Below are 461,373 nucleotides of genomic sequence, written 5' to 3'. Positions count from 1 at the left end.
CTTCTCCCAGCTCAACCTTGACCGCTTTCGCTTTACCCTGCTCGTTGAGCCAGACATATGTCTTATCACCTTCACGTACCACCGCTTCACGTGGAACCATCAGTCCGTCCTGGTCAAGCAGGCGTGTGATCTTTGCCTGAACATACATACCCGGTAGCAGCGTTCTGTCCGGGTTATCAACTAGCAGACGCATCACCACATCCCCCGTGCTGGCATCTACACTCACACCGGTGAAAAGGATTTGGGCCTGGTTGCTGTAGGGCGTTCCGTCAGCAGAGATAATGGCCGCAGTCGCTGCATTTCCGCCGCTGGCTAATGTGCCTGCAGCGGTTCGCAGCGCGTTCATCTGAGCGGCAGGCTGGCGAACATCGACATACACTTTGTCTATCTGCTGGACCGTTGCGAGGGCCTGGCTGTCACTGGCACTGACCAGCGCACCTTCAGTGATAAAGTTTTGATCAACTCGTCCGCTAATCGGAGATTTCACCGTGGCATATGAGAGGTCCAGCTGTCTGCGTTCAAGCGTCGCACGAGCCTCCGAAATGACCGCTTTTGCTTGTTCAGCAGTGGAAAGTGCCTCCTCGTAATCCTGGTCGCTGACAGCGCCGGTATGTCTTATCTTTGCCAGACGGTTCGCTTTAGCCTGCAACTGACGGTAGCTGGCCTGCGCTTTTTGCAACGAGGCGGCTGCGCTGTTGACGTCAGCCTTAAACGAGGCGGGATCGATCTGGAATAAGGCCTGCCCCGGTGTTAATTCACTACCCTGGTTAAACTTCATTTCGGTGACGATGCCGCTTACCTGAGGTCTGATCTGCGCAATTCTGAAAGCTGCCACCCGGCCCGGAAACGTGTGCTCCTGGGAAACTGGCTCAGCGGTTAGTGTCGTCACGTTCACAATGGCTGGCATCTCTTCTGTCTGTGCGGCGGTTTCTGAACCTGAATCACAGGCGGATAAAAGCCAGAAGAGGGATAACATACTTATTTTCGTCATTCGGTTTAGTATCATTCCAGTCAATTCCTGATATTTAAAATAGATATCTCGTGCTATAATAATTATACAATTCATATGTTTATATCGTGTGTAGGGTGTGTGGAGATTGTGTGGAGCACGAAAAAATGAGTGGATATCGGAGGTAAAAATGAATAACGTCAAAATCCTGCTGGCAGAAGATGAAAATGATATTGCTGAAATTCTCACCGCGTATCTGGTGAAGGAAGGGTTTGCAGTTGTCCGGGCAAAGGACGGGCGTGAAGCCATTTCACTCTTTTATGCCGAATCTCCCTTATTTGTGATCCTGGATATTCGAATGCCGCATGCTGATGGTTGGCAGGTGCTCACTGAGATCAGACGGGACAGTGATGTTCCGATCATGATGTTGACTGCACTGGATGCAGACATCGATAAAATTCAGGCTCTGCGAACGGGTGCCGACGATTACATTGTTAAGCCCTTCAACCCGGCAGAGGTCATAGCAAGAATTCACGTTATCCTGAGACGCATGTCCCATCACCGCGCAGATCAAAATCTGTTGTCTTTCAGTACCCGTCATATCGATCTCAATGTCACTCATCACGCCGTGGTGATCAAAAATACCGATACTGATATTGGCAGCCAGCTTACCTCCACAGAGTTCAAAATTCTCCTGCACCTTATTCGCTATCCGAAAAGGGTATTTTCGCGCCAGGAAATCCTGGATTATTGCCTGCCGGAGGGAGACGCCAGTGAGCGAACCGTCGACAGTCATATCAGTAAGCTGAGAAAGAAAATTGAGCAGGCCGGATTACCGTCTGTGCCAGAAAGCATCCGTGGCTTTGGCTACCGACTGGGAGACTGAAATGGCAAAAACCGGTATTCGGTACCAGTTGTTCATCCTGACCTCTAAAGTAGCAGTCAGTACTCTTGTTTTGTTGTCTATCGTTTACAGTACTTACATCACTGTTTTTGCTGATGGCCGCTATGAGTACAGCTGGATACCCTCCACCCATGACTGGGTGCTAACCCTTATTTCCGGCTTGTTATCTTCCGTGGTTGCGCTAGGTTTTGCCTGGGGTTTTGCCCGCAAAGTGATTACCCCATTGAATGCGGTGGCAGAGAGCGCCCGCAAGATTGCGGAAGGCCAGCTTAGCGAAAGAGCAAAACACAGCGTTCATGAAATCAGGGAGACGGCATTATTGGTCGATGATTTCAATGCGATGGCAGATAAACTGGAAGTGATGTCCAGTGAAATGAAGAAATGGAATGCGGCCATCGCCCACGAGCTGAGGACACCAGTCACCGTTTTACGGGGCAGGATTCAGGGCATTCTGGATGGCGTATTTGAAAAGGACGATCGGCAGTTTGCGATTTTACTTAACCAGACGGAAGGGTTATCGAGACTTATCGATGATCTAAGAGTTTTGAGTCTGTCTGACAGCGGTCAGCTCTATCTTTACCGCGAAACCGTCAATATGGATCAGTTGATCCTGACCAACGTTGAACTCTTTCGCGACGAACTTGAAAGCAAAGGCCTAGTACCTGTGGTAGAAGCTGAACCTGTGACTGGCTTTGTGGACAAAATTCGAATCGGTCAGGTGCTATCAGCGCTGCTGAGTAATGCCGTCAAATATTCCGACTCTGGTAAACTCCTCATCACCTGTCATTTAATCAATGGCGACATTCGCATGACGGTTGAAGATGAAGGGCCTGGCATCTCGTCGCAAGACATCTCAGCAATTTTTGATGCTTTTTATCGTGCAGACAGTGTACGTTCCGATAAAGCCGATGGTTCAGGGCTGGGACTGGCCGTAGTGAGTTCCATCGCGAGAGCTCATGGTGGCAAGGTAAGCTGCAGGCGCAGTGACCTGGGAGGGTGTTGTATTGAGTTTACACTGCCTAATGAGGTTAATTAAACCGTAATAGCGTCGAATATCGCTTTCTGGTTTGATTGTCACCGACTGCTTTTTCGCTCACAGCAGCCCATTGAAATCCCTTTTGGGGCTGCTTCGTGCCAAAAGCGGACATTTACAATCGAGCTGCTCACATAGGTTTGATGCTTTATATAAGGCCTAAGTATATAGCAAGCACAGATCATGATGAATCGGAAGCTATTGACTGCCATAAAAGGGCAGCATCATGACCGGCAATGGCTCAGCAGTGGCATGAAAAAGAACGACCATGCTAGACAGCACGGTACCCACACCATGGGCTTCGGCTAACCTGCGCCGCGCCAACCTCACCGGCTTACCGTCGACTATCACCATCCTTATCCGCGAGCTGAAACTCTGCTGAATATCTCCCATCTGTGGCTGGTGACCGAACCTGCCCACATGTGCGCTGGTATAGATACCCTCTCGAGCAAAGCCACACTGCAAAAGGAGTGCCACGCTTTCCTGTTCACCGGAAAAAACCGCGCCAGTATGAAGCTGCTCTGAGTCGGTTGGTGTGCTGGATAGCCTGTTTCACAGTACTTCATTAAGAAGTACAGGAGTCATTTGAATTTTTTCTTCGCTGAACGTAGATCTGAATTTTTTGATGGCGTTGCCCAGCAAGTCTGCGGTGTTGTTATAACCCCGGCTATACCGGCCAGATTTTGAGTTGATATAGTATTTTCCGTCTTGTAAGAAGAGTTCACCTGCAATACGGGCGGGTTTAAAGCCGGTCAGGCAGGGGTGTCCCTGATTATTATACTCAATACCCATGAGCAACGCACCGTCATGTGCGATAGCCCAGATGAGCTGTGGATGGTGCTCTGTGTTTAACGGGGCTATCTTCATGAACTCTGATAATGTGATGTCGGCCACGCCATAGAATTTTTTGACGGAAGCATTGTCTGTGATGCCATTTGCATTAAATTCTTCTGCCTTGAGGTATTTAGGAGCACGTAGTTTTCCATAGGTATGATCAAGCCATACCTCAATGCTGATGTTTTTTTCATTGAGCATACTAATGGGGGTGTTTTTTACATTGAGCATGTTTTTCAATGGGCTGTAAAAATGCTCATTGTTGAGAAAGTTGACCGCAATTGCAGGCGGAGCGATGCCAAGGACGTGGTAAATTAACATGGATGCCTGTTTATTTTTCTCCAGAATCGCCGTGACAGCACTGCCTTGTGGAATATCCGTCGCATCAAAAAGCAGATCAAAAATAGGTGTCTTACCCGTAAAGAAAAATGAACATACCCACTGGAATCGGGCATTATTTTTGCTTAGAAAATCAGCGCGATCTTTTTGCAGTTCGGAAATGATTCCTGGTGGGTTCCCGCCCTCAACGTTGAAATCAAAAGTGCTGTACGACTCTTTGATGCTGGACAGCTCTTGTAATCTAATCGTATAGGTTAATTCCGTTTCAAGCTTATCCTTGGGATTTTTTTGTGCGGCCGCCACAAACTGCTGGAACGTGGTTTTGATAAGTTCACAGGTGTTTAGCGGGTAGGAGTAAGAAATTCTTACCTTAGGGTGTTTCAGCGAGATCAGGCTGTTGGGGATCAGCACTTCATGCGGCTTTTTCCAGCCCTTTCGATCATTTTTTTCTTGAATTACAACACCCCAGCCAGCTGATAATTCGTCCGGGAAAGTGAACTTGTTGAGTTTCACAAAGCTTGCGCGGACGAAGGGACCCAGCCGGTCATCATGAACGTACAGAGCGGGTTTTTTCTGCTGTTCTTTATACCCGAGCACCGTAACAGCATGCCCCCCCTGATGTTTCAGGGTGTTATTTTTATCTATACTGTAGACTTGAGCACCCAGGATCAACGGCAGCGCACTGTCGATGTGGATTTTTATCACCTTCAGTAGCGCATCCCAGCTGTAATTGTGCAGGTCCGAAAAAATGTGGCGGAGCTTTTCAGAATCGATGGCTCTAAGGATCTGTTTATTGGTCAGTTCTTTATTGGGGAAACTATTGCTGGAACCATCGATGTGGTTTATTGCATTTGAGGTTATTTCGCTGCGTGAAGGAATATCACGAGTTTTCTTCCAGGGAATGGCATGCAAAGCAGACCACACCGAGGTGGATGAGCAGGCCGCGACAACTTTATCCTGCTCCTGAAACGCGATGCTGTTCACTACTAAATTGATGCCAAAAAGATTGGCCTCATACTGGCGTGTCAGCAAAGTCTTTTCTTCGCTGTTTTGCAGCGAGTCATAGATTTTCAGACAGGTTCTGCCAATAAAGGTTTTAGGCAAGGGCTTAATGATGACAAACCCAAGATAATGCCGTCTGAGCGACTCATGCACTTCTGTATTGCCAGATTGCAACATCAGATCGATGTTTTCATGGTCAAACTCATAACTAAAGAAGTGTAACCTAGCGCATTTATAGCCTGAGTTATTAAATCCTCTGACATAATATCGTGTGTAGTCTTCAAGGTAATCATGATCGATATATTCTGATTCTAGCAGCACGGTCTGGCAACTTAAATCCCGCAGGTAGCGCCAAATATAATCGATTTGTTTTTTATTGTAGATTTCAGGGAATTCGGAACCAAACGATTCCTTTACAAGATTGGTGAGTGTTTGTTTTTCAAACTTACAAATCAGAAATGGAGTCATTTTTTTAACAATAAAAAAGCAGCCAGAGGCTGCTTTAGATGAATAGATTAAAGACTATATGAGCGAGACAGGAATTCTTCCGTCATGATTTTACCGCGGACATTGGCTTCATGCTCAATTTCACGCAACTTTTCTTCAAGCGCCCGGTTTTCTTCAGGCCCAAAAGTAACGGTTTCCGCAATTTCATAAAGTTCGGACAGGCTCATCGATACTCTCCTATACGTATATATCTTCATCTTACCTTAACTCCACAATGCTTACAACTCCAACAACGCTGTCGTTGTAGCGGTTTGCCTGGATGACAACGGGCATGATCTGTATGCGCAGAGGGGAGGCTGTCTCATTGCCACAAGGCCTTTTCATCCGCTGTATATGTAAGTTATTCTTGATGATGCATGACAGGCTGTCAGGACGGCTAATTGACTCCTCCCCACCTAAAGGACCTGCATCCCTTAATCATCACACGAAATCAACAGTAACTACTATCAACACAGACAAGCACAGCTGACTTCCGCTCCTCGCTCTTAGTGGACATAAGCCTTACGTCAGTCCGTTTTGTGCCAGTAGCGAACTTTGGGTGCATATATGGACAAAAACACAGTGCTTTTATTTTACCGGAGAACAGGCATGCTTTGCTCAAATCAACAGACATATTTATGTGTTGCTGAAGTAGATAAAACATTTTAATTTAGATACTTAGCTTGGGCAAACCTAAAAATAACTGACCTAATAGAAGTAACAATTTTTCAGTACGTTTGGTCGCAGCTATCAATGATTTATTATAATTAATTCATATTAATCAATGTTTTAATTAATTAATGTCATTTGGTCAAACCAAAGAAAGCGTGCCATATAAATGCTAGCCAACAATGAATCAAGGTAGAGATAGCCTGTGACGTCAAAGCATATTTACGAGGAACCTCGCCCATCCATTCCTGCGGACCTTCGCAGATCGGTGGAAGTTGAATCTGGACATTGCTGCTCAATAAAGGGCTGCAATGAGCACACATATCTCGAGATTCACCACATTGATGAAAATCGAAACAACAACAAGCAAGAGAATCTCATTGTCCTCTGCGACAAACATCACAAGATGGCGCATGCGAATGTCATCGACAGAAAAGCACTAAAACAGTACAAAGCCTTACTCGTTGATTCTCACGTAACACTGATAGCGGAAAAATTAGAGGAGCTGAAAGCACTCATTGTTCAAGAGAAGGTGGGCACTCCTGAGCCAGAAAAATCGGTGGCACAACCTGCCGATGAACGAGTAGTAAAGCATGCCGCCACAAGATCTGAAGTTCTCAATTTCGCTTTGTACCATGTGGCTATAGCTCACTTTGAAAAGGAGTATGATCTTTTTTTTGAGCATCAAGTCCAATTTACTAGGGACGCCACATCACTAACTCTGGACGCCCTTCGACAGGATGATGATTTATCTGAAGACATTATTCTTGACGTCCATTACCTACGTAAACCGTATATGGACGCAACAGTTTACGGATCTTTGATAGCGAAAAAGCTGGAAATTTATGAATTGCTTACTGGCCGGCCAGCACGAGGAGTGCTTATTGCTGTCGTAGGCCGTGAACGTATGCTTGAAGGAAGCTACCTAGACATGACGAGAAATGGTGTAGAGTCATGCAATGGAAAGGTTCAGCTTCAGATTTATAGTTGTGAACAGATTGGGTTTCATCCCGGTGCGGTCAGTGCTGCATTGTTTGCATCGAATCTCAAAAAAGAAAGTTCAAGCGTAGGTGAACTTAATGGCTAACAATGCGTTGCACCGATGAATGCGACTGTAAGCACACCTGTTTTAGTTCCACACACTTTTTGAGAGTTCCGGTTTTTCAGCAATCAGCCGGTACTCTTCCGGCGTCAGGTTGTTCAGCGATTCATGAGGCCGCTCGTTGTTATATTCCGTCAGCCAGCGCTCTGTAATTTCCCGTACTTCATTCAGTGTTCTGAACAGGTAAAAATCCAGGATTTCTGTCCGGTATGTCCGGTTGAAACGTTCGATAAAAGCATTTTGTGTAGGTTTTCCGGGCTTAATAAATTCTAGCTGCACACTATGCTCTTCGGCCCATTGTGCCAGCGCCAGTGAGATCAGTTCTGGTCCGTTATCCATCCGCATTTTCAGTGGATAGCCGCGGTTTGCCACGATCCGCTCCAGTACCCGGACAACACGTTGAGCCGGGATATTCAGATCGATTTCTATCGCCAGCGCTTCACGGTTAAAATCATCCACTACATTGAAGGTCCGAAAACGTCTGCCACAGACCAGCGCATCGTGCATAAAATCGATGGACCAACTCTGGTTTAACGCTTGCGGCGTCGCTAGTGGTGCAGGGTTACGCACTGGCAGCCGTTGTTTTCCCTTACGACGAAAATTCAGTTTCAGCAGGCAGTAAATCCGGTGAACGCGTTTATGATTCCAGGCGTTACCCTGCCTGCGCAGTAACTGAAAAAGCTTCTTAAAACCATAACGCGGGTAGCGCTCTGCCAGCTCAGTCAGCATCTGGATCACCGGTTCATCACGCCGGGTATCGGGCTGGTAAAAATACACCGTCCTGCTCAGCGATAATGTCCTGCACGCCTGGCGTAAACTCATGGCAAATTGCGCCGTCAGATAGCTGACGAGTTCACGCTTTATCGCTGGTTTTAAAGCTTTTTTTCGATAACGTCTTTCAGGGCCCGGCATTCAAGACTTAGATCGGCAAACATCTGTTTGAGACGACGATTTTCGTCCTCGAGATCTTTCATTTTTTTTATATCAGAGGCTTCCATACCGCCAAATTTCGCTTTCCAGTTGTAATAACTGGCTTCTGAGATACCGGCTTCACGGCAGACATCTTTGACGGTCCGGCCAGCTTCGACGGACTTCAGAACGGCGATGATTTGGTTCTCGGTGAATCGGGCTTTACGCATGGCGATCTCCTCAGGGGACATAATCAGTATGTCGGAAGATCTCTAAAAGTGAATGGTCCGGATTACAGGGATGCTTACACTTCCTTCTACTACGAGTCTTAAATAGAGGTTATTGCATCAGCTTTTTCTTAATTTTCAGGGAGTAGACTCAGTTAAAATCAGCTCCGAGGCTTGAGATATCAAAGCCCCGGGATCATCACCTGAATCACTTCTTAATCATCAACCTCAACTTGCCCTAAACTCTTTAACTTAAGGAATCTAGATTGGCACAATCCAGCGGGAATTTTTCTCTTAAGTAGTTCGTAAAAATTTTCATCATGTGTAGAAATTACTATTTGCTTATTATGATTAAGAGCAATCCCCCTAAGCAAATCAATAGTGGACAAAACATTGATTGAATCCATAGAGTGAATTGGATCATCAATTAATATAAGATCAAGTAGCTGCCCGGTTGGAGATTTTGCATTCAACGCCCTCGCTAGGAAAATGCTCAAGCTCAAAATATTCAACTGAGCTGAGCTAAAGTACAGTAGAGGGGAAATTTCTCTCTCGGACTCCTTATCTTTTACCAATATATTTAGGGTAGGCCTGTTCTTCAGCCCGAATCCACAAGCAAATTTCACCTGACTGAAATTAGGATGAGGATCGATCTTTCTATAAATTTCATTAATCAAATCAGTTTGAAAAACGGTGTCAAGTTGACGCTCTAGCACATTATTAATAAGGATTAGTTCGGCACCAATTTTTTCTTTTAAGGATTCATAACCAATTCGTCGTTCAACGATTGACTCCATTTCCTTCCTACAAAGCTCTCTATTGATAACTGGTGTCAGAGCTTCAAGTAGAGCTCTCAACTCACTTAACTTTTCGTCGAAGATATTTGTGCTTCGTTTTTGAGTAAGTACATTCTTAATGGCTGCGACTAGTCGGTCTTCATAATCAGGATATTCCACTGGTGAAATACCTATAAGCGATATGAATTTTGAATTGTAAGATTCTATTCTACTACGTAATTCAGTGACTCTTTCACCACAAAGCTCAAGTTGATTTTTTATTTGTAGGTTATCTAGGGGAAGATCGTTTTTCTTCAATCCCTCGTTAATAGATTTAATAGCACTATCATTTTCTGACCATAAAGCTTTACGACCATCTATTTCGAGTTTTATATTCAGAGCCAGAGTCTGAAAATCATCATCGTTACCAGATAGAGCACAATTAAACTCTTTAAGATAGTTGAGGACTAGAGCATAATCTTGATCGGCATCAATTCCTATTAGACTCGTATTAATTTCTGATATGTTCGCGATTACAGAGGTCCTTTTCAAACTAAGGGCCTCAAGTTCTTTTTCTATTTTATTTACATCAACTTGACTCGTTTCAATTCTGGCCGAAAATCCCTTAAGCTCCTCATTAACCTTTATGGATAGCTGATCAGACGACAAGTTGAGAACTATAGCTTTATTTGATACCAACTCTTGCTGCAACGAATTGAGTCTTGACTCAAGAATAGACTTTTTCATCGTCACAGACGATATGCCATCTGTTTTAGAGCGAATATCAACTTCAAGCCTATTTATCACCTCGGATCTTTGCACCAAAAGCTCTGAAATCTTATCTGATAACAGATTTTTAGACTTTACCAAGTTGGTGGTTAATGTATTTCGTTGCTCAGATTTTTCCTTGAGGATACCTTTCAACTTGCTGTTGCTATCTATCGCTTCCTTGAGGGCTTCAAAAGTACCATGATCTTTTTGACACAGTGGACAATTATGCCCAGGATGAGTCGTTAGAATCTCCTCCGCAACAGCTGCTAGCTTCCCAAAAGCGTTGGATTGCGATTCGAGATCTTGTATTGTGAGATTGATACTGGCAAGTCTGCTCTCAATGAGCAAGTTTTCAGCCCTAGCAGCTCGTAGCGCAGAGTAAGTATCAACGCTGATACCAAGCAACGCCAAGTCACTGATACCTAGATCGTAAACATTTTCTGGGATTTTAGTTATTGCGACAAGCAGATCAGTTTGCTCTTTCAACTTTGTGGAAAGCAAAGTTAACTCTGTTGAAGCAGAACTCAATTCAGCATTAAGATTAATCTGATCTTGGGTGGTTTTCTCTATACTTTCATATATACGAGCGGCACCGGATTTTAATAAATCCCAAGTAGCTTTTCGATGCTGCAGATCCGTAAGACGTTTAAGTAACTCGCTCTTTTGAGTGCTTAGCTGCTGTACCCTAATTTCGATCGTTCTGAGCTGCAAATTTTCAGCTTCTACTTCTCGTGTAAGCCCCAATTTTTTACCGTAGAGTAAGCGGTATTTTTCTCCGGCAGAGTGTATGGACTGATTACGGCGAAGATCTTTTTCATAGCGATTAATTTCAGCTACATTTCCGACCTGTACTTGTAGCAAAGCATCTCTTGTAGCTATTTTTCCTAGCGCATCTAACAAAGCTTGCTCTTTAGCAAGCTGGAGAACCAATTCTGCTGAGTCTGTAGAGTTGCTGCTCAATCCTTCAGTAAGCTCATTTAATGCTTGCTCTCTTGTTGCGATTGAAACTAGATCGTGCTGGGCTTTGGCTGCTAATGTCACCAACTCTTTAGTTAACGCATCAAGCTTTGTATCGTGCATTTGCTCCGGCAATGCCTGAAGAAAAATCCCAGACTCCCTTAATTCATTAGCTACATAAAAGAACCTCTCAACAATATGATTGTCAACAGGGGCTTCAATTTCAATACACAATTTTTTTTCAGCATTTTTGCATTTCTCAATCTGCTCACCCACGCCCAAGTATGCTGCCTGTACCTCTCTGCGTTGTATTTCGGTTTCTTCACCGTATATGCTGACGAATGCCTGATAACGGTCTTCAGGGTTTATACCACGGATAAAATAATCTATCGCATCTTGTGAAAGAAATATTGTTCGATAGGCCTCGGCTCCTTCGATCAACTTCTTTTCCTTAAAATCGACATCGAAACTATTTTTTCTAATAGTGCCTGGGCTACGCGAGAAGTCCTGGACTGTTGTAGAAACTAAAACGGAAGTTTCAAGATCACTCGGCGCTTCAATATTTCGCAGAATTCGAAGCGCTTCATCATCCTGCTTCGAACCACGTGCAGCAGCTTCAAATACCCCATCGCTGAAACGCTCCGATCCATTAGTCATAGCCCATTCTACTGCATCATAAAATGAACTTTTCCCAAATCCATTAGGAGCATAGAGAGAAATAAAGTTTGCTGGAACGTCAATACCATCTTGGCCCGGCACCATAAAGTCAAATGTCCCATTGGCTTTCTCTAGGTAAGCTCTGAAAGCCTGAACCTCAACTCTCTTTATTTTCATGAATGCCATGCTCCATTAGTAATGTGTCAATCATCTCTAATTTACCCTCTGCTGTCGCAGCAGAATAATTTCTAAGGTAGGACACGAGAGATGATGGCGTGTATTCGACTTTCAGACCAAAACTTTGACCAACTGTCAAATTAACTTCAAAGATTTCATAATTCAGACGCTCTAGAGCAAATTCTTTTTTCTTCCAAAAGTGATTCTCTGAACATGAATCGAAAACTAATTTTCTAGCTGTAAATTTATCATTTTCAATCAGTAACTTGAGCGATCGACTTACATGTTCTCTGCAAAAGAAGGCTATGTAGACATTCCATCGGGCAATTTTTCTCTCCGACTTGTAACGCAGCGCTACCACATTTTGTATTGCATTCCATGTGTGTTCTAAAACTTCAGGGCTTTCAACCCAACATGCAATACAGCTGACAAACTCAGAGTTTCCGGCCGTAAACAAATCGAATGCAAAATTAGGAAAGTTTTCTTTTAGCTCCCGAATACGATCATTATTTGCACTTGTTAAATTCATCGACGTATTTATCCTTAAAAAGTTCCATCAACTGAGCGGAGTTCAGTCCCAGAAATGCTTGTTCATTTCTCGTGATACATTCACGATGAAGGCTGCCTAAAAGTGCAAAACTAAACGGAACATCGCCGCTCTCAAGCCCCATGTCGATGCGTGCACCATCTTCGTATTCATATTCAGCAGCGGGAGCCCCAATATCTTCGACTAAATATTTTATAAAGCTTTTATCTGCAATCGGTTGACTTCCCACATCGCCGCTGGAAACGACCAAAACACCTCCGTGATCAAGTAACCTCCTGGCAGAGGATATGATATTATTCAGATCTCGAAGCCAAGCATCTTTGCTTCGCGAGTAAACGAACCTAATTGTTCTTTCCATGCTTTTTAGATAGTTAAGGTCCATTACTTTTACGTCATTTAGCAAAGAATGCAGAACAAAGAACTCGGCATAAGCAGACCAGAGTTGTAAATCATACATGGCCTCGTCAGGCTGACCATTAACGATCAACCCTTTATCGTAGAGTGCTAACAGTTCATAAGGCTTAGGAATACCATCGTGAACCAAGCCTTCAGCTTTGTTGTGGAGTTGTCTGCGTAATGCGTTGAGTACTCTTGGACTATTCAGAGTGTAGTTGAATGTATTAGACCTGATTCTGCTGAAACAAAACAAAAATGAGGGAAGTATTGGCGGAAGATCATTTTCCTTCACTATTTCATCAAATCGAGCCATATCGTAGCATAAGACTACTCCGGGCTCTTGAGGCTGTGGCCCGGCCATCTCGATCTCGACCCCGATAAGATATGGTTTTTCATTCACAATAAGATATACCCCGCCGCCTGAAGCTCCTTCAATTTGGGCTTTCGGTGGCAGTCCCTCTAATGTTAAATAAAACGCTTTGTCGAGCTGCTTTATTTTACCCTCATAAGTTTTAAATCTTGTCTCTGCCGTGGCTTCTTTTGCACGATAACCAGGAAATCCCCCAAAAATCGCTTCACTTTTGTGGTCAAACTTATTGCTTTTAAATCTAACTAGAGGTAAGCCACTGACCAAAGGAGTTTTTAATAAGGCGCAATCCTCACTGTGAGGATAAACCTCTAAAATAGTGAGTAGCTGACCATCCCAAGTCTCAACCCTATTCTCTGATTTTAGAGTGTGCTTAGCAGTTAGGATATAGGAAAACTCCTCGGAGAGGCATTGAATCAATACACCACTCCCATCATTTACTTTAACAGCATGTTTTCTAATATATTCATGTATGGACATTTAGAGTACCATTTTTTCTTCACAAACATGTAATCTGTCAGAATATGCAGAATCTTCAGGCAATAGGATATTTCTAATAACTGATTCATAATTGAAATATACATTATTTCCGTCATTTGCATTTAAAATTCTAGCAATTGTTCTTTTATCCGGATGTCCAAATATAGAACTATCTGTCGAAATAACATATCTTTTTGAGGATAACAGTGAAAGCAAACTCTGGCTTGTATTACCTTTGCTACCGTGGTGCGAGATTTTCACCATACTGCACTCAAGCGGATTCTCTGGGCTGTAACCTAATGATTTTAGTTTTTGCTCTACTATGTCTGCATGCGAATCCGCCAAAAGCAGAAAATTTATATCTCCAATGTTCAATATAAATGCTATCGAACTACCATTCGGCACAGACCGATCTGATTTGAATCGATCTGCGCAGAAAAAATGAGAAAAAGGAAACTTATGATCACTTTCTGCTTTTGATGTTTTCTTGTCAGCTTGTGAATATTCTCTTTCCCATGCTTTACCAAGTCGCTGGAGTGCCTTTACAGATGGAGATAATATCGTGAACTCAAATCCCGACCTAATTAATTTAGGAATTTCATTATGAATGACCTGATTATACCAATTGAGTTTGCTGAGTTTTTCCTCCAGGGTTACACCTTGGGAGATGCTGGTCTTAACTTCAGCTCCTGCAACACCTGACACTTCATTCTTTTTACCATCTGGCTCAACGACAACAGATGATATTAGCCCATATGAATTAAACCAAAATTCTTTAACTAGGGAAGGCAGATAGTCATCGTATGACATGCCTTCTAGGATACCGCCAATATGATCGTCATCGACATGAGTAATAATAGCCAAGTCAACAAACTCACCTCTCTCTCGTAATTCATCAAGAAGCAAACGAAGGGGCTTAGCATATCCGTACAATTGACCGAATGTTTCGGCGGGCCCACCATCAATCAATAGATTGAAGGTGGATCCATCCTGCTCATGGCGAAGGAAAAGGCAGTCACCATGTGAAGCGTGAAGGATTTGAATGGTTGTACTCATAATAGCTCCCTAAGTGCTGACCTTGTTCATTATGCCATCAACCATGATGCTTTCGAGAGAGAAATGGCTATCCTCAATCATTTTTTTTACTAATCAAGTCCTGAATCTCAAGCAAGCTTCTTCTGGGGCTCAGAGGTGCGGGAATACATATCCAAGTACATAGGATGCTCGATCTAAGCAAGGTCGCGCCGATGTCAATATAAGGGCCACGCTAGCATCTTTGACTCGATAGTCAAACAAGACGTTACATCCAAGGCGTCAAAATACTTATGCGTTGACCTTCAGATAGATACGCCAATCCATAAAGTTCATGCAACTCCCCCTATGGTGCGGTTGTAGCTGTTTTATGCGCGCCATCCAGCTTACGATGAATAAGAGAAACCAAGGTAAGAATGTCCAGCGCATCCAGTTCAGACATAGGCCAATTCGTCTTAGGCGCATGGGCTAGTGGATTGCGCACTGCGCTGACCTGTTCCCAGTTGATTGACACACGGCATTGTTAGCAAGATTCATGGTGACTCAACTACGAACTTCTGCTCTTCGCTCATAGCAGACCTATAGGGCTTTTAGCCAGTTCAGTCCGTGCCAAGAGAGGACTGGCTGAATTTATAAAATATAAATAACGGATGGTCTGGAAGGTGATTTTAAAAAGAGGAAACGTATACATCTGGAATATATTATTTAAGAGAATTTCGCCATGTCTCATAAATACTCTTTCCAGCCAACCTATTGATGCTATTGCAGATAATGAAGGTTCCCGAAGGCTTTATGAACGTAATGGTTTTAACGAAACAGAGCAAAAATTCATTTTTTAGCTCTACTTTTGGTTTTCGACATGCGGTCAGAGTGAAGTTCACTGGCTACACTTCTGATTAAGTATCCAGAGTGAAATAGCATTGAGTGACCCAGGTGAATAAGCATATTCCCCTAATAACAGAAATGCGCCCTGTTTCCAGAGAGGAAATTGAGAGGGGAGTTGATAGTCAAACCATTTACTACGTAGTAGGCCGTGAGTAGCGCTGGGTATCAACCTTAGACAATGGGGGGTATTAGCGGGTAATGTTTTTGCCCAGACAGCTAATGTTTCATTAGTCTCCACATTTCGATCATTCTCTCCCATCATTATTAACACAGGTGTATGCATCTCTGAGATATCTTTTGTCGAATCTGCAAGAGAATTCCTGCGCTCGAAGTCCTGTCGCGTACAATGAGATAAGCAAGGGCGCGAGGCCGTTTCTTCTGTGAATTGCCTGTCAAAAGTCTCTGCTTCAAGTTCTTTAGCATTCTGAATATCAACAGTAGAACGCCCCTCAAGTTTAAGCCGTTGCCCCGTATAATATACCCCCTGACTTCTCCAGTTTATTGCAGCACCGATCAACACTACAAACTCGGATGCCGCCAGTTGGCTTACATGCGGCACTACCCAGCCAGCTTGCGAAAAACCAAGATATCCTGCACGGCTTTTTTTCAGTTCAGGTTCTTGTTTTAGTTTTTGTAACGCCAGAGCAGCCTCTTCTGCACGATCAGTCATAGTCTGCTCCAACCAGTTGCCTGAACTTGCTCCTACGCCGGGTTTATCCCATGAAAAAACGGCTATTCCTCGTGCAACAAGGAACTTAACCATCGGGATATATCCATCTTCTGACCAACGATCCTGAGCACCATCACCATGAATGATAAGTACAACTGGCGGATTCAATGTATCAGAAGGAAGAATCAACGTACCTTGCAAAACATCTTTATTATGTTGAAAGGCTATATTTCGCTGTTTCCCATAGCCTGAAAGGTCAAAATCAGATAAACGAATAAAGAAAAAAAGGCACAAAATGATTGCGAATACAAAAGAAGAGATAAGGTATTTCATCATGTTTTTCATCAGTAAATTGCCAACCTAATTAGGAGTCTGATCTATAGAAACGACTCCAGAATATTTGGACAGTTGGATATCCTGAACCAAGTGAGCTTAACCATGCATATGCTTGTACATCTAAAGTGCAAAGATTTGTCAGGATAGATGATGCTGATGATAAATGCACATTCCTTCAATTCCAATGTTGAACAGCCCGATTGCAACATGCCAGTCCAGAATGGTAGTCACTACGTCAGCTTGTCGCTCATGAGGGACAACCATACTCAAATCTCCCACACCGCAGGAGATTTGAGTATGAACACGTCACCGAGGAACAAAGGCCGTATCGTCGGCCAAAAAAGACCACTTCAGATATCTCTTATCTGGGGGATCCGAATCAGGCTTGAACTGGAAGGTAAGACGCGCGATTTGGCTCTGTTCAATATGGCTCTGGACGGTAAGTTACGAGGCTGTGATCTGGTCGATTCGAACACGGGTTCAGAACATCATCGCTCAGGCATCAGAGGGGACTCAGCCACAGCATGCCATATTTCTGCTCTCGAGCCTCAAATGCGACCCGCCCGCCCTCAAGGACATCACATATTGCTTTTCGCATACTGTTTACATCCCCATGGTCACCATATTCTAGGGCTCCGGAACGATAGCTGATCACCTCATCAGTGTTACTGGCGATAATCACTTGCTCTGCATCGCAGTTAACGACCAGATTGGCATTATGAGTGACGATGATCACCTGACGATACTGCTTTATCTTGCGAAACATAGGTACAAGATTGTGCATGATGGAGTCATTATCAAGATCATTTTCAGGCTGATCGAATATAAAGGGCGAACCGAACGTATCAGTGGCCAGCTTGAGGCAAACGTAAAAGGTTGTGTTGATGGCGATAAATGATTTTGCGTACACGGTATGACTCCTTTTCGCCAGATTGCAGGCATGGCTCATCCGTCCCTTGAGGGCAGATATCGATGCAAGCAGTAGGCGAAAATCGTGGGGAAGGTGTGATGTCGACTAATGGCTAACGAGTCATAAGGGACTCAGGGCGGGACTGGGTGATACGCTGCTGCATCCAGGTTTCTACTTCGCTTTTGAACCAGCGGGAGCTGCGGCCCAGCTTAATAGGTTTAGGAAAGTCCCCGTCTTTAATCAGTTTGTAAAACCACTTGTCTGTCATCCCGGTAAACGTGGTGATAAAGGTCATATCGATAAGTGGGTCTTCGACTGAAAACTGACTGGTATGTGCGGTGTTCATTCTATTCATGGTTGTTCTCTCCCTCTGAGTCGTTAATGGCGGGAGAAGACCGGCGTAGTCGAATGTGTAGACGTCGTTTCTCCTCAGAGGATAGGGTTCATATGTATAAAAATACTTGACCTGCTTCGTCTGGCTGGCGGGACGCGTGATGACGCGGCTCCCCCGGATTCCCGCGTACCCGCTATGGCAAGAGGCTTACAGCACCCAACTGCAGATCCGGGTCGTAAAGGTCGGCCAGATACGGACGTATCTGGTGCAGTGATGTTAAGAATGACGGGATAAGTGAACGCGGTGACTGGCCGCTATGACAGAACTGTCTGAAGGCAAACTCTCATCACGCAGGTAGCGCGTACAGCCAATCTTGGCACTCGGGGCACTGTTTGGGCCCGTACCAGTGATGATTGCACCAGCAGCATTTCCAGCGTCGTTTGAGGGTATTACAGGGAAGTCGACGGGGTTTGATTATCCCCACTCGGTTTGTTGGGCATTTTCACCGGACTTAGATTTCTGACGGTCATTTGCAGAACTGAAACAACAGGTAGTCAACCGCTTTACACCGTCCAAATTGCCAGGTGTATGAACAAAACTTTTCACACCGGTAAGCTCATCAATAACAACGCTTATTTTCAGTCTGCAATATTCACAAAACAGAATATCGTAATCTTCCTGCGCTGCGGTTAAGAGGGTAACCCATTCTCCGTGGCGTGTGATGGCGTGTGGCGCAAATACAAATTCAGACATGATGAACTCCGTCATTGAATGAAAAATGCCCACGAGAACCGCAGGCATCATGTTGGTATGTGGGGGGGGGGGGGGGCTGTAGAGGTATTACGAAGATTGAGCACGCTTCCTGCCGGGCCTAGTAGTTTTGTTGAGTGCTTTCACTTCACCTCTGCCAAAAGTTCGCATGTTGCCAGGTAATGCCAGACGAGCGAACGTATCTATCTTTGTCAGATATCCCACGGCACGCTGTAGTCCTTCCTGCTTATCGATATCGTCATGTTTCACCATTCCTATACCTGGCTTCACATAACGTTCAGGCTGTGCATTACAGTTGAAGTACGTGCCTTTGCCTTCTGTAATAACCGACGTCCAATACTCACCAAACTGTTTACAGATACTGATATCTTGCCGAGCTTTATTACCATCGAGGAAGAACAGGGTGTGATAATGGAAACCTCTGTCTGACCCATATTCCAGTTTCCATACCATTCCCAGTACATGTTTGAATAGTCGCTTTCTTTTCATATTGCGAAGCAACTGCTGACGTTGTTGCTTTGCTATTTCTGGCGTAATACTGCCTGAATGTATTTTTGCCCATGACAGGTCCAGACGAATAACCAGCAACCGTGCATGTTGATTAAAAAGATGCTGAATATAATTCGTTGCCCCCTTCAGATTCTTAATTGAATTTCTCTGGTATTTCCTGAGGTCTTGCCTGAAAGCAGACTTACTCACTTCATCACGATATTCGGTTACCAGCTTATTCAGCATGATAGCGGTATTAGTCGTATCTGAATTGATCATCACGCCATTGTAAACTCTGCAATAAAAATCATAGCGTTTACGTACTTGTTGGAAACAGGTAATTAATGGATGAAGCTTACGAAACTGCAGGAACGTATCCGGTATCTGGTCAAGCAGACGCATAACATCCAATACATCGATAGCATGATTGATTTGTTTATAATTCGAGTTATTAAGCAATATTTTAAAGGGCAATGTCTTTTTACGTATTATCGTTTTTAGTAACGTATATACGTGATGGAGCTTTTCAATGTTAATACTGTTATCTGTTAAGGATACTACCGTTGAGTTGTTTTCATTATGGAACTCAGAGCAGTTTAGGAATATATCTTTTGATTTACTCATGCTTTTTATATCCGTGATATAGCCACAATACACCTGGGTGATTGTGGTAAGGATTATACGTATTTATACACACTTGCATCTTTATATTGTTTTTCTGGTAATTTAACTGAACGGTTAAGTAACGATTGAACTAATGGGTTAATCGCTATTACTACTATGAAATAAATAGTGATAACAATAGTAATGTGTAATTATAATCCTACTATGATGTCAATTATGAACAATGATAATACCAATAAAATAAGAGCCTCAATTGAAATAAGGTATTTATCCCGAAAGAGAAAGGCTTGAGAGACTAAAAGGTATGTATAAAGTTAGTGACTATTACTGCAGGATATAAAGAGTAAGTTTATTCAACACGGGATTCGTTAATTCTTTCTTTAAACCAGTTTACTACTTCACTTTCCAGCCAGCGAGAACTACGCCCCATTTTAATAGGTGCAGGGAACTTACCATCCTGGATAAGTTTATAAAACCATTTATCAGTCATACCAGTGAAGTTGACGATAAAAGCCATGTCGACCATTTTGTCGTTATAAATATCAATCATGCTCATGAGAGGTCCCAGTGTAATTCAGGAGGACGCCGACGGCATCCTTTCATGTCATGGGTTGAATATGTTTAGTTTTACATTTATATTGAACTGAGGAATAAATGAAGCAACGGGCAGGCGGTGGGTTTGAGTGCATATGTCCGGATCGTTCGTTTCGAAAAGTTGGTTTCCGCTTCAACATTTCATGTACTACAGATGCTGATTCAGTGAGTACTTCTTGAGAGGTATTTTCCTGTAAAAAGTCAGCAATTATGGTGTGCATAGGTGTTTTTATCCCTACGATTTACCCTACGAATATTGCTACGCTGGTCACTATGATTTACTCTACACCTTAACTCGCGTGCTGTGGTCATGGCAGGGTGATTGGGTAATAAAGCAGGTCTCACCTAAATGGGGGTAAATAATGAAGGAAAAGGCCATAATAGAATTAAAAACAGAAAGAGATATCAGACTGTTTTTATGGTTAAATAAAGATGACGCTGCAACTTTAAATTTCCAGACAATCTCTTTGGTAAGGAATTACAATGCTAATCAAATGTATGGTGGAGATATTAATGTTACTACGCATGCAATAAATGAAGCATTTTTCGAGATGTACAATCCAGATATTTTAAATTCCTATATGTTCAGAATGAAAAGGAAAAAAGAGTGTTTTTTACCTTCAAGGGAATTTAGCTGGTTCAAAAAGTGTCAGGAAAGTTGCTATTTCACCTGGACATTCGTGAGATGTTTCAGTAAGAGAAATAGAGCGTTGCTAAATCCAATTATTCCTAACGAACCTGTAATAAACACGAATACCCCTTATAATTATTTTGACCTTCCTCTTTATCCTGTCAGTCATCAGGAACGAGTGCAGTCTATTGTTGATTTTTTTGACAGGATTGATATTCCTCTCATCAATAAAATAAACTTAATGTCTTTTATCCGGAATGAGTGGCACGCTCGATACTATTTCAGGAACAATCTTCCTTTGACTGAAAAGGATAAGAAAAAATGCGACTGGGCATGGGATTATATCAATAAAGATAAAAGAAAGGTTGTAGAAGGAACGAAGAAAAGAATAGATAAGCGTGTGGCAGAAGAAGCGGAGAAAAATGAAGTCAATAGCAATGAATCTTTAAATAATATTAACGCCAATGAGGATGCTTTAGAATTATCTAATTTTCGCCCTACGGCACTGTCACAAATTGTAGCGTCAGTCGTTATATCCCCTTTGCCGCTGAGAGATGCGCCGATGTATTCCCCCTCATTCCTGAGTCTTTTCAGACCTGTTAATACTACTGAAAAATATCTGACGCTAAACTGCATCTATATTTTCTTGTACCATAAAGACCCAAATTTTCTCGCAAGATTCACAAAAGCATGGGAGTCATTATCCCATCGAAAATCTGTCAAGAAAAATAAGAATAAAACAAAAAATATTTTAAAAGAAAAAATCATTACATCAGATGTTGAAGAGGTAATTTCTTCTGAACCAGAAAAACAGACTAGCGAGCAGGATGAGAAAATAACACAGGCCAACGAAATTATAACGAAAGTTGCTGAGCGAGATGATTCTATTTCGTCAGAAAAGGAGCTTATTGATGCTAACCTTGAACCTAAAGGTTATATCTCCTGGTTTTGATAGATAAGCAAGAGAGGAGTAATGGATCTATTACTCCTCTTTTTTATTCAGTTTCTTCAATGCACTTCTCTGCTCTGGATATATTTTCTTCTTTTAACCTATTCCATTAATTTTCAGACCTATATCACTAAGTTGAAAGTATTCCTCTTAGATATTTCACATCATCATTCTGAAATTATTGATCTGCCACACCGATCGAAACACTCCAATTAATAGATATTAACAATCAATAAAAATAAATCGATCGTCAATATCGATAGATTATAACGATCGGTTTCAGCTTATTGATCTGCACTAACGATTATCCCATCACACGAAAAATGAATACGATTGCACAGAAGCATTCTCTGTATATATCAAAAGAATACTCTGATTTTCATTACATTAGGCCATCGAGCCTATCGACAACATGCCCCCATTAAACGGGGTTTAAGGAGACTCAATGACTCAAACTATACGTGCAGGACTGCTACTTGCAGGAATGACGCTCTTTAGCGCAACAACACAAGCCGTCGTCGGGGAGCAGCAGTGGGGGAAATGGTACGGCAATATCGATGTCATGGAGTTTGCGTTGAACACGAATAATAAAGCAGGAGAAACCCTGACGCTGCGTTGCAGTGATAGTCAATTGGCAGTGACTTATGAAGATACGAAAGGACATTACCGTGTCAATAGCGAAGGCCTTAATGATGTCCAATTGCTAATAGGCAAGAAGGCGTACAGCCTAAACAGTTCAGCCTTCTCCGCACTCAAACACAGCAGCGCAAAAGACAATATCACTTTCTCCTCGCGTCAGAGTGGGGAATCAGCCCCCTTCAGTGCTCAGGGCCTGAAAGAGGCTCTGCAGGGCATCACCTGGCAGGATTGCACCAGCCATTAATTAATTGAAAGGAAATCTCATGCGTAGATTCATTATGTTATCACTCAGCAGCGTAACGTTGCTTATTCCCGCCGTATCTTCAGCGCTGGATATCTATGGGGAAATTCATCCTGAACGCTATACCTTTTTTCTCAATGATAAAGGCGGTGACAATTTAAAGCGTTTAAATAATAAGATGGTCAGCGCTATTGGCAAGGTTCGTCCTGGTAATATGCAGGATGCCCTGAACATGAGTAATTTGCAGAAAGAAGGATATGACTCGGTCGGAATTGCATCGTTTGTCCCTGAGAGTATCCAGAAATCGACGGTACGTGACGACGATCAACCTGTAAAAGCAGTGACTTGCCTGATGTCCACTGTCACGGTCCCACACGCTAGCCGTCATATCACAATGGAAAGAACCTGGTGCAAGGATGAAGTGGGTGCCGAATACATTGGCTTCAACGGGTGGCCGTTGCGCAGTGCAATAGCCAAGTCTTGCCGTGTGGGTGACAATGATTGCCCTGTCTATCTAACTCTGCAGAACGACGATCCCACTGTGCGGGATGATTCTGTTAATTTCGTTCCAGTACATCCGCCAAAACCACAAGCTCTTCCCGAACCGGCACCAAAGGAAACTGATCCGGCAATTGTGAGCAAAGTCGTTGCCGACCTGAAAGCCAATGGCTGCGCAATCATCAACAAATATAAGCAATCTCCCCCTCAGTGTGGCTCAGTGATTGAAGTAGTTACAGGGAAAGGCATGGATCGCGAGGGTATCAGATCTTATGAAATTGATTATGCGGAAGCAGGTACTGGCTGGCGAGTGCAATGGCCTGTCAAGCTGACCTATCGTGGTACGACTTTAATTCGTTTTAAAGGTGGCGATAGTTTTGATGCCGTGGACATTGAGGATCCCACTAATAACCAGCCTTCCACCACATCGACACAAAGTAGTGTCTGGAAAATGGCCCGCAATGAAAGCTCAATAATATTCACGACAGAAAATGAATCGGGTACACAGCTTGAACTGGCCTGTGGTGAAAATGGTGATTTTGCAGTCCGATACGGAACAGAAGGTCACTGGACGTCTTCAGGTCCTATGTCACATCTGAGCCTGAAGGTCGGAGCAGATGAATTTAGCCCGGACCAGACATTCTTTGAATCACTCAGCCACCTTCCACCCAGCAATAAAATCGTTGTATTACAAATGGGTCATGAATACGGGAGTTTTTCCAGTCATGGCTTATCTGAACTGTTAAAGGGGATCTCCTGGAAACAATGCCTCAATCCGCAGAGCAGTATATAGAAAGGAACTCTTTATGCCGAAAGACACATGCAAACCTGAAATGCCGGATGTTACCTGGCCTGTTGTGTTGATCGTTACAGGGGTCACTTTAATGCGCAGCGACTCTATAACAATCAAAAGTATGGGGGCAGCGCTCACGACGTTACACCTAATCCGGATTGTCAAAAAACTTGCCACGCTTACCTGAACACCCGACCTGCTAGCCTGGAGGATAATAGTCATATGCCTGAAAATACCAAAGGGAAACTCGGCAGGCTGAAAGATAAATTAAGCTTTGCCCGAAAGACGTCTCCTGTCGATATACCAATTGAAACAGTTGAAGAGCCTGAACTGGACAGCTCTGTTGAACCGTCAGTTTCTCGCTTATCAAAATATAAACCGTTGCTTGAAAATATCGTTATCAATGGGCTGTTGAATATCGCTGAAGATAAATTAAACGACGATATTTTTGTTGAATCTGTCTTCACCAAAGCCTATGAGCTTTTACCCGCACCGGTGAGAATGGTGGTGAAGCGGGAATGGTGTTTGAGCTACCTGCAGTCGCGTAAGACACCGCTTCTGGTGAAACTGCAGCTTTATCGGGATGAAAGAAGCCGGGCTGAAGAGCCCGCAGCTTTGCCTGATAAGGAGCACATTGCCCAACAGGTTTTACCTCCCGCGATACCGTAAACAATTTTGTCATTCAATCAGGGCCACCTCGGGGTGGCCTTTTTTATGCCCACTTTTTGTTAAGGAATGAATCATGACCCGTTTAGCGTCCCGCTTTGGCCGGGTGAACTCTGTTCGCCGCGACCGCCCCCTGACCCATGATGAACTGGCCTACTATGTCCCCAGTGTATTTGGCGAAGACAAGCATGCCTCCCGCAGCGCCCGATACACGTATATTCCGACTATTACGTTATTAGATAAATTGCGCGAAGAAGGGTTTGTGCCGTTCTTTGCCTGCCAGACCCGGGTACGAGACCTGGGTAAACGTGAGCATACCAAGCATATGGTGCGGTTACGCCGAACAGGGCAAATCACGCAGAGCGAAGTGCAGGAGATTGTTTTGCTCAACAGCCATGATGGCTCCAGTAGTTATCAAATGCTGCCGGGTATGTTTCGTGAAATTTGTAGTAACGGCCTGGTTTGTGGTCAGAGTTTTGGCGAAATTCGTGTACCGCATAAAGGGGATGTGGTGGAAAAGGTGATTGAAGGGGCCTACGAAGTACTGGGGATATTTGACCAGATAGAAGAAAGTCGTGAAAGCATGCAGTCATTGACGCTGTCAGCGGAGCACCAACATGCATTGGCCCATGCTGCATTGACCTACCGTTACGGCGAGGAGCACCATCCGGTCACGGAGTCCCAAATCCTGATGCCTCGTCGCTGGGAAGATAAGAAAGATGACCTCTGGACAACATTTCAGCGTGTGCAGGAGAATCTGACCAAAGGCGGGCTATCGGGTAAGGGCACTGGAGGAAAACGTGCCCGGACCCGTGCTATCAGTGGTATCGACGGTGACATCAAACTCAATCGTGCACTGTGGGTCATGGCTGAACAGCTTAAGCAGGCCGTGCTCTGATGCTGCTTCACACCTCCAGTGACGATCGATTTCAACGATCGGTTTCGTGTTATTGATCTGCACAACCCATTATCTTTTCTCTTTACCCATCGATAAAATTGATAGGGTTACCTGTCAGCAAAATGTATTCAAAACAGCAGTCAGGGACAGGCGTTATGCCAATATTCAGGAAAACCACCGCCCGTTATCCCGACGATAACGGGTTTTTAATCTAAGAGGTCCTGCCTCTCCCCGCGTCCTATCTTCACTCACGACTTTAAATATTGAATCAAATTCTTAACCCATTAAATAAACAGGCTCCCCGGTATTCCCGGAGGGCTGTTTTGCTATTTATCTTTATTAAAGAAGGACATTACTCATGAATATCCCAACGACAACTCAGATGGATACACTAACCGCCACGCCGGTTACCGACTCTCAGCGCATTCACTTCTGGCCAGACCATTTTGGTGAGATACCGCAATGGATTTTGATTGAACCACAGGTGTTTGGTTGGCTGGAGCGATTGTGTGACGACTATCGCGGCGACTTCTGGGACTACTATACGCTCAGCGACGGCGGCGCATTTATGGTGCCGGGTACGGAGCAAGACTACGCGTTGTTTAACGAACTCAATGGCAACGGGGCCACCGTCAGTCGTGAAGGTGCGGGTATTACCGCCTGCCTGATGACTTACAGTCACCATGCCTGCCGTACTGAAAATGAGCTTATGACCGAACACTTCTATCGGTTGCGTGCTTACGCGCTGCATCATCCAGAAAGTCATGCCATTTTTGCATTAATCGATTGATATAAGGTGATGTTCCATTCAACCAAACGATTTGGTAACCCTTAGCATCTTCCTGACTTAATCCCAAATTATCCACATTGAGAACATCCCCATGAAACCATGTCCCATCACACCGGGCGCATTACCCGTGCCTGTTATTTATCAACAACTGCTCGCTTTCCTGCTGGAGCACCACTACGGCCTGAGCCTCAACGATACGCCCTATCACGATGAACAGGCGATTGCACAGCAGATTGAACAAGGGATTTCAGTCGGCGACACCATCAACACACTGGTTGAGAAATATGCATTAGTGCGAATTGGTCGTAACGGGTTCAGCGCACTGGCGCAAGACCCGATGTTGAGCAAGGGCGATATCGTGCGGGCTCGCCAGGCTGCGGGTCAGTGGCGTGCGCATTTTCCGCCAACGTTGCTGTACCCAACCGAGTCCCTCAATCCTATTCCATAGAGACCGTTAACATGAATAACCACATGACTACTTCCCCAACATGGGGTCTGAAACGTGACATTACACCACGTTTGGGAGCCAGGCTGGTACAGGAGGGAACACACCTGCACTTTCTGAGTGACAGAGCCAATATTGTCGGCACCTTTTCCCCTCAAGCCGCTCAGGCTCTTGATGTGGCATTCCCAGCGCTGATAACCAAACTGGAGTCGCAGATGCTGTCCGGGGCGCTGGATCCACGCCGTCAGCAAGGCATTACGGTTCGGCACGGGGGATTTGTCTGTGACGCCGACACGCTGGGCAGTCACGGTTATGTCTACATCGCGGTGTATTAGGAACTGCCTTAAACGGCAGACACTGGCACCTAAAATATCCCTCTTCCTCGACGCCAACAACAAGAGTTGGCGTTTTGCTTTATGGAGTTCCTACGATGTCTACTTCACTCAGCGCAGTTATCGACGAGCCGCAGGTTCTAACCGGCCACACCGATATGATTTGCTCCACCAGCATTGAACGTATCATCACCGTGCGTAACACCGCGCTGGTGCAGATTGACGCGCTTATCCACCAGCTTGAGGATATTTCAGCCATCACCAGCAGCATCGGCGGCGGAATTGCAAAGGACTGGGCCATGCGGCAAGACTTCCGTACTGGCTGCTGGTTCATGGAGAAGGCAGAAACAGCCATGAAAGTGATTACCTGCAATCTCGATCGCAGTATCTGGAGGGATTTAATGAAAAAGTCGGGCATGCTCTCCCTCATGGATGCCCAAGCCCGTGACCAGTGGTACAGAAACCTTGAGGGAGATAATATTCCTGCCATCAGCGAAGCCAACATACTCAGTACCTTTGAGCAACTTCACCAGCAGAAAGACGAGGTATTTGAACGCGGGGTCATCAATTTATTCAAAGGATTATCCTGGCACTACAAAACCAACAGCCCATGCCGATTTGGTAAAAAGCTTATCATTAGCAACCTAGTCAGTTGCAACCAATGGGGCTTTACCTTGAACCACGGTTACCGGCGAGACCAATTAGCGGATTTGGAACGAATGCTTTATCTGCTGGATAGTAAACCTATTCCCGACAACCGTGGCGATGTTACTACCCGATTGATGGAGCATATTAGTGATAACCCGACAAAGGAAGTTTACGAAGATGCATTTTTCAGCATTCGTTACTTTCAGAAAGGAACCGCTCATCTGACATTCAGGCGACCTGAGCTGACTGAGAGAATGAATGATATCATTGCCAAGCATTATCCGGGCATGCTAGCCCAGCGATAATAGGCTGTATTTTCTTAACAAATTTATCTGTTGGTATAAATGTTGGTACAAATTTTATCGAACACGATTTTATCCATATAAAACATATCAATACTTGATATATTCGAATCCTGTAGGGATCTAAGTCCATAAATCCCTTATATAATCAGTATCTCTGGAACTTCCTGGTATCCCTACGTTTATCCGCATCTACTGAGTTCTATAGATAGTTGGGGGTATAAATGGGGGTAAGTCTAGGTTCAATGGAATGAGATACCCCCACATGAAACTAAACGCCCGGCAAGTGGATACCGCAAAACGAAAAGAGAAACCTTACAAGCTCTCCGACGGTGGCGGATTATTTTTATTAGTAAACACAAATAGTTCACGTTACTGGCGGTTGAAGTATCGGATTGCTGGAAAAGAAAAGCTGCTATCTAAACAGGCCAAGAAAGTCAGCATTGATAACACGTCCGAAGCGCTGGCCAGAGTGACACAATACGCAATCCTATACACATATGTGCTTAGATTCCACTAAACATTATGGGATATCTTTAGACGCTAAATGTCTATTTATCGTTGTTTTAACAGGGTTTTATGGACTTAGTGGGATGTGCTGAGAGGTGCTAATGGTGTCCCCGACTGGAATCGAACCAGTAACTAGCCCTTAGGAGGGGCTTGTTATATCCGTTTAACTACGGGGACCCGATCAGCGGCAGGGTGGCTGCCGATGAAGTGTACTGCCGGAGCATTATACGCATTTTGACCCAGATAATAAGCAGTTAGCTGTCCGTTTGGTTACTCTATCGCCAATTTATAGTGAATAAATGGTATTGATAACCTAAAACCAATAGCTCAGAGAGTCTGAATCGGTGCTGTTACTTACGGGAAGATGATGTGCTTTTGTCCACTTTGTCACTTTTTTTAGGTCGATGGGTCATATCACTGCGGATCTGCGCATGACTGATCAGGGCAAAAATAAAGGTGCCACCGATAATATTACCCGCCAGTGTCGGGAGGGCGAAAGGGTAAATAAATTTCTGCCAGGGTATTGAGCCGTTAAATACCAAATAGAAGATCTCCACCGAGCCGACCACAATGTGGGTTAGGTCACATAAAGCGACTAAATAGGTCATCAGGAAAATCACCCATATTTTGGCGGCCCCTGCGGAGGGCATCATCCACACCAGAGTGGCAATGATCCAACCAGAAAATATTCCTTTAGCGAACATCTCTCCCGGAGAACTCTCCATTACCCCTTGAGCAATACTGACAAATGCCCTGCGCGTGGTATCGTCAAATATCGGCATATGAATAAAGGAATAAGCCGCTATCCCTGTACCAATCAGATTGCCCAATAAAACCAGACCCCAGAGCCGAAATAGCAGGATGAAGTTTTGACGGCTGGGTTTTTGCATTATTGGCAGCACCGGCGTGACGGTATTTTCAGTAAAGAGTTGTTGACGGGCCATAATGACAATAATAAAACCAAAGGTATAGCCGATATTCTCCAGCAGAAAGCTGGCCGGGGTATCCGGCAATTTTGCGTGAAAAATACCTTTGGCAATCAAGGATGCTCCCATTGAAAGCCCGGCAGCGACCGCCGACCAGAGCAGTGCAAAACTGTCGCGCTCTAACTCTTTTTCACCGTCGACGCGGATGATTTCATGAATAGCCGCGGCTTTGGAGGGGAGGTTTTTTTCATTCACTTCAATTTCCTGTACTTCATGCTGCTCATCACTTTCCGCTTTCAAATCACCCTTATCCTGAGGTTGTTTTTCATTACTCATAGGGGATTCCCGGTTAGTGAAGAAAATAACGAGCTGAGCAATAAGCATAGTTGCAAATGGGGGGTCGCGATTCTTTTGATGATGAGCACTGAAATAAAAAGTTACCCGGTTTTAATGTTGTAGGTTTTTTCTACAGAAACTTGATCTTAATGCCGAATAATACCTCTATAAGGGTAGGGGTAGGGTTAGACCTACGCTACGTAAGGATTAAGCCTTATGTTATCATTCGGTTTTCCTGAACTCACAATCCTACGGTGGAAGACAATCCTTCATGCTGGAAGCTAAAAACCTGACCTGCATCCGAGATGAAAGACGCTTATTCCAACAGCTCAGTTTTTGTGTGGCTGCGGGAGAGATTGTGCAGGTAGAGGGGCAAAATGGGGCGGGTAAAACCAGCTTATTGCGCATTCTGGCGGGGTTGGCTGATGCCGACGAAGGACAGGTGCATTGGCGGGGAGAAAACATCCGCCGCGATCGCGCCCGCTATCATCAGGATTTATTATTTTTAGGCCATCAGCCGGGAATCAAGTCTGTCCTGACTCCTTTTGAAAATCTGGCATTTTATCAGTCGGTTTTTCAACAGGTTGATAGTGCTGCAATCTGGCAGGCCTTGTCTCAAGTCGGGCTGGTGGGATATGAAGATTTACCGGTATCGCAGTTGTCTGCCGGCCAGCAGCGACGGGTGGCTTTGGCCCGTTTGTGGTTGAGTCAAGCGCCATTATGGATTTTGGATGAACCATTGACCGCGATTGATAAGCAGGGCGTTAGCACGTTGTTGCCTCTGTTTGTGGAGCATGCCGCCAAAGGGGGCATGGTGCTGCTTACCACCCATCAGGATTTGGATGGTGTTGGGCAGCAGGTGCGTAAAATCCGTTTAACCAACACGCAGGTGAATTAATGTTTATTAGCGTGTTGCGCCGTGAATTGAAAATTGCCTTCAGAAAAGGTGCAGAAATTGTTAATCCACTCTGGTTTTTTCTGATTGTTATCACCTTGTTTCCACTGGGTATTGGCCCCGAACCACAATTATTGGCGCGCATTGCCCCCGGTATTGTCTGGGTCGCAGCATTATTAGCATCATTATTATCACTGGAGCGGCTCTTCCGTGATGATTTCTACGATGGCTCTCTTGAGCAGTTGCTGTTATTACCTAGCCCGCTGGCACTCACGGTGCTAGGCAAAGTGTGTGCTCACTGGGTGGTTACCGGACTACCTTTACTGATTTTATCACCGCTGGTCGCGTTGTTGCTTTCCCTCGACAGTAATACCGCCATTGCGATGGCGCTAACGTTGCTTTTGGGGACGCCGACCTTAAGTTTTATCGGCGCTATTGGCGTCGCGCTGACGGTGGGATTACGCAAAGGTGGGGTTCTGCTGAGTTTATTGGTGTTGCCGCTGTATATCCCGGTGTTGATATTTGCCACGGCGGCCATTGATGCCGCGTCTATGTCACTCCCCATCGACGGCTATCTGGCGATTTTGGGAGCCATGTTGGCAGGGAGTGCGACACTGACGCCTTTTGCTACCGCCGCTGCATTGAGAGTAAGTGTGCACTAGCTGTTTAGGGCTGGCTGCAAGCAGGTTGTTTGTCAGAAAAAATTTGTAAAAAGAAAAGAGTACCGATTTTCAGAAGCTTAAGCGCGGTAGCCCACGCCAGTCAGAGCAGATTGTGCGCCGTACCCTGCACCGGTATTGCCAAGACGGTGATGCCCGTCCAATTTTAATGTGAGCAATGAAAAATGTGGAAATGGTTTCATCAATTCGCTAAACCCGAGCGGCTCTATCAGCTGTGTGGCCGATTTATTCCATGGCTGGCGATTGGGGCTGCTGTCTGCTTGATTGTGGGCTGGGTGTGGGGGCTTGGTTTTGCTCCATCGGATTACCAACAAGGTAATAGCTTCCGTATCATGTACTTGCATGTTCCGGCAGCAATTTGGTCGATGGGCATTTATATGTCGATGGCTATCGCGGCGTTTGTTGGTTTGATCTGGCAAATAAAAATGTCCGATAACCTGGTCGCGGCTATGGCCCCGGTGGGCGCGGTGTTCACCTTTATTGCTTTGGTCACCGGTTCGGCTTGGGGTAAACCGATGTGGGGAACTTGGTGGATCTGGGACGCGCGGCTGACTTCTGAGTTAGTGCTATTGTTCCTTTATCTGGGGGTGATCGCCCTGTATAACGCCTTCGAAGACCGCAAATTGGCGGGGCGAGCTGCCGGTATTTTGGTGTTGGTCGGCGTGGTCAATATTCCCATCATTCATTTCTCTGTCGTGTGGTGGAACACCTTGCATCAGGGTTCCACCAACATGCAGCAAAGCATTGATCCGAGTATGCGATCACCACTGCGCTGGGCCATTTTTGGCTATTTATTCTTCTTTATCACTGTGACATTAATGCGTTTGCGCAATCTGATTTTGCAACAAGAGCGGCATCGCCCTTGGGTTGCCGCTCTCTTGCGTAAGGAGCCTCGCGTATGAATCCGGCCTTTCATTCTTGGGCGGCATTTTTTGCCATGGGCGGCTACGCCTTTTATGTCTGGCTGGCGGTAGCCGCCACTTTACTGTCACTGTTGAGCTTGTGGGCACATACCCTATGGCAACACAAACAGTTATTAGCGGATATTCAGCGCCGTGAGGCGAGAGAGCAACGTATTCGTCAGGCAAATCAGGCCCCGACTCAGCAAGCCAAAAATGTGGCCCATTCGCAGGAGAAAACACAGTGAACCCACGTAGGAAAAGTCGACTCTATCTGGCGATTGTGGTGCTGATTGGCATCGGTTTGACCACCACTCTGGTGCTGTATGCGCTGCGGGCCAATATTGATTTGTTTTATACCCCCGGTGAAATTTTGCAGGGCAAGGGCGAGCGCCATGAGAAGCCGGAAATCGGTCAGCGCTTGCGCATTGGCGGTATGGTGATGCCGGGGTCGGTGAAGCGCGACGAAAAAACGTTGGAAATGAGTTTCAAAGTTTATGATGCTCGCGGTGTTGTCACCGTCACTTATACCGGCATTCTGCCCGATCTGTTCCGTGAGGGGCAGGGGGTGGTGGCGCAAGGGGTCTTTGCTGAAAACAACACCATCAATGCCAAAGAAGTCTTAGCAAAACATGATGAAAAATATACCCCACCGGAAGTGAAAGAGGCGATGAAAGAAAATCATACCCGCCCAGCGGAGGCCTATAACAGCGCCGTGGGTGAGGGCAATGCTTCATGATTCCTGAAATTGGCGGTTTCTTATTATGTCTGGCGCTGGCTCTCTCGCTATTGCTGAGTTTGTATCCGCAATGGGGGGCGGCGCGTCAAGATGCACGCATGATGGCAACCGGTAGGCCATTGACCTACGGTATGTTTGCCACCATTGCGCTTTCATTTATATGCTTGGTATATGCATTTGTGGTGAATGATTTCACCGTCTCTTATGTGGCGGCGAACTCGAATTCACATCTGCCGGTCTATTACCGCATTGCGGCAACTTGGGGGGCGCACGAAGGGTCTCTGCTGCTGTGGGTCTTGCTGCTCAGTTGTTGGTCACTGGCGGTGGCGCTGTTTAGCCGCTCCATGCCGGATGATGCAGTTGCCCGCGTATTGTCAGTGTTGGGGATGATTACGGGCGGCTTCTTGCTGTTTATTATTCTGACTTCGAACCCCTTTAACCGCACCTTGCCGGACTTCCCGATTGATGGCAATGATTTAAACCCGTTGTTGCAAGATGTCGGGCTGATTTTCCATCCACCATTGCTCTATATGGGCTATGTCGGTTTCTCGGTGGCATTTGCTTTTGCTATTGCTTCTTTAATGGCGGGGCGGCTGGATAGCGCTTGGGCTCGCTGGTCACGTCCGTGGACTCAGGCCGCATGGGTATTCCTGACCATGGGGATCGTGCTGGGTTCAGCTTGGGCTTATTATGAGCTTGGCTGGGGCGGTTGGTGGTTCTGGGATCCGGTAGAAAATGCTTCCTTTATGCCATGGTTGGCTGGCACGGCGCTGATTCATTCATTGGCCGTCACCGAAAAGCGCGGAACATTCAAAGCCTGGACAGTTTTGTTGGCGATTACCGCGTTTTCCTTGTGCTTGATGGGGACATTCTTGGTGCGCTCCGGCGTGTTGGTTTCGGTGCATTCTTTTGCTTCTGACCCGGCGCGCGGCATGTTTATTTTAGCGTATTTGGTGATTGTCATCGGCGGCTCCTTGCTACTGTATGCGGTTAAAGGCGCGCAAGTGCGCAGCCGAACTCAGCATGAAGTCTTCTCGCGCGAGACTTTCCTGTTAGGCAATAACGTGCTGCTTATTGCGGCGATGTTGGTGGTATTGCTCGGCACTTTGCTGCCATTAGTCCATAAACAGCTTGGGTTGGGCAGTATCTCCATTGGCGAGCCTTTCTTTAATACCATGTTTACCTGGCTGATGGCACCGATGGCGCTATTAATGGGGATTGGCCCATTGGTTCGCTGGCGTCGCGATGAGCCGAGTAAGCTTTATAAGCGCTTGGGTGTGGCGCTGGTGGTCACTTTGCTGCTGTCAATATTGGTGCCGTGGTTGCTGCAAGACACTATCGCCGGTATGACCGTGGTCGGGCTGATGATGGCTATCTGGGTGATTATCCTCACCGTGATGGAGTTGCATGAGCGCGCCACTCATCGTCATGGTTTCTGGCGTGGCCTGAGCCACCTTTCTCGCAGCCATTGGGGGATGGTGCTGGGGCACCTTGGGGTGGCGGTGACTGTGATTGGGATTGCCTTCAGTCAGAATTACAGTGTTGAGCGCGATGTGCGCATGAAAGCCGGTGATAGCATCGATATTCACGATTATCACTTTGTATTCCGCGATGTTCACGACATTAAAGGAGCAAACTATACCGGCGGCGTCGGCATTATTGATGTCACCCGAAACGGCAAGCCCGAAGCCACCTTGCATGCAGAAAAACGCTATTACAGTGTGGCCCGCTCAATGATGACGGAAGCGGCCATTGACGGCGGCCTAACGCGCGACTTGTATGCCGCTTTAGGTGAAGAACTGGATGACGGTTCATGGGCGGTGCGCTTGTATTACAAGCCATTTGTGCGCTGGATTTGGTATGGCGGGGTGTTTATGGCCATCGGCGGTATTTTCTGTATGTTTGATCCCCGTTATCGGATGAGTAAAAAGTTAAAACGCGGCGCTGCAACGGAGGCTAAATAATGAAATCTCAATTTTCGTTTAATAAGCTCATGTTCATCCCGCTGGTGCTGTTTTTACTGCTGGTGGTCGCTTTTTTGGTGCAACTGACTCGAAATGCCAATGGCGATGACCCCACCATGTTGGAGTCGGCGCTGATTGGCAAACCGGTGCCGACTTTTAAACTGGAGTCCCTTGAGCAACCGGGGAAAACTTTTGATCAGTCGATATTGCATGATGGTAAGCCGATGCTACTCAATGTGTGGGCGACCTGGTGCCCGACTTGCCGTGCCGAGCATGAATATCTGAATAAACTGGCCGCGCAGGGTATCCGGGTGGTGGGTTTGAACTATAAAGATGACCGGGCCAAAGCCGTCCAATGGCTCAATGCGCTGGGTAATCCTTATGCGCTGAGTTTGTATGATGGCGATGGCATGCTGGGGCTGGATTTAGGGGTTTATGGCGCCCCAGAAACTTTCTTGATCGACGGTCAGGGCATCATTCGTTATCGCCATGCCGGTGATCTCAATGATCGCGTCTGGCAGCAGGAAATTTTGCCATTGTATAAAAAGTATCAGGGGGGCGCATGAGATTATTCAGTCTGGTGCTGGGCCTGATATTGAGCTGGGGTATTTTGGCGACCAATGCTTTGGCGGCCATTGATACTTACACTTTTAGCTCGGTGGAGCAGGAACAGCAGTATCGCGAGTTAACTGAGCAATTGCGCTGCCCTAAATGCCAAAACAATAGCATTGCTGATTCCAATGCCACCATTGCCGCTGATATGCGCGGCAAGGTGTATGAACTGATGCAGCAGGGCAATTCCAAACCGCAAATCATTGACTATATGGTGGTTCGATATGGAAACTTTGTTACCTATGAGCCACCTGTAACCCCTGCAACCTTGATTTTGTGGATTGGCCCGGCAATGTTTGTCCTGATAGGCGCAATCATTGTAGTGCTGCGCGCCCGGCGGCGGGTGGAGAAAGAAGCCGCGCTTTCGCCGCAGGAGCAGCAGCGGTTACAGACTTTGCTGGCTGAACAAAAGGCTACTGTTAAAAAACAGATCTCGGCTCAACACAAAAAGACGAACAGGAAAAAACCATAATGGCTTTTTGGCTGATAGTGATTATTTTGCTGGCGGTCGCGGGTGCCTTGTTGGTCATTCCGGCGCTGCGATCAGAGACGAATTCAGCGGTGACCACCCGAGATGAGCTGAACAAGGCGATTTACCAAGACCGGTTATCTGAGCTGGCTGAGGATGAAGCCCAAGGAGTGGTGGATCAGCAGCCTGAATTGATTCAGGAATTACAGCAAAATCTGCTGACAGATATTCCACAAGAATCTACTGAAAATGCCAGCCCCATCAATCGCTGGGTTTTACTGCCGGGCGTGGTGATTTTGGTGGTGGTTTCGGTCGGGCTATATCTGAAAACAGGTGGCTTGCCGCAAGTACAAGCGTGGCATCAGGTTGAAGCGCAAATGCCTGAATTACGGGCCAGAGTGGCCAATGAGCGGGCTGAGCCTCTGACGATGGAGGAAATCGCACGATTGGGGCTGGGATTACGCACCTCGCTGCAACAAGATACCCGTAACGTCAATGATTGGATGATGCTTGGCAGAGTGGGCATGGCACTGAATAACGCCACGACCGCCACGCAAGCTTTCGCTAAAGCTTATCAACTTGCGCCCGATAATGATGATGTCAGGTTCGGCTATGCTGAAGTGCTGACCCGTTCCAATGATCCGCAGGATAATCAACTGGCAACCAAGATGCTGCGCACTATGGTTGGGCAGGATCACACTAATTTACGCGCCATGAGTTTATTAGCTTTTAATGCTTTTGAGCAGGGCGATTTTAAACAAGCCATTGGCGCGTGGGAAGTTATGCTAAAATTGCTGCCTGCTGGTGATTCTCGTACAGAAGTGATAAAACGCAGTATTGCGCAAGCTAAATCACAGGCCGGGCAGGAAACAGCTACACTGGAAATAGCGGTCTCACTGTCACCAGAGGCGGCGCAGAAATTACCCCAGCAGGGCGCGCTGATTATCTCGGTAACGGATGGCTCAAACCCAGTCCCGGTTGCGGTAAAACAGCTGCCTTTGAGCCGCTTTCCGCTATCAGTAACACTCGATGATAGCAATGCAATGATGCCGGAGCGGTTGTTATCTTCGTTGCAACAGGTGAAAGTGCGTGTCCGTATTTCACTGGACGGCACTGTGAATTCGCAGCCAGGTGACTGGTTTGGTGAAAGCGGTGTGCAGGATTTCGTCGCGAAGGGGCAACCCCAGACTATTAATGTTCAAATAAATAGACAAATCCCTTAAATATAAGGGGTTGGTAAGAATTTCATGGAGAAATATATGAACTACCGCCTGATTGGGCTGGCTTTTGCTACCGTGCTTTTAGTGGGGTGTGCCAGTCGTTCGCCGGATAATTTGGAGCAGGGCCGCTCAGATCCGTTGGAAGGTTTTAACCGGGCAATGTTCAATTTTAACTATGAGGTTCTTGACCCTTATATCGTGCGGCCGGTAGCTGTGGTTTGGCGTGATTACGTGCCACAACCCGCCCGTAATGGGATGAGTAATTTCTTGGGGAACCTTGAAGAGCCGGCCAGTATGGTCAATAGCTTCCTGGTCGGTGATCCGTACAATGCCATGAAGCACTTTAACCGCTTCTTCCTAAATACTCTTTTGGGGATGGGCGGGTTAATTGACGTCGCCGGTATGGCGAACCCGAAACTGGCGAAAGAAGTTCCGCACCGTTTTGGTAGCACCTTAGGGCATTATAATGTTGGTTATGGCCCCTATGTGGTATTACCGGCCTATGGTAGTTTCACCATTCGTGAAGATGGGGGCGATGCGGTTGATTACGTCTATCCAGTGCTGAGTTATCTGACCTTCTGGATGTCGGCGGGTAAATGGGTGCTTGAAGGGGTAGAAACCCGTGCGCAGCTATTGGATTCCGATGGTTTGCTGCGTAATTCCTCCGACCCATATCTAATGGTGCGTGAAGCCTACTTCCAGCGCTATGATTTCTTGGCGAATGGCGGGCAATTAAAACCGGAAGTTAATTCCAATGCTCAAGCTATTCAGGGCGATTTGGAAAGTATCGATTCAGCTAACTGATAGAGATGTTAGCCTGAAAATAAAAAAGCGCCGTAAGGCGCTTTTTTTGTGGGCAATTATTGATTAAATAATGCCGATTAGAAAGCGTAGTTGAAGTTCACGCCATACAGCAGTGCAGTACCTTTAGAGTCGAACTCATAAGTTTGTCCGCCCAATCCTGTTGGTGTTTTTTCCGTGATGTGCACGTTTTGACCGTGCATATAGGAAATACCAACATCAACAGATGCATCTTTGTTGAAGGCGTAGGTGGTACCAGCACTTATCCAGAAACGATCTTGGTCTGGAATCGAGATAGTGCGGTTATCTGCTGGAACCGGGCTATCATCAAAGGCAATACCGGTACGGAAAGTCCAGTTATCATCGTAATAATAGGTGGTACCCAGCGCGATACGGTAAGCATCGTGGAAGCCTTCTTGCTTCTCAAACAGGGTTTGGCCGTTGGTTCCGGTTGCTTTCAGCTCTTTGAACTGGCTCCAACTGGTGTAGGCCAAGCTATAGTGGATAGCCCATTGTGGCGCGACTTTATTGTAGCCGGACACTTCCCACACTTCCGGCAGGTTCAGGGTCAGGGCGCCAGGGATTGTTTGGCCTGCTAATCCACCAAGTAGAGGAGGCAATTGGTTACTGAAGTCGCCATCAAAGTCGATCTTCACTTTTGAACGGTAGGTGAAACTGTAACGGTTTTCTTTATCCACTTCATACAGAACGCCCGCATTCCAGCCATAGCCCCATTTGGTTCCTTCCATACGGGTAACTTCGGTGCCCGGCGTTTGTGGAATAGGTAACTGTGGACCAGCTTCACCTGCATGGCGCACAATCTTCGCATCGGCATAAACCGCATTGAAGCCCAGACCAAAGCTGAAGTTTTCATTCAGGCGGTAAGCACCGCTCAGATTGAGGTTCGCAGTTTTCAGATCAGTTTTGCCACCCAGAGAACCGACAACATAATCATCATTAAATTCAGTGGCTAAACCGTAATTAGAGGTGCCGGAAGCACCAATCGCCCACTGTTCATTCAGCGGCATAATAAAGTGGATATTGGGGATCCACGCGGATGGCGCGATATTTTTGGCGCTGGTACTTTGGCCACTTGGTGATGTCCCACTGATATCAACATTCGGATCGACATACACGAAGCCACCAGAGAAAGAAGGACGGTCGAACAATGTCATTGCGGCGGGGTTGCGGCTACCAACAGAAGCATTGTCAGCAACAGCGCCTTCACCAGAGAAAGAGCGGCCCAATGCAGCTGCTGAATATTCATTTAGCTGAAAGCCAGCCGCAGAAACGTTCGAAGAAACCAGTGCTACTGCAGCTGCCAGAGCTGATCGGGTAAACAGGTTTTTCTGGTTCATGACCAAAACCTCATTATTTTATTTAAACTATGTTACTTACCGTAACAAGAGAATGCGGGATTGTAGGGTCCGTCATCGGTCAGACAAAGCAGACCAGTGGCTGAAGTATAGGTCCGACCTGTGTGCGTGTTGCAAGTATGTTTTAGGATTTGGTCAATTTTGATTGCAAAAAATAGACGTAGTTAACAAAAAAATTACAATTCGGTAGCAATTAATACATTATCGATGAGAGTGCGAACAAATTTAGTGTGATATCCGTCACTTAATAGGCCTATAAACAGTAAGTCCTAGTGCCTTGTGACCTAGGGGAGTAAAATGACAGTAGAGAAAATATTTTTTTTTGCACTCTGCCTTATCTGCGTTAATTGATAGCTGATGTGCGTTTATTTTGAAATATCCGTTGAGGAGAATTGAAGATGTCAGATGCAATCAATCGTTGTAGTGCGGAAGAAACCGCAGCTTGCTGCTGTATAGATGTAGGCACTATCATGGACAATACTGATTGTACCGCGTCCTATAGCTGTGTATTCGACAACCGTGCTGATGCTGAAGCCATGCTGAAAACGCTGACTGAAAAAGCGCGTGCCGTTGAATCTGAACCTTGCCTGATCGAACATAAGCTGGAAGAAACTGAAGATGGTGTGCGCTTAGCCATTGATTTCACTTTCTCCTGCCAGGCAGAAACCATGATCTTCCAGTTAGGTCTGCGTTAATTTGCACTTTGTTGTAAGTTGATTCAGATAAGTTGAATACCCCTAAAACGCGGAGCTTTTTGCTTCGCGTTTGTATTGATACCTTCCTACAGCTCGCGCTGAATTTATTGCATCAGAAATATCAGCTTTATATGTCTTATCCACCCGCCAGTTCCTCTCTTTCCTTTCTTTTTATGGCGAAAAGTTGCTCCTGCTCTCACTTTCCTGCTCTATAGGTTTACCAAATGTAAATGTTTGGTTAACAATAATTGGATCAGGTCAGACCTGTTATTTTGTTATGCTTTAATAAAAGCCACTTTGACTTATCAGGAGCATGTATGAGTAAGCCATTACCGCTAGTGACACGCCAGGGCGATCGCATTGCTATAGTCAGTGGCCTGCGAACTCCTTTTGCCAAGCAGGCAACTGCTTATCACGGCGTGCCAGCTGTAGATTTAGGCAAAATTGTGGTCAGTGAACTTTTGGCCAGAAGCGGTGTTGCTCCTGAATTCATTGATCAACTGGTGTTTGGTCAAGTCGTCCAAATGCCGGAAGCACCAAACATCGCGCGGGAAATCGTGCTGGGAACGGGCATGAGTGTACATACCGATGCTTACAGTGTCTCCCGTGCCTGTGCGACTAGCTTTCAGGCGGTGGCCAATGTGGCGGAAAGTATCATGGCTGGCTCAGTGACTGTGGCGATCGCCGGTGGCGCGGATTCTTCCTCTGTTTTGCCTATAGGTGTCAGCAAAGCACTGGCGCGGACCTTGGTTGATGTCAATAAAGCACGAACTTTATCTCAACGATTGAAATTGTTTAGCCGGTTAAAATTGCGCGATTTGCTCCCGGTGGCTCCAGCTGTTGCAGAATATTCAACCGGCCTGCGGATGGGCGATACCGCTGAACAGATGGCAAAAACCTATGGTATTAGCCGCGAGGATCAGGACGCTTTAGCGCTGCGCTCTCACCAAATGGCGGCACAGGCCTGGCAGCAGGGATTATTACAAGATGAGGTGATGACAGCTTATATTCCGCCTTATCGTGATGCTATCACTGAAGATAATAATATCCGCAAAGATTCCACCATGGCGCAATATGCCAAATTACGTCCGGCATTTGATCGTAAGCACGGCAGTGTCACGGCGGCGAACAGCACGCCACTGACCGACGGGGCGGCGGCAGTCATGATGATGAGTGAGTCAAAGGCTAAGGCGCTGGGTTTACAGCCATTAGGCTATCTGCGCAGTTTTGCGTTTTCGGCCATTGATGTCTGGCAAGACATGCTGTTAGGCCCCTCCTACGCAACCCCCTTAGCACTTGATCGCGCCGGAATAACACTGGCAGATTTAACCCTCATTGATATGCACGAAGCATTTGCGGCACAAACATTAGCGAACTTGAAAATGTTCGCCAGTGATAGCTTCGCACGCGAAAAGCTGGGCCGCAGTCAGGCAATTGGTGAAGTTGATATGAGTAAATTCAACGTATTGGGTGGATCAATTGCTTATGGTCATCCTTTCGCCGCGACCGGTGCGCGCATGATCACTCAAACATTGTATGAATTGCGTCGCCGCGGTGGTGGGTTAGGATTAACAACCGCCTGTGCTGCGGGTGGTTTGGGTGCCGCAATGATTTTGGAGGTGGAGTAATGAGCCAGGAAAATATTCTTAATCGCGGGGATGAAATAGCCATAGTTGGCTCTGCCGTTCCGGCCCACTCGGTTTTCACCCTCGATGTTCGGCCCGATAATATTGGTATCATCACCATTGATGTTGTCGGTGATAAAGTTAATACCTTAAAGGCTGAATTTGCAGAGCAAATTGCTGAAATACTGCAACAAGCGCAGGCTTTGAGTCAATTACAGGGTTTAGTCATTATTTCTGGCAAACCGGACTCTTTTATCGCCGGTGCAGATATCAGCATGATTGCTGCTTGTCGCACCGCACAAGATGCGCGTGTTCTGGCTCAGAAAGGGCAATCCATTCTGGCACAAATTGCGGCATTTCCAGTGCCGGTAGTCGCTGCTATCCACGGGGCTTGCCTCGGCGGTGGTCTGGAACTGGCGCTGGCGTGTCATAGCCGCATTTGCTCGCAGGATGATAAAACCGTGCTCGGTTTGCCTGAGGTACAGCTTGGGCTGTTGCCGGGGTCCGGTGGCACCCAGCGTTTGCCGCGTCTGGTGGGGGTGAGTAAGGCACTGGATATGATCTTGACTGGCCGGCAGGTTCGCGGCCGTCAGGCACTTAAAATGGGGCTGGTGGACGACGTGGTGCCGCACGATATTTTGCTTGATGTGGCTATCCAGCGGGCTAAAGCCGGTTGGCTTGATAAGCCCGTCTTGCCGTGGCAGGAGCGTTTGCTTAGCGGCCCATTAGGTAAATCATTGTTATTTAATATTGTTCGTAAGAAAACACGGGAAAAGACAAAAGGTCATTATCCAGCAGCCGAGCGTATTATTGATGTGGTGCGTAAGGGGTTAGACCACGGCGGCCCTGCGGGTTATGAAGCCGAAGCAAAAGCCTTTGGTGAGCTGGCAATGTCTCCTGAGTCAGCAGCATTACGCAGCTTGTTTTTTGCGACCACCTCGCTGAAAAAAGAGACTGGTGGCAAAGAACAGCCTCGGGCTATCCATCGAGTCGGGGTATTAGGTGGGGGGCTGATGGGCGGAGGTATAGCCAATGTGACTGCAACACGTGCGGGTTTACCGGTTCGGATTAAAGATATCAATCCAACAGGTATTAACCAGGCGCTGAAATATACCTGGGATACCTTGGGCGAGCGGGTGCGTAGCAAGCGGATGCGCCCGACAGAGCGGCAACGCCAGATGATGCTGATTTCCGGCAGCACTGATTATTGTGGCTTTGGTAATGTGGATATTGTGGTTGAGGCGGTATTTGAAGATTTGTCGTTGAAGCAGCAGATGGTGGCAGATATTGAGCATTTCGCTGCACCTCATACCATTTTCGCTTCCAACACTTCGTCACTGCCGATAAGTGATATCGCGGCACAGGCACAGCGGCCAGAGCAGGTTATCGGTCTGCATTACTTTAGCCCGGTGGATAAAATGCCATTGGTGGAAGTTATTCCGCATGCAAAGACTAGCGAAGCAACCATTGCAACCACTGTTGCTTTAGCACGTAAACAGGGAAAAACAGCGATTGTGGTGGCAGATTGTGCCGGGTTCTATGTAAACCGTATTTTGGCTCCATACATTAATGAAGCAGCTCGCTGTATATTAGATGGTGAACCTATCGATTTAATTGATAAGGCTCTGGTCGATTTCGGCTTTCCGGTAGGCCCGATAACCTTGTTGGATGAAGTTGGGATTGATGTGGGCACCAAGATAATGCCCATTCTGGTAGAGAAATTAGGGGCACGTTTTGCTGCGCCGCCTTCATTTGATGTCATTTTGAAAGATGGGCGGAAAGGGCGTAAAAATGGCCGCGGTTTCTATCTTTATCCAGCTAAAAGTAGCGGTTTCAAGTGGAAGAAAAGTTCCGGTAAGCAAGTGGACACCAGCGTTTATACCTTACTCGGTGTCACACCGAAGGCCCATCTCGAATCTGCCGTGATAGCACAGCGTTGCGTCATGATGATGCTGAATGAAGCCGCACGTTGTCTGGATGAATCTATTATCCGTAACCCGCGCGATGGGGATATTGGTGCGGTGTTTGGGATTGGTTTCCCACCGTTTTTAGGCGGGCCTTTCCGCTATATGGACAACCTAGGCGCAGAAACAATGGTAAAAACACTGAATTTGCTCGCGCAACAGTATGGTGAGCGCTTTGAACCTTGCCCATTATTGGTCACGATGGCCGAGCAGCAACAAAGGTTTTATCCGCTGGAAAATAGTATAAATGAGCGGGCAGTCAATCCCGAAAATTAAGAGTGTGAACGGGATCACCACCTGCAATTCTAACCATTCAGGTGGCTGTACACTGAGGGCAACCCGCGCTACTTTAAATTAGAATCACGCAAAGTGACTATTCGTGCCAAAATGAATGAATAGCCATTTATTGTGCAGGTGATAGAGTTTAGATTAAGCTGTTGATATGGTTACTCTGTAACCAGTCAAAGTTGGCTGTTGGTGTTGATGGTGTAAAAACAGCCATTTTCTTTACCTTAAGTTTCAGGCAAAATGCCCGGCCGCCATAGAGAGACGGCGCGTTATCGTTATGAAGTTTCTTTGCTTTCAAGCAAAGGTTTCGGCGGTACAGCACGCAAAGCGTTTCTGTATAGCGTTATTTTGTTAACAAAAACGGTGCAATATGCAAGTTTTCATTATGCGTCACGGTGACGCGGCCCTAAACGCACCCAGTGATGCGCAAAGGCCTCTTACTCTGTGTGGTCAGGATGAATCACGCCAGATGGCAAGCTGGTTAAACGACCAGTCAGTCGATATTGAAAGGATTTTGGTTAGCCCATACTTACGTGCAGGGCAAACATTAGAAGTGGTGCGCGGGGTGATGACGCTTCCGGCAGAGCAGGAAGTGATGCCAGAATTAACGCCGGGTGGGGATGCCGCTTTTGTATGTTGCTATTTACAAGCACTGGCAAAAGAAGATTGTGCTACGGTGTTGGTTATTTCGCACTTGCCGCTGGTCGGGTATTTGGTGGCTGAACTTTGTCCGGGGCAATGCCCGCCAATGTTTGCGACTTCAGCAATTGCTTGTGTTGATTTGGATGGCGAAACTGGCAAGGGGACGTTTGACTGGCAGGTTAGCCCGACACAACTTTTAGCTAAAGCTTGTCACGGCTAAGTATCATCTGAGCCAATGTTCAATAGGGTGCGGCATCACTGTCGCGCCTCTACTCGCCATATTTCAAATTGCATGTGTGTGGCAGCAAAATGCATCCTACCAGCCAACCCGGCTACTGCTCTAACTCAATTAACACCAATAATGCCGCTGTGCCACCCCATTCTTTCGGGGCTTGATGGAATGCCAGCACATCGGGATGCTGCGCCAACCACAGCGGGGTTTGCTGCTTCAAAACATGCTTGCCATGCCCATGCATAACACAGGCGCAATGCACGTGCTCGCGTTTGCAGGCCGCAATCAAGGCTCCCAACTCTTGCTTAGCTTGTTTTTGGGTTAACCCGTGTAAATCTAAAAACATATCGGGTGAATAATCACCCCGTCGAAGTTTTTTTACTTCAAAATGATCAACACCAGGCCGCACATAACGCGTCGGGCCGTCGGTATCTAATAGCGGTTGGAATTCATCAGAAAAATAATGACTGGCATCAACCTGCTCTTGCAGCAATCGTTCCGGCGCAATTTTTTTGCCGAGTTTGGGCGGCACACGATGGACAATTGTGTCTTGTTTCAGCTTCTTGGCTCCGGCTATCGACTCTTTAAATAGTGCTAATTCATCTGTTGTCAGGTGATATTTATTTTTCATTATCTGTTCATCGTACTTGTGCAATTTCCCCAGTTTACCTGTTGAGATGCATCTGTCTAAATAAATGTAATCTTAAGATTGGTGGCTTTAATGTGTATTTCATTATTTGGTTATCATTCAACTGATGTATTGCTGCTGATTTGTGGCGGGCTTCATGGCAAACTAGGGGCATAGATAATGATTTTATGCCCTAGCTGGAGAATACCTTGGACAAGATTTTCGTCGACGAAGCAGTAAACGAGCTGCACACCATTCAGGATATGCTGCGTTGGGCAGTCAGCCGTTTTAATGCGGCCAATATTTTTTATGGTCACGGTACTGATAATCCGTGGGACGAAGCGGTGCAATTGGTTTTTCCAAGCCTATTTTTACCGATAGATATTCCAGAAGATATGCGCAATGCGCGCCTGACATCCAGTGAGCGCCATCGTATTGTCGAGCGAGTTATTCGCCGGGTCAATGAGCGCATTCCAGTTGCTTACCTAACTAATAAAGCCTGGTTCTGTGGCATGGAATATTATGTTGATGAGCGTGTATTGGTGCCACGCTCACCCATTGGCGAGCTGATTAATAACAATTTTGATGGGCTGATTCGCCATCAACCTAAACATATTCTGGATATGTGTACTGGCAGCGGCTGTATTGCCATTGCTTGTGCCTATGCCTTCCCGGAAGCGGAAGTGGATGCTGTTGATATCTCCAATGATGTGCTGGCAGTCACTGAGCACAATATTCAGCAGCATGGTATGGAGCATCAGGTCACGCCAATTCGCTCCGATCTATTCCGTGATTTACCGCCTATCAAATATGACCTGATTGTCACCAACCCGCCGTATGTTGATGCCGAAGATATGGCCGATTTACCGGATGAGTTCCGCTTTGAACCTGAGCTGGGCTTAGCTGCGGGTAGTGATGGTCTGAAACTGGCCCGCCGCATTCTGGCCTGTGCGCCAGACTTTTTACAAGATGATGGTGTGCTGATTTGCGAAGTGGGCAATAGCATGGTGCATTTAATGGATCAATATCCGGATGTACCTTTCACTTGGCTGGAGTTTGACAATGGCGGTGACGGCGTCTTTATGTTGACTAAACAACAACTGATTGATTGCGCACCACATTTCAGTATATATCGTGATTAATTATTCACTTTAAATCTGTCAGGGTGGCGAATACCGGCCTGACAAAGTGCTTATTAGAATTCAAGGAGCCGTGATGGCTGGGAACAGTATTGGGCAGTTTTTCCGCGTCACCACTTTTGGTGAATCTCACGGCATCGCCTTGGGATGTATTATCGATGGTGTTCCACCGGGAATTCCTATCACCGAGGCTGATATCCAGTTGGATCTCGACCGACGTCGCCCTGGCACCTCGCGCTATACCACTCAACGTCGCGAGCCGGATCAAGTGCGCATTTTGTCTGGTGTATTCGAGGGCGTCACCACCGGTACCAGTATCGGCTTGATGATTGAAAATACTGATCAGCGCTCACAAGATTACAGTGCGATTAAAGATGTATTTCGCCCAGGCCACGCCGATTACACTTATGAGCAAAAATACGGCGTACGCGATTATCGCGGTGGTGGCCGCTCTTCTGCCCGTGAAACGGCGATGCGCGTTGCCGCCGGTGCTATTGCGAAAAAATATCTGGCGCAGAAGTTTGGTGTGCAGGTACGCGGTTATTTGGCACAAATCGGTGATATCAGCTGTGATGTGGTTGACTGGGATCAAGTTGAGCAAAACCCATTCTTCTGTCCGGATGTGAGCAAATTGGAGTCACTGGATGCCCTGATGCGCGAGCTGAAAAAGGCCGGTGACTCTATTGGTGCCAAAATTACTGTGGTGGCTGAACATGTCCCGGTCGGTTTAGGCGAGCCAGTTTTTGACCGTTTAGATGCTGATTTAGCTCATGCGCTGATGAGCATCAATGCGGTGAAAGGGGTGGAAATTGGTGATGGTTTCGCGGTGGTCACTAAACGTGGTAGCGAAAACCGCGATGAAATTACTCCGCAAGGTTTCCAAAGCAACCATGCGGGCGGCATTCTAGGTGGGATCAGCAGCGGACAGCCAGTTGTAGCACATATCGCGTTGAAGCCGACCTCCAGCATCACGGTTCCGGGGCAGACGATTAACCGGCAGGGCGAAGCGGTTGAGATGATTACCCGTGGCCGCCATGACCCTTGCGTCGGCATTCGTGCTGTTCCGATTGCAGAAGCGATGATGGCAATTGTGTTAATGGATCACCTGCTGCGCCAGCGTGCACAGTGCGGTGATGTGGTTTCAGACGTCCCGCGCTGGTAAGCACCATGAAAAAATGGATAGCAGGCTTATTGGCACTGGTTGCCATCAGCCCGGTTATGGCGGCGACGCCATGGCAACAGATTACCCACCCGGTGGCGGGGTCTCCGCAGTCAATTGGTGGTTTTGCCAATGGTTGTGTTATCGGCGCGATGCCTTTGCCGCTAGAATCGGCAGACTATCAGGTGATGCGCCCGGATCAACGCCGTTATTTTGGTCATCCTGATTTGCTGAATTTTATTCATCGGCTGAGTGATAAAGCCCAGAAAAATCAGCTTGGTACGGTGTTGATTGGTGATATGGCGATGCCAGCAGGTGGGCGTTTTAGCAGCGGACATGCTAGCCATCAGTCGGGGCTGGATGTGGATATTTGGCTACAATTGCCGAAACGGCGCTGGAGTCAGCAGCAATTATTAAAACCACAACCTATTGATTTGGTAGCTGTTGATGGTAAACGAGTGGTGCCAGCATTATGGCAATCGCAAGTTGAAAGCCTGATTAAACTGGCCGCCAATGATGATGAAGTAACGCGTATTTTCGTCAACCCGGCGATTAAAAAGCAGCTTTGTTTAGATGCCGGAGTGGACCGTACCTGGTTGCATAAAGTGCGCCCATGGTTTGGTCATCGTGCCCATATGCATGTGCGCTTGCGTTGCCCGGCAGATAGTCTGGAATGTCTGGATCAAGACACGCCACCGCCGGGTGATGGGTGTGGCGCAGAATTGGAAAGTTGGTTCCAGCCCCATCAGCCAAGTGCTAAACCGGGTAAAACCTTACCACCGCCATTGCCGCCTTCCTGTCAGGCTTTGTTGGATAACCATTTCGCTGCGGAATAAATCATGGATTGGTTTACCCTGGGTCCTGCGGTTTTGGGGATATTGTTTTTAGTCGCTATATTGGCCGGATTTATTGATTCCATTGCTGGCGGCGGCGGGCTACTGACCGTCCCAGCACTGCTGGCGGTGGGGTTACCTCCGGCACAGGTTTTGGCGACCAACAAGCTGCAATCGGTCGGCGGGTCATTTTCTGCCAGCCTTTATTTTATCCGCCGTGGGGCGGTTAATCTGAAAGAGCAAAAGCTGACCATTGCTCTCACTGTGGTGGGGTCAATGCTGGGGGCTATTTTAGTCCAGCATATGCGGGCCGATATTCTGCGGCAAATCTTGCCGCTGTTGGTGATTGGCATTGGTGTCTATTTTCTGGTGACCCCCAAGCTTGGCGAGGTTGACCAGCAACGCCGTTTGTCGGCGGTGCCATTTGCTCTGATTGCCGGTGGTGGTGTGGGTTTTTATGATGGTTTCTTTGGCCCCGGAGCCGGTTCTTTCTATGCCTTGGCTTTTGTGACCCTGTGCGGTTTTAATCTGGCAAAATCCACGGCACATGCCAAAGTGCTCAATTTCACCTCCAATTTGGGTAGCCTGATTTTCTTTATTGTCGGCGGCAAAGTGGTGTGGAGTATTGGGTTGGTGATGCTGGTGGGGCAAGTTCTTGGCGCACGTCTTGGCGCTCACATGGTCTTGACCAAGGGGCAGAAATTGATTCGCCCAATGATTGTCGTGGTGTCATTAGTTATGAGCTGCAAGCTGCTGTACGACAGCCACGGTGCCGAGATCTCCACATGGCTAGGATTACATGTTTTCGCCTAATTCATATTTTATACTCTAAATAATTCGAGTTTCAGGAAGGCGGCAATCGAATGAATCCCGATGAGCTTACTCAGGTAAGTGATTCGGGTGACAAACCTGCCGGGAGCAGATTTGAACGCTGCTTGCAGCGGCCTCGCAGAGGCGAGGCCCATGGACGGGCCGAGTAACGACTGCAGCCAACGCACATGCAGCTTGAAGTATGACGAGTATAGTGCTCTTACGGACCCAAGCATGACTCATGATTATCAGCAATTAATTGATATTTTTAATGCCTGTTTTAGCGAGAAATATAATACGCGGTTGGTGAAAGGCGATGATGAACCTATCTATCTGCCCGCCGATGAGCAGTTTTCTTATCATCGAGTGATTTTCGCCCATGGCTATTATGCCAGCGGGATGCATGAAATCTCCCATTGGTGTATTGCCGGGGAAGAACGCCGTAAATTGGTGGATTTTGGCTATTGGTACTGTCCCGATGGGCGTGATGCATTAACGCAAAGCCAGTTTGAAGCAGTAGAAATTAAGCCGCAGGCGCTGGAGTGGATGTTTTGTGTGGCCGCCGGTTTCCCGTTCAATGTCAGTTGCGATAATCTGGAAGGTGATTGCGAGCCAGACCGCATTACATTTCAGCGCAAAGTACGCGAACAGGTGCTATGGCACTTGGAAAACGGCATATCCCCACGACCAGCGGGCTTTATTCAGGCGCTACAATCGTTTTACAATACGCCACCGTTGGTGCCAGCGCTTTTCCCTTACCCGGAAGATTTCGTATAGCGTTATGTATTGCATTGATATAAAAGAAAAATTTAGGGGAAGTGATGATCGCAGAGTTCGAAACGCGCATCTTGGCGCAGATAGATGACATGGTAGAGTACGCCAGCGATGATGATTTATTTGCGGGCGGCTACCTGCGCGGGCATCTAACATTGGCCGTTGCTGAATCTGAAGAGTTTGGTGAGCACACTGCCGAGCAGCTACATGCACGGGTGCAGACCAGTCTGGATAAGGCCATCAAAGCCGGTGAACTTTCTCCACCGGATCAGGCTTTGGTTTTGGGGTTGTGGGATCGTTTGTTGGAACAAGCCCAAAATCCCCTTCGTCCTTGAAGCCGCAGGGGTGTTAACTACGCTCACGCACCCGAATCACTTACCGGTGTAAGCTCATCGGGGTTTGTTCACTTGCTGCCTACCTGCGACGTCAATGACTTTGGGGATTCATACGTCCTTGAAGCCGCAGGGGTGTTAGCTACGCTCACGCACCCGAATCACTTACCGGTGTAAGCTCATCGGGGTTTGTTCACTTGCTGCCTACCTGCGACGTCAATGACTTTGGGGATTCATACGTCCTTGAAGCCGCAGGGGTGTTAGCTACGCTCACGCACCCGAATCACTTACCGGTGTAAGCTCATCGGGGTTTGTTCACTTGCTGCCTACCTGCGACGTCAATGACTTTGGGGATTCATACGTCCTTGAAGCCGCAGGGGTGTTAGCTACGCTCACGCACCCGAATCACTTACCGGTGTAAGCTCATCGGGGTTTGTTCACTTGCTGCCTACCTGCGACGTCAATGACTTTGGGGATTCATACGTCCTTGAAGCCGCAGGGGTGTTAGCTACGCTCACGCACCCGAATCACTTACCGGTGTAAGCTCATCGGGGTTTGTTCACTTGCTGCCTACCTGCGACGTCAATGACTTTGGGGATTCATAAGTCCTTGAAGCCGCAGGGGTGTTAGCTACGCGATTCTCCGGCTAAGATAATATCGGATCGCGATGTTGCACTGGCCGGCCTTTCAGTAATTTTCGAATCCAAAATCGGTTAGGATTCAGTGCCGCTAGCGTGGTTGCATCTAATGGCTGTGGTTCGCCAAACATTTGTGCGGCTAGGATTTCTGCCACCAATGGCGCACTGCACAAACCGCGTGATCCCAAAGCTCCCACCATAAATAACTCCGGCCACACCGGCGCGAGAGGAATTTCCTCACCACGTTGGACTTTTCGCTGTAAATCCTGATATTGCGCCAGTGTTGCGGCGTAATCAGGCACTGCGCCCACCATCGGTAAATGATCACGAATAGCACAGCGCACACCGCAGCGCGCCTGATTATCACTGACATCCACTTGCTGCGGCCAACTGACATTTGGCAGGCAACGTAACAGGCGATCCCGGTTTTCTTGCTGTTCGTCGGCACGAAAATCAGTCGCCACATCACCGCGCTGGTAACTGGCACCAATACAGTGATGCTCATTCGCCGGGTTTACCGGCGTCAGATACCCGTCGTAGCACAGCACTTGCCGCAATTGGCTGAGTATCGGCGTGGTAGGAATGTGCGAAACTTGCCCGCGCACAGCCGACAGCGGCAGGTGCCGAGTTTGTTCCCATTCAGGTAAGCGGTGACCTGTGGCCAGCACCACAGTGGCATGTTGTCTGCTTGCCTGCGGTTGTTTGTTTGCTAGCGATTGCTTGAATGTGAGTTGCCATAACCCGTCAACCCGGTCTAGTTGATGCAGTTCATGCCCATAGTGGCAGGTCATACCCTTTTGTTGCGCTAGCGTCATGAGCGCTGTAGTGAGGTCTGATGGGCAAAGCCAACCACCGGCGGGGTAGTGGATACCGTCGTGAGCGCAATCTAACCCGGCCAACGCACTCAGTTGTTCACGGCTCATCGCTTCGGCAAGTAATACCGGCCAGTCGGTTTGCAGCATTTTATCAATCTTGCCACGACTTTTTTCGTCAAAGGCCAATTGGCTGACACCACACCATTGATGGTCAAAGTGAATACCTTGCTCAAGCAATTGGTCATATTGACGACGGGCAAAGGTAAAAGCGCGGGTGAAGAAGGTTTCCAGCGCATCACTTTTGCCATTCAGCAGTGGGTAGAGTGCACCTTGCCGGTTACCTGAGGCACCTTGGGCGGGTTGCGTATCAGCACAGTAAAGTGTGACTTTGGCACCACGGCGCAGCAAGGCCAATGCGGTTAATGCGCTGACAATTCCTCCGCCGATAATCGCGATATCATCACAATGGGTAGCAGAGGGCCGATGATACCAAGGTGCGTATTGGTCAGTAAGCAGGTTGTGTGGCAACGTGCCGGTCAGCATTTCGCGTTTCTGACCAAAACCTTTGACTTTCGCGACGTCAAATCCTGCTTGTTGCAACCCGCGGCGCACAAATCCGGCAGCAGTAAATGTGGCAAATGTGCCCCCCGGCCTTGCCATGCGAGCCATGGCACTAAACAGCGTATCATTCCACATATCAGGGTTTTTAGCCGGCGCAAACCCATCAAGGAACCATGCATCTACCTGATTATTCAAGCTGGAATCCAACTGTGGCAGCAGAGTATTCACATCACCAAACCATAGATCCAGCGTGATAGTTCCGTCTGCCAGCAAAATGCGGTGACACCCGGCAAGGGGCAATGGCCATTGGGCGCGCAGTTGCTCGGCAAAAGAGCTTAGCTCCGGCCAATGGTCATGGGCTGCGGCTAAATCGGCGATCTGAAGCGGGTATTTCTCGACGCTAATATAGTGCAAACGCTGGAGTTTAGCCGTGGGGTGAAGCTGGCGAAACTGGGCGAAATCTCGCCATAATGTTAGGAAATTCAACCCAGTACCAAAACCTGTCTCAGCAAAAATACAGTTATTTCGCGGGTGCTGTACAAAGCGCTCGGGGAAGCCATTTCCCTTAAGAAAAACGTGGTGAGTTTCCTCCAGTCCATCTTCATTGGAAAAATAGATGTCACCAAACTGTTCCGATACAGGTGTACCCTGTTCATTCCAGCTTAATGTTGCCGTTTGGATTGGGGAGTGGCTCACGTTTAAAGACTCGTATCTCAAGGGGTAGGGCGATTCTAACTATGTGACCCGCCGCGTGCAAATCGTAAAATTATCTGGGTATATTACGCTGATCGGACTTGTTCGGCGTACAACTGTACGCTAAAGTGCGTTGCAAAATCCCGAATGTAAAATAAGTGGAAGAGGTATTGAATGAAGCGTGCAGTCATTACTGGCTTGGGTATTGTATCCAGCATTGGTAATAACCAGCAGGAAGTTCTGGCATCTTTACAGGAAGGCCGCTCTGGCATTACTTTCTCTCAGGAATTTAAAGACGCAGGTATGCGCAGCCATGTATGGGGCGATGTAAAGCTCGCACCTGAGACTATTACAGAAAATATCGACCGTAAAGTGCTGCGCTTTATGAGCGACGCCTCTGTTTATGCTTATCTGTCTATGAAACAGGCCATTGAAGATTCTGGGCTGACGGAAGAACAAGTTTCTAATTTCCGTAGTGGGCTAGTGGTCGGCTCAGGTGGCGGTTCACCTCGCAACCAGGTTGCTGGTTCTGATGGCATGCGCGCAAAAGGTCTGCGTGGCGTAGGCCCTTATATGGTGACGAAAGCTATGGCATCCGGCGTGTCCGCGTGTCTGGCAACACCTTTTAAAATCAAAGGCGTAAATTACTCTATCAGTTCCGCTTGTGCGACCTCCGCTCACTGTATTGGCCATGCGCTGGAATTGATCCAGTTGGGCAAACAGGATGTGGTGTTTGCCGGTGGCGGTGAAGAACTGTGCTGGGAGATGTCCTGCGAGTTCGACGCAATGGGTGCATTGTCTACCAAATACAATGAAACTCCGGCCAAAGCTTCCCGTACTTATGATCAAGACCGCGATGGTTTTGTTATTGCAGGTGGCGGCGGCATGGTTGTCGTTGAAGAGTTGGAGCATGCTCTGGCCCGTGGCGCACATATCTATGCTGAGATTGTTGGCTACGGTGCAACTTCAGATGGCGCAGATATGGTTGCACCATCAGGTGAAGGCGCTGTGCGTTGTATGAAGATGGCAATGGAAGGTGTTGATACACCAATTGATTACATGAACGTACACGGCACTTCTACACCGGTAGGTGATGTGAAAGAGCTGGGCGCGATCCGTGAAGTCTTTGGTGATAACACCCCGGCTATCTCCTCAACCAAAGCGATGACCGGTCACTCTCTGGGTGCGGCCGGTGTACATGAAGCAATCTTCAGCCTGTTAATGGTTGAACACGGCTTTATTGCACCAAGTATTAATATTGAAAATCTGGATGAGAAAGCCGTAGGGATGAATATCATCACTGAGCCAACTCAACGCGGATTGACCACTGTGATGTCTAACAGCTTCGGTTTCGGCGGAACTAACGCCACATTGGTTATGCGTAAATACCAGAAATAAGACTAAACGCAGATATTTCTGCTAGTTTATTCTTTATAATTAGGCCTGCGAGAGATCGCAGGCTTTTTTATTTGCTATAAAATAAAAGTACCTCTAGAAAATAATTCTCATTATCAGATAAACCTATTTTTTGTTAACTTTATCTTTTTGTGCAAAAGAAAGTGGGCCGATCACAAGTTATTCATAAAAATATCTTATACTAAATATCCCACATGTATAACACTACATAAAGTAGGTGATTGAATGGTAACGTATTAAGATAAATCTTACTGGTTCTTAATAAGTTTATATTCTTTTAAGGTCAAATTTAGAGTTAAAAAATCCTTGCCTGCCCAAAACCGTTAATTCACAATATTAGAACAATAATTAAACAAGCTTATTTGTGTCTTTTAATTTATCAACACAGCAGGGTAGTTTAATGAACTATAATCAAAGTGCTCATAATTTTAAGATTGCTGATTTAAACGAGCGAGTTGTTCATGAAATTCTCGAAGTGATAAGTGATGGTATCTGGGATTGGAATGCAAACAATGGGTTCGTTTACCGTAATACCGGTTGGTATGAAATGCTGGGGTATCCTGCCCATGCTTTTGAAAATACAGTGCATACTTGGGAAAAAATTATTCACCCAGAAGATTTTGAAAGAGTTATGTTTCAGTTTGATGCGTATATTAACCAGCAGGCCGAAAAATACCAGATAGAATATCGTTGCCTAACTCATGACGGTGACTATATCTGGATTGAAGATCGCGGTAAGGTGATTGAACGTAACATTGACGGTACAGTGTCAAGAATGATAGGCGCACACCGGAATATTCATGATAGAAAACAGCGCCTTGAAAAATTGGAACTAAAAAATAAATCATTGGAAGCTTTAGTTGAAGAACGAACCGCCGAGTTACGTGAAAGTAATTTTCAGCTTCAGCAGCAATTAGATATCGAAAAGATACTTTCGGAAACGGATGTATTAACGTCCACGGCGAATCGTTATTTGTTGGAAAAAGTACTGAAGCATGAATATAACCGTGCTAAGCGTTTTTGCCAGCCGCTATCATTACTTTCGCTGGATTTAGATAATTTTAAACCAATTAATGACAAATATGGCCATTCGGTTGGAGATTTAACATTGACACATGTTGTTGATGTTATTAGCAACAATATTAGGGAAGTTGACCTGTTAGGTCGTTGGGGCGGCGATGAATTTATGATTGTTTTACCTAATACCCAATTAAATGAGGCTAAATGCATCGCGGAGAAAATTAGGCATCTGATTGAGATAATGCCCGTAGATGGCGATATTCATATCACAATGAGTTTAGGTGTGGTTGAGTTGGAACAAAAAGAATCGCAGGAACAGTTATTAATTCGGGCGGATAAAATGCTCTATAACTCAAAAGCTGCGGGCAAGAATAGGATCAGTGGCTGATGTCCTTGGCCCGCGATATTAATATCTGCAGGTATTGCTAGAGCTGGAGCGCATAATGTGCCGCTGCTTTGGCGTGTATTGCCGTGGTATCAAACACGGGCACACTGGCATCTTGCGCATTAACCAACAGGGTAATCTCAGTGCAACCAAAGATAATCCCTTGCGCACCTAGCGCTTCTAAATGGCCGATGATACGGCGATATTCCTGACGCGATGTTTCATTGATAATACCCAGACAAAGTTCTTCATAAATAATACGGTTAATAATTTCGCGGTCTTCACTATCCGGCGTAATGACCTCAATATTGTGCTTTTGGGTTAAACGACCACGATAGAAATCTTGCTCCATAGTATAACGGGTGCCGAGTAAACCGATTTTACTGATCCCTTGCTGTTTGATTTGTGCGGCAGTGGCGTCGGCAATATGTAATAAAGGTAATCCACTGACGGCTTCAATTTCATCTGCCACTTTGTGCATGGTATTGGTACACACGACAATAACATCTGCCCCAGCACGTTTTAATGAAACCGCAGCATCAGACAGCACCTGGCCCGCAGTTTGCCAATCCCCCTTGGCCTGCAACTGCTCAATGTCATGGAAATCAACACTGTAGAGAATAATCTTGGCGCTGTGCAATCCGCCTAATTGTTCTTTAACTTGCTGGTTGATTAGCCGGTAATAGGGAATAGTCGATTCCCAACTCATACCGCCAATAAGTCCCAAAATTTTCATCATTATTATTCCTATCTTTTGTCGGTGGCAGGCGAAAGTATGACGTCATATAAACAGCAAGATAACAGCCAGATATGCTGTAAGACAATATGAGGTAATGATGACCAGATAAGAATTTTATTAACGCTATATGACTCAGGATAACCGCCGGAGCGGCTATCCTGAATATGGACTAGAACCAGGCTTCCCACATTGCCCCGATGTTGAAAGAGTCAAGGCGTGTATCTTCGGTGTCAGTGGTGGTCGCAGTATGCTTGTTATCGACTTCACCCCCGGTGACATAGAAGCGCAGCATTGGTCTGAAGTCTGCACCCATCGCTATAGAGACATTCTGAGAAAGTGTCATCTTCCAGCCTTTGTTATCACCGCCGGTATCATAATCTACGCGCTGATAACCCGCTTCAAGCCAGGTTGAATGGATATCGTTCCAGAAATGCATTGGGCGAATAATGACACCATAGTTGCGGCGATTGTCCTCATTATGGTGACTTCTGTCGTAATCATGGAATGCTGCGAGGTAAGTTACAGAGGTTTGCTGTGTGAACTTATAGGTGCCCTCAAGGCTGGTATAAACAGTGCGAAGATCGTCAGTTTTGTTATAGACACTGTTATCTGAATTATCGGAATAGCGGGTAACCCACTTGTTCTCAATATTGTCGCCCTTATGACTGAGTACCACCGCAGTTTGCCAGGCTTTCAGCTTCTCTTCACTCTCAATAGCTTTAGAATCAAAACCATAGTTGGTAAATAGCTCAAAGTCGATCGGCCCCAACTGCACGCCATGTATTTTGGATGTCAGAGCATAATGGCCGTTATCACCGGTTCCCGACCCTCCGGTACAGGTGATGCGTGATGGATTTGATGGGTTTGCGACAACTTCTGGATTACAGGATTGCACCGAGCCGACAGCGGCGGCATCAAGTTGAACACCACCGAGATCCAAGTTTTTTATCCCAGTGCCTTGTCCATCATGGGTCATCCAGAAATAGTCGTTGATACCTTGTTGTGGGCGCTGATGGAAATCGCGACCGGCCCATAAATAGGCATTGGGTTGAGATTCAAATAAGTTAGTCACCCCGGCATAAGCTTTTTTCAGGTTAACTTCGTCACCCCAGTGGTCGAGCATAACCACCACATCCCAAATAGCGCCATTATCGCCTTTGAAGGCTTTAGAAAGCTGGAACTCCCCGCCGTTGCCCTCATTTCCCAAGCGGCCAATAGCTGAGGAACCATTATAAGAACCATCAACACCCACGTATTTTTGGTCACCCGCCTGGAAGTGTGCGCCATAACGCGCATATGCATTAAATTTTAGACCATAGGGGATGGCCATATCTGGAGTTGGTGGGGTAGATGATTTCTCAACCACATCTACACTGGGTTTTTGAATAGTAGCGGCTTCTATTTTTTCCTTACGTTCCGCTAGTGCTTTTTCTACCGCATCGGCAACTATTTTATTAAGTTGTTCGGTTGTAATGGTTGTCACTGTTTCTTGTGCCAGTACAGAAATAGGGCAAAGCGCGGCGATAACCGCTATTGCTAAAGGAAGTTGTTTATATATTTTCATCACTGTCTCATTTAATAATTTATTATATTAGACGATACTATCCCGCCTGAATTTGACAGGATAATAGTGCTATCACCAAGGTAAGGTTGTTTTTAATAATGTCATTATAATAAGGGTTATTTAAATTTTAGGCGTAATAATCTCTCCGTTTAAGATGGATAATATAATAATGTTTATATTTAAAAAATTAACGCTGATAAAGATGAATGATTTCTTCTGATAACTCTCGGGCCAGCAATGAGGTCATTAAATGGTCCTGAGCATGGACCATAATAAGCGTCATTGGTTGTCTGGCCTCTCCCGCATCCTGTTCAATCAGCTTGGTTTGCATATGGTGTGCCTGGCGGGCAAAGCCATCAGCTTCTTGTAGCAAACTTTTGGCTTTATCAATGTCGCCTTTTCGCGCGGCTTGTAGTGCTTCAAAGCACAAGCTACGTGATTGCCCGGCATTAACAATAATTTCCATTACTGCTTCTTCTAATTCGACCATTATTTATTCCTACTTTAATCAAAACCATTATTAACCGCGGTAGTGGCAAACCATTCCCCGCTTTTTTTGACAGTACGTTTTTGGCTAGATAAATCTAATTGAATAAAGCCATAACGGTTTTTATAACCATTGCACCAAGACCAGTTATCAATAAATGTCCACATGTGGTAACCAAGACAATTACAGCCTTCACTTATTCCTTTATGCAGCCATTTAAGGTGGTCGGATACGAAATCTATTCGATATTGATCGTTTATTTTTCCATCTTGTAAAAAACGCTCTTCATTTTCAACACCCATGCCATTTTCGGAAATAAAGCAGCGAGGGTTACCGTAATTAAGTCGTAAATTGGTCAAGATATCGTAAATTCCAGGCTCATAAATTTCCCATCCCCGATAAGGATTCATTTTACGGCCAGGCATTTCATAGGCATCAAACAGCCATTCCGGCATAAAAGGAGCTTGTGGATTTACTGCACTGTCACGGCATTTTACGCGCCGTGGCTGATAGTAATTAATACCCAGTAGATCGATTCTGCCTTCAGCAATGAGGGCTTTATCTCCTTGCAGCCGTACCGGCATCTGGTCGTAATCACACAGTAAATCAATCAGTTCCTGTGGATATTCACCGCGTAATGCCGGGTCAAGAAAACTGCGGTTAAACAATAGGTCTGCATATTCGGCTGCTTTCAGGTCAGCAGGGTTTTGCGATCGTGGGTATGAAGGTGTTAGGTTCAGCACGATACCGATTTCCCCCTCATACTGACCAGCGCGATAAACTTTAACCGCCGTCGCATGTGCCAACACCGTGTGATATGCCACCGTCGCTGCTCGTCTAAAATCCACCACATTGGGATAGTGGAAGTCATACAGATAGCCACCTTCAACAGGAACAATCGGCTCATTGAAAGTAAACCAATGCTTAACCCGGTCGCCGAACAGCTCAAAACACACTTCAGCATAGTGCTTCCAGGCATCAATCACTTCACGGTTTTCCCAGCCGCCTATCTCTTGCATCGCCATCGGCATGTCAAAGTGGAACAGAGTAATAAAGGGCGTAATATCTTGAGCCAGAAGTTCGTCTATCACATTGTTATAAAAGGCGACAGCTTCGGGATTGACTTCACCAACGCCATTTGGAATCAGGCGCGCCCAACTTAATGATGTCCGAAAGCTGTTGTGATTCAATTGCTTAAGCAACGCAATATCTTGCCGCCAGTTGCGATAGAATGTTGAGGTATCATTCGGGCCAATCTGCTGGTGAAAGCGCGACGGTTGGCTAGCGTACCAGGCATCCCAAGTTGTTGGGCTTTTGCCAGCGTGAAGACTTTCTCCTTCAGTTTGCAGTGCTGAGCTGGCACTGCCCCACCAGAAGTTATCCGGAAATTGGTATTTCATTAATCTGGTCTCTTTATGCATGGTTATCAGTTGCTACGGACGGTATCTGACAGTGATGGGGCGTTGTTCAGAGATTTCTCCACTTCGGTTTTCAGCAATGAACGTTCATAAGCACGCAGGAATGGCAGATAGATCAGGGCGGAAACCATCATACATATCAAGCACATCACTACAGGACTAAAGGCCCAGTTCGCCGCCCAGGATGCACCAATCGGCGCTGGAGTTGTCCACGGAGTCAGAGAGACCACTTGAGCCAACCATCCCAGTTTGGTTGCGGAATAAGCCAGAATGGCATTGATCATTGGTACGCAGATAAAAGGTATGAACATTATCGGGTTCATAATAATTGGAGCACCGAACAAGATAGGTTCATTAATATTGAAGAAGCTTGGTACCACACCTAACTTACCAATGGTGCGTAAATGAGTGACTTTGCTACGCAACAGTAAGAAAGCCAGTGGTAATGTGGAGCCGACGCCACCAATCAGTAAATAGTGATCCCAAAAACCTTGCAGATAGATGTGCGGTAAGGTTGCGCCGACGGCCAGTGCGGCCTGGTTTGCAGCCAGATTGGTCATCCAGAATGGACTCATGATGCCCGTGACAATCAGTGAGCCGTGAATACCGGAGAACCAGAAAATTTGGCACAACAAGACTGACAGTAACATCGCCGGTAAAGAGTCTGATGCAGAAACCAATGGAGCCAGTAAATGCATGATAGCTTCTGGAATGATCATGCCGGTCTGCGATTCAATGAATAAATTGAGTGGGTGCAGTGTGGCAATAATAACCAATACCGGGATCAATATTTCAAAAGAGCGTGCGACACCTGTTGGCACCTCTTTCGGTAAGCGAATAGTAATATTGTGTTGCTTCAATGCGGCATAAACACGGGTGGAATAAATAGCCGTAATCAATGCCGTGAAGATCCCTTGACCAGAAAGATACTGAGTCGAGATTTTGCCGTCGGCAAAGGGGGCTGCAACAAGCAAAAATGCCATAAATGCCAGCAAGCCGGTCATTACCGGGTCGAGATTAAACTGTCGCCCCAGACTTGCACCTACCCCCACAGAAATGAAAAATGTCATGACCCCCATGCTCAGATTGAATGGCAGCATGAGCTGTTCACGATAGGTCTGAGAAAAATCCAGCCACGACCGGGCGAATCCTATGGTGGTATCAGCCGAAAATGGAGGGAAAATAAACACCAGCATAAATGAGCCGATGATCATGAAAGGCAGTGCTGCGGTAAATCCATCACGGATAGCAATAACATATTTTTGCTGTCCGAGACGTCCGGCTAACGGAGTAATAGATTGTTCAATAACAGCAACCATCGATTGATAGAGAGAACTCATTTGAACACCTTCTTAGTGGGTCGCGTTAATGAGCGACAGTGCATAGTCCAGGACTTTATCGCCACGCTGCATTCCGTAATCCATCATATCGATGGACTGGACGGGAATACCGTGAACAGCAGCCTTTTCTGAGAGCATACCTAACATGTATTTCACTTGCGGCCCGAGCAGAACGACCTGATAGCGTGGAAACTGAGTATCAAATTCAGATACGCCAAAAGCATCAATCTCGACAGCTATTCCTCTCTCCTCGGCAACTGTCCGCATCTTCCTCACCAGCATGCTGGTGGACATACCGGCGGAACAACACAACATAATCTTGAACATCTACAACCATCCTCAAAATATAAAAAACAGTGTGGAAAACGTTTCTGACACAATGCGGAAACCGTTTTCCAATTGGGTAATGCGGTTGTTTCGGCAATGATTGGATATCATACGGAAACCGTTTTCCATCCAAAGAGAATAGAACTGTGATAGCCATCAAAGTCCAGTATATAAAGGAATTATTTATTTGATGAACATCACAGGTTTTAGGTTTTGATAACTATTTTGGATAGTGATGGAAATTCGGTTTCCATGGCAAATGGAAACGATTATACTCAGGAAACTGCAATTGTTGGGCCGGAGCTGTATTTAGGAATGACAGGCAAGGACTAAAGCCTGCCGAGGAGAGAATCATGTCTACAATCAACGATGTATCACGTTTAGCTGGGGTTTCTAAAGCCACAGTGTCACGAGTGTTGAGTGGTTCACGTGGCGTTAAGGAAGCTAGCCGCCTGGCCGTATTAAAAGCGGTCGATGAACTCAATTATCGACCAAATGTTATCGCGCAATCATTATTAAGTCAGTCAACAGGCTGTATTGGTGTTATCTGCGCGCAGGAAAACATAAACCAAACAACTGGTTATCTGTATGCGCTTGAAAAACATCTGAGCCAACATCAAAAGCATTTGCTGCTGCGTTTTGCCAATAACAAAGCTGAAGTTATGCAGGCACTGGATGAGTTGACCTGCGGTTTGTGTGATGACGTGTTGATCATTGGTGCCCGTTTCCCACTTAATCTCGCGGATGAAAGTATTATTCTGGTCGATTGTATGGATGTCGATGCTACTAATAGTATCCATTTCGATCATGCTTTTGCCGCAGAAACCGCCTGTAATTATTTAATAAAACAGGGCAGAAGAAAAATTGCCTTAATAAATCCTGATACCAGCGGGTATGTGGATGAGGTGTTATTAGGTTATAAACGAGCACTGGAAAATAACTTTTTGCCTTTCAATCGTGACCTGATTTTTATGGATTCGTCCTCTTCATCGGTTGCGTTGCAAGTGCTGCTTAATAGCAGTGCGACACTCAATTTTAATGCTTTGTTGGTTGCTGATGAGCGAGAAGCACAAAGTGTTATTCCACAGCTTCAGGCGTTTAATAAATCCGTTCCTGATGACATCATGGTATTTAGCTTGGCCGGGTCGTTACATTATCCGGGGGTTCCAACCATTCCTGCAATTGAATATTCTATGGACGCAATGGCGGCGAAAATAGTGGCATGGCTTAATGAGAAAACCAAAAGTGTGCTGGGTTCCTATGCATTACGTGGGGATTTAATTATTCCAGATATGCCCGCCAGGAAATGATTTCTGTTTAAAACAGCGCTGTGTCAATCTCAGCGCTAAGCAGGGATAAAAAATGAGTGGAACTGTGATGAGGCTCCGCTTTTACCCCTCCTCTGTGTCTATCATGTCTGTTGTAACAAATCTGTAGCAATTGAAAGTCTACAGATTCTTATATCCCCTTTTCGCTTGGTTTTGCAATTCCCCCGCAATGCCAAGCGAAAAGGGGATATACATCAACTGGATGACGGAGCTTGAGATGATAAAAGTAAAAACTGCGTATACCTTGACCTTATTGGCAATACTCCTACCTGCTTCAACCCCTATTATGGCTCAAGATAAAAGCGATAATTATAAGCTTGAACAGATTTTAGTCATGAGCCGCCATGGTATACGCGCACCTCTGGTGAATTATGGTGATATGCTTTCCAGTGCAACACCGGATAAATGGCCGCAATGGACAACACCCGGCGGCTACCTGACGCCAAAAGGCGCAGAACTTGAGGCGATGATGGGCGGGTATTTCCGCGAGTGGCTGGCAGATACCAAGTTATTAAAATCAAGCGGATGCCCAGCACCCACCACGGTATTTACCTACGCCAACAGTTTGCCAAGAACGATTGGCACTGCGCAACATTTCTTATTTGGTGCTTTCCCCGGTTGTAATGTTCCTGTTACTCACCAAAAAGAAATCGGCAAAATGGACCCGGTATTTAATCCAATTATTACTTTGGACATTACCCCAGAGTTTAAACAAAAAGCGCTGGCTTCTATTAATCAACATGCCGGGCCAGGCGGAGTTGAGGGCTTAAATAAGCGCTTACAACCTAACTATGATTTGTTGTCCCAAGTTTTGGATTATAAAAACTCACCTGCGTGCTTAGTAGATAAAAAATGTGATTGGAGCACACAGCCGACAGATATTGTATTAGTGCAAAATAAAGAACCGGGCATTACCGGCCCACTGCGATTGGGCACCGGGGCATCGGATGCTTTCATGCTGCAATATTATGAGGGTTTCCCGGCCAAAGATGTCGCTTGGGGGCGCATTCAGTCTTCTGAAGAGTGGCGCAAATTAATCGATATTAAAAACCTCTACCATGAAACTTTATTCGGCTCACCCGCTATAGCAGATAATGCTGCCGAGAAGTTGGTTGGTTTTATCAGTTCAGCCCTTGATCCCATTGGTGAGAAAACGCCGAATGAATTAGCGGCACAAAAAGCCAAACTGGCGGTATTGGTCGGGCATGACTCCAATATTGCGTCATTATTGGCCGCGCTCAAGACCAAAGAATATCAACTGCCAGATCAATATGAGAAAACCCCCATCAGCGGCAAGGTGGTATTTGAACGCTGGAAAGACATTAAACAAAACAAAGAATTGATGAAGATTGAGTATATATATTTGTCGACTGAACAAATCCGTAATAAAACACCGTTGTCACTTCAAGCTCCGCCCAAACGAGTCACACTGGAAATTGAAGGTTGCCCGATTGATGCTAAAGGATTCTGCTCAATGGATGACTTTAGAAAAGCGATAAAACAAAATACTCAAATCTAGCTTGAGTCCACCGCTGATAAGTTTGGTCAGCAGTAGGAAATAGGGGCTGGCATTAAATGGCAGGCTGCGCTAACGTGGCCTTCTTTGTCAGCCCCTGCTATTTGTAGATTTTCTGATGACACTATTCACGACCACTCATTATGCAGTAAAAACTGTTTTCAGACCTTTTTTGAAAGACCGCCTGCTGCATATTCTATTGATTTTAGGTATCGGCCTGACTGCATTGATGCCAACAAAAATTTCGGCTTTTCCACAGTTTATCGACTGGACAACTATTGTCACTTTATTGGGATTAATGCTGCTGACGAAAGGGGTCGAAGTCAGTGGTTACTTCGATTTTATCGGTCGGAAGATTATTAATACATTACAGACGGAGCGGCATCTGGCGCTGTTTTTAGTCTTATCAGCGGCCGTGTTGTCCTCATTTCTGACAAATGATGTGGCACTGTTTATCATTGTCCCACTGATTTTAACGCTAAAAAAGATATCTTCTTTACCGGTTTCCCGCCTGATTATTTTCTCTGCATTGGCTGTGAATGCGGGTTCGTTGTTAACTCCGATTGGAAACCCACAAAATATTCTGTTATGGAGCCGTTCCGAGCTGTCGTTTATTGGCTTTACACTTCAGATGGCCCCGCTGGCAGCAATTATTTTGTCAACGTTGCTGGCAGTAACTTGGTGGCGTTTCCCTGCGCGAAAAATTAACAAACAAGCTTCCAGCCCGGTTTACCCTTACCAATCTCGTCTGTTATTGAGTTGTTTGGCGCTATATGTGATTTTTATTATCTGTGTAGATTTTGGCTGGGCAGGTTACGGGCTATTGGTTGTTTTTGCAGGGTTATTATTACTGGCGCGGCGCGTTTTACTGGCCATCGACTGGAGCTTGATCCTAGTCTTTATGGCGATGTTTATTGATGTGCGCCTGCTGACTGAATTACCCGGCTTACAATCACTCTTCGGTGAAATCAAAACATTATCTGCGGATGCAGCTTATATATTAGGCATCGGTTTATCCCAAGTTATCAGTAATGTTCCCGCGACCATTTTATTACTTAATTACCTGCCCTCCAGTGCGCTGGTGGCCTACGCGGTTAATATTGGTGGCTTTGGCTTCGCTTTAGGTTCTATGGCCAACTTGATTGCACTTAGAATGGCGGGTGAACCGGCTATTTGGCTAAAGTTTCATGCTTATTCGCTGCCATTCTTATTCTGGAGTGGGTTGGTCGGCTGGCTATTATTAGTGCTCTGAGAGGATGGTGGTCACTTTATTGGCTCAGGGATAAACAACCTAAGCCAATAAGTCGTGACTCAACGTGCTTAAAGAAAAATAGCCAATAAAATGGGCATGACAATAATGAGCGCGACAAAAGCCAGTGATGGCTTTTGCAACAAAGGTTGTAATGACTGCGGCAGTGCGGCAATCAGCGGGTTAATCAACGGTTGAAGGGTTTTTTGATCTTCAGCCAAGCGCTGCGCTGCATTCGCGCGGTCTAATCGGGCGGCAAACAGGACATTAATAATGTCGTTTAACTGCGCCTGTGTCAGCGGTGTGGTTGGGCTGGCCTGGAAGCGATTCAGACTATAATCAATCAATAGTTGCTGTTCCTGCGCATCGGCGGGCTGTTTGAGTGCAGTTTGCAGATTAATTAATGTCGGGGCCGTTTGCTGGCTAAGGGCCACTTTGGCCTGTAAAAACTGGCTGAGTATCTGAAAATGACGAACAGGCAGCGGGTCATGACTTTTCACTCCCACCATATCAAACAGTGCTTGCCAAATTTTAGCGGGTTGCTCGCCCGTTGCCGCACTGAGTTTCGCCACCAACGATTGAATATGTTGATGTTCCGCAGGTAACAATGGCCTGCCAGTTATGGTTGTTAACTGGGGTTGTGGAATATTCAGTGTGCCGGATTGCAGTAATACCAATACCTGTTGCAGCTCTGCATGACTTAACTGACTCAATACCGTGTGACCAAATTGCTGACGGATAAAGTCACTCACAGCCTGGCGGTTATTACCTTGGGGGAGTAACTCGGTAAGTTGCTGGCGTAGTTGGTGATTGGCATGGTTTTCCTGAGCTTGCGACAAGCGGGTTTGCAGCAATTGCTCTGCCGGTTGGAAGTGGCGAGCCAGTAAATCGCTGGTGCTGCTAAGAGATAAATCGTGGCGCAAGCCCGCCCAAATCTCAGCAGATTTTATTGGGCTGAGCGCGATGATCCGCACAATCAGTTTTTCCAGCGTGGTGCGCTGTGCCGGGGTGAGTGCCCTATCTTCCACTTGGCTCGGAGAGGGTAATTTAGTCGGCGCGACATTGCTGCCACTCGCAATAGGAACACTTGGGCCGTTCAAAGGTTGCATATAACCCGTCCTTCGCAGTGGGGCGACAGTGTGGAAGATTTATCGGTGACCCGCGGGTTGATGCAGGTTACAGATATAATACCTGTAAATGTGGGCGACCCATACCTCCAGATTATGTTTTTGGCTAAATGCTTTTGTAATTAAATGTCACTTTGACTGATTGTTTAGGTTCAAAGATTGATAATCTTAATTATGCGGCTAAGATGGGCGCTCAACCTTAAATGGAATTGATTTAACCATTCAAGGGGTAACTCATTCAGCTCGTGGCTGATAATAGTTAAGCATGGATAATGGTCAAATACGGATAATGTTTAAATACAGATAATGTTTAAAAGACAACGCGCCGCAAAATGGTTTCTCTCTCTGGCTTGCCTGGTCATACTGGTTTGTATGACGCAACGCATCGCCAGCTTGCACGCGCTGGAAAAAAGTCTTCTTTTGACGTCATCATCACAAGTTGTTGCCGATGCAAATGACGGCCCAACCTCTTGTGAGTTAAGTGCCAAATCCTTGCTAACCTCCCCCCCGGTTCTGTTCGAGTTAGCCATTTTCTCTCTGGGCTTATTGCTCCTGCTGTTGATCCCCATCATACCCGCCAGTATGCGGTTCCCTCCGCCCAGAGTCATATCACCCAGTGGTTTGAGGGTGCATTTGCAACTATGCATTTTCCGGGAATAGAACAGCAACTTTCTATGTTGTTGTAATTAATCTATTTTTGGAGAAAAACAATGCTCAATTTAAGCAAGACAGCTTTGTTCTGTCTGTTGCTGCTATGGATGCCAACCCTTTGGGCGGCAGATAGCGGCTGGCTGGTCAGTGCACAAAATGACCATGCCAAGGTTCGCATTCGTGCCGAGCCTTCTGCTGGCAATGAAACTCGCATGTTACTTAGCGTCCAGTTGGAAAAAGGTTGGAAAACCTATTGGCGTTCGCCGGGGGAAGGGGGCATTGCACCCACTATTGCCTGGTCGCCACCTCTCAACGCGGTGAAATGGTACTGGCCGGTACCACAACGATTTGATGTCTCTGGGATTTCTACTCAGGGATATCATGAGCAGGTCACTCTGCCGATGGTGATTTCCGGCAAGGTTCCCGACAGATTAAGCGGAATACTGACGCTATCGACATGCAGTAATGTCTGCATTTTGACGGACTATTCCTTTAGCCTCGATTTATCCTCTGCCGTCAGTGCCGAAAACCAGCAGCAATTTGAACATGATTTTGCCCAAGCGATGGGGCAAGTGCCGATTGCCAATGCATTGACTCAGCAAATTCAAGCGGGCTTTAGTCAAGGAGAAGTGCAAATCCTTGCTCAGCGTGATGAGGGTTGGCAGAAGCCGGAATTGTTCTTCGATACCCTCGACGATGTGGATCTCGGCAAGCCCGTGGTCACTGTGCAGGGCCATCAATTGTTGGTGCGGGTGCCCGCCACCGACGGCTGGGGGGAGGGAACCGGCGATTTGCGCGGCAAGCTATTGACCTTGGTGATAACCGATGGTGGGCTGGCGCAAGAGGCCCAGGTGACTATCGGACAAGCGCTGACTTTACCGCAATCCAGCTCCTCGTTTTGGTCTTGGGTTCTGATGGCGCTGGCGGGTGGATTAATCCTTAACCTGATGCCCTGTGTGCTGCCAGTATTGGCGATGAAGCTCAGTTCGATTCTGCAAACCGAGCAGCAAACTCGCCGTCAGGTGCGGTGGCAGTTTTTGGCCTCATCGGCCGGAATCATCACCTCATTTTGGTTGTTGGCCTTGCTGATGACGGTTTTACGTCTGGGCAACCATGCGCTTGGCTGGGGGATTCAGTTCCAAAATCCGTGGTTTATCGGTTTTATGGTTTTAGTCACCGCACTTTTTACCGCCAATCTGTTCGGGTTATTCGAGATTCAGCTCTCTTCCTCGTTGAATTCCCGCATCGCCGCCCCGCGCGTCGAGAAACCGGGCGCACGCGGCATGGCTGGTCACTTTGGGCAAGGTGCTCTGGCGACTTTACTGGCAACACCGTGCTCTGCTCCCTTCCTCGGCACCGCAGTGGCTTTTGCACTGGCGGCCCCGTTACCCGCGCTATGGGGGATATTTACTGCGCTCGGTGTCGGGATGAGCTTGCCGTGGTTGGCGGTGGCCGCGTGGCCCAAACTGGCATTGTGCTTACCGCGCCCCGGCCGTTGGATGAGCCACTTGCGCATCGCCATGGGAGTGCTGATGCTGGTGTCCAGTTTATGGCTACTGAGCTTGATGGTCAGCCATATTGGCCTCCAAGCCGCCATTATCATCGCCGGAATAGTCTTGCTGGCGCTGCTACTGGCGATTGGCTGGCGTTACGGCACTCGCATCGCCGCGATAGTCAGTTTAATCGCGGTGCTGATTGTCGGAGGATTGCTACTGGTTGGGTCGCTAACCGCTGATTTATGGCGCAAGCCGCTGCATGACAATATTCCGTGGCAGCCGTTAACCGAATCCGCCATTAAAAAGGCACTTGCCGAAGATAAAAGCGTGTTTGTTGATGTCACCGCAGATTGGTGTGTGACTTGCAAAGTCAACAAAATACACGTGCTGATGCGCGATGATGTGCAGCAAGCTTTGCAAGCGCCGGACGTGGTGGCGTTACGCGGAGACTGGACTCGTCCTTCTGCGGATATCACCGCATTTTTACGCGAACGCGGCAGTGTTGCCATCCCGTTCAATCAAATTTATGGGCCACAACAGCCGCAGGGAGTCGTACTTTCTCCGCTGCTGGATCGTGATGTTCTGCTGAAAGTGTTGGCTGATGCTAAAGGAAATGAAAAATGAGCATGTTGACTGTAATGAGAAAGTTGATTGTATTACTGTTGGTTCTGTTTTCGACGCCTCTATGGGCGGCGGCTCCTTTCACCCCGGAACAGGAAGTCCGCATTAAAGAACTGATCCGCGAAACATTAATCTCTAACCCAGATATTTTGGAGCAATCGGTCAATGCCTGGCAGCAGCAGGCCAATGAAGCTCAGGGGCAACAACTGAGCCAGTTTATTGCCGCGAATAAGCAAGCCCTGTATCAAGACCCCGGTAGCCCGCGTTTTGGTGCGACCACACCGCAACTGACCTTGGTTTCTTTTACTGATTACAATTGCCCATTCTGCAAAACATTTGATCCATTGCTGGAGAAGCTAGCCAAAGACTACCCACAGGTGGCGGTGGTGATAAAACTATTGCCATTCAAAGGGGAAAGCTCAGTGACCAGTGCGCGATTGGCATTAACTCTGTGGCAACAACATCCTGACCAATGGATGGCTTTTCATCAGCGTTTGATGGCGAAAAAGGGCTTTCATGATGCCAGCAGTATTGCCGCCGCTCAGAAAAAAACCGGGGTGATGGCCGTGGAGGTGAGTGAGCAAAGTTTAAATGTGCTGCGCTCCAACCTGAAGTTGGCTGAGCAACTGGGTATTCAGGGCACCCCGGCCACGTTGATTGGCGATCAAATGATTCCGGGAGCTATTTCTTATCAAGAATTGGAGGAGATAGTGAAACAACAATTGGCGCAGGCGGGTAAATGAAACGCTTAAAGCGCTGGGGCAAAGAGCTGCTGGTTTTATTGCTGCTGGCGGCGGTGGTTTCATTCGCCATGGATTGGCTGCGTAGCCCACAAGCACCGGCTGACTGGCCGGATACGCCATGGCAAACTCTGGCGGGAAAGCCGGTGTCCTTGCAGGAGATGAGTCAGGAAAAACCGCTGCTGATCTATTTCTGGGCGACATGGTGCGGTGTATGCAAATTCACCACACCCAGTGTCAATCAGTTGGTGCAAGAGGGTGAAAATGTCCTGACCGTGGCGCTGAGATCAGGAGACCCCGCGCAAGTCGAGACTTGGTTGCGCAAAAAAGGTTATCAACTGCCGGTGATTAATGACCCGCAAGGCCAATTATCCGCCCAGTGGCAAATTAATGTCACGCCGACGGTGGTTATCCTCTATCAAGGCAAAATGGTGCAGCACACCAGCGGTTGGACTAGCTATTGGGGAATGAAACTGCGCCTGTGGTTGGCCTCTTTCTAATATAATATTTTCCTCATTACTCGACTCGCCCGGTGTGATTATGCCGGGCTTTTTTCTGTCTGACACTGCCGAATGGCCGCACTCAGCCGGGCGATTCCTTGGATGATCAGTTCCGGGGAGTTAGCGGCAAAATTCAAACGTAGGGTAAATTCTCCGTATGCTTCTTGGGTATAAAATCCTCCGCCTTTTGCGAAAGTCACGCCCGCTTGCCAGGCCAGTGGCATCAATTGTGAAATGGATGCATTTTCAGGTAGTTGCAGCCAGATAAATAACCCACCGTCAGGTATTTCAAATTGGCAGCCCGGTGGCAGTGTTTGTGTCAGTGCCTCGGCCATGGCATCGCGATGCTGGCGGTATAAACGGCAGGCGCGGCGCAACTGTTTGTCATAGCGCCCGACAGTCACAAAAGCATCCAGCGCCCGCTGGATGAGATTCGAACTGGTAAAACTATCAACATGCTTTAAGCACGCTAACTGCGTGTAGTGGGGTTGGTCGGCAACCAAATAACCAATGCGCATGCTGGGCAGCAGCATTTTGGAAAAGGTACTGACATAGATAACCTCGCCCGGTGCCGCCAGTGAGCGCAGTGAAGGCAGTTTTTTGCCGCTGTAACGCAAGTCACCGACATAATCATCCTCAAGGATGGTGACTCTGGCGGCACGGGCTATGCGCAATAGCTGATGACGACGGTCTTCACTCATACAGCGGCCTGTGGGGTTATTAAAATTAGGGATGCAATAGATAAGTTTGGGTTGATGTCGAGCTAACAGCGCGGGCAGGGTATCCAACTGCATGCCCTGTTGGTCACTGGGCAGAGCAACAACATTGACTTTATGCAGGCGAAACAGGGCCAGCGCTTCGGCATAGGTGGGTTCCTCCACCAACACGGTATCACCAGGGGCTAATAGTGATTGGCTCACCAGACTAATGGCGTGTTGTGAACCATTAGTTATCAGTAATTGTTCTGGCCGCGTCGGGATGCCTTGAGCAGAAAGAATGCGGCTGAGGGTATCGCGCAAGGGGTAATAGCCGCAGTAATCGCCATAACTGAATGCTTCTTCAGCATGACGCCGCAATATGGATTGCAGAATCTGGCGGAATTCATCCAGTGGAAAAATCTTCGGGCTACCAATACCGGCGGCAAAATTGATGGTGTCTGGGGGCAGGGGAATATCTGCATAACCGTCTAGCCGTGAGGTGACGGTAGTAAATCGGTCGAGTGGAAATTCCCCTTGTAACAGCGGCTGTGGTTGGCTCGGCGGGGGGGGCAGATAGCGAACATAGGCACCACTGCCGCGTCGTTGCTGCAAAAAACCTTTTGCCGCCAACTCGGCGTAAGCGTTATCTGCCGTCAGGCGGCTGACAGATAATTCTGCTGCCAAAGCTCGGGTTGACGGCAATTTATCTCCATCAGCAAATACCCCACTGAGGATAGCTCGGCGCAGCGCTTCTTCAATTTGCAGATACAGCGGAATGTCATGTTGGCGATCTAAAGGAATATGCATGTGATAGCGCCGAAAGTGGCTCGCGTGAGAAATAATACTTTCACTATACTCAATGACTGCAAGGCTTCAAGCAAGAAAAAGTGGCCTGTATCAATCAGCAGGAAAGTGGCTCTGGTGACAAAAAAACGGCGGAGTAAAATCACCTTTAATAAAGCAATGTTGTTAATCTAATGAGGCTGTTATGGCAATGCCGGCGGGATTACCCCCATCAATGGCCCATCTCCCGAGGGTGAAAAGTGGCTTTTTTACCGGTAAGCGGCAAGGATATGTGCTGGCTATTATCAGCGCCATGTTATTAGGTTTTACTGGGATTATTATCCGCATTCTCACCGTGCATTATCATTTACCGACTTCAGTTTTAGCTTTCTGGCGAGCAGGGTTGGTCGCGGCAGTGTTGTTGCCTATTTTACTCGCGGTCAGACCTGAGTGGGCCAAATTACGTCGTGATCAGGTCAAATTCTATTTAGCTTATGGTCTATTGCTGGCGGTATTTAATGGCTTATGGACAGAATCCGTCGCGTTAAATGGGGCATCAATATCCACTATTCTGGTGTATTGCTCAGTGGGTTTTACTGTTTTTCTTGGTTGGGTTTTTTATAACGAATATATGGGGTGGCGTGAGTTAATAGTTATCGTGATCAGCCTGGTGGGTTGTTTTCTGGTCAGTGATGGGCTGAATATCACGGCGGCAAATTTTAATTTTATTGGTTTATTCATTGGGCTGGCGTCGGGAGTTGGTTACAGTTTTTATACTCTGGCCGGGCGAATTGCCACTGATCGCCGTTATCCGGTGTGGAATACCATTTTGTATGTATTTGGTTTCTCAGCTATCTATCAATTGATATTTAACCAACTGCTTTTATGGTTTCCGATACAGGGGTTACAGCAGATGGTTGGCAATCTGTTTTTCTTGTCCAGAGGGGCGGAGGGTATTCAATGGTCTGGCTGGTGGCTATTATTGATTTTGGCGGCAGGGCCGACCTTACTGGGCTTTGGCCTGTTTAATTTGAGTTTGAAAACGCTGCCACTGGCGGTTGCCAGTTTGATATTAACTTTGGAGTTAATTTTCACTGCGGTGATTGCTTATTTTCTGTTGGGGGAAACCTTATCGGCGGCGCAATTACTCGGCAGCGCATTGGTCTTATTGGGCGTATTAATGCTACACAGAAAAGAGAATGTGACTAATGAGATAGTGGCGCAGAATAATGCCGCTATCTCACCTTGATAATTTATTGCGCCGTTCTTCGGCGTAATGGTGTGCGCAGACGTTGAGCTAATATCACCCCTGCGAGAGTAATACCGCCGCCAATCAGGTGGTAACTGTGCAATTGCTCATGCAAGAAAGTCACGGCGATAATGGCAGTAAACACCGGTGTCAGGTTCATAAATATTGACGCGGTGTTTGCGCCCAGCCGCATGACGCCGTGGATCCATAAATAAGGCGCAATGATAGAGGCCGGGATACCCGCAAATAATACCAACGGGATATTTTGTGCGGTTAATTGAACATCCGGTGCTAGCAGGAAGTTGGGTATTAACAGCACCACGCCAAAAACAATTTGCATATAAAGTGATTGCCAGTTGGGCAACTGCATCGCCCAGCGTTTGGTTAATACCCCGTAGAGAGCATAGGAGGCCGATGCGGCAAACATCATCAGTTCACCTTTACCAATGCCCTGTTGCAGCAATTGCGCCGGGTTACCTGCGCTGACTAACCACACCAATCCCCCTAATGACAATACGCTACCCAGTGCAATCCCGACGGTAGGCGCGACTCGCAGCACCACAATACTAATAAGGACGGTAAGTAAGGGGATCAGCGAGCTAAGAATCCCCATAAATAGGGCACTGACACTATGGGCGGCGTAATAAGCCAGGCTTTGGTATAGCACCATACCCAGCAGCCCCAAAATCATCAGTTTCCACCAATAGACGCGGATGGCCTGCCAGTTGCGGATAACACCCAGCAACAAAAATGGTGTGAGAGTCAGCAATGCCAGTACCCAGCGATAGAAGGAAATGGCGGCTGGATCGATAGCGGTGGCGGACATCTTGCTGACCACGGCATTGATTGACCAGATAATCACCGCGAAGAGGGGAAATAGCACATTCATACTTATAATTCTCATCTAACTCATATTAAGTGTAGTGTATCCTTGTCTGATTTATTATATATACTGATAATCAGACAATCGTTGCTGTGATTAGGACAATTTACCCGCCATACTTCAAGCCGCAGGGGATAAATAACAATGACAAAAGCCAATTTCCCAGTGGTGGCGGCTATCGCGCCGCAGAATCTGTCTTTTCGCTGTGAAATATACAATGCTGATACTGAATTCCTGCCACATACCCATACTTACGGGCAATTGATATGTGTTAAGTCGGGTGTGCTGGCAATGAGTATCGGCGGCCAGCGTTTTCTGGCCCCGCCTGAATTCAGTGTTTGGGTTCCCGCCGGGGTCGAGCATTCCAGCTATAACCGCAAGCCGATGCATTTTCGTGCTATTGATATCGCGCTGGAACTCTGTGATGGACTACCCACGTCAGCTTGCCTTATCAATGTCAGCCCGATTTTTAATGCTATCGTGGAAAATTGCTTCTCGCGGGGTTTGTTAATGCCGGAAAGTGAACCCGATATGCGCTTAGGATCGGTGCTGATTGACCAGCTCAAAGTCTCGCCGGTGCAGTGTACCTATTTGCCAACCTCACAAGATAAGTTGCTGTCGCCCATTCTAACAGCACTGGAGCGCTGCCCATCTGACAATACCTCGCTAGCACTCTGGGCTAAACGGGTCTATACCACTGAACGGACTTTGTCGCGCCGTTGCCAGCAGGAATTGGGCATGGCGTTTAGCGAGTGGCGGCAACGATTACGCTTTTTACATGCCATTTCGCTACTGGAACAAGGGCGAACAGTGCAAAGTGTGGCACTGGATGTTGGCTATAGCTCATCCTCTGCGTTTATTGCCATGTTCCAACAAATATCAGGGACCACACCGGAGCGTTTCCGCAGAGACAATAGTGGCCTATAATGTCCCCCCTTCCTGTTTTTAGGGCAGTAAGCTGCCGGAGAACAAAGTGAAAATTCTGGTTGATGAGAATATGCCGTATGCCGATGCGCTCTTCCAGCGATTAGGTGATGTACAGGCGGTGCCGGGGCGGCCAATTCCCCTTGATGCACTCGCTGGTGCAGATGCGCTGATGGTGCGCTCGGTCACCAAAGTAAATGAGGCGCTATTGCAAGGCACGTCCATTCGCTTTGTCGGCACGGCGACCGCCGGTACTGACCATGTTGATGAAAACTGGCTACAGCAACAGGGCATTGGCTTCTCCGCCGCGCCTGGTTGTAATGCTATCGCCGTGGTTGAATATGTTTTTTCTGCGCTGATGATGATGGCTGAACGCGATGGCTTCCAGTTGCGTGATAAAACTGTCGGTATCATTGGTGTCGGTAATGTGGGATCGCGACTGAATGCTCGCCTGCAAGCTCTTGGCGTAAAAACGCTGCTGTGTGATCCTCCACGCGCGGATCGAGGCGATAAAGAGGCGTTCTGGCCACTGGAAAAACTGGTGCGCGAAGCTGACGTTCTCACTTTCCATACGCCGCTGAATAAAACTGGCCCTTATCAAAGCTTGCACATGGCGGATGATGAGCTGTTGGCGGCGTTACCGGACGGCCGCATTCTGATTAATGCTTGCCGTGGCGCGGTGGTCGATAATGCCGCATTGCTCCGTGCGCTGGAGAAAGGTAAAAAGCTCAGTGTGGTGTTGGATGTGTGGGAGCCGGAGCCAGAGTTATCTTTGCCGCTATTGGCCCGCGTTGATATTGGCACCCCGCATATTGCCGGATACACCTTAGAAGGCAAAGCGCGCGGTACCACCCAAGTGTTTGAAGCATTTAGCCAATATCTGGGTCAGCCGCAATCTGTCGAACTTGCCAGCTTGCTGCCGCCACCAGAGTTCAGCCAGTTACGATTAAATGGTGAGCTGGACGAAGGCAAATTAAAACGATTGATGCACTTGGTGTATGATGTGCGCCGCGATGATGCGCCGCTGCGCCGTGTCGCTGGTCTGCCGGGCGAGTTTGACCGCTTGCGCAAGCATTATCAGGAGCGGCGCGAATGGTCATCACTTTGCGTGCAGTGCGATGACGCTGCCAGTGCCGAGTTGCTACAGAAGTTAGGGTTTAGCACCAATACCCTTCGTCCTTGAAGCCACAGGGGTGTTAGCTACGCTCAAGAACCCGAATCACTTACTTATGTAAGCTCATCGGGATTCGTTCGTTTGCTGCCTACCTGCAACTCCAATGACTTTGGGGATGTCGAATTAATTCATCAGTAAATGACCATTCTGTTATTTGCATAACTCTTTGTAATTTAATGAACGTTAGTGGAGAAAACCAACATGTCTGACGGCTGGAATATTGCTCTGTTAGGAGCAACGGGCGCAGTAGGTGAAGCTTTGCTGGAGCTGTTAAGTGAGCGCCAGTTCCCGGTTGGTGAATTGTATCCGCTGGCCAGCGAGCGCAGTGCCGGTGCGACAGTGCGCTTTAATGGTAAAAGTGTACTAGTGGAAAATGTTGCAGAATTTGACTGGTCGCAGGCGCAGTTGGCTTTCTTTGTCGCTGGCCGTGAAGCTTCTGCACAATATGCGGAAGAAGCGGGGAATGCTGGCTGTCTGGTCATCGACAGCAGCGGCTTATTCGCAATGGAGCCGGATGTGCCGTTGGTGGTGCCGAGTGTGAATCCTCAAGTTTTGGCCGATTATCGTAATCGCAATATTGTGGCGGTCGCCGATAGTCTGACCAGCCAACTGTTGACCGCGATTAAACCGCTGACTGAACAGGCCGGTTTATCCCGCCTGCATGTTACCGCGCTGCTTTCGGCTTCTGCCCATGGCAAAGCTGCAGTGGATGACCTTGCAGGGCAAAGTGCTAAATTACTCAATGGTATCCCCGCCGAGCCGGGCATTTTCGCCAAGCAATTGGCATTTAACGTTTTACCGCTACTGGCGGATGAAGAGGGCAGTGTGCGCGAAGAGCGCCGCTTGGTGGATCAGGTGCGTAAAGTCTTACAAGATGACGGCTTGCCTATCTCCGTGACTTGCATCCAGTCGCCGGTATTTTATGGCCAGGCACAGGTGGTTCATCTGGAAGCGTTACGTCCGATCTCCTCAGATGAAGCTCGCAGTGAACTGGAAAGTTGCGAAGATATTCAATTATCTGAAGAAGATGATTATCCGACTCAAGTCAGTGACGCTTCTGGCAGTGATGTCTTAAGTATTGGTTGTATCCGCAATGACTATGGTATTCCCGAAGTGTTGCAGTTCTGGTCGGTGGCCGACAACATTCGTTTTGGTGGTGCATTGATGGCGATTGAAACGGCGGAGCGCCTGTTGCAGGAGCAACTATACTGATGTCCGAACTTGAGTTGACCCAGCCAGAAAGTGCCGAGGCTAAAGCTGCGGGCATTAAAATTGCGCTGGGTATTGAATACAACGGTAGCCGCTATTTTGGTTGGCAACGCCAGCAAGAAGTGACCAGCGTCCAAGCTTGCCTGGAGGCCGCGCTCTCGAAAGTCGCCAATGAGCCTATTGGCGTACTTTGCGCTGGGCGAACGGATGCTGGTGTGCACGCGACCGGGCAGGTGGTCCATTTTGTTACCACGGCTGAGCGCAAAGAAGCCGCCTGGACGATGGGCGTCAACAGTCATTTACCCCCCGATATTGCAGTTCGTTGGGTAAAAACGGTTGATGATGATTTTCACGCCCGCTTCAGTGCTACGGCTCGTCGCTACCGTTACATTATTTTTAATCATCGCTACCGCCCTGCGGTATTGGCGCAAGGGGTAACCCATTGTTATCTGCCGCTCGATGCCGAAAAAATGCAACAGGCTGCGCAAAGTTTGCTCGGCGAGCACGATTTTACCTCGTTCCGTGCCGTACAATGCCAGTCCCGTAGCCCGTGGCGAAATGTAAAACATGTCAAAGTTACCCGACATGGTGCGTATATCGTGGTAGATATCAAAGCCAACGCCTTTGTTCATCATATGGTGCGTAACATTGTCGGCAGCTTGATAGAGGTGGGTTGCGGCAATCAAGATGTCACTTGGATAGCAGAGTTGCTCGCACTGAAAGACCGAGCACGTGCAGCGGCAACCGCCAAAGCGGAAGGATTATATTTAGTCGCCGTCGACTATCCTGAACACTTTGCATTACCGAAAGCGCCGATGGGGCCACTTTTTTTAGCTGATGACTGAATCGTAGCCTTATTTTATGTCACTTTATTTTAGATAATAAGGCGAGTTTGACTGTCTGGTGAGCGGGGGTTAAGGAATCCCTAAGGAAGTTCAGCTAAACTCGCTCAATCAAAGATTAAGCTCGTTTACCTCTCGAGAATATTTATGGAATTTATACGTTTCGTTATTGATTTTATTTTGCATATTGATGTTCATCTAGCGGAGCTGGTGGCGCAGTATGGAATCTGGGTTTATGCCATTTTATTCCTGATTTTATTCTGTGAAACTGGCCTGGTAGTGACGCCATTTTTACCGGGTGATTCTCTGTTATTTGTGGCCGGAGCTTTGGCTTCCTTGCCCTCCAATGATATCAATGTCCATGTTATGGTTGCTTTGATGGTCACGGCTGCCATTCTGGGCGATGCCGTCAACTACGCCATTGGCCGGGTATTCGGTGAAAAACTATTCAGTAACCCGGACTCCAAAATTTTCCGTCGCAGTTATCTGGATAAAACGCATCAGTTTTATGAAAAACATGGTGGCAAAGCGATTATTCTGGCGCGATTTGTCCCGATTATTCGTACTTTTGCGCCGTTTGTCGCGGGTATGGGGAAAATGTCCTATCGTCACTTTGCCGCTTATAACGTGATTGGGGCATTAGTATGGGTGCTGTTATTCACCTATGCTGGCTATTGGTTTGGTAACATGCCGTTTGTTCAGGAAAATCTGAAATTACTGATTGTCGCCATTATTGTGGTGTCAATTTTACCCGGCGTATTTGAGGTCTGGCGCCATCGGCGTGCGAGTTCTCGTCAGAAAAATCAGTAAAAACGTTACCTGAGCCGTGGGTTCGACCAGTTTTTTATCTACACTGTCGAGCCAATATGGTTTAATGAGTAACATTTATGGTCTGTTCCTGTGGATAATCCGAGTTTAGTGCCAGTTTAGTGCCTTGGTTACAGCTACGTTGTACCGGCCTATAACATGGGTATTTTTATTGGTTTTTTTCAGGAAGATGGTTAAAGCACGCACAGCGGACTGGCAATAGCCAGGTTCAAACAGAAAGGTCATCGATGAGCTGGATTGAACGAATTCTTAACAAAAGCAATATCACACAAACCCGTAAAGCGAGTATTCCTGAAGGGGTGTGGACAAAATGCGACAGTTGCGGTCAGGTACTTTATCGTGCCGAGTTAGAGCGCAATCTGGAAGTGTGTCCTAAGTGTGATCACCACATGCGAATGTCCGCCCGCGCGCGGTTACATATGCTGTTGGATGCTGGCAGTGAAGTCGAATTGGGTAGCGAACTGGAGCCGAAGGATATCCTGAAATTCAGGGATTCCAAAAAGTATAAAGATCGCCTCTCTGCTGCACAAAAAGAGACAGGCGAGAAAGATGCTTTGGTTGCTATGAAAGGAACCTTGCAAGGGATGCCTATTGTGGCGGTTTCATTTGAATTTGCCTTTATGGGCGGTTCAATGGCGTCAGTAGTAGGTGCTCGCTTTGTTCGCGCAGTAGAAAAAGCGCTGGAAGATAATTGTCCACTGGTGTGTTTCTCTTCCAGTGGCGGTGCCCGTATGCAGGAAGCATTGATGTCTCTGATGCAGATGGCAAAAACCAGTGCTGCTCTGGCGAAAATGCAAGAGCGCGGTTTGCCATATATATCAGTGCTGACTGACCCGACCATGGGCGGTGTTTCCGCTAGTCTGGCGATGTTGGGTGATATCAATATTGCTGAACCGAAAGCATTGATCGGTTTTGCTGGCCCTCGGGTTATCGAACAAACTGTTCGTGAAAAACTGCCACCGGGTTTCCAACGCAGTGAATTTTTAATTGAAAAAGGCGCTATCGACATGATAGTTCGCCGTCCGGTTATGCGTCAGACGCTAGCCAGCATCTTGTCGAAATTGACTCATCAGCCGCAGCCAAGCGTGGTTGAAGCCAAGGCTGATGCAGCGGTGACTAATAATCAGGCTGATGCCTGATTAACTGAACGGGCATCACCCTGATAAGGTGGTGCCCGATTATTGTGCATTATCGTTGCTTGAGCTTTATCGCTTTAAAAAAGAAAATATTTACCCAAAATAATTCGAGTTGCAGGATGGCGGCAATTGAGTGACAACTTGGTTGTAAACCATGCTGAATATCGCTTACGCCGGCTCGCAGGGTGAGTCTCATGAGAGGCTCAGAATCTCGATGAATTGACACCAGTCAATGATTCGGGTGAATGAAAGCAGCCAACGCACATGCAGCTTGAAGTAGGATGGCTATAAAGGTCAGTGGTGGGACTCATGGACAACAATCAAATTCCCCAAGCCACGTCGCCTTTGGCCGCGTGGCTTTACTATCTTGAACGTTTGCATTCTCAGCCAATCGAGCTGGGGCTGGAGCGTGTTAAACAGGTTGCTGAGCGTCTGGATTTGCTTAAACCTGCCCCTAAAGTATTTACCGTTGCCGGTACTAATGGCAAAGGCACCACCTGCTGTACCTTGGAATCCATTTTACTGGCAGCGGGCCTGCGGGTCGGGGTATATAGCTCACCCCATCTTCTGCGTTATACCGAGCGCGTTCGTATTCAGGGGCAAGAGCCATCTGAGGCCGAACATAGCCATTCTTTTGCCAAAATTGAAGCCGGGCGCCAAGATATATCATTGACTTACTTCGAGTTCGGTACCTTATCTGCATTGCAACTGTTTAAGCAGGCTAAGCTTGATGTGGTCATTCTCGAAGTGGGCTTAGGTGGGCGTTTGGATGCAACTAATATTGTTGATTCGGATGTTGCCGCCATCACCAGCATTGCAATAGACCATACTGACTGGCTGGGGTTTGATCGTGACAGTATTGGCCGGGAAAAAGCCGGTGTATTCCGTGCGGGTAAACCCGCGGTGGTAGGCGAACCTGATATGCCACAGTCTATTGCAGATGTTGCTGCAAAACTCGGTGCGTACTTGTATCAGCGGGATATCGCTTGGCAATTCAGTCAGCAAGAAAAAAGCTGGAAATGGCACTGCGATGGTCACCAATGGAGCGAGTTACCGTTGCCGAATGTGCCGCTAGCCAATGCTGCGACTGCGCTGGCAGTATTGCATTATTCCGGATTGTCATTGAGCGAAGAGGTGATTCGCCAGGGGTTGCAGGCCGCCAGTTTACCTGGGCGTTTTCAGATAGTCAGTGAGCAGCCACTGTTGATTTTGGACGTGGCTCATAATCCGCACGCAGCACGTTATTTGACTGATAAACTGGCTAAATTGCCCAAACAGGGCAAAGTGCGCGCGGTAGTCGGGATGTTATCGGATAAAGATATTGGTGGTACGTTGGCATGCTTATCTGAGCAAGTTGATGAATGGTACTGCGCGCCGCTGGAAGGGCCGCGTGGAGCCAGTGCGGAGCAATTAGCCGAGTATTTGGCACAATCACGCCAGTTTAGTGATGTCGAAACTGCCTGGCGACAAGCTATGCAGGATGCAGAACCACAGGATGTGGTCATTGTCTGTGGCTCTTTCCATACAGTTGCTCACGTCATGGCAGCGTTGAATTTGTAACAGCTTGAATTGATAAAGCATTGAGGGGCGAGTGAGTGGCAAGTAAGTTCCAGAACCGTTTAGTTGGGACCATAATTTTGGTGGCTTTGGGCGTGATTGTGCTGCCGGGGTTGCTGGATGGTAAAAAGAAGCATTATGAGGATGAGTTTGCTGCCATTCCATTAGTGCCAAAACCCGGTGATAGCCAGGAGATTGATGCGGTTCCGCCGATCAATCAGCCTCTACCTATTGCGCCGCCGGAAGGCGCAGCGCAAGCTGTGGAAGTCCCTAAAGATGATTCCGCCTCTCAGGCCGCTAATGATGCCGGTAATTTGCCGTCTGAACCGACTATCGTGGCACCGCCACCGCTACAAAGTAAGCCGGTTGAAGTGAAACCGGTCGAGAAAAAACCGGCTGAGGTTAAACCAGTCGAAAGTAAGCCAGTTCCAGTCGAGAAAAAACCGCAGGAAGTTAAGCCAAAACCTGAGGTTAAACCGGAAACTCAGCCGGAAAGCAAACCGGCCACGGAAGAAAAAGCACCCGTAGGGCAGGCTTATGTTGTCCAACTGGGGGCATTGAAAAATGCGGCCAAAGTGAATGAAATTGTTGCGACACTGCGCTTGTCAGGCCATCGGGCATTTACAGTGCCAGCAACGCCGGTTCAGGGCCAGATTACCCGCGTCTTCGTGGGGCCGGATGCGTCAAAGCAAAAGCTACAATCGGCCTTGCCAGAACTTAATTCATTAAGTGGTCTGAATGGGCAGGTTAAGCCTTATGGCACGGGGCGCTAAAGTTTGAAGAAAGGTTAAAACATCAGGGTGTTCAGGGTTTTTAACGCTAAGTTTGTGCGGTGATTGTTGTTTTTAAAATCGCCGCACTTTAATTTGTCGCCGGTCATAATTCCTCTACGCAAACGTTTTCTTTTTCTGTTAGAATTCGCCGCGAACAGGATGCAGCGGCGATTTCGTCATTGGAATAGTCATGGTCTGGATTGATTACGTCATTATAGGGATTATCGGATTTTCTGCTTTAGTCAGCTTAATCCGGGGTTTTGTCCGTGAAGCATTGTCACTTGTTACATGGGGATGTGCGTTTTTTGTTGCCAGTCATTTTTACACTTACCTTGCTGTCTACTTCACTCGTTTTGAGGACGAAGTGGTTCGCAACGGAATTGCTATCGGCATTTTGTTCATCGCGACATTGATCGTCGGGGCTATTGTTAACTATGTGATTAGTTCGCTGGTTGAACGTACGGGATTATCAGGAACTGACAGAGTGCTGGGGATCTGTTTTGGGGCGCTGAGAGGCGTTCTGATTGTCTCTGCCATGTTGTTCTTTCTGGACACGTTTACCGGTTTCTCACAGAGTGTTGACTGGAAGCAGTCGCAATTAATCCCGCAGTTCAGTTATATCATCAGGTGGTTTTTTGACTATCTGCAGAGCACGTCGAGTTTCTTACCGAATCAATTACCGATTCGGAGCGGCTTATGAGGAAAAGACAACATGTGCGGTATTGTCGGTATCGCCGGTTTTGCACCGGTAAACCAGTCGATTTATGATGCGCTGACGGTGCTTCAGCACCGAGGCCAGGATGCTGCGGGCATCGTTACCATTGATGCCCATAATGGGTTCCGGCTGCGTAAAGCGAACGGCTTGGTGAAGGATGTATTTGAAACCCGGCATATGCTGCGCTTACAGGGGAACATGGGGATTGGTCATGTTCGTTACCCAACGGCAGGCAGTTCCAGTGCTTCCGAGGCTCAGCCTTTCTATGTTAACTCACCGTTTGGCATCACTTTGGCTCATAACGGTAATCTGACTAACGCTCACCAGTTGAGAAAAAAATTATTCGAAGTTTCTCGCCGTCATGTGAATACCACTTCTGACTCAGAAATTCTGCTGAATATTTTTGCCAGTGAATTGGACCGTTTCCAGCACTATCCGTTGGAGTCTGACAACATTTTTGCCGCTGTTGCTGCTACGCATCAGTTGATTCGTGGTGCCTATGCTTGTGTCGCGATGATTATCGGCCACGGTATGGTTGCTTTCCGTGATCCTAACGGTATTCGTCCACTGGTTATTGGCAGACGGACTCTTGCTGATGGCCGTAATGAATATATGGTCGCTTCTGAAAGTGTGGCGCTGGATACCCTTGGTTTCGAATTTTTGCGTGATGTGGCACCGGGCGAAGCAGTGTATATCACCGAAAAAGGCCAGTTGTTCACCCGCCAGTGTGCGGAAAATCCAAAATACAATCCGTGCTTGTTTGAGTATGTTTATTTTGCCCGCCCAGACTCCTTTATGGATAAAATTTCTGTTTACAGTGCGCGTGTGCGCATGGGGCAGAAATTAGGTGCAAAAATTGCCAAACAGTGGGAAGACCTGGATATCGATGTTGTCATTCCTATCCCGGAAACTTCCTGTGATATCGCGCTGGAAATCGCCCGAATTCTGGATAAACCGTACCGCCAGGGGTTTGTGAAAAACCGTTATGTTGGCCGTACCTTTATCATGCCGGGCCAACAGGAACGCCGTAAATCAGTGCGCCGTAAACTGAATGCTAACCGCGCAGAATTTCGTGGTAAGAATGTATTATTGGTGGATGACTCGATTGTGCGCGGTACCACATCGGAACAAATTGTCGAAATGGCGCGTGAAGCTGGGGCAAGTAAAGTGTATTTCGCCTCTGCCGCCCCGGAGATTCGTTTCCCGAATGTGTATGGTATCGATATGCCAAGTGCCAATGAGTTAATCGCACATGGTCGTGAAGTCGACGAGATTCGCCAGCTAATTGGCGCAGATGCACTGATTTTCCAAGATCTTACTGACCTTATCGAGGCTGTACGCGAAGATAACCCAGATATCACTCAGTTTGAGTGCTCAGTCTTTAATGGCGTTTACGTCACTAAAGATGTGGATCAAAGCTATCTGGAATATCTGGAGTCGTTACGCAACGATGATGCGCAAGCATTGCGTAATCATAACGAAGCGGAAAACCTGGAAATGCATAACGAGGGTTAACACCCTAAGTTACGCCAGTTTATGGCAGAGAATATGTTGCCGTAGCGGAAAAACAGAGTGTGAATCAAAAAGGTGCAACCAGCGTTCAAGCGCGGTGCACCTTTTTTTATGTAAGATAGCTTAGTGCCATAACTTGCTAATCAGTACCTGATGCGGCAAAGTTTGGCCTTATTCGGTTATGCTGCACATAATTATTAAGCGGCTTTAGTGTGAGGTGGTTTTCCATGAAACGACTTATTATTGGCATCAGTGGTGCCAGCGGCGCCATTTATGGTGTTCGCCTGTTACAGGTGTTGCAACAGGTCGAGGGCGTGGAAACTCACTTGATTCTCAGCAATGCGGCGCGCCAGACGCTAGCGCTTGAAACGGAGCTTAGTGTTAAGGATGTGCAGGCGTTTGCGGATGTAGTACACGATTCTCGTGATATCGCCGCATGTATCTCATCGGGGTCATTCAAGACCAGTGGCATGGTTATTTTACCTTGTTCAATCAAAACGTTATCTGGTATTGCCCATAGTTATACCGATGGTTTATTGACTCGCGCAGCTGATGTTATACTGAAAGAGCGCCGCCCACTGGTGTTGTGTGTGCGTGAAACCCCCCTGCATTTAGGCCATCTGCGGCTGATGGTACAGGCTGCTGAATTGGGCGCGGTCATTATGCCGCCGATGCCTGCGTTTTATCACCGTCCGGAAACCATCGAAGATATTATTGATCAGACCGTTAACCGGGTTATTGATCAATTTGATATCGAGCTACCTAAAGATCTATTCATTCGCTGGCAAGGTGCCAATTAACATTTCTCCCTAAATTGATACATTTGTGCAACATCGCACTGAAATGGGGCGCATTATGCACCACAATAATGCTGTTTCAGAATGTGCACAGTTGCATAGATTGCGTATTCAGTTTTTGTCTACGACCCTATGCCCATACTGAGTGGTTTTTATGCCAATAAAGCAGTGATGGAATCAGCTTTCTCTCCTGATAATTACTGGCACGATTACTGCACATCGATTTATGGAAACTTATTGTTAGGGACGCTAAGGGTTGTAGATAAAACTAACGTACTTTGGGCATCAAAAATCAATTTGAGGATTATGTATGAATAAGAAGATTTTGGTTCTGCCTTTAATATTAGCATTGGCTGCTGCCAGCAGTGCTTTTGCTGCTATTCCTAAAGATATCAAAATTGGTACAGACCCAACGTATGCTCCTTTTGAATCGAAAAATGCCAGTGGTGAATTGGTAGGTTTTGATATTGATATAGCAAAAGAGCTATGCAACCGTATTGATACCAAATGTACTTTTGTTGAAAGTGATTTTGATGCGCTGATTCCCTCGCTGAAAGCTAAAAAAATTGATGCGATTATTTCTTCACTCTCTATTACTGAAAAACGCCAAAAAGAGATTGCCTTCACCGACAAACTTTTCGCGGCTAATGCCCGTTTAATCGCCCCGAAAGGCAGTAAAGTTGAACCCACTTTGGTTGCTTTGAAAGGTAAGCGTGTTGGGGTATTACAAGGTTCTACTCAAGAAGCATTTGCCAATGCTGAGTGGCAGCCAAAAGGTATTGATGTTGTTGCCTATCAAAATCAGGATCTAATCTATTCAGACTTGAGTTCTGGCCGCATTGATGCCGCTTTCCAGGATGAAGTCGCAGGTAATGAAGGTTTCCTCAAACAAGAAGCAGGTAAAGATTATGCTTTCGCTGGCCCGTCAGTCAAAAATGATCAATTCTTTGGCATCGGTACCGGTATGGGATTGCGTAAAGATGATGTGGAACTGAAAGCGGCATTGGATAAAGCCTTTGCAGAAATGCGCAAAGATGGCACCTACGATAAACTCGCGAAAAAATATTTCGATTTTGATGTTTACGGTGGTTAATTCCGCTGGATGAAATAACCCTTGCCCTAATTTGGGCAGGGGTTGTTATTGGGCTATGAACTCAAAGTCATTAACCAGACTCCTTACTCAGTAAAATAGGATAACCCAGATGCTGGATGGATATTCCAAACTGATATTTGAAGGTGCGCTGGTGACGCTGGAGTTGGCACTGTGTTCAGTGCTGCTGTCAGTGATTATCGGCTTAATAGGTGCCGGTGGGAAATTATCGTCAAATCGCCTTTTATCAGGCTTATTTGAGTGTTACACCACGCTGATCCGCGGTGTACCTGATTTAGTTTTAATGCTGCTGATTTTCTACGGATTGCAGATATTCCTAAATAGCATTACTGAATCTCTCGGTTTCGAACAAATTAATATTGATCCTCTTTCAGCTGGGATTATCACCCTTGGTTTTATCTACGGAGCTTATTTCACTGAAACTTTCCGTGGCGCTTATATGGCAGTTCCGGCTGGTCAAATTGAAGCAGCAAGAGCATTTGGTTTATCCTCTAGCCAGATTTTCCGCAGAATTATGTTCCCTGCCATGATGCGCTACGCACTACCAGGTATCGGTAATAACTGGCAAGTGATCCTTAAGGCGACGGCATTGGTCTCTATTTTAGGGCTGAATGATGTGGTCAAAGCCACACAGTTAGCAGGAAAAGGTACTTATCAGCCGTTCTTCTTCGCATTGGTGGCTGGTGTGGTTTATCTGATTTTTACCACCATCTCGAATGGTGTTTTACTGTGGTTGGAACGGCGCTATTCCCACGGAGTGAAGAGGGCCGAACTATGATAGAAATCCTACATCAATATTGGCAAGCCCTGCTTTGGAGTGATGGCTATCGATTTACCGGCATGGCCGTTACCCTGTGGCTATTAATTAGCTCTGTCGTGATGGGTGGGTTACTGGCAATTCCGTTGGCAGTAGCTCGGGTAGCCGAGCGGCGCTGGATTCGCTTACCGGTATGGATCTTTACTTATATTTTTCGTGGTACGCCATTATATGTGCAATTACTGATATTTTATTCTGGAATGTACAGCTTAGAGATAGTCCGAGGTAACGATCTACTTAATGCCTTTTTTCGCAGCGGGCTGAATTGCACTATTTTGGCACTAACACTCAATACCTGTGCTTATACCACGGAGATCTTCGCGGGCGCGATTCGTTCGGTGCCACATGGCGAAATAGAGGCTGCCAGAGCCTATGGTTTCTCACGCTTTAAAATGTATCGCTGTATTATTTTACCTTCCGCACTGCGTATTGCTTTACCCGCCTATAGTAATGAAGTTATTTTAATGCTGCATTCTACCGCGTTGGCTTTTACCGCCACGGTGCCAGATATACTGAAAATAGCGCGTGATATTAACGCTGCGACATATCAGCCGTTTTATGCTTTTGGTATTGCTGCCGTACTTTATCTGATTATCTCCTTTACGCTAATTAGCCTGTTCCGCCAAGCAGAGAAACGTTGGCTGGCACATATAAAACCTCAGGCATCGCATTAAGTACGGAGAACTTTATGACTGACACATTAAAAACTATGACTGACACACTAAAACCTAAAATAGCTGAAACTAAACTGTCTGTGACCGAATTGCATAAGCATTATGGGGAACATGAGGTGTTAAAAGGCGTTTCACTCTCAGCCAAAGCGGGGGACGTTATTTCTATTATTGGTTCGTCCGGATCGGGGAAAAGTACCTTTTTACGTTGTATCAACTTCCTGGAAAAACCCAGCGAAGGGTCGATCAGTGTCAATAATCAAGATATTCGACTGGTGCGCGATAAAGACGGACAACTAAAAGTTTTTGATAAGAAAGAGCTACAATTACTTCGCACGCGTCTGACGATGGTATTCCAGCATTTCAATTTATGGAGCCATATGACGGTGTTGGAAAATGTGATGGAAGCCCCTGTTCAAGTATTAGGGTTAAGTAAATCAGTGGCTAAAGAGCGAGCGATTCGCTATTTGGATAAAGTCGGGATTGATGAGCGCGCGCGTGCTAAATATCCGGTACATCTTTCTGGAGGCCAGCAGCAACGTGTTTCCATTGCCCGGGCATTGGCGATGGAGCCTGATGTACTCTTATTTGATGAGCCAACCTCCGCATTGGATCCTGAATTGGTTGGTGAGGTTTTGCGAATTATGCAAAAACTTGCAGAAGAGGGGAAAACCATGGTGGTGGTGACCCATGAAATGGAGTTTGCCCGTCACGTTTCCAGCCATGTTATCTTCCTGCACAAAGGTGTCATTGAAGAAGAAGGCCCGCCAGCCGAGCTTTTTGGTAACCCTAAAAGCCCTCGTTTGCAGCAATTCCTTTCTGGTGCATTGAAGTAAATAAGGGTTGGGCGGGATAGTTATTTTATCTATCCCGCGTTAATTCAATTAGGCGATTGGTTTATTCAGGACATTACGCAGGGCTTCTTCTAACTCAAAATAGCGGAAAGCAAAACCGGCTTCTTCTAAGCGCTTAGGTATCGCCCGCTGCCCACCTAATACCAAAGCTGCAGATTCTCCTAGTAACAAGCGAATAGCTGCCGCAGGGGTGCGAATAACCGCTGGGCGGTCTAGCACTTCAGCCAAAGTGGCAATAAATTGTTCATTATGTACCGGATAAGGGGAAACCATATTGAATGGGCCGTTAAGTCCATTGGTCGTCAGTAAATAATAAATACCATGAACCATGTCATCAATATGTATCCATGGCAGATATTGACGACCATCACCGATCGGGCCTCCTAGACCAAGGCGTAATAGCGGCACCATTTTTGCTAACGCGCCGCCATGGGGGGCCAACACAATACCGGTACGCAGCAGGCAAACCCTTGTGTGACTACTTTCAGCTGCCCGAGCAAGGTTTTCCCAACGTTCACATAACATATGGGTAAATTCATTCTGCGGTGTTTCATCTTCGGTGACCACCGCTTGCCCCTGATCGCCATAAAATCCGACCGCAGATCCTGAAATAAACACGGCTGGCGGCTGACTGCTAGCCTTAATTAATGTCGTCAGTTTTTCGGTTATCTGCCAACGGCTTTGACACAAAATCTCTTTCTGTTGTGGTGTCCAACGTTTTTCAGCAATAGGCTCGCCCGCGAGATTAATGACGGCATCAAAATCATTAAGGTCATGTTGGTCATTTAACGTTGACCAACAGGTGACTTGTGAGCCAAGCACTTTATTTGCTCGTTGAGGATCACGGGTTAGTGCTGTTATTTGATGAGCTTGCGACAAAAGGAATGTGGTCAGACTGCGCCCGATGAGCCCTGTAGCTCCAGTGATTAAAATACGCATAGCCAATCTCCGTTTATACCCTTCTTACTTGATACCTACCTGCAATTCCAAATTCTTTGGGGATAGCGGCAGTCTGGTTTCTTTTCAGCATAGGTTATCTCGCACTCTTCTCCTACGACACTGAGCACACCCTGAGTGAAATTTTTAACAAAATAAAAAAATAACTAAATAAATTCCCCAATCGAACCGATTAATATAGTTATTACCCAGTTAGTTGTCGAGCCATCGGCGTTATGTGCCTTATGGTTTCTGACCGCTAACAATGGTTATAAGGCATTTCGGTGACTTTAAGGCTGAATTCGCGATTTTCTGCTAGAGTCAATATACTCATCGGAATGAAAAAGAGGCCATTAGCCTCTGTCGTTTTGTCATGTTGGATAGTTTTATAAATAAAATTTGAGTATTTCATGAAAATTGACAGTGGCTTATAAATCCTCCGGCTGAGGTCAGGCTGCTGCCTTATTATTGTCCCTACACTTTTCAGGTGCGCATGAAGCTAAACATTGAAGTTAATTGTTCTTATGTATGTGAACCTATATATAAACAAGACGGTAGCTTATTAGCCGTCGAGCTATTAAGCCGATTTTCAGCCAAATCGGTAGATTTGCCCATTGATGTTGAAAATTTTATTAATAAATTAGATATCAATGGAAAGACCGACTTATTCCAGGATCAATTATGTGCTGTGAGAGCCTATAGCGAGTGGTTTATCACGCATAATGTCCTGCTTTCAATTAATATCGATTTTGACTTAGCGAGTGTTATTGTTACTGATGAGCCGACTCGCCGAATGCTTGATGAACTGCCTTTCCTACGACTGGAAATTATGGAGACATTCTCCAATTTATCCGATGGAATGAATAACCCACTGTTACGCGATTTGGCTGAGCGATATCCACTATGGCTAGATGACCTAGGTAGCGGAGGGTGTACCTTAAATGCAGTGACTGCTAATATTTTCGAATATGTGAAAATTGATAAGCATTTCTTCTGGCAGCACAATAAGCACACTTTCCCGATATTGATCAATAATATTAAGAAATATTGTCTCGGGGTGATTGTGGTTGGCGTAGAAAATGAGGATGAGTCGGAGCAACTCAAAGGCAGTAATATTGATGCAATGCAAGGGTACTTATTCAATCAGTTGACGCTGGATGAGTTGGTATCGCAGCCTTCTCTATAACGATTTTCCCCATTCAATCCCGTACAACGCTGACAGTATTCTTTCATGTCGGCATTGTTTTTTTACAATAACTGCTTTTTACGATAAAAGTTTTTTACGATAAAATTTTCTTATGGTGGATAGTGGCTTTTCTCGGATTAATCTGACTGATTGGATGATAGAATGAAGTCTTATTGAGTTCTCATTATGTATCTCGGTGGCCGGTGCCACTTGATTTACTGAGAGTAGACCTAAGAGAAGACGATATCATGAAGTTAATGTTTGCTTCTGATCTGCATGGGTCGCTATCGGCCACTGAAAAAGTTCTGGAGATATTTGACCGCAGTGGCGCGCAATGGCTGGTGTTATTGGGTGATTTACTCAACCATGGGCCACGGAATGCGTTACCGACGGGTTATCAACCCGCTGCGGTCGCAGAATGTCTTAATCCCTATAAAAACAAGATTATTGCTGTACGCGGTAATTGCGACAGTGAAGTCGATCAAATGTTATTGCAATTCCCTATTATGGCCAGCTGGCAGCAGATTATAATGCCAGAAACACGTTTATTTTTGACTCATGGCCACCTTTATCATCCGAGCGCGCTTCCTCCGTTGCGTAAAGGGGATGTCTTAGTCTATGGTCATACTCATCTACCACAGGCGGAATGGCAAGATGACGTCATATGCTTTAATCCCGGCTCAGTTAGTATCCCGAAAGGGGGATATCCGGCGAGTTATGGCATGCTTGATGAGGGGTTTTTACAGGTTCTGACCCTACAAAATGATGAGCCAGTCATCCAGTTGGCACTAAAAACCATATAATATAATGAGTTGAAAACTCTTTGTTAACAATTGCGCGCGTATAATCGCGCCCAGATAGAAGGTTTCAGAGGATGGTGGAGCAAAATCCAGCAGCAGTCATCGAGTGGGTTGATATTGTTGATGAGCAAAATGAAGTTATTGCTCAATCCAGTCGTCAACAAATGAGAGCTCAACGACTACGCCATCGTGCTACCTATATTGTGGTGCACGACGGAATGGGAAAAATACTGGTACAACGCCGTACTGAGAGCAAAGATTTTTATCCCGGAAAACTGGACGCGACGGCCGGTGGCGTGGTGCAAAGTGGTGAAAACTACCTTGAATCTGCTCGGCGCGAGGCGGAAGAAGAGTTAGGTATTGCAGGAGTGCCTTTCGCTGAGCATGGCCAGTTCTACTTTGAAGAAGAGCACTGCCGCGTATGGGGGGCCTTGTTTAGCTGTGTTTCTCATGGCCCATTTGCATTGCAGGCTGAAGAAATAGATGAAGTCCGTTGGATGCAGCCAGAAGAAATCACCGCACGTTGCGACGAGTTCACGCCGGATTCTCTGAAAGCCTTATCTCTGTGGTTAACCCGTAATAATGAACAAGATTACGGTAAAATTACCCCGCGCGAAGATTAATTCCTATCAGCCATAAAAAAGCCCCTTTTCAGGGGCTTTTTACGTTTATCTCACTGATTATAGATCAACTATTAGCGAACAATAATACCCAACAAGATACCCAGCGCACCAAAGTCTGCATCACTGAACGTGGTGTTGGCGAACCCGATATCACCTAATACTGGCAGCAGGAATACTGGCAGGAAGGTAATTAACAAACCTTGAGCAAAGGCGCCGAGAATAGCACCACGACGCCCGCCTGTAGCATTACCAAACACCCCTGCGGCAGCGCCGACGAAGAAGTGAGGTACAACACCGGGAATAATCACGGTCATGTTCATCAAATACAGGGCGAACATACCGATAAGGCCAGCGGCAAAGCTGCTCAGGAAGCCAACCAATACCGCATTTGGCGCGTAAGGGAACACTACCGGGCAATCCAGTGCTGGTTTAGCATTAGGCACTAATTTGTCGGAAATCCCTTTGAAGGCCGGTACGATTTCAGCAATAACCATACGCACACCTTGCAAGATGATATACACACCTGCGGCGAAAGTAATGGATTGCATCAGTGAGAACATGAACCAGTTTTTACCGCCACTCAGGCTTTTCACCACTTCCGGCCCAGCGAACAGACAGGTTACGATGAAAATGATGCACATGGTAAAGGAGATAGCGACCGGAGTATCGCGCAAGAACAGCAGACTTTTCGGCACATTCATGTCTTCAGTCGAATGTTCTTTATTACCAAACTTACTGCCGATAAAACCCGCTAATACATAAGACAGGGTAGAGAAGTGACCAATTGCCACATCATCTGAACCGGTGACTTTTTTCATGTAAGGGTGGGCAATAGCTGGGAAGAACACCATCGCAACCCCAACGACCAGGGAGCCGATCACAATCAGAGTCACACCACTAATGCCAGCGGTCGCCAGAATCACTGCCACCATCATCGACATAAACAACGTGTGGTGACCGGTCAGGAAGATAAATTTCCACGGCGTAAAGCGGGCAATCAGAATATTGATAACCATAGCGAAGAACATAATCATCGCCATTTCTTTACCGAAACTCTTTTGCGCCACAGACACAATGGCTTCATTATTCGGCACCACGCCCTGAATACCGAATGCATGTTGGAATATGTTGGCGAAATCACCCAGAGATGAAACCACCAAGCCCGCACCCGCACCTAAAATCACAAAACCCATAATGGTTTTTACGGTGCCTTTAATGCACTCCGTTACCGGTTTTTTCTGTGCAATTAGGCCGATTAAGGCAATCAAACCGACCAATATGGCCGGTTCGGAAAGCACATCACTCATTAAGAAACGAAAGAAATCCATGCCAGCCCCCGCTTACAAAGCGCCTAATTCGGTTAATGCCACAGACAAACGCTCTTTCATGGCTTTTTTGTCGATCATATTATCCAGCGCTACGATTTTGCCGCCCACGGCTTGAGCCACTAATTGTTCGGCAATATCTTTGGTACCGATGAAAATGTCACTGGGTGTCCCTTTGGCGGAACCCAAATCGACATGATCAACTTCTGCCGTGACTGCCAATTCTTTCAGAATATTTTTGATGCTGATTTCCATCATCAGGCTGGTGCCTAAACCGTTACCGCAAACCACTGTAATTTTCATTTTATTTCCCCTTAAAATTATTATCCGAACTCAATGCTGAAATTAATAACGTGCAATAACGGACAAAATATCCTGCTGCGTTTTGGCATTAAGTAAGGCTTGTACATCGTTATCGTTATCGAACAACTGAGCGAGTTGAGAAATAGCCTCAATGTGGCTAGTGCTGTCTGTCGCCGCTAACACTATGAGCAGTTTTACCGGATCGTTACCTTCAGCATTGAAAGTGACGCCCTCGGTGATGACGGTTAAGGCCAAAGAAAGTTTATTCGCACCTTCCTCTGGGCGGGCATGTGGCATGGCAATTCCTGGCCCGACCACGTAATAAGGGCCAATGGCCTCATGGGAGCGATAAATTGCCTCGACATAACGGGCTTCAATGGATCCATTATCAATCAAAGGTTGGCATGAAATTGCGATGGCATCGCGCCAATCTTTTGCCTGGCTGACCACCTGAATGACGTCTGGCGTTAACAGTGTTTTTAACATGATATTTATGACTCCCGATGACTGTTAACGTGAGAGTAGATATTTATCATCGTCATTAATGTGATGAATATCTCATTTGATAGCGCTACCTGATAGCGCTATCAAAATTTGTGATAGCGCTATCATTTGTCACACCAAGGGCTTTGGCTATCTCCAAATAAGCCATATACAATGCAATGTATTGTCGAGGGCCAGTGTGGGAAGGTTTTACTCAGGCAAGAATTTTAATCAGGCAGGAAATCAGCATGGAAAAAACGCGCAAGCGCCGTAATACCGGGCGGGTCACTCTATCGGATGTGGCGAATTACGCCGGGGTAGGGTCGATGACTGTTTCCAGAGCGCTGCGAACGCCGGAGCAGGTTTCAGATAAATTACGTGAAAAAATAGAACAAGCGGTTGAAACTCTTGGCTATATCCCTAACCGTGCTGCTGGGGCATTGGCATCCGGTCACAGTGATACTGTCGCCGTTTTAATTCCGTCATTAACGGACAAAGCCAGTTCCCGATTTATGCAGGCGCTGCAACAGATTCTGAATAAAAATGAGTTCCAACTATTGTTGGGTTGTCACGAATATAACCAGCGCAAAGAAGCTGAAATTCTGATGACCTTGCTGCAAAGTAACCCAGCGGCGGTGGTGATATTTGGCTCACAGCTGGCAGATAAAACCTATCAATTACTTGAGCGCGCACATATCCCCACCGTCAACGTCGTTGGTTCCTATTTTAAAGGGGCCAAAATTACTCTTGAAGCGGCTTTTTTTGAGTCGGCCTATGAATTAAGCCGGCATTTATTGGGGCGTGGCTACCATAATATTGGTTTTATCGGCGCTCATATGGATAACCGTCTGCAACGCCAGCAATTGAATGGTTGGCACAGGGCGATGTTGGAGCATTATAAAAATGCAGATCAGACGGTCACTACGCCAGAAACGGCCAGTTTGCAGTTTGGCCGCTATGCTTTGACCGAAATACTCCAACGTCAGCCAGAACTGGATGCGGTGATATGCAGCCATGAAGATATTGCGCTCGGCGTATTATTTGAATGCCAGCGGCGGCTTTTGAAAATACCAAGTGGTATTGCGGTGGCGTGTTTGGATGGCTCTGACAGCTGTGATCAAACTTATCCGACTCTGACTTCAATGCGTATTGATTACAAGAAAATGGGGAAAGAGGCCGGTAAGATGTTGATTGATATGCTGGATAATGACGAAAATGGTGAGGCACAAGAGCCTGTAAGTCAAAGTTTTAGCTATAAATTTGAACCGCGGCAAAGTACCTAAAAAGCTAACCTAACATTTTAGCACCCAACAAAAACGCCAGCACAAGGCTGGCGTTTACTTTGAGCAACTTAACCCGAAGATTAAGACGCGCTCGCGTCAGCCTGAGCTGATTGAATAGCCGTCAGAGCCACGGTATAGACAATATCGTCTACCAGCGCACCACGAGACAAGTCGTTAACTGGCTTACGCATGCCTTGCAGCATCGGCCCGATAGAAATCAGGTCGGCAGAACGTTGTACCGCTTTATAGGTGGTGTTACCGGTGTTCAGGTCTGGGAAGATGAACACTGTCGCTTTACCTGCAACCGGTGAGTTCGGCGCTTTGGATTTAGCCACATCAGCCATGATTGCCGCGTCATACTGCAACGGGCCATCGATGATCAGATCTGGGCGTTTTTCCTGTGCCAGACGGGTTGCTTCGCGAACTTTTTCTACATCGCTACCTGCACCAGAGTTACCGGTGGAGTAAGAGATCATCGCCACACGCGGTTCGATACCGAATGCTGCTGCGGAATCAGCAGACTGGATAGCAATTTCTGACAATTGCTCAGCTGTTGGATCTGGGTTAATCGCGCAGTCACCGTAAACCAGAACCTGGTCAGGCAGCAGCATGAAGAACACAGAAGACACTAATGAGCTGCCCGGTGCGGTTTTGATCAACTGTAATGGTGGGCGGATAGTGTTCGCAGTGGTATGAACAGCACCAGACACCAGACCATCAACTTCGCCTTTCTCCAGCATCAAGGTGCCGAGAACCACATTGTCTTCCAGTTGTTCGCGAGCGACCACTTCGGTCATGCCCTTGCTCTTACGCAGTTCCACCAGGCGGGGAACATACTGCTCACGTACAGCAACCGGATCGATGATTTCAACGCCTTTACCCAGCTCAACACCTTGAGCCGCCGCAACGCGTTGAATCTCTTCTGGATTACCCAGCAGCACACAAGTTGCGATACCGCGTTCAGCACAAATAGATGCGGCTTTCACCGTGCGTGGCTCATCACCTTCTGGCAGCACGATACGTTTGCCCGCTTTACGAGCCAACTCGGTCAGTTCATAACGGAATGCTGGTGGAGACAGGCGACGTGAACGCTCAGACGTGGCGCTCAGAGAATCAATCCACTCGCTGCTGATATGGCTGGCGACGTAGTTTTGCAGTTTCTCAACACGCTCATGGTCATCTGCCGGAACTTCCAGATTGAAGCTTTGTAAGCTCAGGGAAGTCTGCCAGGTGTTGGTATCAACCATAAATACTGGCAAGCCAGTTTGGAAGGCACGTTCACACAGGCTATTGATGCGCTCATCAATAGCATAACCACCGGTCAACAGGATGGCACCGATTTCAACGCCATTCATAGCAGCCAGACAAGCAGAAACCAACACATCTGGGCGATCTGCGGAAGTCACCAACAGAGAGCCTGGACGGAAATGTTCCAGCATGTGCGGGATGCTACGGGCACAGAATGTCACTGATTTAACGCGGCGAGTTCTGATGTCACCTTCGTTAATAATACGTGCATTCAAGTGCTTACACATATCAATTGCACGGGTCGCAATCAGCTCGAAGCTCCATGGCACGCAACCCAGAACCGGCAGCGGGCTGTTGGCAAACAGCTGTTTTGGATCGATATTGGCGACACTGGCCTTGGTAGAGTCATCAAAAATTTCTGACAGATCAGGGCGGGTACGGCCTTGCTCATCAACTGGCGCATTCAGTTTGTTGATGATAACGCCGGTGATGTTTTTGTTTTTGCTGCCACCAAAACTGGAGCGAGCCAGTTCGATACGCTCTTTCAATTGGTCTGGTGAATCATTACCCAGCGCAATCACAAACACGATTTCCGCGTTCAGCGTTTTGGCGATTTCATAGTTTAGCGCATTAGCAAACTGATGTTTGCGCGTTGGTACTAAACCTTCCACCAGAACCACTTCGGCATCTTTAGTGTTTTCGTGGTAACGGGCAACAATCTCTTCCATCAACACGTCTTGCTGGTTAGAACTCAGCAAGGTTTCCACATGGTTCATATTCAGCGGCTCAGCAGCAGTAATGCTGGAGTTCGCACGAATAATAGTGGTGGTTTGGTCAGGTGCATCGTTACCAGCACGTGGCTGCGCGATTGGCTTGAATACGCTCAGGCGCACACCTTTTTGCTCCATGGAGCGGATGACGCCCAAGCTGACGCTGGTTAAACCAACGCTGGTGCCGGTAGGGATCAACATTATTGTACGGGACACGGCTAAACCTCTTTACGGTTATGCCCTTCGTCCTTGAAGCCGCAGGGTTGTTGGCTACGCTCATGCACCCGAATCACTGACCTGAGTCAGCTCATCGGGATTTATTCGCTTGCCGCCTACCTGCAACTCCAATGACTTTGGGGACATCCTTCGTCCTTGAAGCCGCAGGGTTGTTGGCTACACTCATGCACCCGAATCACTGACCTGAGTTAGCTCATCGGGATTTATTCGCTTGCCGCCTACCTGCAACTCCAATGACTTTGGGTATATGTCAAAAATTCTTATGCGGTCAGACGGGCAGCGTCTTGTGCGATGACCAGCTCTTCGTTGGTCGGGATAACCAGAGCCAGGCGGCTGCCATCTTTGGTGATGGTGCCGGACTTGCCAAAGCGTGCTGCCAGGTTGCGTTCGTGGTCAATTTCAAAGCCCAGCAGGCCCAGTTTGTCCAAAGTCAATTCGCGCACCATAGCTGCGTTTTCACCGATACCGCCAGTGAATACAACGGCATCCAAACGACCATCCATCAGCGCAGTGTAAGCACCGATATATTTTGCCAGGCGGTGGCAGAATACATCCATTGCACGTTTGGCATCTGCTTTGGTGTCATAGTTGTCTTCAACATAACGGCAGTCACTGGTGACTTCAGTCAGACCCAACAGGCCAGATTCTTTGGTCAACAATTTGCTGATCTGTTCCATGCTCATGCCCATGGCATCATATAGATGGAAAATGATTGCTGGATCGATATCACCACTGCGGGTACCCATGACCAGACCTTCTAGTGGCGTCAGGCCCATAGAAGTATCAACACATTTACCGTTACGAACCGCAGTGACGGAGCCGCCGTTGCCCAAATGGCAAGTGATGACGTTCAGTTCTTCCAGTGGTTTGTTCAGGGTTTTTGCTGCTTCCTGGCTCACGTAGAAGTGGCTAGTGCCGTGTGCGCCATAGCGACGGATACCGTTTTCTTTGTATAAGCTGTACGGCAGGGCGTAGAGATAAGACTCTTCCGGCATAGTCTGGTGGAAGGCAGTGTCAAAGACTGCAACATTTTTATCAGCCAGATTTGGGAAGGATTTCAATGCTTCAGCAATACCGATCAGGTGCGCTGGGTTATGCAGAGGTGCAAACGGGATGGAATCTTTGATACCCTGAATAACTTCTTCGGTAACGATAGCTGATGCAGTGAATTTCTCGCCACCATGTACAATTCGGTGACCGATAGCAGTCAACTGAGCAGAAAGCTCTGGTTTTTGTGCCAGAATAGTATTAACAATGAAATTCAGTGCTTCGCTGTGTGCTGCACCAGCACCCAATGCTGCTTCCTGTTTGCCACCATCAAGTTTCCATTTGATGCGGGCTTCCGGCAGATGGAAGCATTCGGCTAAACCAGAGAGGTGTTCTTCACCGTTGGTCGCGTCGATGATAGCAAATTTCAGGGAAGAGCTACCGCAGTTAAGAACCAGTACTAGCTTACTCGACATGGAAGTACCTATTTATAGTCGTGTCCGGCGCTTGTTTTTACATGACCGATACAAATATTGTATCAAGAGTACAAAAACAGCGAAAAACACATGGTTAATAAAACGTCAATCTGTCCAAAAGCGTAGCGCATATTGGCGTCGACATTAATGATTAACATCATGCGATAGTGAAAAAGGCATGATGATGGAAAAATCGCGCTTTAAATGTTAACGCCTGGTGGTAAAAACTTGCGCGGTTTAACAAAATTGATTTAAACGCTGTAAAAGGTTGACATATTTTGCGTCATCTTCTAGCGGCCAAAAGGCCGAGCTAGGATACCGATAGCGCCGCCTAAAAACAAAATATATTTAACAGACTAATTTTTAGTTTGTGGATTACAAAAAAATTTTAATCTTTGCTTGTGAAGTTGAGGTGAGCCATGACAACAAAACCTTCTGATTCCGTAAGTTGGTTTCAGGTACTCCAACGCGGTCAGCACTATATGAAGACCTGGCCGGCTGACAAACGTCTGGCACCGGTATTTCCGGAGAGTCGCGTGTCGACGGCGACCCGTTTTGGTATCCGTTTTATGCCGCCGCTGGCTATTTTTACGCTAACCTGGCAGATAGCGCTGGGCGGGCAATTAGGGCCAGCCATCGCCACGGCATTATTCGCCTGCGGTTTGCCTCTGCAAGGATTATGGTGGTTAGGTAAACGTGCTATTACGCCGTTACCGCCAACATTATTGCAGTGGTTCCACGAAGTGCGGAACAAGCTGGCTGAAGCTGGGCAAGCCGTTGCGCCGATTGAACAAACGCCGACTTATCAATCTCTGGCGGACGTGCTTAAACGCGCTTTTAAGCAGTTGGATAAAACGTTTCTTGATGATTTGTAAAACGAATGACGGGTTATTGTCTTTTATGATGTGTCGCGCGGCATTGTCAGGGAACTGACATTATCAGGGAAAATAGAGACTGGGGCTTTATTGGCTACCGGGGTTTTTTATGCCTCGGATCAACAGCAACGCAAAATCCCTTGTCAAATCAAAGTATGGCCTAACTCTGTATGCGATGATTTCCTCATTATTTATGTCTTAGGAGTTTAGTGATGGATATGACAAATGCCCAACGGCTGATTCTGTCGAATCAGTACAAAATGATGACCATGCTGGACCCAGAAAACGCTGAACGCTATCGCCGTCAGCAAACGATTGTCGAACGTGGCTTTGGTTTGCAGATGCGTGAACTGGACCGCGACTTTGGTGAGATGAGCGAAGAGACTTGCCGTACTATCATTAATATCATGGAGATGCATCACGCCCTGCAAGTCTCTTGGGGTAACCTGAAAGGCCAACAAGATTTAGATGAACGCCGCATTGCGTTCCTTGGTTTTGATGCTGCTACCGAATCCCGTTACCTGAGTTATGTGCGCTTTATGGTTAATACCGAAGGCCGCTATACCCATTTTGATTCAGGAACACATGGTTTTAATTCCCAAACGCCAATGTGGGACAAATACCAACGTATGCTGGCTATTTGGCAATCATGTCCGCGCCAATATCATTTGAGTGCCGTTGAGATTTCGCAAATTATTAATGCCTAAAATTATTAATGACTGATAGCGCGCAATGATCGCGACATAGGTTTACTGACGAGGATGTGCTTGTGGAGTGTAAAGGTTTTCTTTTTGATTTAGACGGGACTCTGGTTGATTCATTGCCTGCTGTTGAAAGAGCCTGGATTGGCTGGGCGCAAAGTCGCGGTATTGACCCTGTGGAAGTGCTAGGTTTTATCCATGGTAAACAAGCAATTACCTCTCTTCGCCATTTTATGCCAGGTGCAAGTGATGCTGAACTTAAAGCCGAGTTTCTGGCATTAGAACAGGTTGAAGCCCAGGACACCGATGGTGTGACCGCGCTACCGGGAGCGGTGTCGCTGCTGGAGCGGCTTAATAGCCTGTCGATTCCGTGGGCTATCGTCACTTCCGGCTCGGTGCCGGTTGCTTCTGCTCGCCGTGCTGCGGGCCACTTGCCGGAGCCAGAAGTCTTTGTGACGGCTGAACAAGTGAAACATGGCAAACCTATGCCTGATGCGTACTTGCTTGGTGCCGAACGTTTGGGGCTGGCACCAGCGGATTGTATCGTGGTGGAAGATGCTCCTGCGGGGATTCTCTCAGGGCTGGCTGCGGGTTGTCAGGTCATTGCTGTAAATGCACCAGCGGACACACCTAAACTGGATCAAGTCGATTTAGTCCTCAGTTCACTCGAGCACATTGATGTTGAAAAAACAGTGAATGGTGCAGTTGTCCGCCTGAAAGAGTGAGCATAGCAACAAAATAACCAAACTTAGGGCGCCCGATGGCGCTCTTTTTATTGTTTAGCATGACCTGAGGGGGGCTGTGCGGGGAGCAATCGGCTTTCTAGCTTGTATAAATTTAAGGGTTTAACTTGAATAATCCCACCTCGAGGCTGCGTGTAGCCAGCAGAGTTCAAAACATCATTCAGGCCCGAAACAACCAGGGTGAAGATCGAATCACAGTGTTGGCTCACGGGCATCAGCAACTCGGCCCACAGGGTATTTTCTAGTTAATTAGTCTGATAATTGACCTCAGCCTGGTGTTTTGAATCCCGGGTAATGTAAAACAAAATCCGTTGATGAAGATAACGTGCTAATAATGCTTTCGAGGTGAGGTTAGGCGCTGCGGGCAAAGAATCAGTGCGAAGATATTAATTTGCTTCGGCCTCTTCATAGGTTTACGCAGGTCATAGCGATTGATCGCCATGGAAAAACTGAAACCAATAATCAGGCATAATAAGGTTAGTGTCGCCCCCCCGAAATGACGTTGAAACTTTCGCGAGCATCGTCGTCCAGATCTCGGCCACGCCGACATAGTTCGAACACCACAATAGTACAAATGACAGTAGAAAAAGTATTATTAGATGATCTGTAATATTATCCATTAAGCCCTCCTGCCAGCACTTTTTCCGCCTGCAGTTTAGCATTGAGCTTATTAGTTTAGTTAGTGAGCTAAACCCTGCTAGCCTCAAGTATAGATAGTCAATTATTTCCGATTCCTCTATTGCCCAAAAGATGACGAGATGTTGAGCAGTAATATTTTTCAGAAAAATATAATTAATAGCATTATGGGATGGTAAGCGTATAAATTTGCAGTCATTATTGATCTCAAACAGCGGTCACCCTTGAATTTAATGCTTTACTGCCATATGCCCTTCAAACTGGATATGCGTTGGCTGCTTTCCAGCAGCTCGAATGACTTTGGGTATAGTCGGACATTTTCTTTCACTTTTTGCCAATGAGGCCATTTTGAACAGCGAACTATTGTGGGTGTTGACGCTACTTCTGATAGCTATTGTGCTGTTTACCACCAATAAACTGCGGATGGATGTCGTGGCGCTATTGGTGATTATTGCCTTTGTGATGAGCGGCACGTTGTCGTTGGGTGAGGCCACCAGCGGGTTCAGTGACCCTAATGTGATCTTGATCGCGGCATTGTTTGTGATTGGGGAGGGGTTGGTCAGAACTGGCGTTGCTTATCAAGTGGGCGATTGGTTGGTGAAAGTTGCCGGTCACAGTGAAACTAAAATGTTGGCATTGCTCATGGTGACCGTCGCCGGTTTGGGGGCCTTTATGAGCTCAACCGGGGTGGTGGCGATTTTTATCCCGGTGGTACTGAGTGTTGCTAACCGGATGAAGATTTCGCCGGGGCGATTAATGATGCCGCTGAGTTTTGCCGGGCTGATCAGTGGCATGATGACTCTGGTCGCGACCCCGCCAAACATGGTGGTTAACAGTGAGTTACTGCGCGAGGGCATCAAAGGCTTTGGTTTCTTTGGTGTCACGCCGATCGGCCTTATTATTCTACTGATGGGGGTCGGCTACATGTTAGTCGCCCGCCACTGGCTGGGTGGGAAACAGGAAAACTCAGAAAAAGAACAGCAGTGGAAACGCCGCACTTTCCGCGATCTTATTCGTGATTATAAACTCACCGGCCGTGCCCGCCGTTTGGCCATCCGCCACGATTCCCCTTTAATTGGCCGTTCTCTTGATGAGCTGCATCTTCGCGCCCGCTATGGTGCCAATGTCGTCGGGATTGAGCGCTGGAAACGTTTTCGGCGGGTTATGGTCAGTGCGACCGGCTCGTCTGAACTGCGCGAAAATGATGTTTTGCTGATTGATATGTCAGATTGCGATATGGATTTACGCGAATTTTGCACCGAGCAGATGTTAGAGCCAATGGTGCTGCGTGGCGAATATTTTTCAGAACAGGCGCGTAACGTCGGGATGGCTGAAGTTTCTCTTATTCCCGATTCCGCCCTGCTGGGAAAAAGCTTACGCGAAGTGACCTTTCGTACCCGCTATGGTTTGAATGTGGTGGGTATCCGCCGCAACGGTAAGACATTGGAAGGTAAACTGGTTGATGACAAATTGCAGTTTGGCGACATCTTATTGGTGATCGGCGACTGGAAACTTATCCGCCAATTGCAGCAAAAAACGCGTGATTTTATTGTACTGAATCTACCGGCTGAAGTTGACGAAGTCGCGCCAGCTATCTCACAAGCGCCCCATGCTTTGTTCTGTCTGGCGCTGATGGTGGCGATGATGCTGACCGACGAAGTGCCGAATGTGATTGCGGCGCTGGTGGCGTGTTTGTTGATGGGGCAATTCCGGTGTATTGATATGGAAAGTGCTTACCGCTCAATCCATTGGCCGAGTTTGATTCTGATTATCGGCATGATGCCCTTTGCGCAGGCACTACAAAAAACCGGCGGGGTAGATTTGATTGTCCGCGGGCTGATGGATGTTGCTGGTGGCATGGGGCCAAGGGTAATGTTGTTGTGCTTATTTGTGCTGTGCGCCACTATCGGGCTATTTATCTCTAATACGGCGACGGCGGTATTGATGGCACCGATTGCCATCGCCGCTGCTCGTGAGATGTCGCTTTCCCCGTATCCATTCGCGATGATTATCGGTATTGCTGCATCAGCGGCCTTTATGACGCCGGTTTCATCGCCGGTGAATACCTTGGTATTAGGCCCCGGCGGCTATAAATTTGGTGATTTTATCCGAATCGGGGTGCCGTTCACTGTATTGGTGATGATCGTGAGTGTGATGGTGGTGCCAGTGCTGTTTCCATTCTGATTGGGATGCTACAGGGTAAGAGTTGTGTTTAATTCGGTTGATATGAGATTGGTGCTCACCTTGCCCCTTGGTGCCTCAACCGCCAAAGGGGTCACAAGCGCGTGACGCCTAAAACGGGCGTCCTGCCCGTTTTCCTTGCCTATACTCTTCATTCGGCAGCTCAAATGTGCTTTTAAAAATTGACTTCAATCCAGTGAATCGAGGCTGATTTCATCCAGTGACAGGCTAAAGCTGGGGACGAAGACTTCCATAAAGTAATCCATTTCCGGGCTTTGGCGCATGGCGAGAGTTTTCTCTAACCGCGCTTTAGCTTGAATAAACTCATTATTACCGGCGGATAATTCTTCTAAACATTTTAGATAAGCGCATAGCGCATCAGCTTGTTTAACCAACGCTTTTTCTTCTTCACTATAATAATGCTCATCCAACAGACAGCGAAAATCGTGCTGTAACTCTTCTGGCAGCATTTCAATCAGTTTTTGCTGAGCGACTTTTTCTATCTTCTTGTATTCATGGGCAATCTGAGGATTGTAATACTTGATAGGGGTGGGTAAATCGCCGGTTATCACTTCACTGGCATCGTGATACATCGCCAGCAGCGCGATACGGTCAGCATTGAGATTGCCATTAAATTTTCGGTTCTTAATGATAGCCAGTGCATGAGCGACAAAGGCCACTTGCAAACTGTGCTCAGAAACGTTTTCAGTGCGAACATTGCGCATCAGTGGCCAACGATTAATCAGCTTCAAACGGGATAGGTGGGCAAAAAAGTGGCTCATGTTAATCTCAGTTTTCTGTCGGCAACTATAGGATGCCGAGATGGCTCAGTGGCGACATTATATACCCATCGTGCTTGAAGTTGCAGTGGAGTGGTTGCGCACATCTAAATCCATTGACTGATTGTTGAATTTCACTTTCTGACCATCTTGCCGGTAATACAAGTTAATTGCCCAGTAATATATAACTGATGATTCCTATAAGTTACTCTTATAAATATTCATTTCTACGGATGTAATTAAAATAATATGACCTTTTATATTATTGATCCCAGATTTATTTTTGAAAAATCATTAAATAGACTTGAATAGGTGTTAACTACAGAGCGATTATGATTTCTTTAGTCACATGAGCGACTAAATATCAACATAAACCCTCTAAACGGAGCCATCAGTACATCATGTACACCCCATGATTCCACGGGTTTAGTACAAAAGTCAGGTTGTTGTGCCTGGTACATATCAGCATGCCCAGTGATAGGAGCCGTTATAAGGATGGCCGAGAGCAATAAACCACATAGAGATATCGATTTTATATAAGTCATAATATTCACCTTGTCTATATTCTATATGCATGATGTTCATGGTATGCATGGTAAATTTGGTGTGTTGTGTCCTGTATTCTAAATATAGAATACATAGAGATTTTATCGATACTATTCAAGTCTATTAAACTCATTTATTGAATGAGTCTAACTAGTGTAGATGAGTTATTTAACTATTCCACACTCAATGTTGGGTATATTCCAAGATGATATAAAGTGAATATTTAGCTAGATAAAAATATTTATGACAAATAATATTTTGGTTAAGTCTCAATATTATTTGTCATTATCTCACTATTTATACAAGCAATTATTGGTGATAGTTTTCCAGGAAGCGCCCCAGTTTACCAACGGCCATCTCCAACTCATCCACGCGCGGTAAGGTCACAATTCGCACATGGTCGGGATACGGCCAGTTAAAGGCACTGCCTTGCACCAACAAGACTTTTTCCTGCAACAGCAGGTCCAATACCAATTTCTGATCGTCTTTCAGATTGAATTTTTTCTGATCAATGCGCGGGAACATATACAGTGCGCCCTGGGGTTTTACGCAGGAAACTCCGGGGATCTGGTTGATGAGTTCCCAGGCGCGGTCGCGTTGTTCATATAAACGCCCACCCGGTTGTATAAATTCACTGATGCTTTGATAGCCTCCCAGTGCTGTTTGGATGGCATGCTGCATTGGCACGTTGGCGCACAAGCGCATGGATGCCAGCATTTCCAAACCTTCAATGTAACCTTTGGCATGCTTCTTCGGCCCATTCAATACCATCCAGCCCTGACGGAAACCGGCAACGCGATAAGTTTTGGACAAACCATTGAAGGTCACCGTCAGTAAATCAGGTGCCAATGCGGCAATCGAATGATGCTGAGCTTCATCGTATAAAATCTTATCGTAGATTTCATCGGCAAAAATAATCAGGTCATTCTGGCGGGCGATTTCGACAATTTCCAGCAACAGCTCTTTGCTGTAGACCGCGCCTGTGGGGTTATTTGGGTTGATAATCACTATCCCGCGAGTACGGGGGGTGATTTTACTGCGGATATCATCTAAATCAGGGAACCAGCCTGATTCTTCATCACACATATAATGCACAGCTTTGCCGCTTGAAAGCGACACTGCCGCCGTCCATAACGGATAGTCCGGGGCGGGTACCAGCATTTCATCGCCAAGGTTCAACAATGCTTGCATGGATTGCACGATTAGCTCAGAAACGCCATTCCCAATGTAGATATCCTCCACTGTTAGGTCGCGCATATTGCGAGCCTGATAGTGCTGCATAATGGCTTTGCGCGCCGAATATAGGCCTTTGGAGTCGCAATAGCCCTGTGCAGTCGGCAAATTACGGATCACATCCACCAGAATTTCATCTGGTGCATCGAAACCAAACGGGGCAGGGTTGCCGATGTTCAGTTTCAGAACCTTGTTACCTTCTTCTTCAAGACGCTTAGCTTCTTTTAGCACTGGGCCACGAATGTCGTAACAGACGTTGTCCAGTTTGCTGGATTTCTCAATGGGGGACATAAAAAATTGAGCCTTTTGCTGGTAAAAGCGTGTCCTCGCGTAGAACACGGCAAGGTGTTCAATGTACTCCGACGCCGTTGATTTTTGAAGCTCTATACTCGTCATACTACAAACTGAATGTGTACTGGCTACTCTCATTACTCACCCGTTCATGGGGCTCGTCTCGTTGAGGCCGCTGCGAACAGCGTTCAATTCTGCTCCAGGCAGGTTTGTAACCCGAATTATTGACTGGCGTCAACTCAGCGGGATTTGTTCGTTTACCGCTTTCCTACAACTCGAGTTATTTAGAGTTTATATACATCGTTAATGCAAGTGGCTTCCAGGTGAAAAGTGCCGGGGTATGGCGGATGTTTTTTGTCGTCAAACCGGTCTGGTGATGTTTGATTGATGAGTTTGCCTGAAGTTTTTTCTGACAGAGTTTGGCGTCTGCGGGTATCAGCAAAAAATAGTTATCAATAAAATAAGGTCCGTTTTTTTATTGTATGAAGACAGACGGATATGGAAAATATTGGCATCCAATCACGTTGAGTTTTAATGGTTAGGATCTGAATTCAACAGTTTATATCATCATACATATATAGTGGGGCGCAGAAAGCCAGATTTGTAAATAGGAAAACTATTAAGAATGTCTAATGTTATCCTTGTAGTGGCTTATCGATTGTTAAATGTTAATGTTTGAAATTACTAAATTAAATAAAAAAATCAGCCAAGAAAATATTGATGTTTTTAATATTTTATGGAGGGTAAATCTGGATGATTTATTTAAAGTGGGTTTTTTCCGCTTTATAAATGTTTCAAAAAATCAGAGTTTCTAAAGGAAAAAATCTTCATTTATCGAAGATTTAGCGAATTTTTATGATCATATCCACAAACAAATACAGAGTTTCGCCAATAGTTTTTTTAAAAAGAGATAGCGGTAACGAAATATAAGTAAATTTTTTGCCCTACTCTAATGAGTGGGGTACTGTCATACTTAGCGTTGTTCCTTATTGATGGCGCTAATACTTAAACACCAGGGTAGTTTGTAATTAGAATTCAAAAAAGTGAAGAATACACTATGACAAATGCAAATCGTCCGATAATTAATCTCGACCTCGATCTGCTTAGAACCTTTGTAGCTGTTGCTGACTTGAATACTTTTGCCTCTGCTGCGGCAGCGGTTTGTCGAACTCAATCAGCAGTTAGCCAACAAATGCAACGGTTAGAACAGTTGGTTGGTAAGGAGTTATTTGCCCGTCACGGGCGTAACAAATTACTCACTGAACATGGTCTCCAGTTACTTGGCTATGCTAGAAAAATATTACGTTTCAACGATGAAGCTTGTACGTCGCTGATGTATAGCAATGTAGAAGGGTCACTTATTATCGGCGCATCTGATGATACTGCCGATACACTGTTGCCTTTCCTGCTAAACCGAGTGGCGACGCTCTATCCTCGACTGGCTATCGATGTGCGGGTAAAACGTAGCCCACTCATTGCTGACATGCTGAGTCATGGCGAAGTTGACCTGGCTATTACCACCGCTAAGGTCGACAACCACCCTCATGTGATTTTAAGAACATCACCGACGCTTTGGTATTGTTCTGCCGATTATCAGTTCCAGCCCGGCGAATCAGTACCTTTAGTCGTTATGGATGAGCCAAGTCCATTCCGTGATATGGCAATAGAGTATTTGACCAGAGCCGGTATAGCATGGCGTATTGCCTATGTTGCCTCTTCACTTTCTGCCATCCGTGCAGCAGTGAGAGCAGGGCTGGGTGTGACCGCCAGACCGATAGAGATGATGAGCCCTGATTTGCGCGTATTGGGTGAAATAGAAGGGCTACCTCGCCTGCCTGAAACCCATTATTCATTATGCAAAGTCAGTGGGTGCGGTAATGAATTGGCCTTGGCCATTTTCGACGCTATGCAGACTGGTCATCAACATGGTTTGCAGTCCGGTGTGGATTTAATGCTTAATTCTGATTATGTAATAGACGATCAAAATTAAGTTTCTGTTTACATAAATTATCATAAGCCCCTTATTTTAGGGGCTTTTTTTATTTTCATTTTTATGAAAACCCCTTTTTTATCACTTTAAGTTTAATTTCATGAGTAAAACGTCGTTTTATTTTACTTATAGAGGTTTTTCTGCCACGGACAACAGTCATAAGCCTTATTAAATTAGTGGTTAATATCGCTTTTTTTATTAAAAATGTATTTTTTAATAAAACACCGTTTCATTTATTTTAAATAAACAAATGAAACTTTTCGTGCCGAATATTTATGAAATAACACTCAAAACGTGTTCTGGATCAAAAAAATACCCCTAGCTAGTGAGTGGAAGAACCGGTTATTCCTGAGACAATGGTATAGTTATAACGAAACATCCACATTGGTTTATATGTGTATGTTCTGACTTAACAAATTACTGACTCGATTTAGCTTACAGGTTCGCACCAATTGTTAAGTAAGATCGTGCGTTTGTAAATTAATCTGTAGTTACTTTTGTCAAAGTTGACAAAAGGTTACTGAAAGGAGTAAAAAGCCCACAGTAAAACACTGGCTAAACAGTTGTAAAGACAGTGTGTTTTGTGTGGTTTTTATCCTTCCCTTTGAATCGATGTGGTGCACTAACTGCCAACACAAGAGCAGGATGTTCGACGCCACTTTTGATGAGTAAGCAATGAGTATGTCAACAACCACTGAAGTTATCGCTCATCATTGGGCGTTTGCTGTATTCCTGATCGGCGCTATCGGGCTGTGCGGTTTGATGCTGCTAGGTGCGTTCTTTCTGGGCGGGAGAGCTCGGGCCCGCGCCAAAAACGTCCCTTATGAGTCGGGTATTGATTCAGTAGGCTCCGCGCGCATGCGCCTGTCTGCTAAATTTTACCTGGTCGCGATGTTCTTTGTTATTTTCGATGTTGAAGCCTTGTATCTGTATGCGTGGTCAATCTCTATCCGAGAGAGTGGCTGGATAGGCTTTATCGAAGCAACCATTTTCATTTTGGTGCTCTTGGCTGGTTTGGTTTATCTGGTGCGTATTGGCGCTCTAGATTGGACTCCTACGCGTTCTAACCGCCGCGTGAGCAAACCGAGCATAGTCAGATACGCCAGCAGTCATCCGCAAGATATACCCAAAGAAATTGATGTTGCAGGTCGGCAGCAAGCGAGCGAACCCCGATAAGCTTACCTAGGTAAACTTATCAGGTGAGGGCGCACAGCTAACCACCCTGTGGCTTCAAGTACAAAAGGTATAGTGGTCAATAAATACAGCGAGGCATTAACATGGACTATACGCTCACCCGCATAGACCCTAACGGTGAGAATGACCGTTACCCCCTGCAAACTCAGGAAACCGTCAGCGGCGATCCTCTCGAGCAACATGTCCACCGTAGTGTTTACATGGGTAAACTTGAGCATGCCATGCATGACATGGTGAACTGGGGGCGTAAGAACTCTCTTTGGCCGTATAACTTCGGTCTTTCCTGTTGTTATGTCGAGATGGTGACCTCGTTCACTGCCGTACATGACGTGGCACGTTTCGGTGCCGAAGTATTGCGTGCCTCCCCGCGCCAGGCCGATTTCATGGTCGTGGCCGGTACCTGCTTTACTAAAATGGCCCCAGTTATTCAGCGTTTGTATGAACAAATGCTAGAACCAAAATGGGTCATTTCCATGGGTGCCTGTGCCAACTCCGGCGGCATGTACGATATCTATTCTGTAGTACAAGGTGTGGATAAATTCCTGCCAGTAGATGTGTACATCCCTGGCTGTCCACCGCGCCCAGAAGCCTATATGCAAGCATTGTTGTTGCTACAGGAATCTATCGGTAAAGAGCGCCGTCCTCTCTCTTGGGTTGTGGGTGATCAAGGTGTTTATCGCGCCAATATGCAGCCAGAAAGAGAACGTAAGCATGCTGAACGAATTGCAGTAACTAACCTGCGTACACCTGACGAAATCTAATATTGCCTTTAGGCGCAAGATTTTGGTGCGTAAGTGATTTGTTTTTGGAGAGACCCGTTTTTCTTCCAGAACATGTGTGCGGCAAATAACCACAAAATGACACATTCAGTGTGGTGAAAAAACAGTGTGGTGAATAAATAATGACCGATTTAACGACGTCCGACAGCACCCAGCCAGCATGGCAGACCCGAGACCATCTTGATGACCCGGTGATTGGTGAACTGTCGAACCGTTTTGGGCCAGAGGCCTTTGTTGTTCAAGCCACTCGTACCGGTATGCCCGTGGTATGGGTGAAGCGTGAACAATTGCTGGAAGTAATGACGTTCCTGAGAAAACAACCGAAGCCGTATGTCATGCTGTTTGACCTGCATGGTGTAGATGAGCGCCTTCGTACTCACCGCCAGGGTCTCCCTGCTGCGGATTTTTCTGTTTTCTATCATCTGCTTTCCATCGAGCGCAACCGCGACATCATGCTGAAAGTGGCACTGTCTGAAAAAGACTTGCACGTGTCCACAGCGACCAAGATTTTCCCTAATGCCAACTGGTATGAGCGCGAAACTTGGGAAATGTTCGGTATTACCTTTGATGGTCACCCGCATCTGACGCGCATCATGATGCCGCAGAGCTGGGAAGGCCACCCGCTGCGAAAAGACTATCCCGCTCGTGCTACCGAGTTTGATCCCTTTGTGCTGACCAAGCAGAAAGAAGATCTAGAAATGGAGTCACTGACTTTCAAACCTGAAGATTGGGGTATGAAGCGCGGGACCGAAAACGAGGACTTTATGTTCCTTAACCTCGGCCCAAACCACCCCTCTTCACACGGTGCGTTCCGTATCGTGTTGCAGCTTGATGGTGAAGAGATTGTCGACTGTGTGCCGGATGTAGGTTACCACCACCGTGGTGCGGAGAAGATGGGCGAGCGCCAGTCTTGGCACAGCTACATTCCTTATACCGACCGTATTGAATACCTTGGCGGCTGTGTTAACGAAATGCCTTACGTGCTGGCAGTTGAAAAACTGGCGGGCATTGAAGTGCCGGATCGCGTTAAAACCATCCGCGTTATGCTGTCCGAGTTATTCCGTATCAACAGTCACTTACTGTACATCAGTACTTTCATCCAAGACGTCGGTGCAATGACGCCGGTGTTCTTTGCCTTTACCGATCGGCAGAAAGTATACGATTTAGTGGAAGCAATCACTGGTTTCCGTATGCACCCGGCTTGGTTCCGTATTGGCGGTGTTGCACATGACCTGCCGCGTGGCTGGGAACGTTTGCTGCGTGACTTCCTTGACTGGATGCCAAAACGCCTTGATTCCTACGTCAAAGCTGCATTGCAGAACAGTATCCTGAAAGGGCGTTCTATCGGTGTTGCTGCCTACAATTCCAAAGAAGCATTGGAATGGGGTGTGACCGGTGCTGGCTTGCGTGCTACTGGCGTTGAGTTTGATGTGCGTAAATGGCGTCCATACTCCGGCTACGAAAACTTTGATTTCGAAGTGCCAGTCGGCAACAACGGCGACTGTTATGACCGCGTGATGTTGAAAGTGGAGGAATTGCGTCAAAGCCTGCGCATTCTGGAGCAATGTTATAAAAACATGCCAGAAGGCCCATTCAAGGCCGACCACCCACTCACGACTCCGCCACCGAAAGAACGTACGCTTCAACATATCGAAACGCTGATTACTCACTTCCTGCAAGTTTCATGGGGTCCAGTGATGCCAGCTAACGAATCATTCCAAATGGTTGAAGCGACCAAAGGGATCAACAGCTACTATCTGACCAGTGACGCCAGCACCATGAGCTATCGCACTCGGATACGCACGCCAAGCTATGCCCATTTGCAGCAGATCCCATCGGTTATCCGTGGCAGCCTGGTATCTGACCTGATCGTCTATCTGGGCAGTATCGATTTTGTAATGTCTGATGTGGACCGCTAATTATGAGTGATCAAAAAGAGACTCAGGTGAGTAACGAAAGCCAAAATGTGGCGAATCTGGCAGTCAATGCGGCTGAACCAGCCATCACAGCTGAAGTTTTCGAATTGAGCGCTGAAGAACGTGATGCTATCGAACATGAAAAGCACCATTACGAAGATGCCCGCGCCGCGTCGATAGAAGCACTGAAAATTGTGCAGAAACAACGCGGTTGGGTACCGGATGGGGCGATTCATGCCATTGCTGAAGTGCTGGGTATCCCGGCCAGTGATGTTGAAGGTGTCGCGACATTCTACAGCCAGATCTTCCGCCAACCTGTTGGACGCCATGTGATCCGTTACTGTGACAGCGTGGTGTGCCACATCACCGGTTATCAGGGGATCCAAGCCGCGATTTCGAAAAAACTCAGCATTCAGCCAGGTCAGACGACCTTTGATGGCCGTTTTACACTGCTGCCAACTTGCTGCTTGGGTAACTGTGATCGTGGCCCGACCATGATGATCGACGACGATACACACAGCCACCTGAAACCTGAAGATATTGAGAAGTTACTGGAGCAATATCCATGACAATTAATTCAGGTCTTACCAAAGCCACGGGGTTTCATAAAGAGATTATTCGCACGCCGGAAATGCACCCGCTGACCTGGCGTTTGCGCGATGACAAACAACCCGTATGGTTGGATGAATATCGCAGCAAAAACGGCTATGTCGGTGCTGAAAAAGCCTTAAAAGGCATGGCTGCACCTGATGTTGTTAGCTTGGTCAAAGACGCGGGTCTGAAAGGGCGTGGCGGTGCGGGCTTTTCCACGGGTTTGAAGTGGAGCTTGATGCCAAAAGACGAAAGCATGAACATCCGCTATCTGCTGTGTAACGCCGATGAGATGGAACCGGGTACCTATAAAGACCGCCTGCTGATGGAGCAATTGCCGCATCTGCTGGTGGAAGGGATGCTTATCAGTGCGTTTGCGCTGAAAGCTTACCGCGGTTACATCTTCCTGCGTGGCGAATATATCGAGGCCGCCGTTCACTTGCGCCGTGCGATTGCCGAGGCCACTGAAGCGGGACTGCTTGGCAAAAACATCATGGGCAGCGGCTTTGATTTTGAGCTGATTGTTCATACTGGGGCTGGGCGTTATATCTGCGGTGAAGAAACCGCATTGATTAACTCGCTGGAAGGCCGCCGTGCCAACCCACGTTCCAAGCCGCCTTTCCCCGCATCTTCTGGTGTTTGGGGGAAACCAACTTGCGTGAATAACGTGGAAACTCTGTGTAACGTTCCGGCCATTCTTGAGCATGGTGTGGAGTGGTATCAGGGGATTACCGCCGGTAAAAGTAACGATGCCGGTACCAAACTGATGGGCTTCTCCGGTCGGGTGAAAAATCCGGGTTTGTGGGAATTGCCATTTGGTATCAGCGCCCGTGAAATTCTGGAAGATTATGCCGGTGGCATGCGCGATGGCTTGAAATTTAAAGCCTGGCAGCCGGGTGGTGCGGGCACTGACTTCCTGACCGCCGACCACCTGGATTTGCCGATGGACTTCGAAAATATTGCTAAAGCGGGCAGTCGTTTAGGGACTGCGTTAGCAATGGCCGTCGACCACGAAATCGGTATGGTGCCGTTGGTGCGTAATCTGGAAGAGTTTTTCGCCCGTGAATCCTGTGGCTGGTGTACGCCTTGCCGCGATGGTTTGCCATGGAGCGTGAAGATCCTGCGAGCACTGGAGCGCGGTGAAGGTCAGCCGGGCGACATCGAGACGCTGGAACAGCTTTGCCGTTTCTTGGGGCCGGGTAAAACCTTCTGTGCTCACGCGCCGGGCGCGGTTGAACCACTACAAAGCGCGATCAAATATTTCCGGGAAGAATTCGAAGCCGGGATCGCAGCGAAAGACTATGGCAACACCCAAGCCATAGCCGGTATTCAACCGAATAACCTATTGAAGCAACGTTGGTAGCCCTGATGAATGCATCTGTCCCGTTTATCCGGAACCGGTCATTCATCCCGCCAGAATTTTTGATTAACGCTTGCCTTATGGCAAGCCACTTGGAAGCATGCTGACTATGGCTACGATTCATGTAGACGGCAAAGAATACGACGTAAACGGGGCCGACAACCTGTTACAAGCTTGTCTCTCCCTGGGACTCGATATTCCTTACTTTTGCTGGCATCCGGCGCTGGGAAGCGTCGGCGCTTGCCGCCAATGTGCGGTAAAGCAATACCAAAACGCGGACGACACTCGTGGGCGTTTGGTGATGTCTTGTATGACGCCAGCCACCGATGGAACCTTTATTTCCATTGATGACGGCGAAGCCAAAGCGTTCCGCGCGAGTGTGGTTGAATGGTTGATGACAAACCATCCGCACGATTGCCCGGTCTGTGAAGAAGGGGGTAACTGTCATCTACAAGATATGACAGTGATGACCGGCCACAGTTTCCGCCGCTATCGCTTTAGCAAACGGACTCACCAAAATCAGGATCTCGGCCCGTTCATTTCCCATGAAATGAACCGCTGTATCGCCTGTTATCGCTGTGTGCGTTACTACAAAGATTATGCTGATGGCACTGACTTTGGCGTCTACGGTGCGCACGATAATGTCTACTTTGGTCGCACCGAGAGCGGCACGCTGGAAAGCGAGTTCTCCGGTAACCTGGTAGAAGTGTGCCCGACCGGCGTATTCACCGATAAAACCCATTCCGAGCGTTATAACCGTAAATGGGATATGCAGTTCGCGCCAAGTATCTGCCAACAGTGCAGCGTGGGGTGTAACACCAGCCCAGGCGAGCGCTATGGTGAATTACGCCGTATCGAAAACCGTTACAACGGCAGCGTGAACCACTACTTTATGTGTGACCGCGGCCGTTTTGGTTATGGCTACGTCAACCGCAAAGACCGCCCACGTCAGCCGCTGCAATTGCGTGGCAATGACTGGATCCACCTGAACGCTGAACAGGCGATGCCCGCTGCTGCAGATATTCTGCGTCAGGCGAAGAAAACCATCGGTATCGGTTCACCACGCGCCAGTTTGGAAAGCAACTTTGCGCTGCGCGAATTGGTCGGCGCGGAAAACTTCTATACCGGTATCGCCGCAAGCGAGCAACAACGCCTGCAATTGATGCTGAAAGTTCTGCAAGAAGGCGGAGTTTATACGCCGTCACTGCGCGAAATTGAAAGTTATGATGCGGTACTGATTCTGGGCGAAGATTTGACTCAGACCGGCGCACGTATCGCGCTGTCTGTCCGTCAGGCGGTGAAAGGCAAAGCCCGTGAAATGGCCGCAGCACAAAAAGTGGCTGACTGGCAGATTGCCGCCATTATGAACATTGGCCAGCATGCCAAACATCCGCTGTTTATCACTAACGTTGATAACACTCGCATGGATGACATCGCGGCGTGGAACTACCGTGCGCCGGTGGATGATCAGGCCCGGTTAGGTTTTGCCATTGCTCATGCATTGGATGAATCCGCGCCAGCAGTGGATGACTTAGCGAAAGAGCTGAAAGGTAAAGTGGATATCATCGTGCAGGCGCTAGCCGGTGCGAAGAAGCCACTGATTATTACCGGCAGCAATGCGGGCAGCGATGCCATCATTGAAGCCGCAGCTAACGTGGCGAAAGCTCTGAAAGGCCGTGGTTCTGACGTCGGTATTACTTTTGTCGCCAGTGCGGCTAACAGCATGGGCCTGACCATGATCGGCGGCGGCTCTCTGGATCAAGCGCTGGAGTTGTTGACTCAAGGTGACGCTGATAGCGTTATCGTGATGGAAAACGATCTCTATCGCCATGCAGCGCAAGACAAAGTTGATGCGGCGCTGGATAAAGTCGCCAACCTGATTGTGGTTGATCATCAGCGCACCGCCATCATGGACAAAGCGAACTTGATTTTGTCAGCAGCTAGCTTTGCTGAAAGTGACGGGACGCTGGTCAATCAGGAGGGCCGCGCTCAGCGCTTCTTCCAGGTTTATGACCCAACCTATTATGACGACCCGAAAAAACCGGAAAACAACAGCATCATGCTGGAAAGCTGGCGTTGGTTGCACTCGCTGCACTCAACTTACACCAGCCGCCATGTGGACTGGACACAACTTGATCACGTGATTGCAGCCTGTGTTGCCGCATTGCCGCAGTTGGAAGGGATTGTTGAAGCCGCGCCGGATGCCACTTTCCGTATCCGTGGTCAGAAACTGGCGCGTTCTCCTATTCGTTACAGTGGCCGTACTGCCATGCGCGCGGATATCAGTGTGCACGAACCGCGCCAACCGCAGGATATCGACACGCCGTTTGCCTTCTCAATGGAGGGGAACAACAGCCCACTGGCTGACCGCCAGCAGATCCCATTTGCCTGGGCACCGGGTTGGAACTCACCGCAAGCATGGAATAAATTCCAGGCGGAAGTGGGTGGCAGTCTGCGCTTTGGTGATCCGGGTGTGCGTCTGATTGAAGCAGGGGAGGGAACACTGGGTTACTTCGATTCAGTCCCACCGGCCTTTACCGCCAATGCTGAAAACTGGCAAATTGCCCCTTACTACCACCTGTTCGGTAGTGAAGAGATGTCTCAGCGTTCAGATGTCATCCAGCAGCGCATGCCAGCACCTTATGTGATGGTCAATCCTGCTGATGCCGCGCGTCTCGGGGTTAATCTCGGGACGTTGGTGGAATTCAACTGCGCAGGTCAGACTCTGCGTCTGCCAGTGCGACTGAGTGAAACCTTGGCTCAGGGTCAGGTCGGCTTGCCGCTTGGCTTACCGGGTATTCCGCCAATTATGGTGGGTGCGCGCGTTGAGAATCTGCGGGAGGCAGTGCTATGAGCTGGTTTACCCCTGAATTGATTGAGATTTTAATCTCTGTCCTGAAAGCGGTAGTGATTCTGCTGGTCGTGGTGACTTGCGGTGCATTTATGAGCTTCGGCGAGCGCCGCTTGCTGGGCTTGTTCCAGAACCGTTACGGACCAAACCGTGTCGGCTGGGGCGGGTCATTGCAGCTGGTTGCTGACATGATCAAAATGTTCTTCAAAGAAGACTGGGTACCGCGCTTCTCCGACCGAGCTATTTTTACCTTAGCCCCGGTGATTGCTTTTACCTCGCTGCTGCTGTCTTTCGCCATCGTCCCGGTCAGCCCGACCTGGGCGGTTGCAGACCTTAATATCGGCATTTTGTTCTTCCTGATGATGGCGGGGCTGGCGGTCTACGCCGTGCTGTTCGCCGGCTGGGCCAGTAATAACAAATATTCTCTGTTAGGGGCGATGCGTGCTTCGGCACAAACCCTGAGCTACGAAGTGTTCCTCGGCTTGTCCTTGATGGGCGTGGTCGCGCAGGCTGGCTCATTTAACATGCAGGATATTGTTAACTCTCAGGAACACGTCTGGAATGTTATCCCGCAATTCTTTGGTTTCTTGACCTTTGCTATTGCGGGGGTGGCAGTTTGTCACCGTCATCCCTTTGACCAGCCAGAAGCTGAACAAGAACTGGCCGATGGTTACCACATTGAATATTCCGGTATGAAATTCGGTCTGTTCTTCGTTGGTGAATATATCGGTATCGTGACTGTCTCTGCACTGATAGTCACCTTGTTCTTCGGTGGTTGGCAAGGCCCGTTCTTGCCGCCATTTATCTGGTTTGCGCTGAAAACGGCTTTCTTCATGGTGATGTTCATTCTGATCCGTGCATCCTTGCCGCGCCCACGTTATGACCAAGTGATGTCATTCGGCTGGAAAGTTTGCCTGCCGTTGACCCTGCTGAATCTGCTGGCGACTGCCGCGGTCATTTTGTATAACGCTCAATAAGGGGTGAATGAACCATGACGTTGAAAGAGTTAGTGGTTGGTTTCGGCACCCAAGTGCGCAGCCTGTGGATGATTGGCCTTCATGCCTTCCACAAGCGCGAAACCCAAATGTATCCGGAAGAGCCGGTTTACCTGCCGCCGCGCTATCGTGGCCGCATTGTGCTGACGCGCGACCCCGACGGTGAAGAGCGCTGTGTTGCTTGTAACCTGTGTGCGGTTGCCTGCCCGGTTGGCTGTATCTCATTACAGAAAGCTGAGCACAAAGATGGTCGCTGGTATCCGGAGTTCTTCCGTATCAACTTCTCCCGCTGCATTTTCTGTGGATTGTGTGAAGAAGCTTGCCCGACTACCGCTATCCAGCTGACGCCGGATTTCGAAATGGGTGAGTTCAAACGCCAGGATCTGGTGTATGAGAAAGAAGACTTGTTGATCTCGGGGCCGGGTAAATATCCGGAATATAATTTCTACCGGATGTCCGGTATGGCGATTGACGGCAAGCCGAAAGGCGAAGCCGAAAATGAAGCCAAACCGATCGACGTTAAAGGTCTGATGCCTTAGGAGCCAGCGTCCATGGAATTTGCATTTTATATTGCAGCATTGGTGGCAGTGGTGGCGACTATTCGCGTTATCACTCACACCAACCCGGTACATGCGCTGCTGTACCTGATTATCTCTTTGCTGGCTATCTCGGCGGTATTTTTCTCGCTGGGCGCTTACTTTGCTGGTGCGTTGGAAATCATCGTTTATGCCGGTGCCATTATGGTGCTGTTCGTGTTCGTGGTGATGATGCTGAACCTGGGTAAGGTCGAGCAACAAGAGCGCGATTGGCTGAAACCGAGCTTGTGGATTGGCCCGGGCTTACTGGCCTTGGTGCTGCTGTCGGTACTGATTTATGCCATTAGCTCGTTAACTCATCAAGGTATCACTGGCGAAATGGTCGATGCCAAAGCGGTGGGTATCAGCTTGTTTGGCCCTTACGTGCTGGCGGTTGAATTGGCGTCAATGCTGTTGTTGGCCGGTCTGGTGGTTGCTTTCCATATCGGGCGTGAGCACAAGCCGGGTGAAGTGCTGGGCGCAAGTGACAGCGCGAAAAGAAAAACGGAGGAACAAGCATGATCCCTCTACAACATGGCCTGATTTTAGCGGCCATTCTGTTTGTGCTGGGGCTGACGGGGGTGATTATTCGTCGCAACCTGCTGTTTATGCTGATAAGCCTTGAAGTGATGATCAACGCAGCGGCGCTCGCTTTTGTCGTGGCGGGCAGTTTTTGGGGGCAGGCTGACGGTCAGGTGATGTATATCCTGGCGATTACGCTGGCGGCAGCCGAGGCCAGTATTGGTCTGGCATTGCTGTTACAGCTGTATCGTCGCCGTCATACTCTGAATATTGACACAGTCAGTGAGATGCGCGGATGAACCTATTATATTTAACAATTCTGCTGCCACTGCTGGGCTTCTTGCTGTTGGCATTCTCCCGTGGCCGCTGGTCTGAAAATACCTCCGCCACAGTCGGGGTGGGGTCGATTGGCCTGACTGCGTTAGTCACACTGTATGTTGCCGTGGACTTCCTTAGTCAAAAAGCCACCGGGGTTCAGGTGTTTAACCAAACCCTGTGGAACTGGATGTCGGTCGGCACTTTCAACATTCCGTTGACCCTGACACTGGACGGCCTGTCGCTGACCATGTTGTCTGTTGTCACCGGCGTGGGCTTCCTGATCCACATGTATGCCTCTTGGTATATGCGTGGGGAAGAGGGCTACTCCCGCTTCTTCGCCTACACCAACCTGTTTATCGCCAGTATGGTGGTTTTGGTGCTGGCGGATAACCTGATGCTGATGTATCTGGGTTGGGAAGGCGTGGGTCTGTGCAGTTACCTGCTGATCGGTTTCTACTACACCAATCCGGCTAATGGCGCGGCGGCGATGAAAGCCTTTATCGTGACCCGCGTGGGTGACGTGTTCCTGGCTATCGCGCTGTTCATCCTTTATCAAGAATTGGGCACGTTAAACATTCGTGAGCTGATGGTATTGGCACCGCAGAAACTGGAAATGGGCGGAACGGCCATTACTTGGGCGACGCTAATGCTACTCGGTGGTGCGGTCGGTAAGTCGGCGCAGTTGCCATTACAAACCTGGCTGGCCGATGCGATGGCTGGCCCGACCCCAGTTTCCGCGCTTATCCATGCGGCGACCATGGTCACCGCCGGTGTCTATCTGATTGCCCGTACTCACGGCCTGTTCCTGATGGCGCCAGAGGTCTTGCATCTGGTGGGGATTATCGGGGCGGTCACTCTGGTGTTGGCCGGTTTTGCTGCACTGGTACAAACCGACATCAAGCGGGTGCTGGCGTATTCCACCATGAGCCAGATTGGCTACATGTTCTTGGCGCTTGGCGTTCAAGCGTGGGATGCGGCTATCTTCCACCTGATGACCCATGCATTCTTCAAAGCGTTACTGTTCCTCTCCTCAGGCTCAGTCATTCTGGCCTGTCACCACGAGCAAAATATCTTCAAAATGGGCGGTCTGCGTAAGACCATTCCATTGGTGTATATCTGCTTCCTGGTGGGCGGCGCGGCGCTGGCAGCATTGCCAATCGTCACCGCAGGCTTCTACAGTAAAGACGAAATTCTGTGGGGCGCATTGGCCAGCGGCCATATCAACCTGATGGTTGCGGGGCTGGTTGGGGCATTCCTCACCGCGCTGTATACTTTCCGGATGATTTTCATTGTGTTCCATGGCGAGCCAAAAACCAAAGCGCATCCGGTCAAAGGGATCACTCATAGCTTGCCGCTGATGGTGTTGCTGGTGCTGTCGACCTTTGTTGGCGCGCTGATAACCCCTCCACTCGCAGGTGTATTGCCAGAGCTTCACTTCGGTGAAGAGGGCAAAATGCCGCTGGAAATCTTCTCCGGCGTGCTGGTGGTGATTGGCATAGCATTGGCCGCGTTCCTGTATTTGGGCAAACGTCAGTTGGTCAACAGCATTGCGCAAAGTGCATTGGGCCGTTTCTTCACGGTCTGGTGGTTCCATGCGTGGGGCTTCGACTGGCTGTACCATAACGTGTTTGTCCGCCCGTATCTGTGGATTGCAAAACTGTTGCAACGTGATCCGCTGAACTCACTGATGAATACCCCGGCGGTGCTTGCGCGCTGGAGTAATCGTGGTTTGACCGTCAGTGAAAATGGACAGGTGCGTTGGTATGTCGCGTCTATAGGTTTGGGTGCAGTCGTTGTACTGGCTCTGTTGCTTTTCGTTTAATTAGGGACACAAAACGCCATGCTATTACCTTGGCTAATTCTTATCCCCTTTATCGGCGGCTTACTGTCTTGGCAGTGTGAACGCTTCGGTACCAGAGTACCGCGTTGGATAGCGCTACTCGCGATGGGGCTGACATTGGTGCTCTCCCTACAACTGTGGGTGCAGGGCAACTATTCACTGATGAACCCGGCGGGTATCCCGCAGTGGCAGTCAGAATTCACCTTGCCGTGGATCCCACGGTTCGGCATTTCATTCCATCTGGCTTTAGATGGGTTGTCTTTGCTGATGGTGGTGCTGACCGGCCTACTGGGCGTACTGGCTATCCTCTGTTCGTGGCGTGAAATTCAGCGCAACCAGGGTTTCTTCTACCTGAATCTGTTGTGGATTCTGGGTGGGGTTATCGGCGTGTTCCTCGCCATCGACATGTTCCTGTTCTTCTTCTTCTGGGAAATGATGTTGGTGCCGATGTACTTCCTGATTGCTTTGTGGGGTCACAAAGCATCAGACGGTAAAACGCGCATCGCGGCGGCCACCAAGTTCTTCATTTATACCCAGGCCAGCGGTCTTATCATGCTGATCGCCATTTTGGGGCTGGTGTTTGTACACTACAAGGCCACCGGTATCTGGACTTTCAACTATGAAGATTTGTTGAAAACCCCGATGTCCCACAATGTCGAATGGTTGCTGATGCTGGGCTTCTTTATCGCGTTTGCGGTGAAAATGCCGGTGGTACCATTGCACGGCTGGTTGCCAGATGCACACAGTCAGGCACCAACGGCGGGTTCTGTCGACTTGGCGGGGATTTTGCTGAAAACCGCGGCCTATGGTTTGCTGCGTTTCAGCTTGCCACTGTTCCCGACGGCCTCGCAAGAGTTTGCGCCAATCGCTATGTGGCTAGGGGTTATCGGCATCTTCTACGGTGCATGGATGGCCTTCTGCCAGACGGATATCAAGCGCCTGATTGCTTACACCAGCGTATCGCACATGGGTTTTGTGTTGATTGCCATCTACACCGGCAGCCAACTGGCTTACCAAGGTGCGGTTATCCAGATGATTGCCCACGGCTTGTCAGCCGCCGGTATGTTCATCATCTGCGGCCAGCTGTATGAGCGTTTGCACACCCGCGACATGCGCCAAATGGGCGGTTTGTGGAGCCGAATCAAATACTTGCCTGCGCTATCGCTGTTCTTCGCGGTGGCAACATTGGGGATGCCGGGTACCGGTAACTTCGTCGGTGAGTTTATGATCCTATTCGGCAGCTTCCAGGTGGTTCCGGTGATTACCGTGATCTCTACTTTTGGGCTGGTTTTTGCTTCGGTTTACTCACTTATCATGATGCAGCGTGCCTATTACGGCGCGCCGAAATCTGAAGAAGCGTTGCCGGGTATGAGTGCAAGGGAACTGTCTATCATCCTGCTGTTAGTGGTGCTGTTAGTATTGCTTGGGGTTTACCCGCAACCAATTCTCGACACCTCCCATGCTGCGATGAGTAATGTACAGCAGTGGTTCAATGCTTCAACCATTCCAACAACAAGGCCGTAATTCGCCATGACAATAACTCCTCAACAACTGATCGCGATGCTACCGCTGTTGATCGTCGGATTGACGGTGGTGGTTGTGATGCTGTCCATTGCGTGGCGACGCGACCACTTTATCAACGCCACTCTGACGGTTATCGGGCTTAACCTGGCGCTGCTGTCACTGTATTTTGTCGGCCAGGTCGGGCCGATGGATGTCACGCTGCTGATGCGGGTTGATGGCTACGCGATGTTCTATACCGGGCTGGTGATTGTGGCCAGTCTGGCGACCAGCACCTTTGCTTATCCGTGGCTGAATGGCTATCCGGATAACCGCGAAGAGTTCTATCTGCTGGTGCTGATTGCGACTATGGGCGGCATTCTGCTGGCCAGTGCCAATCATCTGGCGTCACTGTTCCTCGGCATTGAACTGATTTCCTTGCCGCTGTTTGGTCTGATTGGTTATGCCTATCGCCAGAAGCGCTCATTGGAAGCCAGTATCAAATACATGCTGCTGTCTGCAGCGGCATCGTCATTCCTGCTGTTCGGCATGGCGCTGTTGTATGCGGAATCCGGTAGCTTGTCTTTCGCCGGTCTGGGCAAAAGTTTGAGTGACTCGATGGTCCACAGGCCGCTGATTCTGGCGGGCCTCGGGATGATGATTGTCGGTCTCGGCTTTAAGTTATCTTTGGTGCCGTTCCAACTGTGGACGCCGGATGTGTATCAGGGCGCACCTGCCCCGGTATCTACTTTCCTGGCGACCGCCAGTAAGATTGCCATCTTTGCCGTGGTGATGCGCTTGTTCCTGTATGCGCCAGCCGCTGACAGTGAAGCAGTGCGTTTGGTGCTCTCGCTGATTGCGGTGGCATCAATTCTGTTCGGTAACCTGATGGCGATCAGCCAGACTAACATCAAGCGTCTGCTGGGTTATTCTTCTATCGCGCACCTTGGCTACTTGCTGATTGCGTTGGTGGCGGTGCAAACCCATCAGCTGGCACTGGAAACTGTCGGCGTCTATCTGGCCGGTTACCTGTTCAGCAGCTTGGGGGCTTTCGGGGTGGTCAGCTTGATGTCCAGCCCATACAAAGGCCCGGATGCCGAGTCACTGTTCTCCTACCGCGGGCTGTTTTGGCACAAGCCCATTCTGTCTGCGGTGATGACGGTGATGATGTTGTCTCTGGCGGGTATCCCAATGACATTGGGCTTTATCGGTAAGTTCTTTGTGGTGGCAATGGGTGTGAGCGCCAATCTGTGGTGGCTGACCGGTGCTGTGGTATTGGGCAGCGCCATTGGCCTGTACTACTATCTGCGCGTGACTGTCAGTTTGTTCCTCAGTGCGCCGGAAACATTGGTCCGCGACACACCAAGCAACTGGGCATTGACTGCCGGTGGTGTGGTGGTACTGATTTCCGCGATTCTGGTGCTGTTCTTGGGTGTCTACCCGCAGCCGTTGATTTCGCTGGTGCAGTTGGCTCAACCGCTGATGTAATTCATTGTTAAATCGGCAAGTCCAACCCCCGTTCAGCAAAACTGGCCGGGGGTTTTGTTTTATATGTGCCATTGAAATTAAGCTTGTTTAAGGTGGAGGTGGGGTAAAAGTCGGAGGGGAGAGCGGGTTATATTTGGCTATCTTTAAGGTGGTTTTTCATTTTACCTTCAAGGATATTTATGGGTTTTTTTTCTGTTCAAGCAAGTAATGATTCTTCTTTTCAACCATATAGTTATGTGGTTGATGATATATCGCAGCCAAAAACTGATCTATCTAATGCTTTGATAATTGAAGATGCCTGTCATTTTACTTATGGGAACTATAACTGCGCAGTAAATATTATTATTAACCAGAGTGATAGAGCCAATATGACGGCTCTGAAATACACGGGAATATTGCAAGGAAAAATAGATGAAAAGTATGACTGTTTGAGTAGTGTATTCAAGCAGGGCTTGGTGATGTCAAAAGAAGATTATCAGATTAAAAGCAACGAAATACTCTATGAAATTATCGCCAAAGAGTTCACTGGTGTAAAACGTTCCGATATTAATAATGGTGAGTGGGTCAAGATAAACCCGCTAACGAGGGCAATGTTATCTTGGGCTAAAGATAGACATGATAATGTTGATATTAATGCCATTGTTTCAGCAAAAGTTATCCAATATTACAACTATAAAATTCCAGAAAAAATGGAAGAAATATTATCTACAGATAGTTTTATAGTCGACTGTATTGAAGAAATTGTTGAAAGTGTGTTTTGGACCGAAAGTGAAAAAGCGACATTAGCAGATGAATTAGCCGTAAGTATTAAGAAAAAAGTTGAACAAGATACAAAGGTCGCGGTTCTATCGACACAAGCTGAACGGCAGCAGTTTGATCACTTTATCCGCAGTTTTTCATTTAGGCGATGCGCATCACGTTTTTGATGAAAGTAAGTTAACTATTTCATTATTTATGAGATATGGATCGCCAAAAATTCTCTCAATTCAGGTAAACTGCGCGACTTTCATACAATACACTTTCTCTTTTAACCTTTGTTGCGCAGGTAAATACTGATGAACATTATTCTGATGATTGCTATTACCACTGGCATTCTCTCAGGTATTTGGGGTTGGGTTGCGGTTAGCCTCGGGCTTATCAGTTGGGCGGGGTTTCTCGGCTGCACCGCCTACTTTGCCTGCCCACAAGGCGGCTTAAAAGGGTTGCTTATCACCCTGTTAACCTGCGTGAGTGGGGTATTCTGGGCGATGATGATTATTCAGGGTAGTGCCTTACAGCCTGAATGGGCCATCCTTGGCTATGTGTTGACTGGCATGGTGGCGTTTTTGATGTGTATCCAGGCCTGCCAGCAGTGGCTATCCTTTGTCCCCGGCACCTTTATTGGGGCTTGCGCCACTTTCGCTGGTAATGGCCATTGGAAACTGGTGATTGTCTCGCTGTTAGTCGGGGTGGTGTTTGGTTATGCGATGAAGAACAGTGGGTTGTGGTTGGCGGCGCGGCGGAGTCAAAAGGGGAGTTCCTTGGAGTCTTCGATAGAGGTTGATTAAGTTGAATGGGAGACACAGGATCGGATCAGTTTTCGGTTGATATTCAATCTGTTCTTACTTGATCTTCAGCGCCTCAACCGAGCCGGAGGGCAGGCCGGCACCCTTTGGCGGTTGAGGCAATGGCGGTAAAGCGAACCGTAAAGTTCTGACAACCGAACAGGATCATCAAATTAAATCATAAAAGATGATTTGCCACTTTAACCACTATCTTGCGCAGCGGCGCAACTTCTCCCAGTGTTCCCATCGGGCGATGTAACTCGCCAGGGAACAGCAGAGCGATATCGCCGGGAGCCAGTGTTAACAAGGTTTCGCTAGTAATACCTTCAAATAAACCGAAATCCCGCTCAGTATCAAAATCCATCGTTGGGCGCTGGCCCTGAGCTGACGGTGAAGCGCCAATCACCTCACTACCTTCCAGCAAAATATGAATATCAATGTAATAATGATGTAATTCAGGCGCTTGCTCATACAAAGGTTTGGACGCGGCAATAATGTGATTTAGGTAAATCTCGCGGCCTTCAATATCTTGTTCCCCGGCAGGAAGATTGACTAAATCCATTTTGCTGATGGCGGCCAGTGTGCGGCGGATAGCATCCGGATAAAGTGGGTTATTCACCGCGCTTTTTAGTTCATCAAGTATCATAATTATTCCCATATTCCTGCGTGTACATCATGCCGGGCACTTAAGCACAATGACTGATATTATTTTCTGGCTCCAGCGCGGCAATGCAGTGTTCAACAACACCGGCAATGTCAGGCGAGATATCGATTGGAATGATGTCCGGCTCACGGGCATCAGGTGTTTCCAGTGTTGCGAACTGGCTCTTTAACAGGCTTTCCGGCATAAAATGCCCCGCCCGCTGTTGCATTCGGTGCAACACTAAATCGTAATCGCCGGTCAGCCACAGAAAGCGAATACCCTGATTCCCCTCACGTAAACGGTCGCGATATTGTTTTTTTAGTGCCGAACAGACTAAAAAACCCACTTCATTTTTTTGTTGTAAGCTGTATGCCACATCACTTAGCCGCTCAAGCCACGGAGCACGGTCGCTATCATTAAGCGGCTGACCCGATGCCATCTTTTGGATATTGGCGCGTGGGTGCAGATCGTCACCATCTATAAATTTGGCGTTAAGCGCCAGCGCCAGCGCCTGACCCACACAGGATTTACCTGTGCCGGATACGCCCATAACAATAATACATTTACCAGACATAGCTTTCCTCTGTTACCTATCAAGCAGATAACTGACTGAATTCGGATCAAACTGCAACCAGCATGCCACCATCAACAAACAACAGATGACCATTAACAAAGTCTGATGCTTTGGAAGACAGATACACTGCTGCCCCAATCAACTCTTCCGGATCTCCCCAACGGGCGGCTGGCGTGCGTTTGCACAGCCAATCAGTGAAAGCCTTATCGTCGACCAGTGCTTTTGTCATATCGGTTTTGAAATAACCCGGCGCAATACCATTCACTTGAATATTGTAACGGGCCAGCTCAACACACATCCCGCGCGTCAACATCTTCACTGCCCCTTTAGAGGCGGCATATGGCGTAATAGTGTCGCGGCCTAATTCGCTTTGCATTGAGCAAATATTAATAATCTTACCGCGTTGGCGTTTAACCATATAACGGGAGACAGCTTGTGAAACCAAGAATACTGATTTCTGGTTTACCGCGATCACATCATCCCAATCTTTTTCTGGGAATTCAGTAAAAGCGTGGCGGCGCTGAATACCGGCGTTATTAATTAAGATGTCAATGGCACCAATGTTATTTTCTATTTGTGCAATCGCGTCATTAACAGCATCATGGTCAGTGACATTAAATGCCGCTGCATAAGCAACAAAACCGCTGTCGCGTAATTCGGCGACGGCTTTTTCTGCTCGTTCTGCGGTAATATCATTAATTATTATTTCTGCACCAAATTCAGCCAGACCTTTAGCTAATAAAAACCCAATGCCTTGTGCAGAACCGGTAATTAATACTTTGCGGTTTTCTAACGAAAATAAATTCTTCATAATGAATTCCTGATGAAAATGACGCTTATTAAGCGACATTATAAAATCAATATTATTGAATAATGACTGCGTGAAAACATGTGCCTATCAAACCGTTTTCTGTCTCATCAAACTGTGACGAAGATCACTTTAAATCATGTTACGGCAAGCTGTTACCACTTACGTGAGCGACATCGCCTTGAGAGCGGCAAAATACGACTATTTGTGGGGGCTTTATTCATCTCTGGGGGCGGATGCAGATTAACTTATTGATAATAATAGAACTAAATAATAGGAATCATGATTGTTATTGTATTTTAAATCAGTAACATGCTTTTCATTACCTCCGCTAACAGTGCATAATCACTTCATCCCATCCCACACTCTTGTTCCAGGTATATGCCATGAAAAACCAGCGTGTTACGTTACAGGATATCGCGTTACTAGCAGGCGTGACCAAAATGACAGTCAGCCGCTACTTACGCACGCCGGAAAAAGTGGCCCCAGAAACCGGTGAACGTATTGCCCAAGTGATGGCTGAAGTCAATTATAGTGTTGATTCAGAAGGGGAAACTAGCCTCAATCAAAAAAGTCCAAGAATTGGTATTTTGGTGCCATCCTTTAATAACCAAATTTTCTCCGATTTACTGGCGGGTATTGAGTCGGTCACTGCTGCTAGTGGCTATCAAACGCTGGTCGTTAACTATAATTACAATAAAGAACGTGAAGAAGAACAAATAGTTAATCTATTGTCATGCCAGATTTCCGGGTTGATACTCACCGATTCTGAACATACTTTACGTGCGGATAAGTACCTAAATGCTTCGGAACTTCCGGTCGCGCAAGTGATGGATTTGGAACCACAGTTCAACCGTATTACCGTCGGTTTTAATAATTATCAGGCGGCTTATGATATGACGGCGACACTGTTGGCAAGCGGCAAACAGCATGTTGTCTATTTCGGTTCTATGTCTGATGTGCGAGATCGCAAGCGTTATCAAGGATATAGCCAGGCAATGATTGATACCGGGTTCGCACCGCTGCATATTACGCCCAACAAAGTCTCATCTGTCTCTATTGGTGCCGGTATGTTGGCATTGGCACGACAAATGTATCCGCAAGTTGATGCTATTTTCTGTACCAATGATGATATGGCGGTGGGCGTGTTACAAGAATGCTTGAAACTGGGCATGGCGGTGCCAGCGGAAATAGCGATTTCCGGTTTTCATGGGCTGGATATCGGCCAGGCGACCACTCCTGTGCTAGCCAGTGTCACCACTCCGCGTTTTGAAATGGGCAAAGTGGCTGCTGAAATATTGATTAAGAAAATCAAAAAAATCCCTACAATTGAACAGGTTGACCTACATTATCGTATTTCACTGGGGGGAACTATTTAATACTTTCGCTGTTGCTGAAAGATATACAAATTATCTATAACTGCCATTGTGCTCTTTAATGGCAGTGAGTCTTTCCCTCGAATAGTCCACCAAGATACTCCTCCTGAACATAACAAATAGCGCCAATCCATAACATTTTGTTTAAGTCATGGGATTAATCATTAACGCTGGCTTGATTAGCTGAAACAATTCAGCAGGAACAATGATAGGTCGGTCACGTTACCGGTAACATGTTTTCTTAACATGATTTACAGTGACCTGCGTCACAAAATAAAACATTGAAAACAGGTCTCATAATGACATTCGCTGAATGGCTCATCATCCGATGATTACCCGCCGCCATTTTGGTTTTGATTTATTGACATGATCAGGTACTCGTTATGAAAAACAGCAAGTCATCTTCCTTCAAACAAGCCGTATTGATTATCGCCCCGGTAATGGATTATTTGACGGAGAAGTTGGAACAGAATTTCACTGTTCACAAACTCTTTCAGGTTACGGATACTGCTGAGTTTTTTGCGGCGCAGGGCAAGAATATAAAAGGCATTGTGACTCGGGGTGATGTCGGTGTAACCAACGAAGTGCTGGCGTTATTACCCGAAGTACAGATTATCTCAATCTTCGGTGTCGGCACGGATGCAGTGGATTTGGACACAACTCGCGAGCGCAATATCATTGTAACTACTACCCCCGGCGTATTGACCGACGATGTGGCCGATACAGCTCTGGGACTGATTATTGCAACTTCGCGGCGTCTATGTCAGGCCGATAAATTCCTCCGCGCTGGTCAATGGCCGCACAGTAGCTTGCCATTAGCATCTAAAGTGACTGGTAAACGTCTGGGTATTTTTGGTATGGGCCGGATTGGTCAAGCCATTGCCCGTCGCGCAGCTGGTTTTGATATGCAAATTGCCTATACCGACACCGTGCACATCGAAAGTCTGCCATATCAATATGTGCCGGACTTAATCAGCCTTGCCAAGCAAAGTGATATTTTGGTCGTGGCTATTTCGGGCGGTAAAGACAGTATCGGTCTGATTGATAAAGCTATTTTCGCTGCTATGCCAAACCATGCTCTGCTGGTTAATATTGCCCGTGGCAGTATGGTTAATCAGGATGATTTAATCCATGCACTACAACAGAAAGAAATTGGCGGGGCGGGTTTGGATGTCTTTGCAGATGAGCCTAATGTGCCGCAAACATTAATCGAAATGGACAATGTGGTATTACTGCCGCATATCGCCAGCGCCACCATAGAAACCCGGATTCAAATGAGTGATATTGTATTCTCAAATATTCATGCTCATTTCTCTGGCGAGAAAGCACCTACGGCCATTACTTACTAATTAAGAAGAGATATGAGGGTTAATTAAATTAATCCTCAACTTATTATAATAAAAATAAAAGACCACATCGTGCATTTTAAATAACTGGCAAATTATTCTAATTTGTTAGCGGCATTCTCTACGCTATTTTCTGAATAGTGTAGGAATTATTCAGCTAGAGAAAGAGGCGTGTTGATATGGACAGTAAGATCCCTAATGCCCGTTGGTTCCGCGTTATTGTGCCAATAATGATTGCTTGTATTATTTCTTTTATGGACCGGGTTAATATTAGTTTTGCGCTACCGGGGGGCATGGAAAATGATTTGGCTATTACCAGCCAAATGGCGGGTTTAGCGGGCGGTATTTTCTTTATTGGTTATTTATTTTTACAAGTACCGGGTGGCCGTATTGCTGTTCATGGCAGCGGTAGAAAATTCATTGCTTATTCCCTTGCAGTTTGGGCTATCGTTTCGATTCTGACCGGTTTTGTCACTAACCATTATCAATTGTTATTCCTGCGCTTTGTGCTGGGGGTTTCTGAGGGCGGTATGCTGCCGGTGGTGTTGACCATGGTCAGCAATTGGTTCCCGGAACGCGAAATTGGCCGCGCCAATGCATTCGTCATGATGTTCGCCCCGATCGGCGGTATGTTCACCGCACCTTTATCTGGCTTTATTATCAATGCGTTAGACTGGCGCTGGCTGTTCTTCCTCGAAGGTTCGCTGTCCGCGGTAGTGTTGATAATGTGGTGGTTTGTCATCAGTGACAGACCGGAAGAAGCCAAATGGTTGTCGACCAAAGAGCGCGATTATCTGGTCACCGAGCTTGCGCGTGAACGGGCGGAGCGGATGCTGGATGCGCCCGTGACCAATGCGCCGTTAAAAGCTGTCTTTCTAAATAAAGGGTTGATGAAACTGGTTGCTCTGAACTTCTTTTATCAGACCGGGGATTATGGCTACACCTTGTGGTTGCCGACTATTTTGAAAAATCTGACCGGCGGTAATATGGCCTCGGTTGGTATTCTGGCTATTCTGCCGTTTATTGCCACCACCGCCGGTATTTATGTCATTTCTTCACTATCAGATAAAACCGGTAAACGCCGTCTGCTGATCATGATTTCTCTGTTCTGCTTTGCTGCCGGTTTGGTGACCTCGGTTATTTTCCGTCACAACGTGTTGATCTCTTACCTGGCCTTAGTGGTGTGCGGGTTCTTCCTCAAAGCCGCGACCAGCCCATTCTGGTCTATTCCGGGCCGTATTGCTGTGCCAGAAGTGGCCGGTGGTGCGCGTGGTGTAATTAACGGATTAGGTAATTTAGGCGGCTTCTGTGGCCCTTATTTGGTCGGCGTGATGATTTTCTTCTACGGCCAAAGTGCAGCAGTTTGCATGTTAGCTGGCTCATTAATTATTGCCGGGCTGATTACCTTAACCCTGCCAAAAGAGTGTGATGTTGAAGTTGAAGCCAAGGGAAAAGGTATTTCTGACAAAGGGTTAGCGAAAGTTAAACGCGCTTAAGCCGCCAAGCGGTCTTTACTGTAAAGGGTATGACCGCCGTCATTTATCACCGGAGAATCTCATGAATTTACAACAGCAACTTACCCTCAGCCAACAGCATCAACAACAGCTGCAATTGACGTATTTTAATCATGAAATCGCTTGGCAGTTAGGCGAAAAAATAAAGTGCCAGGCCGAACGGCAAGGGGTGGCACTGGCGATTAATATCCGGGTAAATGGGCAAACTTTATTCAGTTACGCCATGCCGGGCACCAGTGCAGAAAATGGTGACTGGCTGCGGCGCAAGCGCAATGTGGTGGAGTTACTGGGCACCAGCTCCTATGCCGCGGGGCTGATGCTGCAACAGCGCCAAACCTCACTTGAGGAGCGCTATGGTGTCAGTTTGCGCGACTACGCCGCGCTAGGTGGCGGCTTCCCATTGCAAGTTAAGCAGGCCGGTATTATTGGCAGCGTAAATGTGTCCGGCGCGCCACATTTGGATGATCACAATTTGCTGTTGCAGGTGCTGGCGGACTTCATTGGTCTTCCGGCGGGCAGTATTGAACTTTTGGCTCCTCTGAGCGAATAAGGAATGGCGATGAACCCGACTCTCACCCGTGTGACCCAGCGTATTATTACGCGATCGGCGGCGACCCGTACCGCCTATCTGCAACGAATTAGTGCGGCCAAAGAAAATACGGTTCACCGCTCACAACTGGCCTGCGGCAATTTGGCCCACGGTTTTGCTGCTTGCCAACCGGACGATAAAGTTTCATTGAAAAATATGGTGCGCAGCGATATTGCCATCATCACCTCCTACAATGACATGCTGTCAGCTCATCAACCTTATGAAGATTATCCGCAACAACTGAAAGATGCGCTGCATGAAGTGGGCGCGGTCGGGCAAGTGGCGGGGGGCGTTCCAGCCATGTGCGATGGTGTGACGCAAGGCCAGGATGGGATGGAGTTGTCGCTGATGAGCCGCGATGTAATTGCGATGTCAGCGGCGATCGGCTTGTCACACAATATGTTTGACGGTGCATTGTATCTCGGCGTGTGTGACAAAATTGTGCCGGGGTTGCTGATGGCGGCGTTGTCATTTGGTCACTTACCGACGGTTTTTGTCCCGGCGGGGCCGATGGCTAGCGGCTTGTCTAATAAAGAAAAAGTGCGCGTGCGCCAACTGTTTGCCGAGGGGAAAGTCGACCGGCATGCATTGCTGGAGGCGGAATCAGCCTCTTATCACAGCGCCGGGACCTGCACATTTTACGGCACCGCCAATTCGAATCAGATGGTGATGGAAGTGATGGGGCTGCATTTGCCCGGTTCCTCTTTTATCCAGCCCAATACCCCACTGCGTGATGCGCTAACAGCCGCCGCGGCGCGGCAAGTTACGCGTTTGACGCAAACCAGTGGCAACTATCTGCCGGTCGGTCAGTTGGTGGATGAAAAAGTGATGGTGAATGGCATAGTGGCGCTGCTGGCAACCGGCGGTTCGACCAATCACACCATGCATTTAGTGGCGATGGCGCGCTCGGCGGGCATTATCATCGATTGGGATGATTTTTCCGAACTGTCGGAAGTGATCCCGCAGTTATGTCGCATTTATCCTAATGGCCCGGCAGATATTAACTATTTCCAGGCCGCAGGCGGGGTAGCATTGCTGATAAAAGAGTTATTGCAAGGCGGTTTGCTGCATGAAGATGTTCACACGGTGGCCGGGTTTGGCCTGCAACGTTACACGCAGGAACCTTATCTGGAGGAGGGTCAGTTGCAATGGCGCAGCGGGCCAGAGCGCTCACTGGATGACAGCGTTATTGCCAGTCTGAATCAACCTTTCTCGCCTCATGGCGGCACCAAAGTATTAAGCGGCAATCTGGGGCGAGCGGTGATGAAAACCTCGGCCGTTCCGCATGATCATCAGATTATTGAAGGGCCAGCCGTGGTGTTTGAAAGCCAACATGATGTCGGGCCAGCTTTTGAATCTGGCGCGCTGGACCGCGATTGTGTGGTGGTAGTGCGTTATCAAGGGCCACGGGCCATTGGTATGCCGGAGTTGCATAAACTGATGCCGCCACTGGGCGTATTATTGGATCGCGGCTTTAAGGTGGCGTTAGTCACAGATGGCCGTTTGTCAGGTGCATCCGGTAAAGTGCCGTCAGCGATTCATGTCACACCGGAAGCTTATTGCGGTGGTTTACTGGCGAAAATCCGCAATGGTGATCGGCTGCGGGTCGACGGTGTGAGTGGGGAGCTTTCACTGCTGGTGGATGAAGCCGAGTTAGCAACTCGCCTGCCCGCAGTCCCAGATATCTCGGCTTTCCATGTGGGATGTGGCCGGGAGTTATTTGGCGCGCTGCGTGAGCGGATGTCCGGCGCGGAGCAAGGAGCGTGTGGTATTTATGGGGATTAGGGTGAAAGGTTCGGTGGGTAGCGGCGGCTAGAGCCGGCTCTGGTTTCGGTTGATATTCGGTTTGTTCTCATTGCTGGCATTGTCGCCTCATATCCCTGGTGGCTCACTCGGGCCACCACCTTTGGCGGTTAGTTCATCGGAGGTTAAGTGAACCGTGAAATTCTAACAACCGAACCTGATCACCGAGAAGCTCCATCGACTCCCATCTCCCATTATCGACTATCCTTATAAAACCCTATGTCACTCATGGAGAATCTACATGAATCGAGATAAAGAACAGCAAACTTCGCTGGACGACGATTTGACTATGCTCACTGATACGCTGGAAGAAGTGTTGCGCGCCTCGGGCGATGCAGCTGACGAAAGCTATAAGGAAATCAAAGCCCGCGCGGAAAAAGCACTAAAGGAGGTTCAATACCGTTTGAATGGCCGCAGTAAATGCTATATCAAACGGGCGAAAACGCTTGCGTGTTGTACTGATGATTATGTGCGCGAAAAACCTTGGTGCAGTGTCGGGATTGGAGCAACCGTCGGTTTGGTTGTGGGGCTTTTGCTGGCGCGGCGCTAAATATTCCCGTCAATATCACCGCAGTAAAAATCATCTCCAACATTATTCTACTCATTCTCGGCCCTTAAATGGGCCGTTTTTAAGTTATAAAATACCAATAAAGAGATTATTTTTTAAAAAAAACATTATAATTTGTTATTTGAATGTGATGTTTTTTTATAAAACATTTTGTTGATAGTTATATTTAATTTAATTTTTATAAAGATATTAATTATTTTTTAGGGAAATAACGTCGGTGTTAAGTCATAATTAAAAATGTAAAGATGCATAAAAAATGCACATTTATATTGACAGAAAGTTTATTTTATTAATAATGCCATTTATATTTGTCAGTTACAATTGACGTCTTGTATTTTATTACTTAATAGAGGGGGGTGAACTTTAATAAATGTTATAGGCTTTTTGTGTGATATTAATTTAATGCGGAGTGTGTATAAATGCATAAAGTTAGGCATGCATCTAAATTATTTCGTCCATTACTTTTATCTACAATTATCAGCCATGTTGTTTGGTCAGGTTCCAGCATAGCTGAAAGTATTGAATTGGATTACTCAGCGAGCAGTATCGGCCCCACTTCGGTGAAATTATCCGATGCTATTTATGGTGATGGCAATTACACCGCGAAGGTCAATGTTGATAATCCCAACACCTCGCTTGAGGTTTATCTTGGCGCAACGGAAGCCAGCGGTAAAAGTTATAACGTTGGAGATTACTCGGTAGATATACAGGGCAATAACACCTCACCCTTGAGTCCGTATTCCGCTTTCTTTGGTCTGGCAGTTGATAAAAATAATGCGGTTTCAATCAATAATTTCAGTTTCAACAATAACCTGAGCGTGGGTGATGGTCATCATCATAATAACACGGCGCTGTTTGCTTCTAATGGTTCACAGGTAACCATCAATGGCAAAGTGTATATCAATTCCCTGGTTGAAATGGATATCAGCGGGGCAAGTACCGGAACCACTGCAAATAATGGCCTGTATGCGACGGGAGTTGGCACTACAATTACCGCCAATGCGGGGGATGTGTATATTAACACCTACGCCAAAAACTTTTTGGAGGCGTTGGATCATAATGAAAATTACCCCAGTGGTGGCTCGAAAAGTGATGCTGTTAGCGGCAAGCGCGGTGGTCAGGTAACAATTAACCAATCGGGTAATTATCAAGTTAATTTATTGGGTAATCTGGACTTAGGCAGTGAATTTGATACCGGTAGCAGTATTACCGCGGTATTAAATGGTGGAAACTCTTATTGGCACGGTACCGAGTTCAATACCTATAATGCAACCAATAATACCTGGGCGGGTAAATTGGATGTGACGTTAATGAATAAAGCGCAGTGGATACCCGATGCAGTTAATGCAGAAATCAGCGCATTAAACCTGCAAAAAGACGGTATCGTTAATTTGCATGGTTTTAACCTTCACACCAATAAAAGTCAGAATGAAAGTGTCAAAATTTATGACTTACAAGGCAATGAAGGTATTTTCCTGGTTGACGTGAACACCAGTAAAACCGATGACCAGCGCAGAAATGGCAGTGATTTTATTGAAGTGGTCAGCAGTAGCACCGGCGGGACTCACTATATTGAAGCACTGAACATCAATAAATTTAGCGATTTGAGTGAAGATATTTGGGTGGCAGATGCTGCCAATAATGTCAGCTTTAAAGCTTATGGTCAGATAGATATTACCAACGAATATGTTTATGACTATAAGCCTATTCTCCGCTCGGATATTAAAGACGGAGATCCGCAAAGTCAGTTTGGGACTAACTGGTATATTACCGGCGTGGATAAAAAACTCAGTGCCGGGAGTGATACCGCGATGGCGAATGCCAGTGTCAATTATACCACCGCAACCGCTCGCCTTGAAATTGATAGCCTTAACAAACGTTTGGGTGAATTAAGAAATGACCAACAGGAAAATGGAGTTTGGTTGCGTTATAAAGGCGGTGAGATGAAGAGTGATGAGGGCAGTTATTTTAAAAACCAATATCACTTTTATCAGCTAGGTTATGACCACAAAAATGAGAATGAGTACGGCATCTGGACAACAGGGTTGGCTGCTCATTATCTGACCGGTAAATCTACCTTTGACCAAGGTTCAGGCGATAACAAAAGCTACGGCGGCAGCCTTTATGGTTCATGGAATCGGCCTGAGAAGCAGGATTATGTCGATTTGGTATTGAAATACAGCCACCTGAAGAGCGATTTTGATTACCGAAATACACTGGGCACTGCTGATCATGGTGCGGCGAGCAACTGGGCCTGGAGTGCGAGTGGTGAATATGGTCGTGAGTTTTCAATCGGTAACGGCAATTTTATCGAGCCTCAAGGGCAACTGGTTTACACCCATATTGATAAAGCCAACTACACTACCAGCAGTGGGCTACAGATCCAGCAGGACAATATTAATAGTGTGATCGGTCGTGCTGGGGTGCGGGTAGGGCATCGCTTCGAGGAAAACAGTAAAAATGATGTTTATCTGAAAGTCGATTTACTGCATGAGTTTGCCGGTGATCGCAATGTCACTATTCGCGGGAAAGACGCCACCTTAGTCTCTAAACAAGAGGGTAAGGATAGCTGGGTAACCTACGGTGTAGGAACCAATATCCAGTTAACTGAGGATAACAATTCTCGCTTTTATTTTGATGTGGAAAAATCTTCCGGCGGTGATATCAACACTAATTGGCAAGTGAATGCTGGCCTGCGTTGGGAGTTTTAATTCAATACAGAGGGCAGGGGGGGATTCCTGCCCTTTCCCCCTATTAAGAGGTAAAGATTTGCATCGACATCAAAAATTAGTGTGATAACTAACAATAACTTTTCAATCTGACTTTTCTTATTATTCATGGCCCGTATAATCCCACTCTTTCTGTTGATTTGCCGAGGTGGTCGTGAAGCAACTTTCTGGTTTGTTGGGCGAATTACGGCAAAAGTTACGTGCCGGTTTCCCTGACCAGGCTGGTATTCGGCAAATTATCTTGCCCGCGCCGGGACAAGTGGGTAATCAATTGCTTGAATGGCTTGCCGCACAAGGCCATTTTCCTCAATTCTATTGGCATCATCGCGATGGTCATGAAGAGGCTGCCGTCTGTGGGCAAACCCGGCAATTTAATGATGTAGCATCAGCAGATCAATTTATCCAACAGCATAGTGCTGTGGCGGGTTTACGCATTTGGGGACTGAATGCGTTTGAGCCGGTCACTATTATTGTCGAAGCAACAAATATTGCCGAAGCAGCAAATATTGCCACACCCGCTGCTGAAGCCCCGCAGCAAACCCAAACCAGTTTCTTATTTTTACCGCGTATTGAAATTTTGCGGCGCGGTAACAATACCCATTTGACTCTTAATCTGGTCAGTGACTATTCCCTCGCGCAAGACGCCTTGCTCGCCATCGCCTTTATTGATCAACTGGTTATTGCCAAACCCCTGCCTGCATTGGACGTGGTGGTTGAAAATGCCAGCCATATGCCGGAATACCCGCAGTGGAGCCGCCTTATTCAGCAGGCTTTGGGCAATATTGAGCAACAAAAAATGGAGAAAGTGGTGCTGGCGCGGGCGACCCGCTTGCGGCTGGATAAACCGCTCTCTTGCGCGGCTTTTATGGCCGCCAGTCGGCAGGTCAATCATCACTGTTTTCACTTTATGTTGCGCTTTGATGGCTCCCGAGCATTTTTAGGCTCCAGCCCTGAGCGCCTGTATTTGCGCCAGTTGCAACATCTGGAAACCGAAGCGTTGGCGGGAACCACGTCAAATGATAACGACACGGCACAAGCCACTGCGTTGGCTGATTGGTTGATGCATGATGAAAAGAATCAGCGCGAGAATTTGCTGGTGGTTGATGACATTTGCCAGCGCTTACAAGGCGGGGTCGTGGCGGTGGATGTCATGCCACCAGAAATTATTCGCTTGCGAAAAGTGCAGCATTTGCGCCGCCGTATTCATGCGCAGCTTAACCGCGCCAATGATGCTGATTGCCTATACCGGCTGCAACCGACGGCGGCAGTGGCCGGGCTGCCTCGCAATGTTGCCCGCCAGTTTATTAGTGAAAATGAACCTTTTTCTCGTGGCTGGTATTCCGGTTCGGCGGGCTACCTCTCCCTGAAACAAACTGAATTCACTGTAACACTGCGTTCGGCATGGCTGGACGACAGCCAAATTCATCTGTATGCCGGTGCCGGTATTGTCGCCGGTTCGGATGCTGAACAGGAATGGCAAGAAATTAACAATAAATTGGCGGGGTTACATACTTTGCTGACTAATGAAAATTATAATCCTAAAATGTAATCATTAACCGCATTCACTATGTGGTCGGATTATGGCTCTTATGCCGGTTTTGGGGAGATAATGATAAGAATTTTACTATTAATCAGTCACTCCGGGCTTTTTCAGAGGAAAGCATGTTCCTCATGCTGATTATCGAGATTGCAGTGTCTGTTAACTGACTTTTGGGCGAACCATGTCGACAAGCGTTTTTAACCGTCGTTGGGCGGCATTGCTACTGGAGGCGTTAAGTCGCCACGGTGTGCGTCATATCTGTATTGCGCCGGGTTCCCGCTCGACACCGCTAACCTTAGCGGCGGCGGCAAATCCCTCGCTGGTTTGCCATACCCATTTTGATGAGCGCGGCTTAGGGCATCTGGCATTAGGATTAGCAAAAGCTTCCACTGAGCCAGTGGCGGTGATTGTCACGTCCGGCACGGCGGCGGCCAACCTTTATCCGGCCTTAATTGAAGCCGGGTTGACCGGTGAGCGCCTGATTTTATTGACCGCCGACCGCCCGCCAGAATTGATAGATTGCGGAGCTAATCAGGCCATTCGCCAGCAAGGGCTGTTTGCCAGCCACCCGACATTAAGTCTTAATTTGCCACGGCCGACGCCAGATATTCCTGCGCGTTGGCTGGTTTCCACCCTCGACAGTGCGATGGCGCAATTACACCATGGCGGGCTGCATATTAACTGCCCGTTTGCTGAACCACTCTATGGCGGTGATGAGCAACTCTATGCCGATTGGTCTGCCACCTTGGGCGACTGGTGGCAAGATTGCCATCCTTGGTTGCGCCAATCCGGTTATTTGCCGCAAATTCAGCAAGCTGACTGGTTTTTCTGGCGTCAAAAGCGCGGAGTCATTATTGCCGGGCGTATGACGGCAGAAGAGGGCGAACAGCTCGCCGAATGGGCAGAATTACTCGGCTGGCCATTGATTGGCGATGTGCTGTCACAGACCGGTCAACCGCTACCTTGTGCGGAGCTATGGATTGAACATCCGAGCGCACAGCGCGTGCTGGCGCAGGCGCAGATTGTCTTGCAGTTTGGCAGCAGCCTGACTGGCAAGCACCTGTTGAAATGGCAAGAACAATGCCAGCCGCAAGAATACTGGCTGGTCGATAACTTACCGGGCCGCCTTGATCCCGCCAATCACCGTGGGCGCAGAATTATTTCTCCGGTGAATGAATGGCTGAAACAGCATCCAGCACAGCGCCGAACCCCTTGGGCTACCGAGCTAATTATAGGGGCGGAAAATGCTCATGCGCATGTCGCCGAGGCGCTAAATGAACAATTCAGTGAGGCGGCGATTGCCCATCTGCTGGCTGAATTATTACCCGAAAATGGGCAGCTTTTTGTCGGTAACAGTTTGATTGTCCGCTTGATTGATGCGCTTGGTCAATTACCGGTGGGCTACCCGGTTTACAGTAATCGCGGTGCCAGTGGCATTGATGGTTTGTTGTCGACCGCCGCCGGTGTCCAGCGCGCCACCGCCAAGCCGACGCTGGCTATTGTCGGGGATTTATCCGCCCTCTATGACCTTAATGCGCTGGCTTTATTGCGCCAAAGTTCAGCCCCAATGGTGTTGTTGGTGGTGAACAATAATGGCGGGCAGATTTTCTCTCTGCTGCCCACCCCAGAAGCTGACCGCCAGCGTTTTTATTGCATGCCGCAAAATGTGAGTTTTGAGCATGCCGCCGCGATGTTTGGCTTAGGTTATGCCCGCCCAGAGAGCTGGCTGATGCTCCAGCAACAGGTAGAACAATGCTGGCACCACGGCGGTGTCACACTGATTGAAATACAGGTGCCGCCGAGCCAGGGGGCAGAGACGCTGCAACAACTGGCGCAACAGGTGGCTCATTTATGACGCTGGCATGCCGAAAACTCAGCCCACATCCCCAATCCTCGGCGCGGCAACATAGCGGGCCATGGTTAGTTTGGTTGCATGGTTTGTTGGGAAGCGGCGAGGATTGGCTGCCCGTAGCGGAATTATGCGGTGACATTCCCTCACTGCTGGTCGATTTACCGGGCCACGGCAACTCGGTGGCCTTGACCACCCGTGGCTTTGAAGATATCAGCCGCCAGTTAAGCGAAACATTGCAAGCTAATGGCATTCGCGAATATTGGCTGGCGGGCTATTCTTTAGGCGGTAGAATCGCGATGTTTCATGCTTGTTATGGAAATCCTGTTGGTCTGCAAGGGTTATTGGTCGAAGGGGGCAACCTTGGGCTGGAAAGTGATGAGCTGCGAGAAGCGCGCTTTCAGCAAGATTGCCAATGGGCGCAACGTTTTCGCCATGAACCTTTGCCACAAGTGCTCACCGACTGGTATCAGCAGGCGGTATTTGCTGACTTAGATTCGCAACAACGCGAGCAATTAGTGGCGGAGCGCGCCAATAATCATGGCCCGGCGGTGGCTGATATGCTGGAAGCTACCTCACTTGGGCATCAACCTTGGTTATTACCGGCCCTGCAACGGCTTAATGTCCCATACACCTATTTGTGCGGTGAGCGCGACCACAAATTCCAGCAATTGGCCCGCCAATACCCACTGCCATTACGCACTTTGGCTCGTGCCGGACACAATGCTCATCGGGCGAATCCCGGAGCTTTTGCCGCGCAGGTGCTTTCATTTTTATCACAGTCTTCATTTTCACCACCATCCCGTTAAAGGAATGCTTACTATGCTTTATCCGAGCGAAGAACAGCTGTATGCCGCCATCGAATGGCAAGATTGCTCTGCCGGGTTTGAAGATATTCGTTATCACAAATCCAGTGATGGGATCGCCAAGATCACCATCAATCGCCCTCATGTGCGTAATGCATTCCGCCCATTGACGGTGAAAGAGATGATTCAGGCGCTGGCTGATGCCCGCTATGATGACAATATCGGCGTCATCATTTTGACCGGTGAGGGCGAAAAAGCCTTCTGTTCCGGTGGTGATCAGAAAGTTCGTGGCGACTACGGCGGCTATCAGGATGCCAGTGGTACCCATCATCTGAATGTGCTGGATTTCCAGCGCCAGATCCGCACTTGCCCGAAACCAATTGTAGCAATGGTTGCCGGTTATTCTATTGGCGGTGGGCATGTATTGCATATGATGTGCGACCTGACTGTTGCTGCTGATAATGCCATTTTCGGCCAGACTGGGCCAAAAGTCGGTTCATTTGACGGCGGCTGGGGCGCGGCTTATATGGCGCGCATTGTTGGCCAGAAAAAAGCGCGCGAAATTTGGTTCTTATGCCGCCAGTATGATGCTAAACAAGCATTGGATATGGGGCTGGTGAATACCGTGGTGCCTGTTGCCGAGCTGGAAAAAGAAACGGTGCGCTGGTGCCGTGAAATGCTGGAAAACAGCCCAATGGCGCTGCGCTGTCTGAAAGCGGCATTGAACGCCGACTGCGATGGACAGGCGGGCCTGCAAGAGTTGGCCGGCAACGCCACCATGTTGTTTTATATGACAGAAGAAGGTCAGGAAGGGCGTAATGCATTCAATGAGAAGCGCCAGCCAGACTTCAGCAAATTCAAGCGTAATCCGTAATGCGCGCGGCCACACTTTACCGCTATAGCATCCCGATGGAAGCTGGGGTGATACTGCGGCATCAGCGGCTAAAAAGCCGCGATGGATTATTGGTGAAATTGCAGCAAGGCGAGCAGACCGGCTGGGGGGAAATTGCTCCCTTGCCAGAGTTCAGCCAGGAAACCTTGCCAGAGGCGCAAGCCGCCGCGATCACTGAGTTACAGCGCTGGGTAAATGGCGAAAAGCCGGAACTCAGCGCATTGCCCTCGGTGGATTTTGGCCTCAGTTGCGCACTGGCGGAGCTTGATGAATTATTGCCGTTGACGGCGGATTACCGCAAAGCCCCGCTGTGTACTGGCGATCCAGACGAGTTGTTCGCGGTGCTACAGGCTTTGCCGGGCGAGAAAGTCGCCAAGGTAAAAGTCGGGCTGTATGAAGCGGTGCGCGATGGCATGATTGTTAATGTGCTGTTGGAGGCTTTACCTGATTTGAAACTGCGGCTGGATGCCAATCGCAGTTGGACGCGGGCCAAAGCCGAGGGTTTCGCCAAGTATGTCAATCCCGAATTGCGCTCCCGCATTGCGTTTTTAGAAGAACCCTGCAAAACCCGCGCCGAATCCCGTGAGTTTGCCCGTGACACCGGCATCGCCATCGCCTGGGATGAAAGTATGCGCGAGGCGGATTTCAAGGTGGAAGCCGAGCCGGGTGTGGCGGCGATTGTCATCAAACCGACGCTGGTGGGCAGCATCGCGCGTTGCCAGCAATTGGTGCAGCAAGCACATCAAGCGGGGTTGGTGGCAGTTATCAGCTCAAGCATCGAGTCGAGCTTGGGGCTGACTCAACTGGCCCGATTGGCGGCGTGGTTAACCCCAGCAACAGTGCCGGGGTTGGACACCTTGAACCTGATGCAGGCGCAAGTTGTTCGTCAGTGGCCGGACAGCACTCTGCCGCTATTGACAGACGATCAACTGGACGTGCTATGGCACAGCTAAGTGATTGGCCTTGGAAGCATTTATTTCCACGGCAACACTTATCGCCATGGAAATACTTATCGCCATGGAAATACTGGGCCAATCTGCGGCCTCGGGCGACAGCTATTTGCTCGGGGTCGCAACGGATCAGTTGGCAACAATTAGCGGCTGATATTGATAATCTGGCGGCGAGTTTTCAACAGCAGGGAGTGACGCCCGGCTGTGGCGTAGTGCTGCGCGGCAAAAACAGTGATTCACTGCTGCTGGCCTATCTGGCGGCCTTGCAGTGCGGCGCTCGCGTATTGCCCCTCAACCCGCAATTGCCAGAGCCACTGTTGGCGCAACTTTTGCCACAGTTGAATATTGATTTTATGCTGAATCTGGCTGATCCACTTCCTGCGCAACTCAGCTTTATTCCGTTGAATTTCAATACTGAGCATGGCGCGGTAGATTTTGTTGCCTGGGATAGCCAACGGCTGGCGACCATGACATTGACCTCTGGCTCCTCTGGTTTACCCAAAGCAGCGGTGCACACATTGGCGGCCCATCTGGCCAGCGCTCACGGCGTCTTGCGATTGATGAATTTTACGGCGGATGACAGTTGGTTGCTGTCATTACCGCTATTTCACGTATCGGGGCAGGGTATTGTCTGGCGCTGGCTAAGTGCCGGGGCGGGCTTAGTGGTGCGAGCGGGGATGCCGCTATCTGACGCGTTGGTGGGGTGCAGCCATGCTTCACTGGTGCCAACCCAACTTTGGCGTTTATTGGAGAGTCCAGACCCGGTGCTCACCTTGAAAGAGGTGTTGCTAGGGGGCGCGACTATCCCGACTGCGCTGACCGAGCAAGCCGAAGCCCGTGGGATTCGTTGCTGGTGTGGTTATGGCTTGACGGAATTAGCCTCGACCTTGTGTGCCAAACGCGCTGACGGCATGCCCGGTGTAGGTGTGGCGCTAGCAGGGCGGCAAGTGAAGTTGGTTGAGGGTGAGGTTTGGGCGAAAGCAGATTGCTTGGCTGCGGGCTATTGGCAACAGGGTGAATTGCAACCCATAACTGACAGCGAAGGTTGGTTCCATACGCGCGATCGTGGTGAATGGCAGCAAGGCGAGCTGCGGATTCTTGGGCGGCTGGATAATTTGTTTTTCAGCGGCGGCGAGGGTATTCAACCTGAGGATATTGAGCGCGTTTTGTTGCAGTATCCGGGGGTGCAGCAAGCTTTTGTTATTCCTGTTGCTGATAGTGAATTTGGTCACCGGCCCGTGGCGGTGATTGATGCCGATGAGGCCGTGGATGATGCCGTGTTAGCAAACTGGTTAGCACCACAACTGGCGACATTCCAGCGCCCGGTGGCTTTTTACCGCTTACCGGCGGAACTTAAAAAGGGTGGGATTAAGGTCTCGCGGCGGGATGTGGCTGATTTTGTGGTTGATTTGATTTAGTGATTTAGTGATTTAGTTATTGGGTTCGGTTGTTAAAACTTCACGGCTCACTTAACTTCCATAGCTTCAACCGCCAAAGGGTGCGGGCGCGCACCCTTGTGGAATCCCGCGCTGGCGCACGTATCGCTTGCCCACTGCGTGGGTTCCCTCACTCATCATTTCGCTGGCGGGACGGCTTTACGCGGGTCCCTCCGCGTGACGCCTAAATCCGCCGTCCATGGCGGATTTCCCTTGCTACATTCTTCACTCGGCGGCTCAAATGTGCTTTTAAACTTCAAAACCTAAAAACAAGGTTTTGAATTGGCTTTTGATGTTGAGCGCATTCAGGAATATTGCCGACAAGGATGGAGGGTAGAGCGAGCGGGCATGGACGCCCGCGAAAAGCGCGCTTGAGCATGGATTGCGAATCGCGCTGGCTCGTCAGCCCGAAGGACGCAGGCGGTTTACCCGTAGGGCAATATTTCGCGCAAGCGCGGGATTGCATAAGGGGCCACGCTAATGGCCCCTTTGCCGGTTGGTTCATAGGAGGTTAAGTAAACTCAGTTGCTTTAACAACCGAATCTGATCGCAAAACTGATATCAACCGATCCTGATCACCAAATCGACTACAACAATAACCCTAATTTAACCCCAGCGCTTTCTTCACCCCATTACCATAATCCGGGTGAACTTGTGTAAACAGCGCTATCTGACGGCGTTGAATTTCTTCAGGAATTTGCGACAACTCACCCGCAATACGGGTAAACATCCGCTGATGTTCTTCTGCGCTGAGCAAGTTGAATAACGCCCGAGGTTGTGAGAAGTAATCAGTATCTTCGCGGTGATTCCAGTGATCTGCGGCCCCTTCTAATGTCAATGGCGGCTCACTGAAATCAGGTTGTTCCTGGAATAAACCAAAACTATTTGGCTCGTAAGTCGCCCCATTGCCACTGTTACCATCAACGCGCATAGCGCCGTCACGGTGATAATTATGGAACGGACATTTGGCACTGTTCACTGGGATCTGGTGATGATTAACCCCTAAACGATAACGTGCCGCGTCGCCGTAGGAAAACAGGCGGCCTTGCAACATACGGTCAGGAGAGAAACTGACCCCCGGCACCACGTTGGCAGGGTTGAATGCGGCTTGTTCTACTTCAGCAAAATAGTTCTCTGGATTGCGGTTCAGTTCGAAGAAACCGACATCAATCAGCGGATAATCGCCGTGCGGCCACACTTTGGTCAGGTCGAATGGGTTATACGGGGTTTGTGATGCTTCATGTTCTGGCATCACCTGAATTTGTAGATTCCAGCGCGGGAAGTCGCCGCGTTCTATCGCTTCATATAAATCGCGTTGAGAGCTTTCACGGTCCGCCCCAATCAGTTTTTCAGCCTCATCATCCATCATATTTTCAATGCCTTGCTGGCAGCGGAAATGGAATTTAACCCAAAAACGCTCATTGGCGGCATTGATAAAGCTGAAGGTATGGCTGCCGAATCCGTGCATGTGGCGATAAGATTTCGGCAGGCCACGGTCACTGAAATCGATAGTGAGCTGATGCAGAGCTTCGGGTAGTTGAGAGAAGAAATCCCATTTATAAATCGGGTTGCGTAGGTTGGTGCGCGGGTCGCGTTTCACTACGTGGTTCAGATCGGGGAATTTCAATGGGTCACGTAAATAGAATACTGGCGTATCATTGCCGACCAAATCCCAATTACCTTCCTCGGTATAATATTTCATGGCAAAGCCACGAATATCACGTTCGGCATCGGCAGCACCGCGTTCGCCTGCCACTGTAGAGAACCGCACAAACATTTCAGTTTGTTTGCCTGGCTCGGCGAAAATTTTTGCGCGCGTATATTTCGTGATGTCGTGAGTGACAGTAAATGTGCCGTAAGCGCCAGAGCCTTTAGCATGCATGCGGCGCTCTGGGATAACTTCACGATCGAAATGGGCCAGTTTTTCTAAGAACCAGACATCTTGCAGTAGCATGGGGCCACGTCGGCCAGCAGTGACGACATTATTATTATCAACGACGGGGGCGCCCGCTGCGGTGGTTAATCCTTTCTTTTTGCTCATCATTTTCTCCAGTATTGCTGTTGAATTGATTGCTTTTCGGGTGTTTTAAAGCATTACATTTTGCCAAAAGTCTGATTGGTAAAATAATAACTTAAACAACATCAGCGAGTTATTCCTTGATCTCCACACTAGTTGTAGCCTTATTAGTGGTATTCGGCAAATAGGTACGCCTTATTGTTATCATTGTTTGCATATACCCGTCATACTTCAAGCTGCATGTGCGTTGGCTACTTTCGTTACTCGGCCCGTCCATGGTCCTCGCCTCTGCGAGGCCGCTGCAAACAGCGTTCAAATCGGTTCCCGACCGATTTGTCACCCGAATCACTTACAACACACTAAGCTCATCGGGACTCTCTCACTTGCCGCCTGCCTGAAGCTCGAATTATTTAGGGTATAACCCATTTCAATCACACAATGACTTACAATCATTTGAAATACTGTGGTATTTAATCGGTTTTTACGTGTGTTCATGCTGTTTTTTTCAGTTAAACTTGGTACAGGAAAAATCTGTCGGCCAATAGCGGGTCACGGGTGACATCACGAATCATAAGAGAACAATATGAATAAGCATTTAATCGCCTGTGCAGCTAGCTTGCTGTTTGTTGCAGGTTCCGCCAGTGCAATAAGTTTTAATGCCGAAACCGGGCGTCATTACACCAATTTAGGATTCGGCCTTGGCACTAACACCGGCGGTTTAGCCATCAGTGGTAATTGGGCTCGCAGTGACCATGACGGTGATATCTACGGCATGGGCTTGGGCTTCAATTTACCTATTGGCCCACTGATGGCCACTGTCGGCGGGAAAGGCATTTATATGTCACCGGAAGAGGGTAGCAGTGGTGGCGCAGTCGCGATTGGCGGCGGGCTAACTTACCCAATCAACAAGTCATTCAGCTTATATGGCGAGGGCTATTTCGCGCCGGAAGAATTGACCAGTGGGATGAAATCCTACAGTGAAGCCAATGGCGGCGTGCGCTGGAATGTATTCCGCCCGCTGACTGTTGATGTCGGCTATCGCTATATTAATATGGAAGGTAAAGAAGGGCGTCGCGATAACCGCCTGGCGGATGGCGTATATATCGGCGCTGGCCTGAACTTCTAATTTAACACTATTTTCTGTAAAAAAAGGCGCACTCCTGACAGGATATGCGCCTTTTTGTATTTATTCGCTGAATTACCCGACTGCGGGTAATGCACCGGTAACAATTCCCACCTGAATACCAATGACCAGCACACCGCAGGCAAATACCGCCGCCAGTGCGGGTTTCCCGCCCCAGACGCGATAATTTCCCTGATGGACTTTACGTGCTTTCCACGCCAGCATCGCGGGCAGAATTAAGGCTAAGACAGATAAGGCAACGGCGGCAAAGCCCAGCGCCATAATAAAACCACGGGGGTAAAACAGCGCAAACAGCAGCGGCGGTACAAAGGTAATTGCGCCGGTTTGCAGGCGGCCCCGCACTGAGTTACGGCGTTTAAATAAATCAGCCAGATAATCAAACAGCCCCAATGCAACGCCCAAGAATGAGGTCGCCAGCGCCAAGTCTGCAAACAGATGAACCGCCAGCTCAACATGGGGTGAGGCCACCACATCGCGCACCGCTTGTAATAACCCATTCAACCCGGCTTGCTGCGCCAATATTCCGACAAAGGTATGGGAGGATATCGCCCCTAATGTCGCTAACTGCCAGAAAATATACGCAATTAATGGGATCGCACTGCCGATAATAAACACCCAGCGCAGCTTGCGAATATTACCGCCCATATAATTAACAATACTTGGAACGCTGCCATGGAAGCCAAATGAAGTGAATATGACCGGAATAGCAGAAAGCGCTAACCCTTGTTCCAGCGGCAAGGTCAATAAGTTGGTTTTTTCGATATGCGGCATCATCAATGACAGCATGACTATCAGGAAGATAATTTTGGCGCTGAATAGGATGCGGTTAAATAAGTCAACTGAATGGGTGCCAATACAGACCACACCGCCAGCCACAAGTGTAAACAATAATACACCGAGATAGGTTGGAAATGATTGCTGAGTCCACTGGCTGATGCTGGTTGCCAGTAGCTCGCCTGCACCGCTGATATAGGCGGCAGTCAGCGCATACATCAAAAACATCATGCTGAAACCAGTGAGCCATTGACCGCGATTACCGAGATAGCGTTTGGCAAGGGTGCCCAGCCCGGTATCGGCCGCCTCATGCTGGTAGACTTCCACCAAGAGTAATGCGGTGTAACACATTAATACCCAAAGAAAAATCAATAATGCGAGGGTGACGCCGAAGCCGACTCCCGCCGCCGCCAGTGGCATTGCCAACATGCCGGCACCAATAGTGGTGCCCGCAACGATAAATATACTGCCCAGAGTGCGATTCTTCACGCTTTCCTCTACTACATGATAATTTATTAGCATGATAAAGTGCAGCAGAGTAGAGGATTGCCTCATTTGTGTCAAATCGGCGTTACGCGCACTGTAAACTTATCATTACGATTCTTAAGGCGCTGAAATATCGACTTTTACCATCGTTCTTCATTCTGATAATGGATAACGATTGTGTTTATGCGGTTGGCTTCTTAAAGTGAATGCATAAGCATCGACGGAGAAGAAAATGATCAGAGTTGAGATGTTGAGTACCGGGGATGAAGTGCTGCATGGGCAGATTATTGATACCAACGCCGCATGGCTGGCAGATTATTTATTTAATCAGGGTTTGCCAATCAGCAGCCGGGAAACAGTCGGTGACTCACTCGCGTCTCTTATTGAAGTGCTGACGGAGCGGAGCCAGGTGGCTGATGTGCTGATTGTTAACGGGGGGCTTGGGCCGACCAGTGACGATTTAAGTGCTTTGGCAGCGGCGCGTGCAGCCGGAACGGAGCTTATCGAGCATCCGGAATGGATTGCGCGGATGGAAGCATTCTTTAAAGAGCGCGGCAGGGTAATGTCGTCGACCAATCGTAAACAAGCGCATATTCCGGCCAATGCCGAAATGCTGGATAACCCGGTCGGAACCGCGTGTGGTTTTGCTTTACGGCTCAATAAATGTTTGATGTTTTTCACCCCCGGTGTGCCGTCAGAATTTAAAGTGATGGTTGAGCAGCAGATTATGCCGCGCTTACGTCAACATTTTGATGTGGCTGAACCGCCATTATGTTTGCGAATGACCACCTTTGGCCGCTCGGAAAGTGATTTGGCCCTTGAGTTAGATTCACTGCTACTCCCGGACGGCGCGGTGCTAGGCTATCGCTCATCCGCCCCCATTATTGAATTGAAGCTAACCGGGCCAGCTTCGCAGCAAGCGGCGATGGAGGAAATCTGGCAACAGGTCAGGGCGGTCGCGGGTGAGAGCATCATATTCGAAGGTACGCGGGGCTTACCGGCATTGTTGAGTGAACAATTGACTCAACGCGGGCTGTTATTAGCCGTCAGTGAACAATTTACCGGTGGGTTGTTGCATTGGCAGTTACAAAGCGCCGCTGCACCTTTGGCCGGGGGCGAGTTATTACCGGCGCATTGCCAGGAATCATTAAATGAGGTTGCTGGCCGTGCGCAGTCATTATCAATGCTGTGTGGTGCTCAGGTGGTGTTAGCAGTGAGCGCCATGCAAAACGATCGCCTGAGTGTGGCACTGCATACCCCTGATGGGACTTTTGCCCAGACGGTAGCTTATCAGGCAAGCCGCCATAGTTTGCGCATCCGCCAAGAAAGCAGCGCCATGCTGGCATTAGATATGCTGCGCCGTTGGCTGAAAGGAGGGGCGGTTTGTGGTCAACACGGTTGGCTGGAAGTGGTTGAAATTCTGTAGTTTTTACTGTGGGCGGTAGCACAACACCGAAAAAGGCCGCGTCAGCCTTTTCCGGTGTTCGCGAGGTTTATTTCACCTGCGCATTTCTGACTTCGTTGCCAGCTTGCCAAATCCGGTATTTCACATCAACACCTTGCGGCACATAAACCACAATCGGCAGGCGGCTGTTGTAGCGCTGCATGGCGGCATCACCCAGATTAGCGGCGATAAATTGCGGGCGACGGGTGTTATCTGGGCACCCCATCATGGTGGAGGCCGGTTCTGAGATTTTATCCATCACCAGATAATCAAAACCCCAGCCAGACAAAGTTCTGGTTTCCAGATTGCCACTGAGCATATGGCGGTTGCAGTCAACTTCAATAGTTTTGCCGATCAGTAATTCAACTTTGAAGTTGTTTTCATCTTCTTGTGGATCGAGGAAAATGACCTGGCGGCTTATGCCTTTTTCTGCCGCCGGATAAGGCGCAATCTTCTCTAACGGCTGTTGCTGATTAAGCGGCGGCTCTGTAGCGGCAATAGTGCTGGCCGATGCTGCCATTAACAGACTAGTTATTGCGATTGACAGTCTTTTCATCTTTTGTCCCTATGATTTTGATTCCAGATGCAAAAATATCATCTATTCAACTAGCTGATTATAGGTGAAATCCGATTCGAGGGAATATTAAAGTTCGATTTCTATATCGCCCTTTGGCTGACAGCAACAGGGCAGAATCTCGCCGGCCTGAATAAACGCTAAAGGTTGCTGCGAATAGCAGACTTCGCCTTTGAGCAAACGCAGGCGACAAGAACCGCAATAACCGGAGCGGCATTGGTATTCGATTTGTACCTGATGGTGTTCAAGTGTTTCTAACAAGTTGCGGCTATTCGCTGGTGGGGTAAGTTGAGCACCGGTGGTGCTCAACTTCACAGTATCCCCGTCATCTTTCAAGTTGCAGCGGTGTTGGCTGCCATCACTTACCCAAGTCATTGAGTTATCTCAACTCCTTGGATGCATTCAGTTGCCGCCTGGCTGCAACTCGAAATCTATTGGGTATAAGCTTCATCAATTACAGCTCGAAATCACTCAGGTCGTCAGCACTGATTTCTGAATCAATTTGGCCGACCAGATAAGAACTGACTTCAACTTCCTGCGGTGCAACCTGCACGTTATCAGACACTAACCAGGAGTTGATCCATGGGATCGGGTTGGTGCGGGTATTAAATGGCACACCCAGCCCGACCGCTTGCATGCGGATATTAGTGATATATTCCACATATTGGCACAAGATCTCTTTGTTCAGACCAATCATTGAGCCGTCACGGAACAGGTATTCTGCCCATTCTTTTTCTTGTTGCGCGGCCAAAACAAACAGGTCATAACATTGCTGCTGGCATTCTTCAGCAATTTCAGCCATTTCCGGGTCATCTTCACCTGAGCGCATTAAGTTAATAATATGCTGGGTGCCCGTCAAATGTAGGGCTTCATCGCGGGCAATCATTTTGATGATTTTGGCGTTGCCTTCCATCAGTTCGCGCTCGGCAAAGGCAAAGGAGCAGGCGAAACTGACATAGAAACGGATAGCTTCCAGCGCATTAACACTCATTACACACAGATAAAGCTGCTTTTTCAGCTCACGCAGATTGACCACCACAGTTTTACCATTGACCTGATGGGTACCTTCTCCCAGCAGATGGTAGTAACTGGTCATCTCAATCAAATCGTCGTAATACCCTGAGATATCTTTTGCGCGTTTGAGGATCTCTTCGTTGGTCACGATATCATCGAAAACAATCGAAGGATCGTTAACGATATTGCGAATGATATGAGTGTAAGAGCGCGAGTGAATAGTTTCAGAAAACGACCAGGTTTCTATCCAGGTTTCCAGCTCAGGAATGGAAACCAGCGGCAATAGGGCCACATTAGGGCTACGTCCCTGAATAGAATCCAGCAATGTTTGGTATTTCAGGTTGCTGATAAAAATGTGTTTTTCATGATCTGGCAGGGCGTTGTAGTCGATACGATCGCGGGAGACGTCAATCTCTTCCGGACGCCAGAAAAATGAGAGTTGTTTCTCAATCAGCTTTTCGAAAATAGCGTGTTTTTGTTGGTCGAAACGCGCCACGTTGACGGGTTGACCAAAAAACATGGGTTCGAGTAATTGGTTGTTTTTATTTTGCGAAAAAGTGGTATAGGCCATGATTTCCTCAGGGGCAAATGAAGAGGCCCCGCGATGAATGTATTGGCTATCATCGCGCAGGCCTTAACTCAAAATCAGATCTTACATGCACCGCCTTCGCAGTCATCATCACCCGGCTGACTTTGGATATCTTCCTGCACATCATCAGCACCATCGCGGGTGTTTTGATAGTAAAGGGTTTTTACGCCAAATTTGTAAGTGGTGAGCAAATCTTTTAGCAACTGCTTCATCGGCACTTTGCCTGACGGGAAGCGGGTCGGATCGTAATTAGTGTTGGCTGAAATTGCCTGATCGACGAATTTCTGCATCAAACCTACCAGCTGTAAATAACCATCGTTATTTGGCATTTCCCACAGCAGCTCATAAGCATCTTTCAGGCGCTCATATTCAGGAACAACCTGGCGCAGAATACCATCTTTCGAGGCTTTGATACTGACATATCCACGCGGCGGCTCAATACCATTAGTGGCATTGGAGATCTGCGAGGATGTCTCGGAAGGCATCAGCGCTGACAGCGTGGAGTTACGCAGGCCGTGAGTTTGGATGTCCTTACGCAGCGTTTCCCAATCGTAATGCAGAGGTTCGTCACTGATGGCATCCAAATCTTTCTTATAGGTATCAATTGGCAAAATACCCTGTGAATAGGTGGTTTCGTTGAACCACTGGCAAGCGCCTTGCTCACGGGCCAGCGCATTGGAGGCTTTCAATAAATAATACTGAATAGCTTCAAAGGTGCGGTGAGTCAGGTTGTTGGCACTGCCATCGGAGTAACGAACGCCATTCTTCGCCAGATAATAAGCAAAGTTAATCACACCGATACCCAAGGTACGGCGGCCCATAGCACCACGCTGTGCTGCGGCAATTGGGTAATCCTGATAATCGAGCAGGGCATCCAGCGCCCGCACGGCCAACACGGCCAAATCTTCTAAATCATCAAGGCTGTCAATGGCACCCAAGTTGAATGCCGACAAAGTACAGAGCGCAATTTCACCATTTTCGTCGTTGATGTCATTCAACGGCTTGGTTGGCAAGGCAATTTCCAAACACAAGTTTGACTGGCGCACTGGCGCAACTTTCGGGTCAAACGGGCTGTGGGTGTTGCAGTGATCCACGTTTTGAATATAGATACGGCCAGTGGAAGCACGCTCTTGCATCATCAGAGAGAATAACTCGACCGCCTTCACGCGCTGCTTGCGGATGCTGCTGTCTTGCTCGTATTTGACATAAAGGCGCTCAAATTCGTCTTGATCGGCGAAGAACGCGTCATACAGGCCCGGAACATCGGACGGGCTGAACAAGGTGATGTCTTCGCCTTTCAGCAAGCGCTGATACATCAGTTTGTTGATTTGTACGCCGTAATCCATATGACGCACGCGGTTGCCTTCAACACCACGGTTGTTTTTCAGAACCAGCAGGCTTTCAACTTCCAAGTGCCACATTGGGTAGAACAACGTAGCTGCACCGCCACGTACACCGCCCTGTGAACAGGATTTCACCGCAGTTTGGAAGTGTTTGTAGAACGGAATACAACCGGTATGGAAAGCTTCGCCGCCGCGAATTGGGCTACCCAGCGCCCGGATCCGGCCTGCATTGATACCAATACCGGCGCGTTGTGACACATATTTCACAATGGCGCTGGAGGTGGCATTGATAGAATCCAGACTGTCGCCGCACTCAATCAACACGCAAGAGCTGAACTGGCGGGTTGGGGTGCGCACGCCGGACATAATTGGCGTCGGCAATGAGATTTTGAAAGTAGAAATCGCATCATAGAAGCGCTTGATGTAATCCATCCGGGTTTCGCGCGGATAGTTAGAGAACAAGCAGGCGGAAACCAGAATGTACAGGAATTGGGCACTTTCATAGATCTCGCCGCTGACGCGGTTTTGCACCAAATATTTGCCTTCCAACTGCTTAACCGCAGCATAGGAGAAGTTCATATCGCGCCAATGGTCGATGAAAGTGTCCATCTGTTCGAATTCTTCTGCGGTGTAGTCTTCCAGCAGATGTTTGTCGTATTTACCCATATCCACCATTTTCGTCACATGGGCGAATAATTTTGGTGGTTCAAACTGACCATAGGCTTTTTTGCGCAGGTGGAAGATAGCCAGACGCGCCGCCAGATATTGGTAATCCGGTGCGTCGCGCGAGATCAAATCTGCGGCAGCTTTGATGATAGTTTCATGGATATCAGCGGTTTTAATACCATCATAAAACTGAATGTGTGAACGCAATTCTACTTGAGATACTGAGACGTTATGTAAACCTTCCGCGGCCCAGTCGATGACCCGGTGGATTTTATCCAGATTGATGCGTTCTTTACTGCCATCGCGTTTAGTAACAAGTAGACTTTGGTTCATGTATTCGTGACCTTTTTTCCCCTGACTTCGTGTCTGCACAACGCAAATTAACGCTCTCCATGACTGAAATAATCATTGAGGTCGTAGTGTGTTGTTCAGTATGTAAACACAATATATAGGGGGTGGGTAGTGGATAGATAACAAGATAGTGAGTATTGAGACTTTTGGCAAGTGAACAAAACCGCTATATTGTGTGGATAACTTGGGGGTGAATTGTTACGAAAGGCTCACAGGCAGCGCCATTACTGGCGCTCACCTCCCATCACTCTAGGGGATAAGATTTTACTGAAAATCTTAAAAATTTGATCGTTTGCCGGTTTATTAAACATTAGAAAAATCCCCTTCCTCTTTCACGCTGTAGCGGTGTTGGCTGCCCTTACTTACCCCAGTCACTTAGTGGACTAAGCATCCTGGGGATGCGTTCTGTTGCTGCCTTGCTACAACGCGAAATATATTGGGTATTGCTTGATTTTTATACACTCATTTGATGGGGTTATTCTTCATCCCGTTGAGTATGCACCATATAGTTCACATCAACATTGCGGCCCAACTTGAAATGGTCTGTTATCGGGTTGTAATGCAAGCCAATAATATGGCGTTCGCGCAGTGGCGTTTGGTCAACCCAGCCGATAAGTTCTGATGGGCGAATAAACTTTTTCGAATCATGAGTGCCTTTGGGCACCATTTTCAATATATATTCAGCGCCCACCACCGCCATTAGCCAGGATTTAGTATTGCGGTTGATGGTCGAAAAGAAAACATGCCCGCCGGGCTTGACCAATTGTGCACAGGCGCGAATAACCGAAGCAGGGTCTGGGACGTGTTCGAGCATCTCCATGCAGGTCACCACATCGTAATATTGCGGGTGTTTTTGCGCGTGGCTTTCAACTGTTTCCTGAACATAATCGAGTTTGGTGCCGGTTTCCAATGCATGCAACCGCGCAACTTGTAGTGGCTCATAGCCCATATCCAACCCGGTAACCTGAGCACCTTCATGCGCCATACTTTCAGCCAGAATACCGCCACCGCAACCCACATCCAGCACTTTCTTATCGAAAATACCGCCAGCGCGCTGCAAAATGTAATCAAGACGCAGCGGGTTGATACGGTGGAGAGGCTTAAACTCGCCTTCTAAATCCCACCAGCGGGAGGCAACTGCTTCAAATTTAGCAATTTCTTGTTCATCGACGTTTATCTGTTCAGCAACTTGACGATGGGGGGCGGTGGTATCTATAGACATGGCGAGTTCTCTCTGTTTTATATCTTTGCGCAGATTATACATATTCCCCGTCAATTGGCGCAGTTTTGTCTATAAGGCGTGCATGCGGCGATATGCGGTAATAGTAGTTTCGACAATCATTATGTAGTTTCGCCAAAATCAGGGTTTTGTGATATAGTTTCGTACCTTTAAATCCGGTAATTAGTAGAGGGATAGCGGCTCAATGAGCGACCTTGCCAGAGAAATAACACCGGTCAACATCGAGGAAGAGCTGAAAAGCTCCTATCTGGATTACGCGATGTCCGTTATTGTCGGACGTGCATTACCAGATGTCCGGGATGGACTGAAGCCCGTTCACCGTCGCGTACTGTTTGCGATGAATGTACTGGGCAATGACTGGAATAAACCATACAAAAAATCGGCCCGTGTAGTCGGGGACGTTATCGGTAAATATCACCCGCATGGTGACAGCGCGGTCTACGACACTATCGTGCGTATGGCTCAGCCGTTCTCACTGCGCTATATGCTGGTGGATGGGCAGGGAAACTTCGGTTCCGTTGATGGCGACTCCGCCGCGGCGATGCGTTATACCGAAATCCGTATGTCTAAAATTGCTCACGAGTTGTTAGCGGATTTAGAAAAAGATACCGTCGACTTCGTGCCTAACTATGACGGTACGGAGCAAATTCCTGCCGTAATGCCGACCAAAATTCCTAACTTGCTGGTTAACGGCTCGTCAGGTATTGCCGTCGGGATGGCAACCAATATTCCGCCGCATAACCTTTCTGAGGTTATTGATGGCTGCCTGGCCTATATCGAAGATGAAAACATCACCATTGAAGGGTTGATGGAGTACATCCCTGGGCCAGATTTCCCAACCGCTGCGATTATCAATGGTCGCCGTGGTATTGAAGAAGCTTATCGTACCGGTCGCGGCAAGATTTATGTTCGCGCCCGTGCTGAAGTCGAAGCTGATGCTAAAACTGGCCGTGAAACCATTATTGTTCACGAGATCCCATATCAGGTGAACAAAGCGCGGTTGATTGAAAAGATAGCCGAGCTGGTCAAAGAAAAACGCGTTGAAGGCATCAGTGCATTGCGTGATGAGTCTGATAAAGACGGCATGCGCATCGTGATTGAAATCAAACGCGATGCGGTCGGGGAAGTGGTGCTGAATAACCTCTACTCTCTGACGCAATTGCAGGTGACTTTCGGTATCAATATGGTGGCTCTGTCTCAAGGGCAGCCTAAATTGCTTAACCTGAAAGACATCCTGGTCGCCTTTGTTCGCCACCGCCGTGAAGTGGTAACGCGCCGGACTATTTTTGAACTGCGTAAAGCACGTGACCGCGCGCATATCCTTGAAGCGCTGGCCATTGCATTGGCTAACATCGATCCGATTATCGAATTGATTCGCCGTGCGGCAACACCAGCCGAAGCGAAAGCTGGCCTGATTGCCAGCCCATGGGAATTAGGCAACGTCGCGTCGATGCTGGAACGTGCCGGTGATGATGCTGCCCGCCCTGAATGGCTGGAAGAAGAGTTCGGGATCCGCGACGGCAAGTATTATCTCACCGAGCAGCAAGCTCAGGCCATTTTGGATCTGCGTTTGCAGAAACTGACCGGTCTGGAGCATGAAAAACTGCTGGATGAGTATAAAGAGCTACTGACCGTCATTGGTGAGTTGATCTTTATTCTGGAAAACCCAGAGCGCTTGATGGAAGTTATCCGCGAAGAGTTAGTGGCTATTAAAGAGCTATATAATGATGCGCGTCGTACAGAAATCACTGCGAACACCTCTGACATTAATATCGAAGACCTGATTAATCAGGAAGATGTGGTTGTGACACTGTCCCATCAGGGTTATGTCAAATATCAACCTCTGACTGATTACGAAGCTCAGCGTCGCGGTGGTAAAGGTAAGTCGGCTGCCCGTATCAAAGAAGAAGACTTCATTGATCGCCTGCTGGTCGCCAATACCCACGATACTATTTTGTGCTTCTCCAGCCGTGGCCGCCTCTATTGGATGAAAGTCTATCAGTTGCCGGAAGCTAGCCGTGGGGCGCGTGGTCGTCCGATCGTCAACTTATTGCCGCTTGAGCCAAATGAGCGAATCACCGCCATTCTGCCAGTGCGGGAATACGAAGAAGGTCGTCATATCTTTATGGCTACCGCGAGCGGTACTGTGAAGAAAACCGCACTAACCGAATTCAGTCGCCCACGCAGTGCCGGTATTATTGCCGTCAATCTGAATGAAGGCGATGAGCTGATCGGCGTCGATCTGACTGATGGCAGCAATGAAGTGATGCTGTTCTCCGCATTGGGTAAAGTGGTTCGCTTCCCTGAATCGCAGGTCCGTTCAATGGGCCGTACTGCGACCGGTGTACGTGGTATCAACCTCAATGGCGACGATCGGGTTATTTCTCTTATCATCCCACGGGGTGATGGTGAAATCCTGACAGTGACTGAAAACGGTTATGGTAAACGTACCGCAGTGGAAGAATATCCAACTAAGTCGCGTGCGACTCAGGGGGTTATCTCCATTAAAGTCAGTGAACGTAATGGTAAGGTTGTTGGGGCTGTGCAAGTGGCACCGACCGACCAGATCATGATGATCACCGATGCCGGTACACTGGTGCGTACCCGCGTATCTGAAGTGAGCGTCGTGGGCCGAAATACCCAGGGTGTGACGCTGATCCGTACCGCTGAAGACGAACATGTCGTCGGTCTGCAACGTGTTGCAGAGCCGGAAGAGGACGATGAAATCCTTGATGGCGAATCATTAGAAGGTGAAGAGGGCAGTGAAGAAGAGACTGCGCTGAACACACCGGAAGATGAAGATGCTGCTGACGAAGCAGAAGACGGTGAAGACAAGGACGACAACGTATAATGCGTTGTTGATACTGATTCATTGTCAAAACCAAGAGCCAGCTTACGAGCTGGCTTTTTTATGCGTCATGGGTAGTGTATTCTGTAGACCACGCAGCCTGCCAGGCGATGCTTTCACCATGGTATCAGATTGAAATATCTTTCTTCATTTCGCACGACACTGAAAATCTCCCGTTACCTATTTCGGGTATTGGCCGTCATGTTATGGTCTCTTGGCGCACTGCTGACCACTTTTTATATCCTGAACATCCTTAACGAGAAAAAATCTGATATTCGTCAGGAATATAATACTAACTTCGATTTAGCACAGAGTTACATTCGTCATTCTTCCGATATTATCCGTGATATCAAATATATGGCGGAAAACAGGTTAAACCACAATACAGCGAGCAGTGATATCACGGCTGGCGCATTTATTAAAAATAACGCTACGCCCAAATATTACCCACTTAATTCAGCGGCCGATTGCACCACACTTAATGCGTCCCGTCACTCATCATTAGATTCTCTCAGCAACCTTATCTTGTATTGGAAAGAGAATTTTGCAGCCGCCTATGACCTTAATCGGATATTTTTTATTGGCAGCGACACCATGTGTATGGTGGATTTCGATATTCGAAATGTTCCGATGGATCAAGAGAGTCTGCTCAAGTCTTTGAATGAACACATTGCAAAATATCGTGAGGCAAATAATCAGGATAAAGACAGCCCACTGTATTGGGTTGTTCCCGGTGTGCGGCCTGAAATTGGCACTTTATATGTGCTAAGCCCGCTTTATGTGGGTAATAAATTAGAAGCATTGGTGGGGACAGAACAGACTATCCGGCTGGAGGATTTCATCTCTCCTGGACCATTACCCGTTGGTGTGACTTTGCTGGATGAAAATAATGAGCCTGTATTGCGCCTGGCAACTGGGGAGCGCTACGCTTCAATGTTGGATGATTATCCTGATTCAGCCTCTTATTTCGGTTATGTAGATGATTATAATTATCTGATCCTGAAAAAGAACTTACTGCCGTCCCCTCTCAGTATTGCTTATTCCTTGCCGGTCAGAACCATAATAGACATATTCAAGCTATTAATTTTTAATGCATTATTGCTGAATGCATTATCTGCTGTGGTGATATTCACTCTGGCCTGGTTATTTGAACGGAAAATGTTCCATCCGGCTGAAGATAATGCTTTGCGGCTGGAAGAACATGAACAATTTAACCGTAAAATTGTTGCTTCTGCGCCGGTGGGTATTTCTATATTACGCATTAGCGATGGCACCAATATCCTCAGTAACGAACTAGCGCATAACTATATTAATTTACTGACAAATGAGGATCGTGAACGTATTACCCGCATTATTTGTGAGCAGCAGGCAAACTTTGTTGATGTGATGACCAGTAATAATAACAATCTACAAATCAGCTTTGTTCACTCCCGCTATCGTAATGAAAATGTGGCGATTTGTGTGCTGGTGGATGTCAGTTCACGAGTGAAAATGGAAGAGTCATTGCAGGAAATGGCGGCGGCGGCAGAGCAGGCCAGCCAATCGAAATCCATGTTTTTGGCGACCGTCAGTCACGAGCTGCGCACCCCATTGTATGGCATTATCGGCAATCTCGATTTATTACAAACTAAAGAGTTACCACAGGGGGTTGACCGGCTGGTGACAGCAATGAACAATTCGTCCGGACTACTACTCAAAATTATCAGTGATATTCTCGATTTCTCTAAAATAGAATCTGAGCAACTGAAAATTGAGCCGAGCGAATTTTCTACTGTCGAGGTAATAACACATATCACGGCGAACTATTTACCGCTGGTGGTGAAGAAGCGCTTAGGTTTGTACTGTTTTATTGAACCGAATGTTCCACGGATGATGGTGGGTGATGCAGTTCGTCTGCAACAAGTTATTTCTAACTTGCTGAATAACGCTATTAAATTTACCGATACTGGCTGCATTATTTTGCAAGTCAGGGTGCGCGGTTATTATCTGGAATTCCGTGTGCGGGATACCGGTGTGGGTATTAACTCACGTGAGATAAATCAGTTATTTGATCCTTTCTTCCAGGTAGGAACCGGGGTGCAGCGCCATTTCCAAGGAACCGGTTTAGGGTTGGCAATTTGTGAGAAATTGATCAACTTGATGGACGGCGATGTCGAGGTGGTTTCTGAACTGGGAATAGGCAGCATTTTTGCTATTCGTATTCCTTTGTATTTGAAAGAAAATCAGTATCAGGCCCAAAATGCAGTTTTGCCGGAGAGTGATCGCTGGCAAGGAAAAATATTGTGGTTGGATATTCGCAATGCCCGCTTGGAAAGCTATTTACTCGATCTTTTAAGCCATTTCGGTGCCACTATTCAACGCTATAGCAATGAGCAAACGCTACAGGATCAAGTGCTTATTTGTGATTACTTGCCACAAATAAACGCGCCATTATCGACCTGGATTCAGATATCCATTGATCATATTGGTTTGCCACAAGAAACACGGCCCGGTTATTGGCTATTGAGTACCGCCACATTGCTGGAAATTATCCCGTTATTGGACCGTATATTGCTGGAACCGCAACTAGTTGAAGAAGCTCCACTTGCGTTACCACCAGTGAAAACCAATCAGGATGATAATGATGATCTGCAAATCCTAGTGGTGGATGACCATCCGATTAATCGGCGGTTATTGGCTGATCAGCTGACGACCTTAGGTTATCGGGTCATTACGGCGAATGATGGGTTGGATGCTCTGGCAGTGTTGAGTGCCAATAGAGTTGATATTGTGCTGACTGATGTGAATATGCCGAATATGGATGGTTATCGTCTGACACAGCGCTTACGGCAACTGAATCATAATTTCCCAGTAATCGGTGTCACTGCCAATGCATTGGCGGAAGGTAAACAGCGCTGTATTGAAGCCGGTATGGATAACTGTTTATCTAAGCCAGTCACATTGGATACTTTGCGCCAGATGCTGCGATATTATGGCGATAAGGTGCGAAAAACCCGTTAAAGCCTTTGTACTTGAAGCTGTAGGGTTGTTAGCTACACTCGCTCACCCAAATCACTTACTAGCCATTGACCTTAAAATAAATAGGCTCATTGGGATTTGCTCCTTGGCTGCCTACCTGCAACTCCAATTACTTTGGCTTATGGTGTCGAGCTTGAAGTTGTAGTTTCAAATATGAAAGGGATAATAAACCCGGCGCTGCTGAGCAATGCCGGGTTGGGGAACAGAAGTTATTCTTTATCTTGTCCAATAGTGACAGATGAAAGGTAGTTTAACAGGGCAATATCATTATCCACGCCCAGTTTCAGCATCGCCGACTTTTTCTGGCTGCTGATAGTTTTAATGCTGCGATTAAGTTTTCTGGCAATCTCAGTAACCAGGAAACCTTCAGCAAATAACCGTAAAACCTCACTTTCTTTCGGTGATAAACGTTTATCACCGTAGCCATTAGCGCTGATTTTCTCCAGCAGTTTGGCCACACTTTCAGGAGTGAATTTTTTCCCTTTCTGTAATGCTGCCAAAGCCTTAGGTAAATCAGCGGGAGCACCTTGTTTTAATACAATCCCGTCAATGTCCAAGTCCAAAACTGAACTGAGAATAGCCGGGTTATTATTCATCGTTAGTACAATTATGGCTAAATCCGGGTAATGTCGTTTTATATATTTTATCAATGTGATGCCATCACCGTACTTATCTCCAGGCATGGAGAGGTCGGTAATTAGCACGTTGGCATCAAGCTTAGACAAATTATTAATAAGCGCTGTTGAGTCTTCAAACTCCCCAACAACATTTACCCACTCAATTTGTTCGAGCGATTTTCGGATGCCAAACAAAACAATTGGATGGTCATCAGCAATAATTACATTAAGGTTGTTCATGGTTATGGGTTACCTTGCTGCAACAGTCTGGTGACGAAAGAATCAATTTGACTGATGCTATTTTCGATCTTCAACCGATCGCCATCTGCGATATGCTGTTCTAATGTTTCACATAGTTGTTTGCCGAGATGCAAGTTCAACATAGCAAATACGCCTTTCAATCGATGTGCGGTCTGCGAAAGCGATATGAAATCACGTTGCTGAAGTTCAGTATACAGTTTCTTCAGATCTACCGGTACTGTCTCAACAAATAAGGAATAATAGTCACTGGACTTTAGTTGTTGTTTGTATGTGTTTATATCACCATCAGCAATGGATTCAGACTCATAGTTGGATTCGTCTGATAAAATTTGCTGTTCAATTAATAATAATATTGCATCAATGACTGCACTACCTAAATTATAATTTACCCGAATATAATTATCCTGCAACTGTTGTATTCCTATTTCGTCAGGTGCCAGTAATAAGGTAAATTTATCATAGTGTTGTGGGTTATCTGTCACGGTTACATCATAGTCTCGTCCCGGCAAGCGGTCATCAACAATGATGCAGTTAGCGCCGAATGAATTCAATAATGTTGTGATGATAGAACGCACTTCTTCCGACGTTATATCTAATAATACCGTCACACCATCCAATAATTTCTCTTGCTCCTCCTCTTGCTCATTTTGGATAGCAATAGTAACTCGGATTGTATAACGAGTACCTATATCAACTTTGCTACGGATCTCTAATTGGCCGTTTAATTTCTTACATAATTGGTTACATAAAAAGAAGGTTAACCCCGAGCTGTGATTGTATCTGTCGGCCAATGTTTGGCTGAGGAAAGGATAATTAAGATTACTAATCTCTTCATCAGAAATACCTGCGCCGGTATCGGTTATTTGGATAATCAGTTGTTCTGGATGTCCAGGCTCATGGCCGACATTAAGGGTAATCTTGCCGTAAGCCGTCGTAATAACAGAATAATGCAGCAGTAATGAAAGTATTTTCCGTAATACTTTTTCATCGCCTATATAATTTTGCTCAAGATCAACAAGATAGTGATTAAACAGAGTTAAGCCTTTCTGATTAATCGCTGGGAGGATCTCCAGCAGGAGGCCATCGATTAATGCTGACAGGGAGAAACTATGTTGTTCAGGTTGCCAGTCTTGGGTTTCCAGGCGAGTAAGCAGGGTAATATTATCAACCAGCTCAATAATACTTTCAGATTGTTCTACTAATTTAGCCGCCAGTTCATATCGCAGTGCTAAGTCAGCGGTGTTTTGTAATGCTTTAGCCGTCTGATGGAGGCTAGTTAGGGGCTGATTCAGTTCAATCCCAAGGTTATGCAACATAAGCTTACGCGCTTGAAGACTTTTGTCATATTCCCGCCTTGCTTGTTGCAGGCGTTTATTGACCAAGACTTCTTTATCTTGATCATGAAGCAAGAACAGGTAGGTTTCGGGCGAAAACTGGCTGCGGAATATTCGGATTTCGTAAACTTCATTGTTCACGGTGCCCTGAATTACCCCGTGGTGTTGTTCCGCCATGTGAGCAATTTTTTGCAGGTTAAGGTGCGGCATCAGGTTATCAGCTATCTGATTACTGGCGACAACGGCATTATTGCTGAAGTTATAGACTAATAGCCCTTGCGGTAAGCTGGTAATGATTTCCTGACTCAGTAATTTTTGGGCCTCTAATTGCTCAATCATATCTGAACTTGGGCGAACAAATTGGCGGCGAGCTAAATAGGCCCCTAAGATTGCCAGGAATAACAGTAAAATATTGGTCAGGATCAACCAGAAGTTATTCCTCAATAAATCAATGGCTAACACTGTAACAGGAACACGATAAACAATTTTCAGTGAGGTGTTAGCCAGTGGTGCAGAAACTTCAACCCAATAGCCATTTAACGCTACACTGGCCGTGGCGGTGTCCTCAGGTGCCACACCTTCATTAATAGGGGTATTGTCGGGTTGGAGGAGAAAGTTCGCTCGTGCCATATTCGGCGGGATTAAGTCATTAATTGGCAGATCAAAGGCAATGACCGTGGCCAAATGGCCGGGATGGTTAAAGGTGGTCCGGATAGTAAAATAGTAAGCATTCTGGAAGCGTAATTTTCTCAATGGCGAGAAACTCTCACGCTCATCTAATGTATTGGCCTGTTGTAGCATTTCTGCACGCCGAGACTCTGAGGCGGCGGTCAGGTAGCTCTCTTTAAAACGCGATGTAACTTCTTTTAACGGCTGTGTGGTAATGAGCACCAGGCTATTGTCCTGACCATTAAGATAATACATCGAGTAAGTATCATTCTGGGCTCCCCAATGATTGTCGAGATAGTCCGACAACTGCAAAGTCATAGGCAGTGTCGCGGGGTTATGATTACCAAAAATGACGGCGTCAGTTTTTTTGCGTGGCTTTTCAATATAATAAATATCAGGACGCAGGCGGGTTTCTTGGACGTTGAGAATATTCTTATCCGAGATGTCTGGGGTGTTGGCAAAATCGTATATTTGGTAGGTATGGTAACGATAATCATCAATACGCTGCTGCAAACCGGTGGCAATATAGGCCAATGTGTGTTTTTTTTCTGTCAGGTAAGCATTGGTATAGTTGTAACCATACAGCCCAATCGAGATGAGCAGCAATACGATAAACAGCCAGAAACACCGTGTAATGTTAGCTGAACTGGGTGATAACGAGTTATTTTGCATAAAGATAATGCAGTTCCCTTGGTTAGCGCGTGACGGCTCTGGCGCTGGCAGTGACGGTCAGCAACAACAGCGCCACGCAGCCAAAAGCGACCGATAAATTACTGACCTGGGCGACAAAACCAATTGCCGCAGGGCCTGCCAGAATACCGGCATAACCGATGGTGGTGATGGATGCGACGGCTAAATTAGCTGGCATCACGGTTTGGTTACCCGCAGCGGTAAACAGGATAGGCACCACATTTGATGCGCCTAACCCCACGAGCATAAAGCCAATAAGAGCCGCAATTGAGTTATCAATGCTTATCGCGGTAATAATCCCCACTGCTGCACATAAGCTCCCTCCTAATAATACCTTGTATCGGCCCAATCCGTTGACTATCCGATCACCATTTAAACGGCCCAGTGTCATGGCAATGGCAAATACCGCATAACCCATACCGGCTTGCGAGGGATCCATACCGCGCAGTGTGGTCAGGAAGACTGCACTCCAGTCGAGCATTGAGCCTTCAGCCAGGAACATCACAAAGCATAAAAAGCCGATAAACATCACCCATCCACGAGGGAGGACAAAGAGGGGGCCATCATGTGGCTCTCCGCTGCCCTGTAACAGGTTTTTATTGGCAGTCAGTAATAAGATAATCATTAACGCGACAGTGGCAAGAATGGCTGTCAGGGGGCTTAAACCGAGCCACAATAATGCGCTCACACCGCCCGCGCCAGCAATTCCGCCGACGCTGAATAACCCGTGGAAGCCGGACATCATCGCCCGGCCACTCGCTTTCTCAACAATGACCGCCTGAATATTCATCGCGACATCTATTATGCCCATCGCCGCACCGAAGACTAACAAGGCGAACGCCATCGTGACGGGAGTATTCATCAAAACCAGCAAGGGAAGGTCAAGACACAGAACCGCCCCAGCCAATAAAATCACCGCCCGACACCCCCATTTGGCGGTTAGCACACCAGTCAAGGGCATTGCGAGCATCGAACCGACACCAATACACAATAACAGTAGACCCAGTGAAGCATCATTCAGACCAATACGTTCCTTGGCAAAGGGGACTAACGGCGCCCAGGCAGCCATCCCTAATCCAGAGATAAAAAATGCGAGCCGAGTCGAGATTTGCTGTGCAACACCTGGCTGCAATGTGGATTGACGTGTTTTGGCGGTCATGAGGTATAGGATCTGCGATTGATACAAATAATAAATATAGACAGACGTTTCTATCACAAAGAGAAATGCGGGTCGAAGGGATTTATCTGGATTATCACAATACTTGGTCATCTTATGTATGAGTCTGCCCGTTACAGCGCCACATAGTTCAAATATTAATCAATCGAAAGATTCATCATAACAATCCAATAAATCTTAACTATGCTTGAATTCATACGGGCCGATGTTGCTAAAGTGTTAATCAAATTCATTAATTTTATTCATCATTTATATTTGTTAATTATAAGGGTGGCTTTGTTTTTCTTATGCATCACGGCTTCTGGCTGAAACGATTAATTTGCTTGTTTATCAATATATTTTGTTTTTTTAATTGAGTGGTTACTTCGTTTTTTTTCGTGTGTTTATTATTTGGTTTATTAATGCTTACAGCATAAATGAAAAATTTTATTTTACAGTTTTAAAGATATCTACTTATATTTAAATCGTGTCCGCCAGCTTGTTGTTCAAGATCACATTAAAAAAATAAGTATAAAGATAGGTCGCACTGATTTTTTTGCTGTTACTCATCACACCAGAAATAAGCTTAAGCCCTCTTGACTGAGGTGTTTATTGACCCTCCTACGTCCGACTTATCAGGCCCCCCCGATAAGCTCTTACGCGGAGATAGCGTCTTGCTTGATTTTTGAGGTTATCCATGGCGAATTCAACGGTTGGCGCAATTGATATTATTTCGCGGCAAAATGGGGCATTGATTACAGAGGTTGCTAGCAACCCGTCAGTTGTGGCGCTTAACGGGCTGAGCATTGTGCGGATTCATGGCACGGCCGAAAGCGTCGCCCGCTATGAGCGTCAGGGCAATGACCTGATTTTGCACATGAAAAACGGCACTACTACGCGCTATCAGCACTTTTTTACCATGGACGCAGAAGGGCATTACAGTGAGTTAGTGTTTGATGACGGCGTTAATCCGCCGGTGCAGGTCACTTTCCCGCTAGTCATGGGGGCTGGCGCGGGTGATGCGACCCTGGTTCCGCAATTGACAGTCATCGACAGTGTGGCTGGCTTGGCGTTAAACAGCAGTGCCGGTTCCGCCGGGCTATTGGCGGGGGCTTTGGGCTTCCTCGCGATTGCGGGCGGGATTGGTATCGCCGCATCACACAGCAGTAATAGTCACTCAGGTGGCAGCAGTTCAGGCGGTAATATCGATCCGCCTGCCGGCCCGACCTTGAAAGTTAACCCATTGACGGGCGATAACTTCCTCAATGGCAATGAAGTGAAAACCAGCCAAACATTGAGCGGCACGACAACTGGCATCGCGGCAGGGCAAGTGGTTAATATACAAATTAACGGCACGACCTACACGGCGAAAGTCGAAGCGGATGGTTCGTGGCGTGTTTTGCTCCCCTCTTCCGTGCTGCAAGGCTTGCATGATGGCAACTATAACGTCGTCGTCACCGTCGCGAATGGTAGCGGTCAGACTGTAGAGCAAACTATCACTGTGGTGGTTGATACTACCGCGCCCACATTGACTCTTTCCCCGGTCGCCGGTGACGGCATTATTAATGCCTCCGAGGCCAAAATGCCGGTCGCCATTAGCGGGACATCATCAGCCATTGGCGCAACGGTGACGGTGACATTTCACGGAAAAACCTATACCGGCACAGTGCAAAGTGATGGTCGCTGGAGTGTCAATGTTCCGGCCAGTGCATTGGTTGGGTTAGCTGACGGCTCACAATCTATATCCGCCACGGTGAGCGACAGTGCCGGTAACCGCACTAGTGTTAGCGGGAATGTCATTATTGATGCCGATCCTGCCAACTTGCCAACCTTGCTGATAAATACTTTCGCCAATGACAATCATCTGAATGGTGCAGAGCAGAAAGTCAGCCAAACACTAAGTGGCGAAACTACCCATATTGAAGCGGGTCGGCTGGTGCTCATCACACTGAATAATAAGACCTATGCCGCCACTGTTGGGGCCGACGGTAAATGGAGCACTCAGATACCACCCGCCGATTTGGCCATGCTCGCCAATGGTTCCGCCACTATTCATGCACAAGTCACTGATGCGGCCGGTAATCTTGCCAGCAAAGACGGCTCTTTTATTGTCGATAGCACACAGGGCGGTTTGGGGATAAATCCCGTCGCGGGCGATAACCTGATTAATGCCAATGAAGCGCAGACTGACCTGACGGTCACTGGCACCTCGGCAGGTTTGGCGGTGAATACGCCGGTAACCGTGGTGCTAAATGGGGTTTCTTATACCGGCATCGTGGATGCCAATGGCAACTGGAGCGTCCTTATTCCGAAAGGGAATTTAGCGCAACTCGCGGATGGGGCCATCACCTTAACAGTACAAGCCGCCGGTTTGCCAGACGCCAGCTTACCACTAGGGATTTACATCCATAATCTGCCGGTCGCCACCTTTAGTACGCCTTTTGGTGATGGAAAACTGAATAGCGCAGAGGTCAATGCCGATCAAATACTTCACGGAACCACGGGGGTCAAGGGGGCCGGTCAGACCGTGACGGTGAGTTTTAATGGCGTGACTTACCATCCGAAAGTGGCCCTGGATGGCAGTTGGTCACTGACTTTCCCCACGGCGGCTTTGCAAGCGCTCGGGCAGGGAAATATCCCGCTACTGGTGACTGCCAGTGATGTGGCGGGCAACAGTAATACACATTCATTAACCGTCAAGGTGGATACTCAAGCGCCGACACTGACACTCAATACTGTGGCCGGTGACGGCATCATTAATGCCATTGAAGCCGCAGCTCCGATAACCCTCAGTGGCCGCAGTTCTGAAATTGGTGCCACCGTCACTATCACTTACAAAGGGAAAACCTATTCAGCGGTGGTGATGGCGAATGGTTCCTGGCATGTCGATATTCCTGCCGGTGCGTTATCGGGCATAGCTGATGGCCGCTATCCCTTAACGGCCACTGTCACTGATGCGGCTGGCAACACAACCCACGTCACCACCAATGTGACGTTGGATGCCAATCCGGCTAATTTCCCCACAATCGCCATCAATACCTTTGCGGGTAACAATATTTTGGATGGCGCAGAACAGCGGGTTGACCAAATAATCAGCGGCACGACCACCAAAGTGGAAGCGGGCCGGGTGGTGACTATCTTGCTGAATGGCAAAACTTACACCGCCACTGTCGCCGCAGAGGGTAGTTGGAGTGCTAAAGTCAGCGCCGCTGATTTGGCTCTGCTGGCGAACGGCAATGCCAATATCACCGCCACCGTCACCGATGTCAGCGGTAATTTTGCCACTGAAACTCATGTCATTACCGTCAATGATAAGTTAGCGGGGCTGGGCATTAATCCAATTACTGGCGATAACCTGATTAATGCGGCTGAAGCCGCAGCAGGGGTCACTGTCAGTGGGACGACTTTCAATGTGAATAGCGGGCAAACTATCACCCTGACATTGAATGGTAAAACTTATACAGCGAAGGTCGGGGCCGGTGGTCTTTGGCATGCGCAGATCCCCGCGGGCGATCTGGCTCAATTAGCCGATGGCAAAGTGACATTATCCGCCAGCACCACGGATGCCACGGGCCACGCGATAAATAGCTCGGCAACATTGGGGATTTACACCCATACATTGCCGACGGCCAGTCTGGCGCTTCCTTTTGGCGACGGCACCCTCAATATTGCGGAAGCGGCCCTCGGCCAGACCTTGAAAGGCAGCACCGGCGTGACGGGCAGTGGTCAGCAGGTGAGTGTGAAATTCGGCGGTGTGACTTACTCTGCCACAGTTGCTGCCGACGGCACTTGGTCATTGTCTGTGCCGGTCAATGTGCTGCAAGGATTGGGGCAAGGCAATCAACCGCTGGTGATAACCGCCAGTGACGTCGCGGGGAATAGCAATACGCTGAGCACCCAATTTAAAGTGGATACTCAAGCGCCCAGTTTGTCGGTATTGCCTATCGCGACTGACAACATTATCAATGGCACTGAAGCTGCCGCAAGTGTTGCGATTAATGGCAACAGCACGGAAATTGGCGCTACCGTAAAAGTGACTTTCGCGGGGCAGACATACTCCGCGCTGGTGCAGCCCAATGGTAGCTGGAGTGTCGCTATCCCCGCCGGCGCGCTGTCCTCCCTCAGTGATGGGCGCTATGTGGTCAGCACGCAAGTTCAGGATGCGGCGGGCAATAGCACGACGGTGACACAGAATGTCACCTTGGATGCTGACCCACGCAATTTCCCAACACTGACGATTAATACTTTTGCCGGTAATAATATTCTGGATGGTGCTGAACAGAAAGTGAGCCAGACTGTCAGCGGCAGCACGACCGGAATTGAAGCCGGGCGCGTGATTACTGTCACTCTTAATGGCAAAACTTACAGCGCAACTGTCGATTCTGCGGGTCATTGGAGCACCAATATCCCCGTCGGAGATTTAGCTTTGCTGACCAATGGCATGGCGAACATTACTGCGACGGTCAGTGACATCAATGGGAATTCGGCCAGCGCTAACCACAGTATTATTGTCAACAATGCTCAAAGTGGGATTGGTATCAGCCCACTGACTGGCGACAACCTGATCAATGCGCAAGAAGCGGCGGCGGGCATTACGGTGAATGGCACCTCTAGTAATTTGAATGCCAATCAGACGATTATTCTGACGCTGAATGGAAAAACTTACACCACGACCACCGGCGCGGCGGGGAACTGGAGTCTGAAATTGCCCGCCGGAGATTTAGTTTTGCTAGCTGATGGCAACGCCACTCTGACCGCAACCGCGACAGACAGCGCGGGCAACACGGTGTCCTCCAGCAGTTCTCTCGGGATCTATATCCATAATCTGCCCGCCGCAGTGACCAACCAGCCCTTTGGGGATGGCACTCTCACCCAAACAGAGGCGAATGTCAGCCAAAGCATCAATGGGAGCACCGGTGTCACGGGGGCTGGGCAGACGGTGACAGTGACCGTGGGCGGCAAAACTTATCCGGCGTCAGTCGGCAATGACGGCCAGTGGTCATTGACTTTACCACCCGCAGTGCTGCAAGGCTTGGCGCAAGGCGGGCAGTCAATTACAGTGCAAGTTACTGATGTGGCGGGCAATACTAATAGCGTATCCACGGCCATTTCCGTCGATACCTTGCCGCCGGAACTGTCGGTGGGGCCGATTGCCACTGATGGCGTGATAAATGCCAATGAAGCGGCAGCCAATGTCCCGGTATTTGGTACCTCCAATGAAGTCGGAGCGGTGGTGAGTGTCACAGTAAATGGGCAAACTTACACCACCACGGTGGGTAACTCCGGGAGTTGGAGTGTCAATATCCCGGCCAATACGCTCAATTTGCTGGCCGATGGCACTTACCCCATCACGATTTCCATTCAGGATAGCGTCGGCAACACCACCGCCGTGACCGAGAATATCAAGTTGGTCACTCAATCGGTGCCAAATCCAATCCTGAATACGCCATTTGCTGATGGCTATCTCAATGCGGCGGAAGTGACCGCCAGCCAAACATTAACCGGCAGCACCGGTGTTAGTGGCGCGGGGCAACGGGTGGTGGTGACGGTGGGTGGGGTGGCCCATACCCTGACGGCGGATAACAATGGCAACTGGCAATTAACCTTACAACCGGCGGAATTACAAAATCTGCCCAATGGCAATCTGGTGATTTCGGTCGCGGCGACGGATAGCGCGGGCAACAGCAATACCTTTACCGGTAGCGCCACGGTGGATAAAGTCGCGCCAAACTTATTGGTCGACCCCATCAGTGGCGATAACATTATTAATGCTTCCGAGGCATTAAGTACCGTCAATGTTACCGGTACCGCGTCAGTATCCGATGCAGGGCGGACGGTCTCAATCCAACTGAATGGCGTGACTTACAGCGCTCTGGTTCAACCCAATGGCAGTTGGAGCATTCCGTTGAGCAGCAGCGTGCTGCAAGGGCTGGCTGATGGAAGTTACCCGGTGAGTATCACTCTCAGTGATAGCGCCGGTAACCAAACTGCCGTTGACCGGACTCTGACTATTGATGCTGCTCCGGCGAATCTCCCGACAGTCACCATCAGCGCCATCTCCGGCGATAACTTTATCAGTCGGAATGAATCTACGCAGGACGTGCTGATCACCGGGGTTTCCAGTCATGTCGAGTCCGGGCGCACCGTCAGTGTGACACTGAATAGCAAAACCTACAGCGGCACAGTGCAAAGTGATGGGAGCTGGCAAGTGACGGTTCCAGCAGCCGATGTCAGTAAATTGCCGGAAGGGGCTTCCACGGCACAGGCGGCGGTCACGGATGTGGCGGGGAACCCAGCGAGTGATACCCATCAGGTCACGGTGATTGCGACTCTGGCGGACCAACCCACATTGACTGTCTCCACGGTGACCAGTGACGACATCATCAATTATCAGGAAAGTCAGTCAGCGCTGACCATCAGCGGCAATAGTCAGCGGGTGCAAGCTGGGCAAACCGTGACGGTCAATTTGCACGGAAAAAACTATCAAGGAGTGGTGCAGGCCGACGGCAGTTGGAGTGTTTCGGTTCCGGCCGCAGATGTGCAAACGCTGCCGCAGGGCAATAATGTGATTAACGCCAGTGTTAATGATGTGGCGCAAAACCCTGCCAGCGCCACCCATAATGTGACGGTGGATACTCAACCGCCATTGCTCACTGTGGATGTGCAAACCCACCTCGATAATGTATTGAATTTGGACGACGCCTTGCTCGGCGTGGTGGTGAAAGGCTCCTGTGCCGGTGATGCGGGGCTGACGGTGACTGTCACCGTCAATGGGCATGACTATAAAACTCAAGTTCAAAGTGATGGGAGCTGGAGTCTGACACTTCCTTCCGCTGATCTTTTACTGCTGGGGGATGGCCCCTTAGCGGGCGGGGTGAAAGTCAGTGTGACGGATAGCGCGGGCAATGAAAGTCACGATATCACCAACCTCAATGTGGCTATTCATACTCTGCCGACCCTGACGGTAGCGCCGTTATTTGGCGATAACATATTAAGTGTCAGTGAAATTGGGGCCAACGCCACCCTGACGGGTGGCTGTAGCAATTTAGATATCGGCACGGCGGTGGTGGTGTCGATTAATGGCAAAAATTACAGCGGCAGTGTCACCTCAGCCGGTATCTGGTCGGTCAATATCAGCGCCACAGACCTGCAAAGCTTGAGTGACGGTATGACCAAAGTCACTGTCAACGCCACGGATGCGGATTCAGGTAACAAAGCTTCGGTCAGCGCCGATCTGGATATCTTAATTCATAATGTGCCGCACATTACGCTACCGGCCTTGCCGTTCGGTGATGGCTATCTTAACAAGTTGGAGGCCGCCGCCAGCCAGATTTTGACTGGGAATACCGGTGCCACCGGCAGTGGGCAAACTATTACCGTGAAGATTGATGGGGTGACTTACCCCGCCATCGTCGCATTGGATGGCACTTGGATTTGCACGTTGCCTGCGGGGGCATTAAATAATTTACCCGACGGGCCGCACACTATTTCCGTCACTGTGACTGACCGGGTGGGCAACAGTGATACCGAGTCCGTTAACTTTGATTCCCTGCTAACCCTGAGTCCCAATCCTACTTTTGATGCCGGGCCGATTATTGGCGGCATTCTGAATGCGGCTGAAGCGGCGGCGGGCGGGGAATTAACCGGCACCACCGGCATTGTGGGCGGCAAACAACAGGTCACGGTGACCATCAACGGCACGGGCTACGCAGCAGTGGTGACCGAGGACGGTAAATGGACACTAACCCTGACGCCAGAGGTGCTGAAAGCCTTGCCGGAGGGGGTATGGGATGTCACGGCCACCGCCAAAGATGCGGCGGGTAATAACGGCTCGCTGACCAGCCAGGTCGAGGTGCTCATCCACAATTTACCGCATCCGACACTGATTTTACCGTTTGGCGATGGCGTATTGAACCACACGGAAGCTTTACTGGGGCAGACATTGAGTGGCAGCACCGGGATAACAGGTAGCGGACAGACAGTGGCGATCTCCATTGATAACACGCTAATAAAAACCATTACCGCCAATCTCGATGGCAGTTGGTCACTGCCTCTGCTGACGGGGCAATTAACCAGCTTAGTGGCCGGCCCACATACCATTGGTATCATTGTCACGGATCGTGGCGGCAATGAAGTGGCTATTCTGCCCGACCAACCTATCATTTTCACTTCACAACAGCAGTTGCCAACGCCGTCTGTCGATACACTTTCTTTTGGTGCCAACATCAATATTGCCGAAGCCGGGGCCGTCACCACCATTACCGGTAAAACCGGAATAAAGGGCGATAATCAGGATGTGCAGTTGAGGATTGATATTGGCGGCATCAGCTATCCTGGTGTGGTGGATGCCAGCAATGGTCATTGGACTGTCACTATCCCGTCGGGTGCGCTCAATGGCCTGACGAATGGTCAACATCAAATCAATGTCACCGTCACCGACTCTGCCGGTAACAGCAATACCGGGCTGGCAAACTTTGACAGTTTCCTGACACCGCCACTGCCCACCATCAGCACCCCACCGTTTGGCGCGGTATTGAACCTGTCCGAGGCCGGAACCGACCAATTATTGACGGGCACCACCGGTTTGCTGAACACCGCGCAAACCGTGAAAGTGACATTGAATGGCGTGGAATATAACGCCGATGTCAACAGTGTGACGGGGATATGGACACTCACGGTGCTGGCGGCGGATTTAAAACTTATTCCCGATGGGCCGCAAGCTATCACCGTCGATGTGCTTGATGGCGGCGGTAACAGTGGCAGCACCTCGCTCGAGATTGGCGTACTGACTCATACATTGCCGACCGTCACCATTTTTGCCCCACCATTTGGTATTGAGCTGGATTTCGATGAAAGCAAAACACCGCAAGTCATCAGCGGTACCACCACCAATATGGCCGTCGGGAGTCAGGTTAATATTACCTTTGGCAACCTGAATTTCACCGCCATTGTGGGGCTAAATGGCAGTTGGTCAACGACCCTGAGCAGTGCTCAGTTGGGTACTTTGCCGAACGGAAATACGCCGCTGAGTGCCACAGTGACGGATAGCGCGGGGAATGTGGGTAATACCGCTGCGCCAATTAACGTCAATGTTAATATTGTTGCTCCGACGGTGGTGCTCACCATCGACCCAATCAATCTCGATAATATTATCAATGCGGCCCATGATCCGCAGACCATTACCATCAGCGGGAAAGTCACGAATACACTAAGTGGCGCGGTCACACTCAATATCAATGGCAGCATTATTGGGGGGCCGTTGGTGATAGGGCTGGATGGCAGTTGGTCTGTAGCATTGCCAAAAGTTAACTTCCCTGATGGTGATTATCAGATAACAGTCTCATTGGTGGGAGGCACGGCTTCCGAAGAGGTGGGGCTGCTGGTCGACCGCATCCCACCGACATTAACACTTTCGCCATTTGCCGGTGATAACACCCTGAATGCGCTGGAGTCTAAATCGCCACAGTTGGTCAGTGGGGTGGCTTCAATTGATGACATTGGGCGCACGGTGACAGTGACGCTGAATAATAAAAATTACTCGGCTCTGGTCGGGGCACAGGGCAAATGGAGTGTCAGTATCCCAACGGCTGATTTGCAGGCGCTGCCGCCGGGAGATAACACCCTGACGGCGACCCTCACCGACTTGGCGGGGAACAGTATTAGCCAAAAACCCATCATTCATGTTGATACCACCCCAGCACTTATCACTCTGGATGTCACTGCGCCGATACTGAACAGCAATCTCCTCGGATCAATACTGTCCGGCACGGCACTGGGAGCGGAAGGAAAAACCTTAACTCTGACATTGAATAACACCACGCTCACCACGATTGTCGGCAATGATGGCAAATGGAGCCTCAATGTATTGCCGCAAAATCTGGCGGGGATCGCCGATGGCCCACTGGTGGTGGGGTTGAGTGTGACGGACACTGCCGGTAACCCCAGCAGCACCAATGTTACAGTGAATGTGGCGCTGAATCAGGCGTTGGCACTGGTTGTTGACCCGATCTTCAATGGCGGCTATCTCAATGCCCTCGGTGCATTGGTCGATCAAACCTTGTCCGGTACCGCATTGAGTGCGGGTTTAGGGGCTAAAGTTAAGGTCACTATTAATGGACATGAGCTGGTTGCTGACGTGGGTGCCAATGGCAAATGGACACTGACACTTCCCACCGCAGAGTTAAGCCAATTGGCCAATGGCGCGTTAACGCTGAATATCAGCGTAACGGATGCCAATAATAACGTGGTGCAGCTCCTCCCTGCGCCGGTGCTGAATGTTCTGACCCATAACTTACCGACTTTCGGCACCCTGGACTCGCTGTTTGGTGGCGATAGCATCCTTAATGGCGCGGAGTCCATCGTGACCCAAACGCTGGGTGGGGTGATAAATAATGTGGCCGCTGGGGCGACCGTCACTATCACCATCGGTACCCAAGTGCTGACCACCCAAGTGCAGGCCGGGGGGGTGTGGCATGTAGATTTACTGCCGTCATTATTGGGTGGATTGCAGGACGGTAGCTTGCAAGTGGGTATTTCGGTGAAAGATATCGCCGGTAATATCGTCAATACGCAAGTGGGAATTACGGTACTGACGCACAATCTGCCGTTGGTGACTTTGAATCCTATCTTTGGTGACGGCATCTTGAATGCGGCTGATTTGCTGTTAAATCAAACTATTAGTGGCACAGTTAAAAATATCCCCGCCAATGCTTCGGTCACCATCAAACTGGGAGGCGCGGATTTAACGGCAATTGTCGGCACGGATGGCACTTTCAGTGTGCTGGTTGACAGCCTCACATTGAATGGATTGCTGGCCGGTTCACTGAATGTCACGGCCACAGTAACCGATTCTGCGGGCAACACGAATACCGCCACGCGCCCGTTACTGGTGGATGTCACTCTGCCGGTGATTACGCTGAACCCTATCTTTGGCGACGGCAAACTCAGTCTGGCGGATACCGTGATTGCGCAAATTATTGGCGGTACGGTCAGCGGGGTGGATGCGGGGACGCAGGTGAACGTCACTCTGGGCGGTAAAACATTCTTTGGCACCACGGCGGCGAATGGCAGTTTCACTGTCACCCTGCAACCGGCTGATTTAACAGCATTACTCAATGGCAATTTGAGTGTGGAAGTCTCTGTAACCGATCTCGCTGGCAACACCGGGGTGGCGACGGGCAGTGTCAATGTGCTGATCAGTAATGTGCCGAAACTGATATTGGACCCTATTTTTGGTGACGGGCTGCTCAATATTAGTGACAGCAAAATTGAGCAAACCATCAGCGGGACGGTGGTCAATGGTGTTGTGGGGGCGGATGTCGTGGTGCAAGTTGGCTCCAGTCAATTGACCGCGACCGTCGGGGCTGGCGGTGTCTGGAGTGTTCAGGTACCAACCAACATATTGAATGGATTGTTGGATGGCAGCCAAACTATCAGCGCATCATTAGTTGATAGCGCCGGGAATGCCACCAGCGCCAATGGATTGGTCAATGTGCTGATCCATGCCCAGCCAACCCTGTCAGTCAATCCTATCTTTGGTGATGGCATCCTCAGTGTGGCGGATTTGCTGGTGGCACAGACCATCAGTGGCACCACCAGCAATGTGGCACTAGGGACTCAAATTAATGTCGTCCTGAATGGTAAATCTTACTTCGCGACCGTGGGGGCGGGCGGAAACTGGAGTGTGCTTATCCAGCCGATTGATTTAAAAACGCTGGTGACCGACGGCCCACTGACGGTAAATGTTTCGCTGCAAGATGCCGTGGGTAACCCGGCCAGCAATTCTGGCGTGTTGAGTGTGATAGCCAACGGCTTGCCGACGCTGACATTGGATCCTATTTTCGGTGACGGTTTACTGAATGCTGCCGATGCACTGCTCAGCCAAACTATCAGCGGACATAGCACCTTTGCCGCCGGATCCAATCTGAATGTGACTGTCGGCAATCTGACACTGAATACTACCGTGAAAGCCGATGGCAGTTGGAGCATTGCGGTGTCTCCATTGATGTTGGCGGGGTTGTTGGATGGCAGTTTCACCGCCAGCGCCAGCTTAACCAACGCCGCCGGTCACAGCGCCAATGCCACTGCGCCAGTTACCGTCGGGATCAGTTTGCCCACTTTGACGCTGAACCCATTCTTTGCGTCTGACCATTATCTCAGCGGGCTTGAATCCACCACGGCCCAAGTGCTTTCCGGCACCAGCACCCATGCTGCTGGCTCACAAATCACAGTGAAGGTGGGCGGGGCGGTGTTGACCAGCACCATTGGCAGTGACGGCAGTTGGAGTGTGCCTATTACCCCGTCAGTCCTGACCGGTTTGTTGGACGGTTCCGCCAAAATTGGCGTTTCAGTTACTGATGCGGTCGGCAATAATGTCTCGGTTAACACTGATTTTACAGTGAAAACCCATGCTTTACCGCTACTGAGTGTCGATGTGTTAGGCAATGTTGGCAACTTGCTGTTGTTGCCAGTCAACGGGCTGATGGTTTCTGGCTCCAGCTTAAATCTGCTGACCAATACCAAAGTCAGTGTGACTTTACTTGGGCAAACCCTCGAGGGCACGGTCGACAGTAGCGGTCACTGGAATGTTAAATTTTTCGGCTCTTTCCTCAAGGCGCTGAATGTCGTCAGCATTTTAACCACCACGGTGGCGGTATCGGCCACCGACGAAGCCGGTAACTACAAAGGAATCTCTGTTGGCTTGCTTTCCGGCGGCTCCGGCACTCAATTATTGTCAGCTGACCATGATATTCAAGCTGCCAGCATGATGGTCACCAATGACACGAATATCGCCCATTCAGCCAGTGTGGAAAACCACCCACTGGCAGCCACCAGTGAGCAATCAGTTTCTCCTCAGGCGAAGTCCACGTTAGTTGAGCCGCTGGCGGAGCCTATCGACAGCATTCTCACCACCAAGGTCACAGAGGGCGGCTATACCATCGGCGGCGTCACGCTGAACTTGGCGGATGGCGCAGTGATCTCTGGAGAAACACTGACCGGCAGCAGCGGCGCAGATACTTTCACCGTTAACTCTTTGAATTTCAATCATCTGGATGGCGGGCTGGGAATGGATACCTTGCTGCTAGACGGATCGCATCAAACACTGAACCTGACCAGTTTGGGGCTGAAAGTGGAGCATATCGAAATCATTGATTTAGGTAATAGCGGCACCAACAGTGTCCGGCTTGATTTGCACGATGCGTTAACGCTGACCGATAAACCGCAGGATGATTTGTTGATTAAAGGGGCGCAGGGCGGCGAAGTCACTCTCAGTAATACCCCGGAGGGCGTTTGGAGCAGTATTGGGCAGCGCAGTATTGATGGGCAGGCGTTTGACGTCTACCACAATTCATCGCTCGACAGCAGCAATACATTGGGGGATGTGTTGATTCAGCACGGTCTGCAAGTGCATTTGGTGTGAAATCACTCACACGGTAAGAGCAAAAAGACCCTAAAAATGATCGGCACGGGAGTATGTCGGCGATGAAAATAAAAATAAGGCACTTTGTGGCGGGGGGCATTCCCGGCGCATGGTGGGCGGTGATGGTGTTGTCAATCATGGCTCAGTTGCCCGTTCGGGCGGCTGAACCCCCGATGGTACCGGCATTTAAATGGCAGGCCGCACCAAGTGAGGAGCAATTGGCGGAACTCAGCTTGCGCGAAGCTATCTTGCGTGCATTTGCCCGTAATCCGCAAATCGCGCAGGCCGCGGCGCAAATAAAAGTGGGGCAAGGGGATTTGGATGTCGCCGAAAGTGCCTGGTATCCGCAGATTTCCTTGCAGGGAACCACCGGGAAATCACATCAAACTGACTCGGCTGGCAGTCTCAATAGCAATGCATCCGCTGGGGTCCAACTGAGCCAGTTATTGTATGACTTTGGCAAAACCGGCGGTAGTATTGATGAGCAGGAATCTCTGTCGGATGCTTATCGATATGACCTGTTCAACACCATGACTGCCGTGGGGTTGAGCACTGTTCAGGCCTACTTGCAAGTCAAGCGCTACCAGGCTTTAAGTGTGGTAGCGCGTAGCAATATTGCTTCACTGGAGAGAGTCAAAGAGACCGCCCAACTCAGGGCTGATGCGGGTCTGAGTTCACAATCTGATGTTCTGCAAGCTGAAACCCGTATTGCCGGAATGGTGGCGACACTGGAACAATATCGGGCACAACAGCGCTCAGCTCAAGCTCAACTCACGGTACTGACGGGGGTGGTGTCCGATAACCTGCCGGATCTGCCCAAAGATCTACTCAAACAAAAAGTCACTCTCAACGCCATTCCCTATGACGCCAGCAGCGCCGTACGCAGCGCCGAGGCCAAACAACAGGCCGCAATGCAGCGAGTGCGGCAAAGCCAGGCGCAGCATTGGCCCACCTTAAAGATTCAGGCGGGCAGGACGCGCTATGAAAATGAGTCGCGCTCTTACTGGGATGATCAGGTGCAATTGGCGGTTGAAGCACCGGTTTATCAGGGCGGTGCGGTCAGTGCCAAAGTGAGGGCAGCGCAGGGCGCGCGCGCAGCGGCACAAGCTGAAGTTGAAAAAGCCAAGCTGGATGTGAATCAAAAAGCGGCAATGGCCTACGCCGATATGATTGGCGCGATACAGCGGCAGCAGGCGGGGGAGCAGCAACTGCAAAGCGCCGAGCACACCCGCAGTGTCTATCAGGATGAATATAAACTCAGCAAACGTAGCCTGAATGATTTATTGAGTGTCGAGCAAGAAGTGCTGCAAGCCGATTCAATGCGGTTGATGGCGCTGTATGACGGCTGGGATGCTACCGCGCGTTATGCCTCGGCGGTCGATAATCTGGTGGATATGTTGGGAATTGACCGGGTTGCTCAGAGTGGTGAGCGGCTGCCAACCTTGTAATGCCGCCAGAAGAATCTCAGAGGGTGGGGAGCGTTAGGGTTAATTGACCGAAAATGCGCAGGTGACAGAGGTAACATGACAACGCAATCTACGCCAACAGAGGTCTGGGTCACCGCAATGGCGAGAGTTGCCAGTTATTACGGCAACCCCGCAGATGTGAACTTTCTTGCCCAGCAAATGCGCTGGTTCGAGCAATTAAGTGGTTTACGCCAACTGGAGCGACTCAGTGGGCTGCTGGGCTTACAGTCAAATGTAATGCCATTGAAAAAAGTCCGCTGGCGCAATGAGTTACTGCCGGTATTGCTGGAGTTAGAACCCGGCAGTGTGGCGGTGTTGGAGCACCTGTCTGATGATGGGCTGGTGAGTTATTGGCTCAGTGATGGCGGCGATGTGGTGCGTGAGGCGCAGTTGCAAGAGTTACTGGCGCGTAGTCAAGACCGGGTGATCATGGTGGGGGTTGCCAATCGTGGCCGGGATAGCCGTATTGATGAATTTATCCGCCCCTACCGCAAGCATTGGTTTTGGCAAAATTTCCGTGGGGCGGAGCGCAAAATTGCGGAAATTTCACTCGCCTCGGTGCTGGGCAATGTGCTGGCACTGGGCGGTATCCTATTTTCAATGCAAGTTTACGACCGGGTTATTCCGGCGCAATCATATGCCACATTGTGGGTGCTGTTTTTTGGCGTTTTACTGGCCGCGTTTATGGAATATATCATCCGCCTGACGCGCACTCAGATCTCTGATTTGATGGGCAAAAAAATCGACCTCAATGTGTCGTCGATGCTATTTGTCCGGGCGATGGCGATTAAAAACGAAGCGCGCCCAAAATCCACCGGATCATTTATTTCCCAGCTACGTGAAATTGATCAAGTTCGCGAGTTACTGACCTCCACCACCGTCAGTGCAGCGGCAGATATGCCTTTTGTCTTACTGTTTTTGGCTATCATGGCGTTTATTGGCGGCCCACTGGTGGTCATCCCGCTGTTGGCGATCCCACTCATTGTTATCCCCGGTTTATTGATTCAATTCCCGCTGGCGAAACTGGCTAAAGAGGGCATGCGCGAAGGGGCTTTGCGCAATGCGATTCTGGTCGAAACCATTGAAGGTATTGAAGATATTAAAGCTTTACAGGCCGAACCTTACTTTCAGCGCCAATGGGAGCAAACCCATGAAGTGAGTGCCGCGGTAGGGATGAAACAGCGGTTATGGGGCGCTCGTCTGACGGGGTGGGCATCGACCGTCTCGCAATTGACTTATGCCGGTATGCTGGTTTTTGGCACCTATTTGGTGCTGGCCGGGGAGATAACCACCGGCACGCTGGTCGCCAGCAGCTTACTTTCCTCAAGAACTATCGCGCCATTAATGCAACTGACCATGGTTTTCTCGCGCTGGCAGCATGCCAAAAGCGCCATGGCCGGCTTGAATGAACTGCTCAAAAAACCATTGGATCGCCCCGAAGAGGGGGAATTGGCGCATTGCCCGATCCTGAACGGCCACTATCAATTGCGTAATCTGCAATACACCTACGACGAAGAAAAAGGACAAAGTGTGGTCGCCATCGGCGCACTGGACATCAAGCCGGGGGAAAAAGTGGCGATTCTGGGCAAGGTGGGGGCGGGTAAATCCACCTTATTGAAATTATTGGCCGGTCAAGCCAGCGCCACACAGGGCAAGGTAGTGATTGATGGGGTTGATATCAAACGCATTGAACCGGCAGATTTACGCCGCCAACTGGGTTTTTTATCGCAGGATTCCCGCCTGTTTTTTGGCTCGCTGCGGCAAAACCTGATGCTGGGGCACCCTCATGCTACGGAGCAGGAAATGATTCAGGCGCTGCGGATCAGTGGCGCGATAGCTATGGTGCAACAGGACGCGGCCTGTCTTGACCGGATCATTAATGAGGGTGGGCAGGGGTTATCCGGCGGTCAGCGGCAAATGGTATTGCTGAGCCGGATGATTTTGCGCAATCCGCAAGTGGTGTTGATGGATGAGCCGACGGCATCAATGGACGAGCAACTGGAAGATTATGTTATTCGCCAGATGCATACCTGGCTGGATGGTCGCATGTTGGTGTTAGTGACCCATAGGCCGGCGTTATTAAAGCTGGTGGATCGCATCATTGTTATGGATAACGGCCGGGTGGCGGCGGATGGCCCACGGGACCATATTCTCAGCGCGATGGCGAATAAATCTCAACAGGGTGCCGCCTAATAGGAGTGAGTCATGGTCAATTTGAGCTTGGAGCAAGAGAGGGCACATCAGGAGCGGCGCATGTCAGCCATTGTTTGGCTGATGTTGGTCGGAATGATTGTGATGTTCATCTGGGCGTATTTCGCCATTCTGGATGAGGTCACAGTGGGGACTGGGAAAGTCACGCCATCGAGTCGCGCGCAGCTAATAGAAAGCCTTGATGGTGGGATTATCAATGAGTTGCTGGTACACGAAGGCGCCATCATCAATAAAGGACAAACTCTGGCTCGCCTTGATCCCACCCGTTTTCAATCTAATTATGGTGAAGCCGCCGCGCGAGTGCGAACGTTACGTGCCTCTTCCGAGCGCCTAAGGGCCGAATTGACGGGGGCGGCATTGGCTTTCAGTGCGGACACCTTAAAAGAGCCGGAGCTGGTGGCGCGTGAGACGCAATTTTACCTTTCCCGTCGGCAAAACCTCAATGAAACCGTGAGCAACTTACAACAATCGCTAAAACTGGTGCAGCAGGAATTGCGCATGACTGAACCGCTGGTGGCTAAGGGCGCAGCCAGTCAGGTCGAAGTGATTCGGTTGCAACGCCAAATCAGTGACTTGCGCGGTAAAATTGATGAAGCTCGCAATCAATATGCAGTGAGAGCCCGCGAAGAGCAGGTTAAGAATAATGCAGATTTAGATGCACAGTTGCAGGTGGTTTCTGGCAAGCAAGACCAACTCACCCGGACAACACTGATTTCACCGGTGCGGGGGATAGTAAAGGATATTCAGGTTTCAACCGTCGGGGGCGTGTTGCAGCCTGGCGGTAAATTGATGGAAATTGTCCCCATCGAAGAGCAACTGTTGATTGAAACACGGATTAACCCGCGAGATATTGCTTATATCCGGCCTGGGTTGTCAGCGACAGTTAAAATAACGGCTTATGATTCATCCATTTATGGGAATCTGGAGGGGATAGTGGAAACTGTATCGCCGGATACTTTGCAAGATGAGGTCAAGCGAGATCAATTTTATTATCGGATTTATGTTCGCACTAATCGGGCCGACCTGACCAATAAGGCCGGTAAATTATTCCCCATACTACCGGGCATGGTGGCCAGTGTGGAGATTAAAACGGGTCAGAAAACTGTTTTGGATTATCTCATCAAGCCGCTGAATAAAGTGAAAGAATCATTACGAGAGCGCTAATATTATGGCGCATTTTTTCACCTTTATTTATGCCACATGGTGGGCGCATCCTAGTATCATATGGCTATATATATGAATAAAAGCCAATGAGCAGCAGAATTATAGTTAGTCGATAAAGCTAACTATAATTCTTAATCATCTGAACTATTTGTGCTTAAATATAAGTGTGAAACTATATTATTAATCTATAATTTAATTGTGTAACTATAGTGAAAATTATAAATATATTTTTGACTCTATGTCGCTGGCAATAAAAAGCCGGTCAAAAGACCGGCCGTAACACTAACGAATTATCTGGCTGCGCGAGCCACAATGAAGGAAATAGTAAAATAATGATGATAGCGGATTTATTATAGTTCTTGACTGTTAGATATTTCTTATCAATTTGTGCTATGTAATTATTTTACTATCTTATTGATTAATATGGTAAAAAATTATTTATTGATTATGTGTGCTATATTTTTTAGTGTTTTTAAATTCTGTTAAAGTTCGCCAATATTAACATATTGAAATACTTTATAGACATATGAAACATTATCCGAAACTTCGTAGCATTTTCTGTATAGATTAATCCTAATATTATTACCACAATAGAATAACCCTATTGGGAAAATATGCTCATAAGAGCAGTGGCATAGTTAGATCTAATAATTAGAGGATAATAACGATGAAACTTCGAGTTCTTTCCCTGCTGGTTCCTGCTTTATTAGTTGCCGGTAGCGCAGGCGCGGCTGAAATTTACAGTAAAGACGGCAACAAGCTGGATCTGTACGGTAAAGTCGATGGCCTGCATTATTTTTCTGACGACAAAAGCAAAGATGGCGACCAGTCTTACATGCGTTTTGGCCTGAAAGGCGAAACACAAATTAGTGACCAACTGACCGGTTACGGCCAGTGGGAATATCAAGCAAATCTAAATAAAGCGGAAAACCAAGACCAAGGTAACTTCACCCGTGTTGGCTTTGCTGGTTTGAAATTTACTGATTTTGGTTCTTTCGACTACGGCCGTAACTATGGTGTGCTGTATGACGTAACCTCATGGACTGACGTTCTGCCAGAATTCGGTGGCGATACTTACGGTGCTGACAACTTCTTGTCACAACGTGGTAACGGCATGGCGACTTACCGTAACAGCAATTTCTTTGGTCTGGTGGATGGTCTGAACTTTGCTCTGCAATATCAGGGCAAAAATGGCAGCGGTACTGAAACCAACAATGGCCGTGATGTACAAGGCCAGAATGGTGACGGCTACGGTATGTCCGTATCTTATGATTTGGGCTGGGGCGTGAGCGCATCTGCTGCAATGGCCAGTTCTAAACGTACTGATGACCAGAATAAACTGGCATTTGGCCATGGTGACCGCGCGGATGCATACACCGGTGGTTTGAAATATGACGCGAACAACGTCTATCTGGCCGCAACTTATGCCCAGACTTACAACCTGACTCGCTTCGGTAACTTCAATAATAACACCGACTCAGGCTTTGCTAACAAAGCGCAAAACATCGAGTTAGTGGCTCAGTATCAGTTTGATTTCGGCCTGCGCCCATCCGTGGCTTACCTGCAATCTAAAGGTAAAGACCTTGGCAACGGCTATGGTGACCAGGATCTGCTGAAATATGTTGATGTTGGCGCGACTTACTACTTCAACAAAAACATGTCCACCTATGTTGATTACAAAATCAACCTGTTGGATGAAAACAACTTCACCAAAAACGCGGGTATCAATACTGATGATATCGTAGCGGTTGGTTTGGTTTACCAGTTCTAATCCTGCTGACAGGAGAGGTTCTGATAAAACGCGGTCACTTGGCCGCGTTTTTTGTGCCCGCCATTTGCTGTTGGTCTGCTGAGCCACCCATTTATATATGGGCGTATTTTTAAGCGATTTGCTTTTTTTTGACCACTTTTGGCATAAAGTTTAACCAAACGAACTAAATTTCCATTTTTTTTGAATGAAACACTAGACATATCATCACGCTATAGATGATAATCCCGCTCATTGGAAGGATGGCCGAGTGGTTTAAGGCAACGGTCTTGAAAACCGTCGACTGTAACAGGTCCTAGAGTTCGAATCTCTATCCTTCCGCCAAATTACGCCGGCATAGCTCAGTTGGTAGAGCAACTGACTTGTAATCAGTAGGTCCCGAGTTCGACTCTTGGTGCCGGCACCAATTAAAAGCCCGTTATCTGAATAAGATAACGGGCTTTTTGCTTTCCGACAAATTTGAGTTGCGGCAGGATTCCTCGCTGCCGCTGATTGAGTCAGCTATTCTTCGCTAACTGCGCGACCAACCGATTCACGCCATCACTCATATTGGTGAATTTCGTCAGTTGCGTGCGGGTGACCACCACGAAAACCGCAATATTCTTCTCGGGGATCATCGCCATATAAGTAATAAATCCGCCACCGCCACCGGTTTTCTGCATGATGCCCGGCAGTTCAGCATTTGGTGCCATGTAGACCCAGCCTAGCCCCAGCGCATCGGCCTGACCGGCAACATCCATCCCTTTTAATGAAACCAAATCGCGACGTTGGAAATACAGCGCTTGTTCACGTTTGGCTGTGCTTTTACGTGCGTTGTTATTGGAAGCTAAGAATTGCTGCATCCAGCGCTGCATATCTTCTGGTGTCGAGTAAACCCCGCCACTGCCCGCCGCCGCTATGGTGTTTTCACAGCGGCTGCTGCCCACGCCGATCATCAAACGGCTACATTGCTCTGCCGTTGGGGTGAGGGTGGTGTTTCGCATACCCAGCGGTGCGGTGATTTTATCTCGTAATAAGCTGGTATAAGGTTTCCCGGAGGCGCGTGATAGCGCGTCTGCCAGCAAATCGTAAGCCAAATTGGAATAAGCCGCTTTCACACCAGGGGGCACAGTCATATTGGCCAGTTTCAACCATTGCCAGCGGTTATCTTTGGTCGGCCAGGTAAACACCGGCCTTTTTTGCGGGCCACCGGGCTGTTCACGAGGCAGGCCGCTGGTGTGGCTGGCCAGATTGAGCAAAGTCATCGGCTGTTTCGCATTATAAGCTGGGACTTTGGCTCCTTTAGGGGCCCATTTTTGCAAAGGGTCAGTTAATTTTACTGTGCCATCCTCAGCCAGTTTTACCATCACCTCACTGGTCATCAGCTTGGTAATAGAGGCAATGCGGATCAATGAATCTGGCCGTGGGCGCAAATTGTTACCGGGTTTGGTTTCGCCAAAACTGCGGTTAACCACTTGATTATTATCAATAACGACCAGCGCCATCCCCATGGCCCCGCTGTTATAGAAGATATGTTCGGCATATTGATCAACAACTTGTGATGTCAAAAGCTCGGTGTTGGCGTAGCCGTGCAGTGGGATAGTGAACAGAGCCGCGGCCAGTAACGGGGAAGAAAAATGTTTCAGCAATCTTTTGTCCATGATCAAAAAGCAAAATAACAGTCATAGACTTATAGTAATCGGATATTTGTATAAAACATGCTGAAATTTTCAAACAGACGAATAATTTACATTACGGGGATAAGGACGGAGATAAAAAACCGCAGCGGGCAGGGCCGTTGCGGTTTGGGGTAACTATCGAGATTAATTAACTTTCAGTGACCGGCTTAGGGATCACATTGGATGATTCTTTCATGCCAAGCGGGTTATTCCCCCAGCACTGCTCATACTTCCAGCCGGTAAGCTCTTCCGCTACCGCTCTGGCATGGGCCGGAATATCTGCCATGGCACCACCGTTTTTAATCCGATCAATTTCTTCCAGCAGAATCTTATGATTTTTGCGGTCCAGTTTCATCTGCGTAGTGTAATAGATTGCCACCAGTGCCAGTGAGATAACGCCGATAGCAAACACCCCGACAATGGCTTGCACCGCCATTTCTGGCTGGCTGGATTGGCCGGAAACAAAACCAAAGTGGCTTAATGTCCAGCCCATAGCGAAGACAATAATTGAGCGCACCATTTTGCCAGCGAATGTCATGGCGCCAGCATAAATCCCTTCACGGCGACGCCCTGTCAACACTTCGTCCACATCCGCCAAAAAAGTATAAACCGTCCATGGAATGTAGTAGATACCGCCGGTGCTTAAACCGAAAACAGCAGTGATGCAGAACAACACAATCACTGTCGTGGCTTGAGACCAACCGGTGAAATAGAGCGCCGCATAGGCAATCACACTGACAATCACCACTTGCAAGGCAATGCGGAACGGGCGAGCAAAGCCCATTTTGACGCAAATACCGATAAAGATAGCGGTAGAAATCAACTGCATGATTGAACTGAAACTGTTGAGCTGAGAAACCAGCGTTGCATCCTGGCCCAGACCAAAAATAATAAAGTATGTGAATGCAGACGCGAACAACCATTCAGCACCAAAACCGAACAGGTACATGCCCAGATGTTTGCGGAAAATACGCAGATGGAAAGTGGAGGCCATATCCACACACATTTTTTTCAAGGCTTGGCCCAAACTGCTGGTGGTTTCTCTCACCACTTCGCTGGCCGGGCGCTCCCAGGATGAGCTGTAAAGCCAAATCATGGCGCAGCACATAATCAAGCCGTAGGCGATACCGGTATAGAGGAAAGGCGTTGCGGAATCTTTACCATAAATAGCAATAAACTGGCCGGGGATAAAAGCCGCCAGGAAGTTGGCGACCTTGCCGAAAATAGCTTTAGAACCGGTTAATTTTGAGCGTTTGGCAAAATCAGTGGTCATCTCGGTCGCCAGTGTTTCATACGGCACCATGATGGAGGTATAAATCAATTCAAACAATGCGTAGGTCAGCAAGTAATACCAGAAACCAAATCCGCTCATCCACAGCATTGGATAGACCAATACCAGTGGAATACCCAGCAAGATAAAGAAGCGCCGGCGGCCAAATAGACGGCCAAGTCGGGTATTGTAAAAGTTATCAGTGATATAACCCATTACCGGGTTACTGATTGCATCGAGAATACTGGCGATTGAAAAAATAGTGGCCGCTTCTACCACCGACAGCCCGCAAAAGGTGGTGTAGAAATACATCAGCCAGGCACCACTGATTGCCAGCGCCCCGCTCCCCAGTAAGTTAGCGCTCCCATACGCTAACGTATGTCTTGTTGTAATAGCTTTACTCATTCTTACCGCCACCTCAAATTAAAACAACGTTTCATTAATAATGGATAATCGTTTTGTTTATAAAGGAGTGTTGCCGTTAAAAATGAGCGTTGGATCACGAAAAAGGGTTTTGTCGCCAGAAATAGCGCGTATCGCAGTAAAAATTGATATGAATCAATTTAGTAGAGAGGTGGAAATATTCAGTAAAAAACAAAATATCCATAAGAATATGAATGAGTGATAATGCCTGCTTATGACAATCGTGACCGTGATAAGTGTGGCAAGATTTAAATCAGTTTTCTGAAATATCATCATTGGCATTAAATCTTATTATTCTGGCAACTTGCCCACCGGGTGAAAGTATTCATATTGGGCAAGTATGAACTGTTACGGGCATGGCCCATGAATGTATTCTGGCTGCAAGAGTGGCTAGCAGTGAAGGACGTAAAATGGCGAAGAAAAACCCTTATTATGATGCCAGTAAGCCACACCATACAGAGTTTGGATTTCAGAATCTGGAGCCAGTTGTCCATCACTCGCAGGATCTGAAACGCTGGCGGGAGGAGCGAAAGCGCCAGTCCTTACCGAAACCCCCGCAGCAAGGTTATGCGCAGTTTGTCACTGACTGGTGGCAACCGGCAGATTTCAGCGGCCAACAAGATGCTTTGTGGTGGCTGGGACATGCTTCGTTATTATTGCGTGTAAGTGGCAAAACTGTGCTGTTTGATCCCGTGCTTTCCAGCCGGGCTTCGCCGCTCAATTTTTACGGCCCAGAGCGCAGGACACCTGCACCTGCCAGCGTAAAGGAGTTGCCGCATATTGATGTGGTTGTGATTTCCCACAATCATTATGACCATTTGGATGTCAGAACCATTACCCAATTATTATGCCGTTTCCCCGACGTGACTTTTTTAGCGCCACTGGGGCTGAAAAGTTGGTTTCTGCAGCATGGTGCTCGCCATGTTCATGAATTAGATTGGTGGGATAGCCATCTTGCCGCCGAATTTGAGTTTCATTGTGTGCCCGCGCGGCATTGGAGCATGCGCACACCTTGGGATCGTAACCAAAGTTTGTGGTCGGGCTGGGTGGTTAAGCGCGATGCAATCAATTTCTATTTCACCGGTGACACGGGATATAGCCCGCAATTACTGACCATTGGTGAAAGATTGGGGCCATTTAACTATGCGGCATTGCCGATTGGTGCTTATGCCCCGCGTTGGTTTATGAACGCGCAGCATATGGATCCGCAGCAATCAGTGCAGTTATTTAAACAATTACAGCAACCTGTGACGGTGCCTATCCACTGGGGGGTGTTTGAGTTGGCCGATGAATCTCTGGATGAGCCGCCACAACAGCTGAAGCTCGCGTTGACAGAAGCCGGGGTTGCGGCAGACAATTTCGCACCGCTTAAAATTGGCGCGCGGATAGTGCTTGAGTAGGATAATGCTTGAGTAGGGCGTTGCAGCGGGTTGAATGTCACTCGCTGCAACGAAAGGGCATTAGATCTTGAATTGGTTCACGGCACTGGTCAAATCAGCCGCCTGGGCTTGTAATGCAGCAGAGGCCGCGGTTGATTCCTGCACCAATGCGGCATTTTGTTGCACCATGGTATCCAATTGAGTGACTGCGCTATTTATCTCATTAATACCGCGCATTTGTTCATCTGCCGCATTAGTGATTTCTGACATAATTGTCGTGACATCAGATACACTGCTCACAATCTCGGTCATGGTATTACTGGCTTGCCGCACCTGACCGGAGCCAGAGGCAACACTGCTTACCGTCGAGTCAATCAGGGTTTTAATCTCTTTTGCCGCTTGTGCGCTGCGTTGCGCTAAGGTGCGAACTTCTCCCGCCACCACGGCAAATCCACGACCTTGCTCACCGGCGCGCGCAGCTTCTACTGCCGCATTCAGTGCCAGAATATTGGTCTGGAAAGCGATGCCATCAATGACACTGGTAATATCCCCGATTTTGCCCGAAGCCGCCTCAATAGACTCCATGGTCGTGATAACTTTCGCGATAACTTCGCCACCACGAGAAGCATCATTGGCGGCTGAGAGAACCGCGGTATTAGCTTGCCTTGCCGCACTGGCAGATTGCGCCACGGTTGCTGAGATTTGTTCGAGTGCTGCCGAGGTTTGTTGCAAACTGGCAGCGGCTGACTCTGTTCGGCCAGACAAATCCTGATTACCTGCCGCAATTTCATTCGCCGCAATGCTGACAGATTCGCTGGTATTGCGGATCTGCGCCATAACGCCGCTGAGTTTGTCAGCAAATTTATTGAATGAAATGGCTATTTTGGCCATTTCATCACGGCCTTCTACCGGCAAGCGCTGGGTTAAATCTTCCGAGCCAGAACTGATAGCATCCATGGCCTTATGGACATGGTTCAGTGGTGTCAGGGCGCGCTGGGTAATCAGGCTAATAATGACAATGGCAATTAAGATGATGACAATCAGGGTTACCAGGGATGTGGTCAATAATGAGCGCATACCGGCAGTGGCGTGGGCTTTGTCCAGCGCGACGACAGTAAACCACTGAGTGCCGGGGACTGCTTGTGCAAGTAACAACTTAGTGCTGCCATCAATCTCAGCCGCGGTAGGGGCGGTTGCGGTCAACAGGGCTTTAAGATCCAATGTCGGCGCGATTTCACTCAGCGGTTTTAGGGTTAATTGCACGTCTGGATGGGCGATAATTGTGCCGTTAGCATCAATTAACATACCAAAACTACCCTCTGTTGGATGGATAGATTTTACGTTTGTAATCACGCTGTCCATGGTGACATCGGCAGCTAATACCCCTTTCACATTGCCATCCTGAATAATAGGCAAGGCAAAAGTCACGACTAATTGATTAGTTCCTGCATCAATATAAGGGGGTGTCACCACTGGGCTACCCGCTTTCACTGCTTGTAAATACCAAGGGCGACCGGTGGGATCATAGTCAGCAGGAATGCCATCTGGATTAGAAAAAATAGCCGTCTTATTTGCGTAACCGATATAAACGTTAATAAAGTTACCCGCCGCAGCCACTTGGCGTAAAGCTGCAATAGGGTCTGCTGCCAATGCGCTTTCTTTAAGCGACACAATCATCTGTGTTTTCATCGCCACCCAATCTGCAATCCCAACCCCATGGCTGGCAGTTACCGCCTTCAAGGTATTATCGATAGCACTATTGTTATATTTGTTGGCAACGGAGTAGTTAAAATAAGTATTAATGGCAAGCGAACCAGCCACGATGATGATACAGGCAGCCAGAATACGTGAACGAATGGAATCAAGCATAGAGCGTCCTAAATGTAGGGGAGGGCATAATTCAAGTAACGGCGTGATATAGGAAAACTTGAGGTGAGTCACAGTAACAAACTTCCATTTATGCACCATTGTTAATTCTTCTTTATGTAATGGTGACAAGGTAGGAGAATTTTGTTGAGAATGATATTCAATAAAAACAGAAACTTGACTATTCTTGCAAACCTAACGTAGCCGTAAAAATTAAAATAAAGTTGAAAAAAATAGTGATATTTAAAATACAAAATCAGCATCAATACCGCTGAAATAGGCTATTTCACACGACACTGATGCTGATGATTTGTTATTACTTGTATATCGATGGGTTAAAAAGTGTACAGAAATCCCATGGCGATAGTTTGATTTTTCTGCGCGATGCTTGAGCCATCAAGATTATTTTGTGATGTGCCGGTATTCCGGTTGAGGATTTGCGTTGTTCCTTTCCCTTCGGTGTATTGATTCCAGGCAGCTTCTACAAATAATTTGGTCCTTGGGGTGATATAATATCCCGCATCCACCACGACTGCGTAATAGCGCGAGTTTTTGCTGTTGTCTTTGAAGGAAATTTTGCGTGAATAATGTTCATCCTGTGCATTGGCATTGACCCAACGGCTATATTTCAGCGAGGTATTAAACTCAAACTTTTGATAATGATAGCTTCCAGCTAAACCAATGTAGGTCATATCAAAATTTTGTTTATAACCGATTGCTGCAACGGTATCTGAAGCTGTAAAAATATTGTTACCATTGTTGTAATGATAGTTTCCACCATAAGCGGTCCAATCATTGTTATTACGTTGATAGCCACTCATCAAACCAATACGATAATTGTCTTGTTTTAAAAACCAAAACTTTGCATTCAGATCAATTTCGTTAGCATAGTTCAAATGGGTTTTTTCATGATGAGACCAATCCGTCCACTTGGTTTGGTTTGTCTGATTCCAATCATAATCATCCATAGTGCCTTTGCTTGATGATAATGTAGACCACCCGCGAGCGGTGAAAGTTAAACGTGATAACACATCCCATGAGATATCTATTTTAACAATCGGGGTATTCTCAGCTTTCCAATCTAACTGACTTATTTTTCGGCTGTTTCGGTCATAAACATATTCATTTGATTCTGTATTTAATAACCCCAGTGAGGTACTGACAGTCAAACTATCAGTTATCTTAGTATGATAACTGGCTACCGCAGAGTGAGATAAGGCGAGTAGCATGAATATGCTGAGGTTTTTTTTTACTGTAATATTAACTTTCATTATTAACCTTTAATTTGTTTAAAGCTTCATGCGGAAGTTAACATTGAGAGGGATTTAAAATTGTTAATTAAAGATTAAAATAAAATTAAGTGTTTAAATATAATTAATTATAACGATGACTGATCAATTAAAATTGATATGAGCCGGGCTGGGTTACCCGGCTTAATCGGGGTTAAAACTCACTCACTAACCATTGATCTGCTTCATCAAACATCTCTTCTACCAAACGATTGAGCACAGATTTCTCTTGTTTACTCGCATCGGTATTAATGCCATTAGCTTGCATTGGTTTGACCTTAACCTCTGCATTGGGGAACACTTGGTGTACGCGCTTGGTCAATTCTGCTTTGATCATTTCATTGGCGTTAGCCAGGCCGGCGACATTCCGTTTGTCATAAATTAATTCAACTCGCATCGCTTCTTTCCTAAGTTAAAAATACTGTATTAATATACAGTTCTATTTTGTGTAAAACAACCTGGTTTTCACCATGTTAGTGCAGAATGAGGTTAAATAATTGTTTTTAGACGATATCTTATCTACTTGTTTATACTGGTAATTATTTTGGCGTTAATGGCTTCTTTTTCATGAGTCAATTTTATTACCGTTAGCAATAATATCAAATTACCTGCGGTGCTGAATGTGAAATTAGAAATGAACCCGCTGATAGAAAACTTACATATTTATGAAAAATATTAACGCGGCCCGCAAAAAGTGTATTAGTGTGATATCACTGGTTAGTTACACACTGATTGAATAACCGGAAATCTCCGCATTTCCGGGGCTTTCCTGTTTCTGTTAGTCATACACGCCAGTGTAATGGAGAGAGGTCATAAATGAATGAACAAAGTCAGCTTCCGTATTGGTGGACTGGGTCACTGGCATTATTCTCGGCCCTGAGTTTACAAGATTATATCTTTATTCTCGGCACCGTGATTAGCATGATTTTTACTGTCAAAACCTATTATGTTAATTTACGAGAAAAAGACGCAATAATTAAAGAAGAACAACGTAGAACTGAAATGTTACGAGATTTTCTGCGCAATAAAACAGTAGAAAATATTTCAGCCGCCATTGCGGTATGTCATGACGCATTACACAAAATGGAGGACTGACATGACCCCAATGCGACGCAAAAAAGTTGTTGGGGCGGTGGCGGCGTTTCTATCAGTGACTTCAATGACCAAATCAATGCCAATATCGCGTGTTAATTAGCAACTGGCGATGATAAAGAACAACTCACAGCATGGAAAACTTATCGTGTGCTATTAAGCCGAATTGACCTGTCAACCGCCCCTGATATCAATCTGCCTGTCACGCCACAGTAATAATGCAGGATTATTTACTGTAATAGACCGGGCTGAACGGCCCGGTATGTCCACTCGCCGCCCCCCCATTCCCGCATAACGCCCTCGTGAGTCCGCTCATTTCATGCTAAATTTACCCATCTCAAGCCATAGCATCGTTTCAGGTACCAGTATGTTTACATATAAAGAAATATCATCGCTGAACGAACTGGAATTGATCGTCTATAACTACATCATAAAAAATACTGATAAAGTGATGTACATGACCATCAGAGAATTGGCGGATGCTGCGGGAGTATCGACGACCACGGTTTTACGTTTCTGCAAAAAAATGAATTGTGATGGTTACTCTGAATTCCGTATTCGTTTTAAACTGTATTTAGAACATGATGAAAAACCACCTGTTACTTTTGGTATCAGTGAAATAATCAGCTATTTTAAAAGTATCAATAATAGCGAATTTGATGAGTTACTTGATACGGCAGCTGCTCAAATAGCCGCTACACGCAGAATTATTTTTGTTGGAATAGGGACGTCTGGTGCATTAGGAAAATACAGTGCGCGTTTCTTTTCTAATATAGGGAAATACAGCACTTATATTGACGATCCCTATTATCCGATTAATAGTGACATGTATCAGGATGCGATTGCGATTATTTTCTCTGTCTCTGGTGAGACCGAGGAAATTATTCGTATTGCTAATCAGTTCAGCTTGCAGAATTGCAAAATTATTAGCTTAACCAACAGTGATAACTCAACATTGGCTAAGATGGCGGATTTAAATATTTCCTACCATATGCCACCTATTGTATTGGAAGGCCAATATAATATTACCACTCAGATCCCAGTATTATATATTATTGAGACTATCGGTAAGAAACTCCCCAAGTTAATTAATAAAAATACTCGATAAAACAGGGTGTTTTTTACATGTTACATATTCCAAGTCACGGTTTTTGTTATATCGTGACTTCGCTTTTCTTTTTGTTAAACTTCAGCCTCAATCGAAAAAGAATATTAATAATAACCCGGTAACACTCTGTTTATCTTATACTCAGCACTCGTGGCAGGAGACTAATAATGGCAATTGATTACTCATTGACCGCCCAAGAAATTATTAAATATATCGGCGGCGATAATAATGTGATTACCGTCACACATTGTGCAACGCGTTTACGCTTTATATTGAAAGATAATAAAGCTGTCGATAAAGAAAAATTAAATCGTGTTAAAGGGGTTATTACCGTCATTGAAGCGGGTGGGCAAATGCAAGTGGTTATTGGTAACCACGTCGGTGATGCTTATAAGCATGTGACGAACCTGATTAATATTGATGAAAGCGCGCCGGTGGCAGCACCTAAAGTCGGTATTGTTAGTCGCTTAATGGATATTATCTCGAGTATTTTTGCGCCGTTCCTTTATCCACTGGCCGCTTGCGGTATTTTACAAGGGATTATTTCTTTCCTTGCCGCGATAGGTTGGATGGATGCCGCCAGTGGGACTTATCGTATTCTAAACTTTGTTTCCTGGACCGGTTTTACCTTCCTGCCAGTGATGGTGGCCTTTACTGCTGCCAAGAAATTCAATGTTAACCCTTTCACCGCCGTTATTACTGCATGTGCGCTGATCAGCCCAGATTATATGAACATGCTCACGGCCAACAAAATCGTCACGGTGAACTCAGCCGATCCTGCGGTTCAGCAATTGATGCATGAAGCACTGAATAATCCGCAAGTTGCCCATATTTTGAATACCATCGCCGGTATTCCTTTGTCATCACCTACTTTGGATTTCTTCGGTATTCCCGTGCAATACCTGAGCTACACCGCCTCGGTTATCCCGATCATTTTGATGGTTTGGGCGATGTCTTATGTGCAGCGCTTCTGTGAAAAAGTGCTGCCGATGGTGGTGCGTAATCTGTTTACCCCGATGTTCTGTATTGCCATTATGGTGCCATTAACCCTGCTGGTATTTGGCCCGGTGGGTAACTTGATAGGTGGGGCTATTGGTGGTGTTTACAATACACTTTATAACCTCAGCCCAGCGATAGCAGGGTTTATGGTTGGGGCATTCTGGCAACCATTAGTTACATTGGGTGTTCATTGGGGTATCACCCCAGTCACTGTGGGTAACTATGCTACATTGGGTTATGACACTTTCACTGGTTTGCAAGCCTCTGCGGTCTTTGCTATGGCCGGAACCATGTTTGGCGTTTATTTAAAAACGCGCAACAGTGAAATGAAAGGAATTTCATTGTCAGCAGGGATTACGGCTTTATTCGGTATTACCGAACCGGCTATTTACGGTGTGGCATTACGCTTAAAAAAACCTTTCTTATGCAGTTGTGCTGCTGGGGGGATCGGCGGGGCTATTGCAGGGAGTTTTAATGCTGTGTCATGGAGTTATTGCCTGCCCGGTATCGCAGTACTGCCAGTCTTCTTTAAAGAAGGGCATATGACACAGTTCCTGGGATTCTTGCTATCAATCACTGTTGCTTTCGTCTTGGGTGCCGTTTTCACTTGGTTGGTTGGGTTTACGGATGAGACAGAAAATGTTGCACAATCAAGCAGTGCTAAAACATCCGATGCACCACTTGTTCAGGCGCAAATGAATCAGGGTTAAAATATTTAATGTTCGGACGGGCTATCACCCGTCATTGATTTCCATTTTCAGGGTGAACGATTGCCCGCAGTACTAAGGAATAAATTTATGAGCCACAAACAATTACCGAAAGATTTTTTATGGGGCGGCGCAGTTGCAGCGCATCAGGTTGAAGGCGGCTGGGATAAAGGCGGCAAAGGTATAAGTATTGCCGATGTATTGTCCGGTGGCTCACACAGTGTTGACCGTGTGATAACTGATGGTGTGCAAGACGGTTATCGCTATCCAAATCATGAAGCGGTTGATTTTTATGGTCATTACAAAGAAGACATCGCAATGTTTGCTGAGATGGGCTTCAAATGCTTCCGAACTTCCATTGCCTGGACGCGCATTTTCCCGAAAGGTGATGAGCAGCAACCGAATGAGGCTGGTCTGCAATTTTACGATGATATGTTTGATGAGCTACTGAAATACGGTATTGAGCCGGTGATTACGTTGTCTCATTTCGAAATGCCATGGCACTTGGTTAAAGAATACGGTGGCTGGAAAAATCGGAAAGTGGTCGACTTCTTCGTGAAATTCAGTGAAGTGGTCATGGAGCGCTATAAAAGCAAAGTCAAATATTGGATGACATTCAACGAGATCAATAACCAACGTAACTGGAAGTATCCGTTATTTGGTTATTGCTGCTCTGGTGTGGTGTTCACTGAACAAGAAAACCCTGAAGAAACAATGTATCAGGTTCTGCATCATCAGTTTGTGGCCAGTGCCAAAGTGGTCAAACTGGGCCACGCCATTAATCCAGAATTCAAAATTGGCTGTATGGTCGCGATGGTGCCGCTATATCCATTCTCTTGCCATCCAGATGACATGATGTATTCAGTAGAAGCTATGCGTGAGCGTTATCTATTCGGTGATGTTCATATGCGTGGTTACTATCCTTCCTACATTCTGAATGAATGGGCGCGTCGCGGTTTCACTATTAATATGGAAGAGGGTGATCTCGACATTCTTCGTGAAGGTTGCGCGGATTACATGGGGCTGAGTTATTACATGAGTAATGCGGTTTCTGCAACCCATCCGGGGAGTGGACATTCTCTTTCCGGCTTTGAGGGCAGTGTACCTAATCCTCATGTTAAAGCATCTGATTGGGGATGGCAGATTGATCCTGTCGGCTTGCGTTATTCACTGAGCGTATTGTATGAGCGTTACCAAAAGCCGCTATTTATTGTTGAAAATGGCTTTGGTGCTATCGACCACGTTGCTGATGACGGCATGGTTCACGATGATTACCGCATTGCATATCTCAAAGCCCATATTGAGCAAATGAAAAAAGCGGTGTTTGAAGATGGCGTGGACTTGATGGGGTACACCCCATGGGGTTGCATCGACTGTGTATCATTCACGACAGGTGAATACAGCAAACGTTATGGCTTTATCTACGTGGATAAAAATGATGATGGGACTGGCACGATGGCGCGTTCGCGTAAATTGAGTTTTGGCTGGTACAAGAAAGTTATTGCCAGCAATGGTGAAGAACTCTAATTCCTCGACAAGCTTTTTATCAGAGAAAGCCGCTCAATCATATGGGCGGCTTATAACATAGCCAGAATATTGTTAGCTTGAAACCCGCATTGCGCAGCAATTTGTTTAGGGGCAGCTCGCATTTCCAGGAATATTTTTTCTTTAAACCAAGTGAAATGATGGAACATATAATCAGACAGTAGAAACAATCAGTTCATTACTGACTTAACCTCGACGTATGTAGTTGGGGCTTTACCATTGTTTTGCCATCGATAAACCCCACAAACAAAAAAACCAACCCTAATGGGTTGGTTTTCTTAGGGTATTTTGGTCGGCATGAAAGGATTTGAACCTTCGACCCCCGACACCCCATGACGGTGCGCTACCAAGCTGCGCTACATGCCGATACAGTGGCATTTATACTACATTTTGCAGTGACTAATGCAAGACTTGTCAAAATCGTTTGCTGGTTTTTTAAGCGCCCACGGCTCGGTTTTTAGAGCTAGTTCGCAATAAAACGTTTTATATCAGTCAGCACTTGCAACAGTAATGGGAGTTGTGGTTTTTCATCTTTAATTTCATTACCTTGCTCGTCATAAGCCCGGTATCCACCATTATTATCTAACACAATCGTTTGTGTTGGTGTAGTGATAACCAGAGTGCCATTATCGCCCGTCGCTACCCAGTTGTTGTTGCGTTGTGCGGCGAATAAGTCTTCCCCTTGCGAATAATCCTCTGCTGCGGTTTTAACGTGCAATAGCCGCTGCATCAGTGTGGTCATAATATCTTCGTGGTTGGTTAACTTGTTCACTTTCTGTGCGGGCGTGCCCGGCCAATGGACGATTAACGGGACTTGCAACTGTTGACGATTAAAGCTGCTGCCAGCCCCCCAGCTATCATTGCCGCTATCATTAAATTCGACACCATGGCTGGCAGTAATAATAACTACGGTTTTATCGAGTTGTCCGCGTTGTTTTAGCGTATCCAGAATGGTCGCAATCTGCTGATCCACATCTTTTGCACCCGTTTTATAATGGCGAATAAAATCGGCTGGCGTGGCAACTTTATGACCAACAACAGGATCTTGCGCTTCAATTGACCCGTTAAGGTTAATGTATGAGAACCACGGCGTATTATTATTCAGTGTGGACAGCCATTGTTGCCATTGTGCTGTAGTTTCGCTGTCAGTTTGTTCTGCCGGGGCAGGTAAGGTGAAATCAGATAACAACGCCTGGCGATAGAGCGGCGAGGCAAAACCATCGGATGAGAACAATCCAAACTGATAGCCTTGAGCACTCAATGACGTGATGAATGCAGAAGGTTTACGTGAAGAAAGAACACCATCTAAATAGGTTGGGGAAATACCGTAAAACAGCCCAAACAGCCCGGTATCCTGACGATTACCCGAGCTGTAATGCTGGTCAAATTGGATGTTTGAATGGCCGAATTCAGCCAAAACTGGCATGTCTTTTTGCAGGCTATTGGCACGGATGCCATCAACCACAATTAATAACAGATTATAACCGCTGCCTTTGTCGCTAAAGGCGATCGGGCTGAGGGGATATTCAACGGTCAATGCATCTGGATTACCTTGTTCTACCAAGCGCCGCTGATATTCCTCTTGGTCAAGCAGACCATGTTTCTCAAGGAATTTACGCGCTGTCATCGGATAGGAGAGCGGTAAGTTCGCGCGCTGCATACTGATGGGGCGATAGAAATTAGCATCTGCCCAGATATAAATCAGATGTGAGGCAAAGAAGGCGGAAATAAACACGGCAACCAGCGGCTTCACAAAGCGCTGTCGGTTGAGACTGCGTAGTTTTTGCCATGCCCAGGTACCGAAAAGCATCTCGACAAGAAAAATGACCGGCACGGCAATAAACATCAATTGCCAATCACGCGCCAGCTCAGTTTGATCCGGGTTAACCACTAACTCCCATACTACGGGGTTAAGATGCAAGTGGAAGCGGGTGAAAACCTCGGTATCTACCAGAAGCAGGGTTAAGCCCGCAGTGGCAAAGGCGGCGGAAAGGAAACGGAGTAGCCGTTGCGACATCACCACAAAAGTCAGTGGGAATATCACCAATAAATAGGCAGCAAAAACAATAAAACTAAAGTGCCCAAGCCAACTGACAAGGGCATAGACACGGCCAATCAGCGATGAAGGCCAATCGGAGATAAACAAATAGCGGCTACCCAGCGCCAAGCTGAACAGGATGTTAAACAGGGCGAACCAGTGCCCCCAGCTGATCATCTGGGAGACTTTTTCACGATAGCGCTGACGATTTGTCACCATATTGAGATTGTAGTCTTGGCCGGTAAATTAATGAGCTTTATCTTCACGTACTGAAGCTTGGAGGGCTTCAGCGAAAGAACGAGCCAATACTTTGCGTTGCGCAGGAGCAATGCTGGTATTGATCAGATTTGTTACCATATTTCCCAAAACCATCAAAGAAAGATCGGTTGGGGTACGGTGTTTTTCCAGTACGCTGACTAATTCTGACAGCAATTTTTCAACGTGTTCGTCGCTATAACGGGATGATTGTGGCATAGAAATTGTGCTCAACACCTGACAAAGTCCCATATCTTACCGTATAGAGACGCGCTTTTCCGCTATTTTATAGCATTAAGAATCATTAGCCATTAATTGGGGGCCGAGATAGCTTTTGAGTTGCAGCTCTCAGGCATCAGTGATTGAATACGGCCCTAGCCAAAAGGAGTATTTATCATGAGTCTGGATATTGACCAGATAGCCTTACATCAGCTTATCAAACGTGATGAACAAACGCTTGATGTGGTGTTGCGCGATTCGTTGTTACCAGCCAATGCTGTAGTTGAAGAAATGATGGCCGAGCTGCATCGGGTTTACAGTGCCAAAAGCAAAGCTTATGGGTTGTTTAATGAACAAAGTGAGCTGGCTGATGCGCTGAAACGGAGCCGTAAGGGTGATGAAGATTTCCTCAGCTTTAGTCGTGCGGCAACCGGGCGTTTACGCGATGAGTTAGCCAAATATCCGTTTGCTGAAGGTGGCGTGGTACTGTTTTGCCAATACCGCTATCTGGCGGTGGAATATTTACTGATTTCAGTGCTAAGCAGCTGTAATAGCATGCGGGTGAATGAGCAACTTGACCTGAGCACGACTCATTATCTTGATATCAATCGTGCTGATATTGTGGCCCGTATTGATTTAACTGAATGGGAAAATAACCCGGAATCAACCCGTTATCTGACTTTCTTGAAAGGGCGGGTAGGGCGTAAAGTATCTGATTTCTTTATGGATTTCTTGGCCGCAAGTGAAGGTCTGGATACTAAAGCGCAAAACCGTGGTTTATTACAGGCGGTTGATGATTATTGTGCGGATGCCGAGCTGGGTAAAAATGAGCGCCAGGCTTATCGTCAGCAGGTTTATAGCTATTGTAATGAGCAGTTGCAGGCCGGTGAAGAAATTGCCTTGCAGGAGCTTTCGCAAGAGTTACCAAAGTTGGGCGAAAAAGATTTCCAACAATTCTCTGCTGAGCAGGGTTATGCATTGGAAGAGAGTTTCCCGGCAGATCGCAGCACTTTGCGTCAGTTGACCAAGTTTGCAGGTAGTGGCGGTGGGTTGAGTATCAATTTTGATGCGTTGTTACTGGGCGAGCGTATTTTTTGGGATGCGGCGACGGACACCTTGACCATTAAAGGCACTCCTCCCAATCTGCGTGATCAGCTACAGCGCAATGCGGGTAAGAAGTAATTGTTTGCACCATGACTTTATTCAGCTAATAAAAAACGCCGCAGAAGCGGCGTTTTTTATTTCGGCGTCCCGAATATCGAAAGCGACGCGATTAAACGCGAACGAAGTCGATATGAGTCAGTTTTGGCTTGAAAGCGTGACGCTGAACAGCCTGTACTTTAACTTTGGTTTCTTTACCGTCGACAACCAGAGTCAGTACTGAATCATAAAAGCCCGGTTTCAATTCAAGGTTCTTGGTGGTGTCATGATCAAGAGTGATAGCGATTGCTGCCTCTGAACCACCGTAAATGATTGCCGGAAATTTATTTGCTGCACGCAGGCGGCGGCTCGCACCCTTACCCTGGTCGTTTCGTACTTCTACATTGATAGTGGTCATTTTGTTTTCTCTTAAAGAAAATTAACCCTGCTACAGGCGACCCAGCAACAGGTTCGATACTCGGCTTTACTTGGGTAAACCCAGAGCAAAGCGGGCGACATTCTAGCGAAATATCAGCCAGACAGCAAACGAAACTATGAATTTATCAGGCTTAATGCGGCTTAGGCGAGAGAGTCAGCCCGCCTAAAACGTCCCTGATAATCGAAAACCTTTTCCCTGATTTGCCACCATTGTCCACGGCGGCGGGCGACCACAAAATCCGGATAACGCAGTAGCGCCTGCTGAGCGATGATATCGGCGGCAGTTTGCCATTTCAGTGTAACCCCAGGCGCCCGTTGATGAGGGCGCAGGAAAACTTGCTCAAATGCCATCCGCTGGGCGGCGGTAGTTAAGCGAAAACGCTCACTGGTATCGGTGCCATCTTCGTCGTAATAAGTGATTTTTAGCCATTCGCCTTTTACATCCTGGCCACTTTCCAAACTCATTCCACCGCAACGCAATACCAGCGCGTCCTTTAATTTCAGGGCCGCTTTCAGCATATCATCGGGATCGACCAGCACCTCCTGACACTGATGACAGCGGCGGGCGGCAATATCATTTTCCGCCCCGCAATGTGGGCAGGATTTAAAGCGGAAGCGGTAATCACATTGGGCTCGTGCGCCATCATCATCTTCAAACCAGCCCTGACAGCGGCGGCCATAATGCTCAATAATCTCGCCGGATTCGGTGCATTTTCCCCAGAAAATATTGGCAAAACCGCAGTCTGGGCAAAAGACTTGTACTGGCTGGCTGCCGGTGTGGGGTTTGCTGGTACCCACTTCTGGGGTGAAAAGGTCGTGGGGATTGCCGGCATAATCCAGAATCAGACAATCTTCTTTGCCCGGCGAAAGCCGCAAGCCGCGCCCAACAATTTGTTGATACAAGCTGACGGATTCGGTTGGGCGAAGAATTGCAATCAAATCAACATGTGGGGCATCAAAACCGGTCGTTAAGACCGCCACATTCACCAAATAATGTAATTTCTGCTGCTTAAAAGCAGTGATTAAAGCATCCCGCTCGGCGGGGGGCGTTCCGGCACTCACCAGCGCCGCCTGGCCTTTGGGGAGTAGCCCGTAGACTTCTTTGGCATGTTCGACAGTGGCGGCAAAAATCATCACGCCACGGCGATGGGCGGCATATTCAACTATCTGACTAACAATATGTGGGGTGATTCTTTGCTGCTGTTTAAGCTCGCGGTCTAAATCCGCTTCACGGAACATGCCGTCGCTATTGCTGGTCAACCGACTGAAATCATATTGCACGACCGGCATATCCAGCCGCTCCGGTGGCACCAGAAAACCGTGCTTAATCATATAACGCAGGGGCAATTCATAAATACAATCGCGGAATAGGGATTTCCCATCACCTCGAGTGATACCGTGATAGTGGAATTGGTAAATCCAGCCTTTGCCCAGGCGGTAAGGGGTCGCCGTCAGTCCCAGCAAACGTAAACGCGGGTTAGTCGTGCGTAAATGCTGAATAATTTGCTGATATTGGCTGTCATCTGCGTCACTGATTCGATGACATTCATCGATAATGAGCAGCGAAAAGGCACTATCAAACAGTGACAGATTCCGTGCCACGGATTGTACACTGCCAAAAACCACTTTCCCCTCACTTTGGCGTTGTTGCAGGCCAGCGGCAAAAATATCGGCCTCTAAACCGTCTGCTTCTAAACCATAAGCACAATATTTGGCATGATTTTGCGCCACCAGTTCTTTGACATGCGCTAGCACCAAAACACGCCCTCGCGCCAGTTTTGCTAATTCAGCAATAACCAGACTTTTACCTGCGCCAGTGGGTAAGACAATGAGCGCCGGTTCGGTATGGCGACGAAAATAAGCTAGCGTCGCATCCACCGCTTCTTGTTGATAAGGGCGTAGTGTAAAAGCCATTAATGCGCCTGCCAGATGATTTTTATCATTATTCTCAATTGGTTAAACTCATTCATTGCTTGCGGCACTTTCCTGTGACGTAACATTTACTTTCAACGTATAAGTGCCATTTATCTTCAAGGTTTTCTATTATTATCTTCAAGGCTTTCTATTATTATGCCCGTGTGTGGCGGCCTGCGCGAGGGGGCGATGCCGTGCAGATAAGCTGTTTCTCAATAACGGCTTTTTGCGTAACTGTTCCTAGGATGATAGGGCAACCGCCGCTATACTGTTTAATTAATTTCACACCGTATTATTAGCATTCTGTCATCATTGGCAGGTGTAAGTGCGGGTATCGCGCCCCTCTGTGGCACGACAAGACAACAGGCAAAGTAGATTTAATGCGATTGGACAAGTTTTTATCTCAGCAATTAGGGGTTAGCCGGGCGTTGGTCGCGCGCGAGCTACGGGCAAAACGCGTCACTATTGATGGCGAAATAGTCAAAAGTGGTGCCATTAAGCTGACGCCAGAACAAGACGTGAGATTTGATGGCAACCCATTACAACAGACAGTTGGCCCACGTTATTTTATGCTGAACAAACCGCAGGGTTATGTGTGTTCAACAGAAGATCCGGATCACCCAACCGTGCTGTATTTCCTTGATGAACCCGTGGCTTATAAGCTTCACGCGGCAGGGCGGTTAGACATCGACACCACCGGGCTGGTGCTGATGACCGACGATGGTCAATGGTCGCACCGCATTACCTCTCCACGCCATCATTGCGAAAAAACCTATTTGGTGACACTGGAACACCCGGTTGCTGATGATACGGCGCAGCAGTTTACTGACGGCGTACAGTTGCATAACGAAAAATCATTGACGAAACCGGCGCAGCTTGAAGTTATCGAGCCTCAGCTAGTGCGTTTGACTATCAGTGAAGGGCGCTACCATCAGGTAAAACGCATGTTTGGTGCGGTCGGAAATCGTGTGCTGGAACTGCATCGTGAACGTATTGGCGACATCAAACTTGATGATGATTTAGCACCCGGTGAGTATCGCCCACTGACTGCCGAAGAAATTGCGAGTGTCGGCGCTCCTCATCTGTAATTGATTTTCTATTGCGGCGTGGTCAATGCACATGCGGCTTGAAGTCTGACGAGTACAACCCGCAGTAGGTTAGTGAAGGAGTTGTTGAACGTGCATGCCAGTAATCAAAATGAAGCGACAAACCGGACATCCCACGTTGGTTTGATCTTTATCCTGGGCTTGTTATCAATGCTGATGCCTTTGGCAATTGATATGTATCTGCCCAGTATGCCGATCATTGCACAGCAATTTGGTGTAGAAAGTGGCGCAGTACAGATGACGCTAAGCGCCTATGTGCTGGGGTTTGCCATCGGACAAATGTTTTATGGGCCCATGGCGGATAGCATCGGGCGCAAGCCGGTCATTTTCTGGGGAACGCTCATCTTTGCACTGGCAGGAATGGCCTGTGCTATGGCGCAATCAATCGAGCAACTGATTAATTTGCGTTTCTTGCACGGCTTATCAGCTGCCGCCGCCAGTGTTGTGATTAATGCATTGATGCGGGACATGTTCACCAAAGATGATTTCTCGCGCATGATGTCTTTTGTGGTCTTGGTGATGACAATCGCGCCGTTGCTGGCACCCATTATCGGCGGCGCGTTGCTGGTGTGGTTTAGCTGGCATGCCATTTTCTGGACGATGGCGGGAGCCGCATTGGTGGGGGCGATATTGGTTGCGTTGTTTATCAAAGAAACCTTGCCGAAGGAGAAACGGCAGAAGTTTCATTTGCGCACCACTATCGGCAATTTTGGCGCTTTATTCCGCCACAAGCAAGTTCTGAGCTATATGCTGGCCAGCGGTTTTTCTTTTGCAGGTATGTTCTCATTCCTTAGCGCCGGGCCGTTTGTTTATATTGATTTAAATGGAGTTTCTCCGCAGAACTTTGGCTATTACTTTGCGCTGAATATTGTTTTCTTATTCTTGATGACATTGATCAACAGCCGCAATGTTCGCCGCTTCGGGGCACTGAAAATGTTCCGTTTTGGTCTGTGGGTACAATTTGTGATGGGCATCTGGCTGCTGGTGGTGTGCGCCACCGGGTTAGGGTTCTGGGCGCTGGTACTGGGCGTCGCGGCTTATGTGGGCTGTATCGCGATGATTACCTCGAATGCCATGGCCGTCATTTTGGATGATTTCCCACATATGGCGGGGACGGCATCTTCTTTGGCGGGGACTTTACGTTTTGGTATCGGTGCGATAGTGGGGACGCTGTTGTCGATGGCACCATCGCGTAGCGCCTGGCCGATGGTCAGCTCAATGGCATTTTGTATTATCGCCGCCATGCTGTTGTATTTTTATGCCAGCCGACCACATAAAAATGCGGTGAAATAATCGCTATCAAGAAATGTGAGGGTCGATGTTCCCAAGCGCCCTCACGTTTATTATTTGTAGCCAATTTGTCAAATCACACCTTGTTTACTTCTCCTTTTCTCCGCCCTGTGCATGATTAAATATCGCCACAATTACTACTAAAAAAGACCGAATCCTTGCGCTCAATCAACATAATAAGCATGCATATCATTATTTATTGCATAGTTGTGTTTGACACCATATTGTTAACTTTTTGAGCGATGTTATAAAAAAGACGAAACTGTTATGACGTTATTTTCACGCGTTATTCTTACTCGTCACTGGGTGATGAATATCAATAAATTTATATATTTATCAATTAATTAAATTCATTTTATTTGGTTTGATTGACACTGAATTGTTCCTTAAATGTAAAATGTTGGCTGATATTAGGTAATGGGTTTGCAAGAAAAATGGTTGAGATAGACGCGATAAAGGTATAAAAATAACGAAAAATGGGATCTAAATCCCAAACCGGCAGTTTCAGTCTTGGCGCAACGGGCTGAATAAGGGTTGAAAACAGCACAAAAAATGGCATTGTAGATTTTAAGTTTCTAAATTGTTATCAACATTGTGTTTTGATGAGCTTTGGAGCAAGCACAATGACAATTTAGCGGCTATAACTTTAATCAGTGTGAGTCATTGTGGTGCTTTGTGAGTTTTTTTGAATTTTTATTTTTACTAGGAAAAATACGTGAATAATATCCAACTTTCGGTGGTACATCGTCTGCCGCAAAGTTACCGCTGGCTATCGGGATTTATCGGCGTAAAAGTTGAACCGATACCATTGACGGCGATAGACGATAGCAATAATGACCTCATGGGACTGAAGTTACTGAGCCATGATGGCGCTCATGCGCAAATTATCATGCAGCGGCTTCATCTCTCACTGCAAGAGATTCAAGTGGACTCCGCGATTGTGGAATGGGAAGGCGAGCCTTGCCTGTTTGTTCATCGTCAGGATGAAAGTGCCACTATGTGCCGCTTGAAAGATGTTGGGGTGGCGATTGCCGAGACCATGACAGCACTTTATCCCTTCTGATTTGGGATGAAGTGTTCGTCAGTTTTTTATGCTGACGTTTTCTGTGCCCTGACATCCTGATGTGCGCCAAATTAGTCAGAAAATTGCAATAATTGCTGGGTATATTGCTGTTTTGGCGCGGCAAAGATAGCCTGACAGTCACCTTGCTCCACCACTTCCCCCTGTTTCAACACAATCACTTGGTGGCAGAGTGACCGCACCACTTGCAAGTCATGGCTGATAAACAGGTAACTGAGTTGGTAGCGCTGCTGAAGGGATTTCAGCAAAGCCAGAATTTGCGCTTGTACCGATTTATCCAGTGATGAGGTTGGCTCATCGAGGATAAGTAACTGAGGTTGCAGGATAAGTGCCCGTGCGATAGCAATGCGCTGGCGCTGGCCACCGGAGAACTCAGTCGGATATCTATAGCGGCTGACTGGATCCAACCCGACTTCTTCCATCGCCTTAATCACGCGCTGCTCGCGATGCACAGCACTGAGTTTCTGATGCACTTCCAGCCCTTCAGCAATGATCTGCTGAATATTCAAGCGCGGGTTTAGCGCTGAGTACGGGTCTTGGAAAACCACCTGAATTCGGCTGCGATAAGGTAGCATTTGTTTGGGCGAGAGGTTGTGTAGCGGCTGGCCACTAAACCAAATCTCCCCTTTAGAGGGCAACAAGCGCAGTAAAGCTAAGCCGGTAGTGCTTTTCCCCGAGCCGGATTCCCCCACCAAACCTAAACTTTCACCGGGCTTTAACACAAAGCTGAGATCTTTCAGGGCATAGTGATGCGCGACAGTGCGGCGCAATAGGCCACGTTTAATCGCAAAAGCGACTTGTAGCCCTTTGACTTCAAGCAACGGTTGCTGGTCACTCTGGAGCGGCAGTGGGTCACCCTGTGGCTCGGCGTCTAATAATTGGCGAGTATAAGTATGCTGTGGTGCGCTAAACAGCGCCTGGCGGGTATTGTGCTCAACTACGCGCCCCTCACGCATCACGGCTACGTTATCGGCCAGCCGGCGGACGATATTCAGATTATGGGTGATAAACAGCAAACTCATGCCCATCTCTTGCTTTAACTCTTTCAGCAAACTCAAAATCTGGGCTTGTACCGAAACATCCAGCGCGGTGGTGGGTTCATCGGCAATCAGTAATTTGGGCTGGGTCAGGACGGCCATGGCAATCATCACGCGCTGGCGTTCTCCACCGGAAAGCTGATGTGGGAAATCCGCTAATCGGCCTTTGGCATTGCGAATACCCACCCGATCAAGGCACTGAATAATTTCAGCTCTGGCGGCTTCCCGGCGCATACCGCGGTGCAGTGACAGCACTTCTGCCAGCTGTTTCTCAATAGTATGCAAGGGGTTTAAAGACACCATTGGTTCTTGGAAAATCATAGAAATCTTATCACCGCGAATGGCGCGTAATGTCGGCTCATCGGCATGTAACAGTGATTTTCCGGCAAACAGAATATCGCCGCTGGGGTAAACGACCGGTGGCGAGGGCAGCAGACGCAATATCGACAGGGCGGTAACACTCTTGCCCGAACCAGATTCCCCCACTAAAGCCAGTGTCTCACCGCTCTCTATTTGCAACGAAAGGTTGCTGACGACCTGGCGATCAACTCCCGCTTGGCGAAATGCAACACTGAGATTTTGAATGTCCAGAAGTGGAGAAGTCGCCATATCAGTACACCTTACTTGGGTCAAAGGCGTCACGCACTGCTTCGCCGATAAAGATCAACAGAGATAACAGCACGGCCAACACCAGGAATGCGGTGATGCCGAGCCAGGGAGCTTGAAGGTTATTTTTGCCCTCCAATAATAACCCGCCTAATGATGGCGACCCCATTGGCAAGCCGAAACCAAGGAAATCCAGTGAGGTGAGGGTGGTTATCGAGCCGCATAGAATAAAGGGTAAGAAGGTCAGGGTAGCCACCATGGCATTGGGCAGCATATGGCGCGACATAATCACGCGGTCACGCACTCCCATGGCCCTCGCTGCGCGGATATAGTCATAATTTCGGGTGCGCAGAAACTCAGCCCGAACCACACCGACCAGCCCCATCCAGCCGAATATGACGGTGATGGCTAATAACCACCAGAAATTCGGCTGTACAATACTGGACAGTAAAATCACTAAAAATAGGGTCGGCATACCAGACCAGACTTCAATAAATCGCTGGCCCCATAAATCAACTCTACCGCCGTAATAACCCTGAATTGCCCCGGCACAAATCCCAATCACACTAGAAAATAAGGTTAACGTTAGGCCAAATAACAGTGAGATACGAAAGCCATAAATAACTTTGGCCAATACATCGCCGCCAGTGCTGTCAGTGCCGAGCAAATTAGTGCGGCTGGGGGGCGAGGGGAAGGGCACATCGGTTGCGAAATTAATGGTGTTATTACTAAAACGGATGGGTGCCCAAATCGCCCAGCCATTATCTTTAATGCGGCCAATCACATACGGGTCTTGATAATCAGCGGCCGTGGTTAAAATGCCACCAAAGGTTGATTCGGTGTAATTAACCATAAAGGGCATGTAAAATTTGCCCTGATAGCTCACCAGCAGCGGTTTGTCGTTAGCAATTAACTCGGCAAACAGGCTGATAATAAACAGTGTCAGGAAGATCCACAGTGACCAATAGCCACGGCGGTTTTGGCGAAAACGCGCCCAGCGGGCCTGATTAATAGCACTTAGCCGTTTCATCATTGGCGGCCCTCAAAATCAATCCGTGGGTCAACCAAGGTGTAGGTGATATCGCTGAGGATATTCAGCAGTAAACCAATCAGAGTAAAAATATAAAGAGTACCAAACATCACCGGATAATCTCGTTGCAAGGTGGCGTCATAACCCAACAACCCTAAACCATTCAGTGAAAACATCACTTCGATCAACAATGACCCGGTGAAAAACATACTGATAAATGTCGCGGGGAAGCCCGCAATCACCAGCAACATGGCATTGCGAAATACATGGCGGTAAAGGATTTTTTCTTCAGGTAAGCCTTTGGCGCGGGCGGTGACCACATATTGTTTGCGGATTTCGTCCAGAAACGAGTTTTTGGTCAGCATGGTGAGTGTAGCAAAACCACCAATCACAGTAGCCAGCACCGGTAACGTGATGTGCCACAAATAGTCGGTTATTTTGCCGTACCACGGCAGGGTATCCCAGTTGCTTGATACCAGCCCGCGCAGTGGGAATAGATCGAAATAACTGCCGCCGGAGAACAGCACCACCAGTAAAATGGCGAATAAAAACGAAGGAATGGCATAGCCAATAATAATTAAGGTACTGCTCCAGGTATCAAAAGCCGAGCCATTACGCACCGCCTTTTTAATCCCCAAAGGAATGGAAACCAGATAAATAATCAGCGTGCTCCATAGCCCAAGTGAGATAGATACCGGCAGGCTATGTTTTATCAATGACATGACAGATTCGCCGCGAAACAGGCTGTCACCAAAATCAAAGCGCGCATAGCTCCAGAGCATATCGAAATAGCGCTGATGTAGCGGCTTGTCAAAGCCAAAGCGCTGTTTGATTTCGGCAATAACTTCCGGGTCTAACCCTCGAGAACCGCGATAGTTACTGTCCCCGACTTGCGCCGCATTCAACCCGACTTTCGCACCCCCTAATCCGCCATCACCACCACCGGCGCTATATCCGCTGGAATGACCCAGTTCAATGTTGGCTATCGCCTGATCTACCGGGCCACCTGGGGCGATTTGTACAATGAAAAAGTTAATAGTAATAATGGCCCACAAGGTGGGAATGACCAGCAACAATCGCCGTAATAGATATGCGCCCACACCGCCCCCTAATGATGTTCTGTTGGCAGGCGACCTGCCTTGTTGACATCCAACCACCAGCTATCAAAGCCGAGCGAATATGTGGGCCTGTCCGCTGGCATCGAAAACTTATCCCAATAAGCAAAACGAGCATGGTTGGAATACCACATTGGGATCATCAAATAATTCCAGGTCAACACGCGGTCCAGTGCACGGCCAAGAGACAGCAATGCTTCTGGCTGTTCCTGATGTTTAACAATCTGTTCAATCAATTGGTCGATAGCCGGATCTTTAATACCCGAGGCGTTATAGCTGGAATCAATATAAGCCGAACTCCACAAAATTTGCAGATTTGGGCTAGGGTAAGGGAAAGCGCTATAAACCGTCGGGATCATATCGTAATCTCGGCTGCGCAGGCGGTTAACAAATTGAGAGCTGTCCACCTCGCGGATATTCATGGTTATCCCCAAACGTTGCAAATTATGCTTAAACGGCTGAACGTATTGGAAGTTACTGCCGCTGAGTAACAGCAACTCAAAGACAAAAGGTTTGCCCGTTTTGCTGTTGATTAATTGCTGATTTTTCACTTCCCAACCCGCTTCACTCAGCAATTCGCGTGCTTTTAATAGATTATCCCGCGCGTTACCGCTGCCGTCAGTTTGAGGAGGCTGATAAATTTGTGTGAAAACTTCCGGCGGTATTTTACCTTTTAGCGGAGCCAGCCACGCTAATTCCGCGCTGTTCGGATAACCTTTAGCGGCATATTCAGTGTTCTGGAAGAAACTATTAGTGCGCTGATAACTATCGAAATAAAAAGCTTTATTCATCCAGTCAAAATCAAAGGCTAATGTCAGTGCTTCACGAACTCGGCGGTCGCTAAAAATAGGACGCTGGACATTAAATGCCAGCCAGCGGGTGTTCTGCGCAGAGTTATCGAGGATATCCTGTTTGACGATATAGTTTTTCGCAAAGTTGCCGCCCACATATTGTGTCGCCCAGCTTTTTGGTGATGTTTCTTCACGGAAATCAAAGGCACCGGCTTTAAATGCTTCCAGCGCGACTTTATCGTCTAAATAATAATCATAACGGATGGTGTCAAAATTATATTGCCCACGATTGACCGGTAAATTGGCTGCCCAATAGTCTCTGACCCGCTCATAAGTAATGAATTGGCCCATTTTATATTTGCCAATACGATAGGGGCCGCTGCTAACTGGCGGTTTACTGAGCGGTTCACTGAGTTTATGGTCTTTCCAGAAATGCTCGGGCATTACCGGTAAGCCAAATAGGCCCAGCATCTTATCTTTATTCGGTTCTGGGAATTCAAAACGCACAGTCAGTCGCGAAATCGCTTTTACTTGCACGCCTTTATAAACAATTCGAAATTGTGGGACACCCTCGGTCATGAATTTATTGAAAGTGAATGCCACATCTTGCGCAGTAATGGGTTTGCCATCATGAAAACGAGCGCGAGGATTAATATCCACTTCAATCCAGTGAAAGTCGGGGGCAAAACGCGCTGACTCGGCAATTAAGGGATAATAACTGCCAATCTCATCGTCCGAAGTAGAGAACAATGAGTCATACAGCCGCTCAGTACGCACCGCCGGGTTGCCACGCAGTGCATAGCGGTTGAAGTTATCAAAGGTACCAATTGCTGAGAGCGTAATGTCTCCGCCTTTGGGGGCAGCCGGATTGACATAATCAAAATGGCTAAAATCTGATGAGTATTTCGGTTCGCCCAATATGGCAAAAGAGCTACCTTCTTTAATGGTTTCAGCTTGCAGACCAAAGCTCAGGACTGATAGCGTCAAGGCAGCATATAGGCGTAACAACATATTGGTGGTGATCTCCTACTGTTATTTGCGTAGTCATAATCTTAAATGAAATTACCAGTTTACAGGGGTAAAGCAAACATTAAGCCAATGAGTTTTTGTTACGAAGTTTTTTGCGTACAAAACTCGACTAAATCCTCAACAGATAGCGGCTTGCTAAGTAGATAGCCTTGCAGGAAGTTGACCCCGTGTTGTGTCAAATACTGGAGCTGTTGTTCCGTTTCGACACCTTCAGCGACGGTTTCAATATTGAGCTTGCTCGCTAACATTAATACTGCATCTAATACCGGTGCTGCAACAGTATTAATGCCTATAGTGCTGACAAAACCACGATCAATTTTAATATAGTCTAAAGTAAAACGTTCTAAATAAATCAGCGCGCTGTGTCCGGTGCCAAAGTCATCAACAGCGATTTGTATCCCTTGAGAGCGTAACCAAGCAAACTGCTTAATAGCTAACTCCTCTTCAACCATACCCCGCTCTGTTATCTCAAATACTGGAGAATACACATCGGTATTTAATTGTTGTAACATTTGAGTGACATCTTTGCGGAAATCATCATCAGTAAGATGAACCGGGGAGATATTAATGGCCAATTTAATTCCTGCTGGAAGGTGGGCTGCCATTAATTCACTGTCTCTAATGATTAATTCAAATAAATGCCGGGTCAGAGGTTGAATCAGATGCTGAGTTTCTGCATAGGGAATAAAAAGGTCTGGGGAAATACGTCCTTCAATCGGATGTTGCCAGCGGATAAGCGCTTCCAATCCTGATAGGGAGCGGTCATCAGACCGGAATGCGGGCTGATATTCAACAAAGAATTCACCCCGACGAATACCACGCAAAATTTCAGCTTCCGCACTTTGACTGGCAATTAAAATATAATAAGCCAAGATACCGACTAGCCCTGCGAGTAATACGCCCCCTAACAAAGTCATTCGAATATCATCCGCAGTGAGGCTGGTATGATAAATCAATATTTTAATTGGATAACCAGGTAATTGAACTTCACGCGTATCACGTATGGGTAACTGGCTGATAGGCATGACTTTAGAGTCAAATGTTGTGACTGCTAGTTCATCAATAATAATAGCTAATCCGTTGACCTGATTATTGGCGTTGTTTAGTAACAGATAGGGATGTAAATTCAGTTCGAGTGTTGCTAATACGCCGGTATTACCGCGGCCAGCTTCACGCAGCCATACGCCAATTGCCGGTTTGCTCGGCATCATTGGTGTACCTTGTTGAATTTTAAAATCCAAAGGCTGAGTGACATTCATTTTGGGGTATAACGCGCTGACAGGCGTATTCATTTCCCCCGTTGCTGAAGAGCAATAGGTAATATCATCCCGAACCAATAAGAAAGCTCGGACACCATTGGTAAATGCCGCCCGATAGTGCAGAGCTGAACTGGCCTGTTCACAACTTTTTGCACTTAGCGGGATAAGCTGAGACATAGTTGTCGTCAGTTCATTAAGGAACTGGGATGAATAGGAGATAATATGATCGCTTTGTGTTGTTAGTTTACTTTCACTGCTGCGATAAAGTAATGACAAAGTAATAACAACAAAAAATATAAAGAAACAAAGTGCGAGGATGACACTTTTTTTAACAAGATAGCGTCTGGATAAAATATTGCGGGAGAACGCACTGTTTGAACCCATGTTACGCCGCTCCTCAGCATGATCGATAAAGTGTTATGAATATAAGTAAGTTAGCAGCACAGCGCTGCCGATTTGCCAGGGAGCATTATTGACATTAATAAACTTATCGAGTTGAAATTCAATCTAATATAAAGCAAAGATACCATGTAAATGCATCAAATATGTGGTGCCAGTGAAATTCATTTGTATTGGCGTCTTTTAGAAAAACATATCCATAGAACAGATTTTCAGCTTAGTAATACAATTGACTTAATTCCAAAAAGGATAATCGTAGTTGATATGTCTTAGTGTCAGGGAACTCTTGGTTTAGCGGGGCGAATTCTACACAGAATATTCTTGAATTTCGCTGTTTTTAGCAAAAAAGGACATTTCCTACAAAAGTGAGGCAATAGGACTACAAGAACTATACTTCGGTAATAAGAACGATTTCGGCAATAAAAAACGCTGCCAATGGCAGCGTTTCATCGTTTCGTTTGGTATCTCGGACAACAGGAATAAAATCAGTTAGCTGCGCGAACCACTACTTAGCACTCGCCGCCCATCACGATAACGCTTATTCCAATAATCTTCATTTAGACTCGATATTGTCACACCGACACTGGTCGATGCATGTACAAATTTATCGTTACCTAAGTAGATACCTACATGACGACCTGTCGATCCTGCTCGGAACAGCACCAAATCACCCGGGCGCAACTTAGTACGTTGGATTTTCTTGCCAATATCTTGCTGCTCAGAGGTTGAGCGTGGCAAATCCATACCAAATTGTTCACGGAAAGTGGTTTGTACAAACGCAGAACAATCAATACCGCGTTTGGTGCTACCGCCTAAACGATAACGAACCCCTTTCCACCCTGCATACTGTTCTAAAATTTTCGACTTGACGTCAACGTTGCGCACCATCGCTTCGAATTCATCCTGAGAGGCTTGCAGTAAAAGCCCATCTTTGTCATTAACTGCACGCATCTCAGTTTGCGTATTATGTACGTTCGAACTCTGTGGTGAACTACACGCGGATAACATTACCGCTGCTGCAACCGCAGGAATGACCCGCAGAATATATCTCATAATAGGTTGAGACTTGACCATTGTTGTTGTTTTCCCTTGCTGTCCTTACGACGGATGTCGCTACCAAAAATACCAAACGAATCGAGATTATTGATTGTGGTCTGATGAGACAATCACTTAACCAAATAAATGTGCAGGAACGCACAATATTAATCAGGATAGTGGTGAAATGCCGGTATCCGAGCACAAACGTTTTTGAGATTACCGTAATGATTAATAAAAGGCGAGAGCTTTTATGCCCATAATTTTACAAAATGTTAATGTAATATTATATATTAAATGCAGATAGCTGAATTTATGGCCGTTTGGTGATAATAAAGGTGTGTAATCATTAATGGCGGTTGGAGCAAAAAAGTCTATTTTTTGCTCCAAAATAAAGCAGGGGGCGGGTTACTGACATTTTGAACCCGGCAGATTTCGGTTAATGGCATCAATGAGTTTATCACTAAGTGGTGTCAGCAATATCCAACTTATCCCGACCAAGACGACTGAAAGCGAGCCAACAGCAATATCAGTAAACCAATGCGCGCCAATCATTATTCGTGGCATAGAGAAAACCACCACGATGACTAAAGCGATGGCAAAAGCACCCCGAGAGAAATAGCGCCACATAAAGCAGGTAAAAATAATCAGCATCATGCCATGGTCGCCGGGGGAAGCTATCACTGGATGCGTCTTTGGTCGGAATACCCGTTAATTCGCTGACGCGATTAATATTCTCAAAAACCGTGGTTCGCTGGAATATACCAAGAGAAAAACAGGGCTATTCCAAGTAAATTAAGCAGTAATATTACCGGCAAATTACGACGGGTCATGCGGTGGCCTTTAATCTAAAAATGGTCAATGTAAGAATGGTGCAGTAAATAAATTTGGCAGCATTATACCTCCTTCTGTAGTCGAGCCCTGAGTAATTCATGCTGTAATACATTCCAATCGGGGTCAGTGATGCTAATGAGTTCAATCCGGCTATCGAGTGGTGGAACTTGGCGTGTTTCAATTTTCAAATCATGGCCTTGTCGGTTAACCACAAGAGTGCCCTCAGGAATACGCATCACACCTTTGATTCGCTCCACTGGATTTAACCGCACCCACTCCAATAATCGCATTGTGTCAAATACGGTATCCGCATTAAATACCCAACCACAGCTCAGATAACCTTGACCCTGATTAAGGGCGCGACGCCAAGGTTCGTTACCTTTCAAGCTCAATGCGGCCAATCCTTTTTGTCGGGTTGAGCTGTGGTGATGTGCACCGTCGGGTAATTGATCATTATTACTGTGCGGTATATCCAGCAGAGCAACATCAATCTTCCCTTGTTCTGCATAATAAAGTGGGCGTGATACCGGCTGTTGTTCATACCATTGCTGTAATACAACGTAATCCGTCTCGTTATAGGCATCCTGTTTATTTGCCACGAGGATATCGGCTGCAGCTAATTGGTCACGGAAATTTTCATTTTCTGTATAGCGGGGATCACTTAACTGGCGGGCGTCAAGCAAGCTGAGAGTGGCATGCAGAGAAATCCAGGGTTGGTAAATTTCAGAGGTTAATAAGGATAGAATCTGTTTTGGGTGGCCCAACCCCGTAGGTTCGATGAGTAAACGATCCGGTTTTGCCTGTTGGAGCAACATATTTAAACCAACTTGCATGGGAAGGCCATTCACACAGCACATGCACCCACCGGGTATTTCTTTTAATACGGCACCGCTATCAGCTAATAACGCCCCATCAATACCGATCTCCCCGAATTCATTAACCAGAACTGCCCATTTTTCATTTTCTGGTTTTTGTGACAATAAATGACGAATAGTGGTGGTCTTGCCACAGCCCAAAAAACCGGTAATCAAGTTCGTTTTTGTCATCAGAGGTCTCCTACCGTAAATTTATTTTCAATACGCTCTTAAGAAAAAGCTCAAGTGTGCCGATATACCCAGGTGAGGATATAACACTAGCCAAGCTTATTATTAAACGAAAAAGGCGAAAAGATAGACAATTTCCTAGGTGAGTTAAGAACCTTGCCTAATTGCATTGCAAAGCTCTGGAATAGAATTCACTTCTACGAGGAATCTTAGTGAGTTATAGACGGAATAGAGCAATAAAAAATGCTCTGTCATTCCCATCGCTCTGGCTGGAATCCTCTATTATTTAAAATGACGGATATGAGAGTCGAGGTGGTTATGAATAATTTTCGAGTGCTGATTATCGTAGCAATAATGTTTTCATGGATAGTATCTTTTGCTGCAAGTAGTGCGCAATCCACCCTGTCTGTAACAGGAACAATTACTTTTTCCGGTGCCATTGTAGAAAGCCCATGTGATACTTCATTCGCAAACCAAACGATAACCACGAGCTGTTATCGCAATGGTGAAACTCTGACTCAACGACAAGAACTCTCACGTAATATGTCTCTAACTTCTCGGTTGCCTAATCAGTTGGCATCTTCACGTATGGAATGGCTGAATCCACAACGTAGTTTGGGAATTTTAACCGTCAGTTACCTTTAATATTTCAGATTAATTTAATGATCCTATCATAAAGACGGCTTATCACATTGATAAGCCGTTGTCGTTTGTCGGATATATTATGCTGCAATGAAATTGTTTGACCTCAATGAAATTGTTTGACCACATGATATACTGCATGTTATTCACACACCCTTTGGTCAGGCCAATTTGGCATTTTAATGCCAATACCTGATGCAGGAAATAAGGTTATGCGGTTATATCAGGAAGTCGGCAGTCAGCTGCGTGAAGCAATTATCAGTGGGCAATACAATTTGGGCGATCGTTTACCGCCTGAGCGTGATATTGCCGAAAACTTCAGCGTCAGCCGTAGTGTGGTACGTGAAGCACTGATCATGCTAGAGCTGGAAAAGTTAGTGGAAGTGCGTAAAGGTTCGGGCGTCTACGTGGTGAATGTCCCCGATAGGTCTGCATATGGGGAATCTGTCGTGTCAACCGACAGTGGTTACGGCCCATTTGAACTGCTGCAAGCCCGCCAATTGTTGGAAAGTGAAGTCGCTGCTTTTGCCGCCATGCAAGCAACCAAAGCTGACATTATTAAAATGCGCCAAGCCATTGAGCAGGAAAAGACCGCATTAGATGCCGGCGCAGTAGATGAAAGTGCGGACGAATTGTTCCACTGCTTATTGGCGCAATCGACGCAAAATAGTGTATTGGCGAATATGGTCGCGGAAGCATGGCAGGCGAGAAAAACCAGCGCCATGTGGCAAGGGGCACATAGTCATACCCTAGATTTTAGTTACCGCTGGCAATGGATGGAAGACCATCAAAAAATCCTGCAAGCGGTGTTGCGCCGAGATAGCAAAGCAGCCAAGCAAGCCATGTGGCAGCATTTAGAAAATGTAAAATTAAAATTACTCGAGATTTCTGATGCTGATCATCCTGATTTTGATGGGTATTTGTTTGAGTCTGCGCCGTATCAGCTTGAAGAATAATTTGTCCTTCGGCCTTGAAGTTACAGGGGTGTTGGCTACGCTTACGCACTCGATTAGAAAGAATGAGCCCCATTCTTGAGGCTCATTCTGTAAGCTCGCTAAAATTAAGCCTGTTGTGCCAAACGTTTCACACTTTCTTTCGCACCAAACTGTTGTAGGCTGAGATATGCTTCTGTCACGGCACGAACAAATTCGGGTTGTTGTGGCAGGGCTTCACCAAACAGTGATTTCAGGGACAGTAAGCTCTCGACTCTGGCAATACCATCCTCGCTATTCTCAACGCATTTTTTGAAGCTATCTACCATTGGGTCACGAATATCAATAGGTTCGCCGTTGTCATCCACACCGCTTACATAACGCATCCAGCCGGCGATACCCAATGCCAGGCAACGATATGGCCCGCCGTTTTGTAAATGCCAGCGTACTGAATCCAACATCCGTTGTGGCAATTTCTGACTACCGTCCATGGCAATTTGCCAGGTGCGGTGTTTTAACGACGGGTTGCTGTAACGTTCAATCAATTGGTCAGCATAAGCATTCAAATCAATGCCGGTAACACGCAGTGTTGGAGCTTGTTCATCCATCATTAAGCGACGGGCGGTCAGACGATAATTTTCATCCGCCATGCAATCATTAATATGCTGATAACCGGCCAGATAACCCAGGTAAGAGAGGTAAGAATGGCTGCCATTCAACATGCGCAACTTCATTTCTTCAAAGGGCAAAACATCATCGACTAATTGTACCCCAGCAACTTGCCAGTCAGGGCGACCTGCCACAAATTTGTCTTCGACAACCCATTGAATGAACGGCTCACAGGCAATACCACAAGGATCGGCAACCCCCAGCGTCTCTGCGATTTGCTGCAATGTTTCTGCTGTTGCAGCGGGAACGATGCGGTCGACCATAGTGTTGGGGAACGTAACATTTTGTTCTATCCAACTGGCCAGTTCGGGGTCACGGGCAGTAGCCAAACCGAGGACGGCATTTTTTACCACATGGCCGTTTTCTGGAATGTTGTCGCATGAAAGAACGGTGAAAGCTTGCAGCCCTCGTAGGCGGCGTAACCGCAGAGCCTCAACCAGAATACCGGGGGCGGAAGTCGGGGCATCAGGGATAGCCAGGTCGGCAAGTACAAACTCATTGCGCAGATCCAGTTGGCCAGTTCCCGGCTCGATGCAGTAACCTTTTTCAGTAATGGTCAGCGAAACAATGGCCACTTGTGGTTCGGCCAATTTCTCCAGAACTTGCATGACACCATCTAATCGAGCATGTACCGACTCACAAACCGACCCAACAACAATGGCTTGATTACTTTGCGCGCCTTTTTCCAGCACAGAGAAAAGATGATCCTGTTGGCGCAAATTTTGGATCAAGACATCAGCACCAAACAAGCTGACCTCACAGATACCCCAGTCGCCCCCTTGTTTATTTAAAACTCGATCAGTCAGTAGAGCTTGATGCGCGCGGTGAAATGCGCCAAAACCGATGTGAACAATACGGCTTTTCAGTGCAGTTCTATCATAAGTTGGCAGCTGTACGGTATCGGGTAGGTGGCTGTTGGCAATAGTGTTCATACGTGGCTCCAGAATCATTCACCCCATGGGTATAGCAAAGGGGATGGTGATAGATAAAAAGTTGTTAGACCAGTTTAATTTGGCTTCTGTACTAAAAAAACCACACCATACGGATCGTTTTCTTTTGTTCGTTATCATGCAATATCGGCTTGCAGTGTAAAGGCATATGACAGAAAATAAAATTGGTAAGTCCAATATTGATTATATTCGTGAAGTGGATCAACCAATGAGATTTTGCTTTTTGACACGCGGCGCTGAAAGAGTAAGGATAAAGCTGAGTGATACCTCTTGGAATCGGTATAACAACATTCTCGGTATAACAGCATTGTCGGTATAACCGCATTAGTCGGTATAACAAAATTGCATGCACCCGAACAGTTTACTTAGAAGGTAAAAATAAATGGAACAAACATGGCGTTGGTATGGCCCAAATGATCCGGTGTCGTTAGATGATATCCGTCAGGCTGGTGCAACCGGAGTAGTGACTGCATTACATCATATTCCGAATGGCCAGGTCTGGCCGGTGAGTGAAATCAAACAGCGCCAGGCAGAATTGGCGGCGAAAGGTTTGGTTTGGTCGGTAGTGGAAAGCGTACCGATTCATGAAGAAATCAAAACTCACAGCGGTAACTATCAGCAACACATTGAAAATTATCAGCAAACACTGCGTAACATTGCCGAATGTGGCATTGACACCGTGTGCTATAACTTCATGCCGATATTAGACTGGACACGTACGGATCTGGAATATCAATTGCCGGACGGTTCCAAAGCACTGCGTTTCGACCAGATAGCTTTTGCTGCTTTTGAGCTGCATATCCTTAAGCGCCCTGGTGCTGAGAAAGATTACTCTGCTGAAGAGTTGGCGCAGGCGGCAGATTATTTCGATGCCATGTCTGAGGCCGACATTGCCAAGCTGACGGGGAATATTATTGCTGGTCTGCCGGGAGCAGAAGAGGGCTATACGCTGGATCAATTCCGCGCGCGTTTAGCTGAGTATGACGGCATTGATAAAGCGCAACTCCGTGAAAATATGGCGTATTTCCTGCGCGCTATTATACCGGTTGCTGAACAGGTTGGCCTGCGTATGGCGGTTCACCCGGATGATCCACCGCGCCCAATTCTTGGCCTGCCGCGTATTGTGTCGACCATTGAAGATATGCAGTGGCTGAAAGAGACCGTTGATAGCATTTATAACGGCTTTACTATGTGCACCGGTTCTTATGGTGTGCGGGCAGATAATGATTTAGTGAAGATGATCGAAACCTTTGGTGATCGTATTCACTTCACCCATTTGCGTTCGACTTGCCGTGAAGGGAACCCAAAAACCTTCCATGAAGGCGGTCATTTGCAAGGTGATGTCGACATGTACTCTGTAGTTAAAGCCATTCTAACTGAAGAGCAACGTCGTCAGGCTGCCGGAGATATGCGTCCGATTCCGATGCGACCAGACCATGGTCACCAAATGCTGGATGATTTACATAAGAAAACCAATCCGGGTTATTCTGCTATTGGTCGCCTGAAAGGTCTGGCTGAAGTTCGCGGTGTTGAGTTAGCGCTCAAGCGCACGTTCTTCCCTGAACTGAAGTAACCCGTCATCTTTCAATACATTAAGGGCCGAAAATCGGCCCTTAACTATTTATGTCCAAACCATACCCAATAGATTTCAAGATGCAGGAAGGCGGCAAGCGAGATAATCCCGATGAGCTTACACAAGTAAGTGATTCGGGTTACTGAGAGCAGCCAACACACCTGCAACTTGAAAGATAAAGGGTATTGGGTATTAGTCTGCACGGCCCATATAGCGGCGCTCTGCAATATGAATACGGATTTTCTCGCCAGGGCTGATATATTCCGGCACCTGAATAGATAAGCCGGTACTCATCACTGCTGGTTTGTTACGAGCACTGGCTGACGCACCTTTAATACTCGGAGCGGTTTCAACAATTTCCATATCAACAGTTTGCGGCAATTCCAACGCCAGCAATTGGCCGTCCATTGTTAGCACCTGCATCCCCGGCATCCCGCCCTCAGGAATAAACAACAATTCTTCTTCTATCTGCTCTTTTTTGAAGTTGTATGGCGTGAAATCTTCATCATCCATAAAGACATATTCGTCGCCGTCGATGTAAGAGAAATTCACACTGCGGCGGGTCAAAGTGATGGTGTCGAGGATCTCATCGCCTTTAAAACGCTCTTCAACTTTTAAACCGGTACGCACATCAGAAAAACGCATTTTATACAGAGTACTGGCACCACGGGCACTTGGACTTTGTACATCGATATCTTTCACCAGCAGTAATTTGCCGTTGAGGTTGACCGCCATACCGCGTTTTATTTCATTAGCTCTTGCCATTTATTAACCGCCAATCAGGATTGAAGATAAGTTGCGACAAGTTACTCGCGCCGCCAGTTTCAGGCAAGCCCCAAAAGAGCAAGATTTTCGCTATATACCCAAAATAATTCGAGTTGCAGGAAGGCGGCAAGTGAGTGAATCCCGATGAGTTGACGTGAGTCAATGATTCGGGTGAACGAAAGCAGCCAACACATATGCAGCTTGAAGTATGACGGGTATAAAATCGACCTTATGCATACACCGGTAATAGGCCCAATAATGCAGCAATATGTGCCACTGCATTGATCAGACCAAACAAGATAATAAAACCAATCATAAAACGCCCGCCCGGTGCCCGATAACTTGCTTGTGGGAAGCGTTTACGGCTAGCGCGCGCCATCAATGCGGGAACAATCACAGCCCAAATGGTCGCAGCTAAACCAGCAAAACCAATGGCGTAGATAAAGCCATTTGGGAACAATAGCGCTCCGATAGTCGGCGGAACAAAAGTGATTAGCGCTGATTTGGTACGCCCACCGCGGTCATCAGCGAATTTAAAGAAATCAGCGATGTAATCGAACAGCCCAAGAGAGACGCCGAGGAATGAGCTGGCCAATGCCATATAAGAGAAAGCATTCAACAGTTGGCTGGTGGCTTGACTGGCAGAGACGGTATCCATCTGTTTCAGCAGGCTGCCTATGTTACCGCCGTCAGCAATAACTTGTTTGAATGCATCCCGGGCAATATTGCCCTGAATGGCATACTGCCACAGGATGTAAATGACCAATGCTATCAAGGTGCCGCATAGCAAACTGCGCACCACTGATTTGCCGTCTTTATGGTAATACTTCACCAGCCCCGGCACATTACCGTGGTAGCCGAAGGAGGTCAGTAAGTAGGGCAGGGCCGCCAGCGCATAAGGTAAATAATGTGCATTGCTATCCGCCTGATTGAACAGAACCGCGCTTTCCACATGGCTAAACATATCACCGACGGACATGACAAACGTGATAACCATGCCGCCTATCAATATGGTACTTAAGCGGTCTACTGCGCGGGTCGATAACCAGACAATAAATGCCACTAACACCGCAAAGATAAAGCCCGCTCCGGTCTGACCAATGCCCACAGTATTTTGCAGTGTATGGGTAATGATTGAGCCGCCAGCTGAGATATAGGCGTAGGTCAGAATATAGAGAACAAAAGTGATAGATACGCCATTAATGGCGCTCCAGACTTTGCCTAGCAAGTCTTGCACCATGGTATGGAAACTGGCCCCAGTAGGGTAGTTCAGGTTAGCTTCCAGAATCATCAAGCCGGAAATTAGCATGCATGCCCAAGTATAAATCAGCAGCATGACTGAGCCGCTGAACCACACACCCGCCGTCACGATTGGGATTGAAAACATCCCCGCGCCCACTGCGGTACCGGCGACAATCATTGCGCCGCCGAGGACGGAAGGGCGTGATAGTGGTTGGGATATATCCATCGACATTTAATTTTTCTCCAAATTCTCGTCGTACTTGAGGTTGCTGGGGTGTTCGCTGCACTCGTTACTCGGTCATCCGTGGGCCTCGCCTCTACGAGGCAGCTGCTAGCAGCGTTCAAATCTGCTTCCGGCAGATTTGTCAGCCGAATCACTTACTTTTATAAGCTCATCGGGATGAGTTCACTGGCTGCCTACCTGCAACACCAATTACCTTGAGAATATATAATATAGTTAACGGTTCTTTTGTACTAGCTTAATGGTACGCGGTGATAGTGAAACTGTAAACAGATGAATATGCTCATGTGGATAGTCTGGTCAGTGATTCGTTTTGATCTGGCATTGGGTTGTGATTGAATATCGCACAAATGAGGTTTTTTTAGGTTAAAAAATAAACTGAAAATAATGAGGTTAAAAGCTGAAGCAGTGTGCTGGGTCTGCTATTGGGCTGTTGATCAAGGATAGTGCTGGTAGTTCATTGGGCTGGTTGCTATTGTCCGCTGTTATGCCACCAGCCTACAGGAGCTTGCTGATGGACTGTCGCTCAGATTGCGGTGCTTGCTGTATTGCTCCTTCGATTTCCAGCCCGATCCCCGGCATGCCATTCGGCAAGCCCGCCAATACCCGTTGCTTGCATTTAGATGACAATATGCGCTGCGGTATTTTCCATTCTCCATCTCGCCCGGCGGTGTGTGCTAGTCTGCAAGCATTGCGGGAGATGTGTTTTGATACCCGCGAACAGGCTTTAGTGTATTTGATTCAGTTGGAAGTGGAGACTGCACCTTAGCGGGTGAAAAAGGGCGGAACTGCATGGGCGGTATTCTTCAGCACCAGCCCCGTGTATTTTTCAATCTCAAGCTGTGCCATTTGCCCGCAATGGCCCTGTGCCAAACTGGATGAGCCGATATCAAAAGTCAGGCAATTAATATTACCGTTCTTACAAATCGAAACCGGCACAGACGGCTCGGCGGGATCAAACCATGCCCCTTCGCTTATCCGCACCACACCAGGGCGCACTGGCATCTTGTGGGCTTATATAGGATGACTTCGCGATCCGCCACTGCATATTTTTCGCGCAGTGGCGTGTTATCCAATTGCGAATGCAGGCGGTTGATAGGGTGCGCCGTGTTCAGTGACAGCTGAAATCGCTGGTCATATAATATCTTATGTAGCGCTATTTTTTAGTTGAAAACGGCGTAAAACTGCTGATTCAACCACAAATCAACCGCATGGCGACTGGCTTCAAAATGAGGCTCGGGTAATTCGCGCGGATTGCACCACACCCATTGCTGACATTTATCTGGCTCTTTCAGCTCAGGTTCCCCACCGGGATGCTGTGCTAGCAAACAAACCGAAACGGTATGTTTACCCTCCTCACGCCAGGTCGCCAGGTTGTTACACAAGCCGATAACTTTCATCTCATTGATATTTAAAGCTGTTTCTTCGAGAATTTCTCGTTGAGCGGCTTGCTCAAAAGACTCGCCAACCTCCATGTGACCGCCGGGAATGGACCAGTAAGGCGCATGCTGACTGCTGCGTTTCCCCAACAGAATTTCACCATGTTGATTGACGATAATAACGCCAACACCGACAACGACAGACATTGTTTAGCTCCTTTGATATGAGTGTCAGCAACTATCAGCAAAGTGGGCTATTTTGCTGCTGACAGAAACTTGTTCAAGACGAAAATGTGCGGAGTGTCAAAAATTCATCAAGAATAAAAGCAGAAAACTTGCATATATTCTGAGTCGGAAACACACTCATTGAAACGTTTCAGCGTTATCTCGTCACCAAATGATAAAGGGTAACGCTCCTTTTTCTCATGAAAGCTGAAACGATTCAATTCAGCAAGAGAGGAGACATAATGTTCCAGTTATCGACGAAAGATATCCATCTGGCTGCACAAGCAGGCAGCAAAAACGAGGCTATCACTCAGGTAGCCGCCGCCCTGACTCAAGCTGGCAATGTTGCTGCTGGCTACCTTGATGGGATGCTAGCCCGCGAGCAGCAGACCTCGACCTATTTGGGTAATGGCATTGCCATCCCACATGGTACCACTGATACCCGCGACTTGGTGCTGAACACAGGCGTACAGGTTTTCCAATTCCCGCAGGGTATTGCCTGGGGTGAAGATCAAACCGCTTATATTGTTATCGGCATTGCAGCCCGCTCTGATGAACATCTGGCATTATTACGCCAATTGACGCACGTGTTAAGTGATGATGAGGTTGCCGCACAGCTAGCAAAAACCACTTCAGCTGAAGAGTTACGCAGTTTGCTGATGGGCGAGCAAAAAGCTGCTGAATTCCATTTTGACACCTCACTTATCGCGCTTGATGTTGCGGCTGACAATTTGATCACGCTGCAAGCACTGAATGCAGGCCGTTTACAGCAAATCGGCGCTGTTGATACGCATTTTGTCAGTGATGTGATTACCCGCGAGCCGCTGAATCTGGGGCAGGGGATCTGGCTGAGTGACAGCACCGAAGGTAATTTGGTCAGTGCTGCGGCAATCAGTCGCCCGGTAACTGCTTTTGAGCATAATGGGGAGAAAGTTGCCCTATTGCTGACATTGTCAGTCGCTAATAATAACCAGCCGCTCTCAATGTTGAATTATCTCAGTGACTTACTGCTGGCGAAAAAAGCTGACGCGTTGCTGAACGCTGATGCCGCTGCACTGTTGGCATTGCTGACCAGTAAATATGTCGAGCAAAATGAAGTATTAAGCGCAGAGTTTGTTATCCGCAATGAACATGGATTACATGCGCGCCCAGGGACGATTTTAGTCAATACAATCAAACAGTTTACCAGTGAAATCACCGTAACAAATCTGGACGGCACCGGTAAACCCGCTAATGGACGTAGTCTAATGAAAGTTGTGGCTTTAGGGGTTAAAAAAGGAAATCGCCTGCGCTTTACCGCGAGCGGTGAAGATGCACAGGCTGCGCTGGACGCCATTGGTGCCGCCATCTCCGCCGGTTTGGGCGAGGGGGCAGCATGAGCAGAAGAGTCGCAACAATCACACTAAACCCGGCTTACGATTTGGTGGGCTTTTGCCCAGAGATTGAGCGCGGTGAAGTTAACCTGGTAAAAACAGCCGGCCTGCATGCTGCGGGCAAAGGTATTAATGTTGCCAAGGTACTGAAAGACTTAGGTATTGATGTCACGGTTGGCGGTTTCCTTGGTAAAGATAACCAAGATGGCTTCCAACTGTTGTTCAGCGAACTGGGTATCGCCAACCGTTTTCAGGTGGTGCCAGGGCGTACCCGCATTAATGTCAAACTGACCGAAAAAGATGGCGAAGTGACTGACTTTAACTTCTCCGGTTTTGAGGTCACTAAACCCGATTGGGACCGTTTCGTCACCGACTCATTGAGCTGGTTGGGACAATTCGACATGGTGGCGGTCAGCGGCAGTTTGCCAGCGGGGGTGAATCCCGATGACTTTACCGACTGGATGAAGCGTCTGCGCTCCCAGTGCCCATGCATTATTTTCGACAGCAGCCGCGAAGCCTTGGTTGCAGGTCTGAAAGCTTCGCCGTGGTTGGTGAAACCCAACCGCCGTGAGCTGGAAATCTGGGCCGGTCGCCCATTACCTGAGCTGGGTGATGTAGTAGAAGCCGCACACGCACTGCGCGACCAAGGGATTGCCCATGTAGTGATTTCGCTCGGCGCGGAAGGTGCGCTGTGGGTTAATGCCTCCGGTGCCTGGTTGGCAAAACCCCCGGCTTGCGAAGTGGTCAGCACTGTCGGTGCTGGTGACTCTATGGTCGGCGGTCTGATTTATGGATTATTAATGCGTGAGTCCAGCGAGCATACCTTGCGCTTGGCAACCGCAGTCGCTGCTTTGGCCGTCAGTCAAAGCAATGTGGGTATTACGGATCGCCCGCAATTGGCCGCCATGATGGCAAAAGTCGATTTGAAACCTTTTAATTGATTTCCGGAGGCGAAATGAAAACGCTACTAATAATAGACAGTTCGCTCGGGCAGGCCAGAGGCCACCTTGCGTCACTGATGCTGGGTGCAGCGGCGGCAAAAGCCGGTTTGAGCTGGGTTGAGCAAGCCGCAGATGCCGAACTGGTGATTGTGGCCGGGCAATCAGTCCCGGCAGACAGTGCGCTGAATGGCAAAAAAGTGTATGTCGGTGATGTGGAAAAAGCGGTGCGTGACCCAGAGGGTTTCCTGGCGCAGGCCATAACACAGGCTACACCTTATCAAGCTGTGGTCAGCGCAGCACCAGCAGCAACTGGCCCAAAACGTATTGTGGCGATTACCGCCTGCCCGACTGGCGTAGCGCACACTTTTATGGCGGCAGAAGCCATTGAAAGTGAAGCGAAAAAACGCGGCTGGTGGGTAAAAGTAGAAACTCGCGGTTCTGTCGGTGCGGGTAATACCATCACGCCGGAAGAGGTCGCTGCGGCCGATTTGGTGATTGTGGCTGCTGACATTGAAGTGGATTTGGATAAGTTTGCTGGCAAACCGATGTACCGCACCAGCACCGGCTTGGCACTGAAGAAAACTGCGCAGGAACTGGACAAAGCGCTGGTGGAAGCGGAAGTTTATCAGCCAAAAACCGGCAGCAGCACCGGCAGCAAAAAAACAGAAACCGGCGGCCCTTATCGCCATCTGTTGACCGGTGTGTCTTACATGTTGCCAATGGTGGTCGCCGGCGGTTTGTGTATCGCGCTCTCGTTTGTGTTCGGGATTAAAGCATTTGAAGTCAAAGGCACATTGGCTGCGGCCTTGATGCAAATCGGTGGCGGTTCTGCATTCGCCCTGATGGTGCCGGTATTGGCGGGTTTCATCGCCTTCTCGATTGCTGACCGTCCCGGTCTGACACCGGGTTTGATTGGCGGTATGTTGGCGGTTAGCACCGGTGCGGGCTTCCTCGGCGGTATTATTGCTGGTTTCCTGGCCGGTTATGTCGCCAAAGCCATCAGCACCAAACTGCGTTTGCCGCAGAGTATGGAAGCGCTGAAGCCGATATTGATTATCCCACTAGTGGCCAGTTTGATTGTCGGTTTGGTGATGATTTATGTGGTCGGTACACCGGTCGCACAAATCATGACTGGCCTGACTAATTGGCTGCAATCCATGGGCACAGCAAATGCGGTGCTGTTGGGGGCTATCCTCGGTGCCATGATGTGTACCGATATGGGCGGGCCGGTGAACAAAGCGGCTTACGCCTTTGGTGTTGCGCTGTTGAGTTCGTCAGTTTATGCCCCGATGGCGGCTATTATGGCTGCGGGGATGGTTCCACCGCTGGCAATGGGGCTGGCAACATTGCTGGCGCGTCATAAATTTGACAAAGGTGAGCAGGAAGGGGGCAAAGCCGCGTTGGTATTGGGCTTGTGCTTTATCTCTGAAGGGGCGATTCCGTTTGCGGCCCGTGACCCAATGCGCGTGTTGCCGTGCTGTATTGCCGGTGGCGCATTAACGGGTGCTCTGTCGATGGCCTTCGGCGCGCAACTGATGGCACCACACGGCGGTCTGTTCGTGTTGTTGATCCCAGGGGCAATTCATCCGGTGCTGCTGTATTTGGTGGCAATAATTGCTGGTACCGTCTTAGCCGGTGGCCTGTACGCGATGCTAAAACGCCCTGATGCTGTGGTGGCGAAAGTCGCGTAATAATTCAGTGAATATCAGTTAAGCTGCTAATAAGAAAAACCGGCCTCCAAGTGCCGGTTTTTTTATATCTATTGCGCCTGTGATTTCAGCCAGGCTATCTCTTCAGCCCAGATATCGGGATTCACTGTTTCCAGAATCAGCGGAATATTATCAAAGCGCGGATCGCGCATAATATAGCTGAACACGGTTTTGCCGATGTTTCCTTCACCTAAGCTGTGGTGGCGATCGACACGGCTGTTAAATTCACTTTTGGCATCATTAAGATGCATACCGCGCAAATACTCGAAACCGACAATCTCGCCGAGCTGACTGAAAGTATGCTCACAATCTGCTTCGGTGCGCAAATCATAACCGGCGGCGAAAGCATGGCAGGTATCAATACAAACACCCACGCGACTCTTATCTTCCACTCCATCAATGATGGCGGCCAAATGTTCAAATTTGAAGCCCAGATTGCTGCCCTGACCGGCGGTATTTTCAATCACCGCAGTCACACCCTCAGAGGCATTTAGTGCGATATTGATGGATTCGGCGATGCGGGCCAGACATTTATCTTCATCAATTTGCAGTAAATGGCTGCCGGGGTGGAAGTTCAGTAATGACAGCCCCAGTTGCTGGCAGCGCAGCATTTCATCAATAAAGGCTTCGCGGGATTTCTCCAGCGCCTCGGCCACCGGATGACCGAGGTTAATCAGGTAGCTATCGTGAGGTAAAATCTGGGCTGAGGTATAGCCATATTGTTCACAAGCTTGCTTAAATTTTTCAATCACATCTTCCGCCAGCGGCGCGGCGCGCCATTGACGTTGATTCTTGGTAAACAAGGCAAAGGCAGTGGCCTCAAGTTCATGCGCTCGAATCACAGCCTGGTCTACACCCCCTGCTGCGCTGACATGTGCACCGACAAATTTCATTCCATTCTCCTTTGATATCCGGCCCATTATGGCATTGATAGCGGCGCGATTGAATGAGATAAACTGTGGCACAAAAAAGGGCCGCCGATGCAGCCCTTAAACCATCATTAGCTAGCTGGGATAGCGACTTTACGCCGCAATATGCTGCACCAGTAAGTTGATGCCAGTGCCGCCGACCAGCAACCAGACAAACAGCAACAGTGCCAGTAACAGCGGTTTGACCCCCGCCTGACGAATAGAACCCACATGGGTGGTTAGCCCCAGAGCTGCCATCGCCATTGCTAACAAAATGGTATCCAGTGTAATCAAGTGGCTAACCCATGCTGCGGGCAGCAAATTCAGTGAGTTAAACCCGGCCATCAGAATAAATATCACCGCAAACCACGGAATGGTAATGGCACTTTTCTCACGTTTTTCACCGTGGGTTTTCATACTATTGCGGCCCAAATAAGCCGACAGCAGCAGCAAGAACGGTGCCAGCATCATGACCCGGATCATTTTGGTAATGACGGCGGCATTTTCAGCATCAGGGCCAATAGCATGCCCGGCGGCTACCACCTGTGCCACTTCATGAATAGTTGAACCGGCAAAGATACCAAAGGTTTCCTGACTAAACGGCAGCCATTGGTAATGCAGGTTTAGCTGGTATAGCCATGGGTAAACAAAAATCGCTAATGTCCCGAAAATCACCACTGTGGCGACGGCCACCGCCACTTTGCTGGCGTCCGCTTTCAGCACCGGTTCGGTTGCCATAATGGCTGCCGCCCCACAAATACTGCTACCGGCACCAATTAACATCACGGTTTGCTGGTCCAAACCAAACACGCGTTTCCCTAGCCAGCAGGCCAATATAAAGGTAGAGCCGAGAGTTAGCAGGTCAATAATCATGCCGGTGGCACCAACATCCGCCACTTGTTGAAAAGTCAGTCGGAAGCCGTACAAAATGATGCCCAGCCGCAGTAAATGTTGTTTGGCGAGCACCACCCCGTCAGAGCAGACCGGCTGTACCCAAGGGTACAAAGTATTGCCCACCAGGATACCGAATAAAATCGCCAGGGTCAGTGCCCCAAGACCCATGTCAATAAACCACGGCATGTCACCCACTTTGAGTGCTAACCCGGTAATCACACCAGTCAATACCAAGCCCGGAATATAGCGAAACAAAGCTGGCAGCTGTGGTCGGGAGAGTTCTTTAATATGAGAAGTCGCCATGTTGATGTCCTGTGTCCTGTAAAGATTGGCGCTAGTTTACCGATTTTAGTCATAATAGATAAATTCATTATATATTTATAATCAATCGATATAAGTGGTAATGGGTGTATTTGTGAACCAAAAGAGATGTCGGAGGAGAGTGCTGTGAGTGATGTAGGCATACACAAAGAGGTATGCCTAATAATACTACTATTGAGTGGCGGACTGATCAGTCTGCCCGGTAGGTGCTGGAGTGCCTAGCATGCAAGCGGTATAGTCAGTTATTTCTGGCTGTAAGCAGGCCTCCATGCATTCCTCTTCAGACCCTCCCGCAATTTCGCAAGCATTAGCGAACAGTGGGGTTGCTGAAAAAGTTAAGGTAAGTAATATATATTTAAGACTATTATTCATAAGAAATACCTCATAAGTGAAATGCATCCATATATTTCAGATGTGAAAAACAGACATAATATCTAAATGCTAACCTTGTTAATGATATTTATCTGAACGTATGAAATGGTTTATCACATCGCGAAAAGTGTAAGTCTATAAAGTTTAAGATTCAATGAGCTATTACTTGTGTTGATTAGCGATAAATATCGGTATAACCGCAGGTATTATTAATCATTCAATGTTTATTTTTAAGATGTGGACTGAATAGCTCGCTAAAAGACTACAAAGAGCTGTGATCCTGTGGCACCACTATGACGCTGGTCATACAATCCTCATCAATATTCCCTGATGGCCATAATGTGCATGCTACTGCACACTCATAGGGAGAGCCAAGCTTCCCGTTTATTACGCAGGCATGGGCTGCAAGGGGAATGCCGGAAATAATCAAAAAAATGAGTAGTGAATTAATTATATTAATAATGAGTTCCTCAGAAAATGAAATATATCTCTATATTTAAAGTGTGAAATTTATTGGCTTAATTATTGTTCTCTATTTAATTAAGCCACGTCATGATAAATACAGATTTCCCCGCAAGAGATTCCAGTTTCGGATCTTCCGGATAACGGGATAGCAAGGGAAAGAAAACCGACTTCCCAATAATACTACGATTTGAAGAGTTTGCTGGCCTTAAACCCCACAAATTTTGATAGGTGATAGGTACCATCTGACCTTTCCAATCTGCATTTCCAATATAGAGCATCACATGGCCGCCGATATAAATCAGAGTAGTCAATGGCTTACCATGCGCCATAAGGTATTCTATGCGTTCCTTGGTCGAGTAATGGCTCAGATCGACGGATTTCCTACTTAAAGATTGCTGTTGTGCGTCTCTGGGAAGATAAATGCCAAAAGGCAGCATGAGGTTCCTTATTTCTGAAGAGCAGTCATTAAAATCATAGATATTTCCCCAACCATAATTTTTACCCTGCATATTTTTTATTAGCATTGACATATTTTCGGGGGTTGGGGGAACAGGGGCCTGATGCATGATTTTTTCAGGTAACTTGGCATAGTGAATATGGGCATTCCCCTGTATATTTTTTACCGGTATTGCCACGACCCTTTCGCCTTTTAATGTTGCCAAGGGGAGAAGTGTCCCGGTTCGTGCAGTAAATCTGAAGACACCTTGTTTATCCTCGAAGCTGGCATGGTCATTTATCACTGCACCAAGACTTTTTTTCGCCATTGTTACCCAGTTTTGGATAAAAACATCATCGACATAAGCAATATCTGAGCTTTCAACCCAGCCTATTTTTGATGGAGAAATAACAAAACTCCATGATTTATCCTGAGTGATACCCGCAATATAGATGGGTTCGCCGGGATGAAGGGAGGAGTCCTGTAGCATATCAAATGGATATCCCTGACTGGGATTATCAAATGCAGGGTGGGTTGTTGGCAGTAATCTGACGGCTGTTTCTTTTAAAATAATACCGCGCGAAGTGCGGTGATATTTTTCGGTTATAATTATGGAGGCCAAGTGTAGCATCCGTTCTTTCCATCCAGAGTCGAGCCGGAGGAAGTTTTCGCCGTAGTAACGGGCATCTGAATCTGTAAACTGAGAAATATATTTTGACAGTTTTTCTGTTACGGCCCCCGTGTTGCTCAGAATGGTACTGATATAGTTTTTGTTCCATGGCGATGGGTCGCCGCTGTTTTGCCCAAAGTAATGATTCATCAAAGCCTTAAAAGCCATATTTTGCTGTTCAGGACTCATAAAAACAGTGTGATAACTCTTATTTTGGGGTATCCATTTTTCTGCATCTTGCGGATAATTATGTATAGGAAAAATAGTTTTTGTTTTATCTATTCTAACAATATTAGTTTGAACTAATTGTTGTTGTGAATATAATGTGTTTGAATGTGCGTGAGCAGATATACATGCTGTCAGTAGAAGAAGTTTATTGTGCCTAATAATTATCTCTATCATAATAAATCCTTTTAAATTGATTGTGAGTAATGACCTGTAGGAATTGACCCAAGACAAACAATAACATCATTATCAATAATAACAGTGGCGTAGAATATTAATATGAAAAAAAAGGTCAAATCTGAAAAGTCGCTATGGGTAATTTTGATAATAGCTGCTATGGTTTACTGTGTCGCACCACCTTATTTAATTGCTTACTTTTTCAAGTTATATAACTTGAATCCTTTCCATATTACACCGCTACCTAATTTTAATCCGTTTAAGAGCGAACGTGGTATTCCATTATCTCATACATTCAGCTATCTATTAATTATATGGTTGATTTTTAATGTTATTTTTTGTGCGGTTAGCGCGATTATTTATCGTATTTTCTTTCATGTCGATGATAATAAATAGTGTTTTACTGCTTAAATTCATTCTTGATGATCGTCGAATTTTACTCAGAAGTGTTAGTCTTGTAGGGTAATCGGGGGTATATACTCTTTGTGTCAAAATGACTTTGGGCCAGTGCCAATTCTTATCATCCAGTCACTGACAATCAGAGTGATGATAGCGACCTCCATTTTTTATTACAGAGACTCTTATGCACATAACCTTACGTCAACTTGAAGTCTTTACTGAGGTGCTAAAAAGCGGCTCTACGACACAAGCCTCGGTTGTGCTCGCACTTTCACAATCGGCAGTCAGCGCCGCGTTGGCGGATTTGGAAGGGCAATTAGGGGTACAACTTTTTGATAGGGTCGGTAAGCGTTTAGTTACGAATGAGCATGGGCGGCTACTTTACCCCAAAGCACTATCACTTCTTGATCAAACTCTAGAAATTGAACAACTTTTCTTGCAGGATTTAGGCGCATTGCGCATCGCCGCCAGTAGCACCATCGGCAACTATATGTTGCCGGGTATGATTGCCAAATATCGGCGTGATTTCCCAGGAACACCGCTGGAGTTGAATATTGGTAACAGTCAGGATGTGATTGAAGCTGTGGCTGATTTTCGCGGCGATCTGGGCCTGATTGAAGGGCCGTGTCATATGCCAGAATTGTTGACACAAGCTTGGCTGCACGATGAATTAGTGGTGTTTGCCGCGCCCGATAACCCGTTATGCCATAAAATGCTGACGTTAGAGGAGCTGGCTGATGCCGCGTGGATCTTACGCGAGCGAGGTTCGGGTACGCGTGAAGTTCTCGACCATTTATTGCTGGCAAAATTGCCGCATTTTAAATTGGTCATGGAACTGGGGCATTCTGAAGCCATTAAGCGGGCGGTGCGTTATGGCATAGGAATCAGTTGCTTGTCACGGCGCGTGATTGCCGATCAACTTGCCAGCGGTGAATTGATTGAACTTAATATTCCTTTGCCGCCACTGATTAGGACGTTATATCTGATTCATCATCGGCAAAAACACATCTCAAATGCTTTGCAACGTTTTCTAAGTTATTGCCAAGAAGAGCCTTGAGCCGTTGGATTTTATCAAAGCGAATTCGCGGTATGGGACATAGGATTTTAAGTGTTTTACACCACTACAATGGGTTGTTACGGCAAGAATACCCCGTGGGAATGTATTTATTCTGATAATTGAGCTTTTGCTAATAATTCAGCCGGGATCATGAAGGTATCTTATATCAGCGCATTGTTCCTCACACAGGCGATGGGATTTGTTACAATCCCGCCTCATTTTTAAGGGCGGATTAGGGTAAGAATGACTCAGCCACAGACTAAAATCCCCGCGCAGCAGGGTGCACAGCGCTTACGCCGAGAGCTTAAATCACGGCATCTAGCCATGATTGCTATCGGTGGTTCTATTGGTACCGGTTTATTTGTGGCCTCAGGGGCGACGGTATCCCAGGCAGGCCCAGGTGGAGCATTGCTCTCCTATGCATTGATTGGCCTGATGGTTTATTTCTTGATGACCAGCCTCGGTGAGCTGGCGGCATTTATGCCGGTATCGGGTTCATTTTCGACTTACGGTTCAAAATATGTTGAGGAAGGCTTCGGCTTCGCCCTTGGCTGGAACTACTGGTACAACTGGGCGGTGACTATCGCCGTTGACCTGGTCGCGGCACAATTAGTGATGAATTACTGGTTCCCAGATGCGCCCGGCTGGATCTGGAGTGCGCTGTTCCTTGCCTTGATGTTTTTACTGAACTACATCTCAGTCAAAGGCTTTGGTGAAGCGGAATACTGGTTCTCACTGATTAAAGTGACCACAGTTATTATCTTCATCATTATTGGTATAATGATGATTAGCGGCATCATGAAAGGCGGCGAGACTGCGGGTTGGCACAACTGGACTATCGGCGATGCGCCGTTTGCTGGTGGCTTCTCGGCGATGATTGGTGTGGCGATGATTGTCGGGTTCTCCTTCCAGGGGACTGAACTGATTGGCATCGCGGCCGGTGAGTCAAAAGATCCGGCCAAAAATATCCCACGTGCGGTGCGTAAGGTTTTTTGGCGTATTCTGCTGTTTTATATCTTCGCTATCCTGATTATCAGTTTGATTATTCCGTATACCGACCCAAGTCTGTTGCGTAATGATGTCAAAGATATCAGCGTCAGCCCGTTCACCTTGGTATTCCAGAATGCAGGCCTGCTGTCGGCGGCGGCGGTAATGAATGCGGTTATTCTGACGGCGGTATTATCAGCGGGTAACTCGGGGATGTACGCCTCAACCCGCATGCTGTTTACCTTGGCCTCAGAGGGCAAAGCGCCACGCATTTTTGCTAAATTATCTAAGGGCGGTGTGCCGCGTAATGCGCTGTATGCAACCACCGTAGTTGCGGGCTTGTGCTTCTTAAGCTCCATGTTTGGCAACCAAACTGTTTATCTGTGGTTGCTGAATACCTCCGGTATGACTGGCTTTATTGCTTGGTTGGGGATTGCTATCAGTCATTATCGTTTCCGCCGTGGTTATATGATGCAGGGCCGCGATTTGAACGATTTGCCGTATCAGTCGGGTTTCTTCCCGCTGGGGCCAATCTTTGCCTTTGTGCTGTGTTTGATCATTACTTTGGGTCAGAACTATCAGGCATTCCTGCAAGACCGTATTGATTGGTATGGCGTAACCGCCACCTATATTGGCATTCCATTATTCCTGGTGATTTGGTTCGGCTATAAGCTGAGCCGTGGTACCAAGGTTATAAAATACCAAGATATGGAATACCCGAAATGGCGTGATGAAAGTCATGACTCTCAGGAACCTAAAAAACCGGTGCTGATTTCCGACTAACAACATGATGCACTAGATGAAAGGGCGATAACATTATCGCCCTTTTTTAGGATGATGGGTTGATGATTATTTAAACAATACTAAGCAAATAATTTCGCTGACTTCGCTTCATTCCCCGTGAGATATCATGAATAACTCCCCCGCATTGACTAAATAATTTTATAAAATAAGCATTTACAAAAATTAACATCAAAACACTTATAGCAATCATATTGATAATTATTATCGTTTGCTTTATTGTTAGCGCCATATTAAAAATCAGCCGCTGAAATAAATGAGTGTATCCACTGAACCCATGACAAAAACCTCTAGCCAGGCAGATGCCAGTGTTATGGGGCGTTATAAGAGCCACCGCCTGCTAATCATGGGCGTGCTGGTGTTAGCTATTTTCGGCGGCTTGTTGCTGGACTTCACTATGGGGCCATCGGGCCTGACACTGTCGTCCCTGTGGCAGATGCTAATTGACCCGACCAGTGCAGATGCAGGGACTCGGGTTATCGTCTGGGATATTCGTTTACCTTATGCCCTGATGACGGTGGTGATTGGTTTGTCACTCGGGCTTGTGGGTGCGGAGATGCAAACCATCCTGAATAATCCGCTGGCCAGCCCCTTTACCTTGGACATGTCCTCTGCTGCGGCATAAGCAGAGATCGTTGGAAGCGCTATTTCTGCGTTGGTGAGCTATTGCCGGTTTTTTATAAAAATAATATTTATCACCTGCCCGTCAGGCGGCATCGCTACAGGAAAAATAACCTGATGGACAAGGAACTGAATAAGTTTATATCTCATGGAGAAAGAATAATGACTTTCAAAAAATCGCATTCTGCGGCCTTAGTTATAGCAACAATTATCTCATCTCAGGCATCTGCTGCTGAAACTAATACCCCCACAACAGATACTATGGTGGTAACAGCAACAGGCTTCCAACAACGCATTCAAGACTCGGCGGCGTCTATTTCTGTTGTGACCCGCGAACAAATTGAGAATAAAGCCTATACCGATATTACCGACGCGCTGAAAGATGTGCCGGGGGTGGTTGTCACTGGCGGCGGTAGTCACAGTGATATCAGTATTCGTGGAATGTCGGCGAAATACACCTTAATTTTGGTAGATGGTAAACGGGTTGATACTCGTGGCACGCGGCCAAATAGCGATGGCTCGGGTATTGAGCAGGGTTGGTTACCTCCGCTGGCGGCTATTGAGCGTATTGAAGTGGTGCGCGGCCCAATGTCCTCTTTATATGGTTCGGACGCCATGGGCGGGGTCATTAACGTTATTACGCGTAAAGTGGGTAAAGAATGGCACGGCACCGTGCGTGCAGATGCCACCTTGCAGGAAGATTCTAATTCCGGCGATATTTATCAAACCAACGCCTATGCCTCTGGCCCATTAATTGATGGCTTATTAGGATTAAAAGTCAGCGGCCTGCTATCTCATCGTAGCGAAGATAAAATTATCGATGGCTATAATGAGCAGCGCCTCAGAAATGGGGCTGCGACATTTACCCTAACACCGGATGATAAAAACGAATTTGATTTTGATATTGGCCATTATGTACAAGATAGAAATATCACTGCCGGGCGCACCGTGCCACTAAATGGTAAAAGCAGTGACGTACAATATGACCGTAATAATTATGCGATGACTCACCACGGTTATTATGACTTTGGTAATTCAACCAGTTATGTTCAACGCGACGAAACTCGTAATCCATCACGCCAAATGAAAAGCGTCGATAATGTCTTTAATAGCCAAACCTCTTTCCTGTTTGATAGCCACACGTTAATTCTTGGTGGTCAATATCGCTATGAAGAGTTATCTGATGAAGGTAATCAGTTAGCTTCAGCTAAAGATCTCACCAAATTAACGCGCTGGAGTTGGGCATTATTTGCTGAAGACGAATGGCAAATGACCAATGATTTCGCCCTGACCGGTGGTATTCGGATGGATCAGGACGAAAACTATGGCACTCACTGGACGCCACGGATGTACGGTGTTTGGCATTTAGCTGAGCAATGGACATTAAAAGGTGGGGTATCCGGTGGTTATCGTTCACCGGATTTACGCCAGGCCACTGATAATTGGGGGCAAATCACCGGCGGGAAAGGCGATCCGGCCATTATTGTCGGTAATGCTAACCTGAAACCCGAAAGAAGTATCAGCCAGGAAATTGGCATTCTCTGGGACGACCAGGAAGGTATGAATGCCGGCGTGACACTGTTTAACACTGATTTTAAAGATAAAATCACTGAAGTGCGCCGCTGTACGGATACCACCGGCAATGCGTCAGGCCAATGCACTATCAATGGCACTCCTTACAAGTTTATCAGTGACCGCACCAACGTGGATAAAGCCATCACACGCGGTGTAGAAGCAACATTTGGTTGGGATATCAACAAAGACTGGTCACTGACCTCAAACTATACTTTTACTCAATCTGAGCAAAAGAGCGGGCAGTTCTCCGGTCAACCATTGAACCAAATGCCAAAACACATGTTAAACGGCACCTTGAACTGGCAAGCCAATGAAGAGCTGGCAACCTGGATCCGGGCTAACTACCGCGGTAAAACCTCGGAATACCTTAGCCGCACCAGTATGGGAAAAACCACACCGTCATATACCTTTGTTGATATAGGCGCTAACTATAAGCTGACGAAAGAAGTCCGTCTGATGGGGGGTGTCTATAACGTGCTGGATAAACGCGTAGATATCGAAGTGAATGATAAAGTTCTGGATGGCCGCCGTTATATGGTGGGTGCCAGCTACGATTTCTAATCTCCTTCGCACTTGAAGCCGCAGGGGTGTTAGCGGCGTTCACTTACCCGAATCACTTACTTGAGTAAGCTCATCGGGATGCGTTCGCTGGCTGCCTACCTGCGACTCCAATTGCTGTGGAGATAGGTTTTGTACTTGAAGCCGCAGGGGATTAGCGGCGTTCACTTATCCGAATCACTTACTGGTTGTTGGCATTGCCTAAATAAGCTCATCGGGATGCGTTCGCTGGCTGCCTACCTGCTACTCCAATTGCTTTGGAGATAGGTTCTGCACTTGAAGCCGCAGGGGATTAGCGGCGTTCACTTATCCGAATCACTTACTGGTTGTTGGCATTGCCTAAATAAGCTCATCGGGATGCGTTCGCTGGCTGCCTACCTGCGACTCCAATTGCTGTGGAGATAGGTTTTGTACTTGAAGCCGCAGGGGAGCGGGAGCCAATGTCGCTCCCCTTATCTAATTAGCTCAGGCCAATATCAATGACTTTCTGAAATGCTGCTCTTTCGGTCAGGTTTTGATACCAACGCTGTAAGTGTGGTAATTGTGGGCGCTCAATCGACAAATTGAACCAGGCATACGCCAAACAGCCTAATGGAATATCACCGAGGCCGAATTTATCGCCCGAAAGATAGCTTTGTTTGCTCAGGGCTTCATCGGCAATCGCCATTAACGTATTCCATTGCACAATACCATGAGCAATTTGGGCTTTATCCTGCAATTCCGGCGCAGTGCGCACCAACCCAATAAATACACTCTTAAACGGCGCCGCAATACTGAATGTCGCCCAATCCATCCATTTTTCAGCGGCAGCCCGCTGTTTTGCATCCGGTAGGTAAAGCGTATTTGCGCCATATTGTGCCGCCAGATAGCGCACAATAGTGTTGGACTCCCACAGGATAAAATCATCATCTTGCAAGCAAGGGATCAGGCCATTGGGATTCATTGAGCGATATAACGGATCATTTAACTGACCATATTGTCCACCGGCATCTATTCGCTCATAACTAAGCCCCAACTCTTCCAGACACCAAAGCACTTTTTTGACATTGGTCGAATTATTCCGACCCCAGATTGTCAGCATATTAAACTCCGGTCATGTTTAACGTCGTTGCCAATGATGGATATCCCAATCATGTAAAATTGCTAAGTCCACCAATTCAGTACCTGGATTGATCACTGCGGCGCGATCAACATATTCCAATAACGGTTTGTCATTGATTGAATCACTGTAACCATAGGTGCGTTGAAAGTCTAACTGGGGCGATTCCGTTAGCCACTGTTTTAGCCGCTCGACTTTACCCTCGCGGTAAGTCAGGGTGCCATAGGTCTTGCCGGTATAGCGGTTATCTTCCACCGCAACGCCGATGGCCAATGCTGCATTAGCCGAAAAACACTGTGCAATGGGGTTAACTAAATGCTCACCGGTGGCTGAAATAATGACAATGTAATCCCCTCTGTCACGGTGCCAGGCCAACAGTTTCCTGGCTTGAGGATAAATACGCGGCAAAATATCGCGCGCGATAAAACGCTCAACCCAACCCGCTACTTCCACCGTATGTTTTCCAACCAAGGGCGATAAGGTCGATTCCATATAGCAGGACATCGACAAATTCCCCTGATAATACTGTTTCATTAAATACTGTTCTTGTTCTGCCAGTTCATGGGACGCAAGTCCCTCATCCACCAGCCAGCGCATCCATAGGCCAGAACTGTCATCGCTTATCAGCGTCTCATCAAGATCAAACAGGGCTAAATCCATTAAGCCACCCCCAGGTCGGCAAATCGATTGAAGTGAAACTTAACAGTGCGAGTGCTGGACATCGGGCAATTCCCCACCGAAATAACGGATATCAGTCGTTAAGCTAATACTTTCCACCCAAATAGGAAAGCGAATCAGCCTAGCGATTAAATAAGACAAAATAATGAAAGAAATAACATAGAACGGATTGATATTGGTGTGCGGCTGAATTTCGGTGTTAATTATTTATATCGTTTGGATATAGATTGTTAAGTATCTAGTCGAGAACGCTCTTAAAAAGTTTTTTAATGGCGCTAACAGCCCTAAATAATTTGAACTGCAGAAAGCAACCAACGCACATGCAACTTGATGTATGACGGGTATTTAAGGCCATAGAGAGAGTGTTGTCGACTGCCTGCTTTCACCCCACAGCTCAGGAGCTGAATATGCTGATTATTCGTTTGTATGGTTGTCCCGTTTTCATTGGTTCTGAACAAAAAAAACAGCCGATTGAACATCCTGGAGTGAAAAATGAGTCACCAAAACTTAAGCAGTCAGTTACCCGTTAATGCCGATATCTTACCTTTATTGGATCTCTCATTGCTCAATGGCAGTGAAGCTGAACGTCAGGTATTTTTAGCCGATCTGCGCCATGCCGCTCGAGATATTGGGTTCTTTTATCTTACCGGACATGGGGTTGACCCCGCGTTATTACAGCAAATCCAAACTCTTTCACGTGAGTTTTTTGCTCTGCCTGATGAAGAGAAACTGGCGGTTGCTATGGTGCGCTCACCACATTTTCGCGGCTACAACCGTGCGGCCTCAGAACTCACTCGCGGCCAGCCAGATTGGCGCGAACAGTTCGATATCGGCGCTGAGCGCGCGCCATTACCTCAAACTTCTGACACGCCAAGCTGGGCGCGGTTGCAAGGCCCAAATCAGTGGCCGGAAGCTCTACCTGAATTAAAACCGGCCTTATTGCAATGGCAGCGCGAAATGACCGGCATGGCATTGCGCTTATTGCGCGCTTTTGCTGTGGCATTGAATTTGGATGAAAACGCCTTTGACGAGCTGTATGGCGATAAACCCAATGAACATATCAAACTGATTCGCTATCCGGGGCGAGAGACGACTCAAAGCGGGCAGGGGGTCGGGGCGCACAAAGACTCCGGTTTCCTCAGTTTCTTATTGCAAGACCAGCAACGCGGTTTGCAGGTTGAGGTAGAAGAGGGACGTTGGATTGATGCAGCGCCACGACCGGACACTTTTGTGGTCAATATTGGTGAACTGCTGGAGCTGGCCAGTAATGGCTATTTGCGTGCCACGGTGCATCGGGTCGAAACCCCACCGGCGGGCGCTGACCGCTTGTCTATCGCCTTTTTCCTCGGCGCGCGTTTAGACGCAGTCGTTCCGTTGTACCCGTTAACTGCAGAATTGGCGGCAGAGGCCCGTGGCCCGGCGAGTGACCCGCATAATCCGCTGTTCCGTGATGTCGGATTGAATTATCTCAAAGGGCGTTTGCGCTCTCACCCGGATGTCGCGCAGCAATTTTATCCAGAAGTGGTCGCACTATCAGCAGAAGCTAGTACAGCTTATTAATATTAATTATAAAAACTTATTTTTGGGATGGTTATCATGACTAAAACACGCATTTCTGGCTTGGTTCGCGCCGCAGTATTGACCGCTCTGGCCTCCACTTTTACTTTATCAGCGCAAGCTGCTGAGGCACTGCGGGTCGCGGCTGATCCGGTACCGCATGCAGAAATTCTGCAATTTGTGCAAAAACTTGACCCATCGTTGGATCTGAAAATCATTGAGATCCCCAATGGCGTAAATTCCAATGAGCTGTTAGCGCACGGTGATGTCGATGCTAATTACTTCCAGCATGTCCCTTATCTGCGCTCTCAAGAGCAAGCGCTAGGGCAGAAGTTTGCTGTAGCGGCTACCGTGCATGTTGAGCCACTGGGCGTCTATTCTCATAAACATAAAACCTTTGCTGATGTGCCGGATAAAGGCACCGTCGCGGTGCCAAATAATGTGACTAACCTCAGCCGTGCGCTCTATTTATTGCAAGATCAGGGCTTGATTACCTTAAAGCCGGGCTTTACTGACCCGGCTAAGCATCAGGCCACGCCTAAGGATATCGCCAGTAATCCCAAAAATCTGAAAATCCTGGAGATTGAATCACCGCAGATCCCTCGCTCACTGGATGATGTTGATTTAGCTGTGATTAATGGTAACTATGCACTGGAAGCAGGGTTAAACCCGGCAAAAGATGCATTGGGGCTGGAGAAAGCGGCTGGTAACCCTTATGCGAATATTCTGGTGACCACACCCGCGTTGGAAAATGACCCGCGCATCAAACAATTAGCGAAAGATTTACAGTCACCGGAAGTGGCGAAGTTTATTACTGAAAAATATGCCGGTTCCGTTATTCCAGTGGCAGGCATTAAATCATGATTAGCATCGAACGCCTGAGTAAAACCTATGTACAAGGGGGGCTGCCGATGGTGGCTCTGGAGGAGGTCTCGCTGGAGATCCCAACCGGCTCGGTGTTCGGTATTATTGGCCGCAGCGGGGCGGGTAAAAGTACCTTAATCCGCTGCTTAAATTTACTGGAACGGCCCACTTCGGGCCGTATTCAAGTGGATGGCCGCGAGTTAACCACCCTTTCTGATCGCGAATTACGTCTGCAACGGCAGAATATCGGCATGATTTTCCAGAATTTCCACTTACTTCATTCACGTAATGTCTGGGACAACATTGCTGTTGGGCTGGAAATTAAGGGCATTCCGAAAGTTCAACGGCAAAAGCGTGTGGCGGAGTTACTGGATTTAGTCGGATTAACGGATAAAGCCCAGGCTTTTCCCTCGCAATTATCGGGCGGGCAAAAACAGCGGGTTGGGATCGCCCGAGCGCTGGCGGCCAAACCGGCCTATTTATTATCGGATGAAGCCACCAGTGCATTGGACCCAGAAACCACTGCCTCGATATTGGCGTTGCTCAGTGATATCAATCGCCAATTGGGGTTAACCATCGTGTTGATTACCCATGAGTTGGATGTAGTGAAATCTATCTGCAATACCGCCGCCTTATTGGAACGTGGGCGGGTAGTCGAAACCGGCGCGATCGCGGATTTACTGTCTTCTCCTCATTCCCGTTTAGGGCGGGCATTGCTGCCTGCGCGCGGCCCAGCATCATTATCCGGGACTCCGGTGGCGGAGCTGACATTCTTTGATACGCTATCGGCCTCGCCGGTACTCAGTGAATTAGCCCAGCTTCATGCGGTCGGAGTCACCCTACTGGGAGGTGGGGTCGAATCCATCGGCGGCCAGCGGGTCGGGCGCTTGCAAGTTGATTTCAGCCACCCAGACGGCGGGTTGAATTTAACGGAAGTCTTACAATTCCTGAATGAGCGTGGTGTGAGGGCTGAACTGATATGAAAAGCGGCATGAGTTGGCAGGATCTGTTGGAGTTGGTGGTCAATGCGACCGGTGAAACCATTTATATGGTGGTGGTGGCCACCTTTTTCACGGTATTGATTGGCTTGCCATTGGGGGTCTTATTATTTGTTTCGCGCCCTAATGGGGTGCTACCGGCTCCCCGCGTGAATACATTGGTCGGTGCCATTGTGAATCTGGGGCGCTCAATGCCTTTTGTGGTATTGCTTATTGCGCTCATTCCTATTACTCGTTGGATTATCGGCACTACATTAGGCAGCACCGCAGCCATCGTGCCTATCACTTTGGGGGCCATTCCATTTTTTGCTCGAGTGGTCGAAACGGCGTTGGATGAAGTTGATAAAGGGCGGATTGAGGCCATTTTATCTATGGGAGGGTCCGCGTGGCATGTAATCCAAAAAGTGTTATTGCCGGAAGCTTTGCCCGCTTTATTAGCCGGGGTGACATTAACCGTGGTGATGCTGGTGGGGTTCTCATCCATGGCCGGTGTTATTGGCGGCGGTGGTTTGGGAGACTTGGCTATTCGTTATGGTTATCAGCGATTTAATAATGAAGTGATGGTCGCAACGTTAGTGATATTAGTTATTTTAGTGCAAGGCGTACAAAGTCTGGGTGATAGGTGGGTTCGGTCATTAGCTCATCGGCGCTAAATATCGGCTCTTTTCCGACGAACACCACATTCTTCTCTTTTCTTTTCTTCTCCTCTCTGTCTGTTCTTGACGCCCTCCCTTTAACCTATCAAAATGATAGGTACAGAAGAGGGGGGGTAATTGAATGGAATCTAATACACCTTCGCGCTATCAGGGAATTTCTATCAGAGAATTCCCGCTTAGCTCTATTTCAGCGCGTAAAATAGTGAATGATTTGGCGATGAATCATACTGGCCGCATTCGTATGAGCACACATGCTAAACAAAGGATGTCTGAACGGCGCGTAACACTGAGACAAATTTTACATGTGTTTGCCAGCAAGCACAGTCGGTTTACTGAAGTGCCGCACCAAACTGCGGCTGGCGATTGGAAGTTCAACCTGCAAGGTATTGCTGCTGGGGATGTGCTTGAAGTCGTTGCTGTACTGAAACGGCATGAGGATATACCCGCTGTGTATGTTATTACGGTGATGATTAAGTAAGGGAGAGAAAGTCATGTATCACTACACGGAAAGTGGATTAACCACAGTGTGGTTGGCTAATGGTTATCACTATGACGTTATTGATGGTGAGCAGTTTACCAGTATTGATGATGTGGATGGTTTGCATCGCCTTATTGGCAGAGTATTGGTCAATCGCTGTAATCCATTAGTTGCTGATGAAATCCGATTTATACGGATTGAAATGAATATGTCTCAAAAAGCACTCGCGACATTACTTGGCGTGGATGTACAAACAGTTGCCCGTTGGGAGAAGGGGCGAACCAGTTTGCCAAGAACAGCAGATGTCGCTTTGCGGGCGCTTTATGCGGAATCTATTGAGGAAACCAGTGATGTGGGGCATTTCTTGCGCATATTGGTGGATTCTGAAGTACAACAATCTATGGAAAGATTAATTTTTGAAGAGCGCGGCCATGTGTGGCAACGTACGGCTTAGCGCTGGTACTGTTGACTTACGGTAGGAATATTGCCATTCCTACCGTATTTGTCTTATTAAACCTTAGCCATTCAGCGCTTGTGCTAAGTCTGCAATCAAATCTTCGGTATCTTCAATCCCGACGGATAAACGCAAGAGTTGCGGAGTAATTCCGTGTTTTAAGCGGGTTTCCAGTGGGATTGATGCATGGGTCATGCTATAGGGTTGGCTGATTAAGCTTTCAACGCCGCCAAGACTTTCAGCCAGAGTAAACAAATGTGAGCGCTTAATGACGGCGCGAGCAAACTCATCATCGCCTTTCAATCGCACCGAAATCATGCCACCAAAACCGGCCATCTGTTTGGCGGCCAGCGCGTGTTGCGGGTGACTTTTCAGCCCCGGATAATACACATTTTCCACCTGTGGCTGTTGCTCTAGCCATTCGGCGATGCGCTGTGCGCTCTCATTATGTCGCGCCATGCGCAAAGCCAAAGTGCGCAAACCGCGTAATGTCAGGAAGCTACTGAAAGGGTCTAAAATCCCGCCAACCGCATTGTGTAAAAAGCCCAATTGCTCTGCCAGTTCAGGATTATTCCCTACGGCGGCGACACCGGCAACAACATCGGAGTGGCCATTAAGGTATTTGGTGGCTGAATGCACCACAATATCAAATCCTAAATCTAGCGGGCGCTGAATATAAGGAGAGGCAAAGGTATTATCGGCCACACTAATCAGTTGATGTTTTTTAGCAATAGCGGCAATGGCAGCCAGATCCGCCAGTTTTAACAATGGGTTAGTTGGCGTCTCCACCCAGATCATTTTGGTATCAGGCAGAATGGCTTGTTCCAATGCGGCGGTGTCCGCAGGAGAGACATAAGTTACCCGCAAACCGGCGGTGCGGCTGCGTACTTTCTCCAGCAGGCGATAGGTGCCGCCGTATAAATCATCCACAGCAATGATATGGCTGCCTTGATCCAGCAGTTCCAGCACAGTTGAGCAGGCGGCCAGACCGGAGGCAAAGGCATAACCACGAATGCCGCCTTCCAATTCTGCAATCGCCTTTTCCAGCGCGGTACGAGTAGGGTTGCCACTGCGGGAATATTCATACCCAGTATGCTCGCCGGGGGCGGGTTGCGCGAAAGTGGAGGTCGCGTAAATCGCGGGCATCACTGCACCGGTACTATCTGGAGTATAACCGGCATGGACGGTTAGGGTATCGAACTTTGCCATGATAAAAATCCTTAATAAGAGAGAATTAAGCCAGCTTCTGACGCCAGGTATTCAAAACATCAGTGCGAGTAATCAGGCCGAGGAATCGCTCGCCATCCAGGACTACCGCCACATGACCGTCATTAAAGGTTGTCAACAGAGACTGATAATCGGCCTCTTTTTGTAATGTATTGACCTGACGAGTCATTGCGCTGCTGACGGGGTGTTTGAAATGGGAAGCATCGGCTTGTACCGCATTCAGTAAATCCCATTCGTCAATCAGCCCGACGACCTTTTCGCCATCTAATACGGGTAACTGGGAGATGTCATAGAGGCGCATCCGCGCGTGAGCAACAGCCAGTGTGTCTTGCGGCGAGACCGAAATCGTCGCCCCATCCTCATGGCTATAAGTGATGTAATCGCGCAAATCACCCAACTGAGGTTTACTCAGCAATCCTTGTTCCAACAGCCAGTAATCATTGAACATTTTGGACAGGTATTTATTGCCACTGTCACACACAAAGGTGACTACCCGTTTTGGCGTGGTTTGCTCGCGGCAATAGCGCAATGCCGCCGCCAGCAAGGTGCCGGTTGAAGAACCCGCCAATACCCCTTCTTCGCGTAACAGGGTGCGCGCGGTGCTAAAAGCTTCAGCATCATCAATGCTATAGGCTTTGTTCACCTGCGAGAAGTTACTCAGTGGCGGGATAAAGTCCTCGCCAATCCCCTCGACCAGCCAACTACCGGCATCGCCAATATGATCGCTGTCGACAAAATCCGCCAAAATGGAGCCGACGGGGTCTGCCAGTACAAATTCAGTCGCGGGTGAAACCTCGGAGAAATAGTGGCTGAGGCCACTCAGGGTGCCGCTGGAGCCGACGCCCACCACAATGGCATCAATGTGTTCGCCCATTTGCTGCCACAGTTCCGGGCCAGTTGAGGTGCGGTGCGCCGCAGGGTTGGCCGGATTATTGAACTGGTCAATATAGAAAGAACCCGGTGTTTCCTGCGCCAAGCGCAGAGCATAATCCTGATAGTAAGCCGGATGCCCTTTGCCCACATCGGAGCGGGTCAGCAACACTTGCGCGCCTAATGCCCGCAGATGGAAAATTTTCTCTTGGCTCATTTTATCCGGCACCACCAATACCAGCTTGTAGCCTTTTAGCGCGGCGACCAATGCTAGCCCAAGGCCAGTATTCCCCGCAGTGGCTTCAATAATGGTGCCGCCTGGTTGTAGCAAACCCTCTTTTTCTGCCTGTTCAATCATCGAGAGTGCGACCCGGTCTTTAATCGAACCACCGGGGTTTTGGTTTTCCAACTTCACAAATAATTGGCACGGGCCGGTATCAAAGCGGGTCAGTTCCAAAAGGGGGGTGTGGCCGATAAGATCAAGCACCGAGCGCGGGATAGCCATTATTGACTCCAGTAAAAATTGAGTTAACAGAATGAGTTTGGTTAACAAGCTTGAGGGGATAATAGCGCTAGCGGCTTACGCACTAAAAAGAACAAATAACCCATCTATATTCCTTTTTGGAATATGTTAGTGAGTTTTTAGACGTTTAGGTGCTTAGATGTCGGAGCGTTCAGATGGGAAGATGGTTAGCCGTATAGCCATCAATATTCAGTGAAAACAGCGTCTTTACAAAACAAAACGTAAAACTATGCCCAATTGGTGTGGCAATGGGATAAATTTAGAAAAGGGACTGGAATATGGCTAAGCTATTATTTCGGTGTCAGTTAAAAAACGTGACTGTTTCGCTAATTGGACAGTGGTTTTTTCTGGAAATACCACTTATTTCCGATTACTTGCAAGGATACTCTGGCGACCTCATGATGAAATTTATTCTCCCGTTCAAGCTAAAAAAACTGACTTTCAGTGCTGGTTTATTGCTCTTGGCACTGCCTTATGCACATGCAGCTGACTCTCCGGTGCCGCCTACAATAGAGGCTAAAGCCTATGTATTGATGGATTACAATAGCGGAAAAGTGCTGGCTGAGGGGAACAGTGACCAGCGCCTTGACCCGGCCAGCCTGACAAAAATCATGTCCAGCTATGTGATTGGGCAGGCGATTAAAGCGGGTAAAGTGCATCCGGATGATTTAGTGACTGTCGGTAAAGATGCCTGGGCCACGGGTAACCCGGCATTACGCGGCTCCTCATTGATGTTTTTGAAACCGGGCGATCAAGTGAAATTGTCCGATTTGAATAAAGGCATTGTTATTCAGTCTGGTAATGATGCCAGCATTGCGCTGGCTGATTATATTGCCGGTAGCCAGGACAGTTTTGTTGGCTTGATGAATAAGTACGCCAAAGCGCTCGGCCTGAATAATACCAATTTTATGACAGTGCATGGCCTGGATGCTCCGGGGCAGTACAGTACCGCGCATGATATGGCGGTATTGGGGCAGGCGCTCATTCGTGATGTTCCGGACGAATATGCCCTACATAAAGAGAAAGAATTTACCTTTAATAAAATTCGGCAGATAAACCGTAATCGGCTGTTATGGAACACAAATATTAACGTCGATGGTATGAAAACCGGTTTTACCACCGGTGCCGGACATAATCTGGTAGCTTCAGCGACCGACGGGCCGATGCGGTTGATTTCTGTCGTGCTCGGCGCACCCAGTGATCGAGTACGTTTCAGTGAAAGTGAGAAACTGCTGACTTGGGGCTTCCGTTTCTATGAAACCGTGGTGCCGATTAAGGCCACGAAACCTTTTGTGACGCAGAAAGTCTGGTTTGGTGACACCGGGCAGGCTGAGCTGGGTGTGGCCGAGGATGCCGCCATCACCATCCCAAAAGGGCAGATGAAAAATCTGAAAGCCAGTTATAAGCTGAATGAAACAGAATTGCGCGCGCCATTGGCGAAGCATCAAGTGGTCGGGACTATTGATTTCCAACTGAATGGGCAAACTATTGATCAGCGCCCGCTGGTGGTATTAAACGAAGTCAAAGAGGGCGGGTTCTTCAGCCGCATCTGGGATTTTGTGATGATGAAAATCAGCCAGTTGTTTAGCTAGTCTTTTAACTTATTGATTAATAAGAGAGAGGGCAGCTATCAAGCCGCCCTTTTTATGATTTTTCAGAGAAATCAGTTACAGGCTACAACCTTGATGGCCAAACCACCACGGGAGGTTTCACGGTATTTTGAGTTCATATCTTTACCGGTTTCATACATCGTTTCGATGACTTTATCCAGACAGACACTTGGCTCACTGGTGCGGCGCAATGCCATACGCGCCGAGTTGACGGCTTGCACGGCGGAAATTGCGTTACGCTCAATGCATGGCACCTGAACTTGCCCAGCCACCGGGTCGCAAGTCAGCCCCAAGTTGTGCTCCATGGCGATTTCAGCCGCGATACAGACTTGAGCCGGGCTACCGCCCATCAATTCAGCCAGACCCGCGGCAGCCATGGAACAGGCCACCCCGACTTCTCCTTGGCAACCCACTTCAGCGCCAGAAATGGATGCGTTCATTTTATACAACGCACCAATAACACCTGAAACCAGGAAATAGCGACTGTAGGAATTCTCATTCACTGGGCGAATGAATTTATCGTAGTAAGCCAGTACCGCCGGGATAATCCCGCAAGCCCCGTTAGTCGGTGCTGTTACTACGCGCCCACCCGCGGCATTTTCTTCATTGACGGCCAAGGCATACATATTGATCCAATCGACAACCATCATCGGGTCGGCATTATGTTTGTCTGTGGTGACCAGCATACGGCGCAATGCAGCCGCACGACGCGGGACTCTCATTGGGCCGGGCAATAACCCTTCAGTATTAATACCGCGTTCAATACCGGCCTGCATGACATCCCAAATGGCAGCAAAGTGCGCGCTTATCTCGGCTTTACTGTGCAGCGCCAGCTCATTTTTCATCACTAAGCCAGATAAAGATAAACCGGTATCTTTACAATGCTTTTGCAAATCACGGGCAGAATTGAATGGGTAGGGTACAGCCACCGCGTTACTGTCTTGTTGACCAAAATGAGCTTCATCGACAATAAATCCGCCGCCGATGGAGTAATAGGTTTTGCTGAAAAGACATTCATCACCCGCGTGTGCGCTGATGGACATGCCATTTTCATGCAACGGCAAGTTGGTTTCATGGAAGTTCATCCCGCCGTTTGCCAGGAAATCAACTTCGTGGCTGCCATTGGCCAGCAACAGACGCTCGCGTGCTGCTACATCACGGATAAACCCCGGAATAGCATCAATATCAACAGTATCGGGCAAATTCCCCGCCAGACCCATAATAATGGCGATATCAGTATGGTGGCCTTTACCGGTCAGAGACAAAGAGCCGTAAACATCAACAGTGATTCGGGTGACGGCAGAAAGATGCCCCAGTGTGATTAAATCATCGGTAAACAGCTTGCCAGCCTTCATCGGGCCGACGGTATGAGAGCTGGAAGGACCAATACCAATCTTGAAAATGTCAAAAACGCTGACCATATATTAGCCTCTTAAAGGTTCTAATTATTAAATTATTTACCCCCGTCATACTTCAAGCTGCATGTGTGTTGGCAGTCTTCGCTCCCCCAAATCATTGACTGGCGTCAACTCATCGGGATTTACTCAGTAGCCGCCTTCCTGCAACTCGAATTATTTGGGGTGTACATTGCCGTGGAATAGAGAGCCGATGCGGACGCACCGGCTTTTGAAACAATTATCAGTGGACGATAATTCGCTGGCCGTGGAGGTTGGCCAGCGTCAGTATCATTTACCGAACAGGCTGAACAAGATTGCAGAGATAGCAATAAGGCCCATGATGACGACGAATACGTTACTGACTTTACCGCTGTATTTGCGCATCGCTGGAACTTTATGGATGGCGTACATTGGCATCAGGAACAACAGCATCGCGATGATTGGGCCGCCCAGGGTTTCAATCATGCCCAGAATACTTGGGTTCATGGTTGCTACGATCCAGGTGGTGACCAACATGAATATTGCAGTAATGCGGTTCAGTTTGTCATGATTGATTTCTTTGCCTTTGCTGCGCAGAGATTTGATCATCATGCCATTGAAGCCTTCACGTGCGCCCAAGTAGTGGCCCAAGAAGGATTTGGTGATAGCGATAAAGGCAATAACTGGCGCCATGTAGGCAATCATTGGGGTATTAAAGTGGTTAGCCAGGTAAGACAGAATGGAGATATTCTGGCTTTTCGCTTCTGCCAAGTCCGCTGGAGACAAGCTCAGGACACAGCTGAATACGAAGAACATTACGGTAACAACCATCATGATGTGAGCAAAAGCTAAAATGCGCGAGCATTTTTTCTCAGCATCAACACCATATTCTTCACGTTTTGCTACAGCAAAGGCGGAGATAATTGGGGAGTGGTTGAATGAGAACACCATTACCGGAATGACCAGCCACAGTGTCATCCACAGGCCACTACCGGTGCCGTTACCATCGATTGATACATGCTCAAAAATGGCACTTGACCAGTTAGGGATCAGGTAAACCGCCAGCAGCATCAATACCGCAACAAATGGGAATACCAGAATACTCATTGCTTTCACAATGGCGTGCTCACCAAAGCGCACGATAGTCATCAGGCCGATGATAAGGATCAGCGACAGAATGGCACGTGGCGGTGATGGCAGATGCATCTGGTGGGTAATAAAGCTATCAACGGTGTTGGTAATCGCCACACTGTAGACTAACAAAATTGGGTAGATAGCGAAGAAGTAAAGCAGAGTAATCAGCTTACCCGCGCCTTGGCCAAAGTGCTCTTCAACCACTTCAGTGATGTCTTCACCAGGATTTTTACCTGACAGCACGAAACGGCACAGGCCGCGGTGTGCATAAAATGTCATCGGGAAAGCAATGATCGCCATAACAATTAGCGGCAGCAGGCCGCCGATACCGGCATTGATTGGCAGGAACAAAACGCCCGCACCGATAGCTGTACCGTACAGACCCAGCATCCACATGGTGTCACTTTTACGCCATGTGCTTGATGAAGTTTTTCCCGTGGAGGCAATGGTGCCCGCTTGAGTAGTGTCCATGAAAAATCTCCAATGTGAACACGTTAATTTAAAATTAAGAGCCGAAAGTTAAGTTCCTGTAATGCCTTATTTAGCGACACTATCAGGCAAAAAATTCAGTCAAAACGATTTGTTTAAAATGGGTGCCCTGGTTATTACTTGGTGTCGTAGTCGTGATTTAAGCCTAAACGTTAAAGTGCAAGATTTAACCGATTTTAAGTGAGTAAATTCGCTTCATCGGCTATTTTTGTTGTTCTGAGAGGAACAGTAGTTTTTGCTGGCGGCAAGATAGCGATTTGTAGTGAAAACTACCGTGATCATGCTCGCAAATGCTCAATAAACTCGCCCTCTGTAATTTGTTGCGAATTTACAACTGATTGTTAAGTAAATGTTTGCAAGTTATCAATAAGAGTAATTAAAACGCACTTTTCTTATTGAGCAATAAACAAGCAACTATTTTTTTCATCCCCTCTTTCTTGGTGGGCAATATATTTTAACCACGCTTGTGAATCTAGTGAAAATCAGGTTTTTCACTGATTTATTGATGAATGTCATTAATTTAAAATAATCAAATTAAACTAACTTATTGATATTTATTGTTTTTATATTTTATTTTTGATTCGGGCGGGCAACTGAAGTTGATGGTGATATAAGCAAGGAAATAAGAATATAACAATATATCTCATTGTTCGGCAGAATAAGTCAGAGGGTGACTATTGGCATTTTATGGTTTATTTGTCATATAAAAAATGGCAGCGGGTTATTTGTCTGACAATAAGATAACGCTATTCTTTTACTCGATCGTATTAAAACAACGCCAAATGTTAAATTAATTTACCTTAAATTAAAATATTAGCGGATATTAATTCTACAATGGAATTGCGTTTTAAAAATATTATAAGTAAAAATGACTTATAACCATAATTAAAAAATGGTTATTTTGATTAAATATAATTCAATTTTTAGCTGAGAAATGTACGGGTAGGGCTGCCCACCCGGTATTTAAGCGGTTAAGATTTTTGCTGCAATATCAAGCCTAACAGTAGGTTTTGATATTATGCTGTAAAAAAAACTGACTAAATTCACTATTAGGTTGGCGGTTGGTCACGACAGAGTCAAACAGTGTTAATGCGCCGATACTGGCGGGTTTTATTTTGCCAAACTTACTGTGGTCAGCCACCAGGATTTTATGCTGAGATTTGGCAATGGCTCGGTGCTTTACCAGGATTTCGTCGAAGTTGAAACAGGTGGCGCCATACTCAATGGAAATACCAGCCGCAGAGATAAAAGCTTTGTTTGGGCAAGCATTATCCAGCTCATTATGCTGGCTGATAGGTGTGAAAATGTAGTTATTAGGTTTGAATTCACCACCACATAAAATCACTTTGCAATTAGGTTTATCTTGTAGGGACAGGAACGTATTGAGGGAATAGCAGATGGCAGTAAAATGCAGCTCTTCATCTATCTCGTCGATTATCGAAGGAATTGTGGTGCCACAATCAAAAAAAACGGTGTCATTTTCCACGATAAGAGGTGCCGCCAACTGGCCGATTCGGCGTTTTTCTTCGACTTGTTTGGCTTGCTGGTCAGAGACAAAGTAGTTATTGGCATTATTGCTCTTAGGGTCCATCACCACATAACCACCGAGTAAAATGACGGAGGTGGGTTCAGCACTCAGATCCCGCCGAATCGTCATTTCTGAAACATGCAGCAGATTAGCGGCGTCTTTCAGATGGATTTTGTCGGAACGCTTAAGGGCCTGACTAAGTTTATTGATGCGTTCTGCACGGCGAGTTTCCATAAGCTTTCCCTGACGAGTTATTTTCAAGACCATTAAATGTAAAGCAAAGAGTGCCAGACAGTGCATGACAAATACAGTACATAGCCAATAAATAAGCCCGGCAATAACCGGGCTTGATATCCATCATCCTCCAAGTTGCCCGCTTATTGACTGCCGCGTGTCAGCACCTTGAAATCTATTAGAGATATACTAAGTTAGTAGCTTGATGCAGATGCTTGCTGGCCTGAGACGATTGCCACACCAGAGCTGGTGCCAATTCGTGTCGCTCCCGCTTTAATCATTGTTTCTGCTGTAGCGCGATCACGCACCGCGCCGGAGGCTTTAACACCCATTACTGGGCCTACTGTGGCGCGCATCAATTTGACATGGTCTTCTTTAGCGCCGCCGGTGCTGAAACCTGTTGAGGTTTTAACAAAGGCGACATCAAGCTCACGGCACATTTCACAAACTTGTACGATTTGTGCATCACTGAGCAGACAAGTTTCTAATATTACTTTCAACGGTGTGGAGGCGCAATTATCTCGCACCGCCTTGATGTCGGCTTTAACTTCGGCAATTTTGCCACTTTTCAACCAGCCAACATTGATAACCATATCAATTTCTTGTGCGCCAGCTTTGATGGCCGCCTGAGCTTCAAAAGCTTTTGCTTCGGTCAGACCAGCACCCAGTGGGAACCCAATGACTGAGCACACTTTAACCGCAGTGCCCGCTAACTGCTGAGCCACGACCGGAACATACCCAGAGTTAACACATACAGCATAAAAATGGTGCTGTTTAGCTTCTTCACACAGTTTAATAATTTGTTCTTCGGTGGCATCCATTGCCAATAGGGTATGGTCAATATAATTAGCGTAATTGATCGTCATGATTATTATCCTTTATTCGTCTGTAAGTTGGCTCTTTTGTTATAATAGTAACATTTACAGTAAAAAACAAAGCCATTCTCACATTATTAGCTATTTTTGATTTTATTTTGTTATTTAAATTACATTTCTGAGTGGCTAGCTAATGCGTGAATATATTGGGATGGATATAATTGATTGTTTTTAATCATGATGTTTGGCGACATTGCCAGCATTTAAGCTGCTGGCAATGTGAGATTAATAACGCGAGGTATTAGCTTCTGACCCATCCTCTGCGGATAGGCAAGGCAAAAATCACATAATAAATGCGCTTCAGCCCATCTGAAATAGCCTCGCCGAACAAGTTCCACACCAACTGTGCGAACAGGCAGCCGACAATTCCCAGTAAAAATCCACCCACCATATCTAATGGCCAATGCACACCCAAATAAATACGTGACCATGCAATCGCGGCGGCGATAATCATCATGCTGATAGCGGACCACAGTTTGTGCCAGAACACAAAGGCGAGAGCAAAAGTGAAAATAGCGGTGCCGTGGTTACTGGGGAAAGAGCTGTCAGGTGCATGACTCATAAAATTATAGCCAAAACCGACGACAAAAGGCCGGTCATGAGGAATAAGCATCCCGATGCAAGCGGCTGAAAGCATAGAAAAAGCAAGCGCGATGGCGGTTTTGATCACTAAGGTTCGCTGCGAATCCATGGTGTTTTTCGGCCCCCATAACCACAGCCCCACCAATGATATGGGGATAATCATAATCAAATCGCGTGCGATAAAAGTCGCAAAAGAAATCATCCATGGTGATGATGCTGGAGTCGCATTTATCATGGAAAAGAAAAAGTAATTCATTTGTTCAATCATTCTATACCCTTAGCACGGTTGTAATAACCGCTTATCATCCAATACACAGCCAACTGACTAAGCCAAACCCACCAACCTGCCCACAAGTTATGGCTAAGAAAATGCGCTCCGCGCATGATTTGCCCAAAACCCATTAACATGCCAAGACTCACACCGGCGAACCAACACAATAAAGCCCACTGTGGACGCTCGGGGTAAAACAAGAAAAACAATGCCATTACTGCAAAACCACTGGATGCATGGCCGCCAGGGAAACAGTGACCAGGGCCAGCACCGATCGGAGCAGTCCCCATCAGCAGATAGCTGAGGGATTTACCGCCATACTCCACAAGATCCCAAGGGCATGAATGCGCGCTGGTAGCTTTTAGAATCCCTATCACCAGCGGGCCGACGCCAAATAACAACATCGCGGCCACTAAGCGCCCATTGCGGCGATAAATGCCCCATAGCAATGTGATGATGGCAGCACTGATAATGGTGATTTTCAATAACCGATGGTTCAGTAAATCCAGCCAATAATTATTTTCCCATGGAAAATGTTGTGAGGCGGGATCAAACCAATAATTACTGATAAGCCAATCCAGCTGTGCGTTGCGGGATAACCAAAGAAACAGTAATCCACTGATCAACAATGCAAAAGCCTGCCAAAAATAAAAGGATAACGGCAGCGAGTAAAGGGAGTTTGTCCTAATTGTCAGTGTTGTTGAGGTATTATTTAATGTCGATGTAATGGCGTCAGATAGAGAGGCGGGTTTATTGGTCTTCACAAAATAGCCCGGAGCAGAAGTAGTGGTGGTCGTACTGTAATAATTTCGTCTTAAGAAAGCCTTAAGGGCGATGAGAATGGGGGACTTGAATTTCAGGCAAGAAAAAACCCGATTAGTCTTGAACCTAAGAAGGCGGGACTATCGGGCTCCTCAATATGGGGACATCAAAGAAAAGCAGTGGCACTAAATCAGACCCCAGTCTGGTAAGAAAGTTCTAGGGAAATGAAAAAAGGTTAAAATAATGTTTAGCTTTGTCTCGAATGTCTTTTTTAGTGCACTAGCCTAATATTCCCGGCCAGACAATGACGATTAATGAACCCGCCAATGTCAGTAACACGTTCGCAATGGCATAGGTACCGGCGTAACCTAATGCAGGGATGTTACTGCGAGCCGTATCACTGATGATATCCATGGCCGGTGCGCAGGTACGCGCGCCCATGATTGCGCCGAAAAGCAGGGCGCGGTTCATGCGTAATACATAAGCGCCAAAGATAAAACAGATAACCACGGGAACCAAACTCACGATCAAGCCGGAAATCAGCATTTGCCCGCCCACGGCACCCAGGCTGCTATTAATACCGCCACCTGCACTTAGCCCGACGCCCGCCATAAAGACCATCAAGCCGAACTCTTTCACCATATTTAGCGCCCCTTGCGGGATATAGCCGAAAGTCGGGTGGTTAGCCCGTAAAAACCCGAGCATGATGCCAGCCATTAACAGACCGGCGGCATTACCAATACCAAAACTGAAATTACTGAATTGGAAAGTAATCAAGCCAATCATTAATCCCAAAATAAAGAAGGCACAGAATGCCAGCAGGTCGGTGACCTGGCTGTGAATGGAGATAAAGCCAATTTTTTCTGCCACGCTTTTGACGCGCCGAGCATCACCGCTGACTTGCAAGACATCGCCTTTATTCAACACCACATTGTCATCAATCGGCATTTCAATCTGGCTGCGGATCACGCGGTTCAGGAAGCAGCCGTGGTCGGTCAGTTTTAAGTGGCTGAGGCGCTTACCGACGGCATTGCTGTTTTTGACCACAATCTCTTCAGTAACAATGCGCATGTCCAGCAAATCACGGTCGAATACTTCTTTTCCGTTACGGAAACTGGGATCAAGACGGGAATGGGCATCGGGATAGCCGACCAGCGAGATTTCATCGCCAACTTGCAGCACCGCGTCACCATCTGGGTTCGCCAAGATACCATTGCGGCGAATGCGCTCGATATAGCAGCCAGTTTGGCGATAAATCCCTAATTCACGGAGGTTTTTACCATCGGCCCACGCCACTAATTCCGGGCCAACGCGATAGGCGCGAATAACCGGTAAATAGACTTTGCGCTGGCTGTCAGTATCAAGGCCGCGCTCACGAGCAATTTGCTGAGCACTGGTCGGCAAGTCTTGATGCTGTAGTTTGGGTAAATATCTCGCGCCTAAAATCAGGCTGACCAGCCCAATAAGATAGGTCAGGGCGTAACCCAGGCTCAGATTATCTTGGGCGTGTTGCAGCGCCGGATTATTGGCGATGGTGTGGCGTAAAGTATCGCCAGCCCCCACCAACACCGGGGTGGAGGTCATTGATCCGGCCAGCATCCCGGCCGTCAGACCAATGTCCCAGCCAAAGAGTTTACCCAGCCCCAGCGCCAGAATCATCGCACTGCCTACCATGACCAAAGCCAGCATCAGGTAGTTTTTGCCGTCGCGGAAGAAAATAGAGAAAAAGTTTGGGCCAGCTTCGACACCGACACAAAAAATAAACAGCATAAAGCCCAGATTCAGTGCTTCAGTATTGATAGTAAAATGCTGTTGCCCAAGCAACAGTGATACCACCAACACACCAATAGCGTTACCTAATTGAATAGGCCCTAATCGCAGTTTACCCAGGCATAACCCCAGCGCTAAAACCACGAATAACAGCAAGATGTAGTTGCCGTTTAACAAATTTGCGACGTTTATATTCACGAGTATGACTTTCTATTCAGCCAGGATAATCCACGATATATACGCCCTTAATGTTAAATCAGAGCGACACATATCTTGTAATTTAAAAACCGTTTAATTCTAAAAAATACCGCCGACAGGATATAAATGTAGGCAATAGCGTGGGTTATTCTAGTCGGTCTGCTGCGAGACAGCCAGTAGTAAGCGGGAAGTTTGGTGTAGCTAGCGGGATATGCTTAATTATTAACTAAGTGCAGGGTTATCTGTTGGGAATGAGCCACATAAAGTGACTTTGGTCGGCCGCGATGACTGCGTTGATAGCAATGACAGGTAAGAAAAAAGGGCCGCAATGGCCCTTTTTCGCATAAAACTCATCATTATTGGCACTGCGGCTGTTACTGGTGGCACACCAACGGATCAGTTTGTCTGCCGATTACTTGAACAGGCTCAGATTTTCTTTAGCATAGGCTTCGAAATCTGTGCAACCGCCAATGTGTTTCTCATCGATAAAGATTTGTGGCACGGTTTCTACCGGTTTGCCGACCGTTTTTTCCAGATCAGCTTTGGTTATCCCTTCCGCGTGAATATCGATGTAACGGAATTTAAAATCGTCGCGTTCAGTTTCCAGTTTTTCCGCCAGTTCTTTGGCACGAACACAGTAAGGACATCCAGGACGCCCAAAAATCACAGCAAACATGTAAAACTCCTTGATTAAATTGAGGTAATCACTTCGTCAACAGTTACTGATATATTCAACTGTTAAATAACTTCTAGCGTATTACTCACTCTCACTTGGGTCTACTATGCCCTTTGGTGCAGTGAAAAAAAAGCAGGATTTACCTGTTAATCTGATTAATCCTACCTATTTGCTTCTCGATACTGTTACAAATAGTGAGGATTCAATACACTGGTTAAAAGCGAATAGAGGGCTTGTCGGAGGTAAAGATGCGCTCATTAGGAGATATGCCTCGTATTGTTATCGTGGCAGAAGTGCTGGGGATGTTGTTATTGGTTATGGCCTATTTAAGTATTAATGACTATGTGTCACTACCTGGCTCTATTGGGACACCGGCTGTTGCCATCATGATGATTTTTATCGGGATTGCTTTGATGATCCCGGCGGCAACTTGCATTGTTTGGCGTGTAGCCCATGGTTTTGGCCCGCTATTAGGCAGCGCTGATAGAGTATCCAGGCCACAATCAAAGAAAGAGTTAGAAGAAGCGGGAACCAAAAAAGAGAATAAATCTGGGTAAGGCCATGATTAAGTCTTTTTGGGGACATTAAATTAGTCGGGATTGAAGTGGCGCTGTCGGTCAATATTCCGTAAGCTATTCCACTTTTCATATTATGAGAATCGTGAGGTAGGTAGTTATGGATTCACTCATCGTCCCGGATTTAGCCTTATTACGGCGTTGGCTGGATCAACTCGGTATCTCATTTTTTGAGTGCGATTCCTGCCAGGCACTGCATTTGCCGCATATGCAAAATTTTGAAGGGGTGTTTGATGCCAAAATTGATTTGGTTGATAACATTATCCTGTTTTCAGCGCTGGCCGAAGTGCGGCCGACCGCTTTGATCCCGCTGGTTGCGGACCTCAGCCAAATTAACGCCAGCTCACTGACGGTGAAGGCTTTTATTGATATTCAGGATGATAATCTGCCAAAACTGATTGTCTGCCAGTCACTGACGGTGGAAGTCGGGGTGACATTGGCGCAATTCGGCTATTTTATGCAGCAGTGTGAAGAGCAGATTTCGATGATTATTCTGGAGGCGCGTGCGAACGACTTACTGTTTATTGGTAATAGTGAAGACGATGAGTTGCCGCAAACCGCCACTGCTTACCCTGTTATTCATTAATTGACGGCCGTGCATCAATAATCAGAGTGCTACTGATAGCCAGTGGCACACTGCCATTCCCTCAGTAAACCATAATATATTCTGCTTTTTACCCTCCTTTGCCAGATATTTGTCGCCGTTTATGCCATTAGTGGCGCATTACATAGATAGAATATGCATAAAAAATCGATAAAAGGCGTTTTTTACCCTAGAGTCTGGTGCGGATTACCAACTGCGGTTATGCTGCTCTTTCTGCAAAGGGCATAATATTCCTCCGCAAAATCAGTGATTATCCTTATTAGGTTAATCATCACCCACAGTGCATAGTCATGCATAGGGTATTTGTGGCAAGAGCGCTCGGCAGGACAAAGGCGTTGTATCCTACGGATGCACATTTATCGCACTAATTTACCCCCTATTTTGGAGGAGTTAACGGATGTTCACCCAACGTAAAAAGTGGTTATCGGGTGTTGCTGCTGGCCTATTAATGGCTGCGTCCGTCTCAGCATCTGCTGAAGAAAAAACACTGCACATTTACAACTGGTCTGATTATATCGCGCCAGATACGCTGGCTAATTTCCAAAAAGAAACCGGCATTAAAGTTGTCTATGATGTGTTTGACTCCAACGAGGTGTTGGAAGGTAAATTGATGGCGGGGAGCACTGGGTTTGACCTGGTGGTGCCGTCAGCCAGTTTCCTTGAGCGCCAATTGTCTGCGGGCGTATTCAAGCCGCTGGATAAAAGCAAATTACCGAATGACAAAAATCTTGATCCCGAGTTGTTGACCTTGGTCGGCAAGCACGATCCGGATAACAAATACGCGATTCCGTATCTGTGGGCGACCACCGGTATTGGCTATAACGTCGAGAAAGTCAAAGCGGTGTTGGGGAAAGATGCCCCGGTAAATAGCTGGGATTTGGTGCTGAAACCTGAAAATCTTGAGAAGCTGAAAAGTTGTGGCGTTTCCTTCCTGGATGCACCAAGCGAGATTTTTGCTACTGTACTCAATTACTTGGGCAAAGATCCTAACAGTATTCAGGCCACGGATTACACCGGCCCGGCGACTGAATTGTTATTAAAATTACGCCCCAATATTCGTTATTTCCACTCTTCACAATACATTAATGACTTGGCTAACGGGGATATCTGTGTGGCAGTGGGCTGGGCTGGCGATATCATGCAGGCCTCTAACCGCGCCAAAGAAGCCAAAAATGGTGTGAATGTGGCTTACAGTATTCCAAAGGAAGGGGCACTAGCCTTCTTTGATGTATTTGCCATGCCAGCGGATGCTAAAAATCAGGATGAAGCCTATCAATTCCTGAATTATCTGATGCGGCCAGATGTGATTGCCAACATCAGCAACCACGTGTTTTATGCCAATGCCAATAAAGCGGCGACCCCGCTGCTGAACGCAGAAGTCCGTGATAACCCTGGTATTTATCCGCCAGCCGATGTGCGAGCTAAAATGTTCACATTAAAAGTGCAAGATCCCAAAATTGATCGCGTGATCACCCGGGCTTGGACCAAAGTGAAAAGTGGTAAATAAACCATTGGCGGGAATCAGCCGCAGGCGATGAGCTGCTCACTGATAACGCGTTGATGGATAAGTAAAATAGACCATGGTAGGGACAGGGAGTTTATCTTCCTGTTCCTGTTTTTTATTGTGCCGCAGCTTGAATGCGGCCTGTTCTGCTTTCACGGAGAGCACGCTGAGTGAATGATGTCATTCCCCGCCCGCAGCCAAAATCCCAAAAGGTGTTTACACCCTTGTTGGAGATTCGCAATTTAACCAAATCATTTGATGGTCAGGCCGCTGTAGATGATGTCAATTTGACCATCTACAAAGGCGAGATTTTTGCCCTGTTAGGGGCTTCAGGTTGTGGAAAATCCACCCTATTGCGCATGCTGGCCGGTTTTGAACAGCCGACACAGGGCCAGATTGTCCTCGATGGGCAGGATTTGTCGCACGTGCCGCCTTATCAGCGCCCAATCAATATGATGTTCCAGTCGTATGCATTATTCCCGCATATGACTGTTGAGCAAAATATCGCGTTTGGTTTGAAGCAAGACAAATTGCCCACGAATGAAATCAAAAGCCGGGTGGCAGAAATGCTGACACTGGTGCACATGCAAGAGTTTGCCAAGCGCAAGCCCCATCAGTTATCCGGTGGTCAGCGCCAGCGAGTGGCATTGGCACGTAGTCTGGCTAAACGGCCAAAGTTGCTGTTGTTGGATGAGCCGATGGGCGCGTTGGACAAAAAATTGCGCGACCGCATGCAACTCGAAGTGGTGGATATTCTGGAGCGCGTAGGGGCAACTTGCGTGATGGTGACCCACGACCAGGAAGAGGCCATGACCATGGCTGGGCGCATTGCCATTATGAACCGTGGCAAATTCGTGCAAATTGGCGAACCGGAAGAGATATACGAGCATCCGAACAGCAGATTCAGCGCCGAATTTATCGGTTCAGTGAATGTGTTTGAAGGCGTATTAAAAGAGCGACTGGATGATGCATTGATTATCGACAGCCCCGGCCTGCGCCATCCACTGAAAGTAGATTCGGATGCTTCTGTGGTTGACGGCGTGCCTGTTTTTGTCGCCTTGCGGCCAGAAAAAGTGATGTTGTGTGAACAGGTGCCGGAAGATGGCTGCAACTTTGCGGTCGGTGAAGTGGTACACATTGCTTATTTGGGTGATTTGTCCATTTATCACGTGAAATTACACAGCGGACAAATGCTTACCGCGCAGCTACAAAATGGCCACCGTTACCGTAAAGGGATGCCAACTTGGGGTGATGAAGTACAACTTTGCTGGGATGCCGACAGCTGTGTTGTCTTAGGTAGCTGATCGTTTGGGGAGCAAAAATATTGTGATACCAAAATCCACCCGTGGAGCAGCACAACCATCGGCCCGAGCTGTAGGGCCGGTAAAAGCGCTGATTCAACGTTTCCAAATGTCCCATGGCCGGAAATTGGTCATCGGCATCCCTTATTTATGGTTATTCTTGCTGTTTATGTTGCCGTTCCTGATTGTATTCAAAATCAGTCTGGCGGAGATGGCGCGCGCAGTTCCACCTTATACCGATCTAGTGACCTGGCTGGACGGCAAGCTGGATATCTCGCTCAATCTCGGCAACTATCTGCAACTGCTTGATGATCCACTGTATATCGATGCTTACCTACAATCACTGCAAGTGGCGGGGGTATCCACTTTATGCTGTCTGATTATCGGCTATCCATTGGCTTGGGCGATTGCCCATAGCAAATCATCTACACGCAATATCTTATTGCTGCTGGTTATTCTGCCATCATGGACATCATTCCTGATTCGGGTGTATGCCTGGATGGGGATCCTGAAAAATAATGGCATTTTGAATAACTTCCTGATGTGGACGGGGATTATTGATCAGCCGCTGATTATTCTGCACACCAATTTGGCGGTATATATTGGCGTGGTGTATTCCTACCTGCCTTTCATGGTGTTGCCTATCTATACCGCACTGACCCGATTGGATTACTCATTGGTCGAAGCGGCATCGGATCTGGGTGCCAGGCCCTTTAAAACCTTTGTCAGTGTGATTGTCCCGTTGACCAAAGGGGGGATCGTGGCCGGTTCCATGTTGGTATTTATTCCGGCGGTCGGTGAATTTGTTATCCCTGAACTGCTCGGCGGCCCGGACAGCATCATGATTGGTCGTATTTTATGGCAAGAATTCTTTAATAACCGTGACTGGCCAGTGGCCTCCGCCGTCGCGACAGTCATGTTAGTGTTACTGATCGTGCCGATTATTTGGTTCCACAAGCACCAAAATAAAGCAGCAGGAGGCGCGGTATGAATAACCTACCGGAAGTGCGCTCGGTCTGGCGTCGGATTATCTTGATTGTCGGCTATACCTTCTTATATGCGCCGATGTTGATGTTGGTTATATACTCATTTAACAGCTCGAAACTGGTCACTGTGTGGGCGGGGTGGTCTATCCGCTGGTATATAGAGCTGTTCAATGATTCGGCGATGATATCAGCGGTGGGGTTGAGCCTCACTATCGCAGCGGCTTCTGCCACCATGGCGGTGGTGTTGGGGACGATAGCGGCGGTGGTCATGGTGCGCTTTGGCCGTTTTCGCGGCTCGAACGGTTTTGCTTTTATGCTGACAGCCCCACTGGTGATGCCCGACGTCATTACCGGTTTATCATTATTGCTGCTGTTTGTCGCCATGAGCCATGCAATTGGCTGGCCAGCGGAGCGCGGCATGTTCACCATCTGGCTAGCACATGTGACTTTCTGTACCGCCTATGTGACGGTGGTTATCAGTTCCCGTTTGCGCGAATTAGACCGGTCAATCGAAGAAGCCGCTATGGATTTGGGGGCGACCCCATTGAAAGTGTTCTTTGTGATTACTGTGCCGATGATTGCTCCAGCATTAATCTCTGGTTGGCTACTGGCTTTTACCCTGTCACTGGACGATTTAGTGATCGCCAGCTTTGTCGCCGGGCCGGGTGCAACGACCTTGCCGATGCTGGTGTTCTCTAGTGTGCGCATGGGGGTGAACCCGGAGATCAACGCGCTGGCGACACTGATTTTGCTGGTGGTCGGGATTATCGGCTTAATTGCGTGGTGGTTTATGTCCCGTTCGGAAAAGCAGCGGTTGCGCGAATTACGCAAAGCTGCCCGCAGTTGATTATTAATAAATGGCTAATTGTGAATAAGTGGTTAATTATCAATCAGTGGTTAATTGTGAATAAGTGGTTAATTATCAATCAGTGGTTAATTGTGAATAAATAGCTGATTAGCCTGAAAACTGTTAGTCTTTCATTATCTTTTGACGCCGCTTTCGAGCGGCGTTATTGTCAGGGATAACATCAGGTTACAAAACCCGAACCGGGAGACAAACTGGGCAATATGAGATTGTTATTTTCATCCGCAGCGTTTTCATCCGCCGCCACCACGCCCGTCCCGGTGTTAATCGCCGGAACCGCCATTATTGCGACCCGTTTCCTCGGCGTAATCCTCTTGGTGGCGACGCTGGGCTGGAGAGGTACGGGCAGTTTTATCGCTGAAAGTCTGCAATACTGGGATTCCGCCCTGATCTTTATTGCCAGTATCTTGATCCTGTTGCTGGAAATAGTTTGTGGCGTAGCAGTATGTTTGCGGCAAAACTGGGCGCGCTGGAGCTATTTGGCTTGCCAATGGGTGGTCAGCATCTATTTACTGATGGCGTCACTGGACTGGTTAGAGCTGGATGTCGATGTCTTCCGCATTGATGGCGATACTGGCGCTGAAATTTTACATAGTCTACTGCTACAAAAGATCCCCGACGTGGTGATTCTCGGTTTGTTGTTTTTCCCTTGGCATCGCTATTTTCGGTCGTCAAAATGAGTGTTTAACGTAACACAGTGCTACAATTCGCCCTATCAACGGCCTCGGCTGCACATTCAATTTAATGTCTCAGAACGTTAATATCTAAGAACGGTTAATTATTAATGCATTGCGCACAATATACGGCGGGTAGCTGCCGTTCCTGTCAGTGGCTGGATAAACCTTATCCACAACAACTGGCTGATAAACAACATCATTTAGAAAATCTGTTATCTGGTCACGCCGTTACTCAATGGCTATCGCCGGTTTTCGGGCAGGAAAGTGCTTTTCGTAATAAAGCCAAAATGGTGGTTAGCGGCAGTGTTGAGCGCCCATTATTAGGAATGTTGCACCGCGATGGCACCCCGGTTGATTTATGTGAGTGTCCACTTTATCCCGCCAGTTTTGCGCCCGTTTTTGCGGTGCTGAAAACCTTTATTGCGCGTGCGGGCCTAACGCCTTATAACGTTGCGCGCAAGCGCGGTGAGCTTAAATTCCTGTTATTGACTGAAAGCACTTACAGTGGCGAGTTAATGCTGCGCTTTGTGTTGCGCTCACCCACTAAATTGGCACAGCTACAGGCGGCCTTGCCCTGGTTACAGCAACAATTACCTCAACTTGCCGTTATCTCGGCCAATATTCAGCCGGTGCATATGGCGATTTTGGAAGGGGAGCTGGAAATTCCATTAACTGAGCAGCAGGCGCTACCCGAGATCTTTAATCAAGTGCCGCTGTTCATCCGCCCACAAAGTTTTTTCCAGACAAATCCGCAGGTTGCAGCATCATTGTATGCTACTGCGCGCCAATGGGTGCGAGAGCTGAATATCAATAGCATGTGGGATTTATTCTGTGGGGTAGGGGGTTTTGGTTTGCATTGTGCAGATACTGAAACCCAGCTTACCGGCATTGAAATCAGCGCCGAAGCTATTGCCTGCGCGCGCCAGTCAGCGAGCCAATTGGGGTTAAAAAATGTCAATTTTGCCGCGCTAGATTCGACGCGTTTTGCCACCACAGAAAAGCAAGTGCCGCAATTGGTGTTAGTGAATCCGCCACGGCGCGGCATTGGTGCCGAACTGTGTGAATATCTCAGCCAAATGGCACCCGAATTTATTCTCTATTCAAGCTGTAATGCCGAGACAATGGTGAAAGATATCAATTTGTTAGCGAACTATCGCATTGAGCGGGTGCAGTTGTTTGATATGTTTCCGCATACCGCCCATTATGAAGTTTTATCCTTACTTACCCTGCGCCCTTGATGCTGTAGGGGTGTTGGCTGCATTCACTTACCCGAATCACTTACTTGAGTAAGCTCATCGGGATGCGTTTTCTTGCCGCCTACCTACAACGCCAATGTCTTTGGGTATACCCTGCGCTCTTGAAGCTGTAGGGGTGTTGGCTGCATTCACTTACCCGAATCACTTACTTGAGTAAGCTCATCGGGATGCGTTTTCTTGCCGCCTACCTACAACGCCAATGTCTTTGGGTATACCCTGTGCTCTTGAAGCTGTAGGGGTATTGGCTGCATTCACTTACCCGAATCACTTACTTGAGTAAGCTCATCGGGATGCGTTTTCTTGCCGCCTACCTACAACGCCAATGTCTTTGGGTATACCCTGCGCTCTTGAAGCTGTAGTGTAGTGCGAAAGTACAAAGGGTATTACTGCGGGAACCACTTATCATTGATAGCCTTATATGTCCCGTCAGCTTTCACCGCTTCAATGGCTTTATTCAGTTTCTCCAGCAACGCGGTGTTATCCGGGCGCACAGCAATGCCAAGGCCGGTGCCGAAGTATTGCGGGTCAGTCACGTGCTCGCCAACTGATGCCAGATTTGGATTGGTTTTCAGCCACTCATTCACTACCGCTGTGTCGCCAAACACCCCGTCAATACGGCCATTTTTCAGGTCAATAATGGCATTTTGGTAGCTGTCATAAGCCACGGTTTGAATTTCTGGATGTTTATCCTGTAAAAATTTCTGGTGCGTGGTGCCGTTTTCCATCCCGATTTTCTTGCCTTTCAGGTCTGCGAAAGAACTGAATTTGCCTTTCGGGGCAATAACAATGGCCGAGTTGGCATAGTAAGGCTGGGTAAATGCCACCTGCTTGCTACGTTCCGGCGTGATGTCCATACCAGAGATAACAGCATCATAACGTTTAAATTTAAGCGCCGGGATCAGGCTATCAAAGGCCTGATTGGTGAATGTACAGTTGGCTTCCATCTGCTTACATAATGCTTTCGCCAAATCCATATCAAAGCCGACGATTTCATTATTGGCGCCGATGGATTCAAAAGGCGGGTAGGTTGCTGAAGCAGCGAAACGGATGGTTTCAGCGGCCGTTGCACTGAACACCATACCACTTAAGATTGTCGCCAATAGTAACTTTTTCATGCTTAAACTCCTGTCTGAATTTTTTTAATAGAATAAGTTCTTAATTATTGATTTTATTATAGCTTGTGATGCTTCATCACGATTTATTCGGATGAATGATGAGGTTTACATTGCCATTTTATGAATTTATATGCAAGTAATGTGATTAAAAATTTAGTTTTTTTATTTTTAAGAGATAAAGAGAGGGATGCTCCGAGATTGGATTGGATTGGATTGGATTTCGGTTGATATCCGTTTTGTGTTTACTTGGCCTCCGCAGCCTCAACCGAGCAGGAGGGCAAGCCGGCCCTCCTGCACCTGCGGCTTGCGCGAAATATGACTGCTATTCGCAGTCCCCTCCGGCAGCCGTTGGCCTTATCGAGCCAGCGCGATTCGCTCCTGCTCAAGCGCGCTTCTCGCCGCCGTCCATGGCGGCTCACTCGGGCCATCGTCTTTGTCGGTAATATTCCTGATTGCGCTCAAAATCAAAACACTATCTTTAGTTTTTGACTTTATTTTTTGATTTTTAAAGCACATTTGAGCAGCCGAGTGAAGAGTGGAGCCAGGGAAATCCGCCATGGACGGCGGATTTAGGCGTCATGAGCAGGGACGCGAATAAAGCCGTCCCGCCAGCGAAATGATGAATCGAGGGCACCTGCGAAGCAGGCTAGCGATACGTGCGAAGCGCGGGATTGCATAAGGGGCCACGCTTATGGCCCCTTTGCTGGTTGGTTCATCGGAGGCCAGGTGAGCTGTGAAGCCCTAACAACCGAAGATGATCACTAAATTCTGTCACTAAATCATCAGGTGATAAAAATAATCTTAATTCCGCCGCTCAAACGCCAGCGCTCTGCGCTCCACCAACCGCATCAACAGTGTCAGCAACCCATTTACCACCAGATACACAATCCCCGCAGCACCAAATACCATCACATCATAAGTCCGGCCATACATCAGTTGGCTGTAACCCATAACTTCCATCAATGTAATGGTGTAAGCCAGTGAGGTACTTTTGAATACCAACACCACTTCGTTGGAATAGGAGGAAAGTGCGCGTTTAAAAGCAAATGGCAGCAAGATGCGCAATGACTGCGCCTTAGACATTCCCAGTGCTTCACAGGATTGCCATTGACCGGCAGGAATAGCGCGGACCGCACCATAAAACAACTGAGTGGTATAGGCCGCGCTGTTCAATGCCAATGCAATCATTGCACACAACCATGGTTGTGACAGCAAACTCCATAACCACGGGTATTCACGGATGGCCGGGAACTGCCCTGGGCCGTAGTAGATCAAAAAGATCTGGACCAACAGCGGGGTGCCGGTGAACAGCGTGATATAAATTTTAACCAATGGCGTGACAATTGGAGTTTTCAGCGTCAACACAATGGTAAACAGCAATGACAGCACCAACGCGACCAATAAGGAGGCAATAGTCAATGTCAGGCTGGTATGTAGCCCTTTCAGGATCTCGGGTAAGAATTCCAGCATTAGGATGGGCTCCGTTCAAAACGGGTAGTTCGGAGTTCAATCCACTTGAGCACATACTGGCTAAGCAGGGTCACCACCAGATAAATAGCCGCGGCAATCACATACCAGGTAAAGGGTTCTTGAGTTCGGGTGGCAATACTTTTGGTTTGCAGCATCAAATCATTAACACTGATAAGCGACACTAACGCGGTATCTTTCAACAGCACCAACCATTGGTTGCCCAAGCCGGGTAGGGCATGACGCCACATCTGCGGCATAATCAAACGGAAGAAAATAGCCGTTTGACTCAAACCCAATGCTTGGCCTGATTCCCACTGCCCGATAGGCACGGCTTTCAGCGCACCGCGTAAAGTCTGTGATGCATAAGCCGAATAAAGCAGGGCCAGCGCAATAACACCGCACAGGAATGGGCTAACCTCAAAATCATCAATATTGAGCTTAATAGGCAGCTCAAAGAGATACAGATTCAAGGTAAAGCCGTCTGACAGCATCATCAACAGCTGAGAGGAGCCAAAATAGATAAATAGCACCACCAGAATCTCTGGTAGCCCGCGTAAAATGGTGACCCAGCCAGTTGTCAGGTAACTGACGACTTTCCATCGTGATGATTCACAGACGGCAAACAGCATCGCCAGAACCAGGCCGAGGGCCAGTGCACAAACGGCAAGGCCGACGGTCATACCGGCGGCGCTTGCTAAAGGTTGAAATTCATTCATGGGTGCTTAAATTACTGCTGGAACCATTTTTTATAAATTGTCTGATAGGTGCCATCGGCTTTAACTTTTGCCAATGCAGCATCTAACTTACCCTGTAATTCGGTGTTGTTCTGACGAACGGCAATCCCTAAACCGGTACCGAAATAGTCAGCGTCAGTGACTTTGTCACCCACCGCAGCTAATTGATTATTCTGCTTCAACCACTCATTGACCACCGCAGTGTCACCAAATACCGCATCCAGACGGCCATTTTTCAGGTCAAGAATGGCATTTTGATAGCTGTCATAAGGGACGGCGGTAATTTCAGGGTGTTTCTCCATCAGATATTTTTGATGAGTCGAACCATTCTGCATCCCGACACGTTTGCCTTTCAGGGCGGCTAAATCAGCCACTTTGCCTTTTTCGGCAATAAACAGCGCAGAGTTATCATAATAAGGCTGGGTAAAAGCCACTTGCTTTTGGCGCTCAGGGGTAATGTCCATCCCAGAGATAACCGCATCAAAACGCTTGAATTTTAAACTTGGGATCAAGCTGTCGAAAGCTTGATTGGTAAAGGTACATTCGGCTTGCATCTCTTTACACAGCGCATTAGCCAGATCGATATCAAAGCCCTGCATTTTATTATTGGCATCAATAAATTCAAATGGCGGGTAAGTCGCTTCAGCAGCGAAACGGACAGTTTCAGCGGCAGAGGCGGACAAACTGATACTGGCGAGGACTGCAGCAATTATTAATTTTTTCATCGCAAATTCCCAAATAGATATCAATGTGACAGATAGCTGGCAAAAGCTTCAGTTGTAGGTTGTGTAAAGTGGCTGGCATCACCTTGTTCGACTACGTGGCCGTTTTCCATGTAAACCACGCGGCTAGCCGTTTTACGGGCGACTTCGACCTCATGGGTGACAATCACTTGAGTGATGCCGGTTCCTGCCAATTCACGGATAATACTGACGATTTGTGCAGTAATTTCAGGATCAAGTGCTGCTGTCGGTTCGTCAAACAGCAAAACCTGCGGCTCCATCATCAATGCACGGGCAATGGCCACACGCTGCTGCTGACCACCCGAAAGATGCAGCGGGAAGCGGTCAACAAAATCAGTCAAACGCAGGCGGGTCAGTAATTTTTGCGCCCGCGCCATAGCTTCATCTTTTGATAGGCCCAGCACGCGGCAAGGGGCTTCAATCAGATTTTGCACCACAGTGAGGTGTGGCCAAAGATTATATTGCTGGAAGACCATCCCCACATTCTGGCGTAATTCGCGAATAGCTTTCGCGCCCGGAGCTTGGGAAAAGTCGAAGTGATTGCCCGCTATCTGCAAAGTCCCTGAACGCGGCATCTCTAGCAAATTAAGCACGCGCAGCAATGAGCTTTTACCGGCACCACTTGGCCCTAATAATACTAAGGTTTCGCCCGCAGGACAGTCTAATGTAATGTCGAACAGCGCTTGGTGTACGCCGTAGTAACAGTTAATTCCGTTAAGTTGAATACTCATGCGCCAAATCTGAATAGCCAATGATGCCGTGAATGGTAACTTCCGCGGCATACTTATGCAATCTTTGTGCGTTAAAATTTATTAATAACCAGTATTGGGTGTAAAAAATAGCATAACATTTGGATTTGAAAGCTATCGGAGGGAATTTGTCATGCGATGAATAAATCTGACAGAGTGATCCCCGTCATCTTTCAAATTGCAGCGGTGTTGGCTGCTCTCGCTAACCCGAATCACTTACTTGTGTAAGCTCATCGGGATGCACTCTTTTGCCGCCTACCTGCAATTCGAAATCTATAGGGGATATTTATTTTCTTTCAAATTGCAGCGGTGTTGGCTGCATTTTGGGCTGGTTAGTGATCACCCAGCAGTTGACGTAAGCTGCTGGCCGGGGCTGAAACACCCATAAAGCGGATGTCATCGACAACCCAACAGGTTCCTTCGCGGATCATCAACACTTCGTCTTGCCACATCACTGACGGCCCACTTGCCGATTGGTGCGTCAAATTGACGCGTAATGGAATATTACGGGCATCAGTATTGGGAATGGTTGAAGCACTGGCAACATCCGCGCTGGTGCTGCCTTCACGCAAACTGGTGAAAATATCGCCATTGATGGTTTGTGTGGTATTCACTGCGGCCGCCGGGCGGTGACCCGCTTGCTTTCTAGCGGTTTGAATTTGTTCATAAAGTGCCTGACTCAGATAAGGGCGAAATTGAGCAGACAAATTATCATCGGGCAAGCCACTTTTATTGCCGATTTGCTGAATCCGCAGGTCATAGAATTTTTGCGCTACTGTGTCCGGCCCGCCATCAACACAAGGCGTGGTGCGGCTACTGATATCCTTGAATGCTGGGCTGACATTGCTGGTACAGGCACTCAATAAAATGGCGAGAGGAAGAATCAGGGCAATATTTTTCTTTTTCATATAATGACCTTAAGTGAAAAATCGATTATGAAAGTGATTGTAGCCTATAGCCAAAGAAAATGTGGAGTGCAGGTCAGGCACGTAATTTACCGTGATCTTTCAACCAACGGGCGGTGCGAATAATCCCTTCATCCAATGATACCTGCGGGCGATAACCTAATTCTAATTCTGCACGGCGGGTATCTAATGTCAGGTCAAAATTAAGTTTAGCGACGCCATAATGGGTCAATATCGGCTCTTTTTCGGCTTTATTGCCCAGTTTCTCCATCGCTCGGGCCATGATATCCAACATTGGGTAGGGCACAGAGCGAATACGGCAGGGCATATCCAACTCATCCAGCAGATGTTGCACGATGGTGCGCAGTGGGCGAGGTTGTTGATTAGTAATATTATAGGCCCTACCAGACTGTGTGTTCTGGCTTTGAGTCGCCAGCCACATGGCATGCACTGCATTTTCCAGATAGGTCATGTCCACCAGGGCATCACCGCCACGGGGCAGCAGCAGGGTGCCATAATATTTAATCATCTGTAGTAGGCGCGGCAGCATCACGGTGTCGTGCGGGCCGAACAAGCCTTGCGGGCGCAAAATAGTAAAATGGGTTTGCGGATTAGACAGCGCTAATTGCTGAATAACTTCCTCTCCCGCGGCTTTGCTGCGGGCGAACTCATTGGCAAAACGGGCTGGGCGGAAGTCTTCCTGAATATTTCGATGGTGATGATAATCGAAATAAATGGCGGGTGAGGAAATATGAATGAAATTCTCCACACCATATGCGGCGGCCCATTCACCCAAACGGCGTGTCGCGCGGACATTGGCCAGTTCAAACGTTTGCTCAGTGCCCCAGGGCGAAGTAAAACTGGAACAATGCCACAGTGTATCGACACCGGCTAGCATGGCTTTCGCCTGTGCGGAAACCAGATTCGTCAAGTCGGCATGAATAAATTCAGCGCCTATTTTTGTCAATAATGCGCCCATCGCCGGATTATTGCCGGTGGCGATGACTTTGATACCCTGACGACGGAGATATTCAACGGCATTTCGGCCTAACCCACAGGTTGCACCGGTGACCAATATCTTCATAACGAATTCGGTTCCCACCAAAAATCAGAATGCTAGAACTTTGAATTATTCGTCCAGCAAATAAGATGCCATTCTTTCTTGAAATGCAGCGCTATGCAATCAGAATCCCCTGCTTACTTGAATTTGCAGCGTTATTCACCACAATTACTTTTGCTGTTCGCGGTCATATTGCTGTTCGCGGTCATATTGCTGTTCACGGTCATACTGCACCGCCAAAGTGGCAATGCGTTTTGCCATACCGCGAAAAATAAACAGGTGTGCCGGCATCATCACAAACCAATACAGTAATCCGTTAAAGCCCGCCGGATGCCACCATGCCCGGACATCAAAGCTGCGTCGCCCACCCAACTCCTTGATGGTAAAGGTGAGTCGCCCAAGTCCCGGCGCTTTCATCCCGAACATCATGGCTAACTGGCGCAAGGGTTTGAGGGTGATAACTTTCCAGCCATCAATCAGGTCACCCAATTCCAGCGTTTCTCTGTCTGGGCGGCCATAAACAACACCGCCACCGGCCAGGTCATCCATCCAGGCGCGGGTTTTCCAGAGCGGATTACCATAGAAATAACCTTCTTTACCGCCAATTTGCTGGACGACATGCCACAGCGCCTCGCTGGAGGCGGAGGTATAGAGTGTGCAACCCGCCTGTTTGGGGTAAAAACCGTAACCCGGCCGCCAACGGGCGCGAGCTTCGGGGTCATAGCCCCAGTCGGGCGAATCCACCACTTCATCCTCGCGGCGCAATGTCTCTTTAACAGCATCATCAAAACTAATGAGTTGTTGGGGAATCAGCGCCTGCAAAGCTTCTCCATCAGCCGGTAAATCGTGATTCAGCCCCTCAATCAATGCACTGGCAATCGGTGTCGGGACTGAGGTCACCATATTGATGAAGTAAACTGAGATAAAGCGGGTCGGGAGCGGAATAGGGATCAGCCAGCGCCGTTTACCACTGATAGCAATAAACCGCTCGAACATGGTTTGATAGCTAATGTATTCCGGCCCGGCGACATCAAATATGCGGTTTTCTGCTGACGGGTGATTGAGTAATTCTGTTAAGTAAATCAGCAAGTTTTCCAGCGCGACCGGGGATGATTTTGAGCGCACCCAACGCGGTGGCGTTAGAATCGGCAGGTTATAAACCATATCGCGCATCACTTCAAAGGCGGCAGAACCGGGGCCGACGATGATACTGGCGCGCAGCTCGGTCACCGGAATACCACTTTGGCGCAGCAGGTCACCGGTCAGTTTGCGGGCAATCAGATGAGGGGAACTGTTATCATCCGGCTGTAATGCACTCAGGTAAATGATCTGCTTTACCGATGGGCTCTGTTGGAGCGCCGCTTTCATATTGGTGGCTGCCAGGCGCTCCTGCTCAATCAAATCCTGCCCGTCGCCCATGGCATGAACCAGATAATAGACGACATCAATATCTTGTAGAGCTGCGAGAAGAGTTGAGGGCTGGTAAAGATCGACAAAACGGCACTCGACCCCCTGCCAGGGTTGCTCTTTTAACCACTCGATACGGCGCGCGGCGGCAGTGACGGCATGCCCTTGTTGGCTTAGCCTTGGCACCAGATGTTGACCAATATAGCCACTGGCGCCCAGCACCAATATCCGTTGCGGTGTCATGAGCGCTGCTCGGTTAAAAACTCACGCCATAACGCGACCACTTTTTCCAGGTCACTGCGGCTGATATTAAGGTGAGTAATCATTCTGGTGATTGGCCCAGCACTGATTAATACGCCATGCTCGCGCATCCAAGGGCCAAGTTTGGCGGCGGCCTCGGCAGATTGCTGAATATACAGCACATTTGTTTGTGCCCCCGGAGCCACTATCTCCACATCTAATGAGCGCAGCTGTTGCTCCAGCCAGAGGGCATTATCGTGGTCATCTTTTAACCGGGCGACATTATGCTCTAATGCATACAACCCGGCCGCGGCCAAAATGCCCGCCTGACGCATGCCGCCGCCGGTCATTTTACGCCAACGGCGCGCGCGTTTAATGTATTCCGCACTGCCACATAACAGTGAGCCAACCGGGGTTCCCAGCCCTTTTGACAGACAAATTGTTAGGGTGTCGCAATATTGGGTGATGTCACTCAGGGGGACATTCAGCGCCACGGCAGCATTAAAAATACGCGCGCCATCAATATGTAAGGCCAGTTTTTTCTCGCGGGTCAATGCCCATGCTTGCTGCAAGTAACTCAGTGGCAATACTTTACCGCTGTGAGTATTTTCCAAACTCAGCAGGCGGGTTTGAGCAAAATGAATATCATCGGGCTTGATCGCCGCCAATACTTTATCCAGTGGTAAAGTACCGTCATCATTTGCATCAATAGGTTGTGGCTGGATACTACCAAGCACTGCGGCGCCACCGGCTTCATACAGATAATTATGTGCTTTTTGGCCGACGATATACTCTTCACCGCGCTGACAGTGAGTTAACAGTGCCACCAGATTCGCTTGTGTGCCAGTCGGCAGGAATAATGCGGCTTCTTTACCTGATAACCTGGCGGCTTGGGCCTCTAAAGCATTCACCGTCGGGTCATCGCCATACACATCATCGCCGACTTCGGCATTGGCCATGGCTTGGCGCATCGCGACATCAGGTTGCGTGACTGTGTCACTGCGTAAATCAATCAGCATAGTTTTCTCGCAGGTTGGAAAAGAGTGGTTTTATCATAGCGAGAATATTAAAACAAAGAAGCCCGACAAAATATTATTTACTTTAAATTGGATATTCATCTCGCAAGCAAGGTCTGTTCGCTGATTTTATTCTGGTTTTTATTTAATTCCATGTGCAATGGCCAGCGCTTTATTCAGTTTCCCGAGTAATTCCCCCTGTTTATTAGTGAAAAAACGCTGCTCCAGAATGTTGGCATCCGCTTCTTCATATAGCGTTATATGGTGTTCATTAAGAAATGTCGGCAAACCTCCTTTTTCGATGCCAAAAATCCAGTGCTCGCCAATATTTTTTAATCCCTCGAAAACCTCTATCGAACCATATGAAGTGTTTTCTCCGGCGAGGACATCAGAATAGACATAATCGAAAATGATTTCACTGCCCGTGGGGGCGCAAATGTCGATGGCTGAAAAAATACTGTCTACCGTGCTGGGCGAGAGATACATAATTAGCCCCTCGAGGATAAATAGGCTTTTTTCTCCTTTTTTGATGGGCAGTTCCTGTAAGATATTGGTCAAATTCTGTTGATTAAAATCAATGGGAATATAATGTAAGTTCGATGGGCTTGGGATGCTAAGTTCTTGTAATTTTGCTTTTTTATTGCTCTGAGATACGGGGTGGTCAAGCTCATAAACCCGGCTTTGCTGTAGCTGGTTTTGAAAGCGAATAGCCCTGGAATCAAAACCGGCTCCCAGAATAAAAATGTTGGAGAATTCACTGGCACGTAATTGAAAGAATTCATCAATATATTTTATTCGGCTAATTAAAAATTCATAGCTGCCCGCAGGGATCTGTGGCGAGAGAATATTGCCCGGCATCAAAAATGATTTTTGTGTCATTGCAAAAAAAGAGTTCAAAGAGTGTGAAATTAATAGCGAGATATAGTCATCCGTCTTGTATCCCTCTTTTTTCTCACTGTAAGACTTTGCTCTAAGTATGCAGATTAGCTCCGCCGAGGGTGAGAAATCTGACATGGTGCATTTTGCCATTTCATTTATCCCCAATACAAATTCGATTTTATTGTGAATTTACGCCGTACATTATGAATGAGGATTTAAATAAAACAGCCCCATGCGGCTGCTTAATTTTTATCTGTATATGATGTAAAAACTGTTAACTGAATGGGAAAAACATAAGAATTATTTGCCCAGCGACCGGTATAAAACCGGCCTCTGGAATGGGATAAACTGCGTTTTTTACAGAATGAAAGGTATTTTATCAACGCAACCAGTTGGTTTTCGCCAATTCCACTACTTCATCACCTCGGCCATTAATTATGGCCCTCAGCATATACAGACTGAATCCTTTAGCTTGCTCAAACTTGATTTGCGGTGGCATCGATAATTCTTGCTTGGCAGTGACCACATCCACCAACACCGGCCCTGGATGCGCAAAAGCACTTTCCAGCGCAGCATCCAGCTCGGAGGCTTTTTCTACCCGAATACCTTTAATACCCGCCGCATTGGCGATGGCGGCAAAGTCTGGATTATGTAGGTCTGTGCCATCGGTCAAATAGCCACCGGCCTTCATTTCCATCGCAACAAAGCCCAGTACACTGTTATTAAACACGATAATTTTCACCGGTAATTTTAGTTGTGCCAGAGTGAGAAAATCCCCCATTAACATGGTGAAACCGCCGTCTCCGCATAACGCCACCACTTGCCTGTTGAGGTCAGTGGCTTGCGCACCGATGGCTTGTGGCATAGCGTTGGCCATCGAGCCATGGTTAAACGAGCCGAGCAAACGGCGCTTTCCGTTCATCTCCAGATAGCGCGCCGCCCACACGGTCGGGGTGCCAACATCACAGGTGAAAATGGTGTCATCGGCGGCATGGCGGCTGATTTGTTGCGCCAGATATTGTGGATGAATCGGCTGATTGTCATTGGCAGTTGCCAGCCCGTCGAGGTCTTTGCGGGTGGTGCGATAGTGCTCGAGCGCTTTGGTCAAAAACGTCTTATCACTTTTAGCCTCTAACTGCGGTAACAGCGCGCCGAGGGTGGTTTTAATATCACCCACCAATGCCATATTGACCGGGCAGTGAGCGCCAATGCTGCCGGGGTTGATATCAATCTGGATGATGTTTGCGTGGGTAGGATAAAACGCACGGTAAGGGAATTGAGTCCCCAGTAGCACCAAGGTATCGGCATTCATCATGGCATGATAACCGGAGGCGAAACCAATCAGCCCGGTCATGCCCACGCTGTAGGGATTGCCCCACTCAATATGTTCTTTACCCCGCAGGGCATGTACTACCGGGGCTTGCAGCATTTCAGCCAGTTTTACCACTTCATCATGGGCATCTGCGCAACCACTGCCGCACATTAGCGTGATATTTTTGGCTTTGTTCAAAATCTCGGCCAGAATATTTAACTCGCTCATAAGTGGCTGAACCAGCGGGAGTTTAGGCGTTTGCCACACCACGGCGGCATCTTCTGGGGCGGGCTGGAGCGCGACATCACCCGGCAGCACAATGACGGAAACACCGCGGTTAAGAATGGCTTTGCGCATGGCAATTTCTAACACGCGGGGTAATTGTTCAGGATTCGACACCAATTCACAGTAATGGCTGCATTCGCGGAACAGTTCTTGTGGATGGGTTTCTTGAAAATATCCGCTGCCAATTTCACTCGAGGGAATATGCGCGGCGATTGCCAGCACAGGAACATGATTGCGATGACAATCAAATAAGCCATTAATCAGATGTAAGTTTCCCGGGCCACAGGACCCCGCGCAGACGGCGAGTTGCCCGGTGAGCTGGGCTTCAGCGCCGGCTGCAAAGGCGGCAACTTCTTCATGGCGAGTTCCCAACCACTCGATAGTTCCCATGCGATGCAGGCTATCACTCAGACCATTGAGTGAGTCCCCGGTAACACCCCAAATGCGCTTAACTCCTGCTTGTTCCAACGTTTTTGCGACCAATGTTGCCACGGTTTGCTTCATAGTTGTTCCCTCAAGGATTAATGGCGAGTCATTATTCTATGAGGTCAAAGTATGGCGCGTTTGATGATTCCTGCCCTATTAACAACATTAATAGAGCAAGAATAATTCTATTAAGCCAGTTGGACATCCCCTTGTAACTGGCAACTGCATGCCAGAACATAACCTTGAGCTATTTCTTCAGGTGTCAGGGTCATGGTGCTGCTGGTGGTGTATTCGCCGTGCAAAATGCGGGTTTTACATGAACCGCAAACACCCGCGCGGCAAGCGGCCATCACGGGCACTTGGTGCTGTTCCAAAGCGAATAACAGTGAAGTGCCCACCGGAACTTTCACACGGCGTAGCGGGTGACTGATGGTCATCGTCAATTCATTGCTGGCATCGATAACTTCATCCGAAAGTCGGAATTGCTCTCTCTGGAAATGGTCACTCGGAACAGCTTGTTCGCGGCAATACTGCTCAACCCAATCCATATAAGGCGCAGGCCCGCAAGTCATCACCCGGCGGTGAGCAATATCGGGAGCGACCTGTTGCATGACCTGAGTATTGAGCCGTCCGGCAATAAATCCCTCCGTTGCATCTGCTTCAGCCATTAATGTCAGTTGTAATTGCTGTGGGTAGCGCTGTGATAACAGTTGCCAAGCATCTGCAAAAATCACATCTGCCGGTGAGCGAACATTAAAAATCACGCGGATATCGGCTTTAGGGCGCTGAGCCAATAGATAGCGGCACATCGACATCACGGGCGTAACACCGCAGCCAGCGGCTAGCATCAGGTAATGGTCATCATCGGCATTAGCGCAGGTAAACTCGCCCTGAGCATCTGAAAGCCACAGATAATCCCCCTCTTTGACCTGCTGAGTCAGCCATTGTGAGCCTTCGCCACCGGTTATGCAGCGCACAGTGATTTGGATAAATGGCGTTAAACCGGGTGTGGAGGAAAGTGTATAAGCGCGCAGGGTTTCATCACTATTACGAATGCTGACCAAGGCATATTGCCCCGGCAAATAAGGGTAAAAATCATGATTAATCAACTGCAAGCTCCAAACATCTGGGGTTTCTTGCACGATGGAGTGAACTTGCATGCGGTTAGGGCAGAGGGCGGTTGGGCAGTCAGTAGGGATAAAATCAGTCATCGGGGCCTCACAACAAATCAGGTCATTTCTGGTAAAAATAGGATTGATGCCCAGCCAGTGGTAATAAAGCGCATTGGCCGGGCATAAAGCAGTGAATTAATGACCTAAAATCGCATTCATATCTTGTTCTACGGTAGTAATTGGCCGCATACCAAATTTCTCATAGAGAATTGCCATCAAGTTGTCGGTCAAGAAGCCCGGCGCGGTCGGGCCGGTGTAAATATTCTTCACCCCCAATGACAGTAAGGTCAGCAGAATAACAATGGCTTTTTGTTCAAACCATGACAGCACCAAGCTGAGAGGCAGGTCATTGACAGTGCAACCCAGTTTTTCCGACAACTTAACCGCCAGCATAATCGCCGAATAAGCATCATTGCATTGGCCAACATCCAGCAGGCGCGGCAACCCTTCTAAAGTCCCGAAGTCCAATTTATTAAAGCGATATTTCCCACAAGCTAAAGTCATGATGATGCAATCTTGTGGAACACTGCGGGCAAAATCGGTGAAATAGCTGCGTTCTGTGCGGCTACCATCACAACCACCGACCAAAAAGACATGGCGCAGTTTTTTCGTGGCAACCAGGTCAATGACAGTATCCGCGGCATTGAGCAAGGTTTGGCGACCAAAGCCAACAGTGATCAGATGTTCCAGCTCATTGTATGGGAACCCCGCCATGCCCAGCGCTTGTTCAATCACGGGGGCGAAATCCTCGCCTTCCAGGTGATTAACACCCGGCCAGCCGACAATACTGCGGGTCCAAATACGGTCGCCGTAATTGCCCACATTCGGGTCAATGATACAGTTGGATGTCATCAGGATTGGGCCGGGGAATTTGGCGAACTCTGTCTGCTGGTTCTGCCAGCCACTGCCGTAGTTACCGACCAGATGCGGGTAGCGTTTTAGCTCTGGGTAACCATGGGCGGGCAGCATTTCGCCGTGCGTATAAATATTTACGCCGGTTCCCTGAGTCTGCTCCAGCAACATTTGTAAGTCTTTGAGATCATGCCCAGAAATCAGAATAGCTTTACCGGCTACCGGGCGCACATTAACGGCAGTGGGTTGCGGATCGCCGTAAGCTTGAGTTTCGCCGTGATCCAAAATAGCCATGACATTGAAGTTCATTTTGCCAATACCCATGGCGTTATTCAGCAAGGTATCGACATCACGCGGTTGGGTACCCAACCAAGCCATATAAGCATGATAATCCGCGTAAATTTGTTCATCAAACTGGCCCAGTACATGGGCGTGTTCCATATAAGCCGCTGCCCCTTTTAGGCCATACAAACACAACATTCTCAGGCCATGAATATCATCACCGACCTCGGCTTTATCAGTATTAAGAGCAAACTGCTGCGCTTGTTGTTGCAGGGCAGGGATGTCGTCGGATACTAGTTGCAGCTCGGCCAACGGGTGATCGACCGCAATCTGGTGGTCAATGAGGCGGCAGCGGATAGCTAATGATTGGCGCAATAGAATGGCTTCTTTGGCATAACCGACGATGCGGTCTGAGTCAAAGTTCACATTGGTCAGTGTGGAGAAAAAGGCTCTGGGTGCAAAGCTGTCAATCTCATGATCAATAATGCCAAACTCGCGGGCGGCTAATGCCCAAGCGGAAAGGCCTTGCAACACAGCGACTAATAAGTCTTGTAAATCAGAGGTTTCGGCGGTTTTTCCGCACATCCCTTGCGCGTAAGAGCAGCCATTAGCAACCGGCGTTCGGATGGTTTGTTCACATTGCACACAGAACATAATTATTTTTCCTTTTAAAGTTGCATTTGTAATGCGTGTTTAAAAGCATAGAGGTGAGCAAGGTGTTTAAACAGCTTTTTTAATGCAACTTTAACTTGTTTTGATTTGGCGCAACTTTTGCTGCGAATGAGAATTCATTCACTATTGTTGGCAGGGAATCACGCAGTGAACCCAGTGGCTCACTGCGTACAAGAAGAATTAAGAAGAGAAGAAAGCAATCAATATTGGCGCAAGCAAGCTCAGTAAGAAACCGTGTACGATAGCTGCCGGCACCATTTCTAGCCCACCACTGCGCTGTAATACTGGCAGAGTGAAGTCCATTGAGGTCGCGCCGCATAAGCCCAACGCGCTAGAGCGGCTACTGCGCACCAGTGTTGGAATCAGCATGATGGCCACCAATTCACGGGCTAAATCGTTGAAGAATGCGGCACTCCCAATTACTGGGCCGAATGAATCAGTCAATAAAATACCTGATAATGAATACCAGCCAAAACCAGACGCCATCGCCAGTCCGGTCTTAATCGGTAAATCCATCAATACTGCGGCGAGCATTCCGCCAACCAATGCACTAAACGCCACAACAATGGCCACAATTGCGCCACGGCGGTTCAATACAATCTGGCGTAGTGTCATACCGCTGTTACGCAATTGAATTCCGACTAAGAAAAGTAAGAAGATCAGCGCCAATTCACTGCCTTTCGCAGCAAATTGTAACCACTCCCATTGGCTCAATCCCAGTAAGAAGCCGACAATCACTACACCGCATAATTTCAATGATTCCAGCGCCATATGCAGGCGCGATGGCAATACTTCCTGGCGGTGGGTATTTTTCCAAGGTGTCTTGCGTTCAAGTAAAAATAACGCCAGTAAATTGGCACAAAAAATACACAGGAAAAAGACGCCAGCATATTGGAAAATAAGCAATAGGTTCGCACTCAGGTTTTCCAGAAACGCCAGGCTGATACCCATAAAGAATAAAATAACGTAGACCATCCAGCTTAATAAGCGGTTGATCAATTGAATTAATGTTTTGCGGCTAAGTGGGATGAGATAACCAAGAATTAACGGCAAAAGAATGATCAATAATCCTGAATACACGAGTTATACCGTCCTGCTGTGCAGCTAAAGAAACACCCATTTGGGATATCATGAGCAGATGAATAATGGGCTGTGGCGCAATAAACTATCTAAAATCAGGGAAAGAGTAAAGCACACAGACTGCCGTATTATTTGACCTATAAGGTTTTTTTGTCTCAGATAATCAAGTCATAGGTTAACTCTGTAATCTGATAGTATCAGTATGAATAAATTCGCATCGGAGGCGTAGCATGTATCTTGAGCGTGTAGATATTGTCGGTTTTCGCGGTATTAATCGTATTTCATTGAACCTTGATGATAATACAGTGCTGATCGGTGAGAATGCCTGGGGTAAATCCAGCTTATTAGATGCCCTTACCTTACTTTTGTCCCCCGAACCTCAACTTTATCATTTTACCTCGCAGGATTTTTATCATCCGGCAGGCGATGAGAATGCTAAAGAGCGTCATTTACAAATTATTTTCACCTTTTGCGAAAAAGACATTGGCCATTGGCGCTCCCCCCGCTATCGCCATTTATCCCCGCTCTGGATAAAAAATGACGATGGTTTACACCGTATTTATTATCGAATTGAAGGTGAATTAGCTGACGATGGCACAGTGTGTACCTGGCGTACTTTCCTTGATTTAGACGGACGCCCACTGGAATTACATGATATCGAAAAGCTGGCGCGTGGGGTGATTCGCATTCATCCGGTATTACGGCTGCGAGATGCACGCTTTATCCGCCGGCTGCGTAGTTCCATCACAGAAAACAGCCATCAGCCGGATAAAGTGGCATTGAACCAGCAATTGGATCAATTAAGCCGCGAATTGGTTCGTCGCCCACAGAAATTGACTAATGCCGAATTGCGCCAAGGGCTGGAGGCTATGCGCCAACTGCTAGAGCACTATTTTGCCGAACAAGGTTCGCAGTCTGTGGGGCCGCGTAACCACCATCGCCCGCAACCCGAGCGCGAAGCCTGGCTCGCTCTCGATAGTATCAACCGTATGGTGGCTGAGCCAAACAGCCGCAGTATGCGATTGATACTTTTGGGAATGTTTTCAACATTACTGCAAGCAAAAGGGCCATTGAGCCTTGATCCCCATGCCCGTCCATTACTGCTGGTGGAAGATCCGGAAACGCGTTTACACCCGATTATGTTGTCCGTCGCTTGGGGGTTACTCAGCCAACTGCCTCTCCAACGCATCACTACAACAAACTCCGGAGAGTTAATTTCATTAGTGCCGGTAGAGAGCATTTGTCGATTAGTGCGCGAATCGTCCCGGGTCGCCACTTACCGCATTGGCCCTCGAGGTATGAGTGCCGAAGATAGCCGCCGCATTGCTTTTCATATTCGTTTCAATCGTCCCTCTGCTTTGTTTGCCCGTTGCTGGCTGATGGTTGAGGGGGAAACTGAAATTTGGTTACTTAATGATCTTGCCCGTCAATGCGGCTATCACTTTGAAGCGGAAGGCGTAAAAGTGATTGAATTTGCTCAGAGCGGCCTGCGCCCGTTACTGAAGTTTGCCAATAGAATGGGAATACAATGGCATGTGTTGACTGATGGCGATGATGCAGGGAAAAAGTACGCGGCGACTGTACGCACGATGGCGGATGATGGGCGTGATCATGAACGGGATCGTTTGACCATTTTACCCGCCCCGGATATGGAGCACTTTTTATATCGCTCAGGTTTTGATGAGGTATATCACCGGATATCCGGTATTCCTGCAAATGCTAAAATTCAGCCACGCAGAGTGATCGAAAAAGCGATTCATCGGACTTCGAAGCCGGATTTAGCCATTGAAGTGACCAGCTATGCCAGAGCGCGGGGCGTTGAGTTTATCCCCCCGCTGCTGAAAAAAATGTTTTCCCGCGTAGTCTGGCTGGCGCGCGGCCGAGCTGACTAGCGGGGGAGACATCTCTAGCCGCGCGGAAAATGCGCGACTAAGCCATTTTCAAGTTGCTCAAGTAGCTGATAGCGGCGGCGATATTCCGCGCGCTTTTTGCTCGCAATATCTTCAAGAGGCTTACGTGCAATTCTGGCGGGCAAATTGAAATGGCCCTGTGCGCACTGTTTCCCTCCCAGAGAAGCCCAAAAAGAGTCGTAATCTGCGTGTAATTTATCTTTCTTTTTCGCCCGATAACGCCAGTTCTGATAAATATGTGTGGTATTACCTACGGCAATAATCTGTGTTATCCCCATCAATTCAGCCAAATAGCAAGTCGCTTCCAAGACTAAACGTTTCGGGAATAATCCATGGCAAGCTTTAGTGCAGGCTTGAATTTCGCTGTGCGGCGTTTCATGATCCGCTCCCTGCAACCCACCGATAAACAATGTTTTTTGGTTTTGATAATAAGTGAGACTGAATGTCAGTAATGCCAGGGTTTGTTGTTGCTCATTGGCAAGCATCAGCGTAATTTCACCCTCTTTATTGAGTTTGGGAATAACGCCCAAATAAAGGGAATACTTCTCCTCACTCTTGCCCGTTAACTCCGTGAGTTTATAAGGTGAATGGTGCAAATAGTTGTGGCGTAATAATTCTGGCATACACTGATTTTCCAACTGGAAATGATCCTGTAGTACAGCCAGTTTTTGCTTATTATTTAGCGTGTTAGCTAAGTAAGGGCGGTGTAATTTGCAGGGTAAATCCGGTTGAGCACGTAGGATGCTATTGAGAAACGGTTGCTTCACCAATACACCTAGCAATCTAAAGGTCAGTTTGGGGCTGATTAAGGCACGGGCGATGAATTTAAGCCGAAACTGGGATTCTTGCCACGAGCCGCCCAGAGCTTGATTGCCTTTGAACAGCATTGAGATTAACCCCCAACGGTTAATATTGTCAGGGATTAATTCGGTGTTATTAATGTTTTGCATGACTAAGTCCGTTATATCAATATATTTCCCGCATCATTGAAACAAACAAGAACTAAACGGAGTCTCAATGCATCCCAAATTTCGGTTGTAGTCCGATATGCGTTGATGTTTTGTTTAGTCATATGGGCATTACCGATGCTATTTTTAACAAGTGGATAATTTACAATTTCAGGAAGGTAATTGATTTGATGCAGTTAAGTGGACGTCCGCGCCGATGGCTTATCGCAATTGCCGTTTTCATTATCGGCGGTTTTTTCATTATTAAGCATCTCATGGCGCCGATACCGGTTGATTTTCAGACGGTAAAAGTTGCTAGCCGTGATCTGCAACAGAGTGTATTGGCTACCGGCAAACTTGATGCAGTACGCAAAGTTGATGTGGGTGCTCAGGTCAGTGGCCAGTTGAAAAAACTGTATGTGGAAATTGGCAATCAAGTCAAGCAAGGGCAATTGCTGGCCATGATCGATCCGCAACAGGCACAGAATCAAATCAAAGAAGTGGAAGCAACATTGCAGGATTTGAATGCGCAGTTGGGGCAGGCGAAAGCTGAGCTGCAATTGGCTGCGGTCACCTTACGTCGTCAGCAAGATTTGGCGAAGTTACAAGTGGTGTCACGTCAGGATTTGGATCAGGCGAGCACCACACTGGCTGTGAAAAAAGCGCAGGTTGAGACTATTAATGCGCAAATTAATAAAGCAAAAGCTGGTTTGGATACTGCCAATATTAATTTGGGTTACACCAGAATTTCGGCCCCGATGGGCGGCGATGTGGTGCAAATCACCACTTTACAAGGCCAAACCGTCATTGCCGCGCAGCAGGCGCCTAATATTCTGACGCTAGCGGATATGAGCACCATGCTGGTGAATGCACAGGTCTCGGAAGCCGACGTGATCCACTTAAAGCCCGGCATGAAAGCCTCGTTCACGGTTTTGGGTGATCCTGGAAAGCACTTTGATGGGGTATTAAAAGACATCCAGCCCACACCGGAAAAGGTCAATGACGCGATTTTCTATTCAGCGCGTTTTGAAGTCCCTAACCCAGATAGATTATTGCGATTGCAAATGACTGCGCAAGTATCAATTCAGTTGGCGAATGTTTCGCAGGCAATAGTTATCCCATTATCGGCATTGGGTGATGAGCTGGGAACTAATCGCTATCAAGTCGCGGTATTGAAAGACGGCAAAGAAGAAAAACGAGAAATCACTATTGGTATCCGTAATAACGTCGATGCGCAGGTTGTTTCCGGTTTGAGTGTGGGTGAGGAAGTCATCGTTAGCCGCGGCGGCACGGAGGATGCGTAATGACGGCATTGCTTGAATTAAAAGGCATCCGTCGTAGCTATCAGTCCGGCGAAGAAACTGTTGATGTATTGCAGGATGTCTCACTGACCATCAATGCAGGCGAGCTGGTGGCGATTATTGGCGCTTCTGGCTCAGGTAAGTCGACACTGATGAACATTCTCGGCTGTCTGGACAAACCGAGTGCAGGTGTTTATCGGGTGGCCGGGCAAGATGTCGCGGCCTTAGATAACGACGCACTGGCGGCACTGCGCCGTGAGCATTTCGGTTTCATTTTCCAGCGTTATCACCTGCTACCTCATCTGAGTGCGGCCCATAATGTTGAAGTTCCGGCGGTCTATGCTGGTTTGGGTAAAAATGAACGCCGCGAGCGAGCGAACATGCTGCTAACCCGGTTGGGGCTGGGGGAGCGAGTGAGTTATCAGCCCAATCAGCTCTCTGGCGGGCAACAACAGCGCGTCAGTATTGCCCGAGCCTTGATGAATGGTGGTCAGGTTATCCTGGCTGACGAACCCACCGGTGCGCTGGATAGCCATTCCAGTGTTGAAGTCATGGCTATATTAAAACAGCTTCAGCAGCAGGGGCACACGGTCATTATTGTTACCCATGACCCCACTGTCGCGGCTCAGGCTGAGCGGATTATTGAAATCAAAGATGGCCGTATTATGGCCGATTCTGGGTCGAAAACAGCGGCAAGTATTGCGGCTTCTGACGCGATTAGTCTAACGCCTCCGGCCCCCTCATGGCAGCAATTAGCAGGGCGTTTCCGTGAAGCGCTATTAATGGCCTGGCGCGCAATGTCAGCCAATAAAATGCGTACCGCTCTGACTATGTTAGGTATCATTATTGGTATTGCCTCGGTTGTTTCTATATTGGTGGTTGGCGACGCGGCTAAACAACTGGTGCTGGCGGATATCAGGGCTATAGGTACTAACACGATTGATATCTATCCCGGTAAAGACTTTGGCGACGATGACCCCAGTACTCGGCAAGCATTGGTTTATGACGACATGACCGCGCTAAAAGAACAGTCTTACGTTAGTGCGGTGTCCCCGACTATCGCCGGTAGTATGCGGTTGCGTTATGGCAATATTGATGTGGCGGCCAGTGTCTCGGGTGTCAGTGAACAATATTTCCGGGTATATGGCATGAAGCTTGAACAAGGCACAGCCATCACCCGCGAGCAGGTTGAGCGCCAGTCACAAGTGGTCGTTATTGACCGCAATACGCAGCGCCGCCTGTTTCCTCACCTCAAAGAGGTGGTGGGGCAAGTGATATTGATTGGCAATATGCCCGCGACAATTGTGGGCGTGGTAGAAGAAAAGCAATCCATGTTTGGTAGTAGCAAAGCACTGCGGGTATGGGTGCCTTATAGCACCATGGCGAGCCGGCTGATGGGGCGTTCTTACTTTGATTCAATCACTATTAGGATTAAAGAGGGCTATAACAGTAAAGAAGCCGAACAGCAGTTGGTTAGGTTGTTAACCATGCGCCATGGTAAAAAAGATATATTTACCTACAACATGGATAGCTTGCTGAAGACTGCGGAGCAAACTACCCGCACCATGCAGTTATTCCTTACATTAGTGGCTGTTATTTCACTGGTGGTCGGTGGGATTGGTGTGATGAATATTATGTTGGTCTCGGTAACAGAGCGTACCCGAGAAATAGGTATCCGCATGGCGGTAGGTGCGCGATCCAGTGATGTTATGCAGCAATTTCTCATTGAGGCTATTCTGGTCTGCCTGGTAGGGGGAGCACTCGGTATCTCGCTATCTTTCGCTATTGGCCTGATTGTAGAGATGTTTTTACCTAACTGGCAAATTGCTTTCCCGCCCATGGCATTGTTCAGTGCATTTTTGTGTTCAACCGTGATAGGGGTGGTATTCGGTTATTTACCGGCGCGCAGCGCTGCTCGGCTAAATCCTATTGATGCACTAGCGCGAGAATAGATTGGTCTGAGGATTGATCTTGGTTTATATGGCCGCATATTAGAAGTGTTAGAAATAAAAATGCCAGTCATTATTTGGCTGGCATTTGGAAGCGTTATTGATGTTGCAATGCAATAAGCTGCGCTGAGAATACCTTTATCACCATAGGGTTAGGTTATGGTTTGCACCCAAGGTGCTTAGGGAGGTAAGTGTGCCGTGTTAGGCCAATACAGCGAGTTCCTGCGGTACGGCTTCTTGCAATATCACATCTAGCCCGAGTGGAACAATCAGGCTGGCATGGTTCCCTTTCGGTCCTTCATGGACATCAAAGTTAACCATCTGACCGGCTTTTAACGTTCGGTAGCCATCCATCTGGATAGTTGAATAGTGAGCGAATATATCTTCGCCGCCGCTCTCAGGGCAAATGAAGCCAAAACCTTTGGCATTGTTGAACCATTTAACAGTACCCGTCTCCATACTTCTACGTTCCTCGCAAGGCTATTTTAGTTCGAGATGAGGTAATCACTGGTTAAAGTGAGCGCAAATTGGTTAAAACTCCAACAGCTCACGAAAATACACTCTAGTGGAAATGGCCTTAACGTCAAGAGGGCGGCTTTTGTCAATGCGGGGTAGTTCTTCAAAGTTTGATGTAGCTAACGCTATTGTCTTTATTTGGATACAATTTAACCGCTATTAAGGTAAAAATGCCGACTTCTTTCTCAGGCGGCGTTATGGCATAAGTGATGTTAAAATAATAATAGATATCTGCATGAAATGGTCTTATAACCGGAGTGAAGTATTGCTCCTGTGTGGTTCAGTGAAACGATGGGCAGGCAATGAGTAAGAACAACGACTGGCTGAATTTTGAACATTTGGTCAAAGATAAACAAATCGAGGCGCTCAAACCGCCGTCTATGTATAAAGTGATACTTAACAACGACAATTACACACCGATGGAATTTGTGATTGACGTTCTGCAAAAGTTCTTTTCTTATGATATTGAACGCGCAACACAACTGATGCTCAATGTGCATTATCAAGGAAAGGCGATTTGTGGTGTTTTTACTGCCGAGGTAGCAGAAACAAAAGTCGCACATGTAAATCAATACGCCAGGGAGAACGAGCATCCGTTGCTTTGTACGCTGGAAAAAGCCTGATTAAGGCAACTATTGGGAGGTGCCTATGCTCAATCAAGAACTTGAACTCAGTCTCAACATGGCTTTCGCCAGAGCGCGTGAGCACAGACACGAGTTTATGACCGTGGAGCACCTGTTGCTGGCATTGCTGAGCAATCCAGCCGCGCGGGAAGCGCTGGAGGCGTGTTCAGTTGATCTGGTGGCATTACGCCAGGAACTGGAAGCGTTTATCGAACAGACCACACCAACCTTGCCGGTGAGTGAAGACGAGCGCGACACCCAGCCGACGCTAAGTTTCCAACGCGTGTTACAGCGTGCGGTCTTCCATGTCCAATCGTCAGGACGTAATGAAGTTTCTGGTGCCAACGTGTTGGTCGCCATCTTCAGTGAACAAGAGTCTCAGGCGGCCTATCTACTGCGCAAGCATGATGTTAGCCGTCTGGATGTAGTGAACTTTATTTCCCACGGCGCCCGTAAGGACGAACCGGGTCAGGCACCGAATGCAGAAAATCCGGTGAATGAAGAGCAGGCAGGAGGGGAAGACCGTATGGAGAACTTCACCACCAATCTGAATCAACTGGCCCGCGTTGGCGGCATTGACCCACTTATCGGCCGTGATAAAGAGTTGGAACGTGCTATCCAGGTATTGTGCCGTCGACGTAAAAATAACCCGCTGTTAGTGGGGGAATCTGGCGTTGGTAAAACAGCTATTGCCGAAGGTTTGGCCTGGCGTATCGTGCAGGGCGATGTTCCTGAAGTCATGTCAGAGTGCACATTATATTCATTGGATATCGGGTCACTTTTGGCCGGAACCAAATATCGTGGCGATTTTGAAAAACGCTTCAAAGCGCTACTGAAGCAGTTGGAAAATGACAAAGATAGCATCCTGTTTATTGATGAAATTCATACCATTATCGGTGCAGGAGCCGCCTCTGGTGGGCAAGTAGATGCCGCTAACCTGATTAAACCGCTGCTTTCTAGTGGCAAAATTCGGGTCATTGGCTCCACTACTTATCAGGAATTCAGCAATATCTTTGAAAAAGATCGTGCGCTGGCTCGGCGTTTCCAGAAGATTGATATTACTGAGCCGACGCCGGAAGAAACTGTTCAGATTATCAACGGCCTGAAACCGAAATATGAAGCGCACCATGATGTGCGTTATACCGCGAAAGCGATCCGCGCAGCGGTGGAGTTATCGGTTAAATATATTAATGACCGTCACTTGCCGGATAAAGCCATTGATGTGATCGATGAGGCTGGTGCTCGTAGCCGCTTAATGCCAGTCAACAAACGCAAGAAAACGGTCAATGTGTCAGATATCGAGTCTGTGGTTGCTCGTATCGCCCGTATTCCGGAGAAAACCGTTTCTGCCAGTGACCGAGATGTGCTGAAAAACTTGAGCGACCGCCTGAATATGTTGGTGTTCGGTCAGGATAAGGCTATTGAGGCGTTGTCTGAGGCTATTAAAATGAGCCGCGCGGGCTTGGGCCATGAGCACAAACCTGTCGGGTCATTCCTGTTTGCAGGCCCAACAGGGGTTGGTAAAACGGAAGTCACGGTGCAATTAGCCAAAGCGCTCGACATCGAACTACTGCGCTTTGATATGTCTGAATATATGGAGCGTCATACGGTTAGCCGCCTGATTGGTGCACCTCCGGGGTATGTTGGTTACGATCAAGGTGGTCTGTTGACCGATGCGGTTATCAAACATCCTCATGCAGTTCTGTTGTTGGATGAAATTGAAAAGGCGCACCCGGACGTGTTTAATCTGCTATTGCAGGTGATGGATAACGGGACTCTGACGGATAACAATGGCCGTAAAGCTGATTTCCGTAACGTTATTCTGGTGATGACGACCAATGCCGGTGTGCGCGAAACGCAGCGCACTTCCATTGGTTTTAAACAACAGGATAACAGCACTGACGCGCTGGAAGAGATCAAAAAAGTGTTTACGCCGGAGTTCCGTAACCGGTTGGATAACATCATTTGGTTCAACCACTTGTCACCAACAGTTATCCAGCAAGTCGTTGATAAATTTATTGTTGAGTTGCAGGCGCAATTAGATGCTAAAGGTGTGTCACTGGAAGTCAGTGAAGAAGCACGTAATTGGTTATCTGATAAAGGCTACGACAAGGCGATGGGCGCGCGGCCAATGGCTCGAGTGATTCAGGAAAACCTGAAAAAACCACTGGCAAACGAGTTGTTGTTCGGCTCTTTGGTTGATGGTGGTTCGGTCACTGTTGGGCTGGATAAAGAAAAACAGCAGTTGGCTTATGAATTCCAAAGTGCGCAAAAACGCAAAACTGAAGGTGCCGTTCACTAAGTTAGCCAGTCGCTAGCTTTGCGGGAGCTTCAAATTAAGAGCGAAATAAAGGGCGATAAGCTAATTTAGCTATCGCCCTTTTTATTTCTTTGCACATTTTGCTTTTATTTGTGTGGTGAATAAATGCACTAAATCGACAAATAAAAGAAAACGCAAAACGCCCTAGCCATAAATGGGAAGGGCGCCGGAGGGGGGACTACATCCTCAGAGCTCGCCAGTTTTAAATTGGCGACAGATTAGCCGATTAACGGCTACGGAAGACAATGCGGCCTTTGCTCAGGTCGTACGGGGTCAGCTCTACAGTGACTTTGTCACCCGTCAGGATGCGGATATAGTTTTTACGCATTTTACCGGAGATATGAGCGGTTACCACGTGCCCGTTTTCCAATTCAACGCGGAACATGGTGTTCGGCAGCGTATCAAGAACGGTGCCCTGCATTTCAATATTGTCTTCTTTGGCCATCGAATCCTCTAGGTGTAACTACCTTAGTTTTTAACCGGCAAGATAATGCCGAAAAACCCACATTATGTAAAGAAGTGTTGGCGGTCATCGCACCATTTCAGCAAAATTAGTCTGCCGGTAAGAGGGGATAAAGCCTAATGTGGGGTTCTTTTCAACGGTTGAGCTTTACTGCATCGCGGATGAAAAATTCAACGATTGCGGTAACCAGCATTCAGCCGGTAGTGGACTAAACTGGCGTTGACTCAACTGCTGCAAAAAAAAGTTTCGTGGGATCTCAATCGCACCCAGCGACGCAGTGTGAGCGTTGAGGACCTGACAGTCAATCAGTTCTCCACCATGACGGGTAAAATGATGGCAAAAAACCATTAAAGCGCTTTTTGAGGCATTATTAGCCCGGCTAAACATGGATTCACCACAAAAGAGTGAACCCACTGAGATACCGTACAAACCACCTACCAGTTCATTTTCCAACCAGACCTCTACGGAATGGGCGTTGCCCAGTGTATGTAAGTGGCAATAGGCTTGCTGTACATCAGCGCCAATCCAGGTTCCCTCATCACGCTGAGTCGCACAGGCGCGAACGACATCTTCAAAAGCATGGTTGATTGTAAATTGATAAGGGCAATGGCGCATAAAACGCCTCATACTCCGGCTGATATGTAAATCTTCTGGATACAATACGGCGCGGGGGTCAGGTGACCACCATAAAATCATTTCCCCTGGACTAAACCAGGGGAAAATTCCCCGCTCATAGGCTGCCAGCAAACGGGGAGGGGATAAATCTCCTCCCAAGGCCAACAATCCGTTAGGTTCGCGCAGAGCTAGCTCAGGTGAGGGGAATGCGAATGATTGAGAAGAGAGCTGTGTGATGCGCATAAATCCCCTTGGTGACTCTATACCGGCCCATCTGGGCAGACTCTTGGTACTCGATGCTGCATTATTGCTAGCGATACTCGTTACTTGGCCCATCTGCGAGTTTCACTTTGATAAGTTATCTGCAACCCGTAATTAAATTGGCTCTCGGGGCTAAGTGTTAATAAAAAGTTATCACCTGAATCTCTTGGCTGCTCAAATTTATCGAGATCAATCAGCCACAATCTTGAACCCCATCCAGGGGTAGCATGCACACTGCCCCAATCGATTTATCGTTCGCTCGGCCTGACTGCAACTTCAATGACTTTGTCTCTAAAATTATTTATAACAAACCAGACTATTTTGCTTTCAGTTGTTTTACTTAATATTAGCTATGAATTGGTTGATTACCTGCCATTATTCAGTCGCATTATTCACATATAATCTTTGTATTAATGCCGTTGATGGAATTGGTAGTAGCGCCCCTTGTTTTGCAATAAGCTTTGATGGTCGCCTTGCTCAACTATTTTCCCACCATCCATCACACAAATCCGATCCATATATTCCAACCCATACAAGCGATGAGTAACAATAATCAGGCTTTTATGCTGACAGTGCTGACGCAATAACGTCAGGATCTGTTGTTCAGTTTCCGCATCTAACCCTTCGGTAGGTTCATCAAGGAGTAGCAGTGGTGCTGGATGTAGCAACGCGCGAGCAATCCCTAAACGGCGTTGTTCACCACCAGATAATGGACGCCCACCATCTCCCATCCAGGCATTCAGCCCTTCGCTGTTATCTAACAAATTAGCCAAACCAACTTGTTCTAAAACAACTTTTAGTTGTGCATCGGATGCAGCAGGGCAGGCCAGTAGCAGGTTTTCACGCAATGTACTGCTAAAAATATGCACCCGTTGGCTGACGACTGTCATCATTTGGCGTAGTGCAGCTTCATCATAGCTGGCTAAAGGTTTCCCATTCAGCGAGATGATGCCTTCGCTAGCATCCCATGCTCGAGTTAATAACTGCAACAGTGTAGATTTACCACAGCCAGTGCGGCCCAATAGCGCAATATGCTCCCCTGCGGCCAGTGACAGCGATATATTTTGTAAAACGGGCAAGGGCTGCTGTGGGTAAGTAAAACTCAGCCCTGTCACTTCTAGCGCAGCTTGTTGGGTCAATGCCGGGCCGGTAACTGGGAATGTCACTTCGGGCTTTTGTTCCATTAACTGACCAACACGGGTCGCCGACGCGATAACTTGCCCTAAGTGTTGGAAAGCGCCAGCCACAGGTAACAGAGCTTCAAAAGCAGCTAATGATGTGAAAACAAACAATGCCAGCAATGCCCCTGGCTGGTTGTTACCATTTATCCCCGCCGCAGCTAGCCATAAAATTAATGTCACTGTCAGACCTGAAGCGAGAATCATTAAAGCTTGGGCTAAACCAGCCAAGGATGCTTGCTGCCTTTGACGGATCATCCAGCGCTGTTCAATGTCTTCCAATGAAGCGCGAAACCGTTGTAATGCACCGAAAACTAACAGTTCGGCTTGGCCTTGTAGCCAAGATGTCAGTTGTGAGCGATAAAGACCGCGCAGATCTGTTAAATCACGGCCAATAGGTTTACCAGCACGATAGAAAATCAATGGCACTAACAATAATAACCCAAGCAGTATGGCACCAAGTGTCAGGGCCAAATTGGCATCAATGTAACTCAGACCAAATGTTACTGTTGCTATGATGACAATAGCGGCAACCAGCGGTGAGATTACTCGCAGATAGAGATGATCGAGTGTATCGACATCTGCAACCAGGCGGTTCAGCAATTCGCTTTGGCGAAAGCGAGCAATGCCAGCAGGGGAGAGGGGTAATATTTTCTGGAATGCAAAGATCCGTAGATGTGCCAGCACTCGGAATGTCGCGTCATGACTGACAACTCGCTCAGCATAACGGCCAGCCGTGCGGATAATCGCAGCACCTCGAACACCAGCAGCAGGTAACAGATAGTTAAAAGTATACAACCCCGCAGGGCCCGCAATCGCGGTTCCGGCCAGGAACCAGCCTGATAATGTCAGTAACCCGATACTGGCCAGTAATGTGATGATGGCCAACACAATACCCAGACAAATCAGGAACCAATGACGGCGATACAAGGCCAAAAAGGGGAGAAGCACTCGCATGATTAAAGCTCCTCACTGCGATGGGACAGCAGGTTGGCAAATGAACCGGCTGATTGACTCAGGCTGGAATAATCACCTTGCTGAATTAATAGGCCATTATCCATCACCCAGATTTGATCATACCCCAGCGTATCTTCCAACTGATGGGTGACCAGCAATGTGGTCTGCTTACGGGAGGCTTCCTCCAGCGCTTTCATGACCAACTGTTCACTATGAGCATCCAAACTGGCAGTAGGTTCGTCTAGTAGCAAAAGTCGGCACGGGTTGAGCAATGCTCTGGCAACAGCAACGCGCTGGGCTTGCCCAACAGAAAGACGCGCCGAATGGTCACCGACTTCAGTATCTAATCCTTGTGGTAGGTCATTAAGGAATTCATTGATATATGCGCGCTCAATAGCCAGTTGTAGTTGGTTATTGTCAGCATTAGGTTGGCCCAGCAAAATATTGGCGACCAGTGTCTGTTCCGGTAAGTGCGGATTTTGGCCGACCCAGCTTAACTGGTTTCGCCAAGCCTGCGGATCCAGTTCGCGCAATTCTATGTTGTTGACTTTTAATGAGCCGCGATAAGGTAAAAAGCCTAATAGCAAATTAAGCAAGGAACTTTTACCCGCCCCGCTTAAACCAACAATAGCAACTCGTTTGCCCGCAGAGAGAGAAAATGTCAGTGGCCCAGCCAAGCGAGTACCTGTGGGGGATAGGATTTCTAGCGCGTTAGCTTCCAGAGTGATGGCATCAGTGCCATCCAAAACTTTATCGCCACGGCCAATAGTTTCACTTTCGCTACTTAAAAATGTTACCAATGACTCAGCAGCACCAACAGCTTGCGCCTTGGCATGGTAAAACGTACCTAAGTCCCGCAGCGGCTGAAAGAATTCAGGTGCCAAAATCAAAACCAGAAAACCAGAAAATAGGGTGACACCCAGGCCGTAGCTGCCAAAATTCAATTCACCTAAATAGGAAAAACCAAAATAGACAGCAACGACTGCAATGGATATTGCCGCGAAAAATTCCAACACAGCGGAGGAGAGGAAAGCCATACGCAGTACTTCCATGGTGCGGCGACGGAAATCTTCTGAGGATTCACGAATTTGGTCTGTTTCTGCTTTGGCGCGGTTAAATAAACGTAAAGTGTCCAGACCACGCAAACGGTCGAGGAAGTTACCACTCAGACGAGCGAGTGCGACAAAATTACGCCGGTTAGCATCGGCCGCGCCCATTCCGACCAACACCATAAACAAAGGGATCAATGGTGCAGTGACAAATAAAATTAAACCTGCTGCCCAGTTGATCGGGAAGGCAGCAATCAAAATCAGCACTGGAATAAAGACAGCTAAGTACATCTGCGGCAAATAGCGAGAATAGTAATCCTGCATATCTTCAATTTGTTCCAAAATAATCGTTGCCCAACTTCCGGCGGGTTTGCCTTTTACCCAAGCAGGGCCGAGTTGCTCTAATCGATCCAACACTATTTTGCGAATCTGTTGACGTACCTTCATGCCGCAAATAAACCCTACTCGCTCACGCAACCAACTGATCACGGCGCGTACGGCGAAAGTTCCAGCCAGCAAACCAAAATCAGTGATTAATTCCGCGCGCGGGATTTTGTCAATGATCAGCGCTTGCAACAAGGTGGCCAATAACCAAGCTTGAGCAATAATCAGTAACCCACTGAAGAGGCCAAGTAGCATAGACAGGCGGAGCCAACGTTGCGCGGGGGCGCTTTGTTTTTTCAGCCAACGAATCAACTCATACTGTCGTGTTTTATTCATCGGGTAATTTTCTGCGCAAGGTACGGGAAAGCTTCAAAAAATATTTGTCACCTTTGAAGATGGCAAACCAGCGAGGGGCAATATTACCTCGTCAAGCCATGAGGGGAAACCATAATGCTTGTGATAGTCGCCGCATTAGTCGATATCTATAATTTGCTGTTTTTCATTGACATGCCGATATACCAAATAAAGGGCCAACAGAAATTAAAAACGGGCGGCTCACGTATCTGTTAGCTGCCCGTCGGTATTAGGTGAAGTTTTGATATCAATATCAATGTGGATTATTTGTCGTTAACTAATCCATCCAGATAGCGTTCTGCATCCAGCGCGGCCATACAGCCGGTGCCAGCGGAGGTGATTGCCTGGCGATAGATATGATCCATAACATCACCCGCAGCAAACACACCAGGAATTGAGGTTTGTGTTGCATTGCCCTGAATACCGGACTGCACTTTAATATAACCATTTTCCAGTGCTAATTGATCACCAAAAATGGCGGTGTTAGGGCTATGACCAATAGCAATGAATACACCGGCTACCGCTAACTCTTCAGTTTCGCTGTTTTTGGTGGACTTCAGACGTACGCCAGTGACGCCCATATTGTCCCCCAGCACTTCATCCAAAGTGCGATCAGTATGGAGCACAATATTGCCGTTCTTCACTTTTTCCATCAGACGGTCGATCAGGATTTTTTCTGAGCGGAAGCTATCCCTGCGGTGAATCAGGTGAACTTCCTCGGCAATATTTGCCAGATACAGCGCTTCTTCAACGGCAGTATTGCCACCGCCGACCACGGCAACTTTTTGGTTACGATAGAAGAAACCATCACAAGTTGCACAGGCGGAAACCCCTTTGCCCTTGAATGCTTCTTCTGATTCCATCCCGAGATAACGTGCAGATGCGCCAGTTGCGATGATCAGTGCATCGCAAGTGTATTCAGCACCATCACCAAACAGGCGGAATGGGCGGTTCTGTAAGTCGACTTTATTGATGTGGTCGAACAGAATTTCTGTTTGGAATTTTTCTGCATGTGCATGCATCCGTTCCATCAGCGCCGGGCCGGTGAGGCCTTCTGGATCACCCGGCCAGTTTTCGACATCGGTGGTGGTGGTCAATTGACCGCCTTTTTCCATTCCGGTAATCAATACAGGACTCAGGTTGGCACGTGCCGCATAAACTGCTGCGGTATAACCCGCAGGACCAGAACCCAAAATAATCAATTTGCTATGTTTTGCGGTGCTCATGAATACCTCTTTCCCACAATGGCGGACAATGTTAACGATTGTAGGGAAGTTCGAGCATTAAAAAAAGCAGACAAAAATGTTGTTAGCGATTTGTTTGATAGGTAATGCCTATTTAACGAACTAAATGTATCAAGAACCAGCAGTTAGGGGCAAAACGAAGTCGAGCAGAGTGCAAAAGAGATAGAAATTCCTTTCTACGTTGCAAGTAGAACAGTCTTAAAAATCTTTGACCCCATAAAGAATGTGGCTTGCAGGGCGATGGTTAAAGAAATATCAACAATTTTTGACACGTTATTTTGCATCATTTTATAGCAAATTTAGGATGAAAAAATAGCGAAGATAAGCGTTCTTGATTTTTAATTATGGCATGTTGTACTGATTTAACTTCTTTTACTTTGACAATCGGCTGTGCATTTGCGAAAACATCATAGGAAGAAGAAATTATCTGCGCGCCATAATTTCAGATTTGGTGTCAGTGATACCAAGCGAAAACCCTGGAATGTTTTCGATTAATGCTGGATGGCATGTGGAGTATGTTCTCGGATAACTGCAGGGGGGAGTTTCTGTTGTTGTTCGTGATGCGCTATCTCTTCCTCAACGCTAATAATCATCGAGTACCTCGCATACAGTTAGACAGACAGGGTGTGAGATAACAACGTGTTGATATATTTGCATAAAACAGGCTGCGGGTCGTGTCTGTAGCAAGCTCAAAATTCATAGTTAATGAGAGCATGTCGCAGACTCAAGGAAATTAAGAGAGATTATAAGATGATAGATAACAAAAAACGCCCGGGGAAAGAGCTTGATCGTATAGATCGTAACATCCTGAATGAATTACAAAAGGATGGGCGTATCTCTAACGTTGAGCTTTCAAAACGAGTAGGGTTGTCACCAACACCATGTCTGGAACGGGTTCGCCGCTTAGAGCGTCAGGGCTTCATTCATGGCTATACTGCACTGCTTAATCCACAGTATTTGGATGCATCACTGCTGGTTATCGTTGAGATTACTCTGAATCGTGGCGCTCCGGATGTGTTTGAGCAATTTAATGCCGCTGTAAAAAATCTTGAGGAAATTCAAGAGTGTCACCTGGTTTCCGGTGATTTCGACTATTTGTTGAAAACTCGTGTACCTGACATGTCTGCTTACCGTACATTACTCGGTGAGACCTTGCTTCGCCTACCGGGAGTCAACGACACCCGCACTTATGTTGTCATGGAAGAAGTGAAGCAGAGTAACCGCCTTGTTATTAAAACGCGGTAAACAGGCAGGTGCAAAACCTGAGTAATTTGGTTACACTCCTGTTTATTCATACAGTTTCAACGCCGGGAGGGTTCTCGGCGTTGCTACTCATACTAGTTAACAGGAACCTGGAGAGCCTTTCTTGAGCCAGGAATATACAGAAGATAAAGAAGTTACTTTGAAAAAACTCAGCAATGGGCGCCGTTTGCTTGAGGCTGTTTTGATTGTGGTAACGATTTTGGCAGCCTTCCTAATGGCCGCGCTGCTCAGTTTCAACCCTTCAGACCCGAGTTGGTCGCAAACTTCATGGCATGAGCCGATCCATAATCTTGGTGGCAGTGTTGGCGCCTGGATGGCCGATACATTGTTCTTCACTTTCGGCGTCTTGGCTTATGCAATTCCCGCCATTATGGTGATGTTGTGCTGGGCTGCATTTCGCCAGCGTGATGCCAGTGAGCATGTCGATTACTTTGCACTCTCATTGCGGTTGATAGGCACATTAGCCCTGATTTTAACCTCATGTGGCTTGGCTGCATTAAATATTGACGATCTTTACTATTTCGCGTCTGGCGGGGTGATCGGCAGTCTATTCAGTAATGCCATGTTGCCATGGTTCAACGGTGTGGGGGCAACCCTGACATTGCTCTGTATCTGGGCTGTTGGCCTGACACTCTTTACGGGGTGGTCATGGTTGGTTATTGCTGAAAAAATTGGTGGAGTAGTCTTAGGATCGTTGACATTTATGACTAATCGTTCACGTCGTGAAGAACATTATGACGATGAAGATGACGATTACCAAGTTGATGGGGCGATGACTGCTGAGCAAGACAAAGGCGTTACGCCGAATAAATCTGTTGCGGGTGTAACAGCGGCTACAGCGCTGGCGGCAAACTCCGCCCATGCGGATGACGATGTATTGTTCTCGGCACCATCCGTAACAGATGCACCTGTTAGCTCGATATTGGATGGGGCAACATTGGCTAGTGCAGCAGTTGCTGAAACCAAAGATGGCGATGACCCATTATTGAGTACATTACGTGCAACAGATAATGATGAGCCGTCAGTGTTATCTCCTGCGGGTCCTCCGTCCGAACCCGTTATCAGCCACAGTACAGCGCCGATGGTTGATAATATGGCCGCAACGCCGCCGCTCTATTCTTTTGAAATTCCACAAGAAGCGACGTCTCCTGCGCCAACACGTGTTGCGCCACCGGTTGAAAGGCCTGAGCCTCAACTGGGTTCATGGGACAAACCAGCAACACCCGCTAGCCATTCTCCCTTTGATTTTTCAGCGGCGCAGCGCCATAGCGATCAGGTAGAAAGTACACCTTATATGAACCCTGGAATGGGCACAGATATTGATGGTCTGGCCCCGATGGGGTCGCCAAGTCGCCCTGCGTCTACGATAGGAGTAGTCGCGGCAAGTGCGGCTGCCGCCACGTTTATGCCCGCATTTACCGCTACCAGTGATAGCAGTTTACAGGTTAAACAGGGCATAGGGCCTGAGTTACCAAGGCCTAATCCTGTTCGGATCCCGACACGGCGTGAACTCGCTTCCTACGGTATCAAATTACCGTCTCAGCGTATGGCGGAGCAGGAACAGCGAGAGCAAGAAGCACAAGCTCCTCAAGTTGCTGAAACGTTATTTACAGCGGAGGTTGCCTCTGAAGATGATGATGCATTACAGCAGGCAATCTTGCGTCAAGCTTTTGCTGACCAACAATCAGAGCGTTACGGTCAATCAGCCGATGCGGGGGAGAATACTTTCTCTGCGGCAGAGCCAGAAGATGAACAGGCTTTGCAAGAGGCGGCATTACGACAAGCCTTTGCAGCGCAACAGCAACATCGTTATGGTTCTCCGGACGATGAAAATCTTGACGCTAGCGAATATAAACATGCTTTTGTTGAGGAAACGCAACCCGTAGATACCCGTAGTGCCTTTACATTCTCACCGGTTGCAGATCTGGTCGATGAAAGCCCACGTGAGCCTCTGTTTACGCTGTCTCCGTATGTTGACGACGCCGCGCAGCCAGCAACAGTGAAAGGTACTTCTGTACCAGAGCATACTGAACAGGTTTCGGCCTATCAGCCGTCAGGAGTCAATCAATCTCATCAAGTGTATTCTGGCCAATCAGCACCGGTGCAACCAACTCCGACAGCAGTACCGCCAGTTTCACCAGTGCAGCCAACTCCGGCGATGGACAGTTTGATTCATCCCTTCTTGATGCGCAATGATCAGCCTTTGGTCAAACCGACAACACCATTGCCGACGTTGGATCTTCTTTCTTCTCCGCCAGCGGAGGAGGAACCGGTTGATATGTTTGCTCTGGAGCAAATGGCGCGTTTAGTCGAAGCGCGGTTAGGTGATTATCGGGTGAAAGCAGAGGTCGTGGGTATATCTCCGGGGCCGGTCATTACCCGCTTTGAGCTTGATTTAGCACCAGGTGTCAAAGCTTCGCGCATTTCTAATCTTTCTCGCGATTTGGCTCGATCTCTTTCGGCTATTGCCGTGCGTGTGGTGGAAGTGATCCCAGGCAAGCCTTATGTCGGGCTTGAACTACCCAATAAACATCGTCAGACCGTTTATTTACGCGAAGTCCTCGATTGTGCCAAATTCCGAGATAATCCGTCGCCATTAGCTATTGTGTTGGGTAAGGATATTGCTGGGCAACCGGTGGTAGCCGATCTGGCTAAAATGCCTCATTTACTGGTGGCTGGTACCACCGGTTCCGGTAAATCGGTGGGCGTTAACGCCATGATCCTCAGCATCTTGTATAAAGCCACGCCAGAAGATGTGCGCTTTATCATGATTGACCCGAAAATGCTGGAGCTGTCAGTGTATGAGGGGATCCCTCATCTGTTAACCGAAGTGGTTACTGATATGAAAGATGCGGCGAATGCATTGCGGTGGTGTGTCGGCGAAATGGAACGGCGCTATAAGCTGATGTCTGCATTGGGTGTGCGTAACCTTGCTGGATATAACGAGCGAGTGGCTCAAGCTGAAGCGATGGGGCGTCCAATCCCCGATCCATTCTGGAAACCCTCTGATAGTATGGATATTTCACCGCCAATGTTGGTGAAATTGCCTTATATCGTGGTGATGGTGGATGAATTTGCTGACCTGATGATGACAGTGGGCAAGAAAGTTGAAGAGCTAATTGCGCGTTTGGCGCAAAAAGCCCGAGCTGCTGGGATTCATTTAGTCTTGGCAACTCAGCGCCCGTCTGTGGATGTGATTACAGGCCTCATTAAAGCCAACATTCCGACCCGCATCGCATTTACGGTTTCCAGCAAGATAGATTCGCGAACTATCCTTGATCAAGGTGGTGCAGAATCGCTACTGGGGATGGGGGATATGCTGTATATGGCACCTAATTCCTCAATTCCGGTACGTGTTCACGGCGCTTTTGTCCGCGATCAGGAAGTGCACGCGGTGGTTAATGATTGGAAAGCTCGTGGTCGTCCTCAATACATTGAGAGCATTCTCAGTGGTAGTGAGGATGGTGAAGGCGGTAGCCTTGGCTTGGATAGCGACGAGGAATTGGACCCACTGTTTGACCAAGCGGTGAACTTTGTCCTGGAGAAGCGCCGTGCGTCTATCTCCGGGGTACAGCGCCAATTCCGTATCGGCTATAACCGTGCGGCACGGATTATTGAGCAGATGGAAGCCCAGCAGATTGTCAGTACGCCCGGCCATAACGGGAATCGTGAAGTCTTGGCTCCGCCTCCACACGAGTAATATCTTGTTTTGAGGCAGTTAACATAGACAGGGCCGCTTTGCGGCCCTTATGCAAAGAAGCGTAAACCTCAGATTTATCAGATTAATATGCTAACGAAACGGAAATACTTCAGCTAAAGTGGTCAGGTTTATGGTATGCATTCAGCTTACCAGTCATAGACTTAAACGGCACATAGAGTGACAATATAACTCGCTCACTGAATTCGCCTTTGTGGTGGCCCGATTAGGGCGCAATGAATTTTATAAGGTACTTAGAATAATGAAAAAACTGCTTGTTGCTTGCTGTCTGTTATCGGGTTTAATTTCAGCTCACGCGCTGGCAGATGCCAGCTCCGACTTACAAGGGCGCCTGAGCAAGGTAAACAGTTTTCACGCTAACTTCTCGCAAAAAGTGACCAGCTCAGAGGGTACAGCAGTGCAAGAGGGTGAGGGGGAGTTATGGGTGAAACGGCCAAATTTGTTTAACTGGCATATGACCTCCCCTGACGAGAGTGTCTTGATTTCTGATGGTGAAACACTGTGGTTCTATAACCCGTTTGTTGAACAGGCCACAGCGACCTGGTTGAAAAATGCTACAGGCAACACCCCATTTATGCTGATTACCCGCAATAACCCGGATGACTGGAAACAGTATAATGTGAAGCAGAAAGGTGATGATTTTGAACTTACGCCGAAAAGCGCCAGTGGCAATTTGAAGCAATTTGCTATCACGGTAACGCCAACGGGCACTATCAAAAGCTTTACTGCGATTGAGCAAGATGGGCAGCGTAGTGCTTATACGCTGAAAGGTCAGCAAAATAGCTCTGCGGATGCCAGTAAATTTAAATTTACCCTACCAAAAGGTGTGACGCTGGACGACCAGCGGCAGTGAGGTCAGTGTGAGTAATATGTCCCTCGATTTTTCCCAGAATGAATTTCAGCCATTGGCCGCGCGGATGCGGCCTTTGACGTTGGAACAATATATTGGTCAGCAGCATTTGCTGGCACCGGGTAAACCGTTACCGCGGGCGATCGTTGCTGGACAATTACACTCGATGATCCTCTGGGGGCCGCCGGGGACCGGCAAAACTACTTTGGCAGAAATTATTGGCCGCTATGGTCAGGCGGATGTCGAACGTATTTCAGCGGTGACCTCTGGCATTAAAGAGATTCGCGAAGCGATTGAGCGCGCGCGGCAAAATCGTGATGCGGGTCGGCGGACAATTTTATTTGTCGATGAAGTCCATCGTTTCAATAAAAGTCAGCAAGATGCGTTTTTACCTCATATTGAAGATGGCACCATCACCTTTATTGGCGCCACGACAGAAAACCCGTCATTTGAACTGAATTCGGCGTTGCTCTCCAGAGCTAGGGTCTATTTGCTGAAAGCTCTCACCGCTGCCGATATTGAAAAAGTTATTGAGCAAGCCATGTCAGACAGCAGTCGAGGCTATGGTGGGCAGAATATAAAACTGCCAGATGAAACTCGCCGTATGATGTCTGAATTGGTGGGAGGCGATGCGCGGCGGGCCTTGAATAGCCTTGAAATGATGGCAGATATGGCAGAAGTAGATGCCAATGGGGTGCGGGTATTGACCCCTGATTTACTGAAAGAGGTGTCTGGCGAACGTAGTGCGCGCTTTGATAATAAAGGCGATCGTTATTATGACCTTATCTCGGCAGTCCATAAGTCTATTCGTGGGTCCGCGCCCGATGCCGCCTTGTATTGGTATGCGCGAATTATCACGGCAGGCGGTGATCCGCTCTATGTGGCTCGGCGTTTATTAGCCATTGCATCGGAAGATATCGGTAATGCCGATCCTCGCGCGATGCAAGTGGCTATATCAGCATGGGACTGTTTTACCCGTGTTGGTCCGGCGGAAGGTGAGCGCGCGATTGCTCAGGCGATTGTTTATTTGGCTTGTGCGCCGAAAAGTAATGCGGTTTACACGGCGTTTAAAGCCGCCATGCAAGATGCGCGTGATAAACCTGATTTTGATGTGCCGGAACATCTGCGTAATGCGCCAACCAAACTCATGAAAGAAATGGGGTTAGGGGCTGAATACCGTTATGCCCATGATGAACAACATGCTTATGCTGCCGGTGAGAACTATTTCCCGCCAGAAATGGCCACAACCCGCTACTATTTACCGTCATCCCGAGGTCTGGAAGGCAAAATTGGTGAAAAGCTGGCATGGCTGGCTGAGCAGGATCAAAATAGCCCGATAAAACGCTACCGCTAGCCTTGCTGTTGCGGTAAGGTTAGCGCTATATAGAACGGCTAAGCGGCTGTTTATGCTACTTACGTCGTTAAATTCTTTTCAATAACCCTTTATACCCCAAATCATGGCATTGCTAACAACACTGCAATTCCAGTTCAAGGGTATAACCATAACTACAAGCACAGGACTAGCATGCTCGATCCCAATATGCTGCGCAATGAGCTAGACGCAGTCGCCGAAAGACTGGCTCGCAGAGGTTTTAAACTTGATGTTGATACGTTGCGCCAACAAGAAGAGCGCCGCAAAGTTTTACAGGTTGAAACAGAAAGTCTGCAAGCAGAACGTAACTCCCGATCGAAACTGATTGGCGCGGCCAAGGCGCGTGGCGAAGATATTGAACCATTACGTTTGGAAGTCAATGTCTTGGGTGAAAAGTTGGATGCAGCGAAAGCCGAGTTGGACAAGTTGCAAGACGAAATCCGCGATCTGGCGTTGTCTATTCCTAACTTGCCGGATGATTCTGTTCCAGTGGGTAAAGATGAAAACGATAATCTTGAAGTCAGCCGTTGGGGTGAACCTCGCCAGTATGACTTTGAGGTAAGGGATCACGTTTCCCTCGGTGAAATGGCCGGTGGGCTTGATTTTGCAGCAGCGGTGAAGCTGACTGGCGCGCGTTTTGTGGTGATGAAAGGGCAAATTGCCCGGATGCACCGCGCATTGGCACAGTTTATGCTCGATCTACACACTGAAAAACACGGCTATCTGGAAACTTACGTTCCTTATTTAGTTAACCATGCGACCCTTTATGGGACTGGCCAATTGCCTAAGTTCGGTGGTGACCTTTTCCATACCAAACCATTGGAAGAAGAATCTGACACCAGCACCTATGCATTGATTCCAACGGCAGAAGTGCCTGTAACCAATCTGGTGCGTGATGAGATTCTGGAAGAAGATTCCCTGCCATTGAAAATGACGGCACATACACCTTGTTTCCGTTCGGAAGCGGGTTCTTATGGTCGTGATACCCGCGGTTTGATCCGTATGCATCAGTTCGACAAAGTTGAGATGGTGCAGATAACCCGCCCAGAAGATTCAATGGCGGCTCTGGAAGAGCTAACCGGTCATGCAGAGAAAGTGCTGCAATTACTGGAATTGCCATACCGTAAAGTCCTGTTGTGTACCGGCGATATGGGCTTTGGCTCCAGCAAAACTTACGATCTGGAAGTGTGGCTGCCGGCGCAGAATACTTACCGCGAAATCTCTTCATGTTCCAACATGTGGGATTTCCAGGCGCGCCGTATGCAAGCGCGTTGCCGTAACAAAACTGACAGAAAAACCCGTCTGGTTCATACCCTGAATGGTTCTGGTCTGGCGGTTGGGCGTACCTTGGTCGCAGTGCTGGAAAACTACCAGCAGGCTGATGGCCGTATTCAGGTGCCTGAAGTTTTACGCCCGTATATGGGCGGTTTAGAATTTATTGGCTAATGTTTGGGATTTATTGACTAATAAGTAAAGGTCAATGTTTTTCTCTTCATTATCAGCCAGTTATAAAGCCCCTTCGGGGGCTTTTTCTTTTGGTAGTTATCAGCACGCATTGGGAGTTAAGGGCGCAGATATTTATCCAACAACATATCGTGCTATCCACTCTCGTGATGTAATTGACTTTTTTATCACCAGTGGCATGATGCGCTCACTTTCCTTGTCCCGACGGCCTCTGTCTTATTATGTCCGCATATTCTCGCCCGGTGCTGCTTTTGCTCTGTGGGCTTTTGCTGTTTACGATTTCTATCGCGGTTTTGAATACATTAGTTCCCTTATGGTTATCTCATCAACAATTGCCGACCTGGCAAGTGGGGATGGTTAGCTCGTCATATTTTAGTGGGAACCTGGTCGGGACATTGATTGCCGGGCGGTTTATCCAACACTTGGGGTTTAATCGCAGTTACCATTACTCCTGCATTTTATTCGCACTGGCGACTTGCGGATTGATGCTGTCGGTGGATTTTTGGAGTTGGCTGGGGTGGCGCTTTTTTGCCGGTGTGGCTTGTGCATTAATTTGGGTCATAGTCGAAAGCGCGCTACTGCGTAGTGGCACGGTAACCAATCGTGGCCAACTGCTGGCTGCTTACATGATGGTTTACTATCTGGGCACCGTCACCGGGCAATTACTCTTAGGCGTTGTCTCGACTCAACTGCTTAATGTTATCCCGTGGGTCAGTGCGTTGGTCATTACTGCCATGCTACCGCTGCTATTTGCGCATTTCTCGCATCAAGGGAGCGGCGAGTTACCCCATATTGCGGTTTGGCCGATGCTAAAGCGCCGTAGCGCACGTTTGGGGATTAATGGCTGCATTATCTCCGGTGTGTTATTAGGTTCGCTCTATGGGTTGCTGCCGTTGTATTTATCCCATCAGGGGATGAGTGATGCCAGTGTCGGGTGGTGGATGGCACTGCTGGTCAGTTCAGGGATTATTGGGCAGTGGCCAATTGGCAAAATGGCAGACCGCTATGGCCGCTTGTTAGTGCTGCGCATTCAGGTGTTTGTTGTGATTCTCGGCAGCGTGGCGGTTTTGGGTAACTATGCGCTTGCTCCGGCATTGTTTATTTTGGGATGCGCCGGTTTTACTCTATACCCGGTCGCCATGGCCTGGGCCTGTGAAAAGGCCAGTGCTGATGAGTTGGTCGCAATGAATCAGGCGCTCTTGATGAGTTATACCATTGGTAGCCTGACTGGGCCGACGATGACTTCATTGCTAATGCAGCGCTATTCAGACAATCTTTTGTTCATCATGATTGCGGGTGTGGCTTTGGTGTATTTAATGATGTTGCTGCGCAAACCCGATCAGCAAAAAACACCTTACGCGGCAGTATAACCGCTAAAAAAATGCCGCCAGTGGGGTAAACCTTGCATGGCGGCATGATTAAAAATCAGCGTGTTATTGATGGGTATTAATAGATCACTTTGTGACCATAACTTTCCAGAATACCCTTCACACGGTCCATAATTTCTTTGGTCGGGGGTTTTACCCCATCCAATTTGTACTCTTCACCCATGGCAATCCATTTGTGCTTACCCAATTCGTGGTAAGGCAACAATTCGATTTTCTCGATATTGGTCATGTTCTGAGTAAACTCACCCAGCATATGGGCTGATTTGTCGTCATCTGACCAACCCGGAACCACCACATAACGAACCCAAGTTTTCTGATTACGTTTTGCTAAGTAGCGGGCAAATTCCAGCGTTCGGTGATTGGACACACCGACCAGATTTTGATGCACGCTGTCATCCATCTGTTTTAAATCCAGCATGACTAAATCTGTGGCGTCTAATAGTTCATCAATCACTGGATCATAGCGACGTACAAAACCGTTAGTGTCCAGGCAAGTATGAATACCTTCTTCATGACAAGCACGGAACCAATCACGAACAAATTCTGCTTGCAAGATAGCTTCGCCACCGGAGGCAGTCACACCGCCACCAGAAGCATTCATAAAGTGACGATAAGTCACGGCTTCTTTGACCAATTCATCGACAGTAACTTCTTTACCGCCGTGGGTATCCCAGGTATCACGGTTATGGCAATACAGGCAGCGCATTAAGCAGCCTTGGAAGAACACGATAAATCGAATACCCGGGCCGTCAACGGTGCCACAGGATTCGAATGAGTGAATGCGGCCAAGTACGGACATTGCAGGTTACTCCAATACTGGATAAATAAAGGCCCCACTAAGGTGGAGCCTTTTAGTTTAATCTATTTTAGTTAGAACTTATATTGACTGAGTGAATGTACGAGTAATCACATCCTGCTGCTGTTCTTTAGTCAGCGCATTGAAACGAACAGCGTAACCAGAGACACGGATAGTCAACTGCGGATATTTTTCCGGGTTTTCCATCGCGTCTAACAGCATTTCACGGTTCATTACGTTCACGTTCAGGTGTTGACCACCTTCGATGGACGCTTCGTGATGGAAGTAACCATCCATCAGACCTGCCAGGTTAGCTTTACGAACTTCGTCGTCTTTACCCAGTGCATTCGGCACGATAGAGAAGGTATAAGAAATACCATCTTTCGCGTAAGCAAACGGCAGTTTAGCAACAGAAGTCAGAGAGGCAACAGCACCTTTCTGGTCACGACCGTGCATTGGGTTAGCACCTGGACCGAATGGAGCACCAGCGCGGCGGCCATCTGGGGTGTTACCGGTTTTCTTACCATAAACCACGTTAGAGGTAATGGTCAGTACAGACTGAGTGGCTACTGCACCACGGTAAGTACGCAGCTTCTGAATTTTCTTCATGAAGCGCTCAACCAGATCACAGGCGATGTCATCAACACGTGAGTCGTTGTTACCAAATTGTGGATACTCGCCTTCGATGTTGAAGTCGATAGCTAGGCCATCAGCATCACGAATGGTGCTTACTTTGGCATATTTGATAGCAGACAGGGAGTCAGCAGCAACAGACAGACCTGCGATACCACACGCCATAGTACGGTAAACATCACGGTCATGCAGAGCCATCAGCGCAGCTTCATAGCTGTACTTGTCGTGCATGTAGTGAATGATGTTCAGCGAGGTAACGTATTGTTTAGCCAGCCAATCCATAAAGTGATCCATGCGTTCCATGACTTTGTCATAGTCCAGCACTTCATCCATCATTGGCGCTTCTTTCGGGCCAACCTGGATCTTCATTTTTTCATCAACGCCGCCATTGATTGCATACAACATGGTTTTCGCCAGGTTGGCACGCGCACCAAAGAACTGCATTTGTTTACCGACAATCATTGGGCTAACACAACAAGCGATAGCATAGTCATCGTTGTTGAAGTCAGGGCGCATCAGGTCATCGTTTTCATACTGTACAGATGAAGTATCGATAGACACTTTAGCTGCATATTTTTTGAAGTTCAGTGGCAGCTTTTCAGACCACAGAATGGTCATGTTCGGCTCTGGAGACGGCCCCATGGTGTACAGGGTGTTCAAGAAGCGGAAGCTGGTTTTAGTCACCAGAGTACGGCCATCAACGCCCATACCTGCTAGTGATTCAGTTGCCCAGATTGGGTCACCAGAGAACAGCTCATCATACTCAGGGGTACGCAAGAAGCGAACCATACGCAGTTTCATCACCAAATGGTCAATCAATTCCTGCGCTTCGATTTCGGTCAGTTTGCCTTCTTTCATGTCACGTTCGATGTAAACGTCAAGGAAAGTAGACACGCGGCCGAAGGACATGGCAGCACCGTTCTGAGATTTAACCGCAGCCAGGTAGCCGAAGTAAGTCCACTGTACTGCTTCTTTAGCGTTAGTCGCTGGACCTGAGATATCGCAACCATATTTGGCTGCCATTTCTTTGATTTGACCCAGAGCACGATGCTGTTCAGCAATTTCTTCGCGCAGCTGGATAGTCATTTCCAGGTCTTTACCGTTTTCCAGGTCATCCTGTAGAGAGTTGAACTGAGCCAGTTTGTCTTTCATCAGGTAGTCGATACCGTAAACGGCTACGCGACGATAGTCACCGATGATACGGCCACGACCATAAGCATCTGGCAAACCAGTCAGCACACCAGATTTACGGCAGTTCAGGATGTCTTTGGTATAAACGTCAAACACACCTTGGTTGTGTGTCTTGCGGTAATCGGTGAAGACTTTTTTCAGTTGTGGGTCAAGTTCACGACCATAAACTTTGCAAGAGCCTTCGACCATTTTAATGCCGCCGAATGGGATCAGCGCACGTTTCAATGGTTTTTCAGTCTGCAAACCAACGATGGTTTCCAGATCTTTATCAATATAACCCGCATCATGGGAAGTGATGGTCGCGACGACGTCGGTATCGAAATCAACTGGCGCATGAGTGCGGTTTTCCAGTTTGATACCTTCCATAACTTTCGCCCACAACTTGTCGGTCGCTTCGGTAGAGCCGGCAAGGAAGGATTCATCGCCTTCATAAGGCGTGTAGTTTTTCTGGATGAAGTCACGAACGTTGACTTCTTTCTGCCAATCACCTTGGGTAAAACCTTGCCATGCTTTGGCCAATTTTTCATTAAGTTCGGTCATAATGCATCTACCTTTTAATGTGAATTTCTTCGAAAACCGTGTGCGGCCACACTTAATGTTGCTGGTCACCGCGCAGATAAATTATCCAGTAAGTCAACCCTACCAATAATCCGCCACCAATGATGTTGCCAATAGTGACCGGAATCAGGTTATCAATAATAAAGTTACTTACGGTTAAGTGAGCAAATTGCTCCGGTGCAGATCCTATGGATTGCCAAAACTCAGGCGATGCGAAGTTTTTAATCACAATACCCATAGGGATCATAAACATATTTGCGATGCTATGCTCAAAGCCGCTGGCAACAAACATTCCCACCGGTAAAATCATCGCAAACATTTTGTCCATTATGGTACGGCCGGAGTAACTCATCCAAACCGCCAGGCAGACCATTAAGTTAGCCAGAATGCCTAAACAGACTGCTTCAACAAAAGTATGGTGCAATTTGTGGTCGGCTGTTTGTAAAACATTCAGACCCCATTGACCATTTGCCACCGTATGTTGTCCCGCAAACCAAATAAGGCACACGAAAAATAGCGCACCGCACAGGTTCCCAATATAGACATTAACCCAGTTGCATCCCAGTTGACGCCAGGTAATACGGCCACTGGCTTTGGCTACAGTTGTGAGCACGGTAGAAGTGAAAAGATCACCACCACATACCACAACTAACATTAGCCCTAGGGAGAAACAAATACCACCCACCAACTTGGCAAAGCCGAAAGGCACGCCTGCGGTACCGGTAGTCGCTGTAATATAAAAAACAAACGCAATTGAAATAAACACACCAGCAGTAATCGCTAAATAAAAAGTTTTTAGCGGATGCTTGGTGGCTTTATAGACACCGGCATCTTCGGCTACTTTAGCCATTGCCGCAGGTAATAATGCATCGAAGGGGTTGTCAGCTTTCACACTAACTCTCTCTTAAGGGTTAATAAAGCACAACGAGATACTAGCAAAGCAGTATAGCGTGAAAATTGATATGGATCATATTGCGAGAGTTTAGTTCGCTTTAAAACACTACAAAATGTGTGCTTAATAAGCTTAACTTTTTGATTTTTAAAATAAAAAAATATTTTAAGATTTACAAATATTTTTGATTGCACTGTTTTAAAGCCGTTGAGAACGTTACATAAAAACAGTATTTGTAGCTATTTTTATTCATCGCTGTCATTAAAAATTAACTATTTATTTACCTGTTTCTCTGTTTTATCTGATGAGTAAATAATGTTTGTTTAAAGGTGCTGTTTTTTACCTCAGGCGGCGTCAGAAAGTAACGTTTTTTTATGACAAAAACAATTGTTGGCTTGCGGTGTTTGTATTTAATTTAGTCAGGAATAATTGCAAAAAATTAATAGGCGAGAAATCTTGAGATAAAAAAAGCGGCATTTGCCGCTTCATTGGTTAATTACCGCCCCAACAGACAGATAACTAAAATCTGTGGGGCAGCGGGGCTTACTCGCTTTTTGCCCAATAACGGCGTTTTGCTGCCTGTAATTTGGCATAAGCACCCAGCAGTGCTTGATGCGCTGGTAGAGCTTTGAGGTCTTCATCGACACTAAACAGGCCATTAAAGCGTTCTTCACCGGCGATAGCCGCTGATGCGGCCTCTACAGCCTCTTGACCATACATTTTCACAAAAGCGCTATAATACTGGGCAGCATCACGTTCTGGCTCTTGGGTCAGCAACAGCAGAGTTTGCAGGCAACGATAATAATTAGCCTGTTTCGCAGTGAACACAGAAGAGTTGAAATCTTGTGTCCACTCGACCCAAATTAGCGCTTGTTCCAAATCACCGCCCGCCAAGGCCAGCATGGATTTCAACTCGCCAACCCGCAGAGTGTACCAGCCGTTATCTTTACCGGAGGCAATACCCAGCAGCTCACGGACTCGGGCGAAATCATCTAAACCTTCATCATCCAAGGTCTGAATAAGTTCCAGATATTGTGCTGGCTGCCAATCAGTGTCCGGCAGGGCCAGTAAAGTGCTGCGCAGATGCACACCCATGGTGTTGTTCGCCATCAGCAAATCTTCAGCAGGGTAAATATCTGACCAGCCTGGCACCAGAATCCGGCAGGCGTAGACACTTAAATGTTCATAATCAGCGATATACACTTCAGCATCTTCTTGCTTGAAGATAGCCATCAAGGTGGCGAACTCTTCTTCAGTGGTGCCTTTAAAGCTCCAATCCACGAAAGGATAATCAGCTTGTTGTTTAAACATATCCCAGCTGATTAAGCCGCTTGAATCGATAAAGTGTGTTTCCAGATTGGTATGTTCAGCCACTTCTTCATCATCAAAGGTTGGCGCGGTAAACACATCCAAGTCTTTAAGGCTACGACCTTGCAATAATTCAGTCACGGTACGTTCAAGGGCTACACCGAAATCTGGGTGTGCGCCAAATGAAGCAAAACAAGTTCCGTTGGATGGGTTAAACAGCACCACACAAATGACCGGATAAGCACCGCCTAAAGAAGCATCGTAAGACAGGATCGGGAAACCTTCCTCTTCCAGCTTGGTGATAGCTTCCACCACGCCCGGATAGCGATTTAACACGTCGGCCGGGATCTCTGGCAAGCTGATAGATTCGGCGATAATGCGATTTTTCACTGAACGTTCAAACACTTCAGACAATGCTTGCACGCGGGCTTCATTGGCGGTATTCCCCGCAGACATGCCGTTTGAAACATACAGATTGCCGATAATATTCATCGGAATATAGACAGTTTCTAAATCTGACTGGCGGATGAATGGCAGAGAGCAAATACCGCGTGCAGCGTTACCTGACTGTAAATCCACCAAATCACTGCTAACCAGCTCGTTTTCTGGATCGTAAAACGCCAGCAGGCGCTCATCCAGAATACCTTCCGGTAACAAATCATCTTCAGGAATGGGGAACCATTTCTCATTCGGATAATGAACAAAATCACCTTCCGCAATGGCTTTGCCCAGATAGAAGTCCGCAAAGAAATAGTTAGTGGATAAACGTTCGAAATATTCACCCAAGGCTGAAGCCAATGCGGCTTTCTTGCTAGCGCCTTTGCCGTTGGTAAAGCACAGCGGGCAGTCACGATCGCGGATATGTACCGACCAAACGTGAGGAACCGGATTCAGCCAAGAGGCTTCTTCAATATTAAAACCGAGGTCGCTCAGTTTTTGCTGAAAGCGGGAGATGGAGTCTTCCAGCGCGGCGTCTTTGCCGGGAATAAAAGTTTGGGTCATTGTCTTCACTTTTTGGCGGTACTAAAAACGCGCAATCATACGGGGTTTTAGTTAATAGCTCCATGTATTCCTAAAGCGCAGTAAATGTCACAGTTTTGATATGGATATTCCGGATAATTCGCTAGCTCATAAATGATGGAGTCATAATATGAAGTCTATAAAGCTAACTGTCTTAGCCGGAATCTTAGCAGGGATCAGTGGTTCGGCCTTTGCTCTACCCAATATCACCTTGTTGGCGACCGGAGGAACTATCGCCGGCGGCGGCGATTCAGCCACTAAATCAAACTATACTGCCGGTAAACTGGGCGTGGATGCCCTGGTCGACGCGGTGCCGGAAATGAAAAAACTCGCCAATATTCAAGGTGAGCAAGTGGTGAATATTGGTTCTCAGGATATGAATGATGAAGTTTGGTTGAAATTAGCAAAAAAAATTAATGCTGATTGTGCCAAAACCGACGGATTCGTGATTACCCATGGGACGGATACATTGGAGGAAACTGCCTATTTTCTCGACTTAACCGTCAACTGTGATAAGCCGGTAGTGATGGTGGGGGCAATGCGCCCGGCGACGGCTCTGGGCGCTGATGGCCCACTGAACCTCTACAATGCTGTGGTGGTGGCCAGTGATGCTAACTCGGCTAAACGTGGGGTGCTGGTGGCCATGAATGACCAGGTATTGACGGGCCGTGATGTGATGAAAACCAATACGACCTCGGTGCAAACCTTCCAGTCACCTAATACTGGCCCACTGGGCTATATCTATGATGGTAAAGTGAATTATCTGCATCAGCCGGCACCAAGGCAGCCAGCTTTTGATATCAGTAAGCTGAATGAGTTGCCGAAAGTGGGCATTATTTATAACTATGCTAATGCGTCCGATTTGCCCGCTAAAGCATTGATTGCTGATGGTTATAAAGGGATTGTCAGTGCCGGTGTGGGCAACGGCAACCTGTATCATACTGTGTTCGATACACTGGCAACCGCAGCACATAATGGCGTTGCCGTGGTGCGTTCATCCCGTGTCCCCACCGGATCTACCACTGAAGATGCTGAAGTGGATGATACTAAATATGGCTTTGTTGCCTCCGGCTCACTTAATCCACAAAAAGCACGGGTGCTGTTGCAATTGGCATTAACCCAAACGCAAAAACCACAAGAAATTCAAAAATTGTTCCACACCTATTGATCTAGTCAAACTCTGACGGGGGCTTCGGCCTCCGTATCTCTTTAATTCCTGTAATCTGAAATAAAAATACTAATGCCTTCAGTCAGCTACCTTTAACAGGTGCGCGGCAACATTTTGCCCTTATTTAGACGGCAGGATAACAATAAATGAAAACTTTTGATTTCAACCGGATGGCGCTGGATAAATTCCCTATTGAATTTTTAGCAGAAGTGGGGGTTCGGTGTTTATTGACTTTTGTATTGGTCTTTTTATTTCTTAAGCTGAGTGGCCGCCGTGGTGTACGGCAGATGTCGCTATTTGAGGTGGTTATCATTCTTACCCTCGGCTCAGCCGCCGGTGATGTCACTTTTTATGAAGATGTGCCGATACTGCCCGTGGTTATGGTATTCATCAGCATTATGCTTTTGTACCGACTGGCCACTTTCCTCATGTCGCGCAGTGAAAAAATCCAACAATGGATGGAAGGGAAGCCACTCATTATTATCAGTGACGGGGTATTTGTGTGGAAAACCATGCAGCAGGAAAATATTACGCACGATGAATTTTTTATGGAGTTGCGCCAACAAGGTGTCGAGCATCTCGGTCAGGTGCGGCTAGCCATTCTGGAGGTCAATGGGGCTATCAGTGTCTTTTTCTTCAGTACCGAAAAGGTTAAGCCCGGCCTGCCTGTATTGCCAAAATCATGCATTAACCAATTAATTAATAAAGAAAAAATGGGTGAATATGCTTGTAACCAATGTGGCCTGATTGTTACATTTTCTGATGATTCACATGCTACTTGCCAATGTTGCGGTCACCACCACTGGGTCGAGGCTTTGCATCATCCGCGGGCAAAATGAGTTATCTATCATGCAACAAGGTTATGACTGAGCCAGTTTTAGTGAATAGTTTCAAATAAATGACAAGATAACGCACAGCCTGCTGTGGAAGAGAGGGCGAGTTTCGCCTTCGTGAGTGAATAACCATTGCAGCAGGCGGACTCGAATGATAAAACCGAGTCAGGATAATGATGGCAATCTCAGTTGAGTGTGGTGAGGGGAAATGACACAGGTTTATAATTTTAGCGCTGGTCCAGCAATGCTACCGGTTGAAGTTTTACGTCGTGCGGAACAGGAATTGCGTAACTGGCATGGTCTGGGTACGTCGGTGATGGAAATCAGCCACCGCAGTAAAGAGTTTATGCAGGTCGCAGAAGAGGCTGAAAAAGATTTGCGCGATTTGATGCAGATCCCAGCCAATTATAAAGTGTTATTTTGCCACGGCGGCGCACGCGCACAGTTCGCCGCAGTACCACTGAACTTGCTCGGCGACAATAACAGTGCCGATTACATCGACGGCGGCTATTGGGCGCACAGTGCGATCAATGAAGCTCAGAAATACTGCACGCCGAATGTGATTGATGTGAAAACTGAGGTTGATGGCCGAACCGGTATTCAGCCGATGAAACAATGGAAATTGAGTGATAATGCCGCCTATGTGCATTATTGCCCGAATGAAACCATTGACGGGTTGGCTATCAATGAAGAGCCTGATTTTGGCAGCAAAGTCGTGGTTGCGGATTACTCTTCATCCATTCTCTCCCGCCCCATTGATGTCAGCCGTTATGGTGTGATTTATGCGGGTGCCCAGAAGAATATTGGCCCAGCCGGTTTGACCCTGGTTATCGTGCGCGAAGATTTGCTCGGTAAAGCCCGCACGGAACTGCCGTCAATTCTTGATTACAAGGTGCTGGCAGAGAATGATTCAATGTTCAACACCCCGCCAACTTTTGCCTGGTATCTGTCCGGCTTGGTATTTAAATGGCTGAAAGAACAGGGCGGTTTGGGCGAAATGGAAAAACGTAATCAGGCGAAAGCTGAGTTGCTGTATGGTGCCATCGACAAAACCGGCTTCTACCGCAATCAGGTTGCTATTGCCAACCGCTCTTGGATGAATGTGCCATTCCAAATGAGAGATCCTTCACTGGACAAACTGTTCTTGAGCGAAGCAGAAGCGCAAGGGCTGCAAGCCTTAAAAGGTCACCGTGTTGCCGGGGGCATGCGCGCCTCTATCTATAACGCGATGCCAATTGAAGGCGTGAAAGCATTAACCGATTTTATGGCTGACTTTGAACGCCGCCATGGTTGATTGCTCTGAGCAAATATTAGTTTTATTTATTAAGTAATTACAATAGCCCCGTCCTGTGCGGGGCTGTTGTTCATCAAAGACTGGAGAGTGCTTTTCCCATGCTGGAATCCCTGACTTTACACCCCATAGCCCTGATTAATGGCACAGTTAACTTACCCGGATCTAAAAGTGTTTCTAACCGTGCACTTCTTCTGGCTGCGCTGGCTGAGGGGACGACCCAGCTGAATAACTTGTTAGACAGTGATGACATCCGCCATATGCTCAATGCATTACAGGCATTGGGAGTAAAATTCCGTCTTTCTGCCGACAGAACTCGCTGTGAAGTTGATGGGCTGGGCGGCAAGTTGGTTGCTGAGCAACCATTAGAATTGTTCTTGGGCAATGCAGGAACGGCCATGCGTCCGCTGGCGGCCGCCCTTTGTTTGGGGAGCAATGACATTGTATTAACCGGTGAACCGCGCATGAAAGAGCGGCCAATTGGTCATTTGGTCGATGCATTGCGCCAGGGCGGGGCACAGATTGATTATCTGGAGCAAGAAAATTACCCGCCGCTGCGCTTACGCGGTGGTTTCCGTGGTGGCAAACTGACCGTAGATGGCAGTGTTTCCAGCCAATTCCTGACAGCGCTCCTGATGACGGCCCCCTTAGCGGAGCAAGATACTGACATTCAGATTCAAGGGGAGTTGGTATCTAAACCTTACATCGACATTACCCTGCATCTGATGAAAACCTTTGGTGTAGATGTTGTGCATGAAAATTATCAGGTTTTCCACATTAAAGGCGGGCAGACTTATCATTCACCAGGTACCTATCTGGTTGAGGGCGATGCATCTTCCGCTTCTTATTTCCTCGCCGCCGCCGCGATTAAAGGCGGGACAGTGCGCGTAACCGGTATTGGTAAAAAAAGTGTGCAGGGCGATACCAAATTTGCTGATGTGCTGGAGAAAATGGGCGCTAAAGTAAGTTGGGGTGATGATTATATCGAGTGTAGCCGGGGGAAATTACAGGGAATTGATATGGATATGAACCATATTCCTGATGCTGCAATGACCATTGCCACCACCGCACTGTTTGCCGATGGCCCGACGACTATTCGTAATATCTATAACTGGCGCGTGAAAGAAACCGACCGCTTATCCGCGATGGCGACAGAGCTGAGAAAAGTGGGCGCACAAGTGGAAGAGGGGCAGGATTACATTCGTGTTGTCCCTCCAGCACAATTAATCGCAGCAGAAATAGGCACTTATAATGACCATCGAATGGCGATGTGTTTCTCGCTGGTGGCTTTATCTGACACTCAGGTCACTATCCTTGACCCTAAATGTACCGCGAAGACTTTCCCAGATTACTTCGAGCAATTAGCGCGGCTGAGCCAATTAGCCTGATCAATCTTTACCGGGTTTATCAGCATGAGATGGGTACCAGTGAGTACCCATTTTTTATTCTGTAACAGACGGTTTTCTCACAAAACTTCACCGATTTTTGCCTGTTAATAGATAAAGAATAAATATTTTTTCTGGCTATCTTTCCCATCTCTTCTACACTCCAGCCACGGCTTATGGTTTTATTTTCAGCAACTAAACCACCGCAGGGTAACAGTTCACTTCGATGCAGCGTATAATGCTGCTCCTGTGTTTGCCCTGCCGGGTAGACAAGAGGTTTTGCCTACCGAAAGGAGAGATAAATGACGGCGTCAGCCCCGGTGATAACCGTTGATGGACCAAGTGGTGCAGGTAAAGGTACGCTTTGCAAAGCATTGGCTGAATCGTTGGATTGGCGCTTGCTGGATTCCGGTGCGATATACCGTGTTTTAGCTTTGGCGGCACTGCATCATCAGGTAGATATCAGCACCGAAGAGGCATTAGTTCCACTTGCCGCACATCTCGATGTTCGTTTTGTTTCGCAAAATGGGCAGTTAAAAGTCATTTTAGAAGGTGAGGACGTCAGTAATGAGATCCGCACTGAAACTGTGGGAAATACAGCATCTCAGGCAGCGGCTTTTCCTCGGGTGCGTGAAGCATTATTACGTCGCCAGCGGGCTTTTCGTGAACCGCCCGGCCTGATTGCCGATGGCCGTGATATGGGCACGGTGGTGTTCCCAGATGCCCCGGTGAAAATATTTCTTGATGCAAGTTCACAAGAACGTGCGCACAGGCGTATGCTACAGTTGCAGGAAAAGGGGTTTAATGTTAACTTTGAACGTCTTTTGTCCGAGATACAGGAGCGGGACTCTCGCGATCGTAATCGGGCTATTGCACCTTTAGTCCCTGCGGCAGATGCGTTGGTACTGGATTCAACCAGTATGTCCATCGAGCAGGTGATCGAACAGGCGCTGGCTTATGCCCAACGAATTCTAGCGTTGCCGTTAAAAAAATAACGACAATGCGGTCAGTTCTGAGCTCTCAATGATTTATTTTTTAAATAAAATTATTTTTGATGAGCACTTTAACCTTGCTGCAAGGATGTGTGGCGAGGCATGTGAAACAACCCCATCCGGCGGGATGCTAGATGGACGTTAAACTTAAGAATCCTGAAGATTATAAACATGACAGAATCTTTTGCTCAACTCTTTGAAGAATCCCTGAAAACAATTGAAACACGTCCGGGCTCTATCGTCCGTGGTGTTGTTGTTTCTATCGATAAAGATATCGTACTGGTTGACGCCGGTCTGAAATCTGAGTCAGCAATTCCAGTAGAACAGTTCAAGAACGCGCAAGGCGAACTGGAAATTCAAGTCGGTGACGAAGTTGACGTGGCTCTGGACGCTGTTGAAGACGGCTTCGGTGAAACTCTGCTGTCCCGTGAGAAAGCTAAGCGCCATGAAGCATGGCTGATGCTGGAAAAAGCTTACGAAGAAGCTGCAACCGTTACTGGTGTGATCAACGGCAAAGTGAAGGGCGGCTTTACAGTCGAACTGAACGGCATCCGTGCGTTCTTGCCTGGTTCACTGGTTGATGTGCGCCCAGTTCGCGATACTCTGCATCTGGAAGGCAAAGAGCTTGAGTTCAAAGTCATCAAGCTGGATCAGAAACGCAACAACGTGGTTGTTTCTCGTCGTGCAGTTATCGAATCTGAGAACAGCGCTGAGCGTGATCAATTGCTGGAAAACCTGCAAGAAGGCATGGAAGTTAAGGGTATCGTTAAGAACCTGACTGACTACGGTGCATTCGTTGATCTGGGTGGCGTTGATGGCTTGCTGCACATTACTGACATGGCTTGGAAACGTGTTAAACACCCAAGCGAAATCGTCAATGTGGGCGACGAAATCACTGTTAAAGTTCTGAAATTCGACCGCGAACGTACTCGTGTATCCCTTGGCTTGAAACAGCTGGGCGAAGATCCATGGGTTGCTATCGCTAAACGTTACCCAGAAAGCACTAAGCTGACTGGTCGTGTAACTAACCTGACTGATTACGGCTGCTTCGTAGAAATCGAAGAAGGCGTTGAAGGCTTGGTACACGTTTCAGAAATGGATTGGACCAACAAAAACATTCACCCGTCTAAAGTTGTTAACGTTGGCGACGTAGTGGAAGTTATGGTTCTGGACATCGATGAAGAACGTCGTCGTATTTCTCTGGGCCTGAAACAGTGCAAATCTAACCCATGGCAGCTGTTTGCAGAAACCCACAACAAAAACGACCGCGTTGAAGGTAAAATCAAGTCTATCACTGACTTCGGTATCTTCATCGGCTTGGACGGCGGCATCGACGGCCTGGTTCACCTGTCTGACATCTCCTGGAACGTTGCAGGCGAAGAAGCAGTTCGTGAATACAAGAAAGGCGACGAAATCGCAGCTGTGGTTCTGCAAGTTGACGCAGAACGTGAGCGTATCTCCTTGGGCGTGAAACAACTGGCTGAAGATCCATTCAATAACTACCTGTCTGTTAACAAGAAAGGTGCTATTGTTACGGGTAAAGTCACTGCAGTTGACGCTAAAGGTGCTACAGTTGAATTGGCAGGCGGCGTAGAAGGTTATCTGCGTGCTTCTGAAGCAACTCGCGACCGCGTTGAAGATGCGACGCTGGTTCTGAACGTCGGTGATGAAGTTGAAGCCAAATATACTGGCGTTGACCGCAAAAACCGCGTAATCAGCCTGTCTGTTCGTGCTAAAGACGAAGCTGATGAGAAAGATGCTATTGCTACAGTTAACAACAAGCCAGAAGAAGGTAACTTCTCTAGCGCAATGGCAGAAGCGTTCAAAGCTGCAAAAGGCGAGTAATAACGGGGGGCGATCTTTTCGCCCCTATACGGTAGTTTAGCTGCAAAGCTTGGAGGTAATATGACCAAGTCTGAACTTATTGAAAGACTTGCTGGCCAGCACTCTCATATTCCGGCTAAGGCCGTTGAGGATGCAGTGAAAGAAATGCTTGAACATATGGCTGGAACACTAGCTGAAGGTGAGCGCATTGAGATCCGCGGATTTGGCAGTTTTTCTCTTCACTACCGTGCTCCGCGTGTTGGTCGTAACCCGAAAACTGGTGATAAAGTTGAGTTGGAAGGTAAGTACGTTCCACACTTTAAGCCCGGTAAAGAGTTGCGTGATCGCGCTAATATCTACGGTTAAGTTGTTTACAGCTTACCGCGTTATTATGTATGTCCAAAACACTCGGAGCTATTGCTTCCAGTGAAAGGATATAAAGCTGATATGAAACGGTGCCCTAGAGGCACCGTTTTTATTTGTTTGATACTTTAATTCTGACTGCCCGCCCCCTGCCAAAATGTCTTATCCATCAATATATTTCTGATTATTTCAGATACATTCCGCATTTCCTTTGCAGATTTTGCAACGCAATAAAACTGTTCGCGTACCGGCTCTGAACTCCAGCTAGTGGTACTGGCTCTATAGCCAATCTACATAGAAAATTAGTTTCTTACTCACGAGTAAGCGGATGGCAATGAGGCTATTCGAAAGCCACAACATGGACGGTTGCTTATCACTTTATCAACAGATCATTGCGCGCTTGCTGTTATCGCGGGTCTTTTACCTCTTATTTTGCTACCCCAACTACCAGGCGCAAGGGTTATTACCGTATTGTTGGTCTTGGGCGCACTACTATGGGTCAGCGGCAAGGCCTATTGTCAGTGTTTTACATTGGCTCTGATGAGTTTTGTTTGGGGATGCTGGCACGGCGATAAGATTTTGATGCAGATTGAGCAATTTACTCAGGGAGAGCAGCATGTCGTCGGGACAATAAGCAATTCACATTTAGTTTGGGCAGAAGGCAATAAAGTTCTATTAGATATTCAGCAGGTAAATGGGAAGAAAGTATTTCCTAATATTAAGGTCACCGTTAAATGGCAAGAGGGCCTGGATTACTGTGCCGGACAACAATGGCAGTTCTGGCTGCGAATGCGAGGTGTACATAGTTTGCTCAACGAAGGCGGTTTTGATAGCCAGCGTTGGGCTATAGCGAATCGCCGTCCATTACAGGGACGAATCATTAGAGCCGAATTACTTGATGCGCCTTGTAATGCTCGCCAGCAAATCATCCAGATTGTGGAACGGCAACTTGAACCCTATAAACAACGGCAGATATTGCTGGCACTGGCTTTTGGTGAAAGAAGCCAACTGGAACCCCAGTATTGGGCGATGTTGCGTGATACCGGTACGGCCCATTTAATGGCGATTTCAGGTTTACACATTGCTATGGCGGCGTTATTTGGTGGGGTGTTGGCTCGAGCGATTCAGTTTTTACTGCCAGTTAGTCGCGTTGGTCCGCTGTTTCCGCTATTAACTGGCTGGATGGTTGCTGTCATTTACGTTTGGCTAGCAGGAGCGAATCCACCGGCAGTTAGAGCTGTTATGGCACTGACATTATGGTTGCTACTTAGGCTTTTTAATGTCTCCTGTAGTGCATGGCAAGTATGGTTATGGGCACTAGCGCTAATTTTGCTTAGTGATCCTCTTGCAATACTTTCGGATAGTTTTTGGCTCTCCTGTTTGGCGGTATTTAGTTTGATATGTTGGTTTTATTGGGTACCGCTTTCCCCGCGTTTTAAAATGGGTTGGCAAGGGCTGGTTATTCGCGGGATCCATTTGCAATTAGGTATGATGTTGCTGTTGATGCCGTTGCAAATAACGTTGTTTCACGGCATCAGTTTATTCTCGATACTTGCAAACCTGTGGGCAGTACCTCTCGTTTCCCTAATCACTGTCCCTTGTGTCTTATTGGCTTTGGCCTTTACCCTGCTTCCGGTGGTCGCAGGGGTGTTCTGGTCGTTGGCTGATATCTCATTGGCTGCGGTGCTCTTGCCACTGAATCTGATGAGAATGGGCTGGTTGTATACTGGCACAGCATCAGTTGCTATAGGATTTAGCGGTTGGCTAGCCATGCTTATATGGCGTTTTGAATGGTGGCGTAATTATTCTATTGGGGTAATGGTGCTTTGTGTGAATCTGGCATTATTGACTCAGCGCCGTGATGAATACCAATGGCGGGTTGACATGTTAGATATTGGGCATGGTCTGGCGGTAGTCATTGAGCACGAGGGAAGAGCCATTATTTTTGATACAGGTAATCGCTGGGTAACCGGCAGCATGGCATCAATGGTGATTTTGCCTTATTTACGCTGGCGAGGTATCACTGTTGAGCAAATTATTCTCAGCCATGACCATCAGGACCATACCGGAGGTTTAGCTGAGATTCAGGCCGCTTTTCCCATGGCTACGGTTCGCGCTCCTTTTTCCTTAAAAGATGTTGTAAATACATTGCCTTGTAAACAAGGGGTAGCATGGCAGTGGCAAGGTTTGAATTTCGAGGTGTTATGGCCGCGAGTGCAGGTTGCCAATGCTCAGAATGATGATTCGTGTGTTATTCGTGTTGATGATGGAAAACACAGCTTATTACTGACTGGTGATCTCGAAATACGCAGTGAGAGAGAACTGATTAAAAATTCTCGTGCTAAATTAGCTTCAACATTACTGCAGGTTCCCCATCATGGGAGCAATACATCTTCGACACCACCTTTTCTGCGGGCGGTAAAGCCAGAATTGGCTTTTGCTTCTGTTGCACGCTATAACCAATGGCGTCTCCCAGCGAGAAAAGTGACTAAGCGTTACAAAAAAAATAACATTATTTGGCGAGATACCTCGGTGTCAGGACAATTAAGTGTTTATTTTTACAGCAATAGTTGGCAAATTAATGGTTATAGGGAACAATTAATGCCTCGTTGGTATCACCAGCAATTTGGCGTTGGAGGTCATAATGAGTAGAATGGGCCGCTATTTCTTCTGGTGCTGGTATTTGCATGATGAATGATAAAGATCTATCCACTTGGCAGACGTTTCGTCGCCTCTGGCCATTGATCTCTCCTTATAAGACCGGTCTTGTTGTTGCAGCGATAGCATTAATCCTTAATGCCGCCAGTGACACCTTTATGCTGTCATTACTAAAACCCTTGCTTGACGATGGTTTTGGTAAGGCTAATAGCTCAATTTTAAAATGGATGCCTCTGGCCGTTATCGGCTTAATGGTAGTTCGTGGCATAACTGGCTTTATTTCAAGCTATTGCATCTCGTGGGTCTCTGGCAAAGTAGTGATGCATATCCGTCGCCGCTTATTCAGCCATATGATGGGAATGCCGGTTTCATTTTTTGACCAGCAATCAACCGGTACATTGCTATCACGTATTACTTATGACTCCGAACAGGTAGCAGCATCATCTTCTGGCGCACTGGTTACAGTGGTGCGAGAAGGGGCTTCTATCATCGGTTTGTTTATTATGATGTTTTATTACAGCTGGCAGTTGTCGCTGATTTTAATCGTCATTGCACCGATCGTGTCGATTTCTATCCGGTTGGTATCTAAGCGTTTTCGCAATATCAGTAAAAATATGCAAAGCACCATGGGGGAAGTGACCACCAGTGCAGAGCAAATGCTGAAAGGGCATAAAGAAGTTTTGATCTTCGGCGGCCAAAAAGTTGAAACTGAGCGCTTTGAAGCTGTGAGTAACCGCATGCGCCAGCAAGGGATGAAACTGGTTTCTGCTTCTTCGATTTCAGATCCTATTATCCAGTTGATAGCTTCTTTTGCTTTGGCATTTGTATTGTATGCAGCAAGCTTTCCCAGTGTGATGGAAACACTGACCGCCGGTACTATTACCGTGGTGTTCTCAGCCATGATTGCGCTGATGCGTCCGTTGAAATCACTGACCAATGTGAATGCTCAATTCCAACGTGGGATGGCTGCTTGCCAGACATTGTTCACTATTTTGGATATGGAGCAGGAAAAAGATGAAGGTAAACTGGAAGTTGAACGCGCTAAAGGCGAAATAGAATTCCGCCATGTGACGTTCTACTATCCGGGCAAAGATACCCCGGCACTGAATGACATCAATATGCATATCGATGCCGGTAAAACGGTTGCATTGGTGGGGCGCTCAGGCTCGGGTAAGTCAACTATCGCTAATTTAATGACTCGTTTCTATGATGTCAGTGAAGGCAGTATTTTGTTGGATGGTCATGACTTACGTGATTACCGATTGGGTGCATTACGCAACCAGGTCGCGTTGGTGTCGCAAAATGTTCATCTGTTCAATGATACGGTGGCGAATAACATTGCTTATGCCCGTGATGAGCAGTACAGCCGCGCGGAAATTGAAGAAGCTGCCCGCATGGCTTATGCCATGGACTTTATCAATAAAATGGAAAATGGCCTGGACACCGTTATTGGTGAAAACGGCGTCATGCTCTCCGGTGGTCAGCGCCAGCGCATTGCCATTGCACGGGCGCTGTTACGGGATTGCCCAATATTGATTCTGGATGAAGCGACTTCGGCACTGGATACTGAATCAGAGCGGGCAATTCAGGCCGCATTGGATGAGTTGCAGAAAAACCGTACTTCACTGGTCATTGCCCACCGTTTGTCGACCATTGAAAAAGCGGATGAGATCCTGGTCATTGAGGATGGACGCATTGTGGAGCGCGGCATGCATGCAGAATTGCTGGCGAAAAAGGGCGTTTATGCTCAACTTAACCGTATGCAGTTTGGCCAATGATTGAGCGCATCTGGTCTGGAAAGTCTTGGCTGTATTTGCTATTGCTGCCGCTGTCCTGGCTATATGGTGCAATCACTTGGCTTATCCGTGTCAGTTATACTCTGGGGTTGCGTTCGGCGTGGCGCTCCCCAGTGCCTGTCATTATTGTGGGTAATCTGACTGCCGGCGGTAATGGTAAAACGCCAGTAGTTATTTGGTTGGTGGAACAGCTGAAACAGCGGGGTTACCGCATCGGGGTTGTCTCCCGAGGTTACGGTGGTAAGTCTGTGTATCCGTTACTGCTATCTAGCGAGACCACAACCACTCAGGCCGGTGATGAACCGGTTCTGATCTATCAACGAACAGGTGCCCCTGTTGCGGTCTCGCCAAAGCGTTCTGATGCGGTCAAAACATTACTGGAATCTCATGATTTGGATTTCATTATTACTGATGACGGATTACAGCATTATGCATTACAGCGGGATTTCGAGCTGGTGGTGATTGATGGTGTTCGCCGCTTTGGTAATGGTTGGTGGCTGCCCGCAGGCCCGATGCGCGAGCGGGCAGGGCGACTGCGCTCAGTCGATGCGGTGATAACCAATGGTGGTATTGCTGCCGCCGGTGAAATACCGATGCAACTGGTTGTACAGAAAGCTGTCAATTTGGTGACGGGCGAACGTTTTCCTGCGCAGCAATTACAGCATGTCGTTGCCATGGCCGGGATTGGTCATCCCCCGCGCTTTTTTGCTACGCTAAGTCTGCTCGGCATTGAGCCTAACAAGGAATATGCTTTCGCTGACCATCAGGATTATTCATTGTCTCAACTTAGCTCGCTGACTTCCGGGCCACAAATTTTGCTAATGACTGAGAAAGATGCTGTTAAGTGTCGAGCTTTTGCTCAGCCCAATTGGTGGTATTTGCCTGTGGATGCGCAGTTACCTCCTGACCAGGCTGAACAATTACTGTTGAAAATTCAAGCGCTAGCGCGACATTCTGCATAATCCAATTTATAGACTCAGTGATGTGAGCTTTAGGGCCGCCGCGCATGCTGTTAGCGAACGTTGCTGAGTTTTCTCGTACAGTTGTAGTTCATCAACAACATCAGCGCCCAAGTCCCGTTGGAAATCCTGCTTACTGGAATGTCCTGCAAAATGGTTTTGCCCTTTATCCCCTAAATTCGACTGAAAAATACCTGCGGCACTGACCGGTAGGAAATCTTCATAAACCAAAGGTTCAAATTGGATGAATCCAGCGCCAATCAACTCATCTAAAGTTAAATTTTGTATTGAGGTTGCAGATCCGCCGAGTTTTTTTTCTGTCGGGAAATAGCGGAAGAAAGCGAGTTTTTCTGCGCGCATTGCTGGATAATTATCCGGAAACTGGCTAAATTTTTCGCTAAGAATTGCCATATATTGCGCTGCATTCTCCTCATTTGCAGGAGTTTGCAACTGATCCTGAGCCGCTTGCAGCAGGCGGTCATAAAGATTGCGGCCTTTGGCGGTCAGCGCAGCGCCACGCTGTTCTATTTCGCCAAAGCGGGCGGTATGATTCCCTTGAATAATCTGCCCATCGGATGATACAAACGCGACTTTTTCTTCCAGTGCCTTAAAACTGGTTTGTCGCAGCAGTATTGGGCAATGGCGTGGTGGTGGCCCTTCGATGACGGCTTTGGGGGTAATATTATGTTTCGGCATGGCGGCTTGTACTGCGTCTATATTCAGTGTTCGTGGGGTCAAGTGGTTAATATGTGGCCCTTTAAAGGCAACGACATCAGCAATTAACCGATGTTGATCATGCAGTTGCTGATAAACCTCAACACTCACAGTGGCTTGATTATGCCAGCGGAATGTTTCCAGGGATTCAGTAATAAAATCAGCCGTGTCATTGTCGGCCAGCCCCCCGGCTGTTTCATGCTTAACAATCAATTCGATAAGGCGGGGCGTGAAAATATTTCTTTTGGCAAGAATATCAACTGCTTGTTGCCGCAGTTCTGGCCGCTCAATCAACTCTAACCGCAGCAAGGAAGTGAAAATTCTGAATGGGCATATTTGCAATGAAGCCTCATGTACCGCGCGAAAAGCCGTAGAGTGAACAGGTACACCAGCAGGGGCCAGGTCGTAATACCCGACGGGAACCATCCCCATGACAGCAAATAAGCGGCGTAAAGTGGCGAGCTCGGCGGCAGTTCCCACGCGGATAGCGCCATGCCTTTCCATATTTAATCGCTCAATTTCCCCAGTTCGAAGCAAATGGCGGGTCAGTTCTGGCGATTGCTCCATAGTTTGGTTGTTGGTTTCGGCAACTAATTGCAATAAATCACTGTATAACGGGACTTCCGTCTGATACATATTCGACATAGCACTGGAGAACCTGGCGCGTATCTCATCGGGATGAACAAATGGCAGGGCGGTAATCATTGGAATGTTCCTTTTTACCTTTCAACGCAGATATTTACGGCTGCGGATCACGCTGATTCCATTTTATTTTAGGTGAGTTCGCTGAGCTGGGGAGGCGCTGGCGGAGAATATTAGTTTTTTATGCGTCATATCTCATTGATTCTGAGGTTTGTTGCGTTCCATGCGATAAAAAAGTTGTATGGATGCGTTTTTTATGTATAAATACACATCGGCCTGTTTTACAGGCTTATTTATGTGTAAGAGTGCACGAGAGCAAAGTAAAGCAGTTCCTCCCAAGACGCTATTTTCTGATACAGCCTCAAAGACGAACCCCTGAATCTCCTATAAGCAACTCCCATAAGTCATATTTTAGGCGAACCTGTTGAATAAGCATTTATTGCTTTGTGGCTGGTTTGTTAGTTGCTGTATCTGTTGCTGCTCTATTACTTAAAATAATAAGGTTTAAAGTAATAACGTTGGGTTATCGGCGGAATAAAATGATCGCGCAAATGTGCCTATCATTTATTCTGGAGATAGACAAAATTCTAAGCCCACATTTATGCGGGTTTTTCATAAAATCAAGCTCATAGAGGTTTAATCAGAAAACTTTAGGATGGGCAACTGCATCTAAACAATAAATAAAAATGAGTTGTTAGGATGCCCAGTAAAAGGAAATTTATTATGACGTTAAAAATGGGCCGCGTGAAATGGTTCAACCAGTCTGAAGGCTACGGTTTTATTTCACCCCACGACGGTGGTTTGGATGTGTATGTCAGCAAGACAGCCATTGCCAACACCAAAAATAAATCACTGAGTGAAGGGCAGGACGTTGAATTCTCTACTTATCGTAGTATTCATGGGCCGTCAGCAGCAGATGTGATCGCTTTCTAAACAAACGGCTACCCAAGGGTAGCCGCTAGTTTTTTTGCCTCTGTTCGACATGTTTATTTTGTCGTCGGGCAGTTTTGCAGGTGCTTCTATTTGTTTTTGCGGCTTAATTGCTGAAGTTAGCAAACAGCGCAATAATTTTATGGAATACTTTCATTTCTTACTCGATAGATATGGTTATGTGACTTGTGTCACAAAAATACTACTCCTCACAATTCAACATATCAATAACAAAACCAACATTTATCATCCCGATTGCTGAATATATTCACTTATACCAATGTCAATTAACATAACCGCTTGTTATCAATAGCTGATATAAATGACGGCATCGGCGCAGTTAACCTGCATCGGCGGATATGGTATCCTCGACCACTTTCCTGCTGGCTAAACTCCATTCTGGAGGATGTATGGACCACCGTTTACTCGAAATCGTTGCTTGTCCTGTCTGCAACGGTAAGTTGTACTTCAATAAAGAAAACCTTGAGCTGGTATGCAAAGCTGACAATCTAGCTTACCCGGTGCGTGACGGCATCCCGGTATTGTTAGAGAACGAAGCCCGCCCACTGTCCATTGATGAGAAGCACGCATGAGTTTCATTGCTATAATACCCGCCCGTTATGCTTCAACCCGTCTGCCCGGCAAGCCACTGGCTGATATTGCAGGCAAACCAATGGTTGTGCATGTGATGGAGCGGGCATTGGAGTCAGGTGCATCTCGGGTGATTGTGGCAACAGACCATCCGGAAGTGGTGAAAGCTGTTGAAGCAGCGGGCGGTGAAGTATGTTTAACCCGCGCAGATCATCAGTCCGGTACCGAGCGCTTAGCGGAAGTCATTGAACGTTATGGTTTTGCTGATGATGATATTATTGTCAATGTGCAAGGGGATGAGCCATTGGTGCCGCCAATGATTATCCGTCAAGTTGCTGATAATTTGGCTGCCTCCAGTGCAGGTATGGCGACATTGGCAGTGCCGATTGAAAGCAGCGAAGAAGCTTTTAACCCTAATGCCGTGAAAGTGGTGATGGATGCGCAAGGTTATGCGCTGTATTTCTCGCGTGCCGCCATTCCGTGGGAAAGAGAGCGCTTTGCTCAATCGAAAGAAACCATTGGTGATTGTTTCTTACGCCATATTGGTATTTATGCTTATCGCGCTGGTTTTGTTCGCCGCTACGTTAATTGGGCACCAAGTAAACTCGAGCAGATAGAGCTGTTAGAGCAATTGCGTGTGCTGTGGTACGGTGAAAAAATTCACGTTGCTGTGGCAAAAGCTGTGCCAGCAGTTGGGGTTGATACGCAAGAAGATTTAGACAGAGTTCGGGCTATTATGCTCAAGCAGTAATCGCAGTAATCATTGTGCAGCTTTCCACGCCAAGCTCAGTTGAGTTTGGCGTTGTTATTTCTGGATCCCACGGGCTTCAATTATTTAACTTTTATTGTGGCTATTATTTGATCTGCATTCTGGAAATATCCCTCCCATCATCCCATGATGAATAATCTATTTCGTCAGATAATCGGACAAAGCCTTATGGAACAGCTGAAAGCTGAATTAAGCGTCGTGCTTGGGGAGTCGATTACCCGCCTTGAGCGCATCAGCGAGCAGCCTTATGCCCACCTGTATGCGATGTATAATCAGCAGGGTCAGGCGATCCCATTGTTGGCAAAGAGTTATGTCTGTCAGGGAATTGCACAGCAAGAAGCCTATAAACTGTCAATGTTGTCGCGCGAAGGCGATATCCGCTTGCCGACTGTGTATGGTTTAGTTATGACCCATCAACCGCCGTATAAAGAAATCTTGCTGATGGAACGCCTTCGGGGTGTTTCGGTAGAAGCGCCCACCCGAACAGGGGAACGCTGGAATGCTTTGATGGATCAGATAGTTGAGGGCGTATTAGCTTGGCACCGGATTGATAGCCATGGGTGTGTCGGCAATGTTGATAGCACACAAGAAAATGATTGGTTCAGTTGGTATCAGCAACGAGTTGAAGTGCTGTGGGCCACGCTATCGAATATGAATTCACCACAAATGACCTTGGAAGATAGGGCAATTCTTTATCGTGCTCGGGCATCATTAAATGCACTTTTCGCCGGTTTTGACGACAGTTCGGTGCTGGTTCATGGCAATCTGACCTTACGCAGTATGCTTAAAGATCCCCGCAGTGATCAATTGCTGGCGATGCTCAACCCCGGCCCCATGCTATGGGCACCGCGGGAGTATGATTTATTCCGTCTTAGTGAAGAGGGGATGCCGAGCCAGCTATTTTATCGCTACCTCAATAAAGCGCCGGTCTCGGAATCCTTTGTTGCCCGCCGTTGGCTCTACACTCTGTGGGAATTGGTTTCCCGCTTTATTCACACCGGTAATTTAGATCGAGATTTATTTGATAATGCGGCGAAGCAACTGTTACCTTGGCTGAATTAACCGCAAAATTATTCATCATTTTTATTGCCCGTTAATGACTGCCAGATTAGCCCCAAGGTTTCATACCAGGCGCGCTCGGAATGACCCAAATAGGTTGCTGCCGGAATAGTACGCTCCCAACTGTGTAAGGGGCTGGTAATAGCTAACTGATTGGCGGGCGCTGGAATAGGATTTAACCCCTTGGCGATAAAGAATTTTATCGCCCGAGGCAAATGACTGGCTGAGGTTACTAGCAAAAAAGGTTTATTACCCACCAAGGTAGCTACCGCTGCCGCTTCTTCCGCCGTATCTTTCGGCTGTTCTAGTACAATAATATCCTCCGCTGGAACCCCTAAACTTTCCGCTACCTGTGCTGCGGTTTTTGCACTGCTTTGGCTGTTCGGGCTAGCGCCACCGGTAAATACCATTTTTGCGTTAGGATGCACGCGATACAGCCGGATCCCTTCAGTCACTCGCGGTAAACTATTCGAGAATAAATTAGCACTTGGCGCCCAATTCGGATTAAACGTGTAGCCGCCACCGAGGACAACAATGTAATCTACCGGGTCGTTTCCCTGATAAGTTGCATATTGTTTTTCCAACGGCAATAACAGGCGATCGGCGACGGGTTGTAGGCTAATAAGCAATAATACCAGCCAACTTAATGCAAAAAGCGTTTTGCCGCTTTTTTGCCAGCGGGTCAAGCATAATAAGATTAATGCCAGCCCCATGACGATAAGTAGAAAGGGCAGTGGCATTAATAAGCCGCCAACAAACTTTTTTAGGGTAAAAAGCATAAAAACAGAGACCTTTTGGCTGAAAAAACGGCATTTGGCGCTGATTACGGGCCAAGAAGATTTATTCTAAGTCAGGCTGTGCCAAAATAGCAGGTTGGTAGTCATTCTTTTTGCTGTTGCCATTGATTTGCGAGTCTCTATCAAGGTCGGCAAATCAATAGTTATAGCGGAGCAATTGTCCATGCAGGATCGCAATTTCGATGATATTGCCGAGAAATTCTCGCGCAATATCTACGGCACGACGAAGGGAATGATCCGTCAGGCGGTGGTGTGGCAAGATATCACCGGGCTGTTAGCGCAGTTGCCGCAACGCCCGTTACGGATTTTAGATGCAGGTGGTGGTGAAGGGCATATGGCTTGCCAACTGGCGGAATTGGGTCACCAGGTTCTATTATGTGACCTGTCCGCTGAGATGATCCAACGTGCGAAAGTGGCTGCTCAGGAAAAAGGTGTGAGCCACAACATGCAATTTGTACAAAGTGCGGCACAGGACATCACCCAACATTTAGAACAGCCCGTTGATCTGATATTGTTCCATGCGGTTTTAGAATGGATTGCAGAGCCACAGCAAGTTCTGCAAATACTTTTTAATGCGTTAAACCCAGGTGGCGCATTGTCATTGATGTTTTTCAATGCCAATGGGTTAGTGATGCGTAATGCGGTATTAGGTAACTTTCAGTTGGCGATACCGGGCCTCAAAAGGCGTCGGCAGCGCTCGTTATCACCGCAATACCCGTTAGACCCGCCGACGGTATACGGTTGGCTTGAGCAAATGGGTTTATCCATTAGCGGTAAGACAGGAGTACGGGTGTTTCACGATTACATGAAAAATAAACAGCAACAAGTCGATGAGTTTGCTGAATTATTGGCGTTGGAACAGCGCTATTGCCGGCAGGAGCCCTTTATCAGTTTGGGGCGCTACGTGCATGTCATGGCGTTTAAGCCGAATCTGAAGGACCCATTATGAGTGAATTTTCCCAGACAGTACCCGAACTGGTCGCCTGGGCGCGAAAAAATGATTTTTCGATTACTCTGCCAACAGAGCGTCTGGCCTTTCTTATGGCTATTGCCACCTTAAATGGTGAGCGGCTGGACGGCGAAATGAGCGAAGGCGAGTTAGTTGATGCATTTCGTCACGTCAGCAAAGGGTTTGAACAGACCACCGAAACCGTGGCAGTGCGCGCCAATAATGCCATTAATGATATGGTGCGCCAGCGCTTGCTCAACCGCTTTACCAGTGAGTTGGCTGATGGTAATGCTATTTACCGCCTGACTCCATTGGGCATTGGCATCACAGATTATTATATCCGTCAGCGCGAGTTCTCCACTCTGCGGTTGTCGATGCAGTTGTCGATTGTGGCGCAAGAGCTGCAACGGGCGGCAGAAGCGGCAGAAGAGGGCGGTGATGAATTCCACTGGCATCGTAATGTCTTTGCCCCGCTTAAATATTCAGTCGCTGAAATCTTTGACAGTATCGACATGACCCAGCGCCTGATGGACGAGCAGCAGCATAGTGTTAAAGAAGATATCGCGGCGCTGTTGAATCAAGATTGGCGTGCTGCCATTGCCAGCTGCGAAATGTTGCTGTCAGAAACCTCCGGTACACTCAGAGAACTGCAAGATACGCTGGAAGCGGCCGGTGATAAGCTTCAGGCGAATTTATTGCGCATTCAAGAAGCCACCATCGGCAATGCGGGCTTGGATTTGGTTGATAAACTGGTCTTTGATTTACAAAGTAAACTTGACCGCATTATCAGTTGGGGCCAGCACTCTATTGACCTGTGGATTGGTTATGACCGCCACGTGCACAAGTTTATCCGTACTGCGATTGATATGGATAAAAATCGGGTATTCGCCCAGCGCTTGCGCCAGTCAGTGCAAAATTATTTTGATAGCCCTTGGGCCTTGACCTACGCCAATGCCGATCGCTTGCTGGATATGCGCGATGAAGAGCTGTCACTGCGTAGTGAAGAAGTCACCGGAGAACTGCCACCGGACCTGGAATTTGAAGAGTTTAATGCTATCCGTGAGCAATTAGCCGCCCTGATTGAACAAGCATTGCTGGTGTATCAGCAGAAAAAACTGCCGCTCAATTTGGGGGAAGTCATGCGCGATTACCTCGTGCAATATCCGCGTGCTCGTCATTTTGACGTGGCTCGTATCCTGGTCGACCAGGCAGTTCGCCTTGGTGTGGCCGAAGCCGATTTCTCAGGGTTACCCGCTGAATGGCTGGCAATCAATGATTACGGAGCCAAGGTGCAGGCACATGTCATCAACAAATATTGAAGTAGTAATGCCGGTTAAACTGGCTCAAGCATTGGCCAACTCCTTGTTTCCGGCACTGGATAGTCAGCTACGTGCTGGCCGTCATATCGGGCTTGATGAGCTGGATAACCATGCTTTCCTGATGGATTTTCAGGAGCAACTGGAAGAGTTTTATACCCGCTATAATGTGGAATTAATTCGTGCGCCGGAAGGTTTCTTCTATCTGCGCCCTCGTTCAACCACGTTAATCCCGCGTTCGGTGTTATCTGAGCTGGATATGATGGTCGGCAAAATTCTTTGTTATCTGTATCTCAGCCCGGAACGTCTGGCTCATGAAGGGATTTTCGCCCAGCACGAGTTATACGAAGAGCTGCTGAGTCTGGCCGATGAGAGCAAATTGCTGAAGTTTGTTAATCAGCGCTCAACCGGTTCGGATTTGGATAAACAGAAATTGCAGGAAAAAGTGCGAACCTCACTCAACCGGCTGCGCCGTTTGGGTATGATTTACTTTATGGGCAATGACAGTAGCAAGTTTCGTATCACGGAGGCGGTGTTCCGCTTTGGTGCCGATGTGCGCAGCGGTGATGATCCACGAGAAGCTCAATTGCGTATGATCCGGGATGGCGAAGCCATGGCGGTCGAAAATAGTCTGTCACTCCATGATGAAAGCGATGAAAGCGACATCACCATGGGCAATGCAACGGACAGTGCAGAGGATGAACAGGAATGATTGAACGCGGTAAATTTCGCTCACTGACCTTGGTTAACTGGAATGGTTTTTTTGCCCGAACATTCGATCTTGATGAACTGGTTACTACCTTATCCGGTGGTAACGGGGCCGGTAAATCTACCGCCATGGCCGCTTTCGTCACAGCATTGATTCCAGATTTAACCTTGCTGCACTTCCGTAACACCACCGAAGCCGGGGCCACCAGTGGCTCGCGCGATAAAGGCTTGCACGGTAAATTGCGCGCTGGGGTGTGTTACTCCACGTTAGATGTGGTCAACTCCCGCCACCAACGGGTGGTTGTCGGGGTGCGTCTGCAACAAGTGGCCGGGCGCGATCGCAAAGTTGATATCAAACCTTTCACTATTCAAGGGCTTCCGACTGCAATCCAACCCACACAGATCCTCACCGAAGTGGTGGGCGAGCGGCAGGCGCGGGTGTTGTCCTTACCAGAGCTGAAAGAACGCGTTGAAGCCATGGAAGGGGTGCAGTTTAAGCAATTTAACTCCATCACCGATTACCATTCGCTGATGTTTGATTTGGGTGTGATCCCCAAACGGCTGCGCTCTTCAGCTGATCGCAGTAAATTCTATCGTTTGATTGAAGCATCACTGTACGGCGGTATTTCCAGCGCCATTACCCGCTCATTACGCGATTATTTATTGCCAGAAAACAGCGGCGTCCGCAAAGCTTTCCAGGATATGGAGGCGGCGTTGCGCGAAAACCGCATGACGCTGGAGGCTATCCGTGTCACTCAGTCCGACCGTGACCTGTTTAAGCATCTCATCTCCGAAGCGACTTCCTATGTTGCTGCTGACTATATGCGCCATGCTAATGAGCGGCGTATTCATCTCGATGGCGCTTTGGTCTTGCGCCGCGATTTACTGGGTAGCCGCAAACAACTGGTGACCGAGCAGTATCGCCATGTCGAAATGTCCCGTGAATTGGCCGAGCAAAGTGCTGCTGAATCTGATCTCGAGACTGATTATCAAGCTGCCAGTGACCATCTCAGTCTGGTGCAAACCGCGATGCGCCAGCAGGAAAAAATCGAGCGCTACCAAAGTGATTTGGAAGAGCTGACTTACCGGCTGGAAGAGCAAAATGAAGTTGTTGCTGAGGCCAGCGAGCAACAGGCTGATAACGAAGCCCGTGCCGAAGCCGCAGAGCTGGAAGTGGATGAGCTGAAAAGTCAGTTGGCTGATTATCAGCAAGCGCTGGATGTACAGCAAACCCGCGCCATTCAATATCAGCAAGCATTACAAGCATTGGAGCGCGCCCGTGCGCTGTGCCAATTACCTGAATTAACGGCCGATAATGCTGAAGATTGGCTGGAAACTTTCCAGGCCAAAGAGCAGGAAGCGACCGAATCTTTATTGCAACTCGAGCAAAAACTGAGTGTTGCAGATGCCGCCCACAGCCAATTTGAGCAAGCTTATCAGTTGGTGGTGAGCATTGCCGGTGAGGTCAGCCGCAGTGAAGCTTGGCAAACCGCGCGCGAATTATTACGTGACTGGCCGTCGCAGCAACATTTGGCCGAGCGGGTTCAGCCCTTGCGCATGCGCCTGTCCGAGCTTGAGCAGCGTTTACGTGCCCAGCAAGATGCCGAGCGTTTATTGCAAGAGTTTTGCAAACGTCAGGGGCAAGCTTATCAGCCGGAAGAATTGGAAGAGTTGCAGCGTGAGCTGGAATCACAGATTGAAGAACTTTCTCTCAGTGTCAGTGATGCTGGTGAGCGGCGGATGGAAATGCGCCAGGAACTCGAGCAACTGAAGCAGAAAATTCAGGAATTGACGGCGCGAGCTCCAGTATGGTTGGCGGCACAAGATGCTCTGAGCCAATTGAGTGATCAGAGCGGTGAAGCGCTGGAAGACAGCCGCCAAGTGACTGAATATATGCAACAGTTGCTAGAGCGTGAGCGCGAAACCACCGTCGAACGCGATGAAGTGGCGGCAACTAAACGGGCGATTGATGCACAAATTGAGCGCCTGAGTCAGCCAAGTGGCGCTGAAGATTCGCGGATGATTGCATTGGCCGAGCGCTTTGGCGGCGTGCTGTTATCCGAGATTTATGATGATGTCACGCTCGACGATGCGCCCTATTTCTCCGCGCTGTATGGCCCGTCTCGCCACGGTATCGTGGTGCCGGATTTATCATTAGTTCGTGACCAATTGACCGGATTGGAAGATTGCCCGGAAGATTTATATCTCATTGAGGGTGACCCGCAGTCATTTGATGACAGTGTCTTTGCCGTCGAAGAACTGGATAAAGCGGTGGTGGTGAAAATTGCCGATCGCCAATGGCGCTATTCTCGCTATCCGGAAGTGCCGCTGTTTGGTCGTGCTGCCCGTGAAAACCGGCTAGAAGCGCTGTACCAAGAGCGTGATAGTCTGGCGGAGCGCTATGCGACGCTGTCGTTTGATGTGCAGAAAACCCAGCGTTTGCATCAGGCATTCAGCCGGTTTATTGGTTCTCATCTGGGTGTGGCATTCGATTCTGATCCAGAAGCTGAAATTCGGTTGTTAAATACTCGCCGTGGTGAAATCGAGCGCGCACTGAATGCGCACGAAGACCAAAATCAACAGCAGCGCCAGCAATTCGAACAAGCTAAAGAAGGTATTTCAGCTCTTAACCGTTTGATTCCATTGGTGTCATTGCTGCTTGATGACAGCCTGACAGATCGCGTCGAAGAAATCACTGAAGAGCTAGCTGAAGCACAAGAGGCCGTCCGCCATATTCAGAAACACGGCGCTTCTTTGACCAAGCTTGAACCGCTGCTGGCAGTGCTACAAAGTGACCCGCAGCAACACGAACAGTTGCAGAAAAACTATACTCAGGCGCAAAACAGCCAGCGCCAGGCTAAGCAGCAAGCTTTCGCCTTGACGGAAGTTGTGCAGCGGCGTGCCCACTTTAGCTATACCGACTCTGCGGGGATGCTGACTGAAAACTCCTCTCTGAACGATAAACTGCGCCAGCGCTTAGAACAAGCCGAAGCAGAGCGTACGCGCGCTCGCGAGCAGTTGCGTCAATATCAGGCGCAGTTTACTCAATACAATCAAGTGCTGGCGTCATTGAAAAGTTCTTATGATGCCAAACGTGACATGCTCAAAGAGCTGAGTCAGGAGCTGGTGGATATTGGCGTTCAGGCGGATGCTAATGCCGAAGCCCGCGCCCGCACACGCCGCGATGAATTGCATGCTGCATTGAGCACCAACCGCTCACGGCGCAATCAGTTGGAAAAACAGCTGACTTTCTGTGAAGCCGAGATGGACAGCTTGCAGAAGAAATTACGCAAGCTGGAGCGCGATTATCACCAAATTCGCGAGCAGGTGGTTAATGCTAAAGCGGGTTGGTGTGCCGTGATGCGGATGGTGAAAGACAATGGTGTCGAGCGCCGCTTACATCGCCGTGAATTGGCCTATATGGATGGCGATGAGCTGCGTTCTATGTCGGATAAGGCGCTGGGGGCATTGCGTCTGGCGGTGGCTGATAATGAGCATTTGCGCGATGTGCTGCGCATGTCGGAAGATCCCAAACGCCCTGAGCGCAAAATTCAGTTCTATATTGCGGTATATCAGCATCTACGCGAGCGTATTCGCCAGGATATCATCCGCACTGATGACCCGGTCGAAGCCATTGAACAAATGGAGATTGAACTCGGCCGGCTGACCGAAGAACTGACCGCCCGTGAACAGAAGCTGGCGATCAGTTCGAAAAGCGTGTCGAATATCATCCGTAAAACCATTCAACGCGAACAGAACCGTATTCGGATGCTGAATCAGGGCCTGCAAGCGGTGTCATTTGGTCAGGTCAAAAGTGTGCGGCTAAATGTGAATGTGCGCGAAGCCCATGCGACCTTGCTTGATGTGTTATCCGAACAGCAAGAACAGCATCAGGATTTGTTCAACAGTAACCGCCTGACCTTCTCTGAAGCGCTGGCAAAACTGTATCAGCGCCTAAACCCACAAATGGATATGGGGCAGCGTTTGCCGCAAACCATTGGTGAAGAGTTACTTGATTACCGTAACTATTTAGAGCTGGAAGTTGAAGTTAACCGTGGTGCAGATGGCTGGTTACGGGCCGAGAGTGGCGCATTGTCAACCGGCGAGGCTATCGGTACCGGGATGTCTATTCTGGTGATGGTGGTACAGAGCTGGGAAGAAGAATCTCGCCGTTTACGCGGTAAAGATATTTCACCTTGCCGCTTATTGTTCCTGGATGAAGCTGCGCGTCTGGATGCGAAATCTATCGCAACATTATTTGAACTGTGCGAGCGGCTGGAAATGCAATTAATTATTGCCGCCCCAGAAAATATCAGTCCAGAAAAAGGGACGACTTATAAACTGGTGCGAAAAGTCTTCCAAAATCATGAGCATGTACACGTAGTGGGCTTACGCGGTTTTGCCAATGAAATACCGACTTTGCCACAGATATCTGCTGAACAATGATATTTCGGTTAATTTTCGCACAATAAAGACGTAATAATAATTAATTCCATCCAATGGCCGCCTAGCGGCCATTTTTATTTGTTGCGACATTTGAGGGTTATATTTTATAACCGAAGAAAATCTGTTAGCGTAAGGTTAATGGCTAATTTAGATTATTATCTACTGAGTAGCATTTCTGTTTATATAATAATAATACCCAAAGATAGTGGTGGTGTTGTCAACGGCCGATGTTGTCAACGACCGAATCGGGTAACGAGAGCCGCTAACCTACTGCGACTTCAGGGAAGAAAGGTAACGACAAACTATGACGTACTTAGATAAGCATACCGGGGGCATAGAATGTCGGTAGAGAAAAGAAATCCGCGACCTGTATTAGCGTTATATTGCGCTGTGATTTGTAGCGTAATGCCCGTATTTACAGCATCGGCCACAGTGCCGATGATGCCTGTTGATTCATCTTCAGCGCAAAAATCACCGCCACAAAGCATGTCGGTTGCACAAAGCCGCTCTCAATTATTGGCAGTGTTACCGAAAACTATCACGCCGTTCTATTCTTCTGAATTAGCCGTGCTCTATGCTGCCAATAATATGCAGCCAATGTGGCAAGACCAGACTGCTGTTCAGCATTTCCAGCAACAATTAGCGGAAGTGGCTCTCTCCGGTATTCAGCCGCAATTCATGCAATGGGTTAAATGGCTCAGTGATCCTACTATTACCGGCTTGGCTCGCGACGTTATTCTGTCCGATGCCATGTTGGGCTATTTGCACTTTATCTCAGGCGTTGGTGCAAATGGTAGCGTCTGGCTCTACAACAATGTGCCGTACAAGATGGCGATGCCACCGGCGACGATTTTAAATCGCTGGCAACAAGCTGTACACGAGGGGAACACCGCGCTTTATCTGGCATCTCTGGCACCTCAACATCCTCAATATGAGAAAATGCGTCTGGCGCTGAAACAGATGCTGGCAGACCGGCGTCCGTGGCCACAAATGGCCAATGGCCCGAGTTTACGTCCAGGGCAGTTAAGCGACGATATTCCAGCGCTGCGGGAGATTCTCGACAGAACCGGCATGTTGCACCCGGTGGCGTCTACACCAGTGCACACCCCGGAGGTTATCCCGGCTGATAATCCTGCGGTCGCGGTTGTTAATGATGACCTCTCGGTTGATGAAGAGAAAAACCGTGCTCAGGCCCACAGTTTGGTGGTGAGCCCATCAGCAGCCCCGGTTGCAGACACTCCCGCTAGCGAAGGGGTAGTTGCGCCATCTGCGGCACCACTGGCCGCGACTGTCACGGTAACTGACAATGTCTATACGCCAGAGCTAATGGAAGCCGTCAAACGGTTCCAACAGTGGCATGGTTTGAGTGATGATGGCGTTATCGGTGCCCGTACTCGCGAATGGTTGAATGTTTCTCCACAAACACGGGCGACATTATTAGCCTTAAATATTCAGCGCTTACGCATTTTGCCGGGGCGGGTGGATAACGGCATCATGGTTAACATTCCAAACTATTCGCTGAATTATTATAAGAATGGTGCCGAGGTGCTTTCGTCTCGAGTGATTGTTGGCCGCCCAAGCCGTAAAACGCCGTTGATGAGCAACGCGTTGAATAATGTGGTGGTTAACCCGCCGTGGAATGTGCCGACCTCTCTGGTGCGCCAGGATATCGTGCCGAAAGCGCGTTACGATTCCAGTTATTTCCAGCGTCATGGCTATACCCTATTGTCTGGCTGGAGTAATGATGCCGAAGTTGTCGACCCGTCAATGATTGACTGGAGCATGATTTCACCGAATAACTTCCCATATCGCCTGCGGCAGGCACCTGGTGCCAGCAATTCATTAGGGCGGTTCAAGTTCAATATGCCAAGCTCTGATGCTATCTATTTGCATGACACTCCGAACCATGGCTTGTTCCAGAAAGATATTCGGGCCTTAAGCTCGGGCTGTGTTCGCGTGAATAAAGCGTCTGATTTAGCCAATATGTTGTTGCAGGATGCGGGTTGGAATGATGCTCGTGTTTCCTCGACCTTGAAAAAAGGGGATACCACTTATGTCAACATTCGCCAGCGTATTCCGGTGCAACTGTATTATCTGACGGCATGGGTGGCTGAAGATGGTAAACCACAGTTTAGAACAGATATTTACAATTATGATATGACGGTGAGATCCGGTTCACAAATCGCTCATCAAGCTGAACTTTTGCTGCAATAAATGCAGTAAAACTCAATAACTAATGGTCTCAATATCAGGTTGTCTTATGGGCGCTTCTAAACGAGCGCCCTATAAACCTGGACTAAACGCACAGTGAATGCGTACCGAATGCGGGTTGACTGGTTTTCCGTAGACGGTTATGGTTCGGGACGGTACATATATACCCAAAGTTATTGGAGTTGCAGCCAGCCAACACAGCCGTGGCTCCAAGCCATGAGGGGACAGTACTTACTTTTGACATTCTTGCCGGGTATTAACAGAGATCATGGATAAAATTGATAATCATCGCCGTAAATGGCTAGCGTTAGGCGGGGTAGCGCTCGGGATGTCGCTACTCCCAGGGCAAGCATTTGCTACCCTTTCAACTCCTCGCCCACGCATTTTGACCCTGAATAACCTGAATACAGGTGAGTCCATAAAAGCCGAGTTCTTTGACGGTCGAAACTATAATAAAGATGAACTTTCCCGTTTAAATCATTTATTCCGCGACTACCGAGCTAACAAAGTAAAAAGCATCGATCCCCGCCTATTTGACCAGCTATACCGCCTACAAGGCCTTCTTGGCACCACTAAACCGGTGCAGCTGATTTCTGGCTACCGTTCACTGGATACCAATAATGAACTGCGTGAGCGGAGCCGCGGTGTGGCCAAACATAGCTACCACACTAAAGGGCAGGCGATGGATTTCCATATTCAAGGTATTCAATTGAGCAATATCCGCAAAGCGGCATTAAAAATGCGTGCAGGTGGTGTAGGATATTACCCTCGCAGCAACTTTGTGCATATTGATACTGGGCCAACACGAACCTGGTAATACGCATTTTTATGCCAATGCGTTGAATCTATACTCGATATTCACGATACAGCAATGCGGCACCTGATAACTGCCAGAATTGCTGTAATGTGGAGAATGATGGGTATATTAAAAACTGCATTGGGGTTGGAGCTCTATGAAATATCAAATTATTCCAGTGACGGCCTTTAGTCAAAATTGCACACTGATCTGGTGTGAAGACACAGGGCTAGCTGCTCTCGTGGATCCCGGTGGTGAAGCTGCCAAGATAATTGCTGAAGTCGCCCGTCAGGGTGTTAAGGTCAGCCAGATTTTGTTGACTCACGGTCATCTGGATCATGTGGGTGCTGCCGCTGAATTAGCTGCACATTTTCAGGTGCCTATCTATGGTCCAGAAAAAGAAGATACGTTTTGGTTAGAAGGATTACCCGCTCAAAGCAGAATGTTTGGGCTGAGCGAGTGTGAAGCTTTCACCCCAACTCGTTGGCTGGAAGAAGGGGATACAATGACGGTGGGCGCAATAGAATTATCAGTATTGCATTGCCCAGGGCATACCCCAGGCCATATTGTTTTCATCGATCAAAAAGATCGTTTGGCATTAGTCGGGGATGTTATTTTTAATGGTGGTGTGGGACGCAGTGACTTTCCACGGGGTGACCATCAGCAATTGATTCATTCTATCCGAACCAAATTATTGCCTTTGGGTGACGATATCACATTTATTCCGGGCCATGGCCCGATGTCTACGTTAGGGCATGAGCGGCAGACCAATCCGTTTATACGTGAAGAACCTGCTGTTTGGTAAGAATGGCAACTTAGTGCGATATAACACTGAGTATCAGATAGCGTCAGATCAAGGAGGGCACCGTGAGGTGCCTTTCTTATATTAGATTTAATTTTTTGTTAAAGTATTTTGTGAACTCTTAATCAGCTATTTATAAATACGACGAACATAATTATGGGGTTCATAAAATTAGCATGACCCTATAATATTCATAAGGCGTAACATAACAGAGAAATATACCCTAGCGACTTCGAGGTGCAGGTAGGCGGCAACTGAGTGAACCTCTTGGAGCTTACACAAGTAAGTGATTGGGGTGAGCAAAGGTAGCCAACACTCCTGCGTCTTGAGGGTACAGGTATAGAACTGATATTGACCCGCCACGACCTTTACTGCCGTTTTAAGTTCGTCATATTATGAGCGCCTTTCAATGGAATCTACTATGCCATTTCGTCGTTTCAGAGTGAATAAATTCCTGTCCCGGCTCGGTTTTTCTTCTATGGTATTATTGCTATTTCTGCTGTTGGGCGCTGTTGTGATTTATGCGCAAACAAAAGCTAATATGCATCAAGATGCTCAAGCCAAGTTATTACAGGGTAGAGAACGTTTCGACCAAATATTTAATAACTTGCAGCATGCTGCTACCCAGGTGGAAACAGGGCTGGGAAAACCTTGTTTACAAGTTGTGCAGAACTTACGCGATCAAGTTGTCTTTATACCGGATGTGCGTTCAGTTTCTTTGGCAAAAAACACGACTATTTATTGTTCTTCAATATATGGCCCAATTTCCGAGCAATTCTATTTAGATGCATTTGTTGATGGGCAATTAGAATTAATGTCGGGTAATGATGTAACTCCTGATCGTGCTTTGATGGTTTATCGGCAAGCTCGAGGGGATTACAGCATTCTGGTCGCTGTTGATGGTTATTATTTACGCAGTATTCTTAATTTATTGAGCGGCGATATCGCATTGCAACTGAGAGTTGGCGATAAATGGATGGATGCGATCGGAATGGTGCATTCAGGTCATCCGACGAATAAAGGCGAACCTTTATACTTGGCCTCAGAAAAATATGCTTATTCATTAAGCACTGCACTTTCTCATCAACAATATTGGGCTTATGCTTGGCAATACGCTCAAGGCAGTTTAATTTTCTTCATATTAATGAGTATTGGCTCGGCGGCACTTGTTTTCTGGTTGTCAGGAAGGGCATCATCACCCACTCAGGTATTAAAACAAGCATTAGAAAATAATGAATTTATTCCTTATATGCAGCCGATTGTCAGCGGTAAGAGGCAATGCTGGGTGGGGTGTGAAGTTTTAATGCGTTGGCAGCATCCAGAGCAGGGATTAATTCAACCAAATCATTTCATTCCTATGGCGGAGGACAGCGAACTTATCGTGCCGATGACCCGTGCTATTATGCAGCAGGTCAGCACAAAATTTGCGCCTTACGTCAATAAATTACCCGAAGGGTTCCACTTTGGTTTTAATATTAGCGCCAATCATTGCCGTGATCTCAGTCTGGTAGATGACTGCCGTAATTTCATTCAGGCTTTTGGCGGCAATAAAATTAATATCATGTTGGAGTTAACTGAACGAAAATTGATTGTTGCAGATGAGATTACAGATAAATTATTTGCCGAACTTCATGCTTTAGGTGTTTATATTGCCATTGATGACTTTGGTACCGGGCATTCGAGCCTAACTTATTTGCAGAAATTTAAAGTCGACTTTCTCAAGATTGACCAAAGTTTTGTCGGGATGATTGGTTCAGATGCTCTGTCGAGCCACATAGTGGGGAATGTCATCGATCTTGCAACTCGACTGGGATTACAAACCATTGCCGAGGGAGTTGAAAACGAAACTCAAATGCGTTATTTACAGGCCCATAATGTGGATTATCTGCAAGGATATATGTACGGACGACCCATGCCAATGAACGAATTTGCCAAATATTTGTTCCGTTAAGATTATAGGCAGGAGAATAAAAAAGGGTGCCTCTAAGGCACCCTTTTTAAGGTCGGTCACGGAGGCTTAATTAGAGCACCGCAACGATAGCTTCACACAATGGCGCCATATTGTCTGGCGTCATACCGGCAACGTTAACGCGACCAGAATTTACGGCATAAACAGCGAACTCATTACGCAGACGCAGAACTTGTTCTTTGGTCAGGCCACTGAACGAGAACATACCATTCTGGTTTATGATAAAGCTGAAATCTTGCTTAGCGCCTTTTTCCTGCAAAGTATTAACAAACAACTGACGCATACGGTGAATGCGTTGGCGCATATCAGTCAGTTCTTGTTCCCAAATAGCACGCAGCGCTGGGTTACTCAAAATGGTGGCAACCACAGAGGCACCGTGAGCTGGTGGGTTGGAATAGTTCGCGCGGATAACGGCTTTCACTTGGCTGAAAGCGATATCAGCGACTTCACTGTTTGCGGCAACAATAGTACAAGCCCCGACACGCTCATTGTACAAACCGAAGTTTTTGGAATAAGAGCTGCAAACAATCAATTCTTGATGTGTCGCGGCAAAAATTCGCAGGCCTTGGGCATCTTCTTCCAAACCTTTAGCAAAACCTTGATAAGCGAAGTCAAACAGTGGCAACCAACCTTTAGCAACTGAAAGCTCGGCTAATTGGCTCCACTGGGCTTCTGTTGGGTCAATCCCGGTCGGGTTATGGCAGCAACCATGGAACAATACGACGTCGCCAGCTTGGGCTTCTGACAGGCTATTTAACAACCCATCGAAGTCCAGCGCATGATTTGCTGCATCATAATATGCATATTCAACAACTTCTAGCCCAGCTGCGGCGAAGATATTTTTATGATTTGGCCAGCTTGGATTACTGACCCAGACACGTTTGGCGCTGGTTTGATGGGCGATGAAATCAGCGGCAATACGCAAACCACCTGTGCCACCAGGGGTTTGCGCGGTACGCGCACGTTTATCAGTAATAATCGCGCTATCGGCCCCGAACAACAGTTCCTGAGTACAGCTGGCAAAAACTGGCAGGCCATCAATACCCAAATAATTTTTGGTGACTTCATTTTCTAGCAAATACTGCTCAGCTTTCTTTACGCTGGTCAGCACCGGCGTTTTCCCGGTTTCGTCTTTGTAGACACCGATCCCCAGGTTAATTTTATGAGAGCGGTCATCCGCGCGGAAAATATCGGTTAGGCCCAGAATAGGGTCGGCAGGTGCAGCAGTGATTTTTTCAAACATGTCAGAGGCTTCCATGGCTTAGCGTTAAGCAAACAGAACTCTCAGGGTAGCGCCAGTTGCGGCCTTTGCCAACCGTTTGCGATAAAAAGAAATGAATGTTGTGAGGCGAGGGGATTCAGGGTGAAAAATCGGCAAAATAACGCTTTCTACAGCGCAATCTCCCTAGATTAATCAAGGGTAAAAATGTTCGCCAAGCATAAAACAAAAAGACAGAGCCGAGGCCCTGTCTTTTTTTAACTTACGTCAGCAGATAAACTGCTTGATTAAGCTTAACTTAGAACTGGTATACCAAGCCAACACCAACAACGTCATCAGTGTTCAGACCGTTAGTACGAGTGAAATCATTCTCGTCCAACAGGTTGATTTTGTAATCAACATAGGTAGACATGTTTTTGTTGAAGTAGTAGTAAGAACCAACAGAAACATATTTCAACAGATCTTGGTTATCGCGATTTGCGTTAAGATCTTTGCCTTTAGACTGAACGTAGCCTAAAGATGGACGCAGACCGAAGTCGAACTGGTACTGTGCAGTGATTTCAATATCACGAGTCTTGTTAGCGATTGTATTGCTATCGTCGCCATATGGAGTCATGTTTTGAGTTTCAGCATACATTACAGCCAAGTATACGTTGTTTGCGTCGTATTTAGCACCAACGTTCCATGCTTGAGCTTTATCACCTTCAGCAGTGCTGAAAGCTTTTTGTTCGTTAGTACGGTTTGCAGAAGAGAAACCAGCACCAAAGTTCACGCCGTAACCGATATCATAAGTAGAAGAGATACCGAAACCGTCGCCATTCTGATCTTTCAGGTTAGCGCCAGTGTAAACACCTGTAACTGGGTCAATAGAACCAGCACGGTCATTTTGGTTTTTACCTTGATATTGCAGAGCAAAGTTCAAGCCATCAACCAAACCGAAGAAGTTGGTGTTACGGTAAGTTGCCAAGCCAGTAGAACGGCCAGTCATGTAGTTGTCAGAGTTGGAGATTGAATCACCACCGAACACTGGCAGCATGTCAGTCCATGCGTTGACATCATAGATTACGCCGTAGTTACGGCCGTAGTCGAATGAACCGAATTCAGCAAATTTCAGACCAGCAAAGCCCAGACGGGTTTTGTTGCCTTTGTCGCCTTGGGATTCAGCGTGGTTAGCCTGAACGTTGTATTCCCACTGGCCGTAACCGGTCAGTTGGTCAGTAATTTGGGTTTCACCTTTGAAGCCGAAGCGAACGTAAGATTTGTCGCCGTCTTCGCCTTTGTTATCAGAGAACTGGTGACGCGCGTCAACTTTACCGTACAGGTCAAGTTTGTTGCCGTCTTTGTTGTAGATTTCTGCTGCATTAGCTGCACCAGCTGCTAACAATGCTGGGATTACTACTGCAAGAATGTTGCGCTTCATCATTATTATTACCCTCATTGGTGTTATTCGGACACCTGCCACTGCCGCCAATAATTTTTTTGGAACTATTGTTGAGAGTTTGGTGTCGTCTGTGTCTGAACGCAGTGTTCCATTCACGAGGGTTATAATCCAGACCGAAAATGCTACCAATTACCTGAATATGTTTCATAGGGATACCATGTGTTACAAAATGTAAATTTCAGGGAACTTTGTGACTTAGATCGAACTTTAAAAAATGACAAAAGCCAGCAGGGCTGGCTTTTATTTATACAAAAACACTTTTTTTCTCAATGACGAACTTAGAAACTGGCATTTCTCGGCGTGCGTGGGAATGGAATTACATCACGAACGTTTTGAACTCCTGTCACATAGGAGATCAAACGCTCAAACCCAAGGCCAAAACCTGAATGTGGCACAGTGCCATAGCGACGCAGATCACGATACCACCAATAATCTTCTTTATTGAGGCCCATCTCTGCCAAACGTGCATCCAACACATCTAAACGCTCTTCACGTTGTGAACCACCGATAATTTCACCAATGCCAGGGGCGAGGACATCCATCGCTGCCACGGTTTTACCATCTTCATTCATCCGCATATAGAAAGCTTTGATATCTTTCGGATAGTTTTTGACCACCACTGGCGCTTTAAAGTGTTGCTCAGCTAAATAACGCTCATGCTCAGAAGACAAATCAATGCCCCAAGAGACATCGTTTTCAAATTTCTGACCTGATGCCAATAAAATCTCAATAGCATCGGTGTAGTCAACCTGAGCAAAGTCAGAAGTGACAAAACGCTGTAAGCGATCGACAGCATCTTTATCGACACGCTCGGCAAAGAACTTCATATCATCAGCGCGTTCGTTCAATACCGCTTGGAAAACGTATTTCAACATTTTCTCGGCCAAAGCGGCGACATCATCCAATGAGGCGAAAGCTACTTCAGGTTCTACCATCCAGAATTCGGCTAAATGGCGGCTGGTATTGGAGTTTTCAGCACGGAAAGTCGGGCCGAAAGTGTAAACTTTGGATAATGCGCTAGCGTAGGTTTCACCGTTTAGCTGGCCGGATACCGTAAGGAAAGCTTCTTTACCGAAGAAATCCTCACTGAAATCAACAGCGCCAGTATCAGTGCGCGGCAGATTTTCCAGGTCTAATGTGGAAACACGGAACATTTCACCGGCACCTTCAGTATCGGAAGCGGTGATAAGTGGGGTTGAAACCCAGAAATAACCGTTCTCATCGAAGAAACGGTGAATGGCTTGTGCCAAAGTATGACGAACGCGAGCAACTGCGCCGATCAGGTTAGTCCGCGGGCGCAAGTGAGCGACTTCACGCAAGTATTCGATACTATGACGTTTTGCTGCCATTGGATAAGTATCGGGGTCATCAACCCAACCGACTACTTTGATAGCGGTGGCCTGAATTTCAAAACTTTGCCCTTCACCGGGTGACGCCACCACGGTGCCAGTCACTTCTACTGAGCAGCCAGTAGTTAAATGCAGTACTTCGTCCTGATAATTAGGCAAAGTATTATTCACGACGGCCTGTAACGGGTCAAAGCAGGAACCGTCATAAACGGCAACGAAGGAGATACCCGCTTTAGAATCTCTCCGGGTACGCACCCAACCGCGTACGGTGACTTCACTGTCAACCGCAGCACGGCCTTGCAGTACGTCGACTACAGGCACTACGCTCATAGATTTCTCTCTTTAATAGTTTTGATAAATAGTTAACAACCCAACAAAATGGGGATATTGCTATGTTACTTGCGACGGTGCAGGACACAAGTAGAAATCACCAGTTCAGTGCAACATTTCTATAAATAAAGACGACATAAACTGAGAAATGATTGAATCGCGGAATACGGAAGAGTAAAGAGGGGGCAAAAAACGCAAGTCTGGCTAGGGCCGGGCGAGCATTTGCCGCCCGACAATCAGGTATTAACTGGCTTTCTTGACCAAAGGAAGGGCGAATGCTTCACGCAATTCATCAACAAAAGCCGGGTCATGACAAATGGTTTTTCCCGGGCTATCGGAGAGTTTCGCCACCGGTTTGCCGTTACACTCCACCAGCTTAATGACAATATTCAGTGGCTTGATGCCGGGAATATCACAGGTTAAACGCGTCCCAATACCGAATACCAATTTAATCCGTTGGTAAAAATGTCGGTACAGCGACAGTGCTTTTTCCAAGTCTAAATTATCCGAGAACACCAATGTTTTGCTCATTGGGTCAATACCCAGCTTTTCATAATGGGCGATAGCTTTTTCACCCCATTCGACTGGGTCACCGGAGTCATGGCGTAATCCCTGATAGCGAATAGCGAATGTTTCATCAAAATCACGCAGGAATGCATCCATAGTAATACAGTCTGTTAATGCTACTCCAAGTTGGTTTGGATACTCATCTAACCAGACTTGCAATGCTACGCGCTGGCTGTTGGCCAGAACTGGGCTAATTTGTTGGTGGGCCTGGAACCATTCATGAGCCTGAGTTCCAACCGGAGCTAAAGACAACTTCCGTGCTAAATCATAGTTACTAGTGCCGACAAAGTAGGAAAACTCATCTTTTAATTCACTGACAATGGCGTGCTGAACCTCGCGGGAAAAACGGCGCCGCGTACCAAAATCCATTAACTTGAAGTGAGTTATGTCGATATCAGCACTCAGCGCTTTAAATTGCTGAAGTTTGCTGCGCAACTGTGTAATCGCCTGGTCAGCAGTGACAAGCTCGGAGCGGCGGCGATGGACAATCTCACTGATTACCGCTAATAGCGGCACTTCCCACAGAATTGTTTCGCACCATAACCCGGTAATCCGAATGTCTAATTTGCCACCATTATCAGATACGCTGACTTGTTCGGGATTAAAACGAAAGCTATGTAACCAATTTAAATAATCATTTTTAAAAAAGGGTAAGCCGGAGAGATAGAGATACTCATCATCGCTCAGTGTTAATTGGCTCATCAATGTTATCTGATGGCGGATTTCGTCGGCATATTCGCCCAGCAGCTCATCACCACGGCAGCGGAATTCAGCGGCAACGGTAATATGGCGATAACGATGGAACACTGCTTGTTGCATATGAAGCTTATAAGCATCCGTATCAAGCAATGAAGTCAAAATCGGTGAGGCGTCTTGGGTCATGGCGCTGTATAGCATCCTCGTAGGAGCATTTTCCACAGTATGAATGTCGCGGAAGTATACCGGTATTATCCTGTTATTGAAGCCTCATCACACCATAAATGCTAATCAGAGGTCTAGGATTAAACGTGCCATTAGCGATGAAAAAGGTTTTTTGCTAAATGTTCAATCCAATTAAGGTCAGTTTTTTAGCTATTTAGATAATAAAGAGAAAGTTGTATTAAAATAGTAGGGTTATTCACTGAATATAATATCCGCAATAATATTGCACATATTCTGAGTGATTCTTAAACAGTTAGGCAGTTTTTACCCTAGATAACGTCTACCCGAGGTTTTATCTGGGCTCAATGCAATAAGACAATAACCTTGCGAAGCGGCTCGAAAAAGTGGCATTCAATGCTTTATTTGCCTCAATAGCACTGGCTCTCACCTAGGTTTTTTTCACAATTGTGATACATTGAAAAGACTATCTGAGTCCAGGATGAAGTCACTGATAGCGGTGCTTTGAACCTGATTTTATGAGCCAAAACGGCCATAAATATAGACTTGATAATCATATTCACTGATGACGTCAAAAGGGTTTCTATGACACAACAGCCGCAAGCTAAATACCGTCACGATTACAAATCACCGGATTACACTATTACCGATATCGACCTAGACTTTGCCCTCGATGCGCAAAAGACGACGGTAACGGCGGTGAGTAAGGTAAAACGTCAGGCAGCAGACGCGACGCCGTTGGTTTTGGATGGTGAAGATTTAACGCTCATCAGTATCAACGTTGATGGGCAAGCATGGCCCCATTACCATTTACAGGAAAATTCACTGGTTATTGAGCAATTACCCGCGAATTTTACACTGACTATCGTGAATGATATTCATCCGGCGACCAACAGTGCACTTGAAGGGTTATATCTTTCTGGTAATGCATTATGCACACAATGTGAAGCCGAAGGTTTCCGCCACATTACCTATTATTTGGATCGCCCTGACGTGTTGGCGCGTTTTACCACCCGCATCGTCGCGGATAAATCACTTTATCCTTATTTGCTCTCCAACGGGAATCGTGTGGGGCAAGGAGAGCTGGATAATGGTCGGCATTGGGTTAAATGGGAAGACCCATTTCCGAAACCTTGCTACCTGTTTGCCTTGGTCGCGGGCGATTTTGATGTCTTGCGAGATAAGTTTATAACGCGCTCAGGCCGTGAAGTTGCATTAGAGCTTTTTGTTGATCGCGGTAATTTGGATCGTGCTGACTGGGCAATGACCTCATTGAAGAACTCCATGAAATGGGATGAAACCCGTTTTGGCCTGGAATATGACCTCGACATCTATATGATTGTGGCGGTTGATTTCTTCAATATGGGTGCTATGGAAAATAAAGGGTTGAATGTATTCAACTCAAAATATGTTCTGGCAAAAGCAGAAACGGCGACAGATAAAGACTATCTGAACATTGAAGCCGTTATCGGTCATGAATATTTCCATAACTGGACAGGTAACCGAGTTACTTGCCGTGATTGGTTCCAATTAAGCTTGAAAGAAGGGTTAACGGTATTCCGTGATCAAGAATTCAGTTCCGATTTGGGCTCACGCTCGGTTAATCGTATTGAAAACGTCCGTGTGATGCGTTCGGCGCAATTTGCTGAAGATGCCAGTCCAATGGCTCATGCGATTCGTCCAGATAAAGTCATCGAGATGAACAATTTCTACACCTTGACGGTGTACGAGAAAGGGTCAGAAGTCATCCGGATGATGCATACTTTACTGGGGGAACAACAGTTCCAAGCGGGTATGCAACTCTATTTCGAACGCCATGATGGCAGTGCGGCGACCTGTGATGATTTCGTACAGGCAATGGAAGATGCATCTAATGTCGACTTGTCTTTATTCCGCCGCTGGTATAGTCAATCGGGTACACCGATACTGACGGTAGGTGATGATTATGATGCTGAAAATCAGCAATATCATCTGCATGTTAGTCAGAAAACATTGCCAACCGCCGATCAGCCGGAAAAACTGCCATTACATATCCCATTGGATATTGAGCTTTATGACAGTAAAGGCAATGTGATTGCGTTGCAGAGAAATGGTTTGCCGGTTCATCATGTTCTGAATGTCACAGAAGCCGAGCAAACCTTTACTTTTGATAATGTTGAACACCCCCCCATTCCGTCTCTATTGCGTGAATTTTCCGCGCCAGTCAAACTGGATTACACCTACAGTGACCAGCAACTGACTTTCTTGATGCAGCATGCGCGTAATGAATTCTCGCGCTGGGATGCGGCACAAAGTTTGCTGGCAACTTATATCAAGCTCAATGTTGCTAAATACCAGCAAAAACAGCCGTTGAGTTTACCTAATCATGTGGCTGATGCTTTCCGCGCAATATTGCTTGATGAAAATCTTGATCCTGCTTTAGCAGCACAGATCCTGACATTGCCATCAGAAAATGAAATTGCAGAGTTGTTCACCACTATCGATCCGCAAGCTATCAGTGCGGTGCATGAAGCCATTACCCGTTGTCTGGCAAATGAACTGTCTGATGAATTATTGGCTGTCTATGTGGCGAATATCACCCCTGAATATCGTATTGAACACACTGATATCGCCAAGCGGGCATTGCGCAATATTTGTCTGAGTTACCTGGCCTTTGCGGATGAAGAATTTGCCAACAAGCTTGTTTCTTCCCAATATCATCAGGCAGATAATATGACTGATTCGCTGGCGGCGCTGGCAGCCGCTGTTGCTGCACAGTTACCTTGTCGCGATGAGTTACTGGCGGCCTTTGATGTACGCTGGAATCATGATGGTTTGGTGATGGATAAATGGTTTGCTCTGCAAGCAACCAGCCCAGCGGTTGATGTTCTGGCGCAAGTGCGCGGTTTACTTACACACCCCGCCTTTAGTTTGAGTAATCCAAACCGTACTCGCTCGCTCATTGGTAGTTTTGCTTCCGGCAACCCAGCAGCATTCCATGCCACTGACGGCAGCGGTTATCAATTCTTGGTAGAAATACTCAGTGATTTGAATACCCGAAATCCACAGGTTGCTGCTCGTTTGATTGAGCCATTGATTCGTTTGAAGCGCTATGATTCAGGGCGTCAAACTCTGATGCGTCAGGCCCTGGAACAATTGAAAACATTGGATAATTTATCTGGTGACTTATACGAGAAGATAACCAAAGCATTAGCGGCATAAGTCGGTTATTTGCAAAAGTAAATAATTTGTGAAAGTTATTGTTTAAATAGATAGAGGGCATAACGGCCCTCTATTTTTTATCCTTACAATTGTTAACACCAGAGTAACATCAGAGAGCAAGGTCTTTGCATGGCTTTACTTCGCAAACGTTTACTTTCCTGAAAGATGAATTTACCATTCCAGCATCAAAGGCTAGTCACCGCCCGCTCAGGAGATTACATGTATTATCCACTTGTCAAAAAAGCACTTTTTCAGCTTGATCCAGAACGTGCACACGAACTCACTTTTCGCCAGTTAAAACGCGTTACCGGCACACCACTTCAATTCTTGATTCGGCAATCAGTGCCAACCAAACCAGTAAGCTGCATGGGGCTGTCATTCAAAAATCCATTAGGCTTAGCTGCGGGTTTGGATAAAGATGGCGAGTGTATTGATGCTCTGGGCGCGATGGGGTTTGGTTTTATTGAAGTCGGGACAGTAACACCACGACCACAGTCTGGAAATGATAAACCAAGATTGTTTAGAGTCGTCGAGGCCGAAGGTTTGATCAACCGCATGGGATTTAATAATCACGGGGTTGATAACTTAATTGAAAACGTTAAGAAATCACATTTCGGCGGTATTTTAGGTATTAATATCGGCAAGAATAAAGATACGCCGGTAGAGCAAGGTAAAGAAGATTACTTGATTTGCATGGATAAAATTTATCCTTATGCCGGTTATATTGCGATTAATATTTCATCGCCTAATACCCCAGGATTACGATCTTTGCAGTATGGTGAAGCACTGGATGATTTGTTGGCAGCAATTAAAAATAAACAAACTGAATTACATCAGCGGCATCATAAGTATGTTCCTGTCGCAGTTAAGATCGCGCCGGATCTTACTGAAGAGGAATTGATCCAAATAGCGGATAGTTTGGTTCGCCATAATATAGATGGTGTTATTGCTACTAATACCACATTAGATCGTTCTCTTATTCAGGGTTTAAATTATTGCGAACAAGCTGGTGGATTAAGTGGCCGTCCATTGCAATTACGCAGCACTGAAGTGATTCGCCGTTTGTCGCAAGAGCTACAAGGTCGGTTACCTATTATCGGCGTCGGTGGAATTGACTCGGTCATTGCTGCGCGGGAAAAAATGGCTGCGGGTGCTTCATTGATTCAAATTTATTCCGGATTTATCTTCCGTGGGCCAAGTTTGATTAAGAATATCATTACTCATATCTAATTATTTATCTTCTTTACTTGTCTGGGGGTTTATTTATTCCCCCAGCTCGTCTATATTTTATCCCTATAGATTAAATATACATCAAAAGCCTTATATGATTTAGTGCAATTAGATGGGTGAGAGCTCAGTTATTGAGTCAATAATGTTGGCGAGCCTGGCGGGAAGGATAAAATATGCGGATTAAACCAGACGATAAATGGCGTTGGTATTTTGATATCGAACATGACAGGCTCATGTTGGATTTAGCCAATGGTATGATATTTCGGTCGCGGTTCCCATCTAAGATGTTAACTCCTGACGCCTTTGATGAATCTGCATTTTGCGTTGATGATGCCGCACTTTATTTTGAATTCGAAGATCAATGCCGCCAAATTAAAATGGGCCATGAGCAACGCTCAGAATTAATATTAAATGCTTTAGTTGCATTTCGTTTTCTAAAACCATTAATGCCCAAAAGCTGGTATTTTGCACAACAGCCTAAAACGTGGGTACCACAGAATGCGGCGCTGGCCACAGTAAAAGTATTGGATAGCAGTGAAGAGATTAGTTTGTTAGTAGTTGAATCCGGTGACACCGCCAGTTTGTGTTTATTAGCACAGCCCCAAGTTGTATTAGCTGGCCGTCAGTTGGCATTGGGTGACGCGATAAAAATAATGAATGACCGTTTGTTACCATTAGTGATTCAAGAGGTTTACACCACGACGGCCTATGACCGAGCAGTATAATCTCTTGATACTCGTCATACTTCAAGCTGCATGTGTGTTGGCTGCTCTCACTCACCCGAGTCATTGACTGGCGTCAACTCATCGGGATTCATTCGATTACCGCCTTCCTGCAACTCGAATTATCTAGAGTATATACTCGTCATACTTCAAGCTGCATGTGTGTTGGCTGCTCTCGTTATTCGTCCCGTCCATGGGCTGCCCTTCTGCGAGTCGCATTCCAATATGCTCCCGGCCGATTTGTATCTTATTTACCGCTAAGAGTAATATTTCCTTTGGGTATGCAACTGCAACAAAGTATCGTCCCGTCATTGCCAATAGCACTTTGTTTTAACGGTGCGACATCACCATCGACTAAGGTAATTCTGCAACTACCACATATTCCTGCTCGGCAAGAGTAAGGAATACGAATATTTTGTTGTTCCAGTTGTTCCAATAATACTTGCTGATTATTACCGTTAAAGCGAATGCCATTATATTCAATGGATACGGCTTTGGATTGATCTTGCGGTGCGCTAAGACTTTCAACTACCGCGCCAGCGGCATAGGGGCGCAGTGGCTTGGTTGACAGAATTTCCACTTCGTCCCCAACTCGAATAATACCACTGTTTCTGGCCACCATATTTTGACCAAAATCGATATCACCATTCTCGGCAGTTCGGAATGTCTGTAGTGTTTGTAATGGCTCGCCCGTTGGATGTTTGCGACCGCGCTCAACACTGACGGTGGTTAATACGCAGCGGCTGCATGGCTTAACCAAATCAAAAGTAATATCGCCCACTCGGATAACCTGCCAACTGTCTTCAGCAAATGCACTCGCGCCGGTCACGACTAAATTGGGGCGGAACTGTTCCAGCTTAATACTGCCGGGGCAGCGTTGCTGTAATTCTTTAAACGAGGCTTCATTAATCAGTAGATAAGGGAAGCCATCGGCAAATGATAGCGGAATTTCCGGCATGGGTTTTACCCGCCGGGTGAGTTCCGGCCCCAGCCAGCGTAATTGTACTTCTCGCTGAAAATAGCCGCTGAGCCAGTTGTTGATAGCCGCAGGGGCAATGAGCGCGGTAAAATGATTTCCCCAAACTTCAGTCGGTTCGGCATTGGCTAAAAAATCATTAAAGCGGATACTGGCACTCTCGCCATCAGGGGCAGTGAGATATAAGCCGTCTGACATTAAGGCGGGGGTAAACATCACCATCTTTGGATATTGGCGCGCAGTAATAAAAGTGCCATCCGGTTCGGTAATCATAAATACGCGGTCAAAGGCCAATCCGCTGCTGCTGACTTGAGCATGAGAAAGCTGCAAACCACGCATGGATTTTACCGGATGAACATAGAGTCGGGAGAGGGTAATCACCATTGCCTCCGTGCGAGTATTAAATAAGAGGGAGCAACTTTATGACAAGCTGCTGGGATTAGCTATAATGCGCAACAATTTTCTTTTTGGTGATAGTGCGATATGAACTCTCTGTTTGCCAGCACGGCGCGTGGACTGGAAGAACTGTTAAAAAGCGAACTCGAAGCGCTGGGCGCTCACGACTGTAAAATAGTACAGGGTGGGGTACATTTTCAGGGCGACGATCGGCTCATGTACCAAAGCCTGTTGTGGAGTCGCCTGGCTTCGCGCATTTTGTTACCGCTTAACGATTTTAAAGTTTACAGTGACTTAGACTTGTACCTTGGGGTGCAGGCGATTGATTGGCCATCAATTTTTGGTGTGGATAAAACCTTTGCCGTGCATTTTAGCGGTGTGAATGACGAAATCCGCAATAGCCAGTACGGGGCATTAAAAGTTAAAGATGCCATCGTCGATAGCTTTACCCGTAAACTGGATCAGCGCCCAACCGTGGCTAAACAGCAGCCGGATATCCGGGTGAATGTGTTCCTGCAACGGGATATGGCCAGTGTTGCGCTGGATCTCAGCGGCGAAGGGCTACATCAGCGCGGTTATCGTGATCTGACCGGTCAGGCACCGCTGAAAGAAAACCTGGCAGCGGCCATTATCCAACGTTCTGGCTGGCAGTCGGGCACTCCGATGGTCGATCCGATGTGTGGTTCTGGTACTTTGCTGATTGAAGCCGCCATGATGGCTTCAGATCGCGCCCCAGGGTTGCACCGAGCGCATTGGGGTTTTACCGCCTGGAATGCTTTTAACGAAGAGCTGTGGCGTGAATTGACCACTGAAGCGCAAGTTCGTGCGCGCCGTGGTTTGCAAGAGACAACCTCCCGCTTCTTTGGTTCTGATATTGACCGCCGCGTTATCGAGATGGCTCGGGCCAATGCCCGCCGCGCTGGGGTAGCAGAACTGATAACCTTTAATGCCAATGATGTCAGTAAGCTGGTGAATCCATTACCTGAAGGGCCTGTGGGGACGGTTATCAGTAACCCGCCTTATGGTGAGCGCCTGGAAAGCGAACCGGCATTGATTGCGTTGCACAATATGCTGGGCCGCATTATGAAAAGCGCCTTCGGTGGCTGGCGTTTATCCCTGTTCAGTGCCTCGCCGGAACTGCTGAGTTGCTTGCAATTGCGCGCCGAACGCGAATTCAAAGCGAAGAATGGCCCATTGGATTGCGTGCAGAAAAATTACCAATTAGCAGCCAATCCACAGGGAGCTGCGGGTGTTCAGGTCGCTGAGGATTATGCCAACCGTCTGCGTAAGAATGTGAAAAAACTGGATAAATGGGCTAAACAGCAGGGCATTGAATGCTATCGCTTGTATGATGCCGATTTGCCGGATTATAACGTGGCTGTTGACCGCTATGACAGCAAAGTCGTAGTGCAAGAGTATGCGCCGCCGAAAACCATTGATGCACAAAAAGCGCGTCAGCGCCTGTTTGATGTGATTAATGCGACTTTGGCGGTGCTGAATCTGCCATCCAACCAGTTGGTGTTGAAAACACGTGAACGCCAGAAAGGCAAAAACCAATACGAGAAATTGGCGCAGAAAGGCGAGTTCCTGCTGGTGAGTGAATATAATGCCAAGCTATGGGTTAACCTGACTGATTACCTTGATACTGGCCTGTTCCTTGACCACCGCATTGCTCGTCAGATGCTGGGCAAAATGAGTCAGGGTAAAGATTTTCTTAACCTGTTTGCTTATACCGGTACTGCCAGTGTCCATGCCGGGCTGGGCGGCGCGCGCAGTACCACGACGGTTGATATGTCGCGGACTTATCTGGAGTGGGCTGAGAAGAACCTACGGGCCAATGGTTTAACTGGCCAGCAACACCGCCTTATTCAGGCTGATTGCCTCTCTTGGCTAAGTAACACCGATGAGCAATTCGATGTGATCTTTATTGATCCACCGACATTCTCCAACTCTAAGCGAATGGAGACCACCTTTGATGTTCAGCGCGATCATTTAGTGCTGATGAAAGAACTTAAACGGTTACTGCGCCGTAAGGGAACAATCATGTTCTCGAACAATAAGCGCGGTTTCCAGATGGATTTGGACGGGATAAAAGCGTTGGGATTGGAAGCGAAAGAAATCACCGCACAAACACAATCTGAAGACTTTGCCCGCAATCGTCAAATCCACAACTGTTGGCTGGTTACCCACAGCCACGAGGAAAAGTAGAAACTATGTCGTTAATTAGCATGTCCGGTGCTTGGCTGTCGTTCAGCGATGCACCTTTATTAGATAATACTGAATTGCATATTGAGCCAAACGAGCGTGTTTGTCTGGTGGGCCGTAATGGCGCGGGCAAATCTACCTTGCTGAAAATTCTGAGCAAAGAAATTGCATTGGATGATGGCCGGATAACTTATGAGCAGGATTTGATTGTCGCACGTCTGCAACAAGATCCTCCGCGCAATGTAGCCGGAACCGTGTTTGATTTTGTTGCTGAAGGCGTACAAGAACAAGCCGAGCATCTGAAAGCTTATCATGCCACCCTGCATCAGGTTGAACTTGACCCGAGCGAAAAAAACCTTAATCGCCTGGCGGCATTGCAGGAAATTCTGGACCATCAGGGGCTATGGCAATTAGACAGCCGTATTCAGGAAGTATTGGTTCAACTGGGTTTATCAGCCGATGCGGAGCTTTCATCTCTGTCCGGTGGTTGGTTGCGTAAAGCGGCATTAGGTCGCGCTCTGGTCAGTTCACCAAAAGTGCTGCTGCTGGATGAACCGACTAACCATTTGGATATCGAAACCATTAACTGGCTGGAAGGTTTCCTGAAAGATTTTCAGGGCAGCATTGTCTTTATTTCCCATGACCGCTCCTTTATTCGTGCGATGGCAACACGTATTGTTGACTTGGACCGCGGCAAATTGGTGTCATGGCCGGGTAATTACGAACTGTATCTTGCCAGCAAAGAAGAGGCACTGCGGGTTGAAGAGCTGCAAAATGCTGAATTTGACCGCAAATTAGCGCAAGAGGAAGTGTGGATTCGCCAAGGAATCAAAGCACGACGTACCCGTAATGAGGGCCGTGTTCGCGCCCTGAAAGCGCTGCGGATGGAGCGTTCAGAGCGTCGTGAAGTGATGGGCACCGCCAAGATGCAAGTAGAAGAAACTGTGCGTTCGGGCAAAATTGTCTTTGATCTGGAAAATGTTAACTATCAGGTTGATGGCAAAGTGTTGGTGAAAGATTTCACCGCACAAGTACAGCGTGGCGACAAAATCGCGCTGGTGGGGCCGAATGGTTGTGGTAAAACCACCTTACTGAAACTGATGCTCGGTCAGCTTAAAGCCGACAGCGGTAAAGTGCATTGCGGAACCAAATTGGAAGTGGCCTATTTTGACCAGCATCGTGCAGAGCTTGATCCAGAGCGCACGGTGATGGATAACCTGGCCGAAGGTAAGCAGGAAGTGATGGTCAATGGCCGTTCACGCCATGTTCTGGGCTATCTGCAAGACTTCTTGTTCCACCCGAAACGCGCCATGACCCCCGTGAAAGCGTTGTCTGGTGGTGAGCGTAACCGCCTGTTATTGGCTAAGTTATTCCTTAAGCCAAGCAACTTGCTGATCCTCGATGAACCGACCAACGATCTGGATGTGGAAACACTGGAACTGTTGGAAGAAATGGTTGATAGCTATCAGGGCACCGTATTGCTGGTTAGCCATGATCGTCAATTCGTGGATAACTCAGTAACAGAGTGCTGGATTTTTGAAGGTAATGGTCAAATCAGTAGCTTTGTGGGCGGTTATTATGATGCTCACCAGCAGCGCGCTGAGGCAAAACCTATTCGTCAAGTGGCGGCAAAAGTTGAAGAAACCAAAGCGGCTGCACCGGTGAAAAACACGGCCCCGGCAGCAAAACGCCCCGGCAAACTGAGCTATAACTTGCAGCGCGAGCTGGATCAGTTACCGCAGCAGCTAGAAAAACTGGAAAATGAAATCAGTAGCTTACAGGCCGAGGTCAGCCATGCAGATTTCTTCTCCCGTCCGCATGCAGAGACGCAACAGGTTTTGCAAGCATTAGCTGATGCCGAACAGGCACTAGAAGTTGCATTTAGCCGCTGGGAAGAGCTGGAAGCTCAGAAAAACGGCTAAATGGTGTTTCGCCGCTCAATTAAATGATGTGCTATACGATAGTATGCCTATTGTTATATTAGTATCGTGACAATGTGATACTTAATATACCCAATAGATTTCAATGTGCAGGAAGGCGGCAAGCGAGAGAACCCCGATGAGCTTACATCAGTAAGTGATTCGGGTGACGAGAACAGCCAACACACCTGCGCGTTGAAAGATAAAGGGATAGACAGTTCAGCCGTGAGGGATTCGATATTGTGTTCTGTAATTCAGCCTGAGCACGGCGAGCACTCTGGGCAATCAGGGGACGTCATCCTGTGCCGGCAGTGCGATATGTCAGTGGCCTTACCCCCTTTGCCATACGGCACCAAAGCGGTATGTCCGCGCTGTAAAACCACACTGACTGCGCGGTGGGATGAACCACGTAAGCGCCCGGTGGGTTATGCTATCAGCGCATTGTTTATGTTATTGCTGGCTAATATGTTTCCCTTCGTCAACATGCGTGTGGCGGGGATCACCAGCGAAATAACGTTGATCCAAATACCCAAAGTGATGGTGGCAGATAACTATGCCAGCATGGCAACGTTATTTATGGTTCTGGTTCAATTGATACCCGCTTTCTGCATGGTGGCTATCATCCTGCTTTGTCTGCGGGTGCGCATGCCGCACCGGTGGAAAGCACTGATGGCAAAAGCATTATTCCAATTTAAAACCTGGTGCATGGTGGAGATTTTCCTCGCCGGCGTGCTGGTCAGTTTTGTCAAACTGATGGCCTATGGTGAAATCGGCATCGGCAGCAGCTTTGTCCCTTATTGTTTATTCTGCTTATTACAAGTGCGCGCTTTCCAATGTGTTGACCGCCATTGGATGTGGCAAGATATTGCCCCCGCACCGGCGTTACCTCACCCACTTATTGCGGGCCGAACGGGCTTACGCCAAGGTCTGCGTTCTTGCTCGTGCTGCACTGCAATCTTGCCGCAAGCTCAGGTGGAATGTCCGCGTTGTCATACTCATGGTTATATCCGTCGCCGCAATAGCTTACAGTGGACTATGGCATTATTAGTCACGTCTATCTTGTTGTATATTCCAGCCAACTTAATGCCCATTATGATCACCGAAAGTTTGGGGAACCAGATGAACTCCACCATCATGGCGGGGGTGGTTTTCTTGTGGAGCGAAGGTTCATATCCAGTGGCGTTGGTGATTTTTATTGCCAGTATTATGGTGCCATCATTAAAAATGTTGGCGATCGGTTGGTTATGTTGGGATGCAAAAGGCAAAGGTAATACCGACACCGAACGGATGCATTTTATTTATGAAATAGTGGAGTTTGTTGGTCGCTGGTCAATGATTGATGTCTTTGTTATCGCGGTGCTGTCGTCATTGGTGCGTATCGGGCAACTGATGAGTATCTATCCGGCGATTGGTGCGCTGCTATTTGCCATGGTGGTTATCCTGACCATGTTTGCTGCATTAACCTTCGATCCGCGTTTAACTTGGGATCGGATAAGTGAAACAACCCAAAAGGAGCCGCAAGGTGACGGACAATAATCCCAGCCAGGGTGTGGCGGAAATTGAAAAAATCAAGCGCTGGTCCCCGGTGTGGATCATCCCCATTGTCACTGCGCTGATTGGCGCATGGATACTGTTTTATCATTTTAGCCATCAGGGGCCACAGGTGGTGATGACCACTTTGAATGCTGAGGGTATTGAAGCCGGTAAAACAAAAATAAAGAGCCGCAGCGTGGATGTTGGCATTGTTGAGCAGGTCACTCTGAGTGAAGATCTTAACCATGTTATCGTGCAGGCGCGGTTAAATTCCGGCATGAATACCTTGTTGCACAGTGACACGGTTTTCTGGGTGGTCAAGCCGCAGATTGGTCGTGAGGGGGTTTCTGGTCTGGGAACTTTGCTTTCAGGGGCCTACATTGAGTTACAACCTGGTAGCAAAGGTAAGGCACTTAATGAGTTCACCTTGCTCGATTCCCCGCCATTGGCCTCACCGGATGCTAAAGGGATTCGTATTACACTCGATAGCGAACGAGCCGGGCAGTTGAATGCAGGTGATCCGGTCTTATTCCGTGGCTATCGCGTCGGTTCAGTGGAAACTAGCACCTTTGATGCTAAATCACGCCTGATGCGTTATCAGTTATTTATTGGTGCGCCTTATGACGGTTTGGTCACTAGCAATGTCCGGTTCTGGAAAGATAGTGGCGTAGCGGTCGACCTCTCCTCACAGGGGATGCGGGTTGAAATGGCATCGCTGGCGACTTTGCTCAGTGGCGGAGTCAGCTTTGATGTGCCAGAGGGTGTGGATTTGGGTAAACCAATCACACAAGATAAGGCTGAGTTCAAACTGTTTGATAACCGCAGTAGCATCCAGAACTCGCTGTACACCGAACATGAAGATTTCTTATTATTCTTCTCCGATTCTGTGCGAGGTTTGCAGGCGGGAGCACCAGTTGAATTCCGTGGTATTCGTATCGGTACTGTCGGGGATGTTCCTTTCTTCGCCGAAGGGATGAGACAGCGCGTTGATAATGACTTCCGTATTCCGGTGCTAATCCGCATTGAGCCAGGCCGTTTCCGCGAGGACTTAGGCCCGGATGCCAATTTTGAGCAAATCTTGAAAACCGCCAAAGAACGCGGTCTGCGTGCATCTTTGAAATCAGGTAACTTGTTGACTGGCGCACTGTTTGTCGATCTGGATTTCTATCCAGATGCCAAACCGTGGAAAGGGCCAATGGAAGTGGCGGGCTATCCGTTGTTGCCAACTGTCAGTGGTGGCTTGGCGCAAATTCAGCAAAAAGTGATGCAAACGTTGGATAAGGTTAATAATCTGCCGTTGGATCCTATGGTCAAAGAAGTCACCAAAACACTGGCTGAAAGCCAAAAAACCATGCGTGAAACTCAGAAAACCTTGGAATCATTGACCGCGATTACCTCCAGCCCGGCGATGCAAGATCTGCCCAAAGATCTGCAAAAGACCTTGAATGAGTTGAATCGCAGTATGAAAGGTTTCCAGCCAGGTTCACCCGCCTACAATAAAATGGTGGGTGATATGCAGCGGTTAGATCAGGTCTTGCGTGAATTACAACCAGTATTGCGTACGCTGAATGAAAAGAGTAATGCACTGGTATTTGAAGCGGCAGGAAGTCAGGACCCTCAGCCTAAGAAGGCCAAAAAATGATGAAATGGATGGCAGTTATCGCAGCGCTATTACTCAGTGCATGCAGCAGCACACCGAGCAAAACCTATTATCAGCTACCGGCACTCAGTGCGCCTGCAACCGCGACTAGCAGTGTGGCATCGCGGCAATTGTGGGTTGAACATGTGGGAGTCGCGGATTATCTGGCGGCGGCGGGTGTGGTGTATCAAACCAACGATGTGCAGTATGTGATTGCCAGCAACAACCTTTGGGCCAGCCCATTGGACCAGCAATTGCAGCAAACGCTGGTCACTAATCTGAGCAGTGCGCTGCCGGGCTGGTTGGTGTCTTCACAACCACTTGATAGCGATCAGGATGTCCTCAATGTCACTGTCACCGGGTTCCACGGCCGTTATGATGGCCGAGCTATCATCCGTGGCGTGTGGATACTCAAACATCAGCGGCAGCTGATTAAGCAGCCGTTCGATTTAGAGATCAAACAAAGTGACGATGGTTATGATGCACTGATCCGTACTTTGGCCGAGGGTTGGCAGCAGGAAGCCAAGACAATTGCGGCGCAGTTACAAAACGCTCAGTAATATTTTATCTTAAATAAATCTAACCCTCTTTCGGTAGTCATACTTATATGATGCCGGAAGAGGGTTTTTTATTTAAAATCAATCAGATAACATTCATTGTTTCAAATCAATCACTTAGCCAATTCAGTGTGCATAGTTCACAAATATGATATTGGCGTGAATTTTGCGCATTGCTTTTCTGTTTCCTAAGGTCTATCACTTAATTGTGGCTGAACATAAATTAGCCACTGTTTTCTTTCCACCAGACCGAAATATGAGGGAAACGAGGCATGAAGAGACAGAAAAGAGATCGCTTGGAAAGGGCATTGTCACGAGGCTATCAAGCAGGTATTTCAGGGCGTTCAAGAGAAATTTGCCCCTATCAAGCTTTAGACGCCAGATCGCATTGGTTAGGAGGTTGGCGACAAGCCATGGAGGACAGGGCTGTGACCGCTTAAGCGGCTCTCTGTCAGACTAAGGGATAACCTCCGCTTTATGTGTATATTGCGGAGGTTGTTGTTTTTACTCTTTGTCTTTGGCACCGCAGCGTTGTTGGCTGCTCTCGTGCACCCGAATCATTGACTGGCGTCAACTCATCGGGATTTACTCGTTTGCCGCCTTGCTGCAACACCAATGACTTTGAGTAACACTCTCGTTGTTGCTTGGCACCACAGCGTTGTTGGCTGCTCTCGTGCACCCGAATCATTGACTGGCGTCAACTCATCGGGATTTACTCGTTTGCCGCCTTGCTGCAACACCAATGACTTTGAGTAACACTCTCGTTGTTGCTTGGCACCGTAGCGTTGTTGGCTGCTCTCGTGCACCTGGGCTATTCAGCCCAGCGCTTCAGTAGGATGCTGGCATTCACACCACCAAAACCAAAACCATTTGACAGTGCATAGGTCATTTCATGAGGCTGTGCTTGACCTGCAATTACATTCAGCCCTTGAGCCGCTGGATCCAGATTTTCCAGATTAAGTGTTGCCGGCACGATTTGGTCACGTAATGCTAGCACGGTGAAGATAGTTTCCAACCCGCCAGCAGCACCTAGCAAGTGGCCAGTGGCCGATTTTGTTGAGGTTACCGCTAGTGTATTACCCTCACCAAACAAGTGCTTAATGGCATTGATTTCACCCAAATCGCCTACCGGCGTTGAGGTTGCATGAGCATTGAGATGCTGAACCTGTGCAGGAGTTATTCCCGCCTGACGTAATGCAATTTTCATTGCACGATATGCACCGTCACCGTCTTCCGCACCCGAGGTCATATGGTAGGCATCGGCACTGGTGCCGTAGCCGACAATCTCTGCTAATGGTTTTGCGCCCCGCGCCAGAGCATGTTCCAGCTCTTCAATAATCAGCAAACCGGCACCTTCACCCATCACAAAGCCATCCCGGGCACTGTCGAATGGCCGAGAGGCTTTTTCGGGCGCATGATTAGAACCGGTTGATAATGCGCGTGCGGCCGCAAAGCCCGCCAGACTGACTTTATCAATCGCGGCTTCAGCACCACCGCACAAAGCAATATCAGCTTCATCATTGCGGATCAAACGCACTGCATCGCCGATCGCCTGAACTCCAGCTGCACAGGCAGTGACTGGCGCACCAATCGGCCCTTTGAAATGATGTTTGATGGAGACATGACCAGCGGCCAGATTCACCAGAAATGAGGGCACGGTGAAAGGGGAGAGGCGCTTTGGCCCACGGCTATCCGTGGTACGCACCGCATTGGCGATGGAAGGAAAACCGCCAATACCCGAACCAATGATAGTCGCGGTGCGCTCTTGCTTATCTTCACTATCGGCTTGCCAGCCAGCATGGGCAATGGCTTCATCTGCCGCGGCCATAGCAAACTCAATAAAACGATCCATTTTCTTTTGATCTTTCGGTGCAACAGCTTTATCAGGATCAAAGCCAGCTTCAGGATCGTCTGCAATTGTGGGAACTTGCCCACCAATCTTTGCCGGTAAATCACCTACAATTTCGTCTGGCAGAATACGGATACCCGATTTCCCGGCTAATAGACGCCGCCATACAGCGTCGATACCGCAGCCTAATGGGGAAACCACACCCATTCCTGTAATTACTACACGGCGCATATTCATTATTTTTCCTTTGGAGACTCAATTGAATGGGGGGAATACTTGGCATTGGTTGAGTTTTTCTCACGCATCAATGCCAACCGTTTATTAATTATATCGCTCCTGACCGAACCTGCCGCGAGGGTGACATCCTCTGCACAGATAGGTCGTCGAGTCGCATTGTCCAGTAATATGGGTTCGACAGGGGCACCGCTCCGGCGATCGGTGAGTATGGCTGCCGGGCCATCCGGCGCAAAATGTTGATTACCCCAATGAAACAAGGCAGCGATCACTGGGAAGAAATCATTACCACGTTCAGTCAATAAGTATTCATAGCGGGCGGGGCGAGAATGATAAAGCTGTTTCTTCAGGATGCCACTTTCCACCAAATATTTAAGGCGGCGGGTGAGGATCGTGGGTGAAAGCTGCAAACTTTGCTGAAATTCATCAAACCGTGTTAACCCCTGAAAAGCATCACGGATGATCAGTATGCTCCACCATTCGCCTACCCGTTCGAGAGAGCGCGCCACCGGGCAAGGCATATCTTGAAAGTGAGTTCTTTGCATATCACTCCTAGGATGATTTTTGTGGGCATAGAGAGCTGCCGCCAAAGCTAAACATTAGTCACTACATTTATTGTAGTGACTAATGTTTAAAAAAATGCCATTGGCATCATAATAATGGTGCAGGGGGTTAACAGCCCCTGCACCAGAAGTATTAGAAAGCAGCAGTGTCTTTAAACAGGCCCACTTTCAAGTCGGTGGCGGTATAAATGACTTTGCCATCAACTAATACTTCGCCATCAGCCACACCCATAATCAGTTTACGCATAATAATACGTTTAAAATTAATACGGTATGTCACTTTTTTGGCATCTGGCAGAACTTGCCCGGTAAATTTCACTTCACCGACACCGAGTGCGCGGCCTTTGCCTTCGCCACCCAACCAGCCAAGATAGAAACCAACCAATTGCCACATAGCATCAAGGCCCAAGCAGCCAGGCATTACCGGGTCACCAATAAAGTGGCAACCGAAGAACCATAGGTCCGGATTAATATCCAGTTCCGCTTCCACATAACCTTTGCCATAGGTGCCGCCGTCTTCTGTCATTTTGACGACACGATCCATCATTAACATATTTCCTGCTGGCAATGGTGGACCGCCAGCGCCAAACAGCTCGCCACGGCCTGATGCTTCAAGGTCTTCTTTTGTATAGGATTCGCGTTTATCTACCATGTTCTCAGTAAGCCTTATTTTAATGAAGTGCGCACAATAGCGTACACCTGTACGCTGAACAAGTCCGATCAGCCCTGGTTAAACCAGTTCAGCCAACGTAATGGCCATGGCCAACGGTGTCTGTCTTGCGGATTGACTTGTGAGATTCGTTCTTGAATTATACCCAATAAGCTAGGTTGTTGCTCATCGGCATAAACCACGCCGGTTAACAACGGTAATGCTTCTGCGGCGGTATCAACAGCCCATAAATGGAACTGGCCTTGCTGCACCGCATCAATCACTGCTTGATTCAGACATAAATGGCGGACATTAGTGGCAGGTAAAATAACCCCCTGATTACCCGTTAGCCCGCGGCGCTGACAAGCTTCGAAGAAACCTTCGATCTTTTCATTCACACCACCAATAGGCTGCACATTACCAAATTGGTCAACAGAACCTGTAACAGCGATTTGCTGATTGATCGGTTGTTGTGAAAGGGCGCTGATCAGCGCGCAAAGTTCTGCCAGTGATGCACTATCGCCATCAACTTCACCATAAGATTGTTCAAAAACAATCGAGGCGGAGAAGGGTAGTGGCTGATCAAGTTCCAGTTCTGAAATCAAGAACGCCTGCATAATCATCATGCCTTTAGCATGAATATTACCGCCTAATTCAGCTTTACGTTCCACATCAACAAATTCGCCATCGCCTAAATGGACTACACAGCTGATACGTGCTGGTTCACCAAAGGCGTAAGGATGCCCAGGATATTCCAATACTGACAGACCATTAATCTGGCCAACAACCTGACCTTCGGTTTCAATCAGAATTTGCCCAAGCTCTATTTCATCTTGCATCCGTTCAGCGAGGTAACTATTACGCCAATCACGGGCATTCAGCGCAACTTCTAGCGTATTGGCTGTGATGGTGTTCTCTTCGGCATAGAGTGCAGCCTCTGCCAGTTGGCTAGTAAGCCATTGCGGACATAAAGGCAGGCTTCCTTGATCACCGCTATAACGCACCGCTTGACGGAATAGCACCAGCCAGGCATCAGCAGATAACGAAGGTAACTGTTTCTGTTGCAACAGCGAATTGATATAACCGCACCACAATGTCATGCCATCAATATCGACCAGCGGCAGCTCGACTTCGAACTCGCCGTAAATAGCCAATTCGCCTAGTTCAGGTTCCATATCGTGGAAATCAGCCAAACCAAGACGATCGCCAACCAGAATCAAGCGCAGGTCCAGTGGCATTGAGGGGATATGTACTGGTAGAGGACGGGTTTCATCAGGCGACAACCAGTCGAAGCGCTGTTGAACTATCATCTGTTTCAGGCGCAGCCACATCAAAGGTTGAGCTTGTAATACCCGTACCGACAAGATCAATACACCGCCATTAGCTTGATGCACTAAACCGGGTTGTAGATTTATTTGATCTTTATGCCATCTGACACAACCAAACAGTTGTTCGGGTTCGACCCATTCTTGGTAGAGACAGCGTGAAACTGCCGCAAAGGGTTCGTCACCGCGTTGAGCGGGTTGCCAACTGACCTGGTGGCCATGCACGAGGTAGTCTCCGCCAAACAGTGCTGAAGCATCAGGCTGGAGCTCTTTAACAGCTTGAGCGATCAATGTCAGATACTCAGTGCTTTCCTGTGCTTTGATCAGCATAAAACGCGGACGTGACTGTGGATGACAGAATAGCGTCATGCCATTTTCGAGCCGCGGTTGAATCGCCGAAAAAGAAACAGGCTCCAACTGGGAGGCTGTAGCAAATAACGCTTCATATGGCGCTGTGTTCGGCAGCAGCGACTGCCATTCAAGTCTGTTATTGGTCAAAGTGATAGATGCAATCGTCAAAAAGGGAAAGGGCGATTATACAAGAATAAAGCAGGCTGCATATATGTAGAGTAGCAGTTGGTGGCAAGGAGTAAGATATCGGTAGTGTTTAGTACAAAAAACAATCTAATCATGTGCTTTTAGTAGGGTGAAATTCTGCGTAAAACTGTTATGCTTAAGTTAAGTTACGCGGTCACTGAAGAGTTCAGAATGAAATATCAACAACTGGAAAATCTAGAAAGTGGTTGGAAATGGACCTATTTGGTTAAAAAACACCGTGAAGGTGAAGCCATTACGCGCCATATAGAAAACAGTGCGGCTCAGGATGCTGTCGAGCAGTTGATGAAACTGGAAAGTGAACCAGTGAAAGTGTTGGAGTGGATTGATATTCACATGAATGTGCAACTGGCTAACAGGATGAAGCAGACTATCCGTGCCAGGCGTAAGCGGCATTTTAATGCGGAGCACCAACATACTCGCAAGAAATCAATCGATCTGGAGTTTTTGGTGTGGCAACGTTTGGCGGCCTTGGCAAGGCGTCGAGGCAATACTCTATCAGAGACTGTTGTTCAGTTAATTGAAGATGCTGAGCGTAAAGAGAAGTATAAGAGCCAGATGTCATCGTTGAAACAGGACTTGCAGGATATTCTCAGTAAAGACATTTGATATGACTAGGTGTAACTCAATATTAACGTAGCTAAAATACTGCAATTAAGAAAACAGGATATGACTCGATTTTTCTTAATTGCATGATAAAAAAAACCCCGCAATGCGGGGTTTTTTACGAAAGGAGTAAACTTAAGCCTGTGGCTGAGTTACAACTTCTTTGTAGCCTTTAACTTCGATCTCTACGCGACGATCTGGTGCCAGGCACTCAATCAGAGCAGCACGTGGTTTCACGTTGTCACAGGTGTTGCCTGTAACTGGGTTTGCTTGGCCTTCACCGCGAGCGGTGATTTTGTCAGCAGGGATACCTTTAGAAACCAGGTAATCACGTACGCTGTCAGCACGACGCTGAGACAGAGCTAAGTTAGGAGCTGGTTGACCGATACGGTCAGCGAAGCCCAGAACAACTACAGAACCGTCTTTAGGATCGATAGAGCTCAGCTGTGAGTACAGTTGATCCAGAGCTTGCTGGCCTTCTGCTTTCAGAGTTGACTTGTTGAAAGCGAACAACACGTCTGATTTCAGAGTGAAACGCTTAGTGTCAACAACTGGAGCTGGTGCTGGTGCTGGAGCAACTACTGGAGCTACTGCATCTTCCTGACCGAAACGGTAAGAAACACCTACGCTCAGCATGCCGTTGTCTGGACGAGCACCAACGGTAGCTTTATCACCGATGTTGCTAACCCATTGGTATTCCATACGGGTTGCCCAGTTCTTGGTCCATGCGTATTCAGCACCCAGAGCTACCAATGGAGAAACACCGGTGTCATGGTTGTTCAAACGTGTGCCAGAAGCTGCGTTAAACGCGCTGGAGTCTGCACGCCAAACCATACCACCCAGACGGGTGTACAGGTCCAGGTCCTGAGCAATTGGGTAGCTCAGTTTTGCAGCCAGTTGAACGCCTTGTGCTTTAAAGTCGCCGTTACGAACGTCGCCTTTGTAAGGCATACGGCCAAGCCAGTCGTATCCCATTTCAAAGCCCAGGTATTGGTTTGCTTGGTAACCCAAGAACGCACCAGCACCTAATTGGTCTTTATGAGTTGGACCGTCATTGCCTTGGTCGCCATAGATACCGCCAGTGCCAGTATTTTGATACTGAGACCAGCCCAGTTTGCCACCGGTGTACCAGGTGTTATCTTTCGGTGCGGCTTGCGCTACTGTAGCGAAACCAGCCAGTGCCACTGCTAATGCGATAGCTGTCTTTTTCATTTTACGCCTCGTTATCATCCAAATAGGCAATGAGCTTTAAAAGCTAAGCCCTTGGTTAAAATTCTTCGTCAAGGTTTTAACGCTCCCGTTAATTACGCTGCCAGTATAATTTGGCGTTTTAGAGCAACCTTGGCGATGTAAAGTCTACAACGTGGCGAGAAAGTTACAAGTGTGATGTGATATTCTGACTGAAAAAAAACCGAAATTGTGCATAATCTTTAACGATTTAGCCGTAAAAAGGCTCTTTTTGTAGACGTTATTTTCTACTGTGAGCCGCATTCTGACTCGCTTTATGTCGATTTATCAGGAGTAAGCCCTAAATATTGTAATAATTCATGGGATAAATCCTAAATTTACTTAATGATACAAAGAAGAATGAATTTTTAACGTTGCGCACTGTCCTTGATCGAGTTTTGTGTCTTCTAAAGGACGCATAACAAACCCATAAGCGTTCCCTAATTTTGCCGCCAAACGCAATCTGATGCGGTCATTTTCTGATAACTCGGGTAGCCAACCAAGAACAACACTGTAATTTCCTGTTAACAGCGCTTTTTCCATAGCATCAACAGTTGATAATGGATTGATTTGCCTCGCCTGAACGACTTTAGTTATTGGTAACCCCGATTGCTGTAGCCATAAACGGCTCAATTTCTGTTGTGGGGTTAACCATAGAAGCCATCGAGATTGTTTACCGAGCTGTTGTAATAAAGGAAGCAATAATTGTGCTACTGCAGACTGGTTTTCACTGTACACAAGTTCACTGATAAGGCCACTATCCGTTTGAGTATCAACTCGTTGCGATACATCACGGGTAGCAAGAGAATGATGATTAGCATTATAAGGTTTTAGTGATTGAGTACGCATTATGAACCTCGCCTGTAGTGTGCTGTATGTATATACAGTAGTCACTGTTTGTTCGAAGATCAACTAAATTTTTACAAGATGCTTCGCATTATTGTGATGAAAATACATGAAAACTGATTTTGTGTTTGGCTCTGTTATCCATATTGCGTATTTTCTAATTAGTTGTTCCTCTTACACTTATTACAACTGGATAGGGACGTTGGATCGGATTTTTACTAAAGGAGTAGTGATGAAAAACATATCAGAGAATAAGATAAGACAAGCACAGAATCGCTTTGATTTTTTAGGGAAAATTACGGCTCGCTCACAATTTGGCGGTTATGGGTTGCTAGCCAATGGCATTATGTTTTCAGTGGTTTCTGAGGGGGAGCTGTATTTACGTGCAAATGACAGGGTTGAAAATTTATTTCGTGCCAGAGAAATGACCAATCTTGTTTATGCCAAGCGGGGGATTCCTATTTTATTGCGTTATTATTGGGTGGACTCTCTCTTGTGGGATGACGACCTCGCACTACGCCATTTTGTAAAACAGGCCTATCAAGGGGCTAAATCTGAAGTTTTAAGCAAAAAATGCCCGCCAGTTCGGTTGAAAGACTTACCTAACCTCAGTGCCAGCCTCGAGCGACTATTATGGAAAGTCGGTATCAAGAGTGTAGCGGAATTGAGGTTTGAAGGGGCTAAGCGCTGTTATTTGAAGTTGCGTACGTTGAGGTGTTCACTTGGCGTGAATGTTTTATTGGCTCTTGCTGGGGCGATCAGTGGCCATCACTATGCTGCGCTGCCCCTCATAATGCGCAGTGAACTTATTGAATGGTTTGAAATGCACATTCGCACAGACGATGTTTCACAATATGAAACAGCATAAAGAAGGGCCATTGATAGAAACTGGCCCTGGGTTCAATTAGCCAGTGTGGCCGATACGTTTATTGAGCTCACTGAGTTCAGGTAATAGTTCAAGCAATAAGCCAATCTGTTGTAATACCAATTGATCTTTGCTCTCCGGCTCAGGATTACAGCTCTGTAGCCGGGTTGATAAGCCGGCTAACACTTGCGCCATTTTTATACTGTCGGGTTGTTCTTGCTCAAGTGTACCTTCAACATAACAAATAGCATCGTTGAGCAACCTCAGCGTAGCTGTATTGGTCAGCTTTTCACGATGAGCGCCTAGCGCAGATATATAACTGAGCATAGTGTGGTTGAGACAAAGTAAACGAAATGCGGCTTCCTGAGTTTCTTTGTCGTTCTTGGGCTCTGCTGACATATTTGAAATGACGGAAGCCAATTCGGCATCGCAATTATGAGCATCACGGCGGGCAATACGGTAAGGCAAACTATTATCTCTACCTTGATAATATTGCACTAAGATAGCATCCAGATAGCGGCAGTTCGCATTAAGTGTTCTACGAACTACGGCGGGAAGTTGGCGGAATTTCCAGTCTGGCCAGATAAAACTCACCGCGACCCAGGCAATTGCGCAACCGAGCAAGGTGTCAAACACGCGGGGTGCAGCAACCTCAAATCCCTCTCCGAGTAAGTTAAAACACAACAAAACCAGCAACGTAATGAACATCGTCGCGTGGGCATACTGAACATTGCGGAAAGCAAAAAACAGCACGCCGGTAATGACAATTAGGATTAACTGGCCCTCAATGGAAGGGACGAAATAGAGGATTGGTAGTCCGATCAGGATACCCGCCAAGGTGCCAATGATGCGCAGCGCCAGGCGACGCCTGGTTGCATTGTAGTTGGGTTGGCAGACAAAAAGGCTGGTCAGTAAAATCCAATAACCGTGTCGCATGCCGGTCAGTTGAATAAATGCATAACCCACGCAGAGTACTACTGACATGCGGACAGCGTGGCGGAAAAGTGCGGACTGTGGGGTCAGATGGCGGCTGATCCGCAATTTTATATCGCTCCATCCGGTGATACGGTCGTCAGATAGGCGGCTTTCAGGTTGTGGCCCTTCAGCAAGGACTTGCTCTGATTCAATCCCCGCTAATTGGGCATCAATGGCCCGCAGGTTTTTGAGCAAATGGGAAAGCGCTTTAACTTGCGGCACATTCTCGTTTTGAGCTAATTCTCTGGCAAGGGCTGCATCCAGGAAAGTAAACGCCCGTTCGAAACGCGGGTCATGCTGATATTTCTGTCTCATGAGAATTGATTGCGACAGTTGCACACAAGCTCGGGATTGCATGTTCAGCAGACGTTGAAAGCGGAATAACACGTCGCTGTAGCGGAATTTTTCGCGCAATATTTGATATTGAACATGGGATGAACTGGCGCGTTCATGAATATCTTGCGCCACAAAATAATAGTGGAGGGTTCGTCGTGTTTCGCGCTGGCCGCGATCGCCTTTCAGCCGCGTAACAAGTGAGGTTTTGGCTTGATTCAGTGTCGAGACTAATGTGCTATTGGCCATTGCAACATCAATAAGCGGCTGGTTAACCTCAGATTCAATATCAGGATCAAATAGGTTGGCTTTTGCTTCCAGGTATTGAGCCAGGTGTTGATAGCAGCGGGCCAAATTATCCTGTAAGGGTCGGATAGGGAAAATAAGGTGTCCACATAGGGTCAGCACGTTATACCAGACGGCACCGAGTATCAGTAGCAAAGGTTGCTGATACCAAATATGGTACATCGAAGTGCCCAACATGGTGTAGATAGCAATTAACAAGGCACCAAAGGCGATAGTGGCATAACGTTGGCCTAAGGCGCCCAGCAAGATAAAGCCACAGGTTGAAAAAGTCAGGCCAAGGGCAAAGAGCCAAGGATAAGGAAATAACAGTTCAATAGAGGCTGATGCGATAAAAAAGCAAATCAGTGTGATGAATAGATTGCGCAACCGCCCAGCCAGGCGGTCATCAAGATCAGTTAATGCTGCGGCCACGACACCGAGAGTTAGGGGGATTGTCAGTTTGGGCTGCTCAATCCACCAAGGAACCGCCGTTACACCCACCAACGCGATAAAGATACGAACATGATAAAGCAGGCTGCTATTGTAGATATAACGGCGTAAACCAGTGACGAAAGTGAGCACAAAAAACCTCTAAAAACAGAAAATTCAGCGTTGCTGATACTGGCGTTGAGCATTAGCCATTCTTGCCTGTTGCGCCATTTCGACAGAAACGACACGGCGGCCTACTGGCCATAACGCAATAGCGGCAATCTTAAAATTGGCAATTCCGACGGGAATACCAATTATGGTGATACATTGCACAATTCCGGTTGCAATATGTGATAAACATAGCCACCAACCAAATAAAATAAACCAAACGATATTCAGTAAGGAACCACTGGCGGATAACAGAGGATTACTTTTTTCTGGGTATAATTCATTGACATGGATCGCCTCATTGCCATAAGGGAGAAATGATAACTTGGTAATCTCCCAGCAAGAGCGAGTTAATGGTAAGGTGAAAATCAGCATGACACTGACCACGGTGGCCAATAACCAACCCAATGTGGTGAAGAAACCATCTAAAACAAAATTAAGAATATTCAATACAGTACGCATAGTGATTAATCTACCTGGCTGAATAAAAACCGCAATGCGGGTGAGTGATAACTGGCGTTAGCTATTCTATACGCATAGCACCGGTTAGTTTCCTTTGTTAACTATCGGATACCTGTTGTTTAAACTCAATTATTTTATTTACACTCCATCATGTTATTTCAATTCACTTAATACGAGTAATGGCGCGCAGATATGGAACTTAAAGCGACATCTTTTGGCAAGCATCTGGCTCAGCATCCTTATAACCGGGTTCGCTTGCTGAATGCGGGCATCGAAGTATGCGGTGATAAACATCAATACCTGATTCCTTTCAACCAGTTGGTTAACATTCAATGTAAGCGCGGTATTGTCTGGGGCGAGATGGAGTTTGAATTGCCGAATCAGCAAGTTGTGCGCTTGCATGGTACCGAATGGCAGGAAACGCAACGTTTCTATCATCATTTACTGGGCATCTGGCAGCAATGGAGTGAGGAGATGAGCCTGGTTTGTGTTGAGGTTTTACATAAACAAGTTGAATTAATTAAGCGAATTGAGCAGCAGGATAAATGGTTTAAACGCAGTGAGTTAAGTCAGGTGCAGGCGTCTATTCGCGAAGCTTTCACGTCATTGCCGATCCCGGTTCAGCGTTTAACCGAGTTTGATTCTTGCCGCGCCGATTATGAGCTTTGCTTGCGCTGGCTGGATCAGGGTAACCGCAGTGTTGATCGTCGCAATCAGCAATGGACTCATCGCATGTTGGAAGAACATCAAGATTTCTTCCAGAGCGTAGAAACTTCGCCCCTCAATGAGTCGCAAAGTCGGGCGGTCGTCAACGGCGAAGATTCGGTATTGGTGCTGGCCGGTGCTGGCAGCGGCAAAACCTCGGTGCTGGTTGCGCGAGCGGGTTGGTTACTGCGCCGTAATGAAGCACTGCCGGAGCAAATTTTACTCCTCGCTTTTGGCCGTCAGGCTGCCGATGAAATGAACAGCCGCATCAAGCAACGGCTTGGTGTGGATGATATTCAAGCCAAAACTTTCCATGCACTTGCGTTGCAGATAATCCAGCAAGGTAGCCGTAAAACGCCAGTGATTAGTCAACTTGAATCTGACAGCCAAGCCAGACGGTCGCTGTTGATCAAACATTGGCAGCAGCAGTGCAGTGAAAAAAAGGCGCAGGCTAAAGGGTGGCGAGAATGGCTAACGGATGAGTTGGCGTGGGAAGTCGATGATGGCGAGTTTTGGCGTGATTCGCGCCTTGCAGCCCGGCTGGCTGGGCGGCTTGAACGTTGGTTAGGGTTGATGCGTATGCACGGCGGTAGTCAGGCCGAAATGATTGAGCAGGCTGATGAAGAAGTGCGAGATCTCTTCCAAAAACGTATCCGACTAATGGCACCGTTACTGAAAGCATGGAAAGCAGCGCTGAAAGAAGAGGGGGCAGTTGATTTCTCCGGGCTGATTCATCAGGCTGTTAACTTGCTGGAAAAAGGGCGGTTTGTTAGCCCGTGGAAACACATATTAGTCGATGAGTTTCAGGATGTTTCGCCACAGCGCGCCATGTTATTGACTGCTTTGCGTAAACAAAATAAGCAAACTTGCCTGTTTGCGGTTGGGGATGATTGGCAGGCTATTTACCGGTTCAGCGGCGCAGAACTTTCTCTCACAACGGCTTTTAGCCAGAATTTTGGTGAGGGCGCTGAGTGCGCATTGGATACCACCTATCGTTTTAATGACAGGATTGGTGAAATTGCTAACCGGTTTATTCAACAGAATCCATACCAATTGAAAAAACCACTGAACAGCTTGAGTAAAGGTAATAAAAAGTCAGTGACTATTTTGCCGAATGAACAGCTGGAATCGCTATTGGATAAGTTAAGTGGTTTTGTTAAGGATGATGAGCGCATTCTTATTTTGGCCCGCTATCATCATTTGCGGCCAGCAATTTTGCAAAAGGTGTCCACCCGCTGGCCGAAGTTAACCATTGATTTTATGACGATTCATGCCAGCAAAGGTCAACAAGCAGATTATGTGATTATTGTTGGTTTACATGACGGGAGTGATGGTTTCCCGGCAGCGGCGCGCGAGTCAATTTTGGAGGATGTGTTGCTACCGGCCCCTGAAGATTTCCCTGATGCGGAAGAACGGCGTTTGCTGTATGTCGCCATGACGCGAGCAAAACATCAGGTTTGGCTACTACAAGATACGGCTAACCCCTCTATTTTTGTTAATCAACTTAGCGAGTTAGGAGTGTCAACTCAGCGCAAACCCTAGAATGTCATTGCATGAAAAATTTACATGTGCAGTTTTTTGTTAAAAATAAAGCCCAGGGGGAATCCCCTAAATAATTCGAATTGCAGGAAGGCGGCAATTGAGCGACAAATCGGTCGGGAACCGATTTGAACAGCATTTATGCTGCCCGTAGGGTGAGCCTCATCGCTGAGGCTCACGAGTCCCCAGGAGCTTACATAAGTAAGTAACTGGGGTGAGCGAAGGCAGCCAACGCCCATGCAGCTTGAAGAGTGACGAGGTATGGTATCAGTCCAGTTATCGCCCCCGAGCCTAATGATTATTTCAGGCGTTGCTGTAAGTAGCGCTCATAATCCGGTATCGCAATGGTCACTTCACTGCTAAATAAGATGGAGCCAATCAAGAAATCGGCGGTAGAGCGGTTGGTCGCGACCGGAATATTCCACACTGTCGCCAAACGTAGCAGGGCTTTGACATCTGGGTCATGTGGTACAGCATTGAGTGGGTCCCAGAAGAAAATCAAAATATCAATTTTCTTCTCAGATATCAGCGCTCCAACTTCTTGGTCACCCCCCATTGGGCCACTGAGCAAGCAGCGGACATCAATCCCCGTTGCTTTCTGTACCAGGTTTCCGGTGGTGCCCGTTGCATAAAGTTCGTGCTGTGCCAAAAGATCTCTGTTTTCCATGACCCATTCGAGCAGAGATTTTTTGCAATGGTCGTGGGAAACCAGTGCAATGTGTTTACGTGCCGCAATAGTGCGGGTGGTGAGTTCCATCAAGTTTTCCTTCAATGTACCCGTCATACTTCAAGCTGCATGGGCGTTGGCTGCCTTCGCTCACCCCAATCACTTACTGGTGTAAGCTCTTGGGGATTCACTCAGTTGCCGCCTTCCTGCAACTCGAGTTATTTAGGGTATGAGTGCCAGCGGTTTGCAGACAGATTACTGAAATGGCGATTTTGTGCATAGGGGTAACGCCAAGAAATGCGAGGGGACAAGCATAACCTGATGTTTAAGAACGCCCTTGGTTCTACCTCACTACTTTGTGGATTGTTTTTTAGCCCACAGTAGAAAACGCTGTTGCGTTTCGGCATCGGTTTGTAGGAACCAATATTGCAGCATTTGTTCTGCCACATTCTCACCTTGTAAATTGGTCTTTTTCTGGGCGGTATTCGTGCCCGCAACTGCGATTGTTGTTCCTGGCACAGCACTCACCGGTGATGGCGGGATCTTGGCAAAAGACGGAACCGAAGCGCTGAATTGCCCGACGTTATAGGTGGCCATGGCTGTTTCAAGGGTTGTAGCAGTATTGAGATTATCCTGATGCAATACATCGTGGCGTACCGATAATGGCCGTCCGTTATCACCTATAAGCTGATATGTCGGGTTTTTAGAGAACTTGCTGGCATCTCGTTCAGTCTCGAGAGTGGGTAATTGTATCGCCACCGAGCTGATATTGCGGGTGTTAAATACCACCACTAATGGCGGGGAGGCATATAATATCTTCGGGTCAGCCGGAAGAGGTTTTGCAACTTTGAACAATATTTGATGCTGTCCATTATTTAATTCCAAGCTATCAGCCCCTTTGAGCAGGGATCCTGACATATTTTTACCATCGACCACCAACAGGTCAATTTCCGGCGCGAGTTTTAAGGTCGTGGCTATAGCGGAAGCACTACAGCTAACGGCCAGAATCCCTGCGACCACCAGACCAACTTTCATGTGCTACTCCTGAGGGTGATATCCGTTTATATTGTCAGACACGCTAGATTATGTGTCAAAGTCTTTCCGGTTGCCCATATTTATTTACTTTCTGAAACAATCAGTATAACTATATTGATGTTATCTCAATGAATTTTAAAGATTAGATAACCAATCTAACAGTTATTCCCACTATACCTATTACATCAAATCAATTAGACGGCGTTTATCATCATTTTTCTACATGATATACACTTGCTATCACCTGACATGTGTAAATCCATCTGGATGCAAATGGATTGAAATACTCTTTTAGCGCATCAGAGGAACTGAAAATGCACGATAAAGACATTGCTGACATTCTCCAACAGGTGAAGACAATTGCATTAGTGGGGGCAAGTGATAACCCTGCGCGGCCCAGCTATGGTGTTATGGCTTACCTGCTACAGCAGGGGTATCAGGTGACGCCTGTCAGCCCCAAATTGGCGGGGAAGACATTATTGGGTCAGCCGGTTTATGCTGAATTGGCCGACATCCCTTATCCTATTGATATGGTTGATGTATTTCGTAACACTGAAGCGGCATATGGCGTTGCGCAGGAAGCCATTGCTATCGGAGCCAAAGTGCTGTGGCTACAAATTGGTGTGATTAATGAGTTAGCGGCAACATTGGCGGCAGATGCAGGGCTAAAAGTTGTTATGGATCGCTGTCCTAAAATTGAAATCCCGCGATTAGGACTCGAGAAAGAGTAATTTTTCTATCCCCGTCATCTTTCAATATGCAGGGGTGTTGGCTGCTATCATTTACCCAAGTCATTGAGTTATCTCAACTCCTTGGGTTCATTCTGTTGCCGCCTACCTGCAGCCCGAAATCTATTGGGTATAAAAAAACCGGCAACCAATGCCGGGTTTTATCAATCAGTGCAAAACTTAGTTGCGCAGGCGCGGAGCCTGTAATTGATGGCGGATAGAAGCGGCCAATTCATCTAATGAAGGTTGCTCCGGGTGAGCATCCATATCTTCATAAGTCAGCTGCGCTTCAGCCAGATAAGTATGTATCGGTTGCCCCTCATCATCCTCAATAACCACGTGATACCAAGGTGATGAACGCAAAGTATCATTATTTGCAACTTCATCAGGAGCTGGTGGCTCAAGAGAATATTCAGGATCGATATCAATCACTACACCCAAGTAGCCATGTAGGCTGTGGCGAACCTGCTGCCCAATACCGAATTTGCTGGCGATCATGATAACCTCCGGATAAACATTACGCTGCCATCTATATGAGGGCAGTGCAGGGCATTTCAAGTCACATTATCCGACACGCAAAGCCTTTCAGGTACAAACCCTCAGGATATGTCGCGATAACAGGGTGGTCCGCGGCCTGACGGAACTGCTCTATAAATTGTATATCATGGCCTGCATCTAATGCAGCATCGGCTAAAATTTTCTGGAATAAATCTATTGGCATCAAACCCGAGCAGGAGAAACTTAATAAGATGCCGCCGGGGCGTAATAGCTGTATAGCTAACATATTAATATCTTTATAACCACGGCAAGCGCTGGCCAGTTGACTTTTATTTTCCACAAATTTCGGTGGGTCCATGATGATCATGTCAAATTTTTCCCCTTGTGCGCGGTAATTACGCAGCAATTGGAACACATCATCACGAATAAACTCGGTTTTGCTCAAATCTAACTGGTTCAGCTCGATGTTTTGTTTGGCAATATCCAATACTGATTGCGAGGTATCAACACTGATAACTTGTTGGCAATTCCCCATCAACGCCGCGACGGCAAAGGCCCCGGTATAAGAGAAGCAGTTCAGAACGCGGCGGCCCTCAGCATAATGACGCGCGGCGAGGCGGCTATCGCGCTGGTCTAAATAAAAGCCTGTTTTATGGCCTTGCTGAATATCGACTAGCAATTGCATTCCGTGCTCAGTGATAGGTAACAGTGCCGGGGGCATTTCGCCACAGACAGTGCCCTGAGTCAGCGGCAAACCTTCTTTTTTACGCACCGAAACATCGGAGCGGTCATAAATAGAGCATTCCGGGTAGCACTGTTGTAATGCGCTGACCAGCGCTGCGCGTTGATATTCAGCCCCTGCCGACAACAATTGCAATACCAGGAAATTTTGGAAGCGGTCAATGGTGATGCCCGGTAAGCCGTCGGATTCACCGGCAATCAGGCGGTAGCCATTCAAACCATCGCGTTGCGCCAACCAATCCCGCCAGGTTTGCGCCCGTTGTAGACGGCGAACAAAAAATTCACTGTCGATAACTTCATCTTGTTGGAACGTCCAGACTCGCGCCACAATTTGTGATTCAGGAGAGTAGGCGGCGCGGGCCAGCCATTTACCCTGACTATCAAGAACATCGATGGTTTCACCGGGAACTGCATTGCCTTCAAGGTGTTGTACGGCCCCAGAGAAAATCCATGGATGGCGACGAAGTAAGGATTTTTCACGTCCTTTAGCAAGAAATAGGCGCATTGTAATATTCTTATTAAATCAAAATAGTTGAAATTGATAAGCCATTATCAATCAAAATAAGGCCATTATGATATAGCAATATCATGCCGCTCACTACCACGACGGTCTTGATATCTGGCGGCCATTGGGGCGATTCTGTGTCTTATGGGCGGGCATATTGTGTTCAACAGGGCGACTAAAAACTTTTTCACTACTATATTCATAGAGCTATATGAATTCATAGAGCTATAGTATTCATAGAGATATAGTCTTCATAGAGATATAGTAACTTTCTTTCTGCCAAATAGGGACAGCATCATGACGAATAAGCAAACTGACTTAGCACTCACAGAAAAACAAAAAGAAGAAATTGACGAGATTGCGTTACAGCGCGTCCAGGCAATGAACAGTGATGAGTTTCTGTGTAATAGCATTGACCAAAAAATTCACTCGATGGAAGAACAGGTTAAATCTTATTTCCAGTCGCGTTTTTCGTTCCACTTGAACCAAAAGAACGGTGATAAATAGATGCGGGGTTAATATGGCAAAAGTATGCACCGCGGCGTATGTCTATGGTGTGGTTCAAGGTGTAGGGTTTCGCTATAGCACGCAACGGCAAGCATTGGCGTTAGGGGTGACCGGTTATGCCCGCAATTGTGACGACGGCAGTGTAGAAGTGGTGGCTTATGGTGAACAACAGGCGGTCGAGCAACTGATGGCGTGGATTAAACAGGGCGGGCCACGGGGGGCGCGAGTTGATCGCCTGCTGACAGAGCCTCATCCTGCCACGCCATTTGAGACATTTAACATTCGCTACTAACCAACCCACCTAGAATATAGTCGCCAATTAAATACATTTCACCGGTTTTGGCAGCCCGGCAATTTTTGTCGCTTGCTTGGCTGGCCCCTTAGGGAATAAACGGTAGAGATAGCGGCTATTACCTTTTTCTTCGCCATATTTTTGCGCCATAGCTTTTACCAACATTCGGATGGCTGGTGACGTATTGAATTCCTGATAAAAAGCGCGCACAAAACGCACCACTTCCCAATGAGGTTCGGTGAGGGTAATGCCTTCTTGTTCAGCTAATATCGGGGCCAGAGCTTCACTCCAGTCTGCGCTATTTTTCAGGTAACCCTGAGTGTCGGTATCAATCGTGCGGCCTTCAAACTCCAACATACAACCTCGGTGGTTCAATCAATGAAACGGCTGCTAATTTAGCAAATATTTGCCGGTACCCCAAAGAAGTCTGTGCTGTTGCTGGGTAAAATGGCCTCTAGATAATAAATATTCGGAGCGGTTGTACAGTGAATCATCATCATGATGATTAATTCATCATTCGATAATCAGATGGCGGCTTTTTGGGCGATTAAACACAAACAAGCTTTACAAGCGGCGGAGCTCTGTTTATAGTTCGGCTCGTTGCGGAGGGGTGGCCGAGTGGCTGAAGGCAACGGTCTTGAAAACCGTCGACGGGTAACCGTTCGAGAGTTCGAATCTCTCCTCCTCCGCCATCATTTCTCTGTTTCTCCCGCTGATTATCTTTGCTTAATCTCCTAAAGTACCTCAATTTTATCAGTCATATTCTTTCTGACATAACAAAACTAGCAAAGCCCGCCCACAAAATAGTGAACTATAAGTTTTTCAAACTCTCTGTTGTTCGTCACATCATCCGCAGCAGAAAAAGGCTTAATAACATTTTGGCTAAACCTCATTTTAAACCCTTTTTTTAACGTACTTTTTAACTTATTGATTTTATATAAAAAACCCCAAAATTTTAAAAAATCATTTTTTATTACTACGGTCTAATGCGCTTTTATTATCAGTAAGTTATCTGTATTGTTCTACTGTTCACTGCCGCACAGGCAGCTTAGAAAGCAAAGATTGGGGGATAAAAACCAATCCAGCCGTTCACTGCCGCACAGGCAGCTTAGAAAGCTGAATGATGACTCCAGCGCCAACTCGAATCGTTCACTGCCGCACAGGCAGCTTAGAAAGTCATCGTCATTGCACATCGGCCTTGATGGGCGTTCACTGCCGCACAGGCAGCTTAGAAAGGTGGCATACGAAACACCGGATGATTCGCTTAGTTCACTGCCGCACAGGCAGCTTTAGAAATCTATCCGACTTCTTATTTCTCCTTTCTCGTTTCATACCTCCAAAGAGGTATATGTTTGATTTTATGCAAAAATTGTTTGGTGCTGAGTTTTTTTTGAGCTGGTTCATAAAATCAAATACCCACACAAAGAATATTTGATCTAAAACAAGCATTGTTACTACAACAAATCATTTACTGAAAATCCTCCTTACTATCTCCATAACCCGCACTGGGTAAATCTGTCATGGGTATCACTGAGTGAGTGTCTTACATTCCGGTGCGGGTTTAAAAATAAAAAAATGACTGTCTGGTGCAAGCACCGGCGGCGTCCGGTATGGAAAAACACACTGGAGTATCTATTGTGAGCAAATTTATAAGACAAATGTCGGTAGGGATATTGGCGCTATTGGTCATCGGAGGGGTGTTTTCTGTGTCGGCAGCACCTACGCCGCCGATTGAGGCCCGCAACGATAAGTTCGCGCAGCAGCATGCGGATCAGTTCACCTCTTGGTTGAAAACCAAAGAAAGTGGGCCGCGAGAAGATGCTTTGGCCGAAGATCCTAACTTGGTGATTCTGTGGGCGGGTTATCCTTTCGCCAAAGATTATAACAAACCGCGCGGGCATGCTTATGCCGTCACTGATGTGCGGGAAACATTGCGCACAGCGGCCCCCAAAACCGCGGAAGATGGCCCATTACCCATGGCGTGTTGGAGCTGTAAAAGCCCGGATGTCGCCCGTTTAATCAATGAACAGGGGGAGGAGGGCTATTTCAAAGGCACATGGGCCAGAGGCGGCCCGGAAGTGGTCAATCAGTTGGGATGCGCCGATTGCCATGACACCGCCTCGGCCGATTTTGCGGCGGGCAAACCTGCATTGGTGCTATCTCGCCCCTATATTGACCGCGCGCTGCAATCTATCAACAAACCTTTCGAGCATGCCAGCCGCCTGGATCAACAGTCTATGGTGTGCAGCCAGTGCCATGTGGAATATCACTTCGCCGGTAAAGATAAAGCCGTGAAACTCCCTTGGGATCAAGGGACTGATGTGGATTCGATGGAGAAATATTACGATGAAATTGCTTTCTCTGATTGGGTTCACCCTCTGTCAAAAGCCCCTCTGCTGAAAGCGCAACATCCTGAATACGAAACCTGGCGTGCAGGTATTCACGGTAAAAATAATGTCAGTTGCATTGATTGCCATATGCCGAAAATCCAAAATGCGGCGGGTAAAGTGTATACCGATCATCAAATTCGTAATCCCTTTGATAGCTTCGAAACCACCTGTGTTAACTGCCATACCCAAGATAAAAAAACCTTGCAAGATATTGTCGCCGAACGCAAAGCCAGCATTCAGGAGTTGAAACTGAATGTTGAGAAACAGTTGGTTCATGCGCATTACGAGGCCAAAGCGGCTTGGGATGCAGGGGCGACGGAGCAAGAAATGCAGCCGATTTTGCAGGATATTCGCCATGCGCAGTGGCGCTGGGATTACGCCATTGCTTCCCACGGCATTCATATGCATGCACCGGATGTGGGGCTGCGGGTTCTCGGCGGCGCGTTGAATAAAGCCGCAGACGCCCGTACCAAATTAGCGCGCTTACTGGCCACCAAGGGGATTAGCCACGAAATTCCACTGCCGGATATCTCCACCAAACTCAATGCGCAAAAAGCGCTGGGGATGGACATGGATAAGCTGAACAGTCAGAAGCAGGAGTTTCTGCAACAAGTGGTGCCAGCCTGGGATGCCGAAGCCAAAAAAGCGGGCCGTTTGAGCCAGTAAAAGGCGTTCCGGTGGGGTAAAACACCTGCCGGAGCTATTCCAGAGACAAACTGGCTCCCACTTGGAGCCATAGCAAAGGTGGAATAACTATGCGCGTTTTACGTTCATTCTGTTCAGCAGTGTTGCTGGCAGTGTTGGCTCTGCCCACATTCGCCACAACATCGGCCGAACCGCCGAAAGCTGCCGACTCGCGCCATGTGGTGGAGCCGCAGCGCAACCCGGATGCAGCTTGTGTCCAATGCCATAAAGAACAAAAAGATGAGTTGCACGGTAAACATGCCGGAGCCATCAATCCGAATACTCAACTGGCGGTAACTTGTACTAATTGTCATGGAAAAGCATCAATACTGCACCGAAATGGCGTCAAAGATGTGATGCGTTTTAATAGTGATATGTTGAATGCCGATAAGGCGATGTTCAATGTGTCACAACAAAACAGTGTTTGTATGAGTTGTCATCAGCCGGAAAAATTACGCGAAGCATTCTGGCCACATGATGTGCATATGCTGAAACTTTCTTGTGTCAGTTGTCATCAGTTGCACCCCAAAACAGATCCAATGCATGGGCTGGATGATAAAGGGCGGGTCAAAATCTGTGTGGATTGCCATCGCCGTCAGCAGGAGTTGCTACCTAAGGACGCGCCATGAAGACCAATCGTCGTCACTTTATCGTCAGTATGGGGGCGCTGATTTTTATGACCAGCTCATCTGGGCGGTCATTGGCGCTGAGCGGCACGATTGATGGTGTTCGTTACGGTATGTTGCATGACGAAACCCGCTGCATTGGCTGCACCGCCTGTATGGATGCTTGTCGTGAAGTTAATCAGGTGCCCGCCGGTGTTTCGCGCTTAAGCATCATCCGCAGTCAGCCTATTGGCGAGTTCCCGGCGGTGAAATATCAGTTTTACCGCCACTCTTGCCAGCATTGTGATAAAGCGCCGTGTGTCGATGTTTGCCCCACCGGGGCTTCTTATCGCGATAAGGCGACCGGAATTGTTGACGTCGATCCTGACCTTTGCGTCGGGTGCCAGTATTGCATCGCGGCCTGTCCGTATCGGGTTCGCTTTATTCATCCGGTGACGAAAACCGCCGACAAATGCGATTTTTGCCGCAAAACTAATCTCAAGCAGGGCAAACAACCGGCTTGTGTCTTGTCGTGCCCAACTAAAGCACTGGTTTTTGGCAATTTGGATGATGCCAACAGTGAGTTGGTGAAGCTGTTGCATCAGCGCACGGTCTATCGCGCCAAGTTACATCTGGGAACACAACCGAAACTTTATCGTGTTCCTTTCCAGTATGGGGAGATAACCGGATGAGTCCTGCACTGAATACGCCCTTTCATTTTGAGTCATTAGTCTGGGACTGGCCGATTGCTATCTATCTGTTTTTAATAGGGGTTTCGGCCGGGATGGTGGTGGTGAGCTTGCTGGTTAAGTGGCGCGTCTTGGGGGAGGATGCCGCGCAAAGTGGCTTACTAAAATCCACCGCAATTATCGCGCCACTGGCAGTTATCGCGGGTTTGCTTATTTTGATCCTGCACCTTACCCGCCCCTGGACTTTCTGGAAGCTGATGTTTTTCTACAGCAGCAGCTCGGTGATGTCATTGGGCGTCATGTTATTTCAGATCTATATGTTGGTGTTATTGGTTTGGCTGGCGGTGATATTCCGCCGGGGAATAACGGCATTTTTACAGCCTTATCCTAAGTTGAGCTGGATTAGCGCGCTACTGAATAAACTGGCTCCAATTGAACGCAAACTTGAGCCGTTGATGATGTTTCTGGCGGTCGCATTAGGGGCTTATACCGGTTTTCTGTTATCCGCGTTGAAGAGTTACCCACTGTTGAATAACCCAGTATTGCCGGTGTTATTCCTGTTTTCAGGTGTTTCTTCCGGTATCGCCGCCATGGTGCTGTGCTCGGTGGCTTTTTTCAAAGAGCCGCTCCATAGCCCGGCATTGGCTTTTGTTCATCGATTGGAAAAACCGGTGGTTTGGCTGGAGCTTTTTCTGCTGTTGGCTTTTTTTACCGGACTATGGTTTGGCGGCGGACAGAAAGAAGTGGCGGTGACAGCCGCCCTCGGCGGCGGTTTCTGGGCGCTGATGTTCTGGTTCTGGGTGGTTGGCTGCGGCATGGTGCTGCCATTGGCTCTAAACCGCTATTGCAGCCATAACCTGCGCCACCGGGTCTCATTCCTGCTCACGGTTTCCGGTTTAAGCTTGTTCGGCGTATTCGTTTTGCGTTTTTTCATTCTTTATGCCGGTCAGATGACCCTGGTGTGATGGGGAATAGTGTGATGGAAAAATGGTCTGATGGATAAGGTAGAGTGATGGATAAAATTCTATGACAGGAGAGTTTGGGCTGCTTTCACTGCTGGCGGCGGCGTCACTGGCGCTATTGCTCGGTTGTGTGCCCTTTATAGCTTTGTATGGGCGGCGAATGCCATTGCTTGTCTGGCTGCCGTCGCTCAGCTATGGCGTGACTTTATTGATCACATTGGCGCTATTGGCTCTGGGGTGGTGCTTTGTCACCAATGATTTTTCTGTATTGTATGTTGCCCAGCACGCCAATAGTCAGCTCCCACTGTTTTATAAAATTGCGGCAATCTGGGGTGGGCACGAAGGTTCCATGTTATTTCTGCTGTTTGCACTGAGCTTGTGGAGCAGCGCGCTGACACTCTTTCGCCACCATTTTCCGTTGCGATTCTTTGCCCGCGCCTTGGGCGTGATGGGCTGGCTGCTGGTTGCTTTCAGCGCTTTTATCCTCTTTTTCTCCAACCCCTTTGTGCGATTATTCCCCACCTTAGCGGAGGGGCGCGATTTGAACCCGATGCTGCAAGATCTCGCGCTGATATTTCACCCTCCGCTGCTGTATCTGGGTTATAGCGGTTTTGCCATCAGTTTTGCTTTTGCGGTCGCGACATTGCTTGAGGGCAAAAGTAGCCAAAATATAGCGCGTTACAGCCGCCCATGGGTGCTGGCGGCTTGGGGGTTATTGAGCATCGGGATTTTACTGGGCGCTTGGTGGGCATACAGTGAATTGGGCTGGGGAGGCTGGTGGTTCTGGGACCCGGTAGAAAATGCGTCATTATTACCCTGGCTTACCAGCACGGCACTATTGCATATTTTGGCTATCAATGAGCGGCGCGGTTTGTATCATCAATGGGGCATTTTGCTGTCATTGGTGACATTTCAGCTCTGCTTGTTAGGGACTTTTATCGTCCGCTCCGGCGTGTTGACCTCAGTTCATGCTTTTGCTGTTGATACCGCCCGTGGCGAGGTTTTACTGGCGCTATTTGGCATGGTGACATTGATTTCTTTGATGTTATTTGCACTGCGGGTGCGGGGTAATCACCGCGCGGCTGATTTCGCGTTATTTTCTTTGGAAACCTTGCTGCTGGCGGCGCTAGTGTTACTCAGTATCGCGGCGGTTACGGTGTTGATTGGTACTTTATATCCTTTAATTTTCAGTGCATTAGGTTTGGGTTCACTCTCTGTTGGTGCGCCTTATTTTAACCAAACACTGACGCCTTTTGTGTTGCTGTTGTTATTGCTGATGGGGGTCGCGCCATTTGCTGATTGGCAGCAAAGCCGCAAAACCCCGCGCTGGCGTCTGGTGGCTCCTGCATTGTTGGCTATCTTCGGGGCGCTATTCAGTGCGGGCTGGTTTCAATTTCTATGGCAACCACAATCACAATGGCAGCCAGCCATGATGCCGGGCGTCACACTGGCTCTTTGGGCATTATTTGCCCCGCTGTTTGCCGCCAAGATCCGCTGGCGCTCATGGTTGATTCATGGCGGGGTGGCCATCAGCTTGCTGGGCATGCTGTTTGCTTCCTATCACTCGACGGAGCTGGGCAGCCGCATGTCACCTGGTCGCGAAGCAACATTGGCGGGCTACCAACTGACTTATCAGCAAACCGAATTACTGGTCGGCCCGAATTACACCAGCGAACGGGCGCACATCAGGGTGAGTCAGCATGGGCGGCCTATCACCACATTGTTACCTGAACGGCGGCATTATACCGCGCGTGAAATGTTGATGATTGAGCCGGCGATAGCCAGTGGCCCCTTGGCCGATTTTTATGCCGTGTTAGGGGATAATCTGTCTGCCGGGGAGTATAGCGTGCGCTTATATCATAAACCGATGGTTAGCTGGATTTGGGGCGGCGCATTGATAATGGTGTTTGGTGGCGTGCTGACACTGTGGCGTAGAGCCAAACCTGCCAGTGATATTGTGGAGGACAAATGAAACAGCGGTGGCCTTGGTTGCTGGTTCCAGTGCTGGCCTTTTTCTTAGGATTGGTGCTCTACAGCGGCCTAAATCGTGACCCGCATCATATTGAGTTAGCAGAGAAAAACCTGCCAATCCCCGAGTTTTCATTATCTGAATTACAGCAACCAGAACAAAAAATAACGCGGAGCCAACTGCTGGGGAAAGTGACTGTGATTAATGTATGGGCCAGTTGGTGCGCCAGTTGCAAACAAGAGCTGGCGGTATTAGACCAGATTGCTAGCAGCTTAAATAAAGTACAGTTTTACGGGTTGAATTACCGCGACGAGCGCCAGGCGGCATTGAATACACTCCACCGCTACAGCAATCCTTATCAAAAGAATCTTTATGACCCACAAGGGATTTTAGCGCTGGCGATGGGAGTCTATGGCACCCCCGAAACCTGGCTGATTGATGCTGATGGTATTATTCGCCAGCGCTATGCGGGTGAAATGACATTAGAGATATGGCAACAGCAGTTTATGCCATTATTGGCGCAATGGGCTGAGGCGGAAACACCATGAAAACCCTTTTGCTGCTGTTATCACTGGTTTTCTCGCCGTGGGTGTTGGCCGATTTGGTGGATACTTACCACTTTAGTTCGCAACAAAATCAACAACAAGCGCTGGCACTGGCAAAAGAGTTACGTTGCCCACAATGTCAGAATCAAAACTTATTGGAATCAACATCACCCATCGCGCAGGACTTGCGCTTAGAAGTCTACCGGTTGGTGGAAGCGGGGCACAGCTCTCCAGAAATTATGGCCCTGATGACTCAGCGCTATGGTGATTTTGTTCTTTATAGGCCGCCGGTGCGCAGTGCAACATTGATACTGTGGTTTGGGCCGGGAGTGCTGCTGGCCGGTGTGTTAGGCGGATTAGTGTTACGCATTCGAAACCGAGCGGCCTCAAGTTCAAGAGAGGGGCGCTGATGATATTGGCAATCGGAATGGCGATATTATTGCTCATGATTTTAAGCGGCATATGGTGGCCTTGGTTACGGCAATATGGTCGTCTGAGTTGGCGCTGGCCGTTGGGATTGAGCTTGTTGCTCCCGATACTTATTCTGTTGGGATATCAGCAATTAGGTCACTATGCCGCGGTGCAGCAGGAAGTTTTGCGCCAGAAAGAAGCTACGCGATTGAACAATATGTTGGATAAGCAAAGCAGTGACCCCACATTATTTCTATTACAGCAGCGTATCCGACAGTCACCTGATAACAGTGAACTCTGGTTTAGTTTGGCTCAATATTATTTGTATCAGAATGAATTTGAGGACGCGCTGGTGGCATTGCAGCAGACAGAACGTTTGCAGGGGGCGAGTGCTTCAATAGATGCTGCCCGAGCGACTCTGTTTTATTATCAGTCAGGGCAAAAAATGACTGAGGATGTGACCTATTGGCTACAGCAAGCACTGGCAAAAGATCCGTTGCAATACACCGCACTGATGTTGCAAGCCAATGATGACTTTATTCATGCCAAGTATGCACAAGCTATAGTTATCTGGCAGCAATTACTCGAAAGCCCCCATCCTGACGTCGATCGCGCGATGATTATCCGAGCCATTACTTTAGCTCGAGCACTACAGTAGAGTCGTCATCCAATAAAACGCGGTTGTAGCCCAAATAATAGACAAAAAAAACCCTTACCAATCTCATTTGGTAAGGGATGCCAATTCGGCCAACACCAGGGAAACATTATAACCGGTTACTTATCATACGATTAATTTAGGTTATTCAAATGACTTAAGTCAAGTTTATCAAAATTACATTAATATGTTTAATGTTTATATGTTTTTGAAGAATATTTTTTTACACTCTTAGCGGCATTAATACACTTGAAAGTAGGTTGCAGCTTAAATGCGTGATAGGCGACAAGATAAATTGCGTATTGTGACGATAAAATCGTCCGGGCAGGGCTGTCACATAGCAAAGCGATTTTGGGGGCTGGAATCAGTAAAAAGATCAAACGCAAAGAGCTTTGATAGTTTTAATACAAACAGTTTTGAGGGTTTTGACATCCAGATGCGCTATAGGTGTGAAGCAATAATCTTATTGGCATCTTTTTAGGAGAAAAGTGACATTAGACAGGATTTTTAAACCAGAAATGGTTATAACGAAACAATGTTTCATTTCTTGTTTGAAAGGATGTTGACGTGGACCGGAGTCCTCCGCTTTTTACCAATAAAAAATTTGTTTTTCTTGTCGCGACATTTTGTTGCCTTCTTTGGGGCAGTGCCTATCCGGCGATAAAGAATGGCTATGCGCTGTTTCATATTGCACCAGATGATATTCCGAGCAAGATGGTATTTGCGGGTTATCGTTTTTTATTGGCCGGAGTGGTGTTGCTATTTTTTGCTGTGGCCAGCGGCAAGGCGATTGGCCGCCTCAAAAAGAGCCAATATAAACAAATTGCTCTATTGGGACTAACACAGACAACGTTACAGTATGTGTTTTTCTATATTGGTCTGGCCTACACCACGGGTGTCAAAGGCTCTATCATGAATGCGACAGGTACATTTTTCAGTGTGCTATTAGCGCATTATATTTATAAAAATGACCGCCTGACGTTCAATAAAATCATTGGATGCGCTTTAGGCTTTGCCGGTGTCATGGTGGTGAATTTTGGTTCCGATTTAATGGACTTTAATTTTTCCTTGATGGGCGAGGGTTGTGTGGTGTTGGCGGCTTTTATTCTATCCGCCGCCAGTATTTATGGTAAACGGATCTCACAAACCATGGACACCACCGTGATGACGGGGTATCAGTTGGCGATCGGCGGGTTAGTATTAACGCTGGGCGGCTATCTCTTTGGTGGCTATTTAAGTGATTTTGGTTGGCAGGCATTATTGTTGCTGGGCTATTTGGTGCTGTTGTCGTCGGCCGCCTTTGCACTGTGGAGCTTGTTGCTGAAATATAATCGAGTCGGCATGGTGGCGCCATTCAATTTCCTTATCCCGGTTTCTGGTGCGGTTTTATCCGCCATTTTCCTGAACGAAAGTATTTTAGAATGGAAGAATGCCATCGCCCTAATATTGGTCTGTGTGGGGATTGTTTTGGTTAATAAAATTAAATCAGTGTAGAAGAAAAACTGGAAAGTGTGACCAAAAAGTAATCCTATAATGTATTCGCTGTAATAGATGATTACAGCGAATACAAAGTACGACTCTTGCCGTCTTGACTGAATGGCTATGTCATTGACTCTGCTTTTTAGTGATCAATATTTGGCATTGCTGAATGATAGATAAGAAGGGTATCAAGCTTTGCTCAAAAGCGTGCGATATGAGTGCAATATTTTCAGACTCATGTTGCAAAATAGCAGCATAGCTATCGCACTGATTCATTAGATCCTCAAACTGGAGCAAACTTAACATTCTTTTAATGCTATAGACTATCTCGAGTCTGGCTTCTTTATCTTCAGGATGCGTATTTTGTAACTGTTGGATATTTTCATTCACTGCATCTGACAGAACATTGACTATAGCTAATAACGTGTCTTGGTTACCATAAGCATTTTTCTCTAATAGTGTGAGTAATTTGTAGGTCTGTTGCGATGACTTAATATTGTCTAGTATCTCTTGTAGTTGTTCAATTGATAATGGTTTGGCGATGAGTCCGGTGGCCCCAAGTGCCAAGCTCTTCTCTTCGATTTCTTTTTCAATACGGTCAGTATAAATATAACAAGGTGGTGGATATTGGGTAGATTCTACCAGCGTTTTGAGTACATCGTAGCCTGTTATATTTTTCATGGTTAAGTCACTAATAACGGCATCAAGTGATCCTTTCTCCACTAGCTGTTTTAATTCAAGCAGGTCATTAGTCTCGCTAACATTAACCCCATATTCTAGAAGTTGGGCTTTAAGTAAGATTTTACTGATGGAATTGTCGTCAATAATAGCGATATGAAGCATGCTATAATTGCTGTCGACAGCATTTTTTTTCGCGGTTGCAAATGTAATATCTGTTTTTTTACTGTGTATAGCATCGAACCAACCACCAATTAACATGACTTGTTGCTTATCACTGTTTTGAGTTGGTGATATCCATTGCCTAATGTAGAAATCGATATCTGAAATTTTATACGTTTGACCCGAATTTATCTCTCTGTTAGTTGTGTATGCGGTCTCGTGTAATTCCATTATCTTTGACAAGCTGTTTGGTGCCAGAGATTGAATATCTTGCAATGAGCTAATACTGTCAGGGTCTTTGATTGAAAGGAAATCATAAAATGCTTTGTTGGCTAAAATAATATCGCCATTGACACTCACTTTATAAAGCGGGGACGGGGTTGCATCTATAATTTCTTTTAAGTTACTGTTATATAACTCTAAATTGGTCTTTCGGCGTTTTCTTAGGCGGCTATTTATATAAATGATCACACTAATTGCTGCTATAACAACTAATACTGATAAAGTCAGGTAAATAATAGTCGGAATTCTTGGCGCAATGGTGGAGGGAGGGGTTATTGACTTTGACCAATGATAGTCAATCATCTCTAAATTGTTATAAGGTAATGTAAGCATGACATTTTTAATAATATCATTGAGGATGGTATATTTACGATTAATTGTAAATGCTATGACCGCCGGTGGATTGGTTAATGGGTATTCTTTTAGTTTTTTTTCGTAAAAATATTTAATCCAATAAGATGATACAATTTTCGGCATAATAGCAATATCTGCTTTATTATTAACGATGGCACTTAATAAATCTAATTCTGAACCTTCAATAGTGATTATTTCTGACTTGGGAAATTCAGCCGCAATTTCCTGAATGACTTTCTGGCCCTTCACCAGCACAATACGCTTACCATTGATATTTTTTGAGCTTTGGATATCGTTATCACTTGCCCTTGCAACCGCGACGAATCTTGAAATATAAAATGGCGGACTGAAAATGGTATTAGGTGTGTAATTTGATGTAACACTGCGATGAGCCCCCATATCAGCTTTTCCTAATGAGACATACTCAATCATTTCCCCTAATGATTCGACAAACACAGGTTTAAATTTAAGACCGGTACTGGCTGAGACAATATCCAAAAGTTGTGCCGATAACCCACTAAAATTACCTTCATCGTCCTGGTATCCTATTGGATAAGAGTATTTAGGCACCGCAACAATGATGGTTTTTTTCTCTGCCACCCATTCTTTTTGTTCGGGAGTTAATTGAATTCTTTGATAGTTACCTAATTGGGCATAATTAAGCCAATACATCTCATCGTCGTTAGGATATTTGGACGACTTCTCTGTCATGAAGGAATTAAGTGCATTAAATAATTTTCTATCAATAGAGGGCGTTAAGGCAAAAATAAATTTTGTATCATAATTATAAGTTAACGGCGCATATTGAATATTTGCTGCGTTTTCTTGCACGATACGGTTAGTGTTAAAAATACCTGCAATATAGATAGAATAAGGATCTGCCAGTAAAACCTTTAGAACTTCGGCCTCGGGCAGATCTTCTATTATTTGAGCATGAGGATAAATCTTTTTCAGGCTTTCAGCGGAAATCTGTTGTGAGAGTGAATAGACTGTTTTTATGTCTCTCTGGCGCTGGCTGTTTTGTAGTTTATAAAGGCGAGTTTGCCAAAAAACCGGTGAGTTAATGGCAATTTTACATTGTGTTATTTGAGTAAACCCAATAGCAATACTGATTTTTCCGCTTTCTAAATCATCACATAAATCATTTTTATTTTTATAATGAACATATTCAAATTGAAAATTATTTATTTCGCTGAATTGATTGAGATAGTCGACAGCTAACCCACTGGGCTGTGAAGTTCCTTCGCGAAACACAAGTGGCGACAGGTTATCAAGATAACCTACATTAACTAATGTTCTGATTATTTCTTGTGGGGCAGCGACAGTGCCATAGGTTAAAAATGTCAGAACAACGAAAATGATACCGGTTAAAAAATTTTTCATAATGACTGGCTCTTTATATAGCCTAAGTGTGACATCGGGCTAAATTTAGGGTTTTAGTGCTTGAGTTTGTATTCTTGACCGTGGAGAAAACACTATTCTGACATTAGAATTACCAGGCGAATTTATAATGTTATCTGTCAGCTTATACTCACGACCTTAGAGCGAATGCATAGAGAGAATAATTAACTACGTCGTGTACCAATAAGAACTGTGGCTACTAATTCATTATAAACCACTGATTATAATTCACAATATATACTATTATTGATTAATTTATCAACAAATATATACAACAGACCAACATTTCTTAATCTATTGTATTTAATGGGTTTTTTTTGAAATGGAATTGACTGAGACTAGAATTCACCACGGGCACATATTTATATTGCCAATAAAATACAAGAAAACTCTTAAATAAATTAAGCGAACTCTAAGCTCGAGTTGAATATTAGGTCAAGCGGTTGTGCTACTCAACTCAGGCTTTATCCGTGACTATCTTAACCCCGACCCGGCTCACTCGGTCAGATTCCATTTCGGCAATTGTCCACGTCAGACCATCCCATTCAATCTGATCACCAATAACCGGCTCACCACCAAAGAGATAGAGCACGAATTGGCCCAGTGTTTGTTGTTTATCAACACCCGGCTCCAGATTGAGACCATAAATCTGAGAAATATCATGAAGTTTTGCATCAGCATCAAGAATAAAGTCGCCGAAGAAACGCTCATCCAACTGGATGCTGGGGGACTGGCTGAAGAGTTTCCCAAGTGCGGGTAAATCATGCTCTTGACCAATAACACACAAAATATCGCCCTCTTTCAGGCGGGTGCTGCCGGTGGGATGTAAGAGATCCTTGCCACGGAACAGTGCGGCAATGCGCGTGCCCTCCGGCATTTTCAAATCACGCAGGGTAGCTCCGATACACCATTTATCACAGCTGAGCTGATAAATGAATTGCTCCCACTGGTTATTCTTATCAATGTCTAAACCAATCCGTGCCACTGGCGCGAGGGCAGGAGGCACCACCAGTTTTGTTTTGCGCGCCGCGAATGACAAACTGGTGCCTTGCAGCAGCAGTGAAACCAGCACCACGAAAAAGGCGACATTAAAGAATAAATTTGCATTGGGTATACCCGCCATCATCGGGAATACTGCCAGAATAACTGGGACTGCACCGCGTAAACCGACCCACGAAATAAAGATACGCTCGCGCAGATTAAAACTGGGGAAGGGCAGTAGGCCGATGAACACTGACAGCGGTCGGGCGAACAAAATCATCCACAATGAGAGAATTAATGCCGGAATGGCGATCGGCAACAACTCACTTGGATTAAGCAGCAACCCTAATACCAAGAACATGCCAATTTGGCTGAGCCAGGCCAGCCCATCAAAGGTTTGCAAAATCCCAGAGCGGTTGCGGATGGGGCGATTGCCCAGTAGCAAGCCACAGAGATAGACCGCCAAAATACCGCTGCCATTTAGCGCGGTGGCGAGTGAAAAAACCAGAATCCCGCCGCATACCGCCAGTAATGGATATAAACCACTGGGTAATTCTATCCGGTTGATGAGTAATATCAGTAAGCCGCCGCCGCCCAAGCCGATGAGAATACCCAAGCCAAATTGTTGAATTAAGTGCACCAAAAACATCCAGCTTAGGCTAGTTTCACCGGCTGAAATCATGGAAATCAGAGTCACGGTCAAAAAGACGGCCATGGGGTCGTTACTGCCCGATTCTATTTCAAGAGTGGCGCTAACACGTTCGTTGAGACCTTTCCCACCTAACAGTGAGAAGACCGCCGCCGCATCGGTTGACCCTATAATTGCCCCAATTAATAAGCCTTGAATGATATCTAAATCAAATAGCCAGGCAGCGGCCATGCCGGTTAGGCCAGCAGTAATCAATACCCCGACTGTCGCCAGCGAGAGGGCCGGCCACAATGCGACGCGGAATGATGATGCTCGGGTGCGCATACCGCCATCTAATAGAATGACGGCCAACGCCAGATTGCTCACCAAATACGCGACAGGATAATTATCGAAAGCAATTCCACCGATGCCGTCGGTACCCGCCAACATGCCAATGGCCAAGAAAATGACCAAAATGGGGATGCCCAGGCGGGAAGAGAGTGAACTCAGTAAAATACTGGCTCCCACCAGCACAGCGCCAATCAAAAAAAGGCTGTTAATAGTGATGGCGTCCAATGTGGGAGGTCTCCTGATATGAAAAGAAATGGCGGGTGAGCAGAATTATTATACACAGATTTGGAGGAATCGATGGGAAGATATGACCTAATTCAATATGTTAAATTAAGGTATAGCTGCAGCATATAGGAAGGTATCTCCAGATCGCTCACCTTTAATCGCCCAGCGGGGAATCAAGGGTGAGCGTTGGATAATGAAATTAATCGCGTTTCAGTGTTGCTAACGATCTTTTTAGTGCTTCAGTCGTCACTGATTTTTCCTGTTCAGGAAGATTATCGACAGAAAATTGTGAAAGTTCATTGACCAATACGCTGCGGTCTTTGCCGGTGATCGCGCTATCTAAAGCACCGCTAAGGCGGCTAATCAGGGCAAGTAAGGTGCTGAACTCGGTGACTGGCGTAGTATCAGATGTGGGATTATTCTCAATAGATTCTTGCTTACTCATCACAATTCCTCTTTTTGTTGTCACTGCAAGTGAAACAAACCCTGATAAGGAATCAACAGGATAATTGCTCTGAAAGCAGAGCGCACAGTGAGGCATTTGCCATCCCGCATCTACATGATGGTCTCACAGTGTAGCGGTTTTATGACCAAAACGGTATGCAGTTAGGTAGATCGCTTAGCAATAACTTTATTACTTTGCACAATACTTTGGTTGCGTCGTTTGCTGCTGCGACTTGCCAGAAAACAAGAATTTTAGCAAAGGAATACGGCGATGAACCTCATATAAAATAAATGAAATCAAACACACAAAGAGCATTCCGAGTAAAAAGCCCACGCCATTGTTGTCAATTTTGGGAGTGACAAAGGCACCATAAATCAAGGTCAATGGATGATGCACCAGATAAATGAAAAGAGAGGCATTAACCAGGTAGGTGATGCGTGTAGAAGGATAATTGAACAACTGGTGCCCCAGAGAGTAGACCACGTTGGTCATCGTCACGCCCATTAACGCTTTAATCATAAGATCCAGCTCGAAGGCAAAAAACTCAGCAGTATTAAAGTGTTGGTTTAAATAGTAAGCACCAAATAACAGGAGTGAAGCAGCTAGTGCACCCGGCGAAAAGGTGAGAAAAACCTGCTTGAGTGGGGGATAGATAAAGCTGTAAGCGCCCAGAAGAAAGAAAGGCAGATAAAACACGGTTTCCATCACAACGAAATTGAAGACACTATTAAAGAGTATTTCAGGATTTAGGATAAATATTATTCTCCGTATTACTGAATAAATGAACACGAATAAAAACAATGATAGTGAGATTTTTCCTATGTTATTCATTCTCTTTATCAAGGTCGGAACTGAGTGCTGTTTATTCTTTATCTTCTGGAACAGATAAAAACAAAGTGTGGTCAATAAGGCGAGTGTTAACAAAAACCATAAGTGAGAAACAACTTCCCAAATAGCAATATTTATTTTTTGATAAATTGTAAATAAATTCCAATCTTGTAATTTACTGGTGTAATTTTTAAGTAAGAAAAACTGAGGCAAAGTAATGAGCGGGATAGCAGTAATTAACGGAATAACAACACGTTCCAGCCGGACTTGCAGCCAGCGGTGGCGCTCATAACGCTGATATAGCATGAACGAAAAATAACCGGAAATAACAAAAAACACTTGCATGCGGAAAGCATGGATAAAGTCATTTAATAGGGTAAATGCCAATGAAGAATGGCTGCTATTCACTGCCCAATGATGGCTGGAGTATATAAGTGAAAGATGAAAAGGAATGCCGAGTAACATCAAATAGGCGCGGATGGCGTCTAAAAAGTACTCCCGTTGGTGAGTGTTTTTTTTCATACTTATTCGCTGTTTGTTATCGGAATTAGAATAACGTATCTGATTTTGCCCAGAATATTTTTTATGGTAATTACTCATTGGTAACTATATGCGTTATCAATGGATCAGTACGGCAAGAAACACTACTATAAGGGTTAATGATTTTCCATAGCGTATTTTAGTCTAGCTTGCTAGGCTGGTGGCTTAGCCACTGGTTTAAACACTGGGCTGGCGGTGTAAGTTTGGGCATAACATTAGCCGGGACTTATCAACGGCACCTGCTGGATAAACCGTCAATTATTTGGCTGTTATGATTTAGGGGGAGATGTGGGAGTTAATATTTTGTCGAACGTCAATAGAATGTCAAAAGGGTCACGCGCAAACAGCGTCAGATGGCTGGGGGTGGCTCTCTTGCTGTCATTATTCACTTCTCAGGCCATGGCTTTCTCATTAGATGATGTGGCTAAGCAGGCACAGGCTCTGGCGGGTAAACGTTTTGAAACGCCGAAAAGTAATCTGCCATCGCAATTTCGCGAAATGAAATTTGCCGATTATCAGCAAATTCAGTTTAACCATGATAAATCGTATTGGAACAAACTGGATACGCCATTTAAGTTAGAGTTTTATCATCAAGGTATGTATTTCGATACACCGGTGCAAATTAATGAAGTGACGGCCACCAGTGTGAAGCCTATCAATTATAGCCCGGACTACTTTAACTTTGGCTCGGTCAAGCATGACCCCGAGTCAGTGAAGGATTTGGGTTTTGCCGGTTTCAAAGTGCTTTATCCTATTAACAAAGCGGATAAAAAAGACGAAATCATCAGCATGCTTGGTGCCAGCTATTTTCGTGTGATTGGTAAAGGCCAGGTTTATGGTCTTTCTGCGCGCGGGCTGGCGATTGATACTGCCTTGGCTTCTGGCGAGGAGTTCCCGCGTTTTCGTGAGTTCTGGATTGAACGTCCAAAACCTAATGATAAGCACCTGGTTATTTTTGCTTTGCTAGATTCCCCTCGCGCCACCGGGGCTTATCGTTTTGTGGTTTATCCGGGCCGCGATACCACCATTGATGTGCAAGCTAAAGTTTTCCTGCGCGATAAAGTAGAGAAACTGGGGATTGCACCATTAACCAGTATGTTCTTGTTTGGCCCAAGTCAGCCATCTGCGGTGTTGAACTATCGCCCGGCCTTACATGATTCCAATGGTCTTTCTATTCATGCTGGTAATGGTGAATGGATCTGGCGACCGCTGAACAATCCAAAGCATTTGTCAGTCAGCACTTATATTGTTGAAAATCCAAAAGGATTCGGTTTGCTGCAACGCGGCCGTGAATTCTCGCAGTATGAGGATTTAGACGATCGCTATGATTTGCGTCCGAGCGCTTGGGTTGAACCCCGTGGCGATTGGGGCAAAGGTAAAGTGGAGCTGGTGGAAATTCCAACCGCGGATGAAACTAACGATAACATCGTGGCTTTCTGGACACCGGATGTTTTACCGGATGCCAAGAATTCGCTCGATCTGAATTACCGCCTGCATTTCACCCGTGATGAAGACAAATTGCATTCACCGGATGTGGCTTATGTGAAACAAACTCTGCGCTCAACCGGGGATGTAAAACAGTCGAATCTGATCCGTGAGCCAGACGGCAGTGTGGCTTTCTTGGTTGATTTTGTCGGCCCGGTACTGAAATCACTGGATGAAAATGCGCCACTGGCTTCGCAGGTCAGTATTGATGACAACGGTGAATTGATCGAAAACAGTGTTCGCTACAATCCAGTGACCAAAGGCTGGCGTTTGACACTGCGGTTAAAAGTTAAGGATGCCAAAAAACCAATAGAAATGCGCGCTGCGCTGGTTAATGGCGACAAAACCCTGACGGAAACCTGGAGCTATCAGCTACCTGCCAATGAATAAGTTAAATCAATCTCCTGTACAGGATTATATTGCGGATTTGCCCCTGACTGCACAGCAGCAAGGGGCGTTGCGCGATGCTTTGCCTGAGGATGTGCTGCTCGGCAGCACACCTGATGCGATACCACGGGTACATCAGCAATTAGCTGCCAGTACATCAGAAAAGGTGGTTTTCAGTGAGCAAGACAGTGCATTGGCTTCGGTCAATGCCCGCTTGCAAGCGGCATGGCCGGATGCTTTGGCCGATAAGAAATTACTGGCTGATAAAAAATTACTGGCGCAAGACGACGAGGGGCGCACGGTTATTCATGCTACGCCGCCCATCAAGCGCACCAGTATGGCTCCGCAGGCCTGGCGTACTAATCCGGTCGGGCGTTTTTGGGATTCGCTACTGGGCCGCAGCCCGGTGTCACGCGCCCAAACACATGAACAGGCACTTGCCGAGAAAAAATGGCGCAGCGTGGGGTCTCTGCGCCGCTATATATTGCTGATACTGATTGTGTTGCAAACCACCATTGCGACCAGCTATATGAAGACCATTTTACCTTATCAGGGCTGGGCATTACTCGATCCATTCGAAATTTGGCAGCAGAACTGGCAGGTTTCAGTGATGCAATTGCTGCCTTATTTACTGCAAACCGGCATTCTTATTCTGTTCGCCATTCTGTTCTGTTGGGTCTCCGCCGGTTTCTGGACCGCGCTGATGGGGTTCTTGCAATTATTGATTGGTAAAGACAAATACAGCATTTCCTCCACCATCAAAGGGGATGAGGCGCTAAATCCAGCACATCGGACAGCGCTGATTATGCCCATTTGTAATGAGGACGTGGAGCGCGTATTTGCCGGTTTGCGGGCCACTTATGAGTCGGTGGCCGCAACCGGGCAACTGGATCACTTTGATATTTATGTGCTGAGTGACAGTTATGACCCCGATATCTGTGTGGCGGAGCAAAAAGCTTGGTTGGAATTGTGCCGCGATGTGGATGGGCACGGGCGTATTTTCTATCGCCGCCGTCGGCGTCGGGTGAAACGCAAAAGTGGCAATATTGATGACTTTTGCCGCCGTTGGGGCAGTCAGTATAGCTATATGGTGATATTGGATGCCGACAGCGTGATGAGCGGCGGCTGTTTGACGGGCTTGGTGCGGCTGATGGAAGCCAATCCGAATGCCGGGATAATTCAGTCCGCGCCGAAAGCCTCCGGCATGGACACCTTGTATGCCCGAATTCAGCAATTTGCTACCCGCGTTTACGGCCCGTTGTTCACTGCCGGGTTACATTACTGGCAACTGGGCGAATCCCATTATTGGGGCCATAACGCCATCATCAGGGTGAAGCCGTTTATTGAGCATTGTGCTTTGGCACCTTTGCCGGGCGAAGGCTCATTCGCGGGCGCTATCTTGTCCCATGACTTTGTGGAAGCGGCATTAATGCGCCGTGCTGGATGGGGCGTGTGGATTGCGTATGATCTACCGGGCAGCTATGAAGAATTGCCCCCCAATTTGCTGGATGAGTTAAAACGAGACCGCCGCTGGTGCCACGGTAACTTAATGAATTTTAGGTTATTTTTGGTTAAAGGTATGCATCCGGTTCACCGTGCAGTGTTCCTCACCGGTGTGATGTCTTATTTGTCGGCCCCGCTGTGGTTTATGTTCCTGGTGCTATGCACGGCTTTGCAGGCGGTGCATACCCTGATGGAACCGCAGTATTTCTTGCAACCGCGCCAGCTGTTCCCGGTATGGCCTCAGTGGCGGCCGGAATTGGCCATCGGTTTGTTCTCCACCACCTTGGTCTTGCTGTTCTTGCCTAAGCTACTCAGCATCATTTTGATCTGGGCTAAGGGGGCGAAAGAGTACGGCGGAGCACTCCGTCTGTTGCTGTCGATGCTGGCGGAAATGCTGTTCTCAGTATTACTGGCACCGGTGCGGATGCTGTTCCACACCGTGTTTGTGGTCAGTGCTTTCCTCGGCTGGTCGGTGCAGTGGAATTCACCGCAGCGCGATGATGACGCCACGCCATGGAGTGAAGCTATGGTCCGCCACGGGCCACAACTGTTGCTAGGTGTGGTTTGGGCGAGTGGTGTGGCCTGGTTGGATCTGCGTTTCTTATGGTGGTTATCGCCCATCGTCTTCTCGCTGATCCTGTCGCCGGTGGTCTCTGTATTCTCCAGCCGCCGTACCTTGGGGCTGGCCAGTAAACGGGCGAAATTATTCCTGATCCCAGAGGAATATAATCCGCCACGGGAATTGGTTGCCACGGAAGAGTATCTGAAACTTAATCATCAGCGGGCGCTCAGTCATGGCTTCTTCCATGCGGTAATGAACCCGTCGTATAACGCGTTAGTCAGTGCCATGGCAACGGCTCGCCATCACACTCGCGCGATTATCGAGCAATATCGTCGTGAGCGGGTGGAGCAAGCTCTAGAGGCTGGGCCGGAGAAATTGGCTAAATTACAGCGCTTGGAACTGCTCAGTGACCCGGTCATGATTTCGCGTTTGCACCAGCAAGTCTGGCAGCAGCCGGAACAGTACAAAATCTGGAACGGTTATTATCGCCAACTGGCGCATAATATGAAGGCGTTTCCCGCCGCGAAATAGCGGTGAAGTAAAATAAAAAACGGGCATATAAATTGCCCGTTTTTTGTGTATATAAAAGCTTGCTATGAAGATTAAAAATCGATGGAACCCCATGTTTAAACTGACCCGCCGCTGGCTTCCGCGAACTCGCATTCTCATGCTCGGGGCCGTTATTCTGCTGTTATCGGGCTGCGGCAGTATTATCAGCCGCACCGTACCGGGGCAGGGGCATGGACACCAATATTACCCCGGAGTGCAATGGGATATGCGCGAGGGGCCATGGAAATACATCACGGTGATTGATGTTCCTTTATCAATGATTGTTGATACTTTTATGCTGCCAATTGACGCCCAGCACGGCCCCTATGAGTAATGCTATGCTGTGGTCGTAAAAACTAACAATTGATAATGTTGTTGCTGGCAAGTGAACTCACAGATCGGCGTCATATTTAACCCTTTTACATGGGCCGCCAGTGAGTGCTGGTTATCATGGTTAACAAAAGCGGCACCGACATCAAAGTCTTTGCAGGTATGGGCTTTAACGGCGGTAAATAACTGACTTAGCACGCCTTTTCCCCGCCAACGGCTATCAATACACACCGGCCCATAAAGAAATACCCGCAATTCTTTCAATGGTTTACCTTGAAATTGGTGCTGACTTATCGCCTCCAGCATGGCATCGACCACCGGTGGGCGAGGTTTCTGATGTGTGCGAGCCAGGCAGACAAATGCCACCACCTGATCATCATCAATAGCCACCAGAATTCCCAGATCTTGATTGATAGCATCCAGCTGTTTTTCGTCCATCTGCGACACAATAAAACCCTGTTTGCGCTGTTCCGTGCTTAAATTTGCTGGGGTATTTTGTGATTGCAACTGTAATATGGCGGGGTAATCAGCAGGTCGCGCAGGTCTTATTTTCATTTTTAGTCTCAGCATTCAAATGTGCTATCAAAGGAGAGCTAGATGTCATCCAAATCCATTGGTTTGCCTGCTACCGGTTTGACGAAAGAAGCGGCCATATTGCCACAAACTTCGGTAATGCGAGTGGCCAGAGCTACGGATAATCTCAAATTAATCAGCGAGATGTACTGTAACGGCTTAGGGTTCACTCTGTTGGGCAGTTTTGCGGATCATCAAGGATTTGACGGTGCTATTCTGGGTCACCCACATCATGCTTATCATATAGAGTTTACTCATCATCGTGGCACTCGGGTAGGTTTTGCGCCCACGCAGGATAACTTATTAGTTTTTTATCTGCCGGATGAAGCGCAATGGGCAGGGCAGTGCCAGCAAATGTTGTCTGCCGGTTTTCGCGCGGTGGCGTCTTATAACCCTTATTGGGATATCAGTGGTAAAACTTTCGAAGATACAGATGGTTATCGGGTGGTTTTACAGCAACGTGCATGGGAACTGTAAGCTTATTTTGAACATAAAAAACCCGCCATTAAGGCGGGTTGGTGTAGCTTAACTTATCACTGTTAGGCAGTTTGCTGGCCCTGAGTATTGTTCATCAGGCGACGAATTGGCACGATAAGCAATATTAATACCGCCGCACAGATAACCAGCGCAATTGAGCAGCGCGCAAACAAGGTTGGCAGCATATCAAGCTGGTCAGCTTTAACATGCCCACCAATCAAGCCCGCAGCCAGATTACCCAGTGAACTGGCGCAGAACCACAGCCCCATCACCTGACCCCGCATTCTGTCTGGAGCCAGTAAGGTCATGGTCGCCAGCCCGATAGGGCTAAGACACAATTCGCCCAAGGTCAGTAGCAAAATACTCATCACTAACCACCAGGGTGAAACGCCCGCGCCGCCACTGCTGAGGACATGCTGTGCGGCATACATCATCACGGCGAAACCGGCCGCCGCGCATAAAATACCAATCACGAATTTAGTGATGCTGCTCGGCTGAATCTTTTTCTTCGCCAGTGCTGGCCACGCCCAACTAAATACTGGCGCTAACAGGATGATAAACAGTGCATTTATTGACTGGAACCAGACGGTCGGGATCTCAAAACCCATCACCATACGGTCAGTATAATCATTGGCAAACAGGTTAAATGAGGTTGGTTTTTGTTCAAAAGCAGACCAGAAGAATGCCGCTGATACCAACAGAATAAAGCACACCAACAAACGGGCGCGATCTTTACGGCTCATTTTGGCAAAAGCGAACAGATAGACAAAATAGAGTGTCACGGAGGCGGCAATGACATACACCAGCAAGCTGGCAATTAGCACCGGATTAATCGGGATAACGCCCTGTGAAATAAGAGCAATAATGGCCACCACCACCAGCATAATGGCTGCAACCCATTTACCCACACCCTGGCGTTGATTGGTCGGTTTATTCCAACTTGAGTCCAGCCCCACTTCTGCGTCATAGCGCTTCATCGCCGGTATGGCAAAGCCACGGAAGATAAGCAACGCCACCAGCATACCAATCCCGCCAATACCAAAGCCCCAATGCCAGCCATGAGTTCGCAACAACCAGCCGGAAAGCAGCGGTGCAATAAACGACCCCATATTGATACCCATATAGAACAGTGAGAAACCACCGTCACGGCGGGCATCACCGGGCTTATAGAGGGTGCCGACCATCACCGAAATACAGGTTTTGAACAAGCCGGTGCCGAGCACAATAAATGCTAAGCCGATAAAAAACAGGTCATTGCCGAAGAAAGCAGATAAAGCAATCGACAGATGGCCCAAGGCAATCAGAATCGAGCCATACCACACCGCGCGTTGTTGGCCCAGCCAGTTATCCGCCAGCCAACCGCCGGGCAGTGCCGCCAAATACATACTCCCGGCAAAAATCCCGACGATAGCCGAAGCTTGCTCACGGGGTAGACCCATACCGCCATCAAAAACGGTGGCCGCCATAAACAGAATTAAGAGAGGGCGAATACCGTAGAATGAGAAACGCTCCCACATTTCGGAAAGAAATAGTCCACTGAGCGGATAAGGGTGCCCAAAAAATGTACGACCGCCAGGGGTGTTAACAGAGGTTTGCATAAAGTCTTCCCATAGAATCGCTTTAAAATGAGCGAATAAACCCGTCATACTTCAAACTGCATGTGCGTTGGCTGCTTTCGCTCACCCCGGTCACTTACTTATGTAAGCTCCCAGGAATTTACTCAGTTGCCGCCTTCCTGCAATTCGAATTATTTAGGGTGTAATTATCATCGAGTGTCAGCTCTTTGGCGCTGTGACCAATTGTCGGAGTTAACACGCGTTACAGTAGAATTTAACGCAATAATAACGTCATTTTTTAATTTCCACTGGGGGTTATATCGTATTTTTAGATAAAAAGTCGACATTCATCGCAATTATCAATCAGTTTAAACCGAATCTTATGGTTTTTTTTACTGTTTTTATCCGCATTTTGCGGGTTTTTATGCTGAAAAAATACACAAATCTAGATTGCTTTATCCTGACTTTTCGTCGCCTCAGCGGTGTTATCTTGAGTTAGCTATCTTGCTGTTGTTGAACTTCGCGCTGTGCTTTTAAGGGCTGGCGTTGCAAACACCAGTAAGAATACAGGGCGTTAAATAGCACGACCACGGCGGTGACGCAGAATACTGCGCGGAAACCATAGCTGGCGGATACCGCCGCACCCAGGAGTGGGCCGCTAACATTCCCCACATCACGGAATGATTGGTTATAGCTGAAAATTCTACCCGCAACCTGATTGGTACAGTTATAAATCAGCAAAGTCTGCACTGCGGGTAACAGTGCGCCATCTGTCGCCCCCAATAAAAAACGCAAAATACCCAGTTGTAATGGGGTTTGTACAAAGGCCATCGGGATTAAAATCAGAATGGATAATGCCAGCATGGCGATCAAAATGCGTTCTGGCCCGATTTTATCCCCCAACTTGCCTAAGCGCGGCGCACTTATCAGCGCAGCGACACCCGGCACCGAAGCAATCATGCCACTGACAAAAGCCAAATTATGGATATCTCCGGCCAGCTCGCGCACATACAGGGTCAAAATGGGCGCAATCGAGCCGGTCGCAACTTGGATAATCATGGTGGTGACAAACAAACTCAGGATTAACTTAGGGTTTTTCAGTGAGTTAAATACCTGTCGGCCATTCAGCATATCTTTCTTCAGCACTGGCGCAAACTGCTCGCGGACATAAAACCAGGTCATGGCAAAACAGGCGAATAGCACTCCGGCAGTGATAAAAAACACCGGCCGCAAACCATAATTATCCGCCAATAATCCACCAATCAATGGGCCGATTAATGCACCACTGACCCCGCCGGTTGAGAGTGTGCCCAATGCCCAGCCACTTTTGTTGCGCGGCACCTGTGTGGCAATCAGCGCGTTGGCATTAGGAATAAAGCCGCCCAACAGCCCCAGCAGGGCGCGTAGGGCCAAGAATTGCCAAATATTTTGCGCCATGCCCATCAGCACCATCACAATCCCCATGCCGAGAGCGGATCGCAGTAGCATGATTTTCCGGCCTTTTCGGTCGGCAAGGCTGCCCCAGAAAGGCGCGGCAATGGCGGAAAACAGGAAAGTAATGCTGAACACCAAACCCGACCACATGTTCAATGACTGGTGGCCGCTCACACCCAACTGTTCCACATACAGTGGCAGGAATGGCATGATCAAACTGAATGCCGCGCCGGTTAGAAAACAGCCTAACCAGGTGACAAATAAGTTTCTTTTCCAGTTAACAGGTTGTGGTGCTGAGGTCATAAATTACCGATTAAACAAGGGATTTCTTCTTAACAAACTGAGCGCTTTGCGTCTCTTTATTCGTCGATAGGGGCGTTTGAAGGGGCAACAAAGCACAAGAATAAAACAGTTAGCTTGGTAAGTATGCGCCTATAGCACATTGACATCAATGAGATGAATGTTAGTTTTTATTAAAATGAAAAGAGGGTTTGAAATTCGGGGATATGCTTATTCGATTAGGTTATAACTGAATGGATAGAGCTTTGACCGTTTTTTATAACTCATTGCCGCGAAATAAAAAAGCCACTACGCGATGGGCGCAGCAGCTCATTTATCAGCACAGATTATTATCAGCGATAAGCTTCATTTTTGGTGACGGAATAACGGCCACTACCCAACAGCATGATAGCCACGCCGCCGAAGAAGTACATGGCTTCGTTTTCCAAACCCCATGCGCCCACTTGGGTCAGAGTAAAGAACTTACCGGTGCCGACCATCAATACCGCGACCAATAGGTTAACGGCGTAAATGAAAGCCGCAGGGCGAGTAAATAAGCCCAAAATAATCAGGATCGGGGTGATAATCTCGCCAATGTAAACGCCATAGGCAACAAAGCCAGGGATGCCCTGCGCCTGTAAAGAGGCGGCTATCCAACTGGTGCCGTGCTGAATTTTTGCCACGCCATGAAATAACATCAAAACACCGAATGTCAGGCGTAATAACAATTTACCGCCGTTCGGATGATCTGTTAACCGCGTGAACCACAGATTAAGAGTTGCGAGCATATATATCCTTATCAAGAAAAAGATATTCCCGTCATACTTCAAGCTACATGTGTGTTGGCTACGTTCACTCACCCCAGTCACTTACCTGTGTAAGTTCTTGGGGACTCGCTCAATTGCCGCCTTCCTGCAACTCGAATTAATTAGGGCGTCACCAGAAGATAACCAAGGGAAATTAATTCAGTATCGTCAGACCACAACTATATTTCTATCGGATAATACTGACAGATTGTATCAAAAAAACTGATATAAACTAATTCTCATTATCATCTGTTATATTATTTTGCTCTAAGCTAATTCCGTTTAGCTAAGCTAGTCATACAGCGAAGGTGCGCCCTCGGGGCGGGTTTTAAAACGCCGGTGCAGCCACATGTATTGATCCGTGGCGCGCATAATCTCTTTTTCGATCACTTTATTCATAAAGGCCGCGGCTTCGACTTCATTATCCAGCGGGAAATTATCCACCGCGGGCTGTAAAATCAGTTGATAACCTTTGCCACCTGGTAACCGACGTGGTGTGAAAGGAATGATTGTGGGTTTACCCATACGCACCAGAAGATAAGTCCCGGTGGTGGTGGCGGCTTGGCTGACGGCAAACAAGGGCACGAACACACTGCTGCGTGGGCCATAGTCATGGTCGGGCGCATACCAGATAATTTCACCTTGCTTGAGGCTGCGAACCATCCCTTTGAGGTCTCTGCGATCAAGCATGGCTTTATTTGACCGCATCCGGCCCCAGGTCTGCATCCAATCCATGGCTTTATTATCATGTGGACGATAAACGCCAATTCCCGGATTGTAGATACCAAAAATACGCGCGCCCAGTTCTAGCGTCAGAAAATGCAAGCCAATCAACAAAACCCCTTTGCCCTCATCACGAGCCTGTTGGATATGCTCCAGTCCGCTGACACTGCACCAGCGCTTAATTCGCCAGTCTGGCCAAAACCACGCCATGCCGGTTTCAAATAACCCCATGCCGACGGATTCAAAATTCTTAACCAGCAGCTCATCCCGCTCGTTTTTCGGCATGTCAGGGAAGCACAGCTCCAGATTGCGCCGCGTTATTCGCTTACGTCGTGCAAGAAAACGCATAGAAAAACGGCCAAGGGAGGTGCCCATGGAATAGATGACCGGATAGGGTAGCAGTACCAGTAGGTAGAGAATACCGAGGCCGAGCCAAGTCAGCCAATAACGGGGGTGCAGTAGTGAGCGATTAAAAGACGGAACTTGCATATCTGTTCTCAGCATTATTGTCATTCGTTCGGACATATTGATGGTGCACATTGAGTTAATCAGAAAACCTCAATAAGCCCAGTCCCAACCTACTTATCTGTCGTTTTAAGGTAGCCTATTGTGGCATTTTTAGGAGACTACAGGAAAAAAGAGCGCACCAAAAAGCCATTTTCATGCTTTTTTGTCGAAAACTTCATCAAATAAATCATTTGGTTGATGATTATGTAAGCGGGGCGATTGCCCCGATGGGCGCTCCGACGGCTTACGCACTTGTATTTGAAACTAACAGGGACCCATCCGGCACATTTCCCCGCAAATTAACTTGGTCAGTAGTCCAATCCCTGTCTGTCGAAGAGGGATTTTTATTTCTGCGGTATGATATTTCCAGTGTATAAATGGATATTATTCATTCTTATCGGAGAGCCGTCGATGACAGTTGCAAGACTCAGTGCGGGTTTATTGGTCGTCGGTGGCATATTGGGTTATCTCGGCGCTGATTGGCAGAGCAAACCGTTACTGATTGCTGCCGGAATTGCCTTGCTCGCGGGTGTTATTTTTTCTGCTTTGACTGAGCGTGATAGCCGCTAAAGATGTGCCGTGGCGAGGTTTCAGGTATTATATGCGCCGCACGGGATAGCCGGTGCCGAAATATCAGTTCTATTGCGCGATGATTTAGCGTGGTTAGCCGTCTAATGATTAACCTAACCCATTGAGCAATAATTAAATATTCATCAGTAACCTCTCTGAAAGACAGGAACGTACACCATGCCAGTGTTACATAACCGAATTTCTAATGAGGAACTTAAAGCGCGCATGTTGGCTGAAACCGAACCGCGCACCACAGTTTCTTTTTATAAATATTTCATGCTGGAAGATGCAAAAACCTTCCGTGATAACCTCTATAGCCAATTTGTTAAACTCGGGGTATTTGGCCGGGTTTATGTGGCAAAAGAGGGGATTAATGCCCAGATTAGCGTGCCTGCAAATCGTTATGATGAGTTTCAAGTCGCGCTGTTTGCCGCTCATCCCGCGCTGAACCAAGTGCGGTTGAATGTTGCGCATGAAGATGACGGCAAGTCATTTTGGGTGCTACGCATGAAAGTTCGTGAGCGCATTGTGGCTGACGGTATCGACGATGACAGTTTCGACCCCAGTAATGTTGGGCATTATTTGAAGGCCGATCAGGTCAATCAGATGATTGATGACCCCGATACTTTGTTTGTCGATATGCGCAATCATTATGAATACGAAGTCGGTCATTTCGAAAACGCGATAGAAGTTCCGTCGGATACTTTCCGAGAACAACTGCCGATGGCGGTTGATATGCTGCAACATAATAAAGATAAGAATATTGTGATGTATTGCACCGGTGGGATTCGTTGCGAGAAAGCCAGCGCTTATATGCTGCATAATGGCTTTAAAAATGTTTATCACGTCGAAGGCGGGATTATCGAATATGCCCGTAAAGCAAAAGAACAGGGATTGCCGCTTAAGTTTATTGGTAAAAACTTTGTTTTCGATGAGCGGATGGGCGAGCGGATATCTGAAGATATTATCGCACATTGCCATCAGTGCGGCACCCCAAGTGATACGCATACTAATTGCAAGAATGATGGTTGCCACTTACTGTTTATTCAATGCCCCGTTTGTGCCGCAAAATTTGAAGGTTGCTGTAGCCAGATTTGCCAGGAAGAGCTGAAGCTTCCACAGGAAGAACAACGCTCTCGCCGGGCCGGGCGAGAGAATGGTATTAAGATTTTTAATAAATCTAAAGGTTTGCTACAAACAACCATGCATATTCCTATGCCGGAAAAGGGCACAGATAAGTAATATCCAGTGCTATTAAAATAAGGCGTTGTCGGTTATTTTATCCGCTAGCGTCTTTTTTTTGCCATTTGAGCCGTGGCGGTTCCAATACAAGGATTAATAATGACAAAACCTGTGGTAGGTGGCCAAGGGTTGCGGTTAGTTGCGATGCTGGCAATGTTGGTGGTGATTATGGCCGGGATCAAAGCGGCATCGCCCATTGTAGTTCCCTTTTTACTGGCGATATTTCTCGCTATTGTTTTAAACCCTTTGGTGAAATTACTCGAAAAAATAAAGATCCCCCGGACATTGGCTATCATCTTATTGGTAACCATTATTGTTTTACTGATGGCATTACTGTTTAGCCGCTTAGGTTCTTCATTAAATGAATTTGCCCGCTCACTACCGCAATATCGCGGGATGATGCTGGAAAAAATGCGTGACCTGCAAGAGTTCGCCATGCGCTTTAATATCGAGTTTTCGGTGGATGACATTATGAAACATGTCGATCCCAGCATGGCCATGAACTTTGTTACCCGCCTGCTCAGCCACCTTTCCGGTGCTATGGCTAGCACGTTCTTGCTGTTAATGACGGTCGTTTTCATGTTATTTGAAGTCGAGCGCCTTCCCTATAAAATGCAATTAATGTTTGATAACCCAGAACAAGGGAATGCGATTTTGCGGCGTGCGCTGAATGGCGTGACGCATTATCTGGTGATTAAGACTATTATTAGTATTGCGACGGGGATTGTCATTTGGCTATTTTTGGCCGCGATGGGGGTTAGGTTTGCTTTCCTGTGGGGGTTACTGGCCTTTGTTCTCAATTATATTCCCAACATCGGGTCTGTATTGGCCGCTATTCCACCCATTATTCAGGCCTTACTCTTTAACGGTTTTGCTGACGCCTTTGCTGTAACCGGCGGTTATATTCTCATTAATCTGATTGGTGGCAATATCATCGATCCGCGCATGATGGGCCGTGGCTTAGGGTTATCAACATTGGTGGTGTTCTTATCATTAATTTTCTGGGGATGGTTATTGGGGCCGATAGGTATGTTACTGTCAGTTCCATTAACCATTATTGCCAAAATCGCGCTGGAATTAACACCTGCCGGTTATAAGTTTGCAGTGTTACTGAGTGATGGTAAGCCGGCTAAGATTGAATCGGATACGCCCATATTGTAACTTAACATCTGAGGGCCGCAGGTGATTTGATGCCTGTTGGCCCCGTTAAAAAAGGAGAGGCGAGTTAATAGAAAAAGAAGTAAATATCCAGCGCCAACAATATTAACCACAAACAGATATAGAGTATTAAATGCTCTCGTACATTATCGATAACCATTGAGATGAATTTACTTAACATACTGACTGCCTGAGGTTAAAGTTATAGCCCATTGTAGGTGATTTTAATTGGGTAAACAATCAGTTAGGGGGTAAACCTTTATCTAAGAGAATAATAAATTAAATAACTTATTTTCAGGCGTGTGTAAAAATTGAAGGAAATAGAAATTAGTTTATATAAAAAGGCATTTAATAGAATGTAACCGATATTTTTAACAGTAAGCTATGTCGCATTGTTTTCTCGGCTACATTATTCATAATATAAATATATATGTGTATTATTTGGCTATATCTAGAGTGCTATTGGCTGATGCTGTCTCTAAATACAGGCCAAAGTCTAGTATAAATATTTAAATACATTATAGATAAAGCACAGTTCCAAGCGGTTTCTGACTTTTATTTTTTCAGTAATATGGCGCTTATGTGAGTAAACTGTACTGTCACTGATATTTAATTTTCTGGCTATCCGGTAATTGGGCATTTCTGTCATCCAATAGCACATAACTTTATGTTCTTGTGGGCTGAACAGTGATGCATGACATGGCAGCACTGGTTTATCGTTATCATTTGAAACACTTGATAAGCTTTGTAATAATTCGGGCAAATGCTTTTTAGCCAAGATTGAAACAGAATCCGTTAGAGGGATAGGCGTTTCGCTAAAGGGATATGATGCATCCAGATAAATATAAACTCTTGCCTGACCACAGCAGTTGATGAATTGTGCTAATAATGGGCAGTGTCCACCGAATCGACAGTATTGCGTAAGATTAACAATTATTATTTCAGGATTAAAATTATCAATGGCTAATGTTGCTTGCTCAACGGTAGAAACATCCATTAAATTAAGAGATGCGGAACTATTTAAATAAGTATTTACCCCTGAGCGGGTATAAAAACACTCGTCAATAATTAATATTTTCATGTGACATACATCCTTGTCTAACTGCAACCATACCTGACTGCATACTAGGATAAGGTAATCCTCTGACGACCAAGGCGTCAATTCGGCATTTACGATGTTTTTTTGCGGGTTTTATGAATTGATGGCTATTAATTACCAGGCTAATGTGGTTTTGATGCTAACGATTAGATATGAATTAATTGCCAATGACTTGTTTAAGCCTCAATAGTCATTGGCAATAATTTAGTGAGTCAATTGCGGATATGAGTGCTATGAATCCGTGAATCGAGCCAAAGAAAAGGCAGTAATATCAATAGGTGATGGTTTATCTTGTGCAAACAGTGCAGCGACCTCGCCCAGCGCTGTGGCAAATTTAAACCCATGGCCACTTAACCCTGTCACGACCATAATATTGGGGTTATCCGGCAAAGTATCGATGATGAAATCTTCATCAGGGCTCATATCATAGCTGCATGCAGCACCATGTAAACAAACGCCCACGCCGGGTAAGAAATTACGCAAAAAGCCAAATACTTCTGTTCCGTCTTCAGCATAACTGCCAAAGGGTTTGCGCTGTGTCGCTGATTCTATGGGCTGCCCACCATTATGTTTACCGAGTTTCAATTCATCATTTTGTGAAGGGAATCCGTAATAATGAATATTGTCCGGTGTTTCCACCGTGAATGCTGGGAAATGATTCCCTTCACTGTATCGGCCATCGGCATGGTGCCAGGAAAAGACTTTGCGTATTGCGGTTACCGGCAATTGCGGTAGCAACTCCTTCACCCAAGTTCCAGCAGTCACAACCACTTTTTTAGCGCTGTAGGTACCATCGATGGTCACGACATCCACGCCTTCATCCAGAGGCTCAATCGCGGTCACCGGGCAGTTAAATAGAATGCCACAACCGGCTTCAGTGACGGTTTTTATCAGTGTTTTTATCGCCAACTCTGAGCGGAGGAAACCGGAATGCGGTTCGAACACGCCGATATAATTATCCGGGACAGTAAATACCGGCCATTTCTCACGAATTTGCGCAGCATTTAGGATCTCAACCGGCAAATTAAATTGTTGAGCACTGTATTGTGAGTTTTTTAGAAAGACCGAATCCTCTGGCCCCAGATTAAGCACACCACAGGCCTGGAACAATTTTTCCCCGGTCTGGGCTGAAAGCTGATCCCAAAGTTCTTGAGCACGTAATACTAATGGGACATATTTCTCGCCTTCACCATATGCATGGCGAATGATTCTGGTATCACCATGGTGGCTACCTGCTTGGTGAGGGGGCATTGCGCTATCAATCATCAGCACATTTAGACCGGCTTGCGAGGCATAGTAACCTGCGGCTGAACCGACCGAGCCACTACCAATGACAATCAAATCATAATCCATATTTTTCACCCTGCTGAATACCACCGCGAACCCTATTTAACGCCCGATCTTATTTAATATTGTTTGATTTGTAACGCAGTTTTATCCTGAAAATGACCAGAGCGATTTAAATTAAAGGCAGTAAGTTGTCATAAAAATTAAAACGATAGTAATAACATGAGAGCCAAGAGAGCAAAAGGGATGTTCACCATATTATAGTGGGAGCGGTTAATAAAAAGGCACCGAGTGATATTCACTGGTGCCTTTTTACGAGCTTTGAGAAATTAATTGCTGGTGATAATTAATGCTTACGGTGATCCAAATCTTGGTAATCTGATGATTCAATTTTAGCAATGCCTGCTTCTAATATATTTATTAATTGTCGCGCAACATCAGTCGTCAGCCAGAGTGTTCTATCAACTAGCGCATCTTCTGGCGGTTGATCCATGGAAGACAGGTAATGAAGGCGTATCATCATCGCGTCATATACATCTACAGTGCTGATATCCCAACCTACGAGCGGGTGAGTCTGGATAACTTCATCATTTCTGTCCATAAAGACCCCTTATATAGTAGTTACTGAACGGTAGTGACTAATGAGGATCAATGCGGCCCAATACTGAGTGAGCTTTTTCAGTATACGCAACCGTTGATGAATTTGGCGATTATCTACAGATATTTACAAATTATTTATTTTCTGATGATTAATGAATCGAAAGTTAAAAATAAAAAATGTGAAACGGAAAGGGCCAATATTCATTGATATAAAAAAGCCGAGGAGCGACTCCCCGGCAAAAAACTGCATTTATCTACAACATATCGCCGTCATTGACAGCCTATTGCAGTGGGTTAATCCGCGTCGAACCAGTCGTCCGCGCTTTCCCATATTTCTTGTAATATTTCAGATATGAGGTCTTTATCCGTTTTGGCTCCACCTAAAACAGAAAGATTATTCGCACTGGCATAACGTACTTGTACGGCAGTGGTCGTATCTGGGAATTTAGTCTTCAGTCGTTTACTCAATTCATTGGTGAGTGCTTCGATAGCACCTGCGGGTAACTGGTTTTTTTTATCAATACAGACTTCAACACGCATACTTGGCCCTCCGAATATTTATACTGTTTATTTATACAGTATAAATATTCAGGCCGCAACTGACTAAGAAAAAAATTTTCAGCTGCAGAGAAAAGTGCGCTCTACAGCTGGTGTTATCAGGCTTTAACTGACCAATTGAGGGTCTGACCGGCAAGGAAAGGAATGATAGATTCGTTTCCTAATGTGATGTCCTCTGGTTGCTGGAAAGGTTTCCGAACCAACTCAACAAAATCTTCGTTAACTGGCAAACCATAAAAACGCGGGCCATTCAAAGAGCAGAAAGCTTCCAAATGTTCCAATGCATTCATTTCTTCAAACACAGTGGCATAAGCCGAAAGCGCCGATGGGGCATTGAAAACACCGGCACAGCCGCAAGATGATTCTTTTCGATGTTTGGCATGAGGAGCAGAGTCAGTGCCAAGGAAGAAACGGTCTGAGCCACTGGCCACAGCTTGCCGCAAGGCATCTTGATGAGTGCTCCGCTTCAGAATTGGCAAACAGAACAGGTGAGGGCGAATCCCACCCACCAACATGTGATTGCGGTTGAACATCAAATGTTGAGGAGTGATGGTCGCACCAAGGAAACGATTGCCTGCCAGCACATAGTCGGCCGCATCTTTGGTAGTGATGTGCTCAAAGACAATTTTCAATTCTGGGAATTTACGGCGTACCGGTTCCAGAATCGTTTCAATAAAACGCGCTTCACGATCAAAAATATCCACCGCGGCATCGGTGACTTCACCGTGGATCAACAGCGGCATGCCAATCTTCTGCATTTGTTCAAATAGCGGATAAATCGCTGGAATATCAGAGACACCATGCGTTGAGTTAGTGGTGGCATTGGCCGGATATAACTTGGCCGCGGTAAATACACCGTTTTCAAAACCTTGGGTCAGTTCATTGACATCCAGGGTATTAGTCAGGTAGCACGTCATCAGTGGGGTGAATGTATGACCTGCAGGTATTGCCGCCAAAATACGTTCCCGATAAGCAATAGCACTGGCAACAGTGGTAATCGGTGGGGTCAAATTTGGCATGACGATGGCTCGGGCAAACACCTCGGAAGTGTAGGGCAGCACGGTGCTGAGCATTTCGTCATCACGTAAGTGAATATGCCAGTCATCCGGGCGGCGAATTTTCAGGGTTTGAGGTTGTGCAGTCATTTAACGGGCTCCGCAGTCATGAAATATATACCGTCATACTTCAAGCTGCATGTGTGTTGGCTGCGTTCAATCACCCGAATCACTGACTCATGTAAGCTCATCGGGACTCTCTCGCTTGCCGCCTTCTCGCAACTCGAATTATTTAGGATATGGGTTTTTGTGCTGTTTCCGGCGGGGTATAAGGATAAGCGGAAAGCGCTTAGGATGCATCTGATTGTTACGGTTAAGTTGAAAACAATATTTTTTGGTTAGTTGGAAATTTTGGTCAGTTGAAAATAATATAAAAAGGGGCTCTTATAGGGAGGCGCCAAGTCACATTGTCCTGCAGGACGAGTGATTGATTTATCGGCAAGTAGGCTAATTAAATATCAGATGGGAGAATAATCATGGAAGTCCGTGTCATTGCCAGTTTAGTGGCGAAACCTGAGTTTGTTGCTGAAGTTAAAGCGGCGGTTCATCAGGTTATCGACCCTAGCCGTGAGGAAAAGGGGAATCTGCAATATGATCTCCATACCGAAAGCGGCCAAGAAGGTTCTTTTGTATTTTTCGAGCGCTGGGCGTCTGATGATGCATTGGAAAAACATAACAAAACTGAACATTTTAAAGAATTTGTTAAAGCGCTAGAGGGCAAGCTGGAAAGCCTTGAGATCAAGAAAGTGAAGCAGATCGCTTGAATTTATCGGCGAAATAAAAAACCCGCCAGATGGCGGGTTTTGCAATATTAGGACTGAATGATATTGCTATTATTCGACCGATTGTGGTTTTGTTGCCGGTGCCGTGGCCTGAGTAACAGCAGCATGGCCACCCGCAGGACCTTTTCCTGCGAAATCAAAGGCTGGGCGCTCCCATTGGCCTTGAGTTGGTGATGCTGGGACGTAATCAGGCGCAGGTGCTTTAGTCATCGGTGCTGAAGCATAGTGCTTAAATAGCACACCTTCAGGATGAGCGACAACCGGCTGTGGTGCTGCCACGGCAACAGGCGCTACAACGGCCTCTTCTGTCACATTGACCTCTTCAACTGCAGCCTCTTCAGTTACAGTTTCCGCAGCAATCGCTTCTGGCTCGGTTATTTCTTCAACCACAGCTTCTTCAACCACAGTTTCCACAACAACAGTTTCTACAACAACCGCTTCTGGCTCGATTGTTTTTTCAACTGCTGTTTCTGTTGCAGCCACTTCTTCAACCACTGGCTCAGTTGCCGTGATAGTTTCAGCTTCTGTTGCTATTTCAGTAACCTGAACAGGTTCTTCAATCGCGCGGCTTTCAACAGTGGCTTCTACTGTTGCTGGCTCAATAACTGCTGTTTCTGCAATTGTCGTTTCTACAATTTTTGTTTCCACGACCACAGGTGCACGGCCAGGTACGGCAGCGGCGGATGAGGATGACCCCCCCGGCTTATGTTGTGGCGTCGGTACGGCAATTTCAGCTACGGCAGTGGCAACAACTGGAGCAGTAATCACTGGAGCAACAATCACTGGAGCAACAACAACTGGTGCGGCAGCAATAGCGATTGACGTTTCTACAGCTGCAACTTCTTGCACGCGTTCTACTGGCAATTGCTCTTCAACCGGGTTTTCCACAAAGGCTTGTTCAACCTGCTGGGCAACCGGATAACGCACCCACACTTTACCCGACGCCATTTCTGGTGAGGCGAAAGCACCTGCCAGCGGCATAGCAGATTGTGTTGGATAGCGCTCATCACGGTAGCGACGACGGCGTTGACCGCTGACACGCAGGTGGCGAGGCGAGCGGCGAGAGCGACGTGGCATGCCATTTTCATTGTTGGCATTGCGGTCGTTCGTTGCATCATCATCGGCCTGAGGGCTGGTCTGTGTCAGTAATTTCACTTCTTCGTGCACTACTGGTGCAGCAACCTGAGCAACCGGGGCGGTGATCGGCGTTTCCAGAACATTCAGCTCATCATTCGCGGATTGAATACGGACTTTCTGATTCAATTGGCGGCGTTGACGGCGCTGCATCACCTGTTGGCGTTCTTCTTGCTCAGGTTGTACTTCTTCTACAGCCGCAGTAATGACATCAATGTCATCAACTTTAGCTTTAACGTCCTGTGGTGCCTGGCGTTTGTCATCCTGACGGCGACGCTGGCGATCACCGCGGCGCTGTGGCTGCTCTTCACGCGGTGCTTTATCCGCTTCTACAACTTCAGTTTGCGCTAATGGCGCAGTTGTCTGTTGTGTTGGGCGTTTATTGCGGCGTTGATCTTCACGGCCCTCGCGATTGCTATTATCGCGGTTAGCATTGTCACGGCCATTATTATCACGGCTTGAGTTATCACGGCTTGAGTTATCACGGTTTGAGTTATCGCGACCTTCACGTGGTGTGCGGTCACCGCGATCTCTACGGTTATTATTCTGGCGACGAGGATTACGGCGATCATTGCGACGATTTTCGCTGTTTTCCGTTTTTTCAACTTCGACCGGTTTAATTTCTTCTTCTGATGTGCCGAATATACCTTTCAGGCCACTGAGCAGACGGCTGAAGAAACCAGGTTGTTCAACCGCCGCAGCAGTTTTTTGTGGTGCAACAGTTGGCTCAACCGGCGTAGCTGTAGGGGCTGATTCTGGCGGCACTTCAGTTGGCAGAGAGAAAGTCGCCAACGCCGGTTGTTCCGGACGTTTACGCTCAATAGTCGCTTCTTCCAGCGGTTGCGCCATTTCTGCTTCATGCAGTTGTGGCAACAAATAGCTGAGAGTCGGGACTTCTTCGCCTTTGCGTACGCGAAGCACCGAGTAATGCGGCGTTTGCATTTGATCGTTTGGCACGATCACTGCACGTACACCGCCCTGGCGTTTTTCGATAGCATTGACGGATTCACGTTTTTCGTTCAACAGATACGACGCAATTTGTACCGGTACAATCGCGTGAACTTCATGAGTGTTTTCTTTCAGCGCTTCTTCTTCAATCAAACGCAGAATAGAAAGTGACAGGGATTCATTGTCACGTACAGTACCGGTACCGCTACAGCGTGGGCACACATGGTGGCTTGACTCACCCAGTGACGGGCTGAGGCGCTGACGGGACATTTCCAGTAAACCAAAGCGGGAGATGCGGCCAATCTGGATACGCGCACGATCCTGACGGACGGCATCGCGCAAACGGTTTTCCACTTCACGCTGGTGGCGTACCGGTGTCATATCGATAAAGTCGATGACAATCAGGCCACCTAAGTCGCGTAGACGTAATTGGCGAGCAATCTCATCGGCAGCTTCAAGGTTGGTATTGAATGCGGTTTCTTCGATATCACCACCACGCGTTGCTCGCGCGGAGTTGATATCAATCGCAGTCAGCGCTTCGGTAGTGTCAATAACAATCGAACCACCGGAAGGCAGACGCACTTCGCGTTGGAAGGCAGATTCAATCTGTGACTCAATTTGGTAGTGACTGAATAATGGAATCTCACCACTATACAATTTAATTTTGCTGCTGAAATCCGGGCGACCGAGTGCGGCGATATGCTCTTTAGCCAGTTCGAGAACTTTAGGGTTATCGATCAGGATTTCGCCGATGTCCGGGCGCAGATAATCACGGAAAGCACGGACAATCACGTTACTTTCCTGATGGATCAGGAAGGGCGCAGGGCGACCTTCAGCGGCTTTTTTAATCGCATCCCAATGCTTCAGACGGAATGATAAGTCCCATTGCAGCGCATCAGCAGATTTACCGACACCGGCGGTGCGAACAATCAGGCCCATGCCGTCAGGCAATTGCAGGGAGGATAGGGCTTCTTTCAATTCAGTGCGGTCATCACCCTCGATACGGCGAGAAATACCCCCGGCACGTGGGTTGTTTGGCATCAAAACTAAATAACTACCCGCCAGGCTGATGAAAGTCGTGAGTGCGGCACCTTTATTACCGCGTTCTTCTTTATCAACCTGAACAATAACTTCCTGGCCTTCGCGCAGCACATCTTTGATGTTTGGGCGGCCATGAGAGGAATAATTACTAGGGAAATATTCGCGAGAGATTTCTTTTAATGGGAGAAAACCATGTCGTTCAGCGCCGTAATCAACAAAAGCGGCTTCCAGACTAGGTTCGATTCGGGTGATTTTCCCTTTGTAAATATTCGCTTTTTTCTGTTCATGACCTGGGCTTTCAATATCCAAATCATACAGCCGCTGTCCATCTACAAGGGCGACACGCAACTCTTCTTGCTGAGTGGCGTTAATCAACATTCTTTTCATCTTTAACTTACTCGTTATTTTTACATTGTCATTAGAACTGCGGGCAAAATAACCTCATGGTCGGGTAAACCGATGACCCCGAGTCTTCTAGCAAAGCCGTCAACCTCACGGTTGTCGCCTGCATAGGGGCGCATTATTTCGGTAAGCCTGTGTTTCTTTCTGAAAAACAGCGCTTTTTATATAAAGGGTAGCTTCTGAATATAAGACAACAGAGCCTTACCCACTTGCCGACCAAGCTGCAACCCGCAGCCCGCTAATTGCTTGATTTCACATTACGTCTTACGCCATTGCTGCGTTTTTGCGTGATCAGGCAAAGTTTATTATTCCACAAGTCTCTTGGTCTAACGAGAATCAACGCAGAATTAAACACATTATTCCATTGCTGACACTGATATAGCAAGATGACTTTACCTGTCTAGGTAAAGATTCTTTTACTGTATTCACAGTGTTGGCGGCTATCGTTGTCTTATTAAACAATAAATGCACGCAAACGTTATCTTTAAATAGCCAGATTGACAGTTAAGCACAGAAAAAGGGGTGGCGCTAATTCCTCGGTGTATTTAGAATCGCGTCCCATGAAAACGAATAATCCAGTAGTACAATTAATCACCATTTCTGCCGACGAAGCCGGTCAGCGGATCGATAACTTTTTGCTCACTAAATTGAAAGGTGTGCCAAAGAGTATGATTTACCGCATCGTACGCAAAGGTGAGGTTCGAGTTAATAAAGGGCGCATTAAGCCAGAATATAAATTGGCTGACGGTGATGTGGTGCGTGTGCCGCCGGTACGGGTTGCTGAGCGCGAAGAAATTCAGGTATCAGCTAAACTTGATAAAGTTGCCGCGTTAGCCGATTGCATTCTATTTGAAGATGACTATCTCTTAGTGCTGAACAAACCTTCCGGCACTGCGGTCCATGGCGGAAGCGGTTTAAGTTTCGGGGTGATTGAAGCATTACGCGCCCTGCGCCCTGACGCGCGTTTCCTGGAATTGGTCCACCGTCTTGATCGTGATACCTCCGGTGTTTTATTAGTTGCAAAAAAACGATCAGCTTTGCGTTCCTTACATGAACAACTGCGCTTGAAAGGGATGCAGAAAGATTATTTAGCTTTGGTGCGCGGACAATGGCAATCACATTGCAAAGCCGTGCAAGCGCCTTTGCTGAAAAATATTATGCAAAGTGGTGAACGCATGGTGAAAGTCAGTAGCGAGGGCAAACCATCAGAAACCCGCTTTAAAATAGAAGAGCGTTTTGAGCATGCCACACTGGTTAAAGCTAGCCCGATTACCGGTCGAACACATCAGATTCGTGTCCATGCGCTGCATGCTGGCCACCCGATCGCTTTTGACGATCGCTATGGTGACCGTGAATTTGATGCTCAATTACAGGGGACTGGGTTACATCGTTTATTCCTGCATGCCTCCGCTTTACGTTTTGAACACCCAAATACCGGTGAAACCATGCGCATTGAAGCACCGCTGGATAATCAATTGCGCCATTGCTTGTCAGTCTTACGCAAGAAAAGCGCTATTTAAAATAGCGCTATTAGTTTTACAGTCATCAGTTTTACGGCCATCAGTTCTAAAGTAATGGATTTACCCCTTGCTCAATTAACATTTGGGTGAGGGCGATTAACGGCAGGCCGATGAGGGTATTTGGATCTCGGCCTGATAATTTATCAAATAAGGTGATACCCAACCCTTCACTTTTAAAACTGCCCGCGCAATTCCACGGTTTTTCCCGCACTAAATAACCTTCAATTTCTGCACTATTCAAGGTGCGGAAATAAACATCAAACGTTTCACAAAGACAACTATGGCTATTAGTGGCGGTGTTTAGCAGCGCCAGTCCGGTATAAAAAGTGACACATTGCCCGCTGGCTTGGTGTAATTGTTTGACGGCATTGGCATGATTATGGGGTTTGCCGATGATGCCCCCGTTGATAACACACACTTGATCAGAACCTATTATCAAGTGTTGTGGGTAATGCGCAGCCAGTGCTTGGGCCTTCGCTTGTGCCAAACGCTGCACCAATGCGCTCGCGGTTTCGGTGGGCAACGGGGTTTCATCGGTTTCTGGCGCGGCAGTGATAAAAGGCAATTGCAGCTTTTCCAGTAATGCGCGGCGGTATGACGAGGTTGAAGCAAGGACTAATTGCGGCATAATATTTTCCATAAACCGTGGCGTAATTGAATCAGACATTTTAAACTGTCTGCCGCTTCGGAAGCGAATATTGGTGAAAGGTGCAGTAAAACGGCCTTTTTCTTTGACTCTATGTCGTTACAAAGTTAATATGCGCGCCCTATGCAAAAGGTAAAATTACCCCTGACCATTGATGCGGTTCGTACCGCTCAGAAACGTTTAGATTACGCAGGTATCTATTCGCCTGAGCAGGTTACACGAGTAGCCGACTCAGTGGTAAGTGTGGACAGCGATGTCGTGGCCTCATTATCATTTAATATTGATAATCAGCGCCTGGCGGTTATTACAGGTCATGCGGACGTCGATGTAACATTGATGTGTCAGCGCTGTGGTGGCACGTTTGCGCACCATGTTCATACAACGTATTGTTTTAGCCCGGTCGTCAATGATGAGCAGGCTGAGGCATTGCCGGAAGCGTACGAGCCGATCGAAGTCGACGAATTTGGCGAAGTTGATCTGCTGGCTATGATTGAAGACGAAATTATTCTTTCACTGCCTGTCGTTCCGGTACATGATTCTGAACACTGTGAAGTGTCCGAGGCGGACATGGTATTTGGTAAACTGCCTGCAGAGGTGGAGAAACCGAATCCATTTGCCGTATTAGCCAGTTTAAAGAAAGTAATTAAGGAGTAAGGTCAATGGCCGTACAACAGAACAAACCCACTCGTTCCAAACGTGGCATGCGCCGTTCACACGATGCACTGACCACTGCCACTCTGTCTGTGGACAAAACTTCCGGTGAAACTCACCTGCGTCACCACATCACAGCCGACGGTTTCTACCGCGGCCGCAAGGTTATCGGCTGAGTAGTACTTGCTAATCTTTAGCAAGGCGATACCTTGACTTGTCTAACCCTAGCGTTAGATGCAATGGGTGGGGATTTCGGTCCCCACGTCACAGTGCCTGCTTCATTGCAGGCACTGGCCTCTAATCCAAAGCTAAAACTCCTGCTGGTCGGGAACCCCGACGCCATCACTCCGTTACTTGTTAATGCCGATCCTTTGTTGCTGGAGAGGTTACAGGTAATCTCCGCTGAGCATGTTATTGCCAGCGATGCTAAACCCTCACAAGCTATTCGTGCCAGCCGTGGTACCTCCATGCGTATAGCTCTGGAGTTGGTCAAAAACGGTGATGCAGCAGCCTGTGTGAGTGCAGGGAATACAGGAGCATTGATGGGGTTGGCGAAGATGCTTATTAAGCCATTGGATGGAATAGAGCGCCCGGCATTGATGACAGTTATCCCCAATCAGCAGCGCAGCAAGACTGTGGTACTGGATTTAGGGGCCAATGTTGAATGTGATAGCACGATGCTGGTGCAATTTGCTGTCATGGGTTCGGTGATGGCAGAAGAAGTTGTTGGCATAAAAACCCCACGTGTTGCTTTGCTCAATATTGGCGAAGAAGAGAGCAAGGGGTTAGATAATATCCGCGAAGCCGCCGCAGTATTAAAAAATACACCGGCGATCAACTATATTGGTTATCTGGAAGGCAATGATTTGCTGACAGGCAAGACTGATGTGATGGTTTGTGACGGCTTCGTGGGTAACGTCACTCTAAAGACCATGGAAGGTGTGATAAGAATGTTCTTGTCATTGCTCAAATCATCGGGCGACGGCAAAAAACAGTCCTGGTGGCTTAAATTTATTGGCCGTTGGCTACAAAAACGTGTGGCTAAGCGGTTCGGTCATTTGAACCCCGACCAGTATAATGGCGCATGTCTGTTAGGATTACGGGGCATCGTAATCAAGAGCCATGGCGCTGCGAATCAACGTGCATTCGCAGTGGCTATCGAACAGGCTGTGCAGGCGGTGCAGCGGCAAGTCCCACAACGGATTGCAGCGCGCCTTGAAGCGGTTTTACCCAAGAGTGACTGATCGTACATGTATACTAAGATTCTCGGTACGGGGAGTTATCTGCCCGTACAAGTGCGCAGTAATGCTGATTTAGAAAAAATGGTGGATACGTCGGACGAGTGGATTGTCACTCGGACAGGTATTCGTGAACGGCGTATTGCCGGCCTTGATGAAACTGTGGCGACAATGGGTTTCCAGGCGGCTGAACAAGCACTGGAGATGGCCGGTATTGCTAAAGACGATATCGGGCTGATTATCGTTGCCACCACCTCTTCAAGCCATGCTTTCCCAAGCTCGGCCTGTCAGGTGCAGCAAATGTTGGGCATCAAAGATGCGGCCTCTTTTGATTTGGCTGCCGCCTGTGCTGGTTTTACCTATGCACTTAGTGTTGCTGATCAGTACGTGAAAAGTGGTGCTGTCAAACATGCTATCGTCATTGGTTCAGACGTACTGTCGCGAGCACTGAATCCTGAAGATCGTGGCACGATTATTCTGTTTGGTGATGGTGCGGGTGCCGTTGTATTAGGTGCATCCGAACAACCTGGCATTCTCTCTACCCATTTGCATGCAGATGGTAAGTATGGGGAATTGCTGGCATTGCCGTATCAGGATCGCCAGCAGCAAGACCAGCCAGCCTATGTCACGATGGCCGGTAATGAGGTCTTCAAAGTTGCGGTGACTGAACTTGCTCACATTGTGGACGAGACCTTGCAGGCCAATAATCTGGATCGCTCAGCGCTGGATTGGCTGGTGCCGCATCAGGCTAACCTGCGGATTATTAGCGCAACGGCTAAAAAATTAGGCATGGGGATGGAGAAAGTGGTCATCACGCTCGATCGTCATGGCAACACTTCTGCAGCATCTGTACCGGCGGCACTTGACGAAGCCGTGCGAGATGGGCGTATTCAACGTGGGCAGTTAGTGCTGCTGGAAGCGTTTGGCGGCGGCTTTACCTGGGGCTCGGCGCTGGTTCGCTTTTGATTTAACAGGGTTTCTTTGATTTAACAGGGCTTTTTTGATTTAACAGGAAAGTAAAATGTCGAAATTTGCTTGTGTTTTTCCAGGCCAGGGATCTCAATCTCTTGGTATGCTGGCCGATTTGGCCGCACAATTTCCGATAGTTGAAGAGACTTTCAGTGAAGCATCTTCAGTTCTGGGTTACGATCTCTGGCAGTTGGTACAACAAGGCCCGGCTGAAGAATTGAATAAAACCTGGCAGACGCAACCGGCATTGCTGACGGCATCTGTTGCTATCTGGCGTGTTTGGCAGCATCAAGGCGGCAAACTGCCGGCGATGATGGCGGGCCATAGCTTGGGTGAATACTCAGCTCTGGTGTGTGCTGGCGTGCTGGATTTCAAACAGGCGGTTCGTCTGGTTGAATTACGCGGTAAACTGATGCAGGAAGCGGTACCTGAAGGCACCGGTGCCATGTACGCGATTATTGGTTTGGATAATGAATCCATCGCCAAAGCGTGCGAAGAATCAGCACTTGGGCAGGTTGTCTCGCCAGTCAACTTTAACTCACCGGGACAGGTTGTTATTGCCGGTAATAAAGATGCGGTAGAGCGCGCAGGTGCGGCTTGTAAAGCAGCCGGTGCGAAACGCGCCTTGCCTCTGCCAGTCAGCGTGCCATCCCATTGTGCGTTGATGAAACCTGCGGCAGATAGATTGGCCGTCGCACTGGAAGAAATTGAGTTCCAGGCACCGTTATTCCCGGTGGTGAACAACGTCGATGTGAAAACTGAAGTGTCGCCAGAGGCTATTCGTAGCGCGCTGGTGCGTCAGTTATATAATCCGGTACGTTGGACTGAAAGTGTGGAATTCATGGCGTCAGAAGGCGTTGAGCTGCTGTTAGAGGTTGGGCCGGGTAAGGTATTGACTGGTTTGACTAAGCGCATCGTGGATACTTTAGCTGCAGCACCGGTAAACGATGTTGCCACGCTGACCAACGCGCTCGAAAACTAAGAAAAGAGGATAACATGAGCTTCGAAGGTAAAATTGCGCTAGTCACTGGCGCTAGCCGCGGTATTGGCCGTGCGATTGCAGAATTATTAGCTGAGCGTGGTGCCCGTGTTATTGGTACCGCGACCAGTGAAAAGGGCGCTGAAGCCATCAGCGCCTACTTGGGCGACCAAGGTAAAGGTTTAATGCTGAATGTCGTGGATCCTGCATCAATCGAGTCAGTACTGGCAACGATTCGTGCGGAATTTGGCGAAGTCGACATTTTAGTGAATAATGCAGGTATTACGCGTGATAACCTGCTGATGCGTATGAAGGATGAAGAGTGGCAAGATATTATTGACACCAATCTAACTTCCGTGTTCCGCCTATCAAAAGCGGTAATGCGCGCTATGATGAAAAAGCGGTTTGGGCGTATCATCACCATCGGTTCTGTAGTTGGGACAATGGGCAATGCAGGGCAGGTTAACTACGCGGCAGCTAAAGCGGGTCTGATCGGTTTTAGCAAGTCTTTGGCGCGTGAGGTTGCTTCACGTGGCATTACTGTCAACGTTGTGGCACCTGGCTTTATTGAGACGGACATGACGACGGCGTTGACAGATGATCAACGCGCAGGCATTTTAGCCCAAGTACCAGCTAACCGGCTTGGGCAAGCTAAAGAAATTGCCAGCGCTGTTGCATTTTTAGCCTCTGACGAGGCCAGCTACATCTCTGGTGAAACGTTACATGTCAATGGCGGCATGTATATGATTTAAAAATCACGAAAGTATTTGCGTTATTTGAGGTAAAAACCGCAAAATAGCGTAAAATCGTGGTTTGACCAGCCGAGATTTAGTTGCATCTTTTTCAACATTTTATACACTACGAAAACCATCGCGAAAGCGAGTTTTGATAGGAAATTTAAGAGTATGAGCACTATCGAAGAACGCGTTAAGAAAATCATCGTTGAACAACTGGGTGTTAAAGAAGACGAAGTGAAGAACAGTGCTTCTTTCGTTGAAGATCTTGGCGCAGATTCTCTGGACACCGTTGAGCTGGTAATGGCTCTGGAAGAAGAATTCGACACTGAGATTCCAGACGAAGAAGCAGAGAAAATCACTACTGTTCAGGCAGCTATTGATTTTATCAACGCTAACCAGCAGTAAGCGAATATGCTTTAAGTTTGGATAGATAGTTAGGCGGTCATTTGACCGCCTAAGTTTTTTTTGCCCTAGTGTAATTTTCCCTCCCTGGAGGACAACCGTGTCTAAGCGTCGAGTTGTTGTGACTGGACTGGGCATGTTGTCTCCTGTCGGTAATACAGTAGAATCCACATGGAACGCTGTTCTTGCCGGGCAGAGTGGCATCAGCCTGATCGACCATTTTGATACTACAGACTATGCAACGAAATTTGCTGGCTTAGTAAAAGATTTTAATTGTGAAGATTACATTTCGCGTAAAGATGCACGCAAAATGGATGCCTTCATACAGTACGGTGTCGCGGCTGGCATGCAAGCTATGCGAGACTCCGGGCTTGAAGTGACAGAAGCCAATGCTCCTCGTATCGGTGCCGCGATTGGTTCCGGTATTGGTGGGTTGGGTCTGATTGAAGAGAACCACACCTCATTGGTGAAAGGCGGGCCGCGTAAAATTAGCCCATTCTTCGTGCCTTCAACCATTGTTAATATGATTGCCGGCCACCTGACCATTATGTTCGGTATGCGTGGGCCAAGCATTTCTATTGCTACGGCATGTACTTCTGGCGTCCACAATATCGGGCAAGCGGCTCGTATCATTGCTTACAATGATGCTGACGTTATGCTGGCCGGTGGAGCTGAAAAAGCCAGTACCCCATTGGGTGTCGGCGGTTTTGGTGCTGCGCGTGCATTGTCTACTCGCAACGAGAATCCGCAGGCTGCCAGTCGCCCTTGGGATAAAGACCGTGATGGTTTCGTTCTGGGTGATGGCGCAGGCATGATGGTGCTGGAAGAGTACGAACACGCGAAAAAACGTGGCGCAAAAATCTATGCTGAAGTTGTTGGGTTTGGGATGAGCAGCGATGCTTACCATATGACCTCTCCACCAGAAGACGGTTCTGGTGCAGCTCTGGCAATGGTGAATGCGTTGCGTGATGCGGGTGTGACCCCCTCTCAAATCGGCTATGTCAATGCCCACGGCACGTCAACTCCTGCTGGCGATAAAGCCGAAACGCAGGCAGTTAAGTCTGTATTTGGTGGAGACACCAAAGTGATGGTCAGTTCCACCAAATCCATGACTGGGCACTTGTTAGGTGCAGCAGGCGCGGTTGAGTCTATCTTTACGGTATTAGCGCTGCGTGATCAGGCTATTCCGGCAACCATTAACCTGGATAACCCAGATGAAGGTTGTGATTTGGACTTTGTTCCGGGTGCCTCTCGCCAGGTAACAGATTTGGAGTACACCCTGTGTAACTCCTTCGGTTTCGGTGGTACTAACGGCTCTTTGGTGTTCCGCAAGGTATAGCATTCACTGTTCAAAAGACCGCTGACAAAGTTGATTCGCGGGGAAATGTGCCGAATGGGTCCCTCTTGGTTTCAAATACAAGTGCGTAAGCCGTCGGAGCGCCCATAGGTACAGTCGCCCCGCCAGTCCCGGGCTACAAAAGACGTTTGTCAGCAACCTTAAAAGACCCGGTTTTCCGGGTTTTTTATTTGCTTAGCAAGCATCAGCTATAACATCCTTCCATAAAAATTGTCTCAATAAGAGATAAATCTGAAAACAGCCACGGCCTTAAATCTGATACTGTCAGCAGGTAGGATTTATATTTATGGGCAATACCTATACCCTAATTGAATGTAGAGCCAAGACGCCCCCATTTAAAGAGAATCTGAATGTTCTGGATTAATGGTGTTGAACAAAATTTGATTTCAGCTTCAGACCGCTCAGTGCAGTTTGGTGATGGCTGCTTTACCACCGCCAGAGTCTCCGGTGGTCGGGTTGTATGGCTGGATAAGCATATATCGCGTTTGCAACAGGCGGCTGAGCGGCTATTAATGCCGGTCGTAAATTGGAATGCATTGAGAAAGGAAATGGTTGAGGCGGCAAATCATACTGAGGACGGTGTGCTGAAGGTGATTATCAGCCGGGGAAGCGGTGGCCGAGGCTACAGTGGCACCGCATGTCAGCATCCCACGCGAATTATTTCTCTTAGTGATTATCCGGTTCATTATCTTAGTTGGCGTGAACGGGGTATTTCTTTGGCACTTAGCCCGATATTGTTAGCACGCAATCCATTACTGGCCGGTGTTAAGCACTTGAATCGCCTGGAACAAGTCTTGATCCGCGCGCATCTTGACCAGACAACGGCGGATGAGGCACTGGTGCTTGACACTGAAGGCATGCTGGTGGAATGCTGTGCGGCTAATTTATTCTGGCGTCAAGGGGATAAAATATTTACCCCAGACCTGTGTCAGTCAGGTGTAGATGGCATTATGCGCCAACGAATAATCACTTGTCTGGCCGCTCATGGTCGGCAAGTGGAGATTGTGGCACAACCGGTGAGTGTGTTGGCAGACGCAGATGAAGTTATCCTGTGTAACGCGCTAATGCCGCTACTTCCGGTAAATAGGATCGAGCCGGTAAATCGCGCCGAAGAGTGGGTTTATCACTCACGTCAGTTGTTTGATTTCTTAAATCTTCATTGCTGTGAAATATAAGCTTTATGGGGATTTTGATTTTCGTACCAATGATACCTTTAATTTGAAGATGGTCGTCCGATGAAAATAAAAAGCACCAGAGCATTAATCCTTTTTGTCGCTATCTGTTTGGGATTGCTGCTGTTGGGTTACCAAAGAGTACAACATTTTGCCGATCAGCCTTTGGCTATCCAACAAGAAACCTTCTTCAAACTTCCTGCTGGCACCGGGCGAGTGGCGCTGGAGAACTTGCTGCAACGCGACGGCCTGATTAAAAACACCCGCTGGTTCCCCTGGCTGCTGCGGCTTGAACCAGAGTTAGCCAAATTCAAGGCGGGGACTTATCGGTTTACCCCCGGAATGACGGTGCGCGGCATGCTAGAACTGCTCGCCAGCGGCAAAGAAGCACAATTTACCGTGCGCTTTATTGAAGGTAAGCGGCTGCGTGATTGGATGGATGAATTACAACAATCAAAATATATAAAGCATGTATTGGATGGGAAGAGTGATGCTGAAATCGCGCTATTGTTGGGGTTGAAAGACAGTGAACACCCAGAAGGCTGGCTCTACCCGGATACTTATTCCTATACCGCTGGCACCACTGATTTGGCATTACTCAAACGTGCCCATGTGAAGATGGAAAAAACAGTCGATGAAATCTGGCAAGGGCGCGATAAGTCATTGCCTTACAAAACCCCGGGCGACTTAGTCACTATGGCGTCCATCATCGAGAAAGAAACGGCAGTCAATGAAGAGCGAACCAAAGTCGCGTCGGTGTTTATCAACCGTTTACGCATTGGTATGCGCCTACAAACAGACCCAACCGTCATTTATGGCATGGGGAATAACTATAATGGCAACATTAGTCGTAAAGACTTAGATACTCCAACGCCTTATAATACCTATGTGATATCCGGTTTGCCGCCGACCCCCATTGCAATGCCGGGGTTGGCATCGCTCATGGCTGCCGCTCATCCGGCTAAAACGGCTTATCTCTATTTTGTGGCAGACGGCAAGGGCGGTCATACTTTTACCACCAATTTAGCCAGCCATAACCAAGCGGTGCGGGTTTATCGTCAATCGCTAAAGGATAAAAATGAACAGTAAATTTATCGTTATTGAGGGGCTTGAAGGGGCAGGGAAAACCACCGCCAGAGACACCGTGGTTGCTACGCTGCATGCCCAAGGGATTAACGATATTGTCTTCACCCGGGAGCCAGGGGGAACGCCGCTGGCAGAAAAACTGCGTGACTTGATAAAGCAAGGTATTGACGGCGAAGTTCTGACAGATAAAGCCGAAGTGCTGATGTTGTATGCTGCCCGAGTGCAATTGGTTGAAAATGTGATTAAACCTGCGCTGGCGCGCGGCAGTTGGGTGGTGGGTGATCGCCATGATTTGTCATCGCAAGCTTATCAGGGCGGTGGGCGTGGGATTGATAGCAACCTCATGACATCTCTGCGTGACACTGTATTAGGTGAATTTCGCCCAGACCTGACACTGTATCTCGATTTGCCACCGGTGATTGGGCTAGCGCGCGCGCGGGCTCGTGGTGAATTAGATAGGATTGAACAAGAGTCATTGGCCTTTTTTGAGCGCACCCGCGCACGTTATCTTGAGTTGGCTGCCGCAGACTCCAGCATCAAGACCATTGATGCTTCTCAACCACTTGAGCAAGTCAGTGAATCTATTAGCCGGGTACTGAAGCAATGGCTGACTCGCCGAGAAACAGTGTAATGAAATGGTATCCATGGCTTACCGCGCCTTATCGTCAGTGGGTTGGACAGCAGACGGCTGGGCGTGGTCATCATGCATTATTACTGCATTCTTTGCCCGGAAATGGCGAGGAAGCGCTGATTTATGGTATCAGCCGTTGGTTAATGTGCCAGCAGCGGCAAGGTGAGAAAAGCTGTGGCGAATGCCATAGTTGCCGCTTGATGTTGGCGGGTAATCATCCGGACTGGTATGTGCTGGCCCCGGAGAAAGGCAAAAATAGCATCGGTGTAGAGTTGGTGCGCCAACAGATTGAAAAACTCTATTCTCATGCTCAGCAGGGCGGGGCAAAAGTTGTGTGGCTGCCTCATGCCGAGTCACTGACTGACGCGGCGGCCAATGCGTTACTCAAAACTCTGGAAGAGCCGCCAGAGAAAACCTATTTTCTGCTCGATTGCCATCAACCCGCCAGTTTGTTAGCGACATTACGCAGCCGCTGCTTTTACTGGCATCTGGCCTGCCCGGATACCGCGCTCAGCTTACAATGGCTGCAACGGCAGATTCCGGCAGAACCGATTTCGATGCTGGCGGCACTTAAATTAAGCGAGGGCGCACCGTTGGCGGCTGAGCGCTTGCTCCAACCCGAACTCTGGGCCATCAGAACAGCCTTGTGTAGCGCGCTGAGCAGCGCCCTGAACAGTTCGGATTTACTGTCGCTATTACCGCAGCTTAATCATGAAGATGCCCCAGAGCGCTTGCAATGGCTCTCTTCATTGGTGGTGGATGCTTTGAAGTGGCAGCAAGGTGCAGGTGAGTTTGCGGTTAATCAGGACCAATTGCCGTTGGTGCAGCAATTGGCACAGATGGCCACGACACCTATATTGCTTCATTCAGCCAAGGCGCTGGGCCATTGCCGGCATCAATTGTTATCCGTGGTCGGTGTCAATCGTGAGTTATTACTTACCGAGCTTTTGCTCAACTGGGAAAGCGCCCTGACCACGGGGTCTTACTCCACATCACTTTAATTGAGTTTAATATGTTGTTAATAGATTCTCACTGTCATCTTGATAGCCTTGATTACCAGACGCTACACAGTAGCGTCGATGATGTATTAGCCAAAGCGAAAGCTCGGGATGTGGGTTTTGTGCTCGCCGTAGCCACCACATTACCGGGCTTCTCCGCCATGACGGCACTTATCGGTGAGAGAGAAAACGTCGCGTTTTCATGTGGTGTTCATCCGTTGAACCTAGATGGTGGCTATGATTTTCAGCAGCTTGAGATTTTAGCCGCGGCAGATAATGTGGTGGCGATGGGGGAAACTGGGCTGGATTACTTTTATCAGCAAGACAATATCCCACTGCAACAAGCTTCGTTTCGTGAACACATTCGGGTTGGGCGTAAATTAAATAAACCAGTGATTGTGCATACCCGCGATGCGCGCGAAGACACACTCGCGATTTTGCGTGAAGAACAGGCGCAAGAGTGTGGCGGGGTTTTACACTGTTTTACAGAAGATAAAGCGACCGCCGCCACCTTATTGGACCTCGGTTTTTATATCTCTTTCTCGGGTATTCTCACTTTCCGCAATGCGGAGCAACTGCGTGATGTTGCGCGCTATGTGCCGTTAGACCGGTTGCTGGTCGAGACCGATTCGCCGTATTTGGCTCCGGTTCCGCATCGTGGTAAAGAGAACCAACCTGCCTATGTCCGTGATGTTGCAGAGTATATGGCAGTTCTCAAAGGCGTCAGTCTTGAATCCTTGGCTCAAGCCACTACGGATAACTTCTGCCGGTTATTTCATCTGGACTCGTCAATACTCCACAGCAAAACGCGCTAATTTCCTTAAGAATACTTTTTTTTAAGCTCGTAATTAATCGCCGAAACGAGTAATGTTCTCACCCGATTTATTGGGTGAGGGCAGCTAATATTGACGTTTTTTTACAAAAAATGCGCTATCTGAAGCAAATTAAGCGCTTTCTTGGAAGAAACGTGACTGCCATCAAACATTAAGCAGGCTATTTATTTTACTCTTCGTAAAAATTAAAGGGGTGCTTTAGACACCCTGATTCGCAAAGGCTTACTCCCCCCTTTGTAATGCCAATAAACGCGAGAAAAAGCAGTAAAAGCACTATTACTCAGGAGCTCACTCACTATGTTTAAGAACGCATTTGCAAACCTGCAAAAGGTCGGTAAATCGCTAATGCTACCGGTATCCGTGTTACCCATTGCAGGTATTCTGCTGGGTGTCGGGTCCGCGAATTTTAGCTGGCTACCATCGGTAGTCTCTCACGTAATGGCAGAAGCGGGCGGTTCCGTTTTTGCTAACATGGCATTGATTTTTGCTATTGGCGTTGCACTCGGCTTTACCAATAACGACGGTGTATCTGCGTTAGCGGCAGTTGTTGCATACGGCATCATGGTGAAAACCATGGCGGTGGTAGCACCATTGGTCTTGCATCTGCCGGCAGAAGAAATTGCTGCCAAGCATTTAGCGGATACTGGGGTACTGGGCGGGATCATTGCAGGTGCAATAGCGGCCTACATGTTTAACCGCTTCTATCGTATCCAATTACCTGAATATCTGGGCTTCTTTGCGGGCAAACGCTTCGTTCCGATTATCTCTGGTTTCACAGCGATCTTCGTGGGCGTGATTTTGTCCTTTATATGGCCGCCAATCGGTACTGCTATCCAGACTTTCTCTCAGTGGGCAGCATATCAGAACTCCGTAGTCGCTTTTGGTATCTACGGCGTCGTAGAGCGTGCGTTGGTTCCATTCGGTTTACACCATATTTGGAACGTACCATTCCAAATGCAAATTGGTGAATACACCAACGCAGCGGGCCAGGTATTCCACGGTGACATTCCACGTTACATGGCCGGTGACCCAACTGCGGGTAAACTGTCTGGTGGTTTCCTGTTCAAGATGTACGGTCTACCCGCCGCAGCCATTGCCATCTGGCATTCTGCTAAACCGGAAAACCGGGCGAAAGTGGGCGGGATTATGATCTCCGCAGCACTGACCTCATTCCTGACCGGTATCACCGAGCCAATCGAATTCTCCTTCATGTTCGTGGCGCCAATCTTGTATGTTATCCATGCGATTCTGGCCGGTCTGGCTTTCCCAATCTGTATCCTGCTTGGGATGCGCGATGGTACCAGCTTCTCCCACGGTCTGATTGACTTCATTGTACTGAGTGGCAACAGCAGCCGTATCTGGTTGTTCCCGCTGGTGGGTATCTGCTACGGTCTGGTGTACTACACCATCTTCCGAGTGCTGATCGCTAAACTGAATTTGAAAACGCCGGGTCGTGAAGACATGACAACAGAGCAAACTGTACAGGGTGGCACTGAAATGTCAGCGGCACTGGTCAATGCGTTTGGTGGTAAAGAAAACATTACTAACCTGGATGCCTGCATCACTCGTCTGCGTGTCAGCGTGGCGGATGTGTCCAAGGTTGACCAAGCGGGTCTGAAGAAATTGGGTGCTGCGGGCGTAGTGGTCGCAGGCTCAGGTGTTCAAGCTATCTTCGGGACGAAATCTGATAACCTGAAAACTGATATGGACGAATACATTCGTAACCATTAATTCAGGTCTGGGGAGTGCAAAAGGGCGGCGAAAGCCGCCCTTTTTTTTTGTATTCAGAAAAGCTTTGCATGGCCCACAGTTTACTGTTTCTAATATATTACTTATTCATTTTTAAACTTCTTGATAAGTAATCTCTGCTTGGGGAAATCAATGGCTAAAGCGAATTCATTCAGGAAGTTATTGCCAATTAATCCATCGGTATCCATCTGATTGAACTGCCCATCTAGCAGCACTGCATTAAAACCAATCTCTGTTGCACCTATTTCGTTAAGCTGAAAATCTGATGCCACACAGCCTTTATGATCCATTTCTTTCATGACTGTTTGGCAGGATAGGCTAACAGCTGGCGATTTAAGCCGTTCTTTAAAAAATACAGACACGGTTGCGCCGGTATCCAAAAGCATATTGTATTCCTTAGCATTTTTTACGACTTTGATTTCAAGCCCTTCTGGCGTCAACCTCAGTGGCAGTGATGTCCACCCATCAGCCATATTTATGCCCAATGCTTGAGTATTATCCGCGACAGACAAACGCTGTTTTTGGTAATCAATCAGTACTGCCTTACCTTTGAATAAATCTAGCCCAATCATCATTGAATGAGGGGGCGTGCTATCAGAGTTGAGAACCATACCCTGAGGGGTGTTTACCGATATCCCTTTTACATTCTTAAATTCCATGCCATTGATTGAAAGTTTTGGAATGTAGAACTTATCGTTAAGAAATACTTTGCCGGTCAGGTCTGTTGTGCGATGTTTTCCTGGTTCAGGTATCAAGCCCGGAAGTTGTGCGATAACATCTTTGAATAAGTGCAGAGCAATTAATGCCCCGGTATCGATCATGAAATTTTGGCGCATCCCATTGATTTCAATATTGACTATGGGGGTTGCGGTATCATCCCACTTAAACGGCATATGCATGACTTTTTCCGAAGTGATGGCATGGAGTGCTGTCGGAGTGGCGAGAGCAGAGAAGAGAACGAACGTCATCGCGGTAATGTTTTTATTGGGTAAAAAGTGCATAAGGGCTTTCCTTTTCCTTTTCCATTTCAGCATTTTTGCTGAGATCAAACACCCGATCCGCCATGGCAATCATTGTTGGGCGGTGGGCGACAAAAATTCGGGTTATCTTCAATGCGCGCAGCGAATCATTAATTCGGGCTTCGTTGTCGATATCCAGGTCACTGGTGGCTTCGTCGAGAAATAATATTCGCGGGCGTTTGTATAAAGCGCGGGCCAGAGAAATGCGTTGGCGCTGCCCACCTGACAGGGCGCTGCCCATATCGCCGACCATGGTTTCATATTTCATCGGCATGGCGTCAATCTCAGTATGAATTGAAGCAAGGCGCGCGCATTCACACGCCCATTCATTGTCAGGATGAATATCAAACGAGCTGATGTTATCGAGCAAAGACCCCGCAAATAGTTTGTCCTCTTGCAACACGTAGGCGATATGTTTGCGGTAGGCAGTAAGGCCTAATTGCCGAACATCGACACCGTCCAGTAAGATAAAACCGCTTTTTTGCGGAGCTAAACCACCTAGTGCTTTGAGGAGTGTCGATTTGCCGCAGCCTGATGGCCCAATGATGGCAATGCTTTCACCGGCTTTGATAGACAAACTCACATGTTCAAATACGGCAGGTTCGCCGTCACCATAACGGTAGCTTAGATCTTTAACTTCAATGCTGGCAGCAAGGGAATTGGCGGGAGTCAAATCGGCCTCGCCGGTATCCTGTTCAGGTGTGGCTAGCGCGACTTCTGACAAGCGCTCACTGTGCATATCAATCAAGCGGAGCCGGATAATTGAATCAACAACCCGAATAGCGCGAGTGACGTACATGTCCGAGTAAATTAAGAAGGCAAATAGCATGCCGGTGGTGAGAGTCCCGCCATCAATCAGCTTTGCCCCTAACCACAGTATTATTGCCGAAGACAGCCCGATTAATAACAAGCCCACTGTCTGTGTCGCCAAGTCTATTTTGAACAGATAGATTTTTGCATTGGCTTCATTGATCACGAGATTGATCCAGTCGGATCGGCGGCGCTCCGCCAAATTGAAAATTTTCACGCAGGCAATGCCGCGCACGGTTTCGAGGAAATGTGATTGTTGTTTTGCCTCGTGAGCAATCGCCTCCAAATTGGCAGAGCGATAGGCACCGAAAAGAAAAAATTTGATAGCTGCATAAATAATGGATATCAACACGGCGATTGCCGCGAGGTAGCCATCATAGGCCCACATCAAAAATAACAGCCCGATGACCACCACAATATCCAACAGCGACGCAACCATCTCGGCGGTAAAAGCATCTTGTACCACTGACAGGGAGTTAAAACGCGACCTGACATCACCAATATGGCGTTTTTCAAAGTAGGAAACGGGCAAGCGGATTAAATGGCTAAAAAGCCCGGAGTTCCATTGAATCCCCAAGGTGTATTTAATAGACATCACCATCCAGGCGCGCACCAGACTGAGCAAGGCTCTAAAGATTAATAAAACAATGACCCCCCAAGCTATCAGCGAGACTAAATGAATATCGCCAGACCTTAACGCCATATCGAGAGTAAATTGAGCCGCTAATGGAACGGCCATAGCAAGAAGTTCAATGCACAATGAGAGGGCCAATATATGTGCTAAAGCGCGTGGCAGGCCGGATACGTTTTTGAACATATCCAGTAGGCGGATAGTCTCTCTTTCAGTCCGGCGTTGAAAGTGCTGATTAGGCCAAATTTCCAATGCGATACCGGTAAAGTGTTGAGATAGCTCAGTCAGAGAGATTTTTCTCTCACCTTTAGCTGGGTCAATAATAGTGGCCCCGTGGCGAGAAAACTTCTTTAGCACCACAAAATGGTTAAACGACCAATGCAGAATGCAAGGTGTCTTGAGTTGGCGGACTGAGCCTAAATCCGCCCGCACCGGACGTGAACCTAAGGATAACCGGTCTGCCAACACGATAAGATCGCGCAGACTCATGCCTTTCAGAGAAACTTGATAATGCTTCCGCAGTGCCTGGAGATCCATATTAAGGCCGTAATATCCGGCAACCATCGCCATGCAGGCCAGCCCGCACTCTGTTGCTTCTGTTTGCATCATCACCGGCAAACGCTGTCGCAGGGCTTCAAAGTAACCTTTCATAGCGACTATCATGCGGCTTCTCCAGAGTGTTCTTGAGGTATGTTGCGAGCCCCTTTTAGAGGTAAAAGGAGCCATTCATAGAGAGGCCGTTTTCTGATGAAAACATCTGTTTTAACACCGATTCCCGGCCGCAAGGGGTAGGTTTTACCGGCCATAACGACATTATTGTTCGTAGGGACTATCCGCACTTGAAAATAATGTCGCGATGGTTGATGAGCTTGCTTTTCGCTTATGTCTAAACGCTGTTCGACGGACGCAGTGGATATTGACCTTACAATGCCATCATATTGCCCAAACCACTGATAGGGGTAGGCATCGAACCGTAGTCTCACTGCTTGGCCTTCACGTAATTCGCCGATGGTATCCGCAGTGGCAAAAATTTCCACTTCGGCTTTCCCTGATGTTGGCACAATACTGGCCAATTCTTGCGCGGCTCGAATGGTGTTGCCGGCAAATCCTGTAATGCCGGTTAAGGTGCCATCAATCGGAGACGTAATATGCAGTTCTCGCTCTCTTTCCGTCGCGATTAAATCTTGATCCAACTGTGCCGTTTGCCGGCGTAGCCTTTCCAGTGAAACGTCAACTTCGCTATGGATAGCCGCTAACCGTGCTTTAATGCTGATGGTTTCTCCTTGTAGCTTTACCTTTTCCCGCTGGTAAGCTTCGAGCTGGACAGCGGTACTGTAATACTCGGACTGGCGTGCCATATGCTCCGTCTCAAGAGCTATTCCTTGCCTAACCAACGTTTTGAAATGTTGTGCTTTTTCCAGTAACCATGAGGTTTGTTGCACCGATTTGGCAATCAAGTGGCCCATTTTTTGCTGTTCGGCGTCTTTATTTTTTAACATCTGCAGAAGGTGGCTTTTCTCGGTGTCTGCTGCTGCAGATTTGAGTTTTATCTCCTGTTCAATAGCCGTTTTCTGCGATTTCAGTGCTGCGGTTATTTCACGGTTTGTTGCGCCAAACTCGGTCTGGGTTTCCATACTGATGATATAAATCACTTCGCCAGCACGAACGATTTTCCCCTCTTCAGCCAGGCTGCTAATAATAATCCCATCCCGTGGGGCGGTTATCCGTGCCACTGCAGGGTGATGAACAACAGATCCGGCGAGGCGGGCTTTTTGGGTGTAAGTCCCCACCACCAAGAATGCTATCAAACTGGTAATCAACACCAGCGCCAGCATGGCCCAAACAGAAGCACCTACTGGGATAATAACTTGTGGGCTACCCAGCCAATGATGTGCTCTGTGCTCTAGCGCTTCCTGTCTGAAAATCGCGGTTTTTTCGATCAATTTATTGGCGCTCCCTCACCCTATATTTCAAAAGTCATGCCCTAATTGCTGCCATAATGCGTTCTTCTTTGATGCCCATATTGAGTAAGTGGGCTGATGAGCGGCTCAGGAAAGTCCTCATGGAATAACAATAAATAGACTTGTGTTTGAAGCGATCCTCGGTGGAAAAACGATTTACGATGCGCCCACCGGCACAAATATTCTCCCAAATGCAACCTTCGCATTCCGTGGGTAATGATTGTCCGATTGATGAATATTCTTGAAACTGCGGGCTAGCGAAGACATTAGATAGATTGACTTCAGAAAGATGACCAATGGGGTTAAACATTCTGTCTGATGTTGACCGCAAGGTATCGTCCACCCGGACAAAGCCATCGGAACTGACGGTCAGGGCGTAGACACCGGTAATATTGGGTGTGTGGCCTAAGACGCCCGAATTTTTTTGCCCCAATAGGCTGGCGATATGGGTTTGAAAGAGTCGGACAAAAATTTTGGCATTATTATCTTTCACCCACTCATCCAGCGCTTCGTTGAGAAAACGCCCTATACCGACAGCATCAGGATGAGCATCTTTGTAAGAGTCATCAGGTATTAGGAAATCAAAACTATAAACACCTAACTCATCAACGAAATGTCGATATATTTCGGCACCATTTGCCTGAGCATTCGCGACACATAAAATACCGGGGTCTGAGGGGAGCCGCCCTTGTTGATAGGCGTTTTGGAGTATACGGAGGCCACGAACGGTGCTCTCATATGTGCTGCGCCCTTTGGTATCCAGGCGGTGCCTGTCATTAATATGCTTAGGGCCATCAATAGAAATACTCACATTCACGGAATATTTCTCAAATATCGCTATCCATTCATTGTCAATTAACGTGGCATTGGTTTGTAAAGCAAGTCTGATATTTGAGCCACAGTAATTCCCTGAAATCAATTGAATACACATATCCGTGAAATTTTCTTTTTTCATCAGTAGCGGTTCACCACCATGAAAATCAATTTGTACTGTGCCAATTTTATATTCCTGACACGCTCGCTGTAAAAAACAGACTAAATGGTGAATATTTTTATTTGAGAGTCTGGCCGGACTATCGTCAGCGGCTGAGTTTCCTTTATTAAAAACATAACAATAATCACAATTTATATTACAGCGCTCGCTGATTTTTAATATTATTTCAAGATGTCGAATGTTCTTTTCAATTAATAAATTAAGCATAACTCTACCCTCGCTTCCAGTGATTACTTCCATACTGGACAGTGGATGAGTTTACAAAAGGGCCACCTGCGGTGGCCCCACTGGGGGATTAAAAACTTCTTGACCAGTTCCCAAACGCTTTTATCCAGCCAGCACCGCCAGCTATCTGTTCAAGAACATCTTCAGTCAGACGTTGAGGCTGGCTTTTTTTTGCGCCACTGACATCAATGACGGTTTTAGTTTCAATGATTTCTTTTTGTAAACGAGACATAGGTTATTCCTCCATTGATTCTGAATGCCAGGAAACCACCTCCTGACATGTCCATTAAGGAAAGTATTTTCACATTCGTCTTTGTTTTAAAATTATCAAAATAAATTAACCATATAAATTTAATATTATGGATGAATGTAATTTTGCATCCTTTAACTTTCCTTGAAATATGAATATCATTTAATTAAACCTATCGTCAAGAAATAACTTTTAATTTTTTATTGGATTAATGGTTATAGGTAAATAACATCATAAAATGATAGAGTTAATTAAATACATTAGAGTTTCTCTGTACTGTTGCATGGAAATACAAATTAAATATCTATATGAGAGTTAAATTTTATCCGCTATGTAATTAATATTTATTTTGAATTTGTTTTATATTAATTATAGTTATTCCGGTTCCAGCCAGGTTGTCTGGAAATCAAACCAACCTAAATTATTCAAGTGTGCGCCTTGGGCTTGTTCCGGGGCTTTTAAGCGCATCCAATGGTGGAATAAAGGTTGTAACCACCCACTGCCGATAACCTCTCTGATCAATTGTTCGCTACCGAGGGATTGATTGCGCCAATTGTGTAGCGAGGTTTGCAACTTCGCGCCATCACCGCCAGTCATACATTGACGTAGCAGTGGGGAGCCCAATAACCATGCGCCAACATTCCATTCTTCGGGAACCGCAAAGTTCACTGTGCCTAGCCATAAATCGACATGGGCCTCGCCCTTGGCCCAAGTGATGTAATCCAGCTCTATTACCGCCAATTTAATCCCCTGAGCTGCCAGAATATGAGTCATTTCAGTTACCAGCATCGCGTATTCTGGGTGCTGAGCATGATAAGCCAGAGTTAGCACCGGCATATCCTCTGATTCTACCGCGCGGCCAATGGGGAAAGGAGAGCACTCTTCCCCTGAGTCTATGCCGTGAAACCAGGTGGGTAAAACACTGGTGGCGGGTACCCAGAAGGGGCGAATAGGGGCAATTAGGCGTTGGATGAGATGATAAGGATTGAGTGTTTTTCGCAACCAGCGGCGCTGTTTAATGCTGTGCCAGTGCGGTGAGCGGCTGTCACACAGCAAAAAATACCCGCCGCGTTCCAGAAACATCTCTTGCGTTGAGTCTGAGGGTTTACCGGTCAGGCTGGCGGCAGATCCAGACACATAATCAATATCACTGATACTGGAGCTCAGCCAGGTGGCACTTTGGATATTTGCCATGCTCAATTGCTCTGATAACACGGTGGGCGTGCCAGAGGGCGGGCGGGCTAAATCCGGGAAGATAAGCACTTCAACTTCATCCAGCAGGCCACGAAAACCAAAATAGTGGTCAAAGGATTTCATCTGTAAGTGCCAGTCATCATTTTCAGCCACTCGGTAAGGCCCGGTTCCCACCGGGTGAGACGCAAAATCCGGCTGCGTAGCATGATTCTCTGGCAAAATCAGGGCGCTGTGATGGGCCAGTAGCTGGGGTAGGCGGGAGTCCGGCTGATTAAGTTCAATCACCACACTGAGTGGCCCGTGCTGACTGACTTTTTGAATATGCGAAAACAGTGGCAAAGTTGCACTGCGGGTTAATGAGCTGACCACATCACGGCTGGAAAGCTCTCGACCATCATGGAATTGCACCGCAGGGCGTAAATAAAAACGCCAGTGTAATGGATCGAGCATCCGCCATTTGTGGGCTAAATCGGTTGTGACCTCGCCGTCTTCCTCTTTTATCCGTGTCAGTCCGTTAAAAATTTGCCGGACTAAGTGCAATTCAGAACGGCGTAAGGGGGTGCCGGGGTAAAGATTTGACATAGTGCGGTAGTAGGGGATGCGCAGGGCTTGATAGTCATCACGTATCCGATACCCTAACTTGGCCCGCAGCAGGGGGGTAATTAGCTGTTTATCTTCCCCTAATAAGGCAATCGCCTCATTAAAATCACCGGAATCCAATAACTGTTCCGCTTTTTCCATTAAAAGTTGATGAGTGTTCCGCAATAGTTGCAAATGTGACCGGCGGCCACGACCCGCTTCTGCTTGCCATATCAGCCAGCCGGCTTGTTGCATCTGAACCAATAATGTCCGCATATGGCGCTTGGTACAGCTGAGTTTATCCGCGAGTTCTTGCAGTGTAATCTCAACCGGTTGTACCCCAACCTGATGAAGTAATCGCAAATATTGTTGTTCAAGGCGGCGGCTGGTCATAAAAGAGGAACCTAATTGAGTCAAACTCAGCAGTTTTATATATCATCTTTTTAGCCGATAATTTTCACTACAGCAAGCGTTTGTGCTTTAGCACTTTTCGTCAGGAAAAGGCCGCAGGCAAAGCGCCATGATTATTTGAGGTAAGAAAATGACCCGCTACTTAAATAAAGACACCCAAGTATGTATTTCTCTGGCCGCCAGACCCAGTAACTTTGGCACCCGTTTTCATAACTTTTTATACGATGCTCTAGACCTCGACTATCTGTATAAGGCCTTTAGCACCACTGACTTGGCCGCGGCGATTGGCGGTGTGCGGGCATTAGGATTCCGAGGTTGCGCCATTTCGATGCCGTTTAAAGAGGCGGTTATCCCGATGGTTGATGAGCTGGATGCATCGGCGGCAGCGATTAATTCAGTAAATACCTTGGTGAATACGAAGGGTTATCTGAAAGCCTATAACACCGACTATATTGCCATCGCGAAATTGCTACAGCGCTATCAGGTGCCGGCAGAAACCGTTTTTGCACTGCGTGGCAGTGGTGGGATGGCGAAGGCGGTGGCTTTTGCGCTAAAAAATGCGGGTTTTAAGCAAGGGTTTATTATTGCGACTAATGAAAAAACCGGTCAGAAACTCGCCGAGCAATCTGGTTATATTTATCAGCCCGATATGCAGGGCGTACCGGCCACTATGTTGATCAATGCCACGCCTGTGGGGATGCTGGGGGGGAAAGATGCTGATAGCATGGCGTTTACTGAAGCTGAGGTGGAGCGGGCTAAGGTGATTTTTGATGTGGTGGCCATGCCCGCTATTACCCCACTAATCAGTTATGCTAAAGCACAAGAAAAAACCCTTATTACTGGTGCTGAAGTCTTTGCTATTCAGGCAGTTGAGCAATTTGTGCTGTATACTGGCATTCGCCCGGATCAAGCTTTGTTTGAAAAAGCAGCGGCTTATGCCCGCGCTCAATGATTGAGGTTGAAATCAATAGAAATTGTCGCTCATACTACCCATTCTCCATTTTTATCACTTTCAAGGAAATGCGTTATGGCCGAAGAAACGATTTTCAGCAAAATTATTCGCCGTGAAATCCCTGCTGATGTGGTTTACCAGGATGAACTGGTAACCGCGTTTCGTGATATCGCCCCACAGGCTCCCACCCATATCTTAATCATTCCTAATATTCTTATCCCAACTGTGAATGATGTCACAGCAGAACACGAAGCAACTCTGGGTCGAATGATCACTGTGGCTGCTAAACTTGCAGAGCAGGAAGGTATTGCTGAAGATGGATATCGTCTGATTATCAACTGCAATCGCCATGCAGGGCAGGTGGTTTACCATATCCACATGCATTTGGTGGGCGGTCGTGATTTGGGTTCGTTGCTGTCACATAAGTAATTGAGGTAAGCCTATGCGCCCTGTAAAGGCGTTTTTATTACCGCAGACGCATTTATTACCGCTAATTGTGTTCGCGTGTATAGCGACATTGCTGGGGTGCAGCAGCCCGAAAGGGATTGCGGTGAATAAGCAGCAAACGGTGGTAATGGATTCGTCAGTGTTAACGGCGGGTATTTTGGCCTCTCAACCGGCAATTTCAACATCCGATGGCGATAATGTGACGCGCTCGGTGATTACCAATAGCCAGAATAAACCGATAAAAATAAACTACCGCTTTTATTGGTATGATGCGCAGGGTTTAGACGTGCCGCCACTGGAAGCGCCACGATCTATTATTATCGCGCCAGACAGTGATGTTGAAATTCAATCAGTTAATAATAATTTTAATGCACGCAGTGCGCGTGTTTATCTATTCTTATAGCCACACTTTGGAGTGGGACAATGAAAAGGTATTTATCTGTGGCTCTGGCGGCACTGGTGCTGACGGGGTGTATAACTCAGCCACCGGTTGAGCCAACTACGCCACCAGTGACCATCGAACCCGTTACGCCCCCTGTGACTGAAACGCCTCCGCCAGTTGACACCGTGCCGCCACCGCCCAAAATGCAGCAGCCGACTGATTGGGCCGCCAGCGTAGAACCCTTAGTTGCGCAAATGGTGAACAGCAATGATGTAGCAACCGGCAGCATATTGCTCCTCGATAGCGTCAAAAATAACACCAATGGCGCGTTGCAAACGGCGAAAGCGACCTCGGCCTTACATCAAGTGCTGTCATCAAATAAAAAGTTTGTATTGATCTCGCCGCAGCAATTAGCTGTCGCTAAGCAAACTTTAGGGTTATCGGAAGAAGATAGTCTCGGCTCGCGCAGCAAAGCTATTGGCCTGGCTCGCTATGTCGGTGCTCAGTATGTGTTGTACAGCGATGTCAGTGGTGATGTGAAGTCACCGACCATTGAAATGCAACTGATGCAGGCGCAAACCGGCGAAATCATCTGGTCAGGTAATGGCCCAGTTCATCGCTGATCCTTCTCTGTATGCGCTCATCGACAGCATCAAACCGGCGGCGAACACCGCCGGCGGTGTTTTTAATCCAGCCGATTTTATTAAGGCAGATTGGCATATTAGCCCGGTGTCCGGTCTGACCGGTGAAAGTTGGCGCATTGTTTATCCATCAAACATTCATCCATCAAACATTCATTCGCTAAACACTGGGCCAAATATTGATTGGCTGGCGCGTGAGCAATCAGTCCAGAAAACTCAGTTAGGTGTGAACCGGCGGCGCGAGCGTAAGTTATTGCGGCATGTCGCGGGTTGCTATTTAGCACCGACGATTATTGCAGCAAATCAGCGCTGGTTAGTGATCAATTGGCTTGAGGGTGACGTTGTCACTAACGAGCAATTCATTGAATTATCAGCTAATGGTCAGTTAGCACAGCTATTGACCCGCTTGCATCATTTACCTCCCAGTGGTTATCGTCTGGATCTCTGTGCTCAGCTTATCCGTTATGCTGGGCAGATTGATACCAAACGCCTCTCGCCCAGTTGGTTACGGCTGCATCAGGATTTTTTACACCAATCACCGCCGCAACCGGTGAAACTGGCACCTCTGCATATGGATATTCACCCCGGAAATCTTTTGGCGACACCCTCCGGGCTGAAATTGATTGACTGGGAATATGCGGCTGATGGTGATATTGCCCTTGATATTGCCGCGCTATTTCGTGGCAATGGTTGGTCAGCGCCCCAGCAACAAGCTTTTTTACAGCACTATTGCGGCAATGAGCAGGGTTACCATGATATTGAGCGTTTGTCCCGCCAGATACGGCGCTGGTTGCCGTGGCTTGATTACCTGATGCTGATGTGGTTTGAGGTGCGTTGGCAGCAAAGCGGAAACAATGAATTTTTGCAATGGGCCGCACCGTTGCGCCAAAGGTTTAATTTATCATTTTGATTTTATTTCCAACGCTATAAAGTTGATGAGGTTGTCGTGGGTCCAGTAATGTTAGACGTTGCCAGCTATGAGCTGGATGCAGAAGAACGTGAGATTTTAAAGCACCCGCTGGTGGGCGGCTTGATTTTATTCAGCCGCAATTTTCATGATGCCGAGCAATTACGTGAGTTAGTCCGCCAGATAAGGGCAGCATCCCACGCGCGGTTGGTGGTGGCCGTTGATCAGGAAGGGGGCCGGGTACAGCGTTTTCGTGATGGTTTTACTCGTCTGCCCGCAGCCCAGTCTTTTGCTGAGCTGAATGATGCCGCCACGGCGGCGCAGTTGGCGCAAGAAGCGGGCTGGCTGATGGCCGCTGAAATGATATCAATGGATATTGATATTAGCTTTGCCCCGGTTCTGGACATTGGCCATGTCAGCGCCGCCATCGGTGAGCGCTCATTCCACAGTGACCCGCAGCAAGCGCAGAATATGGCCGAGTGCTTTATTCGTGGGATGCACAGCGCAGGTATGAAAACCACCGGTAAGCATTTCCCCGGACATGGGGCGGTGGCGGCTGATTCACATAAAGAAACACCGCGGGATAATCGACCACTGGCAGAAATCCGCACACATGATATGGTTATATTTCGCGAGCTGATCGCGCGGGGATTACTGGACGCCATCATGCCCGCTCACGTGATTTATACTGAAGCTGATGCGCGCCC

378 protein-coding genes, 5 tRNA genes, 6 pseudogenes and 1 CRISPR repeat array (2 of these 390 running past the window's edge) are annotated in these 461,373 nt (G+C 47.5%); of the genes and pseudogenes, 231 read left to right on the top strand and 158 right to left on the bottom strand.

The genetic code is table 11. The features are described from left to right. Positions 1–991, bottom strand: the 5' portion of a protein-coding gene (locus OP863_RS13950; RefSeq protein WP_265525422.1) for an efflux RND transporter periplasmic adaptor subunit. It extends 122 nt beyond the left edge of the window; the window shows 991 of its 1,113 coding nt (coding positions 1–991); its start codon is at positions 989–991; the stop codon falls past the left edge of the window. A 148-nt stretch (positions 992–1,139) separates the two neighbouring features. Here OP863_RS13950 and OP863_RS13945 point away from each other — a divergent pair, with 148 nt between their 5' ends. Next, positions 1,140–1,835, top strand: coding sequence for a response regulator (locus tag OP863_RS13945; RefSeq protein WP_265525421.1), 696 nt, complete (start codon positions 1,140–1,142; stop codon positions 1,833–1,835). A gap of 1 nt (position 1,836) precedes the next feature. Next, positions 1,837–2,889, top strand: coding sequence for an ATP-binding protein (locus OP863_RS13940; RefSeq protein WP_265525420.1), 1,053 nt, complete (start codon positions 1,837–1,839; stop codon positions 2,887–2,889). A 195-nt stretch (positions 2,890–3,084) separates the two neighbouring features. Here the strand turns inward: OP863_RS13940 and OP863_RS13935 are convergent, their stop codons facing one another. The 3 genes from OP863_RS13935 to OP863_RS13925 form a co-directional block, all read right to left on the bottom strand. Further along, entirely contained in the window at positions 3,085–3,363 is a 279-nt protein-coding gene (locus OP863_RS13935) for a hypothetical protein (protein ID WP_263700421.1), read from the bottom strand. Between the two features lie 75 nt (positions 3,364–3,438). Beyond that, positions 3,439–5,529 carry a hypothetical protein gene (locus OP863_RS13930; protein ID WP_265525419.1) on the bottom strand — a complete coding sequence of 697 codons (2,091 nt, stop codon included), beginning with the start codon at positions 5,527–5,529 and terminating at the stop codon, positions 3,439–3,441. A gap of 47 nt (positions 5,530–5,576) precedes the next feature. Then, entirely contained in the window at positions 5,577–5,735 is a 159-nt protein-coding gene (locus tag OP863_RS13925) for a hypothetical protein (protein ID WP_263700423.1), read from the bottom strand. A gap of 749 nt (positions 5,736–6,484) precedes the next feature. Here OP863_RS13925 and OP863_RS13920 point away from each other — a divergent pair. Then, positions 6,485–7,303, top strand: a complete 819-nt coding sequence (locus OP863_RS13920; RefSeq protein WP_263700424.1) for an HNH endonuclease signature motif containing protein — start codon at positions 6,485–6,487, stop codon at positions 7,301–7,303. A gap of 42 nt (positions 7,304–7,345) precedes the next feature. On the opposite strand, the gene OP863_RS13915 is transcribed toward OP863_RS13920, so the two are convergent. The 7 genes from OP863_RS13915 to OP863_RS13885 form a co-directional block, all read right to left on the bottom strand. Then, positions 7,346–8,457 (bottom strand): IS3 family transposase gene (locus tag OP863_RS13915; RefSeq protein WP_263700426.1). Its coding sequence is split into 2 segments (ribosomal slippage): positions 7,346–8,196 and positions 8,196–8,457, totalling 1,113 coding nucleotides; the frame shifts between segments, so codons are not numbered across the junction. Between the two features lie 212 nt (positions 8,458–8,669). Next, complete coding sequence (locus OP863_RS13910) at positions 8,670–11,792, bottom strand: hypothetical protein (RefSeq protein ID WP_263700427.1); 3,123 nt, start codon at positions 11,790–11,792, stop codon at positions 8,670–8,672. Next, on the bottom strand, positions 11,773–12,321 hold the full coding sequence (locus tag OP863_RS13905) for an ABC-three component system middle component 1 (RefSeq protein WP_263700428.1): 549 nt from the start codon (positions 12,319–12,321) through the stop codon (positions 11,773–11,775). Before OP863_RS13905 ends, OP863_RS13910 begins: the two co-directional genes overlap by 20 nt. Next, entirely contained in the window at positions 12,299–13,582 is a 1,284-nt protein-coding gene (locus tag OP863_RS13900) for an ABC-three component system protein (protein WP_263700429.1), read from the bottom strand. Before OP863_RS13900 ends, OP863_RS13905 begins: the two co-directional genes overlap by 23 nt. Then, a complete protein-coding gene (locus tag OP863_RS13895; protein ID WP_040000606.1) occupies positions 13,583–14,638 on the bottom strand; it encodes an MBL fold metallo-hydrolase in 1,056 nt (351 codons plus the stop codon). It lies immediately after the preceding gene. Positions 14,639–14,960: 322 nt separating this feature from the next. After that, the gene (locus OP863_RS13890; protein ID WP_233276336.1) at positions 14,961–15,098 is read right to left on the bottom strand and encodes a TIGR02391 family protein; all 138 of its coding nucleotides are present in this window, start codon (positions 15,096–15,098) and stop codon (positions 14,961–14,963) included. A 393-nt stretch (positions 15,099–15,491) separates the two neighbouring features. After that, on the bottom strand, positions 15,492–16,514 hold the full coding sequence (locus OP863_RS13885; RefSeq protein WP_263700430.1) for an alpha/beta hydrolase family protein: 1,023 nt from the start codon (positions 16,512–16,514) through the stop codon (positions 15,492–15,494). Positions 16,515–16,802: 288 nt separating this feature from the next. On the opposite strand from OP863_RS13885, the pseudogene OP863_RS13880 reads away from it, so the two are divergent. Beyond that, positions 16,803–16,970: pseudogene (locus OP863_RS13880) on the top strand (integrase); the annotation flags it as partial. 37 nt (positions 16,971–17,007) lie between these two features. Here OP863_RS13880 and OP863_RS13875 read toward each other — a convergent pair. From OP863_RS13875 to OP863_RS13855, 5 genes and pseudogenes are all read right to left on the bottom strand, one after another. Further along, positions 17,008–17,382, bottom strand: a pseudogene (locus tag OP863_RS13875) (hypothetical protein); the annotation flags it as partial. Between the two features lie 145 nt (positions 17,383–17,527). After that, positions 17,528–17,761 (bottom strand): helix-turn-helix transcriptional regulator, encoded by a 234-nt coding sequence (locus OP863_RS13870; protein WP_263700728.1) that lies wholly within the window; start codon positions 17,759–17,761, stop codon positions 17,528–17,530. A gap of 462 nt (positions 17,762–18,223) precedes the next feature. After that, positions 18,224–18,502 carry a hypothetical protein gene (locus tag OP863_RS13865; RefSeq protein ID WP_263700431.1) on the bottom strand — a complete coding sequence of 93 codons (279 nt, stop codon included), beginning with the start codon at positions 18,500–18,502 and terminating at the stop codon, positions 18,224–18,226. 87 nt (positions 18,503–18,589) lie between these two features. Then, entirely contained in the window at positions 18,590–19,633 is a 1,044-nt protein-coding gene (locus OP863_RS13860) for an inovirus Gp2 family protein (protein ID WP_263700432.1), read from the bottom strand. Positions 19,634–19,982: 349 nt separating this feature from the next. Further along, positions 19,983–20,189 (bottom strand): helix-turn-helix transcriptional regulator, encoded by a 207-nt coding sequence (locus tag OP863_RS13855; protein ID WP_019082618.1) that lies wholly within the window; start codon positions 20,187–20,189, stop codon positions 19,983–19,985. A gap of 400 nt (positions 20,190–20,589) precedes the next feature. Between OP863_RS13855 and OP863_RS13850 the strand changes: the two genes are divergently transcribed. The 10 genes and pseudogenes from OP863_RS13850 to OP863_RS13805 all read left to right on the top strand — a co-directional run. Beyond that, positions 20,590–21,810 (top strand): hypothetical protein, encoded by a 1,221-nt coding sequence (locus OP863_RS13850; RefSeq protein WP_263700433.1) that lies wholly within the window; start codon positions 20,590–20,592, stop codon positions 21,808–21,810. A gap of 442 nt (positions 21,811–22,252) precedes the next feature. Next, positions 22,253–22,690, top strand: coding sequence for a hypothetical protein (locus OP863_RS13845; RefSeq protein ID WP_265525418.1), 438 nt, complete (start codon positions 22,253–22,255; stop codon positions 22,688–22,690). A 19-nt stretch (positions 22,691–22,709) separates the two neighbouring features. Then, entirely contained in the window at positions 22,710–23,978 is a 1,269-nt protein-coding gene (locus OP863_RS13840; protein WP_265525417.1) for a hypothetical protein, read from the top strand. Between the two features lie 222 nt (positions 23,979–24,200). Further along, positions 24,201–24,647: a hypothetical protein gene (locus OP863_RS13835; protein WP_265525416.1), complete on the top strand. Its 447-nt coding sequence runs from the start codon at positions 24,201–24,203 to the stop codon at positions 24,645–24,647. A 73-nt stretch (positions 24,648–24,720) separates the two neighbouring features. Next, positions 24,721–25,542 carry a DUF932 domain-containing protein gene (locus OP863_RS13830; protein WP_265525415.1) on the top strand — a complete coding sequence of 274 codons (822 nt, stop codon included), beginning with the start codon at positions 24,721–24,723 and terminating at the stop codon, positions 25,540–25,542. 358 nt (positions 25,543–25,900) lie between these two features. Next, on the top strand, positions 25,901–26,332 hold the full coding sequence (locus tag OP863_RS13825) for an antirestriction protein (protein WP_265525414.1): 432 nt from the start codon (positions 25,901–25,903) through the stop codon (positions 26,330–26,332). A 91-nt stretch (positions 26,333–26,423) separates the two neighbouring features. After that, on the top strand, positions 26,424–26,780 hold the full coding sequence (locus tag OP863_RS13820) for a TA system toxin CbtA family protein (RefSeq protein ID WP_265525413.1): 357 nt from the start codon (positions 26,424–26,426) through the stop codon (positions 26,778–26,780). An 11-nt stretch (positions 26,781–26,791) separates the two neighbouring features. Next, complete coding sequence (locus OP863_RS13815; RefSeq protein ID WP_265525412.1) at positions 26,792–27,112, top strand: type IV toxin-antitoxin system YeeU family antitoxin; 321 nt, start codon at positions 26,792–26,794, stop codon at positions 27,110–27,112. A gap of 95 nt (positions 27,113–27,207) precedes the next feature. Beyond that, positions 27,208–28,062 (top strand): DUF4942 domain-containing protein, encoded by an 855-nt coding sequence (locus OP863_RS13810; protein ID WP_265525411.1) that lies wholly within the window; start codon positions 27,208–27,210, stop codon positions 28,060–28,062. Positions 28,063–28,324: 262 nt separating this feature from the next. Then, positions 28,325–28,480, top strand: a pseudogene (locus OP863_RS13805) (Arm DNA-binding domain-containing protein); the annotation flags it as partial. Between the two features lie 191 nt (positions 28,481–28,671). On the opposite strand, the gene OP863_RS13800 reads toward OP863_RS13805, so the two are convergent. Then, positions 28,672–28,746, bottom strand: a tRNA-Arg gene (locus OP863_RS13800). A 173-nt stretch (positions 28,747–28,919) separates the two neighbouring features. Continuing rightward, positions 28,920–29,831 carry a formate/nitrite transporter family protein gene (locus OP863_RS13795; protein ID WP_145587366.1) on the bottom strand — a complete coding sequence of 304 codons (912 nt, stop codon included), beginning with the start codon at positions 29,829–29,831 and terminating at the stop codon, positions 28,920–28,922. A gap of 271 nt (positions 29,832–30,102) precedes the next feature. Between OP863_RS13795 and ccmA the strand changes: the two genes are divergently transcribed. From ccmA to mlaA, 10 genes are all read left to right on the top strand, one after another. Continuing rightward, the gene (gene ccmA / locus OP863_RS13790) at positions 30,103–30,729 is read left to right on the top strand and encodes a cytochrome c biogenesis heme-transporting ATPase CcmA (RefSeq protein ID WP_038631661.1); all 627 of its coding nucleotides are present in this window, start codon (positions 30,103–30,105) and stop codon (positions 30,727–30,729) included. Next, entirely contained in the window at positions 30,729–31,388 is a 660-nt protein-coding gene (gene ccmB / locus OP863_RS13785) for a heme exporter protein CcmB (protein ID WP_038631665.1), read from the top strand. The genes ccmA and ccmB overlap by 1 nt, the downstream gene beginning before the upstream one ends. 182 nt (positions 31,389–31,570) lie before the next feature. After that, entirely contained in the window at positions 31,571–32,308 is a 738-nt protein-coding gene (locus OP863_RS13780; RefSeq protein WP_145591615.1) for a heme ABC transporter permease, read from the top strand. Then, positions 32,305–32,553: a heme exporter protein CcmD gene (gene ccmD / locus OP863_RS13775; RefSeq protein WP_038631671.1), complete on the top strand. Its 249-nt coding sequence runs from the start codon at positions 32,305–32,307 to the stop codon at positions 32,551–32,553. Before OP863_RS13780 ends, ccmD begins: the two co-directional genes overlap by 4 nt. After that, positions 32,550–33,044, top strand: a complete 495-nt coding sequence (gene ccmE / locus OP863_RS13770; protein ID WP_145587362.1) for a cytochrome c maturation protein CcmE — start codon at positions 32,550–32,552, stop codon at positions 33,042–33,044. Before ccmD ends, ccmE begins: the two co-directional genes overlap by 4 nt. Next, on the top strand, positions 33,041–35,008 hold the full coding sequence (locus OP863_RS13765; RefSeq protein ID WP_038631676.1) for a heme lyase CcmF/NrfE family subunit: 1,968 nt from the start codon (positions 33,041–33,043) through the stop codon (positions 35,006–35,008). The genes ccmE and OP863_RS13765 overlap by 4 nt, the downstream gene beginning before the upstream one ends. Next, complete coding sequence (locus tag OP863_RS13760) at positions 35,008–35,574, top strand: DsbE family thiol:disulfide interchange protein (RefSeq protein WP_038631678.1); 567 nt, start codon at positions 35,008–35,010, stop codon at positions 35,572–35,574. Before OP863_RS13765 ends, OP863_RS13760 begins: the two co-directional genes overlap by 1 nt. After that, the gene (locus tag OP863_RS13755; protein WP_145591616.1) at positions 35,571–36,092 is read left to right on the top strand and encodes a cytochrome c-type biogenesis protein CcmH; all 522 of its coding nucleotides are present in this window, start codon (positions 35,571–35,573) and stop codon (positions 36,090–36,092) included. The genes OP863_RS13760 and OP863_RS13755 overlap by 4 nt, the downstream gene beginning before the upstream one ends. Beyond that, a complete protein-coding gene (gene ccmI, locus OP863_RS13750) occupies positions 36,092–37,312 on the top strand; it encodes a c-type cytochrome biogenesis protein CcmI (protein WP_145587360.1) in 1,221 nt (406 codons plus the stop codon). Before OP863_RS13755 ends, ccmI begins: the two co-directional genes overlap by 1 nt. A gap of 36 nt (positions 37,313–37,348) precedes the next feature. Continuing rightward, complete coding sequence (mlaA, locus tag OP863_RS13745; RefSeq protein WP_072088986.1) at positions 37,349–38,113, top strand: phospholipid-binding lipoprotein MlaA; 765 nt, start codon at positions 37,349–37,351, stop codon at positions 38,111–38,113. 77 nt (positions 38,114–38,190) lie between these two features. Here mlaA and fadL read toward each other — a convergent pair whose 3' ends face one another. Next, the gene (gene fadL / locus OP863_RS13740) at positions 38,191–39,468 is read right to left on the bottom strand and encodes a long-chain fatty acid transporter FadL (protein WP_186368319.1); all 1,278 of its coding nucleotides are present in this window, start codon (positions 39,466–39,468) and stop codon (positions 38,191–38,193) included. A gap of 416 nt (positions 39,469–39,884) precedes the next feature. Between fadL and OP863_RS13735 the strand changes: the two genes are divergently transcribed. The 4 genes from OP863_RS13735 to sixA all read left to right on the top strand — a co-directional run bounded on the left by OP863_RS13735 (position 39,885) and on the right by sixA (position 44,920). Next, a complete protein-coding gene (locus OP863_RS13735; RefSeq protein WP_072088984.1) occupies positions 39,885–40,181 on the top strand; it encodes a YfcZ/YiiS family protein in 297 nt (98 codons plus the stop codon). 317 nt (positions 40,182–40,498) lie between these two features. Beyond that, complete coding sequence (gene fadI, locus OP863_RS13730; RefSeq protein ID WP_145587356.1) at positions 40,499–41,809, top strand: acetyl-CoA C-acyltransferase FadI; 1,311 nt, start codon at positions 40,499–40,501, stop codon at positions 41,807–41,809. Continuing rightward, the gene (gene fadJ / locus OP863_RS13725; RefSeq protein WP_265525410.1) at positions 41,809–44,046 is read left to right on the top strand and encodes a fatty acid oxidation complex subunit alpha FadJ; all 2,238 of its coding nucleotides are present in this window, start codon (positions 41,809–41,811) and stop codon (positions 44,044–44,046) included. The genes fadI and fadJ overlap by 1 nt, the downstream gene beginning before the upstream one ends. A 382-nt stretch (positions 44,047–44,428) precedes the next feature. Continuing rightward, positions 44,429–44,920, top strand: a complete 492-nt coding sequence (gene sixA, locus OP863_RS13720; protein ID WP_145587352.1) for a phosphohistidine phosphatase SixA — start codon at positions 44,429–44,431, stop codon at positions 44,918–44,920. Between the two features lie 112 nt (positions 44,921–45,032). Here sixA and smrB read toward each other — a convergent pair whose 3' ends face one another. Continuing rightward, positions 45,033–45,563, bottom strand: coding sequence for an endonuclease SmrB (gene smrB, locus OP863_RS13715; protein ID WP_038631698.1), 531 nt, complete (start codon positions 45,561–45,563; stop codon positions 45,033–45,035). Between the two features lie 206 nt (positions 45,564–45,769). Here smrB and prmB point away from each other — a divergent pair, with 206 nt between their 5' ends. From prmB to OP863_RS13685, 6 genes are all read left to right on the top strand, one after another. Beyond that, positions 45,770–46,702, top strand: coding sequence for a 50S ribosomal protein L3 N(5)-glutamine methyltransferase (gene prmB / locus OP863_RS13710; RefSeq protein ID WP_038631700.1), 933 nt, complete (start codon positions 45,770–45,772; stop codon positions 46,700–46,702). Positions 46,703–46,775: 73 nt separating this feature from the next. After that, complete coding sequence (aroC, locus tag OP863_RS13705) at positions 46,776–47,861, top strand: chorismate synthase (protein WP_038631702.1); 1,086 nt, start codon at positions 46,776–46,778, stop codon at positions 47,859–47,861. Between the two features lie 5 nt (positions 47,862–47,866). Next, on the top strand, positions 47,867–48,694 hold the full coding sequence (gene mepA, locus OP863_RS13700) for a penicillin-insensitive murein endopeptidase (RefSeq protein WP_265525409.1): 828 nt from the start codon (positions 47,867–47,869) through the stop codon (positions 48,692–48,694). 3 nt (positions 48,695–48,697) lie between these two features. Continuing rightward, the gene (locus OP863_RS13695) at positions 48,698–49,504 is read left to right on the top strand and encodes a sulfite exporter TauE/SafE family protein (protein ID WP_038631705.1); all 807 of its coding nucleotides are present in this window, start codon (positions 48,698–48,700) and stop codon (positions 49,502–49,504) included. Positions 49,505–49,735: 231 nt separating this feature from the next. Next, positions 49,736–50,278: an elongation factor P hydroxylase gene (locus OP863_RS13690; protein WP_038631707.1), complete on the top strand. Its 543-nt coding sequence runs from the start codon at positions 49,736–49,738 to the stop codon at positions 50,276–50,278. 44 nt (positions 50,279–50,322) lie between these two features. Then, positions 50,323–50,610 (top strand): YfcL family protein, encoded by a 288-nt coding sequence (locus OP863_RS13685; RefSeq protein WP_038631710.1) that lies wholly within the window; start codon positions 50,323–50,325, stop codon positions 50,608–50,610. 643 nt (positions 50,611–51,253) lie between these two features. Here the strand turns inward: OP863_RS13685 and mnmC are convergent. Continuing rightward, positions 51,254–53,317, bottom strand: coding sequence for a bifunctional tRNA (5-methylaminomethyl-2-thiouridine)(34)-methyltransferase MnmD/FAD-dependent 5-carboxymethylaminomethyl-2-thiouridine(34) oxidoreductase MnmC (gene mnmC / locus OP863_RS13680; protein ID WP_265525408.1), 2,064 nt, complete (start codon positions 53,315–53,317; stop codon positions 51,254–51,256). Positions 53,318–53,488: 171 nt separating this feature from the next. Here mnmC and fabB point away from each other — a divergent pair, with 171 nt between their 5' ends. Further along, entirely contained in the window at positions 53,489–54,712 is a 1,224-nt protein-coding gene (gene fabB / locus OP863_RS13675; RefSeq protein ID WP_050112952.1) for a beta-ketoacyl-ACP synthase I, read from the top strand. Between the two features lie 418 nt (positions 54,713–55,130). Continuing rightward, positions 55,131–56,138 (top strand): sensor domain-containing diguanylate cyclase, encoded by a 1,008-nt coding sequence (locus OP863_RS13670; protein ID WP_145591618.1) that lies wholly within the window; start codon positions 55,131–55,133, stop codon positions 56,136–56,138. Positions 56,139–56,175: 37 nt separating this feature from the next. Here the strand turns inward: OP863_RS13670 and OP863_RS13665 are convergent, their stop codons facing one another. The 6 genes from OP863_RS13665 to OP863_RS13640 all read right to left on the bottom strand — a co-directional run bounded on the left by OP863_RS13665 (position 56,176) and on the right by OP863_RS13640 (position 62,010). After that, positions 56,176–56,871: an aspartate/glutamate racemase family protein gene (locus tag OP863_RS13665; RefSeq protein WP_167335065.1), complete on the bottom strand. Its 696-nt coding sequence runs from the start codon at positions 56,869–56,871 to the stop codon at positions 56,176–56,178. Between the two features lie 172 nt (positions 56,872–57,043). Next, positions 57,044–58,438: a carbohydrate porin gene (locus tag OP863_RS13660; RefSeq protein ID WP_265525407.1), complete on the bottom strand. Its 1,395-nt coding sequence runs from the start codon at positions 58,436–58,438 to the stop codon at positions 57,044–57,046. Positions 58,439–58,625: 187 nt separating this feature from the next. Next, positions 58,626–58,928, bottom strand: a complete 303-nt coding sequence (locus tag OP863_RS13655; RefSeq protein ID WP_004391580.1) for a PTS lactose/cellobiose transporter subunit IIA — start codon at positions 58,926–58,928, stop codon at positions 58,626–58,628. Positions 58,929–58,942: 14 nt separating this feature from the next. Next, complete coding sequence (locus OP863_RS13650) at positions 58,943–60,325, bottom strand: glycoside hydrolase family 1 protein (protein ID WP_265525406.1); 1,383 nt, start codon at positions 60,323–60,325, stop codon at positions 58,943–58,945. Between the two features lie 26 nt (positions 60,326–60,351). Further along, complete coding sequence (locus OP863_RS13645; protein WP_038631727.1) at positions 60,352–61,683, bottom strand: PTS sugar transporter subunit IIC; 1,332 nt, start codon at positions 61,681–61,683, stop codon at positions 60,352–60,354. 12 nt (positions 61,684–61,695) lie between these two features. Then, the gene (locus tag OP863_RS13640; protein WP_145587848.1) at positions 61,696–62,010 is read right to left on the bottom strand and encodes a PTS sugar transporter subunit IIB; all 315 of its coding nucleotides are present in this window, start codon (positions 62,008–62,010) and stop codon (positions 61,696–61,698) included. Between the two features lie 353 nt (positions 62,011–62,363). Between OP863_RS13640 and OP863_RS13635 the strand changes: the two genes are divergently transcribed. The 3 genes from OP863_RS13635 (at position 62,364) to OP863_RS13625 (ending at position 66,106) form a co-directional block, all read left to right on the top strand. Then, positions 62,364–63,320: a LacI family DNA-binding transcriptional regulator gene (locus OP863_RS13635; RefSeq protein ID WP_145587846.1), complete on the top strand. Its 957-nt coding sequence runs from the start codon at positions 62,364–62,366 to the stop codon at positions 63,318–63,320. 235 nt (positions 63,321–63,555) lie between these two features. Further along, on the top strand, positions 63,556–64,857 hold the full coding sequence (gene agp, locus OP863_RS13630; protein ID WP_038631735.1) for a bifunctional glucose-1-phosphatase/inositol phosphatase: 1,302 nt from the start codon (positions 63,556–63,558) through the stop codon (positions 64,855–64,857). A gap of 115 nt (positions 64,858–64,972) precedes the next feature. Further along, the gene (locus tag OP863_RS13625) at positions 64,973–66,106 is read left to right on the top strand and encodes an SLC13 family permease (protein WP_265525405.1); all 1,134 of its coding nucleotides are present in this window, start codon (positions 64,973–64,975) and stop codon (positions 66,104–66,106) included. A gap of 68 nt (positions 66,107–66,174) precedes the next feature. Here OP863_RS13625 and flk read toward each other — a convergent pair whose 3' ends face one another. Next, positions 66,175–67,212, bottom strand: a complete 1,038-nt coding sequence (gene flk, locus OP863_RS13620) for a flagella biosynthesis regulator Flk (RefSeq protein ID WP_265525404.1) — start codon at positions 67,210–67,212, stop codon at positions 66,175–66,177. Positions 67,213–67,536: 324 nt separating this feature from the next. Here flk and OP863_RS13615 point away from each other — a divergent pair, with 324 nt between their 5' ends. From OP863_RS13615 to OP863_RS13600, 4 genes are read left to right on the top strand one after another with little or no spacing between them, the layout of a single operon-like run. Then, a complete protein-coding gene (locus OP863_RS13615) occupies positions 67,537–67,890 on the top strand; it encodes a copper resistance protein (protein WP_265525403.1) in 354 nt (117 codons plus the stop codon). A 50-nt stretch (positions 67,891–67,940) separates the two neighbouring features. After that, positions 67,941–70,001 (top strand): protein-disulfide reductase DsbD family protein, encoded by a 2,061-nt coding sequence (locus OP863_RS13610; RefSeq protein WP_265525402.1) that lies wholly within the window; start codon positions 67,941–67,943, stop codon positions 69,999–70,001. Between the two features lie 14 nt (positions 70,002–70,015). Then, a complete protein-coding gene (locus OP863_RS13605; protein WP_265526267.1) occupies positions 70,016–70,741 on the top strand; it encodes a DsbA family protein in 726 nt (241 codons plus the stop codon). Continuing rightward, on the top strand, positions 70,738–71,238 hold the full coding sequence (locus OP863_RS13600) for a protein disulfide oxidoreductase (protein WP_145591622.1): 501 nt from the start codon (positions 70,738–70,740) through the stop codon (positions 71,236–71,238). The genes OP863_RS13605 and OP863_RS13600 overlap by 4 nt, the downstream gene beginning before the upstream one ends. 38 nt (positions 71,239–71,276) lie before the next feature. Here the strand turns inward: OP863_RS13600 and OP863_RS13595 are convergent, their stop codons facing one another. After that, complete coding sequence (locus tag OP863_RS13595) at positions 71,277–72,743, bottom strand: PLP-dependent aminotransferase family protein (protein ID WP_145591623.1); 1,467 nt, start codon at positions 72,741–72,743, stop codon at positions 71,277–71,279. A 181-nt stretch (positions 72,744–72,924) separates the two neighbouring features. On the opposite strand from OP863_RS13595, the gene OP863_RS13590 reads away from it, so the two are divergent. Continuing rightward, positions 72,925–73,968: a DMT family transporter gene (locus OP863_RS13590; protein WP_265525401.1), complete on the top strand. Its 1,044-nt coding sequence runs from the start codon at positions 72,925–72,927 to the stop codon at positions 73,966–73,968. Positions 73,969–73,972: 4 nt separating this feature from the next. Here OP863_RS13590 and OP863_RS13585 read toward each other — a convergent pair whose 3' ends face one another. Beyond that, entirely contained in the window at positions 73,973–74,857 is an 885-nt protein-coding gene (locus OP863_RS13585) for a DMT family transporter (RefSeq protein ID WP_265525400.1), read from the bottom strand. Positions 74,858–74,995: 138 nt separating this feature from the next. On the opposite strand from OP863_RS13585, the gene OP863_RS13580 reads away from it, so the two are divergent. The 15 genes from OP863_RS13580 to hisP all read left to right on the top strand — a co-directional run bounded on the left by OP863_RS13580 (position 74,996) and on the right by hisP (position 89,753). Continuing rightward, positions 74,996–75,778 carry an AraC family transcriptional regulator gene (locus OP863_RS13580; protein ID WP_145587835.1) on the top strand — a complete coding sequence of 261 codons (783 nt, stop codon included), beginning with the start codon at positions 74,996–74,998 and terminating at the stop codon, positions 75,776–75,778. 46 nt (positions 75,779–75,824) lie between these two features. Further along, a complete protein-coding gene (gene pdxB, locus OP863_RS13575) occupies positions 75,825–76,958 on the top strand; it encodes a 4-phosphoerythronate dehydrogenase PdxB (protein ID WP_120011337.1) in 1,134 nt (377 codons plus the stop codon). A gap of 192 nt (positions 76,959–77,150) precedes the next feature. Then, complete coding sequence (locus OP863_RS13570; protein ID WP_032820321.1) at positions 77,151–78,161, top strand: aspartate-semialdehyde dehydrogenase; 1,011 nt, start codon at positions 77,151–77,153, stop codon at positions 78,159–78,161. Beyond that, positions 78,161–79,003: a tRNA pseudouridine(38-40) synthase TruA gene (gene truA, locus OP863_RS13565; RefSeq protein ID WP_042562393.1), complete on the top strand. Its 843-nt coding sequence runs from the start codon at positions 78,161–78,163 to the stop codon at positions 79,001–79,003. Before OP863_RS13570 ends, truA begins: the two co-directional genes overlap by 1 nt. Positions 79,004–79,147: 144 nt before the next feature. Continuing rightward, entirely contained in the window at positions 79,148–79,810 is a 663-nt protein-coding gene (locus OP863_RS13560) for a DedA family protein (RefSeq protein WP_038631759.1), read from the top strand. 245 nt (positions 79,811–80,055) lie between these two features. Beyond that, positions 80,056–80,967 (top strand): acetyl-CoA carboxylase, carboxyltransferase subunit beta, encoded by a 912-nt coding sequence (gene accD, locus OP863_RS13555; protein WP_038631762.1) that lies wholly within the window; start codon positions 80,056–80,058, stop codon positions 80,965–80,967. Between the two features lie 306 nt (positions 80,968–81,273). Beyond that, the gene (folC, locus tag OP863_RS13550) at positions 81,274–82,524 is read left to right on the top strand and encodes a bifunctional tetrahydrofolate synthase/dihydrofolate synthase (RefSeq protein WP_265525399.1); all 1,251 of its coding nucleotides are present in this window, start codon (positions 81,274–81,276) and stop codon (positions 82,522–82,524) included. Between the two features lie 35 nt (positions 82,525–82,559). Continuing rightward, a complete protein-coding gene (dedD, locus tag OP863_RS13545) occupies positions 82,560–83,294 on the top strand; it encodes a cell division protein DedD (RefSeq protein WP_265525398.1) in 735 nt (244 codons plus the stop codon). Positions 83,295–83,484: 190 nt separating this feature from the next. After that, positions 83,485–83,994 (top strand): colicin V production protein, encoded by a 510-nt coding sequence (gene cvpA, locus OP863_RS13540; RefSeq protein WP_004391612.1) that lies wholly within the window; start codon positions 83,485–83,487, stop codon positions 83,992–83,994. A 12-nt stretch (positions 83,995–84,006) separates the two neighbouring features. Further along, positions 84,007–85,524 (top strand): amidophosphoribosyltransferase, encoded by a 1,518-nt coding sequence (purF, locus tag OP863_RS13535; protein ID WP_145587827.1) that lies wholly within the window; start codon positions 84,007–84,009, stop codon positions 85,522–85,524. A 224-nt stretch (positions 85,525–85,748) separates the two neighbouring features. Further along, on the top strand, positions 85,749–86,321 hold the full coding sequence (locus tag OP863_RS13530; RefSeq protein ID WP_038631773.1) for a UbiX family flavin prenyltransferase: 573 nt from the start codon (positions 85,749–85,751) through the stop codon (positions 86,319–86,321). Between the two features lie 307 nt (positions 86,322–86,628). Beyond that, positions 86,629–87,411, top strand: a complete 783-nt coding sequence (gene argT / locus OP863_RS13525; RefSeq protein WP_038631776.1) for a lysine/arginine/ornithine ABC transporter substrate-binding protein ArgT — start codon at positions 86,629–86,631, stop codon at positions 87,409–87,411. Between the two features lie 109 nt (positions 87,412–87,520). Then, positions 87,521–88,207 carry a histidine ABC transporter permease HisQ gene (locus OP863_RS13520; protein ID WP_145587825.1) on the top strand — a complete coding sequence of 229 codons (687 nt, stop codon included), beginning with the start codon at positions 87,521–87,523 and terminating at the stop codon, positions 88,205–88,207. After that, the gene (locus OP863_RS13515) at positions 88,204–88,920 is read left to right on the top strand and encodes an ABC transporter permease (protein ID WP_032820323.1); all 717 of its coding nucleotides are present in this window, start codon (positions 88,204–88,206) and stop codon (positions 88,918–88,920) included. The genes OP863_RS13520 and OP863_RS13515 overlap by 4 nt, the downstream gene beginning before the upstream one ends. Positions 88,921–88,955: 35 nt before the next feature. Further along, positions 88,956–89,753, top strand: coding sequence for a histidine ABC transporter ATP-binding protein HisP (gene hisP, locus OP863_RS13510; protein ID WP_120011634.1), 798 nt, complete (start codon positions 88,956–88,958; stop codon positions 89,751–89,753). 48 nt (positions 89,754–89,801) lie between these two features. Here hisP and OP863_RS13505 read toward each other — a convergent pair whose 3' ends face one another. After that, on the bottom strand, positions 89,802–90,710 hold the full coding sequence (locus OP863_RS13505; RefSeq protein WP_145587823.1) for a TIGR01777 family oxidoreductase: 909 nt from the start codon (positions 90,708–90,710) through the stop codon (positions 89,802–89,804). Between the two features lie 490 nt (positions 90,711–91,200). Here OP863_RS13505 and OP863_RS13500 point away from each other — a divergent pair, with 490 nt between their 5' ends. The 3 genes from OP863_RS13500 (at position 91,201) to yfcD (ending at position 93,316) form a co-directional block, all read left to right on the top strand. After that, positions 91,201–91,893 carry an EAL domain-containing protein gene (locus OP863_RS13500; protein WP_038631783.1) on the top strand — a complete coding sequence of 231 codons (693 nt, stop codon included), beginning with the start codon at positions 91,201–91,203 and terminating at the stop codon, positions 91,891–91,893. A gap of 248 nt (positions 91,894–92,141) precedes the next feature. Then, positions 92,142–92,696, top strand: coding sequence for a phosphodiesterase (gene yfcE, locus OP863_RS13495; protein WP_145587821.1), 555 nt, complete (start codon positions 92,142–92,144; stop codon positions 92,694–92,696). 71 nt (positions 92,697–92,767) lie between these two features. Continuing rightward, complete coding sequence (gene yfcD, locus OP863_RS13490; RefSeq protein WP_038631788.1) at positions 92,768–93,316, top strand: NUDIX hydrolase YfcD; 549 nt, start codon at positions 92,768–92,770, stop codon at positions 93,314–93,316. 71 nt (positions 93,317–93,387) lie between these two features. On the opposite strand, the gene OP863_RS13485 is transcribed toward yfcD, so the two are convergent. The 3 genes from OP863_RS13485 to OP863_RS13475 are packed head-to-tail and all read right to left on the bottom strand — an operon-like array spanning position 93,388 to position 95,430. Then, entirely contained in the window at positions 93,388–94,644 is a 1,257-nt protein-coding gene (locus OP863_RS13485; protein WP_038631791.1) for a PTS ascorbate transporter subunit IIC, read from the bottom strand. A gap of 12 nt (positions 94,645–94,656) precedes the next feature. Next, positions 94,657–94,944, bottom strand: coding sequence for a PTS sugar transporter subunit IIB (locus tag OP863_RS13480; RefSeq protein ID WP_004391630.1), 288 nt, complete (start codon positions 94,942–94,944; stop codon positions 94,657–94,659). A gap of 42 nt (positions 94,945–94,986) precedes the next feature. Continuing rightward, positions 94,987–95,430 (bottom strand): PTS sugar transporter subunit IIA, encoded by a 444-nt coding sequence (locus OP863_RS13475; RefSeq protein ID WP_004391631.1) that lies wholly within the window; start codon positions 95,428–95,430, stop codon positions 94,987–94,989. A 245-nt stretch (positions 95,431–95,675) separates the two neighbouring features. Here OP863_RS13475 and OP863_RS13470 point away from each other — a divergent pair, with 245 nt between their 5' ends. After that, positions 95,676–96,710 (top strand): LacI family DNA-binding transcriptional regulator, encoded by a 1,035-nt coding sequence (locus OP863_RS13470; protein ID WP_145587817.1) that lies wholly within the window; start codon positions 95,676–95,678, stop codon positions 96,708–96,710. Positions 96,711–96,790: 80 nt separating this feature from the next. On the opposite strand, the gene pta is transcribed toward OP863_RS13470, so the two are convergent. Both pta and ackA read right to left on the bottom strand, forming a co-directional pair. Next, the gene (gene pta, locus OP863_RS13465; RefSeq protein ID WP_038631798.1) at positions 96,791–98,929 is read right to left on the bottom strand and encodes a phosphate acetyltransferase; all 2,139 of its coding nucleotides are present in this window, start codon (positions 98,927–98,929) and stop codon (positions 96,791–96,793) included. A gap of 296 nt (positions 98,930–99,225) precedes the next feature. Then, positions 99,226–100,428, bottom strand: a complete 1,203-nt coding sequence (ackA, locus tag OP863_RS13460) for an acetate kinase (RefSeq protein WP_038631801.1) — start codon at positions 100,426–100,428, stop codon at positions 99,226–99,228. A gap of 419 nt (positions 100,429–100,847) precedes the next feature. Between ackA and yfbV the strand changes: the two genes are divergently transcribed. From yfbV to OP863_RS13435, 4 genes are all read left to right on the top strand, one after another. Then, on the top strand, positions 100,848–101,303 hold the full coding sequence (yfbV, locus tag OP863_RS13455; protein WP_265525397.1) for a terminus macrodomain insulation protein YfbV: 456 nt from the start codon (positions 100,848–100,850) through the stop codon (positions 101,301–101,303). 212 nt (positions 101,304–101,515) lie between these two features. Further along, entirely contained in the window at positions 101,516–102,010 is a 495-nt protein-coding gene (locus OP863_RS13450) for a YfbU family protein (RefSeq protein WP_038631805.1), read from the top strand. 62 nt (positions 102,011–102,072) lie between these two features. Next, a complete protein-coding gene (locus tag OP863_RS13445) occupies positions 102,073–102,729 on the top strand; it encodes a sugar phosphatase (protein WP_038631807.1) in 657 nt (218 codons plus the stop codon). Between the two features lie 1,002 nt (positions 102,730–103,731). Next, on the top strand, positions 103,732–105,567 hold the full coding sequence (locus OP863_RS13435; protein ID WP_038639414.1) for an SLC13 family permease: 1,836 nt from the start codon (positions 103,732–103,734) through the stop codon (positions 105,565–105,567). A gap of 185 nt (positions 105,568–105,752) precedes the next feature. On the opposite strand, the gene yfbR is transcribed toward OP863_RS13435, so the two are convergent. Together yfbR and OP863_RS13425 are read right to left on the bottom strand one after the other, a co-directional pair. After that, positions 105,753–106,346 carry a 5'-deoxynucleotidase gene (gene yfbR, locus OP863_RS13430; RefSeq protein WP_038631811.1) on the bottom strand — a complete coding sequence of 198 codons (594 nt, stop codon included), beginning with the start codon at positions 106,344–106,346 and terminating at the stop codon, positions 105,753–105,755. A gap of 852 nt (positions 106,347–107,198) precedes the next feature. Then, positions 107,199–108,413: a pyridoxal phosphate-dependent aminotransferase gene (locus OP863_RS13425; protein WP_038631813.1), complete on the bottom strand. Its 1,215-nt coding sequence runs from the start codon at positions 108,411–108,413 to the stop codon at positions 107,199–107,201. Between the two features lie 1,057 nt (positions 108,414–109,470). On the opposite strand from OP863_RS13425, the gene rovM reads away from it, so the two are divergent. The 16 genes from rovM (at position 109,471) to OP863_RS13345 (ending at position 127,879) form a co-directional block, all read left to right on the top strand. After that, on the top strand, positions 109,471–110,403 hold the full coding sequence (rovM, locus tag OP863_RS13420) for a virulence transcriptional regulator RovM (protein ID WP_145587813.1): 933 nt from the start codon (positions 109,471–109,473) through the stop codon (positions 110,401–110,403). A gap of 675 nt (positions 110,404–111,078) precedes the next feature. Continuing rightward, positions 111,079–111,579 (top strand): NADH-quinone oxidoreductase subunit NuoA, encoded by a 501-nt coding sequence (gene nuoA, locus OP863_RS13415; protein WP_038631817.1) that lies wholly within the window; start codon positions 111,079–111,081, stop codon positions 111,577–111,579. Between the two features lie 101 nt (positions 111,580–111,680). Beyond that, the gene (locus OP863_RS13410) at positions 111,681–112,358 is read left to right on the top strand and encodes a NuoB/complex I 20 kDa subunit family protein (protein ID WP_038631819.1); all 678 of its coding nucleotides are present in this window, start codon (positions 111,681–111,683) and stop codon (positions 112,356–112,358) included. A gap of 140 nt (positions 112,359–112,498) precedes the next feature. Further along, positions 112,499–114,295, top strand: a complete 1,797-nt coding sequence (gene nuoC, locus OP863_RS13405) for an NADH-quinone oxidoreductase subunit C/D (RefSeq protein ID WP_038631820.1) — start codon at positions 112,499–112,501, stop codon at positions 114,293–114,295. Positions 114,296–114,297: 2 nt separating this feature from the next. Next, on the top strand, positions 114,298–114,861 hold the full coding sequence (gene nuoE / locus OP863_RS13400) for an NADH-quinone oxidoreductase subunit NuoE (protein ID WP_038631822.1): 564 nt from the start codon (positions 114,298–114,300) through the stop codon (positions 114,859–114,861). Continuing rightward, positions 114,858–116,246, top strand: coding sequence for an NADH-quinone oxidoreductase subunit NuoF (gene nuoF, locus OP863_RS13395; RefSeq protein WP_071841791.1), 1,389 nt, complete (start codon positions 114,858–114,860; stop codon positions 116,244–116,246). The genes nuoE and nuoF overlap by 4 nt, the downstream gene beginning before the upstream one ends. A gap of 106 nt (positions 116,247–116,352) precedes the next feature. After that, positions 116,353–119,097 (top strand): NADH-quinone oxidoreductase subunit NuoG, encoded by a 2,745-nt coding sequence (gene nuoG / locus OP863_RS13390; RefSeq protein ID WP_145587811.1) that lies wholly within the window; start codon positions 116,353–116,355, stop codon positions 119,095–119,097. Continuing rightward, entirely contained in the window at positions 119,094–120,071 is a 978-nt protein-coding gene (gene nuoH / locus OP863_RS13385; protein WP_002210274.1) for an NADH-quinone oxidoreductase subunit NuoH, read from the top strand. The genes nuoG and nuoH overlap by 4 nt, the downstream gene beginning before the upstream one ends. Before the next feature lie 14 nt (positions 120,072–120,085). Then, the gene (nuoI, locus tag OP863_RS13380) at positions 120,086–120,628 is read left to right on the top strand and encodes an NADH-quinone oxidoreductase subunit NuoI (RefSeq protein ID WP_038631826.1); all 543 of its coding nucleotides are present in this window, start codon (positions 120,086–120,088) and stop codon (positions 120,626–120,628) included. A gap of 12 nt (positions 120,629–120,640) precedes the next feature. Beyond that, complete coding sequence (gene nuoJ, locus OP863_RS13375) at positions 120,641–121,186, top strand: NADH-quinone oxidoreductase subunit J (protein WP_038631828.1); 546 nt, start codon at positions 120,641–120,643, stop codon at positions 121,184–121,186. Beyond that, a complete protein-coding gene (nuoK, locus tag OP863_RS13370) occupies positions 121,183–121,485 on the top strand; it encodes an NADH-quinone oxidoreductase subunit NuoK (RefSeq protein ID WP_265525396.1) in 303 nt (100 codons plus the stop codon). The genes nuoJ and nuoK overlap by 4 nt, the downstream gene beginning before the upstream one ends. After that, entirely contained in the window at positions 121,482–123,326 is a 1,845-nt protein-coding gene (nuoL, locus tag OP863_RS13365) for an NADH-quinone oxidoreductase subunit L (protein ID WP_265525395.1), read from the top strand. The genes nuoK and nuoL overlap by 4 nt, the downstream gene beginning before the upstream one ends. 18 nt (positions 123,327–123,344) lie before the next feature. Continuing rightward, the gene (gene nuoM, locus OP863_RS13360; RefSeq protein WP_038631832.1) at positions 123,345–124,868 is read left to right on the top strand and encodes an NADH-quinone oxidoreductase subunit M; all 1,524 of its coding nucleotides are present in this window, start codon (positions 123,345–123,347) and stop codon (positions 124,866–124,868) included. A 6-nt stretch (positions 124,869–124,874) separates the two neighbouring features. Then, positions 124,875–126,332, top strand: a complete 1,458-nt coding sequence (nuoN, locus tag OP863_RS13355) for an NADH-quinone oxidoreductase subunit NuoN (protein ID WP_265525394.1) — start codon at positions 124,875–124,877, stop codon at positions 126,330–126,332. Between the two features lie 179 nt (positions 126,333–126,511). Then, the gene (locus OP863_RS13350) at positions 126,512–127,258 is read left to right on the top strand and encodes a hypothetical protein (protein ID WP_265525393.1); all 747 of its coding nucleotides are present in this window, start codon (positions 126,512–126,514) and stop codon (positions 127,256–127,258) included. A gap of 129 nt (positions 127,259–127,387) precedes the next feature. After that, entirely contained in the window at positions 127,388–127,879 is a 492-nt protein-coding gene (locus tag OP863_RS13345; RefSeq protein ID WP_038631836.1) for a DUF1097 domain-containing protein, read from the top strand. Positions 127,880–128,054: 175 nt separating this feature from the next. On the opposite strand, the gene OP863_RS13340 is transcribed toward OP863_RS13345, so the two are convergent. From OP863_RS13340 to idnO, 3 genes are read right to left on the bottom strand one after another with little or no spacing between them, the layout of a single operon-like run. Continuing rightward, entirely contained in the window at positions 128,055–128,522 is a 468-nt protein-coding gene (locus tag OP863_RS13340) for a YhcH/YjgK/YiaL family protein (protein ID WP_145591663.1), read from the bottom strand. Between the two features lie 40 nt (positions 128,523–128,562). Then, the gene (locus OP863_RS13335) at positions 128,563–129,093 is read right to left on the bottom strand and encodes a gluconokinase (RefSeq protein ID WP_145591662.1); all 531 of its coding nucleotides are present in this window, start codon (positions 129,091–129,093) and stop codon (positions 128,563–128,565) included. A gap of 46 nt (positions 129,094–129,139) precedes the next feature. After that, entirely contained in the window at positions 129,140–129,904 is a 765-nt protein-coding gene (idnO, locus tag OP863_RS13330; RefSeq protein ID WP_050291328.1) for a gluconate 5-dehydrogenase, read from the bottom strand. 383 nt (positions 129,905–130,287) lie between these two features. On the opposite strand from idnO, the gene OP863_RS13325 reads away from it, so the two are divergent. The 13 genes from OP863_RS13325 to menE all read left to right on the top strand — a co-directional run bounded on the left by OP863_RS13325 (position 130,288) and on the right by menE (position 147,281). Then, positions 130,288–131,280 carry a substrate-binding domain-containing protein gene (locus tag OP863_RS13325; RefSeq protein ID WP_145587800.1) on the top strand — a complete coding sequence of 331 codons (993 nt, stop codon included), beginning with the start codon at positions 130,288–130,290 and terminating at the stop codon, positions 131,278–131,280. 380 nt (positions 131,281–131,660) lie between these two features. After that, positions 131,661–132,626 carry a 2-hydroxyacid dehydrogenase gene (locus OP863_RS13320; RefSeq protein ID WP_145587798.1) on the top strand — a complete coding sequence of 322 codons (966 nt, stop codon included), beginning with the start codon at positions 131,661–131,663 and terminating at the stop codon, positions 132,624–132,626. 176 nt (positions 132,627–132,802) lie between these two features. Continuing rightward, positions 132,803–134,119 carry an MFS transporter gene (locus OP863_RS13315; RefSeq protein WP_145510237.1) on the top strand — a complete coding sequence of 439 codons (1,317 nt, stop codon included), beginning with the start codon at positions 132,803–132,805 and terminating at the stop codon, positions 134,117–134,119. Positions 134,120–134,180: 61 nt separating this feature from the next. Next, complete coding sequence (locus tag OP863_RS13310) at positions 134,181–134,687, top strand: heme-degrading domain-containing protein (protein ID WP_145587794.1); 507 nt, start codon at positions 134,181–134,183, stop codon at positions 134,685–134,687. A gap of 9 nt (positions 134,688–134,696) precedes the next feature. After that, on the top strand, positions 134,697–136,511 hold the full coding sequence (edd, locus tag OP863_RS13305) for a phosphogluconate dehydratase (RefSeq protein ID WP_038631852.1): 1,815 nt from the start codon (positions 134,697–134,699) through the stop codon (positions 136,509–136,511). A gap of 259 nt (positions 136,512–136,770) precedes the next feature. Continuing rightward, positions 136,771–137,079: a DUF883 domain-containing protein gene (locus OP863_RS13300; protein ID WP_050291326.1), complete on the top strand. Its 309-nt coding sequence runs from the start codon at positions 136,771–136,773 to the stop codon at positions 137,077–137,079. A 437-nt stretch (positions 137,080–137,516) separates the two neighbouring features. After that, positions 137,517–139,808 carry an autotransporter outer membrane beta-barrel domain-containing protein gene (locus OP863_RS13295; RefSeq protein ID WP_265525392.1) on the top strand — a complete coding sequence of 764 codons (2,292 nt, stop codon included), beginning with the start codon at positions 137,517–137,519 and terminating at the stop codon, positions 139,806–139,808. A 172-nt stretch (positions 139,809–139,980) separates the two neighbouring features. Next, complete coding sequence (locus OP863_RS13290) at positions 139,981–141,375, top strand: isochorismate synthase (RefSeq protein ID WP_265525391.1); 1,395 nt, start codon at positions 139,981–139,983, stop codon at positions 141,373–141,375. Between the two features lie 172 nt (positions 141,376–141,547). After that, complete coding sequence (gene menD / locus OP863_RS13285; RefSeq protein WP_038631860.1) at positions 141,548–143,221, top strand: 2-succinyl-5-enolpyruvyl-6-hydroxy-3-cyclohexene-1-carboxylic-acid synthase; 1,674 nt, start codon at positions 141,548–141,550, stop codon at positions 143,219–143,221. Then, entirely contained in the window at positions 143,218–144,024 is an 807-nt protein-coding gene (gene menH / locus OP863_RS13280; protein ID WP_145587903.1) for a 2-succinyl-6-hydroxy-2,4-cyclohexadiene-1-carboxylate synthase, read from the top strand. Before menD ends, menH begins: the two co-directional genes overlap by 4 nt. 13 nt (positions 144,025–144,037) lie before the next feature. Then, positions 144,038–144,895 (top strand): 1,4-dihydroxy-2-naphthoyl-CoA synthase, encoded by an 858-nt coding sequence (menB, locus tag OP863_RS13275; RefSeq protein ID WP_038631864.1) that lies wholly within the window; start codon positions 144,038–144,040, stop codon positions 144,893–144,895. Next, positions 144,895–145,866 carry an o-succinylbenzoate synthase gene (gene menC / locus OP863_RS13270; RefSeq protein WP_265525390.1) on the top strand — a complete coding sequence of 324 codons (972 nt, stop codon included), beginning with the start codon at positions 144,895–144,897 and terminating at the stop codon, positions 145,864–145,866. The genes menB and menC overlap by 1 nt, the downstream gene beginning before the upstream one ends. Beyond that, a complete protein-coding gene (gene menE / locus OP863_RS13265) occupies positions 145,854–147,281 on the top strand; it encodes an o-succinylbenzoate--CoA ligase (protein WP_265525389.1) in 1,428 nt (475 codons plus the stop codon). The genes menC and menE overlap by 13 nt, the downstream gene beginning before the upstream one ends. A gap of 619 nt (positions 147,282–147,900) precedes the next feature. Here the strand turns inward: menE and OP863_RS13260 are convergent. Further along, complete coding sequence (locus OP863_RS13260; RefSeq protein WP_172667598.1) at positions 147,901–149,340, bottom strand: catalase; 1,440 nt, start codon at positions 149,338–149,340, stop codon at positions 147,901–147,903. A gap of 559 nt (positions 149,341–149,899) precedes the next feature. On the opposite strand from OP863_RS13260, the gene OP863_RS13255 reads away from it, so the two are divergent. Further along, positions 149,900–150,442: a YfaZ family protein gene (locus OP863_RS13255; RefSeq protein WP_145587911.1), complete on the top strand. Its 543-nt coding sequence runs from the start codon at positions 149,900–149,902 to the stop codon at positions 150,440–150,442. Positions 150,443–150,514: 72 nt separating this feature from the next. Here OP863_RS13255 and tyrP read toward each other — a convergent pair whose 3' ends face one another. Then, positions 150,515–151,723 carry a tyrosine transporter TyrP gene (tyrP, locus tag OP863_RS13250; protein WP_145510241.1) on the bottom strand — a complete coding sequence of 403 codons (1,209 nt, stop codon included), beginning with the start codon at positions 151,721–151,723 and terminating at the stop codon, positions 150,515–150,517. Between the two features lie 229 nt (positions 151,724–151,952). Here tyrP and OP863_RS13245 point away from each other — a divergent pair, with 229 nt between their 5' ends. Beyond that, the gene (locus OP863_RS13245; protein WP_265525388.1) at positions 151,953–153,146 is read left to right on the top strand and encodes a nicotinamide mononucleotide deamidase-related protein YfaY; all 1,194 of its coding nucleotides are present in this window, start codon (positions 151,953–151,955) and stop codon (positions 153,144–153,146) included. A 67-nt stretch (positions 153,147–153,213) separates the two neighbouring features. Here OP863_RS13245 and eco read toward each other — a convergent pair whose 3' ends face one another. From eco to ubiG, 5 genes are all read right to left on the bottom strand, one after another. Next, positions 153,214–153,720 carry a serine protease inhibitor ecotin gene (gene eco / locus OP863_RS13240; RefSeq protein ID WP_265525387.1) on the bottom strand — a complete coding sequence of 169 codons (507 nt, stop codon included), beginning with the start codon at positions 153,718–153,720 and terminating at the stop codon, positions 153,214–153,216. Between the two features lie 87 nt (positions 153,721–153,807). Beyond that, positions 153,808–154,113 (bottom strand): class I ribonucleotide reductase maintenance protein YfaE, encoded by a 306-nt coding sequence (yfaE, locus tag OP863_RS13235; protein ID WP_042562392.1) that lies wholly within the window; start codon positions 154,111–154,113, stop codon positions 153,808–153,810. 79 nt (positions 154,114–154,192) lie between these two features. Continuing rightward, positions 154,193–155,323 (bottom strand): class Ia ribonucleoside-diphosphate reductase subunit beta, encoded by a 1,131-nt coding sequence (nrdB, locus tag OP863_RS13230; RefSeq protein WP_038631881.1) that lies wholly within the window; start codon positions 155,321–155,323, stop codon positions 154,193–154,195. 74 nt (positions 155,324–155,397) lie between these two features. Continuing rightward, entirely contained in the window at positions 155,398–157,683 is a 2,286-nt protein-coding gene (gene nrdA / locus OP863_RS13225) for a class 1a ribonucleoside-diphosphate reductase subunit alpha (protein ID WP_038631883.1), read from the bottom strand. Between the two features lie 493 nt (positions 157,684–158,176). Further along, entirely contained in the window at positions 158,177–158,923 is a 747-nt protein-coding gene (gene ubiG / locus OP863_RS13220) for a bifunctional 2-polyprenyl-6-hydroxyphenol methylase/3-demethylubiquinol 3-O-methyltransferase UbiG (protein ID WP_145591656.1), read from the bottom strand. 202 nt (positions 158,924–159,125) lie between these two features. Between ubiG and gyrA the strand changes: the two genes are divergently transcribed. After that, a complete protein-coding gene (gyrA, locus tag OP863_RS13215) occupies positions 159,126–161,792 on the top strand; it encodes a DNA topoisomerase (ATP-hydrolyzing) subunit A (protein ID WP_145587919.1) in 2,667 nt (888 codons plus the stop codon). Positions 161,793–161,921: 129 nt separating this feature from the next. Further along, positions 161,922–164,789, top strand: a complete 2,868-nt coding sequence (gene rcsC, locus OP863_RS13210; protein ID WP_265525386.1) for a two-component system sensor histidine kinase RcsC — start codon at positions 161,922–161,924, stop codon at positions 164,787–164,789. A 227-nt stretch (positions 164,790–165,016) separates the two neighbouring features. On the opposite strand, the gene rcsB is transcribed toward rcsC, so the two are convergent. Genes rcsB through OP863_RS13195 form a run of 3 tightly spaced genes read right to left on the bottom strand, consistent with a single transcriptional unit; the run spans position 165,017 to position 169,537 of the window. Beyond that, on the bottom strand, positions 165,017–165,664 hold the full coding sequence (gene rcsB, locus OP863_RS13205; RefSeq protein WP_004389433.1) for a response regulator transcription factor RcsB: 648 nt from the start codon (positions 165,662–165,664) through the stop codon (positions 165,017–165,019). A gap of 2 nt (positions 165,665–165,666) precedes the next feature. Beyond that, the gene (gene rcsD, locus OP863_RS13200; RefSeq protein ID WP_038631890.1) at positions 165,667–168,360 is read right to left on the bottom strand and encodes a phosphotransferase RcsD; all 2,694 of its coding nucleotides are present in this window, start codon (positions 168,358–168,360) and stop codon (positions 165,667–165,669) included. Positions 168,361–168,382: 22 nt separating this feature from the next. Next, positions 168,383–169,537, bottom strand: coding sequence for an MFS transporter (locus OP863_RS13195; RefSeq protein WP_038631892.1), 1,155 nt, complete (start codon positions 169,535–169,537; stop codon positions 168,383–168,385). A gap of 694 nt (positions 169,538–170,231) precedes the next feature. Between OP863_RS13195 and OP863_RS13190 the strand changes: the two genes are divergently transcribed. The 7 genes from OP863_RS13190 to OP863_RS13160 all read left to right on the top strand — a co-directional run bounded on the left by OP863_RS13190 (position 170,232) and on the right by OP863_RS13160 (position 189,969). Beyond that, on the top strand, positions 170,232–182,954 hold the full coding sequence (locus tag OP863_RS13190) for an Ig-like domain-containing protein (protein WP_265525385.1): 12,723 nt from the start codon (positions 170,232–170,234) through the stop codon (positions 182,952–182,954). 137 nt (positions 182,955–183,091) lie between these two features. Beyond that, positions 183,092–184,402 carry a TolC family outer membrane protein gene (locus tag OP863_RS13185; protein ID WP_042562622.1) on the top strand — a complete coding sequence of 437 codons (1,311 nt, stop codon included), beginning with the start codon at positions 183,092–183,094 and terminating at the stop codon, positions 184,400–184,402. 75 nt (positions 184,403–184,477) lie between these two features. Further along, a complete protein-coding gene (locus OP863_RS13180) occupies positions 184,478–186,613 on the top strand; it encodes a type I secretion system permease/ATPase (RefSeq protein ID WP_265525384.1) in 2,136 nt (711 codons plus the stop codon). Positions 186,614–186,625: 12 nt separating this feature from the next. After that, positions 186,626–187,795 carry an HlyD family efflux transporter periplasmic adaptor subunit gene (locus OP863_RS13175; protein WP_145591652.1) on the top strand — a complete coding sequence of 390 codons (1,170 nt, stop codon included), beginning with the start codon at positions 186,626–186,628 and terminating at the stop codon, positions 187,793–187,795. Positions 187,796–188,462: 667 nt separating this feature from the next. Beyond that, on the top strand, positions 188,463–189,566 hold the full coding sequence (locus OP863_RS13170; protein WP_038631902.1) for a porin OmpC: 1,104 nt from the start codon (positions 188,463–188,465) through the stop codon (positions 189,564–189,566). Positions 189,567–189,799: 233 nt separating this feature from the next. Continuing rightward, positions 189,800–189,887, top strand: a tRNA-Ser gene (locus OP863_RS13165). A 6-nt stretch (positions 189,888–189,893) separates the two neighbouring features. Further along, positions 189,894–189,969: transfer RNA gene (locus OP863_RS13160), tRNA-Thr, on the top strand. 91 nt (positions 189,970–190,060) lie between these two features. Here the strand turns inward: OP863_RS13160 and ampH are convergent. Together ampH and OP863_RS13150 are read right to left on the bottom strand one after the other, a co-directional pair. After that, positions 190,061–191,203: a D-alanyl-D-alanine-carboxypeptidase/endopeptidase AmpH gene (gene ampH / locus OP863_RS13155; protein ID WP_038631904.1), complete on the bottom strand. Its 1,143-nt coding sequence runs from the start codon at positions 191,201–191,203 to the stop codon at positions 190,061–190,063. A gap of 166 nt (positions 191,204–191,369) precedes the next feature. Beyond that, positions 191,370–192,896, bottom strand: a complete 1,527-nt coding sequence (locus OP863_RS13150; RefSeq protein WP_038631906.1) for an MFS transporter — start codon at positions 192,894–192,896, stop codon at positions 191,370–191,372. Between the two features lie 40 nt (positions 192,897–192,936). Between OP863_RS13150 and OP863_RS13145 the strand changes: the two genes are divergently transcribed. Together OP863_RS13145 and OP863_RS13140 are read left to right on the top strand one after the other, a co-directional pair. Then, positions 192,937–193,116, top strand: coding sequence for a hypothetical protein (locus OP863_RS13145; RefSeq protein ID WP_186368330.1), 180 nt, complete (start codon positions 192,937–192,939; stop codon positions 193,114–193,116). A 208-nt stretch (positions 193,117–193,324) separates the two neighbouring features. Beyond that, entirely contained in the window at positions 193,325–194,314 is a 990-nt protein-coding gene (locus OP863_RS13140; protein ID WP_186368331.1) for an MBL fold metallo-hydrolase, read from the top strand. Between the two features lie 60 nt (positions 194,315–194,374). On the opposite strand, the gene OP863_RS13135 is transcribed toward OP863_RS13140, so the two are convergent. The 3 genes from OP863_RS13135 to OP863_RS13125 all read right to left on the bottom strand — a co-directional run bounded on the left by OP863_RS13135 (position 194,375) and on the right by OP863_RS13125 (position 197,845). Further along, positions 194,375–196,162 (bottom strand): methyl-accepting chemotaxis protein, encoded by a 1,788-nt coding sequence (locus OP863_RS13135; RefSeq protein WP_038631910.1) that lies wholly within the window; start codon positions 196,160–196,162, stop codon positions 194,375–194,377. Positions 196,163–196,494: 332 nt separating this feature from the next. Further along, complete coding sequence (locus tag OP863_RS13130; protein WP_265525383.1) at positions 196,495–197,430, bottom strand: omptin family outer membrane protease; 936 nt, start codon at positions 197,428–197,430, stop codon at positions 196,495–196,497. Positions 197,431–197,602: 172 nt separating this feature from the next. Continuing rightward, the gene (locus OP863_RS13125; protein WP_038631914.1) at positions 197,603–197,845 is read right to left on the bottom strand and encodes a DinI family protein; all 243 of its coding nucleotides are present in this window, start codon (positions 197,843–197,845) and stop codon (positions 197,603–197,605) included. Positions 197,846–198,264: 419 nt separating this feature from the next. Between OP863_RS13125 and OP863_RS13120 the strand changes: the two genes are divergently transcribed. From OP863_RS13120 to OP863_RS13100, 5 genes are all read left to right on the top strand, one after another. Continuing rightward, entirely contained in the window at positions 198,265–198,543 is a 279-nt protein-coding gene (locus OP863_RS13120) for a hypothetical protein (protein WP_265525382.1), read from the top strand. A gap of 147 nt (positions 198,544–198,690) precedes the next feature. Beyond that, positions 198,691–198,756 carry a hypothetical protein gene (locus OP863_RS20015; RefSeq protein WP_416222828.1) on the top strand — a complete coding sequence of 22 codons (66 nt, stop codon included), beginning with the start codon at positions 198,691–198,693 and terminating at the stop codon, positions 198,754–198,756. A 151-nt stretch (positions 198,757–198,907) separates the two neighbouring features. After that, positions 198,908–199,648, top strand: a complete 741-nt coding sequence (locus OP863_RS13110) for a MurR/RpiR family transcriptional regulator (RefSeq protein WP_145589347.1) — start codon at positions 198,908–198,910, stop codon at positions 199,646–199,648. A 167-nt stretch (positions 199,649–199,815) separates the two neighbouring features. Continuing rightward, complete coding sequence (locus OP863_RS13105; RefSeq protein ID WP_145589348.1) at positions 199,816–201,357, top strand: PTS transporter subunit EIIC; 1,542 nt, start codon at positions 199,816–199,818, stop codon at positions 201,355–201,357. Between the two features lie 87 nt (positions 201,358–201,444). Continuing rightward, complete coding sequence (locus OP863_RS13100) at positions 201,445–202,881, top strand: 6-phospho-beta-glucosidase (protein ID WP_038631921.1); 1,437 nt, start codon at positions 201,445–201,447, stop codon at positions 202,879–202,881. Between the two features lie 307 nt (positions 202,882–203,188). Here the strand turns inward: OP863_RS13100 and OP863_RS13095 are convergent. The 3 genes from OP863_RS13095 to OP863_RS13085 form a co-directional block, all read right to left on the bottom strand. Continuing rightward, positions 203,189–203,265: transfer RNA gene (locus tag OP863_RS13095), tRNA-Pro, on the bottom strand. A gap of 97 nt (positions 203,266–203,362) precedes the next feature. Further along, a complete protein-coding gene (yejM, locus tag OP863_RS13090) occupies positions 203,363–205,156 on the bottom strand; it encodes an LPS biosynthesis-modulating metalloenzyme YejM (protein ID WP_038631923.1) in 1,794 nt (597 codons plus the stop codon). Between the two features lie 27 nt (positions 205,157–205,183). Beyond that, on the bottom strand, positions 205,184–205,411 hold the full coding sequence (locus tag OP863_RS13085; RefSeq protein WP_004389481.1) for a YejL family protein: 228 nt from the start codon (positions 205,409–205,411) through the stop codon (positions 205,184–205,186). A 177-nt stretch (positions 205,412–205,588) separates the two neighbouring features. Between OP863_RS13085 and yejK the strand changes: the two genes are divergently transcribed. After that, on the top strand, positions 205,589–206,593 hold the full coding sequence (yejK, locus tag OP863_RS13080) for a nucleoid-associated protein YejK (protein WP_038631926.1): 1,005 nt from the start codon (positions 205,589–205,591) through the stop codon (positions 206,591–206,593). A 91-nt stretch (positions 206,594–206,684) separates the two neighbouring features. Here yejK and rplY read toward each other — a convergent pair whose 3' ends face one another. Next, a complete protein-coding gene (rplY, locus tag OP863_RS13075; RefSeq protein ID WP_038631928.1) occupies positions 206,685–206,969 on the bottom strand; it encodes a 50S ribosomal protein L25 in 285 nt (94 codons plus the stop codon). A 161-nt stretch (positions 206,970–207,130) separates the two neighbouring features. Beyond that, a complete protein-coding gene (locus OP863_RS13070) occupies positions 207,131–208,903 on the bottom strand; it encodes a DEAD/DEAH box helicase (protein ID WP_038631930.1) in 1,773 nt (590 codons plus the stop codon). 380 nt (positions 208,904–209,283) lie between these two features. Between OP863_RS13070 and rsuA the strand changes: the two genes are divergently transcribed. The 3 genes from rsuA to OP863_RS13055 all read left to right on the top strand — a co-directional run bounded on the left by rsuA (position 209,284) and on the right by OP863_RS13055 (position 212,362). Further along, positions 209,284–209,991, top strand: a complete 708-nt coding sequence (gene rsuA / locus OP863_RS13065) for a 16S rRNA pseudouridine(516) synthase RsuA (RefSeq protein WP_032819398.1) — start codon at positions 209,284–209,286, stop codon at positions 209,989–209,991. A gap of 90 nt (positions 209,992–210,081) precedes the next feature. After that, entirely contained in the window at positions 210,082–211,302 is a 1,221-nt protein-coding gene (locus tag OP863_RS13060; protein ID WP_038631934.1) for a Bcr/CflA family multidrug efflux MFS transporter, read from the top strand. Between the two features lie 712 nt (positions 211,303–212,014). Further along, entirely contained in the window at positions 212,015–212,362 is a 348-nt protein-coding gene (locus OP863_RS13055; RefSeq protein WP_038631938.1) for a YejG family protein, read from the top strand. Between the two features lie 71 nt (positions 212,363–212,433). Here the strand turns inward: OP863_RS13055 and yejF are convergent, their stop codons facing one another. The 8 genes and pseudogenes from yejF to OP863_RS13015 all read right to left on the bottom strand — a co-directional run bounded on the left by yejF (position 212,434) and on the right by OP863_RS13015 (position 222,561). Beyond that, positions 212,434–214,026, bottom strand: coding sequence for a microcin C ABC transporter ATP-binding protein YejF (gene yejF, locus OP863_RS13050; protein ID WP_050291315.1), 1,593 nt, complete (start codon positions 214,024–214,026; stop codon positions 212,434–212,436). A gap of 1 nt (position 214,027) precedes the next feature. Next, positions 214,028–215,053 carry an ABC transporter permease gene (locus OP863_RS13045; RefSeq protein WP_050291414.1) on the bottom strand — a complete coding sequence of 342 codons (1,026 nt, stop codon included), beginning with the start codon at positions 215,051–215,053 and terminating at the stop codon, positions 214,028–214,030. Further along, positions 215,053–216,153, bottom strand: coding sequence for a microcin C ABC transporter permease YejB (locus tag OP863_RS13040; protein ID WP_145589351.1), 1,101 nt, complete (start codon positions 216,151–216,153; stop codon positions 215,053–215,055). Before OP863_RS13040 ends, OP863_RS13045 begins: the two co-directional genes overlap by 1 nt. Positions 216,154–216,161: 8 nt before the next feature. Then, positions 216,162–217,970 (bottom strand): extracellular solute-binding protein, encoded by a 1,809-nt coding sequence (locus OP863_RS13035; RefSeq protein WP_145589352.1) that lies wholly within the window; start codon positions 217,968–217,970, stop codon positions 216,162–216,164. 98 nt (positions 217,971–218,068) lie between these two features. Next, the gene (locus tag OP863_RS13030; RefSeq protein WP_265525381.1) at positions 218,069–219,631 is read right to left on the bottom strand and encodes a cyclic di-GMP phosphodiesterase; all 1,563 of its coding nucleotides are present in this window, start codon (positions 219,629–219,631) and stop codon (positions 218,069–218,071) included. A 504-nt stretch (positions 219,632–220,135) separates the two neighbouring features. Beyond that, positions 220,136–220,720: a bifunctional murein DD-endopeptidase/murein LD-carboxypeptidase gene (gene mepS, locus OP863_RS13025; protein ID WP_038631948.1), complete on the bottom strand. Its 585-nt coding sequence runs from the start codon at positions 220,718–220,720 to the stop codon at positions 220,136–220,138. 369 nt (positions 220,721–221,089) lie between these two features. Then, positions 221,090–221,514 (bottom strand): annotated as a pseudogene (locus tag OP863_RS13020) (phosphatase PAP2 family protein). 63 nt (positions 221,515–221,577) lie between these two features. After that, positions 221,578–222,561, bottom strand: a complete 984-nt coding sequence (locus tag OP863_RS13015; protein ID WP_038631952.1) for a CobW family GTP-binding protein — start codon at positions 222,559–222,561, stop codon at positions 221,578–221,580. Between the two features lie 315 nt (positions 222,562–222,876). Between OP863_RS13015 and OP863_RS13010 the strand changes: the two genes are divergently transcribed. Together OP863_RS13010 and OP863_RS13005 are read left to right on the top strand one after the other, a co-directional pair. After that, entirely contained in the window at positions 222,877–223,203 is a 327-nt protein-coding gene (locus tag OP863_RS13010) for a type 1 fimbrial protein (protein WP_038639433.1), read from the top strand. Between the two features lie 209 nt (positions 223,204–223,412). Then, positions 223,413–224,156 carry a GntR family transcriptional regulator gene (locus OP863_RS13005; RefSeq protein WP_038631954.1) on the top strand — a complete coding sequence of 248 codons (744 nt, stop codon included), beginning with the start codon at positions 223,413–223,415 and terminating at the stop codon, positions 224,154–224,156. A gap of 104 nt (positions 224,157–224,260) precedes the next feature. Here the strand turns inward: OP863_RS13005 and OP863_RS13000 are convergent, their stop codons facing one another. Next, positions 224,261–225,733 (bottom strand): mannitol dehydrogenase family protein, encoded by a 1,473-nt coding sequence (locus OP863_RS13000; protein WP_120011326.1) that lies wholly within the window; start codon positions 225,731–225,733, stop codon positions 224,261–224,263. 400 nt (positions 225,734–226,133) lie between these two features. Here OP863_RS13000 and uxuA point away from each other — a divergent pair, with 400 nt between their 5' ends. Next, entirely contained in the window at positions 226,134–227,324 is a 1,191-nt protein-coding gene (uxuA, locus tag OP863_RS12995; RefSeq protein WP_038631958.1) for a mannonate dehydratase, read from the top strand. A gap of 192 nt (positions 227,325–227,516) precedes the next feature. Here the strand turns inward: uxuA and yeiP are convergent, their stop codons facing one another. Next, positions 227,517–228,089: an elongation factor P-like protein YeiP gene (yeiP, locus tag OP863_RS12990; RefSeq protein ID WP_004389501.1), complete on the bottom strand. Its 573-nt coding sequence runs from the start codon at positions 228,087–228,089 to the stop codon at positions 227,517–227,519. A gap of 229 nt (positions 228,090–228,318) precedes the next feature. Beyond that, a complete protein-coding gene (gene mtr / locus OP863_RS12985) occupies positions 228,319–229,563 on the bottom strand; it encodes a tryptophan permease (RefSeq protein ID WP_038631959.1) in 1,245 nt (414 codons plus the stop codon). Positions 229,564–230,086: 523 nt separating this feature from the next. On the opposite strand from mtr, the gene OP863_RS12980 reads away from it, so the two are divergent. Beyond that, entirely contained in the window at positions 230,087–230,341 is a 255-nt protein-coding gene (locus OP863_RS12980; protein WP_038631961.1) for a YkgJ family cysteine cluster protein, read from the top strand. Here OP863_RS12980 and OP863_RS12975 read toward each other — a convergent pair. Both OP863_RS12975 and OP863_RS12970 read right to left on the bottom strand, forming a co-directional pair. Beyond that, positions 230,338–230,705: pseudogene (locus OP863_RS12975) on the bottom strand (trimethylamine-N-oxide reductase TorA); the annotation flags it as partial. The gene OP863_RS12980 and the pseudogene OP863_RS12975 overlap by 4 nt on opposite strands. 30 nt (positions 230,706–230,735) lie before the next feature. Continuing rightward, positions 230,736–231,158: a nucleotide triphosphate diphosphatase NUDT15 gene (locus OP863_RS12970; RefSeq protein WP_038631963.1), complete on the bottom strand. Its 423-nt coding sequence runs from the start codon at positions 231,156–231,158 to the stop codon at positions 230,736–230,738. Between the two features lie 260 nt (positions 231,159–231,418). On the opposite strand from OP863_RS12970, the gene fruB reads away from it, so the two are divergent. Genes fruB through fruA form a run of 3 tightly spaced genes read left to right on the top strand, consistent with a single transcriptional unit; the run spans position 231,419 to position 235,181 of the window. Continuing rightward, positions 231,419–232,555, top strand: a complete 1,137-nt coding sequence (gene fruB, locus OP863_RS12965; protein WP_038631965.1) for a fused PTS fructose transporter subunit IIA/HPr protein — start codon at positions 231,419–231,421, stop codon at positions 232,553–232,555. Beyond that, positions 232,552–233,490 (top strand): 1-phosphofructokinase, encoded by a 939-nt coding sequence (gene fruK, locus OP863_RS12960; protein WP_005171387.1) that lies wholly within the window; start codon positions 232,552–232,554, stop codon positions 233,488–233,490. Before fruB ends, fruK begins: the two co-directional genes overlap by 4 nt. 14 nt (positions 233,491–233,504) lie before the next feature. Beyond that, on the top strand, positions 233,505–235,181 hold the full coding sequence (gene fruA, locus OP863_RS12955; RefSeq protein ID WP_038631968.1) for a PTS fructose transporter subunit IIBC: 1,677 nt from the start codon (positions 233,505–233,507) through the stop codon (positions 235,179–235,181). Between the two features lie 68 nt (positions 235,182–235,249). On the opposite strand, the gene nfo is transcribed toward fruA, so the two are convergent. The 3 genes from nfo to OP863_RS12940 form a co-directional block, all read right to left on the bottom strand. Next, positions 235,250–236,092, bottom strand: a complete 843-nt coding sequence (gene nfo, locus OP863_RS12950; protein WP_038631969.1) for a deoxyribonuclease IV — start codon at positions 236,090–236,092, stop codon at positions 235,250–235,252. 129 nt (positions 236,093–236,221) lie between these two features. Then, complete coding sequence (locus tag OP863_RS12945; protein WP_145540675.1) at positions 236,222–237,304, bottom strand: YeiH family protein; 1,083 nt, start codon at positions 237,302–237,304, stop codon at positions 236,222–236,224. Positions 237,305–238,230: 926 nt separating this feature from the next. Continuing rightward, on the bottom strand, positions 238,231–239,667 hold the full coding sequence (locus OP863_RS12940) for an SH3 domain-containing C40 family peptidase (protein WP_265525380.1): 1,437 nt from the start codon (positions 239,665–239,667) through the stop codon (positions 238,231–238,233). A 583-nt stretch (positions 239,668–240,250) separates the two neighbouring features. Between OP863_RS12940 and yieE the strand changes: the two genes are divergently transcribed. From yieE to OP863_RS12920, 4 genes and pseudogenes are all read left to right on the top strand, one after another. Beyond that, entirely contained in the window at positions 240,251–241,123 is an 873-nt protein-coding gene (gene yieE, locus OP863_RS12935) for a DNA-binding transcriptional regulator YeiE (protein ID WP_050291309.1), read from the top strand. Positions 241,124–241,366: 243 nt separating this feature from the next. After that, a complete protein-coding gene (locus OP863_RS12930) occupies positions 241,367–242,893 on the top strand; it encodes an amino acid permease (RefSeq protein WP_038631981.1) in 1,527 nt (508 codons plus the stop codon). 274 nt (positions 242,894–243,167) lie between these two features. Continuing rightward, positions 243,168–243,533 (top strand): annotated as a pseudogene (locus tag OP863_RS12925) (iron chelate uptake ABC transporter family permease subunit); the annotation flags it as partial. Positions 243,534–243,694: 161 nt separating this feature from the next. Beyond that, positions 243,695–245,668 carry a ligand-gated channel protein gene (locus OP863_RS12920; RefSeq protein WP_145540848.1) on the top strand — a complete coding sequence of 658 codons (1,974 nt, stop codon included), beginning with the start codon at positions 243,695–243,697 and terminating at the stop codon, positions 245,666–245,668. Positions 245,669–246,125: 457 nt separating this feature from the next. Here OP863_RS12920 and OP863_RS12915 read toward each other — a convergent pair whose 3' ends face one another. After that, positions 246,126–246,746 (bottom strand): glutathione S-transferase family protein, encoded by a 621-nt coding sequence (locus tag OP863_RS12915; RefSeq protein WP_265525379.1) that lies wholly within the window; start codon positions 246,744–246,746, stop codon positions 246,126–246,128. Between the two features lie 18 nt (positions 246,747–246,764). Further along, a complete protein-coding gene (locus tag OP863_RS12910; RefSeq protein ID WP_038631984.1) occupies positions 246,765–247,424 on the bottom strand; it encodes an HAD family hydrolase in 660 nt (219 codons plus the stop codon). A 510-nt stretch (positions 247,425–247,934) separates the two neighbouring features. Between OP863_RS12910 and OP863_RS12905 the strand changes: the two genes are divergently transcribed. From OP863_RS12905 to OP863_RS12880, 6 genes are all read left to right on the top strand, one after another. Beyond that, positions 247,935–249,002, top strand: a complete 1,068-nt coding sequence (locus OP863_RS12905; RefSeq protein ID WP_186378159.1) for an isopenicillin N synthase family dioxygenase — start codon at positions 247,935–247,937, stop codon at positions 249,000–249,002. 36 nt (positions 249,003–249,038) lie between these two features. Beyond that, positions 249,039–249,863, top strand: a complete 825-nt coding sequence (locus OP863_RS12900; protein ID WP_145588666.1) for a MetQ/NlpA family ABC transporter substrate-binding protein — start codon at positions 249,039–249,041, stop codon at positions 249,861–249,863. After that, entirely contained in the window at positions 249,860–250,846 is a 987-nt protein-coding gene (locus OP863_RS12895; RefSeq protein WP_038631990.1) for a methionine ABC transporter ATP-binding protein, read from the top strand. Before OP863_RS12900 ends, OP863_RS12895 begins: the two co-directional genes overlap by 4 nt. Further along, complete coding sequence (locus tag OP863_RS12890) at positions 250,843–251,514, top strand: methionine ABC transporter permease (protein WP_038631992.1); 672 nt, start codon at positions 250,843–250,845, stop codon at positions 251,512–251,514. The genes OP863_RS12895 and OP863_RS12890 overlap by 4 nt, the downstream gene beginning before the upstream one ends. Positions 251,515–251,638: 124 nt before the next feature. Next, the gene (locus OP863_RS12885; RefSeq protein WP_038631994.1) at positions 251,639–251,995 is read left to right on the top strand and encodes a DUF4258 domain-containing protein; all 357 of its coding nucleotides are present in this window, start codon (positions 251,639–251,641) and stop codon (positions 251,993–251,995) included. A 13-nt stretch (positions 251,996–252,008) separates the two neighbouring features. Next, entirely contained in the window at positions 252,009–252,449 is a 441-nt protein-coding gene (locus OP863_RS12880; RefSeq protein ID WP_038631996.1) for a helix-turn-helix domain-containing protein, read from the top strand. A gap of 63 nt (positions 252,450–252,512) precedes the next feature. On the opposite strand, the gene OP863_RS12875 is transcribed toward OP863_RS12880, so the two are convergent. Both OP863_RS12875 and OP863_RS12870 read right to left on the bottom strand, forming a co-directional pair. Next, positions 252,513–253,658, bottom strand: coding sequence for a trans-sulfuration enzyme family protein (locus OP863_RS12875; protein ID WP_145588664.1), 1,146 nt, complete (start codon positions 253,656–253,658; stop codon positions 252,513–252,515). Between the two features lie 25 nt (positions 253,659–253,683). Continuing rightward, entirely contained in the window at positions 253,684–255,051 is a 1,368-nt protein-coding gene (locus OP863_RS12870) for a cystathionine beta-synthase (protein WP_265525378.1), read from the bottom strand. A 416-nt stretch (positions 255,052–255,467) separates the two neighbouring features. On the opposite strand from OP863_RS12870, the gene OP863_RS12865 reads away from it, so the two are divergent. Then, positions 255,468–256,661 carry a serine hydrolase gene (locus OP863_RS12865; RefSeq protein ID WP_050291304.1) on the top strand — a complete coding sequence of 398 codons (1,194 nt, stop codon included), beginning with the start codon at positions 255,468–255,470 and terminating at the stop codon, positions 256,659–256,661. Positions 256,662–256,732: 71 nt separating this feature from the next. Here the strand turns inward: OP863_RS12865 and OP863_RS12860 are convergent, their stop codons facing one another. The 8 genes from OP863_RS12860 to OP863_RS12825 form a co-directional block, all read right to left on the bottom strand. Beyond that, positions 256,733–258,100 carry an L-serine ammonia-lyase gene (locus tag OP863_RS12860; protein WP_050291303.1) on the bottom strand — a complete coding sequence of 456 codons (1,368 nt, stop codon included), beginning with the start codon at positions 258,098–258,100 and terminating at the stop codon, positions 256,733–256,735. Between the two features lie 264 nt (positions 258,101–258,364). Continuing rightward, on the bottom strand, positions 258,365–259,660 hold the full coding sequence (locus tag OP863_RS12855; RefSeq protein ID WP_038632005.1) for an HAAAP family serine/threonine permease: 1,296 nt from the start codon (positions 259,658–259,660) through the stop codon (positions 258,365–258,367). 1,015 nt (positions 259,661–260,675) lie between these two features. Continuing rightward, positions 260,676–261,440, bottom strand: a complete 765-nt coding sequence (gene deoR, locus OP863_RS12850) for a DNA-binding transcriptional repressor DeoR (RefSeq protein WP_038632007.1) — start codon at positions 261,438–261,440, stop codon at positions 260,676–260,678. Between the two features lie 194 nt (positions 261,441–261,634). Next, on the bottom strand, positions 261,635–262,306 hold the full coding sequence (gene deoC, locus OP863_RS12845; protein WP_038632009.1) for a deoxyribose-phosphate aldolase: 672 nt from the start codon (positions 262,304–262,306) through the stop codon (positions 261,635–261,637). Positions 262,307–262,556: 250 nt separating this feature from the next. Then, entirely contained in the window at positions 262,557–263,162 is a 606-nt protein-coding gene (ybjG, locus tag OP863_RS12840; protein ID WP_186368491.1) for an undecaprenyl-diphosphate phosphatase, read from the bottom strand. After that, complete coding sequence (locus OP863_RS12835) at positions 263,162–263,833, bottom strand: phosphatase PAP2 family protein (protein ID WP_186368364.1); 672 nt, start codon at positions 263,831–263,833, stop codon at positions 263,162–263,164. Before OP863_RS12835 ends, ybjG begins: the two co-directional genes overlap by 1 nt. 376 nt (positions 263,834–264,209) lie before the next feature. Continuing rightward, positions 264,210–265,898, bottom strand: coding sequence for an aspartate:alanine antiporter (locus OP863_RS12830; RefSeq protein ID WP_050077825.1), 1,689 nt, complete (start codon positions 265,896–265,898; stop codon positions 264,210–264,212). 412 nt (positions 265,899–266,310) lie between these two features. Further along, positions 266,311–266,574, bottom strand: coding sequence for a GrxA family glutaredoxin (locus OP863_RS12825; protein ID WP_004389584.1), 264 nt, complete (start codon positions 266,572–266,574; stop codon positions 266,311–266,313). 248 nt (positions 266,575–266,822) lie between these two features. On the opposite strand from OP863_RS12825, the gene OP863_RS12820 reads away from it, so the two are divergent. The 8 genes from OP863_RS12820 to rlmC all read left to right on the top strand — a co-directional run bounded on the left by OP863_RS12820 (position 266,823) and on the right by rlmC (position 274,324). Then, a complete protein-coding gene (locus OP863_RS12820; protein ID WP_265525377.1) occupies positions 266,823–267,131 on the top strand; it encodes a YbjC family protein in 309 nt (102 codons plus the stop codon). Positions 267,132–267,249: 118 nt separating this feature from the next. Then, positions 267,250–267,735 (top strand): YbjN domain-containing protein, encoded by a 486-nt coding sequence (locus tag OP863_RS12815; protein ID WP_145509528.1) that lies wholly within the window; start codon positions 267,250–267,252, stop codon positions 267,733–267,735. A gap of 415 nt (positions 267,736–268,150) precedes the next feature. Next, a complete protein-coding gene (gene potF, locus OP863_RS12810) occupies positions 268,151–269,260 on the top strand; it encodes a spermidine/putrescine ABC transporter substrate-binding protein PotF (RefSeq protein ID WP_038632017.1) in 1,110 nt (369 codons plus the stop codon). A gap of 167 nt (positions 269,261–269,427) precedes the next feature. Then, positions 269,428–270,561 (top strand): putrescine ABC transporter ATP-binding subunit PotG, encoded by a 1,134-nt coding sequence (potG, locus tag OP863_RS12805; protein ID WP_265525376.1) that lies wholly within the window; start codon positions 269,428–269,430, stop codon positions 270,559–270,561. A 22-nt stretch (positions 270,562–270,583) separates the two neighbouring features. Beyond that, positions 270,584–271,549, top strand: coding sequence for a putrescine ABC transporter permease PotH (gene potH, locus OP863_RS12800; RefSeq protein WP_038639443.1), 966 nt, complete (start codon positions 270,584–270,586; stop codon positions 271,547–271,549). Further along, positions 271,546–272,391 carry a putrescine ABC transporter permease PotI gene (potI, locus tag OP863_RS12795; RefSeq protein ID WP_145591203.1) on the top strand — a complete coding sequence of 282 codons (846 nt, stop codon included), beginning with the start codon at positions 271,546–271,548 and terminating at the stop codon, positions 272,389–272,391. The genes potH and potI overlap by 4 nt, the downstream gene beginning before the upstream one ends. A 221-nt stretch (positions 272,392–272,612) precedes the next feature. After that, positions 272,613–273,089: a YbjO family protein gene (locus tag OP863_RS12790; RefSeq protein WP_145589478.1), complete on the top strand. Its 477-nt coding sequence runs from the start codon at positions 272,613–272,615 to the stop codon at positions 273,087–273,089. Between the two features lie 104 nt (positions 273,090–273,193). Then, positions 273,194–274,324 carry a 23S rRNA (uracil(747)-C(5))-methyltransferase RlmC gene (gene rlmC / locus OP863_RS12785; protein WP_265525375.1) on the top strand — a complete coding sequence of 377 codons (1,131 nt, stop codon included), beginning with the start codon at positions 273,194–273,196 and terminating at the stop codon, positions 274,322–274,324. Between the two features lie 401 nt (positions 274,325–274,725). On the opposite strand, the gene artJ (OP863_RS12780) is transcribed toward rlmC, so the two are convergent. From artJ (OP863_RS12780) to OP863_RS12715, 14 genes are all read right to left on the bottom strand, one after another. Then, entirely contained in the window at positions 274,726–275,457 is a 732-nt protein-coding gene (gene artJ, locus OP863_RS12780) for an arginine ABC transporter substrate-binding protein (RefSeq protein ID WP_038632027.1), read from the bottom strand. 801 nt (positions 275,458–276,258) lie between these two features. Beyond that, complete coding sequence (gene artM, locus OP863_RS12775) at positions 276,259–276,927, bottom strand: arginine ABC transporter permease ArtM (protein WP_038632031.1); 669 nt, start codon at positions 276,925–276,927, stop codon at positions 276,259–276,261. Then, entirely contained in the window at positions 276,927–277,643 is a 717-nt protein-coding gene (gene artQ, locus OP863_RS12770; protein ID WP_038632033.1) for an arginine ABC transporter permease ArtQ, read from the bottom strand. The genes artM and artQ overlap by 1 nt, the downstream gene beginning before the upstream one ends. 11 nt (positions 277,644–277,654) lie before the next feature. Continuing rightward, positions 277,655–278,386 carry an arginine ABC transporter substrate-binding protein gene (artJ, locus tag OP863_RS12765; protein ID WP_004389595.1) on the bottom strand — a complete coding sequence of 244 codons (732 nt, stop codon included), beginning with the start codon at positions 278,384–278,386 and terminating at the stop codon, positions 277,655–277,657. Positions 278,387–278,406: 20 nt separating this feature from the next. Continuing rightward, positions 278,407–279,135: an arginine ABC transporter ATP-binding protein ArtP gene (gene artP, locus OP863_RS12760; protein WP_038639446.1), complete on the bottom strand. Its 729-nt coding sequence runs from the start codon at positions 279,133–279,135 to the stop codon at positions 278,407–278,409. Positions 279,136–279,485: 350 nt separating this feature from the next. Beyond that, positions 279,486–280,061: a lipoprotein gene (locus OP863_RS12755; protein WP_038632035.1), complete on the bottom strand. Its 576-nt coding sequence runs from the start codon at positions 280,059–280,061 to the stop codon at positions 279,486–279,488. Positions 280,062–280,134: 73 nt separating this feature from the next. Beyond that, positions 280,135–281,142, bottom strand: a complete 1,008-nt coding sequence (locus OP863_RS12750) for an NAD-dependent epimerase/dehydratase family protein (protein ID WP_145591205.1) — start codon at positions 281,140–281,142, stop codon at positions 280,135–280,137. 144 nt (positions 281,143–281,286) lie between these two features. Next, positions 281,287–282,768, bottom strand: a complete 1,482-nt coding sequence (locus OP863_RS12745; RefSeq protein ID WP_145591206.1) for a DUF2867 domain-containing protein — start codon at positions 282,766–282,768, stop codon at positions 281,287–281,289. Continuing rightward, positions 282,765–283,784, bottom strand: coding sequence for a low-specificity L-threonine aldolase (gene ltaE / locus OP863_RS12740; protein ID WP_145589008.1), 1,020 nt, complete (start codon positions 283,782–283,784; stop codon positions 282,765–282,767). Before ltaE ends, OP863_RS12745 begins: the two co-directional genes overlap by 4 nt. Before the next feature lie 138 nt (positions 283,785–283,922). Beyond that, positions 283,923–284,810, bottom strand: a complete 888-nt coding sequence (locus OP863_RS12735; RefSeq protein WP_145589009.1) for a class I SAM-dependent methyltransferase — start codon at positions 284,808–284,810, stop codon at positions 283,923–283,925. Positions 284,811–285,039: 229 nt separating this feature from the next. Next, the gene (gene poxB, locus OP863_RS12730) at positions 285,040–286,761 is read right to left on the bottom strand and encodes a ubiquinone-dependent pyruvate dehydrogenase (RefSeq protein WP_265525373.1); all 1,722 of its coding nucleotides are present in this window, start codon (positions 286,759–286,761) and stop codon (positions 285,040–285,042) included. A 110-nt stretch (positions 286,762–286,871) separates the two neighbouring features. Beyond that, complete coding sequence (gene hcr / locus OP863_RS12725) at positions 286,872–287,894, bottom strand: NADH oxidoreductase (RefSeq protein WP_265525372.1); 1,023 nt, start codon at positions 287,892–287,894, stop codon at positions 286,872–286,874. Positions 287,895–287,990: 96 nt separating this feature from the next. Next, positions 287,991–289,643 carry a hydroxylamine reductase gene (gene hcp / locus OP863_RS12720; protein ID WP_265525371.1) on the bottom strand — a complete coding sequence of 551 codons (1,653 nt, stop codon included), beginning with the start codon at positions 289,641–289,643 and terminating at the stop codon, positions 287,991–287,993. Between the two features lie 198 nt (positions 289,644–289,841). Next, a complete protein-coding gene (locus OP863_RS12715) occupies positions 289,842–290,741 on the bottom strand; it encodes a lysine exporter LysO family protein (protein WP_265525370.1) in 900 nt (299 codons plus the stop codon). Between the two features lie 230 nt (positions 290,742–290,971). Here OP863_RS12715 and OP863_RS12710 point away from each other — a divergent pair, with 230 nt between their 5' ends. Next, positions 290,972–292,633, top strand: coding sequence for an ATP-dependent endonuclease (locus tag OP863_RS12710; protein WP_038632051.1), 1,662 nt, complete (start codon positions 290,972–290,974; stop codon positions 292,631–292,633). A gap of 14 nt (positions 292,634–292,647) precedes the next feature. Here the strand turns inward: OP863_RS12710 and OP863_RS12705 are convergent, their stop codons facing one another. Continuing rightward, positions 292,648–293,601 carry a VirK/YbjX family protein gene (locus OP863_RS12705; protein WP_265525369.1) on the bottom strand — a complete coding sequence of 318 codons (954 nt, stop codon included), beginning with the start codon at positions 293,599–293,601 and terminating at the stop codon, positions 292,648–292,650. A 188-nt stretch (positions 293,602–293,789) separates the two neighbouring features. On the opposite strand from OP863_RS12705, the gene macA reads away from it, so the two are divergent. Continuing rightward, positions 293,790–294,902, top strand: coding sequence for a macrolide transporter subunit MacA (gene macA / locus OP863_RS12700; RefSeq protein WP_265525368.1), 1,113 nt, complete (start codon positions 293,790–293,792; stop codon positions 294,900–294,902). Then, positions 294,902–296,851 (top strand): macrolide ABC transporter ATP-binding protein/permease MacB, encoded by a 1,950-nt coding sequence (macB, locus tag OP863_RS12695; RefSeq protein WP_145589013.1) that lies wholly within the window; start codon positions 294,902–294,904, stop codon positions 296,849–296,851. Before macA ends, macB begins: the two co-directional genes overlap by 1 nt. Before the next feature lie 198 nt (positions 296,852–297,049). Here macB and cspD read toward each other — a convergent pair whose 3' ends face one another. Then, the gene (cspD, locus tag OP863_RS12690) at positions 297,050–297,307 is read right to left on the bottom strand and encodes a cold shock-like protein CspD (RefSeq protein WP_038632059.1); all 258 of its coding nucleotides are present in this window, start codon (positions 297,305–297,307) and stop codon (positions 297,050–297,052) included. A gap of 359 nt (positions 297,308–297,666) precedes the next feature. Between cspD and clpS the strand changes: the two genes are divergently transcribed. Continuing rightward, the gene (clpS, locus tag OP863_RS12685) at positions 297,667–297,987 is read left to right on the top strand and encodes an ATP-dependent Clp protease adapter ClpS (RefSeq protein WP_038632061.1); all 321 of its coding nucleotides are present in this window, start codon (positions 297,667–297,669) and stop codon (positions 297,985–297,987) included. A gap of 25 nt (positions 297,988–298,012) precedes the next feature. Then, a complete protein-coding gene (clpA, locus tag OP863_RS12680; RefSeq protein ID WP_038632063.1) occupies positions 298,013–300,289 on the top strand; it encodes an ATP-dependent Clp protease ATP-binding subunit ClpA in 2,277 nt (758 codons plus the stop codon). 244 nt (positions 300,290–300,533) lie between these two features. Here clpA and infA read toward each other — a convergent pair whose 3' ends face one another. The 5 genes from infA to trxB all read right to left on the bottom strand — a co-directional run bounded on the left by infA (position 300,534) and on the right by trxB (position 306,794). Continuing rightward, the gene (infA, locus tag OP863_RS12675) at positions 300,534–300,752 is read right to left on the bottom strand and encodes a translation initiation factor IF-1 (protein WP_002211347.1); all 219 of its coding nucleotides are present in this window, start codon (positions 300,750–300,752) and stop codon (positions 300,534–300,536) included. Positions 300,753–300,917: 165 nt separating this feature from the next. Beyond that, a complete protein-coding gene (aat, locus tag OP863_RS12670) occupies positions 300,918–301,628 on the bottom strand; it encodes a leucyl/phenylalanyl-tRNA--protein transferase (RefSeq protein ID WP_120011312.1) in 711 nt (236 codons plus the stop codon). Positions 301,629–302,056: 428 nt separating this feature from the next. Further along, a complete protein-coding gene (cydC, locus tag OP863_RS12665; RefSeq protein ID WP_145589014.1) occupies positions 302,057–303,781 on the bottom strand; it encodes a heme ABC transporter ATP-binding protein/permease CydC in 1,725 nt (574 codons plus the stop codon). A 2-nt stretch (positions 303,782–303,783) separates the two neighbouring features. Then, positions 303,784–305,550, bottom strand: a complete 1,767-nt coding sequence (gene cydD, locus OP863_RS12660; protein WP_265525367.1) for a heme ABC transporter permease/ATP-binding protein CydD — start codon at positions 305,548–305,550, stop codon at positions 303,784–303,786. A gap of 281 nt (positions 305,551–305,831) precedes the next feature. Further along, a complete protein-coding gene (gene trxB / locus OP863_RS12655) occupies positions 305,832–306,794 on the bottom strand; it encodes a thioredoxin-disulfide reductase (RefSeq protein WP_038632072.1) in 963 nt (320 codons plus the stop codon). 768 nt (positions 306,795–307,562) lie between these two features. On the opposite strand from trxB, the gene lrp reads away from it, so the two are divergent. From lrp to OP863_RS12625, 6 genes are all read left to right on the top strand, one after another. Continuing rightward, a complete protein-coding gene (gene lrp, locus OP863_RS12650; protein ID WP_002211340.1) occupies positions 307,563–308,057 on the top strand; it encodes a leucine-responsive transcriptional regulator Lrp in 495 nt (164 codons plus the stop codon). A gap of 121 nt (positions 308,058–308,178) precedes the next feature. Continuing rightward, the gene (locus OP863_RS12645; RefSeq protein ID WP_265525366.1) at positions 308,179–311,775 is read left to right on the top strand and encodes a DNA translocase FtsK 4TM domain-containing protein; all 3,597 of its coding nucleotides are present in this window, start codon (positions 308,179–308,181) and stop codon (positions 311,773–311,775) included. 259 nt (positions 311,776–312,034) lie between these two features. After that, a complete protein-coding gene (gene lolA / locus OP863_RS12640; RefSeq protein ID WP_038632078.1) occupies positions 312,035–312,646 on the top strand; it encodes an outer membrane lipoprotein chaperone LolA in 612 nt (203 codons plus the stop codon). 7 nt (positions 312,647–312,653) lie between these two features. Then, positions 312,654–313,997, top strand: a complete 1,344-nt coding sequence (locus tag OP863_RS12635) for a replication-associated recombination protein A (protein ID WP_145591214.1) — start codon at positions 312,654–312,656, stop codon at positions 313,995–313,997. 171 nt (positions 313,998–314,168) lie between these two features. Beyond that, positions 314,169–315,461 carry a serine--tRNA ligase gene (gene serS, locus OP863_RS12630; protein ID WP_038632081.1) on the top strand — a complete coding sequence of 431 codons (1,293 nt, stop codon included), beginning with the start codon at positions 314,169–314,171 and terminating at the stop codon, positions 315,459–315,461. Positions 315,462–315,700: 239 nt separating this feature from the next. Further along, a complete protein-coding gene (locus OP863_RS12625; RefSeq protein WP_145589018.1) occupies positions 315,701–316,849 on the top strand; it encodes an MFS transporter in 1,149 nt (382 codons plus the stop codon). Positions 316,850–316,925: 76 nt separating this feature from the next. Here OP863_RS12625 and pflA read toward each other — a convergent pair whose 3' ends face one another. From pflA to ycaO, 4 genes are all read right to left on the bottom strand, one after another. Continuing rightward, a complete protein-coding gene (pflA, locus tag OP863_RS12620) occupies positions 316,926–317,666 on the bottom strand; it encodes a pyruvate formate lyase 1-activating protein (RefSeq protein ID WP_038632086.1) in 741 nt (246 codons plus the stop codon). Positions 317,667–317,744: 78 nt separating this feature from the next. After that, complete coding sequence (gene pflB, locus OP863_RS12615) at positions 317,745–320,027, bottom strand: formate C-acetyltransferase (protein WP_038632089.1); 2,283 nt, start codon at positions 320,025–320,027, stop codon at positions 317,745–317,747. A gap of 52 nt (positions 320,028–320,079) precedes the next feature. Continuing rightward, on the bottom strand, positions 320,080–320,937 hold the full coding sequence (gene focA, locus OP863_RS12610) for a formate transporter FocA (RefSeq protein ID WP_038632091.1): 858 nt from the start codon (positions 320,935–320,937) through the stop codon (positions 320,080–320,082). 543 nt (positions 320,938–321,480) lie between these two features. Next, positions 321,481–323,247: a 30S ribosomal protein S12 methylthiotransferase accessory factor YcaO gene (ycaO, locus tag OP863_RS12605; RefSeq protein ID WP_265525365.1), complete on the bottom strand. Its 1,767-nt coding sequence runs from the start codon at positions 323,245–323,247 to the stop codon at positions 321,481–321,483. Positions 323,248–323,395: 148 nt separating this feature from the next. Between ycaO and ansB the strand changes: the two genes are divergently transcribed. From ansB to lpxK, 10 genes are all read left to right on the top strand, one after another. Further along, positions 323,396–324,433, top strand: coding sequence for an L-asparaginase 2 (gene ansB / locus OP863_RS12600; protein WP_038632094.1), 1,038 nt, complete (start codon positions 323,396–323,398; stop codon positions 324,431–324,433). Positions 324,434–324,579: 146 nt separating this feature from the next. Next, entirely contained in the window at positions 324,580–325,272 is a 693-nt protein-coding gene (locus tag OP863_RS12595) for a YetF domain-containing protein (RefSeq protein ID WP_145589020.1), read from the top strand. Positions 325,273–325,474: 202 nt separating this feature from the next. Further along, complete coding sequence (gene serC / locus OP863_RS12590) at positions 325,475–326,560, top strand: 3-phosphoserine/phosphohydroxythreonine transaminase (protein WP_265525364.1); 1,086 nt, start codon at positions 325,475–325,477, stop codon at positions 326,558–326,560. A 98-nt stretch (positions 326,561–326,658) separates the two neighbouring features. Beyond that, a complete protein-coding gene (gene aroA, locus OP863_RS12585; protein ID WP_145589022.1) occupies positions 326,659–327,945 on the top strand; it encodes a 3-phosphoshikimate 1-carboxyvinyltransferase in 1,287 nt (428 codons plus the stop codon). 299 nt (positions 327,946–328,244) lie between these two features. Continuing rightward, positions 328,245–328,937, top strand: coding sequence for a (d)CMP kinase (gene cmk / locus OP863_RS12580; RefSeq protein ID WP_038632102.1), 693 nt, complete (start codon positions 328,245–328,247; stop codon positions 328,935–328,937). 168 nt (positions 328,938–329,105) lie between these two features. Beyond that, positions 329,106–330,779, top strand: coding sequence for a 30S ribosomal protein S1 (rpsA, locus tag OP863_RS12575; protein ID WP_038632104.1), 1,674 nt, complete (start codon positions 329,106–329,108; stop codon positions 330,777–330,779). 60 nt (positions 330,780–330,839) lie between these two features. After that, a complete protein-coding gene (ihfB, locus tag OP863_RS12570; RefSeq protein ID WP_032820038.1) occupies positions 330,840–331,124 on the top strand; it encodes an integration host factor subunit beta in 285 nt (94 codons plus the stop codon). Between the two features lie 363 nt (positions 331,125–331,487). Then, positions 331,488–333,773 carry a ComEC family protein gene (locus OP863_RS12565; RefSeq protein ID WP_265525363.1) on the top strand — a complete coding sequence of 762 codons (2,286 nt, stop codon included), beginning with the start codon at positions 331,488–331,490 and terminating at the stop codon, positions 333,771–333,773. Between the two features lie 35 nt (positions 333,774–333,808). After that, on the top strand, positions 333,809–335,557 hold the full coding sequence (gene msbA / locus OP863_RS12560; RefSeq protein ID WP_004391094.1) for a lipid A ABC transporter ATP-binding protein/permease MsbA: 1,749 nt from the start codon (positions 333,809–333,811) through the stop codon (positions 335,555–335,557). Beyond that, positions 335,554–336,537 (top strand): tetraacyldisaccharide 4'-kinase, encoded by a 984-nt coding sequence (lpxK, locus tag OP863_RS12555; RefSeq protein WP_265525362.1) that lies wholly within the window; start codon positions 335,554–335,556, stop codon positions 336,535–336,537. Before msbA ends, lpxK begins: the two co-directional genes overlap by 4 nt. Before the next feature lie 6 nt (positions 336,538–336,543). Here lpxK and OP863_RS12550 read toward each other — a convergent pair whose 3' ends face one another. Further along, positions 336,544–337,953: a VOC family protein gene (locus OP863_RS12550; RefSeq protein ID WP_145591482.1), complete on the bottom strand. Its 1,410-nt coding sequence runs from the start codon at positions 337,951–337,953 to the stop codon at positions 336,544–336,546. A 660-nt stretch (positions 337,954–338,613) separates the two neighbouring features. Here OP863_RS12550 and OP863_RS12545 point away from each other — a divergent pair. From OP863_RS12545 to OP863_RS12530, 4 genes are all read left to right on the top strand, one after another. Then, positions 338,614–338,823 carry a cold-shock protein gene (locus OP863_RS12545; protein WP_038632114.1) on the top strand — a complete coding sequence of 70 codons (210 nt, stop codon included), beginning with the start codon at positions 338,614–338,616 and terminating at the stop codon, positions 338,821–338,823. A gap of 407 nt (positions 338,824–339,230) precedes the next feature. Next, positions 339,231–339,413 carry a Trm112 family protein gene (locus OP863_RS12540; protein WP_004700032.1) on the top strand — a complete coding sequence of 61 codons (183 nt, stop codon included), beginning with the start codon at positions 339,231–339,233 and terminating at the stop codon, positions 339,411–339,413. Next, positions 339,410–340,162, top strand: coding sequence for a 3-deoxy-manno-octulosonate cytidylyltransferase (kdsB, locus tag OP863_RS12535; protein ID WP_038632118.1), 753 nt, complete (start codon positions 339,410–339,412; stop codon positions 340,160–340,162). The genes OP863_RS12540 and kdsB overlap by 4 nt, the downstream gene beginning before the upstream one ends. A 186-nt stretch (positions 340,163–340,348) precedes the next feature. Further along, positions 340,349–341,242, top strand: a complete 894-nt coding sequence (locus OP863_RS12530) for a YcbJ family phosphotransferase (RefSeq protein WP_038632120.1) — start codon at positions 340,349–340,351, stop codon at positions 341,240–341,242. An 8-nt stretch (positions 341,243–341,250) separates the two neighbouring features. Here OP863_RS12530 and elyC read toward each other — a convergent pair whose 3' ends face one another. Then, a complete protein-coding gene (gene elyC / locus OP863_RS12525; RefSeq protein WP_265525361.1) occupies positions 341,251–342,018 on the bottom strand; it encodes an envelope biogenesis factor ElyC in 768 nt (255 codons plus the stop codon). A 181-nt stretch (positions 342,019–342,199) separates the two neighbouring features. Here elyC and cmoM point away from each other — a divergent pair, with 181 nt between their 5' ends. From cmoM to OP863_RS12485, 8 genes are all read left to right on the top strand, one after another. Further along, positions 342,200–342,985, top strand: a complete 786-nt coding sequence (gene cmoM / locus OP863_RS12520; protein ID WP_038632124.1) for a tRNA uridine 5-oxyacetic acid(34) methyltransferase CmoM — start codon at positions 342,200–342,202, stop codon at positions 342,983–342,985. Further along, positions 342,982–344,304, top strand: a complete 1,323-nt coding sequence (mukF, locus tag OP863_RS12515) for a chromosome partition protein MukF (protein ID WP_265525360.1) — start codon at positions 342,982–342,984, stop codon at positions 344,302–344,304. The genes cmoM and mukF overlap by 4 nt, the downstream gene beginning before the upstream one ends. After that, entirely contained in the window at positions 344,285–345,013 is a 729-nt protein-coding gene (gene mukE / locus OP863_RS12510; protein ID WP_038632128.1) for a chromosome partition protein MukE, read from the top strand. Before mukF ends, mukE begins: the two co-directional genes overlap by 20 nt. Beyond that, a complete protein-coding gene (gene mukB / locus OP863_RS12505; protein ID WP_265525359.1) occupies positions 345,010–349,455 on the top strand; it encodes a chromosome partition protein MukB in 4,446 nt (1,481 codons plus the stop codon). Before mukE ends, mukB begins: the two co-directional genes overlap by 4 nt. Before the next feature lie 339 nt (positions 349,456–349,794). After that, positions 349,795–351,669, top strand: a complete 1,875-nt coding sequence (gene ldtD / locus OP863_RS12500; RefSeq protein WP_265525358.1) for a L,D-transpeptidase — start codon at positions 349,795–349,797, stop codon at positions 351,667–351,669. A gap of 265 nt (positions 351,670–351,934) precedes the next feature. Further along, a complete protein-coding gene (locus OP863_RS12495) occupies positions 351,935–352,483 on the top strand; it encodes a YcbK family protein (protein ID WP_145589029.1) in 549 nt (182 codons plus the stop codon). 136 nt (positions 352,484–352,619) lie between these two features. Continuing rightward, positions 352,620–353,267 (top strand): MBL fold metallo-hydrolase, encoded by a 648-nt coding sequence (locus OP863_RS12490; protein WP_145589030.1) that lies wholly within the window; start codon positions 352,620–352,622, stop codon positions 353,265–353,267. A gap of 418 nt (positions 353,268–353,685) precedes the next feature. Continuing rightward, on the top strand, positions 353,686–355,215 hold the full coding sequence (locus OP863_RS12485) for a cyclic diguanylate phosphodiesterase (RefSeq protein WP_145591479.1): 1,530 nt from the start codon (positions 353,686–353,688) through the stop codon (positions 355,213–355,215). Between the two features lie 70 nt (positions 355,216–355,285). On the opposite strand, the gene OP863_RS12480 is transcribed toward OP863_RS12485, so the two are convergent. The 4 genes from OP863_RS12480 to pncB form a co-directional block, all read right to left on the bottom strand. After that, a complete protein-coding gene (locus tag OP863_RS12480) occupies positions 355,286–356,476 on the bottom strand; it encodes an amino acid aminotransferase (RefSeq protein ID WP_145589861.1) in 1,191 nt (396 codons plus the stop codon). Positions 356,477–356,750: 274 nt separating this feature from the next. Next, positions 356,751–357,872 carry a porin OmpF gene (ompF, locus tag OP863_RS12475; RefSeq protein WP_186368302.1) on the bottom strand — a complete coding sequence of 374 codons (1,122 nt, stop codon included), beginning with the start codon at positions 357,870–357,872 and terminating at the stop codon, positions 356,751–356,753. A gap of 299 nt (positions 357,873–358,171) precedes the next feature. Further along, positions 358,172–359,572, bottom strand: coding sequence for an asparagine--tRNA ligase (gene asnS, locus OP863_RS12470; RefSeq protein WP_038632143.1), 1,401 nt, complete (start codon positions 359,570–359,572; stop codon positions 358,172–358,174). A gap of 243 nt (positions 359,573–359,815) precedes the next feature. Next, entirely contained in the window at positions 359,816–361,021 is a 1,206-nt protein-coding gene (gene pncB, locus OP863_RS12465) for a nicotinate phosphoribosyltransferase (protein WP_038632145.1), read from the bottom strand. A gap of 582 nt (positions 361,022–361,603) precedes the next feature. On the opposite strand from pncB, the gene pepN reads away from it, so the two are divergent. The 3 genes from pepN to OP863_RS12450 all read left to right on the top strand — a co-directional run bounded on the left by pepN (position 361,604) and on the right by OP863_RS12450 (position 366,174). Then, positions 361,604–364,219: an aminopeptidase N gene (gene pepN / locus OP863_RS12460; RefSeq protein ID WP_265525357.1), complete on the top strand. Its 2,616-nt coding sequence runs from the start codon at positions 361,604–361,606 to the stop codon at positions 364,217–364,219. A gap of 219 nt (positions 364,220–364,438) precedes the next feature. Next, entirely contained in the window at positions 364,439–365,449 is a 1,011-nt protein-coding gene (gene pyrD / locus OP863_RS12455; RefSeq protein WP_038632149.1) for a quinone-dependent dihydroorotate dehydrogenase, read from the top strand. A gap of 173 nt (positions 365,450–365,622) precedes the next feature. Further along, positions 365,623–366,174 carry a cell division protein ZapC gene (locus OP863_RS12450; protein ID WP_038632151.1) on the top strand — a complete coding sequence of 184 codons (552 nt, stop codon included), beginning with the start codon at positions 365,623–365,625 and terminating at the stop codon, positions 366,172–366,174. Between the two features lie 244 nt (positions 366,175–366,418). Here OP863_RS12450 and OP863_RS12445 read toward each other — a convergent pair whose 3' ends face one another. Continuing rightward, positions 366,419–367,531 (bottom strand): YcbX family protein, encoded by a 1,113-nt coding sequence (locus tag OP863_RS12445; protein ID WP_265525356.1) that lies wholly within the window; start codon positions 367,529–367,531, stop codon positions 366,419–366,421. 99 nt (positions 367,532–367,630) lie between these two features. Here OP863_RS12445 and rlmKL point away from each other — a divergent pair, with 99 nt between their 5' ends. The 6 genes from rlmKL to rmf all read left to right on the top strand — a co-directional run bounded on the left by rlmKL (position 367,631) and on the right by rmf (position 375,836). Beyond that, the gene (rlmKL, locus tag OP863_RS12440; RefSeq protein WP_265525355.1) at positions 367,631–369,751 is read left to right on the top strand and encodes a bifunctional 23S rRNA (guanine(2069)-N(7))-methyltransferase RlmK/23S rRNA (guanine(2445)-N(2))-methyltransferase RlmL; all 2,121 of its coding nucleotides are present in this window, start codon (positions 367,631–367,633) and stop codon (positions 369,749–369,751) included. 5 nt (positions 369,752–369,756) lie between these two features. After that, on the top strand, positions 369,757–371,670 hold the full coding sequence (locus OP863_RS12435) for an ABC transporter ATP-binding protein (RefSeq protein ID WP_145589858.1): 1,914 nt from the start codon (positions 369,757–369,759) through the stop codon (positions 371,668–371,670). Between the two features lie 237 nt (positions 371,671–371,907). Then, positions 371,908–373,203 (top strand): membrane integrity-associated transporter subunit PqiA, encoded by a 1,296-nt coding sequence (pqiA, locus tag OP863_RS12430; protein ID WP_072088971.1) that lies wholly within the window; start codon positions 371,908–371,910, stop codon positions 373,201–373,203. Beyond that, on the top strand, positions 373,190–374,842 hold the full coding sequence (gene pqiB / locus OP863_RS12425) for an intermembrane transport protein PqiB (protein ID WP_038632159.1): 1,653 nt from the start codon (positions 373,190–373,192) through the stop codon (positions 374,840–374,842). The genes pqiA and pqiB overlap by 14 nt, the downstream gene beginning before the upstream one ends. Continuing rightward, positions 374,839–375,399: a membrane integrity-associated transporter subunit PqiC gene (gene pqiC / locus OP863_RS12420; protein WP_265525354.1), complete on the top strand. Its 561-nt coding sequence runs from the start codon at positions 374,839–374,841 to the stop codon at positions 375,397–375,399. Before pqiB ends, pqiC begins: the two co-directional genes overlap by 4 nt. 269 nt (positions 375,400–375,668) lie before the next feature. Continuing rightward, positions 375,669–375,836, top strand: coding sequence for a ribosome modulation factor (gene rmf / locus OP863_RS12415; RefSeq protein ID WP_005170911.1), 168 nt, complete (start codon positions 375,669–375,671; stop codon positions 375,834–375,836). Positions 375,837–375,971: 135 nt separating this feature from the next. Here the strand turns inward: rmf and OP863_RS12410 are convergent, their stop codons facing one another. The 5 genes from OP863_RS12410 to OP863_RS12390 all read right to left on the bottom strand — a co-directional run bounded on the left by OP863_RS12410 (position 375,972) and on the right by OP863_RS12390 (position 380,514). Continuing rightward, entirely contained in the window at positions 375,972–376,202 is a 231-nt protein-coding gene (locus tag OP863_RS12410) for a hypothetical protein (protein ID WP_265525353.1), read from the bottom strand. Between the two features lie 5 nt (positions 376,203–376,207). Beyond that, positions 376,208–377,482 (bottom strand): beta-ketoacyl-ACP synthase II, encoded by a 1,275-nt coding sequence (gene fabF, locus OP863_RS12405; protein WP_145591474.1) that lies wholly within the window; start codon positions 377,480–377,482, stop codon positions 376,208–376,210. Further along, positions 377,482–378,024, bottom strand: coding sequence for a winged helix-turn-helix transcriptional regulator (locus OP863_RS12400; RefSeq protein ID WP_145591473.1), 543 nt, complete (start codon positions 378,022–378,024; stop codon positions 377,482–377,484). The genes fabF (OP863_RS12405) and OP863_RS12400 overlap by 1 nt, the downstream gene beginning before the upstream one ends. A gap of 151 nt (positions 378,025–378,175) precedes the next feature. Then, complete coding sequence (fabA, locus tag OP863_RS12395) at positions 378,176–378,694, bottom strand: bifunctional 3-hydroxydecanoyl-ACP dehydratase/trans-2-decenoyl-ACP isomerase (RefSeq protein WP_004873784.1); 519 nt, start codon at positions 378,692–378,694, stop codon at positions 378,176–378,178. Between the two features lie 68 nt (positions 378,695–378,762). Next, positions 378,763–380,514 carry a Lon protease family protein gene (locus tag OP863_RS12390; protein WP_265525352.1) on the bottom strand — a complete coding sequence of 584 codons (1,752 nt, stop codon included), beginning with the start codon at positions 380,512–380,514 and terminating at the stop codon, positions 378,763–378,765. Positions 380,515–380,724: 210 nt separating this feature from the next. Here OP863_RS12390 and matP point away from each other — a divergent pair, with 210 nt between their 5' ends. After that, positions 380,725–381,180 (top strand): macrodomain Ter protein MatP, encoded by a 456-nt coding sequence (gene matP / locus OP863_RS12385; RefSeq protein ID WP_038632170.1) that lies wholly within the window; start codon positions 380,725–380,727, stop codon positions 381,178–381,180. Between the two features lie 132 nt (positions 381,181–381,312). Here the strand turns inward: matP and ompA are convergent, their stop codons facing one another. Together ompA and sulA are read right to left on the bottom strand one after the other, a co-directional pair. Then, positions 381,313–382,389: a porin OmpA gene (gene ompA / locus OP863_RS12380; protein WP_038632172.1), complete on the bottom strand. Its 1,077-nt coding sequence runs from the start codon at positions 382,387–382,389 to the stop codon at positions 381,313–381,315. Positions 382,390–382,746: 357 nt separating this feature from the next. Next, positions 382,747–383,253, bottom strand: a complete 507-nt coding sequence (gene sulA, locus OP863_RS12375; RefSeq protein WP_265525351.1) for an SOS-induced cell division inhibitor SulA — start codon at positions 383,251–383,253, stop codon at positions 382,747–382,749. Between the two features lie 229 nt (positions 383,254–383,482). On the opposite strand from sulA, the gene OP863_RS12370 reads away from it, so the two are divergent. Next, a complete protein-coding gene (locus OP863_RS12370) occupies positions 383,483–384,118 on the top strand; it encodes a TfoX/Sxy family DNA transformation protein (protein ID WP_038632176.1) in 636 nt (211 codons plus the stop codon). Between the two features lie 36 nt (positions 384,119–384,154). Here the strand turns inward: OP863_RS12370 and yccS are convergent, their stop codons facing one another. Continuing rightward, a complete protein-coding gene (yccS, locus tag OP863_RS12365; RefSeq protein ID WP_038632178.1) occupies positions 384,155–386,290 on the bottom strand; it encodes a YccS family putative transporter in 2,136 nt (711 codons plus the stop codon). A gap of 24 nt (positions 386,291–386,314) precedes the next feature. Next, complete coding sequence (locus OP863_RS12360; RefSeq protein ID WP_265525350.1) at positions 386,315–386,767, bottom strand: YccF domain-containing protein; 453 nt, start codon at positions 386,765–386,767, stop codon at positions 386,315–386,317. A gap of 192 nt (positions 386,768–386,959) precedes the next feature. On the opposite strand from OP863_RS12360, the gene helD reads away from it, so the two are divergent. Further along, positions 386,960–389,014: a DNA helicase IV gene (helD, locus tag OP863_RS12355; protein WP_145589850.1), complete on the top strand. Its 2,055-nt coding sequence runs from the start codon at positions 386,960–386,962 to the stop codon at positions 389,012–389,014. 295 nt (positions 389,015–389,309) lie between these two features. Here helD and OP863_RS12350 read toward each other — a convergent pair whose 3' ends face one another. Continuing rightward, positions 389,310–389,768, bottom strand: coding sequence for a methylglyoxal synthase (locus OP863_RS12350; RefSeq protein ID WP_038632183.1), 459 nt, complete (start codon positions 389,766–389,768; stop codon positions 389,310–389,312). A gap of 261 nt (positions 389,769–390,029) precedes the next feature. Then, entirely contained in the window at positions 390,030–390,713 is a 684-nt protein-coding gene (locus OP863_RS12345) for a DUF2057 family protein (RefSeq protein WP_038632185.1), read from the bottom strand. Between the two features lie 314 nt (positions 390,714–391,027). On the opposite strand from OP863_RS12345, the gene OP863_RS12340 reads away from it, so the two are divergent. Beyond that, a complete protein-coding gene (locus OP863_RS12340; protein ID WP_038632187.1) occupies positions 391,028–391,444 on the top strand; it encodes a CoA-binding protein in 417 nt (138 codons plus the stop codon). A gap of 177 nt (positions 391,445–391,621) precedes the next feature. On the opposite strand, the gene hspQ is transcribed toward OP863_RS12340, so the two are convergent. Together hspQ and rlmI are read right to left on the bottom strand one after the other, a co-directional pair. Next, positions 391,622–391,939, bottom strand: a complete 318-nt coding sequence (gene hspQ, locus OP863_RS12335) for a heat shock protein HspQ (RefSeq protein ID WP_050115704.1) — start codon at positions 391,937–391,939, stop codon at positions 391,622–391,624. Between the two features lie 61 nt (positions 391,940–392,000). Then, entirely contained in the window at positions 392,001–393,191 is a 1,191-nt protein-coding gene (gene rlmI, locus OP863_RS12330; RefSeq protein WP_186368301.1) for a 23S rRNA (cytosine(1962)-C(5))-methyltransferase RlmI, read from the bottom strand. Between the two features lie 291 nt (positions 393,192–393,482). On the opposite strand from rlmI, the gene OP863_RS12325 reads away from it, so the two are divergent. Continuing rightward, positions 393,483–393,692, top strand: coding sequence for a hypothetical protein (locus OP863_RS12325; protein ID WP_038632193.1), 210 nt, complete (start codon positions 393,483–393,485; stop codon positions 393,690–393,692). A gap of 13 nt (positions 393,693–393,705) precedes the next feature. Continuing rightward, positions 393,706–393,984: an acylphosphatase gene (gene yccX, locus OP863_RS12320; RefSeq protein ID WP_038632195.1), complete on the top strand. Its 279-nt coding sequence runs from the start codon at positions 393,706–393,708 to the stop codon at positions 393,982–393,984. A 27-nt stretch (positions 393,985–394,011) separates the two neighbouring features. On the opposite strand, the gene tusE is transcribed toward yccX, so the two are convergent. Then, positions 394,012–394,341 carry a sulfurtransferase TusE gene (gene tusE, locus OP863_RS12315; RefSeq protein WP_145589846.1) on the bottom strand — a complete coding sequence of 110 codons (330 nt, stop codon included), beginning with the start codon at positions 394,339–394,341 and terminating at the stop codon, positions 394,012–394,014. Positions 394,342–394,588: 247 nt separating this feature from the next. On the opposite strand from tusE, the gene OP863_RS12310 reads away from it, so the two are divergent. From OP863_RS12310 to OP863_RS12265, 10 genes are all read left to right on the top strand, one after another. Then, positions 394,589–394,676 (top strand) — tRNA-Ser (locus OP863_RS12310). 334 nt (positions 394,677–395,010) lie between these two features. Beyond that, a CRISPR array of direct repeats spans positions 395,011–395,280; the repeat unit is 30 nt; unit sequence CGTTCACTGCCGCACAGGCAGCTTAGAAAG. A 362-nt stretch (positions 395,281–395,642) separates the two neighbouring features. Next, the gene (gene nrfA, locus OP863_RS12305) at positions 395,643–397,040 is read left to right on the top strand and encodes an ammonia-forming nitrite reductase cytochrome c552 subunit (RefSeq protein WP_186368300.1); all 1,398 of its coding nucleotides are present in this window, start codon (positions 395,643–395,645) and stop codon (positions 397,038–397,040) included. Positions 397,041–397,129: 89 nt separating this feature from the next. Further along, positions 397,130–397,687 carry a cytochrome c nitrite reductase pentaheme subunit gene (gene nrfB, locus OP863_RS12300; RefSeq protein ID WP_050291279.1) on the top strand — a complete coding sequence of 186 codons (558 nt, stop codon included), beginning with the start codon at positions 397,130–397,132 and terminating at the stop codon, positions 397,685–397,687. Positions 397,688–397,716: 29 nt separating this feature from the next. Continuing rightward, on the top strand, positions 397,717–398,355 hold the full coding sequence (gene nrfC, locus OP863_RS12295) for a cytochrome c nitrite reductase Fe-S protein (RefSeq protein WP_404273969.1): 639 nt from the start codon (positions 397,717–397,719) through the stop codon (positions 398,353–398,355). Then, on the top strand, positions 398,352–399,317 hold the full coding sequence (gene nrfD / locus OP863_RS12290; protein WP_145589339.1) for a cytochrome c nitrite reductase subunit NrfD: 966 nt from the start codon (positions 398,352–398,354) through the stop codon (positions 399,315–399,317). The genes nrfC and nrfD overlap by 4 nt, the downstream gene beginning before the upstream one ends. A gap of 61 nt (positions 399,318–399,378) precedes the next feature. After that, positions 399,379–401,286 carry a heme lyase CcmF/NrfE family subunit gene (locus OP863_RS12285; protein ID WP_265525349.1) on the top strand — a complete coding sequence of 636 codons (1,908 nt, stop codon included), beginning with the start codon at positions 399,379–399,381 and terminating at the stop codon, positions 401,284–401,286. Continuing rightward, positions 401,283–401,831 (top strand): DsbE family thiol:disulfide interchange protein, encoded by a 549-nt coding sequence (locus OP863_RS12280; protein WP_038632205.1) that lies wholly within the window; start codon positions 401,283–401,285, stop codon positions 401,829–401,831. Before OP863_RS12285 ends, OP863_RS12280 begins: the two co-directional genes overlap by 4 nt. Further along, entirely contained in the window at positions 401,828–402,238 is a 411-nt protein-coding gene (gene nrfF / locus OP863_RS12275; RefSeq protein WP_038632207.1) for a heme lyase NrfEFG subunit NrfF, read from the top strand. The genes OP863_RS12280 and nrfF overlap by 4 nt, the downstream gene beginning before the upstream one ends. After that, on the top strand, positions 402,238–402,897 hold the full coding sequence (locus OP863_RS12270; RefSeq protein ID WP_038632209.1) for a cytochrome C heme lyase: 660 nt from the start codon (positions 402,238–402,240) through the stop codon (positions 402,895–402,897). The genes nrfF and OP863_RS12270 overlap by 1 nt, the downstream gene beginning before the upstream one ends. Before the next feature lie 564 nt (positions 402,898–403,461). Continuing rightward, positions 403,462–404,388 (top strand): DMT family transporter, encoded by a 927-nt coding sequence (locus tag OP863_RS12265; RefSeq protein WP_145589343.1) that lies wholly within the window; start codon positions 403,462–403,464, stop codon positions 404,386–404,388. 111 nt (positions 404,389–404,499) lie between these two features. Here OP863_RS12265 and OP863_RS12260 read toward each other — a convergent pair whose 3' ends face one another. The 4 genes from OP863_RS12260 to mdoC all read right to left on the bottom strand — a co-directional run bounded on the left by OP863_RS12260 (position 404,500) and on the right by mdoC (position 411,230). After that, positions 404,500–407,232, bottom strand: a complete 2,733-nt coding sequence (locus OP863_RS12260) for a transporter substrate-binding domain-containing protein (protein WP_265525348.1) — start codon at positions 407,230–407,232, stop codon at positions 404,500–404,502. A gap of 475 nt (positions 407,233–407,707) precedes the next feature. Beyond that, on the bottom strand, positions 407,708–409,435 hold the full coding sequence (locus tag OP863_RS12255; RefSeq protein ID WP_038632214.1) for a potassium/proton antiporter: 1,728 nt from the start codon (positions 409,433–409,435) through the stop codon (positions 407,708–407,710). 199 nt (positions 409,436–409,634) lie between these two features. Then, positions 409,635–409,880 (bottom strand): hypothetical protein, encoded by a 246-nt coding sequence (locus OP863_RS12250; RefSeq protein WP_186368290.1) that lies wholly within the window; start codon positions 409,878–409,880, stop codon positions 409,635–409,637. Positions 409,881–410,069: 189 nt separating this feature from the next. Next, positions 410,070–411,230, bottom strand: a complete 1,161-nt coding sequence (gene mdoC / locus OP863_RS12245; RefSeq protein WP_265525347.1) for a glucans biosynthesis protein MdoC — start codon at positions 411,228–411,230, stop codon at positions 410,070–410,072. Between the two features lie 339 nt (positions 411,231–411,569). Here mdoC and OP863_RS12240 point away from each other — a divergent pair, with 339 nt between their 5' ends. The 3 genes from OP863_RS12240 to OP863_RS12230 all read left to right on the top strand — a co-directional run bounded on the left by OP863_RS12240 (position 411,570) and on the right by OP863_RS12230 (position 416,068). Continuing rightward, entirely contained in the window at positions 411,570–413,123 is a 1,554-nt protein-coding gene (locus tag OP863_RS12240) for a glucan biosynthesis protein G (RefSeq protein ID WP_145587346.1), read from the top strand. Next, positions 413,116–415,716, top strand: a complete 2,601-nt coding sequence (gene mdoH, locus OP863_RS12235; RefSeq protein WP_265525346.1) for a glucans biosynthesis glucosyltransferase MdoH — start codon at positions 413,116–413,118, stop codon at positions 415,714–415,716. Before OP863_RS12240 ends, mdoH begins: the two co-directional genes overlap by 8 nt. A gap of 136 nt (positions 415,717–415,852) precedes the next feature. Beyond that, a complete protein-coding gene (locus OP863_RS12230; RefSeq protein ID WP_038639457.1) occupies positions 415,853–416,068 on the top strand; it encodes a YceK/YidQ family lipoprotein in 216 nt (71 codons plus the stop codon). Positions 416,069–416,070: 2 nt separating this feature from the next. Here OP863_RS12230 and OP863_RS12225 read toward each other — a convergent pair whose 3' ends face one another. Next, on the bottom strand, positions 416,071–416,619 hold the full coding sequence (locus OP863_RS12225) for a GNAT family N-acetyltransferase (RefSeq protein ID WP_265525345.1): 549 nt from the start codon (positions 416,617–416,619) through the stop codon (positions 416,071–416,073). Positions 416,620–416,661: 42 nt separating this feature from the next. On the opposite strand from OP863_RS12225, the gene OP863_RS12220 reads away from it, so the two are divergent. Then, positions 416,662–417,114 (top strand): VOC family protein, encoded by a 453-nt coding sequence (locus tag OP863_RS12220; RefSeq protein WP_145587334.1) that lies wholly within the window; start codon positions 416,662–416,664, stop codon positions 417,112–417,114. 62 nt (positions 417,115–417,176) lie between these two features. Here the strand turns inward: OP863_RS12220 and OP863_RS12215 are convergent, their stop codons facing one another. The 4 genes from OP863_RS12215 to OP863_RS12200 all read right to left on the bottom strand — a co-directional run bounded on the left by OP863_RS12215 (position 417,177) and on the right by OP863_RS12200 (position 422,401). After that, positions 417,177–418,712: a peptide MFS transporter gene (locus tag OP863_RS12215; RefSeq protein ID WP_038639462.1), complete on the bottom strand. Its 1,536-nt coding sequence runs from the start codon at positions 418,710–418,712 to the stop codon at positions 417,177–417,179. Between the two features lie 453 nt (positions 418,713–419,165). Continuing rightward, entirely contained in the window at positions 419,166–420,407 is a 1,242-nt protein-coding gene (mdtG, locus tag OP863_RS12210) for a multidrug efflux MFS transporter MdtG (protein WP_145591425.1), read from the bottom strand. A gap of 329 nt (positions 420,408–420,736) precedes the next feature. Next, positions 420,737–421,171, bottom strand: a complete 435-nt coding sequence (locus OP863_RS12205; protein ID WP_265525344.1) for a DoxX family protein — start codon at positions 421,169–421,171, stop codon at positions 420,737–420,739. 309 nt (positions 421,172–421,480) lie between these two features. After that, complete coding sequence (locus OP863_RS12200; protein WP_265525343.1) at positions 421,481–422,401, bottom strand: Kdo(2)-lipid IV(A) acyltransferase; 921 nt, start codon at positions 422,399–422,401, stop codon at positions 421,481–421,483. Between the two features lie 429 nt (positions 422,402–422,830). Between OP863_RS12200 and OP863_RS12195 the strand changes: the two genes are divergently transcribed. The 3 genes from OP863_RS12195 (at position 422,831) to OP863_RS12185 (ending at position 425,392) form a co-directional block, all read left to right on the top strand. Further along, positions 422,831–422,989 (top strand): hypothetical protein, encoded by a 159-nt coding sequence (locus OP863_RS12195; RefSeq protein ID WP_038632229.1) that lies wholly within the window; start codon positions 422,831–422,833, stop codon positions 422,987–422,989. A 177-nt stretch (positions 422,990–423,166) separates the two neighbouring features. Further along, on the top strand, positions 423,167–424,231 hold the full coding sequence (locus OP863_RS12190; protein WP_265525342.1) for a rhodanese-related sulfurtransferase: 1,065 nt from the start codon (positions 423,167–423,169) through the stop codon (positions 424,229–424,231). 99 nt (positions 424,232–424,330) lie between these two features. Further along, positions 424,331–425,392, top strand: coding sequence for an AI-2E family transporter (locus OP863_RS12185; RefSeq protein WP_038632234.1), 1,062 nt, complete (start codon positions 424,331–424,333; stop codon positions 425,390–425,392). Positions 425,393–425,456: 64 nt separating this feature from the next. On the opposite strand, the gene OP863_RS12180 is transcribed toward OP863_RS12185, so the two are convergent. The 6 genes from OP863_RS12180 to pyrC all read right to left on the bottom strand — a co-directional run bounded on the left by OP863_RS12180 (position 425,457) and on the right by pyrC (position 430,078). After that, entirely contained in the window at positions 425,457–425,549 is a 93-nt protein-coding gene (locus OP863_RS12180; RefSeq protein WP_235895404.1) for a DUF2770 family protein, read from the bottom strand. 336 nt (positions 425,550–425,885) lie between these two features. Continuing rightward, positions 425,886–426,470: a response regulator transcription factor gene (locus OP863_RS12175; RefSeq protein WP_145591428.1), complete on the bottom strand. Its 585-nt coding sequence runs from the start codon at positions 426,468–426,470 to the stop codon at positions 425,886–425,888. Positions 426,471–426,719: 249 nt separating this feature from the next. After that, complete coding sequence (gene solA / locus OP863_RS12170; protein ID WP_265525341.1) at positions 426,720–427,841, bottom strand: N-methyl-L-tryptophan oxidase; 1,122 nt, start codon at positions 427,839–427,841, stop codon at positions 426,720–426,722. 280 nt (positions 427,842–428,121) lie between these two features. Then, positions 428,122–428,376: a biofilm formation regulator BssS gene (gene bssS / locus OP863_RS12165; RefSeq protein ID WP_032819502.1), complete on the bottom strand. Its 255-nt coding sequence runs from the start codon at positions 428,374–428,376 to the stop codon at positions 428,122–428,124. Positions 428,377–428,669: 293 nt separating this feature from the next. Then, positions 428,670–428,915, bottom strand: a complete 246-nt coding sequence (gene dinI / locus OP863_RS12160) for a DNA damage-inducible protein I (RefSeq protein WP_038632241.1) — start codon at positions 428,913–428,915, stop codon at positions 428,670–428,672. Between the two features lie 116 nt (positions 428,916–429,031). Further along, positions 429,032–430,078, bottom strand: coding sequence for a dihydroorotase (gene pyrC / locus OP863_RS12155; RefSeq protein ID WP_145589041.1), 1,047 nt, complete (start codon positions 430,076–430,078; stop codon positions 429,032–429,034). Positions 430,079–430,464: 386 nt separating this feature from the next. Between pyrC and OP863_RS12150 the strand changes: the two genes are divergently transcribed. Beyond that, entirely contained in the window at positions 430,465–430,752 is a 288-nt protein-coding gene (locus OP863_RS12150; RefSeq protein ID WP_038632247.1) for a putative quinol monooxygenase, read from the top strand. Positions 430,753–430,821: 69 nt separating this feature from the next. On the opposite strand, the gene rne is transcribed toward OP863_RS12150, so the two are convergent. Next, on the bottom strand, positions 430,822–434,280 hold the full coding sequence (gene rne / locus OP863_RS12145) for a ribonuclease E (protein ID WP_265525340.1): 3,459 nt from the start codon (positions 434,278–434,280) through the stop codon (positions 430,822–430,824). Positions 434,281–434,855: 575 nt separating this feature from the next. Here rne and rluC point away from each other — a divergent pair. Beyond that, positions 434,856–435,815, top strand: a complete 960-nt coding sequence (gene rluC, locus OP863_RS12140) for a 23S rRNA pseudouridine(955/2504/2580) synthase RluC (protein WP_265525339.1) — start codon at positions 434,856–434,858, stop codon at positions 435,813–435,815. Positions 435,816–435,861: 46 nt separating this feature from the next. On the opposite strand, the gene OP863_RS12135 is transcribed toward rluC, so the two are convergent. Beyond that, a complete protein-coding gene (locus OP863_RS12135) occupies positions 435,862–436,443 on the bottom strand; it encodes a Maf family protein (RefSeq protein WP_038632253.1) in 582 nt (193 codons plus the stop codon). 141 nt (positions 436,444–436,584) lie between these two features. Here OP863_RS12135 and yceD point away from each other — a divergent pair, with 141 nt between their 5' ends. From yceD to ptsG, 14 genes are all read left to right on the top strand, one after another. Next, complete coding sequence (yceD, locus tag OP863_RS12130) at positions 436,585–437,115, top strand: 23S rRNA accumulation protein YceD (RefSeq protein WP_038632255.1); 531 nt, start codon at positions 436,585–436,587, stop codon at positions 437,113–437,115. Positions 437,116–437,120: 5 nt separating this feature from the next. Further along, the gene (gene rpmF, locus OP863_RS12125) at positions 437,121–437,288 is read left to right on the top strand and encodes a 50S ribosomal protein L32 (protein ID WP_002210931.1); all 168 of its coding nucleotides are present in this window, start codon (positions 437,121–437,123) and stop codon (positions 437,286–437,288) included. Between the two features lie 33 nt (positions 437,289–437,321). Then, positions 437,322–438,356 carry a phosphate acyltransferase PlsX gene (gene plsX, locus OP863_RS12120; protein WP_071841715.1) on the top strand — a complete coding sequence of 345 codons (1,035 nt, stop codon included), beginning with the start codon at positions 437,322–437,324 and terminating at the stop codon, positions 438,354–438,356. A gap of 6 nt (positions 438,357–438,362) precedes the next feature. Next, the gene (locus tag OP863_RS12115) at positions 438,363–439,316 is read left to right on the top strand and encodes a beta-ketoacyl-ACP synthase III (RefSeq protein WP_038632259.1); all 954 of its coding nucleotides are present in this window, start codon (positions 438,363–438,365) and stop codon (positions 439,314–439,316) included. 55 nt (positions 439,317–439,371) lie between these two features. Continuing rightward, on the top strand, positions 439,372–440,301 hold the full coding sequence (fabD, locus tag OP863_RS12110; RefSeq protein WP_145589044.1) for an ACP S-malonyltransferase: 930 nt from the start codon (positions 439,372–439,374) through the stop codon (positions 440,299–440,301). Positions 440,302–440,315: 14 nt separating this feature from the next. Further along, positions 440,316–441,050: a 3-oxoacyl-ACP reductase FabG gene (gene fabG, locus OP863_RS12105; protein ID WP_038632263.1), complete on the top strand. Its 735-nt coding sequence runs from the start codon at positions 440,316–440,318 to the stop codon at positions 441,048–441,050. A gap of 153 nt (positions 441,051–441,203) precedes the next feature. After that, the gene (gene acpP, locus OP863_RS12100) at positions 441,204–441,440 is read left to right on the top strand and encodes an acyl carrier protein (protein WP_002220787.1); all 237 of its coding nucleotides are present in this window, start codon (positions 441,204–441,206) and stop codon (positions 441,438–441,440) included. Between the two features lie 97 nt (positions 441,441–441,537). After that, positions 441,538–442,776 (top strand): beta-ketoacyl-ACP synthase II, encoded by a 1,239-nt coding sequence (gene fabF / locus OP863_RS12095; protein WP_038632266.1) that lies wholly within the window; start codon positions 441,538–441,540, stop codon positions 442,774–442,776. 368 nt (positions 442,777–443,144) lie between these two features. Beyond that, complete coding sequence (gene pabC / locus OP863_RS12090) at positions 443,145–443,969, top strand: aminodeoxychorismate lyase (protein ID WP_145591433.1); 825 nt, start codon at positions 443,145–443,147, stop codon at positions 443,967–443,969. A 60-nt stretch (positions 443,970–444,029) separates the two neighbouring features. Continuing rightward, entirely contained in the window at positions 444,030–445,055 is a 1,026-nt protein-coding gene (gene mltG / locus OP863_RS12085) for an endolytic transglycosylase MltG (protein WP_145509718.1), read from the top strand. Then, positions 445,045–445,683, top strand: a complete 639-nt coding sequence (gene tmk / locus OP863_RS12080; RefSeq protein WP_265525338.1) for a dTMP kinase — start codon at positions 445,045–445,047, stop codon at positions 445,681–445,683. The genes mltG and tmk overlap by 11 nt, the downstream gene beginning before the upstream one ends. Continuing rightward, positions 445,683–446,684, top strand: coding sequence for a DNA polymerase III subunit delta' (gene holB / locus OP863_RS12075; RefSeq protein WP_265525337.1), 1,002 nt, complete (start codon positions 445,683–445,685; stop codon positions 446,682–446,684). Before tmk ends, holB begins: the two co-directional genes overlap by 1 nt. Before the next feature lie 11 nt (positions 446,685–446,695). Beyond that, entirely contained in the window at positions 446,696–447,496 is an 801-nt protein-coding gene (locus OP863_RS12070; RefSeq protein WP_265525336.1) for a metal-dependent hydrolase, read from the top strand. A 315-nt stretch (positions 447,497–447,811) separates the two neighbouring features. After that, positions 447,812–449,245 carry a PTS glucose transporter subunit IIBC gene (gene ptsG / locus OP863_RS12065; RefSeq protein ID WP_038632278.1) on the top strand — a complete coding sequence of 478 codons (1,434 nt, stop codon included), beginning with the start codon at positions 447,812–447,814 and terminating at the stop codon, positions 449,243–449,245. Positions 449,246–449,346: 101 nt separating this feature from the next. On the opposite strand, the gene OP863_RS12060 is transcribed toward ptsG, so the two are convergent. The 6 genes from OP863_RS12060 to OP863_RS12035 form a co-directional block, all read right to left on the bottom strand. Continuing rightward, positions 449,347–450,264, bottom strand: coding sequence for an aspartyl protease family protein (locus OP863_RS12060; protein WP_145589048.1), 918 nt, complete (start codon positions 450,262–450,264; stop codon positions 449,347–449,349). Then, positions 450,245–452,386, bottom strand: coding sequence for a peptidase domain-containing ABC transporter (locus OP863_RS12055; protein ID WP_145509714.1), 2,142 nt, complete (start codon positions 452,384–452,386; stop codon positions 450,245–450,247). The genes OP863_RS12060 and OP863_RS12055 overlap by 20 nt, the downstream gene beginning before the upstream one ends. After that, positions 452,383–453,666: an HlyD family secretion protein gene (locus tag OP863_RS12050; protein WP_265525335.1), complete on the bottom strand. Its 1,284-nt coding sequence runs from the start codon at positions 453,664–453,666 to the stop codon at positions 452,383–452,385. The genes OP863_RS12055 and OP863_RS12050 overlap by 4 nt, the downstream gene beginning before the upstream one ends. Before the next feature lie 34 nt (positions 453,667–453,700). Next, a complete protein-coding gene (xyeB, locus tag OP863_RS12045) occupies positions 453,701–454,885 on the bottom strand; it encodes a cyclophane-forming radical SAM/SPASM peptide maturase XyeB (protein ID WP_186368484.1) in 1,185 nt (394 codons plus the stop codon). Positions 454,886–454,973: 88 nt separating this feature from the next. Then, positions 454,974–455,135 (bottom strand): XyeA family cyclophane-containing RiPP triceptide, encoded by a 162-nt coding sequence (gene xyeA, locus OP863_RS12040; protein ID WP_072088965.1) that lies wholly within the window; start codon positions 455,133–455,135, stop codon positions 454,974–454,976. Between the two features lie 393 nt (positions 455,136–455,528). Further along, positions 455,529–457,319 carry an SgrR family transcriptional regulator gene (locus OP863_RS12035; RefSeq protein WP_265525334.1) on the bottom strand — a complete coding sequence of 597 codons (1,791 nt, stop codon included), beginning with the start codon at positions 457,317–457,319 and terminating at the stop codon, positions 455,529–455,531. A gap of 148 nt (positions 457,320–457,467) precedes the next feature. Between OP863_RS12035 and OP863_RS12030 the strand changes: the two genes are divergently transcribed. The 6 genes from OP863_RS12030 to nagZ all read left to right on the top strand — a co-directional run. Continuing rightward, positions 457,468–458,289: a shikimate 5-dehydrogenase gene (locus OP863_RS12030; RefSeq protein WP_265525333.1), complete on the top strand. Its 822-nt coding sequence runs from the start codon at positions 457,468–457,470 to the stop codon at positions 458,287–458,289. A 75-nt stretch (positions 458,290–458,364) separates the two neighbouring features. After that, positions 458,365–458,718 carry a purine nucleoside phosphoramidase gene (gene hinT, locus OP863_RS12025; RefSeq protein WP_005273079.1) on the top strand — a complete coding sequence of 118 codons (354 nt, stop codon included), beginning with the start codon at positions 458,365–458,367 and terminating at the stop codon, positions 458,716–458,718. A gap of 13 nt (positions 458,719–458,731) precedes the next feature. Beyond that, positions 458,732–459,139 (top strand): YcfL family protein, encoded by a 408-nt coding sequence (locus OP863_RS12020; protein WP_038632292.1) that lies wholly within the window; start codon positions 458,732–458,734, stop codon positions 459,137–459,139. A gap of 20 nt (positions 459,140–459,159) precedes the next feature. Next, positions 459,160–459,741 (top strand): penicillin-binding protein activator LpoB, encoded by a 582-nt coding sequence (gene lpoB / locus OP863_RS12015; protein WP_038632294.1) that lies wholly within the window; start codon positions 459,160–459,162, stop codon positions 459,739–459,741. Then, complete coding sequence (gene thiK, locus OP863_RS12010) at positions 459,722–460,669, top strand: thiamine kinase (RefSeq protein ID WP_265525332.1); 948 nt, start codon at positions 459,722–459,724, stop codon at positions 460,667–460,669. Before lpoB ends, thiK begins: the two co-directional genes overlap by 20 nt. Positions 460,670–460,705: 36 nt before the next feature. Beyond that, positions 460,706–461,373, top strand: the 5' portion of a protein-coding gene (gene nagZ / locus OP863_RS12005) for a beta-N-acetylhexosaminidase (RefSeq protein ID WP_145587658.1). It continues 358 nt past the right edge of the window; the window shows 668 of its 1,026 coding nt (coding positions 1–668); the start codon lies at positions 460,706–460,708; its stop codon lies off the right edge, out of view.

Source organism: Yersinia sp. SCPM-O-B-9106 (C-191) (genome assembly GCF_026183365.1).
GTDB classification, from domain to species: domain Bacteria; phylum Pseudomonadota; class Gammaproteobacteria; order Enterobacterales; family Enterobacteriaceae; genus Yersinia; species Yersinia rochesterensis.
This window is presented reverse-complemented; position numbering and strand designations above follow the sequence as displayed.

Coding starts and splice junctions, on each gene's coding strand:
- OP863_RS13945 (WP_265525421.1), top strand. CDS start 1,140: ATGAATAACGTCAAAATCCTGCTGGCAGAAGATGAAAATGATATTGCT.
- OP863_RS13940 (WP_265525420.1), top strand. CDS start 1,837: ATGGCAAAAACCGGTATTCGGTACCAGTTGTTCATCCTGACCTCTAAA.
- OP863_RS13930 (WP_265525419.1), bottom strand. CDS start 5,529: ATGACTCCATTTCTGATTTGTAAGTTTGAAAAACAAACACTCACCAAT.
- OP863_RS13925 (WP_263700423.1), bottom strand. CDS start 5,735: ATGAGCCTGTCCGAACTTTATGAAATTGCGGAAACCGTTACTTTTGGG.
- OP863_RS13910 (WP_263700427.1), bottom strand. CDS start 11,792: ATGAAAATAAAGAGAGTTGAGGTTCAGGCTTTCAGAGCTTACCTAGAG.
- OP863_RS13905 (WP_263700428.1), bottom strand. CDS start 12,321: ATGAATTTAACAAGTGCAAATAATGATCGTATTCGGGAGCTAAAAGAA.
- OP863_RS13900 (WP_263700429.1), bottom strand. CDS start 13,582: ATGTCCATACATGAATATATTAGAAAACATGCTGTTAAAGTAAATGAT.
- OP863_RS13895 (WP_040000606.1), bottom strand. CDS start 14,638: ATGAGTACAACCATTCAAATCCTTCACGCTTCACATGGTGACTGCCTT.
- OP863_RS13885 (WP_263700430.1), bottom strand. CDS start 16,514: ATGAAAAACATGATGAAATACCTTATCTCTTCTTTTGTATTCGCAATC.
- OP863_RS13870 (WP_263700728.1), bottom strand. CDS start 17,761: ATGAACACCGCACATACCAGTCAGTTTTCAGTCGAAGACCCACTTATC.
- OP863_RS13865 (WP_263700431.1), bottom strand. CDS start 18,502: ATGTCTGAATTTGTATTTGCGCCACACGCCATCACACGCCACGGAGAA.
- OP863_RS13860 (WP_263700432.1), bottom strand. CDS start 19,633: ATGAGTAAATCAAAAGATATATTCCTAAACTGCTCTGAGTTCCATAAT.
- OP863_RS13855 (WP_019082618.1), bottom strand. CDS start 20,189: ATGAGCATGATTGATATTTATAACGACAAAATGGTCGACATGGCTTTT.
- OP863_RS13850 (WP_263700433.1), top strand. CDS start 20,590: ATGAAGGAAAAGGCCATAATAGAATTAAAAACAGAAAGAGATATCAGA.
- OP863_RS13845 (WP_265525418.1), top strand. CDS start 22,253: ATGACTCAAACTATACGTGCAGGACTGCTACTTGCAGGAATGACGCTC.
- OP863_RS13840 (WP_265525417.1), top strand. CDS start 22,710: ATGCGTAGATTCATTATGTTATCACTCAGCAGCGTAACGTTGCTTATT.
- OP863_RS13835 (WP_265525416.1), top strand. CDS start 24,201: ATGCCTGAAAATACCAAAGGGAAACTCGGCAGGCTGAAAGATAAATTA.
- OP863_RS13830 (WP_265525415.1), top strand. CDS start 24,721: ATGACCCGTTTAGCGTCCCGCTTTGGCCGGGTGAACTCTGTTCGCCGC.
- OP863_RS13825 (WP_265525414.1), top strand. CDS start 25,901: ATGAATATCCCAACGACAACTCAGATGGATACACTAACCGCCACGCCG.
- OP863_RS13820 (WP_265525413.1), top strand. CDS start 26,424: ATGAAACCATGTCCCATCACACCGGGCGCATTACCCGTGCCTGTTATT.
- OP863_RS13815 (WP_265525412.1), top strand. CDS start 26,792: ATGAATAACCACATGACTACTTCCCCAACATGGGGTCTGAAACGTGAC.
- OP863_RS13810 (WP_265525411.1), top strand. CDS start 27,208: ATGTCTACTTCACTCAGCGCAGTTATCGACGAGCCGCAGGTTCTAACC.
- OP863_RS13795 (WP_145587366.1), bottom strand. CDS start 29,831: ATGAGTAATGAAAAACAACCTCAGGATAAGGGTGATTTGAAAGCGGAA.
- ccmA (WP_038631661.1), top strand. CDS start 30,103: ATGCTGGAAGCTAAAAACCTGACCTGCATCCGAGATGAAAGACGCTTA.
- ccmB (WP_038631665.1), top strand. CDS start 30,729: ATGTTTATTAGCGTGTTGCGCCGTGAATTGAAAATTGCCTTCAGAAAA.
- OP863_RS13780 (WP_145591615.1), top strand. CDS start 31,571: ATGTGGAAATGGTTTCATCAATTCGCTAAACCCGAGCGGCTCTATCAG.
- ccmD (WP_038631671.1), top strand. CDS start 32,305: ATGAATCCGGCCTTTCATTCTTGGGCGGCATTTTTTGCCATGGGCGGC.
- OP863_RS13765 (WP_038631676.1), top strand. CDS start 33,041: ATGATTCCTGAAATTGGCGGTTTCTTATTATGTCTGGCGCTGGCTCTC.
- OP863_RS13760 (WP_038631678.1), top strand. CDS start 35,008: ATGAAATCTCAATTTTCGTTTAATAAGCTCATGTTCATCCCGCTGGTG.
- OP863_RS13755 (WP_145591616.1), top strand. CDS start 35,571: ATGAGATTATTCAGTCTGGTGCTGGGCCTGATATTGAGCTGGGGTATT.
- ccmI (WP_145587360.1), top strand. CDS start 36,092: ATGGCTTTTTGGCTGATAGTGATTATTTTGCTGGCGGTCGCGGGTGCC.
- mlaA (WP_072088986.1), top strand. CDS start 37,349: ATGAACTACCGCCTGATTGGGCTGGCTTTTGCTACCGTGCTTTTAGTG.
- fadL (WP_186368319.1), bottom strand. CDS start 39,468: ATGAACCAGAAAAACCTGTTTACCCGATCAGCTCTGGCAGCTGCAGTA.
- OP863_RS13735 (WP_072088984.1), top strand. CDS start 39,885: ATGTCAGATGCAATCAATCGTTGTAGTGCGGAAGAAACCGCAGCTTGC.
- fadI (WP_145587356.1), top strand. CDS start 40,499: ATGAGTAAGCCATTACCGCTAGTGACACGCCAGGGCGATCGCATTGCT.
- fadJ (WP_265525410.1), top strand. CDS start 41,809: ATGAGCCAGGAAAATATTCTTAATCGCGGGGATGAAATAGCCATAGTT.
- sixA (WP_145587352.1), top strand. CDS start 44,429: ATGCAAGTTTTCATTATGCGTCACGGTGACGCGGCCCTAAACGCACCC.
- smrB (WP_038631698.1), bottom strand. CDS start 45,563: ATGAAAAATAAATATCACCTGACAACAGATGAATTAGCACTATTTAAA.
- aroC (WP_038631702.1), top strand. CDS start 46,776: ATGGCTGGGAACAGTATTGGGCAGTTTTTCCGCGTCACCACTTTTGGT.
- mepA (WP_265525409.1), top strand. CDS start 47,867: ATGAAAAAATGGATAGCAGGCTTATTGGCACTGGTTGCCATCAGCCCG.
- OP863_RS13695 (WP_038631705.1), top strand. CDS start 48,698: ATGGATTGGTTTACCCTGGGTCCTGCGGTTTTGGGGATATTGTTTTTA.
- OP863_RS13690 (WP_038631707.1), top strand. CDS start 49,736: ATGACTCATGATTATCAGCAATTAATTGATATTTTTAATGCCTGTTTT.
- OP863_RS13685 (WP_038631710.1), top strand. CDS start 50,323: ATGATCGCAGAGTTCGAAACGCGCATCTTGGCGCAGATAGATGACATG.
- fabB (WP_050112952.1), top strand. CDS start 53,489: ATGAAGCGTGCAGTCATTACTGGCTTGGGTATTGTATCCAGCATTGGT.
- OP863_RS13670 (WP_145591618.1), top strand. CDS start 55,131: ATGAACTATAATCAAAGTGCTCATAATTTTAAGATTGCTGATTTAAAC.
- OP863_RS13665 (WP_167335065.1), bottom strand. CDS start 56,871: ATGAAAATTTTGGGACTTATTGGCGGTATGAGTTGGGAATCGACTATT.
- OP863_RS13660 (WP_265525407.1), bottom strand. CDS start 58,438: ATGAAAATATATAAACAACTTCCTTTAGCAATAGCGGTTATCGCCGCG.
- OP863_RS13655 (WP_004391580.1), bottom strand. CDS start 58,928: ATGGTCGAATTAGAAGAAGCAGTAATGGAAATTATTGTTAATGCCGGG.
- OP863_RS13650 (WP_265525406.1), bottom strand. CDS start 60,325: ATGAAATACCAATTTCCGGATAACTTCTGGTGGGGCAGTGCCAGCTCA.
- OP863_RS13645 (WP_038631727.1), bottom strand. CDS start 61,683: ATGAGTTCTCTCTATCAATCGATGGTTGCTGTTATTGAACAATCTATT.
- OP863_RS13640 (WP_145587848.1), bottom strand. CDS start 62,010: ATGTTCAAGATTATGTTGTGTTGTTCCGCCGGTATGTCCACCAGCATG.
- OP863_RS13635 (WP_145587846.1), top strand. CDS start 62,364: ATGTCTACAATCAACGATGTATCACGTTTAGCTGGGGTTTCTAAAGCC.
- agp (WP_038631735.1), top strand. CDS start 63,556: ATGATAAAAGTAAAAACTGCGTATACCTTGACCTTATTGGCAATACTC.
- OP863_RS13625 (WP_265525405.1), top strand. CDS start 64,973: ATGACACTATTCACGACCACTCATTATGCAGTAAAAACTGTTTTCAGA.
- flk (WP_265525404.1), bottom strand. CDS start 67,212: ATGCAACCTTTGAACGGCCCAAGTGTTCCTATTGCGAGTGGCAGCAAT.
- OP863_RS13615 (WP_265525403.1), top strand. CDS start 67,537: ATGTTTAAAAGACAACGCGCCGCAAAATGGTTTCTCTCTCTGGCTTGC.
- OP863_RS13610 (WP_265525402.1), top strand. CDS start 67,941: ATGCTCAATTTAAGCAAGACAGCTTTGTTCTGTCTGTTGCTGCTATGG.
- OP863_RS13605 (WP_265526267.1), top strand. CDS start 70,016: ATGAGAAAGTTGATTGTATTACTGTTGGTTCTGTTTTCGACGCCTCTA.
- OP863_RS13600 (WP_145591622.1), top strand. CDS start 70,738: ATGAAACGCTTAAAGCGCTGGGGCAAAGAGCTGCTGGTTTTATTGCTG.
- OP863_RS13595 (WP_145591623.1), bottom strand. CDS start 72,743: ATGCATATTCCTTTAGATCGCCAACATGACATTCCGCTGTATCTGCAA.
- OP863_RS13590 (WP_265525401.1), top strand. CDS start 72,925: ATGGCAATGCCGGCGGGATTACCCCCATCAATGGCCCATCTCCCGAGG.
- OP863_RS13585 (WP_265525400.1), bottom strand. CDS start 74,857: ATGAATGTGCTATTTCCCCTCTTCGCGGTGATTATCTGGTCAATCAAT.
- OP863_RS13580 (WP_145587835.1), top strand. CDS start 74,996: ATGACAAAAGCCAATTTCCCAGTGGTGGCGGCTATCGCGCCGCAGAAT.
- OP863_RS13570 (WP_032820321.1), top strand. CDS start 77,151: ATGTCTGACGGCTGGAATATTGCTCTGTTAGGAGCAACGGGCGCAGTA.
- truA (WP_042562393.1), top strand. CDS start 78,161: ATGTCCGAACTTGAGTTGACCCAGCCAGAAAGTGCCGAGGCTAAAGCT.
- OP863_RS13560 (WP_038631759.1), top strand. CDS start 79,148: ATGGAATTTATACGTTTCGTTATTGATTTTATTTTGCATATTGATGTT.
- accD (WP_038631762.1), top strand. CDS start 80,056: ATGAGCTGGATTGAACGAATTCTTAACAAAAGCAATATCACACAAACC.
- folC (WP_265525399.1), top strand. CDS start 81,274: ATGGACAACAATCAAATTCCCCAAGCCACGTCGCCTTTGGCCGCGTGG.
- cvpA (WP_004391612.1), top strand. CDS start 83,485: ATGGTCTGGATTGATTACGTCATTATAGGGATTATCGGATTTTCTGCT.
- purF (WP_145587827.1), top strand. CDS start 84,007: ATGTGCGGTATTGTCGGTATCGCCGGTTTTGCACCGGTAAACCAGTCG.
- OP863_RS13530 (WP_038631773.1), top strand. CDS start 85,749: ATGAAACGACTTATTATTGGCATCAGTGGTGCCAGCGGCGCCATTTAT.
- argT (WP_038631776.1), top strand. CDS start 86,629: ATGAATAAGAAGATTTTGGTTCTGCCTTTAATATTAGCATTGGCTGCT.
- OP863_RS13520 (WP_145587825.1), top strand. CDS start 87,521: ATGCTGGATGGATATTCCAAACTGATATTTGAAGGTGCGCTGGTGACG.
- OP863_RS13515 (WP_032820323.1), top strand. CDS start 88,204: ATGATAGAAATCCTACATCAATATTGGCAAGCCCTGCTTTGGAGTGAT.
- hisP (WP_120011634.1), top strand. CDS start 88,956: ATGACTGACACACTAAAACCTAAAATAGCTGAAACTAAACTGTCTGTG.
- OP863_RS13505 (WP_145587823.1), bottom strand. CDS start 90,710: ATGCGTATTTTAATCACTGGAGCTACAGGGCTCATCGGGCGCAGTCTG.
- OP863_RS13500 (WP_038631783.1), top strand. CDS start 91,201: ATGAAGCTAAACATTGAAGTTAATTGTTCTTATGTATGTGAACCTATA.
- yfcE (WP_145587821.1), top strand. CDS start 92,142: ATGAAGTTAATGTTTGCTTCTGATCTGCATGGGTCGCTATCGGCCACT.
- yfcD (WP_038631788.1), top strand. CDS start 92,768: ATGGTGGAGCAAAATCCAGCAGCAGTCATCGAGTGGGTTGATATTGTT.
- OP863_RS13485 (WP_038631791.1), bottom strand. CDS start 94,644: ATGGATTTCTTTCGTTTCTTAATGAGTGATGTGCTTTCCGAACCGGCC.
- OP863_RS13480 (WP_004391630.1), bottom strand. CDS start 94,944: ATGAAAATTACAGTGGTTTGCGGTAACGGTTTAGGCACCAGCCTGATG.
- OP863_RS13475 (WP_004391631.1), bottom strand. CDS start 95,430: ATGTTAAAAACACTGTTAACGCCAGACGTCATTCAGGTGGTCAGCCAG.
- OP863_RS13470 (WP_145587817.1), top strand. CDS start 95,676: ATGGAAAAAACGCGCAAGCGCCGTAATACCGGGCGGGTCACTCTATCG.
- pta (WP_038631798.1), bottom strand. CDS start 98,929: ATGTTGATCCCTACCGGCACCAGCGTTGGTTTAACCAGCGTCAGCTTG.
- ackA (WP_038631801.1), bottom strand. CDS start 100,428: ATGTCGAGTAAGCTAGTACTGGTTCTTAACTGCGGTAGCTCTTCCCTG.
- yfbV (WP_265525397.1), top strand. CDS start 100,848: ATGACAACAAAACCTTCTGATTCCGTAAGTTGGTTTCAGGTACTCCAA.
- OP863_RS13450 (WP_038631805.1), top strand. CDS start 101,516: ATGGATATGACAAATGCCCAACGGCTGATTCTGTCGAATCAGTACAAA.
- yfbR (WP_038631811.1), bottom strand. CDS start 106,346: ATGAGCCACTTTTTTGCCCACCTATCCCGTTTGAAGCTGATTAATCGT.
- OP863_RS13425 (WP_038631813.1), bottom strand. CDS start 108,413: ATGTCCCCCATTGAGAAATCCAGCAAACTGGACAACGTCTGTTACGAC.
- rovM (WP_145587813.1), top strand. CDS start 109,471: ATGACAAATGCAAATCGTCCGATAATTAATCTCGACCTCGATCTGCTT.
- nuoA (WP_038631817.1), top strand. CDS start 111,079: ATGAGTATGTCAACAACCACTGAAGTTATCGCTCATCATTGGGCGTTT.
- OP863_RS13410 (WP_038631819.1), top strand. CDS start 111,681: ATGGACTATACGCTCACCCGCATAGACCCTAACGGTGAGAATGACCGT.
- nuoC (WP_038631820.1), top strand. CDS start 112,499: ATGACCGATTTAACGACGTCCGACAGCACCCAGCCAGCATGGCAGACC.
- nuoE (WP_038631822.1), top strand. CDS start 114,298: ATGAGTGATCAAAAAGAGACTCAGGTGAGTAACGAAAGCCAAAATGTG.
- nuoF (WP_071841791.1), top strand. CDS start 114,858: ATGACAATTAATTCAGGTCTTACCAAAGCCACGGGGTTTCATAAAGAG.
- nuoG (WP_145587811.1), top strand. CDS start 116,353: ATGGCTACGATTCATGTAGACGGCAAAGAATACGACGTAAACGGGGCC.
- nuoH (WP_002210274.1), top strand. CDS start 119,094: ATGAGCTGGTTTACCCCTGAATTGATTGAGATTTTAATCTCTGTCCTG.
- nuoI (WP_038631826.1), top strand. CDS start 120,086: ATGACGTTGAAAGAGTTAGTGGTTGGTTTCGGCACCCAAGTGCGCAGC.
- nuoJ (WP_038631828.1), top strand. CDS start 120,641: ATGGAATTTGCATTTTATATTGCAGCATTGGTGGCAGTGGTGGCGACT.
- nuoK (WP_265525396.1), top strand. CDS start 121,183: ATGATCCCTCTACAACATGGCCTGATTTTAGCGGCCATTCTGTTTGTG.
- nuoL (WP_265525395.1), top strand. CDS start 121,482: ATGAACCTATTATATTTAACAATTCTGCTGCCACTGCTGGGCTTCTTG.
- nuoM (WP_038631832.1), top strand. CDS start 123,345: ATGCTATTACCTTGGCTAATTCTTATCCCCTTTATCGGCGGCTTACTG.
- nuoN (WP_265525394.1), top strand. CDS start 124,875: ATGACAATAACTCCTCAACAACTGATCGCGATGCTACCGCTGTTGATC.
- OP863_RS13350 (WP_265525393.1), top strand. CDS start 126,512: ATGGGTTTTTTTTCTGTTCAAGCAAGTAATGATTCTTCTTTTCAACCA.
- OP863_RS13345 (WP_038631836.1), top strand. CDS start 127,388: ATGAACATTATTCTGATGATTGCTATTACCACTGGCATTCTCTCAGGT.
- OP863_RS13340 (WP_145591663.1), bottom strand. CDS start 128,522: ATGATACTTGATGAACTAAAAAGCGCGGTGAATAACCCACTTTATCCG.
- OP863_RS13335 (WP_145591662.1), bottom strand. CDS start 129,093: ATGTCTGGTAAATGTATTATTGTTATGGGCGTATCCGGCACAGGTAAA.
- idnO (WP_050291328.1), bottom strand. CDS start 129,904: ATGAAGAATTTATTTTCGTTAGAAAACCGCAAAGTATTAATTACCGGT.
- OP863_RS13325 (WP_145587800.1), top strand. CDS start 130,288: ATGAAAAACCAGCGTGTTACGTTACAGGATATCGCGTTACTAGCAGGC.
- OP863_RS13320 (WP_145587798.1), top strand. CDS start 131,661: ATGAAAAACAGCAAGTCATCTTCCTTCAAACAAGCCGTATTGATTATC.
- OP863_RS13315 (WP_145510237.1), top strand. CDS start 132,803: ATGGACAGTAAGATCCCTAATGCCCGTTGGTTCCGCGTTATTGTGCCA.
- OP863_RS13310 (WP_145587794.1), top strand. CDS start 134,181: ATGAATTTACAACAGCAACTTACCCTCAGCCAACAGCATCAACAACAG.
- edd (WP_038631852.1), top strand. CDS start 134,697: ATGAACCCGACTCTCACCCGTGTGACCCAGCGTATTATTACGCGATCG.
- OP863_RS13300 (WP_050291326.1), top strand. CDS start 136,771: ATGAATCGAGATAAAGAACAGCAAACTTCGCTGGACGACGATTTGACT.
- OP863_RS13295 (WP_265525392.1), top strand. CDS start 137,517: ATGCATAAAGTTAGGCATGCATCTAAATTATTTCGTCCATTACTTTTA.
- menD (WP_038631860.1), top strand. CDS start 141,548: ATGTCGACAAGCGTTTTTAACCGTCGTTGGGCGGCATTGCTACTGGAG.
- menH (WP_145587903.1), top strand. CDS start 143,218: ATGACGCTGGCATGCCGAAAACTCAGCCCACATCCCCAATCCTCGGCG.
- menB (WP_038631864.1), top strand. CDS start 144,038: ATGCTTTATCCGAGCGAAGAACAGCTGTATGCCGCCATCGAATGGCAA.
- menC (WP_265525390.1), top strand. CDS start 144,895: ATGCGCGCGGCCACACTTTACCGCTATAGCATCCCGATGGAAGCTGGG.
- menE (WP_265525389.1), top strand. CDS start 145,854: ATGGCACAGCTAAGTGATTGGCCTTGGAAGCATTTATTTCCACGGCAA.
- OP863_RS13260 (WP_172667598.1), bottom strand. CDS start 149,340: ATGAGCAAAAAGAAAGGATTAACCACCGCAGCGGGCGCCCCCGTCGTT.
- OP863_RS13255 (WP_145587911.1), top strand. CDS start 149,900: ATGAATAAGCATTTAATCGCCTGTGCAGCTAGCTTGCTGTTTGTTGCA.
- OP863_RS13245 (WP_265525388.1), top strand. CDS start 151,953: ATGATCAGAGTTGAGATGTTGAGTACCGGGGATGAAGTGCTGCATGGG.
- eco (WP_265525387.1), bottom strand. CDS start 153,720: ATGAAAAGACTGTCAATCGCAATAACTAGTCTGTTAATGGCAGCATCG.
- yfaE (WP_042562392.1), bottom strand. CDS start 154,113: ATGACTTGGGTAAGTGATGGCAGCCAACACCGCTGCAACTTGAAAGAT.
- nrdB (WP_038631881.1), bottom strand. CDS start 155,323: ATGGCCTATACCACTTTTTCGCAAAATAAAAACAACCAATTACTCGAA.
- nrdA (WP_038631883.1), bottom strand. CDS start 157,683: ATGAACCAAAGTCTACTTGTTACTAAACGCGATGGCAGTAAAGAACGC.
- ubiG (WP_145591656.1), bottom strand. CDS start 158,923: ATGTCTATAGATACCACCGCCCCCCATCGTCAAGTTGCTGAACAGATA.
- gyrA (WP_145587919.1), top strand. CDS start 159,126: ATGAGCGACCTTGCCAGAGAAATAACACCGGTCAACATCGAGGAAGAG.
- rcsB (WP_004389433.1), bottom strand. CDS start 165,664: ATGAACAACCTTAATGTAATTATTGCTGATGACCATCCAATTGTTTTG.
- rcsD (WP_038631890.1), bottom strand. CDS start 168,360: ATGCAAAATAACTCGTTATCACCCAGTTCAGCTAACATTACACGGTGT.
- OP863_RS13195 (WP_038631892.1), bottom strand. CDS start 169,537: ATGACCGCCAAAACACGTCAATCCACATTGCAGCCAGGTGTTGCACAG.
- OP863_RS13190 (WP_265525385.1), top strand. CDS start 170,232: ATGGCGAATTCAACGGTTGGCGCAATTGATATTATTTCGCGGCAAAAT.
- OP863_RS13185 (WP_042562622.1), top strand. CDS start 183,092: ATGGCTCAGTTGCCCGTTCGGGCGGCTGAACCCCCGATGGTACCGGCA.
- OP863_RS13180 (WP_265525384.1), top strand. CDS start 184,478: ATGACAACGCAATCTACGCCAACAGAGGTCTGGGTCACCGCAATGGCG.
- OP863_RS13175 (WP_145591652.1), top strand. CDS start 186,626: ATGGTCAATTTGAGCTTGGAGCAAGAGAGGGCACATCAGGAGCGGCGC.
- OP863_RS13170 (WP_038631902.1), top strand. CDS start 188,463: ATGAAACTTCGAGTTCTTTCCCTGCTGGTTCCTGCTTTATTAGTTGCC.
- ampH (WP_038631904.1), bottom strand. CDS start 191,203: ATGGACAAAAGATTGCTGAAACATTTTTCTTCCCCGTTACTGGCCGCG.
- OP863_RS13150 (WP_038631906.1), bottom strand. CDS start 192,896: ATGAGTAAAGCTATTACAACAAGACATACGTTAGCGTATGGGAGCGCT.
- OP863_RS13145 (WP_186368330.1), top strand. CDS start 192,937: ATGGATAATCGTTTTGTTTATAAAGGAGTGTTGCCGTTAAAAATGAGC.
- OP863_RS13140 (WP_186368331.1), top strand. CDS start 193,325: ATGGCGAAGAAAAACCCTTATTATGATGCCAGTAAGCCACACCATACA.
- OP863_RS13135 (WP_038631910.1), bottom strand. CDS start 196,162: ATGCTTGATTCCATTCGTTCACGTATTCTGGCTGCCTGTATCATCATC.
- OP863_RS13130 (WP_265525383.1), bottom strand. CDS start 197,430: ATGAAAGTTAATATTACAGTAAAAAAAAACCTCAGCATATTCATGCTA.
- OP863_RS13125 (WP_038631914.1), bottom strand. CDS start 197,845: ATGCGAGTTGAATTAATTTATGACAAACGGAATGTCGCCGGCCTGGCT.
- OP863_RS13120 (WP_265525382.1), top strand. CDS start 198,265: ATGAATGAACAAAGTCAGCTTCCGTATTGGTGGACTGGGTCACTGGCA.
- OP863_RS13110 (WP_145589347.1), top strand. CDS start 198,908: ATGTTTACATATAAAGAAATATCATCGCTGAACGAACTGGAATTGATC.
- OP863_RS13105 (WP_145589348.1), top strand. CDS start 199,816: ATGGCAATTGATTACTCATTGACCGCCCAAGAAATTATTAAATATATC.
- OP863_RS13100 (WP_038631921.1), top strand. CDS start 201,445: ATGAGCCACAAACAATTACCGAAAGATTTTTTATGGGGCGGCGCAGTT.
- yejM (WP_038631923.1), bottom strand. CDS start 205,156: ATGGTGACAAATCGTCAGCGCTATCGTGAAAAAGTCTCCCAGATGATC.
- OP863_RS13085 (WP_004389481.1), bottom strand. CDS start 205,411: ATGCCACAATCATCCCGTTATAGCGACGAACACGTTGAAAAATTGCTG.
- yejK (WP_038631926.1), top strand. CDS start 205,589: ATGAGTCTGGATATTGACCAGATAGCCTTACATCAGCTTATCAAACGT.
- rplY (WP_038631928.1), bottom strand. CDS start 206,969: ATGACCACTATCAATGTAGAAGTACGAAACGACCAGGGTAAGGGTGCG.
- OP863_RS13070 (WP_038631930.1), bottom strand. CDS start 208,903: ATGGCTTTTACACTACGCCCTTATCAACAAGAAGCGGTGGATGCGACG.
- rsuA (WP_032819398.1), top strand. CDS start 209,284: ATGCGATTGGACAAGTTTTTATCTCAGCAATTAGGGGTTAGCCGGGCG.
- yejF (WP_050291315.1), bottom strand. CDS start 214,026: ATGGCGACTTCTCCACTTCTGGACATTCAAAATCTCAGTGTTGCATTT.
- OP863_RS13045 (WP_050291414.1), bottom strand. CDS start 215,053: ATGAAACGGCTAAGTGCTATTAATCAGGCCCGCTGGGCGCGTTTTCGC.
- OP863_RS13035 (WP_145589352.1), bottom strand. CDS start 217,970: ATGTTGTTACGCCTATATGCTGCCTTGACGCTATCAGTCCTGAGCTTT.
- OP863_RS13030 (WP_265525381.1), bottom strand. CDS start 219,631: ATGGGTTCAAACAGTGCGTTCTCCCGCAATATTTTATCCAGACGCTAT.
- mepS (WP_038631948.1), bottom strand. CDS start 220,720: ATGGTCAAGTCTCAACCTATTATGAGATATATTCTGCGGGTCATTCCT.
- OP863_RS13015 (WP_038631952.1), bottom strand. CDS start 222,561: ATGACAAAAACGAACTTGATTACCGGTTTTTTGGGCTGTGGCAAGACC.
- OP863_RS13010 (WP_038639433.1), top strand. CDS start 222,877: ATGAATAATTTTCGAGTGCTGATTATCGTAGCAATAATGTTTTCATGG.
- OP863_RS13005 (WP_038631954.1), top strand. CDS start 223,413: ATGCGGTTATATCAGGAAGTCGGCAGTCAGCTGCGTGAAGCAATTATC.
- OP863_RS13000 (WP_120011326.1), bottom strand. CDS start 225,733: ATGAACACTATTGCCAACAGCCACCTACCCGATACCGTACAGCTGCCA.
- uxuA (WP_038631958.1), top strand. CDS start 226,134: ATGGAACAAACATGGCGTTGGTATGGCCCAAATGATCCGGTGTCGTTA.
- yeiP (WP_004389501.1), bottom strand. CDS start 228,089: ATGGCAAGAGCTAATGAAATAAAACGCGGTATGGCGGTCAACCTCAAC.
- mtr (WP_038631959.1), bottom strand. CDS start 229,563: ATGTCGATGGATATATCCCAACCACTATCACGCCCTTCCGTCCTCGGC.
- OP863_RS12980 (WP_038631961.1), top strand. CDS start 230,087: ATGGACTGTCGCTCAGATTGCGGTGCTTGCTGTATTGCTCCTTCGATT.
- OP863_RS12970 (WP_038631963.1), bottom strand. CDS start 231,158: ATGTCTGTCGTTGTCGGTGTTGGCGTTATTATCGTCAATCAACATGGT.
- fruB (WP_038631965.1), top strand. CDS start 231,419: ATGTTCCAGTTATCGACGAAAGATATCCATCTGGCTGCACAAGCAGGC.
- fruK (WP_005171387.1), top strand. CDS start 232,552: ATGAGCAGAAGAGTCGCAACAATCACACTAAACCCGGCTTACGATTTG.
- fruA (WP_038631968.1), top strand. CDS start 233,505: ATGAAAACGCTACTAATAATAGACAGTTCGCTCGGGCAGGCCAGAGGC.
- nfo (WP_038631969.1), bottom strand. CDS start 236,092: ATGAAATTTGTCGGTGCACATGTCAGCGCAGCAGGGGGTGTAGACCAG.
- OP863_RS12945 (WP_145540675.1), bottom strand. CDS start 237,304: ATGGCGACTTCTCATATTAAAGAACTCTCCCGACCACAGCTGCCAGCT.
- OP863_RS12940 (WP_265525380.1), bottom strand. CDS start 239,667: ATGATAGAGATAATTATTAGGCACAATAAACTTCTTCTACTGACAGCA.
- yieE (WP_050291309.1), top strand. CDS start 240,251: ATGCACATAACCTTACGTCAACTTGAAGTCTTTACTGAGGTGCTAAAA.
- OP863_RS12930 (WP_038631981.1), top strand. CDS start 241,367: ATGACTCAGCCACAGACTAAAATCCCCGCGCAGCAGGGTGCACAGCGC.
- OP863_RS12920 (WP_145540848.1), top strand. CDS start 243,695: ATGACTTTCAAAAAATCGCATTCTGCGGCCTTAGTTATAGCAACAATT.
- OP863_RS12915 (WP_265525379.1), bottom strand. CDS start 246,746: ATGCTGACAATCTGGGGTCGGAATAATTCGACCAATGTCAAAAAAGTG.
- OP863_RS12910 (WP_038631984.1), bottom strand. CDS start 247,424: ATGGATTTAGCCCTGTTTGATCTTGATGAGACGCTGATAAGCGATGAC.
- OP863_RS12905 (WP_186378159.1), top strand. CDS start 247,935: ATGAGTCACCAAAACTTAAGCAGTCAGTTACCCGTTAATGCCGATATC.
- OP863_RS12900 (WP_145588666.1), top strand. CDS start 249,039: ATGACTAAAACACGCATTTCTGGCTTGGTTCGCGCCGCAGTATTGACC.
- OP863_RS12895 (WP_038631990.1), top strand. CDS start 249,860: ATGATTAGCATCGAACGCCTGAGTAAAACCTATGTACAAGGGGGGCTG.
- OP863_RS12890 (WP_038631992.1), top strand. CDS start 250,843: ATGAAAAGCGGCATGAGTTGGCAGGATCTGTTGGAGTTGGTGGTCAAT.
- OP863_RS12885 (WP_038631994.1), top strand. CDS start 251,639: ATGGAATCTAATACACCTTCGCGCTATCAGGGAATTTCTATCAGAGAA.
- OP863_RS12880 (WP_038631996.1), top strand. CDS start 252,009: ATGTATCACTACACGGAAAGTGGATTAACCACAGTGTGGTTGGCTAAT.
- OP863_RS12875 (WP_145588664.1), bottom strand. CDS start 253,658: ATGGCAAAGTTCGATACCCTAACCGTCCATGCCGGTTATACTCCAGAT.
- OP863_RS12870 (WP_265525378.1), bottom strand. CDS start 255,051: ATGGCTATCCCGCGCTCGGTGCTTGATCTTATCGGCCACACCCCCCTT.
- OP863_RS12865 (WP_050291304.1), top strand. CDS start 255,468: ATGATGAAATTTATTCTCCCGTTCAAGCTAAAAAAACTGACTTTCAGT.
- OP863_RS12860 (WP_050291303.1), bottom strand. CDS start 258,100: ATGGTCAGCGTTTTTGACATTTTCAAGATTGGTATTGGTCCTTCCAGC.
- OP863_RS12855 (WP_038632005.1), bottom strand. CDS start 259,660: ATGGACACTACTCAAGCGGGCACCATTGCCTCCACGGGAAAAACTTCA.
- deoR (WP_038632007.1), bottom strand. CDS start 261,440: ATGGAAACTCGCCGTGCAGAACGCATCAATAAACTTAGTCAGGCCCTT.
- deoC (WP_038632009.1), bottom strand. CDS start 262,306: ATGACGATCAATTACGCTAATTATATTGACCATACCCTATTGGCAATG.
- OP863_RS12825 (WP_004389584.1), bottom strand. CDS start 266,574: ATGTTTGCTGTGATTTTTGGGCGTCCTGGATGTCCTTACTGTGTTCGT.
- OP863_RS12820 (WP_265525377.1), top strand. CDS start 266,823: ATGCGCTCATTAGGAGATATGCCTCGTATTGTTATCGTGGCAGAAGTG.
- OP863_RS12815 (WP_145509528.1), top strand. CDS start 267,250: ATGGATTCACTCATCGTCCCGGATTTAGCCTTATTACGGCGTTGGCTG.
- potF (WP_038632017.1), top strand. CDS start 268,151: ATGTTCACCCAACGTAAAAAGTGGTTATCGGGTGTTGCTGCTGGCCTA.
- potI (WP_145591203.1), top strand. CDS start 271,546: ATGAATAACCTACCGGAAGTGCGCTCGGTCTGGCGTCGGATTATCTTG.
- OP863_RS12790 (WP_145589478.1), top strand. CDS start 272,613: ATGAGATTGTTATTTTCATCCGCAGCGTTTTCATCCGCCGCCACCACG.
- rlmC (WP_265525375.1), top strand. CDS start 273,194: ATGCATTGCGCACAATATACGGCGGGTAGCTGCCGTTCCTGTCAGTGG.
- artJ (WP_038632027.1), bottom strand. CDS start 275,457: ATGAAAAAGTTACTATTGGCGACAATCTTAAGTGGTATGGTGTTCAGT.
- artM (WP_038632031.1), bottom strand. CDS start 276,927: ATGCTGGAATTCTTACCCGAGATCCTGAAAGGGCTACATACCAGCCTG.
- artQ (WP_038632033.1), bottom strand. CDS start 277,643: ATGAATGAATTTCAACCTTTAGCAAGCGCCGCCGGTATGACCGTCGGC.
- artJ (WP_004389595.1), bottom strand. CDS start 278,386: ATGAAAAAATTAATAATTGCTGCAGTCCTCGCCAGTATCAGTTTGTCC.
- artP (WP_038639446.1), bottom strand. CDS start 279,135: ATGAGTATTCAACTTAACGGAATTAACTGTTACTACGGCGTACACCAA.
- OP863_RS12755 (WP_038632035.1), bottom strand. CDS start 280,061: ATGAAAAAGAAAAATATTGCCCTGATTCTTCCTCTCGCCATTTTATTG.
- OP863_RS12750 (WP_145591205.1), bottom strand. CDS start 281,142: ATGAAGATATTGGTCACCGGTGCAACCTGTGGGTTAGGCCGAAATGCC.
- OP863_RS12745 (WP_145591206.1), bottom strand. CDS start 282,768: ATGACACCGCAACGGATATTGGTGCTGGGCGCCAGTGGCTATATTGGT.
- ltaE (WP_145589008.1), bottom strand. CDS start 283,784: ATGCTGATTGATTTACGCAGTGACACAGTCACGCAACCTGATGTCGCG.
- OP863_RS12735 (WP_145589009.1), bottom strand. CDS start 284,810: ATGGCAAAATGCACCATGTCAGATTTCTCACCCTCGGCGGAGCTAATC.
- poxB (WP_265525373.1), bottom strand. CDS start 286,761: ATGAAGCAAACCGTGGCAACATTGGTCGCAAAAACGTTGGAACAAGCA.
- hcr (WP_265525372.1), bottom strand. CDS start 287,894: ATGACTGATTTTATCCCTACTGACTGCCCAACCGCCCTCTGCCCTAAC.
- hcp (WP_265525371.1), bottom strand. CDS start 289,643: ATGTTCTGTGTGCAATGTGAACAAACCATCCGAACGCCGGTTGCTAAT.
- OP863_RS12710 (WP_038632051.1), top strand. CDS start 290,972: ATGTATCTTGAGCGTGTAGATATTGTCGGTTTTCGCGGTATTAATCGT.
- OP863_RS12705 (WP_265525369.1), bottom strand. CDS start 293,601: ATGCAAAACATTAATAACACCGAATTAATCCCTGACAATATTAACCGT.
- macA (WP_265525368.1), top strand. CDS start 293,790: ATGCAGTTAAGTGGACGTCCGCGCCGATGGCTTATCGCAATTGCCGTT.
- macB (WP_145589013.1), top strand. CDS start 294,902: ATGACGGCATTGCTTGAATTAAAAGGCATCCGTCGTAGCTATCAGTCC.
- cspD (WP_038632059.1), bottom strand. CDS start 297,307: ATGGAGACGGGTACTGTTAAATGGTTCAACAATGCCAAAGGTTTTGGC.
- clpS (WP_038632061.1), top strand. CDS start 297,667: ATGAGTAAGAACAACGACTGGCTGAATTTTGAACATTTGGTCAAAGAT.
- clpA (WP_038632063.1), top strand. CDS start 298,013: ATGCTCAATCAAGAACTTGAACTCAGTCTCAACATGGCTTTCGCCAGA.
- infA (WP_002211347.1), bottom strand. CDS start 300,752: ATGGCCAAAGAAGACAATATTGAAATGCAGGGCACCGTTCTTGATACG.
- aat (WP_120011312.1), bottom strand. CDS start 301,628: ATGCGCATCACACAGCTCTCTTCTCAATCATTCGCATTCCCCTCACCT.
- cydC (WP_145589014.1), bottom strand. CDS start 303,781: ATGCGAGTGCTTCTCCCCTTTTTGGCCTTGTATCGCCGTCATTGGTTC.
- cydD (WP_265525367.1), bottom strand. CDS start 305,550: ATGAATAAAACACGACAGTATGAGTTGATTCGTTGGCTGAAAAAACAA.
- trxB (WP_038632072.1), bottom strand. CDS start 306,794: ATGAGCACCGCAAAACATAGCAAATTGATTATTTTGGGTTCTGGTCCT.
- lrp (WP_002211340.1), top strand. CDS start 307,563: ATGATAGATAACAAAAAACGCCCGGGGAAAGAGCTTGATCGTATAGAT.
- lolA (WP_038632078.1), top strand. CDS start 312,035: ATGAAAAAACTGCTTGTTGCTTGCTGTCTGTTATCGGGTTTAATTTCA.
- serS (WP_038632081.1), top strand. CDS start 314,169: ATGCTCGATCCCAATATGCTGCGCAATGAGCTAGACGCAGTCGCCGAA.
- OP863_RS12625 (WP_145589018.1), top strand. CDS start 315,701: ATGTCCGCATATTCTCGCCCGGTGCTGCTTTTGCTCTGTGGGCTTTTG.
- pflA (WP_038632086.1), bottom strand. CDS start 317,666: ATGTCCGTACTTGGCCGCATTCACTCATTCGAATCCTGTGGCACCGTT.
- pflB (WP_038632089.1), bottom strand. CDS start 320,027: ATGACCGAACTTAATGAAAAATTGGCCAAAGCATGGCAAGGTTTTACC.
- ycaO (WP_265525365.1), bottom strand. CDS start 323,247: ATGACCCAAACTTTTATTCCCGGCAAAGACGCCGCGCTGGAAGACTCC.
- ansB (WP_038632094.1), top strand. CDS start 323,396: ATGAAGTCTATAAAGCTAACTGTCTTAGCCGGAATCTTAGCAGGGATC.
- OP863_RS12595 (WP_145589020.1), top strand. CDS start 324,580: ATGAAAACTTTTGATTTCAACCGGATGGCGCTGGATAAATTCCCTATT.
- serC (WP_265525364.1), top strand. CDS start 325,475: ATGACACAGGTTTATAATTTTAGCGCTGGTCCAGCAATGCTACCGGTT.
- aroA (WP_145589022.1), top strand. CDS start 326,659: ATGCTGGAATCCCTGACTTTACACCCCATAGCCCTGATTAATGGCACA.
- cmk (WP_038632102.1), top strand. CDS start 328,245: ATGACGGCGTCAGCCCCGGTGATAACCGTTGATGGACCAAGTGGTGCA.
- rpsA (WP_038632104.1), top strand. CDS start 329,106: ATGACAGAATCTTTTGCTCAACTCTTTGAAGAATCCCTGAAAACAATT.
- ihfB (WP_032820038.1), top strand. CDS start 330,840: ATGACCAAGTCTGAACTTATTGAAAGACTTGCTGGCCAGCACTCTCAT.
- msbA (WP_004391094.1), top strand. CDS start 333,809: ATGATGAATGATAAAGATCTATCCACTTGGCAGACGTTTCGTCGCCTC.
- lpxK (WP_265525362.1), top strand. CDS start 335,554: ATGATTGAGCGCATCTGGTCTGGAAAGTCTTGGCTGTATTTGCTATTG.
- OP863_RS12550 (WP_145591482.1), bottom strand. CDS start 337,953: ATGATTACCGCCCTGCCATTTGTTCATCCCGATGAGATACGCGCCAGG.
- OP863_RS12545 (WP_038632114.1), top strand. CDS start 338,614: ATGACGTTAAAAATGGGCCGCGTGAAATGGTTCAACCAGTCTGAAGGC.
- OP863_RS12540 (WP_004700032.1), top strand. CDS start 339,231: ATGGACCACCGTTTACTCGAAATCGTTGCTTGTCCTGTCTGCAACGGT.
- kdsB (WP_038632118.1), top strand. CDS start 339,410: ATGAGTTTCATTGCTATAATACCCGCCCGTTATGCTTCAACCCGTCTG.
- OP863_RS12530 (WP_038632120.1), top strand. CDS start 340,349: ATGGAACAGCTGAAAGCTGAATTAAGCGTCGTGCTTGGGGAGTCGATT.
- elyC (WP_265525361.1), bottom strand. CDS start 342,018: ATGCTTTTTACCCTAAAAAAGTTTGTTGGCGGCTTATTAATGCCACTG.
- cmoM (WP_038632124.1), top strand. CDS start 342,200: ATGCAGGATCGCAATTTCGATGATATTGCCGAGAAATTCTCGCGCAAT.
- mukF (WP_265525360.1), top strand. CDS start 342,982: ATGAGTGAATTTTCCCAGACAGTACCCGAACTGGTCGCCTGGGCGCGA.
- mukE (WP_038632128.1), top strand. CDS start 344,285: ATGTCATCAACAAATATTGAAGTAGTAATGCCGGTTAAACTGGCTCAA.
- mukB (WP_265525359.1), top strand. CDS start 345,010: ATGATTGAACGCGGTAAATTTCGCTCACTGACCTTGGTTAACTGGAAT.
- ldtD (WP_265525358.1), top strand. CDS start 349,795: ATGTCGGTAGAGAAAAGAAATCCGCGACCTGTATTAGCGTTATATTGC.
- OP863_RS12495 (WP_145589029.1), top strand. CDS start 351,935: ATGGATAAAATTGATAATCATCGCCGTAAATGGCTAGCGTTAGGCGGG.
- OP863_RS12490 (WP_145589030.1), top strand. CDS start 352,620: ATGAAATATCAAATTATTCCAGTGACGGCCTTTAGTCAAAATTGCACA.
- OP863_RS12485 (WP_145591479.1), top strand. CDS start 353,686: ATGCCATTTCGTCGTTTCAGAGTGAATAAATTCCTGTCCCGGCTCGGT.
- OP863_RS12480 (WP_145589861.1), bottom strand. CDS start 356,476: ATGTTTGAAAAAATCACTGCTGCACCTGCCGACCCTATTCTGGGCCTA.
- ompF (WP_186368302.1), bottom strand. CDS start 357,872: ATGAAGCGCAACATTCTTGCAGTAGTAATCCCAGCATTGTTAGCAGCT.
- asnS (WP_038632143.1), bottom strand. CDS start 359,572: ATGAGCGTAGTGCCTGTAGTCGACGTACTGCAAGGCCGTGCTGCGGTT.
- pncB (WP_038632145.1), bottom strand. CDS start 361,021: ATGACCCAAGACGCCTCACCGATTTTGACTTCATTGCTTGATACGGAT.
- pepN (WP_265525357.1), top strand. CDS start 361,604: ATGACACAACAGCCGCAAGCTAAATACCGTCACGATTACAAATCACCG.
- pyrD (WP_038632149.1), top strand. CDS start 364,439: ATGTATTATCCACTTGTCAAAAAAGCACTTTTTCAGCTTGATCCAGAA.
- OP863_RS12450 (WP_038632151.1), top strand. CDS start 365,623: ATGCGGATTAAACCAGACGATAAATGGCGTTGGTATTTTGATATCGAA.
- OP863_RS12445 (WP_265525356.1), bottom strand. CDS start 367,531: ATGGTGATTACCCTCTCCCGACTCTATGTTCATCCGGTAAAATCCATG.
- rlmKL (WP_265525355.1), top strand. CDS start 367,631: ATGAACTCTCTGTTTGCCAGCACGGCGCGTGGACTGGAAGAACTGTTA.
- OP863_RS12435 (WP_145589858.1), top strand. CDS start 369,757: ATGTCGTTAATTAGCATGTCCGGTGCTTGGCTGTCGTTCAGCGATGCA.
- pqiC (WP_265525354.1), top strand. CDS start 374,839: ATGATGAAATGGATGGCAGTTATCGCAGCGCTATTACTCAGTGCATGC.
- rmf (WP_005170911.1), top strand. CDS start 375,669: ATGAAGAGACAGAAAAGAGATCGCTTGGAAAGGGCATTGTCACGAGGC.
- fabF (WP_145591474.1), bottom strand. CDS start 377,482: ATGAATATGCGCCGTGTAGTAATTACAGGAATGGGTGTGGTTTCCCCA.
- OP863_RS12400 (WP_145591473.1), bottom strand. CDS start 378,024: ATGCAAAGAACTCACTTTCAAGATATGCCTTGCCCGGTGGCGCGCTCT.
- fabA (WP_004873784.1), bottom strand. CDS start 378,694: ATGGTAGATAAACGCGAATCCTATACAAAAGAAGACCTTGAAGCATCA.
- matP (WP_038632170.1), top strand. CDS start 380,725: ATGAAATATCAACAACTGGAAAATCTAGAAAGTGGTTGGAAATGGACC.
- ompA (WP_038632172.1), bottom strand. CDS start 382,389: ATGAAAAAGACAGCTATCGCATTAGCAGTGGCACTGGCTGGTTTCGCT.
- sulA (WP_265525351.1), bottom strand. CDS start 383,253: ATGCGTACTCAATCACTAAAACCTTATAATGCTAATCATCATTCTCTT.
- OP863_RS12370 (WP_038632176.1), top strand. CDS start 383,483: ATGAAAAACATATCAGAGAATAAGATAAGACAAGCACAGAATCGCTTT.
- OP863_RS12360 (WP_265525350.1), bottom strand. CDS start 386,767: ATGCGTACTGTATTGAATATTCTTAATTTTGTTTTAGATGGTTTCTTC.
- helD (WP_145589850.1), top strand. CDS start 386,960: ATGGAACTTAAAGCGACATCTTTTGGCAAGCATCTGGCTCAGCATCCT.
- OP863_RS12350 (WP_038632183.1), bottom strand. CDS start 389,768: ATGGAACTCACCACCCGCACTATTGCGGCACGTAAACACATTGCACTG.
- OP863_RS12345 (WP_038632185.1), bottom strand. CDS start 390,713: ATGAAAGTTGGTCTGGTGGTCGCAGGGATTCTGGCCGTTAGCTGTAGT.
- OP863_RS12340 (WP_038632187.1), top strand. CDS start 391,028: ATGCACGATAAAGACATTGCTGACATTCTCCAACAGGTGAAGACAATT.
- hspQ (WP_050115704.1), bottom strand. CDS start 391,939: ATGATCGCCAGCAAATTCGGTATTGGGCAGCAGGTTCGCCACAGCCTA.
- OP863_RS12325 (WP_038632193.1), top strand. CDS start 393,483: ATGACGAATAAGCAAACTGACTTAGCACTCACAGAAAAACAAAAAGAA.
- yccX (WP_038632195.1), top strand. CDS start 393,706: ATGGCAAAAGTATGCACCGCGGCGTATGTCTATGGTGTGGTTCAAGGT.
- tusE (WP_145589846.1), bottom strand. CDS start 394,341: ATGTTGGAGTTTGAAGGCCGCACGATTGATACCGACACTCAGGGTTAC.
- nrfA (WP_186368300.1), top strand. CDS start 395,643: ATGTCGGTAGGGATATTGGCGCTATTGGTCATCGGAGGGGTGTTTTCT.
- nrfB (WP_050291279.1), top strand. CDS start 397,130: ATGCGCGTTTTACGTTCATTCTGTTCAGCAGTGTTGCTGGCAGTGTTG.
- nrfC (WP_404273969.1), top strand. CDS start 397,717: ATGGGGGCGCTGATTTTTATGACCAGCTCATCTGGGCGGTCATTGGCG.
- nrfD (WP_145589339.1), top strand. CDS start 398,352: ATGAGTCCTGCACTGAATACGCCCTTTCATTTTGAGTCATTAGTCTGG.
- OP863_RS12285 (WP_265525349.1), top strand. CDS start 399,379: ATGACAGGAGAGTTTGGGCTGCTTTCACTGCTGGCGGCGGCGTCACTG.
- OP863_RS12280 (WP_038632205.1), top strand. CDS start 401,283: ATGAAACAGCGGTGGCCTTGGTTGCTGGTTCCAGTGCTGGCCTTTTTC.
- nrfF (WP_038632207.1), top strand. CDS start 401,828: ATGAAAACCCTTTTGCTGCTGTTATCACTGGTTTTCTCGCCGTGGGTG.
- OP863_RS12270 (WP_038632209.1), top strand. CDS start 402,238: ATGATATTGGCAATCGGAATGGCGATATTATTGCTCATGATTTTAAGC.
- OP863_RS12260 (WP_265525348.1), bottom strand. CDS start 407,232: ATGAAAAATTTTTTAACCGGTATCATTTTCGTTGTTCTGACATTTTTA.
- OP863_RS12250 (WP_186368290.1), bottom strand. CDS start 409,880: ATGAGTAAGCAAGAATCTATTGAGAATAATCCCACATCTGATACTACG.
- mdoC (WP_265525347.1), bottom strand. CDS start 411,230: ATGAAAAAAAACACTCACCAACGGGAGTACTTTTTAGACGCCATCCGC.
- OP863_RS12240 (WP_145587346.1), top strand. CDS start 411,570: ATGTCAAAAGGGTCACGCGCAAACAGCGTCAGATGGCTGGGGGTGGCT.
- mdoH (WP_265525346.1), top strand. CDS start 413,116: ATGAATAAGTTAAATCAATCTCCTGTACAGGATTATATTGCGGATTTG.
- OP863_RS12230 (WP_038639457.1), top strand. CDS start 415,853: ATGCTCGGGGCCGTTATTCTGCTGTTATCGGGCTGCGGCAGTATTATC.
- OP863_RS12225 (WP_265525345.1), bottom strand. CDS start 416,619: ATGAAAATAAGACCTGCGCGACCTGCTGATTACCCCGCCATATTACAG.
- OP863_RS12220 (WP_145587334.1), top strand. CDS start 416,662: ATGTCATCCAAATCCATTGGTTTGCCTGCTACCGGTTTGACGAAAGAA.
- OP863_RS12215 (WP_038639462.1), bottom strand. CDS start 418,712: ATGCAAACCTCTGTTAACACCCCTGGCGGTCGTACATTTTTTGGGCAC.
- mdtG (WP_145591425.1), bottom strand. CDS start 420,407: ATGACCTCAGCACCACAACCTGTTAACTGGAAAAGAAACTTATTTGTC.
- OP863_RS12205 (WP_265525344.1), bottom strand. CDS start 421,171: ATGCTCGCAACTCTTAATCTGTGGTTCACGCGGTTAACAGATCATCCG.
- OP863_RS12200 (WP_265525343.1), bottom strand. CDS start 422,401: ATGCAAGTTCCGTCTTTTAATCGCTCACTACTGCACCCCCGTTATTGG.
- OP863_RS12195 (WP_038632229.1), top strand. CDS start 422,831: ATGACAGTTGCAAGACTCAGTGCGGGTTTATTGGTCGTCGGTGGCATA.
- OP863_RS12190 (WP_265525342.1), top strand. CDS start 423,167: ATGCCAGTGTTACATAACCGAATTTCTAATGAGGAACTTAAAGCGCGC.
- OP863_RS12185 (WP_038632234.1), top strand. CDS start 424,331: ATGACAAAACCTGTGGTAGGTGGCCAAGGGTTGCGGTTAGTTGCGATG.
- OP863_RS12180 (WP_235895404.1), bottom strand. CDS start 425,549: ATGGTTATCGATAATGTACGAGAGCATTTAATACTCTATATCTGTTTG.
- OP863_RS12175 (WP_145591428.1), bottom strand. CDS start 426,470: ATGAAAATATTAATTATTGACGAGTGTTTTTATACCCGCTCAGGGGTA.
- solA (WP_265525341.1), bottom strand. CDS start 427,841: ATGGATTATGATTTGATTGTCATTGGTAGTGGCTCGGTCGGTTCAGCC.
- bssS (WP_032819502.1), bottom strand. CDS start 428,376: ATGGACAGAAATGATGAAGTTATCCAGACTCACCCGCTCGTAGGTTGG.
- dinI (WP_038632241.1), bottom strand. CDS start 428,915: ATGCGTGTTGAAGTCTGTATTGATAAAAAAAACCAGTTACCCGCAGGT.
- pyrC (WP_145589041.1), bottom strand. CDS start 430,078: ATGACTGCACAACCTCAAACCCTGAAAATTCGCCGCCCGGATGACTGG.
- OP863_RS12150 (WP_038632247.1), top strand. CDS start 430,465: ATGGAAGTCCGTGTCATTGCCAGTTTAGTGGCGAAACCTGAGTTTGTT.
- rne (WP_265525340.1), bottom strand. CDS start 434,280: ATGAAAAGAATGTTGATTAACGCCACTCAGCAAGAAGAGTTGCGTGTC.
- rluC (WP_265525339.1), top strand. CDS start 434,856: ATGAAAACGAATAATCCAGTAGTACAATTAATCACCATTTCTGCCGAC.
- OP863_RS12135 (WP_038632253.1), bottom strand. CDS start 436,443: ATGCCGCAATTAGTCCTTGCTTCAACCTCGTCATACCGCCGCGCATTA.
- yceD (WP_038632255.1), top strand. CDS start 436,585: ATGCAAAAGGTAAAATTACCCCTGACCATTGATGCGGTTCGTACCGCT.
- rpmF (WP_002210931.1), top strand. CDS start 437,121: ATGGCCGTACAACAGAACAAACCCACTCGTTCCAAACGTGGCATGCGC.
- OP863_RS12115 (WP_038632259.1), top strand. CDS start 438,363: ATGTATACTAAGATTCTCGGTACGGGGAGTTATCTGCCCGTACAAGTG.
- fabD (WP_145589044.1), top strand. CDS start 439,372: ATGTCGAAATTTGCTTGTGTTTTTCCAGGCCAGGGATCTCAATCTCTT.
- fabG (WP_038632263.1), top strand. CDS start 440,316: ATGAGCTTCGAAGGTAAAATTGCGCTAGTCACTGGCGCTAGCCGCGGT.
- acpP (WP_002220787.1), top strand. CDS start 441,204: ATGAGCACTATCGAAGAACGCGTTAAGAAAATCATCGTTGAACAACTG.
- pabC (WP_145591433.1), top strand. CDS start 443,145: ATGTTCTGGATTAATGGTGTTGAACAAAATTTGATTTCAGCTTCAGAC.
- mltG (WP_145509718.1), top strand. CDS start 444,030: ATGAAAATAAAAAGCACCAGAGCATTAATCCTTTTTGTCGCTATCTGT.
- tmk (WP_265525338.1), top strand. CDS start 445,045: ATGAACAGTAAATTTATCGTTATTGAGGGGCTTGAAGGGGCAGGGAAA.
- holB (WP_265525337.1), top strand. CDS start 445,683: ATGAAATGGTATCCATGGCTTACCGCGCCTTATCGTCAGTGGGTTGGA.
- OP863_RS12070 (WP_265525336.1), top strand. CDS start 446,696: ATGTTGTTAATAGATTCTCACTGTCATCTTGATAGCCTTGATTACCAG.
- ptsG (WP_038632278.1), top strand. CDS start 447,812: ATGTTTAAGAACGCATTTGCAAACCTGCAAAAGGTCGGTAAATCGCTA.
- OP863_RS12060 (WP_145589048.1), bottom strand. CDS start 450,264: ATGCACTTTTTACCCAATAAAAACATTACCGCGATGACGTTCGTTCTC.
- OP863_RS12055 (WP_145509714.1), bottom strand. CDS start 452,386: ATGATAGTCGCTATGAAAGGTTACTTTGAAGCCCTGCGACAGCGTTTG.
- xyeB (WP_186368484.1), bottom strand. CDS start 454,885: ATGCTTAATTTATTAATTGAAAAGAACATTCGACATCTTGAAATAATA.
- xyeA (WP_072088965.1), bottom strand. CDS start 455,135: ATGTCTCGTTTACAAAAAGAAATCATTGAAACTAAAACCGTCATTGAT.
- OP863_RS12035 (WP_265525334.1), bottom strand. CDS start 457,319: ATGACCAGCCGCCGCCTTGAACAACAATATTTGCGATTACTTCATCAG.
- OP863_RS12030 (WP_265525333.1), top strand. CDS start 457,468: ATGACCCGCTACTTAAATAAAGACACCCAAGTATGTATTTCTCTGGCC.
- hinT (WP_005273079.1), top strand. CDS start 458,365: ATGGCCGAAGAAACGATTTTCAGCAAAATTATTCGCCGTGAAATCCCT.
- OP863_RS12020 (WP_038632292.1), top strand. CDS start 458,732: ATGCGCCCTGTAAAGGCGTTTTTATTACCGCAGACGCATTTATTACCG.
- lpoB (WP_038632294.1), top strand. CDS start 459,160: ATGAAAAGGTATTTATCTGTGGCTCTGGCGGCACTGGTGCTGACGGGG.
- thiK (WP_265525332.1), top strand. CDS start 459,722: ATGGCCCAGTTCATCGCTGATCCTTCTCTGTATGCGCTCATCGACAGC.